This window comes from Streptomyces sp. 840.1 (assembly GCF_003751445.1).
Classification (GTDB): domain Bacteria; phylum Actinomycetota; class Actinomycetes; order Streptomycetales; family Streptomycetaceae; genus Streptomyces.
This window is the reverse complement of record NZ_RJUU01000003.1, coordinates 1,033,277-1,410,364: the sequence shown is the minus strand read 5'-3', so window position 1 is coordinate 1,410,364 and position 377,088 is coordinate 1,033,277. Positions and strand designations below refer to the sequence as shown.

General features: G+C 70.9%; 326 protein-coding genes and 18 pseudogenes (1 of these 344 running past the window's edge). 204 read left to right on the top strand and 140 right to left on the bottom strand.

Going from position 1 to position 377,088, the window contains the following annotated elements:
- From EDD93_RS38695 to EDD93_RS38685, 4 genes and pseudogenes are all read left to right on the top strand, one after another.
- Positions 1–211: pseudogene (locus EDD93_RS38695) on the top strand (sugar ABC transporter ATP-binding protein); the annotation flags it as partial.
- Between the two features lie 270 nt (positions 212–481).
- Positions 482–979: pseudogene (locus EDD93_RS40910) on the top strand (ROK family protein); the annotation flags it as partial.
- Between the two features lie 157 nt (positions 980–1,136).
- A complete protein-coding gene (locus EDD93_RS40905; protein WP_398906576.1) occupies positions 1,137–1,487 on the top strand; it encodes an ROK family protein in 351 nt (116 codons plus the stop codon).
- A 39-nt stretch (positions 1,488–1,526) separates the two neighbouring features.
- A pseudogene (locus EDD93_RS38685) lies at positions 1,527–2,124 on the top strand (hypothetical protein).
- Between the two features lie 93 nt (positions 2,125–2,217).
- On the opposite strand, the gene EDD93_RS38680 reads toward EDD93_RS38685, so the two are convergent.
- From EDD93_RS38680 to EDD93_RS38670, 3 genes are all read right to left on the bottom strand, one after another.
- Positions 2,218–3,135, bottom strand: coding sequence for a geranyl diphosphate 2-C-methyltransferase (locus tag EDD93_RS38680; RefSeq protein WP_398906628.1), 918 nt, complete (start codon positions 3,133–3,135; stop codon positions 2,218–2,220).
- 16 nt (positions 3,136–3,151) lie between these two features.
- Positions 3,152–4,477 carry a family 2 encapsulin nanocompartment cargo protein terpene cyclase gene (locus tag EDD93_RS38675; protein WP_123531501.1) on the bottom strand — a complete coding sequence of 442 codons (1,326 nt, stop codon included), beginning with the start codon at positions 4,475–4,477 and terminating at the stop codon, positions 3,152–3,154.
- A gap of 116 nt (positions 4,478–4,593) precedes the next feature.
- Complete coding sequence (locus EDD93_RS38670) at positions 4,594–6,006, bottom strand: family 2B encapsulin nanocompartment shell protein (protein ID WP_123531499.1); 1,413 nt, start codon at positions 6,004–6,006, stop codon at positions 4,594–4,596.
- A gap of 536 nt (positions 6,007–6,542) precedes the next feature.
- Between EDD93_RS38670 and EDD93_RS38665 the strand changes: the two genes are divergently transcribed.
- Positions 6,543–7,757, top strand: coding sequence for a beta-ketoacyl synthase (locus tag EDD93_RS38665; RefSeq protein ID WP_123531497.1), 1,215 nt, complete (start codon positions 6,543–6,545; stop codon positions 7,755–7,757).
- Between the two features lie 338 nt (positions 7,758–8,095).
- On the opposite strand, the gene EDD93_RS38655 is transcribed toward EDD93_RS38665, so the two are convergent.
- Positions 8,096–8,731 carry a TetR/AcrR family transcriptional regulator gene (locus EDD93_RS38655; RefSeq protein WP_123531496.1) on the bottom strand — a complete coding sequence of 212 codons (636 nt, stop codon included), beginning with the start codon at positions 8,729–8,731 and terminating at the stop codon, positions 8,096–8,098.
- 157 nt (positions 8,732–8,888) lie between these two features.
- Between EDD93_RS38655 and EDD93_RS38650 the strand changes: the two genes are divergently transcribed.
- Complete coding sequence (locus tag EDD93_RS38650) at positions 8,889–9,647, top strand: SDR family NAD(P)-dependent oxidoreductase (RefSeq protein WP_123531494.1); 759 nt, start codon at positions 8,889–8,891, stop codon at positions 9,645–9,647.
- Between the two features lie 286 nt (positions 9,648–9,933).
- On the opposite strand, the gene EDD93_RS38645 is transcribed toward EDD93_RS38650, so the two are convergent.
- The gene (locus tag EDD93_RS38645; protein WP_123531492.1) at positions 9,934–11,331 is read right to left on the bottom strand and encodes an NAD(P)-binding domain-containing protein; all 1,398 of its coding nucleotides are present in this window, start codon (positions 11,329–11,331) and stop codon (positions 9,934–9,936) included.
- 104 nt (positions 11,332–11,435) lie between these two features.
- On the opposite strand from EDD93_RS38645, the gene EDD93_RS38640 reads away from it, so the two are divergent.
- Positions 11,436–11,810, top strand: coding sequence for a helix-turn-helix transcriptional regulator (locus tag EDD93_RS38640; RefSeq protein ID WP_123531490.1), 375 nt, complete (start codon positions 11,436–11,438; stop codon positions 11,808–11,810).
- Positions 11,811–11,941: 131 nt separating this feature from the next.
- Here EDD93_RS38640 and EDD93_RS38635 read toward each other — a convergent pair whose 3' ends face one another.
- From EDD93_RS38635 to EDD93_RS38625, 3 genes are read right to left on the bottom strand one after another with little or no spacing between them, the layout of a single operon-like run.
- On the bottom strand, positions 11,942–13,003 hold the full coding sequence (locus tag EDD93_RS38635) for an ArsO family NAD(P)H-dependent flavin-containing monooxygenase (RefSeq protein WP_123531488.1): 1,062 nt from the start codon (positions 13,001–13,003) through the stop codon (positions 11,942–11,944).
- Complete coding sequence (arsB, locus tag EDD93_RS38630; RefSeq protein ID WP_123531486.1) at positions 13,000–14,112, bottom strand: ACR3 family arsenite efflux transporter; 1,113 nt, start codon at positions 14,110–14,112, stop codon at positions 13,000–13,002. The genes EDD93_RS38635 and arsB overlap by 4 nt, the downstream gene beginning before the upstream one ends.
- Positions 14,109–14,417 (bottom strand): helix-turn-helix transcriptional regulator, encoded by a 309-nt coding sequence (locus EDD93_RS38625; protein ID WP_123531484.1) that lies wholly within the window; start codon positions 14,415–14,417, stop codon positions 14,109–14,111. Before EDD93_RS38625 ends, arsB begins: the two co-directional genes overlap by 4 nt.
- Before the next feature lie 94 nt (positions 14,418–14,511).
- On the opposite strand from EDD93_RS38625, the gene EDD93_RS38620 reads away from it, so the two are divergent.
- Entirely contained in the window at positions 14,512–14,925 is a 414-nt protein-coding gene (locus EDD93_RS38620; protein ID WP_123531482.1) for an arsenate reductase ArsC, read from the top strand.
- A gap of 273 nt (positions 14,926–15,198) precedes the next feature.
- Here the strand turns inward: EDD93_RS38620 and EDD93_RS38615 are convergent, their stop codons facing one another.
- A complete protein-coding gene (locus EDD93_RS38615; RefSeq protein WP_123531480.1) occupies positions 15,199–16,077 on the bottom strand; it encodes a helix-turn-helix transcriptional regulator in 879 nt (292 codons plus the stop codon).
- 224 nt (positions 16,078–16,301) lie between these two features.
- Between EDD93_RS38615 and EDD93_RS38610 the strand changes: the two genes are divergently transcribed.
- The 4 genes from EDD93_RS38610 to EDD93_RS39490 all read left to right on the top strand — a co-directional run bounded on the left by EDD93_RS38610 (position 16,302) and on the right by EDD93_RS39490 (position 18,535).
- A complete protein-coding gene (locus EDD93_RS38610) occupies positions 16,302–16,622 on the top strand; it encodes a carboxymuconolactone decarboxylase family protein (protein ID WP_123531478.1) in 321 nt (106 codons plus the stop codon).
- Between the two features lie 71 nt (positions 16,623–16,693).
- A complete protein-coding gene (locus EDD93_RS38605; RefSeq protein ID WP_123531477.1) occupies positions 16,694–17,128 on the top strand; it encodes a cupin domain-containing protein in 435 nt (144 codons plus the stop codon).
- Positions 17,125–17,979, top strand: a complete 855-nt coding sequence (locus tag EDD93_RS38600; protein ID WP_123531475.1) for an aldo/keto reductase — start codon at positions 17,125–17,127, stop codon at positions 17,977–17,979. The genes EDD93_RS38605 and EDD93_RS38600 overlap by 4 nt, the downstream gene beginning before the upstream one ends.
- 274 nt (positions 17,980–18,253) lie before the next feature.
- Positions 18,254–18,535 carry a hypothetical protein gene (locus EDD93_RS39490; RefSeq protein WP_148083933.1) on the top strand — a complete coding sequence of 94 codons (282 nt, stop codon included), beginning with the start codon at positions 18,254–18,256 and terminating at the stop codon, positions 18,533–18,535.
- A gap of 71 nt (positions 18,536–18,606) precedes the next feature.
- On the opposite strand, the gene EDD93_RS38595 is transcribed toward EDD93_RS39490, so the two are convergent.
- Complete coding sequence (locus tag EDD93_RS38595) at positions 18,607–19,272, bottom strand: TetR/AcrR family transcriptional regulator (protein ID WP_260256139.1); 666 nt, start codon at positions 19,270–19,272, stop codon at positions 18,607–18,609.
- A 176-nt stretch (positions 19,273–19,448) separates the two neighbouring features.
- Between EDD93_RS38595 and EDD93_RS38590 the strand changes: the two genes are divergently transcribed.
- Both EDD93_RS38590 and EDD93_RS38585 read left to right on the top strand, forming a co-directional pair.
- On the top strand, positions 19,449–20,513 hold the full coding sequence (locus EDD93_RS38590; protein ID WP_185092650.1) for an alkene reductase: 1,065 nt from the start codon (positions 19,449–19,451) through the stop codon (positions 20,511–20,513).
- A 236-nt stretch (positions 20,514–20,749) separates the two neighbouring features.
- Positions 20,750–21,655 (top strand): alpha/beta fold hydrolase, encoded by a 906-nt coding sequence (locus tag EDD93_RS38585; protein WP_185092649.1) that lies wholly within the window; start codon positions 20,750–20,752, stop codon positions 21,653–21,655.
- Positions 21,656–21,836: 181 nt separating this feature from the next.
- Here EDD93_RS38585 and EDD93_RS38580 read toward each other — a convergent pair whose 3' ends face one another.
- Positions 21,837–22,325: a MarR family winged helix-turn-helix transcriptional regulator gene (locus tag EDD93_RS38580; RefSeq protein WP_185092648.1), complete on the bottom strand. Its 489-nt coding sequence runs from the start codon at positions 22,323–22,325 to the stop codon at positions 21,837–21,839.
- Positions 22,326–22,449: 124 nt separating this feature from the next.
- Here EDD93_RS38580 and EDD93_RS38575 point away from each other — a divergent pair, with 124 nt between their 5' ends.
- Both EDD93_RS38575 and EDD93_RS38570 read left to right on the top strand, forming a co-directional pair.
- The gene (locus EDD93_RS38575; RefSeq protein WP_123531466.1) at positions 22,450–23,352 is read left to right on the top strand and encodes an NAD(P)-dependent oxidoreductase; all 903 of its coding nucleotides are present in this window, start codon (positions 22,450–22,452) and stop codon (positions 23,350–23,352) included.
- A 336-nt stretch (positions 23,353–23,688) separates the two neighbouring features.
- Positions 23,689–24,372, top strand: a complete 684-nt coding sequence (locus EDD93_RS38570; RefSeq protein ID WP_123531464.1) for a pyridoxamine 5'-phosphate oxidase family protein — start codon at positions 23,689–23,691, stop codon at positions 24,370–24,372.
- Positions 24,373–24,543: 171 nt separating this feature from the next.
- Here EDD93_RS38570 and EDD93_RS38565 read toward each other — a convergent pair whose 3' ends face one another.
- A complete protein-coding gene (locus EDD93_RS38565; RefSeq protein ID WP_123531462.1) occupies positions 24,544–25,275 on the bottom strand; it encodes an SDR family oxidoreductase in 732 nt (243 codons plus the stop codon).
- Between the two features lie 129 nt (positions 25,276–25,404).
- Here EDD93_RS38565 and EDD93_RS38560 point away from each other — a divergent pair, with 129 nt between their 5' ends.
- Complete coding sequence (locus EDD93_RS38560) at positions 25,405–25,995, top strand: TetR/AcrR family transcriptional regulator (RefSeq protein WP_123531460.1); 591 nt, start codon at positions 25,405–25,407, stop codon at positions 25,993–25,995.
- A gap of 317 nt (positions 25,996–26,312) precedes the next feature.
- Here EDD93_RS38560 and EDD93_RS38555 read toward each other — a convergent pair whose 3' ends face one another.
- Positions 26,313–26,582: a GlsB/YeaQ/YmgE family stress response membrane protein gene (locus tag EDD93_RS38555; protein ID WP_123531458.1), complete on the bottom strand. Its 270-nt coding sequence runs from the start codon at positions 26,580–26,582 to the stop codon at positions 26,313–26,315.
- Positions 26,583–26,969: 387 nt separating this feature from the next.
- On the opposite strand from EDD93_RS38555, the gene EDD93_RS38550 reads away from it, so the two are divergent.
- Positions 26,970–27,803, top strand: coding sequence for a PIG-L family deacetylase (locus tag EDD93_RS38550; protein ID WP_123531456.1), 834 nt, complete (start codon positions 26,970–26,972; stop codon positions 27,801–27,803).
- A 129-nt stretch (positions 27,804–27,932) separates the two neighbouring features.
- Here EDD93_RS38550 and EDD93_RS38545 read toward each other — a convergent pair whose 3' ends face one another.
- Positions 27,933–28,652: an IclR family transcriptional regulator gene (locus EDD93_RS38545; protein ID WP_185092647.1), complete on the bottom strand. Its 720-nt coding sequence runs from the start codon at positions 28,650–28,652 to the stop codon at positions 27,933–27,935.
- A gap of 193 nt (positions 28,653–28,845) precedes the next feature.
- On the opposite strand from EDD93_RS38545, the gene EDD93_RS38540 reads away from it, so the two are divergent.
- From EDD93_RS38540 to EDD93_RS38465, 16 genes are all read left to right on the top strand, one after another.
- Positions 28,846–30,057, top strand: a complete 1,212-nt coding sequence (locus EDD93_RS38540) for an amidohydrolase/deacetylase family metallohydrolase (RefSeq protein ID WP_123531452.1) — start codon at positions 28,846–28,848, stop codon at positions 30,055–30,057.
- Complete coding sequence (locus EDD93_RS38535) at positions 30,054–30,464, top strand: hypothetical protein (protein WP_123531450.1); 411 nt, start codon at positions 30,054–30,056, stop codon at positions 30,462–30,464. The genes EDD93_RS38540 and EDD93_RS38535 overlap by 4 nt, the downstream gene beginning before the upstream one ends.
- A gap of 72 nt (positions 30,465–30,536) precedes the next feature.
- Entirely contained in the window at positions 30,537–30,917 is a 381-nt protein-coding gene (locus EDD93_RS38530) for an SFCGS family glycine-rich protein (RefSeq protein ID WP_123531448.1), read from the top strand.
- Positions 30,917–31,252, top strand: a complete 336-nt coding sequence (locus tag EDD93_RS38525) for a DUF4312 family protein (protein WP_123531446.1) — start codon at positions 30,917–30,919, stop codon at positions 31,250–31,252. Before EDD93_RS38530 ends, EDD93_RS38525 begins: the two co-directional genes overlap by 1 nt.
- A 191-nt stretch (positions 31,253–31,443) precedes the next feature.
- Complete coding sequence (locus EDD93_RS38520; protein ID WP_123531445.1) at positions 31,444–32,232, top strand: DUF4311 domain-containing protein; 789 nt, start codon at positions 31,444–31,446, stop codon at positions 32,230–32,232.
- A gap of 13 nt (positions 32,233–32,245) precedes the next feature.
- The gene (locus EDD93_RS38515; protein WP_260256138.1) at positions 32,246–32,959 is read left to right on the top strand and encodes a DUF4310 family protein; all 714 of its coding nucleotides are present in this window, start codon (positions 32,246–32,248) and stop codon (positions 32,957–32,959) included.
- A gap of 66 nt (positions 32,960–33,025) precedes the next feature.
- Positions 33,026–34,126, top strand: a complete 1,101-nt coding sequence (locus EDD93_RS38510; RefSeq protein ID WP_123531443.1) for a DgaE family pyridoxal phosphate-dependent ammonia lyase — start codon at positions 33,026–33,028, stop codon at positions 34,124–34,126.
- Positions 34,127–34,462: 336 nt separating this feature from the next.
- Positions 34,463–34,786, top strand: coding sequence for an HPr family phosphocarrier protein (locus EDD93_RS38505; protein ID WP_311318362.1), 324 nt, complete (start codon positions 34,463–34,465; stop codon positions 34,784–34,786).
- 67 nt (positions 34,787–34,853) lie between these two features.
- A complete protein-coding gene (locus tag EDD93_RS38500) occupies positions 34,854–35,501 on the top strand; it encodes a bifunctional 4-hydroxy-2-oxoglutarate aldolase/2-dehydro-3-deoxy-phosphogluconate aldolase (protein ID WP_123531439.1) in 648 nt (215 codons plus the stop codon).
- 97 nt (positions 35,502–35,598) lie between these two features.
- Positions 35,599–36,426, top strand: a complete 828-nt coding sequence (locus EDD93_RS38495) for an SAVMC3_10250 family protein (protein WP_123531437.1) — start codon at positions 35,599–35,601, stop codon at positions 36,424–36,426.
- A 172-nt stretch (positions 36,427–36,598) separates the two neighbouring features.
- Positions 36,599–37,282, top strand: a complete 684-nt coding sequence (locus tag EDD93_RS38490; RefSeq protein ID WP_123531435.1) for a DUF6308 family protein — start codon at positions 36,599–36,601, stop codon at positions 37,280–37,282.
- Between the two features lie 197 nt (positions 37,283–37,479).
- A complete protein-coding gene (locus EDD93_RS38485) occupies positions 37,480–38,340 on the top strand; it encodes a DUF4132 domain-containing protein (RefSeq protein ID WP_123531433.1) in 861 nt (286 codons plus the stop codon).
- On the top strand, positions 38,337–43,538 hold the full coding sequence (locus EDD93_RS38480; protein ID WP_123531431.1) for a hypothetical protein: 5,202 nt from the start codon (positions 38,337–38,339) through the stop codon (positions 43,536–43,538). Before EDD93_RS38485 ends, EDD93_RS38480 begins: the two co-directional genes overlap by 4 nt.
- Entirely contained in the window at positions 43,535–44,797 is a 1,263-nt protein-coding gene (locus EDD93_RS38475) for an AAA family ATPase (protein ID WP_123531429.1), read from the top strand. Before EDD93_RS38480 ends, EDD93_RS38475 begins: the two co-directional genes overlap by 4 nt.
- Before the next feature lie 3 nt (positions 44,798–44,800).
- Positions 44,801–48,607: a DUF5682 family protein gene (locus EDD93_RS38470; protein WP_123531427.1), complete on the top strand. Its 3,807-nt coding sequence runs from the start codon at positions 44,801–44,803 to the stop codon at positions 48,605–48,607.
- Positions 48,604–50,448 (top strand): hypothetical protein, encoded by a 1,845-nt coding sequence (locus EDD93_RS38465; RefSeq protein WP_123531425.1) that lies wholly within the window; start codon positions 48,604–48,606, stop codon positions 50,446–50,448. The genes EDD93_RS38470 and EDD93_RS38465 overlap by 4 nt, the downstream gene beginning before the upstream one ends.
- Before the next feature lie 36 nt (positions 50,449–50,484).
- Here EDD93_RS38465 and EDD93_RS38460 read toward each other — a convergent pair whose 3' ends face one another.
- The 4 genes and pseudogenes from EDD93_RS38460 to EDD93_RS38445 form a co-directional block, all read right to left on the bottom strand.
- Entirely contained in the window at positions 50,485–51,309 is an 825-nt protein-coding gene (locus EDD93_RS38460) for an IS5 family transposase (RefSeq protein ID WP_123523990.1), read from the bottom strand.
- Between the two features lie 296 nt (positions 51,310–51,605).
- Complete coding sequence (locus tag EDD93_RS38455; protein WP_123523990.1) at positions 51,606–52,430, bottom strand: IS5 family transposase; 825 nt, start codon at positions 52,428–52,430, stop codon at positions 51,606–51,608.
- A gap of 256 nt (positions 52,431–52,686) precedes the next feature.
- A pseudogene (locus EDD93_RS40900) lies at positions 52,687–53,263 on the bottom strand (transposase).
- A 39-nt stretch (positions 53,264–53,302) separates the two neighbouring features.
- Positions 53,303–53,911 (bottom strand): TetR/AcrR family transcriptional regulator, encoded by a 609-nt coding sequence (locus tag EDD93_RS38445; RefSeq protein ID WP_123531423.1) that lies wholly within the window; start codon positions 53,909–53,911, stop codon positions 53,303–53,305.
- 92 nt (positions 53,912–54,003) lie between these two features.
- Here EDD93_RS38445 and EDD93_RS38440 point away from each other — a divergent pair, with 92 nt between their 5' ends.
- A complete protein-coding gene (locus EDD93_RS38440; protein ID WP_260256137.1) occupies positions 54,004–54,900 on the top strand; it encodes a DMT family transporter in 897 nt (298 codons plus the stop codon).
- Positions 54,901–55,318: 418 nt separating this feature from the next.
- On the opposite strand, the gene EDD93_RS38435 is transcribed toward EDD93_RS38440, so the two are convergent.
- The 6 genes from EDD93_RS38435 to EDD93_RS38410 form a co-directional block, all read right to left on the bottom strand.
- Positions 55,319–55,558 (bottom strand): DUF5133 domain-containing protein, encoded by a 240-nt coding sequence (locus tag EDD93_RS38435; RefSeq protein WP_123531421.1) that lies wholly within the window; start codon positions 55,556–55,558, stop codon positions 55,319–55,321.
- A 218-nt stretch (positions 55,559–55,776) separates the two neighbouring features.
- Positions 55,777–56,130, bottom strand: a complete 354-nt coding sequence (locus EDD93_RS38430) for a PRC-barrel domain-containing protein (RefSeq protein WP_123531419.1) — start codon at positions 56,128–56,130, stop codon at positions 55,777–55,779.
- A gap of 349 nt (positions 56,131–56,479) precedes the next feature.
- Complete coding sequence (locus tag EDD93_RS38425) at positions 56,480–56,956, bottom strand: MarR family winged helix-turn-helix transcriptional regulator (protein WP_123531417.1); 477 nt, start codon at positions 56,954–56,956, stop codon at positions 56,480–56,482.
- Positions 56,957–57,008: 52 nt separating this feature from the next.
- On the bottom strand, positions 57,009–57,428 hold the full coding sequence (locus EDD93_RS38420) for an STAS domain-containing protein (protein ID WP_123531416.1): 420 nt from the start codon (positions 57,426–57,428) through the stop codon (positions 57,009–57,011).
- Positions 57,425–58,519 (bottom strand): B12-binding domain-containing protein, encoded by a 1,095-nt coding sequence (locus EDD93_RS38415; protein WP_123531414.1) that lies wholly within the window; start codon positions 58,517–58,519, stop codon positions 57,425–57,427. The genes EDD93_RS38420 and EDD93_RS38415 overlap by 4 nt, the downstream gene beginning before the upstream one ends.
- Entirely contained in the window at positions 58,516–60,168 is a 1,653-nt protein-coding gene (locus EDD93_RS38410; protein WP_123531412.1) for a PP2C family protein-serine/threonine phosphatase, read from the bottom strand. Before EDD93_RS38410 ends, EDD93_RS38415 begins: the two co-directional genes overlap by 4 nt.
- A 372-nt stretch (positions 60,169–60,540) precedes the next feature.
- On the opposite strand from EDD93_RS38410, the gene EDD93_RS38405 reads away from it, so the two are divergent.
- The 4 genes from EDD93_RS38405 (at position 60,541) to EDD93_RS38390 (ending at position 63,813) form a co-directional block, all read left to right on the top strand.
- Entirely contained in the window at positions 60,541–60,696 is a 156-nt protein-coding gene (locus EDD93_RS38405) for a hypothetical protein (RefSeq protein ID WP_123531410.1), read from the top strand.
- Positions 60,697–61,031: 335 nt separating this feature from the next.
- Positions 61,032–62,309, top strand: a complete 1,278-nt coding sequence (locus EDD93_RS38400) for an alpha/beta fold hydrolase (RefSeq protein ID WP_123531408.1) — start codon at positions 61,032–61,034, stop codon at positions 62,307–62,309.
- 22 nt (positions 62,310–62,331) lie between these two features.
- Positions 62,332–62,985 (top strand): MBL fold metallo-hydrolase, encoded by a 654-nt coding sequence (locus tag EDD93_RS38395; protein WP_185092666.1) that lies wholly within the window; start codon positions 62,332–62,334, stop codon positions 62,983–62,985.
- A 48-nt stretch (positions 62,986–63,033) separates the two neighbouring features.
- Positions 63,034–63,813, top strand: coding sequence for an exodeoxyribonuclease III (locus EDD93_RS38390; protein ID WP_123531404.1), 780 nt, complete (start codon positions 63,034–63,036; stop codon positions 63,811–63,813).
- A gap of 13 nt (positions 63,814–63,826) precedes the next feature.
- On the opposite strand, the gene EDD93_RS38385 is transcribed toward EDD93_RS38390, so the two are convergent.
- Both EDD93_RS38385 and EDD93_RS38380 read right to left on the bottom strand, forming a co-directional pair.
- Positions 63,827–64,093 carry a glutaredoxin domain-containing protein gene (locus tag EDD93_RS38385; protein ID WP_123531403.1) on the bottom strand — a complete coding sequence of 89 codons (267 nt, stop codon included), beginning with the start codon at positions 64,091–64,093 and terminating at the stop codon, positions 63,827–63,829.
- Complete coding sequence (locus tag EDD93_RS38380) at positions 64,086–65,300, bottom strand: Cmx/CmrA family chloramphenicol efflux MFS transporter (RefSeq protein ID WP_123531401.1); 1,215 nt, start codon at positions 65,298–65,300, stop codon at positions 64,086–64,088. The genes EDD93_RS38385 and EDD93_RS38380 overlap by 8 nt, the downstream gene beginning before the upstream one ends.
- Positions 65,301–65,802: 502 nt before the next feature.
- Between EDD93_RS38380 and EDD93_RS38375 the strand changes: the two genes are divergently transcribed.
- The 6 genes from EDD93_RS38375 (at position 65,803) to murJ (ending at position 71,781) form a co-directional block, all read left to right on the top strand.
- Positions 65,803–66,243, top strand: a complete 441-nt coding sequence (locus EDD93_RS38375; RefSeq protein ID WP_123531399.1) for a DUF6278 family protein — start codon at positions 65,803–65,805, stop codon at positions 66,241–66,243.
- A 158-nt stretch (positions 66,244–66,401) separates the two neighbouring features.
- Complete coding sequence (locus EDD93_RS38370; RefSeq protein ID WP_123531397.1) at positions 66,402–67,145, top strand: amino acid ABC transporter ATP-binding protein; 744 nt, start codon at positions 66,402–66,404, stop codon at positions 67,143–67,145.
- 14 nt (positions 67,146–67,159) lie between these two features.
- Positions 67,160–68,071, top strand: coding sequence for a glutamate ABC transporter substrate-binding protein (locus EDD93_RS38365; RefSeq protein WP_123531396.1), 912 nt, complete (start codon positions 67,160–67,162; stop codon positions 68,069–68,071).
- 16 nt (positions 68,072–68,087) lie between these two features.
- Positions 68,088–68,732 carry an amino acid ABC transporter permease gene (locus EDD93_RS38360; protein WP_123531394.1) on the top strand — a complete coding sequence of 215 codons (645 nt, stop codon included), beginning with the start codon at positions 68,088–68,090 and terminating at the stop codon, positions 68,730–68,732.
- Positions 68,729–69,601 carry an amino acid ABC transporter permease gene (locus EDD93_RS38355; RefSeq protein ID WP_123531392.1) on the top strand — a complete coding sequence of 291 codons (873 nt, stop codon included), beginning with the start codon at positions 68,729–68,731 and terminating at the stop codon, positions 69,599–69,601. Before EDD93_RS38360 ends, EDD93_RS38355 begins: the two co-directional genes overlap by 4 nt.
- 491 nt (positions 69,602–70,092) lie before the next feature.
- Positions 70,093–71,781 (top strand): murein biosynthesis integral membrane protein MurJ, encoded by a 1,689-nt coding sequence (murJ, locus tag EDD93_RS38345; RefSeq protein WP_123531704.1) that lies wholly within the window; start codon positions 70,093–70,095, stop codon positions 71,779–71,781.
- Positions 71,782–71,795: 14 nt separating this feature from the next.
- On the opposite strand, the gene EDD93_RS38340 is transcribed toward murJ, so the two are convergent.
- Positions 71,796–71,957 (bottom strand): hypothetical protein, encoded by a 162-nt coding sequence (locus EDD93_RS38340; protein ID WP_185092668.1) that lies wholly within the window; start codon positions 71,955–71,957, stop codon positions 71,796–71,798.
- Between the two features lie 546 nt (positions 71,958–72,503).
- Here EDD93_RS38340 and EDD93_RS38335 point away from each other — a divergent pair.
- The 5 genes from EDD93_RS38335 (at position 72,504) to EDD93_RS38310 (ending at position 77,909) form a co-directional block, all read left to right on the top strand.
- Positions 72,504–72,887: a VOC family protein gene (locus EDD93_RS38335; protein WP_123531389.1), complete on the top strand. Its 384-nt coding sequence runs from the start codon at positions 72,504–72,506 to the stop codon at positions 72,885–72,887.
- Positions 72,884–73,759, top strand: coding sequence for a sigma-70 family RNA polymerase sigma factor (locus tag EDD93_RS38330; protein ID WP_123531387.1), 876 nt, complete (start codon positions 72,884–72,886; stop codon positions 73,757–73,759). The genes EDD93_RS38335 and EDD93_RS38330 overlap by 4 nt, the downstream gene beginning before the upstream one ends.
- Before the next feature lie 433 nt (positions 73,760–74,192).
- Entirely contained in the window at positions 74,193–74,471 is a 279-nt protein-coding gene (locus tag EDD93_RS38325) for a hypothetical protein (RefSeq protein ID WP_221217386.1), read from the top strand.
- A gap of 1,500 nt (positions 74,472–75,971) precedes the next feature.
- Positions 75,972–76,907: a zinc-binding dehydrogenase gene (locus EDD93_RS38315; protein ID WP_123531383.1), complete on the top strand. Its 936-nt coding sequence runs from the start codon at positions 75,972–75,974 to the stop codon at positions 76,905–76,907.
- 84 nt (positions 76,908–76,991) lie between these two features.
- Positions 76,992–77,909 carry an AraC family transcriptional regulator gene (locus EDD93_RS38310; RefSeq protein WP_123531381.1) on the top strand — a complete coding sequence of 306 codons (918 nt, stop codon included), beginning with the start codon at positions 76,992–76,994 and terminating at the stop codon, positions 77,907–77,909.
- A 189-nt stretch (positions 77,910–78,098) separates the two neighbouring features.
- Here EDD93_RS38310 and EDD93_RS38305 read toward each other — a convergent pair whose 3' ends face one another.
- Positions 78,099–78,464, bottom strand: a complete 366-nt coding sequence (locus EDD93_RS38305; protein WP_123531379.1) for a MerR family transcriptional regulator — start codon at positions 78,462–78,464, stop codon at positions 78,099–78,101.
- 61 nt (positions 78,465–78,525) lie between these two features.
- Between EDD93_RS38305 and EDD93_RS38300 the strand changes: the two genes are divergently transcribed.
- On the top strand, positions 78,526–79,251 hold the full coding sequence (locus EDD93_RS38300) for an SDR family oxidoreductase (protein WP_123531377.1): 726 nt from the start codon (positions 78,526–78,528) through the stop codon (positions 79,249–79,251).
- 370 nt (positions 79,252–79,621) lie between these two features.
- On the opposite strand, the gene EDD93_RS38290 is transcribed toward EDD93_RS38300, so the two are convergent.
- The 6 genes from EDD93_RS38290 to EDD93_RS38275 all read right to left on the bottom strand — a co-directional run bounded on the left by EDD93_RS38290 (position 79,622) and on the right by EDD93_RS38275 (position 84,889).
- Positions 79,622–80,830 carry an IS701 family transposase gene (locus EDD93_RS38290; protein WP_123531375.1) on the bottom strand — a complete coding sequence of 403 codons (1,209 nt, stop codon included), beginning with the start codon at positions 80,828–80,830 and terminating at the stop codon, positions 79,622–79,624.
- A gap of 260 nt (positions 80,831–81,090) precedes the next feature.
- Positions 81,091–81,564 carry a hypothetical protein gene (locus EDD93_RS38285; protein WP_123531373.1) on the bottom strand — a complete coding sequence of 158 codons (474 nt, stop codon included), beginning with the start codon at positions 81,562–81,564 and terminating at the stop codon, positions 81,091–81,093.
- 40 nt (positions 81,565–81,604) lie between these two features.
- Positions 81,605–82,012, bottom strand: a complete 408-nt coding sequence (locus EDD93_RS40010) for a transposase (protein WP_260256154.1) — start codon at positions 82,010–82,012, stop codon at positions 81,605–81,607.
- 275 nt (positions 82,013–82,287) lie between these two features.
- Positions 82,288–83,022: a hypothetical protein gene (locus tag EDD93_RS40005; protein ID WP_398906623.1), complete on the bottom strand. Its 735-nt coding sequence runs from the start codon at positions 83,020–83,022 to the stop codon at positions 82,288–82,290.
- A gap of 45 nt (positions 83,023–83,067) precedes the next feature.
- Positions 83,068–83,196: a hypothetical protein gene (locus EDD93_RS40645; protein WP_260256133.1), complete on the bottom strand. Its 129-nt coding sequence runs from the start codon at positions 83,194–83,196 to the stop codon at positions 83,068–83,070.
- Positions 83,197–84,259: 1,063 nt separating this feature from the next.
- Complete coding sequence (locus EDD93_RS38275) at positions 84,260–84,889, bottom strand: bifunctional 2-polyprenyl-6-hydroxyphenol methylase/3-demethylubiquinol 3-O-methyltransferase UbiG (protein WP_123531371.1); 630 nt, start codon at positions 84,887–84,889, stop codon at positions 84,260–84,262.
- Positions 84,890–85,345: 456 nt separating this feature from the next.
- Here EDD93_RS38275 and EDD93_RS38270 point away from each other — a divergent pair, with 456 nt between their 5' ends.
- Positions 85,346–85,918: a helix-turn-helix domain-containing protein gene (locus EDD93_RS38270; RefSeq protein ID WP_398906529.1), complete on the top strand. Its 573-nt coding sequence runs from the start codon at positions 85,346–85,348 to the stop codon at positions 85,916–85,918.
- Positions 85,919–86,583: 665 nt separating this feature from the next.
- Here the strand turns inward: EDD93_RS38270 and EDD93_RS38265 are convergent.
- A complete protein-coding gene (locus EDD93_RS38265; RefSeq protein ID WP_123531367.1) occupies positions 86,584–87,435 on the bottom strand; it encodes a phytanoyl-CoA dioxygenase family protein in 852 nt (283 codons plus the stop codon).
- 115 nt (positions 87,436–87,550) lie between these two features.
- On the opposite strand from EDD93_RS38265, the gene EDD93_RS38260 reads away from it, so the two are divergent.
- Positions 87,551–88,567: a LacI family DNA-binding transcriptional regulator gene (locus tag EDD93_RS38260; protein WP_123531364.1), complete on the top strand. Its 1,017-nt coding sequence runs from the start codon at positions 87,551–87,553 to the stop codon at positions 88,565–88,567.
- 485 nt (positions 88,568–89,052) lie between these two features.
- Here the strand turns inward: EDD93_RS38260 and EDD93_RS38255 are convergent.
- A pseudogene (locus tag EDD93_RS38255) lies at positions 89,053–89,936 on the bottom strand (IS5 family transposase).
- A gap of 21 nt (positions 89,937–89,957) precedes the next feature.
- A complete protein-coding gene (locus EDD93_RS38250; protein ID WP_260256132.1) occupies positions 89,958–90,185 on the bottom strand; it encodes a hypothetical protein in 228 nt (75 codons plus the stop codon).
- A gap of 284 nt (positions 90,186–90,469) precedes the next feature.
- On the opposite strand from EDD93_RS38250, the gene EDD93_RS40000 reads away from it, so the two are divergent.
- Positions 90,470–90,625 (top strand): DUF6131 family protein, encoded by a 156-nt coding sequence (locus tag EDD93_RS40000; RefSeq protein ID WP_148083931.1) that lies wholly within the window; start codon positions 90,470–90,472, stop codon positions 90,623–90,625.
- A 1,140-nt stretch (positions 90,626–91,765) separates the two neighbouring features.
- On the opposite strand, the pseudogene EDD93_RS40640 reads toward EDD93_RS40000, so the two are convergent.
- Positions 91,766–92,107, bottom strand: a pseudogene (locus tag EDD93_RS40640) (hypothetical protein); the annotation flags it as partial.
- 104 nt (positions 92,108–92,211) lie between these two features.
- Between EDD93_RS40640 and ggt the strand changes: the two are divergent.
- Together ggt and EDD93_RS38225 are read left to right on the top strand one after the other, a co-directional pair.
- Positions 92,212–94,020, top strand: a complete 1,809-nt coding sequence (ggt, locus tag EDD93_RS38230; RefSeq protein ID WP_123531360.1) for a gamma-glutamyltransferase — start codon at positions 92,212–92,214, stop codon at positions 94,018–94,020.
- Positions 94,021–94,167: 147 nt separating this feature from the next.
- Entirely contained in the window at positions 94,168–95,007 is an 840-nt protein-coding gene (locus tag EDD93_RS38225) for a glycoside hydrolase family 75 protein (protein ID WP_398906523.1), read from the top strand.
- A 5-nt stretch (positions 95,008–95,012) separates the two neighbouring features.
- Here EDD93_RS38225 and map read toward each other — a convergent pair whose 3' ends face one another.
- On the bottom strand, positions 95,013–95,780 hold the full coding sequence (map, locus tag EDD93_RS38220) for a type I methionyl aminopeptidase (protein ID WP_123531358.1): 768 nt from the start codon (positions 95,778–95,780) through the stop codon (positions 95,013–95,015).
- 41 nt (positions 95,781–95,821) lie between these two features.
- Here map and EDD93_RS38215 point away from each other — a divergent pair, with 41 nt between their 5' ends.
- Positions 95,822–96,091: a helix-turn-helix domain-containing protein gene (locus EDD93_RS38215; RefSeq protein ID WP_123531357.1), complete on the top strand. Its 270-nt coding sequence runs from the start codon at positions 95,822–95,824 to the stop codon at positions 96,089–96,091.
- Positions 96,092–96,536: 445 nt separating this feature from the next.
- Here EDD93_RS38215 and EDD93_RS38205 read toward each other — a convergent pair whose 3' ends face one another.
- Complete coding sequence (locus tag EDD93_RS38205) at positions 96,537–97,430, bottom strand: NADP-dependent oxidoreductase (protein WP_123531355.1); 894 nt, start codon at positions 97,428–97,430, stop codon at positions 96,537–96,539.
- A gap of 70 nt (positions 97,431–97,500) precedes the next feature.
- Here EDD93_RS38205 and EDD93_RS38200 point away from each other — a divergent pair, with 70 nt between their 5' ends.
- From EDD93_RS38200 to EDD93_RS38180, 5 genes are all read left to right on the top strand, one after another.
- Positions 97,501–98,076 (top strand): TetR/AcrR family transcriptional regulator, encoded by a 576-nt coding sequence (locus EDD93_RS38200; RefSeq protein WP_123531353.1) that lies wholly within the window; start codon positions 97,501–97,503, stop codon positions 98,074–98,076.
- Positions 98,077–98,247: 171 nt separating this feature from the next.
- Entirely contained in the window at positions 98,248–98,628 is a 381-nt protein-coding gene (locus EDD93_RS38195; RefSeq protein ID WP_123531351.1) for a PPOX class F420-dependent oxidoreductase, read from the top strand.
- 213 nt (positions 98,629–98,841) lie between these two features.
- The gene (locus tag EDD93_RS38190; protein ID WP_185092646.1) at positions 98,842–100,137 is read left to right on the top strand and encodes a hypothetical protein; all 1,296 of its coding nucleotides are present in this window, start codon (positions 98,842–98,844) and stop codon (positions 100,135–100,137) included.
- Between the two features lie 278 nt (positions 100,138–100,415).
- Entirely contained in the window at positions 100,416–101,258 is an 843-nt protein-coding gene (locus EDD93_RS38185) for a nitrilase-related carbon-nitrogen hydrolase (RefSeq protein ID WP_123531349.1), read from the top strand.
- The gene (locus EDD93_RS38180; RefSeq protein ID WP_123531347.1) at positions 101,255–102,538 is read left to right on the top strand and encodes an aspartate aminotransferase family protein; all 1,284 of its coding nucleotides are present in this window, start codon (positions 101,255–101,257) and stop codon (positions 102,536–102,538) included. Before EDD93_RS38185 ends, EDD93_RS38180 begins: the two co-directional genes overlap by 4 nt.
- Positions 102,539–102,633: 95 nt before the next feature.
- On the opposite strand, the gene EDD93_RS39840 is transcribed toward EDD93_RS38180, so the two are convergent.
- Positions 102,634–103,569 (bottom strand): hypothetical protein, encoded by a 936-nt coding sequence (locus EDD93_RS39840; protein ID WP_185092645.1) that lies wholly within the window; start codon positions 103,567–103,569, stop codon positions 102,634–102,636.
- A gap of 287 nt (positions 103,570–103,856) precedes the next feature.
- On the opposite strand from EDD93_RS39840, the pseudogene EDD93_RS38160 reads away from it, so the two are divergent.
- Both EDD93_RS38160 and hydA read left to right on the top strand, forming a co-directional pair.
- Positions 103,857–104,330, top strand: a pseudogene (locus tag EDD93_RS38160) (amidohydrolase family protein); the annotation flags it as partial.
- A gap of 185 nt (positions 104,331–104,515) precedes the next feature.
- The gene (hydA, locus tag EDD93_RS38155) at positions 104,516–105,907 is read left to right on the top strand and encodes a dihydropyrimidinase (RefSeq protein ID WP_123531342.1); all 1,392 of its coding nucleotides are present in this window, start codon (positions 104,516–104,518) and stop codon (positions 105,905–105,907) included.
- 203 nt (positions 105,908–106,110) lie between these two features.
- Here the strand turns inward: hydA and EDD93_RS38150 are convergent.
- Positions 106,111–106,862, bottom strand: a pseudogene (locus tag EDD93_RS38150) (transposase family protein).
- A 544-nt stretch (positions 106,863–107,406) separates the two neighbouring features.
- Here EDD93_RS38150 and EDD93_RS38145 point away from each other — a divergent pair.
- Positions 107,407–110,160 carry an AAA family ATPase gene (locus EDD93_RS38145; protein WP_311318358.1) on the top strand — a complete coding sequence of 918 codons (2,754 nt, stop codon included), beginning with the start codon at positions 107,407–107,409 and terminating at the stop codon, positions 110,158–110,160.
- A 133-nt stretch (positions 110,161–110,293) separates the two neighbouring features.
- On the opposite strand, the pseudogene EDD93_RS38140 reads toward EDD93_RS38145, so the two are convergent.
- Positions 110,294–110,917 (bottom strand): annotated as a pseudogene (locus EDD93_RS38140) (sigma-70 family RNA polymerase sigma factor); the annotation flags it as partial.
- A 384-nt stretch (positions 110,918–111,301) separates the two neighbouring features.
- Between EDD93_RS38140 and EDD93_RS38135 the strand changes: the two are divergent.
- On the top strand, positions 111,302–114,043 hold the full coding sequence (locus EDD93_RS38135) for an AAA family ATPase (RefSeq protein ID WP_311318357.1): 2,742 nt from the start codon (positions 111,302–111,304) through the stop codon (positions 114,041–114,043).
- Positions 114,044–114,109: 66 nt separating this feature from the next.
- Here EDD93_RS38135 and EDD93_RS38130 read toward each other — a convergent pair whose 3' ends face one another.
- The 4 genes from EDD93_RS38130 to EDD93_RS38115 all read right to left on the bottom strand — a co-directional run bounded on the left by EDD93_RS38130 (position 114,110) and on the right by EDD93_RS38115 (position 116,453).
- Entirely contained in the window at positions 114,110–114,664 is a 555-nt protein-coding gene (locus EDD93_RS38130; RefSeq protein ID WP_123531338.1) for a hypothetical protein, read from the bottom strand.
- Between the two features lie 9 nt (positions 114,665–114,673).
- Complete coding sequence (locus EDD93_RS38125; RefSeq protein WP_123531336.1) at positions 114,674–114,952, bottom strand: hypothetical protein; 279 nt, start codon at positions 114,950–114,952, stop codon at positions 114,674–114,676.
- Between the two features lie 107 nt (positions 114,953–115,059).
- On the bottom strand, positions 115,060–115,218 hold the full coding sequence (locus EDD93_RS40895) for a hypothetical protein (protein ID WP_398906620.1): 159 nt from the start codon (positions 115,216–115,218) through the stop codon (positions 115,060–115,062).
- A gap of 434 nt (positions 115,219–115,652) precedes the next feature.
- Entirely contained in the window at positions 115,653–116,453 is an 801-nt protein-coding gene (locus EDD93_RS38115) for a bifunctional 2-polyprenyl-6-hydroxyphenol methylase/3-demethylubiquinol 3-O-methyltransferase UbiG (RefSeq protein WP_123531334.1), read from the bottom strand.
- Between the two features lie 107 nt (positions 116,454–116,560).
- On the opposite strand from EDD93_RS38115, the gene EDD93_RS38110 reads away from it, so the two are divergent.
- A complete protein-coding gene (locus EDD93_RS38110; protein ID WP_123531332.1) occupies positions 116,561–117,403 on the top strand; it encodes an alpha/beta fold hydrolase in 843 nt (280 codons plus the stop codon).
- Positions 117,404–117,512: 109 nt separating this feature from the next.
- Positions 117,513–118,391 carry a PP2C family protein-serine/threonine phosphatase gene (locus EDD93_RS38105; RefSeq protein WP_123531330.1) on the top strand — a complete coding sequence of 293 codons (879 nt, stop codon included), beginning with the start codon at positions 117,513–117,515 and terminating at the stop codon, positions 118,389–118,391.
- Between the two features lie 252 nt (positions 118,392–118,643).
- Here EDD93_RS38105 and EDD93_RS38100 read toward each other — a convergent pair whose 3' ends face one another.
- From EDD93_RS38100 to EDD93_RS38090, 3 genes are all read right to left on the bottom strand, one after another.
- A complete protein-coding gene (locus tag EDD93_RS38100) occupies positions 118,644–119,384 on the bottom strand; it encodes an SDR family oxidoreductase (RefSeq protein WP_123531329.1) in 741 nt (246 codons plus the stop codon).
- Between the two features lie 132 nt (positions 119,385–119,516).
- Positions 119,517–119,987: a carboxymuconolactone decarboxylase family protein gene (locus EDD93_RS38095; RefSeq protein ID WP_123531327.1), complete on the bottom strand. Its 471-nt coding sequence runs from the start codon at positions 119,985–119,987 to the stop codon at positions 119,517–119,519.
- Between the two features lie 77 nt (positions 119,988–120,064).
- On the bottom strand, positions 120,065–120,796 hold the full coding sequence (locus tag EDD93_RS38090; protein ID WP_260256131.1) for an SDR family NAD(P)-dependent oxidoreductase: 732 nt from the start codon (positions 120,794–120,796) through the stop codon (positions 120,065–120,067).
- A 106-nt stretch (positions 120,797–120,902) separates the two neighbouring features.
- Between EDD93_RS38090 and EDD93_RS38085 the strand changes: the two genes are divergently transcribed.
- The 4 genes from EDD93_RS38085 (at position 120,903) to EDD93_RS39835 (ending at position 124,165) form a co-directional block, all read left to right on the top strand.
- A complete protein-coding gene (locus EDD93_RS38085; protein WP_123531323.1) occupies positions 120,903–121,544 on the top strand; it encodes a TetR/AcrR family transcriptional regulator in 642 nt (213 codons plus the stop codon).
- 90 nt (positions 121,545–121,634) lie between these two features.
- The gene (locus tag EDD93_RS38080; RefSeq protein WP_123531321.1) at positions 121,635–122,984 is read left to right on the top strand and encodes an NAD(P)/FAD-dependent oxidoreductase; all 1,350 of its coding nucleotides are present in this window, start codon (positions 121,635–121,637) and stop codon (positions 122,982–122,984) included.
- Between the two features lie 163 nt (positions 122,985–123,147).
- Positions 123,148–123,927, top strand: a complete 780-nt coding sequence (locus EDD93_RS38075) for an RNA polymerase subunit sigma (RefSeq protein WP_123531319.1) — start codon at positions 123,148–123,150, stop codon at positions 123,925–123,927.
- Between the two features lie 94 nt (positions 123,928–124,021).
- Positions 124,022–124,165 carry a hypothetical protein gene (locus EDD93_RS39835; RefSeq protein ID WP_185092644.1) on the top strand — a complete coding sequence of 48 codons (144 nt, stop codon included), beginning with the start codon at positions 124,022–124,024 and terminating at the stop codon, positions 124,163–124,165.
- 17 nt (positions 124,166–124,182) lie between these two features.
- Here the strand turns inward: EDD93_RS39835 and EDD93_RS38070 are convergent, their stop codons facing one another.
- Positions 124,183–124,683, bottom strand: a complete 501-nt coding sequence (locus tag EDD93_RS38070) for an Ohr family peroxiredoxin (RefSeq protein WP_123531317.1) — start codon at positions 124,681–124,683, stop codon at positions 124,183–124,185.
- Between the two features lie 126 nt (positions 124,684–124,809).
- The gene (locus tag EDD93_RS38065; protein WP_123531315.1) at positions 124,810–125,706 is read right to left on the bottom strand and encodes an RNA polymerase sigma-70 factor; all 897 of its coding nucleotides are present in this window, start codon (positions 125,704–125,706) and stop codon (positions 124,810–124,812) included.
- Between the two features lie 195 nt (positions 125,707–125,901).
- Here EDD93_RS38065 and EDD93_RS38060 point away from each other — a divergent pair, with 195 nt between their 5' ends.
- Entirely contained in the window at positions 125,902–126,669 is a 768-nt protein-coding gene (locus EDD93_RS38060) for an SDR family NAD(P)-dependent oxidoreductase (RefSeq protein WP_123531313.1), read from the top strand.
- A 75-nt stretch (positions 126,670–126,744) separates the two neighbouring features.
- Here EDD93_RS38060 and EDD93_RS38055 read toward each other — a convergent pair whose 3' ends face one another.
- Complete coding sequence (locus EDD93_RS38055; protein WP_123531691.1) at positions 126,745–127,953, bottom strand: globin domain-containing protein; 1,209 nt, start codon at positions 127,951–127,953, stop codon at positions 126,745–126,747.
- 157 nt (positions 127,954–128,110) lie between these two features.
- Positions 128,111–128,533, bottom strand: coding sequence for a cupin domain-containing protein (locus EDD93_RS38050; protein WP_123531311.1), 423 nt, complete (start codon positions 128,531–128,533; stop codon positions 128,111–128,113).
- Between the two features lie 86 nt (positions 128,534–128,619).
- Between EDD93_RS38050 and EDD93_RS38045 the strand changes: the two genes are divergently transcribed.
- Both EDD93_RS38045 and EDD93_RS38040 read left to right on the top strand, forming a co-directional pair.
- Positions 128,620–129,573, top strand: coding sequence for an IS481 family transposase (locus EDD93_RS38045; RefSeq protein ID WP_123527726.1), 954 nt, complete (start codon positions 128,620–128,622; stop codon positions 129,571–129,573).
- A 119-nt stretch (positions 129,574–129,692) separates the two neighbouring features.
- Positions 129,693–130,211, top strand: a complete 519-nt coding sequence (locus tag EDD93_RS38040) for a hypothetical protein (RefSeq protein ID WP_148083930.1) — start codon at positions 129,693–129,695, stop codon at positions 130,209–130,211.
- Here EDD93_RS38040 and EDD93_RS38035 read toward each other — a convergent pair.
- Positions 130,191–131,080 (bottom strand): IS5 family transposase gene (locus EDD93_RS38035; RefSeq protein WP_185092643.1). Its coding sequence is split into 2 segments (ribosomal slippage): positions 130,191–130,723 and positions 130,723–131,080, totalling 891 coding nucleotides; the frame shifts between segments, so codons are not numbered across the junction. The two genes, EDD93_RS38040 and EDD93_RS38035, sit on opposite strands and share 21 nt — an antisense overlap.
- 362 nt (positions 131,081–131,442) lie before the next feature.
- On the opposite strand from EDD93_RS38035, the gene EDD93_RS38030 reads away from it, so the two are divergent.
- Positions 131,443–131,709 (top strand): WhiB family transcriptional regulator, encoded by a 267-nt coding sequence (locus EDD93_RS38030; protein WP_123531307.1) that lies wholly within the window; start codon positions 131,443–131,445, stop codon positions 131,707–131,709.
- 82 nt (positions 131,710–131,791) lie between these two features.
- Here the strand turns inward: EDD93_RS38030 and EDD93_RS38025 are convergent, their stop codons facing one another.
- Together EDD93_RS38025 and EDD93_RS38020 are read right to left on the bottom strand one after the other, a co-directional pair.
- A complete protein-coding gene (locus EDD93_RS38025) occupies positions 131,792–132,391 on the bottom strand; it encodes a YceI family protein (protein WP_123531305.1) in 600 nt (199 codons plus the stop codon).
- Between the two features lie 138 nt (positions 132,392–132,529).
- Positions 132,530–132,718 (bottom strand): NAD(P)-dependent oxidoreductase, encoded by a 189-nt coding sequence (locus EDD93_RS38020; RefSeq protein WP_148083929.1) that lies wholly within the window; start codon positions 132,716–132,718, stop codon positions 132,530–132,532.
- 252 nt (positions 132,719–132,970) lie between these two features.
- On the opposite strand from EDD93_RS38020, the gene EDD93_RS38015 reads away from it, so the two are divergent.
- The 3 genes from EDD93_RS38015 to EDD93_RS38005 all read left to right on the top strand — a co-directional run bounded on the left by EDD93_RS38015 (position 132,971) and on the right by EDD93_RS38005 (position 136,904).
- Positions 132,971–133,438, top strand: a complete 468-nt coding sequence (locus EDD93_RS38015) for a cupin domain-containing protein (RefSeq protein ID WP_123531301.1) — start codon at positions 132,971–132,973, stop codon at positions 133,436–133,438.
- 228 nt (positions 133,439–133,666) lie between these two features.
- Positions 133,667–134,008, top strand: a complete 342-nt coding sequence (locus EDD93_RS38010) for a hypothetical protein (protein WP_123531299.1) — start codon at positions 133,667–133,669, stop codon at positions 134,006–134,008.
- A 97-nt stretch (positions 134,009–134,105) separates the two neighbouring features.
- The gene (locus EDD93_RS38005; RefSeq protein WP_260256130.1) at positions 134,106–136,904 is read left to right on the top strand and encodes a LuxR family transcriptional regulator; all 2,799 of its coding nucleotides are present in this window, start codon (positions 134,106–134,108) and stop codon (positions 136,902–136,904) included.
- 7 nt (positions 136,905–136,911) lie between these two features.
- Here EDD93_RS38005 and EDD93_RS38000 read toward each other — a convergent pair whose 3' ends face one another.
- Positions 136,912–137,319 (bottom strand): OsmC family protein, encoded by a 408-nt coding sequence (locus tag EDD93_RS38000; protein ID WP_123531297.1) that lies wholly within the window; start codon positions 137,317–137,319, stop codon positions 136,912–136,914.
- 106 nt (positions 137,320–137,425) lie between these two features.
- Complete coding sequence (locus EDD93_RS37995) at positions 137,426–140,170, bottom strand: LuxR family transcriptional regulator (RefSeq protein WP_260256129.1); 2,745 nt, start codon at positions 140,168–140,170, stop codon at positions 137,426–137,428.
- Between the two features lie 263 nt (positions 140,171–140,433).
- Here EDD93_RS37995 and EDD93_RS37990 point away from each other — a divergent pair, with 263 nt between their 5' ends.
- Positions 140,434–143,247, top strand: coding sequence for a LuxR family transcriptional regulator (locus EDD93_RS37990; protein ID WP_123531294.1), 2,814 nt, complete (start codon positions 140,434–140,436; stop codon positions 143,245–143,247).
- A 175-nt stretch (positions 143,248–143,422) separates the two neighbouring features.
- Positions 143,423–143,809 carry a MarR family winged helix-turn-helix transcriptional regulator gene (locus EDD93_RS37985; protein WP_260256128.1) on the top strand — a complete coding sequence of 129 codons (387 nt, stop codon included), beginning with the start codon at positions 143,423–143,425 and terminating at the stop codon, positions 143,807–143,809.
- Positions 143,810–143,873: 64 nt separating this feature from the next.
- Here EDD93_RS37985 and EDD93_RS37980 read toward each other — a convergent pair whose 3' ends face one another.
- The gene (locus tag EDD93_RS37980) at positions 143,874–144,443 is read right to left on the bottom strand and encodes a TetR/AcrR family transcriptional regulator (RefSeq protein WP_123531687.1); all 570 of its coding nucleotides are present in this window, start codon (positions 144,441–144,443) and stop codon (positions 143,874–143,876) included.
- Between the two features lie 210 nt (positions 144,444–144,653).
- Between EDD93_RS37980 and EDD93_RS37975 the strand changes: the two genes are divergently transcribed.
- Entirely contained in the window at positions 144,654–146,033 is a 1,380-nt protein-coding gene (locus tag EDD93_RS37975) for a carboxypeptidase regulatory-like domain-containing protein (RefSeq protein WP_123531292.1), read from the top strand.
- A gap of 109 nt (positions 146,034–146,142) precedes the next feature.
- Here the strand turns inward: EDD93_RS37975 and EDD93_RS37970 are convergent, their stop codons facing one another.
- Positions 146,143–146,889 (bottom strand): SDR family oxidoreductase, encoded by a 747-nt coding sequence (locus EDD93_RS37970; protein ID WP_123531290.1) that lies wholly within the window; start codon positions 146,887–146,889, stop codon positions 146,143–146,145.
- Positions 146,890–147,007: 118 nt separating this feature from the next.
- Complete coding sequence (locus tag EDD93_RS37965) at positions 147,008–148,738, bottom strand: L-aspartate oxidase (protein WP_123531288.1); 1,731 nt, start codon at positions 148,736–148,738, stop codon at positions 147,008–147,010.
- 494 nt (positions 148,739–149,232) lie between these two features.
- Between EDD93_RS37965 and EDD93_RS37960 the strand changes: the two genes are divergently transcribed.
- Positions 149,233–150,849 carry a ubiquinol-cytochrome c reductase cytochrome b subunit gene (locus EDD93_RS37960; protein ID WP_123531286.1) on the top strand — a complete coding sequence of 539 codons (1,617 nt, stop codon included), beginning with the start codon at positions 149,233–149,235 and terminating at the stop codon, positions 150,847–150,849.
- A 266-nt stretch (positions 150,850–151,115) separates the two neighbouring features.
- Here EDD93_RS37960 and EDD93_RS37955 read toward each other — a convergent pair whose 3' ends face one another.
- On the bottom strand, positions 151,116–152,645 hold the full coding sequence (locus EDD93_RS37955) for a 2-oxo acid dehydrogenase subunit E2 (RefSeq protein ID WP_123531284.1): 1,530 nt from the start codon (positions 152,643–152,645) through the stop codon (positions 151,116–151,118).
- Between the two features lie 103 nt (positions 152,646–152,748).
- Entirely contained in the window at positions 152,749–155,439 is a 2,691-nt protein-coding gene (aceE, locus tag EDD93_RS37950; protein ID WP_123531282.1) for a pyruvate dehydrogenase (acetyl-transferring), homodimeric type, read from the bottom strand.
- A gap of 467 nt (positions 155,440–155,906) precedes the next feature.
- On the opposite strand from aceE, the gene EDD93_RS37945 reads away from it, so the two are divergent.
- Positions 155,907–156,545, top strand: a complete 639-nt coding sequence (locus tag EDD93_RS37945; RefSeq protein ID WP_123531280.1) for a DUF5134 domain-containing protein — start codon at positions 155,907–155,909, stop codon at positions 156,543–156,545.
- A gap of 92 nt (positions 156,546–156,637) precedes the next feature.
- Here EDD93_RS37945 and EDD93_RS37940 read toward each other — a convergent pair whose 3' ends face one another.
- A complete protein-coding gene (locus EDD93_RS37940; RefSeq protein ID WP_123531685.1) occupies positions 156,638–157,090 on the bottom strand; it encodes a universal stress protein in 453 nt (150 codons plus the stop codon).
- Between the two features lie 210 nt (positions 157,091–157,300).
- On the opposite strand from EDD93_RS37940, the gene EDD93_RS37935 reads away from it, so the two are divergent.
- Positions 157,301–157,657, top strand: coding sequence for a DUF3099 domain-containing protein (locus tag EDD93_RS37935; protein WP_123531278.1), 357 nt, complete (start codon positions 157,301–157,303; stop codon positions 157,655–157,657).
- Positions 157,658–157,714: 57 nt separating this feature from the next.
- Here the strand turns inward: EDD93_RS37935 and EDD93_RS37930 are convergent, their stop codons facing one another.
- Entirely contained in the window at positions 157,715–158,671 is a 957-nt protein-coding gene (locus EDD93_RS37930) for an alpha/beta fold hydrolase (protein WP_123531276.1), read from the bottom strand.
- 188 nt (positions 158,672–158,859) lie between these two features.
- Between EDD93_RS37930 and EDD93_RS37925 the strand changes: the two genes are divergently transcribed.
- On the top strand, positions 158,860–159,594 hold the full coding sequence (locus EDD93_RS37925) for an alpha/beta fold hydrolase (protein WP_123531274.1): 735 nt from the start codon (positions 158,860–158,862) through the stop codon (positions 159,592–159,594).
- A 116-nt stretch (positions 159,595–159,710) separates the two neighbouring features.
- Here the strand turns inward: EDD93_RS37925 and EDD93_RS37920 are convergent, their stop codons facing one another.
- The 4 genes from EDD93_RS37920 to EDD93_RS37905 form a co-directional block, all read right to left on the bottom strand.
- On the bottom strand, positions 159,711–161,102 hold the full coding sequence (locus EDD93_RS37920; protein ID WP_123531271.1) for an aldehyde dehydrogenase family protein: 1,392 nt from the start codon (positions 161,100–161,102) through the stop codon (positions 159,711–159,713).
- Entirely contained in the window at positions 161,102–162,202 is a 1,101-nt protein-coding gene (locus EDD93_RS37915; RefSeq protein WP_123531269.1) for a phenazine antibiotic biosynthesis protein, read from the bottom strand. Before EDD93_RS37915 ends, EDD93_RS37920 begins: the two co-directional genes overlap by 1 nt.
- A gap of 473 nt (positions 162,203–162,675) precedes the next feature.
- Positions 162,676–163,170, bottom strand: coding sequence for a cupin domain-containing protein (locus EDD93_RS37910; RefSeq protein ID WP_123531268.1), 495 nt, complete (start codon positions 163,168–163,170; stop codon positions 162,676–162,678).
- A gap of 122 nt (positions 163,171–163,292) precedes the next feature.
- Positions 163,293–164,834 carry an MFS transporter gene (locus tag EDD93_RS37905; RefSeq protein WP_123531266.1) on the bottom strand — a complete coding sequence of 514 codons (1,542 nt, stop codon included), beginning with the start codon at positions 164,832–164,834 and terminating at the stop codon, positions 163,293–163,295.
- Positions 164,835–165,152: 318 nt separating this feature from the next.
- Here EDD93_RS37905 and EDD93_RS37900 point away from each other — a divergent pair, with 318 nt between their 5' ends.
- The 4 genes from EDD93_RS37900 (at position 165,153) to EDD93_RS37885 (ending at position 168,300) form a co-directional block, all read left to right on the top strand.
- On the top strand, positions 165,153–165,953 hold the full coding sequence (locus EDD93_RS37900; protein ID WP_123531264.1) for a DUF427 domain-containing protein: 801 nt from the start codon (positions 165,153–165,155) through the stop codon (positions 165,951–165,953).
- Between the two features lie 102 nt (positions 165,954–166,055).
- Positions 166,056–167,006 carry an alpha/beta hydrolase gene (locus EDD93_RS37895; RefSeq protein ID WP_123531262.1) on the top strand — a complete coding sequence of 317 codons (951 nt, stop codon included), beginning with the start codon at positions 166,056–166,058 and terminating at the stop codon, positions 167,004–167,006.
- A gap of 64 nt (positions 167,007–167,070) precedes the next feature.
- Positions 167,071–167,790, top strand: coding sequence for an alpha/beta fold hydrolase (locus EDD93_RS37890; protein ID WP_123531260.1), 720 nt, complete (start codon positions 167,071–167,073; stop codon positions 167,788–167,790).
- A 168-nt stretch (positions 167,791–167,958) separates the two neighbouring features.
- A complete protein-coding gene (locus EDD93_RS37885) occupies positions 167,959–168,300 on the top strand; it encodes a hypothetical protein (RefSeq protein WP_123531683.1) in 342 nt (113 codons plus the stop codon).
- 181 nt (positions 168,301–168,481) lie between these two features.
- On the opposite strand, the gene EDD93_RS37880 is transcribed toward EDD93_RS37885, so the two are convergent.
- Entirely contained in the window at positions 168,482–169,288 is an 807-nt protein-coding gene (locus EDD93_RS37880; protein WP_123531258.1) for an SDR family NAD(P)-dependent oxidoreductase, read from the bottom strand.
- Between the two features lie 211 nt (positions 169,289–169,499).
- Between EDD93_RS37880 and EDD93_RS37875 the strand changes: the two genes are divergently transcribed.
- The 6 genes from EDD93_RS37875 to EDD93_RS37850 all read left to right on the top strand — a co-directional run bounded on the left by EDD93_RS37875 (position 169,500) and on the right by EDD93_RS37850 (position 177,587).
- Positions 169,500–170,360, top strand: coding sequence for a methylenetetrahydrofolate reductase (locus EDD93_RS37875; RefSeq protein WP_123531256.1), 861 nt, complete (start codon positions 169,500–169,502; stop codon positions 170,358–170,360).
- A gap of 65 nt (positions 170,361–170,425) precedes the next feature.
- Positions 170,426–171,772, top strand: coding sequence for an aminomethyltransferase family protein (locus tag EDD93_RS37870; RefSeq protein ID WP_123531254.1), 1,347 nt, complete (start codon positions 170,426–170,428; stop codon positions 171,770–171,772).
- Positions 171,773–171,831: 59 nt separating this feature from the next.
- Complete coding sequence (purU, locus tag EDD93_RS37865) at positions 171,832–172,689, top strand: formyltetrahydrofolate deformylase (protein ID WP_123531252.1); 858 nt, start codon at positions 171,832–171,834, stop codon at positions 172,687–172,689.
- 57 nt (positions 172,690–172,746) lie between these two features.
- Positions 172,747–173,250, top strand: coding sequence for a VOC family protein (locus tag EDD93_RS37860; protein ID WP_123531250.1), 504 nt, complete (start codon positions 172,747–172,749; stop codon positions 173,248–173,250).
- 294 nt (positions 173,251–173,544) lie between these two features.
- Positions 173,545–176,514, top strand: a complete 2,970-nt coding sequence (locus EDD93_RS37855; protein ID WP_260256127.1) for a BTAD domain-containing putative transcriptional regulator — start codon at positions 173,545–173,547, stop codon at positions 176,512–176,514.
- Positions 176,515–176,603: 89 nt separating this feature from the next.
- Positions 176,604–177,587 (top strand): MBL fold metallo-hydrolase, encoded by a 984-nt coding sequence (locus EDD93_RS37850; RefSeq protein WP_123531247.1) that lies wholly within the window; start codon positions 176,604–176,606, stop codon positions 177,585–177,587.
- A 99-nt stretch (positions 177,588–177,686) separates the two neighbouring features.
- Here the strand turns inward: EDD93_RS37850 and EDD93_RS37845 are convergent, their stop codons facing one another.
- Positions 177,687–178,502, bottom strand: a complete 816-nt coding sequence (locus EDD93_RS37845) for a GNAT family N-acetyltransferase (RefSeq protein WP_260256126.1) — start codon at positions 178,500–178,502, stop codon at positions 177,687–177,689.
- A 206-nt stretch (positions 178,503–178,708) separates the two neighbouring features.
- Here EDD93_RS37845 and EDD93_RS37840 point away from each other — a divergent pair, with 206 nt between their 5' ends.
- The 4 genes from EDD93_RS37840 to EDD93_RS37825 all read left to right on the top strand — a co-directional run bounded on the left by EDD93_RS37840 (position 178,709) and on the right by EDD93_RS37825 (position 182,450).
- Positions 178,709–179,164 carry a VOC family protein gene (locus tag EDD93_RS37840; RefSeq protein ID WP_123531681.1) on the top strand — a complete coding sequence of 152 codons (456 nt, stop codon included), beginning with the start codon at positions 178,709–178,711 and terminating at the stop codon, positions 179,162–179,164.
- 40 nt (positions 179,165–179,204) lie between these two features.
- A complete protein-coding gene (locus tag EDD93_RS37835; RefSeq protein ID WP_123531243.1) occupies positions 179,205–180,008 on the top strand; it encodes an SDR family oxidoreductase in 804 nt (267 codons plus the stop codon).
- A gap of 71 nt (positions 180,009–180,079) precedes the next feature.
- A complete protein-coding gene (locus tag EDD93_RS37830) occupies positions 180,080–180,904 on the top strand; it encodes a hypothetical protein (RefSeq protein ID WP_123531241.1) in 825 nt (274 codons plus the stop codon).
- 136 nt (positions 180,905–181,040) lie between these two features.
- Positions 181,041–182,450 carry a sugar porter family MFS transporter gene (locus EDD93_RS37825; protein WP_123531239.1) on the top strand — a complete coding sequence of 470 codons (1,410 nt, stop codon included), beginning with the start codon at positions 181,041–181,043 and terminating at the stop codon, positions 182,448–182,450.
- A gap of 200 nt (positions 182,451–182,650) precedes the next feature.
- On the opposite strand, the pseudogene EDD93_RS37820 reads toward EDD93_RS37825, so the two are convergent.
- Positions 182,651–182,806 (bottom strand): annotated as a pseudogene (locus tag EDD93_RS37820) (ketol-acid reductoisomerase); the annotation flags it as partial.
- A gap of 304 nt (positions 182,807–183,110) precedes the next feature.
- On the opposite strand from EDD93_RS37820, the gene EDD93_RS37815 reads away from it, so the two are divergent.
- From EDD93_RS37815 to EDD93_RS37785, 7 genes and pseudogenes are all read left to right on the top strand, one after another.
- Entirely contained in the window at positions 183,111–184,178 is a 1,068-nt protein-coding gene (locus EDD93_RS37815; protein WP_123531237.1) for a ferritin-like protein, read from the top strand.
- 189 nt (positions 184,179–184,367) lie between these two features.
- The gene (locus tag EDD93_RS40770; protein ID WP_311318356.1) at positions 184,368–184,487 is read left to right on the top strand and encodes a hypothetical protein; all 120 of its coding nucleotides are present in this window, start codon (positions 184,368–184,370) and stop codon (positions 184,485–184,487) included.
- A gap of 265 nt (positions 184,488–184,752) precedes the next feature.
- Entirely contained in the window at positions 184,753–185,787 is a 1,035-nt protein-coding gene (locus tag EDD93_RS37805; RefSeq protein ID WP_260256125.1) for an MBL fold metallo-hydrolase, read from the top strand.
- Between the two features lie 416 nt (positions 185,788–186,203).
- Positions 186,204–186,643, top strand: a pseudogene (locus EDD93_RS37800) (transporter); the annotation flags it as partial.
- Positions 186,644–186,672: 29 nt separating this feature from the next.
- Positions 186,673–187,245: a transposase gene (locus EDD93_RS40890; RefSeq protein ID WP_123531234.1), complete on the top strand. Its 573-nt coding sequence runs from the start codon at positions 186,673–186,675 to the stop codon at positions 187,243–187,245.
- Positions 187,146–187,781, top strand: a pseudogene (locus EDD93_RS37790) (amidohydrolase family protein); the annotation flags it as partial. The gene EDD93_RS40890 and the pseudogene EDD93_RS37790, both read left to right, overlap by 100 nt.
- 10 nt (positions 187,782–187,791) lie before the next feature.
- Positions 187,792–188,793: a TIGR03842 family LLM class F420-dependent oxidoreductase gene (locus EDD93_RS37785; RefSeq protein ID WP_123531232.1), complete on the top strand. Its 1,002-nt coding sequence runs from the start codon at positions 187,792–187,794 to the stop codon at positions 188,791–188,793.
- Between the two features lie 94 nt (positions 188,794–188,887).
- Here the strand turns inward: EDD93_RS37785 and EDD93_RS37780 are convergent, their stop codons facing one another.
- The 3 genes from EDD93_RS37780 to EDD93_RS37770 all read right to left on the bottom strand — a co-directional run bounded on the left by EDD93_RS37780 (position 188,888) and on the right by EDD93_RS37770 (position 191,903).
- Positions 188,888–190,156: a sodium:proton antiporter gene (locus tag EDD93_RS37780; protein WP_260256124.1), complete on the bottom strand. Its 1,269-nt coding sequence runs from the start codon at positions 190,154–190,156 to the stop codon at positions 188,888–188,890.
- A gap of 284 nt (positions 190,157–190,440) precedes the next feature.
- The gene (locus tag EDD93_RS37775; RefSeq protein WP_123531230.1) at positions 190,441–190,794 is read right to left on the bottom strand and encodes a PRC-barrel domain-containing protein; all 354 of its coding nucleotides are present in this window, start codon (positions 190,792–190,794) and stop codon (positions 190,441–190,443) included.
- A gap of 335 nt (positions 190,795–191,129) precedes the next feature.
- Entirely contained in the window at positions 191,130–191,903 is a 774-nt protein-coding gene (locus EDD93_RS37770; RefSeq protein WP_123531228.1) for a hypothetical protein, read from the bottom strand.
- Positions 191,904–192,142: 239 nt separating this feature from the next.
- Between EDD93_RS37770 and EDD93_RS37765 the strand changes: the two genes are divergently transcribed.
- The gene (locus tag EDD93_RS37765) at positions 192,143–192,505 is read left to right on the top strand and encodes a hypothetical protein (RefSeq protein ID WP_123531226.1); all 363 of its coding nucleotides are present in this window, start codon (positions 192,143–192,145) and stop codon (positions 192,503–192,505) included.
- 34 nt (positions 192,506–192,539) lie between these two features.
- Here EDD93_RS37765 and EDD93_RS37760 read toward each other — a convergent pair whose 3' ends face one another.
- On the bottom strand, positions 192,540–193,208 hold the full coding sequence (locus tag EDD93_RS37760; protein ID WP_260256123.1) for a hypothetical protein: 669 nt from the start codon (positions 193,206–193,208) through the stop codon (positions 192,540–192,542).
- A 206-nt stretch (positions 193,209–193,414) separates the two neighbouring features.
- On the opposite strand from EDD93_RS37760, the gene EDD93_RS37755 reads away from it, so the two are divergent.
- Positions 193,415–194,875, top strand: a complete 1,461-nt coding sequence (locus EDD93_RS37755) for an amidase (RefSeq protein WP_123531224.1) — start codon at positions 193,415–193,417, stop codon at positions 194,873–194,875.
- 45 nt (positions 194,876–194,920) lie between these two features.
- On the opposite strand, the gene EDD93_RS37750 is transcribed toward EDD93_RS37755, so the two are convergent.
- Both EDD93_RS37750 and EDD93_RS37745 read right to left on the bottom strand, forming a co-directional pair.
- A complete protein-coding gene (locus tag EDD93_RS37750; protein WP_185092664.1) occupies positions 194,921–195,985 on the bottom strand; it encodes a lipoate--protein ligase family protein in 1,065 nt (354 codons plus the stop codon).
- 179 nt (positions 195,986–196,164) lie between these two features.
- A complete protein-coding gene (locus tag EDD93_RS37745; protein ID WP_123531219.1) occupies positions 196,165–197,112 on the bottom strand; it encodes a methionyl-tRNA formyltransferase in 948 nt (315 codons plus the stop codon).
- A 249-nt stretch (positions 197,113–197,361) separates the two neighbouring features.
- Between EDD93_RS37745 and EDD93_RS37740 the strand changes: the two genes are divergently transcribed.
- The 6 genes from EDD93_RS37740 (at position 197,362) to EDD93_RS37720 (ending at position 215,959) form a co-directional block, all read left to right on the top strand.
- The gene (locus EDD93_RS37740) at positions 197,362–198,711 is read left to right on the top strand and encodes a lysine N(6)-hydroxylase/L-ornithine N(5)-oxygenase family protein (RefSeq protein ID WP_123531217.1); all 1,350 of its coding nucleotides are present in this window, start codon (positions 197,362–197,364) and stop codon (positions 198,709–198,711) included.
- A gap of 149 nt (positions 198,712–198,860) precedes the next feature.
- Positions 198,861–199,868, top strand: a complete 1,008-nt coding sequence (locus EDD93_RS37735; protein ID WP_260256122.1) for an iron-siderophore ABC transporter substrate-binding protein — start codon at positions 198,861–198,863, stop codon at positions 199,866–199,868.
- Positions 199,869–200,036: 168 nt separating this feature from the next.
- A complete protein-coding gene (locus EDD93_RS40630; RefSeq protein ID WP_260256121.1) occupies positions 200,037–204,437 on the top strand; it encodes an amino acid adenylation domain-containing protein in 4,401 nt (1,466 codons plus the stop codon).
- A gap of 83 nt (positions 204,438–204,520) precedes the next feature.
- The gene (locus tag EDD93_RS37730; RefSeq protein WP_260256120.1) at positions 204,521–214,318 is read left to right on the top strand and encodes a non-ribosomal peptide synthetase; all 9,798 of its coding nucleotides are present in this window, start codon (positions 204,521–204,523) and stop codon (positions 214,316–214,318) included.
- On the top strand, positions 214,315–214,524 hold the full coding sequence (locus tag EDD93_RS37725) for an MbtH family protein (RefSeq protein ID WP_123531213.1): 210 nt from the start codon (positions 214,315–214,317) through the stop codon (positions 214,522–214,524). The genes EDD93_RS37730 and EDD93_RS37725 overlap by 4 nt, the downstream gene beginning before the upstream one ends.
- Before the next feature lie 214 nt (positions 214,525–214,738).
- Positions 214,739–215,959, top strand: a complete 1,221-nt coding sequence (locus tag EDD93_RS37720) for a hypothetical protein (RefSeq protein ID WP_123531211.1) — start codon at positions 214,739–214,741, stop codon at positions 215,957–215,959.
- 51 nt (positions 215,960–216,010) lie between these two features.
- On the opposite strand, the gene EDD93_RS37715 is transcribed toward EDD93_RS37720, so the two are convergent.
- Positions 216,011–217,837 carry an ABC transporter ATP-binding protein gene (locus EDD93_RS37715; protein WP_260256119.1) on the bottom strand — a complete coding sequence of 609 codons (1,827 nt, stop codon included), beginning with the start codon at positions 217,835–217,837 and terminating at the stop codon, positions 216,011–216,013.
- A 65-nt stretch (positions 217,838–217,902) separates the two neighbouring features.
- The gene (locus tag EDD93_RS37710; RefSeq protein ID WP_123531207.1) at positions 217,903–219,600 is read right to left on the bottom strand and encodes an ABC transporter ATP-binding protein; all 1,698 of its coding nucleotides are present in this window, start codon (positions 219,598–219,600) and stop codon (positions 217,903–217,905) included.
- Positions 219,601–219,843: 243 nt separating this feature from the next.
- Here EDD93_RS37710 and EDD93_RS37705 point away from each other — a divergent pair, with 243 nt between their 5' ends.
- From EDD93_RS37705 to EDD93_RS37690, 4 genes are all read left to right on the top strand, one after another.
- Positions 219,844–220,911 carry an iron ABC transporter permease gene (locus EDD93_RS37705; protein ID WP_123531205.1) on the top strand — a complete coding sequence of 356 codons (1,068 nt, stop codon included), beginning with the start codon at positions 219,844–219,846 and terminating at the stop codon, positions 220,909–220,911.
- On the top strand, positions 220,908–222,020 hold the full coding sequence (locus EDD93_RS37700) for an iron chelate uptake ABC transporter family permease subunit (RefSeq protein ID WP_123531203.1): 1,113 nt from the start codon (positions 220,908–220,910) through the stop codon (positions 222,018–222,020). Before EDD93_RS37705 ends, EDD93_RS37700 begins: the two co-directional genes overlap by 4 nt.
- Positions 222,021–222,127: 107 nt before the next feature.
- Positions 222,128–223,009: an ABC transporter ATP-binding protein gene (locus EDD93_RS37695; protein ID WP_123531200.1), complete on the top strand. Its 882-nt coding sequence runs from the start codon at positions 222,128–222,130 to the stop codon at positions 223,007–223,009.
- A 175-nt stretch (positions 223,010–223,184) separates the two neighbouring features.
- Positions 223,185–223,715: a GNAT family N-acetyltransferase gene (locus EDD93_RS37690; protein ID WP_398906461.1), complete on the top strand. Its 531-nt coding sequence runs from the start codon at positions 223,185–223,187 to the stop codon at positions 223,713–223,715.
- A 60-nt stretch (positions 223,716–223,775) separates the two neighbouring features.
- Here EDD93_RS37690 and argB read toward each other — a convergent pair whose 3' ends face one another.
- The 3 genes from argB to EDD93_RS37675 all read right to left on the bottom strand — a co-directional run bounded on the left by argB (position 223,776) and on the right by EDD93_RS37675 (position 226,199).
- Complete coding sequence (argB, locus tag EDD93_RS37685; protein WP_123531196.1) at positions 223,776–224,696, bottom strand: acetylglutamate kinase; 921 nt, start codon at positions 224,694–224,696, stop codon at positions 223,776–223,778.
- Between the two features lie 34 nt (positions 224,697–224,730).
- On the bottom strand, positions 224,731–225,387 hold the full coding sequence (locus EDD93_RS37680) for an isochorismatase family protein (RefSeq protein WP_185092642.1): 657 nt from the start codon (positions 225,385–225,387) through the stop codon (positions 224,731–224,733).
- 98 nt (positions 225,388–225,485) lie between these two features.
- Positions 225,486–226,199 carry a DUF2470 domain-containing protein gene (locus EDD93_RS37675; RefSeq protein WP_123531194.1) on the bottom strand — a complete coding sequence of 238 codons (714 nt, stop codon included), beginning with the start codon at positions 226,197–226,199 and terminating at the stop codon, positions 225,486–225,488.
- Between the two features lie 166 nt (positions 226,200–226,365).
- Between EDD93_RS37675 and EDD93_RS37670 the strand changes: the two genes are divergently transcribed.
- From EDD93_RS37670 to EDD93_RS37650, 5 genes and pseudogenes are all read left to right on the top strand, one after another.
- Entirely contained in the window at positions 226,366–226,932 is a 567-nt protein-coding gene (locus EDD93_RS37670) for a GNAT family N-acetyltransferase (RefSeq protein WP_123531192.1), read from the top strand.
- A 459-nt stretch (positions 226,933–227,391) separates the two neighbouring features.
- On the top strand, positions 227,392–228,666 hold the full coding sequence (locus EDD93_RS37665) for a glycoside hydrolase family 16 protein (protein ID WP_123531190.1): 1,275 nt from the start codon (positions 227,392–227,394) through the stop codon (positions 228,664–228,666).
- A 14-nt stretch (positions 228,667–228,680) separates the two neighbouring features.
- Positions 228,681–230,066 (top strand): RICIN domain-containing protein, encoded by a 1,386-nt coding sequence (locus EDD93_RS37660; RefSeq protein WP_398906617.1) that lies wholly within the window; start codon positions 228,681–228,683, stop codon positions 230,064–230,066.
- Between the two features lie 216 nt (positions 230,067–230,282).
- Entirely contained in the window at positions 230,283–232,430 is a 2,148-nt protein-coding gene (locus EDD93_RS37655; protein ID WP_260256151.1) for an RICIN domain-containing protein, read from the top strand.
- Positions 232,431–232,538: 108 nt separating this feature from the next.
- A pseudogene (locus EDD93_RS37650) lies at positions 232,539–233,399 on the top strand (ThuA domain-containing protein); the annotation flags it as partial.
- 38 nt (positions 233,400–233,437) lie between these two features.
- Here the strand turns inward: EDD93_RS37650 and cynR are convergent.
- On the bottom strand, positions 233,438–234,337 hold the full coding sequence (gene cynR / locus EDD93_RS37645) for a transcriptional regulator CynR (protein WP_123531186.1): 900 nt from the start codon (positions 234,335–234,337) through the stop codon (positions 233,438–233,440).
- 124 nt (positions 234,338–234,461) lie between these two features.
- Here cynR and EDD93_RS37640 point away from each other — a divergent pair, with 124 nt between their 5' ends.
- From EDD93_RS37640 to EDD93_RS37605, 8 genes and pseudogenes are all read left to right on the top strand, one after another.
- Positions 234,462–235,055, top strand: a complete 594-nt coding sequence (locus EDD93_RS37640) for a carbonic anhydrase (RefSeq protein WP_123531184.1) — start codon at positions 234,462–234,464, stop codon at positions 235,053–235,055.
- A 123-nt stretch (positions 235,056–235,178) separates the two neighbouring features.
- The gene (cynS, locus tag EDD93_RS37635; RefSeq protein WP_123531182.1) at positions 235,179–235,649 is read left to right on the top strand and encodes a cyanase; all 471 of its coding nucleotides are present in this window, start codon (positions 235,179–235,181) and stop codon (positions 235,647–235,649) included.
- A 51-nt stretch (positions 235,650–235,700) separates the two neighbouring features.
- Positions 235,701–236,197, top strand: a pseudogene (locus tag EDD93_RS40765) (nucleoside deaminase).
- 105 nt (positions 236,198–236,302) lie between these two features.
- On the top strand, positions 236,303–236,677 hold the full coding sequence (locus EDD93_RS37625) for a VOC family protein (RefSeq protein WP_123531180.1): 375 nt from the start codon (positions 236,303–236,305) through the stop codon (positions 236,675–236,677).
- A gap of 464 nt (positions 236,678–237,141) precedes the next feature.
- Positions 237,142–237,345, top strand: coding sequence for a cold-shock protein (locus EDD93_RS37620; protein WP_076967088.1), 204 nt, complete (start codon positions 237,142–237,144; stop codon positions 237,343–237,345).
- Between the two features lie 320 nt (positions 237,346–237,665).
- A complete protein-coding gene (locus EDD93_RS37615) occupies positions 237,666–239,174 on the top strand; it encodes a DEAD/DEAH box helicase (protein WP_123531178.1) in 1,509 nt (502 codons plus the stop codon).
- A 46-nt stretch (positions 239,175–239,220) separates the two neighbouring features.
- Positions 239,221–239,625, top strand: coding sequence for a CBS domain-containing protein (locus EDD93_RS37610; protein ID WP_123531669.1), 405 nt, complete (start codon positions 239,221–239,223; stop codon positions 239,623–239,625).
- Positions 239,626–239,681: 56 nt separating this feature from the next.
- Positions 239,682–239,993, top strand: a complete 312-nt coding sequence (locus EDD93_RS37605) for an SCO5918 family protein (RefSeq protein ID WP_123531176.1) — start codon at positions 239,682–239,684, stop codon at positions 239,991–239,993.
- Positions 239,994–240,097: 104 nt separating this feature from the next.
- Here EDD93_RS37605 and EDD93_RS37600 read toward each other — a convergent pair whose 3' ends face one another.
- Complete coding sequence (locus EDD93_RS37600) at positions 240,098–240,457, bottom strand: hypothetical protein (RefSeq protein ID WP_123531174.1); 360 nt, start codon at positions 240,455–240,457, stop codon at positions 240,098–240,100.
- A gap of 279 nt (positions 240,458–240,736) precedes the next feature.
- Complete coding sequence (locus EDD93_RS37595; RefSeq protein WP_123531172.1) at positions 240,737–242,008, bottom strand: PP2C family protein-serine/threonine phosphatase; 1,272 nt, start codon at positions 242,006–242,008, stop codon at positions 240,737–240,739.
- Positions 242,009–242,359: 351 nt separating this feature from the next.
- Here EDD93_RS37595 and EDD93_RS37590 point away from each other — a divergent pair, with 351 nt between their 5' ends.
- Positions 242,360–242,719, top strand: coding sequence for a PRC-barrel domain containing protein (locus EDD93_RS37590; protein WP_123531171.1), 360 nt, complete (start codon positions 242,360–242,362; stop codon positions 242,717–242,719).
- A 446-nt stretch (positions 242,720–243,165) separates the two neighbouring features.
- Here the strand turns inward: EDD93_RS37590 and EDD93_RS40615 are convergent, their stop codons facing one another.
- Positions 243,166–243,345: a hypothetical protein gene (locus tag EDD93_RS40615; RefSeq protein ID WP_260256117.1), complete on the bottom strand. Its 180-nt coding sequence runs from the start codon at positions 243,343–243,345 to the stop codon at positions 243,166–243,168.
- A 1,039-nt stretch (positions 243,346–244,384) separates the two neighbouring features.
- Here EDD93_RS40615 and EDD93_RS37580 point away from each other — a divergent pair.
- Positions 244,385–244,723 (top strand): MerR family transcriptional regulator, encoded by a 339-nt coding sequence (locus EDD93_RS37580; protein WP_123531169.1) that lies wholly within the window; start codon positions 244,385–244,387, stop codon positions 244,721–244,723.
- A gap of 407 nt (positions 244,724–245,130) precedes the next feature.
- On the opposite strand, the gene EDD93_RS37575 is transcribed toward EDD93_RS37580, so the two are convergent.
- Entirely contained in the window at positions 245,131–245,436 is a 306-nt protein-coding gene (locus tag EDD93_RS37575; protein ID WP_123531167.1) for a hypothetical protein, read from the bottom strand.
- Positions 245,437–245,572: 136 nt separating this feature from the next.
- Between EDD93_RS37575 and EDD93_RS37570 the strand changes: the two genes are divergently transcribed.
- On the top strand, positions 245,573–246,037 hold the full coding sequence (locus EDD93_RS37570) for a hypothetical protein (RefSeq protein ID WP_123531165.1): 465 nt from the start codon (positions 245,573–245,575) through the stop codon (positions 246,035–246,037).
- Positions 246,038–246,127: 90 nt separating this feature from the next.
- Here the strand turns inward: EDD93_RS37570 and EDD93_RS37565 are convergent, their stop codons facing one another.
- From EDD93_RS37565 to EDD93_RS37555, 3 genes are read right to left on the bottom strand one after another with little or no spacing between them, the layout of a single operon-like run.
- Positions 246,128–247,042 carry an NADP-dependent oxidoreductase gene (locus tag EDD93_RS37565; RefSeq protein WP_260256116.1) on the bottom strand — a complete coding sequence of 305 codons (915 nt, stop codon included), beginning with the start codon at positions 247,040–247,042 and terminating at the stop codon, positions 246,128–246,130.
- On the bottom strand, positions 247,039–247,500 hold the full coding sequence (locus tag EDD93_RS37560; protein WP_024494953.1) for a cupin domain-containing protein: 462 nt from the start codon (positions 247,498–247,500) through the stop codon (positions 247,039–247,041). Before EDD93_RS37560 ends, EDD93_RS37565 begins: the two co-directional genes overlap by 4 nt.
- A 14-nt stretch (positions 247,501–247,514) precedes the next feature.
- Positions 247,515–248,468, bottom strand: a complete 954-nt coding sequence (locus EDD93_RS37555) for a helix-turn-helix domain-containing protein (protein ID WP_123531162.1) — start codon at positions 248,466–248,468, stop codon at positions 247,515–247,517.
- 649 nt (positions 248,469–249,117) lie between these two features.
- Between EDD93_RS37555 and EDD93_RS37550 the strand changes: the two are divergent.
- A pseudogene (locus EDD93_RS37550) lies at positions 249,118–249,366 on the top strand (IS5/IS1182 family transposase); the annotation flags it as partial.
- 59 nt (positions 249,367–249,425) lie between these two features.
- Positions 249,426–249,635 (top strand): hypothetical protein, encoded by a 210-nt coding sequence (locus tag EDD93_RS39995; protein ID WP_221217383.1) that lies wholly within the window; start codon positions 249,426–249,428, stop codon positions 249,633–249,635.
- Between the two features lie 1,034 nt (positions 249,636–250,669).
- Here EDD93_RS39995 and EDD93_RS37535 read toward each other — a convergent pair.
- The 3 genes from EDD93_RS37535 to EDD93_RS37525 all read right to left on the bottom strand — a co-directional run bounded on the left by EDD93_RS37535 (position 250,670) and on the right by EDD93_RS37525 (position 253,352).
- Positions 250,670–251,644: a phosphotransferase family protein gene (locus EDD93_RS37535; protein ID WP_123531160.1), complete on the bottom strand. Its 975-nt coding sequence runs from the start codon at positions 251,642–251,644 to the stop codon at positions 250,670–250,672.
- Between the two features lie 530 nt (positions 251,645–252,174).
- The gene (locus EDD93_RS37530) at positions 252,175–252,417 is read right to left on the bottom strand and encodes a hypothetical protein (RefSeq protein WP_260256114.1); all 243 of its coding nucleotides are present in this window, start codon (positions 252,415–252,417) and stop codon (positions 252,175–252,177) included.
- Positions 252,418–252,500: 83 nt separating this feature from the next.
- On the bottom strand, positions 252,501–253,352 hold the full coding sequence (locus EDD93_RS37525; RefSeq protein WP_123531667.1) for a poly-gamma-glutamate hydrolase family protein: 852 nt from the start codon (positions 253,350–253,352) through the stop codon (positions 252,501–252,503).
- Positions 253,353–254,057: 705 nt separating this feature from the next.
- Here EDD93_RS37525 and EDD93_RS37520 point away from each other — a divergent pair.
- Positions 254,058–254,975 carry a serine protease gene (locus tag EDD93_RS37520; RefSeq protein ID WP_123531158.1) on the top strand — a complete coding sequence of 306 codons (918 nt, stop codon included), beginning with the start codon at positions 254,058–254,060 and terminating at the stop codon, positions 254,973–254,975.
- 245 nt (positions 254,976–255,220) lie between these two features.
- Positions 255,221–255,337 (top strand): annotated as a pseudogene (locus EDD93_RS40605) (endonuclease/exonuclease/phosphatase family protein); the annotation flags it as partial.
- A gap of 18 nt (positions 255,338–255,355) precedes the next feature.
- On the opposite strand, the gene EDD93_RS37510 reads toward EDD93_RS40605, so the two are convergent.
- A complete protein-coding gene (locus tag EDD93_RS37510; RefSeq protein WP_185092641.1) occupies positions 255,356–256,789 on the bottom strand; it encodes a M1 family metallopeptidase in 1,434 nt (477 codons plus the stop codon).
- Between the two features lie 37 nt (positions 256,790–256,826).
- A complete protein-coding gene (locus EDD93_RS37505) occupies positions 256,827–257,714 on the bottom strand; it encodes a M20/M25/M40 family metallo-hydrolase (RefSeq protein ID WP_123531156.1) in 888 nt (295 codons plus the stop codon).
- A gap of 165 nt (positions 257,715–257,879) precedes the next feature.
- Between EDD93_RS37505 and EDD93_RS40600 the strand changes: the two are divergent.
- Positions 257,880–258,113 (top strand): annotated as a pseudogene (locus tag EDD93_RS40600) (IS701 family transposase); the annotation flags it as partial.
- A 155-nt stretch (positions 258,114–258,268) separates the two neighbouring features.
- Here EDD93_RS40600 and EDD93_RS37495 read toward each other — a convergent pair.
- Entirely contained in the window at positions 258,269–258,910 is a 642-nt protein-coding gene (locus EDD93_RS37495) for a ScbR family autoregulator-binding transcription factor (protein WP_123531154.1), read from the bottom strand.
- A gap of 566 nt (positions 258,911–259,476) precedes the next feature.
- Between EDD93_RS37495 and EDD93_RS37490 the strand changes: the two genes are divergently transcribed.
- Positions 259,477–260,157: an HAD family phosphatase gene (locus EDD93_RS37490; protein ID WP_123531152.1), complete on the top strand. Its 681-nt coding sequence runs from the start codon at positions 259,477–259,479 to the stop codon at positions 260,155–260,157.
- 25 nt (positions 260,158–260,182) lie between these two features.
- Here the strand turns inward: EDD93_RS37490 and dhaL are convergent, their stop codons facing one another.
- Positions 260,183–260,854: a dihydroxyacetone kinase subunit DhaL gene (dhaL, locus tag EDD93_RS37485; RefSeq protein ID WP_123531150.1), complete on the bottom strand. Its 672-nt coding sequence runs from the start codon at positions 260,852–260,854 to the stop codon at positions 260,183–260,185.
- A gap of 55 nt (positions 260,855–260,909) precedes the next feature.
- Positions 260,910–261,908 carry a dihydroxyacetone kinase subunit DhaK gene (locus tag EDD93_RS37480; protein ID WP_123531148.1) on the bottom strand — a complete coding sequence of 333 codons (999 nt, stop codon included), beginning with the start codon at positions 261,906–261,908 and terminating at the stop codon, positions 260,910–260,912.
- Positions 261,909–262,734: 826 nt separating this feature from the next.
- Between EDD93_RS37480 and EDD93_RS37470 the strand changes: the two genes are divergently transcribed.
- Both EDD93_RS37470 and EDD93_RS37465 read left to right on the top strand, forming a co-directional pair.
- Positions 262,735–264,591: a gamma-glutamyltransferase family protein gene (locus EDD93_RS37470; protein WP_123531146.1), complete on the top strand. Its 1,857-nt coding sequence runs from the start codon at positions 262,735–262,737 to the stop codon at positions 264,589–264,591.
- A gap of 80 nt (positions 264,592–264,671) precedes the next feature.
- On the top strand, positions 264,672–265,499 hold the full coding sequence (locus EDD93_RS37465) for an inositol monophosphatase family protein (protein WP_123531144.1): 828 nt from the start codon (positions 264,672–264,674) through the stop codon (positions 265,497–265,499).
- Positions 265,500–265,514: 15 nt separating this feature from the next.
- Here the strand turns inward: EDD93_RS37465 and EDD93_RS37460 are convergent, their stop codons facing one another.
- Positions 265,515–266,372: an SDR family NAD(P)-dependent oxidoreductase gene (locus tag EDD93_RS37460; RefSeq protein WP_123531142.1), complete on the bottom strand. Its 858-nt coding sequence runs from the start codon at positions 266,370–266,372 to the stop codon at positions 265,515–265,517.
- A gap of 90 nt (positions 266,373–266,462) precedes the next feature.
- Between EDD93_RS37460 and EDD93_RS37455 the strand changes: the two genes are divergently transcribed.
- A complete protein-coding gene (locus tag EDD93_RS37455; RefSeq protein WP_260256113.1) occupies positions 266,463–266,894 on the top strand; it encodes a MarR family winged helix-turn-helix transcriptional regulator in 432 nt (143 codons plus the stop codon).
- Between the two features lie 20 nt (positions 266,895–266,914).
- Here EDD93_RS37455 and EDD93_RS37450 read toward each other — a convergent pair whose 3' ends face one another.
- Positions 266,915–267,727 (bottom strand): nucleotidyltransferase family protein, encoded by an 813-nt coding sequence (locus tag EDD93_RS37450; RefSeq protein ID WP_123531138.1) that lies wholly within the window; start codon positions 267,725–267,727, stop codon positions 266,915–266,917.
- Between the two features lie 170 nt (positions 267,728–267,897).
- Between EDD93_RS37450 and EDD93_RS37445 the strand changes: the two genes are divergently transcribed.
- Positions 267,898–269,316 (top strand): NAD(P)/FAD-dependent oxidoreductase, encoded by a 1,419-nt coding sequence (locus tag EDD93_RS37445; protein ID WP_123531136.1) that lies wholly within the window; start codon positions 267,898–267,900, stop codon positions 269,314–269,316.
- A gap of 229 nt (positions 269,317–269,545) precedes the next feature.
- On the top strand, positions 269,546–273,607 hold the full coding sequence (locus tag EDD93_RS37440; RefSeq protein WP_398906612.1) for a molybdopterin-dependent oxidoreductase: 4,062 nt from the start codon (positions 269,546–269,548) through the stop codon (positions 273,605–273,607).
- 22 nt (positions 273,608–273,629) lie between these two features.
- On the opposite strand, the gene EDD93_RS37435 is transcribed toward EDD93_RS37440, so the two are convergent.
- Positions 273,630–273,938 (bottom strand): UBP-type zinc finger domain-containing protein, encoded by a 309-nt coding sequence (locus EDD93_RS37435; protein WP_123531132.1) that lies wholly within the window; start codon positions 273,936–273,938, stop codon positions 273,630–273,632.
- A gap of 185 nt (positions 273,939–274,123) precedes the next feature.
- Between EDD93_RS37435 and EDD93_RS37430 the strand changes: the two genes are divergently transcribed.
- Together EDD93_RS37430 and EDD93_RS37425 are read left to right on the top strand one after the other, a co-directional pair.
- Positions 274,124–275,611: a DNA-3-methyladenine glycosylase 2 family protein gene (locus EDD93_RS37430; RefSeq protein ID WP_123531130.1), complete on the top strand. Its 1,488-nt coding sequence runs from the start codon at positions 274,124–274,126 to the stop codon at positions 275,609–275,611.
- Positions 275,608–276,135: a methylated-DNA--[protein]-cysteine S-methyltransferase gene (locus tag EDD93_RS37425; RefSeq protein ID WP_123531128.1), complete on the top strand. Its 528-nt coding sequence runs from the start codon at positions 275,608–275,610 to the stop codon at positions 276,133–276,135. The genes EDD93_RS37430 and EDD93_RS37425 overlap by 4 nt, the downstream gene beginning before the upstream one ends.
- Positions 276,136–276,197: 62 nt before the next feature.
- Here the strand turns inward: EDD93_RS37425 and EDD93_RS37420 are convergent, their stop codons facing one another.
- Positions 276,198–276,782: a TMEM165/GDT1 family protein gene (locus EDD93_RS37420; protein ID WP_123531126.1), complete on the bottom strand. Its 585-nt coding sequence runs from the start codon at positions 276,780–276,782 to the stop codon at positions 276,198–276,200.
- A 554-nt stretch (positions 276,783–277,336) separates the two neighbouring features.
- Between EDD93_RS37420 and EDD93_RS37415 the strand changes: the two genes are divergently transcribed.
- From EDD93_RS37415 to EDD93_RS37360, 12 genes are all read left to right on the top strand, one after another.
- On the top strand, positions 277,337–277,657 hold the full coding sequence (locus EDD93_RS37415) for a gas vesicle protein (RefSeq protein WP_123531124.1): 321 nt from the start codon (positions 277,337–277,339) through the stop codon (positions 277,655–277,657).
- Positions 277,658–277,690: 33 nt separating this feature from the next.
- Entirely contained in the window at positions 277,691–278,143 is a 453-nt protein-coding gene (locus EDD93_RS37410) for a gas vesicle structural protein GvpA (RefSeq protein WP_123531122.1), read from the top strand.
- Positions 278,140–278,895 carry a GvpL/GvpF family gas vesicle protein gene (locus EDD93_RS37405; protein ID WP_123531120.1) on the top strand — a complete coding sequence of 252 codons (756 nt, stop codon included), beginning with the start codon at positions 278,140–278,142 and terminating at the stop codon, positions 278,893–278,895. Before EDD93_RS37410 ends, EDD93_RS37405 begins: the two co-directional genes overlap by 4 nt.
- 1 nt (position 278,896) lies before the next feature.
- A complete protein-coding gene (locus EDD93_RS37400) occupies positions 278,897–279,151 on the top strand; it encodes a gas vesicle protein GvpG (protein ID WP_123531118.1) in 255 nt (84 codons plus the stop codon).
- Between the two features lie 7 nt (positions 279,152–279,158).
- Positions 279,159–280,109 carry a histone protein gene (locus tag EDD93_RS37395; RefSeq protein WP_123531116.1) on the top strand — a complete coding sequence of 317 codons (951 nt, stop codon included), beginning with the start codon at positions 279,159–279,161 and terminating at the stop codon, positions 280,107–280,109.
- A gap of 6 nt (positions 280,110–280,115) precedes the next feature.
- Positions 280,116–281,213 carry an SRPBCC family protein gene (locus EDD93_RS37390; RefSeq protein WP_123531114.1) on the top strand — a complete coding sequence of 366 codons (1,098 nt, stop codon included), beginning with the start codon at positions 280,116–280,118 and terminating at the stop codon, positions 281,211–281,213.
- Positions 281,206–281,547, top strand: a complete 342-nt coding sequence (gene gvpJ / locus EDD93_RS37385) for a gas vesicle protein GvpJ (RefSeq protein WP_123531112.1) — start codon at positions 281,206–281,208, stop codon at positions 281,545–281,547. Before EDD93_RS37390 ends, gvpJ begins: the two co-directional genes overlap by 8 nt.
- A 20-nt stretch (positions 281,548–281,567) precedes the next feature.
- Positions 281,568–282,383, top strand: coding sequence for a GvpL/GvpF family gas vesicle protein (locus EDD93_RS37380; RefSeq protein WP_123531110.1), 816 nt, complete (start codon positions 281,568–281,570; stop codon positions 282,381–282,383).
- A gap of 3 nt (positions 282,384–282,386) precedes the next feature.
- Positions 282,387–282,614 carry a gas vesicle protein gene (locus EDD93_RS37375; protein ID WP_123531108.1) on the top strand — a complete coding sequence of 76 codons (228 nt, stop codon included), beginning with the start codon at positions 282,387–282,389 and terminating at the stop codon, positions 282,612–282,614.
- The gene (locus EDD93_RS37370) at positions 282,611–282,889 is read left to right on the top strand and encodes a gas vesicle protein K (protein WP_123531663.1); all 279 of its coding nucleotides are present in this window, start codon (positions 282,611–282,613) and stop codon (positions 282,887–282,889) included. Before EDD93_RS37375 ends, EDD93_RS37370 begins: the two co-directional genes overlap by 4 nt.
- 178 nt (positions 282,890–283,067) lie before the next feature.
- A complete protein-coding gene (locus tag EDD93_RS37365) occupies positions 283,068–283,529 on the top strand; it encodes an Asp23/Gls24 family envelope stress response protein (protein WP_123531106.1) in 462 nt (153 codons plus the stop codon).
- A 328-nt stretch (positions 283,530–283,857) separates the two neighbouring features.
- Entirely contained in the window at positions 283,858–284,973 is a 1,116-nt protein-coding gene (locus EDD93_RS37360) for a glycerate kinase (protein ID WP_123531104.1), read from the top strand.
- Between the two features lie 48 nt (positions 284,974–285,021).
- Here EDD93_RS37360 and EDD93_RS37355 read toward each other — a convergent pair whose 3' ends face one another.
- A complete protein-coding gene (locus tag EDD93_RS37355) occupies positions 285,022–285,750 on the bottom strand; it encodes a CdaR family transcriptional regulator (protein WP_123531102.1) in 729 nt (242 codons plus the stop codon).
- A gap of 327 nt (positions 285,751–286,077) precedes the next feature.
- On the opposite strand from EDD93_RS37355, the gene EDD93_RS37350 reads away from it, so the two are divergent.
- From EDD93_RS37350 to EDD93_RS37330, 5 genes are read left to right on the top strand one after another with little or no spacing between them, the layout of a single operon-like run.
- On the top strand, positions 286,078–286,872 hold the full coding sequence (locus tag EDD93_RS37350) for an ABC transporter ATP-binding protein (RefSeq protein ID WP_123531100.1): 795 nt from the start codon (positions 286,078–286,080) through the stop codon (positions 286,870–286,872).
- Positions 286,869–287,663 (top strand): ABC transporter ATP-binding protein, encoded by a 795-nt coding sequence (locus EDD93_RS37345; RefSeq protein WP_398906429.1) that lies wholly within the window; start codon positions 286,869–286,871, stop codon positions 287,661–287,663. The genes EDD93_RS37350 and EDD93_RS37345 overlap by 4 nt, the downstream gene beginning before the upstream one ends.
- Entirely contained in the window at positions 287,660–288,550 is an 891-nt protein-coding gene (locus EDD93_RS37340; protein WP_123531096.1) for a branched-chain amino acid ABC transporter permease, read from the top strand. Before EDD93_RS37345 ends, EDD93_RS37340 begins: the two co-directional genes overlap by 4 nt.
- Positions 288,543–289,667: a branched-chain amino acid ABC transporter permease gene (locus EDD93_RS37335; protein ID WP_185092639.1), complete on the top strand. Its 1,125-nt coding sequence runs from the start codon at positions 288,543–288,545 to the stop codon at positions 289,665–289,667. Before EDD93_RS37340 ends, EDD93_RS37335 begins: the two co-directional genes overlap by 8 nt.
- Positions 289,664–290,914 (top strand): ABC transporter substrate-binding protein, encoded by a 1,251-nt coding sequence (locus EDD93_RS37330; protein ID WP_123531094.1) that lies wholly within the window; start codon positions 289,664–289,666, stop codon positions 290,912–290,914. Before EDD93_RS37335 ends, EDD93_RS37330 begins: the two co-directional genes overlap by 4 nt.
- A 73-nt stretch (positions 290,915–290,987) precedes the next feature.
- Here the strand turns inward: EDD93_RS37330 and EDD93_RS37325 are convergent, their stop codons facing one another.
- Positions 290,988–293,345, bottom strand: a complete 2,358-nt coding sequence (locus EDD93_RS37325; RefSeq protein ID WP_123531092.1) for a discoidin domain-containing protein — start codon at positions 293,343–293,345, stop codon at positions 290,988–290,990.
- Positions 293,346–293,681: 336 nt separating this feature from the next.
- On the opposite strand from EDD93_RS37325, the gene EDD93_RS37320 reads away from it, so the two are divergent.
- The 4 genes from EDD93_RS37320 (at position 293,682) to EDD93_RS37305 (ending at position 295,559) form a co-directional block, all read left to right on the top strand.
- On the top strand, positions 293,682–294,032 hold the full coding sequence (locus tag EDD93_RS37320) for a hypothetical protein (RefSeq protein ID WP_123531090.1): 351 nt from the start codon (positions 293,682–293,684) through the stop codon (positions 294,030–294,032).
- Positions 294,033–294,202: 170 nt separating this feature from the next.
- Positions 294,203–294,625: a hypothetical protein gene (locus EDD93_RS37315; protein ID WP_123531088.1), complete on the top strand. Its 423-nt coding sequence runs from the start codon at positions 294,203–294,205 to the stop codon at positions 294,623–294,625.
- Positions 294,625–295,320 (top strand): DUF6338 family protein, encoded by a 696-nt coding sequence (locus EDD93_RS37310; protein WP_123531086.1) that lies wholly within the window; start codon positions 294,625–294,627, stop codon positions 295,318–295,320. Before EDD93_RS37315 ends, EDD93_RS37310 begins: the two co-directional genes overlap by 1 nt.
- Positions 295,317–295,559 (top strand): hypothetical protein, encoded by a 243-nt coding sequence (locus tag EDD93_RS37305; protein ID WP_123531084.1) that lies wholly within the window; start codon positions 295,317–295,319, stop codon positions 295,557–295,559. The genes EDD93_RS37310 and EDD93_RS37305 overlap by 4 nt, the downstream gene beginning before the upstream one ends.
- A 36-nt stretch (positions 295,560–295,595) precedes the next feature.
- Here EDD93_RS37305 and EDD93_RS37300 read toward each other — a convergent pair whose 3' ends face one another.
- On the bottom strand, positions 295,596–298,469 hold the full coding sequence (locus tag EDD93_RS37300) for a CHAT domain-containing protein (protein ID WP_123531082.1): 2,874 nt from the start codon (positions 298,467–298,469) through the stop codon (positions 295,596–295,598).
- Between the two features lie 320 nt (positions 298,470–298,789).
- Here EDD93_RS37300 and EDD93_RS37295 point away from each other — a divergent pair, with 320 nt between their 5' ends.
- The gene (locus EDD93_RS37295) at positions 298,790–299,524 is read left to right on the top strand and encodes a trypsin-like serine protease (RefSeq protein WP_123531081.1); all 735 of its coding nucleotides are present in this window, start codon (positions 298,790–298,792) and stop codon (positions 299,522–299,524) included.
- A gap of 96 nt (positions 299,525–299,620) precedes the next feature.
- On the opposite strand, the gene pssA is transcribed toward EDD93_RS37295, so the two are convergent.
- The 8 genes from pssA to EDD93_RS37255 form a co-directional block, all read right to left on the bottom strand.
- Positions 299,621–300,475, bottom strand: a complete 855-nt coding sequence (gene pssA / locus EDD93_RS37290; protein WP_393608051.1) for a CDP-diacylglycerol--serine O-phosphatidyltransferase — start codon at positions 300,473–300,475, stop codon at positions 299,621–299,623.
- Complete coding sequence (locus tag EDD93_RS37285; RefSeq protein WP_024489890.1) at positions 300,462–301,109, bottom strand: phosphatidylserine decarboxylase; 648 nt, start codon at positions 301,107–301,109, stop codon at positions 300,462–300,464. Before EDD93_RS37285 ends, pssA begins: the two co-directional genes overlap by 14 nt.
- 181 nt (positions 301,110–301,290) lie before the next feature.
- Positions 301,291–302,496, bottom strand: a complete 1,206-nt coding sequence (locus tag EDD93_RS37280; protein ID WP_123531077.1) for an acyl-CoA dehydrogenase family protein — start codon at positions 302,494–302,496, stop codon at positions 301,291–301,293.
- Positions 302,497–302,498: 2 nt separating this feature from the next.
- On the bottom strand, positions 302,499–303,026 hold the full coding sequence (locus EDD93_RS37275; protein ID WP_123531075.1) for a MaoC family dehydratase: 528 nt from the start codon (positions 303,024–303,026) through the stop codon (positions 302,499–302,501).
- A 1-nt stretch (position 303,027) separates the two neighbouring features.
- A complete protein-coding gene (locus EDD93_RS37270; protein ID WP_123531073.1) occupies positions 303,028–303,993 on the bottom strand; it encodes a CoA ester lyase in 966 nt (321 codons plus the stop codon).
- Positions 303,990–306,002 carry a protein meaA gene (locus EDD93_RS37265; RefSeq protein ID WP_123531071.1) on the bottom strand — a complete coding sequence of 671 codons (2,013 nt, stop codon included), beginning with the start codon at positions 306,000–306,002 and terminating at the stop codon, positions 303,990–303,992. The genes EDD93_RS37270 and EDD93_RS37265 overlap by 4 nt, the downstream gene beginning before the upstream one ends.
- 1 nt (position 306,003) lies before the next feature.
- Positions 306,004–307,341 (bottom strand): crotonyl-CoA carboxylase/reductase, encoded by a 1,338-nt coding sequence (gene ccrA, locus EDD93_RS37260; RefSeq protein ID WP_123531069.1) that lies wholly within the window; start codon positions 307,339–307,341, stop codon positions 306,004–306,006.
- 357 nt (positions 307,342–307,698) lie between these two features.
- Positions 307,699–308,502 (bottom strand): GNAT family N-acetyltransferase, encoded by an 804-nt coding sequence (locus EDD93_RS37255; protein WP_123531067.1) that lies wholly within the window; start codon positions 308,500–308,502, stop codon positions 307,699–307,701.
- Between the two features lie 175 nt (positions 308,503–308,677).
- Here EDD93_RS37255 and EDD93_RS37250 point away from each other — a divergent pair, with 175 nt between their 5' ends.
- Positions 308,678–309,448 carry a restriction endonuclease gene (locus EDD93_RS37250; protein WP_398906417.1) on the top strand — a complete coding sequence of 257 codons (771 nt, stop codon included), beginning with the start codon at positions 308,678–308,680 and terminating at the stop codon, positions 309,446–309,448.
- Positions 309,449–309,474: 26 nt separating this feature from the next.
- On the opposite strand, the gene EDD93_RS37245 is transcribed toward EDD93_RS37250, so the two are convergent.
- Both EDD93_RS37245 and EDD93_RS37240 read right to left on the bottom strand, forming a co-directional pair.
- Positions 309,475–310,290 carry a TetR family transcriptional regulator gene (locus tag EDD93_RS37245; protein WP_123531659.1) on the bottom strand — a complete coding sequence of 272 codons (816 nt, stop codon included), beginning with the start codon at positions 310,288–310,290 and terminating at the stop codon, positions 309,475–309,477.
- A 91-nt stretch (positions 310,291–310,381) separates the two neighbouring features.
- Positions 310,382–312,163, bottom strand: coding sequence for a 3-hydroxyacyl-CoA dehydrogenase family protein (locus EDD93_RS37240; protein WP_123531065.1), 1,782 nt, complete (start codon positions 312,161–312,163; stop codon positions 310,382–310,384).
- A 366-nt stretch (positions 312,164–312,529) separates the two neighbouring features.
- Here EDD93_RS37240 and EDD93_RS37235 point away from each other — a divergent pair, with 366 nt between their 5' ends.
- Positions 312,530–313,102, top strand: a complete 573-nt coding sequence (locus EDD93_RS37235) for an adenylosuccinate lyase (RefSeq protein ID WP_123531063.1) — start codon at positions 312,530–312,532, stop codon at positions 313,100–313,102.
- Positions 313,103–313,114: 12 nt separating this feature from the next.
- On the opposite strand, the gene EDD93_RS37230 is transcribed toward EDD93_RS37235, so the two are convergent.
- The 3 genes from EDD93_RS37230 to EDD93_RS37220 form a co-directional block, all read right to left on the bottom strand.
- Positions 313,115–313,627, bottom strand: coding sequence for a GNAT family N-acetyltransferase (locus EDD93_RS37230; RefSeq protein ID WP_123531658.1), 513 nt, complete (start codon positions 313,625–313,627; stop codon positions 313,115–313,117).
- A gap of 100 nt (positions 313,628–313,727) precedes the next feature.
- Positions 313,728–315,320, bottom strand: coding sequence for an alpha/beta hydrolase (locus EDD93_RS37225; RefSeq protein WP_123531061.1), 1,593 nt, complete (start codon positions 315,318–315,320; stop codon positions 313,728–313,730).
- Between the two features lie 149 nt (positions 315,321–315,469).
- Positions 315,470–316,528: an Rv2578c family radical SAM protein gene (locus EDD93_RS37220; protein WP_123531059.1), complete on the bottom strand. Its 1,059-nt coding sequence runs from the start codon at positions 316,526–316,528 to the stop codon at positions 315,470–315,472.
- A 149-nt stretch (positions 316,529–316,677) separates the two neighbouring features.
- Here EDD93_RS37220 and EDD93_RS37215 point away from each other — a divergent pair, with 149 nt between their 5' ends.
- The 4 genes from EDD93_RS37215 to EDD93_RS37200 all read left to right on the top strand — a co-directional run bounded on the left by EDD93_RS37215 (position 316,678) and on the right by EDD93_RS37200 (position 323,237).
- Positions 316,678–317,151: an SRPBCC family protein gene (locus EDD93_RS37215; RefSeq protein WP_123531057.1), complete on the top strand. Its 474-nt coding sequence runs from the start codon at positions 316,678–316,680 to the stop codon at positions 317,149–317,151.
- Between the two features lie 187 nt (positions 317,152–317,338).
- On the top strand, positions 317,339–319,786 hold the full coding sequence (locus EDD93_RS37210; protein ID WP_123531055.1) for an MFS transporter: 2,448 nt from the start codon (positions 317,339–317,341) through the stop codon (positions 319,784–319,786).
- 159 nt (positions 319,787–319,945) lie between these two features.
- Positions 319,946–322,396 (top strand): SpoIIE family protein phosphatase, encoded by a 2,451-nt coding sequence (locus EDD93_RS37205; protein ID WP_123531053.1) that lies wholly within the window; start codon positions 319,946–319,948, stop codon positions 322,394–322,396.
- A 121-nt stretch (positions 322,397–322,517) separates the two neighbouring features.
- On the top strand, positions 322,518–323,237 hold the full coding sequence (locus tag EDD93_RS37200; protein ID WP_123531051.1) for a bifunctional 2-polyprenyl-6-hydroxyphenol methylase/3-demethylubiquinol 3-O-methyltransferase UbiG: 720 nt from the start codon (positions 322,518–322,520) through the stop codon (positions 323,235–323,237).
- Between the two features lie 53 nt (positions 323,238–323,290).
- Here the strand turns inward: EDD93_RS37200 and EDD93_RS37195 are convergent, their stop codons facing one another.
- Positions 323,291–324,181 carry a LysR family transcriptional regulator gene (locus EDD93_RS37195; RefSeq protein ID WP_123531049.1) on the bottom strand — a complete coding sequence of 297 codons (891 nt, stop codon included), beginning with the start codon at positions 324,179–324,181 and terminating at the stop codon, positions 323,291–323,293.
- Between the two features lie 149 nt (positions 324,182–324,330).
- Between EDD93_RS37195 and EDD93_RS37190 the strand changes: the two genes are divergently transcribed.
- Positions 324,331–325,332, top strand: a complete 1,002-nt coding sequence (locus EDD93_RS37190) for an aldo/keto reductase (RefSeq protein ID WP_123531047.1) — start codon at positions 324,331–324,333, stop codon at positions 325,330–325,332.
- Positions 325,333–325,379: 47 nt separating this feature from the next.
- Here the strand turns inward: EDD93_RS37190 and EDD93_RS37185 are convergent, their stop codons facing one another.
- Entirely contained in the window at positions 325,380–325,721 is a 342-nt protein-coding gene (locus tag EDD93_RS37185) for a helix-turn-helix transcriptional regulator (protein ID WP_123531045.1), read from the bottom strand.
- Positions 325,722–325,859: 138 nt separating this feature from the next.
- On the opposite strand from EDD93_RS37185, the gene EDD93_RS37180 reads away from it, so the two are divergent.
- From EDD93_RS37180 to EDD93_RS37135, 10 genes and pseudogenes are all read left to right on the top strand, one after another.
- A complete protein-coding gene (locus tag EDD93_RS37180) occupies positions 325,860–326,837 on the top strand; it encodes a zinc-binding dehydrogenase (RefSeq protein ID WP_123531043.1) in 978 nt (325 codons plus the stop codon).
- 53 nt (positions 326,838–326,890) lie between these two features.
- A complete protein-coding gene (locus EDD93_RS37175; protein ID WP_123531041.1) occupies positions 326,891–327,814 on the top strand; it encodes a ketopantoate reductase family protein in 924 nt (307 codons plus the stop codon).
- Between the two features lie 143 nt (positions 327,815–327,957).
- Positions 327,958–328,215 carry a DUF664 domain-containing protein gene (locus tag EDD93_RS40595; protein WP_311318355.1) on the top strand — a complete coding sequence of 86 codons (258 nt, stop codon included), beginning with the start codon at positions 327,958–327,960 and terminating at the stop codon, positions 328,213–328,215.
- An 87-nt stretch (positions 328,216–328,302) separates the two neighbouring features.
- On the top strand, positions 328,303–329,136 hold the full coding sequence (locus EDD93_RS37165) for a M55 family metallopeptidase (RefSeq protein ID WP_123531039.1): 834 nt from the start codon (positions 328,303–328,305) through the stop codon (positions 329,134–329,136).
- Positions 329,129–330,472 (top strand): M20/M25/M40 family metallo-hydrolase, encoded by a 1,344-nt coding sequence (locus EDD93_RS37160; RefSeq protein WP_123531037.1) that lies wholly within the window; start codon positions 329,129–329,131, stop codon positions 330,470–330,472. The genes EDD93_RS37165 and EDD93_RS37160 overlap by 8 nt, the downstream gene beginning before the upstream one ends.
- Before the next feature lie 20 nt (positions 330,473–330,492).
- Positions 330,493–332,478, top strand: coding sequence for an LpqB family beta-propeller domain-containing protein (locus EDD93_RS37155; RefSeq protein ID WP_123531035.1), 1,986 nt, complete (start codon positions 330,493–330,495; stop codon positions 332,476–332,478).
- On the top strand, positions 332,475–333,419 hold the full coding sequence (locus EDD93_RS37150; RefSeq protein ID WP_123531033.1) for an LD-carboxypeptidase: 945 nt from the start codon (positions 332,475–332,477) through the stop codon (positions 333,417–333,419). Before EDD93_RS37155 ends, EDD93_RS37150 begins: the two co-directional genes overlap by 4 nt.
- A gap of 162 nt (positions 333,420–333,581) precedes the next feature.
- Positions 333,582–335,440: pseudogene (locus EDD93_RS37145) on the top strand (CocE/NonD family hydrolase).
- Between the two features lie 137 nt (positions 335,441–335,577).
- Positions 335,578–335,817: a LapA family protein gene (locus EDD93_RS37140; RefSeq protein ID WP_123531031.1), complete on the top strand. Its 240-nt coding sequence runs from the start codon at positions 335,578–335,580 to the stop codon at positions 335,815–335,817.
- Between the two features lie 96 nt (positions 335,818–335,913).
- A complete protein-coding gene (locus tag EDD93_RS37135) occupies positions 335,914–336,453 on the top strand; it encodes a GNAT family N-acetyltransferase (RefSeq protein WP_123531029.1) in 540 nt (179 codons plus the stop codon).
- Between the two features lie 16 nt (positions 336,454–336,469).
- Here EDD93_RS37135 and EDD93_RS37130 read toward each other — a convergent pair whose 3' ends face one another.
- Positions 336,470–337,420 (bottom strand): MerR family transcriptional regulator, encoded by a 951-nt coding sequence (locus EDD93_RS37130; protein WP_123531027.1) that lies wholly within the window; start codon positions 337,418–337,420, stop codon positions 336,470–336,472.
- A gap of 95 nt (positions 337,421–337,515) precedes the next feature.
- Here EDD93_RS37130 and EDD93_RS37125 point away from each other — a divergent pair, with 95 nt between their 5' ends.
- Positions 337,516–339,036: an alpha/beta fold hydrolase gene (locus EDD93_RS37125; RefSeq protein ID WP_123531025.1), complete on the top strand. Its 1,521-nt coding sequence runs from the start codon at positions 337,516–337,518 to the stop codon at positions 339,034–339,036.
- Between the two features lie 94 nt (positions 339,037–339,130).
- Here EDD93_RS37125 and EDD93_RS37120 read toward each other — a convergent pair whose 3' ends face one another.
- The 3 genes from EDD93_RS37120 to EDD93_RS37110 all read right to left on the bottom strand — a co-directional run bounded on the left by EDD93_RS37120 (position 339,131) and on the right by EDD93_RS37110 (position 342,823).
- Complete coding sequence (locus tag EDD93_RS37120) at positions 339,131–340,033, bottom strand: triacylglycerol lipase (RefSeq protein ID WP_148083928.1); 903 nt, start codon at positions 340,031–340,033, stop codon at positions 339,131–339,133.
- Between the two features lie 140 nt (positions 340,034–340,173).
- The gene (locus EDD93_RS37115) at positions 340,174–341,073 is read right to left on the bottom strand and encodes an aminoglycoside phosphotransferase family protein (protein ID WP_123531021.1); all 900 of its coding nucleotides are present in this window, start codon (positions 341,071–341,073) and stop codon (positions 340,174–340,176) included.
- A gap of 154 nt (positions 341,074–341,227) precedes the next feature.
- The gene (locus EDD93_RS37110) at positions 341,228–342,823 is read right to left on the bottom strand and encodes an MDR family MFS transporter (RefSeq protein ID WP_123531019.1); all 1,596 of its coding nucleotides are present in this window, start codon (positions 342,821–342,823) and stop codon (positions 341,228–341,230) included.
- A 231-nt stretch (positions 342,824–343,054) separates the two neighbouring features.
- Between EDD93_RS37110 and EDD93_RS37105 the strand changes: the two genes are divergently transcribed.
- The gene (locus tag EDD93_RS37105; protein WP_260256112.1) at positions 343,055–343,630 is read left to right on the top strand and encodes a TetR/AcrR family transcriptional regulator; all 576 of its coding nucleotides are present in this window, start codon (positions 343,055–343,057) and stop codon (positions 343,628–343,630) included.
- Positions 343,631–343,740: 110 nt separating this feature from the next.
- On the opposite strand, the gene EDD93_RS37100 is transcribed toward EDD93_RS37105, so the two are convergent.
- Positions 343,741–344,985 (bottom strand): MFS transporter, encoded by a 1,245-nt coding sequence (locus EDD93_RS37100; RefSeq protein ID WP_123531015.1) that lies wholly within the window; start codon positions 344,983–344,985, stop codon positions 343,741–343,743.
- A gap of 124 nt (positions 344,986–345,109) precedes the next feature.
- On the opposite strand from EDD93_RS37100, the gene EDD93_RS37095 reads away from it, so the two are divergent.
- Positions 345,110–346,009, top strand: a complete 900-nt coding sequence (locus EDD93_RS37095) for a LysR family transcriptional regulator (protein ID WP_123531003.1) — start codon at positions 345,110–345,112, stop codon at positions 346,007–346,009.
- A gap of 93 nt (positions 346,010–346,102) precedes the next feature.
- Here the strand turns inward: EDD93_RS37095 and EDD93_RS37090 are convergent, their stop codons facing one another.
- The gene (locus EDD93_RS37090) at positions 346,103–346,456 is read right to left on the bottom strand and encodes a DUF6204 family protein (protein ID WP_123531001.1); all 354 of its coding nucleotides are present in this window, start codon (positions 346,454–346,456) and stop codon (positions 346,103–346,105) included.
- A gap of 72 nt (positions 346,457–346,528) precedes the next feature.
- Between EDD93_RS37090 and EDD93_RS37085 the strand changes: the two genes are divergently transcribed.
- Positions 346,529–347,425: an arginase family protein gene (locus EDD93_RS37085; RefSeq protein ID WP_123530999.1), complete on the top strand. Its 897-nt coding sequence runs from the start codon at positions 346,529–346,531 to the stop codon at positions 347,423–347,425.
- Positions 347,426–347,521: 96 nt separating this feature from the next.
- Positions 347,522–349,492 (top strand): DUF5107 domain-containing protein, encoded by a 1,971-nt coding sequence (locus EDD93_RS37080; protein ID WP_123530997.1) that lies wholly within the window; start codon positions 347,522–347,524, stop codon positions 349,490–349,492.
- 16 nt (positions 349,493–349,508) lie between these two features.
- On the opposite strand, the gene EDD93_RS37075 is transcribed toward EDD93_RS37080, so the two are convergent.
- The 3 genes from EDD93_RS37075 to EDD93_RS37065 form a co-directional block, all read right to left on the bottom strand.
- Positions 349,509–349,868 (bottom strand): VOC family protein, encoded by a 360-nt coding sequence (locus tag EDD93_RS37075; RefSeq protein WP_123530995.1) that lies wholly within the window; start codon positions 349,866–349,868, stop codon positions 349,509–349,511.
- A gap of 51 nt (positions 349,869–349,919) precedes the next feature.
- Positions 349,920–350,729 carry a class I SAM-dependent methyltransferase gene (locus tag EDD93_RS37070; RefSeq protein WP_123530993.1) on the bottom strand — a complete coding sequence of 270 codons (810 nt, stop codon included), beginning with the start codon at positions 350,727–350,729 and terminating at the stop codon, positions 349,920–349,922.
- A 201-nt stretch (positions 350,730–350,930) separates the two neighbouring features.
- Positions 350,931–352,436: a bifunctional phosphatase PAP2/diacylglycerol kinase family protein gene (locus EDD93_RS37065; protein WP_123530991.1), complete on the bottom strand. Its 1,506-nt coding sequence runs from the start codon at positions 352,434–352,436 to the stop codon at positions 350,931–350,933.
- A 252-nt stretch (positions 352,437–352,688) separates the two neighbouring features.
- Here EDD93_RS37065 and EDD93_RS37060 point away from each other — a divergent pair, with 252 nt between their 5' ends.
- Both EDD93_RS37060 and EDD93_RS37055 read left to right on the top strand, forming a co-directional pair.
- Complete coding sequence (locus EDD93_RS37060; RefSeq protein WP_123530989.1) at positions 352,689–353,462, top strand: IclR family transcriptional regulator; 774 nt, start codon at positions 352,689–352,691, stop codon at positions 353,460–353,462.
- Positions 353,459–354,310, top strand: a complete 852-nt coding sequence (locus tag EDD93_RS37055) for an SMP-30/gluconolactonase/LRE family protein (RefSeq protein WP_123530987.1) — start codon at positions 353,459–353,461, stop codon at positions 354,308–354,310. Before EDD93_RS37060 ends, EDD93_RS37055 begins: the two co-directional genes overlap by 4 nt.
- Before the next feature lie 51 nt (positions 354,311–354,361).
- Here the strand turns inward: EDD93_RS37055 and EDD93_RS37050 are convergent, their stop codons facing one another.
- The 3 genes from EDD93_RS37050 to EDD93_RS37040 form a co-directional block, all read right to left on the bottom strand.
- Positions 354,362–355,345, bottom strand: coding sequence for a hypothetical protein (locus EDD93_RS37050; RefSeq protein ID WP_123530985.1), 984 nt, complete (start codon positions 355,343–355,345; stop codon positions 354,362–354,364).
- Between the two features lie 113 nt (positions 355,346–355,458).
- Positions 355,459–356,487, bottom strand: a complete 1,029-nt coding sequence (locus tag EDD93_RS37045; protein ID WP_123530983.1) for a zinc-binding dehydrogenase — start codon at positions 356,485–356,487, stop codon at positions 355,459–355,461.
- On the bottom strand, positions 356,484–357,638 hold the full coding sequence (locus tag EDD93_RS37040; protein WP_123530981.1) for a mandelate racemase/muconate lactonizing enzyme family protein: 1,155 nt from the start codon (positions 357,636–357,638) through the stop codon (positions 356,484–356,486). Before EDD93_RS37040 ends, EDD93_RS37045 begins: the two co-directional genes overlap by 4 nt.
- Before the next feature lie 210 nt (positions 357,639–357,848).
- Here EDD93_RS37040 and EDD93_RS37035 point away from each other — a divergent pair, with 210 nt between their 5' ends.
- Positions 357,849–359,114 carry an aminotransferase class I/II-fold pyridoxal phosphate-dependent enzyme gene (locus EDD93_RS37035; RefSeq protein ID WP_123530978.1) on the top strand — a complete coding sequence of 422 codons (1,266 nt, stop codon included), beginning with the start codon at positions 357,849–357,851 and terminating at the stop codon, positions 359,112–359,114.
- 31 nt (positions 359,115–359,145) lie between these two features.
- Here EDD93_RS37035 and EDD93_RS37030 read toward each other — a convergent pair whose 3' ends face one another.
- The 3 genes from EDD93_RS37030 to EDD93_RS37020 all read right to left on the bottom strand — a co-directional run bounded on the left by EDD93_RS37030 (position 359,146) and on the right by EDD93_RS37020 (position 362,075).
- A complete protein-coding gene (locus EDD93_RS37030; protein ID WP_123530976.1) occupies positions 359,146–359,766 on the bottom strand; it encodes a DedA family protein in 621 nt (206 codons plus the stop codon).
- A complete protein-coding gene (locus EDD93_RS37025; RefSeq protein ID WP_123530974.1) occupies positions 359,763–360,545 on the bottom strand; it encodes an MBL fold metallo-hydrolase in 783 nt (260 codons plus the stop codon). The genes EDD93_RS37030 and EDD93_RS37025 overlap by 4 nt, the downstream gene beginning before the upstream one ends.
- Positions 360,546–360,623: 78 nt before the next feature.
- Positions 360,624–362,075: a PucR family transcriptional regulator gene (locus tag EDD93_RS37020; protein WP_123530972.1), complete on the bottom strand. Its 1,452-nt coding sequence runs from the start codon at positions 362,073–362,075 to the stop codon at positions 360,624–360,626.
- Between the two features lie 112 nt (positions 362,076–362,187).
- On the opposite strand from EDD93_RS37020, the gene EDD93_RS37015 reads away from it, so the two are divergent.
- The 5 genes from EDD93_RS37015 to EDD93_RS36995 all read left to right on the top strand — a co-directional run bounded on the left by EDD93_RS37015 (position 362,188) and on the right by EDD93_RS36995 (position 368,473).
- A complete protein-coding gene (locus tag EDD93_RS37015; protein ID WP_123530970.1) occupies positions 362,188–363,723 on the top strand; it encodes a cytosine permease in 1,536 nt (511 codons plus the stop codon).
- Positions 363,724–363,765: 42 nt separating this feature from the next.
- Complete coding sequence (locus EDD93_RS37010; protein WP_123530968.1) at positions 363,766–364,173, top strand: nuclear transport factor 2 family protein; 408 nt, start codon at positions 363,766–363,768, stop codon at positions 364,171–364,173.
- 96 nt (positions 364,174–364,269) lie between these two features.
- Complete coding sequence (locus EDD93_RS37005) at positions 364,270–365,715, top strand: gamma-aminobutyraldehyde dehydrogenase (RefSeq protein ID WP_123530966.1); 1,446 nt, start codon at positions 364,270–364,272, stop codon at positions 365,713–365,715.
- A gap of 136 nt (positions 365,716–365,851) precedes the next feature.
- A complete protein-coding gene (locus EDD93_RS37000; protein ID WP_123530964.1) occupies positions 365,852–366,256 on the top strand; it encodes a hypothetical protein in 405 nt (134 codons plus the stop codon).
- A 138-nt stretch (positions 366,257–366,394) separates the two neighbouring features.
- Positions 366,395–368,473 (top strand): phage holin family protein, encoded by a 2,079-nt coding sequence (locus tag EDD93_RS36995; protein ID WP_123530962.1) that lies wholly within the window; start codon positions 366,395–366,397, stop codon positions 368,471–368,473.
- A 19-nt stretch (positions 368,474–368,492) separates the two neighbouring features.
- On the opposite strand, the gene EDD93_RS36990 is transcribed toward EDD93_RS36995, so the two are convergent.
- The 3 genes from EDD93_RS36990 to EDD93_RS36980 form a co-directional block, all read right to left on the bottom strand.
- A complete protein-coding gene (locus EDD93_RS36990) occupies positions 368,493–369,545 on the bottom strand; it encodes a LacI family DNA-binding transcriptional regulator (RefSeq protein WP_123530960.1) in 1,053 nt (350 codons plus the stop codon).
- A gap of 74 nt (positions 369,546–369,619) precedes the next feature.
- The gene (locus EDD93_RS36985) at positions 369,620–370,207 is read right to left on the bottom strand and encodes a DUF305 domain-containing protein (RefSeq protein WP_123530958.1); all 588 of its coding nucleotides are present in this window, start codon (positions 370,205–370,207) and stop codon (positions 369,620–369,622) included.
- 107 nt (positions 370,208–370,314) lie between these two features.
- On the bottom strand, positions 370,315–371,274 hold the full coding sequence (locus EDD93_RS36980; protein WP_398906389.1) for a DUF1996 domain-containing protein: 960 nt from the start codon (positions 371,272–371,274) through the stop codon (positions 370,315–370,317).
- Between the two features lie 290 nt (positions 371,275–371,564).
- Between EDD93_RS36980 and ligA the strand changes: the two genes are divergently transcribed.
- The 4 genes from ligA to secD form a co-directional block, all read left to right on the top strand.
- A complete protein-coding gene (ligA, locus tag EDD93_RS36975) occupies positions 371,565–373,706 on the top strand; it encodes an NAD-dependent DNA ligase LigA (RefSeq protein ID WP_123530956.1) in 2,142 nt (713 codons plus the stop codon).
- Positions 373,707–373,843: 137 nt separating this feature from the next.
- Positions 373,844–374,662, top strand: a complete 819-nt coding sequence (locus EDD93_RS36970) for a rod shape-determining protein (RefSeq protein ID WP_123530954.1) — start codon at positions 373,844–373,846, stop codon at positions 374,660–374,662.
- Positions 374,659–375,420, top strand: coding sequence for a hypothetical protein (locus EDD93_RS40760; protein ID WP_123530952.1), 762 nt, complete (start codon positions 374,659–374,661; stop codon positions 375,418–375,420). Before EDD93_RS36970 ends, EDD93_RS40760 begins: the two co-directional genes overlap by 4 nt.
- A 32-nt stretch (positions 375,421–375,452) precedes the next feature.
- Positions 375,453–377,088: the 5' portion of a protein translocase subunit SecD gene (gene secD, locus EDD93_RS36960; protein ID WP_123530950.1), read on the top strand. It continues 662 nt past the right edge of the window; 1,636 of the gene's 2,298 nt are visible here — the first part of the coding sequence; its start codon is at positions 375,453–375,455; its stop codon lies beyond the right edge, outside the window.

Genomic DNA, 377,088 nt, shown 5'->3' with positions numbered 1-377,088 from the left:
CAACCCGCACCACGCGTATCTGGTCGGTGACCGCTTCGTACTGCTCAAGCGTGGCGCCATGGCCGGCAGCCACACCAAGGGCGGCATCACGCTGGACGAGCTCACCCAGATGGCGGGCGGCAGCGAGCTGGAGGAGCTCAGCCACGAGCTGGAGCGGACCCCCGGCCCGGACCTGCGGGGCGGCCCCGCCGCGAAGCACGACACCCCGTAGTCAGCGGGGCCGCCGACCCCGTCCGGCAGCCCCGCCGCCCCGGCAGTGGCAGAATCGGGGCCGACGGGCGCCGCCCGCCGCCGGGATCAGACCGACCCCGGCCCACCCCCGACCCCCCAGGGACGATGAGCACGTACCGCGGACTTCACGCACCGCGCTCCGCCCGCGCCACCGTCCCTGCGGACCCGTCGGCACCCGGGAGCGGCGCCTTCGCACCTCACCGCGCCGCGGGTCCCCACCGTCGGCATCGACATCGGGGGGACGAAGGTGATGGCCGGCGTCGTCGACGCCGACGGCAAACATCCTGGAGACCCTGCGCACCGAGACGCCCCGAGCAAGTCCAAGAGCCCCAAGGTCGTCGAGGACACCATCGTCGAGCTGGTCCCTCGACCTCTCCGACCGCCACGACGTGCAACGCGGTGGGCATCGGCGCGGCCGCTGGGTCGACGCGGACCGGTCCAAGGTGCTGTTCGCCCCCACCTCGCCTGGCGCGACGAACCCCTGCGCGACGCCATCGCCTCCCGGCTGGTCGTCCCGGTCATGGTCGACAACGACGCCAACACCGCCGCCTGGGCCGAATGGCGCTTCGGCGCCGGCCGGGGCGAGGACCACCTCGTCATGATCACACTGGGTACCGGCATCGGCGGCGCCATCCTGGAGGACGGTCAGGTCAAGCGGGGCAAGTACGGCGTCGCCCGGTTGAGTTCGGCCACAATGCAGGTGGTGCCCGGCGGCCACCGCTGCCCCTGCGGCAACCGGGGCTGCTGGGAGCAGTACAGCTCCGGGAACGCCCTCGTCCGCGAGGCCAGGGAACTGGCCGCCGCGGACTCCCCGGTGGCCCACGGAATCATCGAGCGGGTCAAGGGCAACATCCCCAGACATCACCGGACCGCTCATCACCGAACTGGCCCGCGAGGGCGATGCGATGTGCATCGAACTCCTCCAGGACATCGGCCAGTGGCTCGGCGTCGGCATCGCCAATCTGGCCGCCGCGCTCGACCCCTCCTGCTTCGTCATCGGAGGCGGTGTCAGCGCCGCCGACGACCTGCTGATCGGACCGGCCAGGGACGCCTTCAAACGCCACCTCACCGGCCGCGGCTACCGGCCCGAGGCGCGGATCGCGAAAGCGCAGCTCGGCCCCGAGGCGGGTATGGTCGGCGCCGCCGACCTCGCCAGACTGGTGGCCCGCAGGTTCCGCCGTACCAACCGCCGCCGCGTCGAGCGGTACGAGGCGGTACGCGCAGATCTACGACCAGGCAGCGAGCACCATCCGTAACACTCGCAACACCCGCACTTCCTAGGGACCCCCAGAGCCATGACCGCAGCCGAGCACCCCGTCGTGCCGCGTCAGTCCCCGCCGCCCGAGCAGGGCGACGGGCGGGCTGCCCGAGGACCGGCGCAGAACGATCCGCCGGCGCCTGATCACGGCGACCATCATCGTGCTGCTCATCGGGATCCCGGCCGGATACCTGCTGATCTCCGCGAGCCAGAGCCGCCGCTCCGGCGAGGACAAGGCCGCCGAGGCCGCGGCGCAGGGGCTCCGCGAGGGCTGGCCGTCCCGGATGCTGCGCCGGATCTTCGAGGTGCCGATCCCGTGGGACGCGCAGGACGTCGAGTACTACGAGACCAACAACTGGAAGGCCAGCCGGATGTACGTGCAGTTCCGCACGTCCTCCAACGGTCTCGACCGCTTCCTGACCAACGTCGGCACCGGCCGCGCGGCCCTGACCGAGGGCAGGATCACCGTCGGCGCCCGCGACACGAAGGTCGCGGGCTGGTACTTCGGCGAAGGCGTCGCGTGGTCGGGCACCACGCACACCAACAAGGACCCGCGCCCCACCCAGGACATCACCGTCGACATGACCGACCCGATGGCCCCGGTCGTGTACGTCGTGTCCGCAGCCACCCCCTGACGCTCCCGGGCCGGGCTGGTCCGGCTCGGCGCGAGACGCGGGAGAACCCCGTCGGCCGGAGCCGACGGGGGTCCCGCGGACGGCTGCGCGAGGTCAGACGCGGTCTGCCGCGATCAGGAGGTACTGGAAGGACCCGTCCTTGTACGAGTTGATGAACGCGTCCTCGATCCCCGTCACCAGCGAGGACGTGGCCCGCAGCTCCCAGTAGGGCAGGGTGTCGGGGGTGAGGTCGATGATGGTCTGGGGCACCAGCCGGTTGTCGGCCATGGCGCGGAGGTACTCCCGGCGCGAGTGGATGTTGCACTCGAAGTGCGCGTTGATCTGCGAGACCCACTTCGAGGGCTGGCCGTACCGCGGGTTCCAGCAGCCGGTGATGGTCACGTAGCGGCCACCGATCTCCAGGACGCGGGAGTGCTCCGCGAACAGGTCGTGGAGGTCGACGTACATGCTCGACTCGTTGTTCCAGGAGGCCGCCGCCGACCCGGTCTCGAACGGGGTGGCCAGCATGTTGCAGACGCGCGCCCGGACATGGTCCTGGAGGCCGAGCTCGCCGGCCCGGCCGTTGGCGAAGTCGGCCTGCTTGGCGGAGAGCGTGACGCCCTCGACCTTGCACCCGAAGCGCTGGTGGGCCATCACCATCGAGCCGCCGCGGCCGCAGCCGGCGTCCAGCAGGGTGTCCTCGCGCCCGATGTCCCCGAGGTGGCCCAGGAGGAACTCGGCCTGGGCCGACTCCAGTCGGTGGAGTTCGGAGATCAGCTTCTTCTCGCTCGCGCCGTCCCCGGCGTCACCGAGCGCCGAGGTGTCCACCGCACCGATGCCGTAGTGGTGGTGGTAGAGCCCGTCGACATCGCCCAGGCGCAGGTTCACCGGCCTGGCCTCGCCGTCCCAGTAGCGCGCGATGTCGCCCTGGTACGGGGTCGCGGGGCTGGGGATGCGCACCGAGGCGGAGACGGATGCGGGGGTGGAACCGGCGGCGGTGGCGGCGGTGGCGGTGAGTTCGGCGTTGGTCACGGATGAGTCCATTCTCTTACCAGAAGTCGGGCAGGCTGTAGCGGTAGGTGTTCGACTGGTGCCAGTGGTGGTTGCCGTCGACCCAAGCGGCCACGCCGCGCAGGAAGCGCTGCACACTCGGGACGGGGGTCTCCGCGGCCAGCGAAGCGGCCGCGGTTTCGAAGTCGTGCATGAGCTCGTTGTGGATCTCGACCGACTTCAGATAGGCCTCGCGGTCGGAGACCCCCTCACGTTCGGAGATCACGACAGGCAGGTTCAGGTGCTTGCCCGGCGCGTTGAGTTCCTTGGTGTACGAGTACAGGTCGTTCACGATCGTCGTCGCGTTTCCCGCCAGCGCGATGACCTCCTGCATGGCCGGCAGGGCGTGCAGGTCCGCCGGGAGTTCGTAACCGCCGACGGTGTCGGTGATGGTCGGGCAGGGGCGGAAGTTGTTGAACTGGCGCATCGCCAGGTACTCCCACACCTCCGGGACGTGGTCCATCTGCGCCCATGCGGCCTCGGCCAGGTAGCCCATGTGCAGCCGGGCCATGTCGTGCCGGAGCCGGTCCGCCTGGGAGGGGCCGGCAGCCCGGACGAAGTACTCCATTGCGGAGCGGTAGGCGCGCCGGGGCGCGTCCGCCTGGAGCGACTTCGCCCATTGCGGCCGGTACTCCGCGGTGGTGTGCAGGGCGTCGAGGGCGGTGTGCGCCAGCAGCAGGCGCTCGCCCAGACCGTCGGGCGATCCGCCGTGGTCCTCGCAGTAGCAGTCGTCCACGGCGTTCTCGGCCACCATCAGCCGGGTGGCGAGCATCAGATGGTCGATGCCGGGCGCGTCCGGATGGCAGCCGACCATGTAGCGGCCCACGGAGAAGCCGTCGAACTGCTCCTCCCAGTCCTCCGGATAAAGGGCGACCTCGTCCAGGGCCCAGGTCTTGATCCTCCGGCTGACCTCCTCCACCCGCACCGGGTCCGGCTCGGGGACCGGGTGGTGGTAGAGGCCCGGGATCACCTTGCCCTGTCCACCGCCCTCCCCGCAGGCATCCGGGGCGGCTCCTGCGGGCGCCGGCGGCCCGTCGCGCCGCAGGAGCGTGCGCAGGCTCGCGGTGCCCAGGCCGGTGGGCCCTCCCAGGACCCGCCCCGCCGAGGGCGCCGGGATCGCGGCCGGCGGTGCCGGGGCGGTGACCGGCGGTGAATCCGGGGCGGGCGCGGCAGCGCCGGAAGGCACCGGCAGGCCGGGCGGGCCACCGGTGGTGGCTCTGATGTCGCGGGCGCGGGCCGAGGCTTCGGCGAGCACGTGGGCCCCGAAGCGGGAAGCCGCCTCCGGCAGGCTCGACTGCGGAGGTGGCAGCTCGGGTGCGGGCATCCATGACTCCTTGAGGGGTGGGCGGTTGTCCGGAGTTCTCCGGGCGCGGGGCACCGGGCGGGCGCGGTCAGTCCGTCGAGTCCGGGCGTCGAGCCACGCGGTACGGGCCGGGCCGGCTACTTGGGCCAGCGGGCGATCTGCACGTTCTCCAGCACGCCGACCGCGTCCGGCACGAGGATGGCCGCGGAGTAGTAGGTCGTGACGAGGTAGGACGTGATCGCCTTCTCGTCGAGCCCCATGAAGCGGACCGAGAGCCCCGGCTCGTACTCGTCCGGCAGGCCCGTCTGGTGCAGACCGACGACGCCCTGGTTCTCCTCGCCGGTACGCATGACGAGGATCGAGCTGGTCCGCTCCGGCGTGACGGGGATCTTGTTGCAGGGGAGGATCGGAACTCCGCGCCAGGCCGGGACCTGCTGGCCGCCGAGGTCCACGTGGTCCGGGTAGAGGCCGCGTGAGTTGAACTCCCGCCCGATCGCCGCGATCGTCTTGGGGTGCGCGAGGAAGAACTTGGAACCCCGGCGGCGGCAGAGCAGTTCGTCCAGGTCGTCCGGGGTCGGCGGGCCGGAGTGCGGCTGGATGCGCTGCTTGAAGTCGGCGTTGTGGAGCAGCCCGAACTCCCGGTTGTTGATCAGCTCGTGCTCCTGCCGCTCGCGCAGCGCCTCGATGGTGAGCCTGAGCTGTTCCTCCGTCTGGTTCATCGGCCCGTTGTAGAGGTCCGCGACCCTCGTGTGGATCCGCAGGATGGTCTGGGCGACGGAGAGTTCGTACTCGCGCGGATTCAGCTCGTAGTCGGCGAAGGCGCCGGGCAGCGCGTGCTCTCCGGTGTGGCCGGCCGACATCGCGATCTCGGCCTCGCCGCGGTGGTTCTGCCGCTGCTGGGAGCGCGAGGTGAACTGTTCGACGTGGGCCCGGAGGGCAGGCGCGTTGGCGACGACGGCCGCGAAGTCGGCGCGGGACAGGGTGAGCAGCGTGCCCGAGGTCTCGGCGACAGCGGTCTGCTCCCACCGGGCGTCCTCGTCCAGCAGCGCGTTGTCCCCGAACCGGTCGCCGTCGGCGAGTACGTCCAGGGCGACCTCGTCGCCGTAATTGCCCACGGAGGTCTGCCCGATGCGGCCGTGCGCGATGAGGTGGATCCGGTCCGCCGCCGCTCCCCGCTCGACCAGGGTCTCGCCCGCCCGGAAGTCGCGCTGGATGCAGCGGCCGGCGATGGCGGTGAGCACGTCGAGGTCGTCGAAGCCGCGCAGCAGGGCCAGTTCGCCCAGTTCCTGCGGGATCACCCGGACGTCGGCGCCGTCCTGGACGAACTCCACCTTGCCGTCCCCGACGGTGTAGGCGAGCCGGCGGTTCACCCGGTAGGCACCGCCCTTGGTCTCCACCCACGGGAGCATCCGCAGCAGCCAGCGGGAGGTGATCTCCTGCATCTGCGGGGCGGACTTCGTCGTGGTGGCGAGGTTGCGGGCGGCCGCCGTCCCCAGGCTGGACTGCTTGGGCAGTTCCAGCCGCGTTTCCGCGTTCGAGTCAACAGTCATCGAGCAGGCTCTCCTTGGTCAGGGCGGTCGAGGGCATATGCGAACACACCGAACAACCGGACGAAAACAGGGGATACGAAGGTGAATCCGTCCAGATCCAGGGGAACAGTAATGGCCGCTCGGCCGTCCGGACCAAGCAAATCCGCTGACATTAACTCGATACGATGATCGCGACCGCGCGATGTTTGCCCTGGTCCCGGCGGGATTCAGCCACGATTTGGCGCGGAGCGCACCCAGGGTGTGCCGGGGCCGGCAACGGGCTGGCCCCGGGCCGGGACCGGACGGGGACCGGACCGGGACCGGGGGTCCCGGATCGGCCCCGGGCCGGGACCGGAACCGCCTCTGGGTGCGCGGCTGCCGCGTGGGTCGTACTGCTTGGCAAGGCCGTGAGCCACCTCCCCGGTTGTTGAGGTAGCACAAATTCTCACTATCGAATCGGTCGGCTCCTCCCCTGATTCTCCTTCTGAACGCTGGAATGATGCCCATGAGGGCAAGTCAGGCCCTCTGTGACGTTCGGACAATTCAAGGAGGCTCGTGTGACCCGTGACAGTCGTGTGCTGGTGACAGGCGTCGGCGCGATGACGCCCCTGGGAGCGGACGCGTCGTCGTCGTGGTCGGGGCTGCTGGACGGCAAGTCGGGGGTGCGTCTCCTGGCGGAGGAGTGGGCTGCGGACCTGCCCGTGCACCTTGCGGCCGGGCTGACGGTGGACCCTGCCTCCCTGCTTCCGAGGACCGAGGCCAGGAAGCTGGACCGAGGCGAGCAGGTCGCTGTCCTGACCGCGCGTGAGGCCTGGCAGGACGCGGGTGCTCCGCAGGTCGAGCCGGAACGGATCGCCGTCGTCATCGGGACGGGAACCGGTGGCATCCTCAGCACGCTCGGGCAGGACGACATCTTCGAACGCGCCGGGATGCGCCGGCTGTCGCCGTTCGCGGTCCCCATGCTGATGCCCAACGGGCCGGCGGCCTGGGTGAGCATGGACCTGGGTGCGAAGGGCGGCGCCAGGACTCCGGTCAGTGCCTGTGCGTCCGGGGCGGAGGCCCTCGCCCTGGGTCAGGACCTGATCGCCGGCGGACGGGTCGACGTGGTCGTCGCGGGAGGGGTGGAGGCATGCCTGCACCCCTTCGTCATCGCGGCATTCGCGCAGATGAAGGCCCTGTCGACGCAGTCGTCGGACCCGGAGGCCGTGTCCCGCCCCTTCGACGTCCAGCGGTCCGGGTTCGTCATGGGAGAGGGCGCGGGGATGATGGTGCTCGAACGCGCCGAGTTCGCCCGGGGCCGAGGAGCACGCGCCTACGGCACGCTGGCCGGCAGCGCCGTGAGTTCGAGCGCGGACCACATCACCGCGTCCGACGCGCAGGGCCAGGCCTTCGCCATCGACCTGGCGCTGCGCGACGCCGGCCTGGCCCCGGCGGACATCGGAGTCGTGCACGCCCACGCCACCTCGACGGAGTCCGGCGACCTCGCGGAGGCCCAGGCGATCAGCCGGGCCATCGGCGGGCACGCCGCGGTGACCGCGACGAAGTCGATGACCGGTCACATGATCGGCGCGTCCGGAGCGGTGGGCGCCATGGCCGCCCTGTTCGCGCTCAGGGACGGCACACTGCCGGCCACGCGCAACCTCGACGAACTCGACCCGCGCGTCGAACTGGACGTGGTCCGCGGCGAGCCGCGCACCGGTGAGTGGTCCGCCGCGCTGGCCAACTCGTTCGGCTTCGGCGGACACAACGTCAGTCTCGTCTTCACCAAGTGACGAGCGGCCGGGGTCGTGTGACCTGTTGAGACGTCTCATGGGCGCGGTGTCCTACGGCAGATCACGACCCGCCGTGGGCCGGTGCGGATCAGGCCGCCGGCATGCGCGGCGTTCCGGCGGTTCTCCGCGCAGAGCCAGGTCGTCTTCCACCGGGGCGCGCAAGGCGGGCCGCTGGGCGAGCCTGGGCTGCTTGGGGCGGCGCCCGCGCTCGTAGGCAGCCGCATCGGCCGAGGCCGCTCGGCAACGGCCCAGCCGCCATTGACGGTTGAGGTCCGCACGGCCGCAGCTCCGCAGGCCCCTTCAGAACCCGGTGCCGGCGTACGAATTCCGGCCTCGGATCAGGCTGGTCGATCGGAGGTGTAGCGGGCGAGCATGGTCTCTACGGCCTGCTCGACGGCGTAGCGGGTGTCAGGGGCTGCGGGGTTCCAGTCGGTCAGCAGCATGCGGGGCCACAGGACGTAGTTGGCGATCATCCCGAGGAACTGGTTGGTGGCGCTCTCGGCGTCCGGGACGTCGGCGTTGCCGGCCTCGTGCTCCGACTCCAGGTAGTGCTGGACCGAGGTGAAGTAGGGCAGCTTGCCGAGCTGGAACTGCATCCCTCCCAGTTCGGGGAAGCGGGGCAGCTCCGCGATGACGATGCGGAACAGGGCTGTCATGCCGGGCCGGCCGATCAGCTCGGCGTAACGGTGGCCGATGGACGTCAGGCCGGAACGCAGGTCTCCGGCCCGAGGCCGTGCGACAGTGCCGCCGGCGTCGCGCTGCCAGGACTCGGTGACGATGGCCTCGAAGAGGGCTGCCTTGGTGGGGAACTGCTTGAACAGGGTGGACTTCGAGACTGCCGCCGCTTCGGCGATGCGGGCGAGGGAAGTGCCGTCGTAGCCGCGGTTCAGGAAGAGGTCCGTGGCTGCGGAGATGATCGCCCCACGCTTTTGCTGGGCGAGGCGGCGGTGATGTGTGGAGAGCTCTGCTGCCATGCGTGCAGTATGCCCCAGGACAGGCCCTAGCTCCGAGGCGAGTCACTTGACTCGCCTCTGTTGCATGCCTACGGTGCGACGGAAGGCGAGTCGAGCGACTCGCCTCTGACTGCGGCGCCCGCCGTCTCCGGGGTGCCGTGCCATGAGGGAGCAAGTGATGACAGTCGACAGGATCGCTTTGGTGACCGGCGCGAACCGCGGTCTGGGCCGGAGTACGGCTCTTGCCCTGGCGGCGCGCGGGGTGCGGGTCGTGGTCACCCATCGCGGCGATGCGGCCGGGGCTGATGAGACGGCGCGGCACGTGCAAGCTGCGGGCGGGACTGCCGCTGTCGTGCGTCTCGACATCAGCGACGTCTCCTCTTTCGGAGCCTTCACTTCCGAGCTGAGCGGACTGCTCGAGCGCTGGGGGGCTTCGCGGCTCGATATTCTGGTCAACAACGCGGGGGTGGGTGTCTTCGGCCCGCTGGAGGCTGTCACCGCCGACGACTTCGACACGGTGTTCGGCACGAACGTGCGGGGCACGTTCTTCCTCATCCAGTCGCTTGTGCCGCTGCTGGCGCAGGGCGCCCGTGTCATCAACGTCTCGTCGTCGTTGACTCGCCACACCAGTCCCGCGACCTCGGTCTACTCCGCCTCGAAGGCCGCGGTCGAGGCCCTGAGCCGCACTCTGGCCGCAGAACTCGGCCCCCGGGGCATCCGGGTCAACTCCATTGCCCCGGGGCCGACCGCCACCGACTTCAACGGCGGTGCCATGCGGGATGACGCGGAGATGCGCCAGGCACTCGCCGGGCAGAGCGCACTCGGCCGCGTCGGCGAACCGGAGGAGATCGGCGACGCCATCGCCACGCTGGCCTCCGAGGGTCTGCGCTGGATGACCGCTCAGCGCATCGAAGTCTCCGGCGGCGTCCTCCTGTGACCAGCCGGGCGAGCCTTGACCGGGCCGCAGGCGACGACGGGCCGGGTTCATTCCGCGCCGGTCTCGTCTTCGTCCAGTTCCGACGCGGCCGGGTCGTGCAGCGGGCACAGGGTGGCGTGGGACCACCGTGGCGCGGTGGTGAACTGCAGATTCGGGAACAGTGAACACGTTGCAGGACGGTGTTCCAGCTGGTGTTCTGCGTCGCGCACAGTGCCGGAATCGCGGCGCGGGGCCGCAACCGGTCCGCTCCCGGGTGTGGCCCCGCGTGCGGGGGTGTCGAGGTTGGCTATGAGCTGCAGCAGCCGCCCACTGGCGCTTCATCCCCGGCGGTCTCCGGTGCGCCGGTGCCGAGCTGGATCAGGGCGGGTTGCGGCGTCGCACAGCATCCTCCCGTGTCGCCCTGTGCGGCGGCCGGGTCGTCGAAGAGTCCGGAGCCTCCGCAGACGCCGGTCTCGGGGAGGGTGAGTTCGACGCGGTCGGCGGCTTCGCGGTCTCCGGCGAGGGCGGCGGCAACGGAGCGGACCTGCTCGTAGCCTGTCATCGCGAGGAAGGTCGGGGCGCGGCCGTAGGACTTCATGCCGACCAGGTAGATCCCGGCTTCCGGGTGGGAGAGCTCGCGGTGGCCGTGGGGGTAGACGGTGCCGCAGGAGTGCTGGTTGGGATCGATCAGCGGGGCCAGTGCGGTCGGGGCCTGGAGGCGCTCGTCGAGGCCGAGGCGGAGTTCGTCGAGGAAGCCGAGGTCAGGGCGGAAGCCGGTCAGCACGATCACTTCGTCGACCGGGTCCAGGCGGCGCCCGTCCTCGCCGACCAGGAGGAGCCGCCCGTCCGCGTCGCGCTCGATCGCCTCCGTGCGGAAGCCGGTGACCGCGTGGGCGTGTCCTTCGTCGACGGAGGCCTTCGCGGCCAGGCCGAGGGCGCCCCGGGCGGGGAGCTGGTCGGCGGTGCCGCCGCCGAAGGTGGAGCCGGACATGCCCCGTCGCAGGATCCACACGCTCTTCGTGCCCGCGCCGGTGTCCGACGTGGCGACATCGGCGAGGTCGGCGAGGGCGGTGAAGGCGGAGGCACCGGAGCCGATGACGGCGGTGCGCTTGCTCGCGTACCGGGCGCGGACGGCCGGGTCCTTGAGGTCGGGGACACGGTAGGTGATGCGGTCGGCGGCCGCCTTCTCGCCGAGAGCGGGCAGTCCGCTGCCCCCGGCGGGGGACGGGGTGGCCCAGGTGCCGGAGGCGTCGATGACGGCGCGGGCGAAGATCCGTTCTTCGCCGCCATCGGCGCGGGTGAGGTGCACCACGAAGGGCTGCTGGTCGCGGTCGGCGTCCACGATCCGGTCGCGGCCGGTGCGCGAGACGCCGGTGACCCGGGCGCCGAGGCGTACGCGGTCTCCGAGGACGTCGGCGAGCGGCTGGAGGTACTGCTTCGCCCACTCGCCGCCGGAGGGGCAGGAGTCCGGGGCGGGGCGGGCCCATCCCGTGGGCGCGAGGAGCTTCTCGGCTGCCGGGTCGACGACTTCGCCCCAGGTCGAGAAGAGGCGCACGTGTGCCCACTGCGCTACGGCGGTGGCGGCTGTCGGCCCGGCTTCCAGGACGAGGGGTTCCAGGCCGTGCTCGATGAGGTGGGCGGCGGCGGCGAGGCCGGTGGGGCCGGCTCCGATCACGGCGACCGGCAGGTCCGCGGTGGTGGTCATGGCGGTGATGCCCTCCGTGGAAAGGCGGCAGGTCCGGCCGCTGTATCGATCACTGTCTATATTTGGAGCTTGCCACTGGAATCGATGAGCGTCAATATAGAAGCATGTCGAATTCTGAGGTCGCCGAGCCGCCGGTCCCGGATTCCGAGGCCGTCGTGCCGTGCTGCCCGCCCCTCACCGCCGGAGAGCTGTCTCCGCGGGACGCGGAGAAGATGGCCGTGATGTTCAAGGCGCTCTCCGACCCGGTGCGCCTGCGCCTGTTCTCCAAGGTGGCCTCGCACCCGGGCGGCGAGGCGTGCGTGTGTGACATCCAGGACGTCGGCGTCTCCCAGCCGACCGTCTCCCACCACCTGAAGAAGCTCCGCGAGGCGGGCCTGCTGACCTCGGAGCGGCGCGGGACCTGGGTCTACTACCGAGTCGCACCGTCCGTCGTGGCCGGCATGTCCGCCCTGCTCGACCTCCGCGCCGCCGGCAGCTGAGCGCCGGCCGAGCCGCCGGAGACCGGCAGGGCCGCCCGGCGGACTCGGCACCTACGTCCGAGGCACGGCAGACCGTCCGTACGGGGCGGTGGACCGAGGAGACCGGCGTTGCTGCCCGGCCGGGACGGGCGTCAGTGCAGCAGGTCGGTGATCTGCCCGGCGGCGTCGCGGGCCGGGCGGCCGGCGCCGATCAGGGTGGCGGAGGCGGGGCCGGTCCAGTCGCCGTAGCCGAGCAGGTGCAGCCGTGGTTCGCCGAGTGCGCGGGTGCCGTCGGTGGGGATGTGCCCGCGCGGGCCGCGCAAATTCAACGGGGCGAGGTGGGCGAGTGCGGGGCGGAAGCCGGTGGCCCAGATGATCGCGTCGGCGCCGCTGTGGCTGCCGTCGGCCCACCGCACGCCGTCGGCGGTGAGCCGCGTGAACATCGGCGTGGTGTGCAGGAGTCCCGCGTCGCGGGCGGCGCGGACGGGGGGCACGGCCACGATGTCGCCGAGGGAGGCCACCCCGCCCGTGTCGGGCCGGCCGGTGTCGAGGGCGCGGCGGCGGGCGGTGGCGATGCCGAACAGGGCGCGGCCGTCGATGTCGTCGGGCAGGAACCGCGGGGGACGCCGGGTCGCCCAGGTCACCTGCGCGCGGCCGTGGAGGGTGAGGTCGGCGGCGATCTGTGCGCCGGAGTTCCCGCCGCCCACCACGATCACGCGCTGATCGGTGAAGTCTGCCGGAGCGCGGTAGTTCACCGTGTGGAGCTGGCGGCCGGTGAAGGTGGTGCGTCCGGGAACGGCGGGGAAGAAGGGTCGTGACCAGGTGCCCGTCGCAGAGATGACCGCCCGCGTCCGCCAGGCGCCGGCGTCGGATTCGGTCAGCAGCCGGTCGCCTTCGCGGTGGACGGAATGCACGCGGGCGCCGTGCTGGACGGGCAGGTCGTAGCGCTTCTCGTAGTCGGTCAGGTAGTCCACCACGTGCCGGGCGTCCGGGTAGGTCTGGCCGGGCCGGGTGGGCATGAGCCGTCCGGGCAGCGAGGAATGATCGGCCGGGGAGAACAGGTGGAGCGAGTCCCACATGTGCTGCCACGAGCCGCCCGGTGCCGGGCCTGCGTCCAGGACGACGAAGCCGAGGCCGCGCCGGCGCAGGTGGTAACCGGCGGCGAGCCCGGCCTGGCCGCCGCCGATCACCACCACATCCACCCGGTCGGTCACGGGGCTGTGGTCACCGCGTCGGCGGCGAACCTGCGGCGCCAGGCGAGCGCGACGTACACGAGCCCGATCAGGACCGGTACTTCGATCAGCGGGCCGACGACGCCGGACAGTGCCTGGCCGGAGGTGACGCCGAAGGTGGCGATGGCGACGGCGATGGCCAGCTCGAAGTTGTTGCCCGCCGCGGTGAACGCGAGCGTGGCGGTGCGGTCGTAGGCGAGGCCGAGGCCCTTGCCGAGGAGGAACGCCCCGAAGAACATGATCGCGAAGTACACCAGCAGGGGCAGCGCGATCCGTACGACGTCCCAAGGCTGAGAGGTGATCGTCTTCCCCTGCAGGGCGAACAGGACGACGATGGTGAACAGAAGCCCGTACAGCGCCCACGGCCCGATCCTGGGGAGGAACTCGGCCTCGTAGGTGTCGCGGCCCAGCTTCTGCTCGCCGATCCGGCGCGTGAGGAACCCGGCCAGCAGCGGGATGCCGAGGAAGACGACGACGTTCAGCGCGATGTGCCAGACCGGCACGTCCAGGCCCTGGCCGTCGCCCAGACCGAGCCACTGGGGCAGCAGATCGAGGTAGAACCAGCCCAGCAGGCCGAACGCGATGACCTGGAACACGCTGTTGAGGGCGACGAGGACGGCGGCGGCCTCCCGGTCGCCGCAGGCGAGGTCGTTCCAGATGATGACCATGGCGATGCACCGTGCGAGACCGACGATGATCAGGCCGGTCCGGTACTCGGGCAGGTCCGGCAGGAAGAGCCATGCCAGGGCGAACATGACCGCCGGGCCGACGATCCAGTTGATGACCAGCGAGGACACCATCAGCTTCTTGTCACCGGTGACCCGGTCGAGCCGGTCGTAGCGGACCTTCGCGAGCACCGGGTACATCATGACGAGCAGCCCGAGCGCGATCGGCAGGGAGATCCCGCCGACCTCGATCTTCGCGAGCGCGTCGTTCATCCCGGGGACGAGACGGCCCAGGCCCAGGCCGGCGGCCATGGCGAGCAGGATCCACACCGCGAGGTAGCGGTCCAGGGTGGAGAGCTTCCGGACGAGCGACTCGTCCCCGGCTCCGCCCTGCGGCGCGGAGGTGGTGGACTCGGTGGCAGTCACGGGCAGGACCTCTTGTTCTGGCCTGCGGCGAGCGCGGACTCGGCGAGCGCGGCGAACTGCTCGGACAGTCCGGCCAGGACCTCGGGGCGCAGCTTGTAGTAGGTGTAGCGGCCGCACGGCTCGGTCTCCACGATCCCGGCCTCGCGCAGGATCTTCATGTGGTTGGAGAGGTTGGTCTGCTTGGCTCCGGTCTCTTCCACGAGGTGAGTGGTGCACAGCGTCTCGCGGGCCAGCAGAGTCACGATTTTCAGGCGGAGCGGATCGCCCAGAACCCGCATCACATCAGGATCGACTGAAGTCAGCATGCGCTGATACTGTCACATCATTGCTCGCTGATACCAGCGGTGACTGAAGTCATCGGCGGCCGGGGCCGTCGCGCGACGAGAGAGAACGATCACCATGGCCGACAAGCCGTCTGTCCTGTTCGTCTGTGTCCACAACGCCGGCCGCTCCCAGATGGCCGCCGCCTGGCTGACCCACCTGGCCGGAGACCGGATCGAGGTCCGCTCCGCCGGCTCGGATCCGGGCGGGGCCGTGAACCCCGCCGCCGTGGAGGCCATGGCCGAGGCCGGCATCGACATCTCCGCCGAGACCCCCAAGATCCTCACCGTCGACGCGGTTCTCGAGTCCGACGTCTGCATCACGATGGGCTGCGGCGACACCTGCCCCGTTTTCCCCGGCAAGCGCTACCTGGACTGGAAGATCGAGGACCCTGCCGGCCAGGGCGTGGCCGCCGTCCGCCCGATCCGCGACGAGATCAAGACCCTGATCGAGGGCCTGATCAAGGAGATCGCTCCGTTGCCGGCCGCGTGAGCGAGATACGCGCGGTCGCCATCACCGGCTCCGGCCCCGCCGGATGTGCCGCCGCCCTCCACGCCGCCCGCGCCCAGCTCGACCCCCCGCTGTGCGCCAGCAGTTGTCTTCGTCGGCCGTGCCCTGCGCTCCCGTCACGCAGCCGACCAGCGCGGGGTACGCACCACCTACGCCCACCACATCCAGGCCCTCACGCCGCGCGTCGCCGAACTGGCAGTGGGGAACACCGCCCTGCGCCGGCAGGGCCTTTCCGGTGTCGCCGCAGCAGGCGGATCAGGCTTCCCTGTCGAGCTGTTTCTGTCGGGTGGCTGCCCAGGACGCGAGCAGCATGAGGGCGTCGTGGTCGGGGGTGCCGGCTTCGGCGGTGTAGGCGGTGAGGGTCAGTCCGGCGTGGCCCGGCAGCTGCATGGCGTCGAAGTCGAGGGTGATCTCGCCGACGGCCGGATGGCGGAAGTGCTTGCGTCCGGTGTTGTGCAGGCGCACGTTGTGTTTGGCCCAGGCCACGCGGAACTCGGCGCTGCGGGTGACGAGTTCGCCGATCAGGCCGGTCAGTTCGCTGTCTCCCGGCGCGCGGCCGGCTTCGGTGCGCAGCAGGGAGACGGTGGTGTTGACCGAGGCGTTCCAGTCGGGGAAGAAGCCGCGGCTGGTGGGGTCGAGGAACTGGAAACGGGCGATGTTCACCGTGGCGGGGGCCGCAGCGGTGAACAGGGGGGCGTACAGGGCGCGGCCGAGGTCATTGATGGCGAGGATGTCGAGGCGGCCGTTGCGGATGAAGGCCGGTGAGCCGGTCATGGAGTCCAGGACGCGCTTGAGGCTGGCGGGGACGGCGGCCCTGGCCCGGCGTGTGGTGCGGCGGGCCGGGCGCCGGCGCTGGGCGGCGGCGAGGTCGTGCAGGTGGGAGCTTTCGGCGTCGTCGAGCTGGAGGGCCCGGCAGAGGGCGTCGAGGACTTCTTCGGAGGCGCCGGCGAGCTGGCCGCGTTCCAGGCGGGCGTAGTAGTCGATGCTGACCCCGGCCAGGAGGGCGACTTCCTCGCGGCGGAGTCCGGGCACCCTGCGGTTCCCGCCGCCGAAGGCGGGCAACCCGGCCTGCTGCGGTGTGATCTTCGCGCGGCGGGTGGCGAGGAACTCGCGGATGTCCTGGGCGGTGTCCATGCCATCCAGGCTAAGCGCGGTGGAGCAGGGCTGGGGTGCCCTGTCGGTGCCTGTAACAGCAGTGCCTTCCCCGCGCCTGTGAGCTGGGGTTTTCTCGTTGGTGGCAGCGACTGCGGTCCCTTTGCCGTCGGTGGGGGCGCGGCTGGGGATGCCACCCGGCCGCCTGTGGCCGACAGTGAGCAGAGCTGCATCCTCGCGTACGAATCGTCACAAGGAGTCACCGCATGGTCAAGCAGTCCGCGCCCCAGGAGTTGGCCGGCATCGCGCCGAAGCTGGTCGAGGTCACCAATGAGGTGCTGTTCGCAGATGTGTGGGAGCGGTCCGAGCTGTCCCCGCGCGACCGGAGTCTGGTCACGGTCAGCGTGCTGGCTGCCCTGTACCGCAACGAGCAGCTCCCGTACCACCTGGGCAAGGCGCTGGAAAACGGGCTGAGCGTGCAGGAGCTGTCGGAGGCCATCACGCACCTGGCCTTCTACGCCGGATGGCCCAACGCCATGACCGCGATCACGCAGCTGAAGAAGATCGCCGACGAGCGCTCCGCCTGACCACCGGCGCGAGCGGGGCAGCGACACCCTGCACGGACGGTGGAGCGTCCCGAACGACACGAAAGAACGAGATGACCATCAACGGATTTGATCAGATCTTCCCGCTCGGGGAGAAGAACGACGCCTACGCGCAGTACTTCGTCGGTCAGAGCTACCTGGCTCCGCTCGCCTCGGGGAGCGTTCCCGTCAGCAATGTCTCCTTCGAGCCGGGCTGCCGCAACAACTGGCACATCCATCACGGCACCGGCGGTGGCGGGGACCAGATCCTGCTGTGCACGGCGGGCAGCGGCTGGTACCGGGCCGAGGGTGCCGATCCCGTCGGCATGAACCCGGGAACGGTGATCCGCGTCCCGGCGGGCACGAAGCACTGGCACGGCGCGAAGGCCGACTCGTGGTTCTCCCACGTCGCCTTCATCACCCCGGGCGAAGACGTCAGCAACGAATGGCTCGAGCCCGTCACGGACGAGGAGTACGGGCAGCTGCCGAAGAACGGAGCGAACGCATGACCATCCTGGACGAGACCTACACCCTGTCCAATGGCGTCGCCATCCCCAAGCTGGGGCTCGGCACCTGGTTCATCGACGACGGCATGGCGGCCGACGCGGTCCGCGCGGCCGTGCAGATCGGCTACCGCAACATCGACACCGCCCAGGCATACGGCAACGAGCACGGCGTCGGCGAGGGCGTCCGCACCTGCGGCGTGGACCGCGAGGAACTGTTCGTCTCAACGAAGCTCGCTGCCGAGATCAAGGACTACGACCAGGCGCTCGTCGCGATCGACGGCTCCCTGGAGAAGCTGGGCCTGGACCACATCGACCTGATGCTGATCCACAGCCCGCAGCCGTGGAACGACTTCCGGGGCGGCGACTACGCCGAGGGCAACCGCGAGGCCTGGCGTGCCCTGGAGGAAGCCCATCAGGCCGGAAAGATCCGATCCATCGGCGTCTCGAACTTCCAGCAGCACGACCTGGAGAACATCCTGGGGGGCGCACGCGTCGTCCCGCAGGTCAACCAGTTGCTCGTGCACGCCGGCAACACCCCTTCCGAGCTGCTGGCCTACTGCGCGAGCCGGCAGATCCTCGTTGAGGCGTACTCGCCGATCGCCCACGGCGCGATCCTGCAGAACGCCGAGGTCCAGGCGATGGCGGACAGGTACGGCGTGTCCGTCCCCCAGCTGTGCATCCGCTACACCCTTCAGCTGGACACCGTGTCGCTTCCCAAGACAGCGAACCCCGACCACATGCGCGCCAACGCCGGGGTCGACTTCGAGATCTCCGGTGACGACATGGACGTCCTGCGAGACCTTCGCGACGTGGACTACGGCGAGCACAGCGCCTTCCCCGTCTACGCCAAGTGACGTGGGACGAGCCGCACCTGGTGACTGCCCGACGCCAGGTGTGGCGGTTCGAAGGCGATACCCGGACCGATGACCGCCACGGCCTCGTACGGCGACCGCAGCCGCACGCCCTGGGCGCCGACAATGCTGGCGTGACCGGGAAGCTCATCGAGTAAGCCGTCCTGGCCCTGTGCGCGCAGCCCCACCAGCGAGCGGCGATGCGAACCGCATGCCGGAAGCGCCCCCTCCAGTTCCCGAGGCATGTTCGGCTTCGGCGGCGGCGGCCGGTCCGGCTGTGCGATCCGATCGTCGGTGGCTGGAGCTGTTCCAGGACGGCCGTGGCGCGGGCGACGGGAGCGGTGACGGCCCAGGTCGCCGGCGCGCCTTCGGCAGCCTCGCCCTTGAAGGCCAAGCTGTGCAGGTGGTGGCGGTAGATGCGCCCGGTCGGGGCGCGCTGGACGGCCCGGCATACGTGATCCGTGACGCGATCAGCGGGAAGGTGCTCGGTAACCCCGCCGCCGCGGACTGCGGCGTCCGCCAGTGGGACGCCGCCGCCGCCGCCGGCGGGGCTCGGTGACCGGTTTCTGGCCGATGCCACGGGCGCTGCGCGCGGACATCCTCGCACTCAAGCCCCCGCGTGGGGACGGGTTATGCGGTCGCGTCACTCCGGTCGCCGTGACGGCGGGTGAGCAGGGGCAGCAGGGTGTGGTCCACGAGTCTCTCCTGCGCGGCGGCGTCCGGGACGGCGCCGTGGAAGAGGGTGTCGAAGAGAAGCTGCGCCATGACGAGCCTGAGGCAGGCCGGCACGTCGGCGTTCTGCCCGAGTTCTCCGCGCTCGGCCGCATGGCGCGAGATGGCCTGGCCGACGGTGGCTGCGGCCAGGTCGATCTGGGAGTGGGCCGCGTCGCGCAGGCCGGGATGGTCGCGGATGGCTTCGACCAGGCTGACGAGCGAGACGCCGTTCTTGCCTCGCAGCGCCGCGGCGATGACCGAGACGGTGGCGAGCAGGTCACCCCGGAGGCTGCCGGTGTCGGCGGCGACGGGCGGCGTAGTGGTTTCGGACTGCCGGCGCAGCGCCTCGGCCACCAGTTCGTCCTTGGTCTTCCACTTGCCGTAGATCGTGGCCTTGGACGCGTGGGCACGCGCGGCGACGGCGTCGATCGTCAGCCGCTCGAAGCCGTTCTCCGCGACGAGTTCCAACGTGGCGGCCAGGATCGTGTTCTCCCGGGCGCGGCCCCGCTTGGGAGACCCCTCGGCCGTTCTGCGGCGCGGCCCGGGTGCGGGCTGTTCGGAGGCAGGCGTGTTCGTCGGCACCCGGCCACTGTACGGGCGGCGATGAGGAAGAGGGACTCCCGGACGGGAATACCGAACGCTGTCGTACGGTTTTCCTGAGCAGAAACTGTACGATCGCGTACAGAAATCGGTGTCGCGTCTCGCTCCCGCAGACGCGACCATCCGCTGCCGCGTACCCCTTTGTGAAAGGCGTGACGATGACCACCGCTTTCGACCCCATCAAGCTCGGCGACGCAGAACTGAAGAACCGCATCGCGATGGCCCCCATGACCCGCAGCCGCGCCTACGGCCCCGAGCAGAGCCCCACCCCCTTGATGGCCGAGTACTACGCCCAGCGCGCCGGCGCCGGGCTGATCATCACCGAGGGCACCCAGCCCAGCGTGATCGGCCAGGGCTACCCAGCCACCCCCGGCCTGCACAACCGGACCCAGACAGCTGCCTGGCGTCAGGTGACCGATACGGTCCACGAGCGCGGCGGTGTGATCTTCGCCCAGCTCATGCACACCGGCCGCGTCGCCCACCCCGCCAACTACGCCGAGCCCCTCACCCCGGTCGCCCCCTCCGCCGTGCGGGCCCAGGGGCAGGTCTTCACCCCCGGGGGACTACGGGACCTGGTGCAGCCGCGCGAGCTGACCCCCACCGAGATCACCCGGACCATCGACGACTTCGCCGCCGCCGCGCACAACGCGATCGAGGCGGGCTTCGACGGTGTGGAGATCCACGGCGCCAACGGATACCTGCTCCAGCAGTTCCTCTCCAGCAACGCCAACGCCCGCACCGACGAGTGGGGCGGCAGCGCCGCCAACCGGATCCGCTTCACGGTCGAGGTCACCAAGGCGGTCACCGCCGCGATCGGCGCCTCGCGCACCGGCCTGCGCATCTCGCCGGCCAACCCGTTCAACGACATCGCCGAGGACGACCCGGCCACGCTCTACCCGCTCCTTGTCGACGCCCTGAACCCGCTCGGACTGGCCTACCTGCACGTCATGGAGACCATGGCGCCCGAGCTGACCCACGTCCTGCGCAGCGCGTGGAAAGGCGTCTTCCTGCTCAACCCGGCCACCCCCGGCTCGGCGACCGGCCCCGGGCAACTGCAGCTGATCGAGGACGGAGCCGCCGACGTCCTGACCTTCGGCAGCCGCTTCATCGCCAACCCCGACCTGCCGCACCGCCTTGCCACCGGCGCGCCGCTCGCCGACACCGACATGACCAAGGCGTACGGCGGCGACGCCGCGGGCTACACCGACTACCCCGCCCTCTGACCCCGATCAGCGCCACCCCGCCCGGGTCCGCCTCCAGCAGGACCGGGACCGGGCGGTAGTGCGGCGCAGGTGCCACCGCGTCCGTGCTCACTCGCGGCTGACCCGTGCACCCGTGTGAGGGGCAGCCGCTCCCTTTTCCCTGCCCACCCTGCTGTCCGGGCAGGAATCTCCACTCGCGTCGCCCGCCTCGTTCCAGCGGGGCGGGCGACGCCGACCGCAACCGAATGAGGACACCCATGCCGAACCGGCCCATGCCTGCCACGCCTCCCGCAGAAGGCGCCCCCGCCGAGGGCCTTGCGGGCTTCGCCCACCACTACGCCAAGGTGAACGGCATCCGTCTGCACTATGTGAGCGGCGGCAGCGGAGAGCCAGTCGTCCTGCTGCACGGCTGGCCGTTCACCTGGTCCGAGTACCGGGCCACCATGCGGCTGCTCGCGGCCGCCGGATACCAGGTGATCGCACCCGACCTGCGGGGTTTCGGTCACTCCGACAAGCCCGAGGCCGGCTATCTGAAGACCGACGTCGCCCAGGACATATACGAGCTCGCCGGGCAGCTCGGCCTGCGCAGGATCTACCTGGTCGGCCAGGACATCGGCATGATGGTCGCCTTCGCCCTCGCCGCCTCCCATCCCGAACTGGTCACGAAGGTCGCCCTGAACGAGGCGCTCATCCCCGGCTTCGGGCTGGAGGATCACATGGACCCGGCCAACGGCGGCTACGTCCACTTCGCCCTCCACATGCAGGTCGACCTGGCCACCATGCTGACCGAGGGCAAGGAGGCCGCCTATCTCACGCCGATCTGGAACATGATGTCGGTCCGCGACGACGCGGCGTGGACCGAGGAACTCCTCACCGCCTACACCTCACCCGGCGCCATGAGGGGCGGTTTCCAGCATTACGGGACGCTCCTCGACGACGTACGGGAATCCCGCACCCTGCTGGGTGAGGGAAAGCTGGCCATGCCGGTGCTCACGGTGAACGGAGAGCACGGCATACCGGCCCACCAGACCGTCGAGAGCGTGCGGCGCGTCGCCGAGCCGCACCAGTTCGAGCAGGACATCGCGCCGCGCAGCGGACACACCCTCGCCGAGGACAACCCGGCCTGGTACGCGGCCCGCCTGGAGCGCTTCTTCCGCGACTGACCACCTCAGACACCCTCTGTTCGGCGGCACGCGGCGCGGCCTCCGCAGCCATCGCCCCCGCACGCACCCGTCCTGGGCCGGCGTCGTTCATCGTCAACCCCGATGCCCGGCACCACCACGTTCTGCGGCGACGCACGCGGCCGCACCGGGCTCCCCGGCCCTCGACGCGCGCGACGAGGTGTCACTCCCGTACCGGGTCCGCCGGGCAGGCGCGCTGAGGAATGAGGGCGTCCGTGACGGCGGTGAGCGCATCCGTGAGCCCCGGGAGCGAACTCTCGGGGACATGGTCGAGGAAGTGCCGGCGCGCACTGCCGAAGTGGTGCGGGCGGGCCTGATCCAGCTCGGCCAGACCCTGCCGGGTCAGGACGGCGACCGTGCCGCGACCGTCCGCACCGTCACGCTCCTTGGCCACCAGGGACCTGGCACCGAGGGCCGCGACGAGCCGGGTGATCCGGCTCGCGGTCAGCCCTGCCCGTGCCGCGATCTCCGCCATACGCAGACGGTGGCCCTCCGCTTCTCCGAGGATGCTCAGGACGCTGAACTCCGTCGGAGTGACCAACCCCACCCGCTGCATGTCCTCCTCGAGGAGCCTCGGCAGGCAGTGCACCAGACGGCCCAACTCCCGCCACGCCCGCTCCTCCTGCGCACTCAGCGCACTGCCTTCCACCACTGCCCCGCCTTCCGTCGCGACTCCACCTTGCCATTTCATTGCCCAAGCAAGTTATGGTGACAAAGTCGATCCTTGCCTGAGCAAGGATATCTTTCTTCGGTCCACCATCTCAGCAAGGAGCCTCATGAAGGTCCTGGTCCTCGGCGCCACCGGATACGCCGGCTTCCACATCGCCCAGGCGCTGCGCCGTGACGGACACACCGTCCTGGGCCTCACCCGCGACGCCACCAGCGCCCGCGCCCGGGAACTCGTCGCCGAGGAGATCCGGCCGGTCGAAGGGCAGATGTCCGATCCCGACAGCTACCGGGCCGCTCTGGAACAGGCCGACGCCGTGGTCACGGCCGCACTCGACATGGCCGACCCGCTCGGCAGCGACCGCAAGCTCTTCCGCGCCCTGCGCGAGGCCCAGGAGCGAACCGGCCGCAGCAGGCACCTCGTCTTCACCACTGGCATCACCTTTCTTGCGTCGACCGGCGAGGTGTGGGACGAGCGCACCCCTGCCGACCCGGGCAGCCCCCTGTACATCAGGGCCCAGGCGGAGGAGGAACTGGCCGCGAGCGGCATGCCGTACACCATCGTGCGCCCCTCGTTCATCTACGGCGCCGACGCCCGCAGTTCGAAGACCTCCCAGTGGTTTCTCGCCGCGCGCGACGGCAACCCCGTCTTCTACGGCAACACGGCCAAGCGGTACACCTGGGTCCATGTCGATGACCTCGCAGCCGGCTACACCGAGATCCTCGACCGGCCCGAGGCAGCCGACGGAGAGACCTTCATGTTCGGCGACGAGCACCGGCCGACCCTGCTGAGCGTCCAGGAAGCCTGCCTGCGTGCCGCCGGGTGCGACAAGGAGATCACCTTCGCCGACGCGGAGTCCGGCGGCATGCTGGAGACCTGTGCCGACCGCGACGAACTGGTCGACAGCGCCAAGGCCCGAAAGCTTCTCGGCTGGGCGCCCCGTCACCCAGGCGTGCTGGAGGACACTCTCACGTACTACGCGGCCTGGGACCGTTCGCAGCGGCAGGCCTGACCGGCAGTCACCGTCACCGCAGTCCAGCGACCGTTCCCGGCCTCCCGGGACAGAAAACAGCCGGGCGGAGACGTAAGCCATCCCGTGCGTCCGTCGAGGGCCGGGCATGGAGGCGCCCTCCTGGCGGCCGCGCGGTCTCAGGCCGGAGCCGCGCCACAGCTTTCCGCCTTCGGGCCCGCGCGAAGGCTTCGCGCGGGCCTCGACCCCTGGGCGCGGCCAGGGGCGCGACACCGGACCTCAACGCGGTCAGCGGTATTCGTTGCAAGGCACGTCACTTCCAACGAATATCGTCAGATCGATGGCTCGAGAACGCCAACATCGATAGCGTCTGCCGGCATGACTGAGGAGAAACGAGGCGCCCTCCTGCCCGTCACGGAGCGCACCCGCCATCGACGCCTGCGGGAGCAGGGCAGCCGGGCCCGCGCTGATCTCGACGCCGTCCTGGACGCGGGGTTCGTGTGCCATCTCGGCGTGGTCGTCGACGGCGCCCCGATGGTGGTCCCGACTGTGTACGGCAGGGATGAGACCACCGTCTACTTCCACGGCTCGGCGGCAAGCCGGAGCCTGCTCGCCGCGCCGGACGCGTCGGTGTGCCTGACCGTCACGCACGTCGACGGCCTCGTCCTGGCGCGCTCGGTCTTCGAGCACGGGATCAACTACCGCAGCGCGATGATCTACGGCGTGCCGCGAGTCGTGGCCGGCCCCGATGAGAAGCTCCACGGCTTGCGCTGTCTCACCGAGCATGTCGCCGCGGGCCAGTGGGGCTACGCACGCCTCCCCAGCCGGAAGGAACTCGCGGCGACCACGCTGCTGGCACTCCCTCTCGACGAGGCCTCGGTCAAGGTGCGGACCGGCCCGCCGGACGACGGTGACGGCCCCGATGCCGAACTGGGCCTATGGGCGGGTGTTCTCCCCATGCGTACGGAGTGGGGAGAACCGGAACCGGACCCGACGCTCTCCGAACATGCCCCCGTACCGCCCCACATCGTCCGTCTGTCCGGTCTCCGCTCGTTTCCGTAGCCGGCCCGGAGCGGCCCCGGTGGCCTGCACCGAACCCCGGCGGCGAAGTGGATCACTGTGCTGAACGGCCGTGACCGTTCTCACCGATGGCCGCTGTTCCGGTGTTCCCCGGGGCCGGGGAGGCCCGTGGGCCCGACGGGAATGTGTGTGGTGCGGCGTGGCTGTGCAGGCCTATCCCTGGGCGGTGGGGCGGACGACGATGTCACCTACATCGACGCCGTCCGGCTGTTCGATGGCGAAGGCGATGGCGCGGGCCACCGCGTCCGGCGAAAGAGCGGTCTCCATCATCGTGTCGATCTGGGTCTTCACAGCCGGATCCATGCGCTCCGCGAAGTCCGTGCGGACGGCGCCGGGCGAGACGACGGTCACGCGCAGGCTGTCGCCGGCCTCCTGACGCAGGCCCTCGGAGATCGTGCGCACGGCGTTCTTCGTGCCGGCGTACACCGACTGGAGCGGCACGATGCGCAGTCCGGCGGTGGACACGGTGTTGACGAAGTGTCCGAAGCCCTGCTCCCGGAAGACGGGAAGGGCGGCGGCGATCCCGTACAGGACCCCTTTGAGGTTGACGTCGATCATCTCCTCCCAGTCCTCGACGCGCAGGTCGTCCAGGCGGGAGATCAGACCGACCCCGGCATTGCTGACGAGGACGTCGAGCTTGCCGTATCGATCACGTGCCAGCTCGACGAGGCCGGAAAGGTCGCCCCGTCGCGTCACATCCGTGCGCGCCCAGGCGGCTTCGCCGCCGGCCTTTTCGATGCGGGCCGCCAGGGCCTCAAGACGCTCCGGACGGCGTGCCCCGAGGACGATCTTCGCACCGCGCTCGGCGAGCAGGAGCGCGGTCGCCTCGCCGATGCCGCTGCTGGCGCCCGTGATCGCTACGACTTTGCCATCGATTCCCGACATGATGGACGGTCCTTCCAGTAGGGGAGTGGGGGCGGCCATGCCCTAAAGTGAAAGTGGAGGCCCCGCCACTTCTGCCACATTAAGTGGCGGCTCCTCCACTTAGCAAATGGAGACAGGAGAGAGTCATCGATGGCCCGAGAGGCAGGACGCCCGCTGAGGGCTGACGCACAGCGGAACCGCGACAAGATCCTGGCCGCCGCGGTGCACGTGTTCACCGAGGAGGGACTTGACGCGCACTTCGAGCGCATCGCCAGGGAAGCGGGTGTGGGAACCGGCACCCTCTACCGCAACTTCCCTACCAGGGAAGCCCTGATCGAGGCGGCGTACCGCAACGAGGTGGCTCGGCTTTGCGACGCCGTCCCCGGCCTCCTTGCGGCGATGCCGCCGCCTGAGGCGCTGCGGGCCTGGACCCGCCGTTTCATCGACTACGCCACCGCCAAACTCGGCATGGCCGACGCCCTGCGGGCGGTCGTCAGCTCGGGAACCAATCCCTACGCCGACAGTCACGAGATGATTCAGGCCGCTCTCTCCGCCCTCATGGACGCCAATACCGCCGCCGGAACGATCCGGTCCGACATCAGTCCGACCGACATGTTCGCCGCCCTCGCCGGTATCGCCCTCACCTCGGCCAAGCCCGAGCAGCGAGACCAGGCCGAACGCCTCCTCGACCTCACCCTGGACGGACTGAAGCCCGCGCCGCCGCGGCTCCCCGAAGACTGACGGCAGAAGCCCGGACGTCATCGAAGGTGCTGTTCAGCGGCCCGTTCCCGTAGCGCTCGCGCGGGCCCTGCACGCGGCGGGCCGGGACCGGGAGGCCCTCGTGCGGTACGGCAGGTACTGGGACGCCCTGTCCGGCCCGCTCATGATGCGGCGTCCCTCCCCGCCGGGAGACGCGGCCACCGTCGCTCACGTACGGCGGTACGCCTTGAACGCCGACGGTGCGCGCGCCGCGGAATGACCCGCTACGCCGGCGCCATGAGCGCGGAACGGCTCCGCCCGGGGAGGGCGGAGCCGTTCCGTGGTGAGCTGCGTACGGGTCAGGCGTGGCGGCGGTTGCCCGTGAAGACGCGGTACAGCACGAGGAGGATGAGCGAGCCGACGATGGCGGCGATCCAGGTGGAGAGGTCGAAGAAGCCGTCGATCGAATCGACGCCGAAGATGACCTTGCCGAGCCAGCCGCCGAGCAGACCGCCCGCGATGCCGATGAGCATCGTGATTATGAGGCCGCCCGGGTCCTTGCCCGGCATCAGCGCCTTGGCGATGAGGCCCGCGAGCAACCCGATGATGATCCAAGCAATGATGCCCATAATGCCTCTCCTGCCTGTCCGTATAAAGTTTCTGTCAAGGACCGTCTTTACCGAGTCGGCACTTTCAAACGTTGATCACGCAGAAGTTCGACGCCGCCGGACGGGCTCCGGTGTCCGAGCGGCTCGCTGCCGGCGTGACCACGGGCGGACAGCCCCCGCCGTCCTCGTCCTCCTTCTCGCCGCGCGTCGTGCCGGCCGGTCCGCGGGGATGCGTCGGAGGCTGATCGGCGGCGTCGGGAACAGACGGTCCGGCCGGTGCGGTTGCATCGACCGGGGGACCGGCACCGCACGGACGGGGAACCATGGCGACCGAGGTGTCGTCCGCTCCGTGAGGTGTACGCCCGCCGCGCACCGTACCGAGAAGTATTTCTGCAGGAGGACCTTTTCATGACCGACCGGCCGTTGACGCTCATGGCAGTGCACGCCCACCCCGATGACGAGGCCACCGGAACGGGCGGTATCCTCGCGCGTTACGCGGCGGAGGGAATCCGCACGGTTCTTGTGACGTGTACCGACGGCGGTTGCGGTGACGGACCGGGGGGCGCCAAGCCGAACGATCCCGGACACGATCCCGCGACCGTCGCCGCGATGCGCCGTCAGGAGCTCGAGGCAAGCTGCGAGGTCCTGAAGATCAGCGATCTGGAGATGCTGGACTACGCCGACTCCGGGATGATGGGCTGGCCGAGCAACGAGGCCCCCGGGGCCTTCTGGCAGACCCCCGTCGAGGAGGGTGCCGCCCGGCTCGCGGAGCTCATGCGGCACTACCGGCCCGATGTGGTCGTCACCTACGACGAGAACGGCTTCTACGGCCACCCCGACCACATCCAGGCCCACCGCATCACGATGGCGGCGCTGGAGATGACCTCGCTGACCCCGAAGGTGTACTGGACGACGATGCCGCGCTCGATGATGCAGCGCTTCGGCGAGACCATGCGCGAGTTCCACGAGGACATGCCCGAGCCCGACCCTGCCGAGGCCGCCGCGATGGCAGAGATCGGCCTCCCCGACGACGAGATCACCACGTGGGTGGACACCACCGCGTTCAGCGGTCAGAAGTTCGACGCGCTTGCCGCGCACGCCAGCCAGGGCGAGAACATCTTCTTCCTCAAGATGGGCAAGGAGCGGTTCGGCGAGTTCATGGGCCTGGAGACCTTCGTACGGGTCAAGGACACCACGGGCGCTGCCGTACCCGAGAACGACCTCTTCGCCGGACTGCGCTGACCCGCCCGTCCGTCCGCTCGGTGGCCCGCCCGCCCGGCCGATGACCGGGAGACCTCATCGGCCGTACATCCCCGAGCGAGCGGGCGCCGTGAACCGCCTCTCCGCGAACCGCTCCTGTGAACCGCCCGCTCAGAGGCGTCTCGCCACGTCCGCCGCCGCCTGACGGACCGCGTCGGCGAAGGAGGGCAGCTGTTCGCGGGTGACGAGGAAGGTGAGCGCCGACACGGAGACCGCGCCCACCGGGTAGCCGCCGCTGTCCAGAACCGGGGCGGCAAGGGAGCAGATCGACTGTTCGTGCTCCTCGTAGTCGATGGCGAAGCCGTCGGCCCGTGCGGCCTTCAACTGCCGTTCCAGCTCAGCCGGATCCGTGACCGTCTGAGCGGTCCTGGGCGTCAGCGGCGCTTCGTCGAGCAGCGCCGAGGCCTCCTCGGCGGGGAGGTGGGCGAGCAGCGCCTTGCCTGCGGCTGTCGCGTGGAGCGGCAGCCGCATGCCGACCTCCGTGGCGATGCGGTAGGCGCGGTCGGGGTCCACCTTGTGCGTATAGGTGGCGTGGTCGCCGTTCAGGACGGCCAGGTGCACCGTCTGACCCAGTCGCTGCTGGAGCGCGCGCAGCACCGCGCCGATCCCGACCGTGTCCTCCGAGAGCACCCGCGCAGCCATCGCCTGCAGCCGGTCGCCGATGCCGTAGCGTCCCTCGCCGTCCGGCGCCGCGTACCCCTCCGCGATCAGCGTGCCGAGGATGCGGTGGGCGCTCGCCTTCGCCACGCCGGAGCGTTCCGCGATCTCGCCGAGCCGGTGCGGTGCGTCCGGCTGCGCCAGCGCGTCCAGCACCCGGAGCGCCTTCGCCACCGAGTTGGCCGGAACCCCCGCATCTTCCGTTCCGGCAACTGCCCTGTCGGAATCCATTGTTTTCCCGGTTACCTCTCAGCTAACGTGACCCTGGTCCGCTCCACGGAACGGCAATCTACCCTACGGAACGCTGGTCAAGGTCTCCCGGTCGCGGCCCGAGCCCCGGACCACCCCCCACCCAAGGCGGTTGTTCATGTCTGCTTCCCATGGTGAATCGGCAGCACGCCGCGAGGCCGAGGCCCGGCCCTACGATCTGGTGATCGGCGGCGGACTGCTGGTCCACCCGGAGAAGGGCACCTCCGCGGCCGGCGACATCGCCGTCCGTGACGGACGAATCGTGGCCGTGGTGGAACCGGGCGGTGCGCAGGGCAAGTACGCCGAGTACCTGGACGCGCACGGACTCCTGGTCACGCCGGGCCTCATCGACCTGCACACCCATGTCTACGACGGCGCCACGGGGTTGGGCATCGCGGCCGACCTGGCCGGAGTCCGGTCGGGTGTCACCACCGTGGTCGACGCGGGCAGTTCGGGATCCGACAACTTCGACGATTTCCGGCGGACGGTCGTGTCGCCCAGCGCCACGCGCGTCCTGAGCTGGCTCAACATCTCGCGGCACGGCCTGACCCGGGGCTCCACCGAACTGGCCGGGCACGACGACATCCGGTCGGCGGACACGATAGGAACGATCCTCGCGGGACGCGACGTCATCCGAGGCGTCAAGATCCGGATGAGCCGCTCGGTAGTGGGGGAGAACGGCCTGGAGCCGCTGCGCGCCGCGAAGCGCGTCACCGCGCAGGTGGCCGCGGAGACCGGCCGGCCCTTTCCGGTCATGGTGCATGTCGGCAACGCTCCCCCCGAGTTCGGTGACGTACTGGACCTCCTCGGCCCCGGCGACGTCGTCACCCATGCCTTCCACGGCAAGGCCGGAGGACTCTTTCCCGAGGCAGGCTCAGGGCCCCTCCCGCAGGCCCGCGACGCCGTGGAGCGCGGAGTCCGCCTCGATGTCGGACACGGTAGCGCCAGCTTCGCCTTCGACACCATGGAACGCGCGCTGGAACACGGCATCCGCCCGCACACCATCAGCACCGACATACACAGGAAGAGCCTCTCCGGCCCGGTCCACGGCCTCACCACGACCATGACCAAACTCCTCGCCGCCGGACTGACGCTCAACGAGACCGTTCGCGCCGTGACTTGCGAAGCCGCCGAGTCCATCGGCCTCGCCGGAGAAATCGGCAGCCTCGCCGAGGGCCGCGTCGCCGACATCGCTCTCCTGGACCGGGTGGAGGACCCCACCCCCCTCGTAGACGCCGAAGGCCGCACACGTACCACCGGGCACAGGCTCACCGCCGTGGCCGCCGTGCGGGCAGGCGTCACGCACCGCATCCGAAAGGCCGACGCATGACCGGCACCCCGCCGAGCACCACCCAGCCCCGGCAGATACTCGACCGGCTGGCGGACGACACCCGACTCACGGACGAGGACCTGGCCGACGCCGAGGAACTGCTGACCGCCGCGGACGTCTACGCCGCCGACCGCGCCATCCCCATGAACGACGTCCGCCGGCTGGCACTCGCCGCCCACAGCGTCGCCTTCGTACGGCGCGTACGCGAGCACGAATACCCGCCCGAACTCGACCGGCACCTCTACGACGAGGTAGGCACCGCGCAGTTCGCCTCGGTGCGCGCACTGCTCCACGCCTACTGCGCGGGCCGCGACCACGACGTGACCGACCCCGAGGTACTGCTGCTCACCCTCCACTTCGAGGCAGCGCTGCACGAGAGCGCACCCGGCGGCGGGAACAGCGCCTGACCCCGCACGTCCCCCGCGTACCTCCCGCACGAAATCCACCACGACCGCGCCTACCAGACAGGAACAAACACCATGTCGGACACAGTGAAAATCGTCATCGGCAACCGGCTCGGCAAGGGCCAGGCGGTCGCGGAGGGAGTCCGCAAGGCCGGCCTCGAACCGGTGCTGATACCGGGCCCCGGCGCCGACATGAAGGTCGGTGACGTGATGGCCGCCGAGGGCGCGGCCCTCGGACTGAGCTTCTGCGGCAGCGGCGGTGCCGGCGCCGTGACGGCCAAGGCGAAGTACGGCCACGAGATCGAGTTCGGCATGCGCAGCCCGGAGGCGGGCGTCACCGCCCTCCAGCAGGGCAAGCGCGTCCTCGGCTTCGGCTTCCTCGACACCGAGGAACTCGGCTTCAAGATCGCCCAGGCTCTGCAGAAGGAGCTGGACGCGCAGGCAGGGCAAGCCTGATGAACCATTCCGAGCAGACCCTGCGGCTGACCGGCACGGGCCCCACCAAGGAACGCGCCTTCGGCGCCGTCATGCGCCAGGTCCAGTCGGCGGCGGCCGGCAAGGACGGCGGGGTCACCTTCCGGGTGGAACCCCTGGCGCTGGAGGTCCTGTCGGCCGAGGAGCACCACAGGACCGAGCGATTCCTCGGCGTCCTCTTCCCCCGGAAGCGTGTGCACTACGAGATCAGCATGAACGTGCGGGTGCGCATCACCTCCCTCGACCTGGACGCGGTGGACTTCGCCGTACGGGAAGAGAAGCTGAGCACCACGCAGCACCTGCTCCAGATGAGGTGATCCGTCGAAGCGGCACCCGGCCCACGGCCCCCTGCCCCACCGCGGACAGGGGAACGTGCCCCTCCCGGGACGCGGCGACGTGCCCCGGGTCCACACCGCACAGCCAGTCCGGCGGCCCGCCCGCAGCGCAGCCCGCCGGACCGGGAAACCCCCTAGAGGCCCCCCGTCGGCTCTGAAGTGGAAACCCTTCCATGAACGAAACACTCACCATCCTGCTGGAGTCCGCCGTCATCGGGGCGCTCGTAGGCTTCGGCGCGGGCGCGGGCGTCGCCCGCATGTTCCACGCCCCGAAAGCCCAGGGAATGGGCGCCTTCCGTACCCTGGGCGAGCTCAACGCCTGTGAGAACGACCCGATCGCGCACTTCTCCTTCGGCTTCGGCTTCTTCTTCAACGCCTGGGCGAGCACCGTCGGTGCCGGTGCGCTCTCCGGAGACGTCGACCACCGGATCGTGCCGCACTGGGCGGCGTCGATCGCCATGATCAAGAACCGGAACCTCGCCGAGACCCTGCACAATCCCCGGCGCATGGCCTTCACCGGCGCCGCCGTCGGTGTCGTGCTGATCTCCCTCCTCAACACCACGGCCGCCTCCATCCCGCACTCGCTCCAGAGCGTCGCCTCCCAAGTGCTCGGGCCCGCTTCGGAGTGGCTGCTCAATCCGGTCATGCCGATCATCTTCTGGATGGCCGCGGTGGACGCGGGCCGGCGCACCGGCGGCTGGGGAACCGTCCTGGGCGGCCTCGCCCACATCGTCATGGGCAACGCCGTCCCCGGCATCGTGCTCGGCATCGTCGTCGGCAAGGGCATCGACGACATGGGATGGAACCGCATCACCAAGAGCCTCACCGCGGCGGTCATCGCCCTCTTCGTAGCCAGCTCCTTCCTGCGCGGCGTCGACATGGAGCTGCTGGAGCAGATGAAGATCGGCGTGCCCGGCTGGCTGCACCAGTTGCACGAGAGCACCGGCACGGCCGGTCAGTGAAGGAGCCAGTGACGTGAGTACCACCGACATCGGCGTGAGCGACGAGATCGGAGAGGGCAAGGACGGCGGACGGCCCCGCCCCTGGGAAGGCGGCTTCTGGCTCTCCGAATGGGCCTTCCCGCTCTTCGTGGCCTCACTCGCCGCAGGCATCTTCGCCGGAACGCACCTCTACTACACCTACCAGACCGGCGTCTTCAACGAGGTCGCCGTGGTCGCGCTGCTCAAGGGCGGGATGGAGAACGGCAGTTACGGTGCCGCCGCCGCGTTCGGCGCCGGCTTCCTGTTCGCCCGGATCATCGAGGCCCCGATGGTGGGCATCCTCGACATCGGCGGCTCGCTGCAGACCGGTGTGGGCATCGGCATCCCCGCCATGCTGCTGGCGGCCGGGGTCACCGCGCCCCTCCAGCACTTCTGGCTCGCGCTTCCCACCGGAGCGGTCATCGGACTCGCCATCGGATGGCTGGTGCTGGTGATCCGCAGGGCCACCGTCAACTCGCCCAACGCGGGCTCGACCTTCGGCGCCGACGTGATGATGGGCGCGGGGAACTCGGCGGGACGCTATCTGGGGCCGCTCGTCATCCTCGCCGCCGCCACCGCCTCGGTCCCCGTCGGCCTCGGCTCGACGCTCGGGGCGATTCTCTTCTACTGGTGGAAAAAGCCCCTGACGGGCGGGGCCATCCTCGGCGCCATGGCCGCGGGCCTGTTCTTCCCCATCGTCACCAAGTGATCCCGCCCGGGACGCGTCCGCGCGCCCGGGAACCGTACAGAACCGACAACAGAGGAGCCGCCCCGCATGGGTGTGTACGAGGAACTGGGGCTTTCGCCCGCCATCAACGCCAGCGGAAAGATGACCGCGCTCGGAGGAAGCGTGCTCGACGACACGGTGGTTGCCGCCATGGCGGAGGCGGCCAGGAGCCACGTGGTCATGGACGACCTCATGAAGGTCGCCGGTGACGTCATCGCCAAGGCCACCGGAGCCGAGGACGGCTGCCCCACCACCGGCGCGGCCTCCGGCATCGCCATAGCCGTCGCCGCCCTCATCGCCGGTACGGAGCCGGACCGGATCGAGCGGCTGCCCGACCCGGGCGACAGGCCGGACGAGGTCCTCCTGCTCAAGGGACACTCCGTCAACTTCGGCGCCCCCGTGCGGCAGATGGTCGCGCTCGGCGGCGGACGGGTGGTGGAGGTCGGCTCCGTCAACAAGGTGAGCGCCGCCCACGTGGAGGGCGCCGTCACCGGGCGGACCGCCGCACTGCTCTACATCCAGTCGCACCACACCGTGCACAAGGGGACCGTCCCGCTCGCCGACATGATCGCCATCGGGCGCCGGCACGGCATCCCCGTGATCGTCGACGCCGCGGCCGAGGACGACCTGCGCCACTGGCCTGCGACGGGGGCCGACCTGGTGGTCTTCAGCGGCGGCAAGGCGATCGGCGGCCCCACCTCCGGCTTCGTCTGCGGCAGCCGCGCCCTCGTCGAGGCCTGCCGCGCCCAGTACACGGGCATCGCCAGGCCCATGAAGGTCGGCAAGGAGACCGTGCTCGGCCTCCTGCAGGCCCTGCGCCGGTACGGCGTCGACGAGGCCGGCGACGGGGGCCGGGAGCGCATGACGGAGCTCGCCGCACGGCTGGACGCGCTGCCGGGCCTGACGGCCGCCGTGGAACGCGACGAGGCCGGACGGAGCATCTACCGGGCCGTGCTGACCGTCGACCCCGCCGTTGCCGGACGCGACGCGCAGGACATCGCGCGGGAACTCGCGGCGGGCAGCCCGCCCGTCTTCCTCCGCGACCACCAGGCGAACACCGGGCGCCTCTCCATCGACCCGCGCCCCATCACGGCGGACGAGGAGGCCGAACTGGCCCGCAGGCTCACCGCGTTGCTCGGCGCCGCCTGACCGCGACCACGTATCACCCCGGCCGGCCACGGTGCCGCCCGGCGCCCTGCGGACCGTGATCGAGCCCGGTTCCGTGCAGCCGGGGCAGCCTTCCGCGCGCGGGCCTCGCCGGGCCCAGGCCCGGACCCGTGCGACCGGGCCGTCAGCCCTGCGGTCCGTACGGCCCAAGGCCCACCGCACGACGCGGCACAACTCCGCAATCCCCCATGACGCCGTAAGACGCCTTTCGCGCGACCGGCGTCCGGGCGGCCACACCCCACCACCCGTACAGCGGCGCGCCCTCCCACGGCGCCGCCCGCGGATGCCCCGGTCGTACGGCCACTCGCCGCAGCAGCCATCCATCCGCACAACCACAAGGAGCAGACCATCCACACCGTTGAACGCCGCCTCGTCGTGACGGAGAAGGCCGGACTCCACGCCCGCCCCGCAGCCCTCTTCGCGCAGACCGCCGCACGCTACGAAGCGGAGATCACCGTGGCCCGCCCCCGGGTCTCCGAGGGATCGACCGCGGCGAGCCCCGAGGTCTCGGCCCGCAGCGTGCTGTCCCTGATGACCCTCAACGTCAGGTGCGGCGACGAGATCGTCCTGAAGGCCCGGGGGGCGGACGGCGCCGAGGCCCTCGACGCCCTCGCCGTCATCGCAGCACCCGCCCCCTCCTGATCCCGCTCCTCCTGATCCCGGCCCCACCTGATCCCGACTCCTTCTGATTGCGAGACGGACCCCACCCATGACGCAGACCCTGACCCCAGCGGTACTCGATGTCGTCGACCGGTTGCGCGAGGCACGTGTCGTGCCGACCGTCCGGGCACCGGACGCGGACGCCGCGGACGGCCTCGCCCGCGAACTCGTCGCGGCCGGCATCACCACCTTCGAGTTCACCGCCACCACCCCCGGCTGGCAGGCCCTGCTCGCCCACTGGTCCCGCGACCACCCCGAGGCGGCGGTCGGCCTCGGCACCGTCACATCGGTGGACACGGCGGAACAGGCCCTGGACGCCGGGGCCCGGTTCCTGGTCAGCCCCTTCCAGGTACCCGAGGTCCGGCCGGTGGCCGACGCCGCCGACCGGCTCTTCGTCGAGGGCGGCCACACCCCGACGGAGCTGCGCGCATCGGCCGAGCGCGGCGTGGCCAAGCTCTTCCCGGCCCATGTGGGCGGCATCGCCTACCTCACCTCGCTGCTCGCCGTCCTGCCCGGCGCCAGGATCATGGCCACCGGCGGAGTGACCGTCGCCGACGCCGGCGACTGGCTCGCGGCGGGAGCGTTCACCGCCAGCATCGGAAGCGACCTCTTCCGGGGCGGGGACATCCGGGCCAATGTCGCCCGGCTGAAGCGCTCCCTCGACTCCGGTACGCGGGGCGGGCCTTCGGGCGCTTGACCCGGCCGGCCTTCGCCGTCGTCGCCGCCCTCGTGGTGACTATTCTGGGAGTGCCCAGCAACCGTTGAGGCGAATCGGTCCGGAGCATGGGGGTCGGATGCGGGACCTGCTCTATTTCTCACCCCTCAAACTCCAGCACTTCCAGGGCGCATCGGAGAGTCCGCTCAACGGCCGCTCCATCGAGGTCGAGACCACGGCGTTCGGCGTCGGGGCCCGCCTGGCGCTCGGCGAGCCCGGACCGGCCGGTGCCGGTGCCGGTGAGGGCGGGGGGCCGGATCTGGAAGAGGTCATCGCGCACCTCGAACGGACCTGCAGGGCGCACACGGCGGTCCCGGACTCGTGCCGTTCCGTCGGAGCGTACGAATGGGTGGAGTTCTCGGGCCAGTTCCACCGGGGGCCCCGCGTCCGCGACTGGGGCCTGCACGACAAGGGCGTGTACACCTTCACGTCGCACGAGAACCCACTGCTGTGCCCCCGGTTCAGCGAAGGATCCCCGTGCTCGGGCGTCGAGGTGCTGCTGTGCGGCTCCGCGCGGCACGTCATAGGGGAGGAGGACCAGCCCAGGACCCGGATGGGGTCCGGATCGGACTGGCTGCACGACATGGCCGCCGAGTTGGTGGCCATGGAGGAGCGCGGTGAGACCGCCCTTCCGGAGTCCCTCTCACGTACGGCGCCAGGGATGCAGGAGTACGCGGCCAGAGCGGCCTACGACATGATGGTCTCCTGGCGGCAGGGGCCCGTTCACGTGCACGGCCACGCACGGGTCCTGTGCAATTTCGAACCCGTGGACGGGCAGCACCGGCTGCTGGTGGCGACCCCGTTGTACGTCGAGACCGCCCCGCCTCCGAGGGAGGGCGCCCTGGCACCGCAGCCCGCCCGGCGCCGGTGGCCCTGGAATTTCAGGGTCTACCCGCCGGCGCGCTGACTCGCCCGATCGCCGTCCCTGTCACATCCGGGGCCTTGGCCGCCCCGGCCTCCGGCGTCTCAAACGCAGACAGTTGCTCCGGACAGCCTGTGCACGGCCTCGGCCGGTGTACCGTCCATCGGCACGGCACGCACAGCACGGCGCTGTGCAAAGGGGAGTCGGGGGTCTGCCGATGATCGGACTGAAGGTTCCGGAGATCTACTGGGACGACGAGAACGCCGTCCGCCTGCTGGTCGAGTACTTCACCCGGTCCCTCCCGACGGGTGAACTGTTCTACTCCGGCGCGCACTTCGAGCGCCTGGGCGGGGGCGGGGACGCCGAGCACGTCATGAACCGCTTCGACGGCAACGACCTGGTGGCCGTCACCACCCTCGGCGTCTCCCTGAAGCCGCACGGGGCGGTGGACCTGCTGACCGACCCGGGGGAGCACTGGGGGCGCCTGCTGTCGCTCATCCCGTGTGACGCGCGCCTGGAGGACCCGCAGAGCGACGCGCTCATGGAGGAGAGCGGGCCCGTCCGGGAGTTGTGGACCCGCCTGGCCGACAAGCAGCGGTATCCCGGCAAGCCCGCCGGGAGCGGCCCGGTTGTCGCGGGCAAACTGCTGGCCCGCAAGCGCCCCCGCCTCGTCCCCGTCTACGACAGCCGCGTCAAGCAGCTGTTCGAGCGCCCGAAGACGGACCACTCGTTCTGGGCCGCGCTGGCCGCCGCGCTGCGGGCGGACGACGGCGCCTTCCGCGAGCGGTTGATCCGTCTTCGTGACGAGGCCGGTATCGGCGAGGACATCGGAGTCCTGCGGGTGTTCGACGCCATCGCATGGATGCACCAGGGCGAGCGGGAGCGCATGTCGACGGGCTGAGCCCAGGGCGGACGGCGGAAATGTGTGGCAGGCCGTGGGCCGGGGAGCGCCCCCGGACCGCGAAGCGGAGGCAGCCGGGCTGATTGTCACAGGTGGCGCCTAGAGTCTCTCCCACTCGTCACGGTGCGTTGCCGCTGACGTGTTTCATCAGCGTGCCGCCCGGTCGGCGGCCGTCCGGAACAAGGGGAGAACAGCGCATGGGGTGGGTTCCGGCGGGCGACTACGAAGTCGCTCTGGAGGCGGGCAAGGTGGTCTGCCGCAACGGGAAGGGCCGCCGGCTGAAGTCCGTTCCGGCCAAGGTGAAGGACGACCCGGCGGTCGTCGGACTCCGGCAGTTGACCGAGTGGCTGGAGCAGCACGAGCACCAGTGCCTGGCCGACGTCGAGCAGTGGATGGTGCGTTCGCTGCCGGTCCCCACCGCCGTGCTCGCCCAGGTCTGGCCCGACCCGGCGTGGCAGACGGCCCTGCGGGACGTGGTGGTCACCGGTGCCGACGGCGGGGTCGCCGGGTTCCTGCGCGATGTCGACCCCCAGCGCGGTCTCGGACTCGTCGACCTGGACGGTGACACGGTCCGCATCACCCCGGACGTCGTCAGCGTGCCCCACCCCGTCCTTCTCGACGACCTCGACGAGCTGCGGGAGTTCGCGGTCGAACTGGGCGTACGGCAGAGCGTGGACCAGCTGTTCCGCGAGGTGTGGCGCCGTCCGCCCGGCCTCGCCCCGGACACCACGTCCGTGGATACCTACGCCGGTGGCGCGTTCAAGGAACTGCGCTTCCTGCACGGCCGCGTCACCCAGCTCGGGTACCGGTCGCGCGGTGGGTACGCGGTCTGCCCGGTCGTCGAGGACGGGGCGAGCGTCGAGGCGCGCATCTGGATCGGCGAGCACGACGGATACGACGAGTACGGCACCGAGACGGGCCCCCTGGGCTGGACCGACCCTGCGGGGCGCACGCTGACGGCCGCCGAGGTCGGCCCCGTCGCATGGTCCGAGGGCATGCGCATGGCGGCGGCGCTCTACGCCGGCCGGGACGTGGCGGACGAGGAGCGGGCGGCATGAGCACCACGACGACGAATACAGACGCGAACACGACGGCGACGGGCGCGGCGTTCATCCCCGCCCAGGCCCGCAGCGGGAGCAACGCCGCCCCCGCCGACGAGGCCCGCACGGCGGCCCTGCTGGAGGCGGGCGCGATCCTTCGGGCCGGCGCCACCGACCGGGACGACGCCGACGCGCTGACCGCCCGCACCTACACGCACACCGCCCTCGGCGACCGGCCCGTGGTCCGGCTCGTGCCCGGCACTCTCGGCGAGGCCGAGGACCTGGCCCTGGAGTTCCTCGGGCTGGCCCGGACCGCCGAGGCCCCGGTCGTGGGGCAGGTGCGCCGCGAGACGCTGGGCTTCCCGGCGTGGGCGCTGGTCAACGACCCGGCCAACGGGCACCACGCCCTGGCCCTCGTCAAGGACATCGAACGGCTGGGCCGGCAGGCCAGGACCCGAGCCGGAGCGGCCAAGGACGGCTTCGACGCACTCGGCAGCCGGCTCGGCCGGGCCGTACCCCACTTCCTGCCCACCTACTACGAGCAGGTCGCCCGCCTCTTCCTCCAGGCCGAGAACACCACCTACGCCGCCTCCTTCTTCGGCAAGGCGCGCGAGGCCGAGCGGGTGCACGGACTCGTCGTGGACGAGGACCGGCAGCGGGCCGTCTTCCTGGAGTTCGCCTTCGCCGGGGCGCTGACCGTCAAGGCGTTGCGGCAGTACGTGCGGGACCTGGCGGCCCGGCTCGCGCCGGCGGACGCCTGGGCGCAGTTCCGTCGTCTGCTGGTCGAGCGCTGCGCGGCCGGCATGCCGCCTTACGCGGCGCTGCCGCAGGACGTGCGCACGCTGGTCAAGGTCGCCGGGCTGGACCGCGAGGCCGCCGAGCTCGACCTGGTGGCCGATCTGATCGGCTCGCCGGGAGTCGTCCGCGCCCCCGCCTCGTTCTGGGCGACCTACCGCCCCGCGCTCGTGGACCTCGCCCGACGGGACGAGGCCGTGCGGGTCCGGCTCCTCGGCTTCTTCCCGGAGACCTTCAGCGAGAGCGGCCAGGACACGGAAGGCGACAGCGGCTGGCTCGCGTTGCTGGCCGAGTCCGGCGCCGAGGGCCTGCTGACGGCCCTTCCCGGCACGTCCGGCCCCGCACCCTCCGATTCCGTCTCTCCCGCCGCCCCCGCCGCCGTCTCTCCGGCGGACTGGCTGGCCCGCTGGGAGGCACACCGAAGGCGCAACCGGGCCACCACGGGCCGCAGTCCGCAGACCCTCGGCCTGGCCGCCCGGATGGCGGACCGGCTGCGCGCCGACGGACGCCCCGTCGAGCTGTTCCAGGGCCGCTGGCGGCGCACCGCCGACCTGGACCTCCTCGACCTCTGCCTGGCCTCCGGCGTCCTCGTGACCGAGCCGGACGACCAGGTCACGGGTTACGCACAGCCCCCCGGCGTCTCGTTCGAGCAGTGGCTCACCGACACCGCGCCCGGCGCCCGGGATCTCACCGCCGTGGCCGAACAGCCGTTCTTCCGCGCCCTCCTGCGCCGGAACGTCGGCGCCCTCGGCAACGGACACGGCCAGCGGCTGGACGACACCGTCATGGCGAAGCTGGCGGCGCACCCGGCGCTCTCCGGAATCGTGCGGGAGTGGCTGAACACCTGCGCCGAGGAGTACACGGCCGCGCGGGGGCTCCCCGGGCTGCACACCGCTCTCGACAGTCTCTCGGCCTTCCGCACCGTGGTCGCGGACGTCGCCCCGGAAGCCGTGCGGCTCCTCAAGGGCCACGACGTCGTGCCGCTGCTCGCTGCCACCCTGCGTACCGGCGTCCTCGACGAACTCGGCTGGCCCGCGCTCGACGAGGCGTACGCCGAACTGGATGCCGAAGCCGTCGCCGTCGTACGTCAGCGGCACCACCGGTCGCTGAACGTCGGGGTCACCGGTGCCTGGCCGGCGCTGATCCTGCACACCCTCGAACGGGCCGTCGTCGTTGGCCCGGAGGGCGTCCTGCTGCGGCACACCCTGCGGCTGCCCGCCAACGTCGACCACTGGCGGACACTCGCCTTCCGTTACGTCGACGGCGAGTTGCTGGTCATCTGGTGGGAGGACGGCAAGCCGCACGGCTACTGGTCGCACCGTCCCGCCGAGGTCTTCGCCCTGGGCGGCGAGCAGATCCCCCGCTGGGGCGGCTCCGGCGCCTCGGACGACGTGTGCCTGCCGCTGCCCGGCGGCGGCCGCGCCACCGGCGGCAAGGCTCTGCACGCGGGCGACACCTCCCTGCCGCCCCAGCGCGCGGTCATCTCCGACGGCACCGGTCACTGGCGGGAAGGCCATCAGGGCACGCAGCAGGTGTGGCTGGAATACGACCCGGTCAGCGGCGCCCACGGCCGCTCCTCCCTGCCCGCCTTCCTGCGTTCCGGAGTGCGGGACGGCACCCGGCTGCTCGCCGAGCACTGCCAGGTGCTGCCCGTCCAGCCCGGTCTGGAGACCACCCCGTTCGGCACGGACGGCACGGTCCTCGGCCGCTGGGTCCGCCGCACGGTCACCGAGCCCGGCACGGCCGCCCCCGCCGACGGGCACCGGATCACCGCGGGCACCCCCGACGGCCGCACGGTCAGCCTGCCGGACCCGATGCCCGGCGGCCGCTCCCCGGTGCCGCTAGGGACCCTCGCCCTGCCCGGCGGCTCACGGCCGGTCGCCGTGCTCAACCACCGCTCCGTCGAGGCGTACCCGGCGGATCCGGACGGCACCGGTGGCAGCCTGTGGTCCGTCACCACCGACTCCTCCGGCGGGAACGACGCGGCGGGCACCCCCTACGTGCCTCCCGTCGCCTACTGGCACGCCCTGCGCCCGAGGGACGAGCGGGGTTCCGCCGCCCTGCGGAACCTGACGGGCTCCCGGACACAGGAGCTGTTCGAGGTCGTCGCCACCGCGGTCGCCCGGCACCTGGAGGCGTTCCGGGCCGCCAAGGAGTACACCGGCCCCACGTCGCAGGAGCTGAGCCGGGAGGCTGTCGCCCGGGTGCTGCCCGAGGTGTCCGACGCGCGGCTCCGCGCAGGCGTCACCGCACTCGTCCGGAACGCGGTGGACCGCGCCGCCGCAGTCGCCCGGTACCTGGAACCGCCCAAGCCCGCACAGCCGGACACGCCCCGGAACACCGCACGCACCCAGGGCATGTTCTTCGACCACGCGCCCGAGCACGGCGACGACACGACCCTCCAGACCGCCTCCGCCTGGCACTCCGAGCGGATGCGCGGAGGCTGGTGGGGGGCCGGGAGCCGGTGGACCGTGATCCGGCAGATCCTCGCCGTCAACCACGTCCTCGGCGGCGAGCCGGCGTTCGGCCCGCCGATATCGTCCAAGGTCCCGTTCACCCCCGTGGACGGCTGGCAGCGGGACGAGTACACCGTGCCCGACGGCTCCCTGACCTGGACCTCGCTCCTGGACAACCTGCCCGAACTGGCCTACCGGGCCGCCTCGGAGACCACCTCACCCGAACACCGCACCGCGCTCCTCGTGTTCCTCGACGCCCTGGCCGCAGGCCCGTTGGCCGACCCGGCGGGCACGGTCCGGCAGGTGGAGCTCGTCGAGCCGTTCCGAGGAGGGGCGACCGGGCCGGGACGCCCCGAGGCAGTGCACCGCCTCGGCCAGGTGCTGCGCAAGGGCACCCGCACCGTCGTGGTCATCGCCAACCGCGGCCGGCACTCCCGCAGCGACGCGGCACGCTGGCTCGCCCTGGACCACGACCCGACCGGCGCCTTCGGCCCCGTCCCCGGCTTCACCCTGGACCACGAGCACGTACACCGGCACGGCATCGCCGGCGACCGGCTCACCCGGCTCACCTCCCTGGTCCGGGAGAACGGCCCGGCGCCCTGGCGTCCGGAGGCCGCCGAGGCATTCCACGCGGCCACCGGAATCGGCCGCCTCCAGTCCGTCGCCCTGCTGTCGGCGGCCATCGAGGAGCCGGGCGCCGGGGCGCTCGCGCTGCTCGGGGTGAAGACCCGCGCCTTCGAAGTGGCCCAGGCCCGGCTGGGCGCCCTGCCCGGCGACGACCGGCACGCCCTGCTCCGGGCGTTGCTGCCCGCAGACCCGGCCGAGCTGTGGTCCACGGGCCCCGGCGTCCGGGCCGCCGCCGAGGTCTGGCAGGAGCGCCTGGCCTCCCTCGTCCGCGTCCCCGAGGAACTGGACCTGGACCTGTCGGGCGCCACCCCGGACGCCGTCGACCTGATCCTCAACGCGCCCACCCGGACCTGGCTCACCCACGGCACCGACGCCGAGGACGGAACCGGCCGTTCGGGCCCGCACCGGGTGGGCGGACGCGGAGCGGTCTCCTCGGCCCTCACCGCCCTGCGCACCCTCGCCTACGCCCTGCCGCACGGGCACCCTCTGCGGGCACACCTGCCCGTGGGGCTCGCGGCCCTGCGCGACCGCCTCGCCGACCCGGACCTGGTGCTGGACCTCGGTCTGGACTGGGCCGAGTCGGGAGGCTCGATCGGCCCCGTGATCCGCGCCGCCCACGGCCTCCCCGAGTCCGGCGGCGCCGACGCCGACGGCCTGGTCCGGGCCGGCACGGCGCTGCTCCTCGCCCCCGGCCACGGCAACAGCGAGAAGGTGCTGATCCGTCCCGCCGGTCTGATGGGCCCCGACGACCCGGCGTTCGGCCTGGTCGAGGGCACCGTCGGCGGTTACAGCACCCGCGATCTGCGCGCCCTGCGCGACGTGCTGGGCGAGCAGACCGCAGCGCTGGCCTCGGCGGGTGCCCCCGACGGCTCCCCGCCCCGCCCGGCCCAGGATCCGACGCGTGCGGTGCCGGAGCTGGTGGCCGAGGCCGCCGAGGCCCTCGGCCTGAGCCCGGACGCCGCCGCGCTCTACCTGATGCTGCTCGCCCTGCCCGACCCGACCGACCGCAACTGCGTGCGCTGGACGGAGTGGAAGCCGGCCCGGGTCAAGAAGGCCCGGACGGAACTCGCCGCCACCGGCCTCGTCGTGGAGGCGAAGCGCGCCCGCGCGGGCCGCACCCTGTTCCTCCCCTGCGGCTGGCTCGAACGAGGCGCACCCGGACTGCCGCTGGAGACCTGGAAGGAAAGCCTGTACCCCGTGACCGGATCCGCCCGGACCCTGCCGCACATCCCCGTGCCCGCACTGTTCGCTGCCGCCTGGGCGCGGGTGCGCGACGGCGAGGCCCCCGCCTTCGAAGAACTGGAAACCCGCGCAACCCGGAAGGGCCGCCGCCGATGACGAACGACACCACGACCACGAGCACGACCACGGACAACGCCGCCGTGGACAACACCACCGCGGACAACGCCGTCACGGGCGGCGTCCCGGACCGAGCGAAGACGCCCGGCCGGGAACACCGTCAGGTCACGCTGCCCGAGGACCGGTACGCCGCCGAGCTGGCCTTCCTCGCCGCCCACGACTCCGGGCCCCGCCCACCCGGCTGGCTCCTCACCCCGCGTGCCGTCGTCACCTTCGTGACGGGCAGCGCGGGCGAGGCACTGAGCCTGCCGAAGGGTGCCCGGCCCGGAGCGGGGGTGCCACTGCGCATGGTGATCGAGCAGAAGTTCGTGGGCGAGCGAGCCCTGGTCGAACGATGCGTGGTCACCCTTGCCGGAGAGCGCGGCCTCCTCCTGGTGGGCGAACCCGGCACCGCCAAGTCCATGCTCTCCGAGCTGCTCTCGGCGGCCGTGTGCGGCACCAGCGCGCTCACCGTGCAGGGCACCGCGGGCACCACAGAGGACCAGCTCAAGTACGGCTGGAACTACGCGTTGCTGCTCGCCCAGGGCCCCACCGAGCAGGCCCTGGTGCCCTCCCCGGTACTCGCCGCCATGACGCGGGGTGCCGTCGCCCGCGTCGAGGAGGTCACCCGCTGTCTGCCGGAGGTCCAGGACGCCCTTGTGTCGCTGCTCTCCGAGCGACGCATCGCGGTCCCCGAACTCGCGGGCGGCGAGGGCTCCCAGATACACGCGGCCCCCGGGTTCACCCTCATCGCCACCGCCAACCTGCGGGACAAGGGGGTCTCGGAGATGTCCGCCGCGCTGAAGAGGCGCTTCAACTTCGAGACCGTGGGCCCCATCGGCGACGTGGACGCCGAGACCGCGCTCGTCCGGCGCCAGTCGCGGGCGGCCGTCGAACGGGTGGGCGCCGCCTACCAGGTGGACGACGCCGTCCTCGAAGCCCTTGTCACCGCCTTCCGGGACCTGCGCGAGGGCCGCTCCGTGGAGGGCTGGGAGGTCGAGCGCCCGTCCACGGTGATGAGCACGGCGGAGGCGGTCTCCGTCGCGGGCTCCCTGGGCCTGGCCGCCGCCTACTTCCCCGGCGACCGGGACGTGCTCTCCCTCCTGCCCGGCCATCTGCTCGGGGTCGTCCGCAAGGACGACCCCGCCGACGCGGCACGGCTGCTGGGGTATTGGGACGGCCCGGTGCGCAGGCGCGCGGAGCAGGGGGCGGCCACCTGGCGTGCCCTGTGGGACCTGCGCGCGGTGCTGGAGAACTGACGGATGAGCGAGCCGATCACCTCCGGGACGCGGGCCACGGCCCAGCAACCGTCCACCCCGCAGGAGCCGTCCACCGGCCGGGCGGCCGGGCCCGCCACCCCGGAGGCCGCGGTGGCAGCCCTCGCGGCGACCGGACCGGGGCTGCCGTTCCTGATCGGGGTGCGCCATCACGCGCCCTCGCTGGCCGCCGCCCTTCCGGCGCTGCTGGACGCGGCGGCCCCGGACGTCCTCCTCGTCGAACTGCCCGCCGAGTTCCAGCCCTGGCTGGGCTGGCTCGCCCATGAGGAGACCGAGGCCCCGGTGGCGCTGGCCGCCGTACTCGCCGAGGGCTCGGGGTCCGGTCCGGCCGGCGAACGGGGGCCTGCTTTCTACCCGTTCGCGGACTTCTCGCCCGAACTGGCCGCTCTGCGCTGGGCGGCGAGAAACGGGGTCCCGGCGGTGGCCTGTGACCTTCCGCTGGCCGACCGTGCGTGGGCCGGGGGCGGCCCGGACACTGCTGCCCCCGTCCCGGGCGCCGACTCCACGCCCGTGCCGGGGGAGGGGCTCGGGCTGTCGGACGCGCTCAGGTCCCGGCTCACCGGCCGGGACGGCGACGACCTGTGGGACCGGCTGGTGGAGGCGCTCGCGCCCGGGTCGTCGCCCGAGGCGCTCCGTCGTGCCGCCCTGCTCACGGGCTGGGCGCTGCGCCACGAGGCCGAGGCGCGGGACGGGGTGCACGGCACGGACCTGGCGCGTGAGGCGTGGATGCGTGGACACGTCGCCGAGGCGCTGGCGAGCGGGCGGCGGCCGGCCGTGGTGGTGGGAGCGTTCCACACCCCGGCGCTCCTGACCCCCGCCGGATCCGCAGAGGGCCCGGCGGGGGAGGCATCCCCCGCCGCGCCCGAGCCGGGTGCGGACGTCGCCCCCGGGGCGGCGGCGTGCACGGTCTCCCTGGTCCCGTACACCTACCCGCTGCTCGACTCACGGTCCGGCTACCCGGCCGGCATCCGGGACCCGGAGTGGCAGCACACCGTCCTGGACGCCGCCGGGGACCCGGCCGCACTGCACGAGGCGCTGATCCGCACCGCGGTCCGCGTCTGCGCCGCCCTGCGCGAACAGGGCCACCCCTACGGCCCGGCGGACGGCCGGGAGATCGTCCGGGTGGCCGGGGACCTGGCCCGGCTGCGAGACCTGCCCGCACCCGGCCGGGGCGAACTCCTGGAAGCCGTGCAGACGGTGCTGGGGCGGGGCGAGACCTACGGCACCGGCCGCGCCGTCGCCGGCGCCCTGGAGCGCGTACTCGTCGGAGCCCGCACCGGACGGCCCGCGCCCGCCGCTCCACGCGGCGGACTGGGCCCCGCAGTCGAGGCCGAGACCGAGGCGCTCACCCTCCCCGGCCCGCAGCACGCGCACGAGAAGACACCGCGCGACCTCCGGCTCGACCCGGCCCGCTCCATCCTGGACCGGCGCCGCGAACTGCTGCTGCGCAGGCTGACGGTGTGCGGCATCCCTTACGCGCAGGAGCAGGGGGTGACCGGTGCGGCGGGCACGGAAGGGCTCACGACGCGCTGGCAGGTGCGGTGGACCCCGGCGACGGCCGCGATGCTCACCGCGGCCGGGGCCCGCGGGGTCACCCCGGTCCAGGCGGCCGAGGGCGTGCTGCGGCAGCGGCACGCGGCGGAGCGCGCGGAGGGCGGCCCGACACCCGCCCAGGTCGTCCGTGGTCTCACGGAGGCCGCCGGGTGCGGGCTGCCCGCTCTGGTCGACGAACGACTGACGGAGCTGGCCGCCGTACTCCCCGCGAGCGGCACCCTTCCCGAACTCCTGGGCGGGCTCGACCTGCTGGACCGCATCGACGCCGGCCACCTGCCGGGCCCGGCCACCCCCGACGACCGCCCGGCCCCGACCTCTACCGCGGCTTCGGACACCCCGGACACAGACACGGCCACAGCTGCAGGTACTGGCTCCGCCCGTGCCGCCCGCACCGCGCACGTGGCCGAACTCCTCACCTCGGCCGCGGTTCGCCAGGTCGACGGTCTGACCGGCTCCGAGGAGCCCGAGGACGCCCGTGCGCTGCTCGAACTCTCGCAGCGGGCCGACCGGGTGGGCGGCATCCGGCTCACCGGCGCCCTCGCCCGGCTGACCGCCGAAGGGACGCCGTTGATCGCCGCGGCCGCCGGTGCGGTCAGGGTGCTCACGGGCCACGAAGAGGCCGAGGCCTTCGGAGGCCGCGTCGCCTCATGGGTGGACGGGGCCGTCGACACCGCGTCCCGGGCCGCGCTCACCGCCCGCCTCACCGGCGTCCTGACGGTGGCGGGCCCGCTCCTGGCCGTCGGCGTCGGCACCCTGGACCCCTTGCTGCACCGGGTCGTCGAGCTGGACGACACCGCGTTCCTGGCCCGGCTGCCTGCCCTGCGCGGTGGCTTCGACACCCTGAGCCCGGCAGCCCGGGACCGGCTGCTGGACACCATCGAGGAGCGGCTGGGCGAACGGGTGGACAGCCTCGACGGGGACGATCCGGCCGAGCTGGCCCGCCGAACGGCCGCCGACCTCGCGGCCCGCGAGCTCCTGACCGGCCTGGGCCTGCCCGTCCCGCCCCCGGTGCACGACGACCGGTTCGCACCGCTGTCCGGCCACCGCGCGGCACCGGGCCCCGCTGTCGCGCCCACCACGGAGCCGGCCGCGCGGCCCCCCGAACCCGCCACCGAGCCCGCTCCCGCGCGCACCCTCGCACCAGCGGACCGGTGGAGGCTCGTGCTCGGCCGGCGTCCCGAACAACTGCCTGCAGGCTCCGCCCGTCTGGCAACCGCTCTGGACGAGCTCTACGGTGCGGGACACGGCGAGGGGTCCCGCGGCAACCTGCCCGGACCCGGCAGGCGTGGCGGCCGGGAGCCGTCGTTCCCCGGCGTCCGCGAGTGGTCCGAGGAACTGGCCGCGCTGTTCGGCGGCGGCATCCGCGAGGAGGTACTCGCCGCCGCAGCCGCGACAGGCCGCCGGGACGTCCTCGCAGAGCTCGACCCGGCTGCCGCCACCCCTTCCGTGGAACTGCTCCGGACGATCCTGCGGTACGCGGGCGGCCTCCCCGAAGCGCGTCTCGCGGCCCTCCGGCCCCTGGTCAGCCGCCTGGTCGAAGAACTGACCCGGCAGCTCACCACCCGGCTGCGGCCCGCGCTCACCGGCACGATGGCGGCCCGGCCCACCCGCCGCCCCGGCGGCCGGCTGGACCTGCCGCGCACACTGCGCGCCAACCTGGCCACCGCCCGCCGGACCGCCGACGGCACGGTCCAGGTGATCCCGGAGCACCCGGTGTTCCGCAGTCGCGTCCGCCGGTCGGCCGACTGGCGCCTGATCCTGGTCACCGATGTCTCCGGATCCATGGAGGCGTCCACGATCTGGTCGGCGCTGACCGCCTCGGTGCTCGCCGGGGTGCCGACGCTGAGCACCCACTTCCTCGCCTTCTCCACGGAGGTCGTCGACCTCACCGGTCACGTGCACGATCCTCTCTCGCTCCTGCTGGAGGTGAGTGTGGGCGGGGGCACGCACATCGCCGCCGGACTGCGGCACGCCCGCAGCCTGATCGCGGTGCCCAGCCGCACCCTCGTCGTCGTCATCAGCGACTTCGAGGAGGGCGCGCCGCTCGGCGGACTGCTGGCCGAGGTACGGGCCCTGGTGAACACCGGCTGCCACGTCCTCGGGTGCGCGAGTCTCGACGACGCCGGCCGGCCGCGCTACTCGACGGGCGTCGCCGGACAGGTCGTGGCCGCAGGCATGCCCGTGGCCGCCCTCAGCCCACTCGAACTGGCCCGCTGGATAGGGGAGAAGACCGCATGACCGCCGCCCAACTGCCACCCGTCGCGCCGGAGGTCACGGCGACACTGGTGGAGAACCTCTCGCCCCGGCTGCGCAAGCGGCTGGACGCGGCGGTCGCCAAGCTCGGCGCCCGCCCGACGCACCGCGACGGGGACACGGTGGTGATCGCCGTCGACGACGAGACGGAGCTGCGCCTCCACGCACCTGGCGGTGTGGTGGCGTCGGCCGATGCCATCAACTGCGCCTGCCTCCTCGCCCCGGCGTGCGTCCACCGCGCGGCCGCCGCCTGTGCCGCCCCCACGGCGGACCCCGCGCCGGAGCCGGACGACCGGGCCACCCATGCGGGCCCCGACCCCGCCGCCACAACGGGCTCAGCCCCCGCTCCCGATCCCGCTTCCGTTCCCACCTCCAACTCCACCCCCGAATCCGCCTCTTCGCCCGAGGTGGCGAGCCCGGCCCAGCGTGTCGCGGCCGACGCACTGTGGGCGGCGGGCGCCGCCGTGCTGGAGGCCGGCGTCGACGGGGCGGGCGCCGTCACCCAGGCGGCCCTCCTCCGGGCCGCCCACACCGCCCGGCTCCGTCAACTGCCGCGCGCCGCGGGCGCCGCGCTGTCCGTCGTCACCCTGCTGCGGGCGGCCCGCGCCGGAGATCCGTCCTACCGCACCGCCGGCCTCGTCACGGCCCTGGCCGAACTCCTGGGCACCGCGCACCGGCTCGGGATCGCGTCCGGGGCGGAGCTCGCCGCAGCCAGAGGCCGCGCGCGCCGCCCGTACACTCCGGATGGCTCGCTGCGCCTGTACGGCCTGTTCACCGAACCGGTGGTCACCGACTCGGGGCACGGCGGCGTCCGCACCTGGGTCGCCGGATCCGACGGCCGCCTCTGCACCGTCGGCGACGTGGCGCCCGGCGGCGCGGCGCGTGCGCTGGGCGTGGCGGACCGGGCCGTGCGCCTGGGGGACAGCGCGCTCACCCACCGCGAGCTGGGCCGGGCCGGCCTGGCGGTCTCGGGGGCGACGGTCTCCCCGGACGGCAGGCTGGGGGCCGGGAAGGGCGTCAAGGCAGTCACCGCCCGGGGCGCGGCGTGGACGGAGCCGCCGCTCGCGGCTCTGTGGGAGACACCGCCGTCCGAACAGGCCGCCCGCGCCCTGCGGTCCACCTCCCGCTACGCCGACCCGGACGGCGGCGGCAGCGACCTGATCTTCCTGGACGTCGAACTCCTCGGCGCCGTGCGGGAGCCGGGCGGCGCCTGCCTGCTCGCGCTGTGCGAGGGCAACATTCCCGTCCGGCTCACCGTCGCCGACGACGACCCCGCCCTGGCCCATCGCGACAACCTGATGCTGCTGGCCACAGCGCCGGGGGCACGGCTGAGGATCATCGGCCGCCTCGTGCCCGCCCCGCACCCCCGGCTCACCCTCCTCGCCTGCGCCCACCCCACCGGCGAAGGCACGATCGACCTCGGCCTCGACCGCCTGCGCCGCGCCGACCTCCCGGGCCCGGCCGCCCCCGGACACCCCGCGCCTCCACCGTCACCGCCCGGAGAGCCCGGCGCGCACTCGCCCCTGTACCTCCTGGAGCGCCGGGTCGAACAGACGGTCCCGGCGGGCCGCGCCGCCCTCGGCATGCTCGGCGACGTCACGGCCGAGACCCGCCGCATCAGCCGCGCGGGCCTGCCCACGGCCGCCGGACTCCTGGCCGCGCTGTGCGCCTCGGCGGCCCAGCGCGACCGCGACCACTTCGGCCGCCTCCTCCCCGCCGACACCGACGGCTTCGCCCTGCACTGGCTCACCGCGGCCCGTTACACGGCCGCCGTGGCCGAGTCGCTGTGTGCGGCCGCCTGGAATCCGATACGGGACAGCCCTTAGTGAGCGTTTCGTTCTCCGATGTCTGTTTCATTTGGTCTAGGTGTCGCGCCAGTTGAGGGTGGTCTCGTGGGTGAGGCGGCGGGTCATGAGGTTGATGGCGGCCAGCTGGATCATGGCTGCTGATCGGTGGGGGTGGGTTTCGTAGTCGCGGGCGAGGCGGCGGTGGTGCATGAGCCAGCCGAGGGTGCGTTCGATGACCCATCGGCGTGGCTGGACGTGGAAGCCTCTGGTGGTGGGGTCGCGTTGGACGATCTCGAGGTCGATGCCGAGGTGGGCGGCGTGTTCGACGGCTTTGGTCTTGTAGCCGTTGTCGGCCCAGGCTTTGCTGATCGTTGGGTGGAGTGCGGCGACCTTGGTCATGAGCTGGGTGCCGGCCGCGGAGTCGTGGACGCTCGCGGCGGTGACGGCGACGGCCAGGAGGAGGCCGAGGGTGTCGGTGACGATGTGCCGTTTGCGTCCGATGATCTTCTTGGCCGGGTCGATACCTTGGCTGGTCAGGGGGACGGTGGCGGAAGTCTTGATGCTCTGGCTGTCGATCAGGCAGGCGCTGGGCTGGCTCGCGCGGCCTTCGGCCTTGCGGACCTTGCCGCGGAGGATGTTGGTGAGCTGGTCGAAGATGCCGTCGGCTTCCCAGCGGGCGAAGTAGCCGTAGACGGTCTGGTGGGGTGGGAAGTCGTGGGGGAGGTAGCGCCAGGGAATGCCGGTGCGGTCGACGTAGAGGATGGCGTTCATCAGGGTGCGTAGGTCGTGGGTGGGCTTGCGGATGCCGGCGCGGGCCTGGCGCCAGGCTTCCAGCGTGGGGCGGATGAGTTCCCAGCGGGCGTCGGACAGGTCGCTGGGGTAGGACTGTGAGGGCTGCATGATGCCTGGGTACGCGGCGGCAGCCGACCTGGGCAGGGCGTGCGGCGAGGCATCCGGGGCACCAGGGCGCGAGTGCGCAGACCCGCATGAACCAGGTTGCTTCTGAATGAGACGGGATCTCTCATCAGAAACCCGGTGCATTACTGGTCCACGGATTGCCGTATAAGCCACTTCCCCGGCGAATCACCGCTCAGGGGACTTCGCTTGACCGCTCAGAATCGCAGCCAAACACCTGATATGCGAACCAAACGCTCACTTAGTGAGCGTTTCGTTCTCCGATGTCTGTTTCATTTGGTCTAGGTGTCGCGCCAGTTGAGGGTGGTCTCGTGGGTGAGGCGGCGGGTCATGAGGTTGATGGCGGCCAGCTGGATCATGGCTGCTGATCGGTGGGGGTGGGTTTCGTAGTCGCGGGCGAGGCGGCGGTGGTGCATGAGCCAGCCGAGGGTGCGTTCGATGACCCATCGGCGTGGCTGGACGTGGAAGCCTCTGGTGGTGGGGTCGCGTTGGACGATCTCGAGGTCGATGCCGAGGTGGGCGGCGTGTTCGACGGCTTTGGTCTTGTAGCCGTTGTCGGCCCAGGCTTTGCTGATCGTTGGGTGGAGTGCGGCGACCTTGGTCATGAGCTGGGTGCCGGCCGCGGAGTCGTGGACGCTCGCGGCGGTGACGGCGACGGCCAGGAGGAGGCCGAGGGTGTCGGTGACGATGTGCCGTTTGCGTCCGATGATCTTCTTGGCCGGGTCGATACCTTGGCTGGTCAGGGGGACGGTGGCGGAAGTCTTGATGCTCTGGCTGTCGATCAGGCAGGCGCTGGGCTGGCTCGCGCGGCCTTCGGCCTTGCGGACCTTGCCGCGGAGGATGTTGGTGAGCTGGTCGAAGATGCCGTCGGCTTCCCAGCGGGCGAAGTAGCCGTAGACGGTCTGGTGGGGTGGGAAGTCGTGGGGGAGGTAGCGCCAGGGAATGCCGGTGCGGTCGACGTAGAGGATGGCGTTCATCAGGGTGCGTAGGTCGTGGGTGGGCTTGCGGATGCCGGCGCGGGCCTGGCGCCAGGCTTCCAGCGTGGGGCGGATGAGTTCCCAGCGGGCGTCGGACAGGTCGCTGGGGTAGGACTGTGAGGGCTGCATGATGCCTGGGTACGCGGCGGCAGCCGACCTGGGCAGGGCGTGCGGCGAGGCATCCGGGGCACCAGGGCGCGAGTGCGCAGACCCGCATGAACCAGGTTGCTTCTGAATGAGACGGGATCTCTCATCAGAAACCCGGTGCATTACTGGTCCACGGATTGCCGTATAAGCCACTTCCCCGGCGAATCACCGCTCAGGGGACTTCGCTTGACCGCTCAGAATCGCAGCCAAACACCTGATATGCGAACCAAACGCTCACTTAGACCGTGTCCTGCATGGTCAGTTCGTGGAATCGTTTGTAGCAGCAGAGTGCGGCCGCGAGTCCGAGAAAGGCCAGGTAGTTGCCTGGTTTCCGCTCCGTAGCGGTGGTTGAGCCGGCGGTAGCCGGTCAGCCACGACATCGTCCGTTCGATCACCCGTCTGCGGCGGCCGAGCCGCTCGCTGGAGTCAATGCCTTTGCGGGCGATGCGGACTCCGATGTGCTTGCCCCAGAGCCACCGCCGCAGGCGAGGGACGTCATACGCCGTGTCGGCAGTGAAGGCGACGGGGCTTCGATTCCCGCGCGTGGGATTCGTGTCCCATGTGGAAATGGGACAGCATCGGCTTCGATGACGAACCGGCGGTGCACGGTGGGGCTTCGACGCACCGAAGCACGGCGGTAAGGCCCGCCAGGCGCACCCGCTGACCAGCACGTAGATGATCGCCGCGAAGACTGCCTCGTCATCGATGTTCGCGAGCCCACCGCCCTGCGGACGAACTCGGGCCGGCGGCAGCAACGGCCGTGCTGTCTCCCACAGCCCGTCCGCAACGATCCATCCCCACCGTCCACTTCCCATGACCAGCCCAACCGCCAACTGGCCATGTAGGGCGCGGTCTCACTGTTCGGTCTCGATCGCGTTCTGGATCAGGCATCTCGCCAGCGCCTTGCCGTGGCCGAGCGGCTCCGGTGTCCGTCCGCGTTGGAGGTTGGCCATGGCTCCGTCGTACACGAGCAGCACGTTGCCTGCCAGGGCGGCGGGGTTCTCGGGGGTGACAGTTTCCGCCAGCCGGTTCAGCCGCGTGAGAAGGAGCGTGGACTCCGCCTCGATCACGGCGCGGGCGGGGTGATCGAGGTCAGGCAGCTCAATGCTGGTCGCGAGGAAGGCGCACCCGCGGCCCGGGGTGTACCGGTCCCGGTAGGCGGAGACAGCGTCGAACAGGGCCAGGAGCTTGTCGGCGGGTGCGGCTGCGGCGTCTACCGCTTCCTTCCATACCTGTTCCCAGCGGTCCAGGCGCCGTTGCAGCGCGGCTGCGACCAGGCCGTCCTTTCCCCCGAAGTGCGCGTAGAGCGTGGCGGGGGCGACGTGGGCCTGGTGCAGCACCTGATCGACGCTGGTGCGGGCGATGCCGTTCCGGGAGAAGAGCTCGTCGGCTGCGTCCAGCAATCGGTCCCTGGCGGACGGTCTGGCCGTGGCCTCAGCGGTGTCAGCGGTGTCCTGGTCCATGCGCCCAGCATAACGAGCGTTACAGTGAAACGATCGTTTCAATGAGGCAAGGGAAGACTGAGCGCCTCCTGCCTTCTACCGGAGGTGCGCACGTGAGCGAACCGACCACCATGGGGCCTGCCCGTATCCGAGCATTCATCGGCGCGGGCCTGGTCCTCGTCAGTTGTCTGAGTGTGCAAGCCTCAGCAGCACTCGCCTCGACACTCTTCGACCGGCTGGGTGCTCCCGCCGTCGCCGGGCTGCGGCAGCTCTGCGCTGCCCTCTTCCTGATGGTGCTGGTGCGGCCGAGGGTCCGTGGCCACACGCGGCAGGACTGGGCCGGCATGGTCATCTACGGCGCGGCGATGGCCGTCATGAACGTGGCCTACTACTGCACGGTGGGCCGCCTCCCACTCGGCGTGGCGGCGACGCTGCTGTTCCTCGGTCCGTTCGTCGTGGCGGTCGCCTCGGCGCGCGCTTGGCGCGAAGCGCTCCTCCCGGCAGTCGGCCTGGCGGGCGTAGTCCTGGTAACGGAACCCGGCGGGACGGACGAGTGGGCGGGAATCGCCTCCGGACTGCTCTCCGCGCTGGCCCTTGCCTGCTACACCGTCTTCGCTCAGCGCGTGGGCAGGGCGTCCTCCGGATTGGAGGGACTGGCCGTATCGGTCTGCATATCGGCGATCCTGCTCCTCCCCTTCTCCCTTCCCGCCGCCCCAAGCGTCAACGGATCCGACCGGGTCCTGGTCGTTGTCTCCGGCGTCGTCGGGGTGGCTCTCGCTTTCACCCTGGATTTCCAGGCCGTGAAGATGGCCGGGGCCAAAGTGGTCGCGACGTTGTTCTCCCTCGACCCAGTGATGGGCGCACTCATCGGCGCCCTCGCACTCGCCGAGAGTCTCTCCGCACCGGTACTCGTCGGCATGGGACTGATCGTGTCAGCCGGTGCCGCAGCGACCTGGCGTGCTGAAAGCCGCCCAGCTCCGCCGATGCCAACCAGCACCGACCGCCCGTAACTCGGAAACGAAAAGCGTCATCGGCCGCACCCCACCAGCAGTCACTCCTTTTGCTGGTAGGACCAACGAACTGCCATGTAGGACACGACCTCAGGCCAGACCCCCAACCCGAATCACGCAGCGTTGCATGACGGGGCGCTGTGTCGGTGGTGCCGCTTGGGGTGCACCTGAACGATGCCGATGGCCCCCGACACGCACCACGTGTACGCCGGCGGGACGAACAACGCGATCGGCCTGATCGCGTCGTTCGTCCCGCCGACGAGTGTGACGTCAGCCGTTGCTGAGCGATCCAGGAGGACGTGAAGGCGGCACCAGGGCAGGCTTCGTCGTGCTTCGTCGTGCAGTGGGGCACGGCGGTGCCGTTGCCAGGTGCTTCGGCCAACTGGTCATAGCCGGTGCACTGCGATGCCTGCCGGCATCAGGCCGTGAGCCGTACGTCCGAGGAGGCGACCTCCGCGTCGGCCGGCGAGGCGAGCTGTTGCTCCGCTGCCACGAGCGCGTCCTCCACCGTGCGCGTGCCGGTGGTCACGCACAGCGTGTAGGACACGTCCTGCAGTTCCTGATCCGTCGGCGGCGTGCGCTCCTGAGAGTTCAGAAGCTGGAGCTTCTCGTACCGACCGACGAGACTCCGCAGGATCATGGGGTGCGCAATCAACACAGAAGTGCCTCTCGGTGTATGGGCTGCCAACGTCCTCGTGCCCCAGAAGGCGTAGACCAATCAGCCGACGTTCCAGTCCGCTTCCGCCCACGGGCGCTCCTCCCGCGTTCCGTACCGGAAGCTGCCCGCAGGAGGCGATAGGTCCTTCACGGGAACAGAAGCGGGGCCGGCGCAGAACGAGTCTGGCCGGCCCCGCCTCATGACGTGGTGCGGTGCGCTCAGGAGCGGCGGTGGCTCTGGTAGTAGCCGCCGACCTGCTCGTGGTATCCCGCGTCTCCCACATGCTTGTCCTTGTCGAACTCGGGCGAGTGCTTGATCTGGTCCTTGGTGAGGTCGACGAGGATCTTCCGCTCGGCCGTGTCGATGGTGCGTACCGTGCCGGCGGGCAGCAGTACGTGCTTGCCGAAGATCCAGACACCGGTATCGACCACGAGGTACGCGGAGTTGACGTCGTCCGAGTGCTTGTCGACCTTGCCGACGCTTCCGTCGGTCGCCTCGACCTTGTAACCGATCAGGTCGGTGCCCGCGGTGTGGCCGGTGGTCGGCTGGTAGCCCCAGATGTTGTCACTCATATAACGGCTCCCTCATTGAGACTCGGGTTCACTCAAGGGCATTGGCCGTTGAGCCGGTACGGCGTCACCCGAATTGCAGTGACGGCGTTCCGTGTAAATCGCGTGCCCCGTGCTGCTCCCCTCACACATGGTTTTTCTCCAGGAACGGGAGAAGCTCCAGGAACGGGAGAAGAGTGAGACGGTGCAGTACGCACTGCGCCGTAGTCACGTCGGGGCGCGTCCGGAACAATCTGCTGTGCGGTCTACCAGCGGTGAACGAGAATAATAGAAACCATTTGTTTGTGTGCGGCGGTATTGGCGCGCAATCACCATTCCCGGTTCGCGCTGTCCGGGCAGGAGCAGCCGGGGTTCAGCCCTCGGCCTTCGTGTCGGCGGCTGCGCAGAGAGCCGTGTGCAAGGCCGTCAGTCCTTTGGTCAGTGCCCGGCGTTCCGTGCTCCGCAGGGCCCCGATGACGTGGAGCAGCGCGGTTTCGCGTTGGGTGCGGACCGCTTCGAGGTGGGACTTTCCCGCTCCGGTCAGGCGCAGGACCACTTCGCGGCGGCTGTGCGGGCATGGGCGTCGTTCGAGGAGTCCCATGGTCTGCAGGCGGTCGCACATGCGGCTGACCGAGGAGGGCGCCGTGTCGAGGAGCTGACCGAGGGCGCGCATGCGGATTCCGTCGTCGCGGTCGACGAGACAGAGCAGGTGAAGTTGTGAGGTCGACAGGGGAGCCGGATGTGTCGTTCCGCGAACGCGTTCCAGCGGGATGTCGAGGAGTTCGATGACACGGGAGACGGCGCGGGCGGCGTCCCGGGTGAGTGCTTGCGCGGCGGGTTCTTGCGGCACGTGATTCCCATCGGCTCAGCTGGTGACCTGTCCATGCCCCGGGGCGCGGGCATCAGGCGCTGTGGTCCGGCCCCGCGTCGCCCGGTCCGCGTCTGAGGTGCTGTTCTTCGGCGCCGGCGGAGTCGTCGGCACCGCCGGTGGGCAGGGCCGTGAGGTGGGCGAGCGTGCCGGTGATCCTCAGCATGCGGTCCAGGGCCGAAGGGCGCTCGTCCAGGTGGAGGCGGACGCCGGCCTCGGTGGCGCGGCGGCGGATCATCAACAGGATCGAGAGGCCCATGGAATCGGTGGTGCCGAGTCCCGCGAAGTGGAGGTGGAGGTCGAGCAGGTGGGGGTTGTCGGCGAGCTTGCCGTTGGCCGTGGCCAGGAGCTGGTCGGCGTTGTCGAAGTCGAGGTCGCCCTGGATTTCGATGCGGACAGTGGTCTCGGAGTCCACGGTCGTCAGGCGCAGGTGGCTGGGGGGCGTCGTAGTCATGCGGTGTTCCCGGCAGGGACGAGGGCGGCGGAGGTGAGGCGTTCGATGCCGAGCCGGAGGATCCGGGTGGCGCGGGGGAAGTCCCTCAACTCGTCGGCGAGGATCTGCAGGGCCGGCGGCAGGCTGTGCGGCGGAACGTTGCGAGCGGCGAGGATGCCGCTGGTCCAGGCGAGGAAGTCCGCGAAGAGGTCGTCGTCGCCGGTGTAGAGGGCGATACCGAGGAACTCCACGATGTGGACGAGGTCCGCCGCGGTGTGTTCACGCTGCTGGTCGCTGTAGGCGCGCATCGCGGGGAAGCGGGACTCCAGTCCGGTGAAGGCCGCACGGACCAGGGTCGTGCTGTTGCGGGCGACCAGGGTGAATTCCTGGTCGGCCAGGTGGGGCAGGTCGTCGATCGGCTGGTGGTGCGGCTGTGGACGGGGCAGCGGGCCGAGGGCGAGACGTTCGGCGGCGGCGCGGGCATCGGGTGCCCAGTCATCGGCGCCCAGCAGGCGGGCGTAGCGGCCGTCGGCCCCGAAGGCGGCACCGCCGACGAGCACGGGTACGCCGACGGCCTGGCAGGCGGTGATCGCGGCGTGAGCGGTGGGCAGCCGGGTGGCGATCGAGCTGGAGAGCGCGACCGCGTCGCAGTTGGTGCGGTGCAGATGCGCGATCAGGTGCGGAGTGGGCACCTGTGCTCCGAGGTAGTCCACGTGCCAGCCCCTCAGTTTCAGTACCTCGGCCAGAATGCGGGCCGGCAGGGCGTGCCACTCGCCGTCGACGCAGGCCACCGTGATCCTTCCCCGATCGGCGGTGGTGCGGGAGGCGGGGTGCAGGGCCAGTGCGGCCACGGCGCGGTCGTTGATCGCGGTGGCGGTGTGTTCAGAGGCGACGCTGAGGCGGTTCGCGGCCCATTCCTCGCCCACCCTGCCCTGCACCCGGGCGATGACGTCGAGCAGTACGCTCTCCGCGTCGAGGCCCTCTTCCAGGGCGCTCGTCACCACCTCGGTCGCGGCGTGCTCGTCCCCGTCCGTGACGGCCTTCCACAACTCATCCACCCACCGTCGGGGTGTTCGGCCGTTCTGTGCGGAGTGGAAGGCGTTAGGGCTCATGCGGTGTACCTGCCCCGAGTGTGACCGTTCACCGCACTCAGGTGGTGGGAGCGGGGAGCGGAGATCACCACGATGGCCATGTCGTCGTGGCGGCCCTTGCCGACCCACTCCGAGGCGAGCATCTGGATCCGCTCCACGATCCCCTCCGCCGGCATGCCCGTGCACTCGGACAGCGAGCGGCGCAGACGCTCCTCACCGAACAGTGTCTCGCCGAGGGGCCCGCCGCGGGCCTCGGTGATCCCGTCCGTGTAGAGGACGCAGGTCTCCCCGGGCGCCAGCGTGAGCGCCGTGCTGCTGGAGCGGGCGTCGGGGATCGCCCCGACCAGAGTGCCCAGCGTCTCCGCTTCCTCCACCTCGCCGTCGGTCCGCAGGATCAGCGGTGCGAGGTGCCCGGCACTGGTCAGCGTCAGCCGCACCTCGTGCCCCTCACGGATCGCCGAGGCCAGGACCAGCGTCGCGAAGCGGGTGTGGTGGGAGTTCAGGAGCGATGTGTTGAGCAGACTGAGCATCCGCTGGTGGTCACCGGCCATGGGCAGCAGGGCGTGCAGGGTGTTGCGGATCTTGCCCGTCAGCACCGCGGCTTCCAGCCCCTTGCCGCACACGTCCCCCAGCACCACCAGCGAAGCCTCACCCTCGGTCACCGAAGGGTGTACGTCGTAGAAGTCGCCGCCGATCCGCTCGTGGTCCTCGGAAGGCCGGTACCCACCGGCGTAATCGACCCCGGCCACTTGTTGGAGGGCGGGCGGGAGCAGTTCACGCATCAGGACTTCCGTGATCGCCGACTGCTCCGCGTACAGGCGGGCGGCCGACATGGCGGCCCCCGCCCGCGCGGCGAACAGCCGGGCGAACACCTCCTCGCGTTCGGTGAACGCCGGGTTCTCCGAATGCCGCAGCAGCACGAGCGCTCCCGCCGGCACCCCGTGCCCCGGCAGCGGCGTGATCACGATCGAACCGACCTGCCCGAACCCCTCGGGCACCAGCCACGCAGGGGCGACGGCAGGGTCGAGCCAGCGGGACGGCACCGGCGGGAACCCCTGCAACGCCTCTGCCAGGCCCGGCACTTCAGCCGGATCGACCCGAGGGTGCGACATCGAGGAGTTACCACCGCGCAGACAGGTCACCATCGGCAGGTGGTGGACCCGGGAGGGGACGATGACCAGGGCCGCGTCGGCGAGGTGTTCGGCAGCCATCTGCGCGGTGACGTCCATGCACCGGTCCAGGTTGAGGGACGAGAGCAACAGGTTCGACGAATGCGTCAGAAACGCGGTGCGCTCGCGCTCCATCGCCAGCGCTTCACGCGCCAGGCGGCAGTCCGTGTCATCGATCAGCCACCACGCCACGGTGTCATCAGCGTGAACGGTCGGATGCGCCTCGAAGGTCCGCCCGCTCACGGCGCCCGAGAACACCTCGCGTTCGGTGGACTCCTGGGACCGTGCACTGACTCTCTCGTGCGCACGCCACAACCAGGCGGGAACGGCATCCGCCATTACGGCACCCGGCCGGGCCCGGGGCAGGAGGGCCCCCGCTGTGTCGTTCACGAGCACCAGGGCGCCCCCGGCGTCCACGATCAACACCGGCCAGGGGACGGCACTCCACGGGGAGCTCGCCCGACCGCCCACGCCGACTGCACCTTGGGTCGAAATACCCATACACAGAGGACCCGCTGCGCGAATCCCTCACCTCATCAACTCGGAGAAAGTTTGCTGTACGGAAACACTCCCGCACGATCTACGAAGTTTGCAACCGCCCTGGGACGGGGTAGCCGGGGGGCTGCGAAACGGGGGGCAGGCCGGCGGTCGGCCCCGCGACGGGGCCCGCTTCCCGGCACCGTGATTCACCCCGACTCGGCTTTGGATCGGAAAGGGATGTGTGAGCCCGCAGGCGCAGGGCAGACGGAGGGCGAGACAGTAATCCAGTTACTTTCGATGCGAAGACAGCCAGAATGAACCGGCCGATTGCGCTGAGCCCGCTGCACAGCGGATTCTCGTACGCGGCACAAGAAACTGATGATGGGAAATGACATGATTCTTCTCGGTGCGATTCTGCTCATAGTCGGCCTGCTCGTCGGCGTTTCGCTGCTGACTACCGTCGGTGGAATTCTCGTCGTCGTGGGCGCCGTACTGTGGATCCTCGGCTCCACCGGACGCAAGGTCGGCGGGCGCAAGCATTACTTCTAGACCCGGCCTTCCATGAGTTCTCGTCGATTCGGTGACAGGAACCAAGTTATTTGCGCGGTGCGGAATCCTGGCGCCCGGCAGGGACGCTGCCGGGCTCGGCCCCGGAGACCCCCGGTGGGGGTGCGATCCGGGGCCGCCAGGAACGTACCGGGCCGGTGAGACGCTGAGTCGTACTCGCCTGGGCGGTGAACCACGCCCCGTGCCTCGAGCGTCTCGCGCTCGGACCACTGCGAGCAGACCTGCCGGTGCCGGAGCGCAGCAAGCTCGGCCGGTCCACCTCGGCCGGGTCCACCCCGGCGGTGTGACATCTCGTGACAGATGAGAGGGTCGGGCGGGTGAGCGAGACACTACCGAACACCCTCCAATACCGCTTTGACGGGCCAGAAGACGCTCCGGTCCTGGTGATCGGCCCTTCCCTGGGCACCACCTGGCACATGTGGGACCGGCAGATAGCCGAGCTCACCCAGCACTGGAGAGTCTTCCGCTTCGACCTCCCGGGCCACGGCGGCGCACCCGCCCGCCCGGCCACCGCCGTGGGCGAACTCGCCGACCGGCTGCTCGCGACCCTCGACGGCGTGGGCGTCCAGCGCTTCGGATACGCGGGCTGCTCCATCGGCGGCGCGATCGGTGCCGAACTGGCGCTGCGGCACCCGAACCGGGTCGCTTCGCTGGCCCTGGTTGCCTCATCGGCCAGATTCGGCAGCGCCGACGAGTTCCGGCAGCGCGGGGTCATCGTCCGCACCAACGGGCTGGAGCCGATGGCCCGCGCCGCCCCCGAGCGCTGGTTCACCTCAGGGTTCGCCGCCGCGCAGCCCGCCATCGTGGAGTGGGCCGTCCAGATGGTCCGGACCACCGACCCCGGCTGCTACATAGCGGCCTGCGAGGCCCTCGCCGCCTTCGACATCCGTGGGGCACTGGGCCGGATCGGCGTCCCCACACTCGTCCTGGTCGGGGCCGAGGACAAGGTCACCGGCCCCGGCGACGCCCGCACCCTGGTCGCCGGCATACCCGACGCCCGGCTGGCCCTGGTCCCCGGCGCCTCGCACCTGGCCCCGGTCGAGCAGCCCGGAGCCGTCACCGACCTGCTGCTCACCCACTTCTCCGCCGCCTGGCAGGACACCCAGGCGGCCATTCCGGCGCTCACCCACGCCCCGCGGCTCTCCGCCCCCGTACTGCCCGTCGCGGAGATCACCGCGGCCACCGCGCGGCCCGCGGACCCCTCGCAGGGGCGCACCGATCCGTACCCGCAGGGCATGCGGATCCGCCGCGAGGTGCTGGGGGACGCCCACGTGGACGGCGTCACGGCCGCCTCCGACGGCTTCACCGACGACTTCCAGGAGCTCGTCACCCGCTACGCCTGGGGCGAGGTGTGGAGCAGGGAGGGGCTGGACCGGCGCATGCGCAGTACCGTCACGCTCACCGCGCTGGTCGCCTCCGGTCACCTGGAGAGCCTGGCCGCACACGTCAGCGCGGCCCTGCGCAACGGCCTCACCCCGGCCGAGATCCGGGAGGTCCTGCTGCAGACGGCCGTCTACTGCGGCATTCCGGCGGCGAGCGCGGCCTTCACGATCGCGCAGTCGGTGATTCAGGCCGAAACGACACCGCCCGCATAGCAGGATGGGGCACATGAACGCTGTGAACCCCGAGCCGTTCGCGCTCACGCTGACCAAGAAATCCCACTCCTGCATCCGGCTGGAGAAGGGCGGGCGCACACTCGTCATCGACCCGGGCGGTTTCTCGGAGCAGGACGCCGCGGTCGGCGCCGAGGCGATCCTGGTCACGCACGAGCACCCCGACCACTTCAACGAGGAGCGGCTGCGGGCCGGCCTGGAGGCCAGTCCGGGTGCCGAGATCTGGACCCTGCGCAGCGTGGCCGATCAGCTGGGCGCGGCGTTCCCGGGGCGCGTCCACACCGTCGGCCACGGCGACACGTTCACGGCTGCCGGGTTCGACGTGCAGGTGCACGGCGAACTCCACGCCGTGATCCACCCGGACATCCCGCGGATCACCAACATCGGTTTCCTGGTGGACGGCTCGCTCTTCCACCCCGGTGACGCGCTCACGGTGCCCGACCGGCCGGTCGACACGCTGATGCTCCCCGTGATGGCACCGTGGAACAAGATCTCCGAGGTCATCGACTACGTACGCGAGGTCGCGCCGCGCCGCGCCATCGACATCCACGACGCGCTGCTCACCGATCTCGCCCGCCCGATCTACGACAGCCAGATCGGCGGCCTCGGCGGAACCGACCACGGACGGCTGGCGCCGGGGGACTCCACGGGCGTGTGAGGGGCGGTGCTCCGGCGGCTGTCAGTGGGAGCCGCTAGGTTTACGTACATGCGCATCGCCACCTGGAACGTCAACTCGATCACCGCCCGCCTGCCCCGGCTGCTCGCCTGGCTGGAGAGCACCGGCACCGACGTGCTGTGCATCCAGGAGACCAAGTGCACCGCCGAGCAGTTCCCCGCCGAGGCGCTCCGCGAGCTCGGCTATGAGTCCGCGGTCAACGCCACCGGCCGGTGGAACGGGGTGGCGATCGTCTCCCGGGCCGGCCTGTCCGACGTCGTGACGGGGCTGCCGGACGGCCCCGAGTACGACGGCGTTCAGGAGCCCCGCGCGATCAGCGCGACCTGCGGCCCGCTGCGCCTGTGGTCGGTGTACGTCCCCAACGGCCGCGAGGTTGAGCACGAGCACTACGCGTACAAGCTGCGCTGGTTCGAGGCGCTGCGCAAGGCGGTCGCGGCGGACGCGGCGGGGGCGCTGCCGTTCGCGGTCATCGGTGACTACAACGTCGCCCCGACCGACGAGGACGTCTGGGACCCGGCCCTCTTCGAGGGCGCCACCCACGTCACGCCCGCCGAGCGGGCCGCCCTCGCGGCGCTGCGCGAGGAGGGCCTCTCCGACGTCGTGCCGCGCCCCCTGAAGTACGACCGCCCGTACACCTTCTGGGACTACCGCGAGCTGCGCTTCCCGAAGAACAAGGGCATGCGGATCGACCTCGTCTACGGTAACGCCCCCTTCACCGCCGCCGTTACGGACAGCTATGTGGACCGCGAGGAGCGCAAGGGCAAGGGCGCGTCCGACCACGCCCCGGTCGTCGTCGACCTCGACCTCTGAGCACGGCCCGTGCTCAGGCGCCCGACCCGGGCGCCCGAGCCGCAGCCGCCATCACCTGGCGCTTCGACGGGTTGACCATGGCCTTCCCGCCCACGGTCACCGTCGGCACGGTCTCGTTCCCGTCCGCCACCGAGCGGACGAACGCGGCGGCGTCGGGGTCGCGCCAGATGTTGACCTCGGTGTACTCCAGCTTCGTGAACCGCAGCCGCAGGCGAAGCTTCATGCAGTACGGGCAGCCGGGGCGCCAGTAGACGACAACCCCGGCACGGTCCTCAGCCACTCGAACTCCCCTGCTCGTGCGTCTGTGCGTGTGCGTCGGATCCTAGTGCCGGTGACGAGGACGGTGCCGGGCGGCAGGCATGCGCGGCCACGGCGGCACCGAGCGCCAGGAGCATCAGCAGCGCACTCACCCACAGCGGTGCCCGGAACCCGTACCCCGCACCGATCGCGAGCCCGCCGAGCCAGGGCCCGAGCGCGCCGCCCACGTTGAAGGCCGCGGTGGCGAACGAGCCCGCCAGACTCGGCGCCCCGTCCGCCAGCCGGAACACGTGCGAGATCAGCGCGGTGCCGGTGCCGAACGCCAGCATCCCCTGGACCGTAACGAGCGCGGTCACCGCGACAGGGCTCCCCGCCGTGCACGCGAGCAGGACCCAGCCCAGGGTGAGCGACACCAGCCCGGCGGCGGTCAGCGCGGCCGGCCGGGAGTCGATGACCCGGCCGCAGACGGTGACCCCGATGAACGAGCCGGTCCCGAACAGGGCGAGCAGTACCGGCACCCATGCGGAGCCGAACCCGGTGACGTGGGTGGCGAGCGGTTCCAGATACGAGAACGCGCAGAAGGTCGCACCCTGGACCAGGGCGCTCGTCAGCAGCGTGAGCCGCAGCCCGCGCCCCGCCAGGCTGCGCAGTTCGGAGCGGGCGCTCGGCAGGGCGGACGGCGGCCGCCCCGCCGGAATCGCCGCCGCGATCACGGCGATGGCCGGCAGCGACACGAGGGCCACGGCCCAGAACGCCGCCCGCCACCCCCACTGCCCGCCCAGCAACGCCCCGGCGGGTACCCCCGCCACGCAGGCGACGGTGACGCCCCCGACCACCACGGAGGTGGCGCGGGCCCGCGCCCCGGGCCCGGCCAGGGCGACCGCGGTCACCAGGGCGACCGCCCAGAAGCCGGCGTTCGCCAGCGCGCCGACGACGCGCGTCGCGAGCAGCAGGCCGTAGCTGGAGGTGACCGCGCCGATGACATGGACGGCCGCGAAGACGCAGAGGAAGAACAACAGGGCACGCCGCCGGGGCCAGTTGCGTCCCAGCAGCGCCATCAGCGGCGAGCCGATAACGAGTCCGAGGGCGAACGCCGAGGTCAGCAGCCCTGCGGCGGGGATGGAGACGTGCAGGTCGGCGGAGATGCCCGAGAGCAGGCCGGACAGCATGAACTCGGAGGTGCCCTGGGCGAAGACGGCGAGCCCGAGCGCGTATACGGAAAATGGCATGAAGGAACCCCATGGACGGCTGATGGACAGAACCGGTCGGGGAAGCGGGCCGCACCCGCTCGCATCGGCGAGCGGCAACGCGGCGGAACGGCCGGCGCCAAGGTGGCCGCGAGAGACGGCGCACCGGTGGAGCCGGGACCGCCGGGGGATCCTCACCCCGGCGCGTATACCGAGAAGGCAACCCGCAACCGCATGGGTCCGGGGCGGCAGCCGTGGGCGACCGGGCGGACGGGGTCCGGCCGGTCCGGAAGCCACCGGGGACCGGTGGCTAGGTTCTGTCGGACTCGGGGCTGCGCATGACGGCGAAGGTATCAGCGGGTGCCGGGCGGCCACCACCGCATTACCGGTTCAATGGGCGGACGGGCAGCGGCAGCCACCCGCGTCCGCTGGAGTGACGGGGTGTGCCGGGCGAATTCGCGGCGTACTTCAGGTGTTCAGCGCTCGAACGGCAGGCCGCGCGTCCTGTAGTGCGGATGAGTGCCGGGATGCGACCCTGAGCGGTATGAACATCCCTTTCTTGGACAACTGGCGGAAGCGTCACGACGGTAGGCCGGAGGCGGGGCTCGCCGCCGCCGTCGACGCCGATCCGGAAGGCGTGGCCCAGATGCTCGCCGAATGTGACCTCCTCCGTGTCCGGGCGGGGGAGCGCGGGCTCGAACTGGACGACAGCCCTGCCTCGTTGGCAGCGCTGGACCAGCTTCCGCCGCGCTGGCGCGACGATCCGGAGGAGCTGCCCTGGCTGGGCAACGACGCGGGCCTCTACCTGGGCACCGTGCTGGTCCGCAACGTTCCCGGCGCGCACTGGCACATCTGGCCGAGCGGTCAGCCCGTGGTGCGGCTCGCGTCCGGCCGTGAGATCGATGTGGTCGAGGCCGGTCTCGGCTGGGCGATGTCCGGCAGTCCCGAGCTGTCCCAGCTCTACTCGGAGTCGGCCGAGGGCTGAGGCGGCGGCCGCCCGGACCGGGGGGTCGCCGGGCCACTTCGCGGTCCGGCGCGATAAAAAGCCTTATGCCCCATTTACGCGTGTCGGGTGTGAAGTCCCTTGCCGGGATGGATAGTTTGCGCTGACCTGGACCAAGCGACAAGTGGGTAGGGCAGCGTATGGCCGTCGATCCGTTGATCGAGCTGCGTGACGTCAATAAGTTCTACGGAAAGTTGCACGTACTGCAGGACATCAATCTCACCGTCGGCCGCGGAGAGGTGGTGGTGGTCATCGGCCCCTCGGGCTCCGGCAAGTCAACGCTCTGCCGGACGATCAACCGGCTCGAAACGATCGAGTCGGGCCACATCACGCTCGACGGCAGACCGCTTCCCGAGGAGGGCAGGGGTCTCGCGGAGCTGAGGGCCGAAGTCGGCATGGTCTTCCAGTCGTTCAACCTGTTCGCGCACAAGACCGTACTGGCGAACGTCTCGCTCGCCCAGCTCAAGGTCCGCAAGCGGAAGAAGGACGAGGCCGACCGGCGCTCCCGGGAGCTCCTGGAGCGGGTGGGACTCGCCTCGCAGGCCGACAAGTTCCCGGCCCAGCTCTCCGGCGGCCAGCAGCAGCGCGTGGCCATCGCCCGCGCCCTCGCCATGGACCCCAAGGCGCTCCTCTTCGACGAGCCCACCTCGGCGCTCGACCCGGAGATGATCAACGAGGTGCTGGAGGTCATGCAGCAGCTCGCCCGGGAGGGCATGACGATGGTCGTCGTCACGCACGAGATGGGCTTCGCCCGCTCCGCCGCCAACCGGGTCGTCTTCATGGCCGACGGCCGCATCGTCGAGGACCGCGTCCCGGAGGAGTTCTTCACCGCACCGCAGAGCGACCGCGCCAAGGACTTCCTGTCCAAGATCCTCAAGCACTGACGGGAGGTCCCGCGTTGCGTACGAGAAAAGTACTGGCCGCCTGTGCCGCCCTCCTGCTGGCCGTCCTCGCCGCCGGCTGCGGCAAGGACGGCAGCCCCCCGGTGAAGGGGCCGAAGGCCGAGGCGCTGCCCGTGTACCGCGTCGACACCGGCTTCCGGCTGCCGGACTCCAGCACCTGGACCAAGGCGAAGAAGCGCGGATACCTGCGGGTGGGCGCCAAGGAGGACCAGCCCTACCTGGGCGAGAAGGACCCCGCCACCGGGGTCTACTCCGGCTTCGACATCGAGATCGCCCGGATGATGTCGGCCTCGCTCGGCTTCGACCCGAAGACGATCCGGTTCAAGACGATCGCCTCCGCCAACCGCGAGACGGCGCTGCAGAACGGCCAGATCGACTACTACGTCGGCACCTACACGATCAACGACATGCGCAAGAAGCTCGTCGGGTTCGCCGGGCCCTACTACATGGCCGGGCAGGGGCTGCTGGTCCGCACCGACGAGAACGACATCCACGGCCCGCAGGACCTGGCCGGCAAGACGGTCTGCTCGGCTGCGGGCTCGACCCCGTACCAGCGGATCGCCGCCGACTACCCCAAGGCCGATCTCGTCTCCTACGACACCTACTCCATCTGCGTCGACAACCTGCTGACCTACCAGGTCGACGTCGTCACCACCGACGACGCGATCCTGCTGGGCTTCGCCGCCAAGGCGCCCGACGAGATGAAGGTCGTCGGCAAACCGTTCTCCGAGGAGCCGTACGGCATCGGCGTCCCGCGCGGCGACAACGCCCTGCGGGCCGCACTCAACGACGCGCTGGAGACCAACGAGAAGAACGGCAACTGGAAGAAGGCCTACGAGGCCACGCTCGGTCTCTCCGGGGCGCCCGCGCCGAAGCCGCCGCCCATCGACCGCTACCCGGCGACCTGAGAGGACGACCAGAACCATGGACGTACTCACCGAGAACTTCTCGCTCTACGGCAAGGGCTTCCTCGGAACCCTCGAACTCACCGTCTACGCCTCGGTCCTGGCGATGGTCCTCGGCTTCGTGATGGCCTCCTGCCGGGTGGCGCCCGTCGGCTCGTTCCGGGTACTGGGCACGGTCTGGGTCACCGTGCTGCGAAACACCCCGCTGACCCTGCTCTTCTTCGCCGTACTGCTCGGCCTGCCGCGCTTCGGCCTCGTACTGCCGTTCAAGGTCTTCGCGGTCATCGCACTCGGCTGCTACACCTCCGCCTTCATCTGCGAGGTACTGCGCTCCGGCATCAACACCGTGCCCACCGGCCAGGGCGAGGCCGCCCGCAGCCTCGGGATGACGTTCGGGCAGACGCTCGGCAACGTGGTGCTCCCGCAGGCCTTCCGGTCGGTGATCCCTCCGATCGGCTCGACGCTCATCGCACTGGCCAAGAACTCCGCGATCGCCGGGGCGTTCAGCGTCACCGAACTGCTCGGCACCTACAAGACCCTCAACGAGCTGGGATACAGCATCATCTGGACCTTCGTCTGGATCGCCGTCGGCTACCTGATCATCACGCTGTCCATCAGCGCGGTCTTCAACGTGATGGAGAAGCGCTGGGGGGTCGACCGATGACCACCCACTCCGCACCCTCCGCCACCGCCCTCTACGACATCCCCGGACCACTGACCCGAAAACGGCACCTCGTCTACGGAGTCGTCTCGACCGTCCTGATCCTCGCCCTCGTCGGCTGGGTCATCTACCTGCTCTTCGACACCGACCAGTTCACCAGCGCCAAATGGACACCCTTCGAGTACAAGGGCATCCAGGAACTGCTGCTGCGCGGCCTCGGCAACACCCTCAAGGCGTTCGCGTACGCCGCGGTGCTCTCCCTGGCCCTCGGGGCCGTCCTGGCCGTCGGGCGGCTCTCCGACCACCGGCCGGTGCGGTGGGTGGCCACGGTCCTCGTCGAGTTCTTCCGCGCCATGCCCGTGCTGGTGATGATCTTCTTCGTCTTCGTCGCCCTGAAGGTACAGCCGCTGCCTGCGCTCGTCGCCGGACTGACCCTCTACAACGGCTCGGTGCTCGCCGAGGTGTTCCGCACCGGCATCAACTCGGTGGAACGCGGCCAGCACGAGGCGGCGTTCGCCCTGGGCATGCGCAAGACGCAGGTCACCACCTTCGTCCTGGGCCCACAGGCGATCCGCGCGATGCTGCCCACCATCATCAGCCAGCTGGTGGTGGCACTGAAGGACACCTCGCTGGGCTATCTGATCACTTACGAGGAATTCCTCCACGCCGGGAAGCTCATCGCCTCCAACCTCGACTACGATCTTCCCTTCATCCCCGTGGTGATGGTGATCTCGCCGATCTACATCGGGATGTGCATGCTGCTCTCCTGGTTCGCGACCTGGGTGGCCAAGCGACAGCGGCGCAATCCGAAGACGGAGGCGGTGGACGTCGCACCGGCCGGCCCAGGAACGCTCCCGCCGGGAGCGCAGTAGCCGGGTACCACCTCGCGGTGGTACCCGGGAGCGGTGCCCGCCCGGCAGCAGCCGGTGATCACTTCTCGCGCCACGGCACGGACCGCACGACGGTCCGCGCCTGCGAGGGGAAGGTCAGCTGTGAGCCGGCCGGGCTGTGCTCGGTGCGCAACGGGCCGACGGTGTCGGCCATCGGGGCGCGTCGGTGACCGGCCGGGTCGCCGTGGGAGCCGGAGAACCACTCCGGGCCCACGGGGAACGGCCGGCCCGGCGTCCGCCCGTGGCACCCCGCCGGGACCGCGGACCGATCGAGCCCGAGCGAGCGCACCGGAGCCGATCCGGGCTCCCCGCGTCCGGTAGTCTCCCCCCTTCGGTCCCGACGACCACCCTCCTCGCCCCGCAGGCGGCCACCGAGGAGAGGTCGTGGAGAGCCTCGGAGAGTGGGAGACATCGGTGCGCGCAGCATTCGGCAACACCCGGCCCCGGACGTCCCGGGCCCGCCCGGCGCGCCGGTGACGGCCTCGGACGCGACCACCCGTGCCGCCACCCAGGAGCACGAGCAGCCGGCCTCCCGTTCGGTGCTGCGCAGCGGCGCCGTCATGGCCGCCGGGTCCGTCGTCTCGCGGGCCACGGGGTTCATACGCTCGGCGGTCGTCGTCGCCGCGCTCGGCACCGGACTGCGGGCCGACGGCTACACGGTCGCCAACACCCTGCCCAACATCCTGTACATGCTGCTGATCGGCGGCGCCCTCAACGCCGTGTTCGTCCCCGAACTCGTCCGAGTCGCCAAGGAACACACCGACGGCGGGGCCGCCTACACCGACCGGCTCCTCACCCTCTGCACGGCCGGGCTCCTCGCCCTCACCGCACTCGCCGTCGTCGCCGCGCCGCTGATCATCTCCCTGTACGCGCCCACCTACGACGGTGACCAGGCCGAACTCACCATCGCCCTGGCCCGCTACTGCCTGCCCCAGATCCTCTTCTACGGACTCTTCACCCTCCTGGGTCAAGTCCTCAACGCCCGCAACAGGTTCGGGGCGATGATGTGGACCCCGGTCCTCAACAACGTCGTGATCATCGCCGTGTTCGGGCTCTACCTCTGGACCGCGGCGGACTCGGACGGCAGCCTCACCTCCACGCAGGCCCGGTTGCTCGGCTGGGGGACCACGGCCGGGATCGCCGCGCAGACCCTGGCGCTCGTACCCGCCCTGCGCGCCGCGAAGTTCCGCTGGCGGCCGAGGTTCGACTGGCGCGGCAGCGGTCTCACCCGGCCGCTGCGCGCGGCCGGCTGGCTCGTCATGCTCGTGCTGACCAACCAGGCCGCCTACTGGGTGGTGACCCGGCTCTCCACCGCGAGCGGCCAGCACGCCGTGGACCAGCACGTGGCGGGCGGCGCGGGCTACACCGCGTACAGCTACGCCTTCCAGCTGTGGGTGGTGCCGCAGGGCATCGTGACCGTCAGTCTCGTCACGGCCCTGATGCCCCGGATGAGCCGGGCGGCGGCCGGGGGCGACCTGGCCGGGGTGCGGCGGGACGTCTCGTACGCGCTGCGGACCTCGGCCGCGGTGGTGGTCCCGGCCGCCGCCGCGCTGCTCGCGCTCGCGCCGTGGGTGATGGGGGCGGTGTTCGGCTACGGACAGACGGGCCCGGCCGACATCACCGTGATGGCGGGCATGATGGCGGCCTTCGCGCCGGGGCTCATCGCCTACTCCGGGCAGTACGTGCTCTCCCGCGGGTTCTACGCGATGAGCGACACCCGTACCCCGTTCCTCCTGAACCTGGTCATCGCGGCGCTCAACGCCGGCCTCGCGGTCGCCGCCTATCTGCTGCTGCCCGCGCGCTGGGCGGTCACCGGGATGGCCGGGGCGTACTCCGTCGCGCTGTTCGCCGGATTCGCCGTCACCGCGTACGTGCTGCACCGCAGGCTCTCCGGAAGCGGCGCGCGGCGGCCGTCGCTGCCGCGCTCACCCGGAGTGCGGGCGCACGCGAGGCTGGTGGCGGCCTGCGTGCCGGCGGGGCTGCTGGCGTACGCGGCGGCCCGTGCCGTGGACACGGCGGGGTCCGGGCTCGCGGACTTCGGCGCGGCGGGCACCGGGACGGCGGTCCTCCTCCTGGTCGTCGCGCTGCTGGCCCGGCCGCTGCGGCTGACCGAGGTCAGCACCGCGCTGGCGGCCGTACGGAGCCGGCTGCGGCGGGGCTGAGCCCCCTCAGCGGCTCAGCCCGCGCGGTGCGAGGTGCGCGGCGCGGGTGCCGGCGCCTGGACAGCCCTGGTCACATCGCCCACCAGCTCCACTACATCGGGGCCGTACGCCTGCGAGTTGACGACCAGGAACCAGTCGGCGAGGTGCGCGGGGATGTTCGCGGTGGCGGCGGCCACGAAGCCGTGGTCGGGATGGGCGCCGGAGCGGAAGTGGTCTGACAGAGGCGAATCCTTTCTGTGAGCGGTCAGCGGTGCGCTGCCGCGGAGCGTAGGGCAGCCAGCGGCGCGGGGCGGGCGGTAAGAAGTCGCGGGGAGGGCGCGGACAGTGCGGCCGGCCCACCCGGTACGGCGGCTCGTGCCAGCCGCAACACGGCCCTGCTGGACCTTGCGGCTCAGATCCCGGCGTCGGTGTTGAGCGACGTCCTGGGCATCTCCGTCACCTGCGTGGTGGCCTGGTCCCATGACGCTGGCAACACACGGCTCGGCTATGCGGCGGACTTCGCACGTCGCGAATTCCTGTAGGTGCGCTTGTGATGTCCTCCTCCTGCGGCACGTGGACTTTGGCCGGCCCAGAGGACGACAGAGTTGGTCGAAGCCCTCACCGTGCTTCTCAGGCATCAGCGGTGAGGTGCGATCGGGCTTGTTACCTTCTCCCGTCGGCACTCGTCATGAGAGCGGCGACCGCATACGAACGGTCGCATCAACGAGTGAATCGAGAGCTGGATGTTGAACCAGATCATGTACGTGACGATCTACGTCACCGATCAGGACCGCGCACTGGAGTTCTACAGCGAGGGATTGGGCCTGGAGAAGCGGCTCGACTTCCCGGGTCCCGACCGGCGGTTCCTCACAGTCGGTGTTCCCGACAGCCCGGTGCAGATCATCCTGTGGTCGCATGCGGCGGCTGCGGGGCAGCCGGGGGAAGCGGGCGCGCCCGGTCCGTTGATCCTCGAGTCCGACGATCTGCGAAGGGATTTTGAGATCATGCGTCAGCGCGGCGTCGTCTTCGAAGAGTCCGAGCCCGAGGACTATCCGTTCGGGGTCCGCATCGAGGCGGTGGACCCGGACGGCAACCGGGTCTCGCTCCGGCAGCAGCCGAAGCCGTGACCGCCCACCCGTCCGGCCTTGTGACCGAGGCGTTCGAAGCCCAGCGTGATCGGCTGCGCGCCGTCGCGTACCGCGTGCTGGGGTCGCACGCCGACGCGGAGGACGTGGTCCAGGAAGCCTGGATGCGCCTCGTCCGTCAGGACGCGGCGACCATCGGCAACCTGGCGGGCTGGCTGACCACGGTGGTCGGCCGTATCAGTCTGGACCTCCTGAGATCCCGCCGATCCCACCCCGAAGTTGCCTACGAGCAGGAGTTCGCGAACCTCGTGGTGCTACCCGACGATGACCCCGCGCCGGACGAGCAGGCGGCGCTGGCCGACTCGGTCGGCTTCGCTCTGCTCGTCGTGCTCGACTCGCTCACCCCGAGCGAGCGCCTGGCGTTCGTTCTGCACGACATGTTCGCCGTCCCGTTCCAGGAGATCGGCCGGATCCTGGGCAAGTCCACCGCTGCCACCAAGATGGTCGCAAGCCGTGCCCGCCGCAAGGTCCACTCCACGGACCGGCCGGCGGGCTCCGGCCGCGAGCACCGAGAGGTCGTCCAGGCATTCGGTGCCGCCGCCAGCAGTGGCGACTTCGAAGCGCTTTTGCGCGTACTCGACCCGAACGTGGAGCTGACCGTCGACACTTCCGACGGGGTGGTCGTCACCCTCGGCGCCACCAAGGTTGCCTCTGGGGCCCGCATGTTCTCTGGCGAGGTTGCCCGAAATCGGCCTGTGCTGGTCAATGGCGTCCCCGGCCACATGTCCTGGCGCCCTGACGGAACCCCTCTCTCCCTCATCGCCTTCACCGTCACCGAAGGCCGGATCACCGGCATCCACATCGTCGTCGACCCGGCCAAACTCGCCTCGATCCATCTGCCGGCCGAGACGTGAGCCGGTGTCGAGCACCTCACACCCCGACAGGACGGTGCCCGGTGCGACGGCGGAACCACCCTGCTCCGACATCGCTCGGCTGCGCCCCGCTCCGAGGAGTAGGCGGTCGAGTAGGAACCACGCAGGGAGTTCAGTTTGGTGCTGCATAGGTTGACCTCCAAGGGTGAACTGGTCTTCTCCTCGCCGCCTGACCGGCGTGAACTGACTCCACCGCGGAAAGGGCGCGACGGGGAGGCGAAACCGCGGAGTGGACTGATCGGATCGGCAAGCCGACATGCCCCGGTTGCGCCATCTCTGCCCGTTGGCCCGGCGGGGGTAAACGACCGTTTCCGCCCCCGTGCTGGCATGGGTCAGAGCGAGCGGGATCGGTCTATCCGGACGGTTTGGTCGAGGGCGTGAGTGACGCCTGGTGATGAGGGTCGTTGATCAGTCCATGATCACAAATATCCTGGCACCGGTGCTTCTTGCCGCAGCTGCTGCGCTGGTCGTAACGCCCTCTGCTGAAGCGGCAGACGGCGGCACACTGAACTTCACCGGAGCACTCGCCAACGCCTCCTGTGATGTGGCATCGGGAGGCGGTTCAGCCGACAACATCCCGGTCGACCTGGGAAGGGTCTCTTTCGCCGACATCGGCAGCCGGACGGAAGCCCGCTTGGGTGCGGGCAAGAACATCGACCTCGTCGTCACCTGCCCGGAGCCCGCCAGGTTCTGACCGTTATAGGTCGAACAGAGCGCCTTCGCGAAGCCGCCTCGGTTGGCGATCGGATCGCTGCGTCGGCGTGAGCGCGAGGGCGGAGTGTGTCAGCCGGTTCGTGGGGCGGTAACCACGGCCGTGCACTCCGGTGTGGACCGGGGGACCACCTGGTGGTCCCAATGTTCTCGCCCTTGGGCGTCACGACGATGACACCGAATTCAGTGGCGATGTACAGCTGGCCGTCCCGATCCAAGGCCGGATTGGGCGGGCAGCCGGCCGAACCCGGACGACGCGCACACGCCAGAGTCGAGAGCGGATTTCGCAGCGGCAGCCGCTGCTGGGCCCGGCCGGGCGGGCCCCGGCCTGCGTTCGGTCCCGTGACGACCGGTGTCGGCGAATGCCGCTGGTCCAAAGTCGGCGGGGCCGGCGGGCTGTCGGAACTCGAAGCTGCGCGACTCGGACTGGAATCGTTGAGCGAACGCACGCTGAAGCGGATGGCCGCCCGGCATCGGGATTACGGGCTGGTCGGGTTGGCCGATGGGCGGTGGACTGGCCGGGCCGGTGGTGCTCCCTCGGTGACAGCCGAGGTGGAGGAGGCGATCCGGGCGCTGCACAAGCAATGTCTGCGCCGGTCGCGGATCAGCATGGCGTCGCGGGAGCGGTTGGTCCATCAGTATGTGCGGGAGGTGTTCCCGGGCCGTGTGGTGCGGGTGCCGCACCGGACGAAGTTGGCGCGGGTACGGCGGCAGTGGTTCGGGCCGGGTGAGGCCCGCCAGCGGTACGTCCGCTCGGCCGCCGCCGTACCGGCGCCTGCCGGGGGCTGTGGTCGCTTCCCGGCCGGGACGGGTGGTGGTGCTGGACTCGACTCCGTTGCCGGTGAAGGTTCTCGACGACGTCTTCGGCACCCCCATCACGGTGCACCGAGGCCGGCGCGAGGGCGACGGTGCGGCGGGCCGCAGGAACGCTCGGCGACTCCGGCCTCGGGACTGGTGGGCTCGCATGGTGAGGTGTCGCCTATTCCTCGCGGGGGCTGTGCCTGGGGTCACCGTGTGTGGTCGCCGGACACGTATCGGCCCCAGGCTCCTCCCGCTTCAGTGACTAGGCGGGTGACTGTCCTGTCGTGATAACCGAGCACCTTCGCGATGACGGGAGCCGGGGCTGGAGGACGAGTTGGCGGACCGTGGAGGTCCTGCCGCGCTGTGGCGGGACGCCCCCCGCAGGTGGGCTTGGAGGCGGTCGCCCGGCGCGACCCCGCCCGACGGAAGCGCTGACGCCTCAAGATCGTCACCTTGCCGGGCATGTCTGTACCCGTCACAGCGCCATCCACCGGACGGGTGCGGGGCGACGCGCCGCGAGTCGCACTGACACAGATCGTCAACTGATTGATTCTCACTGCTCTGGTGGCTGTCCCGGTCCTGCGTAGGGTTCCAAGAAGGCGGCAGAACGGCATTTGCACACTCGATCTGTTGCCGCGCCGAGTGTGCAGGCCCATCCACGAGAGAAGGAAACACACCCCCTATGCGCGCCCTTGTGGTCGATCACAGTGACGCCGGACCCATCCGGTTCGCCGATGTCGAGGAGCCCGTACCGTCCACCGGCGAGGCGGTGGTGGAGATACGGCACATCGGTCTCAACTTCGGAGAGCTGAATTACGTGCACCAGTGGCCGGCAGGCGCTGTGCACGGTCACGACGCGTCCGGCGTCGTGGTGCGCGCCGCATCCGACGGCTCGGGGCCGCCCGAAGGCACGCGCGTCGCACTGGGAATGGCTCCCCACGCGTGGGCGGAGCGGGCGGCGGTCAGCCCCGCCTCGCTCGGCACCGTCCCCGAGGGCGTGGACCTGGCCGACGCCGCGGCGCTGGGGATCGCCGGAGTCACCGCACTCCGGGTGCTGCGCAAGCGTTCCCTACTGGCGCGCAACGTTCTGGTCACCGGCGCCAGCGGGGGCGTGGGGCACTTCGCCGTCCAGTTGGCCGCGCTGGCGGGCGCCCGGGTGACGGCACTCGTCGGTTCGCCGGAGCGGGCCGCCGGACTCCGTGAACTCGGCGCCGACAAGGTCCTGACCGACCTGGCCGAGACCGGGGACCGGTTCGACCTCGTCCTGGACACGGTCGGCGGGCCGCTGGTGGCCCAGGCGTGGAGTTCCCTCGCCGAAGGCGGCACCATCCACCTGGTCGGTTACTCCTCGGGGCAGGAAACCGCCTTCCCGTCAGCGGGCCGCTCCGGCGAACCGACGAGTGATGCGTTGTTCGGCTTCGGCGAACCCCGCAGCATCGCCACCTACGGCGACATGACGCCGACCGGCGGAGAGCTGACAGACCTGCTGGGCCTCATGGCCGCCGGGAGGCTCTCGGCACCGGTGGGACTGCGAGGCGACTGGCAGGACGTGCACGACGCCGTCCAGGCGCTGTTCGCGCGGAAGGTGCTCGGAAAGGCCGTGCTTGACGTGGCCTGAAGGTGTGACGAGGACACACGCGCCGTCGGCCGTCGGTGGGCGGTGGGCGGTGGGCGGTGCGCGGCGGTGGACGAGAATGGGCCCATGGATGTGCTGGCGGAGGTCTTGCGTGTTTCGGGTGCCCGGGGGGCGCTCGGGGTCATGCTGAAGGCCGGAGGAACCTGGGGCCTGTGGCTGGACTCCTTTCCGGGAGCGGCACTGCACGTGGTGTCCCGCGGCACCATGTGGCTCCACGTTCCAGGCGACAAACCTCTTCAGGTGCAGGCCGGAGACGCCGTACTGGTGTCACCGGGCACCGAGCACGGGATAGCCGGCAGCGCCGGCGTGACGATGGGTTCCTGCGACCGTGACGCAGCGGCCCGGTCTATTGGCGACGGCCGAGCCCTGCGGCTGGGCTCGGCACCGGCGCAGACGGAAGTGATCGTCCTGCACTACGGGCAGGACCCGGAGGTACGCACACCGGTCCTTACCTCCCTCGCCCGGCCGATGCACGTCACAGCCCGTCAGAACGCGCAGTTCGGAAGGGCCGTGGAACTTCTCGCTGCGGAGCTCGCACAGCCGCAGATCGGCACCACCGCCGCCATCAACAGCATCGTCGACCTTCTCCTCGTCCAGTTCGTACGCGCCTGGCTGGCCCGCCACCCGCAGGAGCAGTCCGGCTCATGGCTGGGAGCGATGCGTGATCCGGTCGTGCGCGACGCCCTGGCATGTGTCCACGCCCAACCGGGGCACCCCTGGACCACTCAGACCCTGGCCGCCGCGACGAGCGTCTCCCGGGCGACGCTGTCCAGGCATTTTCGGTCCGCCCTCGGACAGACACCGGGCGCGTACGTGACGCAGTGGCGTATCGACCTGGCGTCCGTCCGGCTCCGCGATACCGATGAGCCGGTCGAGTCGATCTCCGGCGCGGTCGGCTACGGCTCTCCGCACGCTTTCAGCCGTGCCTTCAGACGTGCCCGAGGCACGGCCCCGGGCGAGTACCGCTCACGGCTTCGCAAGTGATCGGTCTCGGGACTGATGGCTCACATGTTTGAGGTGCCGCGTATTCCTGAGGTGGTCCGGGCGTCACCGTGTGTGGTTGCCGGAGGCGTAGCGGGCCCAGGTTCCCCCGCTTCAAGAGGCACCGCGCGGTCGCGTCCCGGTACGACGAGCTCGCCGTCCGCCACGAGGCGACCGTGCTGGTTGCAGTCCTCAACGAGTGGTGTGAGCCTGCCCGTCGCGGTGGTCGGCAGCGGTGATGAGCTGGTCGAGTCGGCTCAGTGCGTGGGTCATTTCCTCGACTCTGGCCGCGAGGTGGCCGCGTTCGGTGTGCAGCATGCGGCGCTGTTCGACGGTGATGCGGCCATGGTTCATGCAGGGCAGCAGTGCCGCGATGGAACGGCTGCTGAGGCCGGCCGCGTAGAACTGCTGGAACAGGCGCACCACCTCGATGGTCTCCTCGGTGTAGCGGCGCTGTCCCGACGGTGTACGTTCCGGGCTGAGCAAGCCTTGTTCCTCGTAGTAGCGCAACGCGCGCACGCTCACACCGGCCCGCCGAGCGAGCTCTCCGATCTTCATCGTCCCATTCCCCTCCCTGCACTTGACTCTCACGTTGGCGTGAGGTTTTAGCGTAGCGGGCATGGACATTCGAAACGAGATTGCGCTGGTCACAGGCGCGAACCGGGGTATCGGGCATGACTTCGTCACCGAGTTGCGCAGCAGGGGAGTCAGAAAGATCTATGCGGCCGCTCGTCGGCCCGAGACGGTCCCGGCGATCCCCGGCGTCGTCCCGCTGATGCTGGACGTCACCGATGACGCGTCCGTTGCCCGAGCCGTGGCCAAGGCAGGCGACACGACACTGCTCGTCAACAACGCAGGGGTGTCGACCTTCGCCCGGCTCACTGACGGCGCGGAGGAGGACATCCGGCTGGAGATGGAGACCAACTTCTTCGGAACCCTGCGCATGGTGCGTGCCTTCGCGCCGGTCCTGGGCGCCAATGGCGGCGGTGCCGTGCTGAACGTGTTGTCGGTCATGGCGTGGATGGCGTACGAACACTCCAACAGCTACGGGGCGTCCAAGGCCGCAACCTGGGCGCTGACCAACGGCATCCGGTACGAACTCGCTGGTCAGGGAACCCAGGTCACGGCACTGGCCATGGCCAGCGTCGACACCGACATGATGGCCGGAATCGAGGATGAGAAATCGGCCCCCGACGCGATCGTCAAGGCGGCGTTGGACGGCCTCGAGGCCGGTTCTCTCGAAGTGCTGGCCGACGTGCGGACGGCCCAGTGGAAGTCCCGGCTCGGCGAGGACCCGGCCCTTTTGTACCCGCAACTGTCCGTACGGGACGCCGGTATGCCGTAAGCCCAAACCGCCCGGGACGGGTGCGAACACCTGCGGCCACCGTCCCTAGCGCGGCACCGCTCCTCAAGTGCACTGATACAACGGGCCCTAGGGTCTTTCGTTTGGATCAGGCCGGATCAGGGAGCGGTGTCCGGTGCGTGCGGCTGCAAGGCGGAGGAGGGAGTCAATGCGGAGCATTGGCGACCGACGACAACGCCGCAGATGTGCGTGCCGGACACCGCGAGCCCGGCATGATCCAAACGAGAGGCCCTAGTAGGGCTTTGTTAGGTGGTGTCGTAGGGCTGCCATGGGGTGGGTTGGCGACAGGTGGGGCAGGTGCCGGCCCAGGTGGCCAGCAGGTGTTGAAGGAGTGCCAGGGCTTGGTAGAGAGTCAGGCCCTGGCAGGGACTTTTGGGCAGGACCGCTGCTCGGTCAGGAAGAGGTAGGCGGCGGTCACGAGGGTGACGTGGCGATGCCAGCCGGTGAACGAGCGGCCCTCGAAATGGTCGAGGCCGAGCGTCGTCTTCAGCTCGCGGTAGTCGTGTTCGATGCGCCACCGTAGCTTCGCGAGCCGGACAAGGTCCCGGGCCGGGATGTCGCCCGGCAGGTTGGAGATCCAGTACTTGACCGGCTCGTTCTCCCCTTCTGGCCACTGGGCGATCAGCCACCGCAGTGCGATGGCACCGTCCGGGGCGGGTTGGGGGCGGCGGCCGGCGATGCGGACGCGCAGGAACACGAAGCGGGCGGACATGGCTGCTTTGGAGCCCTTGCGCCAGGTGACCGTGACCGCTCGGGCACGTCCGGCGGCCAGGACATGTTCGCGCAGGCTGACCGGTCGGGTCCGGTAGCGGGGCAGCGGACGCGGTCCGAGCCCACTGTAGGGCGGCTGGTGCGGCGGGGCCGACTCGGCATGGGCAGTCATTTCGCCCTTGACCTGCAGTGCATAGGCCAGGCCCCGGTCTTCCAGACCGCGGCGGAAGTCGGCGTTCGCTCCGTAGCCGGTGTCCGCGACCAGCACCGCGGGCCGCAGCCCGACCGTAGCCAGTTCGTCGAGCATGTCCAGCGCGAGCTGCCACTTCGGCCGGTGATGTTCTTCCTCGGGGATCCGGCAGCGGGCACGACGGTCAGCGGCCTCCTTCCCGTCCCAGCTGCCGGGCAGGAACAGCCGCCAGGACAGCGGGCACGACGCGGTGTCGGACGCGGCGTGGACACTGACCCCTATTTGGCAGTTCCCGACCTTGCCCAGGGTGCCGGAGTACTGCCTGGCCACCCCGGGCGAGGACGTGCCGTCCTTCGGGAACCCGGTGTCGTCCACGACCCATACCTGCGGCCGAACCACCGCCACCGCCCGGCGGGCCAACCTGTTGCGCACGGTGTCCACCGGCCAGGTCGACGACGTCATGAACTGCTGTAACTGCTGATGGTCCACCCCCAGACGCCCCGCCATCGGCTGCATCGACTTCCGACGCCCGTCCAGCAACAGACCCCGCAGATACAACCCACCCTTCACCCGCTGGTCAGCACGCGCCAAAGGCGCGAACACCTCCCCAGCGAACTCCTCCAACCGCCCCCTACACGAAGCGAGTTCATTCGCTCTCATACCATCAGGAAACCACCAAGGCGACCACCTGCCCAGAGACGTAACAAAGCCCTACTAGCTCCCGCCACACCGCTTTCATGGCGTGGAAGAGCGGCAATAGTTGGCGCGGCGCCCGCGGAGGTCGAAGTGCGAGTGCTGCAGCAATCGAACAGTGCTGGACAGCTGTGCCTCCCGGAGTGGTGAACATGTGCTGTCCGTTCTCGGGTTCTGGCACGAGTTGTGTGAAGGATCTACGCAGCGTGACTGAAACTACGAGGGCGTCAGATTTGCTTTCCCGGGTACCGGGCGTTCCAAGAGCTGATTATCGCTGCTCGCTGGTCGTCGAGAGTTACGACGTCTCCGGTGGCTGCTGGGGCGAAGATGTCAACTGTCGCAGTGACCTCGCTCCGGGGTTCCGAATGGCGGACATACGCTTCCCGCCCGTTGGTGAATTGTCGGAGCTGTCCGGACGGGTGAACGTTGGGGCGGGCTCCCTGGCAGCACAAGAGGCGGCCATCAAGTTCGAGCTGTCGGCGGGCCTGGGAAAGGCAGTCAAGATAGTCGGTCCCGCTGAACTCGGTGCGTGAGTGAGCGTCGATGAGCGCGATGAGAGCGGTGGAGGGGCCGCTGACGCAGATGGTGACGTGATGCACCAGGCCGGCAGCGTCAACGGTCTGAAGGTCGATCTCCTCGGTCCACTTGGTCTGAGGAACGCTGCTGTCGTCGCTTGCGTTCTGCCCGGACCGGTTCTTCATACCAACCATGATCTCTGCCGATGGCCGGTCAGGGAAGCTCTCAGCCTGCCGGCAGGACGCGCTTGCGGAGGAGGGCGAAGCCTGCGCGCCCGAACATCTGGCGCTTGAGCATTTTGATCCGGTTGACATGTCCTTCAACGACACCCGAACTCCAGGGGAGGGTGAGCCGGCGATGACGGGCTTCACGGTCGCGGTCGATGCCTGCGGCGAGCGTGTGGAGGCTGGGGAGGTCGTCCTGTCTGACGGCGTCGAGCCAGTCCAGCAGGCGCTCCCCCTGGCGTTCGGTGAGCATGGTCGCGAAGGACCGGACGTGCCTGGTAAGTGCGTCGATTTCGAGGCAGTTGGCCCGGACGCTCTTCAGGTTGAGTTGCTCGGTCGCGGAAAGGGTTTCCGGACTTCGGAGGGCCCAACCGGCAACACTCCGGGGCGAAGGCGGCCGGGCTGTCACGGGCCGTGGCGACGTGCGCTTCTGACGTATGTAGGCGCGAACTCGCTGGTAGCTGCCCTTGTAGCCTAGCGGAACGATCTCTTCCCACAGCTTCCAGGCGTTGGTGCCGCCCCCCGTTCCAGCGGTCGTCGAGGTAGAGCTTGTACTCGTCAAGGACCGAGGTCCGGGTCTGCCACTGACCAGTGAAGAGGTCTTCCGGCCTGGCGGCGTCCGCGTACCGTTTGACGGTTCGGCTCGTCACTGCCGTTGGATCGCGCGACGGCTATGCCCTGCCTTCACCAGAGCATGGACGGTGGCGTGCACGGTCCGGGTTCGGTCGGCGAATCGGTGGCCGGTCGGCCATGGCGAGCCGGACGGCTTCTCCGCGGGGCCAGGCTCAGTCTTGGGTGGTTCAGGCATCTCGGGGACCAGGACGCGCAGACATTGGCGGTGCTGAGCGATGCTCCGCTCGGCGGCCTCGCTGGGGTTGTGCCAGAGGTGCCACCGGTCCGCGACCTGCACGGCTTGCGGGGCACCGACGGTGGCTCCCTCGGCGAAGAACGGTGCTCGGTCCCGGCACACGACCTCGATTCCCGGGCGCTGGGCCAGCCACGCGGCCAGACTAGATGATTCCCGGTCGGGCCGATCGGCCGGCGGGTTTCGACGTTCACGAGGACGGTGCCGTAGTGGCGGGCCTTGCGCGTGGCGTATTCGTCGACACCGACCACCCGTGGAACGGGTGCCTCCGGCTCGGGAAGTGCGTCGACCAGCCGCAGGACCGTGCTGCGGCTGACCGGAACGCCGACGATGTCGGCCAGGCGGGCGCCTGCCCGACCGGCGAGGGCGAGCCCGATCGCGGCCAGGGTCGAGCGCTGCCGCTCGGTCCGCTGACTGTGCCTTCGGGTCAGGCCGGGTATCTGCTCGACGAACGTGCGGCGCGGGCACTCGGCGTTCCGGCAGGTGAACCGGCGGACTCGCAAACGGAGTACCACGCATCGTCCCGCGCTCGGAACATCAGCGGGAAACCGCAGGTAGGAGCCGTGAATCTGGTCGGACCAAGTTCCGCACCCCGGACGTCAGGCGCCCGCAGCAGTGCAGCGCGCATTAACCCGCACTACCGCGATGTCCACGTTCACCGACAGCACCGCGACGTCCGCGATCGAGGGGAACAGCAACTCCTCCAGCCGGAGTAAGATCTCTTTCACAGCCCCGAACTGTCGGCCCAGTCACTCCTGCCACTGCTCGTTTTGAGGCAACTTCCCAAGCCACTCAACGAGTTCCGCTGTCACTCAGAGTGCACGGATCACACAACCTGAGCCAGAACCCGTTCTCGTGGCTGCGTCCGCCGCATGCTCCACTCGGAAGAGGCCGAACCGTACGACGCCCCGTGGGTCCGTGGGCCTGAACGACGAGTGGCTGACCGTCGACCATGACATGCGCGCACCTGCCGGCGTTCCGTGCATCGCCGGTGTCTGTCGGGGCCAACTATCGCGCTCAGTCGCAGCAGTTGTGACTGAGCGCTGTAGTTGGCCCCTGAGCGCGATAGTTGGCCCGGCTGAGCAATTTGGATGGCCCGCGGGCAGGACAGCGAGGCAAGTCCGGTGGCACCCCCGGTCCAGTCGGGAAACACCGGCACCGCGTCGGGGCGGCTCCTCGCGTTACTCCGCGGGTGTGATCACGTTCTCCACGGCACGTCCGCTGATGGAGGGCCGGCGTGTGTTCGCCGTGGCGTCCTGGGGCACCCTGTGGGCCGACGAGCCGGCCTTTCGCCGTATCTGGCGCGCCTCCAAGTCCGATCTGGGGCGGGGCGCTCCTCGCCGACGCCGTGACCCGCGGGGTCATGGCCTACGCGCTTCCGGTCGATCAGGTGCTGTGGCTCGGGGGCCTGTTGTGGCCGGTTGCCCTCGTTCTGATCAACCTGGTCACCAACCTCTACTACCTGCGGGCCGGGCTCTTCAGGCTGCTCGGTGCCCGCTGCACGGGTAGTCGTGAGGCGACGGAATCGCGGCCGACGGTTGGCTGCCGAGTGGGCGTCGAACGCCCTCGGCGACCGTGCCGAAGGACGGAGAGCCAGGCAGAAGACTGAACCGTCAGTCGTCTGGATGTGGCGAAGCGGGCTTCTACTGCCCGGGGCGGCCGGCTCGGCTGCGCGGGCCGGAAGCGCCTGAGCTAGACGCGGACGGAGCGGGTTGGAGCGGCTCTGGCTGCATCGTCGGCGGCCGTCAGGGTGACATGCAGCCGGAAGATGGCTGATCTTCCGTATCTGTATCAACAGGTTCGTCGGACGGCGATGATGTTGTCGGTGACGAATGCGGTCTGGCCTTCGGGGCCGGTGGCGGTGCGCGAGGGGGCGGCGTTTCGTTCGACCGTCCAGGTGTTGTCGAGCTGGAGTGAGGCGATGACCTCATCGGGGGTGGGGTAGTGGATGGCCTGGCCGGCCTGCCAGGACCAGGGGGCGGTGGAGGCGTGTTCGATCACGATCAGCAGTCCACCCGGTGCTACGGCTCGTGCCGCTCGGCGCAGGACCTCTTCGCGGGGGATGGTGACGGGGGTGTGGAAGTAGGTGGCGGTGACCAGGTCCCACGCGCCGTCGGGGAACGTCTCGGAGAGGTCGTGCTGCTGGGGGTGGATCCGGCTGGTGACGCCGGTGGCCTCGGCGCCTGCGGCGACGCGGTCGAGGGCGGTCTGTGAGACATCGGCGGGTGTGACGTCCCAGCCCTGGGTGGCGAGCCAGAGAGCGTCGCCGCCGTGGCCGCAGCCCAGATCCAGGGCGGTGCCCGGGGTGGGGGCCAGGTCGGCCAGCAGGGTGGTGAGGACGGTGTTGGGCCTGGTGCCCCACTGCGCGTCCATGCCGGTGTAGTGCTTCTCCCAGAAGGCGGCGGATTCGGTGGTGTTCATGTGAGGGCCTTTCGGTGCGGGTGGTCAGGAGGTGGCGGTACGGGACGGGCGGCTCCGGATGAGGAGGCCGGAGGCAAGGAGGGCGAGCACGAACAGGGCGGCGCCGGCGAGGAAGGCGGCCCGTAGCCGTGCACGCATCCGTTCAGCCGGACTGCCTGCGCCACGGCTCCGGTGTGGCCGGCAAAGGCGATGTTGATGAGGGGGCGTCGCGTACCAACATCAGCGTCGTCACCGAGATCATCGTCGGCGCCAGCCGGCGCCGGGGGCCGTGAACGTCCGTGCCGCCGTGCACGGCATCGGTTCGCATCGTCATCAGAGTCCAGTTCTCAGCAGGTTCCCCGGAAAGCAGCACGTCACAGGCGGTCCGCCGGATACAGCTGCAGGCTGCTGGTCCGACCCTGCGCCCCGCGCTGCCGGCGTTGCAAAACTTCATGCTGTTTCAGCATGCTGGTGGGTGTGAGCACCGCGAAGAAGGACCTGCTGGCCGCCGTCGGCCCCCGCCTGCGGCAGCTGCGACTGCAACGCGGTCTGACGCTGGCCGAGCTCGCCGCACGGACCGGGATCAACGAGAGCACGCTGTCCCGTCTCGAAGGCGGAACCCGCAAACCGACCTTGGAAATGCTGCTTCCCCTGGCCGAGGTCCACGCCGTGCCCCTGGACGAGCTCGTCGGCGCACCCCGCACCGGGGACCCGCGTATCCACCTGAAGCCGGTCACCCGCGACGGCATGACCTTTGTGCCGCTGAGCCGGCCTGGCGGCGTCCAGGCACACAAGCTCCTCATCCCGCCCCGGCCTGACGTCGCGCCGCACCTGAGCACCCATGAGGGTTTCGAATGGGTCTATGTCCTCGCCGGCCGGCTGCGCCTGCTGCTCGGCGACGAGAGGGTGATCCTCAAGCCCGGGGAGGCCGCCGAGTTCGACACCCACGTGCCGCACTGGCTCGGCCCTGACGACGACCGAACCGTGGAACTTCTGATCCTCTTCGGCACGCAGGGAGAACGGGCCCACCTCAAGGCCCGCACCACCTGACCGCGTCGAGACCGACGGGGTGTACCGCGGCCGTCGAGACTCCGCGTCGACGGCCCAGCAGCGGCCGGGACACCTCGGTCTCCACCGTTCGGTCTCCACCGCCTCGTCGAACACGTTGCTGCCTGCGGCCGTGGCATGGACTCAGCCGCGCGGCCCGCGTGGGTCATCAGCAGGTTCATGTTGATCGCCGCACCCGTGCGGATCCCGGCCGCCATGGCCTGGGGGACACCTGCCAGCACTTCGTTGACATTGTCTGCCCCCCCCATACCCCCGCGGCCCCGGTGAACCCGGAGCCGTGCACCACTACCTGCTCACCGAACCCATGGGGTGTTCCCGCACCGTCAGCCCGAGCCCGTCGAGGGAAACCAGCCCGTGCCACAATCCGGGGCGCCACCACCAGCTCATCAACCGGCATGGCCGCCCCGACGCCGGCCGAGCCCCGTCAGCCGGTCCCGCTCCTCGTCGACGAAGGTGCTTGGGTGTGCTCGTCGGCGGGCCGGGGTGGTGTCGGAAGAATGTCAGCCTTCGGGCGCGGTACACCCGTAGACCGGCCCGCCAGGACCTCGGCGGCGCCCGGCTACCGTGCTCACGGCTCCACCGCGTAGACCTGCGGGGGCTGACGGCCGGTGCCGACGTGAGTGACCTCCGGCGTCGCTGCGGTCGCCTCAGGCATCTCCCATGACCAGACCCTCGATGGTGTGCTTCTGCGTCAAGGGCGTCAGCTCGTCCACGACGGGGCAGTCGAGGTGACGGCGTACCCGCTCGGGCAGAGCGTCCCAGTAGGCGCGGGTGACAGCGGTGTCGTGCCGGTTCCCATTGTTCGCCTCTGGCCCGTCGATGCCCAGAATCAGGACGGGGCGGGGCTTGGCGGAGCGATTGGTGGTCCCGCGGTGGATCGTCAGCGCGGTCCGGGCGGAGATGTCGCCGCGCTGAGGGAACTTGCGGACCGCTCGCCCCTGGTAACGGCCGTAGTGCGACCTGGGCGGGAACATGCCGTGCTCGAACTCCGGGCTCTCGTCCCACTGGGTTCCCGGAGCGATCTCGAACGGCCCCATGTCCTCCGCTGTGTCGACGACGGTCACGTTGAACGCGAGGGAGGTGAGCCGCCGTTCGCGACGCGTTTCGTCGGGGATGGGGAAGTCGCGGTGCCACGGCTGGTTGACGGCCCCCTCCAGCGGGACATCGAATCCGAGCTCCACGATGCGGTAGTCCGGGCCCAGCGTCGCGGTGCACAGTGACCGTACCCAGGGGTGCTCCACCAGGTCCACGAAGCCCCTGATCTGCTCGGGGTGAATCTCGACGTAGAACCGGTTGGGGCCACGGCCGACGGCGCCACCGGGGCGGCTCAGTGCGTCTTCGAACGCCGCGTGCACGTCTTCACCGAGCCGATCCGCCCACGCCTTCGTGAAGGCACCTTTACGTGCGGTGATCCCGTCCCTGTAGAGGGCCTCCACATCCGGCAAGACGTCGACGTCCAGTTCGCTGACGGCGATTCCCGAGAAGACCTGCGCGCTCATGTTGCGCCTCCTTGCGCTGCGATGACTGCGTTCATGCTGCAACGTGGAATGCGACGTTGCAATAGTTGGCTCGAAGTTCTGGTGTCCGTGATCGTCACGTGCGAAGATGCCAACCGTGAGTAGTCGTCTGAAAGATGTCGCCGCCCTCGCCGGGGTCTCGACGCGTACTGTTTCAAACGTGGTCAGCGGTTCGGGGGCCGTGGCCAACGAGACGCGGGCGCGGGTGCAGGCCGCCCTGGACGAACTGGGCTATCGGCCGAACGTCGCTGCCCGCAACCTGCGTGCCGGCCGTACCGGGCTGATCGGTCTGGTCATCCCGGAGCTCCACTCGCCCTACTTCGGCGAGCTCGCCGGTCTGATCGTCGAAGCTGCTCAGCAACGGTCGTGGACCGTTGTCATCGATCAGACCTTCGGTGACCGCGAGGCGGAAAGGCGCTTGCTGGAAGGGGCCGGCGACCGCCTGGTCGATGGCCTCATCATCAGTCCATGGTCACTCGGCCCGGAGGAACTGACCGGCCGCTCCCGGGAGGTGCCGGTCGTGCTGCTCGGTGAGCAGGAGGCTCATGGAGTCGCCGACCGTGTCGCCGTCGACAGCGTTCTCGCCGCTGATGAGGCCACGACGCACCTGCTCCGGAGCGGGCGCAGGCGCATCGCGGCAATCGGCGTGCAGCCCCATCTGCGTAACGAGACCGCCCGGCAGCGGCTGGCGGGCTACCGACAGGCACTGCATCGCGCCGGACTGAAGCCGGACCCCACTCTGGAACGGCCGGTGACAACCCTGCACCGCAAGGACGGAGCGGAGGCGATGACCGCGCTTCTAAAGGCGGGCCAGCGGCCTGACGGCGTCTTCGCGTTCAGTGACGAACTCGCCCTGGGGGCGCTGCATGCCGCCGTCACACGAGGCGTACGCGTTCCGCAGGACATCGCCGTGGTGGGATTCGACGGGATCGAGGATGGACGGTACGCCAATCCACCCCTGACCACGGTGGTCCCGGACAAGCGTCAGATCGCCGAACGGGCCCTGCAATGCCTCGCTGACCGGATATACAGCCCCGCCTCGACGGTGCCGCCCCTCGATATCGTGATCTCCCACCAACTGGACAGACGTGCCAGCAGCGGTTCGACAGGTTGAGCGGATGTGATGACGCCAGGGCCAAACTCGCCGTCAGCCACCACCGGCCGTGGTCATCACGGAAGGGGACCTCCACGCGTGCCTTCTGCGGCGTCTCGTGAACGGGCTCGCGATACTCGTTGAGGGGCCATACCGGCACGGTCTTATGCCCCCCTGAGGGCAGCGGGGGCTAGGAAGGGCGGAGAGCTGACGCGCCGAAGCGACTGGGCCGGCGGGTGCAGGCCGCTGCAAGCCGGTCGTTATCTCCCCCTCCAGTTCGGGCGCCATGTCGGCCGGCAGGAACTGCCTGATGGACCGGCTGACGGGTGAGGAGGGCAGGCAACGCCGATCGCGGGGCGCACGGCTCCTTCGGCGAGGAGTTGTGTCCGTATGACCCCAGCGGTGGGCTTCCCGGCGCCCCGCCCTCGCCGCCGCCGTGCGCAGGTGGCGTTTCGGCTCTCACGGCGCTGGGAGCGCGGGTCCGCTAGGGCGTGTCTGACAAATGATCACGGCTGGCGGAGCCAGAGGATGAGCGAGGCGAGTCGGAGACCGGCGAGGTAGCGGGCAGCCAACTTGTCGAAGCGGGTGGCAATGGCCCGGAACTGCTTGAGCCTGCTGAAGCAGCGTTCGACCACATTGCGGGCCTTGTACTGCTCTGGATCGAAGGCTGGCGGCCGCCCGCCGGCCGATCCTCGGCGCTTTCGGTTAGCGATCTGATCGGACCGTTCAGGGATGACCGCTCGGATGCCGCGTCGTCGTAAGCCGGTCCGGATGGCTCGTGACGAATACGCCTTGTCGGCGATGACAGTCTCGGGCCTGCGACGTGGTCGGCCTGCGGACAGGCGAGGCACACGCACCGCATCCAGCACCGTGTCGAAGACCGTTGAGTCGTTGACGTTGCCTGGGGTGACGACGATGGCCAGAGGCAGGCCGCGGCCGTCGGCTGCGAGGTGGACCTTGGTGGTCAGCCCGCCGCGGGACCGGCCAAGTGCTTGGCCAAGCGTCGGATGTGGCGGATCTTCCAGGTCGTCCTGTGCCAGTGCCCCTTTTTGCGAGCTCCAGCGGCGTGCTGGTGGGCACGGTTGATGGTGGAGTCCACCGATACGGTCCACTCCACCGTGCCCAACGCATCGTCTTCGACCTGCACGTACTCCAGCAGTCTTGCCCAGGTTCGGTCTTTCTCCCAGCGGGCGAAGCGTTCGTAGACGGTCTGCCAGGGACCATAACGCTCGGGCAGGTCACGCCAGGGTGCCCCGGTCCGCAACCGCTAGAGCAGGCCGTTCATCACCTGGCGGTGATCCCGCCACGGTCGCCCACGGCCATCAATGCGCGGCAGCAGTGGGCCAATTTGCTTCCACGCCGCATCCGTCAATTCACTCCGGCCAACCACAAGATCAATGATCAGGTATGGCTAGTCACCCATGAACCACAAGTAGCTGCCCGGCGTCGCCGCACACGCTTCAAGAAGCTCGGCAAGGTCGACCAGGGCCGCTTTCTGGTGGTCGTCACCACACCCCCGTGTGAGGGTGGCGACTTCTTGGCGGGCGACTTGAGCTTCCTGTTCGTTAAACAGTGTGTCGCCGTACGGATCCACCCAGCCGAGCTTGCCCGAACCATGCCGGTCGAGGGTGCTCAGCACCCTCGCCAACGCCTCACCGTGCTCGTAAGAGCCCCGCAGCAGTGTGTCCCGGGACGCACCCTTTCGCGTCGGTCGCCCCGAGTGCAGTTCCAGCTCAATCCCCATGCCCCCCCTTCGGACAACGAAGCTTCTCAGAGGTCATTTGTCAGACACGACCTAGTGGCGTTGAGGCCCGACGCCGGGCCTCCGCACCTCGACCGGGCAGCTCGGGCCGTCCCTGACGAGCTTTTGGCTCACATGGCAACTAGCATGAATATGTGCTGGAGAGCTGAATGGAGGGCGTCATGATCGTTCTAGGCGTCATTTTGCTCATCATAGGATTGATCGCCGGGATTTCAATCCTCTGGACTATCGGGATCATTCTGCTGGCCATCGGGGCCGTTCTCTGGGTGCTCGGAGCTGTAGGCCATGCCGTGGGCGGTCGTCGGCATTACTGGTAGCTCTCATTCAGGCAGGTCGTCGCCCCGGGGGAGTGCCACCGGTATTCACCTCTGCGGGTTTTCCGTTCGAGCATGAGAACGGTCGCGTCGTCACGAAGACCGGTGTTTTTCCGAGGGGGAATGATGGGCTGCCGCAGCGTCACCGGTTAGCTCTCCTGCGGCTGCGGCATGCACCCCGCTTTAGGCATGTGAGGGGCGACCGAGTTCGCACTGTGCACTGAGGATCGTGCGTTCCCGCTTCCGTAGGCGCCGGAGCGTCGGCTTCACCGCCTCGCGGTCGACGGCAGCGTCGCAGCGGCACCGGCCAGACACAGAAGGAGGAGGGCTCTCGCACCGTCAGGCCCCTCGAGCTCCGGAGTAGGGCTGCACCGGTGCCCGCCGACGCCTTCGACGTCTCACCGCTATCCCTGCACGGACTCGTTAGACGTGCAGATTGCAGAGACTGACGATCCGATCGACGTCACTGCCTCCGCAGTAGCCCAAAGAGCGCTCCGTCGAGGCCTGTCTCGGGAGGAGGCTCAACAAGCCGTTACCCGGGCGACACAGCCTCACGAAGAGGCACGCGTGGGCTCGGTGAGACGGCGCCTGGAGGCGGAAGCCCGGCAGAGAGAGGGCCGCCGAGGCGGGCCGGCGTCTGCAGGAGCTGGAGCGCCTTGCGAAGGCGGCGCGGCAGAAACTGCAGAACATCAAGCTCGCAGAGAAGGCAGAGCCGCTGCACATGATGGGCCTTCGCGCCAGAGTTGTCAGGTGCTCCGCGCGACGCACGGGCGTCGCCTGCGCGATTCGAGAATGGTTCGTCAAGGAGGGCCAGGACTTTCCTGTTCTGACCCGACGAGGCGTGGCTGCGAGTAAAGCCCCTCATGGGCGGCTCCCGGTTCACCGTGGACCGCCGCACGATGGTCGAGGCGCTGCTGGAGAAAGCAGTCTCGGGCGACCGCTTTGAGGACCTGGCACTGCGGTACGACGTTGGCTCGAACACCCCGCAGACGCAAGCCCACCGCTGGCTGAAGTCAGGTGTCTGGGCCAAGGCCATGACGAAGCTGCAGACCGTGAATGCGATGCCTGCCTGGCAGCCGGAGCCGGTGGAGATCCAGGTAAGTCTGAAGCCGCTGGTCGGTGAGTTGATTGTGGGGGATGAGGAACGCGAGGGTTCGAGACCGGCCCGCCGGCACAGAACTCGGTCCGTTCGCCGAACCCCTGCTGGGCGACGTCGTGCGACAGGATCTGGGCGTGCGCCGAGCAGTCCTTGATCAGCGCGGCCAGTTCCAGCAGGGCGAATTCATCGTGCCGGTGGACGGCACCGTCGCCGCCCGCGTCGCGGTTGACGACGAGCAGGCACTCCGAGTTCCCGGGCAGTCCGAAGAACGCCTGCCTGCGGCGGAGTCTGCGGCGCCAGAGGTAGGTGCGTGCGAGCCGGCCGAGGGCGGCACTGATGCCGGCGGCTATCACGCCCAGCGCGATGTTGCGTACGTCGTCAGTCAGGGGCGGGCATGTCAGCGGGCATTCGGCCTCAAGTTCGAGGCGGTCCTGACGGGGTGGCCGGGGCGGCGCTACCCTGCGCGGACGATCCTTCACTGGAGGTGCGCATGCGACGTTCCGTCGCGCGGAATGTGTCGTTCTTAGGTGTTCTCGCCGCTGTGGTGTCGGTCGGGGCGGCGGCCCCGTCCTCGTCCGCGCCACCGGCAGCGCCGACAGCCAAGTCCCCGGTGGCGGTGGGATACGGGGGAGCGGTCTCCAGCGTCGACGCCGACGCGACCGCCGCCGGTATCGAGGTGCTCCGCAAGGGCGGCAATGCGGCGGACGCGGCGGTGGCGACAGCGGCGGCGCTCGGGGTGACCGAGCCGTACTCGGCGGGTCTCGGCGGTGGTGGCTACTTCGTCCACTACGACGCGCGGACCCGCACCGTGCAGACCATCGACGGGCGTGAGACCGCGCCGCACAGCGCGGACTCCTCGCTCTTCATGGAGAACGGCAAGCCGCTCGCCTTCGCCGATGCCGTCACCAGCGGACTCGGCGTCGGCACGCCCGGCACCCCGGCCACCTGGGAGACCGCGCTCGACACCTGGGGCAGCAGATCGCTCCGGCAGGTGCTGAAGCCGGCCGAGCGGCTCGCCCGGGACGGGTTCGTCGTGGACAGCACGTTCCGGTCCCAGACCGAGGGCAATCAGGCCAGGTTCGCGGACTTCCCGGCGACCCGGAAGCTCTTCCTGCCGGGCGGCCAACTGCCGGTCGTCGGATCGGTGTTCAAGAACCCCGACCTGGCACGCACCTACGACGAGGTCGGCCGCAAGGGTCTCGACGAGATCTACCGGGGCGAGCTGGCCGAGGACGTCGTGCGGACGGTACGCAACCCGCCCGTCGACCCCAAGTCCTCCCGGGTGGTGCGGCCGGGCGACCTGACCACCAAGGACCTGCGCTCCTACCGGGCGCTGCGGCAGGCGCCGACGAAGACCGGTTACCGGGGACTCGACGTGTACGGCATGGCGCCGTCCTCCTCCGGTGGTACGACGGTGGGCGAGGCCCTGAACATCCTGGAGTCGACCGACCTGTCGAGGGCGAGCGAGACGCGGTACCTGCACCGGTTCATCGAGGCGAGCCGGATCGCGTTCGCCGACCGAGGGCGCTGGGTCGGTGACCCGAAGTTCGAGGACGTGCCGACGAAGGAGCTGCTCAGCCAGCGCTTCGCCGACTCGCGGGAGTGCCTGATCAAGGACGACGCGGTGCTGACCAGCCCGCTCGCGCCGGGCGACCCGCGCCGTCCGGCCGACTGCGCGACCGGTGGGAAGGCCGCGCCGACCACGTACGAGGGGGAGAACACCACCCACCTGACGACCGCCGACAAGTGGGGCAACGTCGTCGCGTACACGCTGACGATCGAGCAGACCGGCGGCAGCGGGATCACGGTCCCTGGGCGCGGGTTCCTGCTCAACAACGAGCTGACGGACTTCTCGTTCGCACCCGCCGACCCGGCCGTCCACGACCCGAACCTGCCGGGTCCGGGCAAGCGGCCGAGGTCGTCGATCTCCCCGACCATCGTGCTCAAGCACGGACAGCCGGTGCTGGCACTGGGTTCGCCGGGCGGCGCCACGATCATCACGACCGTGCTGCAGTCGCTGATCGGCAAGGTCGACCGGGGGCTGCCGCTGGTGGACGCCATCGCGGCGCCCCGCGCCAGCCAGCGCAACGCGGCGAAGACGGAGCTGGAACCGGGACTGTGGAACAGCCCGGTGCGGGCCCGCCTCGAAGCGCTGGGGCACGTCTTCACGCCGAATCCGGAGATCGGAGCGGCGACGGGTGTGCAGCGGCTGCCGGACGGGCGCTGGCTCGCGGCCGCCGAGACGGTGCGCCGGGGCGGCGGTTCGGCAATGGTGGTGAGGCCCGCCGGGCGGTCCTGACGACCCGTCAATAACTGTCGCGCAGGGGGCCGGTCGCCGCGGGGGGAGCCGCGGTGGCCGGCCTCGGGGGTCTTGACGAGGACATGACCGGGGGAGCATCTTGGCATCTCGGTAAGGAAACTTTCCTAATAGAAGGGCACCCCCACCATGCGTATGCAAGCGCTTGCCCTCGCCGCAGCCTCCGGCGCCGCTCTCCTCGCGGCCGGATCGCTCACACCGGCCGCCCCCGGCGGCTCCCCCACTCCCGCCGCCGCAGCCGCGGCGGCGCGGAGCACCCCCCGGACGACGGTGCACCTGGCGCCCGTGGCCCACACCACCCGGCTGTCCCACGACGGCCCCTCCGGCACCGCCTCGTCCGAGGGAGCCGCGTCCGGCGAAAAGCCGTCCTCCGGAATCAAGGAGGGCTCCGTCAGCGCGGCCGACCTGCTGGCCAAGGTCTCGTCCTGTTCGCAGATCTCGAACGGCAAGTACCGTACGGACGAGGAGACCTCGGCCACGGTGCCGGTCTGCGGCGCGAACGGCGCCGTGTTCTGGAAGGCCGACATGGACGTCGACTGCGACGGACAGGTCACCACGGCCTGCAACGAGGACACCGACCCGTGGTTCCAGGACGACACCGCGTTCCACACCTCCGGCGACCAGCCGCTCAACGCCGAGAAGCTGCCGTACGTCGTCGTGCCGAGCAGCAGCTCCATCTGGAACTACGGCAGCGCCGGCATCAAGGGCGGTGGCGTCGTCGCCGTCATCTACAACGGCAAGGTGGAGTACGCCGTCGTCGGTGACACCGGCCCCGCCAAGATCATCGGCGAGGCCTCGTACGCCACGGCGAAGGCCCTCGGGATCGACCCCGATCCGGAGACCGGCGGCGCCGAGTCCGGCGTCACGTACATCCTGTTCAAGAACTCGCAGGCGTCACCGATCGAGAGCCACGACGCCGCCGTGAGTGCCGGGGACGCGCTGGCGAAGAAGTTCCTGCAGAACAACTGAGCCTGTCACAGTGCGGTCAGGATTCTGGGGCCGTCGTCCGTGATCGCCACCGTGTGCTCGGCGTGGGCGGCCCTGCTGCCGTCGGACGTGCGCAGCGTCCAGCCGTCCCGGTCGGTGTGGAACGTGTCGAGGCCGCCGCCGAGCAGCATCGGTTCGATGGCGAGCACCATGCCGTGCCGCAACGGCATCCCGCGGCCCGGTCGTCCCTCGTTGGGGACGCCCGGGTCCTCGTGCATGGACCGGCCCACGCCGTGGCCGCCGAAGCCCTCCAGGATGCCGTAGCCGGCCGTGCGGCACACCCGGCCGATCGCGTGCGCGATGTCACCGATCCGGTTGCCGACGACGGCCGCCGCGATGCCCGCGTCCAGCGCCGCGAACGCCGTCTCGATCAGCCGGGTGTCCGCGGGCCGGGCGCGGCCGACGGTGAAGCTGATCGCCGAGTCACCGACCCAGCCGTCGAGCGTCGCGCCCGCGTCGACGCTCACCAGGTCGCCGTCGCGCAGCCGCAGGTCCGTGGGGATTCCGTGCACGACCGCGTCGTTGACGGACGTGCAGATCACGCCGGGGAACGGGACCGGGGCGAAGTCCGGCCGGTAGTTGAGGAAGGGGGATCCGGCGCCCGCCTCGCGCAGGACGCCCCGGGCCACCTCGTCGAGCTCGCGCAGCGTGACGCCGGGCGCCGCCGCCTCCCGGGCGGCCGTCAGTACCTGCGCCACGACCCGGCCGGCCTCGCGCATGGCTTCGATGGATGTGTCTGTCTTGAGTTGCACCATGCCAATTACTATACCGGTTCAAGCGGTATTAGAATGACGGCATGGTACGAACGCCCCTGACCCCCGAAGAGCACCTGCGCGGCGAGCGGCTCGGCCGCCTGATCCGCGAGGCGCGCGGCCGTCGCAGCATGGTCGACATCGCCGGCAGCGCCGGGATCTCGGCCGAGACGCTGCGCAAGATCGAGACCGGTCGCGCCCCCACCCCCGCCTTCTTCACCGTCGCGGCGCTGGCCGGGGCGCTAGGCATCTCGATGGATGAACTGCTCCTGCGCTGCGCCGAGGAGCCGCTCGCCGTCCCGCTGGCCGGTTAGACCGTGTCCGGAAAGTCCCGCCTGGTCCGACGGGACTTCGCGGACATGGCCCAGGGCCTGTCCGGCGGATCTTCGCGGGCCCGCGGCGTCTGGCATGCACTCTCGCCGCACGCCCGAATCGCCCAAGTACATCCAGTACGAGGGCGACTCGGGTGCACGCCGAGAGCGCGCACCAGACGCCGCGGGCTGCTCCACGTAGATCCGCCGGGCAGGCCCTGGGGCCTGTCTTCAAGCTGCCTTCTGCCGTGCGGCGCCATGCACGCTCTCTCGCCGCACCGGCCCCAGACCCCGGTACGTCCAGTACAGGGGCCTGGGGCCGGCACGCCGAGAGTACGCACCTGACGCCGCCCGGCCGCCCTTCGGGCGACGACGGCAGTTTGAAGACAGGCCTAGCGGCGTACGGCGCAGAACGTTCGGCGTGGCGCGACGCCGGGCGGGCTGCGGCTCAGACGATCAGGACCCGGCGGCCCCGGGTGTGGCCGGCCCGGCTGTCGGCGTGCGCCGCCGCTGCCCCGGTGAGCGGGTACGACTTCTCGACCGGGATGTGGAGCCTGCCCCCGGAGATGAGGTCGACGGCCTCGGCGAGCGCGTCCGGCACGCTCCCGGCCACGCCGGAGAACCGGACGCCCAGTTGCGGGGCGTCGAGGTCGGCGATGGAGACGACCTTGTGCGGGTCCCCGGTGAGCCCGACGAGCTCGCGGATCACTCCCGAGCCGGCCAGATCGAGGGCCGCGTCGACCCGGCCCAGGTGCCGCACCCGTTCGACCCAGCCCTCGTCGTACGTCGTGGCGAGGGCGCCCATGCTCCGCAGGTAGTCCTGGTTCGCGGCCCCGGCCGTGCCGATCACCTTGATGCCGCGCGCACGGGCGATCTGCAGCACCGCCGACCCGACGCCACCGGACGCCCCGCTGACCAGCAGCGTCTGGCCGGGGCGCACGCCGGCTTCGCGGATGATGCGCAGCGCGGTCTCCACCACCGACGGGTACCCGGCCGCCTCCTCGAAGGTCAGTCGCTCCGGCATCCGGGCCCAGGCCGACAGCACGGCGAAATCGGCGTACGTGTCGGCGCCCTCGCCGAACACGCGGTCGCCGACGGTGACCCCTTCAACGCCCTCGCCGATCTCGTCCACCACCCCGGCGGCATCGAGCCCGACCCCCGAGGGCAGTTCGACCGGGTGGGCTCCCAGGACCTGGCCCTCCCGGATCCGCCAGTCGACGGGGTTGACGCCCGCCGCCCGTACGGCGATGCGTATCCGGCCGGGGCCCGCGTGCGGCTCCTCGGCTTCCACCAGTTGCAGGACCTCGGGACCGCCGAACTCGGCGAAGCTGATTTTTCTCATGCCGTCGAAGATAACCCTAACCGTTAGGATTTCATAGTGGTGAGGAATTCGTACCTGGTAGTGTCCTGGTATGACCGAGCCGCCCGGACGCCGTGAACGCAAGAAGGCCGCGACCCGCCGGAAGATCGCCGACACCGCGCTGAGCCTCTTCCTGGAGCGCGGATACGACGCCGTGGGCATCCGGGACGTCGCGGCCGAGGCCGATGTGGCCGTCACCACCGTCTTCGCTCACTTCGCCTCGAAGGAGGCGCTCGTGTTCGAGCGCGACCAGGACTTCGAGGAGCGCCTCACGCGGGCGGTGACCGGCCGGCCGCCGCGCGGGCCGCTCGTCCCGGCCCTGCGCCGCGAGGTCGAGGCCCTGGTGCGGCACTGCACGGCGCAGGGCAGTGCGCCCGTCCGGCGCCTGATCGAGGAGTCACCCGCCCTGCGGGAGTACGAGGACGCGATGAGCCTGCGTCACGCGGGCGCGCTGGCCGCGGCGCTGGCCGCCGACCCCCACCTGTCCCGGAGCGCGACGGCCTGCCGGGCGACCGCGCGGTTCACCATCGACGCGTACGCGCTGGCCTGCCGGGCGGACGATCCCGCGGCCACGGTCGACGAGGTCTTCCGGATGATCGAGGCCGCATGGGAAGCCACCGCGCCCTGAGCCGGCGCCGGTCGGGCCGTCCGGCTGCGGAGGCCCCGCGGCGGCGCGCGTCATGCGGCTGTACGCGTGACCGGCCGGACGGCTTCTGGCCGAACCGGCGGCGGGCGGGGGCTGATTGGGGATGCCCCGGCCGTGCGCGGAACTGGGGCGTGAGGTGCGTAAGGTTGCGCCATGAGCCTCCAGGAGTTCGCCCGAAGTGAGTACGTCAGCCTCACCACGTACCGGAAGGACGGCACCCCCGTCGCCACGCCGGTGTGGGCCGCCGCCGCCGGGGACGAGCTGCTGGTGTGGACCAAAGCCGATTCGTGGAAGGTCAAGCGGCTGCGCAACGACACCCGCGTCCTCGTCACCGTCTGTGACGTGCGCGGGCGCATCGCGGAAGGCGCCCCGAGCGCCGAGGGCACCGGCCGGCTGCTCGACGTCAAGGACATGGCCGCTGTGCGCAAGGCCATCGGCCGCAAGTACACCTGGAAGTACTGGCTGCTCGACTACCCGGCGCTGGTCTTCCGCCTCGGCAAGCGGCCGCACACCGGGATCGCCATCACCTTCTGAACCCCGCCCGCGCGCGCTCGCTCGACAGGCACTCCCTCCATGCGTACTCGCTCCATGCGTACTTGCTCGACGGGTACGCGTGGGGCGCTCACCGGCGGGGTCGTGCGGCGCTCGCACCGGTACCGAAAAGAGCGCGTAGCCGTCCCGTAACACGCCTGCGGTCGAATGCCTGCGGACTGGAAGGCTCCAGCCGACGGCGGCCCGAGGGCGGAAATGACAGTGCATCAGCATGCGGTGTCCCTGAGCGAGTTCGCGCGCTACCTGCGGTATCTGACCCGGCTGCTCGATCCCGCCCAGGGCTGGTACGGCGTCTTCTGCGAACGCGATCCGGAGGGGATGCGGGCCTGCCTGGAGGGTGTTGAGATCCCGCCCTGGGACGTGGTGGACTCGCTTTTGCGGGATCTCGTGCCGGCGCGCGGCGCCGCGTTCGCCGAACGGGAGTCGGTACGCGCTGCCGGGCTCCACGCCGCCTCGGCCGCCGGTCACGACCGCCGCCCCGGCGGGCGGCAGCAGCTCGTGGAGCGGCTGGAACTGATGCTGCGGGAGCAGGCGCACGCCGCCCAGCGGCTGCTCGCGGCCCATGAGCGCGATGCGGCGGACGCGGTCGACGCCCAGACGGCCGCCTGGGCCCGGGACGACCACGAACGCGCCTCGGCCCGCTGCGCGGAGCTGCGCCGGCGGCTCGCGGCGGTGCGCGACGCCGCCCCGGAATCCCCGCCGCCACCGCACGCCCCGCCGCCACCGGAGACCTCAGCGGCACCCGCCCCCGCTCCCGCCGCATCCGCTTCCGCCCCCGCACCGCCCGTGCGCAGGAGGCCGCGCGGTGCCCGGTTCGCCGGGCTGGACGTGGACGACGAGAGCCCCGCGTCCGTGGCGCCCGTCCTGCCCGTGCCGCCGGTCGCGGTCGCCGTGCCGCGCGGCGCCCGGTTCGGCGGCGCGTCGCCGGGCGCGGACCGGGGCCCCGCCGAGGTCCCGGTGGATGCCGAGGCGCTGGAGGCCGCCCGGGACACCGTCGCGGCGCTGCTCCGGCTGCGGGCGGAGGGCCGCAGCGGCGAGGCGCACGGGGTGCTCTGCGAGGCGGCGGCGCGGCCTGCGGACCGGTTGCCGGTGCTCGCGGCGCAGCTGCGGCTGGCGGGGCTCGACGCGGACTGGGCGACCCTGCTGTGGGAGATCTCCTCGCTGCCGCCGGCCGCACTCGCCGCGGCGGCCGCCGCACTGTCCGGGGCGGGACGGCCGGAGGACTGCGACCGGCTGCTGCGCCAAGGCGTGGCCCGGCCCGCCGCCGAGATCGCCGACGCCGTGGCCGCACTGGAGCGGGCCGGCCGTGGCCCGCAGGCACGGGCGCTGCTCGGCGCCTTCGTCCGGGTCCGGACACCGCAGGACGCGGCCAGGGTCGCCGAGAGCGATCCGGGCCGCCTCGTACCGCAACTGCTCGCGGCCGCCCGGGAGGTGTCCGGGGCGAGGGAGCGGGACGTGGTGCACGCACTGAGGGTCGCGGGCATCGGCTGAGGGGCGCGGGGACCGGCGGAGAGGAGCGGGGATCGGATGAGGTCCGTCCGGCGTGTCCTGGCGTCCCGGTGCGCGCCGGGCTCGTACGCACGGCCGGGAACGGTCCGTCCCGCGCTCCCGGGCTGGACCGCACGGGTGCGAAACAAGATCGACTCCGCTGGTTCACGGCGATGGTCTTGCCCCGCTGTGTGACGGGGCTTACGTTCTCCTCTACGCACGTGTCTACGGGCGTAGAAACTGCCAAGAGGCTCTCTGACGCCGCGTCGAAGGAGCAGCTCATGTCCCAAGTCGTACGCGCCGCACTCGTCCAGGCGACCTGGACCGGCGACACCGAATCCATGATCGCCAAGCACGAGGAACACGCCCGCGAGGCCGCCCGGCAGGGGGCGAAGATCATCGGATTCCAGGAGGTGTTCAACGCCCCCTACTTCTGCCAGGTACAGGAACCCGAGCACTACCGCTGGGCAGAGGCTGTGCCCGAGGGCCCGACCGTGCAACGGATGCGGGAGCTGGCCCGGGAGACCGGCATGGTGATCGTCGTCCCGGTCTTCGAGATCGAGCAGTCCGGCTTCTACTACAACACCGCAGCGGTGATCGACGCCGACGGCTCGTATCTCGGCAAGTACCGCAAGCACCACATCCCGCAGGTCAAGGGGTTCTGGGAGAAGTACTACTTCAAGCCCGGCAACGTCGGCTGGCCGGTCTTCGACACGGCGGTGGGCAAGGTCGGCGTATACATCTGCTATGACCGGCACTTCCCCGAGGGCTGGCGCCAACTCGGGCTCAACGGGGCCCAGCTGGTGTACAACCCGTCCGCGACCTCGCGCGGTCTCTCCGCCCACCTCTGGCAGCTGGAGCAGCCGGCGTCCGCCGTCGCCAACGAATACTTCATCGCCGCGATCAACCGCGTCGGCGAGGAGGAGTACGGCGACAACGACTTCTACGGCACCAGCTACTTCGTCGACCCGCGCGGTCAGTTCGTCGGTGACGTGGCCGGCGACAAGGAGGAGGAACTCCTCGTCCGCGACCTCGACTTCGGGCTGATCGAGGAGGTCCGTCAGCAGTGGGCCTTCTACCGGGACCGCCGTCCCGACGCGTACGAGGGACTGGTGGAGCCGTGAGCAGTCTGCACAACCGCCATCTCGCCGTCAGCCCGGACTGGCTGGCCCTCTACTACCGGCATCCGCTGGAGATCACCCATGGCGAGGGCCGCCACGTCTGGGACGCGGACGGCAACCGCTACCTCGACTTCTTCGGCGGCATCCTCACCACCATGACCGCCCACGCGCTGCCCGAGGTCACCAAGGCGGTCACCGAGCAGGCGGAGCGGATCATCCACTCCTCCACGCTCTACCTGAACCGGCCCATGGTCGAACTCGCCGAGCGTGTGGTCAGCCTCTCCGGCATCCCGGACGCCCGGGTCTTCTTCACCACTTCGGGCACCGAGGCCAATGACACGGCGCTGCTGCTGGCCACCGCGTACCGCAGGTCGAACCAGATCCTCGCGATGCGCAACAGCTACCACGGCCGGTCCTTCTCCGCCGTCTCCATCACCGGCAACCACGCCTGGTCGCCCACCGCGCTGTCCCCGCTCCAGACGCTGTACGTGCACGGCGGCGTCCGCGGCCGTGGACCGTACGCGCACCTGAGCGACGGGGAGTTCATCGCGGCCTGCGTGGCGGACCTGGAGGACCTGCTCGGGCACACCCGGGACGCGGCCGCGCTGATCGCCGAACCCATCCAGGGCGTGGGCGGGTTCACCTCGCCGCCCGACGGTCTGTACGCCGCCTTCCGTGAAGTCCTCGACCGGCACGGCATCCTGTGGATCTCCGACGAGGTACAGACCGGCTGGGGCCGCACCGGTGAACACTTCTGGGGCTGGCAGGCGCACGCGGAGAACGGGCCGCCGGACATCGTCACCTTCGCCAAGGGCATCGGCAACGGCATGTCGATCGGCGGTGTCATCGCCCGCGCCGAGGTCATGAACTGCCTGGACGCCAACTCCATCTCGACGTTCGGCGGTTCGCCGGTCACCATGGCCGCCGGTCTCGCCAACCTCGGGTACCTGCTCGAACACGACCTCCAGGGCAACGCCCGCCGGGTCGGCGGCCTGCTCATCGAGCGGCTGCGGGCGATCACGGCCGGTTCCGACCGCGTCCGGGAGGTGCGTGGCCGGGGGCTGATGATCGGCATCGAGCTGGTGAAGCCCGGCACGGACGAGGCGGACCCCGAAGCGGCCTCGGCCGTGCTGGAGGCGGCCCGCGAGGGCGGCCTGCTCATCGGCAAGGGCGGCGGCCACAACACCAGCGTGCTGCGTATCGCCCCGCCCCTCTCGCTCTCCATCCCGGAGGCGGAGGAGGGCGCGGTGATCCTCGCCGACGCGCTGCGAGCGGCGGGTTGAGCACCGGGCGGCGCGGCGCTCCCGGTACCGGCGGGGGAGCGCCGCCGGGGCGGCGCGCCCGTTGCCGCCGGACGGCGCCGGCTCCGGCCGCCGGACTACCCGCCGAGGCGCTCGAACCGCAGGGAGCCGCCGTCGCTCCCGTCGTCGGTGCCCCAGACCGCGCGTCCTCCGGGCAGGACGGCGATGGCCTCGACCCTCCGGTTGTCCCGCTCGGTGAACAGGCTCAGCGGCGTCAGTTCGCGTCGCGGCCTCAGGCGCAGCACGGCGTCATGGGCCGCGTTGACGGTGAGCCGGCCGGCTTCGTAGACGGCGGAGGTGGGCGGCCCGTCGTCCTCCTCCGGGCCGGAGGAGGACGAGACCATGACGGTGCCGTCCGTCAGGACCTTCAGATCGCTGATGTGCCGGACCCCGGGCCGGTCCGGGTACGGGACGGTGAACTCCTGCCGGGCGCTGACAGTGCCGAACTCCGGGCCGTCCGCCCCGACGCGCACCGAGGAGGCGCGCGCGACGGCCGGGAGCTCGCCGCTGCCGCGTGTCGCCCAGACGGCGAAGGTGCGGCCCGAGCTGTCTCGGTGCAGCGCGAAGCTCTCGTAGCTGTCGCCGTCGAGCCGGCCGGGCAGCGCGACGGGGGCGCCCTCGGCCGTCGCCCGGCCGTGCGCCACGATCAGGTGGAAGGCGTCGCCCCCGCCCGTGACGGCGACGTAGTGGCCGGGGCGGCCGGGGACCGCGTCGATCGCCTGCAGGCCGGCGGGGAGCGCGCCGAACCAGGGGAGTTCCCGGACGGCCGGGGCGCGGCCGGGCCGCAGAAGGACCGTTGCCGCCCTGGACTCGCGGTCCCCGCTGTTGTCCCGTACGACGACCAGGTCGGCCAGGCCGTTTCTCTCGGGCGCCCACGCGGCCGGTGCCATGCCGCTCACCCCGCCCACGGTGCCCGAGCCGACCCGCTGCCAGCCGTCGGACGGGCCGGCGGGCGGGGGAGCGGCGAGGGAGGCGCAGAGGGCGACCGAGGCGATGACTGCGATTCTGATCATGGAGCGAAGCTAGGGTGTGGCCGGGCGGGTCCGGGGCCGAGCGCCGCCCGCCGTCCGGCGGGTTCCCCCGCACGGACTCGCCCCACTCGTCCGTCCGGAGCCCGGCGCGGACCGTCGCGGCGCCGCGCGCTGGGCCGGTGGAGTGCCGGACGGATGAAACGGAAACGTCTTCAGCGGTTGACCGCAGCGGTATTGCCACAGTGGGCAGCCCACTTCTACGTTCTTCACCACGCACCGGTCTACGTGCGTAGACCCGTTCCGCCACAGTCCACAGTGAGGAGGGGTACATGAGCCGCACCGTCATCCACGGCGGCCTCGTCGTCACCGCATCCGACGAGATCCACGCCGATGTACTCGTCGAGGGCGGCCGCATCGCCGCACTCGCCGCGCACGGCACCGACGCCGCAGCGAGCTGGACCGCCGACCGGACCATCGACGCCACCGGGAAGTACGTCATCCCGGGCGGCGTCGACGCGCACACCCACATGGAGATGCCGTTCGGCGGCACCTACGCCGCCGACACCTTCGAGACCGGGACCCGGGCGGCGGCCTGGGGCGGCACCACCACCATCGTCGACTTCGCCATCCAGTCCGTCGGGCGTTCCGTGCGCGAGGGGCTCGATGTCTGGTACGCGAAGGCGGACGGCAACTGCGCGATCGACTACGCGTTCCACATGATCCTCGCCGATGTGAACGCCTCCTCGCTCAAGGAGATGGACCTGCTGGTGGCGGAGGGCGTCACCTCCTTCAAGGGTTTCATTGGCTCGGGTGACCAGGAAAGTTCAGCCCGAGTAGGCGACTGAGCTGCAAGAACGTGCTGATCTAAGCCTGCTGGCGGGGCGGGACTCCCTCACCTGCCCCGCCAGCAGGACCCGGCGGACGCAACAGGACCACAGAACGGCTCACGAGTGAGCCCCCCGTATCCGACGTGAATGGAGCAGAAGCTATGGCACGGACTCTGATCTCAGGCGGACTGGTCATTACGGCTTCCGACGAGCTGCATGTCGACGTGCTCGTCGACGGCAGTCGCGTCGTGGCGATGGCCACTCCGGACAGCCATGAGTGGCAGGCGGACCGTGTCATCGACGCTGCGGGGAAGTACGTGATCCCTGGGGGAGTCGACGCGCACACCCACATGGAGATGCCCTTCGGTGGCACGTTCGCCTCCGACACGTTCGAGACGGGTACACGGGCCGCGGCCTGGGGCGGCACGACAACCGTCATCGACTTCGCTATTCAGCCCAAGGGTGGATCGCTCGGCGAGGGGCTCGATGCGTGGCACGAGAAGGCAGATGGAAAGTGCGCCATCGACTATGCGTTCCACATGATCATGTCGGATGTGAATGAGTCCTCACTCAAGGAGATGGACAGGCTCGTTTCGGCCGGAGTTAGTTCGTTCAAGCTCTTCACTGCGTACCCAGGGGTATTTCTCTCCGACGACGGCCAGATTCTCCGGGCGATGCAGCGAGCCAGCTCGAACGGTGGCCTGATCATGGCTCATGCGGAGAACGGGCTTGCAATCGATGTGTTGGTGGAACAGGCGCTAGCACGTGGCGAGAGGGACCCGCGCTATCACGGTGAGGTTCGGAACGCGCTTCTTGAGGCGGAGGCGACGCATCGAGTGATTAGGCTGAGCCAGGTGGCGGGAGCTCCTCTCTACGTGGTGCACGTGTCGGCACAGGAGGCCCTGGCCGAGTTGGTGCGAGCTCGGGACGAGGGTCTTCCTGTCTTCGGAGAAACTTGCCCGCAGTACCTCTTCCTTTCGACTGACAACCTGGCGGAAGCTGAGTTCGAGGGTGCGAAGTATGTCTGCTCCACTCCTCTACGCCCGAAGGAGCATCAGGCGGCATTGTGGCGCGGACTGCGTACGAACGATCTGCAGGTGGTCTCCACGGACCATTGCCCGTTCTGTTTCAAGGGGCAGAAGGAGATGGGCCGGTGGGACTTCTCGAAGATTCCGAACGGCATGCCGGGCGTCGAGAACCGTATGGACCTACTGCACCAGGCGGTTGTGGACGGGCACATTAGCCGTCGGCGCTGGATTGAAATCGCGTGCGCGACGCCGGCGCGGATGTTCGGCGTGTATCCGAAGAAGGGAACGATCGCCCCAGGGAGCGACGCCGATATCGTTGTCTACGACCCGCATGCCGAGCAAATCATCTCCGCTGAGACGCACCACATGAACGTCGACTACTCGGCCTACGAGGGCAAGCGTGTGAAGGGGCGGGTGGAGACGGTGCTCTCCCGCGGCGTTTCGGTGATCGAGAATCGCAGTTACGTGGGTCACGCGGGGCACGGGACCTATGTTCCGCGAGGGATCTGTCAGTATGCGAACTGAGGGTTCGTGATGCTTCTCCGGTCGACATGACTCCGACGACGCGCCATGTGGAGTGCGTGGCGATCCTTGAACCGGTCGCAAAGGCGGTCTGACCTGCAGGTTTGAATGGTGTGCGCTATGTGCACCGTGGGCGTTACGGGCGATATAAAGCAGCCCGGGCGCGGGCACGGCGGCGAACCGCCATTGAGCCTTTTCCATCTTGATCAGGTGGCGAGTTCGAGGGCGACGACGGCACGGACGACGACTGTGATCCGGGTGGTGCTGCAGCGGAGCTTCCGCAGGAGCCGCCAGCATTTGAGGGTGGCCATGGCACGTTCACCGAGGCAGCGGATCTTGGTGTGATCTCGGTTGTGACGTCGGCGCCAGCCGCGCAGATTCTTGCCCCGGAACGGGACGCGGACAGCGGGGCCTGCGCCCTGATACGCCTTGTCCGCCCAGCACTTGATGCCGCGGCGGCGAGAGCGGCGGGAATGCCGTGGGTCCGGGCCGCGGTCAGATCGTGCACGGCTCCGGGCAGCGCGTCCGAGGCCCAGATCAGGCGGCCGGCTGGATCTGCGAGGACCTGCACGTTCATCCCGTGGTGCTTCTTCTTCCCCGAGTAGTACGGCCTGTCGGCGGCGATGCGGTCGATCGGCAGCACGGTGCCGTCGAGGATCACGTACGCCTTCTTCCGCACGGCCGTCATTGCCTGTTCCAGCGTGGGCGCCAGAGCGGCCAGGAGGTCGACGGCCTCGCGTATGTATCGGTAGACCGTCGCGATCCCGACGCGGAAACCTGCTGCGAGGCGGGCGTAGGTGTCGCCGCAGCGCAGGTGGGCCAGGACGAGCAGGGCCTGCCGGCCGCAGTTCAGGCGACGCCATCGGGAGCCGATCCGACGGCGGTGACCTGCGAGGAGGCTGGAGAGGTGTTGCAGGGCGCGGCTGGACAGATCGATACCGGACGGGTAGACAAGCACGCGAAAGCTCCTGGCGGACTGGTGATCTTGGTCGTGAACCCGTCTACCAGGAGCTTTCTTCACGCCCGCTGCCGGGGTCGCCCGTCCAACCACCCGTCAGGTTGGAAACGGCTCATTGTCCGCGCCCTACCTCGATTCGAACAGCGGCATCGTCCGCCGTGACCACCCCCCCCAGATCTGTACCAGAACCCACTCGGCAGCGACAGAACTACGGCCGCGCCTCTGGTCACGGTGATGCGGTCGTCGCCGGTGTCGGCGCGGACGACGGCCGGTGCTGCGACGTGCGCCTCTTCGACGCCTCCGTCACCACTCTGTGCCGCTCAGCGTCCAGGGTGGGCCGGAGTACGTGCGCCGACGGGTGGCCATTCCGGATCTGGCTCCACCGTCCCTTCTTCGGCGGATGCCGCTTGCCGCCGCGCGGGGCTCCCACTACCACTCGGTGTGCCGTCAGCTGCCCCGTCGATCTCGGAGACGGTGGCACGATACAAGGAGGCCGGTGTATGCGTCATCGGAGAACGACTTGGTTCACGACGGAGGTGGATGGGTGTTCAACCTGTCTCAGCGGATGGAAGGGTTCCCCTCCGAGCACGTGCCGGTCCTGGGACGCAACCGCGAGTGCGACCTGCTGGACGGCCTGCTCGATGCTGTGCGCGGTGGTGACAGCCGGGTGCTGGTGCTGCGGGGTGAGCCAGGGGTGGGAAAGAGCAGGCTGTTGGAGTACGTGACGACCAGGGCCGAGGGGTTCCAGGTCGCCCGCGTCGCCGGTGTGCAGTCGGAGATGGAGCTGCCTTACGCGGGCCTGTACCAGTTGTGCGCCTCCATGACGGACCGTCTCGATCGGCTTCCCGCAGTGCAGCGCGATGCCGTCGGCGGCGCTCTGGGGATGGGCTCGGACCGGGCCCCCGACGCCTTCCTCGTCGCCCTCGGCGTCCTCGGGCTGCTGTCGGAGGTGGCCCGCGACCGCCCCCTCCTCTGCGTCGTGGACGACGCCCAGTGGCTGGACCGCGCGTCCATGCAGGCGTTGGCGTTCACGGCGCGGCGCCTGCAGGCGGAGTCCGTGACCGTCATCTTCGCGACTCGGACATCGGACGAAGAGACGCCGGGCGTTCCGGAACCGGCAGGTCTACCGGAACTGCTGATCAAGGGTCTGCCCGAGCGTGAGGCCGACGCCCTGCTGCGGTCCGTACTGCCGGGACCGTGGGACGAGAGCGTCCTCAGACGCGTCCTTGCCGAGTCGCAAGGCAATCCGCTCGCACTGCTGGAACTGTCGAAGGCATCGACTCCGGCGGCACTGACCGGTGGCTTCGGACTTCCGAGCATGCGGCCCGTCAGAGAACGCATCCGGAAGACCTATGTCCACAGGATCACCGGACTTCCGGTGGCGACCCGCGAGTTCCTGCTTGCCGCTGCGGTCGACCCGACGGGGGAACCCGCACTGCTCCGGCGCGCCGCGCGCGAGCTGCGGATCGACCCCGAGGTCGCCACGGACGCGGTGGCCGCCGGGCTCCTCACGGTCGGGGACCGGGTCCGGTTCTTTCACCCCATGGTGCGCTCCGCCGTCTACTGGTCGGCCTCGCCCGAAGAACGGCGGAGCATGCACCGCACGCTGGCCGAGGTCACGGACCGGACCGCCGACCCCGACCGGCGCGCCTGGCACGCGGCCTACGGCGCCACCGGCCCCGTCGAATCCATTGCAGCGGAACTCGAACGCTCCGCCGGGCGGGCCCACACACGCGGCGGGTCCGCGGCGGCCGCCGCGCTGCTGGCCCACGCGGCCGAACTCACGCCCGACCCCGGCCGACGGCGGGAGCGCGCGCTGGCCGCCGCACGCGCGACCCACGAGGCGGGCTCCCCCGACCGCGCCCTGGAACTGCTGTCCCTGGCCGGGACGGACCTCGTGGACGAACACATGCGCGGCGAGGTCGACCTGGTCCGGGCGCGGATCGCGTTCACCACGAACCGGGGCAGCGAGGCTCCCGGCCTCCTGCTGGAAGCCGCCCGCCGGCTTGCCGGCCATGATGTCGCGCTGGCCCGCGACACGTACCTGGAGGTCGTGAACGCGGCGATCTTCGCCGGACCGCAGGCGTACGACGACGGGCAGTACGAAGCGGCCAGGGCGGCCCGCGGGCTCCCGGCACCGCAGCCCCCGCGCCCGACCGATCTGCTGCTCGACAGCCTGGCGGTCCGTATCCTCGACGGTCATGCCGCCGCCGTACCGGAACTGCGCCGGGCCCTCGGTGCCTTCAGGGAGCCGGACCTCTCCGCAGCGGAAGGGCTGCGCTGGCTGTGGCTGATCTGCGTGACCGCCGTGGGTCTTTGGGACCACGACACGATGTCCGTACTGGCCGGCCGCCACCTCCGGCTGGCACGGGAGGCCGGGCAGGCCACCGCGCTGCCGTTCGCCCTGACCATGCGCTGCGTGGTGCACGTCCTCGACGGTGAGCTGACGCAGGGTGCGGCGCTTGCGGAGGAGGTGCAGACGGTGGCGGAGGCGGTGGGGACGGCCGCACCCCTCTACGGCGCGCTCTTCGTCGCCGCCTGGCGGGGCCGGGAGGGGGAGTGCCTGGACCTGAGCAGGCGGGCCGACGAAGGCGTGGAACACCGTGGGGAGGGTGTGGGACCGGTGGTCAGCAGGTGGGCCCGGGCCCTGCTCTACAACGGCCTCGGACGGTACCAGGAGGCGGCGGAGGCGGCCGACCTGGCGAGCCGGGAGTACATCCAGCTGGAGATGGGCATCCCGGTGTGGTCCCTTGTCGAGTACATCGAGGCCCATGCCCGGGCCGGCACCCCCGCACAAGCGGCCGACGCACTGGACCGGCTGACCGAGCTGACGCGGGTGAGCGGCACGGACTGGGCCAAGGGCATCGAGGCCCGTTCCCGTGCGCTGCTGACCGGGCAGGCGGAGGCCGAGGCGCACTACCTGGAGGCGATCGAGGCGCTCGGCCGCACCCGTGTCCGCGGGGAGTCGGCCCGCGCCCACCTCGTGTACGGAGAATGGCTGCGTGACCAGGGCCGCCACGACCAGGCTCTGCGGCAACTGCGCGTCGCGCGAGAAGAGTTCGAAGCCATGGACATGTGCGGCTTCGCGCAGCGCGCCGCCGGTGGGACCGTCCAACGGGTCGCCGAGAGCACTGCGGTCGAGCTGACACCCAAGGAGGGGCAGATCGTCCGGCTGGTGAAGGAAGGACTGACCAACTCAGAGATCGGAACGCGGTTGTTCGTCAGCCCACGCACCGTCGAGTGGCACCTGCGGAAGATCTTCGGCAAGCTCGGGGTCACCTCACGACGGCAGCTGTGACGACGCGCCGTGGAGGAGGTGCGAACAGGCACAGGTGATTTTCACGCCGGCCCGGTCGAGCCGCTCGACCGCCGCGGTCGTGGCATCACAGCGGGGCGGGCGACCGCTCTCCCCTGAGCGTGCGCTTCGGGACGACGGTGTGAGGAGTGAACAGTTTTTCCAGCGACGTGATGTCGCCCGTCCGGGCCGCGGTGACGAACGCCTTGAACAGGCGCCGGTGGTCCCCGGCATCGACGGTCGCCCGCTGCTCCGACAGAAGGTGTTTGCGCGCCCTGCTCACGATCTTCCGTACGTTGACCACGCTGAGGTGCAGGATCTCGGCGATGTCCGCGTACGCGTAGTCGAAGGCTTCCCGCAGGACGTACGCGGCCCGCTCCGTGGGAGCCAGCTTCTCCAGGACGAGGAGCAGGGCGAGTTCCAGCGCCTCGGCCCGCTGGGCGCCGGCCTCGGGGTCCTGACTGGTGTCGATGGGCTCGGGCAGCCAAGGCCCGATGTAGGTCTCGCGGCGGACCCGGGCGGACTGGGTCACGTTGATGGCGAGGCGAGTGGTGGCGCTCGACAGGAACGCCGCGGGACTCACCACCGCCGACCGGTCGGTCCGCTGCCAGCGCAGCCAGACCTCCTGGACGACGTCCTCGGCTTCGGCCTGACTGCCCAGCATGCGGTACGCGATACCGAAAAGGCGTGGCCGCAACTCCACGAAGACGGAGACGGCCTCCTCCAAAGTGCCGTCCCCCGGGGACGGGTCGGGATTCATGAGCCTGTTGTCTCCGATCTTGCGGGTGGGTGCCTGCGAGGCGCGGTCATGGGGGGACGTCGGGTGCACAGGCGAGGACGGGCTTCGTTCATTCGCGACATCCGTCGGTGTCATGGCCTCCAGGTTCGCCCGCCGGCCCCCTCCACGGCGCCCCTGATGACGCCTGGTCCACCCCCTGGCCCCCGGGGCAGGTACCCCCGGGGGGCGACCCTTGGTGACGAGGTGAATACGAAGCGTTGTCGTTCGGGACGTCCACCCCGTGGTCCCACCTGCGAGGTGACTGGTCCGGTTGTGGGTGGTGGGGCATGATGGGGTGACCCAGCCGACCCGGGTCTGGCCCTCTGACCTGCGCGGTGGTAGATGTCGAGCAACGCTCCTCAACGCGTGCTGCTGGGCAGAAGCCATGAGTGCGAGGTGCTGGACCACGTGGTCGCCGATGCCCGTGGGGGCCAGAGCCGGGTACTGGTCCTGCGAGGTGACCCCGGGGTCGGCAAGTCGGCCCTGGTGGAATACGTGTCACAGAACGCGCCGGGCTTCCAGGTGCTCCGGGCCGTGGGTGTCGAGTCCGAGATGGAGCTCGCCTTCGCCGGGCTGCACCAGCTGTGCATGCCGCTGCTGGGCCACATCGACCGGCTCCCCGGCCCCCAGAACGTCGCCCTGGCCACCGCGTTCGGTCTGCGCGACGGCGGTGCACCGGACCGGTTCCTGGTGGGGCTGGCCGTACTCAGCCTGCTGGCCGAGGCGGCCGAGGAACGCCCGCTGCTGTGCGTGGTGGACGATGCGCAGTGGCTCGACCGGGTCTCCGCGCAGGCCCTTGCCTTCGTCGCCCGCCGATTCCTCGCGGAGAGCGTGGCGTTGGTCTTCGCGGCGCGTCACCCGGCCTTCGGGGCTGTCGACGACCCGTGGGCCGCGCTGTCGGAGGTCGAGGTCGCAGGGTTGCGCGACGACGACGCGCGGGAGTTGCTGGAGTCGGTCGTCCCTGGGCGGCTGGACGAACGCGTCCGGGAGCGCATCGTCGCCGAGACCCGGGGCAACCCCCTGGCCCTGCTGGAGCTGACGCGGGGGCTGACCACCACCGACCTGGCCGGCGGGTTCGGGCGTCCGGACGCGCGGCCGCTGACGAGCCAGATCGAGCACAGCTTCGTACGGCGAATCGAGGCACTGCCGTACGGGGCTCAGCGCCTCCTCCTGACGGCGGCCGCGGAACCGGTGGGGGACGTGCCCCTGCTGCGACGGGCCGCGGAGCGGCTGGAGATAGGCGCGGACGCGGAGGGGGCGGCAGAGGAGGCGGGGCTGATCGAGTTCGGCGCGAGGGTGCGCTTCCGTCATCCACTGGTGCGTTCAGCCGCCTATCGCGCGGCCCCGCCCGCGGAGCGCAGGACCGTGCACCGCGCGCTAGCGGAGGCGACGGCTCCCGGGGTCGACTCGGACCGCCGCGCTTGGCACCGTGCCCACGCGGCTGTCGAACCCGACGAGGCCGTGGCCGAGGACCTGGAGCGCTCGGCCGACCGAGCACAGGCCCGTGGCGGCGTCGCGGCGGCGGCCGCGTTCCTGAGACGCGCGAGCGAACTGACGCCCGACGCGGGCAGACGTGGAACGCGTGCCGCGGCGGCGGCACAAGCCTCCTTCGAGGCCGGAGCCCACGAGGTGGCGCTCGAACTCCTCACCGCGGCGCAGACACTGCCGTTGGACAAGGCCCAGCAGGCGCGGCTGGCACGGCTGCGCGCCCAGATCGCCTTCGCGCGCCGGCGCGGCGGCGAGGCGCTGTCGATGCTGCTCGACGCCGCAGCCCGCATGGAGACCGTCGCCGAGGACCAAGCGCGGGAAACGTACCTGGAAGCACTCGGATCGGCGGTCTTCGCCGGCCACCTCGGAGGACCCGTCGGGGTGCGCGAGGTGGCCGAGGCCGCCGCCGCAGCACCGCCCGGTCCGCTGCCGCTCCGGCCGGCGGACCTGCTGCTCGACGGCCTGGCGGCCTGGTTCACCGAGAGCCACGTCGATGGCAGTCACCTGCTCCGTGCGGCCCTGTCGGCCTTCCGGCGGGCCGCCGAGCACGATGACGAGGACACCCTGCGCTGGCTGTGGTTGACGTGGCTCGTGGCCGGTGAACTGTGGGACGACGAGACGTGGCACGCGTTGACCACGCGGGCTGTCCGCTCGGCCCGCGAGAGCGGCGCGCTCAACTTCCTTCCGCTTGCCCTCTCCTACCGTGCGGCCGTCCATGTGCACGCGGGAGAGTTCGCCCGGGCCGCTGAGCTGATCAACGAGTCCGACGACCTCACCGAGGTGACCGGCAACTCGCCCCTGCGGTACGCCCCGCTGCTGCTCACCGTATGGCGCGGCAACGAGGACGGGGCGGCGGAGCTGATCCGGAGCGGTATCCAGGACGTGAACACCCGGGGTGAAGGCCGGGCGATCGGCCTGGCCCACTACCTGCTCGCGGTACTCCACAACGGTCTCGGCCAGTACGAGGAAGCCCTCGTCAGCGCCGAACTGGGGTGCCGGAACGACGACTTGGCGGTCATCGGGTTCACCCTCATGGAACTCGTCGAGGCCGGAGTCCGCGGCGGATCCCCGGAGGCCGCCGCGGCGGCGCTGGTCCGGCTGGAGGAGCGGGCCGTCGCGAGCGGCACGGAATGGGCCCTCGGCGTCCTGGCCAGGTCTCGGGCCCTGCTCAGCGACGGCCGGACCGCCGACCGGCTGTACCGGGAGGCACTCGGACACCTCGGGCGCAGCCGGGTGACCGTTCATCTCGCCCGCACCCACCTGGTGTACGGCGAGTGGCTCAGCCGCGAGGACCGGCGCGCTGACGCGCGCGAACAGTTGCGTACGGCCTACGACATGCTGCACGGTTTCGGAGCCGAGGCATTCGCGGAGCGCGCGCGTCGCGAACTTCTCGCCCTCGGCGAGTCCATGCGGAACCGCGAGAAAGACGCGCGCGAGGCCCTCACCGCACAGGAGGCCCACATCGCCCGACTGGCCGCCGAGTCCTGGACGAACTCGGAGATCGGCGCCGAGCTCTTCATCAGCCCACGCACGGTCGAATGGCACCTGCGCAAGGTGTTCACCAAGCTGGGGGTCACTTCACGCACCCAACTCGGCGAAGCGATGAGCGACACCACCTGACAGCTTCGCGGGGTGGCGATCACATGCATAACGTTGTGTTCCACTCTCCCGCGACTCTGTCACCGGTCAGGACTTCGCGCGGTAGAGGCCGCGACCAGTCCGTTCGATGCGGGACGCGCCGACGAGCCGGTCGAGGGTGCTGCGGACGGCGTTGACGCTGCCGCTGTCCGTGTCGCGTCCGAGCGCCGCCGCGACATCACGGGCGCGCACGTCGTCGCCGGCGACCCGGGCGAAGTAGTCCATGATCTGTTCGGTGAGCCTGCCGTAGCTCCCCGCTTTCCCGGCCCGCGGACGGACAGCGGGTTCCTTCGCCGCCTGCGGTTTCCCCGACCGCCCCCGCGTCGTCGGCCTGCTCTTCTGCGTAGCGTCGGCCCGTGGGGTGGTCGTGGCCGCATCGGTGTCGGCGTCTTCGCTCGCACCGGTCAACACGTCGACGGCAGCCGAATCCGTCATCAGATCCGTGAGAGCGCTCAACGCGCGCTGTACGGAACCGAGGTGGGCGACGATCGCCGCCAGCTCCCTCTCCAGAGCTTCCTTCTGGATCTCCAGGCGGGTCAGATACTCCTGGAGGCTCTCAGCGGTGGTCTCGATGTGGTGCGCCGCGCGAGTCGCCGGGGGCATGTCTTCCTCTCATTCTCGGACATCCTGTTCTCGGAAATCCTGCAAGGAAGCATACTCTTCACCACGACGACTGCCACTGTCCTGACGTCCCACACGGTCCAACCCCGGTAGGGGAAGCGACATCCGCAGCCGGCGCAACTCCTCCGAGGCTTCCCGCATACGCGTGTCGAGGGTGTCGATGGCATCCTGGAGCACCTGCGCCCGCGCCTCCAGCACGGCGGCCTCCGCTGCCAGCAAGACACCGGCGGAGGCGGCGCTGTCGAAGGATTCGTGGCGATCATGGGTCATCAGACGTCCTTCTTCGGCCCGAGTCGTGGTCGGCGCCCGGGAGTCGGCACCCGAGCGCACTACCGGGTTGACCGGGCAGCCGGAGGGACTGTGACAGCGTTCCGGCTTCAGACCACAAGACTCACCAGAGGGACGCCGGGACCGCGCAGGGCTGAGTCGTCCGTCCCGGCCCCCGACTCGACGAGGGCGCGGACCGCATCGACGACGTCCCACGTATGGACGCTCATTCCCGCCAGGACGCGGTTCCCGGACATGCAGAAGGCGATGAACCGCCGCTCGTCGAGCGAGCCGCGGAAGACGACACGGTCGTAGCCGCCCGTTCCGTGTGACCGGGGTACTCCATCCCGAGGTCGTACTGATCGGTGCAGAAGTACGCCAGCCGCTCGTACGCCTCCTTCCGGCCGAGCATGCCCGGGGCGACGGTCCGCGGCTGGTGCAGCGCGTTGGCCCAGTGCCCGACGCGCAGCTGCCGGCCGAGCCGAGGGTGCCAGGCGTTGACGTTCCGGTGAGGCGCTCGATCCGGGCGAGGGGGCGCAGATCGGCCCCGTGCTCCTTGCGCGGTGCGGCGAACTTCCTCCGCGGTCCGGCCGGCGGCGAGACCGCCCCCGACGATCACGAACGTTTCCGCACGCGAGATGATGTTCTCCGTCCTGGCCGGTCAGCCCGGTTGAACCGTGTGACGCCGATACGCACCAGACCGTCAGCCGGCCCTGGTCGTGACACCGACACCGACACCGGCCGTCAGGCCACTCCGCAGTGTCATCGCGAGGACAGCCGCGTCGGTGGGTCCGGACGACGGGGTGAACCCGTGGCGTTCCAGATCCCGGACGAGCGCGGAGCGCGAGGCGGGCCACATCCAGAAGGTCTCGGTGTGTTCCTGCAGCATGCAGCCCTGCGCCCGGACCCAGTAGTGGGCACGGGCTCGGATGCGGCCCCCGACGGCTGACATCACCATGCGCCCGCCGTACTCGTGCCGGCCGATCCGCCGCTCGGGAAAGATCCGCACGACATCACGTGCGGGAAGCCGGGCGGGCGGCAGGTGGAGGAGGAGGGAGCCGCCGGGGGAGAGGGCGGCGCCGATCGACGGCCAGAGCGCGCGCCGCGCGGCAGGCGAGAGGCAGGCGACCGTGTTGTGGCAGACGGCGACGTCCGCCACCTCGTACAGGGCAGCCTCGTCCAGCGGGTGCGGATACAGCGTCGCCCGGTCGCGCGCGGCGGGCAGTGCGGCGAGGCGGGCCGTCAGCACGGTGCGCATGGCACGCGAGGGCTCGACCGCGTGCACATCGGCCCCGGATTCCGCCAGGCTCATCAGCGTCACCCGTCCTGTCCCGGCTCCGATGTCCAGCACACCCTGCCGGGCCCGCGCGACCGCGGGGCCGTAGAGCCGTCGAACCAGCGTCTCGTCCTCGTCGGCCTGGAGGATGTCGTAGAACTCCGCTGTGACGGTGTAGGGGTCCGGCCGGGGACGGACGTTCGGTGCGATCACGGTGACGAGGTGCATGCTCAGCAAGACAGAGCGCCGACCGGTCCTGTGACAGGGCGTGTTGTCACACCCCGGAGGTACCGCCGGTCTTACAGGCGAGAAACAGGCCAGAAAGGGCATCCGACATGAACCGAACCATCCTCACCCGCCGATCCCGTGCGGCGCTCACCGTCCTGACCGGTGCCGGTACCGTAGCGGCGTTGCTGGCCGGCACCGTCGTCCCGGCCGCCGCCGACAAGGGCGCCCCTGCGCAGCGGACCAAACCCACCATCGTGCTCGTTCACGGTGCGTTCGCCGATGCCACGAGCTGGAACGGTGTGATCGACAGGCTGCGGCACGACGGCTATCCGGTGGTCGCCGTCGCCAACCCGCTGCGCTCCCTCAGTGGTGACAGCGCCTACCTGAAGGACGTACTGGCCGGCATCGACGGGCCCGTCGTACTGGCCGGCCACTCCTACGGCGGCTCCGTCATCAGTAACGCCGCCACCGGCGACAGCGACGTCAAGGCGCTGGTCTACCTCGCTGCCTTCCTCCCCGAGCGGGGCGAGAGCGCGGTCGGCCTGTCGGGCAGGTTCCCCGGCTCCACGCTCGGCGAGGCGCTGCGGCCCGTGCCGGTCACCAACCCCGACGGCTCGCGCGGCACCGACCTGTACATACGCGACGACACGTTCCGCCACCAGTTCGCCGCGGACGTGCCCCGTGACAAGACGGACCTCATGGCCGTCACGCAGAGACCGGTCACCGAGGCGGCCTTGGCCGAGGGCGCGGCCGAGCCGGCCTGGAAGACCATCCCCTCCTGGGATCTGATCGCCACCCGGGACCTCAACATCCCACCCGCCGCTCAGGAGTTCATGGCCGTGCGGGCGGGCGCGCACACCAGTGAGGTCCGCTCCTCGCACGCCGTGAGCGTCTCGCACCCCGGGAAGGTCACCGAGGTCATCGAGGACGCCGCACGCTCGGTGCGCTGACACGCACGCACGCACGTACGAGACCGGGACGGCCGTCAGTACCGCGCCGGTCTTGTACGTGTGCGCCCACCGCGCCCCGCACCACCATCCGCCCGACGAAAGCCCGCACATGATCAGTCCTTTCCGGCCGTCGGACGTGCCGGACGGCGAGCCGCGCCGAGGCGGCACCGAACCGGCCGCCCGTCCACGAGCCGCGTCCCCGCTCTACCGCGACCTCGCGATGCTGCTGTTGGCGCAGCAGGAGAGAGCGTGGGACAGTGCTCTGCTCGAACGCGGCCTGCTGCCCGGCCTCGGTCCGCGGCACGACGGCTTCGCCACCGCCTTCCACTACGCACCCTGCCGCCCGCATACCCTGCTGAGCGGCGACTTCTACGACGTGACGCAGACCGAGGACTCCACCGTGCACGTCATCATGGGGGACGTCTCCGGCCACGGCGCGGCAGAGGCCGCCCTCGCCGTCCACTTGCGCCTGTCCTGGCGGGCCGCGGTCCTGTGCGGACAGACCCAGCTGGAACGGCTGCACCTGCTGGAAAAGGTGCTGGTGGCCGAGCGGCCGGACGAGGAGACGTATGCCACTCTCGTCTGTCTGGAGTTCCCGGCCCATGGGCGGTCCGTGCGGATGGTCAGCGCCGGCCACCCGGGTCTGCTGCACCGGCGCAAAGGGGAGATCGGGTGGGTAGAGCCGGCCGGGGGCATCGCGCTGGGGCTCTTCCCCGGTCATGGGGGCTGGTCGCAGAGCGACTTCGCTCTCGGGTACCGGGACAGTGTGGTGCTGTTCACCGACGGCCTCTACGAGGGCCGGACTGTCTCCGGGCGGCTCGGCGAGCAGGGGCTGCTGCGCCTGGCGACCCGGTACGCGCACCTGCCCTACCAGAACTTCGTCGACGCCTTGGTGCGCGGTGCGGCACTGCTCACCGAGCCCTTCGGCGGTCTGGCGGACGACGTGACCGTCCTCCACCTTGGCTGGAACCGGCCCCCACGGGCCTGAGCCACGCCACCCGCGTACCCATGTGCGGCCGGTCCCGGCTCCCCGCAGGGAATCGGGACCGGCCTACGGGACGGGTGTCCTCCCCCGGCCGGCGGAGGCGTGTCCTTGGAGGAACAGCTGGTCACCCGAGCCGTCGCCGCGCGCCCCGGAGCCGGCAGTGGTGTCCCGGACTCCGCGGCGAACTCGTGTACCCGGCGCACTGGACAGCAGGCCCGTTCCGGACCGGCGTGGCGCACGATCGCCCGGACGGGGTCAGCGTTGCTTGAGCCACTCGGCGAACGTGCGGTGGCCCAGATGGGCGCCAGGGCCGGGGAGCAGCGTCCGCTCCCGTAGCGGTGCGCCGAAGAACGGGACACCGGGATCGGCGACGACCGGGTCGGTCCGGCCGTCGGCGGCCAGCAGCTCGGTGACGAAGTCGTCGAGCCGTCGCTCTTCGGGGCCGGCTACCTCCAGCACACCGAACAGCGGTACGCCGACGGCGACATGGGCGACGGCGGCGGCGACGTCGTCCGGCGACACCGGCCGCACGGTCAGGGGCGGCACGAACACACCGTCCGGCCGGGTGCCGTCCTCGGCGGTGGCCGCCACCGACTCGAAGAACGGGGTGGCGCGTACGAGGGAGTACGGCACGGCCGACCGGACCGCCAGGGCCTCCTGCTCCGCCTTGGCCCCGAAGTACCCCTCCATGACCCGATCGGCACCGACGACCGAAAGCGCTACGTAGTGCTCGACGCCCGCCGAGGTGGCGGCTGCGAGGAGGTTGCCCGTCGCGGTGGCGAAGAACTCCCGTCCCACGTCGGCGTCCCGGGAGGGGGCGTCGGTGACGTCCACGACCACTGTGGCACCGCGCAACGATTCGCCGAGTCCCTGCCCGGTGCCGAGGTCCACACCGTCCGCGCGGGACACGGGCACGACCTCCGTCCCGTGGTCCCGGAGCCTGGCCACGGCCTTGGAACCGATCCGGCCCGTGGCACCTGCGACGACGACTCTCATGGTGATCTCCTCCGTCAGGCGGGCCGTGACCCCGCCGGCTGTTGTCGACGATGGTGAAGGGCGGCCACCGGGGTCCGTACCCCGGTGGCCGCCCCGGGAGATGGGCCCAGGCGGGCCCGGTGACAGAACCCGTCAGCCGAACATGCCGGGCTTGTAGCCACCGGCGGGCTGCCGGTTGATGACGTTGATGCGGTTGTACGCGTTGATGATCGCGATCAGCGAGATGAGCGCGGCGAGCTGGTCCTCGTCGTAGTACCGCGAGGCATCCGCCCAGACCTCGTCCGAGACACCGCCCGCGCCGTCCGCGAGGCGCGTGCCCTGCTCGGTCAGGGCCAGTGCCGCGCGCTCGGCGCCGGTGAAGACCGTGGCCTCGTGCCAGGCGGCCACCAGGTTCAGGCGCTGCTGGTCCTCACCCGCCGCGACGGCGTCCTTGGTGTGCATGTCGGTGCAGAAGCCACAGCCGTTGATCTGGCTGGCCCGGATCTTCACCAACTCCTGTGTGGCGGCCGGGACGGCGGCGTGCACCGCCGCGCCGGCCGAGTTCAGGTGCTTCATGACTTTGCCCGCGAGGGCGTTGCCGAAGTAGTCGATACGCGCGTCCATCAGGAAACCTTTTCACCGGGGGGAATTCGTTACGGTCTACTGACCGGGTTCCCCGTCGATCTGTGACACGGGGGCCGTCAGCGGGTCTGGTCGGTGGGACGGATGAGGATCTCGTTGACGGCGACGTGCGCCGGCTGGGTGACCGCGTAGAGGACGGCCGCGGCGATGTCGTCCGAGTCGAGGGTCTGGATGGACCGCGCCATGTCCTTCGCCGCGGCCCGCATGACCGGATCGGTGATGTGGCTGGTCAGCTCGGTCGAGACGAACCCGGGCTCGATGACGACGACCCGTACGCCCTGCTCCGTGACCTCTTGGCGCAGTGCCTCGGAGAAGGCGGTGACGCCGAACTTGGTGGCCGCGTAGGCTCCGCTCGCCGCCGAGGAGATGCGCCCCGCGGTGGAGGAGATCTGCACCACCGCTCCCTTGGCCGCGAGAAGGTGGGGGAGCGCCGAGTGCACCGTGTACATGGATCCCAGCAGGTTGGTCTCCACCATCCGCGTCCACTCCGTGATGTCCGCGCCCAGGATGGCTCCGCCGAGCATGACGCCCGCGTTGTTCACCACGATGTCGAGTGCGCCGAAGCGCTCGACCGTCGCCGTGACGGCGTCCTGTACGGAGCCGGGATCGGTGACGTCCAGCTCCAGGACGAGTACGTCGCCGGGGGCTTCCGCTGCCAGGGAGGCCAGCCTGTCGACCCGTCGCCCGCCGACGGCCACCCGGGCGCCCGCCTTGGACAGGGCGAGCGCCGTCGCCCGACCTATGCCCGAGGAAGCGCCCGTGACCAGGGCGACCTTCCTGTCGAGGGTCATGCTCATGTCTCCTCCTGAAGCTGTATTTAAAGTGACCGAGCGGTCAGGTTGCCGAGCCTAGCATCGAAAATGACCTACTGGTCACCTTCGGTGTTAAGCTCGGAGCATGACTGACACGACGCCCGCTCCCGGTCCCCGAGCGGACATGGTTCGCAACCGGCGGCTGCTGCTCACCGCGGCTACCGAGGCATTCGCCGAGTGCGGGGTCGATGTGTCGATGAGCGAGATCGCCCAGCGAGCCGGCCTCGCCAAGGGCACCGTGTTCCGGCATTTCGCGTCGAAGGACGACCTGCTCGCGGCGATCATGCTGCAACTGCTCGACGAACTCACCGGTCTGGCGGCACGCCTGCTGAAGGCCGACGCCGCTGGAGCGGCCCTGCGGGAGTTCATGACCGCGGGTGTCGACGCGCTCGCCTCCGACCAGGCGTTCTGCGAGGTGATCGGACGCCCCTCGCTCCAGCATGCCGAGGTACGGGCAGCGATCGGCCGCCTCGGCGACGTCGTGGAGGACCTCACGACCCGGGCGAAGGAACAGGGCGCCGTCCGTGCGGATGTCACCGGGACGGACATCATGCTGCTGCTCGGCGGCATCCACCAGACGGCCGCCCCCCTGCTGGACACGGCCCCGCAACTGTGGCGGCGCTACCTGGAACTGGCCCTCGACGGGCTGGGCGACTCCGGTGCCCGCACCCTGCCGCACCCGCCGCCCGCCGGACTGCGGCTGACGGCCCCCTCCGCACCGAGCTGACCCGGCACCCCGTCGGCGCGACCGCACCCTGTCACAGCGAACGGCTCCTCCCGGTCTTGGTGTCAGAAGCCGAGAGGAACAGAGGACACTGTGCGCGAAATCCTGATCGTGGGTGGTGGTTACGCGGGTTTCTACACCGCGTGGGGCCTTCAGAAGAAAATGCGCCGGGGTGAGGCACGCGTCACCGTGGTCGACCCCCGCCCCTACATGACGTACCAGCCGTTCCTGCCCGAGGTGCTGGCCGGGTCGGTCGAGGCCCGGCACGCGTCGGTGTCCCTGCGTAGACACCTGCGCGGGACCCGGCTGATCGCGGGCGCCGTCACGGAGGTCCGCGACGGCGAACGCAAGGTGACGGTACGGCCGGAGACCGGAGCGGACTTCGACCTCTCCTACGACGTCCTGGTGGTGACGGCGGGCGCGGTCACCCGCACCTTCCCCATTCCCGGGGTCGGCGAACAGGCGTACGGCCTGAAGCACGTCGAGGAGGCGGTGGCCGTACGGGACCGGCTGCTGACCTCGTTCGACCGCGCCGCGCTACTGCCGCCCGGCTCCGAACGCAGCAAACTGCTGGCGGTCACCTTTGTCGGCGGCGGCTTCGCCGGCGTGGAGGGTTTCGGGGAGCTGCTGGCCCTGGCGGCCGCACTGCTCAGGAGCTACCCGGAGATCCACGCGGACGAGCTGTCGTTCCACCTGGTCGAAGCGCGGGGGCGCATCCTTCCCGAGGTCGGGGAACGGCCCGGCGAGTGGGTGGTGCGCTTCCTGGAGAAGCGGGGTGCGAGGGTCCACCTGAACACTCAGCTCGTCTCCGCGGCGGGCGGTCACATCGTGCTGTCCGACGGTACGGAGTACGAGTCGGACCTGCTCGTGTGGGCCGCGGGCAACGCGTCCAACCCGATCGTGAGCAACCACACCGACCTCCCGGTCGACGAACGAGGACTGCTCGTGGTCCGCGCCGACCTCCGGGTCGGCACCGACAGCGAGGCAGTGGCCGGCGTGTGGGCCGCGGGCGACGACGCCGTCGTACCCGATCTGGCATCCGGACAGCCGGGGGCTCACACGGTCCCCAATGCCCAGCACGCGGTACGGCAGGGGAAGTTGCTGGCGAGAAACATCCTGGCGGACCTGCGCGGCCGGCCCACCAAGGACTACGTGCACCACAGCCTGGGTGTGGTGGCCACCCTGGGGCTTGGGCACGGCATCTTCCAGTACCGGCGCCTGGTCATCAAGGGGCTCCCGGCCTGGCTGATGCACCGCGGCTACCACGTGCTGGCCATACCGACCTGGGAGCGCAAGGCCCGGGTGTTCGCCGTGTGGGTCAGTGCCGCCCTCTTCGGCCGCGACATCGTCTCGCTCGCGTCGGTCCAGCGTCCGCGGGACGCCTTCGTCTCCAAGGGCGCCCCCCGCCACGGCGAACGGACCGAGGACGTGGTCGCCCGGTAACCCGGTCCTGACCGGGGCGAAGCGATGGCGGGGCCGTGGCAACGAAAAGGTGTCACAAGGTCTTTTGCCGCCCGGTCCGGCCGGTACTACGAGTACCGTTCCGCTGTGCACGCGCGTCGCGATGGCGAGGGCGTCGGAGCGCCGTCCAGGAGGAGGACCCGGTATGGACCACGTCGGTGACGACGTGCCGATCACGGAGCTGCTCGATGAGCGGCGGCATCTGCTGGAGGTCGCAAGCTGGATGCTCGGCAGCCGGGTCGCCGCCGAGGGAGCGATCAACGACGCGTACCGGCGGTGGTACGGGCTCTCCGATCCGGAACGGGCCGAAGTGACGGTACCTCGGGCCTGGCTGACGCGGACCGTCGGCGGGATCTGCCTGGGGCGGTTCGCGGGGCCGGACGGGGCCGGGTCGGCACCGCACGTTGGTGTACCGAGCAGTCCGGAGCCGGCGGGAGAGGCCGGGACAGCGCCGCGCACGGGCGCGGGCACCATCGGGCGGTCCGAACCGGGGTACGCCGACCCACTGGACCGGGCCCGCCTGAGCCTGCGGGCGCGCCGGGCGGAGCCGGCACCACCGCACCGGCAGGACCGAATAGTCGGCATGGTACGACGGGCATGCGCCGAAGAGGACGCCGGCCGGCTGGCCTCGCTGCTGGCCCCCGACGCGAGCGTCTTCTACGACGGCGGAGGCAGGATCCGCACACTGACTCGGCCGGTCAACGGCGGCGCCGAGGTCGCCCACAGTCTTCTGACGCTGCTCACCCGTCAGCCCCGCACGACCTTGGACACCCATTCCGTCAACGGACGCACCGGCCTCGTAGCCCGCTACGACGACCGGGTCGTCGCCGTCATCACGCTCGACATCGCCGGGTCCCGGGTCGTCCAGGTCTGGGTGATGCTCAACCCCGACAAGCTACGCGCCTGGAACCGGACTCCCGCGTGACGCGCAGCGCGTCACACTTTCGCGGTCCCCGCGGCCATAAGGATGAGCTCGGGGAGTCGGGTGGCTCGAAGTACTCGGCGTTGACGGACGCGTAGTGCGCCCGGTCCGGCGGGAGTTCGGCGCCGACCACCCCCTGATCGCCGCCCTGCCTCCGCAGCACCTGCCCAAGAAGGAGATCTCCGTCTTCGACGTCTGCGAGGAGGCGGCCGCCGACGCGGACCTGTGGTTTCCTTCATGATCCCGGCAGTCGTGACCTCAGGAGACGGCGAGTGTGATGGTCGTTGGTGTGCCCCGCCACGCCATCCGCGCATAGGGGCACAGGGAACGGGCCTTCTCCACCAGGGGAGTGGCGACCTCCGCGTCGACGCCGGGCCACGTCACCACCAGATCGACACGCAGCAGATATCCCTCGTCTGCCGGGTCCCGCCCGAACCCCACGGTGGCCTCGACCGAGATGAGGTCCGGGTCGAGGGCCTCCTGCCGCGCCATCAGGCTCAGCGCTCCCTGGAAGCACGCGGCGAAACCGGCGGCGAACAGCTGCTCGGGATTGGTGCCCCGGCCGTCACCGCCCAGCTCGGCGGGAACGCGCAGATCGAGGTCCAGGGCGCCGTCGGCCGATCGCGCCCGCCCAGAGGCTCGCCCGTGCGCGGCCGGCCCACCGCTGACGGTCACCGTCGTGGTGTAGATGGGCGAGAAGGAGTCCCCGTCGACGTCCTTCTCGGTGGACAGGGTGGGCAACTGGATCCGCTTGGTCACGGCATGCTCCGATGGTGGAAGACGCTTACATCCGCGGACACAGAGTCCGGACTACAGGATGACCGGCGAGTCATCTTGCCTGTGACGCCTACCCGTTGCGGGCCGCAGGGAACATCCGACAGTGTGTCAGTTGACGAGTGACGCGACATAGGCGGACAGCTTGTCGGGGTTCAGCACCCACAGAATCCGGTCGATGCCCTCGGCGGACACACCGACGGACAGCAGGGCCACCGCCTTCCCGCCGGACGACACGAGTACCGCCGGGCGGCCGTTGGCCTCAACCCAACGCGTGTCCGCCGACGGCCAGAAGCGCGGCGCGAAGGCCACGAGGTACCGGCTCACACGGTCCCGTCCGACGACCGGGATCCTGGACGCGCCGCGCATTCCGCCCCCGTCCGAGTAACTGACGACATCCGCGGTGAGCACGTCCTCCAGCACCGACAGGTCGCCCGTCCGTGCCGCGGAGAGGAACACCTTGAGCATACGCCGATGGACCGCCGGGCTGACCCGTTCCCGGCGCTCGGCGGCCAGGTGCTTGCGCGCCCTGCTCACCAGTTGACGGGTGTTGGCCTCGGTGATCTCCAGCATCTCGGCGATCCGCCCGTAGGGATAGTCGAAGGCATGCCGCAGCACATAGGCGGCGCGCTCCACCGGGTTCAGCTTCTCCAGGAGCAGCAGCACCGCCAGTTCGAGCGCCTCGGCCCGCTCCGCGCCCAGATACGGGTCCTGCCCGGTGCCGACCGGCTCCGGGAGCCACGGGCCGACATAGGTCTCGCGGCGCACGCGCGCCGACTGGGCCAGATTGATCGCCAGCCGGGTGGTCACCGTGGTGAGGAAGGCGGCCGATTCGTGCACGGCCGTCCGGTCGGTGTTCTGCCACCGCAACCAGGTCTCCTGCACCACGTCCTCGGCCTCCGCCGTGCTGCCCAGGATGCGGTACGCGATGCCGAAGAGCTGCGGACGCGCGGAAATGAAGTCCTTCGTCGCTTGAGCGAGGGTGTCGCGAGGGGCACCGGCTTGCATGGAACGGTCCCTTCTGAACGGGTCACCGGTCATGCTACAAGTGTCACACCGACTTGCCTTTGGCGGACGCACCGTGGCACGCACGATGCCAGGGACGGCCGGTTCACCGGGCCTGTCACAGGCAGCACTCCCGTTCGGTCAGAAGGACGTCATCACACGATGCGTTAGCCATGATCGTCGAACGAAGGATGTCACGTGACCGCCACCACCACCGACCGGGGACTCTCCGGTCACGTCGCCATCGTCACCGGCGCCGGCTCCGGCATCGGCCGGGCCACCGCCGTGGCCTTCGCCGAGGCCGGCGCATATGTACTCGGAGTCGGCCGCCGTGCGGAACCGCTGAAGGAGACCGCCGAGGCCCACGACAGCATCGCGGTCCTGGCCGTCGACGTCCGCGCCGACGGGGCACCCGCCGAGATCGTGGCGCACGCCGTGCAGAAGTGGGGCCGCCTCGACTACTTGGTCAACAATGCCGGTGCCACCGCGGTCATGCCGCTGGCGGAGACCGATAAGCAGGTCATTCTCGACCTCTTGGCGCTCAACGTCGTCGCTCCGAGCCTGCTGGCCCACGAAGCCCTCCCGCACCTGCGCGCGACCTCGGGCACGATCATCAACCTCTCCAGCACCTACGGCCATCGCCCGATGGCCGGCGGCGCCCACTACGCGGCGACCAAGGCCGCCATCGAGCAGATGACGCGGAGCTGGGCCCTCGAACTCGCCGGTGAGGGGGTCCGTGTCAACTCCGTCGCCCCCGGCCCCACGCGCACGGACGTCATGCTCCACGCCGGTCTCACCCCGGAGGCGGCCAACGACATGTACGCCTACGAGCGCGAGCGTATCCCCACGCACCACATCGCCTCCGCCGACGAGATGGCGCACTGGGTCCTGCGCCTGGCCGAACCCGCCGGACGCCACGCGACCGGCCAGGTGGTCACCGTCGACGGCGGACTGGAACTCATCTGACGCCCCCCGCCCGCGGCGCCGGCGATACTCGCGTGGGTCAGTAGCAGAATGGGCAGGCGGCGGTCGGGGCGGCGGCTACTTGCTCAGCCACAGGTCCGGGCCGAACACCTCGTAGTGGATGTCCCTGGGGCTCAGTCCGTGGGCCAGCAGGTCGGTGCGGACGGTCTTCATGAAGGGCAGCGGCCCGCACAGGAACGCGATGGTGCCGGGGGCCGGGGAGATGGGGGTGATGTCGGCCCAGCCCTCGTTGACGTGGTCACCGGCGGCGTCCGGGTGGTCGGTGACCTCGTACCACAGGTGCAACGAGGCGTTGGGGAGCTGTGCGACGCGTTCGGAGAGTTCGAGCCGGTGGGCGTGGTGGACGGGCGAACGGTCGGCGTGGACGACGGCCACGGGGCGTTCCGGTGACACGGTGGCCAGGTGCTCCAGCATGGCCAGCATCGGGGTCACACCGATGCCGGCGGAGGCGAGCAGGAGCGGGCTGTCGCCCTCGGGGAGCAGCAGGTCACCGAAGGGCAGGGAGACCTGCAGGGTGTCGCCGGGACGGGCGTTCGCGTGCAGCCACGAGGAGACTTCACCCTCGGGCACCCGGCCGTCGGCGGAGCGCTCTCGCTTGACGGTGATGCGCCAGGTCTCGCGGCCGGGGGCTGTGGACAGGCTGTACTGCCGTATCTGGTACGCGCCGTCGGGGAGTTGGGCTTGGACGCTGACGTACTGGCCGGGGACGAAGGCTCCGCCGGGCGACCCGTCGGGGTGGCCCAGGTCGAAAGAGACCGCGTCCGGAGTCTCTTCATGGCGTTCCGTGATTTCCATGGTGTGCCAGACGGCGCCGTCCTCGACCCGGGCCTCGGCGTACAGGCGGGCCTCCATGGCGATGAGGGCGTTGGCCATGAGCCAGTAGACCTCGTCCCATGCGGCCGCCACCGCCGGGGTCACCACGTCACCGAGGACCTCCGCGACGGCTCCGAGGAGGTGACGGGCGACCAAGGTGTACTGGTCCGCGGTGATGCCCAGCGAGGCGTGCTTGTTCGCGATGCGTCCCAGTACCGCGTCGGGGCGCTCGCCGGGATGCTCCATCAGAGCGGTCGCGAAGGCGGCAACCGCCCCGGCGAGAGCGTCGCGCTGGGCGCCGCTGGCCTGGTTCGCCCGGTTGAACAGGCCTCGCAGCAGTTCCGGACGTTCCTCGAACATGTGGCGGTAGAACACCTCGGTGATAGTGCCGAGGGACGCTCCCACCGCGGGGAGCGTGGCGCGGACGACCCGCGCCGACTGATCGGAGAGCATGCTGAACTCCAAAACTCGTAGGGGAGTTGAGTGTCTTTCGATGCGGTGCGGTCCCGTCCGCCGTCCCACCGGTCCACAGGTTCGACCGGACAGCGAGAAGAGTTGTGACGCCCTTGCCCGGCTGCCCGGCACCCGGTGCCCCTGGATGCTTCCGGCGCTACGGGAGTTCGCAGCCGGGATCGGCGGCGTCCCGCGAGAGCGGGGCGCCGTGCGGCAGGACGTAGAGAACCTCCAGGACGAGGTCGGTCGTACCCCGGTTCTCCCCGATGTGCACGTGGTCCGCTCCTGGCACCTCCTTCAGGTAACTGCCCTTCCTGTAGACGCCGTCGGACGCGCACGTGGCATCGAAATGACTCAGTGTTCCCTGCTGAACATGGGCGTACAGGTAGCCGTCGTGGTAGTGCCAGCCTGTCGCCTGGCCCGGCGGGACGGTGATCTCGCGCAGGATGTAGTCCCGGTCACCGACGGTCCGTTGGGCCAGGATCCTGCCGCTGACACCAGGACCGCCGGGTGTCGCGTGGGCGGTACCGGGGAGGAGAGAGAGCCCTAGGTGTTCTGTCCACGGAGGTTGGTGACGGATTCCACGGCTTGGGGATCTTGAACGAGTGAGGGCCTTCCGGGTTCGGTGTGGATTGCGACATCTACACGAACGACCAGAAGGCCCTCATGTCCCACCGTAATGCACCCCTGACCGAGACCGGACGTCTGCGTCTGGCCCGCTGCGTCGTGGACGACGGCTGGCCGCTGCGCCGGGCCGCCGAGCGCTTCCAGGTCTCGACGACCACCGCTCAGCGGTGGGCAGTCCGCTACCGCGAGCAGGGCGAGGCCGGGATGGCCGACCGCTCCTCCCGGCCCCACCACAGCCCAGGCCGGACACCGACGCGGACCGAGCGGCGGATCATCAGGGTCCGCGTCCTGCGGCGCTGGGGCCCGGCCCGCATCGCGTATCTCCTCGGGCTGAACCCGGCGACCGTCCACCGTGTCCTGACCCGCTACAAACTCGCCCGCCTGGCTCACCTCGACCGGGCCACCGGCCGGGTGATCCGCCGCTACGAGCACGCCGCCCCCGGCGACCTCGTCCACGTCGACATCAAAAAGCTCGGCAACATCCCCGACGGCGGAGGCCACAAGGTCCTCGGCCGGCAAGCGGGCCGCAAAAACCGGGCGAAGGCCGGCATGAGCTTCCTGCACAACGCTGTCGACGACCATTCCCGCCTGGCCTACAGCGAGATCCTCACCGACGAGAAGAAGGAAACCGCCGTCGGATTCTGGCAACGGGCCCACGCCTACTTCGCCGCTGCCGGCATCACCGTCCAGCGGGTCCTGACCGACAACGGTTCCTGCTACAAGTCATACCTCTGGCGCAACTCCCTTGCCGGACAGGGGATTTCACACAAGCGGACCCGTCCCTACCGGCCCCAGACCAACGGGAAGGTAGAGCGGTTCAACCGCACCCTTCTGGACGAATGGGCCTACGCCCAGACCTACCGGACCGAGACCGAGCGACGCGACGCCTACCCGCGATGGCTCCACACCTACAATCACCACCGCGGACACACCGCACTCAAGGGCCAGCCACCCGCCAGCCGCGTCCCCAACCTCACGGGTCAGTACACCTAGGCCGTGTCTGATAAATGATCAAGCTGTGGGCGAGCGAGGTCGTCCGTTGCGTGGCCACAACGGCGGCCGCAGTCAGGCCCTTCAAACGGACGACGTCGGCGCGTGAAAGGCTGAGCCGCATGACCAGTGAAGCCGATGAACCACGTCGAGACCTGTTCCTCCGAGACGGCCTGGAGGCAGCAGACGTGGTGCGTGTTCACCGTGAGGCGCTTCGTGTCCTGCGAGACAGCATCGAGACGGCTCACATCGATGCTTACAGCGATATCGCCTGGCCACGGGAAGTGGCGCCCGCGTACAAGCAGGTGTTGTCGATGGCCGCCGACGAGGTGGCCGAGGGCGTCCGGTCTGCGAAAGGTGATCCTGGTATGGGGATTGACGTCGATGTCCGCGACGACACGCAGTTCGACGTGCTTCTGGCCTTGGCTCCCTACACGATTCATGCCGAGGCGTGGCGACAGGGCCGAGAGATCTTCAGCGCCAGCGACACGGGCACAGCCCTGTGGATCGCTGTCACATCAGAGCAAGAGGTTCGGCTCATGGCACGGCTCGATGCGCTGGGTGTCCCGCAAACGGCGTTCATGACTCAACCTCGCAGGCGAAGTCTGTTCGCCCGGCGATCACGGCACCAAATCGCGTAGCCACAAGATGAGCGAACTCAGCTGCAGTCCCGCCTGGTAGCGGGTGGCGAGCTTGTCGAACCGTGTGGCGACGGCCCGGAACTGTTTGAGCCGGTTGAAACAGCGTTCCACGACGTTTCGGTGCTTGTATGCCTCCCGGTCGAAGGCGGGGTGGCGGCCGCCGGCGCTGCCCCTTCGACGCCGGTTGCCGACCTGGTCGGAGCGTTCGGGGATGGTGGCCTTGATGCCACGGCGCCTGAGCCCGGCCCGGATAGCCCGGGAGGAGTACGCCTTGTCGGCAAGCACTCGGTCAGGTCGACGTCGGGGCCTGCCCATCCCGGACCGGGGAACGTAAATGGCGTCCAGGACTGCGTCGAACATCGTGGAGTCGTTGACGTTGCCCGGTGTCAGGACGATGGACAGCGGCAGGCCTCGTCCGTCGACGGCCACGTGGACCTTGGTGGTCAGCCCTCCCCGGGATCGGCCAAGAGCCTGCCGCGCCGCCGAGCGTTGCGGATCCTCCAGTTTGTCCTCGCAGGGCTCCCCTTTTTGCGGGCGCCGGCGGCGTGTTGGTGGGCACGATTGATGGTGGAGTCCACCGACACGGTCCACTCGATCCGGCACACCGCGTCATCGCGGACCTGTGCGTGCTCGAGCAACCTGGCCCATGTGCCATCGGCTTCCCAGCGGGCGAAGCGTTCGTAGGCGGTCTGCCACGGGCCGTATCGCTCGGGCATATCTCGCCACGGAGCACCGGTCCGCAGCCGCCACAGCACCCCGTCGATCACCTGCCGGTGATCCCTCCAGGGCCTACCCCGCCCGTCCATCGTAGGAAGCAGCGGTCGTATTTGCTCCCACGCCGCATCCGTCAGTTCACCTCGACCAGCCACAAGATCAATTATCAGACACGGCCTAGGAGCATGGTTCCGACGGCGGTGGTACGTAGTGTGTTACGCATGGTTGTCCCTTCGGGAGACAGGTACGGGAGGCACCGCCCGGGGGTCAGAGGGGCCTCGTCGACGGGCTGTTGCCAAACACACTGTACGACCTCTGAAGAGAGTGTCAGACAGTGGCATATGGCCGCCGCCCCCGCCGCCCCCGGGACTGCTCGAGGTGCGGGCGGCGCGCGACGGGCGCACCGCGCAACGGCAAAAGGATCCGGCCCGTTCGCGATGTCACACCCGAGCCGACAGCTCGGTCTCCTCAAGTGAGCGCGGAACAGTGTCGAACCGTTGACCGCAGGAGGTGTTCCATGGATTGGCGCGACCGGGGCCTGTGCCTACGCGAAGACCCTGATCTCTTCTTCCCGATAGGCGGTATGAACAGTGGTCAGGGAGTACTACAGACGGACGAGGCGAGGTCCGTCTGCCGTCGTTGTCCCGTGAGGGAACAGTGCTTGGCGTGGGCCGTCGTCGCGGGTCCCGTCGAAGGCATCTGGGGCGGCACGACAGAAGGGGAGCGCCGTGCCGAACGACGGCGCGCGGCACGGCGCCGGACGGCGGCGGAGACAGCTGCCTGAGCACACGGGCCGTGTGAGCCGGGGGCGCACGGCGAGACGAAGGGGGGCCCGGCACCGGGCCCCCCTTCGTCTCGCCGCCCGGTCAGGCCGCCGGTGTGAGGTCGGCCCGCACCGCCGAGATGTCCAGGGACAGCGTCACCTTGTCACTGATCAGGGCGCCTCCCGTCCGCAGGGGCATGTTCCAGGCCAGACCCCAGTCCGAACGCCGAAGGGTGGCCGTGCCCTCGAAGCCGACCCGGTGCCGCCCGTTGGCGTCCGCGCCGACTCCGCCGAGAACCACCGCCAGGTCCAGGGGCAGCTCGATGTCCTTGATGCGCAGAGCGCCCAGGAGCCGGAAGTTGTCGTCGCCGAGAGGGATGACGCGCGTCGAGCCAAAGCTCATCAGGGGAAACGTCGCGGCATCGAAGAAGTCGGGCCCCCTCAGGTAGGCATCGAGCTCCTGGGCTCCCGTGTCCATGCTGTCGGTCTGGACACTTACGTACGCCTCCGAACGGGACGGGGCGGAGCCGTCGAGTATGAGCAGACCCTCGAAACGGACGAATCTGCCCCGCACGTTGGAGATCATGGTGTGCCGGGCGGAGAAGCCGATGGTGCTGTGGAGCGGGTCGACGGTGTAGACACCGGTCACCCCCGCGTAGGACGCGGAGCCGGCGGGAACGGCCTGGTCGTGCTTGGTGGACATGGTGGGTAATTCCTTCTGTAATCGGTGTCTGCCTGGAAAGGTGCCTGATAGACGGGGGGCCCGGCGTGCCGCAGTGCGGACGACTTGGGCCGCCACACGAGCGACGGACCCCCTTCCTGCGGTCCGCCCCGTCGTGGCTCAGTGCTGCTGCTGCGCGAGCCAGTCGCGGAACCGGATCTGCGCGATGCGTGCGTCCGCGCCGGGCCGCAGGGTGTCCACCTGGCCATGCTCGTCGAGTTTGGCCACCGGCTTGGAGCCGATGAGTCCGGTGCCGCCTATCACTACGACCTTCACGGTGGGAACCTCGCGTATATGCGCTGATGTCATGATGTTGACCGCATGGGGGAGACCGGGCGGACACGTCTTCTGTGACACGGGCACTGTGTTTGCGAGAACAGTCCCCGGACGACACCTCGACCGCCAATGCCCCCGCCGGTCGCCTCGTGTCACAGATCCGGCGGCCACCCGGTCAGAGGAGTCGAGCGGTCGGAGAGGCCAAGCAATCCCCGCGACCAGAACGACCATGCGACGGCCGGGCCACGGCCCGGACGACGGTGTCATCACGGAAGGTGCGACTCAGTGTCGGAAGAATCAGAGCATGCCCACCACGGCCACCACGGGCACCACCACGGAACCGGCGGCGAGGACGGCCCCAGCTGGACGCGGGCGGCGAAACTGCTGCAGGACGCCGCGCCGATCACCGTGCCCGAGGGCGCCTCGGCGATGACCATTCACGTCCAGTGGGAGCCCGGTGACCCGGGCACCCCGCCGCACCGGCACTCCGGCCCGGCGTTCGGCTACGTCATCAAGGGCGCCGTCCGCTTCGAGCTGGAGGGCGAGCCCGAGCGCGTGGTCGAGCCCGGCGGCACCTTCTGGGAGCCGGGCGGTGACGCCATCCACTACCAGGACGGCAACGCCCTGGACGATGAGCCGACCGAGTTCGTCGTCACCATGATGTGCGCCCCCGGCAAGCCCATGCTGGAACTGGTCGACGAGGCGGAGCTGAAGGAGCGAGCCCACCTGCGCGCCCCGCGGCCCACGGCCTGACCTACAAGAACTGCGGGGCCCCGTGCAGGGGCACGGGGCCCCGCAGCCGTCGGTATCCGGACGTCGACACACCGTGTGAGACAGGACATGTGTACATGTCCTGTCGGAGATCGCCGCCGATGGCGTCGAGCGAGCAGGCGCGGTCGGCCCGGAGCCACTGCGACCGGACGCGGTGAGCACCTCGACGGCGGATCCAAGGTTCACCGGGCCACCACCCTGGAGCGCATCATGAACACGGACAAGCAGGCCGCCCGGGGGCTGGCCGATATTGAGGCATATCTGTACCGAGAGTCCCACCTCAGCACCGCCCGTCGGCGCGTGACCGCTTTCACCGGGCAGACGCCCGGGCTGACCCATGAGCAGAAGCGGGACATCGAGGTGTGGTACCTGGAGGACCAGAAGCACGTGGCCCGCATGGTGACGCGGCACATCGCCGACAGCATCGGCGCGGCCGAGGAGGCGCACCACGCCCGGGTCGCGCGATGGCTGCGTCGCACACTGATCGCCATGATCGTCGTCATCGCGGTGATCTTCGTGGGCACGGTGGCCTGCACGGTGTGGGTGGCCTGAGCCGGCGAGGAACACCGAGGCGCCGCGCGGTCCCGTCGAAATGGCCTCCGGTCACCGGAAGCGGTTGCTGAGCAGGCCGTGGGCACGATGATCGCTGATGTATCGTGACAGCCGGGAGGCGGTCATGGTAAGGGGCGGAACACGGACCGAGCTCATCGGGCGGCGGGACGAATGCCAGGTCCTCGACGACCTGCTGGCCCGGGCCAAGGCCGGGCAGAGCGGGGTCCTGGTGGTGCGCGGCGAGGCGGGCATCGGCAAGACCGAGCTGTTGAACCACCTCCTCGACCGGGCCGCCGGCTGCCGGGTCGTGAGGGCGGCCGGTGTGCAGTCCGAGATGGAACTCGCCTACGCAGGGCTGCATCAGCTCTGCGCCCCGCTGCTCTCCCATGTCGACGACCTCCCCGAGCCGCAGCGCGACGCCCTGGGCACGGCGTTCGGACTCCGAGCCGGTGACGCGCCCGACCGGTTCCTGGTCAGTCTGGCCACCCTGAGCCTGCTCGCGTCGGCCGTCGGCGACGAGCCGCTGATCTGCGTGGTCGACGACGCCCAGTGGCTGGACCGGGTGTCCGCGCAGACCCTCCAGTTCGTCGCGCGCCGACTGCTCGCCGAGTCGGTCGTGCTGGTCCTGGCCGTCCGGGAGTCCGGAACCCGCGAGATCCTCGCCGACCTGCCGGAACTCCTCGTACGGGGGCTGGACGAGGAGGAGTCCCGCAGACTCCTCGACACGGTCGTCACCGGACCTCTGGATGCGAGTGTGCGGGACCGTGTCGTCGCCGAGACGCGCGGCAATCCGCTGGCCCTGCTCGAACTGCCGCGAGGTCTGACCGCCGTCGAGATGGCGCGCGGCCTCGGCGACCTCACGACCCGGCCGCTGTCCAGCCGGATCGAGGCGGGTTTCCTGCAGCGCGTCCAGTCGCTCCCGGCTCAGGCGCGGCAGCTGCTGCTCATCGCAGCCGCCGAACCGGTCGGGGATGTCGCCCTACTGCGAAGAGCCGCCGAACACCTGGGCATCTGCGTGGACACCGCCGTCACCCATGCCGAGGCGTCCGGCCTGATCACGTTCGGCACCTGGGTGCGCTTCCGCCACCCGCTGGTCCGCTCCGCGGCGTACCGCGCCGGCGGTGTCCGGGAGCGCCGTCGCGTACACGCGGCCCTGGCCGATTCGATCGACGCGAGTCTTCATCCCGAACGTCGCGTATGGCACCTCGCGAGTGCGACGACGGGACCCGATGAGGCCGTCGCCGCCGAGCTGGAGGGAACCGCCGGCCGGGCCCACACGCGCGGCGGCATCGCGGCGGCGGCGGCCTTCCTGCACCGGGCCACCGAACTGACACCGGACCCCGCGCGCCGTGGGGACAGGGCGCTGGCCGCGGCGCGGGCGAAGTACCAGGCGGGTGCCTTCGACGTCGCGCGGTCACTGGTCGACGCGGCGGAACTGAGCCAGCTCGACGACGCCGAAGCGGCACGGGCGACCCTGCTGCGGGGACAGATCATGTCCGCCGCCAAGAGCGCCAGTACCGGACTGCCCTACCTGCTCGAAGCGGCCGGGCGACTTCAGCCGTTCGCCCCCCAACTGGCCCTCCAGACCTACCGGGATGCCGCCCACGCGGCCCTGACCGCGGGCCGGCTCGCCAGGGGCGGCGTCCTTGATGTCGCCGAGGCCCTACTGAGCACGCGGGAGCACGTGCCCCCGGCGGGCCGTGAGGAACTCTTGCTGACCGGCCTCGCACGGGTGATCACCGAAAGCTACGCCGTGGGCGCGCCGCCCCTCCTGGAGGCCGTGGCGGCCTTCCGGACGGGGGAGCTCACCCGGGAAGACGGCTTGGGGTGGCTCCCGCTGGTATGCCGCATGGCGCACAACACCTGGGACTTCGCTTCCTGGTCCGAGCTCTCGGCGCGGCTGGTCGAACTGTCCCGCGGCAGCGGAGCACTGGCCGTACTGCCCTCGGCCCTCCTCCTGCGCCTGTCGAACCGGGTGTTCGCCGGCGATCTGCGCGGGGCCCACTCCCTCGCCGTGGAAGCGAGCGCGATCGCTGAAGCCACCGGCAGCAGCTTCTTCGCACATTACGGCGCGCTCGTCGTGGAGCCCTTCAAGGGACACGAGTCCTCGACCCGGCAGGCGATCGAAGCCGTCACGCGGGACCGTCTCCTTCAGGGCGAGGGCAAGGTGACGACGGCCACCCAGTGGGCGGCCGCGGTGCTGCACAACGGTCTCGGCCGGTACGAGGAGGCCTACGCCGCCGCGCAGCACGGCTGCGAGAACCCCCAGGAACTCGGACTGTCCCTCCAGTCCCGGGTGGAACTCGTCGAAGCGGCCGTACGGCTGGGGCACACCGCGCAGGCGGCCCAGGCCGCCCGGACGATCGAGGAGATGGCCCGGGCCGTCCGCACGCCCTGGGCTCTGGGCATCTCCGCCGCCGTCCGAGCCCTGGTGAGCGAGGGGCAGGAAGCCGACACCCTGCACCAGCGGGCGATTCAGCACCTCGACGCGGCGGGGACCCGCATGGACAGCGCCCGCGCCCGGCTCCGCTACGGCGAGTGGCTCCGCCTCGGACAACGGCGGGATGACGCGCGTGTGCGGCTGAGCGAGGCGTACGAGATGCTCAGCGAGGCTGGGGCCGATGCGTTCGCGGAGCGCGCGCGACGAGAGTTGCAGGCCGCCGGAGCGACCGTACGCAAACGCGCCTCGGCGGCCCCGGCGGCCCTCACCACGAAGGAGGCCGAGATCGCCCGGCTCGCGCAGGAGGGCTTCACCAACCCGGAGATCGCCGCCCGGCTGTTCCTCAGCCCGCACACGGTCGAATGGCATCTGAGCAAGGTGTTCGCGAAGCTCGGTGTCTCCTCCCGCAAAGAGATCGGCTCGGTGGCACCGGACTCCACCGCGCCCGCAACCTGACTTCCCGTCAGGCGGCGGGCGTCTCCGGTTCCGCCAGCAGTGTGGGAACGGTGACGATCGGGACCTTGTTGTTCAGCATGCGGTGGACGGGACACCGTCCGGCGGCCGCCAGCAACTGTCTGCGGTGTTCCGGATCCAGCTCCCCGGTCAACCCGATATTCTTGACGATGCGCCCCTCCGTCCCGAACCGTACGGCCACGTCGATACGGTCCAGCCGCCAGCCGTGCCGGTCGGCCATCGCCCGTACGGCCATGGACGTGCACGACCCCAGCGCGGCCAGCAGCAGTTCTCCCGGGGTGGGGCCCGTGTCGTCGCCGAGCGGCTCGGGTTCGTCGGCGGTCAGGGTGTGGGTGCCGATCGTGACGGCACGAGTGAGCCGTCTGCCTTCGGCGACGGACACGATGCGCGTGGTCATGGGTCTCCCTCTCGGCGCGGGGCGAGGACGATGCGGCGGGGACCGTCGTGGTACCCGTCGTCCTTCCACCAGACCGAGCGGCGTCCGCACCTGTGACACTCGGCGCTCACAGCACCGTGCGCAGGAGCCTTCGCGAGGTGATGCCGAGCTTGACGTACACCTTCCGCAGATGCCATTCCACGGTGTGCGGGCTGAGGAACAACTGGGCGCCGATCTCGGAGTTGGTGAGTCCGTCCCTGGCCAGCTGTGCGATCTGCGTCTCCTGCGCGGTGAGCGCCGTCGCGGTGTCGGCGCCGGGCCGGGCCACGGTCTCACCGGTGGCCCGCAACTCGCGTACCACCCGCTCGGCGAAGGCGTGCGCGCCGAACCGCGTGAACAGTGTGTGTGCCTCGCGCAACTGCCCCCGGGCGTCGACACGACGGCCTTCCCGGCGCAGCCACTCCCCGTACAGCAGATGCGCCCGGGCCAGCTCCGCCGTGATCCGGGTGCGCCCGAGTCGTTCGATCGCCTCCCGGTACAGCCGCTCGGCCGCGTCACCCTGGTCGAGCAGCGCCCCAGAACGTGCCTGGATGCCCAACGCCCAGTCCGTCGCGGCGGCGTCGGTGATCCGGGCCAGCCGGTCCAGCGCGTCCCGCGCCGCGTCCTGGCGACCGCTGCGTACCGCGGCCTCCACCAGTTCGGCCAATCCCAGGTTGGCTGTGACCAGGTCGTCCGGATGGGCGCAGGCTTGCCGGGCCGCGTCGAAGGCGTCCTCGTACCGGCCCGACCCGTTGTGCAGCACGGCCTCGGCCCGGTGCCCGATGGAGACGCCGATGCCCTCGCCCCTGTTCACCGCGTCCCCGATGCCGGTCTCGATCAGTGGCAGGGCTTCGCGTGCGTGTCCCTGCCAGGCGGCGAGCGTCATCGCGCCGTACGGCGCGAAGCTGCTGCCCGCTGCTTCCTGTACCCGGGCGACCTCCGCGATCAGCAACGCCGCCGCGTCCAGGCCACCGTCGCACGAGTGGACGACGATGCGTGAGTTGAGCGCGAGCGGCAGTTCGGTGAGCGCGCCGACGGCGCGCGCGGTCCGTACGTGGCGGTCCACCAGCTCCGTCCATGCCTCGTCGTCCCACATCTCGGCCGCCAGTGCCGAGGCCAGCCACGACCAGCGCAGCACCTCCTCCGGGTCGGTCTCCCGGCGGAACGCGCGCACAGCGGCGTGCGCGGCGGGCACCGCGTCGCGGTACCCGGCGGTGAATCTGGTGGCCAGGGCGTCCAGCAACAGATCGACAGGGCGCGGCGGCCCCGTGACCGGTTGCGAGGTCCGCTGTGCCGCGGCCGCCACCGCACAGGCATCCGCGCCGGAGGCGAGGCGCCCGGCGAACACGGCGGCCGACAGGGCGTCCAGAAAGGTTTCCCGCGCCAGACTCGCGTCGAGGGACACCAGGCGCCGCGCGGTGGCCAGCAGCAGGGGGAGCGCCTCGTCGATGCGGCCGGCGGCGAAGGCGACTTGAGCATGGAGGAGGTCCGCGCGGGTGCGGCCGTGCTCGTCCAGGACGCCGCTGCGGACCAGCGCCAGCAGATCGCGTGCCGCGGCCGGCGCACCGGCGCGGAGTTTCGCCTGGGCCGCGGCGAGGGCGCGCGTGGTCTTGCGCCGCGGGTCGGGTGTCAGGATGGCCGCGTGGGCGAGGAAGGCGGCCGCCGCGGCGATGCCGCCCCGGGCCAGCGCCCGCCCGGCCGACGATTCCAGCTCACTGGCGATCGCCTCGTCCGGCCGCACCGTCGCCCGCGCCAGGTGCCACGCCCGGCGGTCGGCGTCGAGGACGGGATCGGTCACCTCCGCCAGGACCCGGTGGGTTTCCCGGAGCTCCGCGAGCCCGGCCGACCGGTAGACGGCGGAGCGCAGGAGCGGATGCCTGAATCGCACCAGGGCCCCGACGGCGAGCAGCCCCGCCGACACCGCCGGGCCGTCCGCGCCCGGGCCGATACCCAGCCGCTCGGTGGCCCGCCGGAGCAGCGTCACGTCACCGATCGGCTCGGCGGCGGCGATCAGCAGCAGCCGCCGGGTGTCCTCCGGCAGGGACCGCACCCGCGCGAGGTAGCTCCGCTCGATGCGGCCGGTCACCGGTCCGGGAGCGGGCCGATCCGTACCGTCGGCCGGTTCCGCGTCGAGCCGGCCGTGGGGGAGCTCCAGCAGCGCGAGAGGGTTGCCGCGGGCCTCGGCCAGAATCCGGTCGCGGACCCGCTCGTCCATCGGACCGTCGGCCGCCGTGCTCAACAGTGCCCGGGCGTCGGTGGTGTCGAGACCGTCGACCGTCAGCTCGGGCAGCCCGGAGAATTCGTCGCGCCCCCGCTGTTCCCGGGAGGCGATGACCAAGGCCAGGGGTTCGGCGAGCATCCGCCGTGCCACGAACGCCAGGGTCTGCGCGGAGACCCGGTCGAGCCACTGTGCGTCGTCCACGAGGACGAACAGCGGCCGTTCGGCGGCCACGTCGGTCAGCAACCCGAGCACGGCCAGACCGACCAGGTATCTGTCCGGAGGCGGTCCCACGCTCATCCCGAAAGCCGTGGCCAGCGCGTCCCGCTGCGGCGGGGGAAGGGAGTCGGCGCGGTCGAGGAACGGGGAGCACAGCTGGTGCAGACCCGCGAACGGGAGCTCCATCTCCGACTCGGCACCCGCCCCACGCGCGATGCGGTACTCCGCGACGCGCGCCGCGAGGTGATCCAGCAGAGCGGACTTCCCGATCCCGGCGTCACCCCGCAGGACCAGTACGGCACTGCGCCCGGCCGCGACCTCCGAAATCAGTGCTTCGAGTGCGTCACGTTCACGGCGCCGACCACGCAGCGGCCCCAACCTGTTCTCGCTGCTCACCCCGACTCCCGCACACGGCGAGCATAACAACCGCGTACCCGGGGCCGGCCGTCGCGGCCACCCGGAAACTCCCGGTGCCACCGACACGGCAGGACCGGACAGCGGCCCCGTCTGTGACAGCTCCGGAGGAAGATCCGGAGTGGACTCCGTCACGCCGATCGGGCCCTCGGTGCGGACCCGGCCCGGGTAAGGTTGACACTGTCGTTCCGACAACGTTGCGGGAGCCCGACATCCCCGGATCTTTCTCCTAGGAGCTGCGTCGCATGATCGCCGGCCCGCCTCCCGACCTGGTCGGTCGGCAGCATGAGTCCGGGGCGCTCGACGACCTGCTGACAGGTCTGCGCGAAGGCGGGTCCCGGGTCCTGGTGGTCCGTGGCGAGGCCGGCATCGGGAAGTCGGTGCTACTGGAGTACGTGGCCGCCCGGGCGTCCGGGACGAAGGTGACCTGGGCGCACGGCATCGAGGCCGACATGGAGCTGCCCTACGCGAGCCTGCACCAACTGTGCACGCCGTTCTGGGGCCAGCTCGACGAACTCCCGAAGCCCCAACGTGACGCCCTACGCGTGGCGTTCGGGATAGCAGCAGGGGACCCGCCCGACCGCTTCCTGGTCGGCCTCGCCGTGCTCACCCTGCTCACCCGCGCCTCGGAGACCCAGCCAGTGCTCGTGCTGGTGGACGATGCGCAGTGGCTGGACCAAGTCTCCCTGCAGACACTGGAGTTCGTGGCCCGCCGATTGCTCGCCGAGGCTGTCGCCATGGTGTTCGCTATCCGGGACCCCGAAGGACGGTCCGCGCTGGGCGGCCTGCCGACATTGCGGCTCGACGGTCTCGACACCGCCGCCGCCGGTGAACTCCTCGAAACCACCGTCGGGGGGCGGCTGGAGAAGCGGGTCCGGGACCGCTTCGTGGCCGAGATGCACGGTAACCCGCTGGCCCTGCTCGAATTCTCCCGCGGCCGCAGTGCCGCCGAACTGGCCTACGGCCTCGACTCATCGACTTTCCCCGGCCTCCAGGGCCCGGTGGCCGGCCGCGTCGAACGAGACTTCGCCAGCCGCCTCGGCGCGCTGCCGACGGCCACCCGGACGCTGCTGCTGATCGCGGCGGCGGAACCGGTCGGTGACGCCCGCCTGCTGGTCCGCGCGGCCGCCGCACTCAAGATCGCCATTCATGCCGCACCGGCCAAGGCGGCCGGTCTCATCGAGTTCGGCGAGTCCATCCGCTTCCGGCACCCACTGGTCCGTTCCGCCGTCTACCACGGAGCCGAGCCAGAAGAACGCCGAGCGGTGCACCGGGCACTCGCCGAGGCGACGGACCCGGTCCTGGACCCGGACCGGCGCGCCTGGCACGCCGCGCAGGCCGCCGACGGGCCGGACGAGGAAGTCGCCACGGGCCTGGAACAAGCTGCCGGCCGCGCGCGGCAGCGCGGTGGCATCGCCGCCGAGGCTGTGCTGCTCGAGCGCGCGGCGGACGTGACACCGGACCCGCGACCACGGGGCCGCCGCGCCCTCGCCGCCGCCGAGGCGCACTTCTCGGCCGCCGCACCCGACCGGGCCACGGAGCTCGCGACTGTGGCCGAACTCTGCGCCCTGAGCGGCTTGGACCGCGCCCGGCTGGCGCGCCTGCGTGGCAGGATCCTGTTCGCCCGCAGCCGCAGCGACGAGGCGGCACCACTGCTCCTGGAGGCCGCAGCGCAGTTCACCGCCGCCGGGTCCCCGCTGGCCCGGGAGACGTATTTGGAAGCCATCAGCGCGACCATCTTCGCGGGCCGGGTCCACGGTCCGACGGGTGCCCGCGCCGCCGCCATCGCGGCCCGCGCGTCCGGTGCGCCTCCCTCGGGCTCCAGGTCCGCCGACCTCCTCCTCGACGGAGTGGCCGCCGTCCTCGCGGACGGCTACGAGGCCGGAGTCCCGGTACTGCGTGGCGCACTGGAGTCGCTCACCCAGGAGGAACTCGGTACCCGGGAGGCGACCGTACGCTGGCTGCTGCTCGCCCCCGTCGCCCTGGAGGCGTTCATCCACTACGCCTGGGACCTGCACGCGTGGGACGCGCTGGCCAGCCGTGCGGTGCGGCTGGCCCGCGACGTCGGCGCGCTCGGCGCGCTGCCACCGGCACTCGTCTACCTCGGCGGGGTCCACATCCACTACGGCGATTTCGCCGAGGCGGACCGGATGATCGACGAAGCCGACGCGCTCGCCGCCGCGACCGGTCATGCCCCGCATCAGTACGGCAGGCTGGTACTGGCCGCCTGGCGGGGCGAGGCGGACATCGCCGCCCCCATCCTCGAGGAAGCCAGGCGGCAGGCCGAACAACGGGGTGAGGTGTCCCTGCTGGGCGCCATGGGCTACATCCAGGGCGTCCTCTTCAACGGACTGGCACGCTACGAGGAGGCCCTGGAGGCCGCTCGTACGGGCATCGAGCACGACGGGTTCAACTTCACGGGTCTGTCGCTGGTCGAACACGTCGAGGCCGCCACGCGGTGCGGTGAGCTGGACCAGGCTCGCGCCTCGCTGGCCCGGCTGCTCGAACTCACCCGCGCCGCCGACTCCGGATGGGCCCGCGGTGCCGCCGCCCGAAGTCAGGCCCTGCTCACCGAAGGCGACGCGGCGGACCGCCTGTACCGGACCGCGATCGAGGCGTTCGGCCACGGCGGTGTGGCCGTGGAGGTGGCGCGTACCCACCTGTTGTACGGCGAGTGGCTGCGCCGCGGCCATCGCCGTGCGCTGGCCAGGGAACACCTGCGCACGGCTCATGAGATGTTCGACGGCATGCGGGCGCACGCCTTCGCCGAGCGGGCCCGCCGTGAACTGCTGGCGACCGGCGAGCACGCCCAGGTGAGGGAGAACAGGCCGGCGAGCGTCCTCACGCCTCAGGAGTCACAGGTCGCGACCCTCGCCGCCGACGGCATGACGAACGCGCGGATCGGCGCGGAACTGTTCATCAGCCCCCACACCGTGGAGTGGCATCTGCGGAAGGTGTACACGAAACTCGGGATCAACTCACGTCGCGCGCTGCCGACTGCTCTCAAGAGCACCTCGGTCACGGAGCTCGGGGGCGAGGACACGCTGCGAACCGGGTGATCGGTTCGAGCGACACGGTTGTCACCACCACGACCGTGGCCCTGTCTACCTGGTGTGGGCAGAACGCCGTTACCCACGCCGCGGACAGCAAGGAGAACCTCGCCCATGGGCACCGATCCCGTATCGATCACACGTTGGAACACACTGACCGTGTGCATCGTCGGACGAGGCCCGGATGGAGGGGCATCTTCACCGGCAACTCGGCCTGGGACTGAGCGAGTTCTACGCCCTCTGGGCTCTGCGGGACAGTATGCGGGCCGGTTCAGGACTGCTGCCCCTCGGTGACCTGGCCGGCGGGACAGGGCTCAGCCCATCCGCCACCAGCCGTCTCGTGAGGCGTCTGCGGGACCGCGGCCTGATCACCACGCACGTCGCGCCGCACGACCGGCGGAGCGTCGAGACGGAATTGACCGCCGTCGCACACGATGTGCTGCGGGTGGGCTCTCCTCTCCTGCGCCGGGCGGTGGAGGAGGCCGTGCGGGAACTCGGCACCGCGAACATCGACGAGGACCTGCTCCGTTACCTCACGGGCGGCAGGGACGGCGCGACTCTGCCGGCGTGACGTCCCTGCCGCCGCTCGCCCGGTCGGTGCCGGTGGGGAAGTGCGAGTCCTGGAAGCCGTTGTGTCAGATCGTCGCGGTGACAGCGTCCTTGATGAGGCGGTGAGCCGCGGCGTCGGTACGGGCCACGTCTCGCGTCACCAAACGGTCCTGGCACAGGCCGCGCATGCCGGAGACGAGGAGCGTGGCCCGTGCTCGGGCCTCTTGTGGCGCGTATCCCAGCCGGACGTAGGCAGCGGAGATCGGGTCCACCATGATCTCGACGGTGTCGGCGGCCAGGTCCCCGTACTGTTCCGGGTCCGTGGTGGCGAGGCTGAGCAGTTGCAACAGCACGCGGATCGCGCCGGCTTGCTCCCCGACGGTGATCGCCTCCCACAGGTCCCGAGCGGCCTGGAGCAGGGCGGCGGTGTCCCGTACACCGTCGAACATCGCGTGGGCGTCGGGGCGTACCGCGTTCAAGGCGCTCACCAAGAGGTTCTCGCGGCTCCCGAAGTAGTACAGCAGCATGCGCTTGGTGGTGCCGACGCTCTCCGCCAGGGGGGTCAGCGACATCTGCGCGAGGCCGTGCCGCTCCAGGTGGTGGGCGACCTCCAAGAGCAGTTCGGCGCGCTTCTCTTCGTTCACGGAGCGGGGCACGCTTTGACTGTACCGATCGGTACGCGTAAGGTCCAGCGGCATAGCTGTTCCGATCGGTACATCAACGCATGGGTGTCGGTGGCGGCTTCGGAGACCCCGCGAGGCCCCGTGCGCCGGTCCGGCGATTCACCACGGACCGCGACATCACTACGACCACTACGTCCAGAGGGCGGAAAGCTTGTGAAACACCGAAGCACGCATCGGCAGGGCATGGGCACGGCCAAGACCCTGACCGAGTCGCTGCTCTTCCCGGCGATACTTTTCCTCGGGCTCCTGTTCTGCTTTCCTCCGGCCCTGCACGCACCGCAGTCACACCACGCGGACGTCGTCGTGGCCCACGGTGTGTCGGCTCGAGAAACCAGCACCGTCCTGGAGCGACAACACCCCGGCGGGTACGACGTCACCACGGTGGCCGATGCCCGGGCGGCGCGACGAGCGGTCGTCGAACGCGAGGCCGTAGCGGGTTATGTCACCGGAGCACAACGCGACGTGCTGTACGTGGCCAAGGCCAACGGACTGTCACTGGAACAGGCGCTCACCCAACAGTTCACCGCGCTCTCCGCGCACCGCCACGTCGCCCTCGCCGTCACGGACGTCGCGCCGACCCTGAGCAAGGACCAGACGGGTAACACTCTGGTCTACTTCGGAGTCGCCTGGAGCATCCCCGGCTACATCCTCGCGACGACCCTGCAGCGGGCTGTGACCTTCAACCGCCGGAAGAAACTGCTGGCCATAGCGGGCAGTTCCGCCCTCTTCAGTGTGGTGGGCTTCCTCGTCGGAGCCGGTCTCGGTTATCTTCCCGACGACCCCTCGGCCATAGCCGTCGGGTTCCTCCTCATGTCGGCGGTGGCCACCTTCGCCACCGGGATGGCGCCCTTCACCAAGCAGTTCTTCCCCGCCGCGGGCATGGGTCTGTTCATCGTGCTCAGCGTTCCCAGCAGTGGTGTGGTCCCGGCCTCGATGCTCCCCACGTTCTTCCAGGATCTGCACGAGGTCATGCCACTGGCCAACGCCGTGGACGCCTTGAGAGGTGCCCTCTACTTCGGCGGAACCGGAGTACTCGGGCCGGCCCTGGTGTTGTGCGCGTGGACAGCGGCGGGCCTGGCCCTGCTGGGCCTCGACGCCTGGCGACACGATCGTCAGGCCGCGCGCCAGGGCGCCGACGAGCGGGAAATCGAGGAACCGCCGGTGGAGGACCCGTCCGTGGAGGCGCCGACACCGACCGCGCTGCCGGTACGCCACCATCACCATTTCGGAGAGCCCATGCCGACACTGGAGGGAACCGTACTCGACGCCCAGCAGGAGCCCGTACGGCACGCGGCGGTGACTGTCATCGGCACGAGTGGCCGGCAGTTGGTGCGGACGACGACGAACGCGCGGGGCGAATACGCCGTCACCGGACTGCCGGAGGGATACGTGAGTGTGGTCACCGCCTCGCTCGGGTACGTGCCAGTGGTCCACCAGAGGCTGTTGCAGTCCGGTGCGGTGGCCCGGGTCGACGTGACCCTGCACGGCCGACGAGGAAGCGTGTCTCTCGCCCACGGGCCCGGGAGAACACCACCGGAGAACATGACCCGTACGAGCCGGTGAGCCGGATCCGCGTCAGACTTCCCGGCGTCGGCCCTTGGGACGCGTCCCCCGGTGGTACCGGAAGGTGCCGGAGGCGGGCGCCCCGGTCGGTCACGGCGCCCAGCCGTGCTTACCGCTGCCGTGCGCTCCAGTCGACGAAACGGGTTTCGGCGATGTGCGCATCGGGGCCCGGAAGCAGGGCGTCCTCCTGGAGCGCCGCCCCCCAGTAGAGACCCTGCGGGTCCGTCGTGACCGCGCGGGGGTCGTCCTTGACGGCGAGCCCCTTCCGGATGAAGTCCTCGAGCTGGAAGACCTCGGGGCCCGCGGCCTCCACCGTGCCGTTGACGGGTGTGCCGACGGCGGTGCGGCCGACGGCCGCGGCCACGTCTCCGGAGAAGATGGGCTGGATCTTGATGGGTGCCACGCGCACCGTGTCGCCCTCGGTCGCCGAGTCCGCGAGGCTCTTCGCGAACTCGAAGAACTGTGTGGCGTGGACGATCGAGTACGGAGTTCCCGAGTCCTTGATCATGTCTTCCTGGACCTGCTTGGCCTGGAAGTAGCCGCTCTCCTGGAGGCGGTCGGTGCCCACCACGGACAGGGCCACGTGATGGGTCACCCCGGCGTCGGTCTCCGCCTTGAGTAGGTTGGCGGTGGAGACGCGGAAGAACTCCATGACGGCGTCGTCCGCGAAGGAAGGGGAGTTGGACACGTCGACGACGACCGAGGCTCCCCGCAGAACCTCGTCCAGGCCCTCGCCCGTCAGGGTGTTGACGCCTGTGTTGGGTGACGCCGCGACAGCGTCGTGGCCGTGCTCGGTGAGCTTGGAGACCACCTGCGAGCCGATGAGCCCGGTTCCGCCGATCACTACGATCTTCATGAGAATTCCTCTCGGTGTCTTTCGATTGGTGAGGTGCAGTCCGTGCGGGGCTGCTCTCGATGCCGCTCAGCACACTGCTTCAGTAAAGACCGGACAGTGGCACTTCGTGTGACACGACTCATTCGACAAGTTTTCCCTCGGTGGTGACCTCTTCCATCAGGGAGGAGATCTCCGGCGGGATCGGCGGAATGCTTTCGTGGGTGATGCCAGCCGTGGGTGACCACACGAGGTTCACCTGGAGTGCGGGGTCCATGGACGGATAGTCGCTGCGGTTGTGACAACCGCGGGTCTCACGACGTTCGAGAGCCGCTTCGAGTGTCGCGCGGGCCGCCAGGGCGGCGGACTTGAGATCGAAGGCATGAGCGAGATCCTGGAAACCGGCGATGTCCGGATGTACGCCGACCTCCTCCATTCTCTTCTCGATCAATTCGAGTTCTTCCAGTCCTGCCCGCAACCCCGCCTCGTTGCGGACGACGCCGGCATGTTCCGTCATCGTGTTACGGATGGCGCGCTGAAGAGCTCGGACGTTCTCCGGGCCATCGGCCTTGAGAAGAGCGTCGACCTCCTCGCGAGCCAGCGCCGTCGCCGATGCCGAGCGCACCTGTGCGGTGAGCCCCTGGGAGTATGCGGCGGCAGCCTGACCGGTGATGCGGCCGAAGACCAGGAGTTCGATGAGGCTGTTGCCCCCGAGGCGGTTGGCACCATGCAGACCGCTGGACGCCTCACCGATGGCGTAGAGACCACGGACGTCGGTGCTGTGGTCCTCCGGACGTACCCAGACGCCGCCCATCGAGTAGTGCGCGGTCGGTGCGATCTCGATCGGTTCACGGGTGATGTCCAGCATCTGCAGTTCCAGCAGCGTCTGGTAGACACGAGGAAGCCGGTTCATGATCGTCTGGCGGGGCAGATGGGAGACGTCCAGCCAGACTCCGCCCTTCGGGGTTCCGCGCCCCTCCTTGATCTCCGTGTAGGAAGCGAGCGCGACCCGGTCGCGGGTCGAGAGCTCCATGCGAACGGGGTCGTAGCGGTTCATGAATCGCTCGCCGATGGCGTTGCGCAGAATCCCGCCCTCACCGCGGGCGGCCTCACTGACCAGCGTGCCTGCGGCGTTCTCGGGCTCGATGATCCCGGAGGGGTGGAACTGGACCAGTTCGGGATCGCGCAAGCGGGCCCCCGCCTCCACGGCCAGGCGGAAGGAGTCACCTGTGTTCTCGTCCCGTCGTGAGGACGTACGCCGCCAGATGCGCGTATGGCCGCCGGCTGCGAGGATCACGGCGTCGGCGTGTATCAGGTGGCGCCTGCCGCTGGCGGGGTCGAAGCCATAAGCTCCGAACACGGCGCCGTCGTGTACCAGGAGGCGCGTGATGTACAGGCTGTCGAGCAGGGGGATACCCAACTGGTTCGCACGCCTGATGAGCGTGCGCTGGATCTCCAGACCGGTGTAGTCACCGACGAAGGCCGTGCGCCGGAACTTGTGCGCGCCGAAGAACCGCTGGGAGATACGACCGTCCTCCTCGCGGGCGAACGCCATGCCGTAGCGTTCCAGGTCATCGATCCCCAAGGCGGCGCCCTGGGTGACGATCTGGGCGGTGCGAGGATCGGCGAGCAGATAGCTCTCCTTGAGAGTGTCGGCCGCGTGCTGCTGCCAGCTGTCCTCAGGATCCATAGTGGCCAAGGCGGCGTTGATTCCCCCTGCCGCGAGGGACGTGTGGGTGTCCTCCTTGGGGCGTTTGCCGACGGCCAGAACATCGATTCCGGCCTCGGCCAGTTCGATCGACGCTCGCAGGCCGGCTCCGCCCGTGCCGATCACCAGCACCGCGGTGGAATGACGTTGTTCAGTAATAGCCACGACTGCTCCGATCGCTGGGTGGTCACTTCCTACGACCGGGCTGTGCCGGAATCTGTGACACGGGCCTCAGCATCTGGATGATCTTGCGGTTGAGCCCTTTTGGTGTCACATCGTCACCGACTTGTCGGTCCTGTGTGTGACAGGAACTGTTCGGGCACTCCGCCCGGACCGGTGGAGCGATGGCCCCGACGGCCCCGCCGCACCGGGAGAGCACGCGGGCTCCTCACGACTTCACCGGCATCGGGCGACGGTCTCCCGTTCACCGGCGCCCTGCGCAGGACGGAAAACATGTCCGGACCTGCGCCGGAGGCCGACTCACGCGGCCCACCGGAACACGCGCTCCGCAGCTCACCGGGCTTGACGGAGGTCGGGCGACCCCCAGTGAGGGACGCGCAGCGCTCGCCGGGCCGGACCCCCCTCGTCCCGGTCCCGGTCACCACGTCGGCCCGGACAGTGCGGCGCGCTCAGTGTGATGCAGAGATGAGTGATGAGTGATGGGCAATGAGAGCCAACCGGCAGGGCCGGAGCACAAGCGCACGGGGCAGAAGCTTGCCGACTGGGCGGACGGCCGACCGGGCTCCTCCCGCATGGCCCGTTCTGTGCGGCGTTTCGTCTTTCCGGACCACTGGTCCTTCATGCTCGGGCAGATCGCGATCTACAGCTTCGTCATCCTCATCGTCACGGGTGTCTACCTGAGCCTGTACTTCCACCCCTCCTCTCGCACGGTCATCTACGACGGCAGCTACGTCCCCTTGAGGGGCCTGCCGGTCTCGGAGGCGTTCGACTCCACCCTGCACATCTCCTTCGATGTCCGGGGGGGCCTGCTCATCCGCCAGGCCCACCACTGGACGGCACTGATCTTCGTGGCCGCGGTGTTCGTGCACATGCTGCGCGTCTTCTTCACAGGCGCTTATCGCAAGCCGCGTGAGGTCACCTGGGTCCTCGGGTTCCTACTCCTGATCCTGGCCATGTTCGCCGGCCTCACCGGCTACGACCTGCCCGACGACCTGTTGTCGGGAACCGGGTTGCAAGTGGTCAACGGAACGATCCTGTCGATCCCGGTCGTCGGCACCTATCTGTCGATGTTCCTGTTCGGCGGCGAGTTCCCCGGTGACGATCTGATCGCCCGCTTCAACATCATCCACGTCCTGGTGATCCCCGGTCTCATGGCCGCCCTGATCGTCGCCCATGTCGCTCTGGGCGTCCGCCGCCGGCACACCCAGTTCCCCGGGCCGGGACGCACGAACACCAACGTCGTCGGCCTGCCTCTCACGGTGTATGCCGTCAAGGCCGGCGGATACGCGCTCCTGGTGTCCGGCTGGATCTTCTTCCTCGCCGCCGTTGCCCAGATCAACCCCGTTTGGAGATACGGTCCCTTCCGACCGGACCAGGTCTCCGCCGGGTCCCAGCCCGACTGGTACATGGGCGTGGCCGACGGGCTTCTGCGGGTCATGCCCGGGTGGGAAGTCAACATCTGGGGTCACACCTTCGCCCTGGACAACCTCCTACCGCTGCTGGTCGGGGCCCTGCTCTTCCTCGCCATGGGTGCCTACCCCTTCCTCGAAGCATGGGTCACCGGCGATGACCGCGAAAAGCACGTGCTGGACCGCCCCAGGAACCGTCCCGTGCGCACCGCCCTCGGTGTGGCGTGGCTCAGTGTCTATCTGGTGGCTCTCATCGGCGCCGGCAACGACGTGATCGCCACCCGTTTTCACGTCTCGCTCAACGGTGTCACCTGGGCTGTACGTATCGCCCTGTTCGTCGTGCCGGCAGCGGCGTACCTCGTCACCAAGCGGTGCGCCCTGGGGCTGCAACGCCGCGACCGCGACAAGGTGTTGCACGGTCGTGAGACCGGCGTCATCAGGCGACTGCCGCACGGTGAGTTCATCGAGGTGCATGAGCCGCTCAGCCGCCAGGAACTGCATGTGCTGACCTCTCATGAGCAGTACCGGCCCCTGGAGGCGGCCCCGGGACGGCGGAGCCCCGACGGCACACCCAGCCGGACTCAACGGCTGCGGGCCAGACTCAGCCGAGGCTTCTACGGACAGGACGCACAAATTTCCAAACCCACGGAAAGGGAGCACGAGGAGATCGCCGAGCGGCACTCGTAGTCCCGCCTCTTCTCGGCCCGGCGCGCCACCTCCACTCGGGGTGGCGCGCCGCCTTGTCGCCACCCATGCTGTGTTCGCGCTCCCATAGGCACGGAGCAAGGGCCTTGGCGGAGCGTACGTGGGGCAGAGCCGGCAGGCTGCTCGGCTACAGCGAAAAGCGGCCTGGCGGCGGCTGTATATGCCGCTCGCAGGCCGCCCCCTGAGTGAAGGTCACCCGGGTTCTGACAGCTCCGGCGAAACACCGGTGCTGCCGTTGGCCGGCGTGATCACAGGCCGAGCTCGACCTCGAACTCGCCGGCTTCCAGGATCTGCCTGACCGTCGTCAGGTAGCGGGCGGCGTCGGCGCCGTCCACCAGACGGTGGTCGTAGGAGAGCGTCACGTACGTCATGTCCCGGATGGCGATGCTCTCGCCCAGGTCCGGGTGGTTGATGACGACGGGGCGCTTCACCGTCACGCCGATGCCCAGGATGGCGACCTGGTTCGGCGGGACGATGACCGTGTCGAAGAGCGCGCCGCGCGACCCCGTGTTGGAAATCGTGAAGGTGGCGCCTGACAGGTCGTCCGGGGCGATCTTGTTGGTGCGGACCTTGCCGGCCAGTTCCGCGGTCTTCTTGGAGATGCCCGCGATGCTGAGGTCGCCCGCGCCCTTGATGACCGGGGTCATCAGACCCTTCTCGGAGTCGACGGCGATGGCGACGTTCTCGGAGTCGAAGTAGGTGATCGTGCCCTCGTCGTAGTTCAGGCGGGCGTTGATGACCGGGTGGGCCTTCAGCGCCTGGACGGCGGCCTTGACGAAGAACGGCATCGGCGAGAGCTTGACGCCTTCGCGGGCGGCGAAGCCGTCCTTGGCCTGGGCACGGAGCTTCATCAGCTTCGTGATGTCGACCTCGATGAACGAGGACAGTTGCGCCTGCTCGTGCAGCGCCTTGGTCATGTTGTCCGCGATGGCCTTGCGGATGCGCGGCAGCTTGACCGTCCGGCCGCGGAGGGGAGACACCTCCAGGGCCGGGGACCTCGGCGCGGCGGCCGGGGCGGGCTGCGACAGGACCGGGTCGGGCGCCGGGGCGGTCTGCTGCTGCGGAGCCGGGGCCGAAGGGGTCTGCGGCGCCGGAGCGGCCGGAGTCTGTGAGGCCGGAGCCTCCTGGGCCGGGGCGGCGGGACGCGCGGGCGCGGCGGCCGGAGCGGCACCGGGGGCACCGATGACGGCGAGCTTGGCACCGACCTCGGCGGTCTCGTCCTCGGCGACGGTGATCTCCAGGAGCACACCGGCGACGGGGGAGGGGATCTCGGTGTCGACCTTGTCGGTGGAGACCTCGAGCAGGGGCTCGTCCTCCGCAACTTCCTCGCCGACTTCCTTCAGCCAGCGGGTGACGGTGCCCTCGGTGACGGACTCGCCCAGGGCGGGCAGGGTCACGTCGGTGCCCTCGGTGGAGCGGGAGCCGGCGGTCGCCTCGGGGGTGGGGGCCGGGGCGGGTGCCTCGGTCCCGGTGGACGGCGAGGCCTCGGCGGGCTTGGCCGGCTCGGCGGCCGGGGCCTGCTCCTGGGCCGGGGCGCCGGAACCGTCGTCGATGACGGCCAGCTCGGCGCCGACCTCGACGGTCTCGTCCTCGGCGACCTCGATGGAGGCCAGAACGCCGGCGGCGGGGGAGGGGATCTCGGTGTCGACCTTGTCGGTCGATACCTCGAGCAGCGGCTCGTCGAGCTCGACGCGCTCGCCCTCCGCTTTCAGCCAGCGGGTGACAGTGCCCTCGGTGACGCTCTCACCGAGTGCCGGAAGGGATACCGAAACGGGCATGGGTTCTGTTGCTCCTCAGGTATGCGCGGGGCGAGCGGGTGCCCCTGGGGCTTCTGCGCCGGCCCGCCGTGCCGGCCGGCGCGTGTGGGGCGGTGAGGCGGGTTCAGGCGTGAAGGCCGTAGCGCTCGCGGGCCCGGACGATCGTCTCCGGGGCGACCTGTCCGGAGCGGGCCAGCCGCGTCAGCGCTGCCACGACGATGGACTGGGCGTCCACCCGGAAGTAGCGGCGCACGTCTTCGCGGGTGTCGGACAGGCCGAACCCGTCCGTGCCCAATGAGTAGTAGTCCTGCTCGACCCAGCGACTGATCTGATCGGGGACCTGGCACATCCAGTCGCTGACCGCGAGTACCGGACCGGGCGCACCGGCGAGCGCCGCCGTCACGTACGGGGTGCGTTCCTCGCCCCGCATCCGAGCCGTGTCGGCGTCCATCGCGTCGCGTCGGAGCTCCGTCCAGGACGTCACCGACCAGACGTCGGCGTGCACGCCCCATTGCGAGGCGAGCAGTTCCTGCGCGTCGAGCGCCCAGTGGATGGCCGTGCCCGAGGACAGCAGCTGGATCCGCGGCCCCTCCAGGGCCGGTTCGGCGGCCCGGAACCGGTAGAGGCCCCGGACGATGCCCTCCTCGATCCCGGGGACGGCGGGGATGGCGGGCTGAAGTTTCGGCTCGTTGTACACCGTCAGGTAGTAGAAGACGTTCTCCGGCCGCTCGCCGTACATGCGACGCAGTCCGTCCCGGACGATCACCGCGATCTCGAAGGCGAAGGCCGGGTCGTAGCTGACCACGGCCGGATTGGTGGACGCCAGGAGATGGGAGTGTCCGTCGGCGTGCTGGAGACCCTCGCCGGTCATGGTGGTGCGTCCGGCCGTGCCGCCGACGAGGAAGCCACGCCCCATCTGGTCGGCGAGCGCCCAGAACTGATCGCCGGTGCGCTGGAACCCGAACATGGCGTAGAAGATGTAGAACGGGATCATCGGCTCGCCGTGCGTGGCGTACGAGGTCGCGGCGGCGGCGAACTCGGCCACCGAACCGGCCTCGGTGATGCCCTCGATGAGGAGCTGCCCCGTCTTGCTCTCCTTGTAGTGGAGCAGTTGGCCGGCGTCCACCGGATCGTAGGTCTGCCCCTGCGGTGAGTAGATCCCGGCCGTGGGAAACATCGACTCCATACCGAACGTGCGCGCCTCGTCAGGGATGATGGGCACCCAGCGCGCACCGGTCCGCTTGTCCCGCATCAGGTCCTTCACCAGCCGGACCAGCGCCATGGTGGTGGCGACCTCCTGGTTGCCGAAGCCCTTCTCGAGCGTCTCGAAGGGTTTCGGAGCGGGCTGCGGCAGCGGCCCCGCGGTCACCCGGCGCACCGGTACGGATCCGCCCAGGGCGGCCCGCCGCTCGCGAAGGTACCGCGCCTCCGGCGAGTTGTCGCCGGGGTGCCAGTAGGGCACTTGGCCCCCGGCGAGCGCGCTGTCGGGAATGGGAAGCTCCAACAGGTCGCGCATCTTGCGGAACTGCTCGATCGTCAGCTTCTTCATCTGGTGGTTGGCATTGCGGGCCTCGAAGGCCGAGCCGAGGGTGTGGCCCTTCACCGTCTGGGCGAGAATCACGCTGGGTGCCCCACGGTGCTCCACGGCGGCCCGGTACGCGGCATGCACCTTCAGCGGCTCGTGTCCGCCGCGGGAGTTCTCGAAGAGGTCCACGAGCTGGGCGTCGCTGAGCCCGGCGGAGACACGGGTCAGCGCGTCTCCGGTGAAGAAGTGCTTGCGGAGGTAGGCGGCGTCGCGCGCGGCGTAGGTCTGCATCTGCGCGTCGGGCACCTCGCCGAGGCGGCGTACCAGGGCGCCGGTGGTGTCCTGCCGGAGCAGCGGGTCCCAGGCTTCGCCCCACAGGCACTTCACCACGTTCCATCCCGCACCGCGGAACCGGGCCTCCAGCTCCTGCACGATCTTGGAGTTGGACCGCACCGGCCCGTCGAGGCGCTGCAGGTTGCAGTTGACGACGAAGGTGAGGTTGTCCAGGCCCTCCCGCGCCGCCAGGGCGAGAGCGGCCAGCGACTCGGGTTCGTCGACCTCACCGTCGCCGAGGAAGGCCCATACCCGTGACGCGGAGGTGTCTTTGATACCCCGGGCCTGAAGATAGCGGTTGAACCGGGCCTGGTGGATTGCGCCGAGCGGCCCCAGGCCCATGGAGACGGTCGGGAATTCCCACAGCCACGGCAACCGGCGTGGATGCGGGTACGAGGGCAGCCCGCGGCCGCCGGTCTCCCGGCGGAAGGCGTTCAGGCGCCGTTCGTCCAGCCGGCCTTCGAGGAAGAGGCGGGCGTAGACGCCCGGCGAGGCATGTCCCTGGAGGAAGAGCTGATCGCCGGAGCCGTCGATCTCCTTGCCGCGGAAGAAGTGGTTGAAGCCGATTTCGTAGAGCCAGGCCGCTGACGCGTAGGTGGAGATGTGCCCGCCCAGCCCGAGAGGTGATCCGCGCGTGACCATCGCTGCCGCGTTCCACCTGTTCAGTGCGGTGATCCTCGACTCCATGCCCAGGTCACCGTCGAACGCCGGCTGTGTGGTGGCCGGGATGGTGTTGATGTAGTCGGAGGACAGCAGCTCGGGAAGGGGCATCCCGGAACGCGCCCCGGATTCCCGCATACGCCGTAGCAGGTAGGCCGCGCGCTCAGGTCCGGCGTTCCGGATGACGGCGTCCAGGGATGCCTGCCACTCGGCGGTCTCCTCGGTGTCGCGGTCGGGTAGTTGATCGAGCTCGCTGGTACCGGAGAGCTCGATGGACCGGGCCGGATCGTTACTCATAGCAGCCTCTTGTCGGAACGGGTTGGCGGTGGTCGAGTTCTCGGGCCGCGGACAACGCATGGTGCCGCCGAGGGCTGTCAGCGTCGTTCGAGCCAGTGGGAGAACGTGGTGCGCCCCACGTCGGCGTCCGCCCGTGGCAACAGCGTCCGTCGGTCGAGCACCGCGCTGAAGACCTCGGGCGGCGCGCGGAAACGCGGCCCTCGAAGCGGACGTCACAGGCCCACGTCGCGGAGCGCCTGGTACCTGTAGGACAGGACATGGCGCGCTGTTGTGACACCGCGTCATGTCTCCCCCGGGTGGGAGTACGTGATGTCACAGGTCCGGCCTGCATCCGGTCATGGTGCGTGGACCGTCCTCGCGACCGGGTGGCCGTCGCGGACCTCGCCGTCGTACCCCGGAGCCCACGAAAGGTGCGACACAGTGTCAGAATCCGCACAGCGCCTCCCAGGAGGGAGGCGCGGTCGAGTATGAGTGCTGTCGATACCGTCCACTGCCTGATGACCGTGCTGTTCACGGCTGCCGCGATACACCTTGTGCGCTGGTTCGTTGTCTCCCGCGACGCCGGGTGGCGGGAACGCGTCGATCATCTGCTGCACGCCGTCATGGCTCTGGCCATGGCGGTGATGCCGTGGCATTGGGGCGAGTGGCTGAGTCACCCGGCGCCGATCGTGTTCTTCCTGACGGCAGCCCTGTGGTTCCCGCTCACCGCCGTTCGCCGGCGGCGGGTGTCCCTGATGCGGGCGGTCGCCGGAAGACTGCCCTCTGCGGCAGGGATGTCGGCGATGGCGTGGATGACATGGATGGCGTGGCAGGGGCACGCCGCGGCGCGGGCTTCCCACGAGATCGTCGCCGGTGGCCCGACCTTGGCACATCCGGTCGGCGACCACCGTCATGTCGCGCCGGTGTCCGATCCCGCTCAGGCGGTCACGGCCACCTTGGCGCTGATTCTCCTGGCAAGTGCACTGGCCTGGCTGATCCGCATCATGCCCGACCTGCGGGCCGACGTGGCCTTGCCGCAGGCCTGCGACGACGACGACCTCTACCGACGGTTCTGGCACGGGGCGATGGCACTGGGCACGGCGATCATGCTGTTCATGCCCCATTGACCCGTAAGTGAACCGCACGCGCCTTCTCGTACGTCACGGCGATCGAGCCCGGCTTGCGAGAAGGCGCGTTCGTCGGCGTCGCGGTACATCGCTCACGGCACGACGGTGACGGGCCACAGCCCGGATCGGACCAGTCGCACGGCGAGCGACCCGACGATCCGGTGTCCGACACGCGTCGAGGCACCTACCACGAGAGCGTCCGCCCCGAGCTGGTTGGTCACTCGGACGAGCTGCGCGTACGGGTCGCCGTCCGCGGTGACGAACTCGACTTGCATGCCGACGTGTTCGGCACCGTCGTGCACGTCGTCCCGGACCTGCTCGGCGATCTCCTTCAGCGTGCCGCGCAGCTCGATGTCCGCCATCGGCGCCATGTTCGCGCCGAAGGGCGGGCGGATGACGTGGACGGCAACCATCCGGGCGCCTTGACGGCGTGCGAGACCTGCCGCGTAGGCCGCCGCGCGAAGTGAAGTGGGCGAGCCGTCCACGCCGGTGACGATGGTGCGCGGACCGTCGCCCTTCGGCCGGTGTGCCGGGGGAATGTGCATCACACCATCATCGCTCCTCACGAGCGACAGTGCTGCCGGCAGGCGGGCAGGAGCGATCACATTGTTGTCACATACTCCGTGTCCGCAATGTCAATGCAGGGAGGAAGCCACCTGACGGCGCAGATCACGAGAACTTGTGATGACGCGGCACGGTGTGGCGAAGGCCGGGGCTCGCTGACAGCGTGTCCGCGGGAAAAGGCGCCGGAACGGATGGGTGACGAAGTGAGCAGGAAACACGACGGGACGCCGGTTTTCCGGATCACCGCTGCGCGGCGCGGGCTGGACGAGGATGTCGGTGAGCGGCAGCGGCGCTATGTCATCCTCATGTCGGTTCGCACGGTCGCGGTGATCTTGACCATCGTCCTGTGGAACGTCGAACAGTACGTGGCGTTCGGCGCGTTGGCGCTCGCCATCCTCCTGCCGTACGTCGCTGCCGTCATGGCCAACGCGGGCCGGGAGCGGGCTCCGTCAGGGCCCTCGACCTTGCTGTCCGCGCCGCCCTCCCGCCCGGCGATCGCTCCTCCGCGGCGCGACGGCCCCAAGGATGCCAGGGCCGGAGTGCCGTGAAAGGCGCCACGACTCCTGCACCCGACAGGGACGCCTCGGGCCGTCTCCGACGCCGGGCTACGGGCGGCCCGGTTCGAGTACGGTGTGCGCCCGTGCCAGGAACGACACCACCGCACGGGCGAAATCCTCCGGCTTCTCAAGATGGCCCAAGTGGCCGGCCTCGTCCAGGACGACGAGTCGGGAGTCCGGAATCTCCTCGTGCATCAGATGAGCCCATCGCGGCCCGCAGATGAAGTCCGCCACTCCCACGACGACGAGTGTCGCAGTGGCGAGACCGGACAGCTCGTGCAGAACGTCGAAAGAAGGACCCTCGCCCTGACTGGGGGCGGCGAACATGCGCAGCGTTCGGCGGGCGGGGCCGAACTCGTCCTCTCGTCCCCAGTAGTCGTAGAAGTAGGCCGGGCAGATGGAGTGCAGAATGGAAGTCGCATCCTTGTCGTCGAGTTCGCCGAGCGATGTGGTGAGTTGCGCGCCGTACGAGGACACCTCGGGGTGCTTGTCGACGTGCCTGCGGGCGAACTCCGCCATGCTGGAAGTCGCTTCGGCCCAGAAGCTCTCGCCCGTCCTGGGGGAGCTGTCGTACAGGATCAGTGAGGCCAGCCGTTCCGGGTGGTCGAGCGCGTAGCGTTGAGCGACGAACCCTCCGTGCGAGTGACCGAGCAAGGTGAACGAGGTCAGCGACAGACGCTCCACGACCGTGTGCAGAAAGTGTGTGTAGGTAGCGATGTTGTACTGGCGGGCGTCGGCCAGCCTTCCTGACGTACCGGTACCGATGGGCTCGATGTAGACCATGGTCAGGTCCTTCTCGAGCACGGGCATGCGGATGTACTCCCAGCCGATGCCCGGCCCCCCGGAGTGGACGACGCACACGGGGCCCCTGCCTGCGACGTGAAAACGCTGTTCCACGACAGTGGAACCGAAGGGGACGAGTACCGTGTGGGTGCCGGGTGAAAGACCGGATCCGGGGTCTTCGGCGACGGGGTCGGAGCATGTCGGCTCCGGAGATGTGCTCATAGTGTCAGATGATGCACCATCCGATACGGTTGCTCAACACGGTGTGTGCCGCGCCATCTCGCGGCGCCGGACTGCCCCGACCGGCCGAAGCGGGTGCGTCGCCCCAACCGGATGCGTTGACAACATTGTGACAAGATGTGTGCGGCCTTGTCCGCGAGACGATCTCCTCCTCACGAAGGAACTCACTCATGCCCGCGATTCTGATCCACGGTGTTCCTGACACCCACCACGTATGGGACGGCGTGCGACAGCACTTGACCAGGACCGATGTGGAGGCTTGGGACCTGCCCGGCTTCGGCACGGAACGCCCGGCCGGTTTCGGCTCGGCCAAAGAGGACTACGTCCGTTGGCTCATCCAGCGGCTGGAGACGGTGGGCGAGCCGGTGGACCTGGTCGGTCACGACTGGGGATGCATTCTGACACTGCGTGTCGCCTATTTGCGTCCCGATCTGGTGCGTAGCTGGGCGGGCGGCAACGGACCGATCAACGCCGGATACGTCTGGCATCCGTTGGCCAAGATCTGGCAGGACGAGGCTGAGGGCGATCGCTATATGAGGGAACTCCGGGCGGAACCGTTCGCGGAGGACCTGGCCGCCGGCTTCGATGTGCCGATCGACCGGGCGAGGGAGATGGCCCGACGCGTGGATGGGACCATGAAAGACGCGGTCCTCAGGCTGTACCGGTCGGCGCTCACGATGGGCGCGGAGTGGGAACCGGGACTGTCCGCCGTCTCCGCGCCGTGCCTGGTCTTCTGGGGTGCGCACGACCCCGCGTGCCAGATCGAGTTCGGGCGCAGGCTCGGCGCGTCCCTGCACGCCTCCGCCGTGATCGAGATGGACTGCAACCACTGGCCGCTGCTTCAGCGGCCCGCGGAGGTGGCCGCTGTCCTGGAGGGCCACTGGAACGCGCACGCGGGCGTGTGACGCATGCCGCGGCGCACCCGCCCGGGCGGGCGATCGCCGGGGGCCGGAGCATCGGGCGACGAGTCCGCTCCGGCAGCGGTTGACCGGCGATCACGGTGCCCGTGTCGCCCGACCTCCTACAGGGTGCCGATCATGGCCTTGCTGCGCATCAGGAAATCTGACAGGTAACTGTCGTGCGGCACCCCCGGGGCCATCCAGTAGGTCGGGGTGTCACCGACGTGCACATTGGCGATCGTGGGCTCCGCCAGCAACTCGTCGAGCAACGTGCCGTCGCTGGTCAGAGCGGAAAGGACGAGCGTGTCCCGTAGAGGAGCGATCCCGTCCGCGCGGCTCCAGGGCGCTACCCACACGCAGGGGAAGGGGAGTTCGGTCCGGAGTTGGGCGGCAAGGGGGCTGTCGACCTGATGGACGGCGGGACGCAGGGCGGCGCTTCCGTCACCGAGGTCACCGACGACGCCCTCACTACCGAGCCAGGCACGAGTACCTGCCGCCGCCGACCTCAGGTAGGAGCTGAGGGCGCGCGCCCGGTCCAGTGGGCAGACCGGGAGCACGGCACGGGCGTCCTGGAGCGGCAGGGCGGGCAGCTGGGACAGCCGGTCTGCGACGGCTTCGGCGAGCGGTGCGGGATCGCCCTCGACGAGGACGGCGGTGGCGTTGACGCACGCGGTGCCCCCCTCATCGGCGACGGAACCGATGATCGTGTCGAGGTGTTGGCGCCAGTCCGTGTCTGCGGTGACGAGGATCTTGGTCCGGCCCGGACCTTGGGTCAGCACGCGGGGATCGTGGGCGTGGCGTGCGACCACATCGTCGCCGCCGTAGACCACCGCGCGGTCCGCGCCGCGTATCAGCGCGTCGCCGGTCGCATGGTCCGTGGGGAGGAGCACCAGCTGGTCCTCGCGGACACCGGCCCGGTGCAGTGCCCCGATCAGCCGGTGGGCCGTGAACGGCTCCCGTCGGGAAGGACGCACGGCGACGCGGTAACCCAGGGCCAGTGCCTCCAGCCACTGCCGGTGGACTCCGGGATGGTTGCCGGAGGCGTTGACGGCGAACACGTCGCCTCGACGGGCCCATACGGCGTGCCCGGCCTTCAGTGCCGGATCCCGACGGTCGAGGACCGCCCCGCTCGGCTTGCCTCGGCGGGCGGACGACTGGGCCTGCGCGACGAACCGTGCCGTACCGCGCGTGGTGGAGCGCACCACCGTCAGCGGGATGCCCGAGGTACGACTGACAAGGTGTTCGTACTCGCGTACGCCCAGCCCACCGATGGTGCCGGTCGCGAACTCCTCGCCCGCCGCCCGCAACAGCGCGTCCGCGCCGGCCGCTGCCACGGGCTCGGCTCTGCGCAGCGCCGCGAGAGCCCGGGTCACGTACACCGGTGGTACCAGGCTCAGTCGTGCCACTTCGGCACCGGACACATCCGTCACCGTGCTCGGCACCCGCGACCGGTAGGCGCCGCGGGGGCCGAGAGCGTCCACGTGGACCGGGTCCGTGATGTCGGCAGCCGTCATCAGTACACGCCCTCGATCACGCGTTCGTCCTTCACCGTGGCCACCGGGGCCACGTCCGCCACGGCGTCGCCCGCCTGGCCGTCGGCCGGCCGCACGCGTACGGCCGTGTCACGTTCGGCGTTGTTGGGGATGAGCATGGACTTGCTGACATGGCTGACGATCACCTGGCCCCGCTCACCCACCTCGACCCGTTCACCGGTGCCGGGATCCACCACCGACAGGAACACGTTCGGCGACACGGGATCGAACACGCAGGGCCGGCTCGCACTGAGACCGACACGTTCGATCAGCGCGGTGAGCATCATGGTGTTGCCGTACATGCCGATGAGCGGCACATCGGGAAAGACGTCCGTGGCCAGCAGGTGGCGGGTGTCGGGATCCATGTGCGTGCCACCCCAGATGATCGCCTCGACGGAGCCGTTGATCCGTTCCAGGAGGTCGTCCTCGGCGGCGAACCGCTCCAGCAGCGGGGTGGTCGCGGCAAGTACTCCGATGTCCTGGGTCAGCAGGATCCGTCGGCACTGCTCGACGAGGTGGTCCGTATAGGACTCGGCCTCGTCGCCGCGGCCCGCGGCGATCAGTCTCCTGACCCAGCGGGGGTCCATGTCGATGCTCAGTCCTGGGCTCCCCAGGGCACCCGCCGCTCGCTGCAGGACGTCCCCCACCAGGTGGGGCCCGGTCGGCGCCACAGTCAGCCAGTGGGTGCCGACGGGCAGGCCGTGGTCCCGGAGCCGACGGTCGATCTGCTCGGTGCTGCGCCGCATCCAGTCGTCGAGCTGGACGACTCGCTTGGGCGCCCCGGTCGTGCCGCCGCTGTCGAAGACATTGATGAGGGCGGCACGGTTTCCATAGCCCCGGGGGATCAGCTCGGTCACCGGGACGTCCCGTAGTTCGTCGGTCAGGTCGGGGAAGAGCGACAGGTCCGCCACGGACTTCACGTCCCGCATCGGATCGAAGGCCAGCCTTTCGGCCCGCTCGAGCCAGTAGCGGGAGCCTGTCCGCGGGTCGAAGTGCCAGTGCATGGCCGCTCGCACGAACTCGTCCGGATCGACGCCGTCCGACGGTGCGGCGTCCAACACGGAAGAGGGCTCGTAGGTCATGGGTGGTCCTTTCTTGTCGCGGCCTCGCAGGCGGCGTAAGGGGTGTTCCGCGGCGCAGGGGACCGAAGACGTGTCAGCGGCTGAATACGTCGAAGGCGACGGAGGGTGTGCCGCCGAACGGGGGTTGTGGATGGCTGCCGTGGGGAGGCCGGTGCCGTGCCCGACGTCGATGAGTCCGCGCTGCTCAAGGACTGCTGTGAGCGAGCCGGCGAGGCTGGGGACGATCAGCGCGGCCGCGTCGGTCCGCGCGACCACGACGGTCGGCTCGTCGAGCGCGGTGGAGACCTCGACGATGAGCCGCCTGGCCGTCCTGGGCGCCTGCGGGCGGATCAGTGTGACCAGCCGTCGTCGTCCGGCCTCGCGGATCCGGGCCGGGGAGCCGTACTGGCTGAGCCCGGGAGCCGGGTCGTCTACGTCACCGGGCCGTCGTCGAAGCCAACGGTCATCCCCAGCTCCGCGGTGGTCGCTGGGTCCTATTCCACGAAGTACGAGTCGTGCTTGTCGAAGAACGCCGCGCGCTCCTCCTCGGAGGCGTGCGCCAGTTGCGACACCTGCTCGAAATACTCCTCGCGTGGGGCACCTGGTGTGAAGAGAAGCAGCATGTCGGCCGGTGCGTCCGAGTCGTTGCGGAAGGCGTGCAGCCCGCCTTGAGGGACGTGCAGGAAATCTCCCTTCCGCGCGTCCACCCACTGCACGCCGTCGAAGACCCGCACGGTGCCGTCCAGGATGTAGAACGACTCCGAGATCCGCTTGTGGTAGTGCGTCTTGGGTCCGCCCGCCCTGGGCCGCATCTCCACCCGGTACAACCCGAACTCGCCCCGGGTGGTGTCCGTGGTCGCCAGATAGTGGGTGGCGTCCTTCCCGATACCGGTCGCACCGATGGCCGGCGGTGTGGTGGCGGGCCGGAAGACGGCGCTGACTTCACCGTCCTCGCCCCAGTACTTCTGCTCCGGGTAGGGATATGACATATCTGATTCCTTCCTGCTGTCAGCGCGTGAATGGCGCCACGAGATCCGCTGGACGGCGGTCCCTGTACAAGAAGACCGACGGGCGTCCGCCGATGTGACAGGTGGGCGATCCCGGACGGTTTCTATCCGGCGACGTCGTCATCAACGAAGCGGGAGGTCAGCGGCGGCTCCATGAGCCAGCTGTGTGCCCGCCCGCGCCGAGGAGGCGCCGCGGCCTGCCGCAGGGTCACGAAGGCCACGGCTCCGCCGATGGCCAGCAGGCCCGCGCACAGCGGCATGGCGCGGTTGAAGGACGTAGCGAAGGCCACGCCCGGCCGGTAGCTTCCCGGATCCATCCCGATCAGTAGCGGCAACGCCGCCACGGACAGCAGACCGGCCGCCCGGGCTGCGGCGTTGTTGATGCCACTGGCCAGCCCGGCGTTCGAGGGATGCACCGAGGACAGCAAGGTCACGGTCAGCGGAGCCACCATGACGACCATGCCGGTTCCCATGACCAGCAGAGCGGGGAGAACGTCGTCGAGGTAGGACGAGCCAGGACCCACGCGCACCATCATCAGCATGCCCGTCCCGCACACCAGCGGGCCGACGGTGAGCGGGATCCGCGCCCCCAGACGCTGGGCGAGCATTCCGGAACGGGACGAGAACAACAGCATCAGCACGGTTGTCGGCAACATGGCCGCGCCCGCCGACGACGCCGAGTACCCGACCACGAGCTGCAGCTGAATAGCGGTCAGGAAGAAGAACCCGCCCGTTCCCGCATAGACACACAGTGTGATCAGGTTGATGGCGGTGAACTGCCGGGACTCGAAGATGGACAACGGCATCATCGGAGCGGTGCCGCGTCGCTCCACGCGAAGGAACGCGGCTCCTGCCAGGAGGCCGGTCACAGCCGCCGCGAGAGCCGCCGGTCCGCTGTTCCGCGCTTCGGTCAGTGCGTAAGTGAGCAGGGCGAGTGTCAGGGCGCCCAGGACGGCGCCGGACACGTCGAATCCGTGTCGTCGCGGTCGCATCGCTGGGCTCGTCGCCGCGCTCGTGCCATCCACGTCCTCCGCGGACGAGCCCACCGATTCCGGGACATGGCGCAGCGCGATCGGGACGCACAGCAGTGCCGGGACGACGCTCAGCAGAAAGGTCCAGCGCCAGCCGGGGCCGTCCACCAGCCATCCGCCCAGAAGTGGCCCGAGCGCCGCGCCGACAGCACCGAACCCCGACCACAGGCCGATCGCGCGCGGCCGGTCGTCGGGGTGGAAGGAAGCCTCGATGATCGCCAGCGACCCGGGGGTGAGCAGGGCACCGCCGACTCCCTGCAGTGCTCGGGCAGCGATCAAAGTGATGGCCCCCGGGGCCAGACCGCACAGCAGCGATGCCACGGCGAACCACACGACGCCCAGGACGAAGACGCGGCGCCGCCCGAAACGGTCTCCCAGCGCTCCGCCGAGCAGGATCAGCCCCGCCAGCGTCAGCATGTAGGCGTTGACCGTCCACTGGAGCGTGGCGAGGCCGGCGTCGAAGTCGTCACCGATGTGCGGCAGCGCGACGTTCGTGACGGTCGAGCCGAGCATCACCACGCCGGACCCCACAACGGTGACCAGCAAGGTCCACCGCCCCCGGGCACTGTCGATGCGTAGCGGGGCGGGGCCGTGCGGAGCGGGGGAGTCGTCCATGCGGGGTGTCCTGGGGTCATCCGGGACAGGCGACCCGGAGCGATGCGGCGGTGCGGCCGGCTTGACGTGGAACAGTTACGGTTCATTGACCCGGGCCGCCCCGGACATGTGACACCGACTGTCTCCGCGACACCAGGACGAGCAACACGGTGTGACAACGATGTGTGGTGCACGCTACGCCCTTTCGCGGACCGCTCGGGCGCAGCCGCTAGCATCGAAACGAGTAGGTGTGGGCCGTCGGCCCGACCGGAGCGAAGCCGCCCGCAGTGACGAACACCGTTACGGCGAGCGCCTCATCAGCGAATCCAAGGTGATCACATGGCAACCGAAAGCGTCCTGCACCCGAGCTTCATCGTCCCGGTCGGGCACGTGGAGCCCGTACCGCGCCGCATCCGTGGAGTGATCGGCGGCCGTGTCGTCTTCGACACCCGCCGCGCCCTGTACGTGTGGGAATGGCAGGCGTACCCCCAGTTCAGCATCCCGGTCGAGGACCTGGTGGACGGAGTGCTGCACGACGACAAGCACACGGAGCAACTGGGCGCCGGCCCCGCCCACCGGCACTCTCTGCTGGTGGGATCGGAGGCTCGTCCGGGGGCGGCGTGGGTCTGGGGGGAAGGCGCTCCTGGAGCCTTGCGCGACACCGTGCGTTTCGAATGGGAGGCGCTGGACACCTGGTTCGAGGAGGACGAACCGGTCTTCGCCCATCCCCGCAGTCCCTATTCGCGCGTTGACGCCCTGCGGTCCAGCAGCAGCGTCAGGGTCGAGGTGGACGGTGTCGTGCTGGCGGAGGCCACCAACTGCGTGAAACTGTTCGAGACCGGCCTGCCGACCCGCTACTACCTCGACCGCGCGAACATCGACTGGAGCCGCCTGCGGTCCTCGGACACAGTGACGCGATGCCCCTACAAGGGGACCACCAGCGGCTACTGGTCGTTCGACAGCGACAAGGCCGCGCACGAGGACATCGCCTGGATGTACGACTTCCCGACCATCCATGCCCATCGCATCGCCGGGCTGACCGCGTTCTACAACGAACACGTCGACCTGTACATCGACGGCTCCCCGCTGCCGAAGCTCGCCGACGCGGCCGCGACGGCTGAAACGTTGGACGTTGAATGAGGGCTACGGAGTCTCGGCTCCAACAGTGTCACACCTGAGTCCACGGCCCTGTCTTGTGAGGTGACAGCCTTTGGAGAACCGCTACCTTTCGAGGAGTACGCCGTGAGCGACATTGTTCTCGAACCCGCCGCACAGGACTTCGCCGACGCGACCGCCCGGCCGCCGCTGCTGTACGAGCTCGGGGTCGAAGGGGCCCGCAAGTTGCTCGACGACGTTCAGTCCGGGCCGATCGAGAAGTTCGACGTGGAAGAGAAGTGGATCACTGTTCCCGCCCGGGTCGGTGACGTGCGGGTACGCATCGTCAAGCCCGTCGGCAGCACTGCTGACCTGCCGGTGATTCTCTACGTCCACGGCGGTGGCTGGATCCTGGGCGACGCCGGCACGCACGACCGCCTGGTCCGTGAGCTGGCTGTGGGCGCCGAGGCGGCCGTCGTCTTCGTGGAGTACGACCGCTCCCCGGAAGCCAAGTACCCCGTCGCCATCGAGCAGGCGTACGCCACCGCCCAGTGGGTCACAGCCAAGGGCGGGGACGAGGGACTGGACGGTTCGCGTCTGGTCGTCGCCGGTGACTCAGTGGGCGGCAACATGAGCGCCGCTCTCACCCACCTGGCCAAGCGGCGTGGTGACGTGACCTTCCTGCACCAGTCGTTGTACTACCCCGTCACCGACGCGGGGCAGAACACCGAGAGCTACCGGACCTTCGCCCATGGCCCGCACCTGACGGCGAAGGCGATGGAGTGGTTCTGGAACGCCTATACCACCGACCCTGCCGAGCGGAACCAGATCACCGCTTCCCCGCTGCGTGCGACTCAGGAGGACCTCCAGGGGTTGCCGCCGGCGTTCATCGTGGTCGACGAGAACGACGTGCTCCGTGACGAAGGCGAGGCGTACGCCGCCAAGTTGACCCAGGCGGGCGTGGCCACCACGAGCATCCGCTACAACGCCAGTCTTCACGACTTCATGATGCTGAACCCGGTCCGCGGAACTCAGGCATCGACGGCGGCGATCGAGCAGGCCATCCACGTCCTGCGCAAGGCCCTGGGTACCGGCTGACCCTTCGTGGCCATTCGCCCGACGACGCGCGTGATCCGGTATTGAACAACGAAAGGCCACCCCAGTGAGTGCACAGAAGCCGACCATTGTCCTCGTTCACGGCGCGTTCGCGGACTCCTCGAGCTGGAACGGCGTAATCGAAAGACTCCAGTCCCACGACTATCCGGTGGTGGCCGCGAGCAATCCGCTGCGTGGACTGGCCACCGACAGCACGTACGTGAGACAGCTCGTGGCCTCCATCGACGGACCTGTGGTCCTCGCGGGGCACTCCTACGGCGGCTCGGTCATCAGCAACGCCGCCACCGGACTCGACAACGTCAAGGCGCTCGTCTTCGTCGCGGCCTTCCTGCCGGACGAGGGCGAGAGCGCGGTCGCCCTGTCCGGCAAGTTCCCGGGCAGCACTCTCGGAGAGACACTTCAGCCGGTTGCGGTCACGCAACCCGGCGGTGTCGAGGTCGTGGACCTCTACATCGACAGGAGCAAGTTCCCTCAGCAGTTCGCCGCCGATGTCCCGGAAGGGACCGCGGCGGTCATGGCTGCCACCCAGCGCCCCGTAGCCGACGCCGCACTCGCGGAGGGGGCTTCGGCTCCGGCGTGGCGGAACGTCCCGTCCTGGGTTCTCGTGGCCACCGAGGACCGCAACATCCCCGCGCGGGCACAGACGTTCATGGCCGAGCGCGCGAGGGCCACCGTGGTGAACGTCTCCGCTTCCCATGCGGTGAGCGTTGCGCGTCCCGGTGAGGTCGCGCGGCTCATCGACGAAGCGGCTCGGGCGACAAGCTAGACCACGACCCTCCGGTGTTCGCGACGGGACGCCTTCTCGGCACCCCTGGGACGTGAAGGCGGCTCGGTACGTTCACGGGTCGACATGAGTACGCGGTACATGGGTCCTCGCGATCCCCGAAGCCCGGCCCGGGGCATGGGGCCGGGCCACCGACTATGGGAGCGGATCTTGAACACGAACCAGCAGACCACCCGTGGCCTGGCCGCCATAGAGGCCTATCTGTACCAGGAGGGTCATCTCAGTGCCGCTCGACGACGAGTGATGGCCTTCACCGAGACGCGGGACGGATTGAGCCGCGAGCAGAAGTGCGCCATCGAATCGTGGTACCTCGCGGAGCAGAAATACGTGGCTCGCATGGTGACGGAACACATCGACGGCAGTGTCGGCGCGGCCGAAGCGGCGCACCATGTCCGGCTCAGGCGATGGTTGCGAGGCACCCTGCTCGCCATGGTCATGCTCAACGTCGTGACGCTCCTGTGTACGGCGGTCGTCGTGGGATCAGTGGCGTAACCCTCCCTCGCGCCGACGCGACGGGTCACGGAACACCCGTCAAACGCTACTCCTTGACGCCGATGTCTCCGTAGCCGTCCTCGGACGCGGCCGTAGCACAGTCGCATCTCCGCCCGGCGAGCGCGCCGCTCAGGCTTCGCGGACCGCCTCTGCGATCGCCGCGTATGTTCCTCTCCGTTCGTCAGATGACGGACTTGCCGAGCCCGCCGTCGACCTGCAGGGTCTGCCCTGTCACGTAGGTCGACAGGTCGGAGGCGAGGAAGAGAGCCGCGGCGGCGATCTCTTCGGGGCGGCCCCAGCGACCGAGGCGAATGCCGAGGTTGTCGACCATGACGTCGCGCACCTGCTCCGGCGTGACGTTTTTCTCCTCGGCGGTGGCCGCGTGCCGGTCCTGCCAGACCTGCGTCAGTGTCATGCCCGGTGAGATGCCGTTCACCAGCACACCTTGTGGTGCTGCCTCGGCCGCCAGATAGCTGGTCAGGGCGACGACGGCGGCGTTCACCGCGGCGGCGACCCCGATGTTGGGAACCAGCACGTGCGCCGCCATGCCCGCGATGTTGATGATGCGTCCGGTACCCCCCTTCTCGATGAGAGGAAGGGCGGTGCGGGCGACCCGGAGATAGCCGACGGTCTTGGCGCTCAGCGCGTCACTCACGACGGCCTCGTCGACATCGGCCAGGGGGCTGACCGCCAGCAGGGGCGCCGCGGAGTTGACCACGATGTCCAGCCGGCCCTGCCACTCGTGCACGTTACGCACCGCACGGGTGACGGCGTCATCGTCGGTGACGTCGGCCACCACGGTCAGCACCGGGCTGTCACCGCCTTCGGCGACCCTCTCCGCGGCTTCCTCCAGTTTCGCCCGGGTTCGGCCGACGAGGGCGACAGCGGCGCCCTGTTGGTGCAGCAGCCGCGCCACCGCGAGACCGAGGCCGCTCCCGCCTCCTGTGATCAGAGCGGTGCGTCCGTCGAGTCGAATATCAAGAGTCATTGCTGTCTTCTCCGTCCATGCCCGGCGGCGCCGTACCGCCACACCGAGCCTGGAACACGGGCGGCCGAGGAGCAACGACGGCTAACGGGCGGATAACGCGGCGAAGTCGCGGTTAACAAGCGTCTAACGATCACCGTCGTACGCTCTTGCCGAAATTCGAGGCCACACGCCCGATCCAACGTGCTCCAGCTCAAGAAGGCGGGAAACAGCGATGGTGCGATCTGCTGGCCGGAAGCCGACGATCGAAGAGATCGTCCGTGCTTCCAGCATCGAAATCATTCCGTTGAAGGGCGCGGAAGGGAAGGCGGCCGCAGTGCCGGCGGGAACGACGATAAGCATCACGTGCTCGCCGAAGTTCGGGCTGTCACGGACCCTCGACCACGTGGCGGCCGCCCGTCGGTCAGGGCTCCGGGTCGTGCCCCATCTGGCTGCCCGCATGGTCGCGGGGCGGGCACAACTGCGCGAGTTCGTAAGCGGGGTGACCGACCTCGGGGTCGACGAACTGTTCGTGGTCGGCGGCGACGGAGAGGAGCCCGTCGGACCATACAGCGAGGCCCTGGACGTGCTGCGGGAACTGCGCGAGTTCGACCACGGGCTGACCCGGCTCGGGGTCGGCTGTTACCCGGAGGGTCACCCGAAAATCGGCGAGGACGAGCTGTCGGAGGCTCTGGCGCTCAAGCAGCACTACGCCGACTACATGGTGAGCCAGCTCTGTTTCGACGCCTCCGCCCTGACCTCGTGGGTGCGGTCCGCTCGTGACCGCGGCATCACCCTGCCGCTTCGGATCGGTGTCGCGGCTCCGCTGCAGGCCAGGAAACTGATCGAACTGTCAGTCAGAATCGGTGTCGGACAGTCCGTACGGTATTTGTCCGGACAGCACGGCATGGTCGGCAGTCTTCTGCTGGGACGTTCCTATGAACCCATGGACCTGCTGCGCGCCGTACAGCAGGAGATCTCCTTCGCTGAAATGTCGGTCGAGGGTCTGCACCTGTTCTCCTTCAATCAGGTCGACGCCGCACTCGAATGGATTTCCCGCGCCACCGGCACGGAACAGGCCGACAAGGCCGGATGACCGGCGGATTCTGATGTCCTCACCGAAACTCCGCCCGCCGACAGAAGGTTGAGTGTGCATTTCTCATGAATCTCGAAGAGAAGATCCAGCAGGCCGGAAACGTCGCGGACATGCTGCGCAACGTCCCTCAGGGCCCGTACGTGTACCCGATGCGTGCGGAATACACGAATTGGCGGGACGAACAGCGGGCATGGCATGCGACCGCGGTGCTCTTCGACCAGTCGCACCACATGACGGACATCTACTTCAAAGGCCCGGACGCGCTGCGGCTCATGTCCGACCTCGGCGTGAACGGCTTCCGGAACTTCGGACGGAACAAGGCGAAACAGTTCGTGGCGTGCAACCACGACGGATACTTCGTCGGTGACGCCATCCTGTTCGGCTTCGAGGATGACGAGTTCAGCCTGGTGGGACGGCCGGTCGCGCCCAACTGGGTCGCTTTCCAAGCCGAAACGGGTCAATACCGCGTCACGGTCACGCGTGACGAACGGTCCATCGCCAACGACGGCCGGCGCCTCACCTTCCGTTTCCAGCTCAACGGTCCGGCCACGCACAGGATCGTCGAAAAGGCGGCGGGTGCACCGCTCCCGCGGATCAGGTTCTTCGGCATGGGTGAGATCGAGATCGCGGGTGTTCCGATCCGCGCGCTCAACCACACCATGGTCGGCATACCCGGGCAGGAATTCACTGGCCTGGAACTGATCGGCCCGTCAGAGCACGGCGAACGGGTCCTGGATGCACTGCTCGTGGCCGGCGAGGACTTCGGGCTGCGTCAGGGCGGCGCACGGGCCTACCCTTCCACCGCCATCGAGTCCGGCTGGATTCCCGCGCCGGTACCCGCTCTCTACACAGGCGCCTCGATGAAACCCTTTCGGGAATGGCTCTCCGCCGAGGGTTTCGAGGCGAACGCCTCCATCGGCGGCAGCTTCGTGTCGCAGGACATCGAGGACTACTACGTCACGCCATGGGACCTCGGCTACGGACGCGTCATCAAGTTCGACCATGACTTCGTCGGACGCGCGGCGCTCGAGCGGATGGCGGATCAACCGCACCGGAGGAAGGTGTGGCTGCGCTGGAGCGACCGGGACACCGCGGACTTGGTCGCAGACAGCCTGTTCGGCACCGGACCACGAGCGAAGTATCTGGAGATGCCGGTCTCTCACTACGCCACCGGCACCTACGACAAGGTCCTTGTCGACGGCCGGCTGGTGGGCGTGTCCGCCAACAACGGCTATACCGTCAATGTCGGAGGCTGGTCCTCCCTGGGCATGGTGGACGAGGCGGAGGCGACCGACGGCCGGGAGGTCGAGATCGTCATCGGTGAGGAGAACGGCGGTTCGGCGAAACCCACCGTCGAACCGCATGTCCAGCGATACATCCGCGCCACGCTGCATACACGCCCGCTGGTCTGACCGTTGTCCCGACCAAGTGCTGCAAGGCATTCCCTGCACCGCGGAGGACGTGAATCGGGATGAGTGCTATCCGTTGGGTTTTCACCCTTACCTGTCCCGACCAGCCCGGGATCGTCCAGGCCGTTTCGACGTTGCTCCTCGAACACGACTGCACCATCGTGGAGAGCCAGCAGTTCGTCGAGCGCGAGGCCGGCAGATTCTTCATGCGGGTCGAGTTCGAGGCGCTGGACCCGCACGTCACGGCCGACACCCTGCGCGCGGGTTTCGCCGGTCTACCGCAACGGTTCTCCCCGGAATGGCGGCTGTTGGAGGCCGGTGCACCGCAACGCGTCCTCATCATGGTGAGCCGTTTCGGGCACTGCCTGAACGACCTGCTGTTCCGCGCGCACAGCGGCGCGCTGAACGCGAAGGTCGCCGCAGTGGTGTCCAATCACGCGAACCTGCGGTATCTGGCCGAGGCCTACGATATCCCGTTCCGTCACATACCGGTCACGCCGGAGACCAGGACGGCCGCGGAAACAGAGCTGTCCGGCCTCGTCGAGGACCTGGAGATCGATCTCGTGGTGCTCGCCCGCTACATGCAGATCCTGTCGCCCGACCTGTGCAAGAAGCTGGACGGGCGCGCCATCAACATTCACCACTCCATGCTTCCCAGCTTCAAGGGCGCCCGCCCCTATTACCAGGCCCATGCCAAGGGAGTGAAACTCGTGGGCGCCACCGCGCACTATGTGACACCGGACCTCGACGAGGGGCCCATCATCGAGCAGGAGATGGCACGCATCGACCACTCCCTGACAGCCGACGAGGCCACCACCCTCGGCCGGGACGCCGAGTGCCTGGCCCTGTCACGCGCGGTCCGCTGGCACTGCGAGAACCGCGTACTTCTGCACGGGAACCGGACCATCGTGTTCCGGTGATCCCCACGCGTTCGCCGGCCCGCACAACCGACAGCGATCACACCACACGGAGGTTCCATGCCCATCCCCGGTCTCACACGAGTCGACCACTTCGGAATCACGGTTCCCGACCTCGACCAGGCGCGCGAGTTCTTCGAGGACGTGCTCGGTTTCGAGTACCTGTACCGGCTCGGCCCCCTTCGCGACGACACAGGACACTGGATGAGTGAGCACCTCAACGTCCATGACCGGGCGGTGTCGCCGCGCATCTACTTCTTCGGCATCGGCGGACAGGCGATCCTGGAGGTCTTCGAGTACCGGGCCCCGGGGCAACGGCTGGAACCACCGCTCAACAGCGATGTCGGCGGCCACCACCTGGCCCTGTACGTCGATGACATCGACGCCGCGACAGACGACCTGCGGCGACGAGGTCTGCGCGTCCTCGCGGAGCCGACGCGGAGCCGGGGCCCGCACGAGGGCCAGCGGTGGGTCTACTTCCTGTCGCCGTGGGGTCTGCAGTGCGAGCTGGTGTCCTACCCCGACGGCAAGGCGTATCTCCGTAACCCGGCGGCCTTCGACTGAGCGCCGGTCCGAGTCCGACAGTCGCCCCTCGCCCGATCCGGGCGGCCATCTCCCTGCCATGATATGTAGGTTGACGGGCTGTCAGCCGCCGAGGAAGCGTGCTTGGCCGTCGGCACAGCCCGCTCGACCACGGATGTCGCGGGGCCTTGGACGTGCCGCGAAGGCTCTGCCTGACGACAGCCAACTATCGACCGGATATCGAGTGGTGCCGACCTCTGAGTTAGGCGGGTCACCGTGGAAGATCATCACGACACTGACGAGGGCGACCGACGCACGCTGATCCGACGGAAGTTCGTGGCGCCCGAACCCGGTGACGACATCGTCCGGCGGGACCGGCTGACACTGTCGCTCCGGTCTCTCCTCGAACGTCACACCGTGGCCACGGTGTGCGCGCCCGCCGGCGGCGGCAAGACCACGGCCGTCGCGCTGGCCCTGCGCGATGTGGACCGCCCAGTCGCCTGGCTGGTGCTCGACGGCTCCGAGCGGACTGCCGGGCGATTGCTGGCCTATCTCGAAGCGGCGGTCGAGCCGCAGGTTCCCCGGGCACGCCGCGTCGCCTCTGACGCGCTGCGCCAGGGCATGCACATCGGTGAGGCAGCGGGACTCCTCGCGGAGAGCCTCGAGGGCAGCCGCACGGTGCTGGTCTGCGACAACGTCGAGCGGATCACGGCGGACGAGGACGCGCTCGTCGTCCTGTCGGCGCTCGCGCGATACCTGCCCGCGGACGTCAACCTGGTGTTGATCTCCCGTACCGGCGTCGCACTGGACGTCGATTCGGCCGGCGCCGTCTCCCGTGTCGGCGAACTCGACGAGGACCTCGCCTTCGACATCGACGAGACGGCGGCCGCCCTGCGACTCATGGGCCGCCCCGCTGCCGACGGCCAGGACATCCTGGCGGCCACGGGCGGCTGGGTGGCAGGAGTGCTGCTCGAGGTAGCGCCGACCGGCGGTCCCGCGGACCACAAGGCCGACGCTCTGCGCGGCTACCTCGCGGCCAACATCCTGCGCCCCCTGTCCGCCGAGGAACGGACCTTTCTGCTGCACACCAGCCTCCTGCCAGAGATCTCGGTCGACGACGCCATGGCGCTCGGACAGAGCGACGCCGTCCGTCTCATGGCCGGCCTGCGCCACAAACACCTGCCGGTGTACTGGTCCAAGAACGGCGGCAGGCTCACCACACGTCCCCAGTTTCGGGAGTTCCTGGCCGCTGAACTGGTCCGCACCGCGGATCCGGAGACCGTGGACCGGCTGCACCGGCTCCACGCCGGCCTGCTGGTACGGCGAGGAGCCCTGGAGGAGGCCGTCGAAGAGCTGCTGGAACTGGGCGACACGGAGGATGCCTGGCGGCAGGCAGCGATCGCCCTGCCCCGCCTGGTCGCCCGTATGGACTTCACCTCCGCTGCCCGATGGCTGGACGCGCTGCACGACCCCGCGAGGGTGCCCACCCCCGAGATCGGCTCTGTCGTGCTTCGGGTGTCGTTCGCGCTCGAACAGAGCCGGCGCGGCATCGAACTCCTGGACCGGCACGGCGATGAGTGGCTGCCGGGGCCCGACTCGCCCCACTTCGAGGAAGTGGTCCTCCTGGCGGCCTGGTGCCTGTGGCATTCCGGCCGGCTGGGCGAGGCCCGGGCCATCGCGGAGCGGCTGCCCGCCGGGCGGGCCCGGGAAGTCGGCCAGAGCCTCCTGGCCCTGGCCGACGGCACCTCGCCCCCGTTCCCCGACTACGCTCCGGCGCCCGCGAGCGCCGTCGACGGGATGCACATGCGCATCGGCTACTTCCGCGGCAGATTACGCGGGCTGGACCGCCCGGCCGGAGGCGAGCCTGCGCGCCCCGTCCTCGGCGTGCCCTGGATCATCGCCGGACTACGGGCGACAGGACGCCTGGAAGAAGCCATGGAGATGTATGAAGTACGCCGGGAATCGTGGCAGCCGCCCTGGCTGCACGCGGTGGACGCGGTCGACCTCATGAGTGACCTCGGGTACGGGGACGAGGCATCGGCCGCCCTGGAACGCGGCCGCCGCCTGATCGCGGACACCGGTTCCCGGCTGTACCACATCCTGGGATGGCTGAACGAGGCGAAGCTGTGTCTGCGGCTGCGCCACGACACCGCCGCAGCCGACCACGCCCTCGCTGAAGCCAAGGAACGCGGTGCCACCGACTACGCGTTCAGCCGCGAGCTGCACCAGCTGTGGCACGGGCTCTCCCTGCTCTTCCGAGATCGTGACGCCGAGGCACGCGGGGAACTGGAGGCGTGCGTCGACAGCATGCGGCGGGGCGACCGGCGGCTCGAACTGGCGACGGGAGCGGTCTATTTGGCGGAGGCGTACTGGCGTCTCGGTGAGGAGGACGCTTCCGACGCGGCGGCTGAGCTCGCCCTCAGCGAATCCGCGGCACAGGGGTCACAGCACCTGCTGCTGGCCGCGCTCGCCGACGTCCCCGCCGTGGCGGTGCGGGAGGCGGACGCCTCTCCGACCCGGATGTCACGCTGGCACGAGCTCACCGCCGCGTTGTCCGGCCAGGACACGCTGAGGGTCGCGTCCCGGGCTCCGCGTCTGCTGCTGGAGGAGTTCGGCGAACCCTTCCTGACTGTCGACGGACAGCGAGCCCCGCTGCGGCTCAGCAAGAGCATGGAGCTGCTGAGCTACCTGCTCGCGGAGCGGCGTGAGGTGCCCCGGCAGGAACTGCTGGACGCCCTGTTCGACAGCCGCAATGACGCCGCCGGCCGGAGCTACCTGCGCCAGGCGCTCTACCGGCTGCGCGAGGTACTTCCCGAGGAGCTCATGCCCCAGCAGGACGGTGACCGGTTTCGCCTCGGCCGCCCTGACCTCGTCAGTGGCTCGGCACAGGTCCTGCTCGACACCCTCGTACAGGCCGAGCGCCAGGACGGCGAAATCCGATTACGCACCATGACCGACGCGCTGGCACGTGCCGAGCGGGGGCCCTACCTCGCGACGCTGGGCAGCACCTGGGTGGAGCTGCGCCGCACCGAGATCGGCGACCGGATCGACGGCGGCCGTGTCGAAGCGGCCAGGCTGGCGTTCCGGCTCAGCAGGTACCGCGAGGCGCGCCGACTCGTCGACAGCGTGCTCCGGCGGAGCCCGTACCGCGAGCAGGCGTGGCAGCTCGCGATCCAACTGGCCCATGCGAGCGGCAGCGACGACTCCGTACTGGCCCTGTACCGGCGGTACACGGCGGCGATGCGGGAGATGGGAGTCGCGCCGTCAGTCGAGGTGCGGCGCTTGGTGGCCCGGTTGCGGCAGTGAGCAACGGCCCGCGATTTCGGGGCGATTAACGCTCCCCGGATCACGCTTGGGCCGTGACTTCGACGCCGTACGCACGAAAGCGAGAGACGATGACGCACACCGCCGGCGGGATCGAGATCCCCTCGATTCCGGCACAAGCGATCGGGCCGACGGTTCCGCCCTCCGGATATCTGGTGCGGGAGATCGCCGACGGCGTGCACTGGGTCACCGACGGTGGATACCAATGTGCCTTCGTGGTCTGCGACGATCAGGTCGTCGCCATCGACGCGCCGCCGTCGCTCGGACCGCTCGTGACCCGGGCCATCCGCGATGTGACCGGTAAACCGATCAGCCACGTCCTGTACACGCACTCCCACGGTGACCACATCGGCACGGTGAACCAGTTTCCGGACGATGCGGTCCGCATCGCGCAGCAGGAGACCCACACCCTGCTGAGCGAGGCAGACGATGCCCTGCGGCGTCCGCCCGATGTCACCTTCCGGGACTCGCATCGGTTGGAGGTGGGTGGCCAGGTGATCGAGATGCACTACAAGGGCAGCAACCACGCGCCGGGCAACAGCTTCATTCACCTGCCGCGTCAGCGGATTCTGATGCTCGTCGACGTCATCTATCCCGGGTGGGTCCCGTTCACCAACATCGCCCAGTCCAAGGACATCCGCGGATTCATGGCGCATCACGATCACGCGCTCTCCTTCGACTTCGACACCATGATCACCGGCCATCTGACCCGGCTGGGGACGCGGCAGGACGTCAAGATCCAGCGCGAGTACATGCACGACATACGCACCGCGGCACGCCACGCCTTGGAGATCACGCCGGAGAAGCGCAGGCTCGCCCGTGAGACGGTCGGAACCGACCACATCTACCTGTACTTCAAGACGATGTACGAGGCGGCTGCGGCGGAGGCCGCCCAACCTGTCATCCAGAAGTGGTCCGGGCGGCTGGGTGGTGTGGAGACCCTGGGCGTGAATCACACGCTCACGATGTACCACAGCCTCCGATTGGACGAGAACGCCGAGCCGCACGTCGTGTTCTTCCCGCCTGCCGAGGCCGACCACGGCCACGATCACTGACAACGGGCCAACCAAGGTCCGGACGGGCGTCGAGCTTGACGCCGCAGGCGCCACGGAACCGGGTGACAGGGCCACAAGGTCGACGGACAGGACCGTCGTTCAGGCCGGGAAGTCGAACAGGCGGTACTCCGCTCGCGTCGTGAAGCCGAAGCGCCGGTAGAGGGGTTCGCCCATGGGGCTCGATACGAGCGCGGCGGCGTGCATCCCCCTTTCCCGCCCGACCTGTAGGGCGGCGACCGTCAGCGCCGCCCCGACGCCCTGGCGGCGATGGGCTTCGGCCACGTGCACGAGGAAGATCCCGGCCACTCTGTTGGCGGTTGTCACCACTGTGGACCCGACCAGCCGGCCGTCCAGTACCGCGCCGAGCCGGACGATGCCGGCGTTGTCCTCGCGTTGTGACTCGATGCGTGTCATCTCTGCCTCCAGAGCAGGCGCGACACCCATCGACGACCGGTACGTCCGGACCAGCTCCGCCAGCTGCTCGCCGTGCCGCACCGCCTCGACCCGCAGGCCGGTACGGGTACCGTCCGGACCGGGCGTCCCACCCGGGCCCGCCTGGTGGCCGAGGGGTCTCACCATCACAGGAAGAACGGTGAGTTCCCTGCCCCCATGGCGCCGCAAGGTGCTCGCCGTGTTCTCGGGACTGTCCGGGCCGACCCACCACCACCAGGGGACACCGGCCAGGTCCTTGCGGACGGCCGCCACGGTGGGACCTGGCGACGAAGTGAAAGTCGCGCGCACCACACCGTTGAACTGCGGGGTGGCCAGCCCACTGCGGAACTGGTCGACGACGGGGCCCGGACGGCTTGTCGAGTCCCAACCCATCAGATAGCGACGGAAGTTGGTGAACACCGACTCCATCAGATCAGGGTCCTCCCGGGGCATCCGGGCCTCCGCGTCGTCGTCGTGTGCCACGTGGGTCGTCCTGGCCGCATCCATGCCAGTAGTAGACGCTGGTTGAACGGTGGTTTCCAGGGACAGCGATCGATGTCACACATCGCGGAGCTGCCCGGTCCTACTTCTCAGCGTACGCCGGTGCCTCAGGGCGCCCGCGAGCGCGACGGTTCAGGAGACAACTGCCGTGACGCGCCACAGCCCGGGCCCATGAAAGGACGATGACGATGACATCCCACGAGGACCTCCCCGCCCCGCAACAGGGGCTTCTCCTCACGCACTTCCTCACAGTGCGCGACGTGCCGGTGTCGCGGCGCTTCTACGCCGACGTCTTCGGCGGCGAGGTCGTGATGGCGGAAAACCCCGCGATCGTGAAGGTGGCCAACAGCTGGATCATCATGAATCCCGGCGGCGGCCCCACGCCCGACAAGCCGGGGATCACACTGGAGGCACCCCGGAGCGGAGACCGTGTTTCCAGTTTCCTCAATGTTCGGGTGGCCGACCTGACCGCGTTCTACGCACATGCCGTGGCCCGCGGAGCCGGCTTCCTCACCGAGCCCGTCGACCGCGGATCCGAGCTCCGCTGCTACCTCCGCGACCCCGACGGCTACCTCATCGAGGTGGGTCAGTCGACCGGCCTGCTCGCCGGGATCCAAGCGGCTGCGCCGGCGGAGTCCCGTTGAGCACGCCGTCGCGGCCCCGCCTCACGGGCGGGGTACGGAAATGAAGGTTGTCGTCCTCGACGACGGCGGGCTCATCGGCGTCGAGACCGCGCTCTGGGTCCGGGACCACGGGCACGAGGTCGGTCTGGTCTCGGCGCCCGGGGGCCTCGACCTCCTCACACGGGACGAGATCGCCGAGGCCGTACAAGGCTGTTCCGTCGTGATCGACTTGTGCCACCAGCCTTCCCTGGCCATGGGGGCCCTGGACGAGGAACGCGGCTTCGCCATGGACGAGGAAAGACTGGTCGAAGCGTGGCTCTGCTCCACCAGTGACCTCATGCGGGCCGAGGCGGCGGCCGGCGTCACGCATCATGTGGTCCTGTCCGTCGTGGGAGCGGACCGCGTGGCGAGCACGGGTGCCTTCCGGGCTCTCCAGGCCCATGAGGCCATGATTCGGCGGTCCGGTGTCCCTCACACCATCGTCCGTGCCACGCAGTTGTTCGAGTCCGCCGAGGACATCGCGGACGCGGGCACCGAGGACTGGATCATCTGGGTGCCGCCGGTCGACGTACGCCCCGTATCGTCGCGGGACGTGGCCATGCTGGTCGCGCACTGCGCCGTGTCCCGACCGCTCAACGGCGTCCGGGAGATCGCCGGCCCCGAGGAATTCCGGCTGGACGTCTTCATCCGAGAAGCCCTGACCGTGGGGGATGAGTGCCGCCGTGTCTTCACGGACGTGCGCAGCCCGTTCTTCGGTGCGCATCTCCGGCCGTCGGACCTCCTGCCCGGTGCCGGCGCCTTCATCACGGAGACGAGGTTCCGGGATTGGTTCGCCGGTTGCTCCGCGCCTGAGATCACTTCCTGACACCGCGGTTTCGTGCGCCGCGCTGTGAGCGGCGCTGAAGATCTGCCCCATGGCATGAAAGAGAGTGGCTGATGACGACACTGAACATCACTCTGCTGGGCGCGGCTCGCGAACTGGCTGCCGTGAGGCTGCCTCCCGTCACCTCCGCCCACAGCGGCCGGGCTCTGCGCCGTTTCGCCCTGGAACTCCATGTTCCCGATGAGCGGCACCAGGAACTGGATGCCGAACTCGAAGCGGCCACGTCGAACGAGGGACAACACCTCAAGGGGACGGACGCCGCATGGCGCGTCGCGGAGGGCTGGACCGCTGCCTCCCAGGGACGTCGGCCCGAGATCTACATCTACCGGATGGAGGTGCGGGAGATCGAGGCCCTGCACGCCTCGGTCCTGAACATCGGAGAGCTCAGCCTTGTCCCGATGAGGTACAGGGAACAGAGCGACGGGGGCGTGGTCACGGCGACGCTCGTCACGGAGGTCATCGGTGAGGACAACGAACGCTTGGAAGGGCTTCTGAGCGCGCCGGGCGCCTTCCACGACGTCGTTCGCCGAGGCATCACCGACATCCCTCTGCGGATGCGCTTCGGGCGCTGTGTGTGGCAGCGGACCGAAGACGGTGCCCACCGTCACCACGTGGTTCTGGTCGCCGACGAGGACAGAGCGGAAGTAGCGCCGGACGCTCTCGCACTGGTGAATCAGCCCCAACTCGTGAGAATCACGGAAAGGGCCATCGCCAACACCCGGGCACTGGCCGGACTTCTGACGGAGCTGCATTCCCACGGTGTGTTGAGTGAGCGTACTCTCCAGTCGATCAGTGAGACCGCATTCCCACGCCCGCTGACGCCGCAGGAAGAACGTGGGTTGTCCCGTGCCGATCGTGTGGCCGACTACTGGCACTGACACCGCGTCGGCGTGCGGGTGTCACATCGGTCGGGCGCCGACTGTCAATGGGCACAGACGCCCCTAAGCACCGCCCCTCAGCAGGACCACGAGGGGAACTCACCTGGGCAGCGTCACCGGCAACCGAGGAGTTCATGTGACCAGCACAGCGCAGCCACGAGCCAGGACGGCTCCCCCCGACCGTCTCGGGCACGTCATCTTCATCGCGGCGGCGGCCGCCATGGGCGGATTCCTGTTCGGCTACGACAGTGCCGTGATCAACGGCGCCGTCGAAGCCATCCGGAGCCGCTACGACGTCGGCTCCGCGGCCCTGGCCCAGGTCATCGCGATCGCGTTGATCGGCTGTGCCATCGGCGCCGCGACCGCGGGCCGTACGGCGGACCGCATCGGTCGTATCCGCTGCATGCAGATCTCAGCCGCGCTCTTCACCGTCAGCGCCGTCGGGTCCGCGCTGCCCTTCGCCCTGTACGACCTCGCCTTCTGGCGCGTCGTCGGCGGCTTCGCCATCGGCATGGCCTCCGTCATCGGCCCGGCCTACATCGCCGAGGTCGCCCCGGCGGCCTACCGCGGTCGGCTCGGGTCCTTCCAGCAGGCCGCGATCGTCGTCGGCATCGCGCTCTCGCAGCTCGTCAACTGGGGCATCCTGAACGCCGCCGGCGGCGACCAGCGCGGCAAGGTGATGGGCGTGGAAGCCTGGCAGGTGATGCTCGGAGTGATGGTCGTCCCGGCGGTTCTCTACGGTCTGCTCTCCTTCGCGATCCCCGAATCGCCCCGCTACCTGATCTCCGCCGGCAAGGAGGCGCGCGCCCGCAAGGTGCTCGCCGAGGTCGAGGGTGAGGGCGTCGACCTCGACGCCCGTGTCGCCGAGATAGAGCTGGCCATGCGGCGCGAGCACACGTCCGTCTTCAAAGACCTGCTCGGCGGCAGATACCTTCTCCTGCCGATCGTCTGGATCGGCATCGGCCTGTCGGTCTTCCAACAGTTCGTCGGCATCAACGTGGCGTTCTACTACTCCTCGACGCTGTGGCAGTCAGTCGGTGTCGACCCCTCACAGTCGTTCTTCTATTCGTTCACCACGTCGATCATCAACATCATCGGCACCGTGATCGCGGTGCTCCTCGTCGACCGGATCGGCCGCCGGCCGCTGGCGCTCATCGGCTCCGTGGGCATGGTCATCGGTCTCGCCCTGGAGGCATGGGCCTTCTCGTTCGACCTGGTCGATGGCAAGCTGCCCGCCGCCCAGGGCTGGGTCGCCCTGATCGCCGCTCACTTCTTCGTCCTCTTCTTCGCCCTGTCCTGGGGTGTCGTCGTCTGGGTCTTCCTCGGTGAGATGTTCCCGAACGGCATCCGCGCCGCCGCGCTCGGTGTGGCGGCCTGCGCCCAATGGGTCGCGAACTGGGCCATCACCGCGAGCTTCCCGTCGCTGTCCGGCTGGAACCTTTCCGCGACCTACGTGATCTACACGGTCTTCGCCGCGCTCTCGATCCCCTTCGTGCTCAGGTTCGTGAAGGAGACCAAGGGCAAGGCGCTGGAGGAGATGGGCTGAGGCCCGTGCCCCGGGCCGCAGCGCTTCCGAGACTCGGGGAGACGGGCCAAGTCCCCGCTGCCCTCTCCTCGACCACGCTGCCTCCGTCCGGTCATACACGGACGGAGGCAGCGTCTTGTCCTCGTACGAGTCGGTGGCCCACCTCTGGCTCTCGCCCACCAGGTGCGGGCGGCGTTGCCATCGGCCCGTCGTCACGCGGCTTACCCCTCCTCGCTGTCCACCCAGCTTGCGAGCTTGCGCAGCTCCTTGCCGGCTGTCTCCAGCAGGTGCTCGCTGTCGGCCGTCTCTTGTACTCGTTGTACTTCTTCAGGCCGCCAGTGGTACTCGGCCATCCAGTTCTTGGCGAAGGTGGCGTCGCAGCATGCTCGCCGACAGCGGATTGGGGAGGGGAACAGCGAAGACGGGGGCTGGAGAGCCCAACGCCAGGGCGGCACAGAAGGCGCATGAACAGCGAGGTCTCTGCCGAGAGGCACCTGTGACACTGTCTCACATTGAGCGTGTGTCACAGATGGGTCGCTTGCCTTGTCAACGAGGTGAACAGAGGGGTGCGCCCCTCCGGCGGAGGTCGGACACCTTCGCCGTCCCGGCCGGGACGCGAGTCACCGCCGACGGCGGTCACAGATCCCCGGCGCCTACGACACTGAAGGTGAGCCTGTCCCCATGCTGCAGAATCCGCCCGACACCTCCGACGCTCCCTCGACGACAGACATCGCGACACTGGAAGACCTGCGCAGGCATCTGCAGTGGGCCATTGAACTTGAACACGCCACGTTGCCCCCCTATCTCACGGCCCTCTACTCCCTTGATCCGGAGCGAAACCCCGACGCCGTACAGCTCATCGGTGGCGTCTTCGTCGAGGAGATGATTCATCTCGCCCTGGCGGCGAACCTCCTCAATGCTGTAGGCGGACAGCCCTGTCTCGACGCGCCGCATTTGCTACTTCCACACCCGCGGACGATGCCCCACGCCGACCCCTCCATCGAGTTGTCCCTCCTGCCGTTCGGGCAGGAGGCTTTGGAGATGTTCCTCCGCATCGAACGACCGGCGCTTCCGGAAGATCCTGCCGAGGCCGACAACTACGAGACGATCGGCCAGTTCTACGACGCGATTGAGAAGGGGCTACGGCGCCTGTGCGCCGAACTGGGTGAAGAGGCGGTCTTCACGGGGAATCCCGCCCGTCAGGTCGCTGGTGGTCCGTTCGCCCACACGGCAGGGCGCCTCGATCCGGTCACCGGTCTCGATTCCGCCCTCGCGGCGTTGGAGGAAATCGTGGAGCAGGGCGAAGGCGCGGCCAGGGCCGACGTCTGGGACGAGGACGCGGACCTGTTCCGCCCCGGAACAAAGGCGGCGTCCCACTATTACCGTTTCAAGGAACTCGCCCTGGGACGGCGCTATCAACCCGGTGACACGCCTGATTCCGGCCCCACCGGCGACATAGTGACCGTGGACCCTGCCGGTGTCCGCCCGGTGCGCCCGAACCCGCGGATCGAGGAACACTCCGAGGGCAGCGCGATCCGCGTCGCGCAGGAAGCATTCAACCTGACGTACTGCAAGATGCTGCAACAGCTCGAGCAAGCGTTCAACGGCAACCCGGCGATGCTTGGTATGTCGGTGGGCACCATGTACGCGATCAAGGGGCAGGCATCGAGCCTGATGGCCCTGCAGGACGGCGACGGGCAAGTCGCGGGTCCCACCTTCGAGTACGTCGCACGTGAAAATCGCGGTTGACCCGGTTCCCCTCGCCACCGGAACAGCGTCGCGGAACTGTGCCTCAGTCAGGAGACAGGAAAACCGCACGATTGTTGCGGTGGAGAAGGAAGTGCGCCTCGCGAGGACCCGATTCGCGGCAGCCCGTACCGAGCATGACGTCTGCCCGACGGGCCGTACGAGCCGGACTGTGAAGGACGCGCCTACACGTTGTGCGTCACGATCGAGGCGCGCACCGTCGACCAGGCGTTGCTCGCGGCGGACTCTCTGCTGCTGCGGTGCGGTGCTGTCCGGAAGAGCGGAGGCCCCAGCAACCGACCGGGCCGTTGAGAGCTCCGCCGATCACGTGTGACGCGCCCCTGTGTGTTTGGTTCAGCATGACCACACCGTTACCGGCATTGCCAGGACCCCAGGGTTGTCGCGTCTCCATAGTGCTGCCTCGCAGCCTTGCACGCTGTCAGATCCGCGCCGGCATACGAACCGATCAGCGCCCACAGCGAAGAACGACACAACTCTTTTTCACGGAAGGACATCAGCCATGACCATCAGGGCCAAGTCAGCAAGCCCCACCACTCGCAGGGGCCTACTCAAGGGAATGACGATCGCTGCCGCTGTTCCGGGGGCAGCGGGGCTGTTCGGCGGCTCCATAACGACTCCGGCACGCGCGGACGACGGGGACACTCTGCCGGAATACGCGCCAGTGCCCGCGCACGCGCTCGGCCCTGTTCCGAACGCGCAGGGCTACTACGTGGGCCGCATTCGAGGCAACCTCTTCTGGATCACCGATACCAACTATCAGGCCATGTTCCTCACGACCCGTGATGGGGTTGTGCTCGTCGACGCGCCCCCCACGCTCGGCCACAATCTGCTGCGAGCCGTCAGAGACGTCACGAAGGCGAACGGCATGCCAAACAAGATCACACACTTGATCTACTCGCATTCTCACGCCGACCACATCGGCGCGTCCGCCATCCTCGGCAAGCACGTGCTGCGCATCGGGCACTCGGAGACCCACGCCCTGCTCAAGCGAGACAGGGACCCGAACCGCCCGCTTCCGACGCAGACGTTCGACGACCGCTTCGTCCTCGAAGTGGGAGGCGAACGATTGGAACTGGCCCACCACGGACCTAATCACTCGCCCGACAACATCTACATCTACGCGCCCGGCCATAAGGCACTGATGCTCGTGGACGTCTTCTTCCCGGGCTGGGTGCCGTTCAAGAACTTGGCCATGTCCGAAAGCGTTCCTGCTTGGTTGGAAGCTCACGATGTGGCGATGCAGTACCCCTGGCAAACTTTGATCGGCGGCCACCTCGGCCGTCTCGGCAGCCGGACCGACGCCGAGATCCAAAAGACGTATCTCTCCGACCTGGATACAGCCGTGCGCAATGCGATAGAAACGGTGGATCCTTCCCCGTACGTCGACAAGTATGGTCCGAGTGGCAACTCCTGGGCAGTCTTCAAGACCTACCTCGACGCCGTCGCCCGTCGTGCAGCTGACCCTGTCGCCGCGAAGTACACCGGCAAACTGGCCGGTGCCGACGTCTACACCGCCGACCATGCCGCCACGCTGCTGGAGTCACTACGTATCAACGCGGCTCTCCTCGGCCCCTTCGGCATCCACCCCTGACGCACCCGGGTGTCCGCCGATGGGACGTAGGCGGGCTGTCTAAGGCCTCGCCCCCGTTGGCCACGTAGAGGGCGGTCCACCATGCGCAGAGGTCACCGCTCGGTGTGGTTACCTGCTTCTGGAAGGCGAGCCGGCCCTTTCTCTGCAGCCGGTCGGGTGGACAGAGCACATGCTTGGAAGGCACGTGCTCTATTCGCTGAGCTATGAGGGCTGACCTGTGTAAACGCAGCATCCGGGTGCTGTCCCCAGGGGCGTGGGGGACGCATGGGATCTTGGATTTCCCGGTGAACGGGGGACGCGTGCGCTCTTCGGTCGGGTCGTACGTAGGGTCTCATATGGCCTTCCCCCCCGAAGCCTCTCGCGGCAACAATTCCACCTTCCCCGGCGTTGATGATCTCCGAGCCGAGGAGGGGAAGGTGCCGGGCCTGAGGCTGTTCCGTACGGATACGACCAATAGCGGTATGACCGAGGTCATGCCGCGTCTCGCTGAGATCGAGGCTGATGTGCAGGGTCTCGTCGAGTTGCGTACGCAGACGCTGTTGGGGTGCGGTTCCTGGCGAGCGAGTACGGGACTGGGCCGGTGCACGGGGGCCGGATCGATTCGCCCGGGTTGGATGAGAACGGGTCGCCGGTGTTCGTGGAGTACAAGCGCGGTACGGACGCCTGCGTCATCAACCAGGGCTTGTTCTACCTGGCGTGGCTGATGGGCCACCGGGCCGAGTTCGAGCCCCTTGTCCGCGACCAGCTCGGGGTCTCGGAGGCGTCCCAGGTCCTGTGGAGCGGTCCGCGCCTGATTTGTATCGCAGGTGACTTCACCCGCTACGACGTGCATGCCGGCTTCCAGTTGACAAGAAGCGCGCCCTCCTAGAACTCCTCGATGTCCGAGTGCTTGTGACCAGTAGCGTTCCCGGAGCCCTCCGTAACGCCGGCTGCCCCTTCGAAGCCTGGTTCCAGAAGCACACGCGCACGGTGCCACCGACGCTCACGGATGAGCAGTGGACATCTGTGGAGGACCTCTTCCCAAGACCCAAGAGGCAGTCCAGGATTGTTCCCCCGCGACTCGCGTTTGAGGCGTCGTTGCACGAGGTTCGGCACGGCCTCATGTGGAAAGATCTGCCGGAGCACGTCATTCAAGGGCAGCGCCCACAGAGCCTCTACCAGCGTGCCCTTGAGTACCTGAAGACCGGAGCTTGGGAGAGGGCGGTATGTGCACTGGGCGACTACGGCGGTACACCGGTTCCACCGTTTTACGGGCTGCCCGACCTCCACATCACGGGCATCTTCGACCCGCGCCTGGGCGGCCCCGCGAACTGCGATGCGGCCGGGAGAGACGCCACTACCTTCGAGGGCGCGCCCGCACACATTTCAAGCTGTTCATGGCCTGCCCCGGCGTCTTCTACAGCGACGACGGCCAGATCCTGCGCGCCATGCAGCGGGCCGAGTCCAACGGCGACCTGATCATGATGCAAGCGGAGAACGGCATCGCCGTCGACGTCCAGGAGGCGCTGTGGCGGGGCCTGCGGAACAACGAGCTCCAGGTCGTCTCCACCGACCACTGCCCGTTCTGCTTCTCCGGGCAGAAGGAGATGGGACGGGGCGACTTCTCGAAGATCCCCAACGGGATGCCGGGCGTCGAGAACCGGATGGACCTCCTGCACCAGGCGGTCGTCGACGGCCGGATCTCCCGCCGCCGGTGGATCGAGATCGCCTGCGCCTCACCGGCCCGGATGTTCGGCCTCTACCCCAAGAAGGGCACCATCGCCCCCGGCGCCGACGCGGACCTCGTCGTCTACGACCCGGCCGCCGTGCAGACCGTCTCTGCCCGGACCCACCACATGAACGTCGACTACTCGGCGTACGAGGGGAAGCGGCTCACCGGGCAGGTGGAGACCGTGCTCTCGCGCGGTGAGGTCGTCATCGACCGCCGCACGATCACCGGCCGCGCGGGACACGGCATGTACACCCCGCGCGCCACGTGTCAGTACCTGGACTAGGAGATCTGGCATGGACTTCGGACTCGTCCTGCAGACCGACCCGCCCGCCTCGGCCGTCGTCGGGCTGATGCGCCGCGCGGAACGCAACGGCTTCCGCTACGGCTGGACCTTCGACTCGGCGGTGCTCTGGCAGGAACCCTTCGTCATCTACAGCCGCATCCTCGAACACACCGACCGCCTCATCGTCGGCCCGATGGTCACCAACCCCTCCACCCGCACCTGGGAGGTCACCGCCTCCACGTTCGCCACTCTCAACGACATGTACGGCAACCGGACCGTCTGCGGCATCGGCCGCGGCGACTCCGCGATGCGCGTTGCGGGCCGCAGCCCCAACACGCTGGCCAGACTGAGCGATGCGATGGACGCCATCCGCGACCTCGCGGAGGGGCGTGAGGCCCTGGTCGACGGGCGGCCGATCCAGATCCCCTGGATCAAGGACGGCCGGCTGCCCGTCTGGATGGCCGCGTACGGGCCCAAGGCGCTCGCGCTGGCCGGGCAGAAGGCCGACGGCTTCATCCTCCAGCTCGCGGACCCCTTCCTCACCGAATGGATGATCAAAGCGGTCCGGGACGCGGCGGCCGGGGCGGGCCGTGACCCGGACTCCGTCACCATCTGCGTCGCCGCACCCGCCTACGTCGGCGACGACCTCGACCACGCCCGTGATCAGTGCCGCTGGTTCGGCGGCATGGTCGGCAACCACGTGGCCGACCTGGTCACCCGCTACGGCGAGCACTCCGGGCTCGTCCCCGAGGCGCTGACCGACTACATCGCGGGACGCTCCGGCTACGACTACAGTCACCACGGCCGCGCCGGAAACCCCGACACGACCTTCGTACCGGACGAGATCGTCGACCGGTTCTGCCTGCTGGGGCCACCGGCGGCACACATCGAGAAGCTCCGGGCCCTGCGCGATCTGGGCGTCGACCAGTTCGCCGTGTACAACATGCACGATGCCCGCGAGGCCACCATCGACGCCTACGGCGCCGAGATCATCCCCGCCCTGTCCGGCTGACCGCCCCCACCGGGCCACCGGCCGCCCCGCGCCCCCGCCGTGAACGGCGGCGGCCGGGTGCACCGGCCGGACCGTGGCGACAACTGACGGCTGGTCACCCGGCGCGGGTCCGCGGTGCGTTGTCACCCAGCCTGTCGACGTGGGCGATCACCGGAGGCGCCGAGGCGCCGTGGAGAAGGACCGATACCAGGATGGTGAAGACCACCACCGACCACATCTCGTTCTCGTACGTCCGGAAGTCGCCCTCTCCGAAGGCGTAGGCGAGGTAGAAGAGGGATCCGATTCCGCGGATCCCGAAGAACGCGGTGACCAGGCGCTCCTTCCGGCCGCCCCGCCCGCCGAACTGTGCGAGCCACCCCGACGCCGGGCGTATCAGCAGGTGCAGGAGCAGGCCCACGGCGGCGCCCCGCCAGGTGAGGTGGCTCAGGGCGCCCGTCGCCACGAAGGCGCCCACTCCGAAGAGCAGGACCGCCATGAGCAGCCTCTCGATCTGGTCGGTGAACTCGTGCAGGACCTTGTGGTAGCCGTGGCCGTGTTCGAACCTGCGCACGGTGCAGGCAGTCACGAACACGGCGAGGAAGCCGTAGCCGTGCAAGGACTCGGTGATGCCGTAGGAGGCGAACGTCGCGCCCAGCGCCACAAAGCCTCCTCCGTTCTCGGAGAGCCGGAGGGATCGCGTGCCGGACCGGAAGGCCATCCGTCCGAGCAGCAGGCCGGCGCCGACGCCGACCGCAACGCCGACGCCGAGCCTGAGGAGGACGTCGCTCACGACCCAGTGCGCGAGCGAACCCGTAGTCCGGCCTCCGCCGGCCTCCGCCAGCGCGACGGCGGCGAGGACGAAGGGGAAGGCGAGCCCGTCATTGAGGCCGGCCTCGCTCGTCAGCGCGAAGCGCACCTCGTCCTCGTCGTACTCGGCGTCCGTGGGTTCGCCGACTCTCACCTCGGAGGCGAGTACCGGGTCCGTGGGTGCGAGTACGGCGGCCAGCAGAAGCGCGACGGACAGCGGCCAGGAGAGCAGCCACCAGGCCGCGAGCGCGGTGGCGCCGATCGTCAGGGGCATGGCCAATCCGAGCAGCCGCCATGTCGTGGACCACTGGCGCCACCCGAACGGACGGTTGATGGCCAGCCCCGCGCCCATCAGCGAAATGATGACGCACAGCTCGGTGAGATGCTCCACCCAGATCCGGTCCGTGACGGGGTCGACCGAGGGAAGAGGCAGCGGCAGCAAGTACGTGGCCGTACCTGCCGCCAGGAACACCATCGGAACGGAGACCGGCAGCCGGAACAGCAGTCTGGGCAGCACCGCGGCGAGCAGGACGCCGATGCCGAGACAGGCGTACACGGCACCGGTGGTGGTTACCACGTCCGGCCGCTCCTTTCGGTTGTCGCGGAACCTCCCCGCACCCGCCCGCACATGAGACCGGTGGAATTCATTCCGTCGGAGCGGCAGCCCGGCGGACAGGGGGCGATAAAGAAAGGCGGCCCAGATCGAATTGTCCCGGGCGCACGATGAGGATCGAATCGGGAGAAGAGCAGGAACGTCATTGACGTCGGGGCTGTGGCGGAGTGCGGGATACCCGTTCCCGCACAAGCCAGGGCCGGCCAGAAACTGCTGGCCGACCCTGGCTTGTGGACGGTGCCGCGATGTCAGCGGCGGCGGTAGCTGTCGTAGTAACCGCCGATCTGTTCGTGGTATCCGGCGTCACCGACGTGCTTGTCCTTGTCGAACTCGGGGGAGTCCTTGATCTGGTCCTTCGTCAGGTCGACGAATATCTTGCGCTCGGCCTGGTCGACGGTGCGTACCGTGCCGGCCGGCAGCAAAACGTGCTTGCCGAAGATCCAGAGGCCCGTATCGACGACGAGATATGCGGAGTTGACGTCGTCCGAGTGCTTGTCGACCTTGCCGATGCTGCCGTCGGTGGCCTCGACCTTGTATCCGATGAGGTCGGTTCCCGCCGTGTGGCCCGTGGTCGGCTGGTAGCCCCAGATGCTGTCACTCATACATTGCTCCCTCACTGAGATTCTTCCTGCTCCACCGTCGAAACAGTGGAGTCGGTCGGCGTCTCCGGAATAGGCGGTGACGCGCTCTCAGAACTTCGGGTGCCCTGCATCCTGGACCCCACACACGTATATGGCAGGAGATCCTCTTCGCTGCGACGCGTGAGACGGTGCGATGCCCGGGTGGGGTGTCCGGCAGGTATTGCTGTCGTCCCGGCCACGGTATTCGTCGAATTGATGCGTCGATTCCCCAACGGACCCGCAGTGCCGTGAATCCCTGCTGTGGACACGGCCTGCCGCACGGCGTGCCGTGCGGAGTGGGGCGGTACCTACGGGCTTCAGGCCGTCCCCGTGGAACGCCCCAGCAGGGCGTTGATGTCGAACGTCTGGTCCGGCGGCGGGGTGGAGGTGGGCACCGGCTTGTCGAAGGCGGAGAAGTCCACGGTCGCGTCCGCCCCGTCGCCCTGGAGGGTGAGCCGCAGGGGGTAGGGCTTTCCGGTGGCCGCCACGTAGAGGACCATCGTCGTGTTGTCCCGCAGCCTGGTCAGCGGGATGACCGGCTCCGTGCCGAGCGTCGTCCTCGGGCCCTTGTTGAGGGTGCCCGTCTCGTTGTCCGCGTTGTCGCTGACCAGCTTCTGGAAGGTGTCCAGATCGCAGGCCTTCGTCAGCGGGAGCAGCCGGGAGTCGGTGGCCGACGCCCTCATGTAGCGGCCGTTCAGGATCGCGGCGAAGGCCTGCCCGCCGTCGGGGACCTGGTTCTTCCAGAAGTCCGCGTCGGGTTTGACCCAGACGTCGTTGCCGCGCTTGACGATCTCCACCGAGCCCTGGCTGTTGCCGAGGTCCACCGAGCCGTCGCAGTTGCCGCTCCGGTCCAGGGTGAGCTCCAGGGACATCGGCGTACTGTCCCGGCCGAGGTCACCGTGCGTGCTCAGGTGCATGGAGTGCGCGTCGAGCAGGGCGTCGCGGGCGCGGTCCGCGATCTGCTGGGCGGTGAGCGTGCCGATGTCGTCCGCGTGTGCCACGCCGCCGCCGACGAGGCCGCCGCCGGTGACGGAGAGCACGATCGCCGCGGTCCATGCGGCCGGGCGGGTACCGAGGTGTGGACCGGTCACGTCGCCTCCTCGAAGGGTCATGGCGGGGTAGTGCGGGCGTTCAGGTCCGCAGTCCGGTCTTTCGAGCGTACGCCGGGGCAGGGGCCGCCGCCCGACGGGAGAACGCCACCCGGACGGGTAGCCGGCGTGACGTCCTGCGGCGATTGCGGTTAGGGGAGCCAGGGCCCGCCGTCAGACCGCCGTCGTCGCCCGAGGGGCGGCCACGAGGGCGGCCGGTTCGTCACGACCGAGAGGAAACCATGAACAAGACCATGCGGAACCTGTCCGCGACCGTGCTCCGGGGCGCCGCTGTCGCGGGCCTCACCGCGGCGCTCGCGGCCTCCACCGGCCTGGCCACGACCGCCGCTGCCGCCGCTGCGGCGGCCACGCCCCCGGGGCTGTCCTGCGACACGGGCAAGCACGCCGTCGACGACTACACCGGCTACGCGCTGTGCCGGAACAACGGCTCCACGACGCAGACCTTCTGGGTGCACCTGGTCTGCGGCTGGTCCCCGGACGTGGACGGCGAACACGTCACGCTCAACCCGGGCCAGTCCGGCCAGTCGACCGCGCACTGCGCCGGCCTCGGCACCGGCATCGGTGAGATCACGGTGCAGCCGTAGGACGGTAGGGCGTGGGGCCGGCGCACGGCCGGCTTCACGCCCGCGATCCTGGCCGCTCCTCGATCCACCCCGCGTCCAGTGCCGGACGGTCGTCGTGCACCACGAACTCCTCCTCGCACTCCAGCACTTGGAGGCCGGCGGCGCCCAGCGCGGCGAGGAGCGCGTCGAGCTTGGCGCGGGCCCCCGCCCGGCCGACCGCGTGGCAGCGCTGGGTGACGAACCGTTCGTGACGGCCCCCGCCGACGGCGCGCCGGGCGTTTCGCGAGAGGTGTGCGCCGTGCCGGACGGCCACCGAGCGGGCGGCGGTGACCTCTGCCTCGCCGCCGAGCAGCAGCTTGATGTGGTGCTCGAAGTGGCAGAGGGGATCGAGCGCGACGGCCTCCCCGGCCGTCCTCGGTACGTCCTCGTTCCACGGAGCGGCCTCGATCTTCACCCGTACGACGGTGAATCCCGCCGCACGCAGCGCGTCCGAGCGGACCTGCGCCGAGGCTCGCCGCCCGCTGAGGGAGCCACGGCCCCGTTCGGTCAGCATCGGCTGGTCGCGGACGGCGCCCCGGTCCAGGAGTATGCGGGTGAACTTCAGACCGTGCTCCGCCGCCCAGCGCCCGAGCCGGGCGGACTCCTCGGCATCACCCGTGCCGCGCCCGGGGACCGGGCACACCGTCAGATGCGTCTCGAACTCGCCCGCGAACTCCGCCCCCACGCGTCCCCACCTGTGCCTTCGTCGTTCATGACCGTCCACGGCGCTGTCGCCCCGTACGCGGCCCATAGATTCCGGCAGCGAACCTAGCAAGCGCTGCGGACACTGTCCGCCGAACGGTTGAGCGGACCGCCCCGACTCGTTACCCTCCAGTAGCGACCGGGCGGACAGGTGCGCTCACCTGACGGCACGAGGGAGGCGGGCAGCACATGTCCTCAGCGGAGTCCATCGAGACGGATACGGCGGCCCCGGCCGGGCTGGCCGACAGCGCACGGGCCCTGGCGGACGGGCGCGCCACCGCTACGCGGCTGGTCTCCGAGGCCCTCGCCCGGATCGAGGCGAGCCAGGGCACCCTCAACGCCTTCCGGCACCTGCGCGCCGAGGCCGCACTCACCGAGGCGGCCGAGGCCGACCGCCGGCTGGCGGCGGGCGAGCGGCTGCCGCTCCTCGGGGTGCCCGTCGCGGTCAAGGACGACACCGATGTCGCCGGGATGCCCACCTACTTCGGCTGTGCGGGGGAGCTGCCCGCCGCCACCGCCGACAGCGAGGCCGTACGCAGACTGCGGGCCGCCGGGGCCGTGATCGTCGGGAAGACCAACTCCTGCGAACTGGGCCAGTGGCCCTTCACCGAGGGCCCGGCCTTCGGTGCCACCCGCAACCCCTGGAACACCGACCACACCCCCGGCGGATCGTCCGGCGGATCGGCGGCCGCCGTCGCCGCCGGCCTGGTGCCCGCCGCGCTCGGCTCCGACGGCGCCGGGTCCGTCCGCATCCCGGCGGCCTGGACCCACCTCGTCGGCATCAAACCGCAGCGCGGCCGGATCTCCGTCCACCCCCACAGCGACGCCTTCCAGGGCCTCACCGTCAACGGGCCGCTGGCCAGGACCGTCGCGGACGCCGCGCTCCTCCTGGACGCCGTCGCGGGTGCGCACCCCGACGACCCGCACCGCCCGCCGCCCGTCGAGGCCCGCGCCGCCGCCCGCCGCGACCCGGGCCGGCTGCGCATCGCCGTCGCCTGGCGGCCGCCGCTCACCCTGACCAGGACCGCGCCCCACCCGGAGGTACGGCGCGCCGTCGCCGAGCTCGCGGAGGCCCTGGCCGCGCTCGGCCACCACGTCGAGGAGGCCCGCCCCCGCTACGGGCTGATCGGCCTCGGCTTCGTGCCCCGCGCCACGGCGGGGATCGCCGAACTGGCCGCACTGCACCCCGACCCCGCGCTCCTGGACGCACGCACCCGCAGCGCCCTGCGCACCGGCACCCGGCTCGGCGGCCGGGTGGTGCGGGCGGCCAGGGAGCGCGAACTGCGCCAGCACCGCCGGATCGGGGCGCTGTTCCACCCCGCGCGCGGCCGGGCCGGATCGGGCTTCGACGTGCTGCTCACCCCGACGACCGCCCTCCCGCCGCCCCGGATCGGCAGCTTCGACGGGCTGAGCGCCTGGCGCACCGATGTGGCGATCACGGAGGCGTGCCCGTACGCCTGGCCCTGGAACGTACTGGGCTGGCCCGGCATCAACGTCCCCGCCGGGTTCACCTCGGACGGGCTCCCCGTCGGCGCCCAGCTGCTCGGGCCTTCCCGCAGCGAGGAGCGGCTCATCTCGCTGGCCGCCCAGCTGGAGGCCGACCGGCGCTGGTACGAACACCGCCCGCCGGCCGCGCTCCCGTTGCCCTGACCGGGGCGTCCGCCGCCCGGCGCGGACCGTCCCCGGCCGGCGGACCTACGGCACCCGGGCCGTCCACCCGGCCGTGCCGAACTTGGTGCGGACGAGTTCCTCGGCCCGGTCCTGCTCCTCCGGGCTCACCTTGCCGACGGTGAGCCCGTGGCGGGTGCGGAAGGACTCGATCATGTTGTCGATGACGACGCCCCGGGCGAGGCCGGTCTGGCGGCGGAGGGGGTCGACGCGCTTCTTCGCGCTCTTGGTGCCCTTGTCGGACATCTTCTCGCGGCCGATCCGCAGCACGTCGAGCATCTTGTCGGCGTCGATGTCGTAGGACATCGTCACGTGGTGCAGGACCGCGCCCGGCCCGCCGTCGTGGCCCACGACGCGCTTCTGGGCCGCTCCGGCGATCTTCCCGACCTCGGTCGCGATGTCGTTGAGCGGCTGGTACCAGGCCTTGATGCCCATGTCGCCGAGGGCTTCGAGCACCCAGTCGTCCAGGTAGGCGTAGCTGTCGGCGAAGGAGAGCCCGGAGACGAGCGAGTCGGGGACGGAGAGGGAGTACGTGATGGTGTTGCCCGGCTCCACGAACATCGCCCCGCCGCCGGAGACCCGGCGCACCACCGTCACCCCGTGCCGGGCGGCGGCCTCGGTGTCGACCTCGTTGCGCAGCGACTGGAAGCTTCCGATGATCACGGCGGGCGAGTCCCACTCCCAGACCCGCAGGGTGGGCGGGCGGCGCCCGGCCGCGACCTCGGCGGTGATCACCTCGTCGAGGGCCATGTGCAGGGCCGGGGACTGCGGCTGCTCGTGGATGAGCTGCCAGTCGTAGTCGCTCCACTCGGTGGCGTGCGCCAGCGCCCGGCGCACGGCGACGGCGACGCCCTCCGAGGTGAGGCCGAACATCACGGTCGAGGCGGGCAGCGCCGCGTCGATCCGGGCGGTGAGGTCGGCGGTGCCGGCGTTGGCCGGGGTCCCCTCCAGCGCCGCGTCGATCGCGAGGATCGCCTCGTCCGGTTCCAGGAAGAAGTCCCCGGCCACCCGTACGTCGCGCAGCGCGCCGCCCTCGACGTCCAGGTCCACCACGACGAGCTTGCCGCCGGGGACCTTGTACTCACCGTGCACAGTCATGCCTCCACCTCGGGGAACGGCTCGCGGGGTGAGCCGGACGCACGCACCGGTAAACGCGCTTCTGGGTCCACATCATCCCGCGTCGGCCGCCCCCGGGGCGGGCACCGGCGCGCGGCGGCACGCCGGAGCCCGCCGCCGGTGCGGTGCGGGCCGGCGGCCGGGCTCCGCGGTGCTCAGGGGCGGCTGGTGAGGTATCCGCCCATGGCGGTGAAGTACTCGGTCGCGGGCAGCTCCCGGCCGTCCTCCGTCCGCACCCGGGTGATGGCGAGGCCGTGGTTGAGGCCCGTGCGCGCGTCGGCGCCGGCGACGACCACCACGCCCTCGCCCTCGCGGTAGAAGATGCGGCCGGGCGTGCCGCCGTACCTGCCGTCGGACACGACGGCGGACATCACCTCGAGCCGCTTGCCCCGGTGGAAGGTGAAGGCGTTCGGGTAGGGCGAGGTCTGGGCGCGGACGAGGCGGTCCAGCACCTCGGCGGGCCAGTCCCAGTTGATGCGGATGTCCTCCTCGGCCCGCTTGTGGAAGAACGTCGCCTGCGAGCGGTCCTGCCGGGTGAACTCCGTCTGCCCGGAGGCGATCAGGTCCAGCGCGCCGATGGTGACCGGTGCGATCAGGTCGACCGTCTTGTGGAACAGGTCCACGGAGGTGTCGGCGGGCTCGACCTTCACCGCGCGCTGGTCCACGATGTCGCCGGCGTCGAGCACCTCGTCCATCATGTGGGCCGTGACGCCGACTTCGGTCTCCCCGTTGATGAGCGCCCAGATCAGCGGCGAGAACCCGGCGTACTTCGGCAGCAGCGAGTCATGGACGTTCAGCGTGCCGTGCGGGGGCAGGTCGTAGATGCGCGGCGGGATCCAGGTGCGCCAGTTGTTGGCGACGATGATGTCCGGAGCGGCTTCCTGGAGCAGCTGGAACAGCTCCTCGTCGTCGGGCCGGTTGCGGATGATCACCGGGACGCCGTGCTCCTCGGCCAGGTCCGCTACGGAATCGCTCCAGATCTTCTCGTACGCGTGCTCACTCTTGGGATGCGTCACGACCGTCACCACGTCGTGCTCGGACTCCAGGAGGGCTCGCAGGGTGCGGTGGCCCCAGGTCTGGTAACCGAACATGGCGACCCGCATGGGTTCCTCCTCAGGTGAGCGAATGATCGACGCCAAGTAAAGCAAGCCTTACCTAATGACGCAACGGGCCCTGATTTGCGGCGCGTTAGGTAGGGCACCTGGTGATTAGTCCGCTTTTGTCTGGTCGACAGACTCGTCGAAGTCAGGTTAGCTTTACCTAAGTTCGACTGGCTGCCGCTCTCGGTGTGCCCGCGTCCCGTTCTTTTCGTCCACGCCTGACAGGCGGCTGTCCCGCACGATGGGAGTGACATGTCACAGGTTGATCCTGGCGACGCACCTCTGATCCACGACCTCATAGGAATCGGCTTCGGGCCGTCCAATGTGGCCCTGGCGATCGCGCTCAGCGAGCACAACGCGCGAGTGGGGAGGCAGGAGGCGGTCACGGCGCAGTTCTTCGAGCGCCAGCCGGCCTTCGGCTGGCACCGCGGCATGCTGATCGACGACGCGACGATGCAGGTGTCGTTCCTCAAGGATCTGGTGACGCTGCGGGACCCGTCCAGCGAGTACACGTTCCTGCGCTACCTGCAGAGCAGGGGGCGGCTGATCGACTTCGTCAACGGCAAGAACCTCTTCCCGCTGCGCGTGGAGTTCCACGACTACTTCGAGTGGGCCGCGGCGAAGGTCGACGACATGGTGTCGTACGGCCACGAGGTGGTCTCGGTCGAACCCGTCCTGGTCGACGGGGTGGTGGAGTACGTCGACGTCACGGCCCGCTCGGGCGACGAGACGGTGGTCCACCGTGCCCGCAACCTCGTCGTCGGCACCGGGCTGCGCCCGCTGATGCCGGAGGGCGTCGAGCGCACCGACCGGGTCTGGCACAACTCCGACCTGCTGGCCAAGGTCGACTCCCTGGAGGGCACCGACCCGGCCCGGTTCGTGGTGGTGGGCGCCGGCCAGAGCGCCGCCGAGAACGTGGCCTACCTGCACCGCCGCTTCCCGCAGGCCGAGGTCTGCGCGGTCTTCTCCCGCTACGGCTACAGCCCGGCCGACGACAGCAGCTTCGCCAACCGGATCTTCGACCCGGAAGCGGTCGACGAGTACTTCGCCGCCCCGGACGACGTCAAGCGCAAGCTGATGGGCTACCACGGCAACACCAACTACTCCGTGGTGGACATCGACCTGATCGACGACCTGTACCGCCAGGCGTACCAGGAGAAGGTGCTCGGCACCGAGCGGCTGCACTTCATCAACATCTCCCGGCTGACCGGCGTCGAGGAGGACGGGGACAAGGTCCGCGCCACCGTCACCTCCCTGGTCACCGGCGAGGAGAGCACGCTGGAGGCCGACGTCGTGGTCCTCGCCACCGGGTACAGCCCCGTCGAGCCCCTGAGCCTCCTCGGTGACGTCGCACGGCACTGCCACCGCGACGAGGCGGGCCGCGTCCGGGTCGAGCGCGACTACCGCATCGCGACCGACGACGAACTGCGCTGCGGGATCTACCTCCAGGGCGGCACCGAGCACACCCACGGCATCACCTCCTCGCTGCTGTCCAACACCGCGATCAGGGTCGGCGAGATCCTCGACTCGATCGTCGAGCGCGGCCTGAAGAACGCCTCGGACGCGCCCCGCCCGCTCGCCGGGGACCTCGCCGCGCCCTGACGCGCCCCTGTTCCCGGTCCGCCATCGGCCCGCCCCCCCACATCTCGCCAGGCCCGCCGCCCGTACGCGGCGGGCCCGGCACGCACAGTGAAAACCCCCTGAAAGGAACATCCGTGTCCACTGGTACACGCCCCGCTCCGACGCGGCTCGTGAGATTCGCACCCCGAGTGGCGGTCGCGGCGGTCGCCGCCGTCGCTCTGGCCGCCTGTGGGGGCGGCAACGACAAGGCCTCGTCCAGCGCCTCGGCCGGGTCGGGCGCGAAGTCCGGTGCCTTCCCGGTGACGGTCCAGCACAAGTACGGCAGCACGACGATCGAGTCGGAGCCCAAGCGGATCGTCACCCTGGGCCTCTCGGACCAGGACGCGGTCCTCGCGCTCGGCACCAAGCCCGTCGGCTCGGTGGACTGGTTCAAGGAGAAGCCGTACGGCAAGTGGCCCTGGACCAAGGCCAAGTGGGGCTCCGACACACCTGACATCGTCGGTGAGCGCGACGAGTACAACATGGAGAAGATCGCCGCACTCAAGCCGGACCTGGTCATCGCCCAGTACTCGGGGATGAAGAAGGAGCAGTACGACACGCTCTCCAAGTTCACCAAGGTCGTCGCCCAGCCCAAGGACCTGCCCGACTACGGGGCCTCCTGGCAGGTGATGACCCGGCAGATCGGCGCGTCGCTCGGCAAGAAGGCGCAGGCCGAGAAGCTGATCACCGGCATCGACGCCGACTTCAAGAAGGTCCGCGACGAGCACCCCGAGTTCGCCGCCAAGACCCTCGCCGTGGCCGACAGCTTCGAGGCGGGCAAGTACTCGGCGTTCACGAAGACCGACCCCAAGTCGATCTTCTTCTCCGAGCTGGGCTTCAAGCTGAAGCCGGAGATCGACAAGCTGGCCAAGCCGGGCTGGAACGCCGCCGAACTCAGCTCCGAGAAGCTGAACGTGCTCGACGTCGACCGGCTGGTCTGGGTGACCTCCAGCACCGACGCCAACGACCGGATCAAGGCCGAGCCGCTCTACAAGAACCTCGAGGTCAGCAAGGACAAGCGCGATCTGTTCGTGCCCTACCAGGACCCGGACATCGGCGCCGCGTTCTCCTTCAACACGGTCCTCTCGATCCCCTACGCGATCGACGAGATCGTGCCGCTGCTGACCTCGGTCAAGTAGCCCGCCGCCCCACCTCAGCAGGACCGAACAGGGGTGCCCGTCCGATGGCGTGCCGGCCCGGCACGCCATCGGACGGGACGTCCTCTCCTTGCCCACATCATCAGGGAAAGGCCATTTCGTACGATGTTTGACGCCGAGCCGGACCGGACAACCACCGCCGGGACCCCCATGACCGGTGGGCAGGCCGGGATCTGGCCGGCCCAGCAGATCGAGCCAGCCAGCTCCGCCTACAACATCGTCTTCGCCCTGGACCTGCACGGCGCCACGGATCTCGGCCGGCTCGCCGCCGCCGTCCGCCAGGCCGTAACGGAAGCCGGCTGCCTGCACGTCGAGTTCACCCCGGGGGAGGGCGGACCGCGCCAGAGCGCCGTCACCGCCGGCGTCGAGGTCCCCGTCGTGGACCTGCGCGACGCCCCCGACCCCGAGGCGGCCGCCGACCACTGGGCGGCGGCCGAACGCGAACGGCCCGCACCCCTGGACCGGGCACCGCTCTACGCCCAGGCCCTGCTGCGGCTCGCGGACGACCGGGTCCGCTGGTACCAGCGCTACCACCACATCGTCCTCGACGGCATGGGCGTCACCCTGATCACCCGCCGCGCCGGTGAGCTCTACACGCTGGGCGCGGCGGCAGCCCCTGGCGCCGACTGGTCCCTCGGCCGGCTGGTCGACGCCGACCGGGAGTACCGCGACTCCGCCCGGCACGAGGCGGACCGCGCCTGGTGGCACGAGCGCCTGGCCGGCCGGCCCGAGCCCGTACGGCTCGTCGAGCGCGGCCACTCCCTGACGGCGCGGCGGCTGCGCCGCACCCTCGAACTCACCCCGCAGGAAGCCGGGCGGCTGCACACCGCGGCCGTGAACGCCGCCGTCCGGCCCTCCCGGCTGCTGGTCGCGGCCGTCGCCGCCTACCTGCACCGGGTCACCGGCGAACAGGACCTGGTCCTCGGGCTGCCGGTCGCCGCCCGCCAGGACGCGGTGTCGGCCGTCGTCCCCGGCATGGTCTCCAACCTCGTCCCGCTGCGGCTGACCGTCCGCCCCGGCACCACGGGCGCGGAGCTCGTCGCGGACGTGCGCCGGGAGGTCTCCGAAGCGGCCGCGCACGGACGCCACCGCGCCGAGCACCTGGCCAGGGACCTCGGCCTGGTCGACGGCGTCCGGGAACTCGTCGGCCCCACCGTCAACATCCTGCCCGGGAACGACGGATACGGCTTCGACGGGCTGGACGCCGAACTGCGGCCCGAGTGGCTCGGCCCGGTCAGCGACCTCGCCTTCGCCCTCACCGAGACCCGGGACGGCCGGGGCTTCGTCCACCTCGACGCGGACGCCGACCTCTGCGACGAGGAGACCCTCCGCGATCACGAGCGCCGCTTCCGCACCGTACTGAGCGCCCTCAGCGACCACCCCGGCCGGCCCGTGGGCCGGATCGAGCTCACCTCCGGCGCCGAACGCGAACGGCTGCTGGGCGAACTGGCCGTCTCCCCACGCGAGGTGGCCGAACTCTCCTGGCCCGCCGCGTTCGAGGCGCAGGTCCGGCGCACGCCCGACTCCGTCGCGCTCGTCTGCGAGGACCGCGAGCTCAGCTACGCCGGACTCAACGCCGACGCCAACCGGCTCGCCCGGCTGCTGGTCTCGCGCGGTGTGGGCGCCGCCGACGTCGTCGCCGTGGCCCTTCCGCGCTCCCCGGAACTCGTGGTGGCGCTGCTCGCCGTGATGAAGGCCGGCGCCGCCTACCTCCCGCTGGACGCCGACCACCCCCGGGACCGGACCGCCTACATGCTGTCCGACGCGGGGGCCACCGCCGTACTCACCGTCCGGGACCTGGCGCCCCACCTTCCGGAGTCCGGCGCCCGCCACCTGCTGCTCGACGACCCGGAGACCGCCGCCGCCCTCGCCGCCCAGGAGCCCGCCGACCCCGGCGTCCCGGTCGTCCTGGACCAGGCCGCCTACGTCATCTACACCTCCGGCTCCACCGGACGCCCCAAGGGCGTGATCGTCACCCACGACGGCGTCGGCAGCCTCATCGCCACGGCCACCGACCGGATCGGCGTCACCTCCGACAGCCGCGTCGTGCAGTTCGCCTCCGCCGGCTTCGACGTGACGGTCTGGGACCTGATCATGTCGCTGTGCGCCGGCGGCCGGATCATCGTCGTCCCCGCCGAACGGCGGGTCGCCGGATCCGCCCTCACCGACTACATCGCACACCACCGTGCCACCCACATGATCCTGCCCCCCTCACTCGTCTCGGCGCTGCCGCCGGAGTGCGAACTGCCCGAGGGCGCAGTCCTCGTCGTCGGCACCGAGGCGGTCCCCGGCGAGCTGATCGCCCGCTGGTCCGGGCGGCTCCAGGTCGTCGTCGCGTACGGGCTGACCGAGGCCACCGTCAACTCCACCCTGTGGCTCGCCCGTTCCGGCAGGCCGGGCCCCACCCCCATCGGGCGGCCCGACCCCAACACCCGCACCTACGTCCTGGACGCCGCACTGCGGCCGGTGCCGGTGGGCGTCGAGGGCGAGCTGTACGTCGCCGGGCGCGGCCTCGCCCGCGGCTACCTCGGCCGCTCCGCCCTGACCTCGGAACGCTTCGTCGCCGACCCGTACGGCGAGCCCGGCACCCGGATGTACCGCACCGGCGACCGGGTCCGCTGGGGGAGCGACGGCAATCTGGAGTTCCTGGGCCGGGCCGACGGCCAGATCAAGATCCGGGGTCACCGGATCGAACCGGGCGAGATCGAGAGCGCCTTCATGGCCGCCCCCGGGATCGCCCAGGCCGCCGTCCTGGTCCGCGACGACCACCGGGGCGTCAAGCGCCTCGTCGCCTACCTGGTCGGGGACGGCCACGACGCCGCCGCCACCGAGGCCGCCGTCACCGCCGCACGCGCCCAGGTGGCCGCGGCCCTGCCGGACCACATGGTGCCGACCGCCGTCGTCGTCCTGGACGGCCCCCTCCCGCTCACGCCCAACGGCAAGCTCGACACCCGCGCCCTGCCCGAGCCCCGGTGGACCGAGGTCAGCGGCACCGACGCGCCCACCGGGCCGGCCGAGACCACGCTCGCCGCCCTGTTCGCCCAGCTGCTCGACCTGCCCGCCGTGGGCGTCCGGAGCAGCTTCTTCGAGCTCGGCGGCGACAGCATCATCGCGATCCAGCTGGTGAACCGCGCCCGTGAGGCCGGTCTCACGATCAGCCCGCGCGACGTCTTCCGGCTCCGCACCGTGGCTGCCCTGGCCCGCGCCGCCGGGACGACGAGCGCCCCGCAGGCACCGGCGGCCGTTCTGGACGAGGACGCGCTGCCCGTCTCGCCGCTCCAGGAGGGCTTCTTCTTCCACGCCGCCCTCGACGAGGGCACCGCCGACCTCTACCGCGTCCAGGAACTGCTGGAACTCGACGGGCTCGTCGACCCGGACCGGCTGCGTGCGGCGCTCCAACTGCTCCTGGACCGGCACCCCTTGCTGCGTGCCTCGTACCGCCAGCTGCCCGGCGGCGAGGTCGTCCAGCGCCTCGCGGACCACGTCACCCTGCCCTGGCAGGAGGCCGACACCGCCGAGACCGCCCTCGACGACGTCCTGCGGGCCGACCGCGCCCGGCCCTTCGACCTGGCCCGGCCGCCGCTGCTGCGCGCCACCCTCGTCCGCGACGGCCACCGCCACCGGCTGCTGCTCACCCTGCACCACATCGTCGCCGACGGCTGGTCCGTCTCCGTGCTGCTGCGCGAACTCATGGCCGCCTACCGGGGCGACGAACTCCCCGCACCGGCCGACCCCCGCCCCTACCTCGCATGGCTGGCCGGCCGGGACCGGGACGCCGCACGGGAGGCGTGGCGCCAGGCGCTCCGCGCGCTGGACGGGCCGACCCGGCTGGCCGCCCCCGACGCGGCGGACGGCGAGCGGGCCCCGGCCAGGCCGGAACAGGTGGACACCCGGCTGCCCGAGGAGCTCACCGCCGCGCTCACCGCGTACGCGCGCACCCACGGCCTCACCCTGAGCACCGTCATGCACGGCGCGTGGGCGCTGCTGCTCGGCGCGCTCACCGGCAGCGGCGACCTCGTCTTCGGCACCACCGTGTCCGGCCGGACCACCGAGGTCGCGGGCCTGGACTCGGCGGTCGGCCTGTTCATCAACACCGTCCCCGCCCGGGTGGTCCTGCGGCCCGAGGAGTCCCTCACCGAACTGCTGCGCCGCGTCCAGGCCGAGCACACCGCGCTCCTGGACCACCAGCACCTCGGCCTGGCCGACATCCAGCGGATCGCCGGCGGAGGTGAACTCTTCGACACCCTCGTGGTGTTCGAGAACCACCCCACCCCGCAGACGCCCGCCGGCCACGGCCCCGAGGCGCTGCGCATCACCGGCAACGACATCACCGACGCCGTGCACTACCCCTCGCGCTCGTCGTCGAGCCGGGCGACGGCGCACTGCTGCTGCGGTTCAAGCACGACGCGGCCCGCTTCGACCCGGTCACCGTCGCCGTCCTCGCCAACCGGTTCACCGCACTGCTGCGCACCCTGGTCTGCGAACCCGGCCGCACCGTCGCCCGGACCGGCCTGCTGTCCGAGCGCGAGCACGCGCACCTCGCGGAGCTGAACGCCACCGCACGGCCCGTCCCCGGGGCCACCCTCGCCTCGCTGTTCGCCGACCGGGCGGCCCGTACCCCGGACGCCCCCGCCGTGGTCTTCGAGGACACCACGCTGACCTATGCCGAACTCGACCGGCGCGCCGAGGCGCTGGCCCGGCGGCTGCGGTCGCGCGGGGCAGGGCCGGAGCAGTACATCGCGGTGGCCGTGCCCCGCTCGGCCGAACTGATGGTGGCGCTGCTGGGCGTCCTGAAGACCGGCGCCGGCTATCTGCCGGTCGACCTCGACTACCCCGCCGAGCGGGTCGCCTTCGTGCTCGCCGACTCCGGCACACGCACCGTCGTGACCACGGCGCGGGCGGCCGGACGGCTGCCCGCCGTACCGGACGCCGACCTGCTGCTCATCGACGACGGGAACGACGACGACGGGAAGGACCCCGACGGTGTCGCGGCCGCCACCGAGGCCCCCGTGCGGCACGCAGGACCCGACCACCCGGCCTATCTGATCTACACCTCCGGCTCCACCGGCCGCCCCAAGGGCGTCGCCGTCACACACCGGGCCGTCGTCAACCGGCTCGCGTGGATGCAGGGGGAGTACGGGCTCGGCGCGGACGACCGGGTCCTGCAGAAGACCCCGGCCGCCTTCGACGTCTCCGTGTGGGAGTTCTTCTGGCCCCTGCTGGAGGGCGCGACCGTCGTACTCGCCCGCCCCGGCGGGCACCGCGACCCCGGCTACCTCGCCGGGCTGATCCGGACCCGGCGGATCACCACGCTCCACTTCGTGCCGTCCATGCTGGCCGCCTTCACCCAGGCCCTGGACTCCGCCGCCGACCACCCGGACTGGGCGGCGAGCCTGCGGCGGGTGTTCTGCAGCGGCGAGGCCCTCACCGGGGCCCAGGCCGCGCACTGGTCGGAGCTGACGGCCCGCTCCGGGCGGGCCCCCGTCCCGCTGCACAACCTCTACGGACCCACCGAGGCGGCGGTGGACGTGACCTCCTTCGCCTACGTCCACGACGGCGGCCCGGGGCCGGCCGTGCCCATCGGCCGCCCGGTGTGGAACACCCGGCTGCACGTACTGGACCCGTACCTGCGCCAGGTCCCCGACGGGGTACCGGGAGAGCTCTACCTCGCCGGAGTGCAACTGGCGCGGGGGTACCACGACCGGCCGGGCACCACCGCCGAACGCTTCGTGGCCGACCCCTTCGGCGGACCGGGCGAGCGCATGTACCGCACCGGAGACCTGGTGCGGCGCCGCGCCGACGGTGCCGTCGAGTACCTCGGCCGCACCGACCGGCAGGTCAAGATCCGGGGCAACCGCATCGAACTCGGCGAGATCGAGGCCGCCCTGACCGCCCTGGCGGGCGTCGCCCGTGCGGCGGTGACCGTCCGGGACGGCGCGCTGGCCGGCTACGCCGTGCCCGTACCCGGCACGGTCCTGGACACCGACGCCCTGCGCGCGGCGCTGGCCGACGCGCTGCCCGCGCCCATGGTGCCGGGCACCGTCTTGGCCCTGGACACCCTGCCGCTGACGCCCAACGGCAAGCTCGACCGGAACGCCCTGCCGGCCGCCGCGCCCGCCCCCCGTAGCGGCGGCCGGGCCCCGCGCGACGAGCGCGAGAGCGCCCTGTGCGAGATCTTCACCGAGGTGCTCGGCATGCCCGGGATCGGCGTGGACGACGACTTCTTCGTCATCGGCGGCGACAGCCTCAGCTCGATCGCCGTCGCCACCCGGGCCCGCGCCCGGGGTCTGGTGATCGGCCCCCGCGACGTGTTCGAGAGCCGGACCCCGGCCGCCCTGGCCGCCGTCGCGCGCACCGCGGCACCCGGCCCCTCCGCTCCGTCCGAGCCCTCCGCCCCCTCCGCCGCCGAACCGGCCGCCCCCGCCCCCGCCGAAGCCGTGACCGTGCCCGCGGCCGAGGCCGGACAGGCCGCCGCCGCACTCCAGGCCGTACTGGCCCTCCAGGAGCAGTCCGGCGCCGACGTGGACCCCGCCCTGCGGGCCCTGCTCGCCCAGCTGACCTCCGCAGCCGGCCCCGAGCCGGAGCCGGACCGGCCCGCGCCGCTGGGCGGCCTGGTGCTCTCGGGGCAGGAGACCGACCGCGTCGCCGCCACCGCCGGGTTCCCGGTCGACGACATCTGGCCGCTCTCCCCGCTCCAGGAGGGCATGTACTTCCACGCCACCTACGACGCGGGCGAGGCGCTCGACGTCTACCTCTCCCAGGAGACCCTGGACTTCGACCGCCGCGTCGACCCCGACCGGCTGCGCGCCGCCTGCCGGGCGCTGCTGGCCCGCAACACCGGCCTGCGGGCCGGGTTCACCGCCGACGGGCTGCCCCGCCCCGTCCAGTTCATCGTGGACGGCGCCGAGGTCCCGCTCGTCGAGGCGGACCTCTCCGGGCTGCCCGCAGCGCAGCAGCACAGCCGGGTCCGGGAGCTGCTGGCCGCCGACCGGCGGCAGCGCTTCGACCTGTCCGCGCCCCCGCTGTGCCGGCTGCTCCTCATCCGGCTCGGGGACGGCCGGGACCGGCTCGTGATCACCCACCACCTCATCCTGTGGGACGGCTGGTCCGCGTGGCTGTTCCTGGAGGAGCTGTTCACGCTCTACGAGCGGGCCGGCGACGCCACCGGGCTCCCGTTGCCCGGCTCCTACCGCGACTACCTCGGCTGGCTGGACGAGCAGGACACAGGCGCCGCGCTGGAGGCCTGGCGCCGGTCGCTCTCCGGCTTCGACGAGCCGACGCTGCTCGCCCCGTCCGGGCGCGACACCGGCCCGGTCATCCCGGCCGATTACGACACCGTGCTCGGCCCGGAGACCAGCGAACTGCTGCGGACCGCGGCCCGCCGCCACGGGCTCACCCTGAACACCGTGCTGAACGCGGCCTGGGCCCTGGTGCTCTCCGCGATGACCGGCCGCGCCGACGTCGCCTTCGGCACCGCCGTCGCCGGACGGCCCGCGGACGTACCGGACGCGGCCGGAATCATCGGGATGTTCCTCAACACCATCCCGGCCCGCGTCGCCTTCACCCCGGACGAGCCGCTCCTCGGCCTGCTGCGCCGGATGCAGTCCGAGCGCGCCGCCGTCATGCCGTACGAGTACGTCGGGCTCGGCGCCCTCCAGCAGGAGACCGGACACCGCCGGCTGTTCGACACCCTGTTCGTCCTGCGCTCGGCCGACGGCGAGGACCGCGCGGCCGAACTGCGGCGGCTCCACGGCATCACCGCCATGTCCAACGTGGACGGCACGCACTTCCCGCTCACGCTGATCGTCACCCCCGGCAGCCGGCTGCGGATCACCCTGGCCGCCCGGCCGGACCTGTTCGGCGCCGAGGCCGCGACCACCATCCTCGACCGGTTCACCGAGGTGCTCGGCCGGCTCACCGAGGCCCTCGACGCCGGGGCCCCGGCCCGCACCGCGGGTGTCGACCTGCTGCTGCCCGCCGAGCGGGCCGCCATCGCCGCCGCACAGCTCACCGGCCGCGAGCCGGTGCCCGACGAGACGGTCGCCGATCTGCTGGCCGCCCAGGTCGCCCGCACCCCGGACGCGGTGGCGCTCGTCTTCGGCGAGCAGACCCTCACGTACGCCGAGCTGGACGCCCGCGTCAACCGGCTCGCCCGGCTGCTGCTCGCCCGGGGCGCCGGACCGGAGAAGGTCGTGGCGCTCGCGCTGCCGCGCTCCACCGAGATGGTGGCCGCGCTCTTCGCCGTACTGCGCACCGGCGCCGCCTACCTTCCCCTCGACCTGGACCACCCCGCCGACCGGCTGCGCCTGATGGCGCGTGACAGCGGACCGCTGTGCCTGCTGTCCACCACCGCCGTCGCCCCGTCATTGCGCGACGCGGACGGACCCGCCGCACCCGAACTCCTGCTGGACGAGGCGGCCGTGGCCGCCGAACTGGCCGCGCTGCCGGGAGGCGAGGTCACCGACGCCGAGCGGCCCGCGTTCGCGCACGGGGTGCCGGGCCGCCTCGACCACCCCGCGTACGTCATCTACACCTCGGGCTCCACCGGCCGCCCCAAGGGCGTCGTCACCCCGTACCGCGGGCTGACGAACATGCAGTTCAACCACCAGAAGGAGATCTTCGACCCGGCCATCGCCTCGGCGGGCGGACGGCGGCTGCGCATCGCGCACACCGTGTCCTTCGCCTTCGACATGTCCTGGGAGGAACTGCTGTGGCTGGTCGAGGGCCATGAGGTCCACGTCTGCGACGAGGAACTGCGCCGCGACGCCGAGGCGCTGGTCGCGTACTGCGACAGCCACCGCATCGACGTGGTCAACGTGACCCCCACCTACGCCCAGCTCCTCATCGAGGAGGGCCTCCTCGACCGCGACGAGGCCGCCGGCAAGCACCGGCCCGCACTGGTCCTGCTCGGCGGCGAAGCCGTCCCCGACACCGTCTGGACCCGGCTGCGCCGCACCGAGGGCGTCTACGGCTACAACCTCTACGGGCCGACCGAGTACACGATCAACACGCTCGGCGCCTCCACCGCCGACAGCACGACCTCCACGGTCGGGGTACCGATCCGGGGCACCCGCGCCCACATCCTGGACCCGATGCTGCGCCCCGTCCCGCCGGGCAGCCCCGGCGAGCTGTACATCGCCGGCACGGGCCTGGCCCGCGGCTACCACGACCGGACCGCGCTGACGGCCGAGCGGTTCGTCGCCGACCCGTTCGGCGCACCGGGTGAGCGCATGTACCGCACCGGCGACCTGGTGCGCCAACGCCCCGACGGGCTCATCGACTTCCTCGGCCGCACCGACGACCAGGTGAAGATCCGCGGCTACCGCATCGAGCTGGGCGAGATCTCCACGGCCCTGTCCACGCACCCCGAGGTCGCGCACGCGGCGGTCGTCGTGTCGGAGCGATCGGGCACCAAGCGCCTGGTCGGCTACGTGGTGCCGGAGGAGGGCGCGCGCTCCGAGGACGGTCCCGGGGCCGACAGCACGCTGATCCGCCGGCTGCGCGAGCACCTGAAGACGCGGCTGCCGGACTACATGGTCCCCGCAGCCCTCGTCACCCTGGGCACGCTGCCCCTGACCGTCAACGGCAAGCTGGACGTCCGGGCGCTGCCCGCACCCGACCTCGCCGGTACGGGCAACGGCCGCGCCCCGCGCGACCCGCGCGAGGAGACGCTCTGCGCCCTGTTCGCGGAGGTGCTCGGACTGCCGGCCGGTAGTGTGGACATCGACAGCGACTTCTTCGACCTGGGCGGGCACTCGCTGCTGGCCACCCGGCTGGTCAGCCGGGCCCGTACCGCGCTCGACGCCGAACTGGCGATCCGCGACCTCTTCGAGGCACCGACCGTCGCGGAACTGGTGGCCCGCGCCGCCCGTACCGACGGCGCCGCCCGACCGGCGCTGACCGCAGGCGACCGGCCCGACCGGCTGCCGCTGTCCCACGCCCAGCAGCGGCTGTGGGTCATCCAGCAGATCGAGTGCACCTCGGCCGCGTACAACTTCTCGCTGGCCATGCGGCTGCGCGGCCCGCTGGACCTGGCCGCCTGGCGCACCGCGCTCGCCGATGTGACGGCACGTCATGAGGCCCTGCGTACGGTCTTCTTCACGGCCTCCGACGGCCAGGTGTTCCAGCGGGTGCTGCCCGCCGACGAGGCGCACCCGGTGGTGGAGTGCCTGCGGGCCACCGAGGACGAGGTACCCGGCATCATCGACACGGTCGTCAACCGGCCCTTCGACCTCGCCGCCGAACTGCTGCTGCGCGTCACGGTCGTGGAGCTCTCGCCCGAGGACCACGTCGTCGTGCTGCTGCTGCACCACATCACCACCGACGAATGGTCCGACCGGCCGTTCCTGCGGGACCTGGCCACCGCCTACGCGGCCCGCCTCGCAGGCGGGGCGCCCGACTGGGAGCCGCTGCCCGTCCAGTACGCCGACTACGCGCTGTGGCAGGACCGGCTGCTGGGCGACCCCGCCGACGGGACCAGCCTGGCCGCCCGGCAGCTGGACCACTGGCGTACGGCCCTGGCCGGTGCCCCGGAAGAGCTCGAACTGCCCACCGACCGGGCCAGGCCCGCCCGCCCGGCGTTCTCCGGCGCCGAACTCGACATCGCCTTCGACGCCCCGGTGCACGCCGGACTGAAGTGGCTCGCCCGGGAGACCGGCGCCAGCATGTTCATGGTGGTGCACGCGGCCGTGGCCGCGCTGCTGCACCGCATGGGCGCCGGGACGGACATCCCGCTCGGCTCGCCCATCGCGGGGCGCGGTGACGAGGCACTGGACGAACTGGTCGGCTTCTTCGTCAACACCCTGGTACTGCGCACCGACCTCGGCGGCGACCCCAGCTTCACCGAACTCCTCACCCGGGTCCGTGACACCGACCTGGCGGCGTTCTCGCACGCCGACGTGCCCTTCGAATCGGTCGTGGAGGCCCTCAACCCGACCCGCTCGCTCTCCCGCAACCCGCTCTTCCAGGTGATGGTCGGCTACCACGCCCGCACCGGCGACGAACTCGGACTGCCGGGCCTGGACGTGGAGTTCGTGCCGTTCCGGATCCGCTCCGCCAAGTTCGACCTGGTGTTCAGCTTCACCGAGCACACCGCGCGGGACGGCGGCCCCGGATCGCTCGGCTGCCGGCTCGAATTCGCCACCGAGCTGTTCGACCGGGAGACCGCCGAGGCCATCGGTGAGCGGCTGCGCACCCTGGTCGCCGCGCTCGTCGCCGAGCCCGGACAGCCGCTGTCCCGGGCGGAGATCCTCTCCGGCCAGGAGCGGCACACCGTCCTGGAGGGCTTCAACGACACCGCGCGCGAGGTCGAGGAGGAGTCCCTGCCCGCACTGTTCGCCCGCAGGCTCACCGAACGGCCCGACGCCGTGGCCGTGGTGGACCGGTCCCGCTCGGTGACGTACGCCGAGCTCGACGACCGGGCCCGCCGCATCGCCCGGCTGCTCGCCGCGCACGGCGTCGGCGCCGAGAGCGTGGTCGGCGTCGCCGTTCCCCGGTCCGTGGACATGATCGCCACCGTGCTCGCCGCGATGAAGCTGGGCGCGGCCTTCCTGCCGCTCGACCTGATCCACCCGGGGGACCGGCTCTCCTACATGATCGAGGACTCGGGGGCGGCCCTGGTCGTCGGCACCGAGACCGTCGCGGGGAAGATCCCCGACGCGGCGGGCGTCCCGGTCGTCCTGCTGGACGCGCCGGACACCGCCGAGGCACTGCGGGAGCCGGCCCCGGCCGCCGGACCCGGCGGGCCCGCAGGCCTGGACCAGGCCGCGTACGTGATCTACACCTCCGGCTCGACCGGCCGCCCCAAGGGCGTGATCGTTCCCCACGAGGGGATCTCCTCCCTCGTGGCCACCGCCGTCGACCGGATGAACCTGCGGCGCGACAGCCGGGTGCTCCAGTTCGCCTCCACCGGCTTCGACGTCTTCGTCTTCGAACTCGCCATGGCGCTGTGCCACGGCGGCAGCCTCGTCCTCATCACCGACGAGGCCCGGGTCGCGGGACCGGCGCTGACCGACTTCCTCGCGGACCGGCGGATCACCCACATGATCCTGCCGCCGTCCCTGGTATCGGCCCTCCCGCCCGGCTGCGAACTGCCCGCAGGATCGACCGTGCTGGTCGGCACCGAGACGGTGCCGCCGGACCTCTTCGACCGCTTCGGCGCCACCGCCGACCTGATCTGCGCCTACGGGCTCACCGAGGCGACGGTCAACTCGACGTTGTGGAGCGCCCGCGAGCACGGCGGCGCCCCCGCCGGCCGGGTGCCCATCGGCCGCCCCGACCCCAACACCCGGGCCTACGTGCTCGACGAGCGGCTGCGGCCCGTACCGCCGGGTGTGGTGGGCGAGCTGTACGTCGCCGGGCGCGGGCTCGCCCGGGGCTACCTCGGCAAGCAGGCCCTCACCTCGGAGCGGTTCGTCGCCGATCCCTTCGGGGCGCCCGGCAGCCGGATGTACCGCACCGGCGACCGCGCCCGACGGCGCCGCGACGGCAACCTCGACTTCCTCGGCCGGGCCGACACCCAGGTGAAGGTGCGCGGCTTCCGCATCGAGCTGGGCGAGATCGAGGCGGCGCTCGCCGGACACCCCGGCGTCGCCCAGGCCGCGGTGGTCCCCGACCGGGACGGCGACATCGTCCGGCTGATCGCCTACGCGGTGCCCGAGTCCGGCGAACCCGACCCGCAGGAACTGCGCGCCCACATGGCCGGGCTGCTCCCCGAGTACATGGTCCCGGCCCTGGTGGTGCCGCTGGACGGCCCGCTGCCGCTCACGCCCAACGGCAAGCTGGACCGTGCGGCGCTGCCCGCGCCCGACTGGTCCGCGATGACGACCGACGCCCGCCCGGCCACCCCGGCCCAGGCCAGGATCGCCGCACTGTTCTGCGAGATCCTCAAGCTGGACGACGTCGGCGTGCACGACAGCTTCTTCGCGCTCGGCGGCCATTCCATGGCCTCGATGCGGCTGCTCGGCCGCATCCGCGCCGAGTTCGGCGTCGAGCTGAGCATCAGGGACGTCTTCGACGCGCTCACCGTCGCCGGCATCGCCGGCGCGCTGGAGGGCGCGGCCACCGCCCATGAGGGTGCGGGCACGGAGCGGCCCGCACTGCGCCCGGCCGTACAGCGCGCCGGGGAACCGCCGGCGGCGCCCGTCCAGGACTGGCAGTGGCAGGCCTCCCGCGACGCGCGGGGCGTCGACCACGCGCTGACGCTGCGCTCCGCAGGCGGGCTCGACGCCGAGGTGCTGGCCGCCGCCCTGGCCGATGTGGTGGCCCGGCACGAGCCGCTGCGCACCGCCTTCGCCGAACGCGACGGCGTCCTGTACCAGCGGCCCGCCGCAGCGCCCGTACTGACCGAGGAGCCGTGCGCCGACCTGGACGCCCGGCTGGCCGAACTCGCGGGCACGGCACCCGATCCGGGCGCCGAGGCGCCGCTCAGGGCGCATCTGCTCACCGGACCCGACGGCGCCCAGGCGCTGCTGCTGACCATGCACTACCTCGCCGTCGACGAGTGGTCGGTCGTGCCGCTCCTGCGCGACCTGGTCACCGCCCACGCGGCCCGTGCCCAGGGCCTCGCCCCCGGCTGGCAGCCGCTGCCGGTCGGCTACGCGGACTACGCGCACTGGGCCCACGAGGTCCTGGGCGACCCCGCGGACCCGGACAGCCGGGGCGGGCAGCAGCTCGCCTACTGGCGCCGGACACTCGATGGGCTCCCGGACCGGCTCGCCCTGCCCGCCGACGGCCCGCACCGGGCAGGACCGGACAGCAGCGTCAGGCCCGGGGCCCACGTCGGCTTCGTCCTCGACGAGGAGCTGCACGCCGCCGTGGACCGCCTCGCGCGGGCCACCGGCACCAGCATGTTCATGGTGCTCCACTCGGCGCTCGCCGCACTGCTCACCGGGCACGGCGCGGGCACCGACCTGCCGATCGGCACGATGGTCGCCGGACGCACCGACGACCAGCTCGCCGATCTGGTCGGCTGCTTCTTCAACACCGTGGTGCTGCGCACCGGCACGGCGGGCGACCCCACCTTCACGGAACTGCTGACCCGGGTACGGGAGACGACGCTGAGCGCCCTGGACCGGCAGGACGTCCCGTTCGACGCCGTCGTCCGGGCCGCCGGACTCCCGCCCCGGGGCCCGCAGGTCATGGTCATCCACCACGAACAGGCCGACCCGGAACAGCTGGAGGGCGGCATCGGCTCGCTCTCGGCCGTACCGACCGGCGTCACCCGGGCCGACCTGACCCTCAGTTTCTACGAGCCGCGCGGCGACGGACCGGTGCACTGCGCGCTGATCCACGCCACCGATCTGCTGGGCACCGCAGAGGCCCGGCGCCTGGCCGACGCCTACCTGGAGCTGCTGCACCGTGCGGCGGCCCATCCGGAGCAGCCGCTGTCCGAGCTGTTCACCGCACTGTCCAAGAGGAGTGACAACGCATGACGACCAACCCGTTCGAGGACCCGCAGGGCACCTTCCTGGTCCTGGTCAACGACGAGAACCAGCACTCGCTGTGGCCCGCCTTCGCCGAGGTCCCCGCCGGCTGGCGGACCGCATTCGGCGCGGACACCCGCGAAGCCTGCCTCGCCCACGTGGAGGCGAACTGGACGGACCTGCGACCCGCGAGCCTGGTCGCCCTCCAGGGCTGACCGGCAGTACGACGCCGCCCCTCGCCGAGACCTTCTCATCGAGGGGCGGCGGCGTGTGCGCGTCCGGTGCGGTGGTGGTCCTGGCCCGGAGGCCGGGTCGGGGATGACCCTGTACTCACCCTGACGTCGCGCCCGAGGCCTGTCGCCGTCGCGGCGGGGGGTGTCATTCTCGCTGGGCGGTCAATCAGTCGTCGAGCGCAGGTGAGGGATCCGGATGAGGGACATAACGCGTCGGTCGGTGCTCGCCGCGGCCGGGACGGCGGGGCTGGTGCTCGCCACCACGGGGACGGTACGGGCGGCAGGCGCCGCTCCGGCCGAGGAGACCGGTCCCGGCCGGGTGCGGCTCACACTGCCGGCGCCGACCGGTCCGCGGCGGATCGGAACCACCTCGCTCCATCTGATCGACCGCTCGCGCCGGGACCCGTGGGTCTCACCCGCCTCGCCCCGCGAACTCATGATCAGCGTGTGGTACCCGGCGTCGGACACCCACGGCCGCAGGCGCGCCCCCTGGCTCCCGTCGGTGTCGACGGCCCTGTACGGCCGGCAGGTCGCCCAGAAGCTCATGACGTCGATGGACGACGTCGACTTCCCGGTGACGCACGCGTGGCAGGGCGCCCCCGTGGCGGTGCGTCGCCGCGGCGCTCCCGTGGTGCTCTTCTCCCCGGGGCTCAACACGATGCGCGCCATGGGCACCGCGCTGGTCGAGGACCTGGCCGCTCACGGGTACGTGGTGGTGACGATCGACCACACCCATGAGGCCTCGATCGTGGAGTTCCCCGGCGGCAGGGTGGAGGTGGGCCCGGACCCTGACCCGCTCAAGGCGCTGCGGGTCCGCGAGACCGACACCCGGTTCGTCCTGAACGAACTGGAACGGCTGAACGCCGGAAGGAACCCCGACGCCGGGGGCCGCCGGCTGCCCCACGGCCTGCGCGGCTCCCTCGATCTGTCCAGGATCGGCATGTTCGGGCATTCGATCGGCGGCGACACGGCGGCGGGAGCCATGGCGCGGGACCGCCGCATCCTCGCCGGCGCCGATCTGGACGGCAGCGTCAACGGGACGGTCAAGGACACCGGGCTCGACCGCCCGTTCCTGCTGATGAGCAATTCCACCCACGGACGCCACAACGACCCGTCCTGGGCGACCTTCTGGTCGCACCTGCGCGGCTGGCGGCTCGAACTGCGGCTGCACGACTCCGCCCACCAGACCTACACGGACATGTCCCCGCTGGGGCAGCAGCTGGAAAAGGCGCTCCCGCTGCCGCCGGAGGCGGTCGCGGCCCTCACCGACTCCATCGGGACGATCGACGCCGGCCGGGCCGTCGCCGCCCAACGCGCCTATCTGCGCGCGTTCTTCGACCTCCACCTGCGCGGCAGGGACGACCACCTGCTGTCCGGGCCGTCCCCGCGCTACCCCGACATCGCGTTCATCCCCTGAGGAGAGCGGCGCCGCTCGCGACCGCACGGAGCACCCCGAACGTCCGCGCGGCTACGGCGCGTCCGCCGCCACTGCCGCGCGGCCGGCCTGAGCCGGTGCGTCGTCCGCCGGCTCCCGGCGGCTGTCGGACCACGCCTCCCACAGCGCCGCGTACCGGCCGCCGGCCGCGACGAGTTCGTCATGGCTGCCGGTCTCCACGACCCGGCCCTCGTCCAGGACGACGACGCGGTCGGCGGTCGCCGCCTGGGGGAGCCGGTGCGCGACCACCAGCCCGGTGCGCCCCTCCAGTGCGCGCAGCGCCGCCTCCTCCAGGACCCGCGCGCCCGCGCTGCCCGCATCCGCGGTCGCCTCGTCGAGGATCGCGACCGGCGGGTCCGCCAGCACCAGCCGGGCCAGCGCGAGATGCTGCGCCTGCGTCACCGTCAGCCGGTGACCGCCCTCGCCCACGACCGTGTCCAGGCCGTCGGCCAGCGCCTGTGCCCACTCCAGGGCGCCGACCCGGTCAAGGGCCGCGCGCACCTCCTCGTCGCCGGCCTCCGGGCGGGCGAGGCGCAGGTCCTCGGCCAGCGGGCCCGCGAACACGTGCACCTCCTGGCTGATCAGTGTCACCGCGCGCCGCACCCCGGCGGCGCCCAGCTCGGCCGCGTCGACCCCGCCCAGCGAGATGGTCCCGCCGTGCGGTTCGTGGACGCCCGCGATGACCTTGGCCAGCGTCGTCTTTCCGGCGCCGCTGGCACCCACCAGCGCCACCCGCTCGCCGCTGCGCACCTCCAGATCGACCTTCCGCAGCACGGGGGCCCCGGAGCCGTAGGCGTAACTGACCGCACTCACCTTCACCGAACCGTCCGCCGGAGCGGTGGCGCCCGGGGCGCTCTGCTCGGCCGGCAGCTTGGACAGCCCGACCAGCCGGGCGAAGCTGGCACCCGCCGACTGCGCGTCGTCGATGAGGAACAGCGTCGCGTTGACCGGGTTGAAGAGGCTGTGGAAGTAGAGCGCGGCGGCGGTGGCCGTACCGATGCTCACCGAACCGCTGTCCACCAGCAGGAAGCCCGCGCCCAGCACGCCCGCCAGACCGATGTACTCGGCCAGGTTCAGCCGGGAGAAGAACCCCGTCACGATGTGGATGCCGCCCAGCGCGAGGTCCCGCGCCGAGGCGGAGCGCTGCTCCAGCAGGGCGGTGTGCGCACCGTTCAGCCGGAACGCCCGTACGGTGCGCACCCCGCCGACGCTGTCGAGCAGCTGGTGCTGGAGCGCGCCGGTCGCGACGCGGTGCTCGGCGTACACCGGAGCGGCCCGGCGCAGGTACCAGCGCACCGACAGCACCTGGACCGGCATCGCCAGCAGGGCCGCGACCAGGAACCGCCAGTCCAGTACGGCGAGTCCGACGAACGTCAGCACGATGGTCAGCGCGGAGCGGGTGAACTCGGGCAGCGCCTGGCGCACCGACTTCGCGATCATGGAGACATCGCTGGTGACCCGGGAGACCAGGTCGCCCGAACCGGCCGCCTCGATGCGCTCCAGCGGCAGCCGCAGCGCCCGTTCGATGAACTGCTCGCGCACGGCGGCGAGTACGGTCTCGCCGAGCCGCGCCACGAGCGTGCTGCCGACCGAGGCCGCGGCGCCGCGTACCAGGGCCACCACGATGAGCAGCACCAGGGGCACCGTCAGCGCCCGTGAACCGCGCCGCTCCACCACCAGGTCCACGATGTGGCCGAGCAGGGGAGCGGTCAGCAGACCGATCGCGGTCCCGGCGACCAGTACGCCGACGGCGGCCGCCGTCAGCCGCCGGTGGCCGCGCAGCATGGTGCGCAGCGCCGCGACGCTCTCCGCGCCGCTCGCCGTCGGCAGCAGCGCGCGGTCCGCGCCGGGTGTGCTCATGACCGCTTTCCCCTCTTCTTCCGCGTGCGTTTCCGTGTCTTGCGCGCGTTCCTCGTACGTGGATGTCATGCGAGCACCGCCGCCCGGTAGCGCTCGTCCCCGGCGACGAGTTCGGTGTGGTGGCCGGTCGTGGAGACGGTGCCCCCGTCGAGGACGACCACCCGGTCGGTGACGGCGAGGAGGGCCGGGCTGGTGGTGATCAGCACGGTGGTGCGCCCGTCGCGGATCTCCCGCAGCCGGGCGGCGATCCGGGACTCGGTGACGGTGTCCACGGCGGTGGTCGGGTCGTGCAGCACCAGTACGGAGCTGTCGGCTGCCAGCGCCCTGGCGAGAGCGACGCGCTGTCGCTGGCCGCCTGAGAGGGACCGGCCGCGTTCGGCGAGCACGGTGTCGCCGCCGTCGGGCAGCAGCCGGGCGACCTCGTCGGCCGCCGATGCGGCGAGGGCTTCGTCGACCGGGGCGGTGTCGTCGCGGGCACCGGCCCGTACGTTGTCCAGCAGGCTGGTCTCGAAGAGGTCGGCGTCGTGGTGGGCGACCAGGACGGCGCGGCGCAGCGCGTCGGGGGCGAGTTCGGTCAGCGGTACGCCGTCGAGCTCGATCAGCCCGTCGGCGGGGTCCCGCTCCCTGGCCAGGCAGAGCAGCAGATCGGTCGCGGCGGCCGGATCGCCGGTGACCACTCCGATCAGTTCGCCGGAGCGGATGTCCAGGTCGATCCCGTGCAGCGAGCCGAGCCGTACCCCGCTCAGGCGCAGCCGTCCCGGCGCGTCGTCAGAGACCACGGACTCGCCGCCCTCGACGGCGGCGGGCGAGTCCAGCACCTCGGCGATCCGGCGGGCGGAGGCGCGGCCCTGGGCGAACTCGGCGTTGACGTAGGTGAGCAGCTGGAACGGGCCGAGGAGGAACTGCGCCAGGCCCACCGCCGCCACCAGGTCACCGATGCTGATGCTGCCGCGCATCGCGAGGTAGGCGCCCACGATGCCGATGACCGCGATGAAGACGCCGGTGAGCGAGAGGACGGCGCCCTCGTGGCCGGCCCGGCTGCGGGCCGCCCGCAGGGCGGCGGCCAGCGAGTCCTGGCTGGTGGTGCGGTAGCGGGCCACGGCGGCCGACTCGGCGCCCATGCCCTTGAGGACGCGGAGTCCGGCGACCAGGTCGGCGGCGACGCCCGAGGCGTGCGCGGCCCGTTCCTGCTCGGTCTCGCTGCGGCGTTCGAGCGGACGGCTGATGCGGTGGCCGAGCCACAGCAGCGGCGGGATGCCCAGCAGGACGAGGAGTCCGAGCGGGACGGAGATCCTGAGCAGTGCCACCGCGCTGATCACCAGCGCCGAGGTCGCGGCGACCCCGTAGGCCAGGACCGTGGCGACCGAGCCCACCCGCCTGGCATCGTTGGTGGCGATGCTGGTGAGCGCGCCGGGCAGCCGGTTCGCGTCGGCGCCGCCGCGCGGGTCGAGCACCCGGGCTCCGAGCTCCATCCGGAGCCGGTGCGCGGCCCGTTCCCCCGCCCCTTCGGCGAGCCGGGCGCTGGTGCGGTAGCAGTTCGACAGCACCAGGAACAGCCCGGCGAGCACCAGGAGCCAGCGCAGCAGCGACGGGGAGGAGCCGGTGGCCACCGCCGTGTCGATGGCCGCGCCGATGACGACGGGCACCAGGGCCTCGCACCCCTGATGCACCGCTCCGAGTACGGAGGCGGTGGCGACGCGTCGCCGTTGCCCCCTGATCGCCCTGCGGAGGACGTGCCCCCCGGTCGGTCCTCCACCTGGCATGCGGGCCTCCGCGAAGAGTCTGGAAAAGTTAGGTAAGGCTACTCTAAACGGGTGGCCGAGGGGGTACGCCGGCCGCTATGCCCCCGGTCACGGCGGCGCACGTCATTTCGCGTACGGGGGGCGCTCGTTGACCACGCGACGCTGTTCGGTTAGCCTCACCTAAGTTCTATCCGGGTCCCTGCGTCGCGTTCCGGCGCCCTACAGCTCGCGGTGCACCCGAACCGCTGTCAGGGGGAGTTGTCGTTGTCGGTCGAAACCCGGACGGCTCCGGAGGACCGGGCCGCCGCCCCCGAATCCCCGCCGCCGGCCCGGACCGCGAACACCCTGCGGGCCCTGGGGCTGGTCGCGGCGCTGGCCGCCCTCGTCCTGGTCGGGCTGCTCAGCGTGTGGGTGGGCACCCGGGGCATCCCGTTCACCGCCACCTGGAGTGCGCTCTGGCACCCCGACGGCTCCGAGACCTCGATCATCATCCATGACTACCGCATCCCCAGGACGCTCCTGGGACTGCTCGTGGGCATGGCACTCGGCCTGTCCGGCGCGCTGATGCAGGCACTGACCCGCAACCCGCTCGCCGACCCGGGCATCCTCGGCATCAGCCTCGGCGCCTCCGCCGGGGTCGTCGTGGCCATCGCCTTCCTCGGGGTCGGCTCGGTGCTCGGCTACGTGTGGTTCGCCTTCATCGGCGCGGCCGTCGCCTCCGTCGCCGTCTACCTGCTGGGCTCCTCGGGCCGCACGCTGGCCACACCCGACCGGCTGGTGGTGGCAGGGGCGGCGATGACCGCGGTGCTGTACGCCTTCAACTCGGCGGTACTGCTGCTCAATCCGCGCGCCTTCGACCAGTACCGCTTCTGGACGGTGGGTTCCCTGTCCGGCCGGTACTACGACGTCATCCACGTCATCCTGCCGTTCATCGTGGTGGGCCTCCTGATCGCCCTCGGCCTCGCGCCCTCGCTCAACGCCCTCGCGATGGGCGACCAGCTGGGCCGCGCCCTCGGCCTGAACGTCGGCCGCACCCGGGTGCTGGGCGCCGTCGCCGTCATGCTGCTGTGCGGCGCGGCCACCGCCGCCGCCGGGCCGATCGGCTTCGTCGGGCTCGCCGTACCGCACGTCGCCCGCTTCGTCGTCGGCCCCGACCAGCGCTGGGTGCTGACGTACTCGATGCTGCTCGCCCCGGTCCTGCTGATCGGCGCGGACGTCCTGGGGCGGGTGCTCGGCTCGCCGGGCGAGGTCCAGGTGGGGATCATCACCGCGTTCCTCGGGGCGCCGCTCTTCATCGCGCTGTGCCGCCGCCGAAAGCTGGTCATGCTGTGAGCGCCGTACGGGTCGAGCGCCCTGCCGGAGCCGGAGCCGGAGCCGGAACGGAGACAGCGCAGCCGAAGGCCATCGGCGGACTGGTGCTGCGCACCCGGCCGGGCGGGCTGTCCGTACGGATCCAGGGCCGCGTCCTCGTGGTCACGGGCGCGATGCTCGCCGCGCTCGTCGCCGTCGCGCTCGTCACCCTCACCACCGGCGACTTCGAACTCTCCGTCGGCGAGGTACTGCGGGCCGTACTGGGCCACGGCTCCGGCGGCGCCGACTTCATCGTCAACACCCTGCGCATGCCGCGCCTGCTGACCGCGATGTGCGTGGGCGCGGCCCTCGCGGTCAGCGGGGCCATCCTGCAGAGCCTGACCGGCAACTCCCTCGGCAGCCCGGACATCATCGGCTTCACCAACGGCTCGGCCGTCGGGGCGCTCCTCGTCATCATCGTGCTGCACGGCAGCATGACCCAGATCGCGGTGGGCGCGCTGATCGGCGGCCTCGCCACCGCCGCCGCGATGTACCTGCTCATGCTGGGCAGAGGACTCCAGGGCTTCCGCCTGGTCGTCGTCGGCATCGGCGTCAGCGCGCTGCTGCTCGCCGTCAACTCGTACCTGATCACCCGGGCGACCTGGCAGGAGGCGCTGGAGGCGCAGGCCTGGCTGATCGGCAGCCTGACCAACCGGGGCTGGCAGCAGGCCAACACCATCGGCATCGCCGTCCTCGTCCTGCTCCCGCCCGCGTTCTTCCTCGCCCGCCGGCTCTCCATGGTGGAGATGGGCGACGTCACCGCCATGGCGCTCGGCGTCGACGTGGCACGCACCCGGGCGCTTCTGCTCGTCATCAGTGTCGCGCTCGCCGCCTTCGCCACGGCGGTCACCGGGCCCATCTGGTTCATCGCGCTGGCGGCGCCCCAGCTCGCCCGCCGGCTGACCCGGGCATCGGGTCCCGCGCTGGTCCCCGCCGCACTCATGGGCGCTCTGCTGCTCGCCGCGAGCGACCTGCTGGCGCAACGGCTGTTCTCCCCCTCGCTGCTGCCGGTGGGTACGGCGACCGGGACCATCGGCGGGCTGTACCTCATCTGGCTGCTGATCACCGAGTCGCGAAAGAGCCGCGCATGACCCGAAAGACGACACGTACGGCGGGCACGTCGCGTACGGCGGGCACGTCACGTACGTCCGATGCGACCGGCCCCGGCGCGGACTGGGCGACGGCGGAAGGGACTCACATGAACGGGACACCCCCGGTGCGGGGCGCGCGGCTGCGGGCCGAGGACCTGACGCTCTCCTACGAGCAGCGGACCGTGGTCAGTTCGCTCGGCGTCGAGATCCCCGACCGCTCCTTCACCGTGATCATCGGACCGAACGCCTGTGGGAAGTCCACCCTCCTCAAGGCGCTGGCCCGGATGCTCAAACCCCGTTCCGGGCAGGTGTATCTGGACGGCGCCGGCATCGCCTCCTACCGCTCGCGCGAGGTCGCCCGCCGGCTGGGCCTGCTCCCGCAGTCCTCGACCGCGCCCGGCGGCATCACCGTGGGGGACCTGGTGGCGCGGGGCCGCTACCCGCACCAGGGCATGCTGAAGCAGTGGTCGGCCGACGACGAGACGGCCGTGCTGGACGCCATGCGGCAGACCGGTGTGCTGGACCTCGCCGACCGCCCGGTCGACGACCTCTCCGGCGGCCAGCGCCAGCGGGTCTGGCTCTCCATGGTGCTGGCGCAGCAGACCTCGATCCTGCTCCTGGACGAGCCCACCACCTTCCTCGACATCGCCCACCAGGTCGAGGTGCTCGATCTCTGCGCCGACCTGCACGCCCGCAAGGGGCACACCGTCGTCGCGGTGCTGCACGACCTCAACCAGGCATGCCGTTACGCCACCCACCTCATCGTCATGCGGCCCGGCGGCACGATCGCCGCCGAGGGCGATCCGGCCACCGTCATGACCGCCGAACTGGTCGAGGACGTGTTCGGGCTGCCCTGCCGGATCATCTCCGACCCGGAGACCGGCACGCCCCTGATGGTGCCGGCCGCACCCCGGCGCTACGTCCCCGAGGACGTCCGGGCGGGCTCCGGCGGCCCCGCCATGGCCGAGACCGGCCGGGGCGTGCGCTGAGGGCTGCACTGCCCGGTGCGGCCGCTCGCGGTCCCGGCGCGGAGCAACGCCGTCCCCGGAGCGCCGACTTGGCCAATGCACTTAGGTAAGGCTAACCTAACTTTTGATGGTTCACCGGGGGTACGCGGCGATCCGGCCGCTCTTCGTGCACGGTGGAACCCGAGGAAGGAACGCCTTGATCACGGCCACACCGCGCCCATCGGCCACGCCGGCGCACCTGCGGGACGCATCACTCGTCGACCCGCTCCGGGTGCGCCGGGCGGGCCCCGGCGACGCCGCCGCCCTCGTCGCGCTCTCCGAGCCGTTCGTCCGCGCGGGAGCGCTGCGCCGGCGGCCGTTCGACGTCTACGCGGCCCGAGCGGCCGACTTCCTGGTGGCCGAGGAGCCGGGCGGCCTCCTGCACGGCTGCCTCGCGCTGCGGGTCCACCCCGACGCGGAACCCGGTGCGGCCGCTGCGGGCGTCCTCTACAACTTCTGTGTCGCCAGGCAGCGGCAGGGCAGCGGCCTGGGCGCACGGCTGCTGGGCGCGGCACTCACCGGGGCGCGGGCGCAGTCGCTGGCGGCGCTGTTCACCGCGACGACCGGCAGCGGGCGGCTCTTCCTCCGCCACGGATTCGCGCCGGTCCCTCAGGGGCTGGCACCGCGTGCCTGGGCGCGCACGCTGGATCCCCGGCGAGGTGCGCGCGTCCTCGCCCGCGCGCTGTGACAGCGGTGGCGTGCCCCGGAGACCGGGGCACGCCACCACGCGCACGTCACGTACGACGCGTCACGCGTCCGGGAGGACCGTGGTTCCTGGGCTCCGCTCGTCCAGGACGCCGCGCAGCACGGCGTGCGGGACCCGGCCGTCCAGCACCTGCGCCCGCCCCACCCCGGCGCGGACCGCCCGCAGGCAGCCCTCCATCTTCGGGAGCATCCCGCTCGCCAGCCCCGGGAGCAGGCCGGACAGTTCGGCCGCCGTCAGGCGCTCGATGACCCGCGTGCTGTGCGGCCAGTCCGCGTACAGCCCCTCGACATCGGTGAGCATCACGAGCCGTTCGGCACCGAGGGCGACGGCCAGGGCCGATGCCGCGAGATCTGCGTTGACGTTGTAGACCTCCCCTTCGGTGCCGCGCGCGAGGGGTGACACCACCGGGATGCGGCCCAGCTCCAGCAGCGAACGGACGGTGTCCGGGGCCACGTCGACGATGTCGCCGACCAGGCCGATGTCGACCGGCAGTCCGTTCACCAACCCGGAGCGGCGTACGGCCGTCATGGTGTGCGCGTCCTCGCCCGACAGGCCCACGGCGAACGGCCCGTGCGCGTTGATCGCACCGACCAGCTCACGCTGGACCCGCCCCGTCAGCACCATGCGCACCACGTCGAGGGTCTCCTCGGTGGTCACCCGCAGACCCGCCTCGAAGCGGACCTCCAGGCCGAGGCGGTCGAGCATCGCACTGATCTGCGGCCCGCCGCCATGAACCACCACCGGGTGCAGCCCGGAGTGCCACAGCTCCACGACATCGCGTGCGAACGCCTCCTGGAGGGATTCGTCCACCATGGCGTTGCCGCCGAACTTGACCACCACCACCCGGCCCCGCGTCTCCTTGGGCAGGGCGGGGCCCGGACGGAGGTCCGTCCGTATCCCGTCGCCGCGCCGTGGTGACTGTTCGTGGAGGCCGGTTTCGGCCGTCGCGACCCGTACGGTCATCTTCTTCCGTCTCTTGTGAGGGTGGGGGACGCCGTCACGCGTCGTGGCGGACCCGGCCGAGCAGCAGGTCGCGCAGCAGGCCGTCCGTCGTGCGGACCACCGCGCTGCGAGCCGCCCAGCGAAGCGCCATGGAGTGCTCCTCGGCGGAGAAGTCGGCCACGGCGTCGGCGACGACAAAGGGCTGAATATCGTTCATGAAGGCGTCTGCGGCGGTCAGCAGCACGCCCAGGTGGGCGTGCACGCCGCACACGATCAGCTGATCGCGCCCCGTCGAGCGCAGCAGCCGGCCGAGATGGCTGTGCAGGAAGGCGTTGGGGCGCACATTGGGCAGCACGTGCTCGCCCGGCCGGGGTGCCAGCGCCTCGATGACGGCGGAGTCGCCGGGCCCGCTGCCGATGCCGGGTCCCCAGACGTCCGCGACGAGCCCCCGCCTGCCCGGTGACTGGGCGGCAGGTTCGGCGCTGAAGACGACCGGCATGCCGAGCGTTCCGGCGAGCTCCCGCAACGCGGCGATGTTCTCGACCAGTTGAACGACCGGCGAGCGCCCCGGCGGGAACGCCCGGACGAAGTGGTTCTGCATGTCGTGGACGAGCAGGGCGGCCCGGTCGGGGTCGATGGTCCAGGAGGGCCAGGAGCGGGGGAGGGCCGTACCGTCGGGCATGTCGTAGGACTCGATGACTGGCAGGCCCATGACCGGCCCCTCCCCTGATGAACCGGCGATCCGGCCGTGGCGCGAGGATTCATTTCGACTTAGTGAAGCCTAACCTAAGTTACCTGTGCTGAGAGGGGTCAGGGGTGGGAGTGGTGCTGCTGGTGTGCGCAACTCCGTGGTGCGGTGAGGATTCGCCGGATCTGCTCACCGGCGTCCGTGGCGTCGTGCGCGAGGGCCGGGAAGAGCAACTGGAGGTCGCAGTGGCCGGATTCGTACTCGCAGCGCAGGGTGATGCCGTGCCGGTCCAGCGCGAGAGGGAGTGCGCGGACCATGCCGCGCGGCAGCCGGGAGCCCGCGAGTCCGAGCAGGTCGGCCATCAACTCCTCGTGCGAGTCCGCGAGATGGGTCAGCATGTCGGCCTCGTCCGCGGCCAGCGGATCGGGCTCGGCGAGCGTGATCTCGTCCAGCCCGACATCCCTCGCGCCCGCCGGGGTGCGAAGCGAGACCCGGACCGGGTCCAGCCGCAGCGCGCCGCCCGCCTCCGGGGTCAGCCGGCCGGAGACCGTCACCCTGGCGCGGACGCGGTCGCGCAGCGGGGTGGGGGCGATGTCGGTGAACTGCAGGAGGGCGGCGAGGGCGCCCAAGGAGGCTCCGGCGGCCTCTCGCGCCAACGGGCTGTCGGGGCGGGGGTGGAGGATGACCTGCCCGCTGCTGCTGACCGAGTGGAGCCCGATCAGGTCGTAGGCCTGCCCCGTGGTGGTGAGGGAGAGTGAGGTCGCGCGGGACAGCACCGTGCGGACCTGCTCCGCGTCGGTGGGTCCGGCTGGGACGGTGTCGGCGTCGGTGTTCAAGGGGACTCCCTGCGGGACGAATGCGAGTAGGTAGGAAAGTTAGGTAAGCCTAACCTTATCGTTCTGGTGGTGCGTGGTGTTCCGCCGGACTGGCGGTTCCGTGGCCGTTCGCACCACGGTTCACCGGATGGGGGACGATCGGGTGGACCGTCCGGGGAGGACTTCGATGAACATCACCCTGCGGGTGGACGCGACACCGTCCGCCCCCGCGCTCCTGCTGCGCCCCTGGGGCGAGGCGGACATCGGGCCGCTGGTCGAGGCGTTCCGGGATCCCGCGTTGCGCCGCGGGGCGCGCGGCCCCATGGAGAGCGCCGAGGACGTCCGGGAGTGGCTGGAGGCCCAGCGGAGCGGCTGGGTCACCGGCGAGCGGCTGGGCTTCGCCGTGCAGGAGGACCGGCCGGGCCCCGGTGGAGGCGCGTTGGCGGGCAGTGTGGCCATCAAGCGGGGGGATGCCGGCCAGGAGTCCGCGGAGGCCGGCTACTGGACGGCGGCGCATGCCCGGGGCCGCGGAGTGGCTCCCCGTGCCCTGGAGGCCGTCACCCGCTGGGCCTTCGAGAGCTTCCGGGGTGACGGTCTGGAGTGCGTCGAGCTGCTGCACCAGGTGGACAATCCGGCCTCGTGCCGGGTCGCGGAGAAGGCCGGGTACGGGTTTCGCCGGATCCTCCCGGCCCTGCCGCCCTCCTTCCCGATGCCGGGCCACCTGCATGTGCGGTGGGCCGTCGACGTGGTCTGATCCCGGGTGTCCGATGGGCGGGCCGCGACGGTTCCGGCGTCATGAGGCCGACGGTCGCGGCCATGGACAGGGCTTGCAGTCTTTGACTCTTGTTCACGCGGCGTCATTTCACCGGATCGCCGCGAGTGACGGCCCGGACACCCGAGGCATGTCCGCCCAAGCCGGACGGGGTGGGCGTGCGAACGTGCACTGGTACAGACCAAGGCCTTGACAGGCCATTGGTTCACTTCTTAAATCACGTAGTGAATTAAGCCGCGTGCACAGCAGTCCCACAGTGCCCCCACATCGACCCCACAGCACGTGCCTGCCGCCCCCACTCGCACCCCGGTTCTCGCCCCACCTCTTGAACGGCACCCCGCCCCGGTCGGCGCAGCTTCGGCATGCCCCAACGCGCCCTGCGCCTTTCATGTCATATGCATGACAGGCCCCTATTCCCCTCATGCACCGGAAGGGAGAGTCATGGACTCCCCCCGCTTGTCGCGGCGTTTGCTGCGCTCCGCACTTTCGGCCCTGACCCTTGCGCTGGTCACGACCGCCCTCGTGGGCGGTGGCGCTCACGAGCGGTCACCCGCCCTCTCGGACGCGGCGGCCTCGGCCGCCATGACGTTCGACGAGGAGTTCGACGGCTCCGCCGGCTCGGCGGTCAACGGCTCCCGATGGCAGATCGAGACCGGTGACAACGTCAACAACCACGAGCGGCAGTACTACACGGCCGGGAACAGCAACGCGGCGCTGGACGGCCAGGGCCATCTGGTCATCACCGCGCGCAAGGAGAACCCGAACAACTACCAGTGCTGGTACGGCACGTGTCAGTACACCTCGGCGCGGCTGAACACCTCGGGCAAGTTCACCCAGACCTACGGCCACGTCGAGGCCCGGATGAAGATCCCGCGCGGCCAGGGCATGTGGCCCGCCTTCTGGATGCTCGGCGACGACATCGGACAGGTCGGCTGGCCCAACTCCGGCGAGATCGACATCATGGAGAACGTCGGCTTCGAACCCAACACCGTCCACGGCACCCTGCACGGCCCCGGCTACTCCGGCTCCGCCGGCATCGGCGCCGGCTACAGCCTCCCCGGCGGCCAGGCCTTCGCCGACGGCTTCCACACCTTCGCCATCGACTGGGCCCCCAATTCAGTCACCTGGTCCGTCGACGGCAACGTCTACCAGCACCGCACCCCCGCCGACACCAACGGCAACACCTGGGCCTTCAACAAGCCCTTCTTCCTCATCCTCAACCTCGCCGTCGGCGGCTACTGGCCCGGCGACCCCGACGGCAACACCACCTTCCCCCAGCAACTCGTCGTCGACCACGTCCGCGTCACCACCAGCGACACCCAGCCCCCGGCCGGTTCGGGCACCATCACCGGCCTGGCCGGCAAGTGTGTCGACGTGGCCGCGGCGAACAGCGCCAACGGCACTCCCGTCCAGCTCTACGACTGCAACGGCTCCGCCGCCCAGAAGTGGAGTGTCGGGGGCGACGGGACGATCAGGGCCCTCGGCAAGTGTCTTGACGTCGCGTCAGGTGGTACGGCCAATGGTTCCGTCGTCCAGCTGTGGGACTGCAACGGCTCAGCCGCCCAGCGCTGGGCGGTCAGTGGTGCGCGCGACATCGTGAACCCGCAGGCGGACAAGTGCCTGGACGTCACGGGGAACAGTTCGGCCAACGGTGCCCGCCTCCAGATCTGGACCTGCACCGGCGCCGCCAATCAGAAGTGGACGGTGAACAGCTGATGCGCCGATACCTGATGCGGGGGCACGCGCCCGCCGTACGGAGTGCGCTGGGGGTGGTGGCCGCCGCGGCGCTTCTCGCCGGGCTGACCGGCTCGCCCGCACTGGGCGCCGCCCAGGCCACCGGACGGATCACGGGGGTCGGCGGGAAATGCGTCGACGTCGCCGCGGGGGCCACGGCCAACGGCACCCCCGTCCAGCTCTACGACTGCAACGGCAGTACCGCTCAGCAGTGGAGCCTGGGCAGTGATGGGACGGTCAAGGCGCTGGGCAAGTGCCTTGACGTCGCGTCAGGTGGCACGGCCAACGGGTCCGTCGTCCAGCTGTGGGACTGCAACGGCTCCGCCGCCCAGCGCTGGAGCGTGAGCGGTGCGCGCGACATCGTGAACCCGCAGGCGGACAAGTGCCTGGACGCCACCGGGAACAGCTCCGCCAACGGAACCCGGCTGCAGATCTGGACCTGCACCGGCGCCGCCAACCAGAAGTGGACCGCGCCCGCCGTGGACGGAGGCGGCGGAGACCCGGGAACGCCCGGATCGATGGCGGTCGCACCGTACCTCTACAACGGCTGGGGCAGCCCGCCCAGCCCGACCACCGTCATGAACGCCACCGGTGTCAAGTGGTTCACCCTCGCCTTCGTCCTCAGCAACGGCTACTGCAACCCGCAGTGGGACGGCGGCAGGCCGCTGACCGGCGGGGTCGACCAGCAGACGGTGAACACCGTCCGGGCGGCGGGCGGCGACGTCATCCCTTCGTTCGGCGGCTGGAGCGGCAACAAGCTGGAGAGCTCCTGCTCCAGCGCCGGTGAGCTGGCGGCCGCGTACCAGAAGGTGATCAACGCCTACGGGCTCAAGGCGATCGACATCGACATCGAGGCCGACGCGTACGCCAGCGCCACGGTGCAGCAGCGCACGGTCGACGCGCTGAAGACGGTGAAGGCCGCCAACCCGGGCATCAAGGTGTACGTCACCTTCGGCACCGGCCAGAACGGGCCCGACGACAGCATGATCCGCAAGGCGTCGGCCTCCGGGCTGACCGTGGACAGCTGGACGATCATGCCGTTCGACTTCGGCGGGGCGGGCCAGAACATGGGCAACCTCACCGTCAGCGCCGCCGAGGGTCTGAAGAACGTGGTCAAGAACGCCTACGGGTACACGGACGACCAGGCCTACCGGCACACCGGGATCTCCTCGATGAACGGCATCACCGACGACAACGAGACGGTGACGGTCGCGGACTTCCGCACCATCCTGGCCTACGCCCAGCAGCGCCACCTGGCCCGGCTCACCTTCTGGTCCGTCAACCGGGACCGCCCCTGCACCGGCGGCGGCGCCGACACCTGCTCGGGCGTCTCCCAGCAGCCCTGGGACTTCACGAAGGTCTTCGCCCAGTACGCGGGCTGACCCGCCAGTACACGTGCTGACCGTCCGGTGTACCAGGTCACCGCCCGGTACACCGGCTGACCGCCCTGCCCGACGCGTCGTCCACCCGCACAGGAGACAACCGTGCTCAGATCTGTCCGAAGGCCCACCGGGAACGGCCCGGCCGGCCCCTCGCCCACCCGCAGACGGCGGGCACTGACCTCCGTGCTGGTGGCCGGTGCGCTGGCCGGGTCGGTCCTGGCCGCAACCCCCGCCCCGGCCGCCGTCCGGGCCGCCCCCGCCGCACCGGCCGCCGCCGCGGCACTGCCCACCGGCTGGGCCACCGTCGTCAACAGCGGCAGCGGCAAATGCCTGGACGCCCGCGCCGCCGCGACCGTCAACGGCACCGCCGTCCAGCAGTACACCTGCAACAGCTCCACCGCCCAGCAGTGGAGCCTGACCGCGACCAGCGGCGGCTATGTGCGCATCAACAACCGCAACGACGCCAACCAGGCGGTGGACGTCACCGACGTGTCCACCGCCGACAGCGCCGCCGTCCAGCTCTGGACGTACAGCAACGGTGCCAATCAGCAGTGGCAGCCGGTCGACGAGGGCGGCGGCGCCTACCACTTCGTCAACCGCAACAGCGGGAAGTGCCTCGACGTGCCCGCCGCCTCGACGGCCGACAGCGTCCAGCTCGTCCAGTACACCTGCAACAACTCCGCCGCCCAGCGCTTCCAGGTCACCCCCGTAAGCACCGCGCCCGGCGATACGGACCTCGGCCCCAACGTGGTGGTCTTCGACCCGTCGATGCCCTCCGCCACCATCCAGGGCCGGCTCGACTCGATCTTCCGCCAGCAGGAGACCAACCAGTTCGGCAACCAGCGCTACGCGGTCATGTTCAAGCCGGGTACGTACAGCAACGACGTCAACGTGGGCTTCTACACCCAGGTCCTCGGGCTGGGCCAGTCGCCCGACTCGGTGACGATCAACGGCGCCGTGCACGCCGAGGCGGACTGGTTCCCGCCGCAGAACGCCACCCAGAACTTCTGGCGCGGCGCCGAGAACCTCTCGGTGAACCCGGCCGGCGGCACCGACCGCTGGGCCGTCTCCCAGGCCGCCCCGTACCGGCGCATGCACGTCCGGGGCAATCTGGCCCTGGACGACGGCGGCTGGGCCAGCGGCGGATTCATGGCCGACACCAAGATCGACGGCCAGGTGCGGTCCGGCACGCAGCAGCAGTGGATCACCCGCAACTCCACACTCGGCAGCTGGACCGGCTCCAACTGGAACATGGTCTTCGTCGGCAGCCAGGGCGTCCCGGCCACCAGCTTCCCCAACCCGCCGTACACGACGGTGAACCAGGCCCCGGTGCTCCGCGAGAAGCCCTTCCTGTACGTGGACGGCAACGGCGCCTACCAGGTGTTCGTACCGGCGGTCCGCAACAACGCCTCGGGCACCACCTGGGCCGGCGGCAACGCAGCGGGCACCTCGATCGGCATGGACAAGTTCTTCGTCGTGAAGGCGGGAGCCACGGCCGCGCAGATCAACGCCGCACTGGCCGAGGGGAAGAACCTGCTGGTCACCCCGGGCGTCTACCACCTCGACCAGACCCTGAAGGTGACCAGGCCCGACACCGTCGTGCTCGGGCTCGGCCTCGCCACGTTCATCCCGGACAACGGGGTCACCGCGATGACGGTGGCCGACGTCGACGGGGTCAAGGTCGCGGGCGTCCTCTTCGACGCGGGCACGACGAACTCCTCGACCCTGATGGAGGTCGGCCCGGCCGGCTCGTCGGCATCCCACGCGGCGAACCCGACCTCGCTGCACGACGTCTTCTTCCGGGTCGGCGGCGCCGCCGTGGGCCGGGCGACCACCAGCCTGGTGGTCAACAGTGACAACGTCATCGGCGACCACATGTGGATCTGGCGCGGCGACCACGGCAGCGGCATCGGCTGGAACAGCAACAAGGCGGACACCGGACTCGTCGTCAACGGCGACGACGTGACGATGTACGGACTCTTCGTCGAGCACTACCAGAAGCACCAGACGATCTGGAACGGAAACGGCGGGCGCACGTACTTCTACCAGAACGAGATGCCGTACGACGTGCCGGACCAGGCGTCCTGGATGAACGGCTCCACCCAGGGCTACGCCGCCTACAAGGTCGCCGACTCGGTCACCAGCCATCAGGCCTACGGGCTCGGCAGCTACTGCTTCTTCAGCTCCAACCCGGGCGTGACGGCCGAGCACGCCTTCGAGGCCCCGAACAACCCGAACGTGCGGTTCCAGAGCATGGTGACCGTCTCGCTCGGCGGCACCGGAACGATCCGCCATGTCATCAACGGACGCGGCGGCCCCTCCAACTCCGCGTCCAACGTGGCGAATCTCGTCAGCCAGCCCTGATCCGCCCCCGACAGTTCCGCGCGACGTCCTCATGACGCGCCGGGCCGGATCCGGTCACCACCGGATCCGGCCCGGCCCCCCCCACAGGTTCGGAAAGGACGCATTCGAATGAACACCCACACCACCAGCCCCACGGCCCGGCGCCGCGGCGGCGTCGGCCGGCTGCTCCTGCGGCTCCTCCTGCTGCCGGCGCTCCTGCTCGGACTCACCGCGGCCCCCGCCCACTCGGCGGCGAAGGCCCCCGCCTTCAAGGTGATCGCCTTCTACAACGGAACCTGGGACGCGGCGCACATCAGCTTCGTCCAGGAGGCCAACCGCTGGTTCCCCGGCACGGCGGCGGCCAACAACTTCTCGTACACCTCCACCAACGACTGGTCTCGGCTGAACAGCATCACCCGGGACCAGTACCAAGTCGTCCTGTTCCTCGACGACGCCCCGCAGACCGCGTCCCAGCGCTCCGGATTCGAGCGGTACATGCGCTCCGGCGGCGCCTGGATGGGCTTCCACGTCTCCGCGTTCACCACCGAGGCCCAGAACTGGCCCTGGTACTACAACCAGTTCCTGGGCAGCGGGAACTTCAGGTCGAACACCTGGGGGCCGACCACCTCGATGCTCCGCACCGAGGACCGGGGCCACCCCTCCACCACGGGCCTGCCCGCCACCTTCACCTCGTCGGTGAGCGAGTGGTACTCCTGGTCCAACAACCTGCGCGACAACCCGGACATCAAGGTCCTGGCCTCCGTCGACCCGGTCAGCTTCCCGCTCGGCACGGACCCCGATCAGTCCTGGTACAGCGGGGACTACCCGATCCTGTGGACCAACACCGGCTACCGGATGCTGTACGCCAACTTCGGCCACAACGCGATGGACTACGGGTCGGGCACGACCCTGTCCTCGACCTTCGCGAGCGAGACCCAGAACCGCTTCGTCGTGGACGGGCTGAAGTGGCTGGGCGGCGCGTCCGCCACCGGGGGCGCCCGGCGCTGATCACCGTCCCGGCCCGGCCGTCAGGCGTCCAGGGCGGTCCTGACCCAGTCGTGCGTGAGCCGGGTGAACTCCTGCGCCGCGGAGCTCTGATAGGACGCTTCGCGGCGCAGCAGTGCGACCGTGCGCGAGGGCAGGGCCGGGGTGAGGGGGACGGGGCTGAGGTGGGGGTGCTCGCGGGTGATCGCGTCCGGCAGAACCGTGGCCAGCGGGGTGCGCCGGACGATCTCGGTGAGGGCGCTGATGGAGTTGGCCTCCACCGCGACCGACGGTGTCGTGCGGTGCCGGGTGAAGTAGGCGTCGATGTGGCCGCGGGTGGCGAAGTCGTCGCTGAGCAGGGCGAGGGGCTGCCCGGTGAGGCTCGTCACCGGCAGCGCCCGGGTGCTCCCCGCGCGCGGATGGCGGGGGCCGACGACCAGGCTCAGCGTCTCGGTGAACAGGTCGGTCGCGCCGATGCCCGGCAGGTGCGGGCCGTGGAAGGCGATGCCGAGGTCGAGTTCGTCGGCCAGCAGCGCCGACTCGATGCGGTCCTGGGGCAGCTCCCGGACATCCAGCGTGATCCCGGGGTGGCGGGTGTGCAGCAGCTCGGCCAGCGGGCCGACGAGATACGCCGTGAAAGTCGGCGTCATGGCCAGCCGCAGGGCGCCGCGGGAGAGGTCCCGCACGTCGAGCACGGCACGTTCGGCGGCGGCGAGGTCCTGGAGGGCGCGGCGGGCGTAGTGCGCGTACGTCTCACCCGCGTCGGTCAGCCGGACCGCGCGGCCGGAGCGGTCGAACAGCTGGACGCCCACCGTCCGCTCCAACTGCTTGATCTGCTGGGACAGGGTGGGCTGGGAGATGTGCAGCTCCTCGGCCGCCCGGGTGAAGCCGGCGTGTTCCGCGACGGCGAGCAGGTAGCGCAGATGACGTAGTTCCAGGGCCATACCTCCGAGGATAGATCACATCTATGGGAGGTATGGATATTGCGTCTTGGACACTATAGATACAGGTCATGCATGGTGGATCTCGTCAGCCCGACGGGCCGACAAGCCACCGAAGGGAGTCACCGTGCACGACCTCGCAGCAGGCGTCGCGCGTTTCCGCCGGGACGTCTTCCCGGCCAAGGCGGAACTCTTCGCCCACCTGGCGAGCACGCACACGCCGACGACACTGTTCATCAGCTGCTCCGACGCCCGCGTGGTGCCCGAGCTGATCACCGGCAGCGAGCCGGGTGAGCTGTTCGTGATCCGGACCGCGGGCAACCTCGTCCCGGCCTACGCCCCGGGCGCCGACGGAGTGGCGGCGAGCATCGAGTACGCGGTGGCCGTCCTGGGCGTCACGGACATCGTCGTGTGCGGCCACTCCGCCTGCGGCGCCATGACCGCCCTGGCCGAGGGCCACGACCTGAGCGCCCTGCCGACCGTCGCCGGCTGGCTGCGGCACGCGGACGCCTCTGTGGCCCGCACCGCCGGGCCCGGGGTGGACGCGCTGGTACGGGGCAACGTCCTGGCCCAGCTCGCCGGACTGGCCACCCATCCCTCGGTGGCCAGGGCGCTGGCGGCGCGCGAGGTGACGCTGCACGGCTGGGTCTACGACATCCCCACCGGGGCGATCACCCGGCTGGACCCCTCCGGCGCCCCGGCACCGGCCGCCGTGTCCTGACCCCCGGGCCGCCCCGGAGCCCCACGTCCCCGAAATCACCACGTCCCCCGTACACGCTGTCCCGGGACGCCCCGACCCGCCGCACCGGTCCCGGTGCGGCACCCCGGAAAGGACCTCACCGTCATGGTGCACGCCCAGTTCGACAACACCGCCCGCCAGCAGCTCGCCGTCACGGCCGTCGAGGCCAAGACGCGCAAGGACCTGTCCTGGCAGCAGATCGCCGACGCGGCCGGCTTCTCCGTCGCCTTCGTCACGGCCGCCGTGCTCGGCCAGCACGCCCTGCCCAAGGCCTCCGCCGAAGCGGTCGCCGGGCTCCTCGGCCTGGACGACGACGCGGTGATGCTGCTCCAGACCATCCCGACCCGGGGCTCCATCCCGGGCGGCATCCCCACCGACCCGACCATCTACCGGTTCCACGAGATGCTCCAGGTCTACGGCACCACCCTGAAGGCCCTGGTCCACGAGCAGTTCGGTGACGGCATCATCTCGGCGATCAACTTCCGCCTGGACGTGAAGAAGGTCGCCGACCCGGAGGGCGGCGAGCGCGCCGTCATCACCCTGGACGGCAAGTACCTGCCGACCAAGCCCTTCTGAGCCGCCCCGGCCCCCCCCACCCCCACCCGCACGCACCACCCCGAGGACCCCATGGACTTCGCACAGCGCACCATCGACATCGCCCGCCGCAACGTGGCGAAGGCGGCCGCCCCTTCGCCACCGTCATCGTCAAGGACGGCGAGATCCTGGCCGAGAGCCCGAACCGGGTCGCCCAGACCAACGACCCGACCGCACACGCGGAGATCCTCGCCATCCGCGAGGCCTGCACGAAGCTGGGCACCGAGCACCTGACCGGCACCACCATCTACGTACTCGCCCACCCCTGCCCGATGTGCCTGGGCTCTCTCTACTACTGCTCGCCGGACGAGGTCGTCTTCCTCACCACCCGCGACGCCTACGAGCCGTACTACGTGGACGACCGCAAGTACTTCGAACTCGACTCCTTCTACGGAGAGTTCGCGAAGAACTGGGACGAGCGCAGGCTGCCGATGAGCCACGCGCCCCACGAAGGCGCGACCGAGGTCTACCGGCTCTGGCAGGAACGCAACGGCGGCGAGCGCCGGGTCCCCGGCGCCCCCACCGCCTGACACCACGGAGCAAAAGCGGCGAACGTCACCCCCTGCCGTTCCACCGGCCCGACTGCACACCGATGGACGCGTGCGGCGAGGAGCGTTCCGGGGAAGGCGAAGAGCATGACTGCATCGCTCGGCGCTTTCGTCCTCGGTACGCCGGACCCGCCCGCCCTGGCCGACTTCTACCGCGCCCTGCTGGGCTGGGAGGAAGTGGACCGGGACGCGGAGTGGGTCCGGCTCCGGTCGCTCGAACAGGAACGGCCGAGCCTGAGCTTCCAGCTGGAGGCCGGACACACCGTTCCCGTCTGGCCACCGCGACCGGGCACCCAGCAGATGCAGGCGCACCTGGACATCCAGGTGGACGACCTGGACGTGGAGACCGGACGGGCCTGCGCCCTGGGCGCCACGCTGGAGGAGCACCAGCCCCAGGACGGCGTGCGGGTCCTGCGCGACCCCCACGGTCACCTGTTCTGCCTCTTCCTCCCGGGGGCGTGACCGGCACCGCCCCGGCGGCCGGGGACCGCGCCCGGTGCCGCGAACCCGCCGGACGTTTCCCCGCCGAGACCGGCCACGGGCCGCTGGGACCGACGCCGGGCAGGGCGGTTGCACCGGAACAACGGACCCCTGCGAGCCGTGAACAGCGCCGCTCTTCCGAAACGCTCTGCTCCGCGTGAGGCAATATCTATGGCCGCGAGATCAGAGTTTAAGGCGCGGCGCGTGGAGCGTTTTTACGGCAACCAGCAGAGCGGGTTTATTTTCCGTACAGGGATGATTGCGGCATGCTACTGTCGATCTCAGTTGCAGTTGTGGTTCCCAAAACTTCAAGCTTCTGCGTGGGTATTTCGACCAGTGGAAGTGTCATTGTATTTCCGGTTGTTCTCCGGGCGGGGCATCATCGCGGCGACGCGGCATCCGTGCATGACGGATCCCGGCGTACCTGCCCCCAAAGGAGATATGACATGGCGTCAGGCACTGTGAAGTGGTTCAACGCAGCCAAGGGTTTCGGCTTCATCGAGCAGGACGGCGGCGGCGCCGACGTGTTCGCCCACTTCTCGAACATCGCCGCCCAGGGCTTCCGTGAGCTGCTCGAAGGCCAGAAGGTCACCTTCGACATCGCACCGGGACAGAAGGGTCCGACGGCCGAGAACATCGTCCCCGCCTGACGCTGAGACGTACTTCGTAGCTGGGGCCCGCATCCTTCGGGGTGCGGGCCCCAGCTACGGGCATTCTCCCGGAGTGGTGCCACCTGCGGCAGGACCTGCGCCCGCAGAGTTCTCGCTGCCACTCCTTCGGAATCCCATCCGCCGGTGGACTGCATTCCTCGCCCATATGGCGTCACTCACTCCAAGGTCTGCATCCCGATCCGGGAGCAATGCAGGGCTAATCCGATTTCGCATTCTTTTCGGCCCGTTCTTGTGATTCCCCGCGCTGTTCTTCCGCTGCGGGAATTCCTTGATACGTGCCGTATCAAGGAAGGTTCTGAATGAACCCCACACGTACGAGCAACCGCTCTTCCCGCGCCCGCAGCCGTACCGCCGATTCCGGTCGGGGCAGCCGCTTCAACTCGGCCGCCCCGGCCCGTTTCGCTGCCCCGGCCCGTTCCGGCGCCTCAGGCCGCTCGGGTGGCCAGGGGCGGCGGCCCGCCGCGGTCCAGGGCGAGTTCGCCCTGCCGGTCACGGTCACTCCTGCGCTGCCCGCTGTCGAGGCCTTCGCCGACCTTGACATGCCGGGCCGGCTTCTCGCCGCGCTGACCGCGCAGGGGGTGAGCGTTCCGTTCCCGATTCAGGGTGCGACCCTGCCCAACACCCTCGCGGGCCGCGACGCCCTGGGGCGTGGGCGCACCGGCTCCGGCAAGACCCTCGCCTTCGGCCTGGCCCTGTTGGCCCGCACTGCCGGGCAGCGCGCCGAGCCCCGCCAGCCGCTGGCCTTGGTCCTCGTCCCGACGCGTGAGCTGGCCCAGCAGGTGAGCGACGCCCTGGCCCCCTACGCCCGTTCGGTCAAGCTGCGCACGGCCACCGTCGTCGGCGGAATGCCGATCGGCAGGCAGGCCAACGCGCTGCGTGGTGGCGCCGAGGTCGTCGTGGCGACGCCGGGCCGGCTCAAGGACCTCATCGACCGCGGTGACTGCCGACTCGACCAGGTCGCGATCACCGTGCTGGACGAGGCCGACCAGATGGCCGACATGGGCTTCATGCCCCAGGTCACCGCGCTTCTGGACCAGGTCCGCCCCGAAGGCCAGCGGATGCTGTTCTCCGCCACCCTGGACCGCAACGTCGACCGCCTGGTCCGCCGCTACCTCAGCGACCCGGTCGTCCACTCGGTCGACCCCTCTGCCGGTGCGGTCACGACGATGGAGCACCACGTCCTGCACATCCACGGCACCGATAAGCACCGGACGACGACCGAGATCGCGGCACGCGAAGGCCGGGTGATCATGTTCCTGGACACCAAGCGGGCCGTGGACAAGCTCACCGATCACCTGCTGGCCAGCGGTGTCCGGGCCGCCGCCCTGCACGGCGGGAAGGCGCAGTCGCAGCGCACCCGGACCCTGAACCAGTTCAAGACCGGGCATGTCACCGTGCTGGTGGCCACGAACGTCGCCGCCCGCGGCATTCACGTCGACAACCTCGACCTCGTCGTCAACGTCGACCCGCCGACCGACCACAAGGACTACCTCCACCGCGGCGGCCGTACCGCACGGGCGGGGGAGTCCGGCAGTGTCGTCACCCTGGTCACCCCCAACCAGCGCCGTGACATGACCCGCCTCATGACCGCTGCCGGCATCGTGCCCCAGACCACCCAGGTCCGCTCCGGCGAGGAGGCACTCGGCCGGATCACCGGTGCCCAGGCCCCTTCCGGTATTCCGGTGACGATCACAGCGCCGGTGGTCGAACGGCGTCGCCGCAGCGCGCCCTCACGAGGCCGGCGCAGCCCCGCCTCGGCGGCCCGGCGTGTGAGCGCGCACCAGTCCTCCTTCGACGCGGCGGCCTGAGAACTTCGTGATCCGGAAGCTGACCCATTTGCACAGGAGGCACCTTTTGACGCTGGTCCAGATGCAGCCCCGCCCGTTGGACGCCACGGCCGCAGGCAGGACGGTGGCCGACGCCATGGACAGCGCCGGCCCGCAGGTCTGTGACGACATGACTGTCGAGGTGGCCCTGTCCGTCATGGCCAGTGCCCGCACCGGGCATCTGCTTGTCTGCGACGACAGCGGCCTGTGTACCGGACTGGTCACCCAGGATCAGCTCACAGCAGCCCGAGACGGCTCCGCATATACGGACAGGGTCCGGCTGCGGGACATCCTCGGCGATCGAGGGCCGGTCACCTCGCCTGTGACCTCCATGGCCGAAGCCGGGCAGATGATGCGCTGCAGCCACGTCGACGCCCTGCCTGTGGTCGACGAACACGGCAGCGCCCTGGGCGTCCTCGCCCTCGCCCGCTGAGCCGTCTCGACCGCGGCAGAACCACGCCCTCTTCGTTCCTCTCCCTGTGAGGCATCATGCGCTGTGTCATCGCCCGCTTCCCGTTCGACCTCACCAGGAGCGGCGTCCTGGAATCGATGAAGGGCATCAAGCCCGAGCACGCCTCCGGCGAGTCCGTGATCATCGGCCGACGCACCTACCCCGTCAAACAGGTCGGACAGGTCATCACACGCCAGGATCGCCGCGACTTCAGCGCGGGAGAAGTCCTGCGGGCCATGGCCCAGCTCGGCTTCACGTGCCGCGAACTACCCCAGGCCCCCGCGCCCACCCGGGTTCCCAACCCGTTGCAGCAGGCTTCCGCGATGCTGGGCGCCGCTGTGGCCGCCTGACCGACGGGCAGGCGCGAGCCGCCGACAAGCAGTGATGAGGGTCCGGCCGAAGCACTCCGGCCGGACCCTCCCCGCGCATCGAGGTGTCTCGGCGCGGCAGTGGGTCAGTGGTCGGAGTAGCTGAAGTCGCCCATGGTCCAGGCGCTGACGTCCTCGATCGCCACCCGATACATCCCGCCTGTCTCCGGGATCCCCACGGTGCCCTGCAGAATCCGCGCCACATGGAAGTGCAGATGCGTGGGCGGCCCTTCCTCGGTTGCCGCGGCGGTGAACATGGCGGAAAAGCCGGTCAGGCGGGCCGAGTCCGCCAGGACCTCCGACACCCGCTGCCTCCAGACGGCTTCGGGAGCCAGCCGGCCCGTGATGACAGCACCACCGGCGACCACGGTCAGAGGCATCTGATTGCTGTGCCCGGACTCCACCAGGGCGGCAACCTCAACAAGCAGCGCGTCAGGCTTCGACATGGAGCCGATTATATTCGCCGGCCATCGGACTGCTTTCCTGCGGTGCCGGTCCGGCAGACGCTGAGGCGCTGCCATTGAAGGCGTGGGGCCGTCTGTGATCGGCACGGCAGCCAGGACTCCTCCGCATACGGCCGCCTGGACGCACCGCTCTCGGAGCGCCTCAGCGATACCCGCCCCGCAGCCGGTCCGAGGGGGAGCGAGTCGGCCCCGTACCGGCGTCGGGGCGGTCCTTGGGCTCGACGGGCACTCAGCCCCTGGGATGAACCCGGCCGGGCGGCTTCAACTTCGCGGATCCGCGAGCTCTGCGGGCGAGGTGTGCGGTCCGGCCGTGGGGGAGGCTTCGGCGAGGTCAGCCCCGTGGTCGGCGTCGCGACGGGTGGACTTGGTGCCGTACCAGTCCAGGCACATCACGGTGGCGTCGTCGTGCAGGAGCCCGTCGTGAGCGTGAACGACGTGCTCGATCAGGACACGGGCCGCCTCCCGCGGGTGCAGGTCCTGGGTGCTCTCGATGAGGGCCGGCAGATCGAGGTCCGCTGCGCTGCGCTCCAGCATTCCGTCGGTGAGCATGATCAGACGGTCCCCGGCCTGCAGGTCCAGTTCCTGGACCGTGTAGGTGTGCGGTGCTGTGAAGCCGAAGGGCATGTCGACGGCTGGTGCGATCTCCTCGACTTTCCCGCCGCGCAGGCGCAGGGGCCAGGGGTGGCCGGCGTTGATGAACTCGGTTCGGCCGTCGTGCAGGCCGATCCGCAGCAGCTGTCCGGTGACGTAGCGGCCGCCGCTGTGCTCGGCCACGGCCTGGTCGGCGCTCTGCGCTTGCTCGGCCAGATCAGCCCCCTGCCTGCGGGCGCGGCGCAGTGCTCCGACGAGGAGGGTGGCCAGGAGCGCGGCGTCCACGTCGTGTCCCATGGCGTCGGTGACGGACAGCTGGACGTGGTCGCGGTCTATGACGTAGTCGAAGGTGTCGCCGCCGACATGCTGGGCCGGCTCCAGGGCCCCGGCGACCGCGAACTGGGCTGCCTCGCAGGCCAGCGACGTGGGCAGCAGCCGGTGCTGGATCTCGGCGGCCAGACTCAGCGGGGAGGTACGCCGGCCCCACTGGTACAGGTCGGTGAAGGGCCGGTTCGCGATGACGATGTAGGACAGGGCATGGGCGCTCCGGCGGATTCTCAGCAAGGTCTCCGGGCTGGGGCGGTGGGGCAGAAGGAGTTCCAGCAGCCCGAGCGCATCCCCGCGATTGGTGACCGGTGCGATCACCCGCGTCCACGCACCGCCCTCTACGGTCTCCACTTGTGGCCGTTGGGTGCGGATCACCTCGTCGTATACCGTGCCCGAGACGGCGATCGGATCTGCTGAACGCTCCAGGTCGATGCCGTCCGAGGCGCCTAGGCGGACGACGGAGGCGCCGGTGAAGTCGGTGATCAGGAACGACACCGACCGGGCCCCGAGCTGTCTTCGCAGAGAAGCGGCTATGACGTCGACGGACTCCACCGGCGGTGCGGCCTCCGCCGCGGCCAGTGCCTCACCCAGCTCGTCGATTCCGCGGTCTTCCATAGGAGTGCCTTTCCCGCCGGCGTGCCCGCCCCCGTACGTGCCCGGTGACACAACTCTTCGGGCGAACACGAAGAGGCAAGCTACCCCACCGCAGACACGGGCTTCCTATTCGGTCGAGAGGTGTGCCGCCGCACGCATGGCCCGCTCTCGCCCCGGCCGGCGTACCCCGGCGACGCACCGAACGTTCTACAGTCCCGCGACGAGCACGGGGATACCGGAGCCGACTTCTGGCAGCGGGCTCGCCGGCCGCCGCTGGGAGGGCCTGATTGCCCGGCACATGGCAGGGAAAGAAGAGCCGTACTAGGCGATGAACGCGCCGGCTTCGTCCGGCGAGGATGAGGAGACGGGTCTATGAGCAGTGTGTGGATGTACGGGCAGTACAGCGGCTACAAGTTCGGGCAGTCGCTGGCCGGCTTCACCGTGGAGGCCGCTGACGGAAGCGTCGGACACGTTGACCGTCAACAGGACCAGCCCGGTATGCAGCACCTGGTGGTCGACACGGGCTTGTGGAAGTTCGGCAGGAGCGTGCTGATCCCGGCCGGCGTCGTCACTGCCATCGACACCGAAGCGCAGACGGTGAAAGTCGCACCGCCGAGGGAGGAGATCAAAGCCGCTCCACGCTTCACCACCGACAGCGAGACAGCCGACCCTGACTACCTGTCTGCGGTCGGCGACTACTACCTCTCCCTCCAACCGACGCCTTCGACCTGAGCCGAACACAGCTGTCGGTACGAGGATTCTGCCCGCCCGGGAGAGCCGGACCGCACCCCAGGTCCGCGGTCCGGCCGCAACGCCCACCCCTTTTGACGAGGCTGGGAGCCATGCCGGAGCTCCGGTGCCGGAACGGGACTGGCCGGTCGCTTCCGCCCTGCGCCTGTGGCGGATTACTGGGCGCGGGGCGCCGGATGTGAGCTGCGGCGGTGTCAGGCCGGTACCGGCGGCGTCGAGGCCGCGGATGCTGATCAGGCGGGTCAGCCGCGAGGAGGGGGCGGCGATGCGGAGGTCTTGCCTGACGGGTGGAGATGATCAGCACGGGGAACATCAAGGTGGTCGAGTCCCGTGCGGGTCTCGTCGGAAGGCGCCCAGGACCTGCTCCGTGCGGAAGAGACGCTGGTACCCGGCCCGAGGCCGGAGGGGCGATGTCGTACTGGCCGCCGTCAGCGGGGGAGCTGGGCGTGGATGGTCTTGCCGGGGCCGGGGCCGGGGCCGGGGGTGATGGTCAGGTGGTTGGTGAGGTGGCGGATCACGTGCCGGCGGAAGCCGCAGTTGGCGCCGTTGAGGCCGGGTGTGCGTTCGCGGGGGTGGGCCGGGTTCGGGTCGCTGACCGTGGCGGTCACTGTGCTGGGGCCGGCGGACAGTTCAGGGCGTAGTGGCCGCAGCCGTGGCGCAGGACGTTGGTGACGAGCTCGGAGACCACCAGGGCGAAGGTGTCCGCCACGTCGGGGCCGGACGCCGGGGTGAGGTGGTCGGTGAAGGCTCGGGCTGTGGTGTCGGGCCAGGCTGATGCCGGCTGTGCTGTCGCCCCGGACCGCGGTCGGTGCGGGGAGTGTCGGGGCGATGGTGATCGTCTTGCTGTTCATACGCGTCCACCCCACCTGTGATCAGTTGTGCCGCTTGCGCCGTGCCAGCCCGCTTCCACCAGTCCTCACCCTCAGGGTGATGACTGGTCCCAAGCGATGCAGACCGCAGGACTTCACTGTCAGTCCCCACAGAAAACCTGTCATGGCGGCAGTAGACATGTGGGCGTTGCTGGGGTTAGTGTTTTGCCCGTAGCCAAGAGATCAAGCAGGCCCGGCAGGGATGAACTGCCGGGAAGCAGTACATGTAAGTGCAGGTCGGTGCGGTGGTGGAGTTCCGGAGCCAGAGCAGATGCAGGACGGTGACGGGACTGACGGCCGGACCGGGTGGCCCGTAGTTTTCAGGGGCCGCCGCGAGCAGTACGCAGGTGCAGTCGGCAGTACCAGTGGTCCCTCGGTAAATGGCGTCAGACTGCGGCGCGCGTACCGGGAAGTTCGGCAGTGGGGTTCTAAGCCAGAGCAGATGCATGACGGGCGACGGGGCTGGCTGCCGGAGAGCGTCATCAGCAGTTCGCAGTACCAGCACATGGTTGATTCAGAGGGAAGAACGGAGGAGTTGAGGCGCCATCAGGATCGCCCGGGGCGGAAGTCTCGAGCCCGGGTACCGCAGGACATCGATAGGCAGGTGGTCTCCGGTCACGCAATTCGCGATCCCCGCGTTCCCGCCCGCTTCTGGGGCGGCCGCGCGGACACAGTAGGCCGGCGCAGTTCTAGGGCCGGCAGATGGTGAAGCAGTTCCTTCGGGGCCCTGGTGCCATTGGCACCAGGGCCCCTCCAGCGTGTTCCACAACGAGATGACATGACAGCAGACGACTCCTTCGAGCGTCTCGATGACGACGACTACCCCGCCTACACCGTGGGCCGCGCCGCCGAAATGTTCGGCACCACACCCGGCTTCCTCCGCGCCATCGGCGAAGCCCGCGCCATCACCCCACTGCGCTCGCAGGGCGGACACCGCCGCTACTCCCGCTACCAGCTGAAGATCGCGGCCCGGGTCCGCGAGCTCGTCGACCAGGGAGACTCGGTCCAAGCGGCCTGCCGCATCGTCATCCTCGAAGACCAGCTCGAAGAAGCCATGCGCATCAATGAAGAACTGCGCGGCTCGCCCTCCACGCCACGACCCCGGGCCAGTGCCTGACAGGGCCACTCCCCGCCCCATGCCCCACGGCTGCCCCCGCTCCGCGAGAGCGGCTCGCGGCAGGTCGATCCGGTTGCCCCGCCTCGCCGTGATGCGCCTCTCCCGCAAGCCTCACTGACCCCCTCGCCCACGTGGCGAGACAGCACTAGGGTCTGTAGCGAAAGTGGATCATGGGCTGTGAATGATCACGGTTCATGGGTCGGGGAGATCTCACGGACCTGAGACGGCACCTCCGCTGTGGGGTGGTCAGGTGCGCGCCGGTAGTGATCTCCTCATCCGTCTAGCCGGTCACCTCGATCAGTTGGCCGTCCAGGGGCCCGCCGACGAGTTCGCGGCAGGTGCGGCCGACCTGTGGTCCGGTCGCCGGCACATCGTGCTCGGTGCCGCAGCTTCAGGGAGACCTGCGCCTACAAGGCAGCGAGGTATGTCCACAGCCCCGCGATGACGGTGCTCACCGTGGCGAGCATCAGCATGAGGCATCCGCCACTGCCGCCACCGCTCGAACTGCCACGCACTTCCGATACTTCGAGCGCCTGAATGCGCCGCTGGCGCGCAAGGCCGGGCGGCATGTCTTTGATCGCGGCCACTTCTTCGGGGTGCTTGGTGACCGAGTGGTAGTGGATGTCCTCTGCGCCGGCCTGGGTCTCCTCCTCATCGAACCAGTCGGTGGTGTGTCCGCATAGGCTGCACCGGAACCGTCCTTGCTCGGCCACGTCTCGCCCCTTCCCTGACGGTGGGTTGTCAGACCGCATGGTAGGTGCGCGGCTTCGGACCGATACATGGTTCGGCACACACGGCTGTGACCGCCGTGTCCAGCGCCGCGCGATCGCGGCCGCCGTTGACGCCTGGATGCCGAACGCGTCCGAGATCGAGCGCCGTACGGCCGCCGAGCAGCAGCGGCACCAGGGCGTGACGGCCGAAGCATGTGCCAAGGCCCGCCACAGTGGGAGCAGGCCCGCGAGCAGCAGGCCGTCACCACGCAGCCGACCTTCGAGGTCCCGGCCGCGCCGGTGGCTCCGGTCGTGCTGCCCCGCGCCGCGTCCTGCAACTGTCGTCGTCGTTCCCGAGTCGGAGCCCGCGGACGTCGATGACGACCAGGAACTGGTCCCCGCGGACCTCACCCGGGAGCAGGCCCTGGACTGGCGCAACCGCCCCGCCGCCGACCACCAGCTCGTCCACGACCACATCGACCGGTACGGCGGGCTGTCGGCGCAGCGCCTGCTCACCCGGGCGTTCGTCGCCCAGGTGCAGCGCCTGGCCGGCCTCGGGCGCATGGACCTCGGCATCACCGATGAAACTGACCCAGATCGGTGAAGCCGTAGTCGCAGCGATCCACGCCACGGGGCCACGGAACAAAGGATGGCTGTGTGCCGACCTACAGGGCACGCCCGAGCTCGGCCCGGCTTAGCTTCCGGCCATGGCGATGACCAGTTTGCCGCCCTTCGGGCGCTGCTCGCGCTCCAGCTCCGTCAGGGCGGGAATCGCCTCGGCCAACGGGACCGTACGGGCGATGGGCAGGCGCAGGGTCCGGGCCACCTCCTCCAGGTCTGCGGCCACCGGCCGGCCCATCATCGCCCGGAACGGGCCGGGCAGTGCGCTTCTGATCATTTTGGCCGGGGTCGGGACGATGTCGACGATGGTTCCGCCGGGCTTCAGCAGCGTTCGGGCCGCGGCGAAGGGAAGCATGCCGGGCGTGTCGAGGACGAGATCGAACCGTTCAGCGAGGGCGGCCGGGTCGAAGCCGAAACCCACGACCGGCTCGACGCCGAGCTCGTGGGCCTCGTCAGCCGCAGGGTTGCGGCAACTGCCGGCGACCGAGGCTCCCCGCGCCCGGGCAAACTGGACGGCGGCCCGGCCCACCCCGCCCAGGCACCCGTTGACGAAGACCGCCTGCCCGGGACGGACCTCCGCCGTGGCCTGGTAGGCGGTCACGCCCACGGTCGGCAGCGCGGCGGCCTGCTCGTACGAAAGGTCCACCGGTTTGAGTACGACCGCCTTCTCCGGGGCCGTCACCATCTCGGCGAACGCCCCCGCCTGCCGGAACCGAGCCCGGCCGAGTACCGCGTCGCCGGCCTTCAGGCGGGTGACGCCGGAGCCGACCGCCTCGACGACTCCGGCGAAGTCGTGCCCCATCGCCCGGGGAAAGGAGCGGCCGGTCATCAGCTTCATCCCGCCGTTGCGCATCTTCCAGTCCAGCGCGTTGGAAGCCGCCGCTCGGACGCGGACGAGAACCTCATCCGGACCCGGGCGTGGTGGCTCGAACTCAGCGAGCCGCATCACCTCCGGGCCGCCGTAGCGGTCGTATTGAAGGCGCTTCACGAGGCGTATTCGTTCGAGATCTCGGTGGCGTAGTTCTTCCAGAGCGGTTGCATGGTCTCGGCGTTGACCGGCTGCCCGGAATCGATCATGGCCTTGAAGTCGCGGAAGTACTGCACATACAGGTCCGGCGTGAAGGTGTTCAGCATGACCGCGTTCTCGTCGCCGACGTTGGCGAACGTGTGCGGCGCCCCGGTCGGCACGATGACCCAGGTGCCCGGCCCGGCGTCGTATTGGTCCTCGCCGACGGTGAACCGGAAAGTTCCCGCCAGCACGTAGAAGCCCTCGTCATGCTGGGCGTGACGATGCTGCAACGGGCTCGGGGTGCCCGGCGGAATGGTGACCTCGGCGAACCCCAGCCGATGGTCGGTGTGCTCGCCGTTCTCCAGGATGCGGATCTGCTGCGCCCCGCTGCCGAGGATCTCGCCCTCACCGGGGCGGACGATGTTTACCTTCGCCACGACTTCTCCTCTTGCTATTGCCTGCCTTGGTCACCACCATCCTTGTCCGGGCCGGCTGTGCGCGTCTTGGTCGTCTGTGCACGGTTGCTGGTTACCAGTGCACGGGCGTTGTAGCCGTACGTCGCCTTGAAGAGCTTGCTGAAATGGGTGGGATCGGAGAATCCCCACCGGGCGGCCACGGCGGTGACCGTACGTCCGCTTCCGGTCAGCTCGGCCCGGCAGCGCTCCAGGCGGCGACGGCGGACCAGGGCCGCGACGGTGAGCGGCTGGTCCTCGAACAGCTTGTGCAGCCGGCGTACGGATATGTTGTGGGTGGCGGCGATGCCGGGCGGGGACAGATCGGGATCGGCCAGCCGGGTCTCGATGTAGCCGGCGATCCGGCTCCGCAGCCACTCGTCCGGGGCCGGTTGTTCGTCGCCGAGCCGGGCCTCCAGTGCGACCGCGATCAGCTCGACGACGGCCGCCGCCGACCGCAGCGCCTCCGCCTCGCGGAACTCGGTCACCGACCACGCCGACTCCCGGGCCAGCACGGAGACGAGAGCGCCCGGGCCGCGGCTGCCGTCGATGCGTACGCCGATGAGCCGGTCGATCTGCGCGGGCCGGATCCGAAGCTCCCGGCGCGGAACCAGGATGGTGACGTGCGCCGCGGCGGTGCTCTCGAACCGGAGCGTACGCGTGGGATCGAGCAGTACCAGGTCGGTCGGCCCGAGTTCGGCGTCGCCGCGCCCTTGCTCGATCCGCGTCCGGCCCCGGGTCATCACCTTGACCGCCAGGTTCTCGCCGTCGGAGGCATCGCGTTCCCGCCCGATGCAGGCGCTCTCGGGCGTAACGAGGGAGACCAGCCGCAGCGGCCCGAGGTCACGGGTGGCGATCCGGCCCCGGAAGCCGGCCCCGGCCAGCTTGTTGACCAGCGGCGGAAACCCGCTGGCGGCCAGCTCGTCCTGGAACGTCTCAAGGTTGCCGGTCACCGGTCAATGATAACGGCGACACTTCTCCTCGGGCACCTGTTCGGCGGGGGGTTACAGCGGCGCCGGCCCGTATCTGCTCTACCAGGCTCTGGTGCACGCGGTGGACGGCTCAGTCGCGCCGGCGACCGACGGCGCCGAACGGTGAGCGCAGCACCGATATCGGAATCGGTGGTAACCGCCGCGATGGACTTCGAGATGCGTTCACGCTCGTTGGCGGTCAACTGGAGTCCGCTGGTGGACGCGGCTGTGACGGCCAGCCTGCCGACACCCATAACCGCCGGCCGGGTACCGGGTTGCGAAGCCCCGTCATCTTGAGCGCCGGCCGGTAACGTCTGGTGAGCACCACCGCAGTCACCGCCGCAAAGAACGCGGCAGCGAGGATCGCGCGTGGTTTTCGTGATCGCATGAATGAGTGTCTCTTTTGCCGGTCAGCCTAGCGTTATGCGCGCACGACGCTGGGAAGCCGGGAATGGGAACGGCACCGATGCTCGGACAGATCGGACCTGCCGATCTGCGGTCGGCGGCATCGTTTCGACGTTCGAGGCCGGTCACTCGGTGTAACCCCGCGCGGTCTGGCGAGGTGGGTGAAATCGGGACTCTGTTCAAACGGCGTGGATGTCGATCAGCGGAGCCGGTCGATTGTTGAGCTCGCGGGATCGCGCTCACCAGCCCGGAACGCAGCGACCAGATCGCCCGCCGCAAAGCCAAGGGCTCCCGCGGCGGACGCCCACCCGCCTTCGATCCCGAGCGCTACACCGGCCGCAACGTCGTCGAGCGCTGCTTCAACCGACTCAAACAGTTCCGCGCGATCGCCACCCGCGTCACCTACTACCGCTCAGAAATCATCATCGCCGCCATCGTGTTATGGCTGCGTGCCGACCTACAGGACACGCCCTAGTCCATACCAACCGTCGCCTCAATGGGGCCTGGACCCAGCGCTACGAACACGGCGTTCCCGTGAGTGACCTTGAACCCGTCGAGGTCGATGGCACGACCGGGACGCCGGCCCATTTCAAGCCGGACGAGTCGCTGGGTTCGGTGCCCCTGCCGGAGGATGCCGATCTTTCGCGCCTGGCCACAGCCTGGCCTCATCTAGAGGTTCAGGTCAATGACCAGCGGCTGCGGCGTCACGGGCCGAGGTCCGCCGACTGGAGCCGCCATCAGTGAGCGGCCGTTGGCTCTTCCGTTCGCTGAGGAAAATGACACGAAAGCGGGACTGTGTCACTGGCACGACCGCGGAATCCGGCCTGAAAGTGCAGGTCACTGCAGCTCCAGAGGACACGGCTCGCCGGAACCTACATTCACCACCTGGGGGCAGGCCTGAGCGGCGGCGAGAGGTCCGGCGTCGACCTGGCGAGGGTCTCGCTGCGGGCCGCGATGGAGGCGGCCCGCAACAACGGCAGCAGCCACAAGGCGAAGAAGAACGAAGAAGAAGACGCGGCCGGTCCGTACGGTGCGGCGCGACGGGCGCGAGCCGATGGGCCTCGCAGCGGCGATCGGCGCGCTGGTCACCGAACGGGCCCGGGAGCTCCGGGCCGCCGACGCGACGCTGCGCCAGCGCTGCGCTGCCCTTGCTACCGAACTCGCCGGGCACGTCGCCGCCGTGGCACAGTACCCGGGCTCTGGCCGGCCCACCGTGTGCCCCGAACCGTCGGCCTGGGCCACGCAGACCCGCTTGGAACAGACCCGGGTCCCCGCGGCCGCCAACAAGGGAGCGGGCGGCCACACCGTCGTGCGCGCCTGCGGATCCTGCAACCCGGCGCCGCGCCTGCGCCCGGTCCGGCCGAAGCCGACCCAGCAGACCCGACTCCGCCCGCGCCCACCGGTCCGGCGAAGACAAGGGAGACGGCGTGGAGGGCTACGACCGCGCGCTCGCCGCGCACCATGAGGCCAGCGCGCCGTCCCGGGTGGACCCGGGATCGCGGAGGCGGTGGAACGGCAGAGCCCGGCGCCGCGCGAGCTCAGCCACCGGGCATTCCCCGAGCCCGATGTCGTGCCGGACGATGCGCCGGCCCCGATCGAGCAGGCCCGCATCCAGCGCCGCCGCCAGGCCGCGGCGTCCGAAGCTCTGCGCCGCGCCCGTGCCACTCGAGCATGAGACTGTCCCGGGACATCGACATGTACGCCTCGCCTTCCCACCGGGGAAGCAGCCCCGACCCACCTCGTCCTGTTACTTGCCGAACAAGTTGACACCCGGAAGTTCAGGCGTGGGCCAGTTCCAATGCCTGCTTCAGGTTGTACTCGGCGATGCCCGCCATGAACGCCCGGTAAGGGAAATCGCCGTCGAGCAGCCGCAGCGGACCCGCCGTCAGAGACAAACGCTGCGCGAGCATGTAGAGCGCCAGCCGGTCCTCGTCCAAGCCATCCACCTCCAGCCGCTGGTAGGCATCGTGCAGGCGGATTCGCAGAAACACGTGCTCCCACTCGACGTCGAAGTACATCAATCCCTCGATGTCGATCGTCACGGGGTCCCCGCTCTCGTCCACAAGCACGTGGTCGGGGCCCAGTTCGCCGTGCACGACCGCGTACTCCGCGCGTGGTTGCACCGCCGCCGCCAAGATCAGCAGCCGCTCCTCCAGGCGGTCGCGGGCGGCCGCGATCCGCGAATCGCGCGACGCCGCCTCGGCAAGGTCCCGCAGCGCACGGTCGAGAACTACTCCCTCGCACGACGTGACGCGCGAGGTTCCTCCTCCGTCGACCACTGCCACTTTGCCGTACGCCGGTGCGCGGTGACGTCGCATCGCCTCCAGCGACTCCGCGAGCCGCGCCATAACCGGAGCAGCAGCACCTGGATCCCGCGCGAGCAACTCCTGCAGGCTCTCACCCGGAAGGTCCTCGACGATCGCAAGGTCGGCCGGGCAATGAGTACCGTCGCGATCGACGAGCCGGACTGCTGGAACGCGAACGCCGAGCGCGTCCAGCCGGGCGTGCGCGGCCTGGAATAGATCGAGCCCGAGACCGGGCGAGAACGGGTCGGTGAGGTCGTCGTCGCCCTCGGCTGCCGGCCAGTAGTTCTCGGCGCCGTCCCATAGGTAGGCGATCGCTGTCGTCGCGTCGTCCATCACCAGGCGGTACACGCCCTTCTTGCTGCCGCCCGCGACCCGCTCGACCGTCTCCAGTCGCCGACCGCCGCCCAGCGCGGCCCGCGCTGCACTCCCCAACTGCTCCCGCTTCACTGCCCTGGGTGCCACGTTCCGATCCGCCTCTCCGCCACGACAACCCGCGAACCATACGGGAGCATCGACGTGGGGGCGATTGGTTTGCTCCGGACAGGAGGACTCCGAAAGCCGAGATCACGGCGGCGAGGCGGAACCGGACGCCACGTGAAGTGACGACAGTTGAACAGGGCCTGCGGCCGCGCGGTCCGCGACCGGTTGCGGGACCTGACACCCACCGCGGCCGAGCGCCGCCGCAGCCGCGGTCGGCACTGATCGGGCCCGAACGCGCCTCTGCCGTGTGTGACGGGCGCGCCCCCGCGCCGCAGGCCCGTTTCAGTCGGCGAGGCCCCCGGTCAGGCAGGGCTGCACGGCGGGGTGACGGTGCACACCACTTGACGACGGGGCGTGGAGGCCAGCGGCTCGCCCTTGATCCTGTCTCCCAGACGTGAGGGGCCGGATCTGGGGTCGACCTGGAACGCGGAACCGGCCCTCGGCTGAATGCCGGGGGCCGGTTCGCTGCGGGTGTGCCCCGTGGGGGTGCGGTGGGGTCAGCTCCAGCTGATGGCGTTGAGCATCGCGCGTTCGACGTGGTCGGCGGCGTTGCGTTGGCCGAGGGCGTTGGGGTGCACCAGGGGCAGCTGGGGGTCGTTGTCGCAGATGGTGATCCGGCCTTCCGCCCACTTGGTGGCGTCGCAGACGCTGTGGTCCCGGGAGGAGGTATCGACGTCGGCGAAGCTCCAGCACCGGGCTCGCCGGGCTCGCGGCCAGGTCGCTTCGGTGGCTCTGATCACGAGTGCTGGTTCTGGCTCACTTTCAGGCGCCCCTGGCGGCCGCGCTTCCGTCGTGCTCGTCCACCTCGAGGCGCCGGGTGCGCTCAGAGGACGGCCTGGGACGGATCCGCCTCCATGCGGGCCACCGCCGCCCGCACCGCGTCCGTGAACTTCCAGAACTCCGCGTTGACCGAACCAGCCCTGCCCTTGAGGGTGTTGGTGCCGAACATGCTCACCCGCAACTCCGTCGTCAGCTCCAGCTGGGCGCCCATGCCGAGCAGGGTACGGTTGCAGATGTTGCTGGGGTGGACCCCGTCGATGTCGCCGTCGGCGGAGCCCTCGATCGTCTGGACGCCCGCCGCGCGCAGGGCCTCGCCGAGGTACTGGCGCAGGACGCTGTTGAGGCCACCGATCACCACCGCCTCGGGGCGGGACGCGGGGGCGCCCGCCTGGGCGGCCGTACAGCCGTGGACGCTCACGGCGTTGAGGGCACCGGCCGCGAGCGAGAGTGCCACGCGGTCGTCGCAGTGGGTGGACGTGACATGCAGCTCGGAGTTGCCCCCGCTGGTTCTCATGCCCTCGAACATCCAGTAGTCGTGGAGCGGCGCCCCGGTCCCGTAGTGGGGTGTGAGGTCCTTCGGGGTGTAGCCGGCTATGCCCAGGCACAGTTCGGAGGTGCCGACCTCGATGCCGCCGCCGTGCAGGGCGAGGATCGCGGTCCGGGCGTACGAACCCGGTCTCGTGGCCTGGTCGTTGTCGATGTACGCGTGGCGCTGGTAGCGGCGCGCGAAGTCGATGCCCTCGCGTCCGGCGAGCTTCTGGTAGAGGTCCGTGTTGGAGCTGTACAGGTCGGTTGCGGCGGACGCGGGCGCGGCACCGAGCGTGGCGGGGAGCGCGGTGCCGAGGCCGGCGGCGGCGAGGACGGTCAGGACGGAACGTCGGGAAGTGGTGATCATGCTGCCGATCATCCCGCATCCTGCGACAGCTGGCGGCCTGGAATGCCGGCCCTCCGGTACGTCGATGTTCGGGCCGGCCGGCGCTCGCGCGCAAGGAGTGGCGCCCCGATATCCGGGCGGCGGTCCTGTCGGCGACCGGCAAGAACAATCTCTGGCGCGAGGCCGGGGTCAGCGGGCCACCATGAACCGCGCCACTGCGGTGCTCTGTCGAGTGGTACGCATAATCGTTCGCGCTCCAGTGCGCATGTAACTGTCCTGTGGATCAAGGACAGTTACACGGGCGCTGGGGGCGGATGGTGGATGCAGGGGTGTGTGTCCAGTTGTCGAGGACGAGGTCCGCGAGAGCCTCGCCTGGAAACCGGCGCCGGTGGAGTTGCTGTACACGGCCCAGCGTGGCGGACGTTCCACCGGTACACGGGGCAAAAGTGCGACTCGGTCTCGTACCCGCCGCGTACGCAGTCGGATCACGTGATCTACGAGTCGCTGCTGGAGCTGGCGCCATTGTTGTACGCCTGCTGGAGACCGGAGTGCTCGCCGCTCTGGACAGCCTTCTCGGCGGTGCCGGACAGGGCAGTTGTCAACAGTGCGAAAAGCGCCAGAGAGGAGCGGTGGGGTAGCGGGCTCGTTGTCGGTGCACGGACAATGCCTCGACTCTTTGCCGTCCGGGTGCCGGTCGGCTCCCGGCCCCACCCGAGAGGATCCACCATGCGCAAGCCTCTCCTCGCCACTCTGGCCACGCTCACCTTCGGCGCAGCTGCCCTGGCCGGAACCACGGCCACTGCCACCGCCGCCCCGGCCGGGGGCGGCCAGGCCGCCTCCGGCGTCGCGACGCCGGGCACACGACCCGATGCGGGAACGGCGACCCACGCAGGAACTCGGGCCGCCTCCTTCGCCGGCACGGTCGCACTCAGTAACTGTTCGGGCTCCCTGGTCCGCATGCCGAACTCGCAGCCGGCGGACCCTGCCCTGGTCATGACGAACGGTCACTGCCTCGAAACCGGCTTTCCCAGTGCAGGCCAGGTCATCACCGGCAAATCCTCGACCCGCAGCTTCACGCTGCTCAACGCCTCGGCGGGCAGTGCCGGAACACTCAAGGCGAGCCAGGTCGTCTACGCGACGATGACCGACACCGACGTGACGCTCTACCGGCTGACCAAGACGTACGCCCAGATTCAGCAATCCAGCGGGATTGCCCCGCTGACGCTGTCCGCCGCCCACCCGGTACAGGGCCATCCGGTCAACGTGGTCTCCGGCTATTGGAAAAAGGTCTACTCCTGCTCGGTCGACGGGTTCGCGTACCGTCTGAAGGAGGACCAGTGGACGTGGAAGGACGCCGTCCGCTACACCCCGGAGTGCCAGGTAATCGGCGGCACTTCAGGCTCTCCCGTCATCGACACGATGACGGGAGAGATCACGGCGATCAACAACACCACGAACGAGAGCGGTGGACAATGCACCCTCGACAACCCCTGCGAGGTGAACGAACAGGGCACCGTCACCGTCCGCAAGGGCATTGGCTACGCCGAGGAGACATACGGCATACCGGCGTGCTTCACCACGGGCAACAAACTCAACCTGGCGGCAGCGGGGTGCGCACTACCGAAACCGGCGGGGACACGATGACCTGAAAGCCTTCACCGCAGGCTGAACCAGGGCAAGCACGGCATCCGCTCCTCCTGTACAGGTGTGTACAGGTTCGCGGGGGAGGAGCTCACCTGCCGCTTGACGACCTCGGATCTTCCTGAAGCCGGGCTTGTGCGCTTCGGTGAAGCCGGCGCAGGAGGCGCCGCGAGCGTCAGCGGTCTGTCGGTCCGACAGCCGTGCCGCCGTCACACCGGGATGCCCGAGTACGTCCCGGCCGTCGCCCCCCACTGGCTCGGATCGATCAGGTCATCGCCCGTTCCGCGACCGCCGACCACGTCCGTACGCTGCGCGCCACCGGCAGCGACCACCTGCCCGTCGCCGCCTCGACCACCCTGCGCTGACCGGCACTCTGCGGCAGATCAGCGAAGGCGGCCGAGGCTTCCGGGGTACAGGTACTTCCGTTTCGGGGCGGTGGTGCCGTGTGCCCAGGCGTCGAAGAATCCGGTGAGGTCGGGCCGGCCGGAGATCTTCTTCGCGAGTGCTTCGAACTGGGGCCAGGTGGCGTTGCCGTAGCGGTGCTCCTTCTGCCACTGCCGGAGGGTCCCGAAGAAGGCGGCGTCCCCGATGGTCCGCCGCAGGGCGTGCATCATCATCGACCCCTTGTCGTACAGCGCCGGGTCCAGCTCCTTGCCCTGGCCCGGGTCGTAGAGCTTCACGCTCCAGAAGCCGGGGTCCTGTTCGCTCTGCTCCACCATGCCGGCGTAGAAGCCGGTGTCGAGGTCGGCGCCGTCCTTCTCGTCCCACAGCTGGTTGGTGTACTGAGCGACGCACTCGGCGATGCAGCCGTCACGCCAGTCCGAGAAGGAGACGCTGTCGCCGAACCACTGATGGGCGTACTCGTGCACCATCGAGGCGTCGAACATCACTCCGCTGTACGTCGGACGGCTCTGCGTCTCGAGCGCGAGGGGGCCGTTGCCACCCTCGTCGGCTTCGCCGTTGATGACGATGCCGCCGGCCGAGGAGAAGGGGTACGGGCCGAACTTCGAGGCCAGGAAGCCGATGATCTCCGGGAGCAGTGCCTCGGACTCCGGGTCGATCACGGCGCCGGGGCTGTAGGCGTTGATGACCGGGGTGCCATCGGCGAGTTTCGACGTGCGAACCGTGAATTTGTCGATGGCGAGAGTGCTGAGGTAGGTGGCGAGCGGCTTGTCCTCGTACCAGCGGAAGGTCTTTCTGCCTTTGGCCGGGGAGGTGGTCGGGCCGGGGCGGCCGTTGCTGATCACGGTCCATGTGTCGGGGACCGTCGCGGTGAGCCGGAAGGTCGCCTTGTCGGACGGGTGGTCGTTGGCGGGGTACCAGGCGGTGGCGGAATGCGGCTCGCCGGTCACGCTCGCTCCGCCGTTGGTGAGCCGGTGCCAGCTCTCGCCGACGGGCTTGCCGGAGTAGCGGACGCGGACGGCGAACTTCGTGCCCTTGGCGATCGGGCCGGCCGGGGTGATGACCAGTTCGTGTGCCCCGCTGCGGGTGAAGCTTTTGACGGGGACACCGTCGACAGTGACCGAGCCGACCTGGAAGCCTTCCAGGTCCAGATGGAAGCGGTCGAGTCCGCCGGTGGCCGTGGCGGTGACGGTGGTGTCGCCGTCGAGGTGGTGGGGGCGGGCCGGGTCGTAGGCCACACGGACGTCGTAGTGGGAGACGTCGTATCCGGGGTTGCCGTCGTCGGGGAAGTACGGGTCTCCCACACCGGACTCGCCGCCGGTGCCGGCCGCGGAGGGCGCGACGGCCAGGAGCACGCTGCCTGCCAGGAAGCCCACCACCGCGGGGTATCGGTGCCGTTTCGTCGTACTGCGCATATGTCCTGCTCCTGACCGTGGGGGCGGTGGTCGGTGATCAGTGTGTGGCGAGCTGCCAGGTCACGCCGAGAACGGCGTCGGTACTGACGGTCTCGGTCCCGGGGTCCACGTTGTCGATGCGGTCGCATGCATCGTGGAGGCAGTCGCCGATGCCGGTGGTGAAGCCGGAGACGGGGATTCCGGCATCGCCGAACGACTCGTGGTCCGAGCCGCCGATGCCGATGTCGAAGGTGGGCAGCCCCTTGGCCGCGAAGTACGCCTCGAACGCGTCCGTGGCCCTGGGGTCGTCGTGGACGACGAACCACTGCTGCACGTGCCTGGAGCCGGTCATGTCGAAGTTGAGGTAGACGTCGATCTTCTTGCGTCCGGCGGCGGAGAGCTTGCGCACGTAGTCCTTGGAGCCGATCAGGCCCTGCTCCTCCGCTCCCCACCACGCGAACCGCAGATGCCGCTTCGGCGCGACTCCCGCCCGCGACATGGCGACGGCGGTGGCGAGCACGGCGGCCGAGCCGGAGCCGTTGTCGTTCATACCGGGCCCGGCCTCGACGCTGTCGAGATGCGCGCCGACGAGCACGGTGTGGTCCGGGTCGCCCCCGGGCCAGTCGGCGATGAGGTTGTGTCCAACGGTGCCGTCGTGGGTGAAGGGCCGCAGGCTGGTGCGGAAGCCCGCCTTGTCCAGCACGCCCTTCACGTACGCCAGCGACTGCTGGAAGCCCTTGGTGCCGTGGGCGCGGTTGCCTCCGGTGCGGTCCGCGATCGACTGCAGTGCCCGCAGGTGCGGCATGATCTGTTCCGTGGTGACGACGGGTATCCGCGGCGTCTTCGGCACGGCAGGCTCGGCCGACGCCGCGGCGGGGACGGCGACCAGTGCCGCACACAGACCGAGTACCGCGGCCGTGCGCCGCATGCGGCTGAGTATCTCCATGCGTGACTCTCTCCTTGAAGGCAATGCGGGATCTTCCGGCGCGGAGCCGGGAGAAGAGAGTCGCTGGGTGATGTCAGAGGAATGTCAGAAACCTGTGGCCGCGCTGTGGTCGTCATCCATTGTCACGGCTCTCCGCCCCCGTGCGTCGTAACCGAAGCGGAGTCGGGCCACCGCCAGTTGCTGATGCGTCGCAACCGCAAGACCGGTTAACTCGCTTACGGCCGCTGCTACTTAACCGGCTCGGTGCCATTGACCACCGTGGTGAAGGCCGCCGGATTCAAATGGCGGGTGGAGCAGACCTTCCAGAGCGAGAAAGGGCTGGCCGCGCTCGATGAGCACCAGGTCCGCCGCTATCCCTCCTGGACCCGTTGGGTCACCCTCGCCATGTGCGCCCACGCCCCTCGCCGACGAGATCGTCCAGCAGGTCGAGCGGAGCCGGGCGCCAAGCCGCACCCGAAAGCGGGCTGAGGAGGACCGGCAGCGGCAGGTTCCGCGAGGCTCGTCATCCCGGCCGGGCTGCCGCACGCGCCGGATCCGGTGGGCTGGGTCCTGTGCTACGGCCGTACGGAGATCCGCGCCCGCGCCCGTGCACGGGCGAGCAGGCCGGCCGGATCCGGTTCCGCCTGCAAGGACTTGAGCGTCAGCAGCCACCACTGGTCGAACTGCTCCCCCCAGTCCCGCCCGCCCGGCAGGTCGTCGGTCAGTGTGCAGAGCCCGAAGAACGCGCACACGAGCGTCACGGCCGCGGCCGACGGCTTCACCTCGGCCGCGAGCTCGCCCCGCGTGCGGGCCTGGGCGAGAAGCCGGGTAGCAGCCAGGGACCAGGCTTCGAACGGCGTGGGCACAACTGCGTCGATACCCCGTCGCTCCGCCCACAGCCGGGCGCCCGCGCGCGCCACGACGTCCTCGCTGAGGGAGCGTGCGACACCGAGGCTCAGGACGACCAGCTTCTCCAGCGGGGGGATTCCCGGCGCGGTGTAGGGGGCGGCGAGCTGCGGCCAGGTGGCGAACTGTGCACGGGCCACCGCCAGGGCCAGCTTTTCCTTGCTCGAGTAATGGAAATAGATTGCACCGCTGGTTTTTCCGGAGTGATCGCTTATGTCATTTACGCTCGTTCCCACGTACCCTCGTTCGGCAAATAGATGTGCTGCCGACTCCAGTAGTGCCTTGCGGGTTTCTCGGGCTCTGTCCTGCATGCGTGTTCCACCTTCGCTCGAATGTTCCATCGCTACGGCAAGGGAATGCAGGCCCCCTCTGTGGAGGGTGCAGTCGCATCGCGCGAAGATCTTATTATTCGTCAGTCGTGTGCGTGCGGGCGCACTTTCACGCAATCCGTCGCCCGGTCGGGGAGAGGTTCTTCGCGTGAGGGGCGCCGCTGTGACCCTCGCTGCGTCCTGTGTCGGGTGCACGCCGCTCACTAGGGGTGTTGCTCCGGCTCGGGGTGCCTCCGCTCCTTCCCCCGGCCTGTTCGCGCTCCCCGATGGCCGGCGACCGGATCAATTCCATGCACTCGAATTGGTGATTGCGGAAACCGGACAGGGCGAAATAACGTAACCGTCACGATGTTTTCGGCTCAAGCCGAAAGCGACGATCCGCGTCGGCCATGACGCGCTCAGTAAACGTGCACGCGGTCGCAGTAGCCGTGCCCATTCGTGAGGTTCCCTCATCGCTGCGGATTCGTCACCCGCGTCTCGGCACCTCTCTGCCACCCGTGTACCCCTGCACCGAAACGGTCGGCGCATTCTCCGAGAACGGCAGTCATATGACAGCTCGCAACATCCTTGCCTGGTCCCCGTCGGCCATCGTCTTCGATTGCGACGGGACCCTGATGGACACGGAACGACACTGGCAGGAGGCCCGGAACGCTACCTTCCGGGTCTTCGGCCTCAAGCCTCCGGCCGGGTTCGCCGACCGCGCCCACGGCATGCACTACACCGAGTGCGGCGCGCTCATGGCCGATGAGACCGGGAAGCCGGACCTCGCGGGCGACATGGCGGCCACACTCCTCACCACCTTCACGGCGCTGGTCGACGAGGACCCCGTCACGATGCCGGGAGCCGCCGCCCTGGTCCGGCTGGCCGCTCGGCATCTCCCCCTGGCGGTGGCCAGCAACTGCCCCCGGGCGACGGTGGAATCGTGCCTCGACCGGGCCGGACTCCTCGACGCCTTCAGCCACGTCGTGGTTGCCGGCGAGGACGTACGGCCCAAGCCGGAGCCCGATGTCTACAGCGCGGCCGTCGGCCTCTGCGGTGTTCCACCGGAGGAAGCTCTGGCCGTGGAGGACTCGCTCACGGGCATGGAGTCCGCTCGCCGGGCAGGCCTGCGCGTCCTCGGCCTCGGGCCCTGCCCGCCAGGTCCCCAGGCGGAGCAGGCGGACCTGTGGGTCGAGAGCCTCGCCGACCGGGAGCTGGTGCGCTGGGCCCGCAGCCGGATCGGGGAGTAGAGCGCCCCGCTCGCTCTCGGCGCGGTCAGCCGGTGGGCCGAAGATGACGCCCCAGGGCGGTTACGGGACCGGCTGCGGACGCGAAGAACAGGGCTATGCCCACAGCTCCGGGATCGGGAATGCCTGTCGCCCGGTCACCGAGGTAACTGGCCCGGCCCATGCGTGCCGACAGGGACGCGGTGCCCCGTACGCCCTGCCAGGCGCCGTCCGCCGCCGCGGCCAGCGCGGTCGCGGGCGGCGCGGTCCCCGCCTCCCGCAGTGCGGTCACGGCCGGATCCAGCGCGTCGACCAGGGTCTTGTCGCCGGGGGACGCATCGCCCACACGGCGGATGGCGGCGAGGCCCTGGGCGGCGCCATCGGCGAGTGCGGCCGTCGTCAGATCCGGACCGGAGCCGGCGGCGGCCCTGCTCAGCGACTGGAACAGCAGACCGAACAGGGGTCCGCTGGTCCCGCCGATCTCGTCGAGGAAGGCGGTGGCCATGATGCCAAGGCTCTCCGCAGGTCCGGCCGACTCGTCCGTACGGTCGAACAGCAGCCCCGCGGCCCGGACCCCGGTCGCGAGATTGGTCCCGAAGTCGCCGTCCCCCACCTGCTGGTCGAGCGCGGTCAGCTCGGCCTCGGTGGCGTACACCGAATCGGTGAAGTGGCGCATCCAGTCGCGGGTCTGTGTCCCGTCGAAAGCGGCAGTGGTCGTCATGGGGCCGTCCTCCTGCTCCTGTCGCGGGCCGCCGGGGCAACGGCCCTCGGGCCGCTCACCATCGCAACGCCGGAGTGCGGACCGGCGCATCGTAGAAGCCCAGCGTTTCGTGGTCGGCAACCATGAGGGTCAGGGAGAAGCCCCGCATATCGAGCGCGGTCACGTAGTCGCCCACGAGGTGCCGTGCCAGCCGCACACCCCGGCCGTCGAGGACGCGGCCCAGTTCGCCGAAGATGCCGTACAGCTCCAGGGAGGTGACCGCGCCCAGATTGTTGACCAGCGCCACGAGCGGGTCGTCGGGCCCGGGGCGCAACGCGTCCAGCAGGGCGCCGGCCATGTCCTCCACCAGTGCGCCCACGCGGCCCTGGCTCCTGGTGCGGTCGGCGCGCTCGCCGTGGATACCGACGCCGTACTCGAGTTCCCCGGGCAGCAGCTCGAACGCGGGCTCACCAGTGGCAGGTGCGGTGTGGGCGGCGGAGGCGGCGGCGAGCGTCCGGCACCGGCCCGCGAGGGCGGTGCCGAGTTCCACCAGCCCTTCGAGCCCCATCCCGGTGTCCGCGGCGCCGCCCAGGACCTTCTCGACCAGCATGGTGGCGCCCGTGCCACGACGGCCTGCGGCGATCTTCTCGGAGTCGGAGGCCAAGTCGTCGTCGATGAGGACCCGTGCGCAGGTGATGCCCGCGGCGGCCAGCCGTTCGGCCGCGATACCAAAATTGATTCGGTCGCCGGTGTAGTTCTTGACGATGTGCAGGACACCCTCCGGCCCCGCAACCGCGCGCGACGCCCGGAAGATCTGCCTGTTGTGCGGAGAGGCGAAGACCCTCCCGGGGCAGGCGGCATCGAGCATGCCCGCGCCGACATATCCGGCGTGCAGGGGCTCGTGCCCCGAGCCGCCACCCGACAGCAGCCCCACCCGGCGGGCCGGTGAGGAGTGCCGGGCGGTGAAGAACCCGTCACCGGGGTCGTACGCCACGAGGTCCGCGTGGGCGCGGGCGAAGCCGGACAGCGCGTCGGGGACAAGTTCACCGGCATCGTTCTCGAAGTACCTGGCCATATGCCGAACCCCTCCTGTCCACGGCCGCGGAGCCGACCGGGCCAGCCTCCGGATGAGACCTCCATGGTGGAGTGACCGCGCGCATACGGCAACGCGCGGAACGTATCCGCAGCTCGCACGAAGCGCAGCGTCCTGATCCATCGACGTGATGCTCAGTAGTCGTCCTGGACGCCTTGTCGTAGGCGGGTACGCCTATCGGCCGTGAAGCGGTGCCCGGAGCGGTCGATGGCATAGGGGTCGGATGCGCCGCGGTCGCATCGCCGTCCCCGGGATCACCCAGGGCCACTTGGGGGTCGCGCAGTCCGTCTGTGCCCGCGACCTCGACCTGGCAGGTGAAGGCCGCTGTCGCCCCACTGGCCCCGCTGCTCACGCTGGGCCGGTGGAGTGATGCACCGCACGCGACGTCCGACTACGCGGGCATCGACATCGAGCGAAGCAAACGGCATCCCGTTCCCCTGGTTCGGCGACCGCGGCGAGGTTGGCAGATCGCTGCGTCCCGGTGAGACCGGGGCCGAGCGGGTGAAAGCCGGAGAGCGGCTCGGCGACAAGGCCGAGCTTCCCTGAATCGGACAGGGAGCGGAAGAAGTTCCGCCGCGTACTGACAACGAAGTACGGGAACGCGCCGGAGGACGATTTCCATGTGTTGAGGCACACGTACGCATCCCTCGTTCTGGAGGCGGGGAAGAAGGGGCGCAGGGCGATCGATAGCCTGCTGGGGGAGTGGGCGGAGGAGAGTGCCGGTCCCAACTCCCCAGATTCTTCCCGGGCCCGGTCCTGAGTGCGGGTTCGACCGTCCGATGCGCGTAAACAGCGAGGTGAGAGCCGTATGTTCACCACCCGACCGACCCTCCAGGGCACCTTCGGCATGGTGTCCTCGACCCACTGGCTGGCCTCGCAGTCGGCGATGGCCGTCCTGGAGGGCGGCGGCAACGCCTACGACGCCGCCGTCGCCGCCGGATTCGTCCTGCACGTCGTCGAACCGCACCTGAACGGACCGGCCGGCGAGGTGCCGATGATCCTCGCGCCCGTGGACGGCGAGGTCCGGGTGCTGTGCGGTCAGGGCCCGGCCCCCGCCGGTGCCACCGTCGCCCACTACCGCTCGCTCGGCCTCGGTCTGGTCCCCGGCACCGGACCGCTCGCCGCCGCCGTACCGGGCGCCTTCGACGCCTGGATGCTGCTGCTGCGCGACCACGGCACCAGGACCCTCGCCGAGGTGCTGCGGTACGCCATCGGCTACGCCGAGGACGGCCACGCACCCGTGGAGCGGGTGGGCCGGACCGTCGAGACCGTCCGCGAGCTGTTCGAGACCGAATGGCCGTCCTCCGCCGCCGTGTACCTGCCCGGTGGCGAATCCCCGAAGTCCGGAGAGCTCTTCCGCAACCCGGCCCTCGCCGCGACCTGGCGCCGGCTGATATCGGAGGCCGAGACGGCCGGCGGCGAGGACCGCACCGCGCAGATCGAGGCGGCCCGCACGATCTGGCGCGAGGGCTTCATAGCGGACGCCCTGGTCCGTCAGGCCGCCGTACCCACCATGGACACCAGCGGCGAGCGCCACACCGGCACCCTCACCGCCGCCGATCTGGCCGGCTGGTCCGCCTCGTACGAGGCCCCGGCCACCTACGACTGGAACGGCTGGACGCTCGCCAAGGCCGGCGGCTGGAGCCAGGGCCCCGCCTTCCTCCAGCAACTCGCCCTGCTCCCCGCCGAACTGCCCCGCTACGGTTCCGCCGAGTACGTCCACCTGCTCATCGAGGGCTGCAAGCTCGCCATGGCCGACCGCGAGGCCTGGTACGGCGACGCCGCCGAGGTCCCGCTCGCGACCCTGCTCTCCGAGCCGTACAACACCGCCCGCCGTGCCCTGATCACCGACGACGCCTCACGCGAGCTGCGGCCGGGCAGCCCCGACGGGCGCACCCCCGTCCTGAGCGAGCACGCCCGCGCCGTGGCCGACGGCTTCGACGCGACGGGCCTGGCCGCCGCCGGCGCCGGAGAGCCGACGGTCGCGAAGGAGGGCGCCGGGGAGCCCACGCAGACCGTGGACCGCACCGGCGAGCCGCCCGTCACCCCGGGCGGCGCCACCCGGGGCGACACCTGCCACGTGGACGTCGTCGACCGCTGGGGCAACATGGTCTCCGCGACGCCCAGCGGCGGCTGGCTCCAGTCCAACCCGGTCGTCCCCGAACTCGGCTTCCCGCTCGGCACCCGCCTCCAGATGGCCTGGCTGGAGGAGGGCCTGCCCAACTCCCTCACCCCCGGGCGGCGTCCCCGCACCACCCTGACCCCGTCCCTCGCCCTGCGCGACGGCGTCCCCGTCATGGCGTTCGGCACCCCGGGCGGCGACCAGCAGGACCAGTGGCAGCTGCACTTCTTCCTCGCCGTCGCCCTGCGCGCCGAGGTCCGCGGCGGCCTCGACCTCCAGGGTGCCGTCGACGCCCCGAACTGGCACAACGACAGCTTCCCCGGCTCCTTCTTCCCGCGCGCGATGCACCCCGGCAGCGTCACCGTCGAGGAGGGCACGGACCCGGAGGTGGTCGCCGGGCTGCGCCGCCGCGGCCATGACGTCACCGTCGGCGACCCGTGGTCCGAGGGCCGGATGTGCGCGGTTGCCCGCGACCCGCGCACCGGGATCCTGTCCGCGGCCGCCAACCCGCGCGGAATGCAGGGGTACGCCGTCGGCCGCTGACCCGCCCCCGTCCCCGGCCGGTCACCCACCCGTCATGACCAGGTCGTCGGCGCCCCGGACCCGCGTGCTTAGCTGGGGGCATGATCGATGACTTCCTCGCCGGGGACCTGACCGAGGTCGAGGCGGCGGTCCGCGCAGCGGCCGCCGCCGAGATCGTGCCGCGCTTCCGGCAGCTCGCCGCGCACGAGATAGTCGAGAAGAACGGCCCGCACGACCTGGTGACCACCGCGGACCGGCTGGCCGAGGAACACCTCACCGCCTCCCTGAGCCGGCTCCTGCCCGGCTCGGTCGTCGTCGGCGAGGAGGCCGTCCACGCCGACCCGGCGGTGTACGGGGCGCTGAGCGGCGAGGCACCCGTCTGGATCGTCGACCCGGTCGACGGCACCCGGCAGTTCGTCCGGGGCGAAGCCGGCTTCTGCACCCTGGTCGCCCTCGCCCACCACGGCGAGATCCTGGCCTCCTGGACGTACGCCGCCGCCCTGGACGAGATGGCCGTGGCCGTACGGGGCCGGGGAGCGACGCTCAACGGCGCTCCCCTGAAGGCCGGTTCGCCCGAGCCCGGCGCCGACCTGCGGGTCGCGATGTCCCACCCCGACTACACCACCGACGCCCAGAAGCGCGCCCTGCTGGGCCTGCGCACCGGGGGGATCGACGCCCGCCCCTGCGGATCGGCCGGCCTCGAATACCTCGGCGTCGCCCGCGGCGACCTGGAGGCGACCGCCTTCAACTGGGAGTACGCCTGGGACCACGCGGCCGGGCTGCTCCTGGTCACCGAGGCGGGCGGCGCCCAGGCCACGCTCTCCGGTGCGCCGTTCCGCATCGCCGGGGGCAATGAGCTGCCCTTCACCGCCGCCCGTGACCGGGCCACGGCCGACACCGTCCTGGCCGCGCTGCGCGCCGGGGCCTGACGCGGGGCGGGGCGCTCAGCCTCCCAGCAGCTCGCGGGTCAGTGCGGCGAGGCGCTCGCGGGCCTGCGGATCGTAGGCCTGCTCATGGGCGGCGGCGTCGGTGAAGCGGTCGAAGTAGCGGCCGGTGACCCCGGCCAGCGCCGGATCGGTGATCAGCCGGACCGTGGGCCGTACCCCCTCCTCGACGGGGACCTGCGGGGTCAGCCCGTGCTCGCGGACCCCTCGGGTGTCCATCAGGTGGGCCGGGTGCAGGGCGTTGAACGTGACCCCGGTGCCGGGTGTCCGCGAGGCGGCGAGGCCGAACGTCGACATGATCATCGCGAGTTTGCTCCGGCAGTATGCCTCCAGGCCCTGGTAGCCGTGCTCCATCATGACGTCGTCGAAGTCGACGGGTGACTGCCCCACCGATGCCACCTGGACCACCCGGGCCGGCGCCGACGCGGCCAGCAGCGGCAGCAGCTCGTCGATCAGCAGGCAGGGCGCCAGATAGTTCACCGCGAACCGCAGTTCATGCCCCTGCGCGCTCACCTCGCGGAGCAGCGGGGACGCGCCCCCGCCGGCCACCGCGTTGTTGACCAGCACATCGAGCCGGGGCTCGGCCGCCCGCACGGCCTCGGCCATCGACCTGACCTGGTCCAGGTCGGACAGATCGGCGAGGTAGGTGCGGACCCCGCCGCGACCGGCCGAGAGCGCGCGCACCTCGTCGGCCGCCCTGTCGAGCCGCGCCCGGTCCCGTCCGTGCAGGAGCAGCGTCGCGCCCCGGGCCGCCAGATCGCGGGCGAGGTGCAGGCCGAGCCCCTGGGTCGCACCGGTGACGAGAACGGTTCCGCCGAAGACGGCGGGCGTACCACTGTGTGCGGATTGAGTATCCATGGGTTGAGTTATATCAAGAGCTTGATTCAAATTCCATGGTTGTCATGTATCCATGTTCTGTCAGAAGTCCGTGGCTGTACGCTCACGGGTATGGGAATGACTGCCGGCGACCGTCTCGGCGCGGACATCAAGCGTGCGGAGCAAGCGCTCATGGCAGCCAAGAGCGCCGCGCTGAAGGGCGCCGACCTCACCGTCGCCCAGTACGCGGCGCTGTTCGCCCTCGCAGATCACCCCGGTATGTCGGGCGCCGCGCTGGCCCGGGTCTGCCTGGTCACCCCGCAGGCCATGGCCGCGGTGCTCAAGCACTTGGAGGAGCGCGGGCTGATCGCCAGGTCGGTCCACCCGTGGCACCAGAAGATGCTGGAGACCCGGCTGACGGAGGCGGGCACCGAGACGCTGCGGCTGGCCGACGAGCAGGCGGTACGGATCGAGCGCCGGATCGCCGACGAGTTCACCCCGCAGGAGCGCGACGCCCTGCGGAGCCTGCTGGCCCGCTGCGTCACGGCCATCCAGCGCGACTGAGCGTGGGCGGGGGCTGCGGCTCAGCCCCCGTCGGACGTACCGGCCAGCACCGCCCGTACGTCGGCCACGACTCCGGCGGCCGTCTCCACCGCGGCGGCGTCCAGCCCCCGCAGCGCCTCACCGGCCCGGTCCGCGAAGTCCGCGGGCGTGTCCGGCAGCGCGGCGGCCGCTGCCAGCGCGCCCTTCTCGTTGAGGCACCAGGTGCGGTGGTGGGCGTGCAGCGACTGGGCGAGGATGCCGAACGCCCGGGACAGGCAGAGCGACACGTGCAGCCGGTCACCGGAAGGGGCCGACTTGCGGGCCGACGCCACCGAGAACTCCGCCTCCCAGGCCGCGTCGGCCAGGGCCCTGCGCAGCGGCTCGGGGTAGTCGAGCGTCTCAGCCCGAAGCGCCGTCAGTTCACCCCGGGTATCGGCCAGTACGTGCCCGAGCGCGACCTCGCCCGGATAGGCGGGGGACCAGAAGCCGAGCGGATGGCCGGGCTGGACGCCCACCTCGAAGCGCCCCTGGCGGCAGTCGGCCCAGACCGCCCCGACCCGGTCCAGATCGCGCAGGATCCAGTCGACCGGGGTGCCGTCCACCCGCAGCCAGGCCCCGCCGTCGACCCAGGGACCCCAGCCACCGGGGCCGGCCACCTCGACCGCCGAGCCCTGCACCTCGTGGGCCAGTGCGCTCAGCGCGGCCAGGTCCGGGACGCCTCGGTAGTAGAGGCCCAGGTCCCAGTCGGAGTCGGGCCGGTGGGTGCCCCGGGCCCGGCTGCCGCCCAGTGCGACGGCGTGGATCCCGGGTACGGCGACGAGCTGTCCGGCCATGGCGCCGATCGCCCGGCCCATCCCGGAATCCTCCGCGAGCGGGCCGGTGGGTGCTGCCGGGCGGGGGACGGGGCGCGGCGGCCGCGCGGGGTTCGGTGTGGTCATCGAGCGGGAACCCTACCCGCACCCGGGCCGCCGGCGCCTGTGAATATCCTGGGGCTCCGACCGTCGGCTGACAAAGGAGTCCGAAGGTGCCGTCGATGCTTGACGCAGTCGTCGTGGGGGCAGGCCCCAACGGGCTGACCGCCGCGGCCGAACTGGCTCGCCGAGGCCATACCGTGGAGGTCTTCGAAGCCGGGCGGACCGTCGGCGGCGGAGCCCGTACCGAGGAGCTCACCCTCCCCGGCTTCCGGCACGACCCCTGCTCGGCGGTCCACCCGCTGGGCATCGGCTCGCCCGCCTTCGACGCGATGCCGCTCGCCCGGCACGGTCTGGAGTGGATCCAGCCCCGGCTGGCCCTGGCCCACCCCTTCCCGGACGGGTCCGCCGCCGTGCTGGCCTCATCGGTGGGGGAGAGCGCCATGTCGCTCGGGCCGCGTGACGCGGGGGCCTACCGCAGGCTCGTCGCCCCGTTCATCGGCCACTGGGACAGCCTCGCCGAGGACTTCCTGCGCACCCCGTGGGACGGGCTGCCGCGCGACCCGTACCGCTGGGTGCGCTTCGGCCTCGACGCCATCCAGCCCGCCACGCTGCTGTCCCGCCGCTTCGGCGGCGAGAAGGCGCGCGGTCTCTTCGCCGGACTGGGCGCCCACGCCATAGCCCCCACCAGCGGCATCGCCACCGGCGGAATCGCCCTGCTCTTCGCGCTGGCCGCGCACGAGAAGGGCTGGCCGGTGCCGCGCGGCGGCTCCCAGGCCATCTCCGACGCCCTCGCCTCGTACCTGCGGGAACAGAGCGGCGTCATCCACACCGGTACGGAGGTCAAGCGCCTGGACGAGCTCCCGCCCGCCCGCGCCTACATCTTCGACACCTCGCCGACCGCGCTGGCCCGGATCGCCGGTCTGGGCAACGCCTACCGGGGCTACCGCTACGGCGCCTCCTGCTTCAAGATCGACTACGCCCTGTCGGGGCCCGTCCCCTGGACTGCCGAGGAGGCCCGCCGGGCGGGTACGGTACACATCGGCCCCACGGCCGGCGAGATCGACTCCGCCCTGCGCGCGGCGGTCGGCGGCCGCGACCCGAGCGTGCCGTTCCTGATCACCGCCCAGCCCAGCCTCGTCGACCCGTCCCGCGCCCCCGAGGGCAAGCAGGTGTTCTGGGTGTACGGGCACGTCCCGGCCGGCTGGGAGGGCGACGCCACCGAGGTCATCGAACGCCAACTGGAGCGCTTCGCGCCCGGGTTCCGTGATCTGGTGCTCGCCCGCTGTGTGGCGGGACCGCCCCGGATCGCCGCACGCAACGCGAACTACGTGGACGGGGACATCGCCTGCGGCGCCTTCGCGGGACTGCAGACCGTGATCCGTCCCAAGCTCGCCCGGGTGCCGTACGCGACAGCGCATCCTGCGGTCTTCATCTGCTCCTCCGCGACCCCGCCCGGACCCGGTGTGCACGGCATGTCCGGACACCACGCGGCGAAGGCGGTGTGGCGCCGGCTGCGCTCCCGCGCCTGAACCGTCGGGCCGAGGACGTCCTTCTCGTCTCACAGCACCGGGCCGGCGGATGTGCGGCGCGCGTTACCGCCCATGATCCGCCCGGGTCACACCGGCGTAATGGGCTGTTCGTACTATCGGGACCACCACGATCCGATCCACGGAAGGTCCCCCGGTGCCCCCAGAGAGCTCGTCGGCCGCCGTCACCACGGTACGGACGGTCTGCTCCTACTGCGGGGTGGGCTGCGGAATGGTGCTCGACATCGGCTCAGGCCCCGACGGCCGCCGCAAGGTCCTCAAGGCAACCGGCGACAGGGCCCACCCCGCCAACTCCGGCCGGCTGTGCACCAAGGGCGCGACGACCGCCGACATGCTCGCCGCCCCCGGACGGCTGACCACCGCGCTGGTCCGGCCCGAGCGGGGCGCCGAGCCCGTACCGGCCGGCGTGGACGGGGCGATCACCGAAACGGCCCGGCGGCTGCGGGCGGTCATCGACGAACACGGGCCGGACGCCGTCGCCTTCTACGTGTCCGGGCAGATGAGCCTGGAGGCCCAGTACCTCGCCAACAAACTCGCCAAGGGCTTCGTCCGCACCAACCGGATCGAGTCCAACTCCCGCCTGTGCATGGCCAGTGCGGGCAGCGGCTACAAGCTCTCCCTCGGCGCCGACGGCCCGCCCGGCTCGTACCAGGACTTCGAGCACGCCGACACCTTCCTCGTCATCGGCTCCAACATGGCCGACTGCCACCCGATCCTCTTCCTGCGCATGATGGAGCGGGTGAAGGCGGGCGCCCGGCTGATCGTCGTCGACCCGCGCCGCACCGCCACCGCCGACAAGGCGGGCCTCTTCCTCCGGATCCGACCCGGCACCGACCTCGCCCTCCTGAACGGCCTGCTGCACCTCCTCCACGAGAACGGGCACACGGACGCCGCGTTCATCGCCGAGCGCACCGAGGGCTGGGAGGACATGCCGGAGTTCCTGGCGGACTACCACCCCGCCGCCGTCGCGGAGATCACCGGCATCCCCGAGGCCGACATCCGGCAGGCGGCCCAGTGGATCGGCGGCGCGGGGGAGTGGATGAGCTGCTGGACGATGGGGCTGAACCAGTCCACGCACGGCACCTGGAACACCAACGCGCTGATCAACCTGCATCTGGCCACCGGGGCGATCTGCCGGCCGGGCAGCGGACCGTTCTCGCTCACCGGCCAGCCCAACGCCATGGGCGGCCGCGAGATGGGCTACATGGGACCCGGCCTGCCGGGACAGCGCTCGGTCCTCGTGGACGAGGACCGCGCCTTCGCCGACGAACTCTGGGGCCTGGCACCCGGCACCGTGCGCAAGGACGGATCGGGCGAGGGCACCGTCGACATGTTCCGGCGGATGGCGGCGGGCGAGATCAAGGCCTGCTGGATCATCTGCACCAACCCCGTCGCCTCGGTCGCCAACCGCCGGACCGTCATCGAGGCCCTGGAGGCGGCCGAACTCGTCATCACCCAGGACGTGTTCGCGGAGACCGAGACCAACGCCTACGCCGATGTCGTCCTGCCCGGCGCGCTGTGGAGCGAGAGCGAGGGCGTCATGATCAACAGCGAGCGCAACCTCACCCTCGCCCGCCCGGCCGTCGACCCGCCCGGTGAGGCCCTCGCCGACTGGCGGATCATCGCGCGGATCGCCTGCGAGATGGGCTACGCCGACGCCTTCGGCTACCGCAGCGCCGAGGAGGTCTTCGAGGAGATCAAGCGCGCCGCGAACCCACGCACCGGCTACGACCTGCGCGGGGTCAGCTACGAGCGGCTGCGGGCCACGCCCGTGCAGTGGCCCGCCCCGACGGCCGACGGCCCCGACCGCAACCCGATCCGCTACCTCGGACAGGACGGCGGCCCGGTGTTCCCGACCGCGAGCGGGCGGGCCGTCTTCTTCGCGCGTCCGCACGTCCCGGCCGCCGAGATGCCGGACGACGACTACCCGTTCGTTCTCAACACCGGCCGCCTTCAGCACCAGTGGCACACCCTCACCAAGACCGGGAAGGTCGCCCAGCTCAACCGGCTCGACCCGGCGCCGTTCGTCGAGCTGCACCCCGAGGACGCGGGACGGCTCGGGATCGTCGCGGGGGACTCGGTCGAGGTCGCCTCCCGGCGGGGCCGGGCCGTACTCCCGGCCGTCGTCACGGACCGGGTGCGGCCGGGCTGCTGCTTCGCGCCCTTCCACTGGAACGACCTGTTCGGTGAGTACCGCTGCGTCAACGCCGTGACCAGCGACGCGGTGGACCCGGTCTCCTTCCAGCCGGAGTTCAAGATGTGCGCGGTGACGCTCGCGAAGGCCGCCGCCGCGCCCGGCCTCGCTCCGGCGCCGGGCGCCGCCCCCGTCACCGAACCCGGGCGGCCGCTGCCGGCCGTCCCGGGGCCCGTCGCGGGTGCGGGCGCAAGTGCCGGGGCCGTGTTCGGGCTGGAGGACACACCGTCGCCGGTCCTCGCGGAGCACGAACGCCAGTACCTGGTCGGATTCCTCGCCGACCTTCCGTCGGGCGCCCCGGGCGTTCCGGTGCTGCCGGCCGGTGCGCCGTTCAATGGGGACCACGCGCGGTGGGTGAACGGTGTCCTCGCCGGGATGTACTCACGCGCCCCGCAGCCCTCGGACGAACCTGCGCCGGCTGACCCCTCCGGTGGCCGCGAGGTGGTCGTGCTGTGGGCCTCGCAGACCGGCAACGCCGAGGAGTTCGCCACGGCCGCCACCGACCGGCTGACCGCGACCGGGCACCGCGCCCGGCTCGTCGGCATGGCTGACGCCGACCCGAGGGCCCTCCCGGCCGCCGCCGACCTCCTGCTGATCACCAGCACCTTCGGTGACGGCGACGCGCCCGACAACGGGTCCGGGTTCTGGGAGGCCCTGACCGCCGCCGACACCCCGCCCCTGGACGGCAGGCGGTACGCGGTCCTGGCCCTCGGAGACTCCTCGTACGACGACTTCTGCGGCCACGGGCGACGCCTCGACCAGCGCCTGGACGAGCTGGGCGCGGTCCGGCTGGCCCCGCGCACCGACTGCGAACCCGACTACGAGCCCTCCGCGCTGAGCTGGCTGGACCAGGTCCTCACCGGCCTCACCGCGCCACCGGCGCCCGCGACTGCGGCCCCCGCTCCGGCCCCCGTGCCCGTACCCGTCACCGCACCAGCCGCCGCGCCCGCGCGCGGCGCCAAGCCGCTTCCCGTCGCGGCCCGGCTGGTCGGGAACCGGCTCCTCAGCCTCCCCGGCGCGGGCAAGGAGGTCCGCCGGTTCACCTTCGACACCCGAGGCGCCGACGGCCCCCTCGCCTACGAGGCCGGGGACGCGCTCGCCGTGCACCCCGTCAACAGCACCGGCCTGGTGACGGAATGGATGGCCGTCACCGGTCTCGACGTCGACGCCCCCGTCGATGTCGCTGGGTTCGCCGGGATCCGGCTGGCCGACGCGCTGCACCGCCATCTCGACATCACCGCGCTCACCCCCGCGCTGCTCGGGTTCATCACCGAACGCACCGGCGACCGGGTCCTGAAGAAGATGCTGCGCCCCGACAACAAGGGCGAACTCGCCCGCTGGTCCTGGGGCCGCCAGGCCGTGGACGTCCTGGCCGAGTACCCCGTCCGCGCCTCACCGCAGGAATGGGCCGGCACCCTCAAACGGCTGCAGCCCCGCCTGTACTCGATATCGTCCAGCCCGCTCACCGACCCCCACCAGGTGTCCCTGACCGTCTCCGTCGTCCGGTACGAGAACCCGCGCGGCCGCCCCCGGGGCGGGGTGTGCTCGCCCTTCCTCGCGGACGCGGCCCCCGACGCCCCGGTATCCGTCACCGTGCGGCGCGCCCCGCACTTCCGGCCACCGGCGGACCCCGACACACCGCTGGTGATGGTCGGCCCGGGGACCGGCGTCGCCCCGTTCATCGGCTTCCTGCAGGAGCGCCGGGCCCGCCGCCACCGCGGCCCCAACTGGCTCTTCTTCGGAGAACAGCGCCGGGCCACCGACTTCTACTACGAGCAGGAGCTGACGGAGTACCTCGCCGACGGCACTCTCACCCGCCTGGACACCGCCTTCTCGCGCGACCAGCGCGCCAAGGTCTACGTCCAGGACCGGATGCGGGAGCACGGCGCCCGGCTCTGGTCCTGGCTCCGGGACGGCGCCCACTTCCACGTCTGCGGCGACGCCGCGCGTATGGCCAAGGACGTCGACCGGGCGCTGCGTGACATCGCCGTCGCCCACGGCGGCCTCGACGACGACGCGGCTGCCCTGTACGTCAAGCAGCTCGCCGCCGACAAGCGCTACGTCCGCGACGTCTACTGAGCGGCCCTCCCGCCGCCCGCCCTCAGGCGGTCCGGGCCGGTCCGGCTCCCTCGACGTCGAAGGTCAGCTCGTCCTCGTAACACCACCACCAGGTCTCGCCCGGCTCGTAGGAGCGGATGAGCGGGTGCCCGGTGGCGGAGTGGTGGGCGGTGGCGTGCTTGTTGCGGGAGGAGTCGCAGCAGCCGACGTGCCCGCAGGTGGGGCACACGCGCAGATGAACCCAGGTGTCGCCCTTGGCGACACACTCCGTGCAGGAGTCGGCACTGTCCGGGGCGACTCGCCGCACCTGGTCCAGGTGGGAGCAGAGCGGTGCCGCCTGTGCGTCCGTCATCTTCGGGCCTCCTTCTCGTCGCTCACCGCGGTCGCCCCGTTCCATTCTCGTGCGAAGTACGCAACGGGGCGAGGGGAGGAAGGCGCGCGGCGGCGGGGCAGGGCGGCGCGGGGCGGTGCAGGCAGCTCGAGGCTGATGTCGGATTCCCGCCAGCTCCGCCCGCCCCGGTGCCCCATCCTTGAACCATGCACACCGACACCGAGCGCTGCGTGCGGGCCGTCCGGTCCAAGGACTCCCGCTTCGACGGCTGGTTCTTCACGGCGGTCCTGACCACCAGGATCTACTGCCGGCCGAGCTGTCCCGTCGTGCCGCCCAAGGTCGAGAACATGACCTTCTACCCGAGCTCGGCCGCCTGCCAGCAGGCCGGGTTCCGAGCCTGCAAGCGGTGCCGGCCGGACACCAGCCCGGGGTCGCCCGAATGGAACGCCCGCGCCGACTCGGTCGCCCGTGCGATGCGGCTCATCCGGGACGGGGTCGTCGACCGGGAGGGGGTGACCGGACTGGCCACCCGGCTCGGGTACTCGGCCCGCCAGATCGAGCGGCAGCTGCTCGCGGAGCTGGGAGCGGGGCCGCTGGCCCTGGCCAGGGCGCAGCGGGCACAGACCGCGAGGGTGCTCATCGAGACCACCGGGCTGCCCATGGCCGAGGTGGCGTTCGCGGCAGGGTTCTCCTCGATCCGCACCTTCAACGACACCGTCCGCGAAGTCTTCGCCCTCGCCCCGGGCGAGCTGCGCAGCCGTGCCAACCGGCCGGTGAGACCCCCGGCCACGCCCGGCGTGATAGCGCTGCGACTGCCCTACCGCGCACCGCTCAACCCCAGCAACCTCTTCGGACACCTCGCCGCGACGGCCGTCCCGGGCGTGGAGGAGTGGCGCGACGGCGCCTACCGCCGCACGCTCGACCTGCCCCACGGCCACGGCATCGTCGCCCTCACCCCGCACCCCGACCACATCGCCTGCCGGCTCTCGCTCACCGACCCGCGCGACCTCACCCGGGCCATCAGCCGCTGCCGCTGGCTGCTCGACCTCGACGCCGACCCGGTCGCGGTCGACGAACAACTGCGCGCCGACCCGCTGCTCGCCCCGCTGGTCGGCGCGGCGCCGGGGCGGCGGGTGCCGAGAACGGTCGACGGCGCGGAGTTCGCCGTCCGGGCCGTGCTCGGCCAGCAGGTGTCGACCGCCGCGGCCCGCACCCACGCGGCCCGGCTGGTCACCGCGCACGGCATGCCGGTCGACGACCAGGAGGGCGGTCTCACCCACCTGTTCCCGGCCCCCGCGGCGCTCGCCGGACTCGACCCCGGGCAGCTGGCCCTGCCGCGCAGCCGCCGCCGGACGCTCACCACCCTCGTCGGGGCCTTGGCGGACGGTTCGTTGCGGCTCGGCACCGACACCGACTGGGACAAGGTGCGGGCCGAACTGGGCGCCCTGCCCGGTTTCGGGCCCTGGACGGTCGAGGTCATCGCCATGCGGGCGCTCGGCGATCCGGACGCCTTCCTGCCGACCGACCTCGGCATCCGGCGCTCCGCCCAGGCGCTCGGCCTGCCCTCGACACCGGCCGCCCTCACCGCCCGCGCGGCGGCCTGGCGGCCCTGGCGGGCCTACGCGGTCCAGTACCTGTGGACCGTCGACGACCACCCCATCAACCACCTTCCGGCACAGGGAAGCCCATCGTGACCACAGCACGCGCCACCATCGCCGCCACCCGGCGGCACACCGTGATCGACAGCCCCTACGGCCTGCTCACCCTCGTCGCCACCGACGGAGTCCTCGCCGGCCTCTACATGACCGCTCAGCGCCACCGCCCGCCCGAGGAGACCTTCGGTACGCCCGACCCCGGCCCGTTCGCCGAGACGATCCGGCAGCTGGACGCCTACTTCGCCGGTGAGCGCCGGGAGTTCGACCTCCCGCTGAACCTCTACGGCACCCCGTTCCAGCGCAGCGTCTGGGCGGAGCTCCAGCGGATTCCGTACGGCGAGACACGTTCGTACGGCGAACTGGCCGAGAACCTCGGCAAGCCCGGCGCCTCACGTGCGGTGGGGCTGGCCAACGGCAAGAACCCGGTCGGCATCATCGTGCCCTGCCACCGGGTCATCGGGGCGTCGGGGAGCCTCACCGGCTACGGCGGCGGACTCGACCGCAAACAGCGGCTGCTGGCCTTCGAGAACGGCACGCAGGACGCCGCCCCTTCGCTCTTCTGAATCCGGTGGGGGCCCCGCGCACGCGCGGAGCCCCCACCGGTGATGGTCCTGTCGCGGCCGGGTCAGCCGGTGAAGATCTCGATGACCGTCCAGATCGCCAGCCCCAGCATGCACAGCCCACCGACGCGCTGGACCGTCTTGAGCGGTACGCGCTTGGCGATGAACCGGCCGGCGAGCAGCGCCAGCGCGGATACGGACATCAGGGCCGCGGCGGACCCGATCGCGGTGGACCAGGCGCCGTTGCTCGCCGCCAGGTTGGCCGTGGTGATCTGGGTGAGGTCGCCCCACTCACTGATGAACACCGCCATGAACGCGGTCGAGTACACCGGCCAGAAACCGGTCACGGTCTTCGGGGTGTCCTCGTCCTCGTCGTCGCCCCCGCCGGCCCGCAGGAGCATGAACGCCCCGAACGCGAACAGCAGGGCCGAGACGAGCTTGACGATCCAGTCGGGCAGCAGCCCGAGCAGGCCACCCGCCCCGACCGCGATGGCGACATGGACGATGAACGCGGACGACGTACCGAACCAGACGTAGAGCGGGCGCATGCGCGTGCCCATGGCCAGCGACGCGAACATCGTCTTGTCGGGGAGCTCCGCGAGGAAGATCAGCCCGAAAGCGGTGAGGATCGCCAGGGGGTCGAGATGCATTCCGGGTGGCTTTCTGTAAGAGCCGGGCCCCGGATCTTCCGCGAAGTGCCACTCGGGCTTTTCGGAGGACCACTCGGCCCGGCATGACGGCGGCACCCACGGGGCGTGGGTGCGTCATACCTGACCGAAGGTCTCGCCCGTCCGCGGAAATCCACGGACCCGGCCACCGGGAACCCGGAGGTTCCAGTGTGTCGACGACCGGTTTGCGGGGCTACTCCCCTTCGCAGCCATCAACATTACCCCACCCGGAAGCGGGGGAGATCACCTGTTCGACGGCCTGCGGCCGGCGGCGGTGCGGCACGGCGGGTCGTACGGCGTTCGGAACCCGCGTGAAGCGTACGCGGTCGAACAACGCGGAGCGTGACCGGGCAGCGCGAAGCGGCGGGCACCCGCCCACTCACCTGGGCGGGTGCCTTCTCGCTGTGCCGGGCCCCGGAGCGGGCGCCCCGCCGGGCCTGGGCGCGGCCGGGTTCTCACCCTGTCGCGCGGGGCCGTGACCGCTCCGATGGCGTCGCTCAAGATGCGTAGTCGGCGGGAGTGACCAGACTGGCCATATGGCAGAAGAGCGTCGCAAATCCGCCGGGAGCACAAAGACGGCGACCGCCCGCCGTGCGAAATCCGCGCGGGGTCCGGAGCATGCGGCCAACGCTGCCTGCCAGAGCCTGGAGAGGCTGATCGGCCACCCCACAGAGGGTGTGTCCGCCGTCCGGCGTTCCGACGACGGCTGGTGCGTGGTGGTGGATGTCCTGGAGGTCCCACGGATTCCCGACACCACGAGCCTCCTCGCCTCCTACGAGGTGCAGCTCGATCGGGCCGGTGAACTCCTGGAATACCGCAGGGTCCGGCGCTACCGACGTGGTGCAGCCGACGAGTGATCCGTCTCCGCTCCCCTGCTGGAAGGACATTCCATGACCGCGACCACCTACTCCGACGAAGTAGTGGCCTGTCCCCCTCGCGCCGGCACCTTGTACGACGTGCTGGAACTGATTCTTGATCGTGGCATGGTCATCGACGTCTTCATCCGGGTCTCACTGGTCGGCATCGAGATCCTGAAGATCGACGCGCGCATCGTCGTCGCGAGTGTGGACACCTATCTGCGGTTCGCGGAGGCGTGCAACCGGCTCGATCTGGAGCGGGACTCCGGCAGCACCACCATCCCCGAGCTGCTCGGTGGCGGTGTCGCCAAGTCCGTCGGCAAGCGAAAGGTGCGCAGCGCGGCCGAGACCGTGGGCGACACCGTGCGCAAGGCGGTGGGGGCGGGCGACGAGGACGAGGACGAGCCGCAGGAGCGGCCGAGGAAGCGGCGGGCTCCTGCCCGCAGCGGCGAGAGCCGGCGACGCCGCTCGGAGGCGAACGCGTGACAGCCGACGGTGTGTACGTCTACGCCATCCTGCGGGCCGGAACACGGCTCCCGAAGGGCGTCGGCGGGGTGGGATCCCCTCCCGCACGCCTTCGGATGATCCGGCAGGGTCCGCTCGGCGCGGTCATCAGCGACGCCCCGCCCCAGCTCCGCGCACGCCGCCGGGACCTGTTGGCGCACCAGGACCTGCTGATGCGCCTGGCGGACGACGGGCCGGTCCTGCCCATGCGGTTCGGCATGGTCGCGCCGGACGAGGCGACGGTCCTGAATCAGCTGGCCGCCGCCGAATCCGCACATGCCGCCACCCTGGACCGGCTGGCCGGGCACATCGAGATCAACGTGAAGGCACTTCCCGCCCAGGACGCGCTGGCCACCCTGGTGGCCGAGGAGGGGAACGTACGCCGGCTCCGCGAAGCCGTGCGACGACACCCCGGCTACGAGGCCAGCCTGCGCCTGGGCGAAGCCATCTCGGCGGCGCTCACCCGCAGGGCGGCCGCGGCCGGGCGGCGCATGCTGAGCGAGCTGGAGCCCGGGGCGCGCGCGGTGGCCGCGGGGCCCGAGGTCGCGGGCTGCGCCCTGAACGTCTCCTTCCTCGTCGACCACGGCGCCGCCGACTCCTTCCTCGACGGGGCACGACGCTTCGCGCAGGCCCACCGTGAGCATGTCGAGTTACGGCTGGCCGGCCCGCTGCCCTGCTACAGCTTCGTCTCCCTCGAGGCACGCCCCGCGACCGTGTCCGTGGGCGGGGAGTGACATGGGACTGATCACGGGCCTCCTCACCCTCCCCATCGCTCCCGTCCGAGGCGTGGTCTGGGTGGCGGAGAAGCTCAACGACGCCGCCGATCGTGAGTTGCACGACCCGGCCGTCCTACGCGCACAACTGGCCGTGCTCAATCAGGAACTCGAGGCGGGGGACATCTCCTTGGAGGAGTTCGAACGAGAAGAGGAACGCCTGCTTGACCGGCTGCACGCCGCACGGGTCGGTCCGGCACAGATCGATCGAAGGTGACGCGCTCATGGAAGACCAGACGAAGGTGACCCTCGCGGCCGCCGTAGTGGGTGGCTATGTGCTGGGCCGGACCAAGAAGGGGCGGCTGGCACTCACCGTCGCCACCTATCTCGCCGGCCGGCGGTTCGGGCTTGAGCCACGCCAGCTCGCCGCGGAAGGCATGCGCCGCCTCGGAGAGGTGCCCCAGTTCGCCGAGCTCCAGGATCAGCTCCGCGGCGAGGTCCTCGACGCGGGCCGCAAGGCCATGACCGCCGCCGCCAATCGCAGCATGAGCTCGCTGGCCGACACGATCAGCGACCGCACGGCCCGTCTCCTCGAACCCCCGCGGGACGAGGACGAGGACGAGGGCAAGGACGACGAGTACGACGACGAGTACGACGACGACGAGGACGAGGACGAGTACGAGGACGAGCCCGCAGGCGAGGGGTACGAGGACGAAGAGGAGTACGCGGACGAGGAGGAACCCTACGAGGAGGACGAAGAGACCGACGAGGACGAAGAGGACGAGGAGGACGACCAGTCGGTAGACGAGGAGGAGGAGAGCGAGGCCGAGGAGGAGCCGGAGAAGAAGCCGGGCAGGCACGCCTCCCACCGGTCCGCGCCCGCGAAGAAGGCCGCTGCGAAGAAGAGCGCCCCGGCGAAGAAGGCGGCGTCGAAGCGGTCCGCGCCCGCGAAGAAGGCCGCGGCCAAGAAGAGCGCCCCCGCGAAGAAGGCCCCCGCCAAGAAGAGCGCCCCCGCCAAGAAGGCCGCTGCGAAGAAGAGCGCCCCGGCGAAGAAGGCCGCGTCGAAGCGGTCCGCGCCCGCGAAGAAGGCCGCTGCGAAGAAGAGCGCCCCGGCGAAGAAGGCCGCGGCCAAGAAGGCGTCCCCGGCCAAGAAGGCACCGGCCAAGAAGACGGCAGCGGGCAAGTCGTCGTCGGCGAAGCGGGCCGCATCCAAGCGCACCAGTGGTCGGAGGTAGCGAGTCATGGCCAGGACGGAAAAGGCAGAGCCTGAGGCGCAGGACTCCGGAATGGACAGGCTCCGGGAGGAGCTGTCCGGCTTCGTGAGCACACAGGTGGAGAAACTCGCCGAAAAGGCGGGAGAGAAGCTGACGGACGTCACGAGTCAGCTGACCGATGTCGCTGAGAACGGCGGTTCCCTGCCGGCGATCGGGTCCCGCATCCTCAAGGGCGATTCGCCGGTGAAGGCGCTCGTCTCCGGGAAGGCCAAGGACGTCAAGGACAACGTCGTGGACAAGGCCAAGGGCGCCTTCGGCGGCGGCGGCAAGGGCAAGCGCAAGGCGAGCGGTGGCAAGGCCATGAACATCGTCGAGGTGCTCGACGTGGGAGTGCCGCTGCGCACCGCTTATGACCACTGGACCCAGTACGACCAGTTCAGCAGCTTCGCCAAGGGCGTGGAGGACGTCTCGACGAGCGATGAGACGTCCAGTGACTGGAAGGTCAAGGTGGGGCCGTCGTCGCGAAGCTTCAAGGCGACCGTCCAGGAGCAGGTGCCCGACGAACGCATCGTCTGGACGTCGGAGGGGTCCAAGGGCACGACCCGGGGCGCGGTGAGTTTCCACGAACTGACGCCGTCCCTCACGCGCATCGTGCTGGTCATGGAGTACTACCCATCCGGGTTCTTCGAGAAGACGGGAAACCTCTGGCGTGCTCAGGGGCGCCGGGTGCGACTCGACTTCAAGCACTTCCAGCGCTACGTCACCCTCGCCGAGGAGGAGCCGGACGGGTGGCGCGGAGAGATCCGCGACGGCGAAGTCGTCGTGTCCCACGAAGAGGCCGTGGAAGAGGAAGAGGCTGAGGACGAGGAAGGCCCGGACGACGAGGAGTACGAGGACGGCGAGGACGGCGACGAGGAGTGGGACGAAGAGGACGGTGACGAAGAGGACGGCGACGAAGAGGACGAGGACGAGGACGAGGACGACGAGCTGACGGACGAGGACGAGGACGAGGAGGAAGACGAACCGGAGGAGGAAGAGGAAGAAGAGGAAGAAGAGGAAGAGGCGCCGCCGAGGAGGCGGGCATCTTCCGCGAAGCAGCGATCGCGAAGGGCTCGCAGTGACTGACCTCGACTTCCGGCAGGGTGCCACCCACCCTGTCCCCGGGCCGCAGACCACCAACCTCGCCGACATCCTTGAGCGCGTCCTGGACAAGGGCATCGTGATCGCCGGCGACATCAAGATCGACCTCCTCGACATCGAGCTGCTCACCATCCGTCTCCGCCTCTTCGTGGCATCCGTGGACACCGCGAAGAAGGCCGGGATCGACTGGTGGGAGACCGACCCGGCGCTCAGCTCCAAGGCATCGCGCAACGCCCTCCAGGAGGAGAACCGCGATCTGCGCCAACGCCTGAAGGAACTCGAGTCCAAGGCCGAAGAGACAGCCGCCCCCGGGCGATGACGCAGGGAGAACAGAAGCACATGACGGAGCGCAGCCCCCAGGCCCCGGACGCGAACGCCATCTACGTGTACGCGGTCTGCCGGGCCGAGCTGCCCGTGGACCTCGACGGGGTCACCGGAGTCGCCCAGGAGGAACCCGTCCGTTCCCTCACCTTCGGATCGCTCACCGCGATCGTGCAGAGCGTCCGGTCCGCCGAGTTCACGGACGAGGCCTGGCAGGAGCGCCTGACGGACGAGGCGGAACTCGAACGGTACGCGCGCGCCCACCACGCGGTCGTCTCGGCGGTCGCCGCACAGGCGCCCACGGTGCCACTGCCGCTCGCCACCCTGTACAACGGGCCGGACAGGGCCAGGCACGCGCTGGACGCCGAGTCGGTGCGCTTCCACACGGCGCTGAGACGTGTGGCGCACCATGCCGAATGGGGGGTGAAGGTGTACGCGCCCGCATCGCCGGGCTCCCGCGCGGCCGCCGCCCCACCGCGGCCCGGCGCACCGGCCGGCCAGGACCGTCCGGCCCCGGGAGCGGGGCGCGCGTACCTGGACCGCAAACGGAACCTGCGCACGGAGCGCGAGCAGCGGCAGGAGGAGTCCCTGCGCGTCGCCGAGGCGGTGGACGCGCACGTGAGCCGGATCGCCAAGGCGTCCCGCCGGCTCCGGCCGCACGGCCAGGGGGCCGCCGGTGACCACCGGGTCCAGGTGCTCAACGCCACCTACCTGGTCGCCGAGGACCGGTCGGGCGAGCTGGACCTGCTGGCCAGGAGCTTGCGGGAGCAGACCGGTGCGCAGATCGAGGTCTCCGGCCCGTGGGTCCCCTACTCCTTCGTCGGCGAGGTGTGAGCCGTGACGCACGACGTGGTTCCGTGGGACAGTCCGGGCGCGTTGAACGGGCCCATCGGGGTGCCGTTGGTGGACCTCCTGGACCGGGTCCTGGCGACCGGGGTCGTCGTCAGCGGTGACCTGGTGATCGCGATCGCCGATGTCCCGCTCGTGCGGGTGTCCCTGCATGCCCTGCTGTCATCCGTCAACGAACGCGTACCTGCCCCGTGGGCGGACAGCGGGCCGCTGTGACGACCTCACGAGTCGACCTGGACTCCGAGAAGATGGGGCGCGACCTCGTCACCCTCGTCCTCACCGTGGTCGAGCTGCTCCGTCAGCTGATGGAACGCCAGGCGCTGCGCCGCATCGACCAGGGCGATCTCACCGACGACCAGACCGATGAGATCGGCACGACGCTCATGCTGCTCGACCAGCGGATGACGGAACTCTGCGAGCAGCACGGTGTGCGCCCGGAGGACCTCAACCTTGACCTGGGCCCCCTCGGCAGCCTGCTGCCCCGGGACTGACGGCGGGGCCACGGGCCGGGCGCGGAAGCCTGTCCGCACACGGGTGCCTACCGCCCGTCCCACCCGAATGGCGCAGGTCACGTATCCGGAGCACAGTGGAACTGGGGGCACAGGACGGCGGAAGGCATCCGCCGGGTCCGGTCCGCCCCCTCACAGGACGAATCTGTGCGAGGAACTCATGGCGACAAACGACAGTCAGAGTGGTACTGCACTGGGTGAGAGCGACAACAAGGGCGGAACCCGGGGGACCACGGTCATCGCGGACACGGTGGTTTCGACGATCGCCGGAATAGCCGTGCGCGAGACCGACGGGATCCATACCGTCGGCGGGGGCGCCTCCCGGGCGTTCGGGGCGGTCAAGGAGAAGGTGTCCCGCTCCAACGACCACGGCCGCGGGGTGAAGGTGGAGGTGGGCGAGAAGCAGACCGCCATCGACGTGGACATCGTGGTGGAGTACGGCATCCCCATCCTGGAGGCCGCGAGGAACATCCGGACCCATGTCACCGACGCGGTCGAAACGATGACCGGGCTGGAAGTCGTCGAGATCAACATCAAGGTGCTCGACGTGCACGTACCGGGATCCGATGACGATGACGACGAGGACACGGAGAGCGCCCCGTCCAAGTCCCGCGTCCAGTGACGCGGGACCGCGGGCATCAGGTGGCGGCTTTCCGCAGCAGGGCGTGACGCGCGACCGGATCCCGGCCGCCTCCGTCGCTTGCGGCCGTCTCCCGCACCGCCGGTGATCGCACCGGCCCACCGTGCCGTGTTCCGGCACCCGCAGCCGACCCTCGGTCATGAGGGTCGGCGCGCTCGCGTGTCACCGCCCGCCGCGTCCCCCGCGGCACAGCCCCGCCGGTCCAGGGCACGGACACCCATGGGCAGGAGGCGGGTGGTCCGGATAGGGTCGGGGCGGCGCGACTGCCTGTTCGAAAGCAAAGGGATTCAAGGTGACGGACGGAGCAGTGATGAAGGCCGCACGCGTGCTCGTCGCGGCGGACAAGTTCAAGGGCTCGCTCACGGCTGTACAGGTCGCTGAGCGGGTGACGGCCGGGCTGCGGAGCATCGCTCCCGAGGTGGCCGTGGAGACCCTGCCGGTGGCGGACGGCGGCGACGGCACGGTGGCGGCCGCGGTGGCCGCCGGGTTCGAGCGCCGCGAGGCGCGGGTGACCGGGCCGCTCGGTGACCCGGTGACGGCGGCGTACGCCCTGCGCGACACCACGGCGGTGGTGGAGATGGCCGAGGCCTCGGGCCTCCAGCACCTTCCCGACGGCGTCTTCGCGCCGCTCACCGCGACCACGTACGGATCCGGCGAACTGCTGCTCGCCGCACTGGAGGCAGGTGCGCGGACCATCGTGTTCGGGGTCGGCGGCAGCGCGACCACGGACGGCGGCGCGGGCATGCTGGCCGCGCTCGGCGCGCGGTTCCTGGACGCGGACGGCAAGCCCGTGGGCCCGGGGGGCGGCGGGCTCGCCGCCCTCGTCTCGGCCGATCTGTCCGGGCTCGACCCGAGGCTCACCGGGGTCGACCTGATCCTCGCGAGCGACGTCGACAACCCGCTGACCGGACCGAAGGGCGCACCGGAGGTGTACGGGCGCCAGAAGGGCGCGACCGAGGAGGACATCGCGGTCCTGGACGCGGCGCTCGCCCACTACGCGTCCGTGCTGGGCCCGGACCACGCCGACCTGCCCGGCGCGGGTGCGGCGGGCGGCATCGGGTACGGGGCGCTGGCCGCCCTCGGCGCACGGTTCAGGCCCGGGATCGACGTGATGCTCGACGTGCTCGGCTTCGCCCCCGCGCTGGCCCGCGCCACGCTGGTCATCACCGGCGAGGGTTCGCTCGACGAGCAGACCCTGCACGGCAAGGCCCCGGCGGGAGTCGCCGCTGCGGCCAGGGCGGCGGGCATCGAGGTCGTCGCGGTCTGCGGCCGCCTCGCACTGCCCCCGGAGGCGCTGGGGCGGGCCGGCATCCGCCGCGCGTACGCGCTCACGGACCTGGAGCCGGACCCGGCGGTGTGCATGGCCGAGGCGGGACCGCTGCTGGAGCGGGCGGCGGAGTCCATCGCCCGGGACTTCCTGCGCTGACCCCCGGCGCGGAGGTACGGGCGCGTCCCGTGCCTCCGCGCCGACACCTCACAGCGCCGCTGCTGGGAGCAGCCTCAACGCGTCCAGGGCCAGCACCACCTCGACCAGTTCCCTCGGCCGGGACAACGACCGTGACGTCAGTGCCTCCAGCCGCCGCAGCCGGTTCAGCACCGTGTTCCGGTGGCAGCGCAGCCGGCCGGCCGCCCGCCCCGCCGAGCCTCCGCACTCCAGCCAGGCGTCCAGCGTCGACAACAGCAGCGCCCGCTCCGCAGGGCCGCGCGCCAACAGCGCGCCGAAGACCTCCGCCGCCAGGTAGGCCGACACCGGGGGCAGCCCGGCCACCAGGGCCGCGGGGACCCTGCCGTCCAGGCAGGCGACATCCCCCCGGCCGGTGCCGCACGTCAGCAGCGCCGCGTCGGCCAGCCGGCGCGCCGTACCCAGACCCGCCAGGCCCCGCACGGCCGGGCTGACCCCACCCGGGCCCCGACACCGGTCAGCCAGCAGCGCGGCGACCGAGGCCGGCTCCGCCTCACCCAGCGCGACCACCCCGAGCACCCGGTCCGGCCGGACCCGCCAGAGGAACCGCAGCCCGTGCGCGACCGGGGCCCGGGGCCCGGGGCCGGGGCATCCGCGAAGCGACAGCACGGCCACCGCGTACCGGCCGCACTCCGCAAGGCCCAGCACCTCGGCGGCCAGGGCGGCGAGCCCCGGTGCGCTCCGGTCGTCGAGCAGCGCGTCGAGCAGCGCCCACCCCCGGTCCTCCCCGCGCCCCCGCATGTCCGCTCCGTCCTCCACAGGCCGCCGCGGCCCCCTCGGCGCCCGCACCGGTGGCCGGGCCGCCGACGTGAGGATGCCACCGGCCCCGACGGGCGGCGACAGCGCACGGCCCGTCTCTGTGCGCGTGCACAAGCGGCGGACTCCGGCACTGGTCACCCGCAGCGTCTCGGCCGCACGCCATGGACGGGCGGCCTGCCCCGCTGCTGGTCTGTGGCCCCACGGCGCAGGTGGCGGGCACGGTCGCAGTCGGCGGCCCCGGCTCCGGCGCCACCCGGCCCGGCGAATCGCGTCGGGCCGGCTCGATGACAAGGCGGAGGAGGAGGACGCATGGCAACGCTGGAGATCCGTGGACTGTCCGTGGGCTACGGCCCCGTACGCTCCCTGCGCGACGTCTCCCTCGACGTGCCGGCGGGGGCGATCACCGCCGTGCTCGGCGGCAACGGGGCCGGCAAGACCACACTGCTGCGGGCCGTCTCGCGCACCCTCGGTTTCCACCGCGCAACGGGCACCGGCACCGTCCGCTTCGACGGGCACCGGCTGGACGGGCTGCCTCCCGCCCGGGTGGTGGCCGCCGGAGTGGTCCAGGTCCCCGAGGGACGACAGGTGTTCGCCCGGATGACCGTGGCCGACAACCTGCGGGCGGGCGCCCTGGGAGCCCGCGGTGGCCGCAGGGCGTCGGCCGGCGCACTGGCCCGCGTGCACGAGCTGTTCCCCGTACTGGCCCAGCGCGCACACCAGCGCGCCGGGCTGCTCTCCGGCGGCGAGCAGCAGATGCTGGCCATGGGGCGGGCGCTCATGGCGCGGCCCCGGCTGCTGCTGCTCGACGAGCCCTCGCTCGGCCTCGCCCCTCTGATGGCGGCCAGGATCGCCGAGACGGTGCGGGAGATCAACGCGGCGGGCACCTCCGTCCTGCTCGTCGAGCAGAACGCGGCGATGGCCCTGCGGCTCGCCTCGACGGCGTATGTACTGGAGGTCGGCGAGATCACCCTGGAGGGGCCGGCCGACGAACTCGCCGCCTCGGACGAGGTACGCCGGCGCTATCTGGGCGTCGTCGACGAGACGGCCGCCGGCACGGACCGGCCCGCCGGCTCCGTACGCACCCTGAGCAGGTGGTCCGCTTGAAGACCGCCGGCCACACCGCCCTGCTCCCGGCCGCCCTCACCGTGCGGGACGTCACCGTCCGCTTCGCCGGACTCACCGCCCTGGACGGCGTCTCCTTCACCGTGGAGCCCGGCAGCGTGCACGCCGTCATCGGCCCCAACGGGGCGGGGAAGTCGACGACCTTCAACGTGCTGTCCGGGGTCTACCGGGCCACATCCGGCAGCGTCCACCTCGGTACGGCCCGGCTCACCGGACTCGCCCCGCACAAGATCGCCGCACTCGGTGTCGCCCGGACCTTCCAGAACCTCGCGCTGCCTCCGCACACCACCGTCACCGACAGCCTGCTGCTCGGCCGTCACCGGCTCACCCGGGCCGGCTTCCTGGCGAGCGGACTGCGGCTCCCGGCCGCAACCCGCGAGGCCCGGCGGCACCTGGACCGGGTCCGGGAGATCGCCGAATTCCTCGGCCTGGACAAGGAGCTGGAGCGGCCGGCCGGGGCGCTCCCGTACGGGCAGCAGAAGCTCGTCGAGCTCGGCCGCGCGCTGTGCATGGAGCCGCAGGTCCTCCTCCTGGACGAACCCGTCGCCGGGATGACCGCCGACGAACGGCGGCGCACCGCCGAGGTCGTGGCCGGGGTCCGGGACAGCCTCGGCATCTCGATCGTGCTCGTCGAACACGACATGGGAGTGGTGATGCGGCTCGCGGACGCCGTGACCGTACTCGACTTCGGACGCAGGATCGCCGGCGGCAGCCCCGCCGAGGTCCAGAACGATCCGGCTGTCGTCCAGGCCTACTTGGGGGCACAGGAATGACCACCTTCATCGAACTCCTCCTCGGCGGACTGTCCATCGGAGCGGTCTACGCACTGATCGCACTGGGCTTCGTCGTCATCTTCAAGGCGACCGAGGTCGTCAACTTCGCCCATGCCTCCCTGCTGCTCGCGGGCGGCTACGTCACCGCCGTGCTCCACGACGACATCGGGTTCTGGCCCGCGCTCGCCGTCGGCATCGCCGGCGCGGCCGCCGTCGGAGCGGCCGTCGAGTTCCTGGTGATGCGCCGCTACCGGGGCAGCGACCACAGCGTCCTGGCCATCGTCACCATCGGCGTCGACATCCTGCTCACCACCGAACTCACCCGTCGGATGGGCACGGAGGTGCTCTCGCTCGGTGACCCCTGGGGCGACGGGGTCATCACCGCCGCAGGCGTCACCCTCGCACAGACCAGAGTCGCCGCCTTCGTCGCCGCCGCCCTCCTCATCACCGTGTTCCTGCTCGCCTTCCGCTTCACCTCCTGGGGGGTGTCGATGCGGGCCGCGGCCGAGAACCCGCAGACGGCCGCCCTGATGGGGATCAAGCTCGGCCGGGTCTCGCTCGCCGCCTGGGCGGTCGCCGGAGCGCTCGCCGCCGTCGCGGCCCTCTTCCTCACCGTCTTCCCCACACCCGGTCTGGAACGGGCCACCTCGCTGGCCGCCCTCAAGGCGTTTCCCGCCGCGATCCTCGGCGGACTCGACTCCACCACCGGCGCACTGGCCGGGGGACTCCTCGTCGGCGTCACCGAGTCCCTCGCCACCGGCTACCAGAGCGACCTCTCCTTCCTGGGCCGGGGAATCGGCGACCTCGCCCCCTACCTCGTGATGGTGCTGGTGCTGTTGCTGCGTCCCGCGGGGCTCTTCGGTACGAAGGAGCTCGCCCGTGTCTGACACCACGGCACAGCCCGGATCCGCGGCGAAGCCCGCGCCCCGCACGCCCGGACCTGTGCTCGCCGCCCGGCTGCGCCACCCCCGTACCTGGCTCTGGGCCGTCGGCACGGTGCTGCTCCTCGCCTTCCCCTTCTACCTGGACCGCTTCTGGCTGCAGGCGGGACTCTTCGCGATGGCCGCCGCCATCGGCGCCATCGGGCTCAACCTGCTGACCGGCGCCACCGGCCAGCTCTCCCTGGGGCACGCCTTCTTTCTCGCGGTGGGGGCGTACGGCTACTGCGTCCTGGCGGGGGAGGGCGGCACGGAGAACGGACACGAGCTCTCCGGACTCGGCCTGCCCAGCTGGCTCGCCGCCGTGCTCGCCGTACTCCTGGCCGGAGCCGCCGGCGGGCTGTTCAGCCCCATCGCGAGCCGGCTGCGCGGCGCCTACCTCGGCATCGCGACCCTGGCCCTGATCTTCATCGGCCAGCACGTGCTGTTCAACGCGGGCTCGCTCACCGGCGGCTACAACGGCCGCGCCGTCCCGCCGCTCTCCGTCTTCGGCTTCGGTTTCGACGACACCGAGGTGACGGTGGCCGCGGTGCCCTTCCAGTCCGCCGAGAAGCTCTGGTACGCGGCACTGCTCGCCCTGCTGCTGAGCGCTCTGTTCGCCCGGGGCGTGCTGCGCGGCCGCCCCGGCAGGGCACTCAACGCCATCCGTGACCACCGCATCGCGGCCGGAGTGATGGGCGTCCCGGTCGCCCGCTACCGGGCCGGTGTCTTCGTCCTGTCCTCGATGTACGCGGGACTGGCGGGCGTCCTGCTCGCACTGGTCTTCCAGCGGACCGTGCCCGAGTACTTCGGCATGGTCCTGTCCCTGGAATACCTCGCCATGATCGTCATCGGCGGGCTCGGGACCGTGGCGGGAGCGGTCGTCGGGGCCGCGTTCGTCTCGCTGCTTCCGCAGCTGCTCACCCACTACAGCGATTCCCTGCCCCTGGTCTCCGCCCCCGGTACGGGCGGACTGGCACCGGGCGAGGCCTCGCGCTACCTGTACGGCGCCGCGGTGGTCGCGGCTGTCCTGTTCCTGCCCGGCGGCCTGACCCGTCCGATGAAGAACTCAGGGGAGAAGAAATGAAACTGCGTGTGCTCGGGGCCGTGTGCGCGGCCCTCGCCCTCACCCTCGTGGGCTGCAGCCAGAAGGCCGGGTCCGCCGACGAGGGGGCCCAGGACAAGGGCGGTGTGAAGACCGGCGTCGGCGTCACCGACTCGGTGATCTCGCTGGGCGCGCTCACCGACATGACCGGGGTCTACGCCTCGCTCGGCAAGAGCGTCACCCAGGCCCAGCAGCTCTGGGTGAAGCAGACCAACGCCGCGGGCGGCATCTGCGGGCGCAAGGTCCAGCTGACCGTGCGCGACCACGGATACGATCCCCAGAAGGCCGTCGCCGGGTACACCGAACTGGCGCCGAAGGTGCTGGGCTTCGTCCAGTTCATCGGCTCGCCGTTCGTGGCCGCGGTCGAGCAGCGCATCGACGGCCAGGACAAGGGCCTCGTCCTGCCGCAGGCCTGGTCGGCGAATCTGCTCGGCAGCAAGTACGTCCGAGTCATCGGTGCCACGTACGACGTCGAGACGATCAACGCGATCGACTACCTGCTCGCCGGGAAGCGCATCGCCAGGGGCGACAGGATCGGTCACGTCTACTTCGAGGGCGACTACGGCGAGAACGCGCTCGCGGGCTCGAAGTACGCGGCCGAGCAGGCGGGTCTCACCGTCGTCGAGCAGAAGATCAAGCCCACCGACAACGACATGACCGCCCAGGTCGCCGCGCTCAAGCAGGCGGGCGTCAAGGCCGTTGTCGTCAGCGCGGGCCCGCGTCAGGCGGCCTCGCTCGTCGGAGTCGCCGCGGCCACCGGATTCAAGGTCCCGGTCGTCGGCAACAACTCGGCCTACGCGCCCCAGTTGCTGAAGACGCAGGCCGGGCCGGCCCTGACGAAGGACTACTACGTCGCCGCGTCCACCCTCCCGATCGGTGACCCGGGCGCCGGCCCGGCGAAGCTCGCCAAGGCGTACGCGGCCGCCTACCCGAAGGACGGCCTCGACAACGGCGTCATCGCCGGCTACAACGCGGCGAGCCTGTTCGGCGAGGCGCTGAAGAAGGCCTGCACCGCCAAGGACCTCACCCGTGAGGGCATCGACAGGGCCCTGCTGACCATCACGGACTTCGGCAGCGACTTCGGGATGCCGCACGACTTCTCCGACCCGGCGGCCCCCTCGACCCGGGAGAGCGTGATCATGAAGCCGGACGCCGGGACCCCCGGCGGCCTCAAGGTCGTCCGGCCGGCCCGAGCGGCACCGGCGGCGAAGTCATACACGCTGAAGTAGTCCCGGCTCGACGGCGAACGCCGCCGGGCGGCACGCGTGAGGCGTGCCGCCCGGCGGTCGTTCGTCCGTCCGGTCAGCTGGTGTAGGCCTCCAGTTCGGAGAGCTGCGCGGCGGGCCACCCCGTGTTGCCGGTGAACGTCAGCCGCAGATAGCGCGTTGACGTGCCGGTCAGGGTGACGGTGGCCTTGTTGCCGCTCGACGGATTGAAGGTGTAACCCGCCGATGCCTTGAGCGAGTTGAACGAGTTGTTGTCGGTGCTGCCCGACACGCTCAGGGTCTGCGTACGGGTGGCCCAGGCGGCCGCCGGCGGCAGCTTCAGGACCAGCCGCTTGATGGCCTTGGCCGCCCCCAGGTCCACCGTGATGGTCTGCGGGAAGGCGTTGTTGGTGCTCTCCCAGTAGCTGTTCGCGTCGCCGTCCACGGCCCTGGACGCGCTGTACACGTCCGCGTGGCCGGACTCGGTGACGTTACGGCCCTGGGCGAGGTTGCCCGTATCGGTGGGCGGGTCGGTCGGGTCGGTCGGCGGGTCCGTGGGATCCGTCGGGCCGCTGCCGCCCTGCGGCACACCGCCGTTGGTCCACACCGGGGCCGGCCAGTTGCCGGTGCAGGCCGGCGGGTCGGAGTACCAGCCGGAGTTGCCGGCGCCCCGGGTGATCTGGAAACCGCTGCCGACGCAGTTGTGGATCGGGTTGGACTGCGCGATGTGCGTGGCCACGACGTTGTCGAAGGTCGCCGTGCCGGGGGACTGGACCTGCAGCGCGTAGGTACCGGCGCCGTCGATCTTGATGTTCTTGAAGTGCACTCCGTTGGTCGCGCCCTCGATGAAGTGGATCGCGGCGTAGGAGCTGTCCAGGATCTCCGTGTCGGTGATGTTGATGGTGGCGTTGATCGGCTCGTTGAGACCGCTGAACCAGACGGCACCGACGCCGAACTGCCAGTTGTAGTCGTTGTTCCCGGTGCGGATCAGGGTGTTGCGGGCCGCCGTCGTGGTGCCGGAGACGGCCGTTCCCTGACCGGAGTTGACACCTGGGTAGCGGTTGGCGATGTGCAGGCCGCCGCCGTTGGAGATGGTGTCCGACATGACGTTGTCGGAGATCGTGATGTCCTTGCCGCCGTACGTCACGATGTTGTTGGCGAGGATCGGCAGGATCACCGTGTTGAACGTGAACTTGTTCTTCACGTTCGGGATGTTCTCCGCCCACATCGCCAGTCCGTCGTCACCTGTGTTGCGGACGAAGGTGTTGGTGACGGTGGAGTTGGTGACGCCGTAGTGGAAGTTCACGCCGTCGGCGGTCTGGTCCAGGATGCGGCTGTTCTTGATGGTGAAGTTGTCCATCGGGCCGTCCATCCAGGCGCCGCACTTGGTGTGCTGCATCCAGATGTTGTCGACGGTCGAGTTCGACAGGGCCCCGCCGATGGCGTTGACCTGGTCGTCGTCCACCCGCTCCTGGATGTCACCGATGATGGCGAAGTCCTTGAGCGTGACGTTGCTGCTGCCGCCGTCCCGGGCGTACTTCCCGTAGACGCCGACGGCCTTGCTCCGGTTGGAGGGGTCGCGGCCCGTCAGCACCGAGTACCAGGGGCCGGCACCGCGCAGCGTCACCTTGTCCACCACGATGTGGTCGCGGACCTGGAAGGTGCCCTGCGGGATGTAGACCTCCTTGCCCTGCGCCTTGCCCGCGTCCACGGCCGCCTGGATCTTTGCGGTCGAGTCGGCGGCCCCGGTCGGGTCGGCGCCGAAGTCGGAGACGACGTCGAGTGCGCCCGAGGGCTTGGCGGTCGGCGCGGCCACCTGCTCGAAGTCCGCCAGGTCGATGGTGAACGACGGCGAGGCGGACGTGGAGGAGACCTGCAGCCGGACCTTCGTACCGGCGGCGAGTGTCGACCCGAACATGGTCCGGGCCTCGTCGTAGAAGTGGTGCGGGTTGGTATCGCCCGGGTTGTTGTTGAAGGGATAACCGCCGTAGTACCACCCGTACTTGGAGGTGACCGGCACCGCCTTCGGCGATGCGCCGTTCACCAGCACGTTGATCGAGGCGTCCCGGCCCGATCCGGCGGCACTGTCCGGCAGTGAGTAGCGGAAGGACATCGCGTTGGCCGGTGCGGTGAGCGTGAACTCCACGTACTCACCGACCGCGTCCAGCGTCACGGCCTGTCGGCCCGAGGCCTCGGAGGGCAGCGTGCCGTACAGCCGGTTCGGGCCGATCAGCGTGCCGTTGGTGGCCGCGTACTCGGCTTCCTGCTCCTTGAACGGAACGGTCGCGCCGCGACCGGGGACCGCGACGGGGGAGGGGGCGGGGACCCCCGCCGCCTGGGCGGCCGGAGCGCTGGACAGGACCACGGCGGCGGCGGTGCCGACCGCGGCGAGTGCCAGCGAGAGAGAGGCGGATATGGAGCGTCTGAGCAACTGGCGTCTGGGAGTCGGGGTCACTTATCAGTCGTCCTTGCGGCTCGTGGGGGCACTTCGGACGCCCCACAGGCTAGGAGTGGTGCCGCAAGTAAGTCCATGCTGATGCGCAAAATTCTGCTTGGCTCACTCAAATTCGTGACTCAAACCTGTGTGCAGTGCGTATTATGCGGTGCTTGGTCGGCCACCGAGGGAGATGTGCGCCGCCTCGGGGTGACGCGGGTCGGTCACATCGCCCGCACCGCGGGGTTGTGATGGCCGCGGCCGCGGCAATGGCAGTGGGTGCGCAAAAGATTCGCATTAGTACGTAAAAAACGCAGGAGTCGAGGGGTGGGGGATCGGCCTGCGTAGGGTGGCCGCATGCCCAGCGCACTTGTCCTCGGATACGACCCACAGGCGATACCCGGCGTCGACGCGGAGGCCCTTCGCGCGGCACTGGACGGCGAGCTCGCCCGCTTCGCCGGACACGGCATCGAGGCGGCCATGACCTTGGTCGTGTTCGGCGAAGCGGCCGAGGCCGCCCTCGTCGCCTCGTTGTCCAGGCGTCCTTGGGACGTGGTGGTGATCGGGGGCGGCATCCGCAAGGCGGAGCAGTTGCTGCCGCTCTTCGAGCAGATCGTGAACCTGATCCGCCGTCATGCTCCCCAGGCCGCCATCGCGTTCAACAGCCACGGCGGAGACAGTGTCGAGGCCGCGCTGCGCCGGCTCTGAGGGTGCCGTCCGGCGGCTCCGGGGCGTCCGTGACGTTGCGAGCCGGCCCGGTGGCCGAAAACCTTCCGACAGCGCAATCACCCGAACGAGGGACCGCGATGTTCCCCTGGCGTGACTAGCATTTCCGGCAGGACGCTCAAGGGCGTACAACGGGCCGGGGGAGGCGAGTCATGCAGGTACCGGAGTCCGTCGTGTACGGGTTGGTGCTGGCCCTCGTCGTCCTGTCGCCCCTCATCGGCTTCGGCCGGGCCAAGTGGCTGGCGATCCTGGCCCTGCTGAACATCGGCGAGTACCGGGTGCTCCTGGCCACCGATCCGTACACGCTGGGGGTGGCGGTCACCGCCCTGACCGGAGCGCTGCTGCTGCTCGGGGAGATGAGCGCGCCCAGGCGCCTGTCGGGGGCCCTGTGGCTCATCGGCGGGCTGCTGGTGACGCTGGCCTTCTACCGGCAGTCGCAGACGGCCGCGCTGATCGTGCACGCGCGGCCCTGGGTGGCGATCTCGACGCTGGTGGCGGCCGTCCTGCTGGGGCTGCGCGCGAGGCGGGCGAGACTGATCGCGCACGATCCCTCCGAGGGCCTGCGGGGCATGTGATGGGGCAGTCCCCGTCCACCCCGCTCCAGATCGCCCTCCTGGTGCTGTTCGTCCTGCCGGGAGTCACCTACCAGTTCCTGCGGGAGCGCTGGCGAGGCCCGGTGCCCGGCGAACGCGACCTGGGCGAAAGGGTGTTGCGGGCCGTGGCGGCGTCCGTCGTGCTCGACACCCTGTACCTGATCGCGGCGGGGCCCCGGCTGGTGCGCTTCGCCCGGCACGCGGGTGCGGGCGGCCGGGAGTCCGTGGCGCAGCAGCCCCGGTCGGCCGGGCTGCTGGCCCTGGTGCTGTTCGTCGTCGTGCCGGCGGTGGCCGCGGCCGGCGTCACCTGGTGGCAGCGGCGCCGGCGGCCCGCGCGCTACCGTTCGACACCCACTGCCTGGGACCACCTGTTCAGCCGCTCCGGCCCCTGCTTCGTACGCATGCGGCTGCGTGACGGCGCCTGGGTGGGCGGCTGGTACGGGAGCCGCTCGTACGCCACCTCGTATCCGCAGGCCCCCGAGGTCTACCTCGAATCGGCCTGGCTGATGAGGCCGGACGGCAGCTTCGTCCGGCCCGTCCGGGACAGCGCGGGCATCCACATCAGGGCGGCGGACACCGACGTGCTGGAACTCCTGTCCCCGCCCACCGCCGCCGCACCCCCCGCCCCCCCGGCGGCCGCCGTCCCGGCCGCCCGGACCACGCAGGAGCCCGAATGACCGCGCCCCGGGCCGAAGAGCCGGAACTGACCGAATTCGAGAAGAAGTTGCGCCGGAAGGGCGGCGGGGACTTCCGGGGGCACACCCCGGCCCTCGCCATGCCCGAACCGACCCGGGGCCCCTCGGATCCTGCAGGGGTCTCCTTCCCGCCCCGGGAAGGAGACGGCGCGGGCGCCGGGACGCCGGAGCCCGGTGAGCCCTCGGTGCCGCCGCCCGGGGCGCCCGAATCGTCCGGCTGAGCCGCGACCGCGCACTGAGCCGCCGGGCCCCGCCCCTCAGCAGCCGACGTGCAGATAACTTGCCCAGAACTGAGGCAGGTTGGGGCACAGCTCCCGGACCGCCAGGGTGGCGCGACGTACCGCGGCCGCCGCGTCGACGGGTGCGCCGGACCGCACCGCCTCGGCCAGCTCCGTGTAGACGTTCTCGGCGAACACCGCGCTGACCTCGTCCTCCACCCGCCACAGCGTCGCGATGACCTGCCGGTAGCCCGCCAGTTGGAAGGCCGAGGCCAGATGGATGGCCTCGTCGGCATGGCGGGGCGCGGTGCGGGCGGTGTCGCACGAGGACAGATAGGCGAGCTCGGGGTTGCCCAGCTCCAGCCGGGACACGTCCTCGACGGTCAGCAGCCGTCGCCGGTGATCGTGCAGGAGCAGCCCGCTGCGTGACGGGACGTCGGGATCGGTCGCCGTATGGCAGGCGAAGTGCGCCCAGGCATGGTCCGGCAGCGCGCTCAGGACCCGCTCCCTGGTCGCCTCCGGGCCGCTGAGGTGTACGGTCCCGGGGAACAGCCCCCGCACCATCCGGGCCTCCGCCTTCGCCCCGGAGAGTGGCCCTGCCTCCGGGGTGGTGGACATCGCTACGGCGAGGGGCACCCGGCGGCGGGCGGCCGGGACTTCGGCGGTCCGGGCGCTCCGGGCGGTGGCCAGGGACCGCACCGTGGGCGTGTAGGACGAGATCACCCGGTCGAGCAGGGAACGGGTGCCGCCGCGGTGCCCCGCCGCGTGCACGGGCAGCAGCGCGAGGGGTCCGGTGGGCACCCACCACACGCGCGGCGGCTGCGGACCGCGATGTGCCGCGTGCAGATCTTTCAGGGCGTTCAGGACGGGCTCGGCCAAGGCGTCCCACAGCCAGCCGAGCACCTCGTGCACCGCCGCCGCCCGCGCCGCCCCGTCCTCGGCCTCGTCCCGCGAGGCCAGCGCGGCGTCCAGCGCGCGCCGCCGGTCCTCGGCCTCGTCCGGGGTGACCCGCAGCGGGACGGAACGGATGCCGTCGGGGGCGATGATGACCGCGTCGGAGCGGAACCGGCTCACGTTGAGGTACACCACGGCACCCTCCGCCGCCCCGGCGAGCAGCCGCTCGGGGGAGGGCGGCCCCGCGAAGTCCGCCAGCCCGTCGAGCGAGCGGATCTCGCGCAGCAGCACGTCCCAGCGCTCGCCCTCCTCGCGCCGCCGGGAGCGCGAGTCCGCGGCGCCGGCCACGGGCGGTTCGGCGCGCCCCTCGGCGAGGGCCGTCCGCAGATCCTCGAACTCCCGCGCCAGCGAGGGGTTCTGTGCCCGGAGCTCACCGATGTCGGCGCGCAGATCCAGCTCCCGCGACAGCAGCACACCGCGCCCCAGCTCCAGCATCGCCACCGCCCGCTCGGGCTCTCCCTCGAAGAGCGCGCAGGCGGCCGCGTCCGCCGCGATGCCGCTGTACCGGCCGAGGCGGTCCTCCTGGTCCGCCCGGCGCAGCTCGCGGCCGGCCAGCCGGGGCAGGAGTGCGATGACGGTCTCGAACGCAGTCATGGCCTCCCGGTAGCGGGCACCTGAGGCGGCGATATCGCTCCAGAGCAGCCCGGCCCGCATCCGCGTGGGGACGTCGGCCCTCGGATGGGTCGCCGCGGCCCGTGCCGCGTCGAGGGCCGGATCGGGCCCCCCGGGACGGACGGCACGGCCGGCGGAGTCCGCGCCGCCGCCGGGATCGCCGGGCCCGCCGGCCGTGCCGTACCGGCCGAGGTCGTGCAGGGCCAGGGCCGCGACGACCTGGTACACCGCCCTTTCGGGGGCGTCCGCCGGCGCCGTGGCCAGGGCGCGTTCGCCCAGGCCGACCGCCTCGTCCAGGTCGTCCGTGGCCGGATGGAGCTCGGCGCCCGCCCGCAGCCGGTGCCGGGTGCGCAGCGCGAGGCCGAGGTTACTCAGGCACGTCCCGTGCAGCGCCTCGCCCGGCGCGGTCGTCTCCAGCGCCTCCCGCCCCGTCCGTACGGCCCGGTCGATGTCCACGAGGCTCCCGGTCCGCTTGCCCCGCTGCACCAGCAGGTAGCAGAGGGTGGCCCGGTCCGCCGCGCGCCGGTAGCCGCGCCTGTCGGCCCAGTCCGCCGCGGCCGACACCTGGGCGACGGCCTGTTCCAGGACGTCCAGGTCGTCGGTGCGCAGGTACTCGCTGTGCAGGGCGGCGCCGAACTGGCCGCACGTACCGGGGAAGTGAGGGCTGCGGGAGGGGACGAGCCGGACGGCCTCGCGTCCGGCGGCTACGGCCCGCGCCAGATCGTCCGCAGCGCCGAGGTGGTCGTAGCGCAGGCGTAATGCGGTACTGAGCTGGCAGAGCATCCGGCCGCGCGCCTGGCCGGTGCCCCGGGCCCGTTCGGCCCGCTCTCCGGCCTCGACGGCCTCGTCCAGGTCCTGGAGCCGCCCGAGCCGCTCGTACCGCATGCGCGATGCCCGGACGAGGCCGGTGACGTGGCCGAGGTGGTTGGCGTGTCCCACGCTCTGGCGGGCCGCCGCGCGGAAGTCGTCCACGGCCGAGTCCAGGACCGTCAGATCGTCCGACACCGCGTAGCTCCGCAGCCGGTCCGCGCCGGCAGCGGCCCGCTCGTTCGCCGCCGGCGGATTGTTCTCCGGGTTGGCGCGCTGCTCCGCGTTGGTCAGCTGGAGACGTGCGAAGCCCACGAAGCCGGCCACCACCGCGGAGACGTAGGTCGACGGCCCGTACCAGGCGGGAGTGGAACCGGGAAAGACCCAGATCCCTTTCTCCACCATCTGCGAGACGAGGAACCCGAGGATGCCCCAGGGGGTGCGCCCGCCCGCGCTTCCGACGAGCCGGTCACCGGCGCAGAAGAAGAACAGCATCGCCAGGGTGCCGAGTACACCGATCGCCAGTGGCCAGTCCGACATCCGCTGAACTCCCCCTCATTCCGGTCCCGCCGGCCCGCCGGGCCGGTGGTGCTTCCGCGCACGCACCGTACCGCCGGTCCCGAGGGGAAAGAGCGGAAGTCTCCGTATGGGGGACCGAGGTAATGAGGGACGATATTCGGCCGAGTGTTCGCAATCGGAAGCGTGTATTACGGATAAGAGATTGAACGTGAAAGTTCTATCGGGCCATTCGCGTCATTGGCTTCATTCGATTCATTCGTTCCAATCGGAACCTTTCGGCACGGCCGGGTATCTCACCAGCAGTACGGCCGCCCATGCCCCGACCGGAGGAGCTGTTCCGAATGGTTCGTCGTGTTCGTGTATCGCTGCTGACCGCCTTACTGGCGGTGACGGCTGCGCTGATGTCGTCCGCCCCCGCCTCCGCCGTGATCGGCGGCTCGCGGAGCACCTACGGTCCGTGGGCGGTGCGCATGCTCGTCGACGGCACCCCGGCCTGCACCGGGACGGCGATCGCGCCCCGGTGGATCATCACCGCCTCGCACTGCTTCTTCGAGCAGGGGCGGGCGGTGGCCGACAAGCGGATCTCGTTCCGGGTCGGCAGCCTCGACATGCGCAAGGGCGCCACGGTGCACCCGGTGCCGCACGGCCGCGTGGGAAGTGCGCGGGCCGACATGATGCTCGTGAAGGTCCCGCCGATGAGGATCCGCACCGCGCGGCTTGCCGCCACCGCCGTCCGCCCCGGTCGGCTCGTACGGCAGTACGGATGGGGCGCCACCTGCATCGGGGACGAGAACAGCTGCCAGTCTCCGGTGCTCAAGCAGTCGGTCCTGCGGGTCCTGCCGCCGTCCGACCCGCGCTGCGAGGGGTACACCGTGCCGGGCGGCTCGGACTTCTGCATGACGAAGGTGTCCGGGATCCCGGCGGGCGGCGACTCCGGGGGCCCGGTGATGAGCATCGGCCCGCGTGGCGAGGAGGCCCTGCTCGGCGTCTTCGACGGCTCCGACCGGGAGACGACGGCGGGGGCCGGTGAGATCTCCCAGCAGCTCACCTGGATCCGCTCGGTCATCAAGCGGTAGTCCCGGCCCTGCCCGGCCCCCGGCGGGACCGGGGAACGCACGAGGGCCCGGATGCCGGGGAGCATCCGGGCCCTCGTGCATGACGTGCGTGAGCCGTTACGGCAGCTGTGCCGCCCGCGCCTCGCGCCGGTTGTCACGGAAGGTGTTCACCCGGCGGGCGGTCGCGAAGAGCGGGATGACCGCACCCAGCACCACCTGGAGCGCACAGCCGGTCTGGAGCAGCAGCTGACCGCCGGGGGCGTCGAACGCCCAAGCGGCCAGGAGGCCCATCGCGGCCACGATCCAGCCGAGCATCGCCACCGCGAGGACACCCCGCGGCTTGGGGTACTCGACCCGGCTGACCATCAGCCACGCCACACCGACGATCGCGAGCAGCGTCGGTACGAAGGGCAGCTCCAGGAGCACGATCGAGATGACCGTGAGCGCCCCGAAGGGGCTCGGCATGCCCTGGAACATGCCGTCCTTCAAGGTTACGCAGGAGAATCTCGCAAGCCTGAGCACCACCGCCAGCAGCACGACGATCGCCGCCAGGGCCGAGACCCGCTGGTGTGCGTCGTCCGCGACCATGCCGTACACGAGGACGAAGTACGCCGGGGCGAGCCCGAAGCTGACGAGGTCCGAGAGGTTGTCCAGCTCGGCGCCCATCGGCGAGGAACGCAGCTTGCGCGCCACGAGTCCGTCGAACAGGTCGAAGATCGCGGCCATGAGCATCAGGATCACGGCGGTGGCCGCGGAGTGCCGGGCCATGCCGCTCTCGTCGCTGCCCGTGAGGTGCGGGATGAGGATGCCCGTGGTGGTGAAGTACACCGCCATGAAACCGCACGTGGCGTTACCGAGAGTGAGGGTGTCCGCTATCGACAGCCGCATTGAGAGCGGCATGTCCTCGGCGTCGTCCTCGGCGTCCGCCTCGGGCACCCAGCCGGCCTGTGTCTCGGGATCAATCACGGTCAATGCGAGTCACCCCCGCGGTGGTGGCCTGGCCGACCTCGACCGCGACATCGATACCTTCCGGAAGGTAGATGTCGACCCGGGAACCGAACCGGATCAGGCCGATCCGCTCGCCCTGGTCCACCTTGGTTCCCTGCGGAACGTACGGGACGATGCGGCGGGCGACTGCGCCCGCGATCTGCACCATCTCGATGTCGCCGAGCTCGGTGTCGAAGTGCCAGACAACGCGCTCGTTGTTCTCGCTCTCCTTGTTGAACGCCGGAACGAAGCCACCGGGGATGTGCTCGACCGATGTCACCGTGCCGGCCAGTGGCGCGCGGTTGACGTGGACGTTGAGCGGGCTCATGAAGATCGCGACGCGGGTGCGCCCGTCCTTCCACGGCATGATGCTCTGCACCACGCCGTCGGCCGGTGAGATGACGCGGCCCTGGGTGATCTCGCGCTCGGGGTCGCGGAAGAACCACAGCATGCCCGCCGCGAGCGCGGTGGTGGGCACGGCCACGGCCGCCCAGCGCCCGGACCTGCGGGCCCGGGACAGGCTGAGTGCGGCGGTGGCGACGGTCGGGAGGAGCCACGGCGAAGCTCCGCGTGCAAGGCGGACCCCGCCGCGTGGTGCAGAGGTATGGCTGTCGGGCATGGATGACCTTCGTAGCGGATGATGCCGCGCTGGCAACGGGGGACGGCGGCTTTTCCGGCGATGTTATCGGTTGCGGACCGCAACTGGGCAAGCCAGCAGCCGAGTCGGACGTCTGGAAGGCACCGGATGAGGATGACAGGGTGTGATCTTCTTCGCGGCTAAATCACCGCGAATGGGGCAATCAACCCTGGAACCGGTACTCCTCAAGGAGTCGGCGCCCGATGATCATTTTCTGGATCTCGGCGGTACCTTCACCGATCAGCAGCATCGGGGCCTCTCGGTAGAGGCGCTCGATCTCGTACTCCTTGGAGAAGCCGTAACCGCCGTGGATACGGAAGGCGTCCTCGACGACTTCCTTGCAGTACTCGGAGGCGAGGTACTTCGCCATCCCTGCCTCCAGGTCGTTTCGTTCCCCGGAGTCCTTTTTGCGCGCTGCATTTACCATCATCGCATGCGCGGCCTCGACCTTGGTGGCCATTTCGGCCAGCTTGAACTGGATCGCCTGGTGCTGGGCGATCGGTTTTCCGAAGGTGTGGCGCTGCTGGGCGTAGGAAACACCGAGCTCGAATGCACGCTGTGCGACGCCACAGCCACGTGCGGCGACATTTACCCGGCCGACCTCCACTCCGTCCATCATTTGGTAAAACCCTCGGCCCGTGGTGCCGCCGAGTACACGATTGGCTGGAATGTGCAGCCCGTCCATGATGAGTTCGGTCGTGTCGACGCCCTTGTAACCCATCTTGTCGATCTTCCCGGGGATCGTGAGGCCGGGGCGGACCTCGCCGAACCCGGGCTCCTTCTCCACCAGGAACGTGGTCATCGACTTGTGCGGGGCGGTGCCCTCGGGGTGGCCTTCGTCACTCCGGCACAGAACGGCGACGAGCGTGGACGTGCCACCGTTCGTCAGCCACATCTTCTGGCCGTTGAGTACGTAGCCGTCGCCGTCCCTGACGCCCTTCGATGTGATCGCCGCGACATCGGAGCCCAGGGCCGGCTCGGACATCGAGAACGCGCCGCGCACCTCGCCCAGCGCCATCCGGGGCAGGAAGGTGTCCTTCTGTTCCTGGGTGCCGTGCTGCTTGAGCATGTACGCCACGATGAAGTGCGTGTTGATGATCCCGGACACACTCATCCAGCCGCGGGCGATCTCCTCCACGCACAGCGCGTACGTGAGGAGGGACTCACCCAGCCCGCCGTACTCCTCGGGGATCATCAGCCCGAAGAGTCCGAGTTCCTTGAGACCCTCGACGATTTCGGCCGGGTACTCGTCGCGGTGCTCCAGCTGGGTGGCGACCGGAATGATCTCTTTGTCGACGAAATCACGGACCGTGGAGAGGATCTCCCGCTGCACATCGGTGAGGCCGGCGGTCTGGGCGAGTCGGGCCATGGCTACTTCTCCACGTTCTTCTGCGAAGGCTGCTTCGGCTCCGGGCGGCCGGGCTGTTCCCCGCCCCGCTCCTTGATGTACGTCTCCGTGGGGACCATCACCTTGCGACGGAACACACAGACCAGAGTGGAGTCCTGCTTGTAGCCCCTGGTCTCCACGTAAACGATTCCGCGGTCGCTCTTGGACTTCGACGGAGTCTTGTCCAGGACCGTCGTCTCGCCGTAGATCGTGTCGCCGTGGAAGGTCGGCGCGACGTGCTTCAGCGATTCGACCTCCAGGTTGGCGATCGCCTTTCCCGAGACGTCCGGCACCGACATGCCGAGCAGCAACGAGTAGATGTAGTTGCCGACGACAACGTTCTTACCGAAATCCGTTGTGCTCTCCGCGTAGTTGCTGTCCATGTGCAGCGGGTGATGATTCATGGTCAGCAGGCAGAAGAGGTGGTCGTCGTATTCGGTGACGGTCTTTCCGGGCCAGTGCTTGTAGACGGCACCGATCTCGAATTCCTCATATGTGCGTCCGAACTGCATATCAGGCCTCCGGAGCTTCGAACTTGGAGGTGCGCTCCATGCCGGCCGCCCGGCCCTTGCCCGCGATGACCAGGGCCATCTTGCGGCTGGCCTCGTCGATCATCTCGTCGCCGAGCATCGCCGAACCCTTCCTGCCGCCCTCCTCGGAGGTGCACCAGTCGTAGGCGTCCAGGATCAGTTCGGCGTGGTCGTAGTCCTCCTGCGAGGGCGAGAACACCTCGTTCGCCGCGTCGACCTGGCCGGGGTGCAGCACCCACTTGCCGTCGAAGCCGAGCGCCGCCGCACGGCCCGCCACCTCGCGGTACGCGTCCACGTCGCGGATCTGGAGGAACGGGCCGTCGATCGCCTGGAGGTCGTGCGTGCGGGCCGCCATCAGAATGCGCATCAGGATGTAGTGGTACGCGTCCGCGCCGTACCCGGGCGGCTGCTGGCCGACGACCAGGGTCTTCATGTTGATCGACGCCATGAAGTCGGCCGGGCCGAAGATCAGGGTCTCCAGCCGGGGCGAGGCGGCGGCGATGTCGTCGATGTTGACGAGGCCCTTGGCGTTCTCGATCTGCGCCTCGATGCCGATCTTCCCGACCTCGAAGCCCATGGTCTTCTCGATCTGGGTGAGCAGCAGGTCCAGGGCGACGACCTGCTGGGCGTCCTGGACCTTCGGCAGCATGATGCAGTCGAGGTTGGGACCCGCGCCCTCGACGACCGTGATCACGTCGCGGTACGTCCAGTGCGTCGTCCAGTCGTTGACCCGCACGACCCGGGTCTTGCCCGTCCAGTCGCCGTTGTTCAGGGCGTCGACGATCGTGTGCCGGGCGCCTTCCTTGGCGAGCGGCGCGCAGGCGTCCTCCAGGTCCAGGAAGACCTGGTCGGCCGGGAGGCCCTGGGCCTTCTCCAGGAACCGGGGGTTGCTTCCCGGTACCGCGAGACAGGAGCGGCGCGGGCGCAGGCGGTTCACGGGCACGGTCATGCGGGGACCTCCAGAGGGTCGAGCTTGTTCGCTTTCCGGATCTCGTCGACGATACGGCCGATGATCTCCGTGATGCCGAAGTCCTTCGGGGTGAATACGGCGGCGACACCGGCTTCGATCAGGGCCGCGGCGTCGGCGGGCGGGATGATCCCGCCGGCGATCACCGGGATGTCGCCCGCGCCGGTCCGGCGCAGCCGGGTCAGCACGTCGGGCACCAGCTCGGCGTGCGAGCCGGACAGGATGGAGAGCCCGACGCAGTGCACGTCCTCGGCGACGGCGGCCGAGACGATCTGTTCGGGCGTCAGGCGGATGCCCTGGTAGACGACCTCGAAACCGGCGTCGCGGGCGCGTACCGCGATCTGCTCGGCGCCGTTGGAGTGCCCGTCGAGGCCGGGCTTGCCGACGAGCAGCCGCAGCCGGCCCACACCGAGGTCCGCCGCGGTCCTGGCGACCTTCTCGCGTACGAGCGCGAGCGGGGTACCCGCCTCCGCGGTCACCGCTACCGGCGCGGACGACACGCCTGTCGGGGCGCGGAACTCACCGAAGACGTCGCGCAGCGCCCAGGACCACTCGCCCGTGGTGACGCCCGCGCGGGCGCACTCGACGGTGGCTTCCATCATGTTGTCGGTGCCCGCGGCGGTCTTCTTCAGGACGGACAGGGCCTCGGTGGCGCGGGCCTCGTCGCGGTTGTCGCGCCACTCGTGGAGCGCGGCGACGACCTTGGCCTCGTTGGCCGGGTCGACCGTCATGATCGCGGCGTCGAGGTCGGCGGTGAGCGGGTTGGGCTCGGTGGCCTCGTGGATGTTGACGCCGACGATCTTCTCGTCGCCCCCCTCGATCCGGGCCCGCCGCGCGGCGTGCGACGAGACCAGTTCGGACTTGAGGTAGCCGGACTCGACGGCCGCCATGGCGCCGCCCATGTCCTGGATCCGGTCGATCTCCGCGAGCGATTCGGTGACCAGCTCGTCCACCTTGGCCTCGATGACGTGCGATCCGGCGAAGATGTCCTCGTACTCCAGCAGATCGCTCTCGTGGGCGAGTACCTGCTGGATGCGGAGCGACCACTGCTGGTCCCAGGGGCGCGGCAGCCCGAGCGCCTCGTTCCAGGCGGGCAGCTGCACCGCGCGGGCGCGGGCGTCCTTGGAGAGGGTGACGGCCAGCATCTCCAGCACGATGCGCTGGACGTTGTTCTCCGGCTGGGCCTCGGTCAGGCCCAGCGAGTTGACCTGGACGCCGTAGCGGAAGCGGCGCTGCCTGGCATCGGTGATGCCGTACCGCTCCTGGGTGATGCGGTCCCAGATGCGGCCGAAGGCGCGCATCTTGCACATCTCCTCGATGAACCGGACGCCCGCGTTCACGAAGAAGGAGATCCGGGCGACGACCGCGCCGAACTTCTCCGCGGGCACCTGACCGGAGTCGCGCACCGCGTCGAGGACCGCGATGGCCGTCGACATGGCGTACGCGATCTCCTGGACGGGGGTGGCCCCCGCCTCCTGGAGGTGGTAGCTGCAGATGTTGATCGGGTTCCACTTGGGGATGCGGTTGACCGTGTACGTGATCATGTCGGTGGTCAGCCGCAGCGAGGGGCCCGGCGGGAAGACGTGCGTCCCGCGCGAGAGGTACTCCTTCACGATGTCGTTCTGCGTGGTGCCCTGGAGCTTGTCCGCGTCGGCGCCCTGCTCCTCCGCGACGACCTGGTAGAGCGCCAGCAGCCACATCGCGGTGGCGTTGATCGTCATGGAGGTGTTCATCTGCTCCAGCGGGATGTCCTGGAACAGCCGGCGCATGTCACCGAGGTGCGAGACGGGCACGCCGACCCGGCCGACCTCGCCGCGGGCGAGGACGTGGTCGGGGTCGTACCCCGTCTGGGTGGGCAGGTCGAAGGCGACCGACAGGCCCGTCTGGCCCTTGGCGAGGTTGCGCCGGTAGAGCTCGTTGGACGCCTCGGCGGTCGAGTGGCCGGCGTACGTCCGCATGAGCCAGGGGCGGTCCTTCTGACGGCCGGTCATGTCAGATGTCCCTGAATCGGTTGATGGCGTCGATGTGCTGCTCGCGCATCGCCTCGTCGCGCACACCCAGCCCCTCGCGCGGGGCGAGTGCCAGGACGCCGACCTTGCCCTGGTGGAGGTTGCGGTGCACGTCGTACGCGGCCTGGCCGGTGTCCTCCAGGGCGTAGACCTTCGACAGTGTCGGGTGGATCTTCCCCTTGGCGACGAGGCGGTTGGCCTCCCACGCCTCGCGGTAGTTGGCGAAGTGCGAGCCCACGATCTTCTTCAGCGACATCCACAGGTAGCGGTTGTCGTACTCGTGGGTGTAGCCGGACGTGGACGCGCAGGTAACGATCGTGCCGCCCTTGCGGGTCACGTACACGCTCGCGCCGAAGGTCTCGCGGCCCGGGTGCTCGAAGACGATGTCGACGTCCTCGCCGCCGGTCAGTTCGCGGATGCGCTTGCCGAAGCGCTTCCACTCGCGCGGGTCCTGCTCGTGCTCGTCCTTCCAGAACCTGTAGCCCTCGGCGTTGCGGTCGATGATCGCCTCGGCGCCCATCTTCCGGCAGATCTCCGCCTTCTGGTCGCTGGAGACGACACAGATCGGGTTGGCGCCGCCGGCCAGGGCGAACTGCGTCGCGTAGGAGCCGAGTCCGCCGCTGGCGCCCCAGATCAGGACGTTGTCGCCCTGCTTCATCCCGGCGCCGTTGCGCGAGACGAGCTGGCGGTACGCGGTGGAGTTGACCAGCCCGGGGGCCGCGGCCTCCTCCCAGCTGAGGTGGTCCGGCTTCGGCATCAGCTGGTTCGACTTCACCAGTGCCACCTCGGCCAGGCCGCCGAAGTTGGTCTCGAAGCCCCAGATGCGCTGCTCGGGGTCGAGCATCGTGTCGTTGTGGCCGTCGGAGGACTCCAGCTCGACCGAGAGGCAGTGCGCGACGACCTCGTCGCCGGGATGCCAGGCGTTGACGCCGGGGCCGGTGCGCAGGACGACGCCCGCGAGGTCGGAGCCGATGACGTGGTAGGGCAGGTCGTGGCGCTTGGTGAGGTCGCTGAGCCTGCCGTAGCGCTCCAGGAAGCCGAAGGTCGAGACGGGCTCGAAGATCGACGTCCACACGGAGTTGTAGTTGACCGAGCTGGCCATGACCGCGACCAGGGCCTCGCCCGGACCGAGCTCGGGGACCGGCACGTCCTCGATGTGGAGGGACTTGCGGGGGTCCTTGTCGCGGCTGGCGACGCCGGCGAACATCTCGGCCTCGTCCTTGTGCACGGTCACCGCGCGGTACGACTCGGGGACGGGCAGCGCCGCGAAGTCCGCGGCCGTGCTGTCCTGCGATTGGATCGCGTCCAGGATTTCCTTCACGGTGTGCCTCCGATGGAGCTGCGTTTGAGGGAACGCTTGAGGGTCCTGCGAAGCAGGGGGAGCGGTGTTGCGTGGAGGTGTGCCGTCGGTTCGGCTGGTGGTGCTTCGGCTGCTTGCTCTGTGGAGCAGAAGGGTTTGCCTGTGACGCAGGCGTCCGGGCACGCAGGCACCTGGCTTGCGGGGACAGCCGGCGTACGTGAGGTCTCAGCACGCCGGCCGCCCGGACGACTTCAACGTATGGCACTCCGTGACAGCTGGCAAGGCACTGGGTGCCAGCAATTTCCCTCAATTGTCGTCCGGGTGCCACGCATGAGCAACACGAGGGGCGTTTTGGTGCGGTGTGCCCCGTTGGGCCTGTCAGGAGGCGGGGCGGTAGACGTACGGCGTCGTGGTGGTCAGGGCCGTGAAGCCGAGGCGCTGCAGGATCGGGCGGCTCTGCTCGGTCGCGTCGACCTGGAGATACCGGAAGCCGCGCTCCGCGGCGATCCGGGCCCGGAAGGCGATCAGTGCCCGGTAGACGCCCCTGCCGCGCCAGGCCTCGACCGTGCCGCCGCCCCACAGCCCGGCGAACCCGGTGCCGGGGTACAGCTCCATCCGGGCCGAGCTCACCGGCTCCTCACCCGCCATCGCGAGCACCCCCACGAAATGGTCCGGGTCCTCCTTGAGCCGGGCCAGCACCTGGTGGCGCAACCGGGTCCAGTCCGAGCCGAACGCCTGCTCGTGGGCCCGAGCCATCAGTTCCACATCGGCCTCGTCACGCACGGTGCGCAGCCGGACGCCGTCGGGGAGCACGACCTCCGTGGGCAGCTCCGCGACCTGCGCGACCAGCAGGGTCTCGGGCTCCTCCGCCTCGAACCCGGCGGCCCGCAGTCTGGCCCCCAGATCGGCCGGGCGGTCGTGCCCGTACAGCTTCCACTCGAACTCCTCGTACCCGCGCCCCACGCAGTGGGCCACCTGGGCGGCGATCGCCGCGTCGGCCCGCGCGGCGTCCAGGTCCGGGGAGGACCACACGACCCCGTTCCAGTCGTGGGCCGCGCCGGACTGGCGTACGACGTCGCCGGTGCGCTCGACGCGGACACCGGGGCCGTCGGGCCGGGCGAGCTCGCGCATCTCCCGGTCGAAGGCGGCGAGCAGGGAGCCATGGTCCTGGTTCTGGGTCATCCGCTCACCCCAGCATCGCGCCGGGGAGCGGGCAACCGCATTTCACGGCCGTTGGATCCGGCCCGCCGGGGCAGACGGCAGACATGAATGATCTTGGAAGAGGCATATCGGGGCGGCGCGCATGACGGTACCGGTACGAAGGCGGGGCCCCGGCGGTTCCCCGAAGGCCTTCAGCGTGCGCACGACCGCCGGCGGATTCGGGGCCGTGGCCCTGCTGATCTGCGGCGCAGGACTGATGGTGCGCATCGCCTGGGAGGGGGTGCTCAGGCATCCGGCCGCCGTCGTGCCGGCCGCCGCGCTCATCGCGGCGGGCGTGCTCCTCGGGTATCGCCGCCGTACGCGTCTTCGCCCGCGCGGCAGGCCGGGTCCGCTCTCCGAGGCCGTGCAGGAGCTCTTCGACCCGCCTCAGGAGCCCGTGAGCTCCCCGGGCCCGGATTCCCGGCCCCTGGATGACGACGGCATGGCGCGCACGGCGGTCCTGCCGGAACCGGTGCTGGAACCGGTGCTGGAGCCAGTACTGGAACCGGTTCCGGAACAGGAGTGGGAACCCGCCGGGCCCGAGGAGGAGGCGCAGGAGGCCCTGGACGCCGACGGGTTCGAGGACGCGATAGCCGCGCTCTGCGAGCGGGACGGCTGCGTTGACGTGCAGGTCGTCGGCGGAGCGGGCGACCTGGGGGCCGATGTGCTCGCGACCGCCCCCGACGGGCGCCGCCTGGTCGTTCAGTGCAAGTACTACGGGCCGGACAACAAGGTCGGCTCACAGGACCTCCAGCGATTCGGCGGAACCTGCTACGCCGTGCACGAGGCCGAGATCGCAGTCTGCGTCACCACCAGCGCCTACACCACCCCGGCCCTGGATTACGCGGAGCAGTGCGCGATCGTCTGCGTGGACGGCGAGGCGCTCGCGGCCTGGAACGACGGGACCGCACCGCCGCCCTGGTGCTGAGGCCGCCGGGAGCCCGGCGGCGCCGCTCAGCGCTCCTTGAGCGCCTGCTGGATCGTGCGCATCACTTCGTCCAGCGGCGCGTCCGTACGCGCCACGGCGACCAGCACCTCGCCCTCGGCGCTCACCGAGGCGGCGGGCGGCTTCGCCGGCTCGGTGCCCGCCGTGCGGCCCGCGCCGATCCCGGTGCCGAAGGTGTCCCGGACGATGGCGAACGCGTGGTCCAGCTGCGCCTCCACGTCGCCCTGGCCGTCCACCCGCAGCCACCGGCGCAGCACGTGGTTGTGGGCGGTGACCACGGCGGACGCCGCGACCTCCGCCAGCAGCGGGTCGTCGTTGCCGACGTGGTGGTCGCGCTCGTCGAAGTGGCCCAGCAGATAGCGCGTGAACAGCCGCTCGTAGCGGGCCACCGAGGCGATCTCGGCCTCCCGCAGGGTGGGCACCTCGCGGGTCAGCTTGTAGCGGGCCACCGAGACCGCCGGCTTCGCCGCGTACATCTTCATGACTTCCTTGATGCCCCGGCAGACCGTGTCGAGCGGGTGCTCGTGCGCCGGGGCGGCGTTCAGGACCGCCTCGGCGCGTACGAGGGTGTCGTCGTGGTCCGGGAAGATGGCCTCTTCCTTGGAACGGAAGTGCCGGAAGAAGGTGCGCCTGGCGACGCCTGCGGCGCCCGCGATCTCGTCGACCGTCGTCGCCTCGTACCCCTTCGTGGCGAAGAGCTCCATCGCCGCGGCGGCCAGTTCACGGCGCATTTTGAGCCGTTGGGCGGCGGCCCGCGTGCCCGCGGCACTTTCCGGGGCGTCGGGCGCGGCGGACACACGGGGGGACCTGGCGGGCTGGGGCATGGTGTGAACGTACTGCATCGGTGCGGGTGAGTGCGCCTGTGGGGGCGGGCCGCCCGGAGGACCGAGCAGCCCGCCCCAGCCGCCGGACCCGTCAGCGGCGGGCATATTCGCGGAAGCCGCGCCCCGTCTTGCGGCCGAGGCAGCCGGCGGCCACCAGATGCTCCAGCAGCGGCGCCGGGGCGAGCCCCGGATCGCGGAACTCGCTGTGCAGCACCTTCTCGATGGCGAGCGAGACATCCAGGCCCACCACGTCCAGGAGCTCGAACGGGCCCATCGGATAGCCGCCGCCCAGCTTCATCGCGGCGTCGATGTCGTCCAGGGTCGCGTAGTGCTCCTCGACCATCTTGATCGCGTTGTTGAGGTACGGGAACAGCAGCGCGTTCACGATGAAGCCCGCGCGGTCCCCGCAGTCCACCGGGTGCTTGCGCACCCGCACGCAGACCTCGCGGACCGTGGCGTGCACCTCGTCCGCGGTGAGCACCGTACGGACCACCTCGACCAGCTTCATCGCGGGCGCCGGGTTGAAGAAGTGCATCCCGATGACGTCCTGCGGCCGCGAGGTGGCCCGCGCGATCGAGACCACGGGCAGTGACGAGGTTGTGGTGGCGAGCACCGCGCCCGGCCTGCACACCTTGTCCAGCATGGCGAACAACTGCTGCTTGACCAGCAGGTCCTCGGCCACGGCCTCGACGGCGAGATCGACCTCGGCGAACGCGTCCAGCGACCCGGCCGCCGTGATCCGGGCCAGCGTCTCCTCCCGTGCCCCGGCCGTCAGCCGCCCCTTGGTGACGGACCGTTCGAGCGACTTCGCGATCCGGCCCTTCGCGGTCTCCGCCTTCTCCTGGCCGCGGGCGGCCAGGACCACGTCGTAGCCGGCCTTCGCGAACACCTCCGCGATCCCCGAGGCCATCGTCCCGGAGCCGGCGACGCCCACCGAGCGCACGGTCCGCCCGGCGCCCGGACCGCTGTCCGGCGACGGTGTCAGCGCGTCCGGGACCACGTCCTGGCTGCCCGGCTCCGTGTACGTGTAGAAGCCCCGGCCCGCCTTGCGGCCGGTCAGCCCGGCCTCGCTGAGCTGGCCGAGGATCGGCGCGGGAGCGTGCAGCCGGTCGTGCGAGGCGCTGTACATCGCCTCCAGGACGGTACGGGCGGTGTCGACGCCGATCAGGTCCAGCAGGGCGAGCGGGCCCATCGGCAGCCCGCAGCCCAGCTTCATCGCCGCGTCGATGTCCTCGCGCGAGGCGTAGTTCGCCTCGTACATCGCCGCGGCCTGGTTCAGATAGCCGAACAGCAGCCCGTCGGCCACGAAGCCCGGACGGTCACCGACCGCGACCGGCTCCTTGCCCAGGTGGCGGGCGAGCTCCGTGACTGCCGCGACGGCCGTCGGCGCGGTCAGCACGGACGAGACCACCTCGACCAGCTTCATCGCGGGCGCCGGGTTGAAGAAGTGCAGGCCCAGCACGCGCTCCGGGTGCCGGGACTCGGCGGCGAGCCGGGTCACCGACAGGGCGTTGGTGCCCGTCGCGAGGATCGCGGTGGGCGGGACGACCGCGTCGAGATCCCGGAACACCTGCTGCTTGATCTCGTAGGACTCGGGCACGACCTCGATGACCAGCTCCGCCTCCGCGGCGGCCCGGACGTCGGAGAAGGTGCGGAACCGGGCGAGGATGTCGCGCCGCTCCTCCTCGGTGATCCGCTGGCGCCGCACCGCGCGGGCGGTGGAGGCCTCCAGGGCGGCGACGGCCTGGCGGGCGGCCGCGTCGTCGACGTCGATACCGATGACCTCGCGGCCGGAACGGGCGAGGACCTCGGCGATGCCGGTGCCCATCGTGCCGAGGCCGACGACGGCGATGGTGCTGAGAGGGATGTCCATCACGGGACTCCAGGGATGAGTGACGACTGAGGGACGCACGGCGGGCGGCCGATGAGAGAGCCGGAAAGGGCCTGGCCGGGCACGGCGTGCGGGAGTTGTCTGTCGTGGTGCTCGCGTCCGGGCGTGAAGGGCACGTCCGGACCGGAAAGGGGCGGCGGACCCTGTCCCGGGGTCACGCCTCAGCTGCCGAACCGACATCCACTCCGGGTGGCTGCGTCACCAGGCCACCGGAGCCGGCGGGGGAGTGTCCCGCTCACATGAGGTTAACCGGCGAGTAACGAGCGCGCCAGCCCTGGATTGTTGTGGTCCCGCTCACATTCGACACACCCTCCGGCACGCTGCGTGTCCACCGATACGCTGACGGTCATGGACGAGGAGCTGCGGTCGCTGACACACCGGCTGGCCGAGGAGGCCGGGGAGTCGGCGGCCTACCACCGCCTGATCGCCACCGAGGACGACGAGGAGCTGGCGCAGGTCCTCATCGAGCGCGAACGCCCGCTGTGGGCACGGGAGATCGCGGCGTTCCGGCTGGGCTGCGGCGGCGACCGGCGGGCGTTCGAGACCCTGGTGCTGCTGCTCAACCACCGTGACCCGGAGCGCTGCGCCGGCGCGGCACACGCCCTGGCCCGCCTCGGTGACCCGCGCACCCCGCGCGCAGCCGCCGCGCTCGCCACCAACACCCTGCGCACCGCTTACGCGTTGTACCCGGTCCGGCTGCTCGGTGAACTGCGCGCCCCGGAGTCCGTACCGGCGCTGATGACCACCCTGCGCGGGCTCCTCGGGCCGGACGAGCCGCACTGGCGGGTGGCCCTCGCCTGCGTCGAGGGGCTGGGCCTGCTCGGCGACGGGCGGGCCCGCCCGGTCCTGGAGGCCGCCGTGGCGCACCCCCGGCTGGGCGACGCGGCGGGGGAGGCGCTCAGCCGGCTGCCGGCGCCCTGACAACCTGCGGCGTCAGCGCCCCCCGGACCCGTCGAGCGGGCGTACGTAGCGCACTTCCGGCACGAGCACGCCGGCCACCTCGAAGGCTTCCGCCGCGCCGTCCGGCCGGAAGCCCGCGCGTGCGTAGAAGCGGCGCGCCGGCGCGTTCTCCCTGAGCACCCAGAGTGCGAGATCCGGGTGTCCGGCCGAGGCGGCGCGCGCCAGCACCTCGGACATCAGGGCCCGCCCGACGCCTGTCCCCGTCAGCTCCGGCAGCACGTAGATCGCGTACAGCTCACCGCGTGCGAGCCGTGCGCCGTTCTCGCGGTACGGGCCGTACGCCGCCCAGCCGATGACGCCGAGGTCCGTCCGCTCGGCCACCACGTTGACGACCTCGTTGGCCTCGGCGAAGAAGCCGCGGCGCCGCTCCGCGTCCCCTGCGACGCTCATCGCGTCCAGATGCGCCTGCGGCATCAGCCCGGCGTAGGCGCTGCGCCAGCCGCGCACCCGGACCGCCGCCACGGCCTCGCAGTCCTCGATGGTCATGTCCCGGATCAGCAGTTCGGGGGCGTGCGCCGGAGTGGGTCGGGTGTTCACCCGCCCATCCTCGCGCACGCCCCCGGCGGGGAACGGAAGTTTCGGCCCGTCAGCCCCGGAAGCCGGGCATCCCGTGCAGCGCACGGCCCCGGGCCCCGGCGACCGCGCGGTCCGCCGCCTTCGCGCTCTTGTCTGTCGAGGGCTCCGGGTCCGGCGACTTGGCGCAGACCGCGTCCACATCACCACCCTTCCCGCGCGGCACGGTGCCCTTGGCGAGGTAGTCCGCCAGGTACTTGTCCAGGCAGTCGTTGCCGCTCAGCGTGACGCCGTGGTTGCCGCCGCCCTGCTCGACGACCAGGCTGGACCCGTGGAGCTTGCGGTGCAGGGTGACCCCGCCCTCGTACGGTGTGGCCGCGTCGTCCGTGGCCTGGAAGAGCAGCGCGGGCGGCAGGGAGCGGTTGGTGACCCGGACCGGGTTCAGCGGCGCCACCGGCCAGTCGGCGCACGGCGCGTTGTACCAGGTGTTGCTCCACGCCATGAAGGGCGCTTTGGCGTGCACCCGCCAGGTGTCATTGCGCCAGACGTTCCAGTCGCGCGGCCACTGGGCGTCACGGCACTGTACGGCGGTGTAGACGGAGTACCCGTTGTCGCCCTCCGCGTCGACCGCGCCGAACCGCTCGTACGCCTTGACCAGCGTCTTCTCGTCCTTGTGGTTCACGTAACCGGCGAACGCCTCGGCCAGTGCGGGCCAGTAGCCGTTGTAGTAGCCGCCCGGCAGGAACGTGTCGTCCAGCTCGCTCGCGCCGACCTTCCCGCCCGCCGGATGCTTCTTGACCGCGTCCCGCATCCGGTACCAGGCCGCCTCGACCTTCGCGGGGTCGCCGCCCAGGCCGTACGTGCTGCGGTACTTCGCCACCCAGGCCATGAACGCCTTGTGGCGGGTGTCGAACGCGTAGTCCTGGCTCAGGTTGTCGTCGTACCAGATGCCGGTCGGGTCGACGTTCGAGTCGAGCACCAGGCGTCGCACGCGGTCCGGGAACAGCTTGGCGTACACCGAGCCCAGGTAGGTGCCGTAGGAGTACCCGAGGTAGTTGAGCCGGTCCGCGCCGGCCGCCCGGCGGATCACATCGAGGTCCTTGGCCGCGCTGACCGTGTCCATGTACGGCAGCAGGTCCGGGTACTTCTTGCCGCAGGCGGCCGCGAACGACCGGGCGCGCTCCCGGTTGACCCGCTCGGCGCCCAGGGACGTGGGCACCGAGTCCGGCCGGACCGGGTCGGAGTACTTCGGCACGCAGTCCAGGGCGGGCCGGCTTTTGCCCACGCCGCGCGGGTCGAAGCCGATCACGTCGTACTGGGCGGCCACCGTCTTCGGCAGCGAGGCGGCGACGAAACCGGCCATCGACAGTCCGCTGCCGCCGGGGCCGCCGGGGTTCACCAGCAGCGGGCCCTGGAAGGTCTTCGAGGTGTGCGGGACCCGGGTCAGGGCGAGGGTGACCTTCCGGCCCGACGGGTCGTCGTGGTCGAGCGGGGCGCTCACCGACGAGCACTGGAGCGTCGGGGACGACTTGGTGGCGCAGCCGGTCCACTTGAGCGCCGCGACGCGCTGTGCGCCGGTGTCGGCGGCCGCCGGGGACGGGACCGCGGTCACCAGACCGGCGACCGTCGCCCCGACGGCGAACAGAATTCCTGAACGTTTCGTCATATGGCCTCCCGTGGTGGGGGGAACACGGCTGCCGTGACGGCAGCCCCCGCCGGATGCTCCCCGTATTCCGGAGCGGAAGGACCTGTTCTGCCGAGAGATGACCCGTTTGCCGTGCGCGCTCCAGGCGCGCCCCGGCCATGGCGGCCTGCTCAGAGGAGGGTCAGCTGGGTGGGCCCGGGGGCGTCCGGCGAGGCTTGCGGCTCGCCACGCCCGGGGAGGGCGCGGGGGGTGGTGCGGTGCGAGGGCCCGATGCCGTACTCGGCCGCCAGCTCGTGCACCTGGCGTGTGACGCGGCGCTGGTACCAGGTGGGCGCGTACGCCCCGTTCGCGTACAGGCGCTCGTAACGTCCCACCAGCTCGGGGTGGTGCCGGCCGAGCCACTCCATGAACCACTCGCGCGCGCCGGGGCGCAGGTGCAGGACGAGCGGGGTCACCGAGGTCGCGCCGGCGGCGGCGATCGCGCGCACGGTCGCCCGCAGCTGCTCCGGCCGGTCCCCGAGGAAGGGGATGACCGGCGCCATCAGGACCCCGCAGCCGATGCCGTGCTCGCCGAGGGCGCGTACGACGTCCAGGCGGCGCTCGGGGGAGGGAGTGCCGGGCTCCACGGTGCGCCACAGCTCGGCGTCGACGAAGCCGACGGAGACCGAGACGCCCACCTCGGTGACCTCGGCCGCCTGCCGCAGCAGCTCCAGGTCGCGCAGGATCAGCGTGCCCTTGGTCAGGATGGAGAACGGGTTCGCGTGGTCGCGCAGGGCGGCGAGGATGCCGGGCATCAGCCGGTAGCGGCCCTCGGCCCGCTGGTAGCAGTCGACGTTGGTCCCCATCGCTATGTGCGCTCCGTGCCAGCGCGGCGAGGCGAGTTCGCGGCGTACCAGTTCCGGGGCGTTGACCTTGACGACGATCTGGGAGTCGAAGCCGAGTCCGGTGTCGAGGTCCAGATAGCTGTGGGTCCTGCGGGCGAAGCAGTAGACGCAGGCGTGGGAGCAGCCTCGGTAGGGGTTCACCGTCCACTCGAAGGGCATCCGGGACGCGCCGGGCACCCGGTTCACGACCGAGCGGGCCCGGACCTCGTGGAAGGTGATGCCCCGGAACTCAGGGGTGTCGAAGGTGCGCGTCGTCACCGCGTCCGCGGCGAAGAGCGCGGCGGTACGGCCGGCGGTGTTCTCTGCGGGTTGGGCGGGGTTTTCTGCCAGATTGTCCCAGCGCATGGACGCCTCCTAGGTAGCACTGACCAGAGAATAGAACACTTGTTCCCTTGATCGTTTCCTCCCCTTCGTCCCCGGCCGGATTTTGAGCCGGGTGCCGGAGGTGGTTGGCTCAGCACACCCCCGAACAACCGAGTGCTGGAGGAACAGCCATGGCGCAGGTCGAGGCCACGACAGAGCGGATCATCGCGGCGGACCCGGAAGCGGTGTTCGACGCGCTGGCCGACTACAAGGACGTCCGCGGCAAGGTGCTGCCCGGCCAGTTCAGCGAGTACGAGGTGCGTGAGGGCGGCGACGGCGAGGGCACCCTCGTGCACTGGAAGCTCCAGGCCACCAGCAAGCGGGTGCGCGACTGCCTGCTGGAGGTCAGCGAGCCGGCAGGGGGCCCCTCGCACGCCGCAGGCTATGGGGGCGGACAGCTCGTGGAGAAGGACCGCAACTCCTCGATGGTCACCACCTGGACCGTGACCCCGGCCGGCGAGGGCAGCTCCAAGGTGGTCGTCTCGACTGTGTGGAACGGCGCCGGCGGCATCGGCGGGTTCTTCGAGAAGACCTTCGCGCCCAAGGGACTTGGCCGCATCTACGACGAGCTGCTGCAGAATCTCGCCACCGAGGTGGAGAAGTAGCTCCCCGTCCCGCTTTCCGGCCTCACCGGTTCGGGTGGTCTTTCCGCCCGGCCGGTTGTGCGCCGTAGTGGCTCTCACCGGGGGCTAAGCCCTCCGAGTGCGCCGTCAGCGCCCCCCGCCGCGTTTGCCCTCCCTTATATCGCAATGCGAGAAATGGGCGGCGCAGATGCGACGAGGGGAGCGGCACGTGGTGGGTGGGATCACTCTGGTGAAGGACGAGCCCGACGGTCCGGGCGACACCGTGACGTTGCCGGTGTCCGAACCGCCCCCACCGCCGCCCGCGCCACCCACTCCACCCGCGCCGGTCATGCCCGCGGGCCACGAGACGGACCCGCGCCGCATCCGGCTGATCTTCATCGGGCTGATGCTCACGCTGCTGCTCGCGGCGCTCGACCAGATGATCGTGGCCACCGCGCTCCCGAAGATCGTCGGTGAGCTGCACGGCCTGGAGAAGATGTCCTGGGCGGTCACCGCCTATCTGCTCGCCTCCACCATCGGGCTCCCGGTCTACGGAAAGCTCGGCGACCTCTTCGGCCGCAAGGGCGTCTTCCAGTTCGCGATCGTCGTCTTCGTCATCGGCTCCGCGCTGGCCGGCTGGTCACGCACCATGGACGAACTGATCGCCTTCCGCGCCCTCCAGGGCGTCGGCGGCGGCGGGCTGATGATCGGCGTCCAGGCGATCATCGCGGACGTGGTGCCGCCCCGGGAGCGCGGCCGGTTCATGGGGCTCATCGGTGCGGCCTTCGGACTCGCCTCCGTGGCGGGCCCGTTGCTCGGCGGCTTCTTCACCGACCACGCCTCCTGGCGCTGGTGCTTCTACATCAACATCCCGTTCGGCGTGGTCACCTTCGCCGTCATCACCGTCGTGCTGAAGCTCCCGAAGCCCACGGTCCGGCCCCGGCTCGACATCCTCGGCGCCCTGCTGCTGGCCGCCGCCTCCACCTGTCTGGTGCTGCTGACCAGCTGGGGCGGTACGGAGTACGCCTGGGGCTCGCGCACCATCCTGGGGCTCGCCGCCGGGGCCGCCGGAACGACCCTGCTCTTCATCGCCGTCGAGCACCGTGCGCCCGAACCGATCATTCCGCTGCGGCTGTTCCGCGACTCGATCTTCAACGTCAGCGCACTCGTCGGGGCGGTCGTCGGGGTCGCCCTGTTCGGTGCGGCCAGTTATCTGCCGACCTTCCTGCAGATGGTCGACGGGGCCACCGCCACCGAGTCCGGCCTGCTGATGCTCCCGATGATGGGCGGCATCGTCGCCGCGTCGGTCGTCTCCGGCCAGCTGATCTCCCGCACCGGCAAGTACCGCGTCTACCCGATCGCCGGCAGCGCGCTGGCGGCGGTGGGCATGTGGCTGCTGTCCCGGCTGGAGACGGACACCCCGCGGCTGGAGTACAGCTTCTCGCAGGCGGTGCTCGGTCTCGGGATCGGGCTGATCATGCCGGTGCTGGTGCTCGCCGTGCAGAACTCCGTACGCCCCGCCGACCTCGGCACCGCCACCAGTGCCAACAACTACTTCCGGCAGATCGGCGGCAGCGTCGGCGCCGCCGTGTTCGGCACGCTCTTCGCCGGGCGCCTGGCCGACGCGCTCGCGGTCCGGCTGCCGTCGGGAGCCGGGCTGCCCGACCCCGAGTCGATCACCCCGCAGCTGGTCCACGCCATGGACCCGGTGCTGCGCGACAGCTATATCCAGGCATACGCCGACGCGATGCCCAGGATCTTCCTCTACCTCGTGCCGGTCCTCGTGCTCGGCCTGTTCTTCGCCTTCTTCCTCAAGGAGAAACCGCTGGTGTCCCACCACAGCCCCGAAACCGCAGCCGAGCCCGCGACGATCCCCTCCGCCCGCACCGACCCCGGCCCCCAGCCCGCCGGTCACCTCTCCGGGGTGCCCGTCCGCGGCAGCGTCCAGCACCCCGACGGCACCAAGGTCCCGCACGCCGCCCTCACCCTCATCGACGTCCAGGGCCAGCAGGTCGGCAGGGGCGCCAGCGGTGACGAGGGGCGGTACGCGCTGAGCGTCCCCGGCGCCGGCTCGTACGTCCTCATCGCCGCCGCAGGGGGCCACCAGCCGCAGGCGGTCAGCGTCACCGTGGGCGAGCGGCCCGTGGAGCTCGACGTGGTGCTCGGCGGGGCGGGCCGGCTGGCGGGGACGGTCCTGACGGCGGACGGCGTTCCGGTGCGGGACGCGGCCGTCACACTCACCGACGTACGCGGCGAGGTGGTCTCCTCGACCCGCAGCGGGCGCGAGGGCGGCTACGTCATCTCCGAACTGGTGGCGGGCGAGTACACCCTCGCGGCCAGCGCCCCCGCGTTCCGGCCCGCCGCGCTGCCGGTCAGTGTGCAGGCGGCCCGGGAGACCAGGCAGGACATCGAACTGGCCGGCGGCGCCGTGCTGCGCGGCGTCGTGCGCGCCAGCGGCGGGCGGCTCGTCGAGGACGCCAGGGTCACGCTGCTGGACGCGGCCGGCAATGTCGTCGACACCCTGACCACCGGTCCCGACGGGGCCTTCCGGTTCGTCGACCTGTCCACCGGCGAGTACACGGTCATCGCCGCCGGCTATCCGCCGGTGGCCACGGTCCTCCAGGTCGCGGGCGGCGGGCGCACCGAACGGGACCTCCAGCTGGGCCACGAGGACTGACCCGGCGGCAGCACCGGTGAAGGTTGTGCGCCCCTCTTTCACGCGGGGCGCACCACCTTCGTGGGTGATTCCGTCGATGACCGGCGGGCGCCGGTCACGGCCCCGTACGGTGGAGCCACGTACCGCAGAACCTTGCGGTGGGGAAGGAGCCTTCCACCCATGGACCTCGGTGTGCCGCAGCACAGGACACCACAACCGCGAGACGCCGCGGCGGGCCGTGTGCCGCTCGCAGTGGTCGTCGTCGACGCGGACGGACTCGTATCGCACTGGTCGTCCGGTGCCCGAAAGCTCTTCGGTGTCGCCCGGGACGACGCGGTCGGCTGCCCGGCCGGTGAACTGCTTCCGGTCACCGGGGCGTTGCGGGAGCGGGCCGAGCCGTCGCGCGACGCGATGTACGCCGAGTTCGGCCCCGAGCTCGACAGCTCCCTCACCGGCACCGCCGCCTACCCGACGGCGGGACGGGCCCGGGTGGACAAACCGGCCCGAGGCCGGATCGAGGTCCTGTGGTGGGCCTATCCGCTCGTCGGTCCCGGCCCCGAGCGGCTGCTCGTGCTCGCCGCGGACTCCGCGCAGGTGCGCGGCGGCGAGGCGGGGGAGAGCGGGGGCGCCGAGACGGTCGCACCCGGATTCGCCCTGCACACCGACTTCCCCGGCTACCGGGAGCTGTCCGGGCGGCTGCCCGAGATCCTGCCCAGCATGAGCGTCCACGAGGCCACCCGGATCGTCTCCCAGGTACTCGAACTCGGCTACCCCGTGCTGGAGTTCAGCCGTCACGACCGGATCCCGGTGACCCCCGACTGGGGCGTGCCGCAGCGCGCGGGAAGCCAGGGGGCCGAGGCCTTGCCCCGCACCTCGGAGGGGCAGCTCGCGCCGCGTGCGGTGCCCCGTCCCGAGCTGGACCTCGAATACGCGGCGGTCCGCGAGCGGCTGGAGTTCCTCAACGAGGTCAGCGGCCGAATCGGTTCCTCGCTCGACCTCGAACGCACCATCCGCGAGGTCACCAGCGCCGCCGTGCCCCGCTTCACCGACTTCGCGGGTACGCACCTGCGCGCCGCGGTCCTCGCCGGCGAGGGCTTCCCGGACGGCCCGCCCGACGTCACGACGGTCTGGCACCGGGTCTGGGTCGAGCACAACGACGAACCCGGCCGCTGGGACGACACCGTGCCGGTGGGCGAGGCCATCGCCTTCCCGGAACACACCCCGTTCTTCCAGTGCATGGTCACCGGCGAGCCGGTCATCATCCCTTACGTCAGTGAGGAGTTGAGCAACCGGATCTCGGGCGAGTTCGAGAAGCGCGACCTGCGCCCGCTGATCACGCACCGCTCCCTGCTCATCGTGCCGCTCAAGGCCCGCGACGTGGTGCTCGGATTCATGGTCCTGATGCGGCGCCCCGGCCGGGAGCCCTTCGACGACATGGACCGCACCACCGGCGCCGAACTGGCCGCCAGGGCGGGGCTCGTACTCGACAACGCCCGCATGTACACCTACCAGGAGAACGTCGCCGAGACCCTCCAGGACAGCATGCTGCCCCAGGTCGAGCCGCGCATGGCCGGCTGCGACATCGCCACCCGCTACCTGCCCGGCGCCCGGCTCGGCAGGGTCGGCGGCGACTGGTTCGACTCGGTGAAACTTCCCGGCTCCCGGACCGCGCTCGTCGTGGGCGACGTGATGGGACACGGCCTCAACTCGGCCGCGATGATGGGGCAGTTGCGTACCGCCGTACTGACCATGGCCACCATGGAGATGCCGCCCGCACAGTTGCTGCGCAATCTGGACGACCTGGCCCAGCGCCTCGGTGAGCAGTATCTGGCCACCTGCCTCTACGCGGTGTACGACCCGATCCGCTCCGAGCTCCAGATCGCCAACGCCGGGCACATCCCGCCGGTCCTCGTCCACGCCGAGGACGGCCGGGCCGAGCTGCTCGACCTGCCGACCGGCGCCCCGATCGGGGTCGGCGGGGTCGCCTTCGCCACCGCGACCGTGCGGGTCCTGCCGGGCGACCGCCTGGTGCTCTGCACCGACGGGCTCGTGGAGGTGCGCGGCCAGGACATCGGTGCCGGTCTCGCCGCGCTCTGCGCCTCCGCCGCCCACCCCGCCGCGTCCATGGACGACGCCTGCGACACGATCATCCGCGCGCTCAATCCCAGCGACGGCCGCAAGGACGACGTCGCACTGCTGATGGCCCGGCTCAACGGCATCCCCGACGACGACGTGGTGGAGTGGCAACTCGCCCTGGACCCGCGCGAGGTGGCGCGTGCCCGCCGGATGGTGCGGGGCAAGCTGCTCGACTGGGAGCTGCCCGGCGCGGTGGAGGCGGCCGAGCTGATGGTCAGCGAGCTGGTCACCAACGCGGTGAAGCACGGCCGCACCCACCACATCGGGCTCCGGCTGGTCCGCACCGGCGCGCTGCTCTGCGAGGTCAGCGACGACGAGCCCGCCCCGGCCGCGCTCCTCGACGCCACCGCCGACGACGAGTTCGGCCGAGGGCTCGTCCTGGTGAGCGGCCTGGCCCGGGAATGGGGCAGCAGCACCACGGCCCGGGGCAAGACCGTCTGGTTCGAGCTGGCGCTCTCCCGTCGGCTGCCCGGCCCCCGGCGCGGCGGCGGGTGACCGCAGCCGAACGGGCCCGCTTCGGGCGGCTTCTCGCGTGCGCGCCCTTGCCCTGATCAGCCGGGCAAGGTACTCCCTTGTTGTGCAAGGTGCCTCGGCGTGACGGGAATCGGGAGTGCGCATGAATGATCCACAGCGGTACCGCGACGCGTGGGAAGGCTTCTGGGAAGCGACATCGGACGCGCCGGGCGAGGCGATATGGGACGCCGATCCCTCGCTCAGCGCCGTACCGCACAGCGAACTGCTGCTGCCGTACGCCGATGCCGCACTGCCCGTCGTCGACCTCGGCTGCGGCAACGGCACCCAGACCCGCTACCTCGCCACCCGTTTCGCCCACGCCATCGGGGTGGATCTCTCGCATGCCGCGATCGGCCACGCCCGCCGGGCGGACACCGAGGGTGTCGCCGAGTTCGCCCAGCTCGATCTGACCGACGGCGAAGCGGTCCGCGCCCTGCACAAGCGGATCGGGGACGCCAACGTCTACATGCGAGCGGTGATCCACCAGAGCGAGGCGGAGGCCAGGCCCGCGGTGGCGGCAGCCGTGGCGACGCTGCTCGGGACGCGAGGCCGGGCCTTCGTCGCCGAGCTGACCCCGGCCTCCAAGGACGTGCTCCGGCTGGCCGCCCAGGGCCCGGACGGTCCGCCCAAGAAGCTACGACGCGTCTTCGATCACGGGCTCAAACCGGCCGACGCCGCCGAGGATGAGGTGTCCGGCCTCCTGCGGGCGGCCGGTCTGACCACGCTGGACAGCGGTGAGACGGCGTTGCCGCAGACCGAGCACCTGCCCGACGGGACCCGGATAGACCTGCCGGCGAGGTGGTTCGTGCTGGCCGTCGGCTGAACCGGGCCGGGAAGCGCGCCGAGGGCCGCCCGCACCGGGGCCGGGGCGGAACCTCAGTGCGCGTCCTGCTCCCGCACCAGGGCCATGAGCGCCCGCGCTCCGGGGCTCATGGCCCGCGCGTCAGGAAGCACCACGACGCTCTCGTAGTGCGGCTGGTCCGGCCCGTCGAGCCGGACCGCCGCCAGGCCCCGCGCCTCGGGTTTGCGGGAGAAGTGGTGCGGGACCACCGCGATGCCGAGGCCTTCCCGCACCAGTTCGAGCAGGCTGTGCACGTCGTTCACCTCAAGGGCCACGGTGCGCCGGACCCGCGCGGCCGCGAACGCCTCGTCGGCCGCCCGGCGCGGACCCCAGTCCGGATGGAAGTCGATGAAGGGCTCGCCCGCCAGCTCGTCCCACCCGGCCAGGTCCCTCGCGGCCAGCCGGTGGCCGGGGGCGCACAGCAGGACCATGGGCTCACGGGCCAGCGGCACCAGCTCGCCGCGCCACTCCACGGAGCTGACCGCGGCGGCGAAGGCGATGTCGAGCCGCCCGCCGGCCACGCCGTCCACCAGGCTCGTCGTCCCCTCCTGGCGGAGCCGGATCTCCATGTGCGGATGCTCACGGTGGAAGGCGGCGAGCAGCCGGGGCAGGCTCACCCCGGCCACGCACTGCTCTACCCCCACCGACAGGGTGCCGCGCAGCAGCCCCCGTACGGCGTCGACGGCGTCCTTCGCCGCTCGCGCGCCCGCCAGCGTGCGCTCGGCCTCCACCAGCAGGGCGCGCCCCGCCTCGGTCAGCCGCACGCTGCGGGTGGTCCGGCTGAACAGCGGGGTCCGCAGCTCCTGCTCCAGCGCCCGGACGGAGGCGGAGAGGCCGGACTGCGACACGGCGAGGCGCTCGGCGGCCCGGGTGAAGTGCTGTTCCTCGGCGACCGCGACGAAATGTTCCAGCTGGCGCAACTCCATGATTGAGAAATATAGACGCTGAATCCAAGCGGAATCTCCTGTTGGACTGCTGGATCGATGTGGGCCAGCCTGGACCCTGCACCCCGCCGGTCGTGGTCGAGAGCACCTCGTCCCGGCGGACCGGAACGATCTCTCCCGTGGAGCCCCGCATGTACATCCCGTCCGCCGACCGCTACCAGGACATGCCCTACCGGCGCACCGGGCGCAGCGGTCTGAAGCTGCCGGCCCTCTCGCTCGGCCTGTGGCACAACTTCGGCGGGGACCGGACGCCGGAGACCCAGGGCCAGATCCTGCGCCGCGCCTTCGACCTGGGCATCACCCACTTCGACCTGGCGAACAACTACGGCCCGCCGCCCGGCTCCGCCGAGACCGCGATGGGCCGCGCGCTCGGGACGGACTTCGCCCGCCACCGGGACGAGATCATCGTCTCCACCAAGGCCGGCTACCTGATGTGGGACGGCCCCTACGGTGAGTGGGGCTCGCGCAAGAACCTGCTCTCCTCGCTCGACCAGAGCCTCGGCCGGCTCGGGCTCGACTACGTCGACATCTTCTACTCCCACCGGCCCGACCCCGAGACCCCGCTCGAAGAGACGATGGGCGCCCTCCACTCGGCGGTCCAGCAGGGCAAGGCGCTCTACGTGGGCGTCTCCAACTACTCGGCCGAGCAGACCCGCCAGGCCGCCCGGATCCTGAAGGACCTCGGCACCCCGCTGTTCATCCACCAGCCGCGCTACTCGATGCTGGACCGCTGGGTGGAGGACGGCCTGCTCAGCGCCCTCGACGAGCTGGGCGCGGGCTCCATCGCGTACTCGCCGCTGGAGCAGGGCATCCTCTCCGACCGCTACCTCCGCGGCATCCCGGACGGTTCGCGGGCGGCGGGCAGCAGCCCGTTCCTGTCGGCCGACTCCGTCACCCCGGAGCTGGTCGGACGGCTCCGCGAGCTCGATGAACTGGCTTCCGAGCGCGGCCAGTCGCTGGCGCAGATGGCGCTGGCCTGGGTGCTGCGCGGCGGCCGGGTCACCTCCGCCGTCGTCGGCGCGAGCAGCGTCGCCCAGCTGGAGAACAGCGTTCAGGCGGTCCGCAACCTGGAGTTCAGCGCCAAGGAACTCAGCCGGATCGAGAAGCTGTTGAAGGGCGCCAAGCGCCGCTGAGGCCGCCGGGCCGGGCCGGCGCAGGTGCGCCGGGCCGGGAGGCCGGCTCAGACTTCGTCGGGCCGCAGCAGAAGGTGGAGCAGGCCCGGGAAGCGGGTCTCGAACTCCTCGCGGCGCAGCCGGTTCAACCGCCTGGGCCCGATGTCGCGCTGTTCCACCAGGCCCGCACCGCGCAGTACCGCGAAGTGGTGGCTGAGCGCCGCCTTGCCGACCGGTACGTCGAAACTTCCGCAGGTCCGCGCCCAGTCCTCGGAGCCGGCCAGGTCACGCACCAGCTGGAGGCGTACCGGGTCGGCCAGCGCGGAGAGGGCGCCGAGCAGCGTCACCTGCGCGGGTTCGGTGTGTGCCGGTGCGGGCCGGTGGCCGCTGCCCGTGGGCTGGTTGGGCATCTCGCGCTCCCGTGTCCGTAACCGCCGGGCCCCTGACCGGCGGTGAGGGGCCGTCATCCCTTGCCAAGTGTTCGATGAGAATCATACACTCTGAGTGTTCGCTTTTCATTGAACATCACGGCCAGGGGGCGGTCTGTCATGCGTGTGATCGAGTTCAAGGAGTACGGCGGTCCCGAGGTGCTGAAGACCGCCGAGGCGGTCGTACCCGAGCCGGGCCCCGGCCAGGTCACCATCGACACCGCCTACGCGGGCGTCAATTTCGCGGACCTCAAGGCCCGCGCCGAGGGGTACCGGGTGACCGCGCTGCCCGTGGTCCCCGGCCTGGAGGTCTCCGGCCGGATCCGGGCCGTCGGCGAAGGGGTGACAGGGCTGCGCATCGGACAGGAAGTCGCGGCGTTCCTCGACGGCGGCGGCTACGCGGAGGTGGCGCTCGCCCCGGCGGCCACCGTCTTCCCGCTCCCCGAGGGGGTGGACCTGCGCACGGGCGCCACCTTGCCCACCGTCCTGCCGACCGCCCACGCCCTGCTGCACGAGATCGGTCGCATGCGGGCCGGGGAGACCGTACTGGTGCAGGGCGCGGCGGGCGGGGTCGGCACGGTGGCCGGGCAGCTGGCCCGAGCGGCCGGTGCCGGGACCGTGTTCGGCGTGGTCTCCTCGGAGGCGAAGGCCGAGTACGCCCTCGCGCACGGCTACGACGAGGTGTTCGTGGGCGACTCGTTCGCGGACGAGGTGCGCCGGGCCACCGGGGGCCGGGGCGTGGACCTGGTGCTCGACGCGGTCGGCGGGCAGACGCTGCGGCGCGGGCTCGACAGCCTGGCCGTTTTCGGCCGCCTGGTCTCGTTCGGCAACGCGGGCGGCGGGGAGCCCTGGCGGGTCGGGCAGCCCGAGCTCTATCCGGGGAGCAGGTCGGTCGCCGGCTTCTCGATCCTGGAGCTGGCCCTGTCCGACCCCGCGACCCTGCGTTCGGTCGCCGAGCGGGCCTTCCGTGCGGTGACCGAGGGCCATGTGGACCTCCCGGTGACGGCCGAGTTCGCGCTGTCCGACGCGGCTGACGCGCACCTGCTGATGGAGGGCCGTACATCGACGGGCAAGCTGGTACTCCGTATCGCCGGCTGAGCCGACCGCTCACCACGCGAACACCCTGCCCGCGAACCCGAAAGGCGCAGTCCATGAAGATCCTGGTCGTAGGAGCCGGAGCCACCGGCGGATACTTCGGCGCCCGGCTCGCACAGGCGGGCAAGGACGTCACCTTCCTGGTCCGGCCGCGCCGCGCCGCCGCCCTTCGCGAGCGGGGCCTGCGCCTCACCGGCGTCGGGGAGGACGAGACGGTCACCCCCCGGCTCGTGACCGCGGGCGAACTCACCGGCCCCTACGACCTGGTGCTGCTCTCGGTAAAGGCGACGGCTCTCGACGCGGCACTCGACGACATCGCACCGGCGGTCGGCCCGGGGACCGCGATCCTGCCGCTGCTCAACGGCATGGCCCATCTGAGCCGGCTCGGCGCGCGCTTCGGCGAGGGCGCGGTGCTGGGCGGTGTCGCCAGGATCATCAGCACGCTGAACGGCGAGGGGGACATCGTCCGCCTCGCCCCGGTCGCCAGCCTGTCCGTCGGCGAGCAGCGGGGCGGTCCCTCGGAGCGGGTGGCGGCGATCGCCGCGGTCCTCACCGACGCCGGCATCGACACGCGGGTGCCGGACGACACCCTCACGGCGATGTGGGGCAAGTGGGTCCTCATCAGCACCCTGTCGGGGCTGACCTGCCTGATGCGCGGCACCGTCGGGGACGTCGCTGCCGTTCCTGGTGGGCGCGCCTTCGTCGAAGGGCTGCTGGGCGAGTGCGCCGCCGTCGCCGCGGCCGCCGGCCACCCCGTACCGAAGGGCGAACTCGACGCCCTGGCAACGATGCTGACGACGGAGGGCTCGCCGCTCACCGCCTCGCTGTACCGCGATGTGGTGAGCGGCGCCCCGACCGAGGTCGAGCACGTCCTCGCCGATCTGACGGACCGGGCCCGGCTCCACGACGTCGGCACGCCGCTGCTGGACCTCGTCGTGCTCCACCTGCGGGTCCACGAACACCGCACCGCCGCCGACTGAGCCGCCGGTCCCCGCGCGCGTGTGCCGCAAGGGTGGCCGCCATGACATGGACGGCGCCCTCTTCGCCCGCACGACGGCCGGCGGTCTCCAGCTCAACGCCCCGGCACCGCCGACGAGCGCACCCTCCTCGCGGGCCGGCTCCAGTGGCACCGCGAAACGCTCCTGGTCACCCGGCTCGTGCCCCGGACGACTTCGCCGCCTGCCGGGCCGAGGTCGCCGCCGCCGAGGCGGCCGTCGCCGGGCACGCCCTCGACACACCCTTCGTGACGACGCGCGGCCGCGAGCGCAGCCTGCGCCGGGTCTACGTGACCATGATCCAGGAGTACGCCCGGCACAACGGCCACGCCGATCCGCTGCGCGAGCGGACCGACGGCGCGACCGGCGACTACCCGGGGATCTGAGGTGCGCGAGGACCGTCAGTGGAATGGACCAATGGAGGTCCCGGCAGCCCTGGCCTGCGCGTTCGACGACGCGTACCGTGTGGCCGCATGAAGATCCTCGTGAGTGCCGACATGGAAGGCGCCACCGGCGTGACCTGGCCGGCCGATGTGCTGCCCGGCACGCCGCAGTGGGAGCGATGCCGTTCCCTGTTCACCTCCGACGTCAACGCCGCGGCCCTCGGGTTCTATGACGGCGGTGCCGACGAGGTGCTCGTCAACGAAGCCCACTGGACCATGCGCAACCTGCTCCTGGAGCGGCTCGACGACCGGGTGCAGATGCTCACCGGCAAGCACAAGTCGCTCAGCATGGTCGAGGGCATCCAGCACGGGGACGTCGACGCCGTCGCCTTCGTCGGTTACCACACGGGTGCCGGCACGGAGGGCGTCCTGGCCCACACCTATCTGGCCAACTCCATCACCGGGGTCTGGCTGAACGGCGCCAGGGCCAGCGAGGGCCTGCTCAACGCGCACGTCGCCGCCGAGTACGGCGTCCCCGTCGTCCTGGTCACCGGGGACGACCTGACCTGTGCCGACGCGGCCGGCTACGCCCCCGACGCCCGTACGGTCGCGGTCAAGGACTACGTCTCGCGCTACGCGGCGGTCTGCCGCACCCCCGCCCGTACCGCCGCCGACATCCGCGCGGCGGCGAAGGAGGCGGCCGCGCTCGCCGGGCGGTACACGCCCGTCGACGGCGGACCGTTCACCGTGGAGCTGGAGTTCGACGCCGAGCACCTGGCGGCGGCGGCCACCGTCGTACCGGGCGTGGCGGTCTCCGGCGAGAGGCGTGTCTCCTACACGAGCGAGACGATGTACGAAGGTATCCGCACGTTCAAGGCGGTGACGACCATCGTGTCGTCCGCCGTGGAGGAACAGTATGGCTGAGGTGACCAACTCCCAGGACGGCGTCGACGCACTCGCGCTCGACGAATCGGTGACGTTCACCTCCGAACTGATCCGCATCGACACCACCAACCGGGGCGGCGGCGACTGCCGCGAGCGCCCGGCGGCCGAGTACGTGGCCGAGCGGCTGGCCGCCGCCGGACTCGAACCGACGCTCCTGGAGCGCACCCCCGGGCGCACCAACGTGGTCGCCAGGATCGCCGGTACCGACCCCACCGCCGACGCGCTGCTGGTCCACGGGCACCTGGACGTGGTGCCCGCCGAGGCGGCCGACTGGACCGTGCACCCCTTCTCCGGCGAGGTCCGCGACGGAGTCGTCTGGGGCCGCGGCGCCATCGACATGAAGAACATGGACGCGATGGTCCTGGCCGTCGCCCGGTTCTGGGCCAGGGCCGGCGTCCGTCCCCGCCGCGACATCGTGATCGCGTACACCGCCGACGAGGAGGCCAGCGCCGACGACGGCTCGGGCTTCCTCGCCGATCAGCACCCCGAACTCTTCGAAGGGTGCACGGAGGGCATCAGCGAATCCGGCGCCTTCACCTTCCACGCCGGACCGAAGATGCCGCTCTACCCCATCGCTGCGGGCGAGCGCGGCACCGGATGGCTCAAGCTGACCTCGCACGGCAAGGCGGGACACGGCTCCAAGGTCAACAAGGCCAACGCGGTCAGCGCGCTGGCCGCCGCCGTCGCCCGGATCGGCGCCCATGAATGGCCGGTACGCCTCACCCCGACGGTCCGCGCCGCGCTCACCGAGATCGCCGCGCTGCACGGCATCCACCCCGACCTCGACGCCCCCGGCTTCGACGTGGACGAACTCCTCGGCAAGATCGGACCGGCCGCCGCCCTCATCGAGCCGACCGTCCGCAACAGCGCCAACCCGACGATGCTGGACGCCGGATACAAGGTCAACGTGATCCCGGGCCACGCCACCGCGTTCATCGACGGCCGGATGGTGCCCGGCGGCGAGGACGAGTTCCGCACGACCATGGACCAGCTCACCGGGCCCTCGGTCGACTGGGAGTTCCACCACCGCGAGGTCGCCCTCCAGGCCCCCGTCGACTCGCCCACGTACGCCAGGCTCCGCGCCGCCGTCGAGCGGTTCGACCCGGACGGCCACGTGGTGCCGTACTCCATGTCCGGCGGCACCGACGCCAAGCAGTTCTCCCGGCTCGGCATCACCGGCTACGGCTTCTCGCCGCTGAAGCTGCCCGTCGGCTTCGACTACCAGGCCCTCTTCCACGGCGTGGACGAACGCGTCCCCGTCGAGGCGCTGCACTTCGGCGTCCGCGTCCTGGACCACTATCTCCGCACCGCCTGACCCACTCGGGGGAATCGAACATGGCAACCACGCAGGCCTACGGAAGCTGGCCGTCCCCGATCGACGCCGCGCTGGCCGCCTCACGGGACGGCCGGCCGGAGTACGTCGAAGCGGTCGGCGACGAACTGTGGTGGACCGAACCGCGCCCGGCCCAGGCAGGCCGCCGCGCCCTGGTGCGACGGCTGGCCGACGGGACCACCGCGGAGCTGCCGGCCCCCTGGAACGTCCGCAGCAGGGTCATCGAGTACGGCGGACGGCCCTGGACCGGCACGGAGCGCGACGGGGGCGGCCCGCTGATCGTCTTCGTCCACTTCGACGACCAGCGGCTGTACGCCTACGAGCCGGACGGGCCCCGCGACCCGTGGCCGCTCACCCCGCTCTCGCCGGTCGGCGGCGGGCTGCGCTGGGTGGATCCGCGACTGCACCCGGACCGGGGCGCCTCGGGCGAGGTCTGGTGCGTCCTGGAGGAGTTCACCGGCGAGGGACCGGCCGAACTGCGCAGGCTGATCGCCGCCGTGCCGCTCGACGGATCGGCGGCCGGTGACCGGTCCGCCGTACGCGAACTCTCCGACGACCGGCACCGGTTCGTCACCGGGCCCGAACTCTCGCCCGACGGGCGGCGGGTCGCCTGGATCGCCTGGGACCACCCGAGGATGCCGTGGGACGGCACCGAGGTGATCGTCGCGGATCTCGGTGACGACGCGACGTTCCACGCCCCGCGGACCCTCCTGGGCGGGCCGGAGGAATCGGTACCGCAGATCCAGTGGGCCGACGACGGGCGGCTGCTCTTCGCCAGCGACCGCAGCGGGTGGTGGAACCTGTACCGCGCCGAGCCGGACGGCAGCGCGGTCGAACTCTGCCCCCGGCAGGAGGAGTTCGCCGGGCCCCTGTGGAAGATCGGGCTCAGCTGGTTCCGGCCGCTGGAGAACGGGCTCATCGCCACCGTGCACGGCAAGGGCGCCACCACGCTCGGCATCCTCGACCCGGAGACCGGGACACTCGTCGACATCGCCGGGCCCTGGACCGAATGGGCCGGGACGCTCGCCGTGCAGGGCAGCCGGGTCATCGGCATCGCCGCGAGCCCGCGCAGCGCGTACGAGATCGTGGAGCTGGACACGGCGACCGGGCACACCCGGATCATCGGGGCGCCGCACGAGGACGCGGTCGATCCCGCGTACTACCCCGAGCCCGCCGAGCGCACCTTCGCCGGTCCCGGCGGCCGGGAGATCCACGCCCACATCTACCCGCCGCACAGCCCCGGCCGGACCGGGCCGGCCGGGGAACTGCCGCCCTACGTCGTGTGGGCGCACGGCGGCCCCACCGGACACGCGGCCCTCGTCCTCGACCTGGAGATCGCCTACTTCACCTCGCGCGGCATCGGGGTGGCCGAGGTCAACTACGGCGGCTCGACCGGCTACGGACGCGAGTACCGCAACCGGCTGCGCGAACAGTGGGGCGTCGTCGACGTCGAGGACTGCGCGGCCGTCGCCGGCGCGCTCGCCGCCGAGGGCACCGCGGACCCGGCCCGGCTCGCCGTCCGGGGCGGCAGCGCCGGCGGCTGGACCGCGGCCGCTTCGCTGACCGGCACCGACGTCTACGCCTGCGGCACGATCAGCTACCCCATCCTCGATCTGACGGGCTGGGGCAGCGGGGAGACCCACGACTTCGAGTCCCAGTACCTGGAATCGCTGGTGGGCCCGCTGGCCGAGGTCCCCGAGCGCTACCGCGAGCGGTCCCCGAGCACCCGCACCGACCGGCTCACCACACCGTTCCTGCTGCTCCAGGGCGAGGACGACCCGATCTGTCCACCCGTGCAGTGCGAACGCTTCCTGGCCGCCGTGGAGGGGCGCGGCATTCCGCACGCCTACCTCACCTACCCCGGCGAGGGGCACGGCTTCCGCCGCGCCGACACCATGATCAGCGCACTGGAGTCCGAACTCTCCCTCTACGCGCAGACCTTCGGCGTCGAGCGGCCCGACGTGCCGAGGCTGGAGCTGGAGAAGTGAGCCTCACACCACTGACCCGCCCGGCCCGCCTGCGCGCGGGTGCAAGGGTGGCCGTCGTGTCGACGAGCGGACCGCTGCCCGTCGACCGCCTGGAGCCGGGCCTCGACATCCTCCGGGGCTGGGGCCTGGACCCGGTGCCGATGCCCCATGTCCTGTCAGTCCACCCGGAGCTGGACTATCTCGGCGGCACGGACGAGGCGCGTGCCCGGGACCTCCAGGACGCCTGGTGCGACCCCTCGGTCGACGCGGTGATCTGCAGCCGGGGCGGGTACGGGGCACACCGCATGGTCGATCTGCTCGACTGGGCGGCGATACGGGCCGCCGGGCCCAAGGTGTTCGTCGGCTACAGCGACGTCACCGTGCTCCACGAGGCGTTTGCCCTGCGGACGGGCCTCGCGACGCTGTACGGGCCGATGGCGGGCGCGGAGACCTTCCTCAAGGACCCGGCCACCCAGGAGTGTCTGCGGGCCACCCTGTTCGAGCCCGAGACGGTGCGGACGCTGGGGCTCGACGGGGCGAGGGCGCTGGTGCCCGGCCGGGCCCGGGGCATCACCTACGGCGGCTGCCTGAGCCTGCTCGCCGCCGACCTGGGCACCCCGCACGCCAGGCGGTCGGCGGACGGCGGGCTGCTGGTCATCGAGGACATCAGGGAGCCCCCGTACTGCATCGACCGCATCCTCACCCAGCTGCTGCGGGCCGGGGCGCTCGACGGCGTGGCCGGGGTGGCCTGCGGCTCCTGGGCGGGCTGCGATTCGTACGCGAAGGTGCGGGCGGTACTCGCCGACCGGCTCGGCGGTCTCGGCATCCCGGTGGTCGAGGAGCTGGGCTTCGGCCACGGGCCCACCGGGCTGACCATCCCGCTCGGGGTGCCGGCCGTGCTGGACGCGCCCGCCGACGGCACTGCGGCCACCCTCACGGTCGAGGTCGCGGCCCTGCTCTGAGCGGTGCCGACCGGCACCCGCACCTCGAACGGGTACGCGATGCGGAGAAGTTGAGCAACCTTCAGGAACCGTCGTACGGAGCGTTGACACCGCTATGAGCCGTGTCACAGCATGAGCGCGACCCAGTGCTTACTGGCCGGTAGGGCGCCTGGCGCCCTCGGTGTGGAGGTCTTCGTGTCGCGTGCTGTTCCCGGCTCCCGTTTCCGGCCCCGGTCGGTGTCACTGTCCCGCAAACCGCTGTCACTGTCCCGCAGATCACTCGCGTTCGTCGCCGGCGCGGTCCTCGCGGCCCCGCTCGCGCTCACCGGCGCCGCACAGGCGGCGCCGGTCGCAGCGGCATCCGAATACACCGTCACCCCGCTGAAGTTCACCGTCTCGGCGGGCGGCAGGTCCTGCGCGGTGGATGCCGATCTCTACCGCCCCGCCGGAGCCGACGCGCTCCACCCGGCGCCCGCCGTGCTCGCCACCAACGGCTTCGGCGGCAGCAAGTTGGACGGCTCCACCGACGGCATCGGCAAGGCCTTCGCCTCGCGCGGCTACGTCGGACTCGTCTACTCCGGCCTCGGCTTCGGCAAATCCGGCTGCCTCATCACACTCGACGACCCCGAGGCAGACGGCAAAGCCGCCGCCGCCCTCATCGACTTCCTCGGCGGGACCCGCGCGGCCGACGACGGCACCGAGGCCGACTTCGTCACCCTCGACGGCCCCGGAGACCCCAGAGCCGGCATGATCGGCGGCTCGTACGGCGGAGCTGTCCAGATGGCCACCGCCGCCGTCGACCCCCGCGTCGACGCCCTGGTCCCGCTGATCACCTGGAACGACCTCGGCTACTCACTCGCCCCCAACAACACCGGTGCGGTCCAGGGCGTCTCGTCCGACACCCCGGGGTCTTCAAGTGGCAGTGGACCAACGGCTTCTACCTGATGGGGGAGGGGCAGACGATCCTCAGCCCCAGCCTGGACCCCTCCCGGTTCGGCAGCCTGAGCTGCCTGCACTTCGCGCCGAAGGCCTGCGACACCGTCCGGCTGCTCAACTCGGGCCGCTACCCGGCCGGGCAGACCGCCGACATGCTCGACTACGCGCGCAGCGTCTCCCCGGTCTCCTACCTCGGCCGGGTCAAGGCGCCCACGCTCCTGATCCAGGGCCAGGCGGACAGTCTGTTCAACCTCAACGAGGCCACCGCCACCTACCGGACGCTCAAGGCACAGGGCACCACGACCAAGATGATCTGGCAGGCCTGGGGCCACAGCGGCGGCCAGGTGGACGGAGAACTCGACCTGGGCCAGGGCAATCTGGAGACCAGCTACGTCGGTGGCCGCATCCTCGACTGGTTCGGCCGCTACCTCCGCCAGGAGACGCGGACCGACACCGGGCCCGAGTTCGCCTACTACCGCGACTGGCAGAGCGGCTACGGCACCGCGGCCGCCGTTCCCGGCCTCACGCGGAAGATGTACCTCTCCGGCGACGGCAAGCTCGTCGACAACCCCTCCGAGGTCTCGCGCGGCAGCCGCCAGTACAGCAACTGGCTGGTTCCCACCAGCCATTCGGAGAGCTCGCTGGCCGGCCTCATCGGCCTGCCCGACCCCAAGCCCTACGACACCAAGGGCACCTACCTCGGCTGGACCAGCGCCCCGCTGACCGCCGCCGTCGATGTCGTCGGCGCCCCGAAGGCGACGCTGAAGGTCGTCTCGCCGAAGACGGAGCGCGTTCAGAACAGTGGTGACGCCTCCGACAAGCTCGTCCTGTTCGCCAAGGTGTACGACGTGGCCCCGGACGGCTCCAGGAATCTGGTGAACCGGCTCGTCTCGCCGGTCCGGGTACCGGACGTGACCAGGCCGTTCACGGTCCAGCTGCCCGGCATCGTCCACCGGTACGAGCCGGGGCACCGGATGGAGTTCGTGATCGCCGCCAGCGACACCGCGTACTTCGGGAACCGAGGCATCAAGCCCGTCACCGTCGTCAGCGCACCCGGCGACACCGGGGTGCTGGAGCTGCCGGTGGTCGGCGGCACGGCGGACTGACACGGCGGGCGACTGCCCGCTCCTGCCCGCCCCTCTCACCCGAATGGGTGTACAGAACGGCCCCCGGCCACCCGGACGCAGTCATCCTGGTCACCCGGGGGCCGAGGCGCACCAGGAGCAGGGAAGGGGCCGGTCTCATGAGCCCGAAGGATGTGTCGAGCGGCGGCACGCGCAGCACCGGTGCGTTCACCCCGGCCCGCATTCTCGTCCTCGTCATCGCGGTCCTGTCGGTGGTGTTCATCGCCGAGAACACCGACGACGTGACGGTCCGCCTCCTGATCCCGCTGGTGACCATGCCGCTCTACGTGGCGCTGGCCGTGATGTTCGTGGCCGGAATGGCCTGCGGCGCCTACTTCTTCCGCAGGCGCCCCAAGTAGCACCGGCACACCCCTTGCCGCCTGGGCCTTTCGTTCGGATCATGCCGGGCCCGCGGGGTCCGGCATGATCCAACCGAAAGGCCCTACGCTGGGCCGATGCCCGACACCACCTACGTCGCCGAGGGGCCGCGCACGGCGATCCGCCCCTTCACGCCCGCGGACGCCGACGAGTTCACCGCACGCGCCCGGGAGAGCCGGGAACTGCACCGGCCCTGGCTGTTCCCGCCGACCGGTCCCGACGCCTACGCCGCGTACGCGACCGTACTCATCGAGGACCCGTCGAAGGCGGGATTCCTCGTGTGCGAGCGGGACGCCGGCGGTGCAGTCGCCGGCTTCGTCAACATCAACAACATCGTCATCGGCGGCTTCCGCTGCGGCGCGCTCGGATACGGCGCCTTCGCCCACGCGGCCGGTCGCGGGCTGATGACCGAGGGGCTCGGACTGGTCCTGCGGCACGCCTTCGGGCCCCTCGGCCTGCACCGCCTCGAAGCCAACATCCAGCCGGGCAACGAGGCCTCGCTGGCGCTGGTGCGCCGGGCCGGATTCCGGCTGGAGGGCTTCTCGCCGGACTTCCTGTTCATCGACGGCGCCTGGCGCGACCACGAGCGCTGGGCGATCACCGCCGGGATGCGCTGATCCGGCAGGCGGGACCTCAGGCCGTCCCGGCAAGCCGCTGCGCGTCCAGAGCCGCGAACAGCCAGTCGTGCGCGGACCCCGGGGTCGGCTCCGGTGTGCCGCCCGGCGGGGTGACCACCTCGGCCACCAGCTCCCAGTAGCGGTCGATCCGGGGATCGGCCGCCAGCTGGGCGGCCAGCACGCGGCGGAAGGCAGGGGTGTCCCGGCTGCCGTACGCGCTCGCGTACGCGGCCACGAAACTGTCCAGCTCCGGGCCCGGGGACGGCCGCCCGCCCCGGCGCATCACGGCCCCGGCCAGCTCGTACGCCTCGGCCAGACCGGCGTACAGGACAGCCGGCCGGCCCGCCCCCTCGCCGCGGTGCGCCGCCGGCTGCGTCCGCTCGGCGCCGGTGCACGGGCGGGTCACCAAGGCGTGCAGCCGGGCGAAGGCGAGGACCTGGACGGGCTCCGGGTCCTGTGGCGGCTGCGGCACCACCGCCTCCAGGAACGCGGCGGTCGCCCCGGACGGCATCCGGGGCGGCAGCCAGCCCCGCCAGAACCGGGCCAGCGGCGCGGTGTCCGGAGGCGCGGACACGGCACCGATCAGGCGCAGCCGCTCCGCCCGCTCACCCGGCCCGCACTCCTGCACCAGCCGAAGCCCGGCCTCCCGCCAGCGCAGCGCCCGGAGCTGGGAGCCGAGCTCGCGCAACTGCGCCGCGACGGCGTTCTCCAGCACGCTGCCGGCCCCGGTCTCCTCCTCGTCGATGACGCGCCGCACCTCGCGCACCGGAAGCCCCAGGGCGCGCAGGGAGCGGACCAGCCGCAGCCGGCCGAGCGCGTCGGGGCCGTACCGGCGGTGTCCGCCGGCGCTGCGGCGGGCCTCCGGCAGCAGACCGCTGTCCGAGTAGAAGCGGACGGTCTTGACGGTGACGCCCGCACGCTCGGCGAGTTCACCGATGCCGTACAGGCCGTCGTGGGACGGGAACACTTGAACCTCCCTCAGGGGGAGCTTCTACCGTACCGGCGGGCGCTGCCGGACCGTGGTGGCGGCGTCTTTGGCGAAGGAGCGCTGAGGAGAGACCGATGACCGCATTCATCCTGGTACCGGGCATGTTCACCGACGCACACGTGTGGCGGGACACCGCCGCGCGGCTGGCCGCCGAGGGCGACGAGGTGCACGCGGTGGCGCTCACCGGAACCGGCAGGCCCCGCCCCGCCGGGGCGGACCCCGTCGACCTGGAGACCCACATCGCGGACGTGCTCGCGGTGATCGACTCGGTCGGCGCAGCGCCGGGGGCCGCGGCCGGCCGGCAGATCGTGCTGGTCGGCCACGACTACGGCATCCACCCCGTGCTGGGCGCCGCCGACCGCAGACCGGAGCGCGTCGGCCGGATCGTCTACCTGGACTCGGGACTGCCCCGGGACGGCGTTCCCGCGCTGGCCTCGGTACCCGACGCGGCCCTGCGCGAGGAGCTGGCCGGTCGCGGCGGGGACGGGGAGCTGCCCGCCCCGGCCCGCGAGGCGTGGGGGCGCTGGGGCAGCACCGAAGGCGTGCCCGGCGCCGCACTGGACCGGCTCACCGCGTCCGCCGCCCCGCAACCGCTGCGCACCCTCCTCCAGCCCCTGCGGCTGACCGGCGCGGCCGCCGCGCTGCCCGTCAGCGGGGTGCTGTGCAACGGGAGCGGCTCCAGCATCGAAATGGTCCAGCGGGGCGTCGACTTCGGCGAGCCCACCCTCCAGGCCTTCACCGGCCCACAGGTGACGTTCTTCGAACTCCCCACCGGACACTGGCCGATGCTGTCCCTCCCGGACGAGCTCGCGGACGTCCTGCGAAGGGCGGCGGCAGGTGAGGGGCACCGGCTGGTGTCCCCCGAGGAGTCCCGGCCGCCCGCGCACCTGCGGCCCTTCCTGCTCGACGTACCGGACATCCCGCGTGAGCGGACCGACAACGTCGACCTGTACCTGCCGGACGCCGAGGGCCCGCGCCCGGCCGTGGTGTTCGTGCACGGCGGACCGGTACCCGCCGGGGCCAGGCCGACCCCGAGGGACTGGCCGACCCTGACCGGGTACGCCCGCAGCGCGGCCGGGCGGGGCGTGGTGGGCGTGACCCTCGACCACCGCCTGCACGACGTCGCCGACTACCCCCGCGCCGCCGAGGACGTGGCCGCCGCGCTGGAGCTGGTCCGGGCCGATCCACGGGTGGACGGGCAGCGGATCGCCCTGTGGTTCTTCTCGGGCGGCGGGCTGCTCACGGCGGACTGGCTGCGGGAGCCCCCGTCCTGGCTGCGCTGTCTGTCGGCCAGCTATCCGGTCCTCGCGCCGTTGCCGTACCTGGGCCGGGTCGACGCCCGCTTCCGCCCGGCGGAGGCGGTGGCGAAGGCCGGCGCCCTGCCCCTCGTGATCACGCGCGTGGGTCTTGAGAGGCCGGAGATCGCCGCCACGGTCGAGGAGTTCCTCACCGCGTCCCGCGACTGCGGGGCTTCGGTGGAGGTGATCGACGTACCGAACGCCCACCACGCCTTCGAGACGATCGACCTGACACAGGAGTCGCGCGACGCCGTACACGACGGGATGCGTTCGGTACTGGCTCACCTGGCGGTATGAGCCGGGGGGACGCCTCGGTCCCGGCGGCCCTTCGGCGGGCGGGCGCGGGGTCGCCGTTTTCGCCGCACCGGGTGGCCGGCTCCAGGTGGCTCGATCAATCGTGCCGGTCATCGCCCCGGCCCGGCATGCGTACCGAGCCGCCTTGGATGACGTGGCCGTAGACGGTGCTGCCGGACACGTTGTTGCTGACGCTCCCGGGGCCCGTCTCCCGGGGAGCGGGCGGCCGGTCCGGTCGGGCTTCGCCCGCGGGAGCGGCTTCGGGAGCGGCTTCGGAGACGGCGTCAGGCACGGCTTCGGGAACGGTCAGCATCAGGCGGCGCAGGGTGGTGAAGGTGCGGTGACGGGCCGTCTTCACCTTCAGGATGCCGGAGTGGTCACCCGGGAGCACGGCGCTGTGCGGGAAGACCGACTGCGCGGAGGCCGCAGGCACGACACCGTCGCTCTCGCCCGCGTACACCTTGATGTCGATGGGGCAGGTGCGCTCGCTCAAGCCGGTCGCGTTCACCACGTCGCGGAGCACGGTGCGCAGGGTGCCTGTCACCTGGTCGCTGATCGGCCGCAGGTCCTTCTCCTGGGGATGACGGGAGCCGAGCACGCTCTGGCGCAGGGACCGCAGGAGTTCGGAGCCGTTGTTGGGGCAGGCCAGCAGCACCATGCGGCGGATCCGGACGAGTTCGTGCGCGGCTCCGTCGGCCAGCATGCGGGCGAGGTAGCGCTGGGCCACCAGACCGCCCTGGCTGTGTGTGATCAGCATCAGCCGGTCGAAGCCGCCCGCCTCCGTGACCAGATACTCCTTCAGGCTGTCGGCGGCCGTGTCGATCGAGGGGAAGACCCGCAGCGGGTGGAGCCGCTTCAGCCCGGTCGCGTACTCGAAGGGAAGCGTGCGGACGAAGTCGAGCTGCGTGTCTTCGGCGATGCACTTTTCCAGAGGCTGCCACACCCTGGCATCGGACCGGATTCCGTGGATCAATACCACACCGAGCTGTCCTTCGCTCAACTCCCCACGCACCTCTCCGTGTTCGGGGCCACCAGGCTACCTCCGTCCGTCCGGTGCCGGGGCTGAGGACGAGTGGCCGGACACGTCGCGAACCAGCTTCCGGGCAAACAGAGCTGAAAGCGCCGCCCGGCTCGGTCCGGTCAGCCGAGCAGCGCCTCGGTGATCTGGCGGGTGGTCTGTGCGGCGACCCGCGGGTTCACGGCGGCGTACGAGGTGTAGGCGTTCAGGCCGGTGGCCAGGGCCCAGCCGCGGCCACGGGTCCAGGTGGCGTCATCGACGCCGAGCGCGGCGCGGAACGCGGCCCGGCCGGCGCCCGACATCAGGGTGAAGGCGATGGTCAGGTCGCAGGCCGGGTCGCCGACACCGAGCCCGCCGAAGTCGATGACCGCGCTGAGGCGGCCATCGACAGTCAGCAGGTTGCCGGTGTGGAAGTCGCCGTGGAACCAGACCGGCGGGCGATCCCACCCGGGGGCGCTCAGCGCCGCGTCCCACAGCTCGGTCATGGCTGCGGCGTCGAACGTGCCCTCGTGCGCCGCGATGGCGGTCCGCGTCGTACGGTCCCGGCCGGCCAGCGACCGGCCGGCCAGGTCCTCGTGCGGGTCCCCGGCCGGGAAGCTCCCGGGCTCGAACGACTGAAGGGCCTTGAGGAAGTCGGCCAGTTGAACGGCGGCCCGGGACGAGCCGGCAAGGGCCTCGACGGTCGCCGCCTCACCGTCCAGCCAGCGGGAGACCGCCCAGGGCCACGGATAGCCGAAGCCGGGCTCGCCCACTCCCACCGGTACGGGGACGGCCAACGGCAGGTGCGGGGCGAGCCGGGGGAGCCACTCGAACTCCTTCGTGGCCTGGCCTGTGGCCCCCGCATGGCGGGGCAGCCGTACGGACAGGGCCTCGCCCAGCCGGTAGATCACGTGGTCCGAACCGGCCGGGTCGAGGAGTTCGAGGGGCAGTTGGGCCCACTGGGGGAACTGCGTATCGACCAGGTTCCTGGCGAGCGCGGCATCGATCGTGGGACGGAGGTCCGCGGTTCTCCCGGTGGCCACGGGCAACTCCTACGGTGGGCCCACTCGGTGCGGCAGGCGGACGGAGCCATCACAGCGCCTCGTGGATTCGTCTGTCGACCGGATTTTCGCCCCCCCCTGCCGGTCCCTCGCGCCCCCCGACCGACCGACCCTGGCCGGCCTTCGGTGACGCTTCTCAGGCGGAGGCGCCGAGGGAGCCGGCGGGCTCCGCCTTGACCGCGTCCGCTTCGGAGCCGCCGCCGAAGCCGCGCAGCGGCACGTGGCGGATGAACAGGGCGATCACGATGCCCGCGGCTGCCGCGACGGCGCCCCAGGTGAAGGCGGTGTCGATGCCCTTGCTGACCGCGTCGGCGAAGGCTTCACGGATGGCCTCGGGCAGGCCGCGCAGCACCTCCGGGGTCATCTGCGCCATGGTGCCGGACCCCGCCGAGCCGTCGGGCGCCGAGGAGAAGGAGTCGCTGAGGGTGTTCGTGTAGAGGGCGCCCAGGATGGAGACGCCGAGCGAGCCGCCCATGTTGCGCAGGAAGGTCGCGGCGCCGGTCGCGGCACCGATGTCTCGCATCGGCGCACTGTTCTGGGCGATGAGCATGGTGGTCTGCATCAGGCAGCCCATGCCGGCTCCGAGGACGACCATGTAGAGCGCGGTGACGGTGCGCGAGGTGTCGGGCCCCATTGTGGCGAACAGGCCGAGCCCGGCGGCCATCAGCACGCTGCCCGCGATGGGCAGGGCGCGGTAGCGGCCGGTGCGGCTGGTGAACACACCGCCGCCGAGGGAGAACACCATGGCCGCCAGCATCATCGGCATCAGCAGCAGACCGCTGTTGGTCGCCGAGGATCCCTGTACGTACTGCTGGAACTGGGGGAGCAGGGTCATTCCGCCGAACATGGCGAAGCCGACGACGAAGCTGAGGGCGCCGGACAGGCTGAAGTTGCGGTTGGCGAAGACTGACAGCGGCATGATCGGCTCGGCCGCCCGCTTCTCGACCATGACGAACGCGGCGAAGGCCGCGACGGTGACCGCGGCGAGGCCGATGATCGTGAGCGAACCCCAGCTGTACTCGGTGCCGCCCCAGGTGGTGATCAGGACCAGAGTGGTGATCCAGACGGTCAGCAGTGCGGCGCCGGTCCAGTCGATGCGCACCTGGCTGGAGGTCTTGCGGGGCAGCTTGGCCAGGACGAACCAGCAGACGAACAGGGCTACGGCTCCCAGCGGCAGGTTGACGTAGAAGGCCCAGCGCCAGTTGAGGTGGTCCGTGATGAATCCGCCCGCCAGCGGGCCGCCGATCATGGCGACCGGCATGACGGCCATCATCACGCCCTGGTACTTGCCGCGGTCCCGGGGCGGCACGATGTCGGCGAGCACGGCCATGACACCCACCATCAGGCCGCCCGCGCCCAGGCCCTGCAGCGCGCGGAAGCCGATCAGTTCGGCCATGTTCTGCGACATCCCGCACAGCGCGGAGCCGATGAGGAAGATCGCGATGGAGGAGATGAAGGTGATCCGGCGGCCGAGCAGGTCGCCGAGCTTGCCCCAGATCGGGGTGGCGGCAGTGGAGGCGAGTACGTAGCCGGTGGTCACCCAGGCCAGGTGGTTCAGGCCACCGAGGTCGCCCACGATCGTCGGCAGGGCCGGTGCCACGATCATGTTGTCGAGCATGGCCAGGAGCATGGCGATGACCAGGCCGCTCATGGTCATCATGATTTCGCGATGGGTGAAGCGTGACGGCGGGGCCGTCTCGTCAGCTGTCGTTTCCGGCGCGGTCTGCGTCACAGCGCGTTGCCTTTCAGCGGAACATGGGCGTCCGGCGGGCGTGGGGCCGGGCGGGAGTGGGCGAGGAGGAGCCGCTGCGGGAGGGCGTCGCCGCAGCGGCAGGACCGAAATTGCTTACCGGCCGGTTAGTAGATTACTTGCCGACCGGTAAGTTGGCAACGCGACGCCGCCCGGACGACGATGGCCGGGGCGCACGGGTGCGTGGAGCCTCGGGAAAGGGAGTGGATGGCCATGGCAGGGCAGCGGCGGGGCAGCGACACGAAGGCCGAGATCCGCAAGGTGGCCATCGAGCTGTTCACCGGGCAGGGCTACGAGGCGACGTCCCTGCGGGAGATCGCCGAACGCCTCGGCATCACCAAGGCCGCCCTCTACTACCACTTCAGCAGCAAGGAAGACATCGTCCGGTCGCTGTTCTCCGCGCACCTGGACTCGCTGGAGGCCATGGTCGTCTGGGCCCGTGAGCAGCCTCCCGGCGCCGACCTGCCCAGCCGTGCCGTGGACCGGATGGTCGACCTGGTCACCGGAGACGGCCTCCCCGCCATGCGCTTCGCGCTGGCCAACCAGCAGATCGTGCGGGACCTGCACCCCGGCCGGGAGAACGCCTTCGCGAAACTGGCCGAACTCTTCGCGATCCTGGCGGGCCCGAATGCCTCCGTGGAGGAGGAGCTCCGGCTGCGGTCGGCGCTGCTCAGCGTCAATATCGTGTTGCTGGCGGCGCAGGGGATGAAGGCGTCCGACGCCCAGATCGCCTCGGTGGCGCGAGACATCGCGCATCTGCTGGTTCCGCCGGGCGCCGAGCCGCGGTGACCGGCGGGTGCGAGGCGTTCGCGCAGCCGTTGCGGCAGGACTCGAACGTGGCCGTACCCGCTCTTGCCGGCCGGCCCGCCGCCGCCCTCGCTCCCCAGGCACCCGGTCACCTACCGGGGCGTGGTGGCTCCCGTACCCCCGGGCGGCCGGGCTCCGACGGCCGACGCGGGGGACCGGCCGACCGTCGTGGTCACCAGCGCACCCACCGCGAGCGCTCCGCCCACCCACATCACCGCCGTGATGCCGATGCCGTCCGCCGCGAGCCCGCCGGTCAGCGCGCCCAGCGCGATGGCTCCGTTGAACACCCCGACGAACAGGGAGGATGCCGCCTCACGGGCGTCCGGGCAGGCGAGCAGGATCCAGGTCTGCGTGCTGACCGAGACGCCTCCGTAGCTCAGGCCCCAGACCGCCATCAGCACGGCAGCGAGAGCCACCGACCCGCCCAGCCACGGCAGGGCGGTCACGGTGGCGGCCATGACCGCGCTGATCACCAGCAGCGTCCTGCGCGGCGAGCGGGCCGCCCCGGCCCCGGCCAGGAAGTTCCCCGCCACGCCGGCGACCCCGTACACCAGGAGCAGTGTGCCGATCATTCCCGCGCCGACGCCGGAGACGTCCTCCAGCACCGGCCTGATGTAGGTGTACGCAGCGAAGTGACCGGTCACCACGAAGCCGACGACGATGAGGCCCGTGCGCACCTGGGCGTTGCCGAACAGCCCCATCACACCGCCGAGCGGAATTGCGCGCTCCGCGGGCAGCCGGGGCAGCAGGACCGCCGCCGCGGCCAGGACCGCCAGTCCGAGCCCGGCGGCCGCGAGGAACGCGGAGCGCCACCCGGCCGCCGCTCCCAGGTACGTTCCGGCCGGAACGCCCAGCACGGACGCCACGGCGATGCCGCTGAAGACCAGCGAGGTGGCGGGGCCGACCGATGTCGCCGGCACCAGCCGCACAGCGAGGCCGGCCGCGAGGGCCCAGACGCCGCCCATGCCGATGCCGACCAGGACGCGGGCCACGACCACGATCCCGAAGTTCGGAGCCCAGGCCACGCCCAGGTTGCCGATCACCAGCACGGCGACCAGTGCACAGAGCGCCGTCCGGCGGTCGGCCCTGCCCAGCATCGAGACGAGTACCGGGGACGAGACCGCCGCGACCAGTCCGGTGATCGTCAGCGTGAGGCCTGCCACCCCTTCGGAGACCCCGAGCGACTCGCCCATCGGGGGCAGCAGCCCGACGGGCAGCATTTCGGACGTGACCACCGTGAACGTACCCAGCGTCAGGGCCACCACGCCCAGCCAGCCACTGAGCGGTGACCTCAGCCGGGCGGTTGGTGTGCCTGTGGATTCCTCAACCTGCGTCATGCCTCCAGCCAACAGACCGCAGGGCGAGGGAACAACGGCCGATCTCTCATCCTTCCATGAGCTGGGCTCATCGATAGATTGACCGTCCGCGACCACCGGTGCCGCGGTGGGGGGAGAAACCGCTGTGAGCAGTCTGGACGCCCGCGAGCTGGAGGCCTTTCTGGCACTGGCCGAAGAACTCCATTTCGGGCGAGCGGGGGAACGCCTGTACGTCTCGCAAAGCCGTATCAGTCAGCTGTTGCGGTCCCTGGAGAGCAAGACCGGTGCCCGGCTTGTCGAGCGCACCAGCCGCCGGGTCCGGCTCACGCCGCTCGGCGAGCAGCTCCTCGCGGGACTGCGCCCGGCCTTCGACGCCATCGTGAAGACGGTCGACGAGGTCCGGGACGTGGCGCGGGGGGTCGGGGGGCTGTTCCGCATCGGCTTCCAGGGCACGGCCAACGACCAGGTCATGAACGCCATCGCGCTCTTCCAGAGCCGGTATCCGGACTGCGCCACAGAGATCGTCGAGATCCCGTTCTCCGACCCCTTCGGACCGGTGCACCGGCGAGAGGTCGACACGGCGGTGGTGCTGATGCCGGTCCAGGAGAGCGAGTTGGTGCTGGGCCATGTCTTCTCCAAACAGCCGCATTCGCTCGCCGTGTCCTCCCGGCACCCCTTCGCCGAGCGCGATGCCCTCGACGCCGAGGACCTCGCCGCCTGTCCGCTCATCGGCGTCCACGGTGCGGCCCCGGAGTACTGGCGCCGCGCTCAGGCCCCGGCCGCCACCCCCGGGGGCCGTCCCATCCCCGCCGGCCCCTCGGTAGGCACCCTCCAGGAGGGCCTGGCGCTGGTACAGGCGGACCGCGGCGCGATGCTGCTGTGCCACCCCACCGCCGACTACTACGGCCGCCGCGCGGTCACCTTCGTCCCTCTCACCGGCCTCCAGGACTCCGTTCTCGCCCTCGTGTGGCACCGCAACCACGAGACCGCCCGTACCCGCGCCTTCTCCCAGGCCCTCGCGGCCGTCGCCGACAGCGCCGCGTGAGTGGCCCGGCGGTCTGGAGTGCGGTGTTTCAGCCCACCCGGCTCAGAGGCGGGGCGGAAGGCGGTCCAGCGTGCCTGCCGCCGCCGGCCGCTGTCACTCGGCCCCCGATGCCCGCCGCCCCTTGTAGTTGATCTTCATGGTGTCCATGTCCGTGGCAGTGGAGCGCAGTTCGCCGTGCCCGTATCCGCGCCCGCGCAGCTCCGTCTCCGCGCGGTCCTCGGCGATGGCGCACGCCATCTCCGGACCGTCCCCGGCGTCCGACACGACGACGTAGCGGAAGCTGAAGTGCTTGAGCGCCCGGTCGTAGGTGAGCGAACCCTCCTCGGTGAACGCCATCGCCGCCAGGCCGTGCTGCTCCACCCCGGCCAGCATCCGCTCCCGTGCCACGTCCGTCAGCCCGGCCCAGGTGCCGCGCACGATCACTCGGTAGGTGTGCTGCGTGCTCATCGTGATCCACCGTCTCCGTTACGCCCCGCAAACCGCTTGAGCGGCAAGCCTACGGCCGGGAGGATGAGGCGCATGCGGAATATTGTCGTGCTCGACGCCCCCTCCAACCTGGGGCTCCGACCGCCGGCCCCAGGCACCGTCCCCGGCTGCTACAAGCTCGCCGGGGCGCTGCGGGAGCAAGGGATCCTCCAGCGCGTCGGGGCCCGTGAGGGCGGCGTCGTCGTACCGCCCCGCTACGACCGGGGCGACTGGCAGGAGGGCGACGGAGTCTTCAACGCCGCCGCGATCGCCCGCTACACCCCGGTCCTCGCCGACCGGATCGAGAGCCTGGTCCGCTCCGGCGCCCTTCCCCTCGTCCTCGGCGGGGACTGCTCCATCCAGCTCGGCGCCTCGCTCGCGCTGCGCCGGCTCGGCCGCTACGGGCTCGTCGCGATCGACGGCTCCGCGGACTTCCGTCACCCCGGCAACAGCGACGGGGTCGGCGCGGCGGCCGGCGAGGAGGTGGCCATCGCCACCGGCCGGGGCCAGGACGACCTCGCCGATCTGGAGGGGCTGCGGCCCTACCTCCGGGACGAGGACATCCGGCTCGTCGGCATCCGCGACTACGACGAGGACCGTGCCGAACTCGCCGAGCTGAAGATCCCCTTCGTGACCGTGGGCGAACTGCGCGAGCGGGGCGCCGGGCCGCTCGCGGCGGACCTCCTGAGCACCCTGGAGGTCCCGGCGCTCGACGGCTTCTGGGTGCACCTGGACGCCGACGTCCTCGACCCGTCCGTCATGCCCGCCGTGGACAGCCCCGACGACGGCGGCGTCCTCCCCGGCGAACTGGGCCCGCTGCTGCGCGCACTGGTCCGCTCGCCGCGCTGCGCAGGCCTCAACATCACCGTCTACGACCCCGATCTCGACCCGGACGGCACCGCGGGTGCCATGCTCACCGACCTGGTGGTCGCGGCTTTTGCCGAAGAGTGACGGCCGATCCCCTGGTCCGGGCGGCCCGCAGCGTGTTCCATGGTCATCGGGGGGCGCCCGGACCTGCGGCGGCCCGCGCGAGGGAGCGAGGTTGCCTTGGCCACCACCGTACGACGTGCCGTACTGACCCTGCCCGCGGCGGCGGTGGGACCGGAGAATCCGCTGCCCGCGTTGCGGCCCCTCGACGAGATGCACGTCGTCGACGACCGCGACCGGGCCGGTCTGCCCCGCGACATGGCCCGCCAGATCGGCCACGAGCCGCTGGCCACCGTCCTGCCGGTGCCCGTCCTCGACGGGTACGGACGCGAGCGCACCCCCACCGGCCTCGATGCGATCGTGATCGAGAACGACCGGATCCGGGCCACCGTGCTGCCCGGATACGGCGGCCGCATCCACTCCCTCTTCCACAAGCCCACCGGCCGGGACCTCGTCTACACCAACCCCGTCCTGCAGCCCGCCGACTTCGCGCTCAACGGCGCCTGGTTCTCCGGCGGCATCGAGTGGAACATCGGCGCCACCGGCCACACCACCCTGTCCTGCGCCCCCGTGCACGCCGCCCTGGTCACCGCCCCCGACGGCGGCCGGATGGTCCGGCTCTGGGAGTGGGAGAGGCTGCGCGACCTGCCGTTCCAGGTGGACCTGTGGCTGCCCGACGATTCCGACTTCCTCCACGTCGGCGTACGGATACGCAACCCGCACGAGCACCCCGCACCGGTCTACTGGTGGTCCAACATCGCCGTACCGGAGGGCGAGCGCACCCGGGTGGTGGCCCCGGCCGAGGAGGCCTGGCACTTCGGCTACGAACGCAGCCTCAACCTGGTCCCGGTCCCCCAGAGCGGCTCGGTCGACCGCACGTACCCGCTGCGCAGCGACTTCCCCGCCGACTACTTCTACGAGGTGCCCGACGGCGCCCGACGCTGGATCGCCTCCCTCGACGAGAACGGTCACGGGCTCGTCCAGACCTCCACCGACCTGCTGCGCGGCCGCAAGCTGTTCCTCTGGGGCAGCGGGCCCGGCGGCCGTCGCTGGCAGGAGTGGCTCACCGAACCGGGCACCGTCGGCTACGCGGAGATCCAGGCCGGACTCGCCCGCACCCAGCTGGAACACGTGCCGCTGGAGCCCGGCGGCGAATTCAGCTGGCTGGAGTCGTACGGACCCCTGTCGGCGGACCCAGCCGCCGTGCACGGCGACGACTGGTCCGCCGCCCGCGCGGAGACCGAGCGGCGGCTGGCCGACGCCCTGCCGCGCGCCGATGTGGACGCCGCGTACGAGGCCTGGCGCCGCTGCGCCGACACCGAACCCGGCGAGGTCCTCGCCACCGGGTCAGGCTGGGGCGCGCTGGAGGTGCGGCGCGGCGGGTACAAGCTGCCCGGCACCCCGTTCGCCGAGTCCACGCTGGGTGAACAGCAGGCACCCTGGCTGGAGTTGCTTGAGCAGGGGTCGTTCCCCGAACCGCGCAGGGTGGCGCCGCCCGGCCCCTCGCTGGTCTCCCCGCACTGGCGCGACATGCTGGAGACGGCTGCCGCCGAGCCGCTCACCGAATACCACCTGGGCATCGCCCAGTGGCACGCCGACGACCGCGCCCAGGCCGTACGCAGCTGGGAGCGCGGACTGGCCCTGGCCCCCTCCCGCTGGCCACTGCTGCGCTGCCTCGCCGTCGCCGCCCAGGAGAGCCGCCAGTGGGAACGGGCCGCCGACCACTACACGGAGGCGTTCGACGACCTGTGCGCGGAGCGCCGGGACGACGGCGACACCTGGACGGCCGCCACCGCCGCCCTCGGCCGGGAGGCGATCGAGGCGCTGCTGACAGCGGGCCGGGCGGAGGCTGCCCGCACCGTCTGGGACGGGCTGCTCCCGGCGATCCGCAGCCGTGGCCGCTTCCGCCTGCTGGAGGCCAGGCTGCTGATCGCGGAGGGCGACCGGGCGGCCGCACGCGCGTTGTTCGACGAGGGCTTCGAGGTCGCCGACCTGCGCGAGGGTGCGGAGATCCTGGACGAGGTGTGGGCCGAGCTGACGGACGAGCCGCTGCCGGACCGCTACAACTACCGTATGCGCCCGCTCACCTGACGGCAGGGCAGGTGCGTCAGCCCCCGGCGGACAGGTTGCGGTCGACGTACTCGAAGACCGAACCGTCCGGGTGCACGGCGATCAGATTGCGGCCGACGGGCGTGTGGACGGGGCCCGCGATGACGCGGGCGCCCACCCGGGCCAGCGAGGCGTTGGCCTCGTCCACGTCCTTGACCGCGATCGTCGCCGTCACCTTGCGCAGGATCTCCAGCTCCGCCTCGGGGCCGCTCATCAGCAGGAAGCAGCTGATGGCGGCCACCGAGACCCCGCCGCGCTCGAAGCGCAGCGCCGAACTGCCCGTCAGGTTCTCGTAGAAGGCCACCGCGCCCTCCAGGTCGTCGACGCAGATACGCAGCGTGGTTCCCAGGATTTCCATGCGGAACAGGGTAGTTGGCCGGTCAGAGGCGTGTGATCGATTCGGCCGCGCTCATGCGCGGCACAGCACCTCGCCGTGCGGGACCATGAACCAGCCGTCGCTCTGCTCGCCCCAGGTGCGCCACGCCCCGGCGATCGCGGTCAGCTGTCCGGGCGTCGCGTGACCGCCGTCGACCGCCAGCTCCGCGTAGACCGAGCCGACGGTACGGTCCGCCCACAGCCCGCTCCACCAGTCGCGGCTCTCCGGGGTGCCGAAGCACCAGGCGGCGGCCGTCGGGACGATGTCGGTGAAGCCGGCCTGCCGGGCCCAGGAGAGCAGCCGGCGGCCCGCGTCGGGCTCGCCGCCGTTGGCGCGGGCCACCCGGCCGTACAGCTCCTGCCAGGCGTCCATTTCGGGCACCTCGGGGTACCAGGTCATCGCCGCGTAGTCGCTGTCCCGGGCCGCGACCACGCCACCGGGGCGGCAGACCCGGCGCATCTCGCGCAGCGCCTGTACCGGGTCCCCGACATGCTGGAGCACTTGATGGGCGTGGACCACGTCGAAGGTGTCGTCGGGGAAGTCCAGGGCGTGCACGTCGGCGGTGGTGAACTCCAGGTTTTCCAGGCCGCGTTCCGCCGCCACTTCCGCCGCCTGGTCCAGGATCTCGCGGGTGGTGTCGACGGCGGTCACCCGGCCGGGGGCGACCAGTGCGGCGATGTCCGCGGTGATGGTCCCTGGGCCGCAGCCCACGTCCAGTACGGCCATGCCGGGGCGCAGTTCACCGATGAGGTATCCCGCGGAGTTGGCGGCGGTGCGCCAGCGGTGCGAGCGCAGCACCGACTCGTGGTGGCCGTGGGTGTAGACGGCGGTCTCCTTCGGCATGACCGTGCATCCTCTCTCGAAAACGCGAGCCGCTGAACGCGGCCGCGAAGTGCTGATCGGTACGGCTACGGTACGCCCGGATGCCGAATAATGAGATGGCCATCTTGGTATGTGGGACGGTGTTGATTCGTGGTGGCGCGGGCACGCGAAAGGGCGGCCGACTCGGCGTCGGCCGCCCCTCGTTCGTCCGCCCGCGTCGGCTCACATCTGCATCGGGCAGTACACCGTCAGTGCCTCCGGCAGCTTGTCGACCATCAACTCACGTCCGCTGTGCGCCACTTCTCCGTCGTACGCGTACGGTGTCCCCGGCTTGAGGCCGGCGATCCGCACCCGGTGGCGGCGGACGGCGGCATGCATGGGGGAGCGGGTCAGCGGGCCGGCGACGGCCGCGGCCAGCAGTCGCAGCCCCGGGGTCCGTCCGCCGTGCACCACCCGTACGTCCAGCAGCCCGTCCGCGAGGTTGTGGCGCCGCCCCGGTGCCGGGCCCACCCGCTGGAAGAGGCCGTTGCCGACGAACAGCAGCCACAACGGACGCCGTCGTCCCTGCAGTTCGGCCTCCAGCGGCTGCCGGCCCTGCAGCGCCTGCAGGGCGGCGAGCACTCCGGCCGGCCAGCCTCCGATCCGGGGGGACCAGTGCTCGCGGGTCCGGACCAGCTCGGGATAGACGCCCATGCTGAACGCGTTGAGGAAGTAGCCGTGGGCGCCGCCGGGCCCGTCCGGACCCGGCCGGAAGCGGCCCAGGTCCACCCGCACCGCATCGCCGGCCGCGATCGCGGAACAGGCGTCGGCCACGGTCTCGATGCCCAGGTCGTACGCGAAGTGGTTCAGCGTGCCGCCGGGAAACACGGCCAGCGGCAGACCGTGCACGGAAGCCACCGCCGCCGCCCGGTTGACCGTGCCGTCGCCGCCGCAGACGCCCAGCGCCCGGCCCCGTCCCGCCGCCTTCTCCAGTTCGGCGGAGACCTCCTCGGGGGGACACTCGACGACCTCGGCGTTCGGCAGCGCGTCCCGGACCAGCGAGGCCGTGGCCGTCGCCGTCCCGGACGCCTGGTTCACCACGACGACCAGGTCCTGGCCGTCGGGCAGCGAGGGTGCGTGGGCGGGGGGTCTGCCCGGGGCGGGCAGCTGCCCCCGGGTCGGGACGACGCCGCGCAGGGCGAACGCGGCTCCTATGCCCAGCGCCGCACCGGCCACCACATCGCTCGGGTAGTGGACGCCGGTGTAGACGCGGGACGCCGCCACGGACAGCGCGACCGGCGCGATGACCGCCCCCCAGCCCTTCGACTCCAGCGCCACGCCGGTGGCGAAGGCGGCGGCCGACGCGGCGTGCCCGGACGGGAACGACGTGGTGACCGGCTGGCGCTTGAGCTGTCGTATCACCGGAACGGCGTCCAGTATCGGGCGCTCCCTGCGGACCGCGCCCTTGCCGACCGTGTTGATCGTGGCCGATGCCACCGCCATCGAGGCGATCCCGCGCAGCGCCGCCCGCCGGGCCCTGGCGCTGCCGCCGAACACGGCCATGCCCGCCGCGGCACCGGCCCACAACAGGCCGTGATTGGCGCTGCGGCTGAGCCGCGGCAGTACGGGTGCGGCGGCCGGCCAGTGCCGCCGGGCCAGGTCCTGGAACACGGCGAGATCGCATCGGTGCAGCAGGTTCCGCAGCCCGGCGGGGCTCGGCAGATGTGAAGGGTTGCTCGGTGACGACATGGGACAGCGAATACCCTGCCGGGCCGTGCCGAATCAACCGGCGCGCCCGGACGGGCTGCTCGGACCCGCCCGCCGGGTGACTTCAGGCCCTCGCCATTCAATGACATAAAGGGGCAATCACCATGTAATCGGGCAGGGTCCGGTGGTGGAGGTCACTTCGTCATTGCCCGGAGAAGTGCGCCCCGCTTAGCCTGTGTTCGTGATGCCGGTCACTGGCCGGAATGTCGAACGCGAGAGGGTGGTGCAACGACCATGGGGCGACTTGTCCCAGCGGTGACCAGGGCGCTGGACGTACTCGAACTCTTCCTCGACGGTGACGGTACGCTCTCCGCGCCCGAGGTCACCCGCAAGCTCCAGCTGCCCCGCACCACCGTCCATGAGCTGCTCACCACACTGGCCGCCCGCTCCTACCTGGTGACCACCCCGGACCAGCCCGGCCGCTACCGCCTCGGCGTCCGCACCTACCAGCTCGGCAGCCGGTACGCCGAGCAGCTCGACCTCGCCGCCGAGGGCCGCCAGGTGGCCCAGCAGGTGGCCGAGACGTGCGGGGAGACCGTCCACGTGGCGATCCTGGAGGAGACCGACGTCATCTACATCGCCAAGGTGGACTCCACCCACGCGGTCCGGATGGTCTCGGCGGCCGGCCGCAAGCTGCCCGCCCACTGCACGTCCGTCGGCAAGATGCTCCTCGCCGCCCTGCCCGGCCGGGAGCTCGACGCCCGGCTCGACGGCCTCGAACTGACAGGCATGACCCCGAACAGCATCACCGACGAGGCGGAGCTGCGCACCGCGCTCGACGCCGTCCGGGAGCGCGGCATCGCGGTGGAGCACCGCGAGTCCAACCCGGACGTGAGCTGTGTGGCCGCACCCGTACGGGACCGGACCGGCAGGGTCGTCGCGGCGCTCTCCATCTCCGTCCCGATGATCCGCTGGAGCGATGAGCGCGAACAGGAGCTGGCCGCCCTCGCCGCCGACGGCGCCGCAGACCTCTCGGGCCGGCTCGGACACCACGGGGGACGGGTATGAGCCGCCCGCGCCTCGAAGTCGCCGTCCGCGAGCACGCCGCACTCGGTGAGGGCCCGACCTGGGACCCGGCCACCGGACGCCTCATCTGGGTCGACATCCTCGGCGCCCGGATCCACACCTACGAACCGGCCACCGGCCGCCGTACGGTCATGGCCACCGAACAGCACGTCGGGGCGGCCAAACCGCGAGCGGGCGGCGGCCTGGTCGTCAACCTGCGCGACGGCATAGGCCTCTACGACGCCGACGGCGCCTTCCGCTGGCTGGTCCACGACGCCGAACCGGGACGGCGTGGCAACGACGCTGCGGTGGCGCCGGACGGGGCGCTGTGGGCGGGCACCATGCGCTACGACGAGTCGGAGACGGGCGGGAGCCTCACCCGCGTCGCGCCCGACGGCACGACCACCCGAATACTGCCCCTGGTGGCCTGCAGCAACGGCACCGGATGGAGCCCCGACGGCCGGCTGATGTACTACATCGACACGGCGACCCGCCGGATCGACGTCTTCGACGTGGACGGCGAACAGGTCGGCGGCCGCCGCCCGTTCGCCACCGTGGAGGAGGGGGCCGGTTACCCCGACGGGCTGACGGTGGACGCTGAGGGGGCCGTCTGGGTCGCCCTCTGGGACGGGGCCGCGCTGCGCCGCTACACGGCGGACGGCGTGCTGGAGCGCGTCGTCGAGCTGCCGGTGCGGCGGCCGACGTCCTGCGCCTTCGGCGGACCCGGCCTGCGCGACCTGTACATCTCCACGGCCCGCGGCGGCCTCGAAGCCCCGCATCCGCTGGCCGGTTCGCTGCTCGTCCTGCCGGACGCGGGCCGCGGCACGGCCGGCACACCCTTCGCCGGCTGACGGGCCCGCGTCGCCGGGCGGGTCCGGATCACGGCCCCGCCCGGCGACGGCTCACTCCGCGGGGAAGCGGCGCAGCGGGCCGGGCAGCCGGGAGCCCAGCGGCGACATGTTCCCGTCGGCGCCGTGCCGGGCCAGCAGGTCGAGGACGAGCCGGCCGCGCCTGACCCGCTCGCGGGCCGTGTCCAGGGCGGCATCGCGCAGATGGGCGCCGTACGGGTAGATGCCGGGCGCCCTGGACAGCCCGAACTTGAGATAGAGCGGGGCGCCGCGCCGGATGAGCTCGGCCGCCTCGTACATCCGCACATAGCCGCCGAGGTCGTCCGGAGCCTCGATATACAGGTCCATGGGCGCGGCCGACACCCGCCTGATCTCGGTGAAGTGAGCGAGCGTCAGATCGGAGGGGATGTTGACCGAGTCCGCGCCGAGCCGCTCGTGGACCGCGTAGGACGCCGGGTTGACCGGGCCGATCAGCGCCGACACCTTGAACGTCGTGTCGGCGGGCAGCACGCCCTGGACGCGCAGCCGGTGCAGCGTCCAGAGCACTCCCTCGTCGGCGACGAGCAGGCACCTCACGCCCAGTTCCGAGGCCCGCAGGGCGTCCTCGACACAGCCGGCCAGGGCGTCGTGCCCACGGGCGCGCAGCCCCGCCCCGCCCGAGTCGGTACGGAACGACGCGCCGGTGTCCCAGCTGCCGCGCGGTCCGGTGAACAGGCAGAGCTCGATGCCCCGTTCGGCGCAGCCCTCGGCCATCTCGGTGATCTCGGCGTCGCCGAGCATCCAGATCCCGCTGCCCTGGCTGACCCGGTGGACGGGAACATCGAGCCGCGCGCTCTCCTCCAGTACGACGGAGAGCGCCTCGGGCCCCTCCACCGACGGGATCTCGGTCCGCCAGGTGCCGCCGTCCGGGAAGGAGTGCGGGGAGGCGTCGGCCGGGTCCGGGGCCGGGGCGCCGAGCCCGAGCGCGGTGAGCGCGGGCTCTCCCGGACGCCGGGCGCCTGGGCGGGTGCCGGACGGGGCGATGGAAGCGGAGGTCATCAGCGACCTTTCGTGTTCGGGGGGTCGGACTCTCGTGTTCGGTCGGCCGGACAGGGTTCGGAAGCAGAGGGGTGCGGGGGCCGCCGCCCGTCAGGGGACAGGGCGGCCCTCCCTCAGGGGCGCATCAGGACCTTGCCCGTCCCCGGGGCGCCGCCCCCGACCAGCGCCACGGCGTCCGCGAACCGCTCCAGCGGGAACTCGTGCGTGATCAGCGCCGCCGGATCGAGCAGCCCGGCGGTGAACGCCCGTACCGCGTACGACCAGGACGCGGAGGACGCCCCGAACACGCTGCGCACGGTGAGCTGGCTCAGCGACATGTGCACCGGGTCGATGCCGGTGGCCCCGAGGGCGAAGATCCCGGTGAGCACCACCCGGCCGCCGCGCCGTGCGAGCAGGCAGGCATCGGCGGCCGTGGTCGCGGCTCCCGCCGTCTCCACGACCAGGTCGTACCGGCCGCGCACCGCCGTGGCCTCCTCGGGGCTCAGGGCCTCGCTCGCCCCGAACGCCAGGGCCCGGCCGGCCCGTTCGGCCCTCGGGTCGATCACCGTCAGCTCACCGGGTGACACCGAGGCCAGCAGCTGCGCCGCGAGCAGCCCGAGGGTGCCGGCGCCCACGACCGCGATCCGCTCCCCGGGCTCCGGCGTCCCGGCCCTTACCGCCGCGGCGACCACGGCGGCGGGTTCCAGCAGCGCGGCGGCGCGCAGGTCCGCGTCGTCGGCCAGCGGGTGCAACAGCCGGGCGGGTACCACGACATGGTCCGCGAACGCCCCGGGCCGGGTGAACCCCGTCTCGTCGTACCCCGCCGAGCACAGCGAGGTCTCGCCGGCCCGGCACCGCTCGCAGCCGCCGCAGGAACGGAACCCCTCGGCGACCGTACGGCGTCCGGCCAGGGCCGGGTCGACGCCCGCGCCGACGGCCTCGATCACCCCGGACCACTCGTGTCCGGGCACCACCGGGTAGCGGACGTAGCCGGGGTCGCGGCGGCCGTCGTACACCTCGCGGTCGCTCATGCAGATGCCGGCAGCGGCGACCCGGACCCGGACCTCCCCCCGGCCGGGTTCCACAACAGGTCCTTCGGTCAGCCGGTGGCCGCCGGGCCGGTCGACCGTGATCGCCCGCGAGCGGGCCGGGGCGGTGCTCACTCGGGCTGCCTCTTCTCCCAGCCGTCGGCCCAGAGGTCGAACCTGGCCCGCTGCTGGGGGAATTCGGCGGCGGCGTCCACGTCGAGCTCCACGCCGAGCCCCGGGGCGTCGGAGAGTTCGAAGCAGCCGGTCGCGGGGTCGACCTGCGGGGCGCCCCGTACGACCTTCTTGATCTCGGCGTCGGCGAAGTCATTGAAGTGCTCAAGGATCTTGAAGTTGGGCGTGCAGCCGGCGACCTGGAGGCTGGCCGCCGTCAGGACCGAGCCGCCCACGTTGTGCGGGGCGATCAGCGTGTAGTGAGTCTCTGCGGTCGCCGCGAGCTTCCGCGTCTCCAGGATGCCGCCGATGTGGCCGACGTCCGGCTGGATGATGTCGACGGCCTGTGACTCGAACAGCTCGCGGAACTCGATCCGGTCGTGGATGCGCTCGCCGGTCGCGATCGGCATGTCGACCTTGCCGGCCACCTTGGCCAGCGCCTTGAGGTTCTCCGGCGGCACCGGCTCCTCCAGCCAGGCGGGCTTGAAGGGGGCCATCTCGTGGGCGATCCGCACCGCCGTGGACGGGCTGAACCGGCCGTGCATCTCCAGCATCAGTTCGGTGTCGGGCCCGATCGCGTCCCGGACCGCCTCGATCAGCGACACCGCGTACCGGGTCTCCTCCTGGCCCAGCTCGTAGTGGCCGGTCCCGAAGGGGTCGATCTTCAGCGCACGGTAGCCGCGCGCGACGACCCCGGACGCCGCCTCGTGGTAGGCCTGCGGGGTGCGCTCGGTGGTGTACCAGCCGTTGGCGTACGCCTTGACCCGGTCGGTGACCTTTCCGCCGAGCAGCTGCCAGACCGGGACGCCGAGCGCCTTGCCCTTGATGTCCCAGCAGGCCGTCTCGATGACCGCGATGCCCGACATCACGATCTCGCCGGCCCGTCCGTAGTCGCCGTACTTCATCCGGCGTACCAGGTCCTCCACGGCGAACGGATCCGAACCGGCGATGTGGTTGGCCTCCGCCTCGCGCAGGTAGCCGATCAGCGCGTCGGTGCGGCCGAGCATCCGGGTCTCGCCCACACCGGTGAGGCCTTCGTCGGTGTGCACCTGCACATACGTGAGGTTCCGCCAGGGCGTTCCGACCACATGTGTACTGATTCCGGTGATGCGCAAGGCAACTGCCCCTCGATGTGTTCGATATTTCGTCACTCGTTCGAAATCTTGGCGTGACCGTAATGACGCGGCGGGGCGGGTGTCAATGGGGCTGTCACGGCCGGTCCGGTTCCCGGCCCGCCGGGCGGCCCGCGCCATTCCCTCGTATAAAGGGGCTCACACGGCCCGGCCGACGGGCCGGCGGACCGAGCGGCGGCGAAGGAGGCCCGGATGGGCCGGGAGCGGACCGGGCGTCAGGGACGCGGGCGGGCCGGGCGCGACGCACCGGGAGTCCGGGAGGACCGCGGACCGGTGCGGTACGGGCCGCCCGCGCCGGGACCCGGCCTGCCGGTCCTGCCCGAACTGGCCGAGGTGCTGGCAGGAGCGGCGGGCAGCGCGGTGCCCGAGCCGGCCGGCGGTTCGGCGGAGCTGCGCGACGCCGCGCGCGGCTACTGGGAGCGGCGCGGACTGCGCGGCGGCCCCGAACACATCGCGGCCGCGCCGGGCACCTCCGCGCTGCTGCTCGCACTGATCGCCGCGCACGGCGGCGACGTGCTGATGCCGCGCCCCTGCCCCGCCGCCTGGATTCCGCAGGCCCGGCTGCTCGGCAGACCCGCCTACCACGTGCCGACCCCCGCGGAGTGCGGCGGCGTCCCCGACCCCTACGCGCTGCTGGAGACAGTGCGCCGGGTACGGGCCGAGGGCGGCCGGCCCCGGCTGCTGCTGATCTCTGTCGTCGACGACCCCACCGCCACCGTCGCGCCGCCCGAACTCGTACGGGAGGCCTGCGAGGCCGCCGTCGCGGAGGGGCTGCACATCGTCAGCGACGAGACCTGGCGCGACACCCTGCACCGGCCGCGCGACACGGTGCTGCTGAGCCCGGCCGAGATGTGCCCCGACGACGTGACGGTGATCTCCGACCTGACCGGTGCGCTGACCCCGTCGGCCTGGCCGGTCGCGGTCGCCCGGTTCCCGGACACCCGCCGGGCCGCCGTCCGCCACGCCCGCACGCTCGACATCCTCACCGCGCTCGGTGCCTTCGTCGCCGGTCCCGTCGCGGCCGCTGCCGCGCACGCGCTGCGCGAACCGGACGCGGTCACGGAGCGGGTCCGCCGGGCCTCGGCCATGCAGGCGCAGGTCGCCGCCGCCGCCCACCGGGCGGTCCTCGCCTCGGGCGCGCTGGCCCGGCCCCCGCAGGCCGGCCGCCACCTCTACGCGGACCTCGGCCCGCTCAGGTCCCGGCTCGCCGCCCGGGGGGTCACGGACTCGCTGGAGCTGGAGGAGTACCTGACGGAGCGGCTCGGCGCGCCGGTCCCCGGCGGCCACCGGTTCGGCGACGAGCTCGGGGCCCTGCGGGTGCGCCTGGGCACCGGGCCGCTGCTCGGGCCGACCCCGGAGCAGCAGCTGGAAGCCCTGGCCGCCGCCCGGCCGCTGGAACTGCCGCACGTCGCGGCAGCCCTCGGCATCTTCGCGTCGGCCCTCGACGAGCTGCGCTGACACCACCTGCACCCTCGAACCGCGCGCCCCGTCAGCGGCCGAACCGCACCCGCGCCCGGCGCCACAGCGCGGGCGCCCCGCTGATCAGCAGCGTCAGCCCGACCGCCGCCACCACGCCCTGCCACGGCTCGGGGAACAGCGAGCCGCCCAGAACGCCGATCAGCTGATACGTGGCGGCCCAGGCCAGACAGGCCGGTACATCCCCGCGGGCGAACCGACGCATCGGCATCCGCCCCAGCAGACACGCCAGCATCACCGGAATCCGCCCGGCGGGCACCAGCCGGGACAGCACCAGCACCATCGCGCCGTGCTCGTCGAGCTTCTGCTGCGCCTGCGCGAGCCGCTCCGGAGCGGCCCGCTCGCTGATTCCCCGCAGCCACTTGGAACCGTTCTTCGACCGCACCCCGCGCTGACCCAGCCAGTACAGGGAGATGTCCCCGAGGAACGCGGCCGCCGACGCCACCGCGAAGACGTACAGCAGCGCGAAGGGCGACGACTGGTGGAACGCCACCACCGCCGCCGAGCTCACCAGCGCGCCCGTCGGCACCACCGGCACCAGAGCGCCCAGCGCCACCAGCAGGAACAGCGACGGATAGCCGACCGCCTGCTGCGTCGACTCCGTGGGGAGCCGGCTCACGACCTCGTGGATCACCCGCCGGCCTCCGGCCGGACGTGCTCGCCGTGCTCCAGCCGGTGCACGGCCACCCCGGGCGCCACCAGCGCCGCCTGGCGGACGAACTCGTCACCCGGCGAATGGAACTCGTGCGGCCGGACCCCGTCCATCCCGATCGGCCAGTACGTGCCGTAGTGCACCGGCACGGCCGAGCGCGGCGACAGCCGGGTCAGCGCCTCGGCGGCGCGGGCCGCGTCGAGATGGCTGTGGCCCAGGTAGGGCCCCCAGCCGCCGACGGGCAGCAGCGCCACGTCCACCGGACCGACCGCCCGCGCCATGTCGTCGAACAGACCGGTGTCACCGGCGAAGTAGGTGCGCGCCGTGCCCTCGACGACGTAACCCAGCGCGGGGGAGCGGTGCGGGCCCACCGGCAGGCGCCGCCCGTCGTGCAGGGCCGGAACCGCGCGGATCCGCACCGCACCGACCGGCACCTCGTCGCCGGGCACGACCTCGGTGATCCGCAGCCCGCGCACCCGGCGAAGCAGCCGCAGCCCCGGGACCGCCCGGAGCGCGCCCATCGGCACGATCAGCCGGCCGCCCGGGGCGATGCGGGCCAGCGACGGCAGGTGCAGATGGTCGGAGTGCAGATGCGAGATCAGGACGACATCGGCGACCGCGGCCGCAGGACCGGGCAGCTCGCCGCGCCGGCGGCGCAGATGCGCGATGCGCCGTACGAAGAGGGGGTCGGTCAGGACCCTGACCCCGGAGTCCTCGATCGTGCAGGTGGCATGACCCCACCAGGTGACTTCCACCGGCACGCGCCGCCTCCTGTTCCCCGGGCCCCTTTGCCGGTCCGCTCCCGGACCCGCTGTCGAGCCTACGGCCCGTCGTTCCGCTCAGTCCGTGAGCCCCAGCGTGCCCGCCGCCTGGATCGCGAGCCAGACCTCGGCCAGCGCCCCCGTCGACCCCAGGTCCCGGTCGGCCAGCGTACCGAAGCGCCGCAGCCGGTAGGCGAGGGTGTTCGGATGGATGTGCAGGGCGGCCGCCGCCGTCTCCGTACGGCGGTCGCGCTCCATCCAGGTGCGGACCGAGACCAGCAGCTGCGAGTCATGGGCGGCGTCGTAGCGCAGCACCTCGCCGAGCACGTGCTCGACCAGCGCCGTCAGCACCGCCGGATCGTCCGGCAGCCAGCGCCCCGTCGAGTCGTCGCCGTAGCGGACCACGGGCCGGCCGGACTCCACGGCCTTGGACACCGCCCACAGCGCCTCCCGCTCCGCCACCCGCAGCGCGGCGCCCGGCAGGAAGGTCCGGCTCATCCCGGCCGCCACCCCCGGCAGCCCGCCGATCTCCGCGGCCAGCTCACCGGAGCCCAGCACATAGCGGTCCTCGCCCCAGGTCAGCAGCAGATGCGGCTGGTCCTGGAGACAGCGCAGCAGCGCCTCGTCCGTGGCCCCGCGCACCACGATCAGCACCGTGTCGCCCTCGATCGCGTGCCGCGCCAGCCGGCGCCGCGCCGTCTCGGGGTCGAGCACCTCCTGCAACAGCTCGGCCAGCGTCTCCGCGCCCTCGCGACGCAGCGTCTCGCGCTCGGTGCGCACCATCGCGACCCGCAGCGCCGCCACCGTGGCGATGTGCTGGACGACGGCGAGCCCGGCGGGCTGGGCGCCCTCCCGCTCGTACGCCACCAGGAACCCCGCCGGACCGCCCGGCGCCGGCACCGGCAGCACGAAGCCGCCAGGAATCGTCGGCGGCGCGTCCGCCGACGCGGGCAGCACCCCCGCCCCGGGCACCGGCACCCCGGGCAGCAGCGGACGCCCCTGCGGGGTGCAGAGATAGACGTCGTACCCCGACAGGCGCTCCAGCCGGCGCAGCAGCGTGGGGGTGTCCAGGTCCTCGGCCACCAGCCAGCGCAGCGAGCCGAACACCTGGAGCTGGGCGCCCAGCCGGTGGCGCGCGTCCTCCTGCACCGAGGCGGCCACCTCCTGGGAGACGGCGATGAACGGGACCGCGAGCGGCACCTCGAGGACCGGGAACCCGCGCTCCTCGGCCGCCCTGAAGAACGCGTCGTGCAGCGGCGGCATGTGCAGCTGCGCAGAGAGCGCCAGCGCGGAGACACCGGCGTCGTCCAGCCGCTCCAGGTACGCCCGCTGGCCCGCCGCCGTACGCGGCACCGCGAGACCCGCCGTCATGATCACCTCGGCGCCCAGCAGCCAGGGTGTCGGATCGGCGAGCTCACTGGCGTGCGCCCAGGAGACGGACCGGCCGAGACCGCCGCTGCCCGCCCGCACGGTGAGCTGGAGCGCCGGGTACGAGAGGAGATCCTCGACCGTCAGTTTGTTGGTGGCCACAGAAAGGAGGGTATCCCTCTGTGACTTTCACAATTGCCCGCCGTCGCCGGGGCCCACACACTGAGGGGCCAGTCCCCGCGCATGAACAGCACGAACAGCAGGTGGAGCGCCCGTGACGACCTCGATCACCGAAGTCGAGACCAACGGAGTGGAGCGGATTCCGGACGCGGACCGCACCGCCCGCCCCGTCGACCTCTTCCGGCTCGCCTTCGGCGGCGCCAACACCTTCGCGACCTGCGTGCTGGGCGCCTTCCCGATCCTGTTCGGCCTCTCCTTCCGGCAGGGCCTCGCCGCGACCGTCCTCGGCCTCGTCGCCGGCGCGCTGCTGCTCGCCCCCATGTCGCTGTTCGGCCCGCGCAACGGCACCAACAACGCCGTCTCCTCCTCCGCCCACCTCGGTGTGCACGGCAGGGTCGTCGGCTCGTTCCTCTCGCTGCTCACCGCCGTCGCGTTCTTCTCGATCTCGGTCTGGTCGTCCGGCGACGCGCTCGTGGGCGGCGCACACCGGCTGGTGGACGTCCCCGAGTCCGACCTCACCTACGGCATCGCCTACGCGATCTTCGCCGGGCTCGTCCTGGTGGTCTGCGTCTACGGCTTCCGCTTCATGCTGATGGTCAACAAGATCGCGGTGGTGGCGGCCTCCGCCCTGTTCGTACTGGGGGCCTTCGCCTTCGCGGGGGACTTCGACGCCGGGTACGCGGGCTCCTTCGCCTCCACCGCCGACCCGCTGTTCTGGCCGTCCTTCATCGGCGCCGCGCTGATCGTGCTGTCCAACCCGGTCTCCTTCGGCGCGTTCCTCGGCGACTGGTCGCGCTACATCCCGGCCGACACCCCGCGCCGCCGCGTCATGGGTGCGGCCTTCCTCGCCCAGATCGCCACGCTGCTGCCCTTCGTCTTCGGCCTCGCCACCGCGTCGATCATCGCCACCAAGGCCGCGAAGTACGTCGACCCGGCAGCCCCCAACTACGTCGGCGGGCTGCTCGCGATCTCGCCCGGCTGGTATTTCCTGCCGCTCTGTCTGATCGCCCTGATCGGCGGACTCTCCACCGGCACGACCGCGCTGTACGGCACCGGCCTCGACGTCTCCAGCGTGTTCACCCGCTTCAGCCGCGTCCAGTCGACGTATCTCATCGGCGCCCTGTCGATCGCCTTCATCTTCGTCGGCCGCTTCGCGCTCAACCTCGCCCAGTCCATCTCCACGTTCGCCACCCTGATCATCACCTGCACCGCCCCCTGGATGATCGTGATGGCCCTCGGCTACGTCACCAGGCGCGGCTGGTACGACACGGACGCCCTCCAGGTCTTCAACCGCAGGCAGACCGGCGGCCGCTACTGGTTCAACCACGGCTGGAACTGGCGCGGCCTGTCCACCTGGCTGCTCTCCGCCGGAGTCGCGCTCCTCTTCACCAACCTGCCCGGCCAGTTCGTCGGCCCGCTCGGCGACCTCGCGAACGGTACGGACATCTCGCTGCCGGTCGGCCTGGCCCTCGCCGCGGTGCTCTACCTCGGCCTGCTGACGCTCTTCCCCGAACCGCGTGCGGTCTACGGGCCGGACGGGCCCCGGTTCGTCCGGGCCTCCGGCACCCCCGTCCCGCCGATCGCCGGCGCCGACGAACAGCCCGCCCCCGCACCGGCCGCGGCACTCTGACCCCCGCCTCCTTCCCAGCCCCCCGCACCCAGGAGCCGTTCCATGAGCACGCCCGTCCGGGACACCGAGCAGGTCCGCGCCGCCGCCGACGCGCTCGTCGCCGCCTTCGCCGAGGGCCGCCTCGACGACTACTTCGGCGCCTTCGCCCCCGACGCGACCTTCGTCTTCCACTCCACCCCGCGGCGGCTCGGCTCCACCGCCGAGTACCGCGCGCTCTGGCAGGAGTGGGTGGACCAGGACGACTTCCGCATCCTCGGCTGCACCTCCACCGGGCAGCTGATCCAGCACTTCGGCTCCACCGCCGTCTTCAGCCACGACGTGGAGACCACGGTCTCCACCAAGCAGGGTGTGGAGACGGTCCACGAGCGCGAGACGATCGTCTTCGCCCGCACCGACGACGGCGGCTGGCCCGCCGTCCACGAGCACCTGTCCGCCCGGACGGCCGGCTGACCCACAGCGGCCCGCCCGCGCCCGTCCCCCGGCCCACAGCGGCCCCGCCCACGGCTCCCACGCCGCCCGACCACGAGAGAAAACGGTCTGCCCCGCATGCCCCTCACGTTCCGCAACTTCATCGACGGTGTCCCCTCGGACGCCTCGGACGGCCGCACGCTCGACGTCGTGGACCCGGTGACCGGTGAGGTCTACGCGACCTCCCCGCTCTCCGGACCGGCCGACGTCGACGCGGCGATGGCCGCCGCCGCGGCGGCCTTCCCCGTCTGGCGCGACACCACCCCCGCCGTGCGCCAGCTGGCCCTCCTGCGGATCGCGGACGCCATGGAGGCGCGGGCCGACGAACTGGTCGCCGCCGAGAGCCGGGACACCGGCAAGCCGCTGCACCTCACCCGCAGCGAGGAGCTGGCCCCCGCCATCGACCAGATCCGCTTCTTCGCGGGTGCGGCCAGGATGCTGGAGGGCCGCTCGGCCGGCGAGTACATGGACGGCATGACCTCGATCATCCGCCGCGAGCCGGTCGGGGTCTGCGCCCAGGTCGCCCCCTGGAACTACCCCCTCATGATGGCCGTCTGGAAGTTCGCCCCGGCGCTCGCCGCGGGCAACGCCGTGGTCATCAAGCCGTCCGACACCACCCCGGCCTCCACCGTCCTGACCGCCGAGATCATCGGCGGGGTACTGGACTCGCTGGAACTGCCGCGCGGCATCTTCAACGTGGTCTGCGGCGACCGCGAGACCGGCCGGCTGATGGTCGAGCACCCGACCCCCGCGATGGCCTCCATCACCGGTTCGGTCCGGGCCGGCATCCAGGTCGCCCAGAGCGCGGCCATGGACGTCAAGCGCGTCCACCTGGAGCTCGGCGGCAAGGCCCCCGCCGTCGTCTTCGAGGACGCGGACCTGGCGAAGGCGGTCGACGACCTGATCGTCGGCGGCTTCTTCAACGCCGGACAGGACTGCACCGCCGCCACCCGCATCCTGGTCCACGAGTCCGTCCACGACGAGTTCGTCACCGCGCTCGCCAAGGCCGCCGCCGGCACGAAGACCGGGCAGCCGGACGACGAGGACGTGCTCTACGGCCCCCTCAACAACGCCAACCAGCTCGCCCAGGTCAGCGGCTTCATCGAGCGCCTCCCCGAGCACGCCACCGTCGAGGCGGGCGGCCACCGCGTCGGCGAGAGCGGCTACTTCTACGCCCCGACCGTCGTCTCCGGCCTGAAGCAGGACGACGAGATCGTGCAGAACGAGGTCTTCGGCCCCGTGATGACCGTCCAGTCGTTCACGGACGAGGCCCAGGCCGTCGCGTACGCCAACGGCGTCGACTACGCCCTGGCCTCCTCGGTGTGGACCAGGGACCACGCCCGCGCCATGCGGATGTCCAAGAACCTCGACTTCGGCTGCGTGTGGATCAACACCCACATGGCACTGGTCGCCGAGATGCCGCACGGCGGGTTCAAGAAGTCCGGCTACGGCAAGGACCTCTCCGCGTACGGCTTCGAGGACTACACCCGGATCAAGCACGTCATGACCTCCCTCGACGGCTGACCCCGGGAACGGGCGCGCCCGCCGCCCACGGCCGGCGCGCCCGCTCCCGTGCGCCCCCGCCCGCCCTGCCACGCGCCTTCTTGTACGGCAGGCCGGGGCGTAGGGTCGCAGGACGCCTAGCACGGGGAGAACGGCCATGGGGGACGTACGGGTGGCGGCCATCGCCAGTCTCACGCCGCTGGAGGAGCTCGACAGCGACCCCTTCCTCGTGGACACCCGCAGCCAGCACGACATGTGCGCCCGCTGGGCCGCCGACAAGGGCTACGTCGTCACCCGGCAGCTGCGCCTCTACGGACTGCCCCCCGACCACCAGTCGCTCTGGGCCGACGTCGAGGACGGCGAGGTCGAACTCTTCGTCGCCCCCAACGACCGGGTGCTCGCACGGGCCGTCGCATCGGTGCCCCGCTTCACCGAGGAGTGCGAGCGGCGCGGCGTACGCCTGGAGATCGCCGGTCTCGACGAGCCGCTCTACAGCTCCCGGACGAAGGCCGGCGTGCACCGCAGGCTGTCCATGCCGACCGCCGGATACGACGGCTCCTGAGCGGCCCGGCCGCCGACCGCCGGCCGAAGGGGCCCTCCCGCTGTGAAAAACTGGACCGGGGCCCGGAACAGCGGGGCCCGGACGTGAGGTGGCGGCGGCGTGGGTGACGGGCGATGGCGGAGAGCCGGAAGCGCCCTGATGCGAGTGATTGTGGTGTGGGCGGTCTCGACGCTCACCATGCTGGTGCTCGCCGGGATTCTGCCGGACTTCCAGCTCCAGTCGAGCGACGGCGACAGCATCACCAAGACCGCGTTCACCGCGGCGTGGGGCGCCGGCGCGTTCGGCCTGCTCTCCGCACTGGTCTGGCCGGTGCTGGTACGGGCCCTGCTCATCGTGCCGGCCCTGGTCCTGGGCATGCTGGTCTTCTTCCTCAACGGCTCGCTGCTGCTGATAGCGCTGCGCCTCATCCCGGACGGGCGCGGCGCGGCCGACCCGCAGATGGCCGTCGTCGTCGCGGCCGTGATGTCCGCCGTCGCATCGGCCACCTCTACCGCCCTCGCCGTCCGTGACGACAACGCCTACCGCCGCCGGCTGTCGCGCCTCGCCGGCCGCCGGCGCCGCCGCAGCGGCAGCGGCGCCGGCACGGACGGGGGGCCGCCCGGCACGGTCTTCATCCAGCTCGACGGAGTCGGCCACGACGTCCTCGCGCGGGCCGCCGCCGACGGCCTGATGCCGACCGTCGCGCACTGGCTGGCAGACGGGGACGGCCACCGGCTCACCCCGTGGCGCACCGACTGGTCCAGCCAGACCGGCGCCAGCCAGCTCGGCATCCTGCACGGCACCAACTTCGACGTCCCGGCCTTCCGCTGGTACGAGAAGGAGACCGGCGACGTCATGGTCTCCAGCAGACCGGCCAGCGCCCTCGAAATGCAGCGCCGGGCCGTCGTACGCACCCGGGACGGCGGACTCCTCACGCTGGACGGGGCCGGCCGGGGCAACCTCTTCAGCGGCGGCGCCGACCAGCTCGCGCTCGTCCTGTCCATGGCCGCCAGACGCGGCAAGGGACGCCGCTCCCGGGCCGGGTACTTCGCCTACTTCGCGGACCCGGCCAACGCCGTCCGCACCGCGCTGTCGTTCGTCGCCGAGGTCGGCCGGGAGATCGGCCAGTCGACCCGGGCCCGCATCCGCAAGGAGACCCCCCGGATCAAGCGCGGTGGGCTGTACCCCTTCATCCGGGCCTTCGCGACCGTCGTCGAACGCGATGTGGTGGTCGCCGCCGTCATGGGCGACATGTTCGCGGGACGGACCGCGGTCTACGCCGACCTGGTCGCGTACGACGAGGTGGCCCACCATTCCGGGCCGCGCAGCCGGGACGCCGAGAAGGTCCTCGCCCGGCTGGACCGGACCCTCGCGCTGATCGTCAAGGTCGCCGAACAATCCCCGCGCACCTACCGGATCGTGCTCCTGTCCGACCACGGCCAGAGCCCGGGGGAGACCTTCGCGGGGGTGTACGGGCTGACCCTGAAGGACCTGGTGCGGGCGGGCAGCGGACTGCCGGTGCCCCGCCGGGCGCAGCGCACCCGCAGCGGCTCCGAGGCGCGTGACGCGGTACGGATCGCGCTGCACCGCCCGGTCGAGGGGGGCCGGCAGGAGAACCTGGCGAATCCCTCGGACCCGGTCGTCCTCGCCTCCGGCAACCTCGGGCTGATCTCCTTCCCCGACATAGCGGGACGCGCCTCGCTGGAGCAGCTGGAGAGCCGCCACCCCGCGCTGCTCGGCACGCTCGCCAACCACCCCGGCATCGGCTTCCTGCTGGTGCGCGGCGAGGCCCACGGATCGGTGGTCCTGGCGCGCGGCGGGATCAGCGTCCCGGTGGCGGAACTGCGCGACGGGGAAGGGCCGCTGGCCCCCTTCGGCCCGGGAGCGGCGGCCGCGGTCCGGCGCACCGACACCTTCCCGCACGTCGCGGACGTCATGGTCAACTCGATGTACGACCCGGAAGCGGGCACCGTGCACGCCTTCGAGGAGCAGATCGGTTCGCACGGGGGCCTGGGCGGCGAGCAGTCCCGGCCCTTCCTGCTCTGGCCGCGCGGGATGACGGACCCGCTCGACGCGGCCGCCCCCGAAGGTGCGCGGCGGCCGGACGAGCTGGTCGGCGCGGAGGCCGTGCACCGGGTCCTGAGGCGCTGGCTGAACGAGGTCTCGGGGCCGCAGGTGCCCCTGGGGCAGCCGGACCGGGCGGGCGACGCCGACGCGGGCACCGGAGCGCGGGGCTGAACCCCGTACCCCGGGAGTGTCAGGACGACCGGCGCCGTACCAGGTCCGGGTGGAAGATGACCGACGGGACCGGCTCGCCCGGACTGCCGATCTGCTTCAGCAGCAGCCGGGCCATCTCCGCGGACATCTCCTCCACCGGCTGCCGGACCGTCGTGAGCGGCGGATCGCAGGCCGTGGCCGCGCTGCTGTCGTCGAACCCGACGAGGGCGATGTCGTCGGGAATCTCCTTGCCGGCCCGCAGCAGCACCGGAAGGGCGCCCAGCGCCATCAGGTCCGACGCGATGAACACCGCGTCCAGGTCCGGACGCTCGTCGAGCAGCCGCTTCATCGCGTGGGCGCCGCCCGTGTGCGTGAAATCGCCCTCCGAGGCCGTCACGTCCCGGATGCCGTGCACCGCCAGCGCGTCCAGGAAACCCGTCAGCCGCGCCTGACCGGCCGGCATGTCCTGCGGGCCCGACACCGTTCCGATCCGGCGGCGGCCCAGCGAGACCAGGTGATCGGCGGCCAGTTGCGCCCCCGCCCGCTGGTCGGCCTCGACATAGGTGAGCGGGGTGGGCCGGCGCGGCTCTCCCGCGAGCACGGCGGGCAGCCGGGTGTCGTGCAGCAGCCCCGGCAGCGGGTCGTCCGCGTGCGAGGAGATGAGCACCACCCCGTCGACGTGGCCGTGGCGCAGGTAGGACAGCAGCTGGTCGCGGGAGGACTGGTCGTCGGCCAGCATCAGCACCAGCTGGATTCCGGCCGGGCGCAGGACTTCGAGCAGCCCGCTGACCACCCGCCCGAAGTACGGATCGGAGAACATCCGGCCTATGAAGGGCTCGGAGACCGGGCGCCGCTCCCGTTCCGAGACGACGAGCGCGACCGAGTCCGTGCGCCGGGTCACCAGCGAGCGGGCGGCGCGGTTGGGGACGTATCCGGTGGCGTCCACGGCCTCCTGGACCAGCCGGCGCAGCGCCGGGTCCACGGTGGTCGCGCCGTTGATCACCCGGGAGACGGTGGCCCGTGACACTCCCGCCACGGCGGCCACGTCCTCCAGGGTGGCGGGGCGCGCGGGCAGCGGTGCGTCGGCAGTCATGCAGCCCTTTATACCGGGCGGTACGAGCGGTCCGGAAACGCGTACCGGCTGCCGCGGCCGCCCGGCTCCGGGCGTCAGCCGGCCGCCTCGGACGGGCCCGGAAGCAGGTCGAGTGCGGCGAGTTCGGCCGTGCGCGCCGACACCAGGGCAGTGGCCAGCCGTCTGGCGTCGGGTCTGGTCCCGGACTTCGCCTCGGAGCGCGACACCTGGGCGGACTGGCTCAGATGCTCGCGGACCAACGTCATGAGAACGCGGTCGAACGCCCGGCCCTCGGCGGCGCGGGCCCGTTCGAGGTCGGGCTCCGTCACCATCCCCGGCATGTCGTGCCCCTCGTGCACATTGGTGTCCGGCAGCCCCATCCTGGCCAGCAGCGGGCGCAACCGGGCGAGTTCGCCGTTCTGCGCGGTACGGAGTCCGGCCGCCCAGCGGCGTACCCGCGGATCGGCGGTGCGCTGCCCGGCGAGCGTGAGCAGCGCCACGGCCTGCTCGTTCATCGGGGTCATCAGCTGGGCCCAGGCGGCGTCCGTCGGATCGGCCGGGGCGCCGGTGGCGGACGTGGTTGCGGGGGCCGGTGCGGCCTCGGGCCCGGTGCCGGCCGGGGCCGAGCATCCGGCCAGGAGGAGGAGCAGGGACAGTGCCGCGGTGCTGCGGGCCGCGTTCATGACGAGATCCTCGGGGGAAGGGCCCGCCCGGGGCGTGGGGCCCCGGGCGGGAGTCGGACGGACGGCGGCGGTTCAGCCGGTGGCCGGGGGTGGTGGCCGGTGGCCGGTCAGGGGGTGCCGTCGGCCCCGCACTTCACGATGGCGTTGATGCAGTCGCGGACGCGCTGGGCCATCTCTGCCTCGGGCCACACGTTGAAGAAGTCACCGTGCATGGTGTAGCCGGGGCCGGACGCCAGCCGGAACCGGGCCGGGTCGCCGTTGACCGGGTAGCGGAGCACCTGACGCAGCTTGGGCACCGGGACCGGGTGGGTCGAGGGGCATTCGCCGTTGACCGGGTACGACATGTGGCTCTTGTGGTCGGCGGAGTCGAGGTCCTTGCCGTTCCAGCACTGCGGGAAGTCCAGGTACGACTCCAGCATCGCGTCCGCCGGGCAGTTCACGAAGTCGTGCGAGGGGTTGACCTCTCCGTGGTGGAGGCACGACCAGCGCGAGATCGTGTTGTCGTCGGGACCGGCCGCCTTGGCATTGCCGGCGACGATGCGCAGCCCGCGCGGGAAGGGCCGGATCCGCTGGATGACATCGTCCCGGACCCCCTCGCCCAGGTAGTAGAACGTGGTGCCGGTGGGTTCGACCTCCTTGCCGCCGTCGTACAGGGTCGGCACCCAGTACGACGACAGGTCCGTGTCGGGCGAGCAGCTGCTCCTGGCCTTCTCCAGCGAGGCGAGGTCGGAGTTGCCGTTCGTCGAGTCGTTGCCGAAGAAGCTGTGCATGTGCGAGGCGCCGGGCAGACCGGGGAACACGATCGGGTCGTCGGGCGCCCGGTGGGTGTACGGGCATTCGGCCAGGAACTCGGCCACCCGGACGACGTCCGCGGCGGCCTCGGCGGCCGGTGCGGCGCTCGTGCCCGGACCGGCGGACGCGCTGCCGGTGGCGGACTGGAGGAAGGACACGGTGAGAGCGGCGGCGACGAGCCCCGCGATGCGGTACCGCCGGCGCGGCAGGGACGCCCGGTGGCTCTGCCGGCCGGTGGGCAGGTGGTCGCGGACTCGATGACGGAAGAAGAGCACGGCACTCCTGTTCGGAGGAAGTGGGGGATTCCTTGATCGTGAGAGAGAGCGCTCTCTCAAAGGAACGTAAAGTGGTGCCCTGGACATGTCAACAGACTGCGCAGTCCCTCAACTAGCTGCCGTTTGCAGCTTGTTGAGGCATTGGTTGAGTGGGAGAGCGCTCTCTCGCCATCCTTTCGGATGCGACTTCCCGGACGGCCGGCACGCACCGGGGCGGGCGGCGGTCCAACGAGGGCGCGGGGCCTCTGCGGCACTTCGCCGCAGGGGCGTTGTCAGTGGTGGGCGGCAGTATGGAGGGCATGACGAACTCAGCTGTTGTGCTCGCCGATACCGCTGCCTACGCCGTCGCGGTGGAAGAGGCGTCGCAGGCCGCCGCCGCGTACTACGCCACGGGCGAGAGCACGCTCGACGACGATGCGTACGACCGGCTGGCGCGCGCGATCGCCGCGTACGAACTGGCCCATCCGCAGGAGGTGCTGGCCGATTCGCCGACCGGCAAGGTGGCGGGCGGCGCGGCCGTCGGGGATGTCCCGCACACCGTGCCGATGCTCTCCCTGGACAACGTTTTCTCGGCCGGGCAGTTCGTCACCTGGACCGCCTCGCTGGAGCGCCGGATAGGCAGGCCGGTCGCCGCCTGGAGCGTCGAGCCGAAGCTCGACGGCCTCGCGGTCGCCGCCCGTTACCGCGAGGGCAGGCTGGAGCGGCTGATTACCCGCGGCGACGGCACGGCCGGTGAGGACGTGTCGCACGCGATCGGCACCGTCGCCGGTCTCCCCGCACGGCTCACCGAGCCGGTCACGATCGAGATGCGCGGCGAGATCCTGATGACGGCCGAGCAGTTCGAACAGGCCAACGCCATCCGCACCGAGCACGGCGGCGCGCCCTTCGCCAACGCGCGCAACGGCGCGGCGGGCACCCTGCGCGCCAAGGACCGCCCCTACACCGTGGAGATGACGTTCTTCGCGTACGGCGCCCTGGCGCTGCCCGAATCCGGCGAGCCGGCCGGCACCCTGGCCGAACTGCCCCACAGCGAGGTCCTGGAATACGCCGCGAAGCTCGGCGTGCACACCGCGGCGGACACGGACGTGGCGCCGCGCACCGTCACCACCGCCGAGGACGTCCAGCTGCGGGTCGAGGAAATCGCGGCGCTGCGGGCCTCGTTGCCCTTCGGGATCGACGGCATCGTGATCAAGGCCGACCTCGCGGCGGACCAGCGCGAGGCCGGCTCGGGCACCCGTGCCCCGCGCTGGGCCATCGCGTACAAGCTGCCGGCCGTCGAGAAGGTCACCCGGCTCCTGGGCGTCGAGTGGAACGTGGGCCGGACCGGCATCATCGCGCCGAGGGCGGTGCTGGAGCCGGTCGAGATCGACGGATCGACCGTCAGCTACGCCACGCTCCACAACCCGGCCGACATCACCCGCCGCGATCTGCGCCTGGGCGACCACGTGATGGTCTACAAGGCGGGCGACATCATCCCCCGGATCGAGGCCCCGGTCGCCCACCTGCGGACCGGCGAGGAACAGCCGGTCGAGTTCCCGGAGGCCTGCCCGCAGTGCGGCTCCGAGATCGACACGAGAGAGCAGCGCTGGCGCTGTGTCCGGGGCCGGAACTGCCGCCTCGTCGCCTCCGTCTCGTACGCGGCCGGGCGCGACCAGCTCGATATCGAGGGGCTCGGCGCGACCCGCGTCGTCCAGCTCGTCGACGCCGGACTTGTCTCGGACTTCGCGGATCTGTTCGTCCTGGAGCGCGAGCAGCTGCTGGCGCTGGAGCGGATGGGTGACACCAGCACGGACAATCTGCTGGCCGCGATCGACGCGGCGCGCGCCCAGCCGCTCTCACGGGTGTTCTGTGCGCTGGGGGTACGCGGCACCGGACGCTCCATGTCGCGGCGGATCGCCCGGTACTTCGCGCACATGGACCGCATCAGAGCGGCCGACGCCGAGACGCTGCAGCTCGTCGACGGGATCGGCAAGGAGAAGGCCGGGGGAGTGGTCGCGGAGCTGGTGGAGCTGGCGCCGCTGATCGAGAAGCTCGTCGCCGCCGGGGTCAACATGACGGAGCCGGGCGCGACCCCGCCCCCGGAGCCGGGCCGGCAGGCGGACGCGGGGGGCGAGAGCGCGGACGGGGAAGGTGCGGACGGGGAAGGTGCGGACGGCGAGGGTGCGGACGAGCGGCCGCTCGACGGGATGACCGTGGTGGTCACCGGTGCCATGACGGGAGCGCTGGAGAAGCTCTCGCGCAACGAGATGAACGAGCTGATCGAGCGGGCGGGTGGCAAGGCCTCCTCCAGCGTCTCCAAGCGCACCACGCTTCTGGTGGCCGGTGAGAAGGCCGGATCCAAGCGGACCAAGGCCGAGGACCTGGGCGTCCGGATCGCCGCCCCCGAGGAGTTCGCCGGGCTGGTCGAGGAATTCCTGCCGCACCGGGTGTGACGGGATCGGCCCTTGGATTTTGCGTGGGAGTGGCTTTCTTTGCCTGCCTATTGCATAGTGAGGGATCGGTCATGCCTCGCTATCAGCGGGTCAATGGGTGTGCGAACGGCTGCGTCTGGGGCCGGGGGTGAGGGGCGATGCGTTCTTTGCGCGACGGACAGCGACACGTCCGCTCCGCTCACCGGCAGCACCGGGGAGCGACCCGGGGGCTCGCGCTCGACCTCGGCAGCTCCAGGACCCGTGCCTGGATCCCCGGACAGGGTCTCGTGTCCGACACCGGGAACGGCCCCGGCGGTGAGTACGGCCGGGGCGGCCCGGTCCGGCGCGGACGCATCGTCGACACCGAGTCGTGCGGGCGGATGCTCGGCCGTATCGCGGACATGGCACTGGGCGCCGACCGCGACGACACCGTGATCGTCCTCAGCCACCCCGTACTCGCGGGCTCCGAACACCGCGCCGCCGCGCGGGAGATCCTCGGCGCGCTCGGCCCTTCGCGCGTCGTCGTGCTGGACAGCGCCAGGGCCGCCGCCGCGTGCGCGGGGCCGCAGGACGGCGGGCCGCTGCTCGTCGTCGACGCCGGTGCCGAACTGACCGAGGCGACGCTCCTGGTGGACGGGCGGGTCCGCGACGCCCGGCTGGCCGAGACCGGGCTCAGCGACCTGGGCCCCGGCGAACCGCCCACCGCCGTCGTCCGGGCCGTCCTGGACATGGTCATGGCTATGTGGCAGCAGGACCGGCACGGCGCGGTGCTCGGCGCGCTCCGCAAGGGCCCGTTGCTCGCCGGAGGCGGCGCGCTGCGCCCGGACGTCACCGACCGGATCGCGGTCCGCCTCGGCGTCGCGGTCCGGCTCCCGGACGACCCGGCGACCACCGTCGTGCGCGGGGCCGGGATGTTCCTCAGCTCCGCGCTCCGCCACGGAGCCGTCGAACCCGCCCTGCCCGGCCGAGCCGGGTGACCCCCCTCCCGGGGGCGCCCCGGGGCGACGCGCACCCGCAGGACGGGCCGGACACCCCGCCGCGCCGCCGCCGCGCGGCTTCGGCGCGGCGGTACCTCGCCGCGCTGCTCCTCGCGGTCCTCGCTGTCGCAGGCGGTGCGCCCGCCGCCGTCGGAGCCGGGCTGCCCGCCCGGACGTCGGCCGGCCCGGTGCCCCCCGCCGGGCTCGGCACCGGCACCAGCGCCGGGCTCGGCACCAGCGCCGGGCTCAGCACCAGAGCCGGGCTCGGCACAGGCACCGGGCTCGGCGCCGGGCTCAGCACCAGCGCCAGGCTCGGCACAGGCACCGGGCTCAGCACCGGCGCCGCGCCCGGCCCGATTCCGCGCCCCGGGCTCAACCCCGGCAGTCGCACCAGCCACGATCCCGGCACCGCCGCCACCCGTACCGGTGCGCACACGCATACCCGGACCCGGGCCGGCGCCGTTGCCGAAGGGCTCCGGCCGGGGCCGGTGACCGCGCCCCGGCCGTGGGCCGCCGCCGAGCATCCCCGTCCCCCTCAGCACCTTCCGCCGCCCGGACCCGGCGCCCCGCTCCCGCGCCCGCCCGGTCTCCTGCCGCCGCACCCCGTCCCCGCAAGCCTTCCGGCCGCACCCCCGGCCGCCGCGGCCCACCGCTTCCGCGCCGCGCTGCCCGGTGTGCGCGGGCCTCCGGGCCGGGCCGTTCACCGGCCGTGGGACCTGTCACCGGTCCCGTCCCGTACCCCTGCCGCGGCACCCTGACCGAGGGGCCCGGCGCCCCTCGGAGGAAACCCATGACTCGCGCCACCACGGTGCGGGCGGTGCTGGCTGCGGCCGTACTGCTCGTAGCCGTGCTCATCACGCTGACCATGTCCCCCAGACTCGGCCTCGATCTCCAGGGCGGCACCAGGATGGTGCTCCAGGCCAAGGACTCCGCCACCGCGAAGGCGGACCGCGAGAGCACCGACCGCACCCTGGAGGTGCTGCGTAAGCGCATCGACTCGCTCGGCGTCGCGGAACCGACCCTGACCCGCTCCGGCGAGGACCGGATCATCGTCGAACTCCCGGACGTCCAGGACCCGCGCAAGGCCGCCGAGGTCATCGGCAGAACCGCCCAGCTGACCTTCCACGCCGTACAGGGCCCCGGAGCGCCCGACGGCCCGGGGGCAGAGGACACGACGGTGCTCCCCGACGAGCAGGGCCGCCGCCTCGCGCTCGGCCCTGCCGCGCTCTCCGGCGCGGGCGTCAAGGACGCCTCCGCCTCGTTCGACGCCCAGCAGGGCGCCGGCTGGTCCGTCTCCCTCGACTTCCACAAGGACGCCGGGCGGGACTGGACCAGGCTGACCGGCGAGGCGGCGTGCCACCCGGTCGCCGACGAGCGGCGCCGGGTCGCCATCGTCCTGGACAAGCAGGTGATCTCCTCGCCGCAGGTCTCCCCGACCGTCGGCTGCGACACCGGTCTGCCCTCCGGGTCCACTCAGATCACCGGCTCCTTCAGCGCCGACGAGGCCCGCGAACTCGCGCTGCTGATCCAGGGCGGCGCACTGCCGGTGCCCGTCGAGATCGTCGAGCAGCGGACCGTCGGCCCGACGCTCGGCGCCGCCGCCATCGACGCCAGCGCCCGAGCCGCCCTCATCGGCGCCGCGGCCACGGCGCTGTTCATCACCGTCGTCTACCGGCTGTTCGGCGCCCTCGCCGCCGTCGCGCTCGGCGCCTACGGAGTGATCTCATACGCGGCGCTCGTCGCACTCGGCGTCACGCTCACCCTGCCCGGACTCGCCGGCTTCGTCCTGGCCATCGGCATGGCGGTCGACGCCAACGTGCTGGTCTTCGAACGGGCCAGGGAGGAACACGCACAGCATCCGGGCCGTCCCCTGCGGACCTCGCTGACCGCCGGATTCCGCCATGCCTGGAGCGCCGTCGCGGACTCCAACGTGACGACGCTGATCGCTGCGGGGCTGCTCTTCTTCCTCGGCTCGGGACCGGTCAAGGGCTTCGGCGTCACCCTCGGCATCGGGGTCCTCGCGTCGATGTTCTCCGCGCTGGTCATCGCCCGCGCCCTCACCGAGATCGCCGCGGGCTCCACGTTCGTCGGTGACTACCGGGGCATCAACGGCATCGCGAGCCCCGGCCGGGTGCGGACCTGGCTGAACCGCCGCGATCCGCAGCTGATGCGCTCCCCGCGGCGCTGGCTGCTGGTCTCCGCGGTGCTGGTCGCCGTCGCCGTGACCGGCATCCTGGTGCGTGGGGTCAACCTCGGCGTCGAGTTCACCGGCGGCCGCCTCGTCGAGTACGCGACCAGCCGCCCGGTCGACGTGGAGACGGCCCGTTCCGCGCTGGCCGGCGCGGGCTTCGCCGACGCCGAGGTCACCACGGCGGGCGCGGGCGACATCTCGGTGCGGACCGGAGCGCTCGACAACGCCGGCGAGC

Excerpts from the sequence above, each read along its gene's own strand:
- EDD93_RS40905 (WP_398906576.1), top strand. The coding sequence starts at position 1,137 with ATGTGCATCGAACTCCTCCAGGACATCGGCCAGTGGCTCGGCGTCGGC.
- EDD93_RS38675 (WP_123531501.1), bottom strand. The coding sequence starts at position 4,477 with ATGCCCGCACCCGAGCTGCCACCTCCGCAGTCGAGCCTGCCGGAGGCG.
- EDD93_RS38670 (WP_123531499.1), bottom strand. The coding sequence starts at position 6,006 with ATGACTGTTGACTCGAACGCGGAAACGCGGCTGGAACTGCCCAAGCAG.
- EDD93_RS38655 (WP_123531496.1), bottom strand. The coding sequence starts at position 8,731 with ATGGCAGCAGAGCTCTCCACACATCACCGCCGCCTCGCCCAGCAAAAG.
- EDD93_RS38650 (WP_123531494.1), top strand. The coding sequence starts at position 8,889 with ATGACAGTCGACAGGATCGCTTTGGTGACCGGCGCGAACCGCGGTCTG.
- EDD93_RS38645 (WP_123531492.1), bottom strand. The coding sequence starts at position 11,331 with ATGACCACCACCGCGGACCTGCCGGTCGCCGTGATCGGAGCCGGCCCC.
- EDD93_RS38640 (WP_123531490.1), top strand. The coding sequence starts at position 11,436 with ATGTCGAATTCTGAGGTCGCCGAGCCGCCGGTCCCGGATTCCGAGGCC.
- EDD93_RS38625 (WP_123531484.1), bottom strand. The coding sequence starts at position 14,417 with ATGCTGACTTCAGTCGATCCTGATGTGATGCGGGTTCTGGGCGATCCG.
- EDD93_RS38620 (WP_123531482.1), top strand. The coding sequence starts at position 14,512 with ATGGCCGACAAGCCGTCTGTCCTGTTCGTCTGTGTCCACAACGCCGGC.
- EDD93_RS38615 (WP_123531480.1), bottom strand. The coding sequence starts at position 16,077 with ATGGACACCGCCCAGGACATCCGCGAGTTCCTCGCCACCCGCCGCGCG.
- EDD93_RS38610 (WP_123531478.1), top strand. The coding sequence starts at position 16,302 with ATGGTCAAGCAGTCCGCGCCCCAGGAGTTGGCCGGCATCGCGCCGAAG.
- EDD93_RS38605 (WP_123531477.1), top strand. The coding sequence starts at position 16,694 with ATGACCATCAACGGATTTGATCAGATCTTCCCGCTCGGGGAGAAGAAC.
- EDD93_RS38600 (WP_123531475.1), top strand. The coding sequence starts at position 17,125 with ATGACCATCCTGGACGAGACCTACACCCTGTCCAATGGCGTCGCCATC.
- EDD93_RS38590 (WP_185092650.1), top strand. The coding sequence starts at position 19,449 with ATGACCACCGCTTTCGACCCCATCAAGCTCGGCGACGCAGAACTGAAG.
- EDD93_RS38585 (WP_185092649.1), top strand. The coding sequence starts at position 20,750 with ATGCCGAACCGGCCCATGCCTGCCACGCCTCCCGCAGAAGGCGCCCCC.
- EDD93_RS38575 (WP_123531466.1), top strand. The coding sequence starts at position 22,450 with ATGAAGGTCCTGGTCCTCGGCGCCACCGGATACGCCGGCTTCCACATC.
- EDD93_RS38570 (WP_123531464.1), top strand. The coding sequence starts at position 23,689 with ATGACTGAGGAGAAACGAGGCGCCCTCCTGCCCGTCACGGAGCGCACC.
- EDD93_RS38565 (WP_123531462.1), bottom strand. The coding sequence starts at position 25,275 with ATGTCGGGAATCGATGGCAAAGTCGTAGCGATCACGGGCGCCAGCAGC.
- EDD93_RS38560 (WP_123531460.1), top strand. The coding sequence starts at position 25,405 with ATGGCCCGAGAGGCAGGACGCCCGCTGAGGGCTGACGCACAGCGGAAC.
- EDD93_RS38555 (WP_123531458.1), bottom strand. The coding sequence starts at position 26,582 with ATGGGCATCATTGCTTGGATCATCATCGGGTTGCTCGCGGGCCTCATC.
- EDD93_RS38550 (WP_123531456.1), top strand. The coding sequence starts at position 26,970 with ATGACCGACCGGCCGTTGACGCTCATGGCAGTGCACGCCCACCCCGAT.
- EDD93_RS38540 (WP_123531452.1), top strand. The coding sequence starts at position 28,846 with ATGTCTGCTTCCCATGGTGAATCGGCAGCACGCCGCGAGGCCGAGGCC.
- EDD93_RS38535 (WP_123531450.1), top strand. The coding sequence starts at position 30,054 with ATGACCGGCACCCCGCCGAGCACCACCCAGCCCCGGCAGATACTCGAC.
- EDD93_RS38530 (WP_123531448.1), top strand. The coding sequence starts at position 30,537 with ATGTCGGACACAGTGAAAATCGTCATCGGCAACCGGCTCGGCAAGGGC.
- EDD93_RS38525 (WP_123531446.1), top strand. The coding sequence starts at position 30,917 with ATGAACCATTCCGAGCAGACCCTGCGGCTGACCGGCACGGGCCCCACC.
- EDD93_RS38520 (WP_123531445.1), top strand. The coding sequence starts at position 31,444 with ATGAACGAAACACTCACCATCCTGCTGGAGTCCGCCGTCATCGGGGCG.
- EDD93_RS38510 (WP_123531443.1), top strand. The coding sequence starts at position 33,026 with ATGGGTGTGTACGAGGAACTGGGGCTTTCGCCCGCCATCAACGCCAGC.
- EDD93_RS38500 (WP_123531439.1), top strand. The coding sequence starts at position 34,854 with ATGACGCAGACCCTGACCCCAGCGGTACTCGATGTCGTCGACCGGTTG.
- EDD93_RS38495 (WP_123531437.1), top strand. The coding sequence starts at position 35,599 with ATGCGGGACCTGCTCTATTTCTCACCCCTCAAACTCCAGCACTTCCAG.
- EDD93_RS38490 (WP_123531435.1), top strand. The coding sequence starts at position 36,599 with ATGATCGGACTGAAGGTTCCGGAGATCTACTGGGACGACGAGAACGCC.
- EDD93_RS38485 (WP_123531433.1), top strand. The coding sequence starts at position 37,480 with ATGGGGTGGGTTCCGGCGGGCGACTACGAAGTCGCTCTGGAGGCGGGC.
- EDD93_RS38480 (WP_123531431.1), top strand. The coding sequence starts at position 38,337 with ATGAGCACCACGACGACGAATACAGACGCGAACACGACGGCGACGGGC.
- EDD93_RS38475 (WP_123531429.1), top strand. The coding sequence starts at position 43,535 with ATGACGAACGACACCACGACCACGAGCACGACCACGGACAACGCCGCC.
- EDD93_RS38470 (WP_123531427.1), top strand. The coding sequence starts at position 44,801 with ATGAGCGAGCCGATCACCTCCGGGACGCGGGCCACGGCCCAGCAACCG.
- EDD93_RS38465 (WP_123531425.1), top strand. The coding sequence starts at position 48,604 with ATGACCGCCGCCCAACTGCCACCCGTCGCGCCGGAGGTCACGGCGACA.
- EDD93_RS38460 (WP_123523990.1), bottom strand. The coding sequence starts at position 51,309 with ATGCAGCCCTCACAGTCCTACCCCAGCGACCTGTCCGACGCCCGCTGG.
- EDD93_RS38455 (WP_123523990.1), bottom strand. The coding sequence starts at position 52,430 with ATGCAGCCCTCACAGTCCTACCCCAGCGACCTGTCCGACGCCCGCTGG.
- EDD93_RS38445 (WP_123531423.1), bottom strand. The coding sequence starts at position 53,911 with ATGGACCAGGACACCGCTGACACCGCTGAGGCCACGGCCAGACCGTCC.
- EDD93_RS38430 (WP_123531419.1), bottom strand. The coding sequence starts at position 56,130 with ATGAGTGACAACATCTGGGGCTACCAGCCGACCACCGGCCACACCGCG.
- EDD93_RS38420 (WP_123531416.1), bottom strand. The coding sequence starts at position 57,428 with ATGACTACGACGCCCCCCAGCCACCTGCGCCTGACGACCGTGGACTCC.
- EDD93_RS38415 (WP_123531414.1), bottom strand. The coding sequence starts at position 58,519 with ATGAGCCCTAACGCCTTCCACTCCGCACAGAACGGCCGAACACCCCGA.
- EDD93_RS38410 (WP_123531412.1), bottom strand. The coding sequence starts at position 60,168 with ATGGGTATTTCGACCCAAGGTGCAGTCGGCGTGGGCGGTCGGGCGAGC.
- EDD93_RS38405 (WP_123531410.1), top strand. The coding sequence starts at position 60,541 with ATGATTCTTCTCGGTGCGATTCTGCTCATAGTCGGCCTGCTCGTCGGC.
- EDD93_RS38390 (WP_123531404.1), top strand. The coding sequence starts at position 63,034 with ATGCGCATCGCCACCTGGAACGTCAACTCGATCACCGCCCGCCTGCCC.
- EDD93_RS38380 (WP_123531401.1), bottom strand. The coding sequence starts at position 65,300 with ATGCCATTTTCCGTATACGCGCTCGGGCTCGCCGTCTTCGCCCAGGGC.
- EDD93_RS38375 (WP_123531399.1), top strand. The coding sequence starts at position 65,803 with ATGAACATCCCTTTCTTGGACAACTGGCGGAAGCGTCACGACGGTAGG.
- EDD93_RS38370 (WP_123531397.1), top strand. The coding sequence starts at position 66,402 with ATGGCCGTCGATCCGTTGATCGAGCTGCGTGACGTCAATAAGTTCTAC.
- EDD93_RS38360 (WP_123531394.1), top strand. The coding sequence starts at position 68,088 with ATGGACGTACTCACCGAGAACTTCTCGCTCTACGGCAAGGGCTTCCTC.
- EDD93_RS38355 (WP_123531392.1), top strand. The coding sequence starts at position 68,729 with ATGACCACCCACTCCGCACCCTCCGCCACCGCCCTCTACGACATCCCC.
- EDD93_RS38335 (WP_123531389.1), top strand. The coding sequence starts at position 72,504 with ATGTTGAACCAGATCATGTACGTGACGATCTACGTCACCGATCAGGAC.
- EDD93_RS38325 (WP_221217386.1), top strand. The coding sequence starts at position 74,193 with ATGATCACAAATATCCTGGCACCGGTGCTTCTTGCCGCAGCTGCTGCG.
- EDD93_RS38315 (WP_123531383.1), top strand. The coding sequence starts at position 75,972 with ATGCGCGCCCTTGTGGTCGATCACAGTGACGCCGGACCCATCCGGTTC.
- EDD93_RS38310 (WP_123531381.1), top strand. The coding sequence starts at position 76,992 with ATGGATGTGCTGGCGGAGGTCTTGCGTGTTTCGGGTGCCCGGGGGGCG.
- EDD93_RS38305 (WP_123531379.1), bottom strand. The coding sequence starts at position 78,464 with ATGAAGATCGGAGAGCTCGCTCGGCGGGCCGGTGTGAGCGTGCGCGCG.
- EDD93_RS38300 (WP_123531377.1), top strand. The coding sequence starts at position 78,526 with ATGGACATTCGAAACGAGATTGCGCTGGTCACAGGCGCGAACCGGGGT.
- EDD93_RS38290 (WP_123531375.1), bottom strand. The coding sequence starts at position 80,830 with ATGAGAGCGAATGAACTCGCTTCGTGTAGGGGGCGGTTGGAGGAGTTC.
- EDD93_RS38285 (WP_123531373.1), bottom strand. The coding sequence starts at position 81,564 with ATGAAGAACCGGTCCGGGCAGAACGCAAGCGACGACAGCAGCGTTCCT.
- EDD93_RS38275 (WP_123531371.1), bottom strand. The coding sequence starts at position 84,889 with ATGAACACCACCGAATCCGCCGCCTTCTGGGAGAAGCACTACACCGGC.
- EDD93_RS38265 (WP_123531367.1), bottom strand. The coding sequence starts at position 87,435 with ATGAGCGCGCAGGTCTTCTCGGGAATCGCCGTCAGCGAACTGGACGTC.
- EDD93_RS40000 (WP_148083931.1), top strand. The coding sequence starts at position 90,470 with ATGATCGTTCTAGGCGTCATTTTGCTCATCATAGGATTGATCGCCGGG.
- ggt (WP_123531360.1), top strand. The coding sequence starts at position 92,212 with ATGCGACGTTCCGTCGCGCGGAATGTGTCGTTCTTAGGTGTTCTCGCC.
- EDD93_RS38225 (WP_398906523.1), top strand. The coding sequence starts at position 94,168 with ATGCGTATGCAAGCGCTTGCCCTCGCCGCAGCCTCCGGCGCCGCTCTC.
- map (WP_123531358.1), bottom strand. The coding sequence starts at position 95,780 with ATGGTGCAACTCAAGACAGACACATCCATCGAAGCCATGCGCGAGGCC.
- EDD93_RS38215 (WP_123531357.1), top strand. The coding sequence starts at position 95,822 with ATGGTACGAACGCCCCTGACCCCCGAAGAGCACCTGCGCGGCGAGCGG.
- EDD93_RS38205 (WP_123531355.1), bottom strand. The coding sequence starts at position 97,430 with ATGAGAAAAATCAGCTTCGCCGAGTTCGGCGGTCCCGAGGTCCTGCAA.
- EDD93_RS38200 (WP_123531353.1), top strand. The coding sequence starts at position 97,501 with ATGACCGAGCCGCCCGGACGCCGTGAACGCAAGAAGGCCGCGACCCGC.
- EDD93_RS38195 (WP_123531351.1), top strand. The coding sequence starts at position 98,248 with ATGAGCCTCCAGGAGTTCGCCCGAAGTGAGTACGTCAGCCTCACCACG.
- EDD93_RS38190 (WP_185092646.1), top strand. The coding sequence starts at position 98,842 with ATGACAGTGCATCAGCATGCGGTGTCCCTGAGCGAGTTCGCGCGCTAC.
- EDD93_RS38185 (WP_123531349.1), top strand. The coding sequence starts at position 100,416 with ATGTCCCAAGTCGTACGCGCCGCACTCGTCCAGGCGACCTGGACCGGC.
- EDD93_RS39840 (WP_185092645.1), bottom strand. The coding sequence starts at position 103,569 with ATGATCAGAATCGCAGTCATCGCCTCGGTCGCCCTCTGCGCCTCCCTC.
- hydA (WP_123531342.1), top strand. The coding sequence starts at position 104,516 with ATGGCACGGACTCTGATCTCAGGCGGACTGGTCATTACGGCTTCCGAC.
- EDD93_RS38130 (WP_123531338.1), bottom strand. The coding sequence starts at position 114,664 with ATGCCCCCGGCGACTCGCGCGGCGCACCACATCGAGACCACCGCTGAG.
- EDD93_RS38125 (WP_123531336.1), bottom strand. The coding sequence starts at position 114,952 with ATGACCCATGATCGCCACGAATCCTTCGACAGCGCCGCCTCCGCCGGT.
- EDD93_RS38115 (WP_123531334.1), bottom strand. The coding sequence starts at position 116,453 with ATGCACCTCGTCACCGTGATCGCACCGAACGTCCGTCCCCGGCCGGAC.
- EDD93_RS38110 (WP_123531332.1), top strand. The coding sequence starts at position 116,561 with ATGAACCGAACCATCCTCACCCGCCGATCCCGTGCGGCGCTCACCGTC.
- EDD93_RS38105 (WP_123531330.1), top strand. The coding sequence starts at position 117,513 with ATGATCAGTCCTTTCCGGCCGTCGGACGTGCCGGACGGCGAGCCGCGC.
- EDD93_RS38100 (WP_123531329.1), bottom strand. The coding sequence starts at position 119,384 with ATGAGAGTCGTCGTCGCAGGTGCCACGGGCCGGATCGGTTCCAAGGCC.
- EDD93_RS38095 (WP_123531327.1), bottom strand. The coding sequence starts at position 119,987 with ATGGACGCGCGTATCGACTACTTCGGCAACGCCCTCGCGGGCAAAGTC.
- EDD93_RS38090 (WP_260256131.1), bottom strand. The coding sequence starts at position 120,796 with ATGACCCTCGACAGGAAGGTCGCCCTGGTCACGGGCGCTTCCTCGGGC.
- EDD93_RS38085 (WP_123531323.1), top strand. The coding sequence starts at position 120,903 with ATGACTGACACGACGCCCGCTCCCGGTCCCCGAGCGGACATGGTTCGC.
- EDD93_RS38075 (WP_123531319.1), top strand. The coding sequence starts at position 123,148 with ATGGACCACGTCGGTGACGACGTGCCGATCACGGAGCTGCTCGATGAG.
- EDD93_RS38065 (WP_123531315.1), bottom strand. The coding sequence starts at position 125,706 with ATGCAAGCCGGTGCCCCTCGCGACACCCTCGCTCAAGCGACGAAGGAC.
- EDD93_RS38055 (WP_123531691.1), bottom strand. The coding sequence starts at position 127,953 with ATGCTCTCCGATCAGTCGGCGCGGGTCGTCCGCGCCACGCTCCCCGCG.
- EDD93_RS38045 (WP_123527726.1), top strand. The coding sequence starts at position 128,620 with ATGTCCCACCGTAATGCACCCCTGACCGAGACCGGACGTCTGCGTCTG.
- EDD93_RS38040 (WP_148083930.1), top strand. The coding sequence starts at position 129,693 with ATGACCAGTGAAGCCGATGAACCACGTCGAGACCTGTTCCTCCGAGAC.
- EDD93_RS38030 (WP_123531307.1), top strand. The coding sequence starts at position 131,443 with ATGGATTGGCGCGACCGGGGCCTGTGCCTACGCGAAGACCCTGATCTC.
- EDD93_RS38025 (WP_123531305.1), bottom strand. The coding sequence starts at position 132,391 with ATGTCCACCAAGCACGACCAGGCCGTTCCCGCCGGCTCCGCGTCCTAC.
- EDD93_RS38020 (WP_148083929.1), bottom strand. The coding sequence starts at position 132,718 with ATGACATCAGCGCATATACGCGAGGTTCCCACCGTGAAGGTCGTAGTG.
- EDD93_RS38010 (WP_123531299.1), top strand. The coding sequence starts at position 133,667 with ATGAACACGGACAAGCAGGCCGCCCGGGGGCTGGCCGATATTGAGGCA.
- EDD93_RS38005 (WP_260256130.1), top strand. The coding sequence starts at position 134,106 with ATGTATCGTGACAGCCGGGAGGCGGTCATGGTAAGGGGCGGAACACGG.
- EDD93_RS38000 (WP_123531297.1), bottom strand. The coding sequence starts at position 137,319 with ATGACCACGCGCATCGTGTCCGTCGCCGAAGGCAGACGGCTCACTCGT.
- EDD93_RS37990 (WP_123531294.1), top strand. The coding sequence starts at position 140,434 with ATGATCGCCGGCCCGCCTCCCGACCTGGTCGGTCGGCAGCATGAGTCC.
- EDD93_RS37985 (WP_260256128.1), top strand. The coding sequence starts at position 143,423 with ATGGAGGGGCATCTTCACCGGCAACTCGGCCTGGGACTGAGCGAGTTC.
- EDD93_RS37975 (WP_123531292.1), top strand. The coding sequence starts at position 144,654 with ATGGGCACGGCCAAGACCCTGACCGAGTCGCTGCTCTTCCCGGCGATA.
- EDD93_RS37970 (WP_123531290.1), bottom strand. The coding sequence starts at position 146,889 with ATGAAGATCGTAGTGATCGGCGGAACCGGGCTCATCGGCTCGCAGGTG.
- EDD93_RS37960 (WP_123531286.1), top strand. The coding sequence starts at position 149,233 with ATGGGCAATGAGAGCCAACCGGCAGGGCCGGAGCACAAGCGCACGGGG.
- EDD93_RS37955 (WP_123531284.1), bottom strand. The coding sequence starts at position 152,645 with ATGCCCGTTTCGGTATCCCTTCCGGCACTCGGTGAGAGCGTCACCGAG.
- aceE (WP_123531282.1), bottom strand. The coding sequence starts at position 155,439 with ATGAGTAACGATCCGGCCCGGTCCATCGAGCTCTCCGGTACCAGCGAG.
- EDD93_RS37945 (WP_123531280.1), top strand. The coding sequence starts at position 155,907 with ATGAGTGCTGTCGATACCGTCCACTGCCTGATGACCGTGCTGTTCACG.
- EDD93_RS37940 (WP_123531685.1), bottom strand. The coding sequence starts at position 157,090 with ATGCACATTCCCCCGGCACACCGGCCGAAGGGCGACGGTCCGCGCACC.
- EDD93_RS37935 (WP_123531278.1), top strand. The coding sequence starts at position 157,301 with ATGGGTGACGAAGTGAGCAGGAAACACGACGGGACGCCGGTTTTCCGG.
- EDD93_RS37930 (WP_123531276.1), bottom strand. The coding sequence starts at position 158,671 with ATGAGCACATCTCCGGAGCCGACATGCTCCGACCCCGTCGCCGAAGAC.
- EDD93_RS37925 (WP_123531274.1), top strand. The coding sequence starts at position 158,860 with ATGCCCGCGATTCTGATCCACGGTGTTCCTGACACCCACCACGTATGG.
- EDD93_RS37920 (WP_123531271.1), bottom strand. The coding sequence starts at position 161,102 with ATGACGGCTGCCGACATCACGGACCCGGTCCACGTGGACGCTCTCGGC.
- EDD93_RS37915 (WP_123531269.1), bottom strand. The coding sequence starts at position 162,202 with ATGACCTACGAGCCCTCTTCCGTGTTGGACGCCGCACCGTCGGACGGC.
- EDD93_RS37910 (WP_123531268.1), bottom strand. The coding sequence starts at position 163,170 with ATGTCATATCCCTACCCGGAGCAGAAGTACTGGGGCGAGGACGGTGAA.
- EDD93_RS37905 (WP_123531266.1), bottom strand. The coding sequence starts at position 164,834 with ATGGACGACTCCCCCGCTCCGCACGGCCCCGCCCCGCTACGCATCGAC.
- EDD93_RS37900 (WP_123531264.1), top strand. The coding sequence starts at position 165,153 with ATGGCAACCGAAAGCGTCCTGCACCCGAGCTTCATCGTCCCGGTCGGG.
- EDD93_RS37880 (WP_123531258.1), bottom strand. The coding sequence starts at position 169,288 with ATGACTCTTGATATTCGACTCGACGGACGCACCGCTCTGATCACAGGA.
- EDD93_RS37875 (WP_123531256.1), top strand. The coding sequence starts at position 169,500 with ATGGTGCGATCTGCTGGCCGGAAGCCGACGATCGAAGAGATCGTCCGT.
- EDD93_RS37870 (WP_123531254.1), top strand. The coding sequence starts at position 170,426 with ATGAATCTCGAAGAGAAGATCCAGCAGGCCGGAAACGTCGCGGACATG.
- purU (WP_123531252.1), top strand. The coding sequence starts at position 171,832 with ATGAGTGCTATCCGTTGGGTTTTCACCCTTACCTGTCCCGACCAGCCC.
- EDD93_RS37860 (WP_123531250.1), top strand. The coding sequence starts at position 172,747 with ATGCCCATCCCCGGTCTCACACGAGTCGACCACTTCGGAATCACGGTT.
- EDD93_RS37850 (WP_123531247.1), top strand. The coding sequence starts at position 176,604 with ATGACGCACACCGCCGGCGGGATCGAGATCCCCTCGATTCCGGCACAA.
- EDD93_RS37840 (WP_123531681.1), top strand. The coding sequence starts at position 178,709 with ATGACATCCCACGAGGACCTCCCCGCCCCGCAACAGGGGCTTCTCCTC.
- EDD93_RS37835 (WP_123531243.1), top strand. The coding sequence starts at position 179,205 with ATGAAGGTTGTCGTCCTCGACGACGGCGGGCTCATCGGCGTCGAGACC.
- EDD93_RS37830 (WP_123531241.1), top strand. The coding sequence starts at position 180,080 with ATGACGACACTGAACATCACTCTGCTGGGCGCGGCTCGCGAACTGGCT.
- EDD93_RS37815 (WP_123531237.1), top strand. The coding sequence starts at position 183,111 with ATGCTGCAGAATCCGCCCGACACCTCCGACGCTCCCTCGACGACAGAC.
- EDD93_RS37805 (WP_260256125.1), top strand. The coding sequence starts at position 184,753 with ATGACGATCGCTGCCGCTGTTCCGGGGGCAGCGGGGCTGTTCGGCGGC.
- EDD93_RS37785 (WP_123531232.1), top strand. The coding sequence starts at position 187,792 with ATGGACTTCGGACTCGTCCTGCAGACCGACCCGCCCGCCTCGGCCGTC.
- EDD93_RS37775 (WP_123531230.1), bottom strand. The coding sequence starts at position 190,794 with ATGAGTGACAGCATCTGGGGCTACCAGCCGACCACGGGCCACACGGCG.
- EDD93_RS37765 (WP_123531226.1), top strand. The coding sequence starts at position 192,143 with ATGAACAAGACCATGCGGAACCTGTCCGCGACCGTGCTCCGGGGCGCC.
- EDD93_RS37755 (WP_123531224.1), top strand. The coding sequence starts at position 193,415 with ATGTCCTCAGCGGAGTCCATCGAGACGGATACGGCGGCCCCGGCCGGG.
- EDD93_RS37745 (WP_123531219.1), bottom strand. The coding sequence starts at position 197,112 with ATGCGGGTCGCCATGTTCGGTTACCAGACCTGGGGCCACCGCACCCTG.
- EDD93_RS37740 (WP_123531217.1), top strand. The coding sequence starts at position 197,362 with ATGTCACAGGTTGATCCTGGCGACGCACCTCTGATCCACGACCTCATA.
- EDD93_RS40630 (WP_260256121.1), top strand. The coding sequence starts at position 200,037 with ATGACCGGTGGGCAGGCCGGGATCTGGCCGGCCCAGCAGATCGAGCCA.
- EDD93_RS37725 (WP_123531213.1), top strand. The coding sequence starts at position 214,315 with ATGACGACCAACCCGTTCGAGGACCCGCAGGGCACCTTCCTGGTCCTG.
- EDD93_RS37720 (WP_123531211.1), top strand. The coding sequence starts at position 214,739 with ATGAGGGACATAACGCGTCGGTCGGTGCTCGCCGCGGCCGGGACGGCG.
- EDD93_RS37715 (WP_260256119.1), bottom strand. The coding sequence starts at position 217,837 with ATGAGCACACCCGGCGCGGACCGCGCGCTGCTGCCGACGGCGAGCGGC.
- EDD93_RS37710 (WP_123531207.1), bottom strand. The coding sequence starts at position 219,600 with ATGCCAGGTGGAGGACCGACCGGGGGGCACGTCCTCCGCAGGGCGATC.
- EDD93_RS37695 (WP_123531200.1), top strand. The coding sequence starts at position 222,128 with ATGAACGGGACACCCCCGGTGCGGGGCGCGCGGCTGCGGGCCGAGGAC.
- argB (WP_123531196.1), bottom strand. The coding sequence starts at position 224,696 with ATGACCGTACGGGTCGCGACGGCCGAAACCGGCCTCCACGAACAGTCA.
- EDD93_RS37680 (WP_185092642.1), bottom strand. The coding sequence starts at position 225,387 with ATGGGCCTGCCAGTCATCGAGTCCTACGACATGCCCGACGGTACGGCC.
- EDD93_RS37670 (WP_123531192.1), top strand. The coding sequence starts at position 226,366 with ATGAACATCACCCTGCGGGTGGACGCGACACCGTCCGCCCCCGCGCTC.
- EDD93_RS37665 (WP_123531190.1), top strand. The coding sequence starts at position 227,392 with ATGGACTCCCCCCGCTTGTCGCGGCGTTTGCTGCGCTCCGCACTTTCG.
- EDD93_RS37660 (WP_398906617.1), top strand. The coding sequence starts at position 228,681 with ATGCGGGGGCACGCGCCCGCCGTACGGAGTGCGCTGGGGGTGGTGGCC.
- cynR (WP_123531186.1), bottom strand. The coding sequence starts at position 234,337 with ATGGCCCTGGAACTACGTCATCTGCGCTACCTGCTCGCCGTCGCGGAA.
- cynS (WP_123531182.1), top strand. The coding sequence starts at position 235,179 with ATGGTGCACGCCCAGTTCGACAACACCGCCCGCCAGCAGCTCGCCGTC.
- EDD93_RS37625 (WP_123531180.1), top strand. The coding sequence starts at position 236,303 with ATGACTGCATCGCTCGGCGCTTTCGTCCTCGGTACGCCGGACCCGCCC.
- EDD93_RS37620 (WP_076967088.1), top strand. The coding sequence starts at position 237,142 with ATGGCGTCAGGCACTGTGAAGTGGTTCAACGCAGCCAAGGGTTTCGGC.
- EDD93_RS37615 (WP_123531178.1), top strand. The coding sequence starts at position 237,666 with ATGAACCCCACACGTACGAGCAACCGCTCTTCCCGCGCCCGCAGCCGT.
- EDD93_RS37605 (WP_123531176.1), top strand. The coding sequence starts at position 239,682 with ATGCGCTGTGTCATCGCCCGCTTCCCGTTCGACCTCACCAGGAGCGGC.
- EDD93_RS37600 (WP_123531174.1), bottom strand. The coding sequence starts at position 240,457 with ATGTCGAAGCCTGACGCGCTGCTTGTTGAGGTTGCCGCCCTGGTGGAG.
- EDD93_RS37595 (WP_123531172.1), bottom strand. The coding sequence starts at position 242,008 with ATGGAAGACCGCGGAATCGACGAGCTGGGTGAGGCACTGGCCGCGGCG.
- EDD93_RS37590 (WP_123531171.1), top strand. The coding sequence starts at position 242,360 with ATGAGCAGTGTGTGGATGTACGGGCAGTACAGCGGCTACAAGTTCGGG.
- EDD93_RS37580 (WP_123531169.1), top strand. The coding sequence starts at position 244,385 with ATGACAGCAGACGACTCCTTCGAGCGTCTCGATGACGACGACTACCCC.
- EDD93_RS37570 (WP_123531165.1), top strand. The coding sequence starts at position 245,573 with ATGCCGAACGCGTCCGAGATCGAGCGCCGTACGGCCGCCGAGCAGCAG.
- EDD93_RS37525 (WP_123531667.1), bottom strand. The coding sequence starts at position 253,352 with ATGATCACCACTTCCCGACGTTCCGTCCTGACCGTCCTCGCCGCCGCC.
- EDD93_RS37520 (WP_123531158.1), top strand. The coding sequence starts at position 254,058 with ATGCGCAAGCCTCTCCTCGCCACTCTGGCCACGCTCACCTTCGGCGCA.
- EDD93_RS37510 (WP_185092641.1), bottom strand. The coding sequence starts at position 256,789 with ATGCGCAGTACGACGAAACGGCACCGATACCCCGCGGTGGTGGGCTTC.
- EDD93_RS37505 (WP_123531156.1), bottom strand. The coding sequence starts at position 257,714 with ATGGAGATACTCAGCCGCATGCGGCGCACGGCCGCGGTACTCGGTCTG.
- EDD93_RS37495 (WP_123531154.1), bottom strand. The coding sequence starts at position 258,910 with ATGCAGGACAGAGCCCGAGAAACCCGCAAGGCACTACTGGAGTCGGCA.
- EDD93_RS37490 (WP_123531152.1), top strand. The coding sequence starts at position 259,477 with ATGACAGCTCGCAACATCCTTGCCTGGTCCCCGTCGGCCATCGTCTTC.
- dhaL (WP_123531150.1), bottom strand. The coding sequence starts at position 260,854 with ATGACGACCACTGCCGCTTTCGACGGGACACAGACCCGCGACTGGATG.
- EDD93_RS37480 (WP_123531148.1), bottom strand. The coding sequence starts at position 261,908 with ATGGCCAGGTACTTCGAGAACGATGCCGGTGAACTTGTCCCCGACGCG.
- EDD93_RS37470 (WP_123531146.1), top strand. The coding sequence starts at position 262,735 with ATGTTCACCACCCGACCGACCCTCCAGGGCACCTTCGGCATGGTGTCC.
- EDD93_RS37465 (WP_123531144.1), top strand. The coding sequence starts at position 264,672 with ATGATCGATGACTTCCTCGCCGGGGACCTGACCGAGGTCGAGGCGGCG.
- EDD93_RS37460 (WP_123531142.1), bottom strand. The coding sequence starts at position 266,372 with ATGGATACTCAATCCGCACACAGTGGTACGCCCGCCGTCTTCGGCGGA.
- EDD93_RS37455 (WP_260256113.1), top strand. The coding sequence starts at position 266,463 with ATGGGAATGACTGCCGGCGACCGTCTCGGCGCGGACATCAAGCGTGCG.
- EDD93_RS37450 (WP_123531138.1), bottom strand. The coding sequence starts at position 267,727 with ATGGGCCGGGCGATCGGCGCCATGGCCGGACAGCTCGTCGCCGTACCC.
- EDD93_RS37440 (WP_398906612.1), top strand. The coding sequence starts at position 269,546 with ATGGTGCTCGACATCGGCTCAGGCCCCGACGGCCGCCGCAAGGTCCTC.
- EDD93_RS37435 (WP_123531132.1), bottom strand. The coding sequence starts at position 273,938 with ATGACGGACGCACAGGCGGCACCGCTCTGCTCCCACCTGGACCAGGTG.
- EDD93_RS37430 (WP_123531130.1), top strand. The coding sequence starts at position 274,124 with ATGCACACCGACACCGAGCGCTGCGTGCGGGCCGTCCGGTCCAAGGAC.
- EDD93_RS37420 (WP_123531126.1), bottom strand. The coding sequence starts at position 276,782 with ATGCATCTCGACCCCCTGGCGATCCTCACCGCTTTCGGGCTGATCTTC.
- EDD93_RS37415 (WP_123531124.1), top strand. The coding sequence starts at position 277,337 with ATGGCAGAAGAGCGTCGCAAATCCGCCGGGAGCACAAAGACGGCGACC.
- EDD93_RS37410 (WP_123531122.1), top strand. The coding sequence starts at position 277,691 with ATGACCGCGACCACCTACTCCGACGAAGTAGTGGCCTGTCCCCCTCGC.
- EDD93_RS37400 (WP_123531118.1), top strand. The coding sequence starts at position 278,897 with ATGGGACTGATCACGGGCCTCCTCACCCTCCCCATCGCTCCCGTCCGA.
- EDD93_RS37395 (WP_123531116.1), top strand. The coding sequence starts at position 279,159 with ATGGAAGACCAGACGAAGGTGACCCTCGCGGCCGCCGTAGTGGGTGGC.
- EDD93_RS37390 (WP_123531114.1), top strand. The coding sequence starts at position 280,116 with ATGGCCAGGACGGAAAAGGCAGAGCCTGAGGCGCAGGACTCCGGAATG.
- EDD93_RS37380 (WP_123531110.1), top strand. The coding sequence starts at position 281,568 with ATGACGGAGCGCAGCCCCCAGGCCCCGGACGCGAACGCCATCTACGTG.
- EDD93_RS37365 (WP_123531106.1), top strand. The coding sequence starts at position 283,068 with ATGGCGACAAACGACAGTCAGAGTGGTACTGCACTGGGTGAGAGCGAC.
- EDD93_RS37360 (WP_123531104.1), top strand. The coding sequence starts at position 283,858 with ATGAAGGCCGCACGCGTGCTCGTCGCGGCGGACAAGTTCAAGGGCTCG.
- EDD93_RS37355 (WP_123531102.1), bottom strand. The coding sequence starts at position 285,750 with ATGCGGGGGCGCGGGGAGGACCGGGGGTGGGCGCTGCTCGACGCGCTG.
- EDD93_RS37350 (WP_123531100.1), top strand. The coding sequence starts at position 286,078 with ATGGCAACGCTGGAGATCCGTGGACTGTCCGTGGGCTACGGCCCCGTA.
- EDD93_RS37340 (WP_123531096.1), top strand. The coding sequence starts at position 287,660 with ATGACCACCTTCATCGAACTCCTCCTCGGCGGACTGTCCATCGGAGCG.
- EDD93_RS37330 (WP_123531094.1), top strand. The coding sequence starts at position 289,664 with ATGAAACTGCGTGTGCTCGGGGCCGTGTGCGCGGCCCTCGCCCTCACC.
- EDD93_RS37320 (WP_123531090.1), top strand. The coding sequence starts at position 293,682 with ATGCCCAGCGCACTTGTCCTCGGATACGACCCACAGGCGATACCCGGC.
- EDD93_RS37315 (WP_123531088.1), top strand. The coding sequence starts at position 294,203 with ATGCAGGTACCGGAGTCCGTCGTGTACGGGTTGGTGCTGGCCCTCGTC.
- EDD93_RS37310 (WP_123531086.1), top strand. The coding sequence starts at position 294,625 with ATGGGGCAGTCCCCGTCCACCCCGCTCCAGATCGCCCTCCTGGTGCTG.
- EDD93_RS37305 (WP_123531084.1), top strand. The coding sequence starts at position 295,317 with ATGACCGCGCCCCGGGCCGAAGAGCCGGAACTGACCGAATTCGAGAAG.
- EDD93_RS37300 (WP_123531082.1), bottom strand. The coding sequence starts at position 298,469 with ATGTCGGACTGGCCACTGGCGATCGGTGTACTCGGCACCCTGGCGATG.
- EDD93_RS37295 (WP_123531081.1), top strand. The coding sequence starts at position 298,790 with ATGGTTCGTCGTGTTCGTGTATCGCTGCTGACCGCCTTACTGGCGGTG.
- EDD93_RS37285 (WP_024489890.1), bottom strand. The coding sequence starts at position 301,109 with ATGCCCGACAGCCATACCTCTGCACCACGCGGCGGGGTCCGCCTTGCA.
- EDD93_RS37280 (WP_123531077.1), bottom strand. The coding sequence starts at position 302,496 with ATGGCCCGACTCGCCCAGACCGCCGGCCTCACCGATGTGCAGCGGGAG.
- EDD93_RS37275 (WP_123531075.1), bottom strand. The coding sequence starts at position 303,026 with ATGCAGTTCGGACGCACATATGAGGAATTCGAGATCGGTGCCGTCTAC.
- EDD93_RS37270 (WP_123531073.1), bottom strand. The coding sequence starts at position 303,993 with ATGACCGTGCCCGTGAACCGCCTGCGCCCGCGCCGCTCCTGTCTCGCG.
- EDD93_RS37265 (WP_123531071.1), bottom strand. The coding sequence starts at position 306,002 with ATGACCGGCCGTCAGAAGGACCGCCCCTGGCTCATGCGGACGTACGCC.
- EDD93_RS37255 (WP_123531067.1), bottom strand. The coding sequence starts at position 308,502 with ATGACCCAGAACCAGGACCATGGCTCCCTGCTCGCCGCCTTCGACCGG.
- EDD93_RS37245 (WP_123531659.1), bottom strand. The coding sequence starts at position 310,290 with ATGCCCCAGCCCGCCAGGTCCCCCCGTGTGTCCGCCGCGCCCGACGCC.
- EDD93_RS37240 (WP_123531065.1), bottom strand. The coding sequence starts at position 312,163 with ATGGACATCCCTCTCAGCACCATCGCCGTCGTCGGCCTCGGCACGATG.
- EDD93_RS37235 (WP_123531063.1), top strand. The coding sequence starts at position 312,530 with ATGGACGAGGAGCTGCGGTCGCTGACACACCGGCTGGCCGAGGAGGCC.
- EDD93_RS37230 (WP_123531658.1), bottom strand. The coding sequence starts at position 313,627 with ATGACCATCGAGGACTGCGAGGCCGTGGCGGCGGTCCGGGTGCGCGGC.
- EDD93_RS37225 (WP_123531061.1), bottom strand. The coding sequence starts at position 315,320 with ATGACGAAACGTTCAGGAATTCTGTTCGCCGTCGGGGCGACGGTCGCC.
- EDD93_RS37220 (WP_123531059.1), bottom strand. The coding sequence starts at position 316,528 with ATGCGCTGGGACAATCTGGCAGAAAACCCCGCCCAACCCGCAGAGAAC.
- EDD93_RS37215 (WP_123531057.1), top strand. The coding sequence starts at position 316,678 with ATGGCGCAGGTCGAGGCCACGACAGAGCGGATCATCGCGGCGGACCCG.
- EDD93_RS37205 (WP_123531053.1), top strand. The coding sequence starts at position 319,946 with ATGGACCTCGGTGTGCCGCAGCACAGGACACCACAACCGCGAGACGCC.
- EDD93_RS37200 (WP_123531051.1), top strand. The coding sequence starts at position 322,518 with ATGAATGATCCACAGCGGTACCGCGACGCGTGGGAAGGCTTCTGGGAA.
- EDD93_RS37195 (WP_123531049.1), bottom strand. The coding sequence starts at position 324,181 with ATGGAGTTGCGCCAGCTGGAACATTTCGTCGCGGTCGCCGAGGAACAG.
- EDD93_RS37190 (WP_123531047.1), top strand. The coding sequence starts at position 324,331 with ATGTACATCCCGTCCGCCGACCGCTACCAGGACATGCCCTACCGGCGC.
- EDD93_RS37185 (WP_123531045.1), bottom strand. The coding sequence starts at position 325,721 with ATGCCCAACCAGCCCACGGGCAGCGGCCACCGGCCCGCACCGGCACAC.
- EDD93_RS37180 (WP_123531043.1), top strand. The coding sequence starts at position 325,860 with ATGCGTGTGATCGAGTTCAAGGAGTACGGCGGTCCCGAGGTGCTGAAG.
- EDD93_RS37175 (WP_123531041.1), top strand. The coding sequence starts at position 326,891 with ATGAAGATCCTGGTCGTAGGAGCCGGAGCCACCGGCGGATACTTCGGC.
- EDD93_RS37165 (WP_123531039.1), top strand. The coding sequence starts at position 328,303 with ATGAAGATCCTCGTGAGTGCCGACATGGAAGGCGCCACCGGCGTGACC.
- EDD93_RS37160 (WP_123531037.1), top strand. The coding sequence starts at position 329,129 with ATGGCTGAGGTGACCAACTCCCAGGACGGCGTCGACGCACTCGCGCTC.
- EDD93_RS37155 (WP_123531035.1), top strand. The coding sequence starts at position 330,493 with ATGGCAACCACGCAGGCCTACGGAAGCTGGCCGTCCCCGATCGACGCC.
- EDD93_RS37140 (WP_123531031.1), top strand. The coding sequence starts at position 335,578 with ATGAGCCCGAAGGATGTGTCGAGCGGCGGCACGCGCAGCACCGGTGCG.
- EDD93_RS37135 (WP_123531029.1), top strand. The coding sequence starts at position 335,914 with ATGCCCGACACCACCTACGTCGCCGAGGGGCCGCGCACGGCGATCCGC.
- EDD93_RS37125 (WP_123531025.1), top strand. The coding sequence starts at position 337,516 with ATGACCGCATTCATCCTGGTACCGGGCATGTTCACCGACGCACACGTG.
- EDD93_RS37105 (WP_260256112.1), top strand. The coding sequence starts at position 343,055 with ATGGCAGGGCAGCGGCGGGGCAGCGACACGAAGGCCGAGATCCGCAAG.
- EDD93_RS37100 (WP_123531015.1), bottom strand. The coding sequence starts at position 344,985 with ATGACGCAGGTTGAGGAATCCACAGGCACACCAACCGCCCGGCTGAGG.
- EDD93_RS37090 (WP_123531001.1), bottom strand. The coding sequence starts at position 346,456 with ATGAGCACGCAGCACACCTACCGAGTGATCGTGCGCGGCACCTGGGCC.
- EDD93_RS37085 (WP_123530999.1), top strand. The coding sequence starts at position 346,529 with ATGCGGAATATTGTCGTGCTCGACGCCCCCTCCAACCTGGGGCTCCGA.
- EDD93_RS37075 (WP_123530995.1), bottom strand. The coding sequence starts at position 349,868 with ATGGAAATCCTGGGAACCACGCTGCGTATCTGCGTCGACGACCTGGAG.
- EDD93_RS37070 (WP_123530993.1), bottom strand. The coding sequence starts at position 350,729 with ATGCCGAAGGAGACCGCCGTCTACACCCACGGCCACCACGAGTCGGTG.
- EDD93_RS37065 (WP_123530991.1), bottom strand. The coding sequence starts at position 352,436 with ATGTCGTCACCGAGCAACCCTTCACATCTGCCGAGCCCCGCCGGGCTG.
- EDD93_RS37060 (WP_123530989.1), top strand. The coding sequence starts at position 352,689 with ATGGGGCGACTTGTCCCAGCGGTGACCAGGGCGCTGGACGTACTCGAA.
- EDD93_RS37055 (WP_123530987.1), top strand. The coding sequence starts at position 353,459 with ATGAGCCGCCCGCGCCTCGAAGTCGCCGTCCGCGAGCACGCCGCACTC.
- EDD93_RS37050 (WP_123530985.1), bottom strand. The coding sequence starts at position 355,345 with ATGACCTCCGCTTCCATCGCCCCGTCCGGCACCCGCCCAGGCGCCCGG.
- EDD93_RS37035 (WP_123530978.1), top strand. The coding sequence starts at position 357,849 with ATGGGCCGGGAGCGGACCGGGCGTCAGGGACGCGGGCGGGCCGGGCGC.
- EDD93_RS37010 (WP_123530968.1), top strand. The coding sequence starts at position 363,766 with ATGAGCACGCCCGTCCGGGACACCGAGCAGGTCCGCGCCGCCGCCGAC.
- EDD93_RS37005 (WP_123530966.1), top strand. The coding sequence starts at position 364,270 with ATGCCCCTCACGTTCCGCAACTTCATCGACGGTGTCCCCTCGGACGCC.
- EDD93_RS37000 (WP_123530964.1), top strand. The coding sequence starts at position 365,852 with ATGGGGGACGTACGGGTGGCGGCCATCGCCAGTCTCACGCCGCTGGAG.
- EDD93_RS36995 (WP_123530962.1), top strand. The coding sequence starts at position 366,395 with ATGCGAGTGATTGTGGTGTGGGCGGTCTCGACGCTCACCATGCTGGTG.
- EDD93_RS36990 (WP_123530960.1), bottom strand. The coding sequence starts at position 369,545 with ATGACTGCCGACGCACCGCTGCCCGCGCGCCCCGCCACCCTGGAGGAC.
- EDD93_RS36985 (WP_123530958.1), bottom strand. The coding sequence starts at position 370,207 with ATGAACGCGGCCCGCAGCACCGCGGCACTGTCCCTGCTCCTCCTCCTG.
- ligA (WP_123530956.1), top strand. The coding sequence starts at position 371,565 with ATGGAGGGCATGACGAACTCAGCTGTTGTGCTCGCCGATACCGCTGCC.
- EDD93_RS36970 (WP_123530954.1), top strand. The coding sequence starts at position 373,844 with ATGCGTTCTTTGCGCGACGGACAGCGACACGTCCGCTCCGCTCACCGG.